This is a genomic window from Mesorhizobium sp. WSM4983, assembly GCF_029625765.1.
Taxonomy (GTDB): Bacteria; Pseudomonadota; Alphaproteobacteria; order Rhizobiales; family Rhizobiaceae; genus Mesorhizobium.
Genome location: NZ_JARTVM010000002.1, coordinates 1 through 330,000, shown reverse-complemented (window position 1 = coordinate 330,000; position 330,000 = coordinate 1). Strand labels below are relative to the sequence as shown.

Here is a 330,000-nt window from a genome sequence, read left to right as displayed (position 1 = left end):
GGCATGCACAGGCGATGAAGGACGTGATACGCTGCGATAAGCTACGGGGAGGTGCGAATACCCTTTGATCCGTAGATCTCCGAATGGGGAAACCCACCTAAGGTACTTGGAAAATCAGAGCAGCAGGGCAACTGACGCGACAATCCCAAAAGGATTGAGCGTGGGGCGACGATCTCTTTGGGATCGCGCTGCTTTTGCTGCTGTGGTTTCCAAGTATCGATAATAGGTAACTTATCCTGAATACATAGGGATAAAGTGGCGAACGCGGGGAACTGAAACATCTAAGTACCCGTAGGAAAGGACATCAACCGAGACTCCGGAAGTAGTGGCGAGCGAACCCGGACCAGGCCAGCGGCGATTGAGAGACAAGCGGAACCTTCTGGAAAGTTGGGCCATAGCGGGTGACAGCCCCGTACGCGTAATGCGATCAATCGTCCTTGAGTAAGGCGGGACACGTGAAATCCTGTCTGAAATTGGGAGGACCACCTTCCAAGCCTAAGTACTCGTGCATGACCGATAGCGAACTAGTACCGTGAGGGAAAGGTGAAAAGCACCCCGACAAGGGGAGTGAAAGAGTACCTGAAACCGATTGCCTACAAACAGTGGGAGCCCGTCCTTCAAATCGCTTGACGATTTGAAGAACTTTTGATTTTGCCATCAAGAGCGCAAGCGCTTTGATGGGCGGGTGACCACGTACCTTTTGTATAATGGGTCAGCGACTTAGTGTGACGAGCAAGCTTAAACCGATAGGTGTAGGCGCAGCGAAAGCGAGTCTGAACAGGGCGTTCAGTTCGTCGCATTAGACCCGAAACCGAGTGATCTAGCCATGAGCAGGCTGAAGGTAAGGTAACACTTACTGGAGGGCCGAACCCATAACTGTTGCAATAGTTCGGGATGACTTGTGGCTAGGGGTGAAAGGCCAATCAAACTCGGAAATAGCTGGTTCTCCGCGAAATCTATTTAGGTAGAGCGTCGACCGAATACCCCAGGGGGTAGAGCACTGGATGGGCTAGGGGTCCTCACCGGATTACCAAACCTAACCAAACTCCGAATACCTGGGAGTACTAGTCGGCAGACACACGGCGGGTGCTAACGTCCGTCGTGAAAAGGGAAACAACCCTGACCTACAGCTAAGGTCCCCAAGTTATGGCTAAGTGGGAAAGGATGTGAGGATCCCAAAACAACCAGGATGTTGGCTTAGAAGCAGCCATCATTTAAAGAAAGCGTAACAGCTCACTGGTCTAAATAAGGGTCTTTGCGCCGAAAATGTAACGGGGCTAAAGCCATACACCGAAGCTTAGGGTTCGTGAGCAATCACGAGCGGTAGCGGAGCGTTCTGTAAGCCAGTGAAGCCGTACCCGTGAGGGGCGGTGGAGGTATCAGAAGTGCGAATGCTGACATGAGTAACGTAAGGGGAGTGAGAGACTCCCCCGCCGAAAGACCAAGGGTTCCTGCTTAAAGTTAATCTGAGCAGGGTTAGCCGGCCCCTAAGACGAGGCGGAAACGCGTAGTCGATGGGAATCACGTTAATATTCGTGAGCCTGGAGGTAGTGACGGATCACACAAGTTGTCCAATCTTATCGGATTGAAAGGGCAGCGGAGTGGTTCCAGGAAATAGCTCCTCCTTATAGACCGTACCCGAAACCGACACTGGTGGTCTGGTAGAGTATACCAAGGCGCTTGAGAGAACTATGCTGAAGGAACTCGGCAAATTGCACGCGTAACTTCGGAAGAAGCGTGACCCTTTTTTGCGCAAGCAGAGGAGGGTGGCACAGACCAGGGGGTAGCGACTGTTTATCAAAAACACAGGGCTCTGCGAAGTCGCAAGACGACGTATAGGGTCTGACGCCTGCCCGGTGCTGGAAGGTTAAGAGGAGGGGTGCAAGCTCTGAATCGAAGCCCCAGTAAACGGCGGCCGTAACTATAACGGTCCTAAGGTAGCGAAATTCCTTGTCGGGTAAGTTCCGACCTGCACGAATGGCGTAACGACTTCCCCGCTGTCTCCAGCATAGACTCAGTGAAATTGAATTCCCCGTGAAGATGCGGGGTTCCTGCGGTTAGACGGAAAGACCCCGTGCACCTTTACTATAGCTTTACATTGGCATTCGTAGTGGCATGTGTAGGATAGGTGGTAGGCTTTGAAGCCTGGGCGCCAGCTCAGGTGGAGCCACCCTTGAAATACCACCCTTATCACTATGGATGTCTAACCGCGGCCCGTTATCCGGGTCCGGGACAATGTATGGTGGGTAGTTTGACTGGGGCGGTCGCCTCCTAAAGAGTAACGGAGGCGCGCGATGGTGGGCTCAGAACGGTCGGAAATCGTTCGCTGAGTGCAATGGCATAAGCCTGCCTGACTGCGAGACTGACAAGTCGAGCAGAGACGAAAGTCGGTCATAGTGATCCGGTGGTCCCGTGTGGAAGGGCCATCGCTCAACGGATAAAAGGTACGCCGGGGATAACAGGCTGATGACCCCCAAGAGTCCATATCGACGGGGTTGTTTGGCACCTCGATGTCGACTCATCGCATCCTGGGGCTGGAGCAGGTCCCAAGGGTATGGCTGTTCGCCATTTAAAGCGGTACGTGAGTTGGGTTCAGAACGTCGTGAGACAGTTCGGTCCCTATCTGCCGTGGGTGTAGGAATATTGAAAGGATCTGTCCCTAGTACGAGAGGACCGGGATGGACGGATCTCTGGTGGACCTGTTGTGGCGCCAGCCGCATTGCAGGGTAGCTATATCCGGACGGGATAACCGCTGAAGGCATCTAAGCGGGAAACCCACCTTGAAACGAGTATTCCCTGAGAACCGTGGAAGACGACCACGTTGATAGGCCGGGTGTGGAAGAGCGGCAACGCTTGAAGCTTACCGGTACTAATAGTTCGATCGGCTTGATCGTTCTCATTCCTAATATCCATCCGACAAAGTCGGATGGTCTGCCAGCGCTCACGCATGAGCGGCCCTTACGGGCCTATGCTCCGCGAGGGCGCCGGACGACCGGCGACGCGCAGTCGCGCTTGCGGGCTTCGCCCGTAGGCAAAACGCAGACGTCGCCTTGGCACAAAAACGACGATCCTTTGGATCGCGCTGCGACGATCCTCGGATCGCGCTTGAACAGCTTCTCGATTTGAACGTGCGTTTCGCCGACCTGGTGGTTATGGCGGAGCGGCTGCACCCGATCCCATTCCGAACTCGGCCGTGAAACGCTCCAGCGCTGATGGTACTTCGTCTCAAGACGCGGGAGAGTAGGTCGCTGCCAGGTCTGCCAAGCGCACGTTCATCTCACATCCGGATCCGGATGCAGACAAATCTTCTCCTTGCGATTGTTGTGATGCATGTCGTTGCCTCAAACCGCTAACACTTTTGAGCGACATGCATGAGGCCCGCCAAACGGGATCCCGGGCCGCGCAAGCGGCCCTTTCATTGGGCGGTCCCTTGAATACGGTAAGCGCAAACTTACCTCTATGGTGACGCGGGGTGGAGCAGCCCGGTAGCTCGTCAGGCTCATAACCTGAAGGTCACAGGTTCAAATCCTGTCCCCGCAACCAATCCAAAAACGCCCGCCTCGTGCGGGCGTTTTTGTATCTGGCCATACTGGCCGGCTGATGTGAGCGGTCATCAGGCCCGCAAGCAGCGAACCGACGCCGCGCCGGCAGACAAGCCAAATCCTGTCCCCCACACCAATCCACGGCCCGCCAACGCAGGCCGTTTGCGTTTCGGCCCTACATTGCCCTCAAGCTCGACTCGACTTTTTGCTGCGATGGTCGCCCGGGCGTGCGTCGTCGGAACGATGCTCGAGGAGGAGAGCTTCGCCGTGCGCGTGGAAAGCACCACCGGGGCCTTCGTGGAGCCGGCGGTGCCGAAGTCGGCCTGATGGTGCAAAGCTTGCAAAGCTGAAGAGGCCAACCTCACCAAAGCGGTCGAAACGGCGCTGGCCTTGGCGGCTATAACGCGGCATTGCCGGACGCGTTTCGCGCATCGACGCTACCAGTTCATGTGCTGGCAGTGGGCCGCGTGTCGCAATGGGGCCCGCTCGCGGCGCCGACCGGTCATGAACCGGCGGCGACGTCCATGCGTTGTGTCTCAGCCGGGTGAGTTTGGAACAGCGAAGGAGTCGGAAATGACCACGCATCCCAGCACCAATCGCTTGTCCGCACAGGAGCTGCACGACATCGATGCCTACTGGCGTGCCGCCAACTACCTGACCGTCGGGCAGATCTATCTGCTCGACAATCCGCTGCTTCGCGAGCCGCTTCGGCTGGCGCACGTCAAGCCCAGGCTGCTTGGGCATTGGGGAACCTCGCCGGGCCTCAGCTTCATATACGCGCATCTCAACCGCGCGATCAGACTTCGCGATGTCAACGTCATTTACATCTGCGGCCCCGGCCATGGCGGACCGGCCATGGTTGCAAACAGCTATCTCGAAGGCACCTATAGCGAGATCAATCCGGATATTTCCCTCGAAGAGGCCGGAATGAGGACGCTCTTCCGGCAGTTTTCCTTTCCGGGAGGCATCCCGAGCCATGCCGCTCCCGATGTGCCCGGGTCGATCCATGAAGGCGGCGAGCTCGGCTACGCGCTTTCGCATGCCTTTGGCGCGGCCTTCGACAACCCGGATCTTATCGTCGCCTGCGTCGTCGGCGACGGCGAGGCGGAAACCGGCCCGCTCGCCACATCCTGGCACTGTAACAAGTTCCTCAACCCGGCGCAGGACGGCGCGGTGCTGCCGATCCTCCATCTCAACGGCTATAAGATCGCCAGTCCCACCATTCTCGCCCGCATCTCTGACGAAGAATTGCGGGCGCTATTCGTCGGCTATGGCTACGAACCGCTGTTCGTCGAGGGTGACGATCCGCCCCTGATGCATGAGCGGATGGCCGTCGTACTCGACGATGCGCTGGACCGCATCCAGGCAATTCAGCAGGCGGCGCGCAGCGGCGGAGAGACTGCCGACGGCCGGCCGAAATGGCCGATGATCATCCTTAGAAGCCCGAAGGGCTGGACAGGCCCCAAGGAGGTCGACGGGCTGAAGACCGAAGGATTCTGGCGCGCGCATCAGGTTCCGCTCTCCGGTCTCGCCGAAAACCCTGCGCATCTGAAGATGCTCGAGGAGTGGCTGAGAAGTTATCGGCCCGAAGAGCTTTTCGATGCCGAGGGCGCGCCAGTGGCCATGATCCGCGCCACTGCCCCGCAAGGCGGCAGACGCATGAGCGCCAATCCGCATGCCAATGGCGGCCTGCTGCGCCGCTCCCTCCAACTGCCAAGCCTGCAAGAGCATGCCGTATCTGTCCAGCAGCCCGGCGGCGTGAAAGCAGAGTCGACCCGTGTGATGGGCGGTTTCCTGCGCGACGTCATGGCATTGAACCAAAGCGCCAAAAACTTCCGCATTGTCGGTCCCGACGAGACGGCTTCGAACCGGCTGCAGGACGTCTTCGAGGTGACCGAGCGCGCCTGGATGGAAAAGATTCTGCCCGAAGATGTGCATCTCGGCCGCGAAGGCAGGGTTCTGGAAATCCTGTCCGAGCATACCTGTCAGGGCTGGCTGGAAGGCTATCTGCTTACCGGCCGGCACGGCCTGTTCTCCTGCTACGAGGCCTTCACGCACATTGTCGATTCCATGTTTAACCAGCATGCGAAATGGCTGGATGCCTGCGGCAAGCTGCCGTGGCGGCGGCCGATTGCGTCCTTGAACTATTTGTTGTCGAGCCATGTCTGGCAGCAGGAGCACAATGGCTTCAGCCATCAGGATCCGGGCTTCATCGATGTCGCCTTGAACAAGAAGGCGGACATCGTGCGCGTCTATCTGCCGGCGGATGCCAACAGCCTGCTTTGCGTGACGGATCATGTGCTTCGGACATGGAACCGCATCAACGTGATCGTCGCCGGCAAAGCCAATTCGTGGCAGTGGCTGTCGATCACCGAGGCGAAAGTCCACTGCAAGGCCGGTATCGGCATATGGGAGTGGGCGTCGACCGACGGCGGGGCAGAGCCGGATGTGGTGATGGCCTGCGCCGGCGACGTGCCGACGCTCGAGACGCTGGCCGCGGTCCAAATTCTGAAACGCCACGTTCCCGGCCTCAAGGTGCGGGTGGTCAACATAGTCGACCTGATGACTTTGCAGCCCAAGGAACACCACCCGCACGGCCTGTCGGATCGTGAATTCGACGCGTTTTTCACGGCCGATAAGCCAGTCATCTTCGCGTATCACGGCTATCCATGGACCATCCATCGCCTGACTTACCGGCGGACCAACCACGACAACATCCACGTGCGCGGCTACAATGAGGAAGGGACGACGACGACGCCCTTCGACATGACCGTCCTCAATGGCCTCGACCGCTATCATCTCGTCTTGGGCGTGCTCGACCGCATTCCCGACCCGGCCGGCGCGCATATCCGGCTGAAGCAGGCGATGGAAGGCAAGCTGATCGAGCACCGGGCCTATATCCGCGAGCATGGGCAGGACATGCCCGAGGTCCTCGGCTGGAAATGGGAGCAGTAGTCGATGCCGAAGCGCCAGGCCAAATGGACGAGCGCACGATTGGCCGGGACCGGCCGACCATGACCGATGCCATTCTCGTCCTCAACGGCGGCTCCTCAAGCCTGAAGTTCGCCGTGTTTCAGCAGCAAGACGAGCTTCACCTGCTGGTGCGCGGCAGCGTGTCGTCGATCGGACATCATCCACGATTGCATGTCGCGCCCTCAGAATTGTCACGCGAAATCGACAGGAGCCTGGGGGACGAACCGATCGGGATAGCAAAGGCGTTCGAGGCCATAGTTTCCTATCTCGAGGATCACGCTCTTTTGCGCCGGATCGGCACGGTCGGGCACCGCATCGTCCATGGCGGGCAAGAACTTACCCAAGCGACCTTGCTCGACGAGCGCACGCTCGACGCGCTGCATAGGCTTGAGCCGCTCGCACCGATCCATCAGGCGATCAACCTGGAGATCGTCCAACTGGCCGGTCGGCTTTTGCCCGAAGCCAAGCAGGTCGGCTGCTTCGATACGGCCTTTCACACGGCGCGGCCGGAGCTTGCCAGGCTCTATGGCTTGCCGCGAGAGATGTCGGAACAGGGCATCGTCTCCTACGGCTTCCACGGGCTCTCCTACAGGCACATCGCAGCGAAGCTCCGCGAGCGCTACGGCGACGCTGCCGGTGGCCGAACGATTGCCGCCCATCTCGGCAGCGGCGCGAGCCTGTGTGCGATGAAGGCAGGAGTAAGCCTCGCCACGACCATGGGTTTCTCGACGCTTGACGGCCTCGTCATGAGCACCCGTTGCGGCGCCATCGATCCTGGCGTGATCCTGCACCTTCTGCAGGAGCGCAAGCTGTCGGCCGACCGAGTGACCGAATTGCTCTACGAGCAGTCCGGCCTGCTGGGCGTATCCGGCATTTCCGGAGACATGCAGGCGCTGCTTGGGTCGAAAGACCCGGCGGCGGCGCGTGCCGTCGCGCTCTTCGTCTATCGCGCCGGACGTGAGATCGGATCGCTCGCGGCCGCGCTTGGAGGCCTCGACACGCTCGTGTTCACCGCCGGCATCGGCGAAAATGCATGGCAGATCCGGCAAGAGATCTGCGAGGCTGCTGCCTGGCTTGGTGTCGTGGTCGACCATGGTTTAAATCGCAGCGGCGAAGCGCTGGTCAGCGCGCGAGAGTCCAGCGTCGATGTTCTTGTCATTCCGGCCGACGAGGAACGTGCCGTGGCCACGCAGCTCCTCGACTTCGACACGGTCTGATCTCCCCGCGGCAGGATCGCAGGGATCAGCTCGGTAACTGGCGCAGAGCTTCCGCTGAACCAGGACGAGCGTCGGGCGATCGGGCGTCGCGCGGGCCGTTTTCGTTCGCGTCACTTTCCCTTCAAGCTCGACTCGGCGATGGTCAGCCCGGCGCCTCGCTGCCCTATATCCGGCCGCGCGGCCAAATGCATAAGGAGCGGAAGATGCGGCAGGCACTGATCGTATGGGGCGGCTGGGAAGGGCATGAACCCGAAGCCGGGGCGCGCCTCCTCAAAGCGATGCTTGAGGAGGAAGGCTTTGCCGTGCGCTTGGAAAATACGACCGCGGTGTTCGCCGACCCGGCGATCGCCGACCTCAGCCTGATCGTGCCGATCTACACCATGTCCAAGCTCGCCAAGGCCGAAGAGGCGAACCTCACCAAAGCGGTCGAAAACGGCGTCGGCCTCGGCGGCTATCACGGCGGCATGGGCGACGCGTTTCGCGAATCGACGGACTACCAGTTCATGTGCGGCGGCCAGTGGGTTGCCCATCCCGGCAACATCATCGACTATCGTGTGAATATCGTGCGGCGCGACGACCCGATCGTGGCAGGCATCGACGATTTCCAATACCGCTCCGAGCAATATTACATGCATGTCGATCCATCGAACGACGTGCTGGCGACCACCACCTTCTCGGGCGAGCACGCGCCGTGGATCGCCGGCGTTGTCATGCCCGTGGTTTGGAGGCGCCGGCACGGCAAAGGGCGGGTGTTCTATTCGTCGCTCGGCCACGCGGCCAAGGAATTCGAGGTGCCGCAGATGCGCACCATCCTGCGCCGCGGACTTGTGTGGGCGGCGCGCTGAGCGCGCCCGTCGGTGCGGGCTGACGCCGGTGGCGGCCGGATTTCCCGAACCGAAAGCATCACCGACCCGCTCCTATGATCATGACAGATCGTATGAATGAGTGATTTACATAAGACGTAAGCTTTCATACAACTGCCGGCAGCAACTTGCTCTATCGGGAGAGGATTGCGTGGAAAATATCGTTCCTTCGGACGCAACCGGGTGGATGCCTTCGGTCGACCAGGGCGGCGCAAGCGTGCACAACGCCGTCGTCAGCGTGCTGGGCAGCCGCATCCTGGGCGGCGACTATGCTCCCGGTGCAGCCTTGCCGCGCGAGGAGGAGCTCTGCGCCATGCTGGGCGTCAGCCGCACCTCGGTTCGGGAAGCGGTCAAGGTGCTGTCGGCGAAAGGTCTTGTCGAGGCCAGGCGGCGGGCGGGAGTGCGCGTGCTGCCGCGCGACAGCTGGCGCCTGCTCGACCCGGTGGTGCTCGGCTGGCACCCTTCCATCCAGGATGACGAGGAGCTGGTTTCCGGCCTGCTCGAGGCGCGCCGCATCTTTGAGCCGGCGGCGGCCGAGCTTGCGGCAAGGCGCGCCAGCGCCGCCGATCTCGCCGAAATCGAACGCGCGGTCGTCGGCATGCGCGACAATATCCCGGGCGACCTCAACGCGGTCTGCCAGGCGGACCTTGCCTTCCACAAGGGCGTCATCGCCGCCAGCCATAATGTCGTGCTCAAGGGGCTGGTTGGCATGCTGGAAGCTGCCCTGCGCGCCACTTTCCTGGTCACCAATCCGTTGATGGAGGCGCAATCGCGCGCGCTGTCGGCGCATGTCGCGGTGCTGGAGGCGATCCGCGTCCGCGATACCGCCGGCGCCCGCGGCGCCATGAACAGGCTGCTTGACATCGCCGCCGACGATCTTCACGCCAGAGGGTGACGTTTCCGGCTTGACGCCATTTTTTATCATATGATATTTCAATTTCATATGATCTAATTAGCGTCATGGGAGGTGTTGCGCTTGAGGATCGTGGCCATCACCACGCGCGTCGTGAACGCGGATATGCGCAACTGGGTGTTCGTGCGTGTCGAGACCGACCAGCCGGGCCTCTACGGTTGGGGCGAGGCGACGCTGGAATGGAAGACCCAGGCCGTCGTCGGCGCCGTCAATGACCTCGCGCCGCTTCTGGTCGGCCGCGACCCGCGCGACATCGAGCAGGCGGTGCGCATCCTCAAAAAGCACTCGTTCTGGCGGCTCGGCGTCATCGGCATGTCGGCGGTTTCCGGCATCGAGCTGGCGCTCTGGGACATTTTTGGCAAATGGCTCAATCAGCCGGTCTGGCGCTTGCTCGGCGGCAAGGTGCGCGACCGGGTCAAGGTCTACACGCATCTCGGCCTCGGCGACATGCGCGCCGTCTACGAAACGTTGGAGACCGAGCCGTTGGTGCGGCGCGCCTCCGAAGTGGTTGCCACGGGCTATCGCGCGCTGAAGGCCGTCTTCATCCCCTACAGCCACTATCATGCGCCGCTCGTCGAGGTCGACAAGGTCGGCCGCCTAATGGAGGCGCTGCGCAAGACAGTCGGTCCCGAAGTCGAGATCATGGTCGATTTCCACGGCCGTCCCGCCTCGGCCTCCACCGCGCTCGCCTATATCGACGCGCTTGCGCCCTACCGACCGATGTTCGTCGAAGAGCCGCTGCCGCCGGGCGAGACCGGCGCGCTGGCGCAGCTCGTCGCCAAATCGCGCGTGCCGATCGCCACCGGCGAGCGGCTGATCGATCGTCCCGAATTCGACGACCTTTTCCGGGCAAGGGCGGTCGACATCGTGCAGCCGGACATCTGCCACTGCGGCGGCCTGCTCGAGGCGAAGAAAATCGCCGCCATGGCCGAGGCGGTCTCGGTCGGTGTGGCGCCGCACAATCCGCTCGGTCCGATCGCCGGCGCGGCGGCGCTGCATTTCGCGGTCTCCACGCCCAATCACCTGATCCAGGAAGAGATGGTCGGTGCCGTGCCCTGGTATTTCGAGGTGGTGAAGGGGCCGATCCGCATGATCGACGGCTGCTGGCAGGTGCCGGATGCGCCCGGGCTCGGCGTCGAGGTCGACGAAGCGGTCGCCGACCGGCATCCCTACAGGCCGGAGGTCATGCACACCACCAATGCCGTCCTTGCCGACGGCACCATCGTGGACTGGTGACCATGGCCGGGCGACTGAAGGACAAGGTGGTGATTGTCACCGGCGCCGGGCGCGGCATCGGCGAGGCGACGGCGCGCGCGATGGCCGCCGAGGGTGCGGCCATCGTCGTGGCCGAAAAGGATGCGCTCAGCGGAAAGAGCGTTGCCGCGTCGCTGGTCGAAGCCGGCGCTCGGGCGCTGTTCGTGGAGACCGACGTCGCCGATATCGCATCCTGCAAAGCGATGGCCGAGCAAGCGCTTGCCACCTTCGGCCGCATCGACGTGCTGGTCGCCAATGCCGGCATCAACGTTTTCCACGAGCCGCTGGAAACCACGGAAGAGGAATGGCGGCGCTGCTTTGCCGTCGATCTCGACGGGGTGTGGTATTCGGCGCGCGCCGTGCTGCCGGCGATGCGGGCTCAGACGCAGGGTTCGATCGTGGCGATCGCTTCGTGCCATTCTTTCGCGATCATCCCCTCGACCTTTCCCTATCCGGTTGCCAAGCACGGACTGCTCGGCCTGGTACGATCGCTCGGCGTTCAATACGCGGCCGAAGGTGTTCGCGTGAACGCGATCGCACCCGGCTACATCGAGACGCAGATCGCGGTCGACTACTGGAACACCTTTCCTGATCCGCAGGCGGAGCGCCAGCGCACCTACGACCTGCACCCGCCGCGCCGCATCGGGCGGCCGGAGGAGGTGGCGATGACTGCCGTCTTCCTCGGCTCCGACGAGGCCCCGTTCATCAACGCGGCCTGCATCGTCATCGATGGCGGGCGCTCGGTTCTCTACCACGAATGAGGTTTCGCACCGGCGGCCGGTCGCCGGAAACGTCTTCAAGCAAAAAAGACTCCCGCCGGCCGGGATCGATATGGAGGAGGAAACCATGAAACGCATGATCAGGATGTGGCTTGCTGTGGCCGCGACCGCAGCCGTCGCGCTGACGGTCCATGGCGCCGGCGCGCAGGACAAGATGAAGTTCGGCTATATCAACAAGATGGGCGACCATCCCTGGTTCGTCCGCGAGGTGAAGGGTGCCAAGGACAAGGCCGCCGAGCTCGGCGTCGACCTGCTTGTCCAGGACGTTCAGTTCGACGCCAACCTCGCCGTCACCACCTTCGACACCTATGTCGGCGACGGCGTCAAGGGCATCGCCGTGGTGGTGCCGGACCGCTCGCTCGGCCCGGTCGTCGCCGACAAAGCAAAGGCCGCCAAGATCGGCCTGATTGCTGTCGACGACGACATCGCCTTCGCCGACGGCACGCCGGTCGCCTATGTCGGCATGAACGCGCTCAACATCGGCAAGCAGGTCGGCGGCGAGATTGCCCGCATCGTCAAGGCCGAAGGCTGGGACAAGGACCTCTCCAAGGTGCGCGTGGGCTCGATCGAGGACCAGAAGGCCGACACCTGCATGCGCCGCAACAAGGGCGCGGAGGAAGCGCTGGTCGCGGCGATCCCGGAGATCAAGTCGCGCATCGTCTCGATTCCCTACGACAACACAATGGTCAACTCGATCGATGTCGTGTCGACGACGCTGACGGCCAATCCGGACGCCGAGAAGTGGATCTTCTACTCCTGCAATGACGACGGCGTGCTCGGCGGCGTGCGCGCCACGGAGAATGCCGGCATGAAGCCGGAGAACGTCATCGGCATCGGCATCGACGGTTCCCGCTCCTGCGAGGCCTTCGGTTCCGGCAAGCCGACGGGCTTCCGCGGCACCATGTGGCTGGACAGCGCCAAGCACGGCGCCGCCGCTATCCAGGCGCTCTACGACCAAGCTACCGGCAAGGAGATGCAGAAGGACTATTTCCAGGACGCCACGCTGATCAGCGGCGAGAACTTCGCCAAGTTCAAGGACACTCTCGGTTGCAAGTCCTAGGCTCCCTTTCGGGCTCGGGGCGGATGGCCTTTGGGCGGGCGGCTTCAAAGGGAGTCTCCCGCCCATGACCGTGCCCGTCGTTGCCGTCGAAGGCGTCAGCAAGCGCTTCGGCGCCGTGCAGGCGCTGCGCGACGTGTCGGTCGCTTTCAACGTCGGCGAGATCACCGCGCTGATCGGCGAGAACGGCGCCGGCAAGTCGACGCTGATGCGCGTGCTGGAGGGCGAGCATCGGCCGGATAGTGGCCGGGTCCTGGTCGACGGGCAGCCGGTGCAGCTCAGCTCGCCGCGCGCCGCACACGGCTCGGGCATCCGCGTCATCCACCAGGAGCCGGAGATCATCCCGGAGCTTACGGTGGCGGAAAACATCTTCATCGGCGACATCAAGGCGCGGGGCGCAATTTTTCTCGACCGCGCTGATCTCGAAAGACGCAGTCTCGACCTGTTGCGCACCTTTGGCGTGGTCGACGTGCTTTCGCCCGGGCAGCGCTGCCATGGCCTGAGCCCGGCGCTCAGGCAGCTGATCGAAATCATGCGCGCGCTGCGGCCGGGCGCGCGGCTGCTTGCCTTCGACGAGCCGACCTCGTCTTTGACGGAGGACGAGGCGCAACGGCTGTTCCGCGTCATCCGGCGCCTGAAGGCCGATGGTGTCGCGGTGATCTACATCTCGCACCGGCTGCGCGAGATCATCGAGCTTGCCGATCGGTGCGTGGTGATGCGCGACGGCAGCCGCGTCGCCGACGAACCAATCGCGGCGCTCGACGAGCAGCGCATGGTGCGGCTGATGGTCGGCAGGCCGGTAAGCGACCTGTTCAACCGAAAAGTGCGTGCGCTCGGGCCGGTCCGGCTGGCGCTCGAAGGCGTCACGACACGCCGCGTCGACGGGATCAGCTTCGAGGTCAGGGCAGGCGAGATCGTCGGCCTGGGCGGATTGGTCGGCGCGGGACGGACGGAAGTCGCGCGCGCCGTCGTCGGCCTCGATCCACTGCTCTCCGGGCGGATGGCCGTCGGCGGCCGGCCTTACAGGCCGCGCGAGCCGGCGGATGCGGTTGCCGCCGGAATCGGGCTGGTGCCGGAGGACCGCAAGCAGGAGGCCCTGCTTTTGATGCAGGCGGTGCGCGACAATGTCAGCCTCGTGGTACCCGACAAGGTGTCGCGCTACGGCTTCTTCAGCCGCAGGCGCGAGCGCGCGCTGGTCGCCCGCCATGTCGCCGAGCTCCGGGTCAAGACGCCGTCGATCGAGCAGGCCGTCGGGAAATTGTCCGGCGGCAACCAGCAGAAGGTCGTCTTCGCGCGCTGGCAGGCACGGGGGCCGGCGGTCCTGATCCTCGACGAGCCGACGCGCGGCATCGATGTCGGCGCCAAGGCGGAGATCTACAGGCTCATCGAAAGCCTGGCCGACCAGGGCCTCGCCATCCTGCTCATCTCCTCGGAGATGCCAGAGCTGCTCGGCCTTGCCGACCGCGTCCTGGTCATGCAGAGCGGCCGCATCAGCGGCGAGCTGCCGTGGCAAGAGGCGAGCGAGGAGGCGGTGCTGGCACTGGCCATGCGCTCGGACAAGAAAGCAATCGAAAGGAGGGTGTCGTGACCGATACCGCGACCGCCGGACGCGAGCGCGCGCCGGCCAGCCTGTTTGGCCGCATCGGCGCGCAAAACATCAGCCTGCTGATCGCTCTGGTCGTGCTGCTGGCGATCTTTGGCGTGTTGAGGCCGGACGTCTTCTTCACGCCGCGCAACCTGATCAACATAGGCCTCGCGGTCACCATTCTCGGCATCCTGGCAATGGCGCAGACCGTCGTCATAGTATCGGGCGGGCTCGACATCTCGGTCGGGTCGATCGTCGGCCTGAGCACGATGGTGCTGGCCGTCGCCGCCCAGGAAACCGGCTCGATCCCCGCCGGCATCCTCGCCGGCCTGCTCGCCGGATTGCTGGCAGGCGCAGTCAACGGGCTGATCATCGTCTACGGGCCGGTCAATGCGGTGATCGCGACGCTTGGCACGATGTCGGCCTTCCGCGGCCTCGCCTATCTGATGAACAACGGCAATTCCATACCGATCACCGGCGACAGCCTACGCGCGCTGGGCATCGGCACGCTGTTCGGGCTGCCCTTCGCCATCTGGCTGCTGATCGCGGCGATGGCGGCTTTCATCGTCTTCACCCGTGAGACGGTCGTCGGCCGCAACATCTACGCGCTCGGCGGCAATCCGACGGTGGCGCGGCTCGCCGGCATCCCGATCCGCCGCTACCAGATCTCGATCTATGCGATGAGCGGCTTCGCGGCGGCGGTGGCGGGACTGGTGCTGGCCAGCCGCACCATGTCCGGACAGCCCGCCTCCGGCAGCCAGGGGCTGGAGCTAGAGGCTATCACCGCCGCGATCCTCGGCGGCTGCGCGCTGCAGGGCGGCAAGGGCACGATCATCGGCGCCATGTTAGGGGTGCTGATCATCGGCGTCCTCAACAACGGCATGATCCTGACCTCCGTGCCGACCTTCTACCAGCTGCTCGCCAAGGGCGCGCTGCTGATCCTGGCCGTCATCGTGCAAGAGCGCCAGCGGGCCCGGTCGGGAGAATAGCCCCGCGCGGGGTTAGACGCTTTCGAGATAGGTCTCGATCTCGAAGTCGCTGACATTGAGCGCGAAGGTGTTCAACTCCTGGCGTTTGCAGGCGATGAAAGCGTCGCGCAGCACGGCCGGGAAGATTTCGGCGACGCGCTTGCCGGTCTCGAAGGCGGCGATCGCCGAGGCCCAGTCAGGCGGCAGCTTGGCAAGCGTGAGGCCCTGTCCCTCGCCGCCGGTCGGCTCGCCAGGCGACAGCTGCCGCTCGATGCCCATCAGCGCGGCACCCAGGATCGCCGCCAGCACCAGATAGGGATTGGCGTCGGCGCCGGAAACGCGATGCTCGATGCGGCGCGCGGCAGACGGGCCGCCTGGAATGCGGATCGCCACCATGCGGTTTTCGTAGCCCCAGGCGACAGCCGTCGGCGCATAGGAGCGCGGGCGCAAGCGGCGGTAGGAGTTGAAATGCGGCGCGAACACCAGCGTGCTTTCGGCCATGGCCGCGAGCAGGCCGCCGACGGCGTGGCGCATGGTGTCGGAGCCCTGGTCGCTGCCGTCGTCGAAGATGTTGCGGCCGTCCTTGTCGAGCACGCTGAAATGAACATGGAAACCGTTGCCGGCGCGCTCGCCATAGGGCTTGGCCATGAAGCAGGCGGCAAAGCCGTGCTTGCGCGCGATGCCCTTGACCGTGCGCTTGAAAAGCACGGCGTCGTCCGCGGCGCGCAAGGCATCCGGAACGTGGTTGAGGTTGATCTCGAACTGGCCGACGCCGTTCTCGGCGATCGCCGTATCGACCGGAATGCCCTGCATGCGGCAGGCTTCGTAGATGTCGTGGATGAAGCCTTCGAAATCGTCGATTTCGTCGATCGAAAGCGCCGCATCGGAATCGAGACGCCGGCCGGTGACCGGCGAGACAGGACCGACCGGACGCTGCGATGTCGGATCGACGAGATAGAATTCAAGCTCGGTCGCGGTAACCGGCGTCAGACCAAGCGCTGCGTAGCGGTCGAGGATGCGGGCGAGCGCGCGGCGCGGATCGCCGAGATAGGGTGCGCCGGCCTCGTCGGCGAGCCACAGGGGCAAAAGCGCCGTCGGATGCGCCGTCCAGTTGACGGGCAGGATGCCGCGTCCGGTCCAATGGCAAAGCCCGTCGGCGTCACCGGTCGAGAAAACCTGGGCGTTGCCTTCGATGTCCTCTCCCCAGATGTCGAGCCCGATCAGCGAATAAGGCATGCGCAGCTTGCCTTCGAGCGCCTTGCGCGCCTGCTCGACCGGGATGCGCTTGCCGCGCATGATGCCGTTCAGGTCGCACACCGCGGCCCGCAGGCTCTGGATGTCGCTTCTGCTTTCAAGCCAGTTCAAAACGTCCGCAATTGCATCGCCCAATTTCCAGGCCCTGTTCTTTCGGAGGTGCTGCAGCCGTTCCGGCTACGATATCCATTCTACAGCTTGTGAGTTTATGAAGGTCGCCACGGATGGTTCCAGGCGATGTTCCTTCATTTTTTCAATTCACTAGCTGGGATATCGGGCGGCATTTTGGGTCCATAGCTGCGATCTGCGATCGCAACATAGCTGGCCGCTAGGGGAAAGCCAAGGGGGCATTTGCGCGGTCAACGGTGATCTGGCTGCCGGTATCGTGATGGCCGAGGGCAATCCCTCGATCTACGCTGAGGCACTAGTGCCGCAATTCAGGAAACTTGATCTGTTTGAGAATGTGCGTCGCGCCCTCGTCGATGTCGCGCACGATGGCCGCGCGGGCTCGTTCGCCGTCCTGGACCTCGATCGCCGCCACGACCTCTTCATGATAGTCGATGCCGAGAATGCCGGCGAGGTCGTCCTCGAAGCCGATGCGCAGGTTGCGGAGGAAGGGGCCCACCTGCATCCACACGGTCTCGATCAGGAAGATCATCTGCTCGTTGCCGCAGTGGCGGTAGATCGAGAATTTGAAGTCGTGATTCTTGCGCAGGTAATCGTCGATGTCGCCGCTGCGGGCGGCCTGGGTGAGCTCTGTGCAATGCCGGCGGATGGCGCGCAGATTGTTGCCATTGATGAGGCCGGTGGCGAGCTCAGTGGCCGTGCCTTCCAGGACCATGCGCACGTCGGTGAGCTGCTGGAAACGGTCGGCCGAAATCATCGGCACCTCGACGCTTCCGTTCGGCATCGGGCTCAGCGCCCTGAGCGCCTGCAGCCGCATGAAGGCGCTGCGCACCGGCATGTCGCTGGTGCCGAGCTCCTTGGCGAGCTTCCGCGAGGTCAGCTTCTGGCCGGGCTGGAGCTGACCCGACATCAGCGCCCGCACCAGTTCCAGATAGACTTTCTCATGCAGCGGTACTGTGTCGAGGGCAGTCAGTCCGAATTGTGTTTTGTCGGCCATTGGCTATGCGCTACTTCGTCCGTCCCTGAAATCTGTTTAGCCGCTCTGTCCGCAACCGGAGACTTGGCCGGCGGCCCTCGATCCGCACGATAGACGGTTAACGCGCGGCGCCGCAAGTGAGGCAGGGGCGGCCTCCTGACTGGCCCGAACGGCGCCCTCGGCATGCGTGCCGTGGAGCGGTTCCATTTGGCTGGAGACGCGCTATCCGATGCGCGCGTCGATGATCTCGACGAAGCGCGCGAAGAGGCCGGCCTGCGACCTGATCTTGAGCTTGCGATAGATGTTGCGGCGATGGACCTTCACGGTCCCTGGGACGATCCTGAGCGCCCTGGCGATCGATTCCGTCGAGTGACCCTGGAGCACTAGGTCGACGACCTGTTTCTCGCGCGAGGTCAGCGACAGGCTCTTCCAGATGTGGGCGCGATCCAGCTCATTGGTCACCGCCGCAGCTTCGCCCGGCGGCGCAACCGTGGTCTCTTCGGCAGGCAAGGCTGGCCAGCGCTGTCGGCAGAAGCCGACCACCGCGGGAGCCATGTCGCGCAACAGCCTAGCGTCGGCTGTTCCGAACGGCCCCGAGGCGCGCAGCCGCATCAGCGACAGCACCAGCGCATCCTTGCCGGCCAGCGGAACGAAGAAGCCGACCTCCTCGGCGAGCCGGGTCTGGCTGTAGTACGAGCGGTAGTACTCGCTGGCATAGAAGCGGTCCGGCGCCAACTCGCGCATGCGCCAGAAGCCTTCCCTGCGCTCGACCGCGGCGTGATGGAAGGGGTCGAGCAGATAGGGCCCTTCCTGATAGAGCGCGACGAAGATGTGGCTTTCGGCCGGCGAGAAGGTCTCGAACAGAAGCGGCGGCCGCGCAGCACCCCGATAGCCGAAGACGACGCAGTGATCGAAGCGGACATGCCCGCGCAGCCAGCCGACGATCGCCTTGCCGAAATGATCGCCGGTCTCGCGCGCCGCGGCAATCACGGCGCCGAGCGCGTTGTAGTCGTCGCTGCGGGAGGCGCTCAATTCATACCCCTCGAAATGCTAAAATCAATTAAATATACCACCCGCGAGGTATATACTAGGCGCCATTGGCTCTGCTAGCTTTGCAAAGATTGCCTCACGCTGTCGCTGGAGCCCGTGGCTTGACTGCAGTGCCCGATATCGAGTTTCGCGCGGTCACCAAGCGCTACGGCGCCGTCACGGCGGTCAGCGGCATCGACCTTGCCATCCCGCCCGCGGCCTTCGTCGCCCTGCTCGGACCATCCGGCTGCGGCAAGACGACATGCCTGCGTATGATCGGCGGCTTCGAGCAGCCGAGCGACGGGCAGGTGCTGATCCGCGGCCGCGACATGGCCGGAACGCCGCCTTATCGGCGTCCGGTCAACATGGTGTTCCAGCAGTACGCGCTGTTTCCGCATCTCGATGTCGAGGAGAACATCTCCTACGGACTGCGCCAGGCAAGGCCGCGTCTGTCATCGCGCGAGATCAGCCTGAAGGCAGGCGAGGCGTTGGCCTTGGTGCAGCTTGCGGGCTACGGACGCCGCAAGATTCACGAGCTTTCCGGCGGCCAGCAGCAGCGCGTCGCGCTCGCCCGGGCGCTGGTCAACAAGCCTGCGGTGCTGCTGCTCGACGAGCCGCTGGCGGCGCTCGACAAGAAGCTGCGCACAGACATGCAGATCGAGCTGCAGAACCTGCAGCGCGAAATCGGCATCACCTTCGTTCTGGTCACCCACGACCAGGAGGAGGCGCTGTCGATGAGCGACTTCGTGTGCGTCATGAATGGCGGCCGCGTGGTGCAAATCGGCCAGCCGAGCGAGATCTATGACGAGCCGGCCGATCTGTTCGTCGCCGATTTCGTCGGCAAGACGAATCTGCTCAGCGGCAAGGTGGCCGGGCTCTCCGGCGACCTCGTCGACGTGGCGCTCGCCGACGGCACGGTGATTTCGGCGCGCAAGCGGGTACCGCTCAGCCGGGGCGAGGCCGTATCCGTCAGCCTTCGGCCGGAATCGCTCAGCCTCTCGGCGCCCGGAGGCGGCGGCCTCAAGGGCATTGTCCGTAACCGCATCTTTCTTGGCTCGACCGCGGAATACGCGATCGAAGTGCAGGGCATTGGATCATTGCTTACCAAGGCCGATCACGTGACTGGCCGGGGCAACCTTTTCAAGCCGGGCGAACCCGTCGCCATCGGCTTCGCCGCCGGAGCGCCGCTGGCGTTTCCGCAACCTAAGAACAACGGGACCAACCAGAGGGAAGACCAACATGTCAAAATCCTATCGTGACGGACTGCCGATAAGCCCCGAAAAATTCGTCGACCAATTGATGCGCCTGAAGCGCGGCTCGATCAGCCGGCGCGACTTCCTTGGCCTCACCGGCCTCGGTGTCGCGACCGCGGTGATGGCGCGCGAGCTCGGCATCATGCCGACACCGGCCTTCGCTGCCGAGAACCTCGGCGACCGCATGTCGATCGCCACCTGGCCGAACTATCACGACCCGCAGACCTTCGAGAACTTCAAGGCCGAGACGGGCGTGGCCGTCGAGGTCAACGTCTTCGGTTCGAACGAAGAGATGCTGGCCAAGCTGCAGGCCGGCGGCTCGGGCTGGAGCCTGTTCGTGCCGACCAACTACACCATCTCGACCTATAAGAAGCTCGGCATCATCGAGCCGCTGGACATGGCCAAGCTCGGCAATTTCGACGGCAGCAAGGAAGATGCCCGCTTCACCGCGGAAGGCACGATCGACGGCACGATCTACGCCGTGCCGAAGAACTGGGGCACGACCGGCTTTGCCGTCAACACGAAGAAGCTCGCCAAGCCGATGTCGAGCTGGAAGGAATTCTGGGATACTGCCATGGCGGAAGGCGATGGCCGCACCATGGTGCACGACTACCAGCTGACCACGATCGGCAATGCGCTGAAATATCACGGCTACTCGTTCAACTCGCTGAAGCAGGACGAGCTCGCCAAGGCCGAGGAACTGCTGCTCAAGGTCAAGCCGCATCTCTTCGCGGTGTCGAGCGACTATCAGCCGTCGATGCGCTCGGGCGACGCCTGGATGACGATGTGCTGGACCAATGACGGCGCGCAGCTTCATCGTGATATTTCAGAAATCGCCTATGTGCTCGGCAAGGAGGGCGGCGAGATCTGGACCGACTTCTACGCCATCCCGAAGGACGCGCCGAACAAGCCGGCCGGCTATGCGCTCCTCAACTACCTGATGAACCCGAAGGTCGCCGTCAAGGAGCATCTGGCCAATGGCGCGCCCTCGACCGACGCGCGGGTCAACGCGCTGCTGCCGAAGGAGGTGCTCGAGAACCCGATCCTCTATCCGGCCGCCAAGCTTCTGAAGCCGCTCGAGTTCGGCGCCGCCGCGACGCTGACCGATCCGGGCCGCGCCGAGCTGATGGCGCGCTTCAAGGCCGCGTGAGTCAGGGCACCAACTCCGGTCAAGTTCTTACCGCCGGCGGGCCAAGGTCCGCCGGCGCCGAAGCGGCTTTTTCAATGCGCGGCAGGTTCCTTCGCAAAAATCTTCTGACGGCCCTGCTACTCGCTCCGGCGACGCTGTGGCTCGTCGTGTTCCTGGTCTTGCCGTTCGTCGCCATCGCCGTCTTCAGCGTCGGTGAGCGGGCACCCGAGGGCGGCTACCAGGCAGCGTTCACCTTCGCTCAATATGCCAACCTGCCGGCACGGGCGACCGCCTTCTGGAACACGATGGTGCTGGCGCCGGTCGGCGCGCTGGCCTGCCTCCTCGTTGCCTATCCCGTCGCCTATTACCTGGCGCTGCGCGCGCCGCAGCGCTGGCGGCTGATCCTGCTCGCGCTGATCGTCATCCCGTTCTGGACCAGCCTTCTGATGCGCACCTATGCCTGGATGTACATCCTTGGCGGGCGCGGCATTCCCGCCCTGCTCGCCTATATAGGCATCGAGGATCTCAGGCTGATCAACACGCCTGGCGCCGTGCTGCTCGGCATCGTCTATGGCTATCTTCCGCTGATGATCCTGCCGATTTATGTCAGCCTCGAACGGCTCGACCGGCGGCTGCTCGAGGCGTCCGCCGATCTGGGTGCTACGCCGCTATCGACCTTCCTCGGCGTTACGCTCCGGCTGTCGCTGCCGGGCGTGATGACCGGCTTCTCGCTGGTGATGATCCTGCTGCTCGGCGAGTATCTGATCCCGACGCTGCTTGGCGGCGGCAAGGTGTTCTTCATCGGCAACGCCTTGGTCGACCTCTTCTTGCAGTCACGCAACTGGCCGTTCGGATCGGCGATTGCCATCACGCTGGTGCTGGTCTCGGTCGTGGTGCTGATCATCGCCAGCCGCCTCTCGACTCGGCTTTCGGGCGCCCGCCGCGTGGACCTGATCTGATGCGCGCCTTCGTCGTTGCCGTCTTTGCTTTCCTCTATCTGCCGATCGCGCTGGTCGTGCTGTTCTCGTTCAATGCGGGCCACCACGCCAGCGAGTTCACCGGCTTCTCCGAGCAATGGTACGGCAAGGCGCTGTCAAACCCGTTCCTTGTCGAGGCGCTGAAGAACAGCCTGTTCATCGCCACCACCAGCGCGCTGCTCGCGGCCTTCTGCGGCACGGCCGCGGCGCTCGGGCTGCAGCGTGTCGGCGCGCGGACAAGGGGCGTGTTCGACGCGTTGCTGGGTGCCGCGATCGTTGTGCCGGGCGTCGTCATCGGCATCTCGACGCTGGTGGCCCTGGTGCAGCTCTTCGCCGTCGTTAACCCGTTCCTCGCTTCGGTTTGGCCGACCGACCAGCCGCCGCGCCTGGCGCTCGGCTACGGCTCGATCATCGCCGCGCACGGCCTGTTCTCGATGGCGCTGGTGACGATGATCGTCGGCACGCGGCTCAGCAGCCTCGACCGCAACCTGGTCGAGGCCTCGAGCGATCTCTATGCAACACCGCTGACGACGTTCCGCTCGATCGTGCTTCCGCAGATCATGCCGGCTGTGATTGCCGGCTTCCTGCTCGCCTTCACCTTCTCCTTCGACGACTTCATCATCGCCTTCTTCGTCGCCGGCGCGCAGACGACCTTGCCGATCTATGTCTTTGCCTCGATCCGACGCGGGGTGACGCCGGAGATCAACGCCATCGCGACGATCGTGCTCGCCGCCTCGGTGCTGCTCGTCCTGCTCGCGCAATGGCAGCTCGGCCGACGAAAACCATCGCCGTGAAAGACAGATCCATGATTTTGAAAGATCGCATCGCCGTGGTGACGGGCGCCGGGTCGGGCATCGGGCGCGCCGGCGCCATGATCATGGCGCGGGAAGGGGCTGTCGTGGTGATCGCCGACCGGGATCCGGCGGCAGGCGAGGCCACGGCGGCCGCTATCCGCGCAGCCCGCGGCCGCGCCGAAGCGGTCGCGACCGATGTCGCCAACGACACGGCGGTCGAGGACCTCATAGCGGGAACGCTCGGCAAGCACGGCCGGATCGATATCCTGCACAGCCATGCCGGCATCCAGGTCGGCGGCACGCTGACGGAAGTCAGCACCGACGGCATGGACGCGTCGTGGCGGATCAATGTGCGGGCGCAGTTCCTCGCGGCGAAGACCGTCATGCCGGCGATGATCGCGCAGGGCGGCGGCGTCATCCTCAACACTGCGTCCAATTCCGGCGTCTTCTACGATCGCGAGATGATCGCCTATGCTACGTCCAAGCATGCGGTGGTGGCGATGACCAGGCAGATGTCGCTCGACTACGCTAAGCACAATGTGCGCATCAACGCGCTCTGTCCGGGCTGGGTCGACACGCCGTTCAACGAGCCGTTCATCACCCAGATGGGCGGACGCAACGCGATCGAAAACTATGTCCGGACCAAGATCCCGATGGGGCGCTGGGCGAGCGCGGAGGAGATCGCCGAAGCAATCCTGTTCCTGGTCTCCGACCGCTCGTCCTTCATGACCGGCCAGGCGCTGGTCGTCGACGGCGGCGAAAGCATCGGCTGAGGCGCGCTTGGCGAGCGATCTACCGGTCGACGGGATTTCCAAATGCCGGATCGCGGCGTCGCGAGTAGGTGTCGATACGCGGCAGATCGTCGGAAAATTCCAGGCAGGGCAGACGCAGCCGCCAATAGGCGTGGGCTTGTGGCCGAAACCGCTCCGGATGGTCGAAGAAGCCGATGGTGACATAAAGCTCGTCGTTCAGTCCCTCGTCGCGATAGGCGATCGAGGTGCCGCATTTCTCGCAGAAGCTGCGGACGATGCCCCGGGTTTTCGAGAATTCCCTGGGCTGGCCGCGGGTCAAGCGAAACTGGTCCGGCCGGTAACCGATCCAGATGGTCAGCGGGCTTCCGATCGCCCGGCGGCAGTCGTCATCATGGTCGAAGCAGATCCAGAACGGATCGCCCTGCATCTCGGCCGCGATCGCCCCGCAAAAACATGCCCCCGTTTCGATCGTGCTTTCCATCCCATCGCTCCTGATCGTGCTGAATTCCGTCGGCCGCGCTGTGCGCCGGTGGCGTGCTCAGTGGGAACATCAAAACCGGCAGCGAGTTCCTTTGGCCGTGCAACGCGCGGAGTGGTCCCAGCGGGTGGGCTTGCGCCGGAAGCAACGATCGGTCAAACCATAGGCCAGGTTCCTTGAAGAGGTTTGCCGTGCAAATGGAAAAAAGCCGCTCCGGCTCTCGGCTGTTTTCAATTTCGGCCGCAAGAAATCGTCTTTCAGCGGGGCATCACTAGTCATGCGCTGTTGCCGGCACGAGAATCTGCAACGCGCGGAGGAGACCAAGGTCGGTTCGCATGTCGTTCGGGACGGCTGGACCGAGGGGGTATGCGGAGTGCTCGATCCGGCCTGTTGGCCGGCCATCAGGCGGGCGTCCGTCGTTCAGATCACGTAGCTTACTCAGCGCTCAAACCGAAACGGACGTGCCCGCCGAAGCGATTTCTCCTTCGTACGGACATGACCGATGCCTGACAAACTGAATTGCTCATTTCCCAGCGCCGATCCGCAAAGCTGGCTGACCACGCATGGAATAGGCGAGGTCGAGTGCCTGGTGCCCGATGTCAACGGTGTGCTGCGCGGCAAGGCCTTGCCGGCGGCCAAGTTCCTGAAGTCGCTCGAGGACCGTGCGCTCTACCTGCCCAGCAGCGCTTTCCTGGTCGCGATCGACGGCCGCTATTCCGGCTCCATCGATGAAGGGTTCGCCTATCAGGACCCCGACATGCGCATGGTGCCCGACCTGTCGACGCTCAGCGTTGCGCCGGGCGGCGGAGCCGGCAAGGCCTATGTCTTTGCCGATACGTTTCACATGGACGGCCGGCCGTGGATGGCTTCGCCGCGCCATGTGCTGAGGGCCGTGCTCGATCTTTACCGCCGGCGCGGCTGGCACGCCGTGATGGCGCCGGAGCTCGAATTCTACCTCACGGCGCCAAATCCCGATCCGGATCGGCCGCTGACCGCGCCAGTCGGGCGCAACGGACGGCCCGAAAGCGTGCAGCATCCCTACGACATGCAGGCGCTGGAGGAGTTCGAAGCGGTGACGCGTCACCTTTATGACCACGCCGCGGCCGCCGGCCTGCCCCTCGACACGCTGATCCACGAATCCGGCACGGCGCAGCTCGAGATCAACTTCCTCCATGGCGACCCGCTGGCGCTGGCCGACAAGGTGCTGTTGTTCAAGCGCATGGCCAGGCAGGCGGCGCAGGCGAGCGGTATGCACGCCACCTTCATGGCGAAGCCGATCGCGACGCAGGCCGGCAGCTCGATGCATCTTCACATGTCCATCGTCGACGAGCGCGGCGAGCCCCTGTTTGCCGGCAAAGACGGCGAGGACACAGAAATGTTCGCGCACTTCATCGGGGGCCTGCAGAAACACGTGCCTGAAATCATGCCGCTGTTTGCACCGAACGTGAACTCGTATCGCCGCATCCGGCCGGGCCACAGCGCGCCGGCCAATATTGAATGGTCGCATGATAACCGCTCCTGCGGCTTGCGGGTGCCAATGGGCGGGCGCGCCGCGCGGCGGGTGGAGAACCGGCTGCCCGGCGCCGACGCCAATCCCTACCTCGCCATGGCCGGCTCGCTCATCGCCGGATATCTCGGCGTCGAGGAGAAGCTGGCCCGCTCGCCGGAGGCCTTCGGCAACGCCTATCGCAGCCAGAGCACGCTGCCCAAGACCATGGAGGAAGCGCTCGACCGTTTCGCCGCCTGCGAGCCGGTGCGGGTGCTGCTCGGGGAGGATTTCTTCCAAACCTATCTGCGCGTGAAAAGCGTAGAGCTCGACCTGTTCCAGACCGTGGTGACGTCGTGGGAACGCGACCATCTGCTGCTCAAGGTGTGACCATGGCTTCGACGGGTTTCAATTCCGGTCTTGATATCGGCAAATCCTATTATGTGGCGACTGCCAATCCGGCGCCGGACCATCCGGCGCTTACCGGCGATGCAGAAGCCGACCTGGTGGTCGTCGGTGGCGGCTGCACCGGGCTTTCGGCGGCGCTCCATGCGGCCGAACGCGGCCTTAAAGTGGTGCTGCTCGAAGGCGGCAAGATCGGCTGGGGTGCCTCTGGGCGCAATGGCGGCCAGATAATCCCCGGTCTGCGCAAGGGCGCCAAGGAGCTGGTCAGAGCGTTCGGGCCGGAGCGGGCGAAGGCGCTGTTCGAACTCGCCTTCGAGGCGCGAGGCTTGGTGCTCGACATTATCGAGCGCCACGGCATCGAATGCGACTTGCGGCTGACCGGCCATCTGGTCGGCGCGGTCAACGGCTCCGACATGCGCGAATTCGAGGAAGAGGCCGAGTGCCTCGCCAAGGTGATGGACTTCCCGCATGTCGAGATCCTGTCGGCGGCGGAGGCGCGGCGCATGGTCGATACGCCTTATCTCGGTGCATCCTTCGAGACGCTCGGCGGACACATGCATCCGCTGAACTACACCCTGGGGCTCGCTGGGGCCGCTTCTGCCGCTGGCGTCACCATCCACGAGAACTCGGTCGCCGTCCGGGTGGAGCGCGAACCCTTTATCCGGGTGTTCACCGACAAGGGCTCGGTCCGTGCCAGGCATGTGGTGCTGGCCGGCGATGCGCTGCTCAACGGGCTCGAGCCGCGCGTCAACAGCCGCATCATGCCGATCGGCAACTACATCGTCGCCACCGAGCCGTTGGGCGCGCGCAACGTCATCCCGTCCAACGCCGCGGTTTCGGACACGCTTTTCGTGGTCAATTACTACCGCATGTCCGCGGATGGCCGCCTGCTGTTCGGCGGCGGCGAGCGCTATACGCCCTCGCCGCCCGCCGACATTGGCGGCTTCGTGCGGCCCCATATGGAAAAGACCTTCCCACAGCTTAGGGGGTGCCGGATCGACCATGCCTGGGGCGGGCTCGTGTCTGTGACGACGTCGCGCCTGCCGCATGTCGGGCATTATGGCGAGGTCTATTTCGCGCATGGCTATTCCGGCAAGGGCGTCATCCTGTCGACGCTGTCGGGCAAGCTGCTCGCGGAAGCGATCACCGGCGACGCCTCGCGGCTCGACCTGTTCTCGACGCTGACGCCGCTGCCGTTCCCCGGCGGCACGGCGCTGCGCGGGCCGCTCTATGTGCTCGGCATGCTGTGGTATGCGATGCGCGATCGCCTCAGGCGTTGAGCGCCGACTTTCCCGTCGGTGCCGGCGACGAATCCGGCGCGGAACTGCACGTCTTCGGCCGAAAGTCAAATCGTCGGCTCGCTAGATGTCGCGGTTGGTCAGCGCGATGTGGCAGCAGCCGGAGCCGTGGCCCGGCGTCCAGGTCACGTTGGCGAAGCGCACGCCGGTTGCTTCGAACAGTCCGCGGTCGAAGGCGCCGGCGATGCGGCAGAGCGTGGCAAGCTTTTCGTCGCTGACGCCGGCCTCGACCCACGCATCCTTCAGCGGGCAGCGCTTCACCTTGAAAGCGATGCGGTCCGGCCCGCGCTCGACGTCGGTCGGATACATGCGCCCGCCATCCGGGCTGACGCAAAGAAACGCCTCACCGATCGCCAGCGCATCACTGGGGCCGAAACCGGCGAAAGCGGCCGCTGCGACTTCCTGGCCGCGCTTTTCGATAGTGCGGATCATTAAAGCTTCGGCCTTCTCGGCGCCAAGTTCGGCGGTCAGCTCATCGAGGAAGAGGCGATAGAGATCGCCCCTGTTGCGAAAGGCGGAGTCGAGCTCGCGCGACAGTATTTCGGCAATGGCTGCGTCGGAGTCGGTCATGGTGTTTTGATCCTATTCAGCCTCGGGGTTGCCGCCACCAGCGCCTTGCCGACCGCCGATTGCGGGCTGGCGATGACGGTGCGGGCGTCGCCGCTCTCGGCGACCCGGCCGGCATCGAGGAGAACGATGCGATGCGCGACGGCGCGGATTACGCCGAGATCATGCGAAATGAAGAGATAGGCGATCTGTTCCTGTCTTTGCAGGTCGAGCAGCAAGTCCAGGATCTGTCCGCGCACCGAAACGTCGAGCGCCGAGACCGCCTCGTCGAGGACGATCAGCGACGGTCGGGCGGCGATGGCGCGGGCGATCGCTACCCGCTGGCGCTGGCCGCCGGAAATCTCGTGGATCGCGCGCGCGGCAAGGCCGGCATCGAGGCCGACACGCTCCAAGAGAGCTGCGATGCGGCGCGGGCGCTCCGAGCGCGAGGCGATGCCGTGGATGCGCAATGGGTCGTCCAGCGCACGCGCCACGGTGGAGCGCGGGTTAAAGGCGGCGAGCGGATCCTGGAAGACCATCTGGAGGCGGGCACGGCGGGCGCGCAACGCGGCGCCCGACAAGATAAGCAAGTCCGCGCCCTCAAATTGGATGCGCCCGGCGTCGGGCTCTAGCAGGCGCAGTACCAGCCGCGCAATCGTCGACTTGCCGCTGCCGGACGGGCCGGCGACGGCCAGCGTTTCGGCCGGGCCGATCTCAAACGAGACATCGTCGACCGCCGCAAAAGGTTTGCCGCCGTGGCGATAGCGCTTGGAGAGATTGGAGACGGCGAGCACGGTCATGCCGAGGCGCCTTGCCGGTCAAGAAGCGGCTTGGCGTCGAGGCCGAGATGGGCATCGAGCAGCGTGCGCGTATAGGCATGGCGCGGCGCGTTGAGGATCTGGTCCGTGTCGCCCAATTCGACCAACTCGCCATGGCGCAGCACCGCGATGCGTTCGGCGAGGGTGGCGGCGAGCGCGATGTCGTGGCTGATGAAGGCGAGCGTCATGCCGTCCTCGTTGACCAACCCGCGGATCAGGGAAACGATGTCGGCTTGGACGATGGTGTCGAGCGCGCTGGTCGCCTCGTCGGCAATCAGCAGTTTCGGGGCGGCGGCGATGGCCGCGGCGATTGCAACGCGCTGCTTCTGGCCGCCGGACAGCTGGTGCGGATAGGCGCGCAAGACGGCTTCGGAGTCGGGCAGGCGGACGCGCTCGAGCAGGGTTTTGGCTTTGGCATAGGCCTCGCGCCAGGTGAGGTTGAGATGCGTGCGTGCGACCTCGGCGATTTGCTTGCCGACCGGCATCACCGGGTCGAGGCTGGAGGAGGGGTCCTGGAAGACGAAGCCGATGTCGCGGCCACCTAAGGGCTGAAAATGCGGCGGCTGGCGATCCTGCGCACCCCCCTCTATCCCGCCGGACGACAGGACGGAGGGGGGTGTGAGGGAATGAGACGATCGAGGTTTCTGCCACTCGATCGAACCTCCAACCTCGGCCGCTTCCGCCAACAATCCCGCAACCGCCAGCGCCAGCGTGCTCTTGCCCGAGCCGCTCTCACCGATGATCGCAAGGCGTTCCCCGGCTTCCACATCAAGGCTGATGCCCTTCAGCGCCGTTACCTCGACGCCGTCACGCCGATACCGCACCGTCAGATCGCGGATCGAAAGCAGCGCAGTCACGAGAGGCTCCTGCGTACCGCAGTGCTTTCCACCACGCCCTCGCCGGCGAGGTAAACGCCGAGAACGGTCAGCACCAGCGCGATACCGGGAACGATCGACAGGAAAGGCGCGGTGCGCAAGACAGTGCGGCCTTCGGCGATCATGCCGCCCCAGGTGACGCGGTTGGGATCACCGAGGCCGAGGAAGGAAAGCGCTGCTTCGGTGAGGATGGCGGCCGCGACGATCACCGAGGAGAGCGCCAGCACCGGCGGCAGGGCATTGGGGAGCACCTCGCGAAAGGCAATCTCGAGCGGATGCATGCCGATGACGCGAGCGCCGGCGACATAGTCGCGCTCGCGGATCGACAGCACTTCCGCGCGCGCCACCCGCGCCGGTCCGGTCCAGGCGCCGAGCGCGATGGCCGCGATCACCACTCCAAGCGAGGGGCCGACGATGCTGACGAAGGCCAGCGCCAGCAAAAAACTAGGCACGGTCTGGAAGGCGTCGGTGATGCGCATCAGCACCTCGTCGATCAAGCCGCCGGCGAAACCGGCCAGCGTGCCCACCACCGCGCCGACCAGAAGCGCAGCTGCGGCCGCCGCTAGTCCAACCGCCAGCGAGGTGCGCGCGCCGTGGAAAAGTTCGGCCAGCACGTCGCGGCCGAGCCGGTCGGTGCCGAGCGGCAGCGACCAATTTTGCAACGGCGGCAGCAAGGCCGGGCCGGCGATCGCTTGCGGGTCGCCCGGAAAGAGCAGCGGCGCTGCCAGCGCGATCGCGACGAGCAAGGCGAGGATGAGTGCGCCGGCGATCGCTTCCGGCGTCTGGAAAAAGCGATGCAGCCTCTTCATGCGACCGCCTCGCCGGCACCGACGCGCGGATCGAGGAAGGCGTAGGCGAGATCGACCAGGAGGTTGATGACGATAACGAGCACGGCGCTCACCAAAATGATGCCGAGCAGCAGCGGCGTGTCGCGTCCGGCGACGGCTTCCTGCGCCAGCCGGCCGAGGCCGGGGACGGCAAAGACGCTTTCGATGACAACGCTGCCGCCCAGCATCTGCGCCGATTGCAAGCCGAGCATGGTGACCAGCGGCAGCAGCGCGTTGCGGGCGACATGCGCAAGCACGATGCGCCGGCGCGGCAAGCCCCTGGCACGGGCGGCAAGCACGAAATCCTGCCGCCAGGCTTCCGCCATGCCGGCGCGCATCATGCGCAGATAGAGCGCGAGATAGATGAAGCCGAGCGCCGAGACCGGCAGCACAAGATGGGTGGCGATGTCGCCGGCCCGCGCCACCCCGGTCTTGGCCGATGCGATGGTCTCGATGCCGCCGATCGGCAGCCAGCGCAGGTCGACGGCAAAGACGACGATCAGCACAAGGCCGAGCCAGAACCCCGGCACGGCGTAGAGCGCCAGCGAGCCGATCGACAGGAAGCGGTCGCGAAAACTGCCGGGACGCGCACCGGCATAGATGCCGAGCGCCGAGCCGAGGCCGAAGGAGAGCGCGGTGGCGCTGCCCATCAGGATGAGTGTGGTCGGCAGGCGTTCGAGGATGACGTCGCGGATCGGCCGCGAGAAGGTGACGGACTGGCCAAGGTCGAGGTGCAAGAGCGCCCAGAGATAGTTGGCGAGCCGGGTCAGTTCCGACTGGTCGAGGCCCCAGCGGTGGCGCAGCAATTCGATCATGCCGGCATCGCCGCCGGTCGAGACGATATAGGCGTCGACCGCGTCGCCGGGGGCAGCTTCGAGCAGCAGGAAGCTGCCGATGACGACGATCAGCAGCACGAAGACGCTGCCGACGAGACGGCGGCGCAGGAGGGTGAGGGCTCGGGTCATGGCGACGCCATATCAGGGCCAACCCTTGGATGCCGCGTCCGGCAGGACAGAGGGGGGCGCGACGGAACTCTCATTCTCAAAGCTCAGCACCCAGGCAGGCAATCCGCAAGTGCGGATCAACCCGCCAAAAAGGTGTCAGCCCAGTTCGATACCGCCCAGCGCGGGTTGTTGGCGATGTTGCCGACAGTGTCGCGGGCGACGGAAATGAAGCTCCACTCGGCGACGTTGATCAGCGGCAGGTCGGCCGCCACCATTTTCTGGAATTCCTTGTAGAGCTCGGTGCGGGCGGATGTGTCGAGCGTCTCTGACGCTTTGGCGATCAGCGCATCCAGGTCGGCGTTCTTGTAGCCGCCCTGGTTGGAGAAGGGCACGCCGTCGGGGATGCCGCTCTGCACCAGGATGGTGGTCGAGATCGCCGGGTCGCCGCGGAACACCGGCGGGCCGACGGCGAGGTCGAAGGCGTGGTCGGTATAGACCGCCTTCATATGGGCGGCCGAGTCGTTGTTGACGATTTGGGCGTCGATGCCGATTACGGCCAGCGCCTGGCGCAGGTAATCGCCGAACTGCTTGGTCTCATTGAAGTACGGCGCCGGCAGCAGCTTCAGTGCAAAGCGCTTGCCGTCGTCGGCCCGTTTGTAGCCGGCCTCGTCGAGCAGCTCGTTGGCCTTGGCGACGTCGAAGGGGTAGATCGGGACGTCGGCAGTGTAGAATTGCGGATCGTTCTTCGGCACCGGACCGGTTGCGGTCGCGGCGTAGCCGAGGAAAATTGTCTTGACGACGAAATCCTTGTCGATGGCATGCGCGATCGCCTGCCGCACTTTCAGGTCCGCCAGTTCCTTGCGGCGATGGTTGATCTCGACGACGAGCTGGTAGGTCAGCCCCTCATAGCCCTTGGTGATGACCTTCAGGCCCGGCACCTTTGAGATGCGGTCGAGGTCGGCGAGCGGCACGGCGGAGAAGGCGGCGAGCTGGATTTCTTCCGCCTCGAGCGCCGCAGCCGCAGAGGTTCGGTCGGGCAGCACCTGGTAGACGATCTCGTCGAGATAGGGCTCGTCCTTGTCCCAATAGGCATCGTTCCGCGCAAGCCGATAGTACTGGCCGGCCTTGTATTCGGCGAATTTGAACGGGCCGGTGCCGACAGGAGCGTTGTTGGCCGGGTTGTCCTCGATCTTGCCCACCTCATAGACGTGCTTCGGCACGACGCTGCTCAATGCCGGCAGCGCGTTGCGGATCAGCTGGAACGGCGTCGGCTTGGCGAATTTGAACACGGCCGTCAGCTTGTCGGGCGTGTCGACGGCTTCAAGGTCCTTGAACACCGTGCGGCCGAGATTCTGCAGAGGCTTCCAGACCTGCAGCGCGGAGAAGGCGACGTCGGCGGAGGTGAAGGGCTTGCCGTCATGCCATTTGACGCCGTCGCGCAACTTGAAGGTCACCGACCGGCCGTCGGCCGCGCCTTCCCAGGAAAGCGCAAGGCGCGGCTGAAGCCCGTCCTTGCCGTCGAAGGAGGCCTCGGCCAGCGTCTCGACCACCTTGCTGGAGATGAAGAAGACGCCGTTGGACGCGACAATAGCCGGATTGAGGTTGCGCGGCTCGGAGTCGGCGGCCACGATCAACCTGCCACCCTTCTTCGGCGTCTGCGCCCCGCCGATGGCCGGCAACGCGGTCGAGGCCAGAAGCAGTGCCGAGCCGGCCAGCAGGCCGCGGCGTGAAATCGGCAATCCGGACATCCTCAAGCTCCCCTCTTCACCCGCGACCGGCGCGGGCAACCTCAAAATCAGCGGGATTATGGCCCTTGGCAAAGGTTTCGCCAGAGACGGATTTGGCCCATGCTGGCTTGGCTCTGAAATTTTCGTCCGCTGGACCAGTTATATTCGGTCTGCGGTCGCGACTATCTGGTAGGACCAGACTAAGCCGTACGCGGCCTCAAGCCAAGTAGGAGAGGGCGGGATCAGCCGGATGCTGTCAACGCTGGCTGGACCAGAACGGTCAAGATGGTGCAGATTTGGCCGCAAACGGCAGTTTCAGGATGTTTGACTGCTTGAGCGGCCGAGGAAATCAGGGAGGGAATGATGAACATCGCTCCAGGCAAAACCGAGGCCAGCGGCATCCCGTTCGACCAGGCCCGGGTGGACCGGCTGATGGAGGAGGCCGGCATCGATGTGCTTTTCGCCACCTCCAAGCACAACACGCAATATCTGCTCGGCGGCTACAAGTTCATCTTTTTCGCGGCGATGGACGCCATCGGCCATAGCCGCTACCTGCCGATCGTCCTCTATGAAAAAGGCGGGCGGGAGCATGCGGCCTATATCGGCAACAAGATGGAAGGCGGCGAGCACGAGAACCATCCGTTCTGGACACCGACATTGCATGCGGCCTGCTGGGGCACGCTCGACGCCGCCAACCTTGCCGTCGAGCATCTGCAGAAGATCGGCAAGGGTGCTGCCCGCATCGGCATCGAGCCTGCTTTCCTGCCGTCGGACGCTTACTCGCTGATCCGCAAGGCACTGCCGGACGCGAAGCTGATCGATGCCACCGGCATGTTGGAGCGCATGCGCGCCATCAAGACCGAGGCCGAACTGGAGAAGCTGCGCACCGCCTCGGAACTAATCACCGATTCGATGCTGGCGACGATCGCCTGGGCGCGCGAGGGCACGACCAAGACCGACATCATCGAGCAGTTACGGCGCGAGGAGACCAATCGCGGCGCGCATTTCGAATATTGTCTGCTGACACTGGGTGCCAGCCACAACCGTGCTGCGTCGAGCCAGGCGTGGAAGCAGGGCGAGGTGCTGTCGATCGATTCCGGCGGCAACTATCACGGCTATATCGGCGACCTCTGCCGCATGGGTATTCTTGGCGAGCCGGATGCCGAGCTCGAGGATCTGCTGTCCGAAGTCGAGTCGGTTCAGCAGGCCGCGTTCTCCAAGGTCAAAGCCGGCACGCTCGGCGGCGACATGATTGCGCATGCCGAGAGCGTGCTGAAAGCCTCGAAGGTCGCGGCCTTCACGGATTTCTTCGCTCACGGCATGGGGCTGATCACGCATGAAGCGCCGTTTTTGATGACCAACCATCCGGTCACCTATGAAGGCACCTATGCGGCCAAGCCGCTGGAAAAGAACATGGTGCTTTCGGTCGAGACCACCATGCTTCACCCGACGCGCGGCTTCATCAAGCTCGAGGATACCGTGGCGGTGACCGACACAGGCTATGCGATGTTCGGCGATCGCGGGCGTGGGTGGAACAGGGGCGGGATCGCCTAGAGCGTGCTCGGGTAACCAATCACTCCGAATGACCGAGTTCAAACCTCGGGGCGGCTTCTGCGGATTGATGGGAAACAAGCTTCGTCGTGCGCGCCCGCCGTCCTGGGTGTATCTTGCTGACTTGAGTTGTGGCCCGGCGCCTCCTACCAGACCGATTACGTCGGGCCGGTAGCAGGAGGAAGTTATGGCAGACGTAACATCAAGAAATCAGAACTCCGAGCTCATTCGGCGGGGTTACGCCGCCTTCAACTCCGGAGACATGGACACGCTTGCGCAAATCATTGACGAGAAATGCACGTGGCACAGCCCGGGAAGGAATCCGATCGCCGGGGACTACAAAGGCCGTGAGGCGACTTTTGCCCAGTTCGGCCGTTATGGCGGGCAAACCCTTGGCACCTTCAGGGCGAATCTTCTGCATGTCATGGAAAGTGAGGACGGTCGTGTAGTCGGCGTCCATCGCAATACCGGGGAACGCAACGGCAAACAGCTTGATGTGCTCTGTTGCATCGTCTTCGACATCAGGGCCGGCAAGGTAGTCGATGGCCGGGAACACTTCTACGACCTCTACGCCTGGGATGCATTCTGGGCTTAGCCTGGAGGTGCTATTCGCGGCAACTCGCACGAGACTGTGCGCGATATCTCCGCACACCTGTTTGCTGTAGCCCCCATACATACCTGGAGAGGTGATTGCGAAGCAAACCGGTGGGCGAATAACGCCCGCAAGCGAGTTGCCATCAATTGCTTGCCTCTCGCGGCAGCAGCTTGAAATCCGGCAGGTCACGCAGCGCTAGCTCGGGGCCGGCCGGCGAATAGACGACGAAAAGCTGCATCGGCTGATCGCCCGTGTTGAGCGTCGAGTGGAAGCGGCTTTCCGGCACATAGACGGTGCAGCCGGGACCGACCTTGGCGACCACCGGATTGCCCTTCTCGTCCTCGACCATCTGTTCGCCATGGCCGGAAATCACGAAGATGATCTCCTCCGCGCCTGGGTGGTTGTGGCGGGTGTGCCCCTTGCCGGGCGGCAGGTCGACGACGCCGCCGGAGAAGCGCTCCGCGCCGTTCACTTCCGGCGCGACCGTGAGGGCCAGCTTGCCCCAGTCGAAGCCGAAGGCGCTGACCTCCTTCGGATAAACGAACACCTTGCTCTTGTCGGCCATTGCCTCATCCCTTGCTAGTTGCTGGCATTTTCGCTTTGCCGATTGCCGCTGCCTTGAAATCCGCCGTCTGCCTGGCGATCGCCGCCTCGGCCGGCAGCCGTTCCATCGAGCTTGCGCCGTAGAAGCCGTGCAGTCCTTCGCAGCGCTCGAGTATGTAGCGCGCGTCATGGGGCATGGAGATCGGCCCGCCATGGCAAAGCAGGATGACGTCCTTGCGCACCGAGCGCGCGGCGTCGGCAATGGCGTCGATCTCCTCGACGCAGGCATCCAGCGACTTCGCCGAGGTCGCGCCGATCGAGCCGCCTGTGGTCACGCCCATATGGGCTACGACCACGTCGGCGCCCGCCTTGGTCATGGCGCGCGCCTCGTCGGGGTTGAAGACGTAAGGCGTGGTGAGCAGGTCGAGCTTGTGCGCCTCGGCGATCATGTCGACCTCGAGGCCAAAACCCATGCCGGTCTCCTCGAAACTCTGCCGCATGGTGCCGTCGAAGAGGCCGACGGTCGGAAAATTCTGCACGCCGGAAAAGCCCATCGTCTTCAGTTCGGCGAGAAACAGCGTCATGATGACGAAGGGGTCGGTTCCGTTGACGCCGGCCAGCACCGGCGTCTTCTTTACCACCGGCAGCACCTCATAGGCCATTTCCTTGACGATCTCGTTGGCATTGCCATAGGCGAGCAGGCCGGCGGCCGAGCCGCGCCCGGCCATGCGGTAACGGCCGGAATTGTAGATGATGATGAGATCGATGCCGCCGGCTTCCTCGGCCTTGGCCGACAGGCCGGTACCGGCACCGCCGCCGACGATCGGAACGCCATCGGCGATCATCTTGCGGAACCTTTCCAGTATGGTTTTGCGCGGGATGGCGGCCATGTTTGTCGGATCTCACTTCTTGGCGATGTCGAGGAAAGCCTCGGCCGCGGCCTTGGCGAATGCAGGATCGTTGATGTGCAGCGGCAGGCGCGTCACGATACGGTTCCCGGTCGGCTTGATGGTGTGCTCGATGGCCTCGAACAGCGCCGCATCGGCTTGCGGATCGAAGAAGGCGCCGCCTTCGACATCGAGCGCCGACACGCCTTTTTCCGGGATCAGGAAGCGCACCGGGCCGTCGCAACGGGCGAGGCGGCCGCCGATCCATTCGCCGATCCGGCGGCTCTCCTCGGCGGTAGTGCGCATCAGCGTGACATTCGGATTATGCTCATAGAACAGCCGCCCGCGATATTTGTCGGGGATGGTCGGCGGCGCCCAGAAGTTCACCATGTCGAGCGCGCCGACCGAGCCGACATAGGGCAGTTTCGTGCGAGCAATGGCGCCGAAGCGATCCTCCGTCGCCGGCAGCACGCCGTCGAACAGCAAATCGCAGACCTCGGTTGTGGTGATATCAAGGACGCCGGCGAGCAAGCCGCTATCGGCAAGCTTCTCCATCGAGCGGCCACCTGTGCCGGTCGCATGGAAGACCATGCAGTCATAGTCGGCGCGCAAGCGCTCGACGATTGCCGTGACACAGGGCGTGGTGACGCCAAACATGGTCAAGCCGAGCGCCGGCTTGCCGGCAGTTGACGGGGCCGGCCTCGCCGCCATGCCGGCGATCGCCTGGGCGGCGTTGTGCAGGACGACGCGCGACAGACGATTGAGGCCGGCCATGTCGGTTACCGACGGCATCATGACGATGTCGGAGACATCGACGTAAGGCGCGGTATCGCCGGAGGCCAGCGTCGAGACCATGATCTTCGGTAGACCGAGCGGTAGGGCGCGCATGCCGGCGGTGACAATCGATGTGCCGCCGCCGCCGCCAATGCCGATCACGCCGGCGACGTCGTCGCGCGATTGGATGAAGCGGATAAAGGCGACACCCATGCCGGCAACGGCGAGTCCGCGGTCGTCAGTGCCGAGCACGGCGCCGGCTCCATCGGGATGATGCGCGGCGACCTCGCTTGCCGCGACATCCACCGGGACGGTCGCGCCGCGTGTGCCGATATCGACGCGGACGACCGAGCCGCCGCCGACGGCGACGGCGTCGGCCAGGAAGGCAAGCTCCTCACCCTTGGTGTCGGCGGTGCCGACCACATAGATACGCTTCATTCGCCTTTCCCCGTCGTCTCCTCGGTTAGCCGGCCTGCTCGGCGGTGCGGCCTGCCGCTTCGGGCCTGGCGCTTGGTCCGGCCATTGCAATTTTTTGAGACGCGCGTATCGTATTGATATGGATGTCTCACGTCAACAAGCCGCTTCCGATGACGCCGAGCAGCTGAGAGCCGGGAAGGGGGCCCGCGCCCGTACCAGGCGGCTGATGCTGGAAACGGCGACGCGGCTGATGCAGTCCGGCGTGACGCCTTCGGTCAGCGAGGTTGCAGAGGCTGCGGAAGTGTCGCGCGCGACCGCCTATCGCTACTTTCCGAGCCAGGCCGCGCTGGTGCAGGCGGTCGTCGACGAGGGGCTCGGACCGATCCTGACCTGGAAATCGAATTCGAAAGATCCGGAACAGCGGGTTGCCGAACTCTTCGCCTCCGCCATGCCGCGCATCGAGGCTTTCGAGGCGACGTTCAAGGCGGCGCTCAAGCTTTCGCTCGACCAGTGGGCGAGACGGCAGGCTGGCACGCTAGGCGCCGAACCGGCTTTCAAGCGCGGCCATCGGATCGACCTCCTGAAGGACGCGATCGCTCCGCTCAAGGGTCAGCTCAAGCCGCGCCAGTTCAGGCGTCTTGCCCAGGCGCTGTCGATGATGTTCGGTGTCGAGGTGCTGATCGTGCTGAAGGATATGTGGGGGCTGGACAGCCGTGACATGATGGCGGTCGCCGAGTGGACGGCGGGCGCGCTGGTGCGCGCGGCGGTAGCGGAATCAGGAGCGAAGGCGACTGGAGGTTCGGCACCAGCTGAAATAGACATGTCCTGAATCTGGTTCGACCAGATTGGAGAGGATACCAACAACAATGACTGCAATACATCGCTGGAGACAAGGTCTCCGCATATCAAGGAGTACGAAAAATTATAGAAAACAGAGGGATATCGCTTTGAGCGGCTTGTGGAACCGTTTTGGACTGCACAAGAAAGAACTTGACGTCCCTCTTGAATTGGTAATACCAGATCAGGACGCGTAAAGCGGAGCGAAGGTGGAGGTTGCGATCGATTTTTCTGGTCGGGCGAGGAGGCCCGAAACCGGAAATGCCGTCACGGGAGGAACTGCCAGGGCCGACCGCTATGCCGGCCCGCATGACAAGGTAGAAGGCGCACAAGGGAGGAAAACTATGCGCAAGATAGTGACCAGCGTGATCGCTGGTATCGGGCTGGCGCTTGCCTGCGGGACATCCGTCCGCGCGCAAGACAAGGAACTCACCATCTTTTGGGCGGAATGGGATCCGGCGAACTATCTGCAGGAACTCGTCAACGACTACACGGCCGAGACGGGCGTGAAAGTCACGGTGCAGACCACGCCGTGGCCTGATTTCCAGACCAAGGCCTTCACCGAGTTCAACGCGCATGGCGACGCCTACGACATGGTGGTCGGAGACTCGCAATGGCTGGGCGCCGGCTCGACGCAGGGCCACTATGTGGATCTGACCGACTTCTTCAACAAGCATAAGCTTGGCGATGTGATGGCGCCCGCGACCATCAAATATTATGCCGAGTACCCGGGCGGTTCCGGCAAGTACTGGGCGATCCCGCTGGAAGGCGATGCGATCGGCTGGTCTTACCGCAAGGACTGGTTCGAGGACCCGAAGGAGAAGGAAGCCTTCAAGGCGAAGTACGGCTACGACCTCGATGTTCCGAAGACCTATGCGCAGCTGCGCGACATCGCCGAGTTCTTCCATCGTCCGGACCAGAAGCGCTACGGCGTCGCGATCTACACCGACAACTCGTATGACGCGATGGCGATGGGCGTCGAAAGCGCGATCTTCAGCTATGGCGGCGATCTCGGCGACTACGCGACCTACAAGGTCGACGGCATCACCAATTCCAAGGAGGCCGTCGCCGGCCTCGAAATGTACAAGGAACTCTACAAGTTCACGCCTCCCGGCTGGGGCAAGACGTTCTTCGTGGAAGACAACCAAGCCATCACTGGCGGGCTCGCCGCGATGAGCATGAACTTCTTCGCCTTCTTCCCGCCGCTGGTGAACAAAGCCACCAACCCCTATGCCGACGTGACCGGCTTCTTCGCCAACCCGGCCGGTCCGGACGGCAAGCGCTTCGCCGCTCTCGGCGGCCAGGGCATCTCCGTCGTCTCGTACTCGAAGAACAAGGACGAGGCGATGAAATTCCTTGAGTGGTTCATCAAGGACGAGACCCAGAAGAAGTGGGCCGAGCTCGGCGGCTATACCTGCAGCCAGGCCGTGCTGAAGTCGGAGGCCTTCCAGAACGCTACGCCGTATAACAAGGCCTTCTACGACACGATGTTCATGGTCAAGGACTTCTGGGCAACGCCTGAATATGCCGAAGTGCTCGATCAGCTGAACCAGAATATCTATCCGTTCGTGGTCGGCGGCAAGGGCACCGCCCAGGAAGCGCTCGACAAGACCGCCGCCGACTGGAAGGCGACGTTCACCAAATACAACCGCTACAAGTAGGCGTCACAGTCAGAATGCCGGAGGAGGGTTTCCCCTCCGGCATTCCTGTTTTCAGGGAGAACGACCGTTGGCTTCGGTAGCCCTTACCAATCTTGATCCAGCATCCAGGGCCGCCGCGCGAGGCTGGTCGGATCTGACCATCCGCAACATGTTCATCATCCCGACGCTGGTTTTCCTCATCGTCTTCAACATTTTTCCGCTGATCTATTCGCTCGGCTATTCCTTCACCAACTTCGCCGCGAACCGCAGCGAGCCCTGGCAATTCGTCGGCCTGCAGAATTACCGCGAGCTGCTCAGCGACGATCACATCTGGTCGAACTTCGTCATCACCGCGAAATATGTGATCGTGTCGGTGGCCGGGCAGATGATCGTAGGCTTCGGCCTCGCGCTTCTGCTCAACCGCAGCTTTCCGATGAAGGGCCTGATCACGACCTTGCTGTTGCTGCCGATGATGATGTCGGCGGCGGTCGTCGGCCTGTTCTGGCAGCTGCTCTACAGCCCGTCCTGGGGACCGATCAACTACGTCTTCGGCCTCGGCGACTTCGCCTGGCTCTCCAATCCCGACAGCGCGCTCTACGCCGTCGCGATCACCGACATCTGGATGTGGTCGCCCTTCGTCATGCTGCTGTCGCTCGCCGGCCTGTCGGCGGTGCCGCAGCACCTCTACGAAGCCGCCGCGATCGACCGCGCCAGCTGGTGGTACACCTTCACCCGCATCACGTTGCCGCTGGTCTCGCCGATCCTTTTGATCGCGCTGATCTTCCGCACCATGGAAGCCTTCAAGACCTTCGACATCGCCTACACGATGACGACTCAGCCGACCGCCGAGCTGATCGCGATCCGGCTCTACAAGCAGGCCTTCCAGCAGTGGGACACCGGCAAGTCCTGCGCGCTCGCCTACATCGTGCTGATCATGGTGCTGGCCATCACCAACCTCTACGTGAAGTATCTCAACAAGGTGAAGGAGCGCTGAGATGGCCGCTGTCCGCACTTCTTCCGAGGTCGCGCTCAACCGTGTCGCCATCGCCGCGGTGCTGATCGCCACGCTGGTCTTCCTCGCACCGATCTATTGGATCGCCTCGACGGCATTCAAGCCGAAGGAGCTCGCCGTCAGCGTGCCGCCAACCGTGCTGTTCGAGCCCGAGGTGACGCCGTTCGTGCGGCTCTTCACCAAGCGCGTGCAGATGCAGAAGACCGTCGACCCGCAAGTCTACGAAGCCGCGCCCTGGTGGGAAAAGCGCATCTACGACGGCGGCGAGCGGGTACTGAAGGTCGGCAAGGACGTGCAGCTTTCGCAATATCCCGACCGGTTCATGAACAGCCTGATCGTGGCGGTGGTCAGCACCGTTCTCGCCGTCGGCATGGGAACCTTCACCGCCTACGGCTTCTCGCGCTTCAAGATCGCCGGCGAGGCGGACCTTCTGTTCTTCATCCTCTCGACGCGCATGCTGCCGCCGGTGGTCGTCGCCATCCCGATGTTCCTGATGTATCGGGCAGTTGGCCTCAACGACTCCCATATCGGCCTGATCATCCTCTACGTCGCCTTCAACCTGTCCTTCTCGGTCTGGCTGATGAAGGGCTTCATGGATGAGATCCCGAAAGAGTATGAGGAGGCAGCACTTGTCGACGGCTATACGCGCATGCAGGCCTTCTTCAAGATCGTGCTGCCCGAGGCCGCAACCGGCATCGCCGCCACCGCCGTGTTCTGCTTCATCACCGCCTGGAACGAGTACGCTTTCGCGCTGATCATGACCAACCGGCGCGCCCAGACGGCGCCGCCCTTCATCCCGTCGCAGATCGGCTCCGGCCTGCCGGACTGGACCACGATCGCGGCGGGCACGTTCCTGTTCCTGCTGCCGGTTGCGATCTTCACCTTCCTGCTGCGCAACCACCTGCTTCGCGGCGTGACTTTCGGAGCGATCCGCAAATGAGTTTTCGCGCCGTCAACGAGAAGTACCTTTTGCCGGCATCGCAGATCCTCATGGTGCTCGGCATCGTCGCACTCTGCCAGCCATGGAGCCTCAGCCTGCATTCCTATGGGGTGACGATCATCCTGATCGGGTTGATCGGCTTCAACATCACGTCGAAAATCGCACCGGAGCAGAGAGAGGAAACCGGCGCCGTGACGCATGAGGGGGCCGGGCAGTGACGCAGATCGAACTTCGCGGCATCGAGAAATTCTTCGGTGCGGTCCAGGTCATCCATAATCTGAACCTCGCCATCGCCGACAACGAGTTCATCGTGCTGCTTGGACAGTCGGGCTGCGGCAAGACGACGACGCTGCGCGCGATTGCCGGGCTCGAGACGATCGATCAGGGCGACATCCTGATCGACGGCAAGGCGGTGCAGCATCTGAAAGCTGCAGACCGGGACATCGCCATGGTGTTCCAGTCCTTTTCGCTCTATCCGCATATGACGGTGTTCGAGAACATCGCCTTTCCGTTGCGGGCCACGCGGATGAGCAGCAGTGAAGTCGACACCTCGGTGCGCGAGATCGCAAGGGTGTTGCGGATCACCGACCTGCTGGACAAGCGACCGTCTGCGCTTTCGGGCGGCGACATGCAACGCGTGGCGATCGGCCGCGCGCTGGTGCGGCGGCCGAAGGCGATGCTGATGGATGAGCCGATCGGCGCCCTGGACGCCAAGCTGCGCGAGGAAATGCGGGCCGAGATCAAGCGGCTGCACATCAAGCAGGGATCGACCACGATCTATGTCACCCACGACCAGATCGAGGCGATGAGTCTGGCCGACCGCATCGTCATCATGCATGAGGGCTTCATCCAGCAGGTCGGCACGCCGGACGAGGTCTACTCGCATCCGGCAAACCTGTTCGTGGCGCAATTCGTCGGCAGCCCGGTGATGAACATCGCCGAGGCGAGCGTCGCCGATCTGGCCGGCGCGGCCTCCGTCACCGTCGGCGGTGCGCCGGCGGGTTTCGAGTTCCCGCGCGAGCTCCTGTCCAGGCTGAACGGGCATTCCAATGGTGGCTTGACGCTCGGCATCCGTCCGGAAGGCGTTCTCGTCCGGCATGATGCCGCTCCTGGCTACGTGCCGGTCGAAGCGCAGATCATCGAGCCGCTCGGCTCCTTCGACATTGTCGACCTCAAGGTCGGCTCCAAGATGCTGCGCGCCCGCACCAAGGCCGGCTACGTGTCGGGTCCGGGCGAGAAGGTTCATGCCCGCATCGACCCCGAGCAGGCGCATTTCTTCGACACGGCAAGCGGCAAGTCGCTGGGAGTAAGGCTGTAATGGCCCATATCGAACTGAAGAACATCACCAAGAAGTTCGGCGGCCATACCGCGCTGACGGGTCTCAACCTCAATATCGCCGATGGCGAGTTCTTCGTGCTTTTGGGCGAAACCGGCGCCGGCAAGACGACGACGCTTCGGATGATCGCCGGCCTCGAGAAACCGACCGAGGGCCAGGTCTTCATCGACGGCGTCGACGTCGCCGACTGGAGCGCGGCCGAGCGCGACGTGGCCTTGGTGCTGCAGCAATATTCGCTCTATCCGCGCTACACGGTGCGGCAGAATCTCGAGTTTCCGCTGAGGCCAAAGATTCGCCGGCTGCCGGATGCCGAGATCAAGGACCGCGTCGCGCGCGCCGCCCGCACGCTGCGCATCGAGCATCTGCTCGACCGCAAGACCGACCGGCTCTCCGGTGGCGAGATGCAGCGCGTCTCGATCGGCCGCGCGATCGTGCGCAAACCACGCGTGTTCCTGATGGACGAGCCGCTGTCGGCGCTCGACGCCAAGCTACGCGAGGCGCTGCGCACGGAGTTGAAGAACCTGCAGATGCAGCTCGGTGCCACCTTCCTGTTCGTCACCCACGACCAGATCGAAGCGATGTCGATGGGCGACAAGGTCGGCGTGCTGAACCATGGCCGCATCGTTCAGACCGGCACGCCGCAGGAGATCTACAACAATCCCCGCGATACCTATGTCGCAAGCTTCGTCGGCTCGCCGCCGATGAACCTCATCGACGGCACGCTGGTCGACGACCGCGCGGTGATGGCGCCGATGAGTTTCGAATTGCCGGTTGGCGGGGGGGCCAGGGGGCTAAAGACGGGCGGCGCGAGCGAAGGTCGCCCGCTCGTCTTCGGCATCCGTCCGGAGGACGTCTATCTAGAAGGCGGCGCGCCGGTCGAGGCTAAGGTCCACGATGTCGAGAACCACGGCGTCGAGAAGATCGTGACGCTGAGGGTCGGCGACACGATGCTGAGAGCCACCGTGCCGGCGAGAACCGCGGTCGAGATCGAGCAGCCGGTCCGCTTTGCCTGGAACGCGGACAAGGTGGTGCTGTTCGATAAGGGCAGCGGGGTCAGCCTGCGGCACGCCGGATAGCGGGCGGACCGGCCGATTGCTATCGGCCTGCACTTACTTCGGCAGATAGGTTTCGTAGGGCGTGTCGTTGATCAGCAGGATCACGCATTCGGTGTCGGACAGGCAGGCATCGTCATGCATCTCGTTGGCTTTCTGGGTCCAGTAGGAGCCCGGCGGCAGCTCGACCTTGGTCGCCTCGCCGCCTTGGATCTGCCAATGCGCCCAGAGCCCCTTGATGACCACGGCGCGATAGTCGGCGGTGTGCGCGTGGACCGGCGCGCGCCAGTTGCCGGGAACTTTGAGCAGCGTGCCGGCCGCGCCCTCGGTCCGCGAGCCCCATAGCGGGCCGAGGCGCTGCGGCTGGTCCGGCGCTTCGACGACATAAGGGATCTTGTCGGCCGTCAGATAGCTGTCTTCAAGGCCGAATGCCTGCCCCGGAGAGATGGTGAGCGCGGCGAGCGCAAGCGCTGCGAGTTGATTAGCCATGAGCGGTTCCTCCTCGGCTCAGCTTAGGCAGTCCCTGTCGGTGAAGAATGACGCGTCGTCCAAAAGACTTGGCAATTCCTCCAGCGTGGTAGCGTCCTGAACGCCGGCTGTCAGGATTGCTCGCCGCCGCCATTGCGCAGATGGCTCGGCGCGACACCCATCACCCGCTTGAAGGCGCGGCTGAAGGAAGCTTCCGAATCGTAGCCCAGTTTCGCCGCCACGACAGACACCCGCATGCCGTCGCGGGCGAGCCATTGCCGCGCCTGATGCATGCGCACGCGCAGCACATATTTGGCCGGCGTCTCGCCGACCACGGTGGCGAAGCGCTGCGCGAAGGCGGAGCGAGACGCGCCCATCAATCGGGCCAGGGCCCCGACCGTCCAATCCCGGTCGGGCTGCAGATGAATAGCGGCGAGCACCTTGCCGACGTCAGGATTGCGCACCGCGGCGATCCATCCGGTCGCGTCGCCGCAGCCGTTCTCTACCCAGGAGCGGATGATTGTGGCGGCGAGCACGTCAGCCAGGCGGGCGAGAATGCCGCCCGAGCCGACCCGGTCCATCGTCACCTCGCCAGCCATCGCATCGAGCAGATGCTGGATGCCCGGCGCGTTCGCCATCAGCTTATGCGCCTGCATCAGGTCGGGCATCATGTCGAGCAGCGGATGCGAGCCGTCGAGATTGAAATGCATGCTGCCGCAAAACAGCAAGGTCTTGCAGCCGTCGCAGCCGTTGGAGACGTCATAGATGTTCTCGCAGACCGGCTCGATCGTGTAGCGGCCGATCGGCACGGGCGGAACGCCCGGCGCGCTCGCCAGCACATGCTCGTCGCCACGCGGGATCAAGAGCGCGTCGCCGACAGAGAGCTCGATCCATTCCTTGGCCGGTGAGAACAGCCAGCAGCCCTGTTGGCCGATGAAATGGAACCGCGCCGCCTTCTGCGCGGGGAAGGAAACGGCCCACGGTTCGCCCAGCACGCAGCGGCCATAGTCGACGCCGTCGAGCCGCAATCCGCGCAGCATGTCGGTCAGCGGATCGCCGGACGCCGGGAATGTGGTTTTGGACGAATTGTAATTCATTCCGGCGTTTCTAGCATGGAAACTCCAGCCGGTCACTCCCTATGTTGCACTGCAGCGTCGCGCGCCAGGCCTGTAACGGGTGGATCCCGAACTGGCGGTCTTCCAAATGGCGCCGCAAAACAGATCGGAGATTTCCCATGACCGAACCCGCCACAGGCGTCATCGATGCCGCTGTTCTCGATAGAACCGAAGCCGAGGAGCGAAGCGAGCCTGTATGGGGCGCGGTGGTCTCGCTGGCGCTCGGCGTGTTTGGCTTGGTGACCGCCGAATTTCTGCCCGCTAGCCTGCTGACGCGGCTGGCGCAGGATCTCGGCGTCAGCGAAGGCGCCGCCGGCCAGGCCGTGACGGCGACGGCCGTCGTCGGCGCGATCGCAGCACCCACGATGGCCATCGTCACCAAGCGGCTGGACCGCAGGCTGGTCATGTGGCTGCTCACCGTGCTTCTGATCGTCTCCAACCTGCTTGCCGCCTTCGCCTCCTCGCTCACGATGCTGCTTCTGGCCCGCGTGGTGCTGGGCGTCGCGCTCGGCGGCTTCTGGTCGATGTCGGCCGCCATGGCGATGCGACTGGTGCCGATGTGGCTGATGCCGCGCGCAATGTCGATCATCCTGACCGGCGTATCGGTGGCGACCGTCACCGCGGCGCCGGTCGGCGCCTATGTCGGCGACATCTGGGGCTGGCGTACGGCCTTCATGATCGCGGCGGTCGTCGGCGCGCTGACGCTGCTCGTACAGCTTGCCACCATCCCCAGCCTGCCGCCGACGGCCGTGGCGAGCTTTCGCACGCTGATCGAGGTGCTGAAGCGGCGGACGATCCGCATCGCCCTGCTGGTCGTGCTGCTCGTCGCCTCGGGACAGTTTGCCGGCTTCACCTATGTGCGGCCATTCCTGGAGACGGTGCCGGTCATGCCGATCGAGACCATCTCGCTGGTGCTGCTCGCCTATGGCATCGGCGGCTTCTTCGGAAATTTCGCCGGCGCCTTCCTGGCCGAGCGCAATCTGAAGCTTGCGGTCGGATTGGCGCCGCTGCTGATCGCGCTGTCGGCGCTTGCCATGCTCACCATCGGCGCTTCACCGGTGATTGCGGCAATAGCAGTTGCGGCATGGGGCTTTGCCTTCGGCGCGGTGCCGGTCGGGCTGCAGACTTGGCTGGTGCGCGCCGCTCCCGACCAGGCCGAGAGCGCCGGCGGCCTGATGGTAGCGACGTTCCAGGTGGCGATCGCGCTGGGCGCAGTCTTCGGCGGCCTGCTGGTCGACCATGCCGGCGTAGCCAGCGCATTCGGCTACGGTGCCATGGCAACGCTGCTCGCGGCGCTGGTGACTTTCGCCGTCGGGCCGAAACAGGTTTGATTAACCTTGGGCCGACAAGCCAGCCGGTACGGCCGGCTTGTCGGCAGAGCGATGCAGTCTGGACTAAGCCGAGCGGCCGTCGAACTCGAATACCTCGATGGCGGCGTGATCGATGCCGTCGAGGCAATTGATGTTGATGTAGGCGCTGCGCTCGCTGCCTTGACTGACATCCTCGGCGAAGGGATGGATGCCGCAAGTCCGGCAGAAGCGATGCGCGATCAAGCCCTTGCCGAAGGTGTATTTGCCGAGGTCGTCGCCCCAGGCAACCAGGCGCATGCTGGCGTGCGGCACGGCCCAAAGCAGCGCCCCCTTGCGCGCGCAGATCGAGCAGTTGCAGCGCACGGCGCCGCCGAGCTCGCCTGCGACCTCGAAAGCCACCTTGCCGCAGTGGCAACTGCCTTTGTACAGCATCAGTCTCTTTCCTATCGCTGGCAGGTGCAAAGGCACCCTTGCCGGGTTATCCATCCGCTAGCCAAATCGGCTGCCTTAAAAGACGTTGCATCCTTGCGGAGTCCGACATCGACATGCAATCCGTGCGCGACCGTCTCGAAATCATCCTGTCACGTCTTGCCAATCGCGCGGCTGACGAAAAGGTCTACGTCAAGCTCTATACCCAAGCGGCGCTCGCCGCAGCGGATGCAGCCGACGCGCGGCAAAGAGCCGGCGTCTGCCTCGGGCCGCTCGATGGCGTGGTGGTGTCGATCAAGGATCTGTTCGATGTCGCCGGCGAGCCGACCCGGGCAGGCTCGCGGATGCTCGCCGGTGCTCAGCCCGCCGCGCAGGACGCGGCGATCGTGCGCCGGCTGCGCCAGGCGGGCGCGGTGATCCTCGGCAAGACCAACATGACCGAATTCGCCTTCACCGCGATCGGCGACAACCTGCACTACGGCACATCGGGCAATGCGGCGGATGCCAGCCTGATCCCGGGCGGTTCTTCATCCGGAGCCGGCGTTGCGGTGGGCGAAGGCAGCAGCCAGGTCTCGATCGGCTCGGACACGGGCGGCTCGGTGCGCATTCCGGCCTCGCTCAACGGCGTCGTCGGCTTCAAGCCGACGGCCCGGCGCGTGCCCTTGGATGGTGCCTTTCCCTTGTCGGCCACACTGGATTCGATCGGTCCGCTAGCCCGCAGCGTCGCTGATTGCGCGGCTGCCGACGCGATCATGGCGGGGGAGGAGCCAGTTCCCCTCCAGCCGATCCCGCTCGCCGGTCTGCGCATCGGCGTTCCGCGTGGCCGGCTCTTTGACGACACGCAAGCCGACGTCGCCGCGGCCTTTGAGGCGTGCACCAGGCAGATGGAGCGGGCAGGCGCACGCGTCGCCGATCTATCGATCGATGACCTCATTGGGGGGATGCGCGCGGCGACCATGCACGCCTCGATCGCGTCGATGGAGGGTGCGGAAGTGCATGCCGACTGGCTGGTGACCGGGGCCTCGGTGCCCGTCGACCCACATGTCAGCGGGCCTTTGTCGCGCGCGCTGACGGTTCCCGCTTCCGCCTATATCAGGACCATCCGCCGCCGGGCGGAACTGGTCGCGGCCATGGCGGAACGGCTGCAAACGGTCGACGCGCTTGCTCTGCCGACCGTGCCGATGGTCGCGCCGTCGATCGCGGCGATGGCCGGCGACGAAGCGCTACGCGACAGGACGGAAGGCTTGCTCCTGCGCAACACGCAGGTCGCCAACCAGTTCGATCTCTGTGCAATCTCGCTGCCGATGCCGGGCACCAAGCTGCCGGCCGGACTGATGCTGGTGGCGAGGCATGGGCACGACCGACGTCTGCTCGGAATTGCTGCCGCGGTGGAGGCTTTGCTGAGCGGTTGAGGTGGTGCAGCGGCGCAATCAGTCGGCCGGAAAGCGCCGACGGTAACGCTCGATCACTTCCGGATTCCGCAGGTTGACCGGCAGCTTGTCGGCAAGCACCAGCAAGGCCTCGTTCGCAGCGCCGACGCCCATGCGCATCATCGATTCCTCGGTGATGCCGGCCATATGCGGAGTGATGATCACGTTGTCGAAGCTGAAATAGGGATGGCTCGGCGGCAGCGGCTGGGTCGCAAAGACGTCGAGCGCCGCACCGCCGATGCGGCCTCTTCGCAGCGCTTCAATCAGCGCCTCGTCATCGACCACCGGCCCGCGCGAGACATTGATCAACAGCGCATTGGGCTTCATGCGGGCGATGCGCTCGCGGCTGATCAGGCCGCGGGTCTCCTCAGTCAGCGGGCAGCAGAGCACGATGATGTCGCTCTGCTCGACCAGCGCGTCGATCGACAGGAAGCCGACGCGCTCGGGCGCCGGGCGCAGGCTGCGCGTCGTCGCCACGACCTTGAGATCGAAGCCGTGCGCGGCGATGTGGCCGACGGCTTGGCCGACGGCCCCGAGGCCGACGATGCCGATCGTTTTGCCGGCGAGCTCGCTGGTCGAATTGGCATGCTCGCGCCCGGCGAGCCAGCCCTTGGCGCGCAGGTCGCGATCCATCATGCGGAAGCGCCTGAGCAGCGCCAGCGCCGTGAACATTACATGTTCGGCCACCGAGCGGGCATTGACGGCCGGCACGTTCGCCACCAGCACGCCGGCGGCGGTGGCCGCCTCGACCGGGATCATGTCCAGTCCCGCGCCATGGCGGATCGCGGCGCGCAACAGGGACGCGCCCGCGAACAGCTCCGGCGGCAGCGGCGCTCGGACGATGACGATGTCGGCGTCTTTCGCCTCGGCAGCCAGCGTTCTTGCATCGAGCGCGGACGCGACGACCAGCCGGCCGGCTCCCGCCAGCATGCTTGTCGCGCGCGGATGTAGCGGGTGCGTCGACAGGATCTTGCGCATGAAGCTCAGGCCCTTTCGAGCGCCGCGCTCTTCGGCTCGGTCCAGCGACCTTCGATGATCCCCTTCCAGTAGCTCTCGGCGCCTTGCAGGTGCGCACTCATCAGCGCCTGGGCGAGGTTGCCGTCGCGGCGCAACAGCGCCTCGTAGATCTGGATGTGTTCGGCATGCGAGCGCATGCTGCGCTCCAGATCGTTGAAATAGATCGGCAGGCGCTGCTCGCCCATCAGGTAATAGACGCTGCAGATGTTGTGGAAGACGCCGTTCTTGGTCGCTCGCACGATTTCGAGGTGGAACTCGCGGTCTTCCTTGGCGAGGCCTTCGCCGGCGGCGATGCGCTCCTCGGAAGCCTTCAGGATCTCGCGCAGCCGCTCGAAATTCTCCTCGGTGGCGCGTGAGCAGGCAAGCTCGGCCGCCTTGATCTCGTGGATCTTGCGCAGCTCGACGGTCTCGTAGATCTGCACCGGATCGAGCGGCAGGCCCGCGCGGGCGAAAAGCGCTAACGCTTCCACGCTCGCCTGTTTGGTATCGATATAGATGCCGGACTTGGCGCGGCGCTCGACGATGCGCATCGCTTCGAGGATGGCAAGCGCCTCGCGGATCTGGCCGCGGCTGACGGCGAAATGCTCCGCCAGCTCGCGCTCCGACGGCGTGCGGCCCGACTCCTTGTCCGAGTTGGAGAACAGATAGGCGGCGAGTTCCGCAAGAAGGTTCTTTTCTTTCATCGTCAAATGCGTAGCGCGTGCGCCTCCAGGAATCGCTCCGAAACGGTGAAACCCAATCCGGGCTTTTCAGGGATCGCTATCATACCGTCCTTTGCTTCGACAGTCTCCTCGACGAGATCGTGGATCATCGGATTGGCGCCCAGCGAATACTCGACGATGAAGGTCGCGGGGGAAGCCGCGCAGACATGCAGTCCGGCGAAGAAGCAGGGCGCGCCGGCCCACAGATGCGGCGCGAAGCGCAGGTTGAAGGCGCTGGCGATGGTGCCGATCTTCATCGCCTCGCTGATGCCGCCGCAGAAGGCGGGATCAGGCTGGAAGATGTCGGCCGATTTCAGCACGGCCAGATCGCGAAAGGCATAGCGGGTCGCCTCGCTCTCGCCGGTGGCGATCGGGGTAGAACCGGACGCGCGCACCTCGGCCATACCGTGCTTGTCGTCGGCGATCACCGGCTCCTCGAACCAAGCCAGATCGAGATCGGCGGTGAGGCTGATGAAGCGCTTGGCCTCGGCGACGGTGTAGGTGCCGTGCGCGTCCACCATCAGTTCGACGTCAGGACCGATCGCTTCCCTGGCGGCGCGGACGCGCGCGGCCGAGATATGCGGCGCGCCGTCCATGGCGCCGATGCGCATCTTCAGCGCCTTGAAGCCGCCTTCGGCGATATAGGATTTGAGCTGGTCGCCGATGGTGTCAGCTGGCGCCCAGCCGCCCGAGGCATAGGCCTGCATGCGCTCGACCTTGCGGCCGCCGAGCAGCCGCCAGACCGGCTGCCCCAGCGACTTGCCGAGGATGTCCCAAAGCGCGATGTCGACGGCGCTGATCGCCGCCACGCTCATGCCGCGCCGCGCCAGCTGGGGCATGGCATGGCCGGCATGGGCCGCCGTGTGGTGTCGCACGCCGTTGTAGAGCATCTCCCAGATGATACCGATATCGGCCGGATCGCGGCCGATGAGCTGCGGCGCAATCTCGTGGTTCAGCATGTGGACCAGCGCGCCATAGCTGCCGGCGCTGCCGGCGGCGTTCTTGCCCTCGCCCCAGCCGACCAGGCCGTCGTCGGTCTCGACGCGCAGGATGGCGGCGTCGAACGTCGTCACCTGACCGAAGTCGCTGCGATGCTGCTTTGCGACTTCGATCGGTATGCGAACCCACCAGGCCTGGACGCTTTTTATACGCATCTTGATCCCCGGACCCGCCGCCCGGCCAGGACGGTAGGGCTAAGCTCCAATCGGACCCTCTACTTGATCAGCGGCAGCAGCGTTTCGGCGGTGATGCGCATCTGATCGGTGTAGAACTTCTCGGTGAGCACGCTGGAGCCGTGATCCTGGATGAATTTGAGCTGCTCGGGCGAGATGTCGACCGGGTTGCGCTCCACCATCTCCGGATAAGGGGCGGCCGGCGTGCGGTCGACCGGCGCGACGAACTCGTTGGTCAGCGCGCCGTCATAGCCGATCTCCTTCAGCGTGCCGACAATCTTCGGCCAGTCGATCTGGCCGAGACCCGCGGCAAAGCGGTTGTTGTCGGCGACATGGAAGTCGTAGAGGCGCTTGCCGACCTGGCGGATGGCGTCATAGACGTTAAATTCCTCCATATGGATGTGGTAGGCGTCGAGGCAGACGCCGCATTCCGGGCTCACCGCATCCGCGAGCGCGAGCGCCTGGGCACCACGATTGAAGAGGTAGGTCTCGAAACGGTTGAGCGGCTCGACGGCGATCTTGACGCCGACCTTCTTGGCATGCGCGAAGCATTCGCGCGTGGCGTCCACCACCCAGCCCCACTCTTCCGCCTCGGTGCCGTCGGGCACCACCTTGCCGACGGTGGCGGGAACCAGCGTGATGATCTCGCCGTCAAGCTCGCTCACCATGGTCAGCACGTCCTTGACATATTGTACCGATCGCTCGCGCTGGCCCTGGTTCTTGGCGGCAAGGTTGCGTTCGCCCAGCATCAGCGTCACCGAACCCCAGCAACGTATGCCGTGCTCCTTCAGGAGCGCGCGCGTTTCCTTGGTCTTGTACTGCTCGGGCTCGCCGGAAATCTCGATCGACTCATAGCCGAACTTCTTGATGCGCTTCAGCGTCACCTCCAGCGGCTCCGCCCGCATCCAGTTGTGCGTCGAAAGGTGCATGGTCTATCCTTCCCAGAATTCGCCTGTCACGTTTTTCGCGGCGTTCTCCACCGAGCCCGTCGCATGATCTCCTCCCCACGGCGTTCCAGTGTTTTTTCTCGAAACTGGTTCGACCAATTGGGCCTGACAGAACCTCTACAGCAAATTCACAGTAACGGCAAGGAGACCGCCTATTGGGCTCAACTTATCAGTCAATGCTTTGATTTGAAAAGATTAAGATGCCTTTCGGCAATCGTGCGGCTCGCATTCCAACTGTTTCTGGCCGCTTGACCAAACAGCCGTATTTGGTAATACCAGAATGCCGCTGCTTGTCGGCGCCGAGACGAACGGTCGAAGAGGCTGGCCCTCGCTTCAATCGGCGCTATGCTTGGTCCATGAAAACGAGAGAGGGAGGATGCCGATGCCGACGACGATGAAGGGGCCCGGCCTGTTTCTGGCGCAGTTCGCGGGCGACGCCGCGCCGTTCAATTCGCTGGCCTCGATCACCAAATGGGCGGCCGGGCTCGGCTACAAAGGCGTACAGATCCCGACCTGGGACGGACGGCTGTTCGACCTGAAAAAGGCGGCGTCGTCGAAAACCTATTGCGACGAGGTGAAGGGCATCTGCACTGAAGCCGGCGTCGAGATTACCGAGCTGTCGACGCACCTGCAGGGGCAATTGGTGGCGGTGCATCCAGCTTACGACGCGCAGTTCGACGGGTTTGCGCCGCCAGAGGTGCACAACAATCCGAAGGCTCGGCAGAAATGGGCGGTCGAGCAGATGGAATTCGGCGCCAAGGCATCGAAGAATCTCGGCCTCAAGGCGTCGGTGAGCTTCAGCGGCGCGCTCGCTTTCCCATACCTCTATCCGTGGCCGCAGCGGCCGCCTGGGCTGATCGAGGAGGCGTTTGCCGAGCTGGGCAAGCGCTGGAAGCCGATCCTCGACGTCTATGATGAGAACGGCGTCGATATCGGCTACGAGATCCATCCAGGCGAGGACGTATTCGACGGCGCGACCTTCGAGATGTTCCTCGACGCGGTAGGCGGCCACAAGCGCTGCAACATCAATTACGACCCGTCGCACTTTTTGTTGCAGCAGCTCGACTATCTCGAGTTCATCGACCTCTACCACGAGCGGATCAAGGCCTTCCACGTCAAGGATGCCGAGTTCAACCCGACGGGGCGGCAAGGCGTCTATTCGGGCTATCAGGGCTGGGTGAACCGTGCCGGGCGTTTCCGTTCACTCGGCGACGGGCAGGTCGATTTCAGCGGCATCTTCTCCAAGCTCACCCAGTACAACTACGATTCCTGGGCGGTGCTGGAATGGGAATGCTGCCTCAAGCATCCCGAGGACGGCGCGGCCGAAGGCGCACCCTTCATCCAGCATCATATCATCCGGGTCACCGAAAGGGCCTTTGATGATTTCGCCGGCGGCACCAGCGACAAGAAGCTGCTGCGCGCGATGATGGGGATTTAGCACCTTTATCCTCCCCTCGAGGGGAGAGTGGCCCAAAGGGCCGGGCTGGGTCGGTTTATGCCGAGATCCACGCCCGGCGACCCCACCCGATCCGCTGTGCGGATCGACCTCCCCTCAAGGGGGAGCTAACCAACATGAGGGAGAACGAAAGCATGGTCGGCGCATCGAAATCGGAGACGGGAGGCGGCCCGATCCGCTACGGCATGGTCGGCGGCGGGCAGGGCGCTTTCATCGGCGCGGTGCACCGGATTGCGGCGCGCATGGACAACGACTTCGTGCTGGTGGCCGGCGCGCTGTCGTCGGACCCGGCGCGCGCGAAGGCCTCGGCCGAAGAACTCGGGCTCGATCCGTCACGCAGCTACGGCTCCTATGCCGAGATGGCCAAGGCCGAAGCCAAACGCCCGGACGGCATCGAGGCAGTGGCGATCGTCACGCCCAACAATGTGCATGTGCCGGCGGCCAAAGCCTTCCTCGAGGCGGGTATCCACGTCATCTGCGACAAGCCGCTCGCGACCTCTCTCGCCGAGGCGAAGAAGCTTGCCGCACTGGTCGAGAAGGCTGGAAAGGTGTTCGTGCTCACCCACAACTACACAGCCTATCCGATGGTGCGGCAGGCGCGCGAGATGGTGGCCAAGGGCATGCTCGGCGACATCCGCATCGTGCAGTCGGAATATCCGCAGGACTGGCTGACCGAAGACCTAGCCGCGACCGGTCAGAAGCAGGCCTCATGGCGCTCCGACCCCAAGCAGGCCGGCGCCGGCGGCGCGCTCGGCGACATTGGCACGCACGCCTACAACCTCGCCCGCTTCGTCTCGGGGCTCGAGCTGGATTCCCTTTCGGCCGACCTCGACGCCTTCGTGCCGGGACGCCAGCTCGACGACAACGTCAATGTGCTGTTGCGCTTCAAGCCGGTCGGCAACAAGCATCCGGCCAAGGGCATGATCTGGGCGAGCCAGGTGGCGCCCGGCCACGAGAACGGGCTGAAGCTGCGCATCTACGGCTCGAAGGGCGGGCTCGAATGGGTCCAGGCCGACCCGAACTATCTTTGGTACACGCCCTTCGGCCAGCCGAAGCAGTTGCTGACCCGGGCGGGCGCCGGCGCGATGCCGGTAGCGGCGCGCGTCAGCCGCGTGCCCTCCGGCCATCCGGAGGGCTATCTCGAAGGCTTCGCCAATATCTACCAGGAAGCGGCCCGCGCCATCCGCGCGGCGCGCAAAAAGGGCGGCAAGCTTGCCAAGGATGTCGCCTTCCCGACGATCGCGGACGGCGTCGAAGGCATGGCCTTCATCGAGGCGTGCGTGAAGTCTTCGAGGAAGAACGGGGCGTGGACGAGGCTATAAAGGCGGGCTCGGCGACGGCACGGGCCGGATGAGGGGGATTGTGACCCGCTAGCGCAAGTGGTTGGCCGCAGAGGAGGGGTGTCGATGAAAATCGGCATGTGCATGTTCTTGTGGACGACGAGCGTCTCGAAAAAGCACGAGGCGCTGCTGAAGGACATCAAGGCAACCGGCTTCGACGGCGTCGAGATACCGGTCTTCGCGGGCGAACCGGATGACTACAAGAAGCTCGGCGAGATGCTCGATCGCATCGGACTGGAGCGCACCGCGGTCTCGGCGATGGGAGATCCGGCAACGAACCTGATCTCTGCGGATGCCGCGACGCGCAAGGCCGGCATCGATTACATGAAATGGGCGATCGACTGCAGCGCGGCGCTCGGCGCGAACAAGCTGAGCGGCCCGCTGCATTCTACGCTTGGCGCCTTTTCCGGCAGCGGCCCGACAGCGACCGAGAAGAAGCGCTCGGTCGCCTCGCAGCGCGCCATTGGCGATCATGCCGGCAAGAGGGGCGTCACCATCGGGCTCGAAGCGCTCAACCGCTTCGAGTGTTATCTGGTCAACACGATGGACGACCTGTCCGAGCATATCGACGCGATTGACCGGCCGCACATCAAGGCGATGTACGACACTTTTCACGCCAATATCGAGGAGGCCGACTCGATCGGCGCCTATACGCGCAATCGCCGGAACGTCGTCCACATCCACATCTCGGAAAACGACCGCGGCGTGCCGGGGCGCGGCAACATCCCCTGGAAGGAAACTTTCGCGGCGATCCGCAAGAGCGGCTATGACGATTGGCTTACGATCGAGTCGTTCGGCCGATCACTGAAGGATCTGGCGGCTGCGACCAAGGTGTGGCGGGATTTCGCAGAGAGCCCGGAGGCAGTTTATCGCGAAGGGTATCGGCATATCAGAGATGGGTGGAAGGCTGCCGCTTAAACGCCCTCTCCATTCGTCATCCACGGGCGGAGCGGGAGCGAAGCGGACGCCGAGACCCGAGGATCCATTCCGTGACGTCGACGCTCCGCCACGATGCAATTCTGCACCGGCTGCATTCTACGGCTTAGGGAACGGCATTACTGTGTTCATGCGAAGGCTGTCTTGTCTCGAACGATGGCATTGAGGACGACCAGGAGCTTCCTTGCAACGGCGATGATGGCCAGTTCTTGGACCCTGAGCGGCTGCGAGGTTTGTGCGGCATCGAGACGATCGGTCTTGGCGCGCCGTCTTGTCGACTTCGCATAGTGGTGGGTGTGTGCCGGGTTGTGCGGCGAGAACGGCACGCCGGACTTGGCCAGCGCATGGCGCAACAACCGCTCATGGACGCCAGTCGCCTCCGACTAGCCTTCGACATCCGTCATCAAGGGCGACAACCCCTGAGGTCGTCATCCACGGGCGGGCCGGGCCTCCCTATCCGACCTCGATAACCGCTTTGATCAACCCGGATTTTTCGTGCGCCCAGCGCGCTAGATCGCGCGGCGTATCGGCAAGGGTCGTGCGGTGGGTGACGAGTTTCTCCAGCGGCACGGCGCCGTTGCGGATCGAGGCGGCGACATGGTCGAAGTCTGCTCTGAGCGCATTGCGGCTGCCGACCAGCGTCATCTCGCGCTTGTGAAACTCGGGATCGGAGAAGGTGATGTCGTCCTTGACGACGCTGACCAAAACCAGCGCTCCGCCATGCGCGACATGGGTGAAGGCGGACTGCACCGACTGCGTGTTGCCCGTGGCGTCGAACACAAGATCGAAGCCTTCGCCGCCGGTCGCCTGCCGCACCAGATCGGCTGCCTGCGCTTTCGAGCCGTCGAGTGCGGTAAAGCCGAGCTCGCTTTCGGCGAAACCGAGCCGTTCGGTGCTCATGTCGAGCAGGCTGACATCGAGCCCGGCGATGCGGGCGAACAGTGCCGTGCCAAGGCCGATCGGACCGGCGCCGATGACCAGCGTACGCTGGCCGGGCGCACTAGGCGAGCGCCGCACGGCGTGTGCGCCGATGGCCAGGAATTCGACGGCGGCGGCATCGGCCAGCGACAGGCCATTTGCCTGATAAAGGTTCTGGGCCGGCACCAGGATCTCGTCGCACATGGCGCCGTCGCGATGGACGCCAAGCACCTCGATCTGCACGCAGCAGTTCGGTTTGCCGTGCCGGCATGCAACGCATTTGCCGCAGGCGAGATAGGGGTTGATGATCACCGGCTCGCCGATGGCAAGCTCGACGCCTTCACCTCGCTCGACGACGGTGCCCGAGACCTCGTGGCCCATGATGCGTGGATAGGCGAGGAACGGGTGCTTGCCTTCGAAGATGTGATAGTCGGTGCCGCAGATGCCGACATGGCTGACTGCGATCCGCGCCCAGCCGGGCGGCGGCGCGCCGGGTTCGGCGCGGTCTTCGAGAACAAGGTCGCCAGGCGAGCGGCAGACGACGGCTTTCATGCGCTGATCCAGTGTTAGAAGGGACGTCGGCCCCGCTCGATCGGGGCCGGCGCGTCATTTCAGGAACGATTATTTGCCGCGACGGCGCAGGCCGTCGAAGTAGACGATGACGATGATCAGCAGGCCGGTGATGACGCGCTGCCAGAAGGTGTTGACGTTGAGCAGGTTGGCGCCGTTGTTGATCGTCGAAAGAATGAAGGAGCCGATCAGCGGTCCATGCACCGAGCCGATGGCGCCGAACAGCGAGGTGCCGCCGATCACCGACGAGGCGATAGCCTGCAGCTCATAGGTGTCGCCCTGGGTCGGGTTGCCGATGCCGATGCGCGAGGCAAGCAGCACACCCACGAAAGCCGCGAGCAGGCCGGACAGGATATAGGCCATGAAGATGGTGCGCGGCACGTTCACGCCGGAAAGGCGCGCGGCCTCCGCATTGGAGCCGACCGAGAACAAATAGCGGCCCCAGCGTGTGTGGTGCAGGAACACATAGGACGGTATGGCGACCAGGATCACCATCCAGAACAGGTAAGGGATACCGAGCAGCGAGCCGCGCGAGAAGGCCTGGAACGGGTCGCTGTTGATCGAGATCGAATTGCCGTTGGTCATCAAGAGGCCGATGCCGCGCAGCGACGTCATCGTGGCCAGGGTGATGATGAAGGGCGGCAGGCCCATCTTGACGATGCCGAAGCCGTGGAACAGGCCGATGGCGACCCCGGCGAGCAAGGTAATGAGCACAGCCGCCCAGATCGGCCAGCCGGCATTGATCAGAAGCGCCACGATGACGGTGGTGAAGCCGACCACGGCACCGACCGAGAGATCGATGCCGCCGGTGATGATGACGAAGGTCTGGCCGACCGCGAGGATGGCGATCAGCGAACCCTGACGCAAAAGATTGGTGATGTTGAGCGTCGTGGCGAAGGAGGGTGTGGCGACCGCCAGCACGATCCACATCAAAAGCAACAAGCCGAGCAGCGTCAGCCCGAACAGGGCGTTGTAATTGCGCTTCGGCTTTTCGGCGGGGATCGCCTCGGTGCTCATTTTTGTCCTCCCGTCTTTTCTTGTTTCTCGGCCAGCGCTTGGCCCAAAATGTCCTCATGGCTGGCGGTGCGGAAGCCATGCGTGGCGACCAGCTTGCCGCGGCGGAACACATGCAGCGTGTCGGCGAGCTCGTAGACTTCCGGCAGGTAGGACGAGATCAGGATGATGCCGGCGCCCTTGGACAGAAGCGTCGAGAACAGCCGGTAAATCTCGGCCTTGGTGCCGACATCGACGCCGACCGTCGGCTCGTCGAAGATGAACAGCTTGGCGCCATGCGCCAGCCATTTGCCGATGACGATCTTCTGCTGGTTGCCGCCCGACAGGCTGGAGGCCAGCGCGTGGCGGGTCGGCGTCTTGATCCTGAGATCGGCTATCTGGCGATCGGCCTCGGCCTTCTCGCGCGAGCCTGAGATCAGAAGATTGCTCGAGATGCGCTTGTAGATCGGCAGGTTGAGATTCGTGCCGACCGGCAGGTTGAGGCAAAGGCCTTGGTCGCGGCGGCTTTCGGGGGCGAGGGCCATGCCGAGCCTTATCGCGTCATGCTCGGAGTTGACTTGCACCTCCTTGCCTTGCCACAGGATCTGACCGGCCGACTTCCTGTGGCGGCCGTAAAGCGTGGTGACGAACTCGCTGCGGCCGGCTCCGATCAAGCCGTAAAGTCCGACGATCTCGCCCGCGCGGACAGTCACCGAGACGTTCTCGAAACCCTTGCCGGAGAGATTCCGCGTCTCGACGATCGTCGCGCCCGGCGTGAAATGCTCCTTGTGGTAGATCTGCTCGATCGAGCGATTGATCATCAGCTTGACCAGTTCCGGCTCGCTGGTCCCGGCTATGTTGCGGGTGCCGACGAGCGTGCCGTCGCGCAGCACCGAAACGCGATCGGCAAGCTCGAACACCTCCTCCATGCGGTGGCTGATATAGATGATGGTGACGCCTTCGCCCTTTAGCCGGCGGATCAGCTTGAACAACTGGTCGGCCTCCTTGCGGGTCAAGTAGGCGGTCGGCTCGTCGAAGATGAGGAACTTTGTCCCGCGTACCGTGGCGCGGGCGGCGGCGATCAGCTGCTGCTGGCCGATGGTGAGGTCGCCGAGCATAACATGCGCGGGCAGGTCGAAGCCGAGCCCATCGATGATCTTCCGCGCTTCCTTCACCATGGCTCGCTGCTGCAACAGACCGAAGCGGGAATTCTCCTCGCCGAGGAACATGTTGGCGGCGACGGTGAGGTGGCGGCAAAGCACGACCTCCTGGTGGACGGCATTGATGCCGAGCGCCATCGCCTCGTGCGGCGTGGCCAGCGCCTCGGGTTTACCTTCCCAGACGACTTCGCCGGAGGTGCGCGGCATGACGCCGGTTAAAAGCTTTATCAGCGTCGATTTGCCGGCGCCGTTCTCGCCGACGATGGCGTGGATCTCGCCCGACTTGAAGGCAAGGTCCACCGGCTTCAGCGCATGCGTGCCGGGATAGCGCTTTTCCAGGCCTTTCAACTCGAGGATGGTCCTGCCCGGTTTCAGCGTGGGGGGCGGGTGCAGTTCCTGCGCCGTCGACGTCATGACAATCCTCCCAGATTGATCCAACCGTTGGATACGCAGCGATGCGTCTGGCGCGCATCTAGAAGGCAGAGCCTAAAGCAAGCCGGCGGATTTCCAAACTGTCCGCCGCGATGTTTCCGGGGCGGCGAAGCCCCGGAAACGAATGTCGCGAAGATCAGTTGAGCTTCGGGTTGAGCAGCGCGTCGATCTTCGGATCTTTCATGTTGTCCTTGGTGACGAGATTGGCGCCGGTGTCGACATTGGCCTCGACCTTCTCGCCCTTCGAGGCGGCTAAGGCGGTCTTGATGCCGTCGTAGCCCATCCGGTACGGATCCTGGACGACGAGGCCGGAGATGACGCCGTCGTTGAGGAACTTGATCAGCTTCTCGTCGCTGTCGAAACCGATCAGCGCCACCTTGCCGGCGAGATTGTTCTCGGCGATCGCCTGGCCGACACCCTGCGCCATGATCAGGTTCGAGGCGAAGATGCCCTTGAGGTCCGGATTGGCGGTGATCAGGTCGGTCGCGATGTTGAGGCCGGTGGTGGCCTGACCGTCGGCATATTTGTCGGCGACCAGTTCGAGGCCGGGATATTTCGCCTTGAGCTGTTCCTTGAAGCCTTGCGCACGCTGCTCGAGCGAGCCGGCGCCGGGCAGCGCTGTGATCAGCGCAACCTTGCCCTCGACTTTGCCGCCATTGGCGGCGCCGATCGCGGCAGCGAGACCGTCAGCCGCGACACGGCCGCCCTGGACGTTGTCGGTGGTGAGGAAGGAGGTGAAGGCCTTGGATTCGGCGCTGGAGTCGATGCCGATGACCTTGACCTTGGTCGCCGCTTCGTCGATCGGCTTGCCGAGCGCCTTGGCTTCGGTCGGCGCGATCACGATCGCGGCCGGATTGCCGGCGACGGCGTTCTCGAGGATCGAGATCTGACCGTTGACGTCGGTTTCGGCCTGGGCGCCGAGTTCCGGCACGTTGATGCCGAGATCCTTGCCGGCCTTGCGGGCGCCGGCCAGCACGATCTGCCAGTAGAATGAAGTGGTGTCCTTGACGATGATCGGGATGGTCACGTCGGCCGCCGAGGCGGGTGCCGAATGCATCGCACCGGCGAGCATTGAGGCGGCGGCTACAGCCACGAAGGCGCGGCGGTTGAGAAGGCTGGTTACGAATTTCATTAGGTTCCTCCCTAAAGTCGCCCGGTGAAGGTTCGGAAGCTCCACTTGGATAGGCGCGAGCCAAACAGAACTTTATCAATAAAAAACATTTGCCGGATTTTGATAGTGCATTGCCCGGATCGATGCAAGCGGTGTCTCATGCCGTTTTCGTGACGAGTGGCAGCTGATCGGTCTGCCGGGTCCTCCGCATCTCAGCCAAGCTGCTGGACGATCGTATAAGGATCGTATTTGGCAAATTCCGCCGCCGCCACCTTGATATCCAGCAGTTCGAGATTGCGCGTCAGATTCGCGGGCTTGGCGGTGCCGGTCAGCACCGAGGCAACGACAGGCTCGTGCAGAGGGAATTGGAACGCGGCAGCGGCCAGCGGATAGCCACCTCCGATGGCGATGCGCTCCATTGCGCTGACGCGGTCGAGAACATCCTTGCTCGCCGGCAGATAATCGAAATGCGCGCCATGCACCGGTCCCGTCGCCAATATGCCCGAGTTGAAGACGCCGCCGATGATCAGCGAGGTCCGCCGCTCGCGGCAAAGCGGCAGCAGGTCGGCCTCGGCGCTGCGATCAAGCAGCGAATAGCGGCTGGCGAGCAGGATGCAGTCGAGCGGCGCGCGGCGAAGCACGTCAAGGCAGATCTGGACCTCGTTGACGCCAAGGCCGTAGGCGGAAATCGTGCCGGACGATTTCAGCTCCTCCAGCGCCTTCAGCCCGCCATCCATCAGCTGACGGAAATGCAGCTTCGTCTTCTCGACGCCATGCGTGTAGACGCCGATGTCGTGGACGAACAGGATGTCGATCTTGTTGAGGCCGAGCCGCGCGTAGGAAAAATCCACCGAGCGCATGATGCCGTCATAGGAATAGTCGTAGTCGAGCGCGAAGGGTAGCGGATCGACATAGGAGTGATCGGGAACCTGGTCCTCCGGCACCGGCCGGAACAGGCGGCCGACCTTGGTCGAGAGCACATAGGAGGAGCGCGGCTTCTCACGCAGGAAATCGCCTGTGCGCCGCTCCGACAGGCCGAAGCCGTAGAAGGGCGCGGTGTCGAAGTAACGCAGCCCGCCGTCCCAGGCCGCTTGCAGCGTTTCCATTGCGGGCTCGCGCGGACAGGCGCGATAAAGGCCGCCGATGGCGGCGCCGCCGAAGCTGACTTCGGTGACTTCGAGCGCGGTCGCGCCGATCCGGCGTTTGTTCATCAAAGCCTCCCTTTGCCGTTCGACCGGCGGTCGTTTCGACTATTTAGAGCGTCGCGCCGAGATGCCAGGGCACGAACTCGTTGTCGCCGTAGCCGAACGCCTCGCTCTTGGTCTTGCGTCCGGACGCCGTCTCGATGATCAGCTCGAAGATCTCGCGGCCCATGCCGGCGATCGTCTTCTCGCCGGAAGCGATGACACCGCAATTGACGTCCATGTCCTCTTCCATCTGGTGGTACATGGTCGAGTTCGTGGCGACCTTGATCGACGGCGTCGGACGGCAGCCGAAGCAGGAGCCGCGGCCGGTGGTGAAGACGATGACATTGGCGCCGCCGGCCACCTGGCCGGTGGCCGAGACCGGATCGTAGCCGGGCGTGTCCATGAACACCAAGCCGCTGCCGCTGACCTTCTCGGCGTAACCGAAGACGCCGTTGAGCGGCGTCTGACCGCCCTTGGCAACAGCACCCAGCGACTTCTCCAGGATGGTGGTCAGGCCGCCGCGCTTGTTGCCCGGCGAAGGATTGTTGTCGATCGAGGCGCCGTGCTTGGCAGTATGATCCTCCCACCATTTCACAAAGCCGTCGAGCTTGGCGGCGATCTCGGGCGAGGCGGCGCGATAGGCAAGCAGATGCTCGGCGCCGTAGATCTCGGTCGTCTCGGATAGGATGCCGATGCCGCCGCAGCCGGCCAGGATATCGACCGCCGCTCCCAGCGCCGGATTGGCGGTGATGCCGGACATGCCGTCCGAGCCGCCGCATTGCAGGCCGACGACGATCTCGCTGACCGGGATCGGTTCGCGCTGCAACTGGCCGACCTCCTCGGCGATCTCGGCCAGCACGCCCATCGCCCGCTCGACGGATTTGCGCGAGCCGCCGGCCTCCTGGATGTTGAAGTGCCGCTTTCCCGCCGCGACGCCCTTCTGGCCATAAAGGGTGAGCTGGTTGACCTCGCAGCCCAGACCGACCATCAGCACGCCGCCGAAATTCGGGTGGCGGGCATAGCCGGCCAGCGTGCGGTGCAGCACCATCATGCCGTCGCCGGTGGCGCTCATGCCGCAGCCCTGGCCGTGGACGATGGGCACGAAACCGTCGATGCCTGGATATTTCGGCAAAAGCGTGCGATTGGCCTCGTCGGCGATCGCATGGCAGACGGTGGACGAGCAATTGACGCTGGCGATGATGCCGATGAAGTTGCGCGTTCCGGCGCGACCATCGGCGCGGCGATAGCCCATGAAGGTGCGCTTGCGGTCCGCTTCGGTGGCGTGCTCGGCCTCGCTCGGCGGCACCACCGGCAAGCGGCCGCTCTCGAACACCAGATTGTGCGAGTGGACGTGCTCGCCCGGCGCAATGGCTTGAGTGGCGCGGCCGATCGCCTGCGCATATTTCACCACCGCTTCGCCCGCCGCGATCGGCTTGATTGCCACCTTGTGCCCTGGGTCGATCGCCGCCACCGCAACCGCGCCGCCAGGCAGCTCCGCACCGATCTCGATGCGGCCATTGGCGACCGCGACATTGTCGGCGGGGGAAAGAAGAATGGTGCTTGCGGCGTTCACGGGCGGCTGTCCTGGGTAAACCTGGGAGTGTGGGCGGATTGACATGCGCCCGTTTGAGGATAATGTCTTTTATCGTGAAAAAACATTTTTGCGTCAATTGTTTTTTCATCGCGCGCCGCGCCCTTGGGTGCGTGGCCGCCCGTTAGATAAAGCCGGCGAAATTCGTTCCGCATTTCGGAGGCTTGCGCTAGGAACACCGATCATATTGCGCTTCCGGCCGGCCGCCGCAAGCGTTGGGGATACGGGGCATGTCGAAGAGCAACAACGTCTATAAGGACGCCTTCAACCGCGGACTGCGGCTGCTCGACGAAACCAGGAGCCTGCCGTCCGAGCCCGAGCTCGGAACGCTGCTCGGCGTCAGCCGCACCACGGTGCGCAGCATTCTTTCGCGCATGGAAGAATCCGGGCTGATCGCCTGGAACAAGCGCAACAAAACGGTGCTGCGGGCGCCGAAGGCGGAAGATTTCTTCCCCGAGGAAGAGACCGACTCGCTGGCCGAGATCATCGAGCGCTCCTTCATGCGCCGGCTGCTCGCCGGCGGCGCGGAAGCAGGCATGCAGATCAACGAGCTCGAGCTGGCGCGCGAGATCGGCGTCGGCACCACCAGCGTGCGCGAATTCCTGATCCGCTTCTCGCGCTTCGGCCTGATCGAGAAGCGGCGCAACAGCCATTGGGTGCTCAAGGGCTTCACCCGCGCTTTCGCGCTTGAGCTGACCGAGATCCGCGAGATGTTCGAGCTGCGTTCGGCGGCTGCCTTCGTCGCGCTGCCAGAGGATAGCGCGGTCTGGGCCGATCTCGACCGGCTGGAGATCGAACATCGCCAATTGGCGAGCGAGATCGCGACGCGCTTCAACGAATTCTCCGAGCTCGATGAGCGCTTCCACCGGCTGATCCACCGCGCCTCGCACAACCGCTTCATCGTCGATTTCTACGATGTGATCGCGATGATCTTCCACTACCACTACCAATGGAACAAGGCGCAGGAACGCGAGCGCAACGAGGTCGCGGTCCAGGAGCATCTCGCCTATATCGCGGCGCTGAAATCGCGCGATCCCGCCAAAGTGGACGCCGCCTGCCGCAAGCACCTGAAGTCGGCCCGCCAGACGCTGTTGAGCTCCATTCCGGAAGGACGGCAGGTGCAGCCCGCCTGATCAGGCGCGTCGCGCCGCGTTGCCGCAGCCCGGTTTTGCCGATTTTCCGGCCGCCGGCCCCATGCTAGGGTCGGTCGAATTGCTGGAAAGAGGCAGGTCTTTTGGATATCCGGCTGAGACGATGGAGCATGCCGGCCGCGTTCGTCGCGGCGCTGCTGCTGTTGCTTCAGTCGGCACTTGGCGCCTTCGCCTTTGGCGCGCCTTCAAAGCTTGATGCCTTCGGCAACGTCATCTGCACGCATGACGGGGCGGTCAAGCTACCGGGCGGCGATCCGCACCGGCAGCATATACCGGCTTGCTGCTTGGCTGGCTGCAGCACGGTTTCGCCGGCGCATCTGCCGCCGCCGGATACCGGCGCGCCCGCCAGGGTGCTGGTGTTCGACGCGGTCGCTTTCCCGCCTCCGGCCTTCCGGCATCTCGATTTTGCCCGCGACCGCTCTCCGGCCAATCCGCGCGCGCCGCCGGCCGCAGTCTGAAAAAACCCGCGAAACCTTTCGCGGGCGCATTCATCCAAGATCAGACTGCTCGCGGCCGGATCACGGCGCGATCCCATACTCATGGAGCAACCATGTCCAATCTTCTTCCCGCATCGCGAGCGCAAGCTCGTCCGCGCGGTTTCGAACGGCTCGGCCTTGCCGTGTTCGCTCTTTTCCTGTTCGCGTGCGTTCCCGGCGCCCAGGCGCATGAATTCAAGGCCGGTGACCTGGAAGTCGGGCACCCGTGGTCCCGCGCAACGCCGCCCGGCGCCAAGGTGGCCGGCGGCTATTTCACCGTCACCAACAAGGGCGGCTCGCCCGACCGGCTGCTGTCGATTTCCTCCGACATCTCCGACAAGGCCGAATTGCATGAGATGAGTGTCAAGGACGGCGTCATGACTATGCGGCCGGTGAGCGGCGGGCTCGTGATCCCGGCCGGCGGCAAGGTCGCACTGAAGCCGGGTGGCTATCACCTGATGTTCATCGGCCTGAAGCGACAGCCCAAGCAGGGCGAGAAATTCCCTGCCACGCTGACCTTCGAGAAGGCCGGCAGCGTCAAAGTCGAGTTCGCCGTCGAGGGCATGGGCGAGATGGGCAGCATGGACGATCACGCCGAGTGATCATTTCGAAATTAGAGGGACAATTCATGAAGAAGTATCTTTTGGCGGTGGGCGCGGTTCTGGCGCTCGGAACAAACGCCGCGCTTGCGCACATCACGCTCGAAACCCAGGAAGCGGCCGTCGGCTCGACCTATAAGGCCGTCCTGCGCGTGCCGCATGGCTGCGAGGGCAAGGCGACGACCGCGGTGCGCGTGCAGATTCCGGAAGGCGTCATTTCGGTCAAGCCGATGCCAAAGCCCGGCTGGACGCTGCAGACCAAGAAAGGCCGATACGAGAAATCCTACCAGCTCCATGGCGAGACGCTGACCACCGGCGTCAAGGAAGTCGACTGGAGCGGCGGCAACCTGCCGGACGAATTCTATGACGAGTTCATTTTCCGTGCTTCGCTCGCCGCCGATCTTCCGGCCGGCCAGATGCTCTATTTCCCAGTGGTCCAGGAATGCGGCGATGCCGCCGATCGCTGGATCGAGATTCCGGCGGCAGGACAGGATGAGGATGCACTGGAAAATCCGGCGCCCGGCATCAAATTGCTGCCGAAGAAATGATCTCTCGATGGCGCGTCCCATTCGGGCGCGCCGTCCCTTCTCGAAAGACCGCATGAACGCAGCAACTTTCCCAATCCGCCTGACGGGCATGCGCATCGGGCCAGTCGCCAGCGGCCTGTTCGCGGCTTTCGTACTCGTGCTGCTGCTGGTGCTACCCGGCCGCGCCCTCGCGCATGCGGCCTTGGTCGCGACCGATCCGCCCGATGGCGCGGTGCTGTCGCAGAGTCCCGCGCGATTCTCGCTGACCTTCAGCGAGCCGGTTTCGCCCCTGGTGCTCACTCTGGTGCGGCCGGACGGCACGCAACTTTCGCTGACCTCCTTCCGGCCCAACGATCAGACCGTCGAGATCGATAATCCGGAGACGCTCAAATCCGGCACGCATGTGCTGAGCTGGCGGGTGATTTCGGTCGACGGCCATCCGGTCGGCGGCTCGGCGCTGTTTTCCGTCGGCGCGCCAAGTGCTGCGCCGGTAGCGGGCGACGCCGTCGATTTGTCGCTGCGCACGGCAATCTGGATCGGTAAGCTCCTTCTCTATGCCGGGCTGTTCCTCGGCGCCGGCGGCGCCTTCGCGCTCGCCTGGCTCGCTGGAGACTGTCGCTGCGGCCAGGGTTTCGTTATCGGCGCTCTTCTGTGCGGACTGGCCGCCGCCCCGTTCTCGCTCGGATTTCAGGGGTTGGACGCGCTCGGCGCGCCGCTCGCCCGGTTTGCGGCGCCCACCGTGTGGGAGACCGCGCTTGCCACCAGCTTCGGCTGCACGGTGCTTGCCGCCCTGATTGCACTCGGCCTTGCCTTGCTGTCCCTCGCCGGACCGCGCGCTCTTGGCAAGCTGCTTGCGCTCGGCGGGCTCGTCGGTGTGGGCACGGCGCTTGCGGCAAGCGGCCACGCCAGCGCCGCCGAGCCGCAATGGCTGACGCGGCCGCTCGTTTTCCTGCATGGCACAGCGATCGCCTTCTGGAGCGGCGCGCTCGCGCCGCTCGGCCTTGCGTTGCGCTATCAGCCGGCGGAGGCCAAAATCTTCTTGCGCCGGTTTTCGCGCGCGATCCTGCCCGTGGTTGCCGTGCTTGCGATAAGCGGCATCGTGCTGGCGATCATCCAAGTGCGCGAACCGGCAGCGCTCATCAACACCGCCTATGGCCGCCTGCTGCTGCTGAAACTGGCCCTGCTTTTGTTCCTGTTCACCCTTGCCTCCGTGAACCGATGGACGCTGACCGCGCCGGCCGAAACGGGCGACACGGAAGTGCAGCGGCGGCTGGTGCGTTCGATCGGCATCGAGACGCTGATCGTGCTTGCCATCTTCGGCGTCGCCGCCGGCTGGCGCTTCACGCCGCCGCCACGCGCGCTGGCGATCGCCGCAGCGCAGCCGGCCTCGATCCACATCCACACCCTGCAGGCGATGGCCGATCTCAGCATCACGCCCGGCCATGCCGGCCAGGTTGCCTCCTCGATGGTGATCATGACCGGCGATTTCGGTCCGATGGATGCCAAGCAGGTGACCCTGGTGCTGTCGAAGCCGGATTCCGGCATCGAGCCGATCAAACGGCCGGCGACGAAACGCGGCGACGGCACCTGGCGCGTCGAGAATCTCGTCATCCCGCTGCCCGGCCGCTGGAACGCCCGGCTCGACATCCTGGTTTCCGATTTCGAGATGGTGAAGATTGAAGCGCCAATTGATATCAGAGCCGACTGACCTAGACCGCGACACAATTCGGCGAGGCGGTTGACGCCGTCGCGAAGGCCCGTCAATCATCCGTCCAAAACGCGGCTTCAACAAAAGTTCGAAAGCAGGGAAGAAACGATGGAAAAAGCCGAAATCGGCCTGATCGGCCTTGGCACGATGGGCTCCAACCTGGCGCTCAACATCGCCGAGCACGGGCACCGCATCGCCGTCTTCAACCGCACGCCGTCGCGCACCGGCGCCTTCGTCGAAAACGCCGGTCCGCTGAAGGACATGGTTGTGCCCTGCTACAGCCTGGAGGAACTCGCCGCAGCGATCCGGCCGCCTCGGCCGATCATCATCATGGTGCTGGCCGGCAAGCCGGTCGACGAGCAGATCGCGGCGCTGCGCGGCGTGCTCTCCGACAACGACATCGTCATCGATGCCGGCAATGCCAATTTCCGCGACACGATGCGGCGCTTCTCCGAGCTGTCGGGCTCCGGCCTGACCTTCATCGGCATGGGCGTCTCGGGCGGCGAGGAGGGCGCGCGCCACGGGCCGTCAATCATGGTCGGGGGCACGGAAGACTCCTGGAAGCGCGTCGAGAGGGTGCTGACGGCGATTTCCGCCAAGTTCAAGGACGAGCCTTGCGCCGCCTGGCTCGGCACCGACGGCGCCGGACATTTCGTCAAGACCATCCACAACGGCATCGAATATGCCGACATGCAGATGATCGCCGAGATCTACGGCATACTGCGCGACGGTCTCGGCATGGAGCCGAAGGAGATCGGCAGGGTCTTCGACGGCTGGAACAAGGGCAGGCTCAACTCCTACCTGATCGAGATCACCGCCAAGGTTCTCGCAGCCGACGATCCCAAGACCGGCAGGCCGGTGGTCGACATCATCCTCGATCGCGCCGGCCAGAAGGGCACCGGCAAATGGTCGATCATCGAAGCGCAGCAGCTCGGCATTCCGGCGACGGCCATCGAGGCTGCCGTCGCGGCGCGCGTGCTGTCGTCGATCAAGGACGAACGGCAGGCGGCGGAAAAGGCCTACGGCAATATCGGCGTCGAGAAGATTTCCGGCGACAAGGCGGCGCTGCTGAAGGATCTCGAGCTGGCGCTGTTCGCCGGCAAGATCGCGGCTTACGCGCAAGGTTTTGCTGTGATGAGCGGCGCCTCAAAGGAATTCAACTGGAGCCTGCCGATGCCGACCATCGCCAACATATGGCGTGCCGGCTGCATCATCCGCTCGCAGATGCTGGACACAATGGCGGAGGCCTTCGGCTCAGGCGGCGCCTCGACCAATCTCCTGATGGCGCCGGCCTTCATCGCCATGATGAAGGAGGCGCATCCGTCGCTCAGGCGCATCGTCGCGCGGGCCTCCGAAGCCGGCTCGCCGGTGCCGGCGCTGTCCTCGGCGCTCGCCTATTTCGACAGCTATCGCCAGGGCCGCGGCACCTCGAACCTGATCCAGGCGCAGCGCGATTTCTTCGGCGCGCACGGCTTCGAGCGCATCGGCGAGCAGGGGGCGTTCCATGGGCCGTGGGGAAGCGGCGCCGCCTAGAGTCAGGTTAGGCCAGCGTGCAAAGGGCGGCTTCCTGCGCTCCCGGTCCTACTCAAGGACGCTTCCAGTTCTCGGAAGCCGCCGACTCGGCCTGACCTGACTCTCAAGTCGCGCCAGTCAACCCCGATAGGGCAGGACCTCGCTCGGTTTGCTCAGCGATTGCAGTGAGCCAGGTTCCTTGCCGCCGATCCAGCCGAGCACAGCGCGGGCAAGCTCGGAGCCGGCGAGCCGGAAATTCTCGTTCACGACCAGCAGTTCGCGCCGGAACAAATGCAGCACTTCCGAGGACTGTTTCGACACCACGTCGACATCGCGGCCGAGTTTCAGGCCGGCGTCCTCGATGCCTGCAACAACGGCGAGCGTGGCGGCGGCGGCGCTGCTGACGATGCCGTCCGGACGGCTCTCGCGGCGCATGAGCTGCGCAGTTCGCATCCTGATCTGCTCGATCGTGTGGTCGATGGAGACGGTGTTGAACGGCACCTCGCTGGCGCCGACTTCGCTCAGCGCATCGGCAAAACCGTTCACCGTGTGGTCGTAATAGGTGAGGCCGACCGGCGGCGTCACCAGAGCCAGCCGGCGCCGGCCCATGCCGGCGAGATGGCGCACCGCCTCGCCGGCGAAAGCATAGTTGTCGAAGTCGTGATAGGGATGCACCAGCCCCATGTCGGTGCGGCCATGCGTGGCAAATGGGATGCCGCGTTCCAGCATATAGCGGGCGCGCGGGTCGTTGGGCTGCGTGCGTGAAATGATGACGCCGTCGGCGGAGCCCGTCTCCACCAGATAGCGCACCGGATCCAGCGGGTCCTGCGAGCGCGAATAGGGCGTGACGATCAGGTGATAGGGCGTGTCGGCGATCACCTCGGTGACGCCGTAGATGATGTCCGAGACGAAGCTCATCAGCTCGTGCTCGGTGTTGAGCACCAGGCTGATGACGTTGGTCTTGCCCGTCCTCAGCCTCACGCCGGCGCGGTTCGGGCGATAGCCGATCTGCTTGGCGACGAGCTGCACGCGCCGCCTGGTCTCGGCGCCGATCTCCGGGGCGTCCTTCAGCGCGCGCGAGACGGTGGTGACGCCGAGCCCGGTCATGAAGGCAAGCGTCTTCAGCGTCGGCCGTCCCTTAGCCGACGTGTCGTCGTCCTTCTCGGTTGCTCGTCTGTCCATTCGTCCCGCCCATCAGGCGCATAGCAGCCGCGAAGCCGGCCGGCAATCGCGCCCATCCATTTGCGCGGCTTTCAGTCCATGACACGGTGCAATATACTGAAACGTTACAGATTGCCAACGCCCGTGATCATCGGGCAGGTCGCACTCGTTGTGGTCAGCGCCACAGGGGTGGGCTGAAAGTTGCTGGAATCATAAGGAAATCTCGATTTACCTCTGCTTTTTGCATCAATTGGCCGCACCAGCGACTCTCCGACAGGCCCTTTGGAGAGGATTTTGTTCGTGCCCCGAAGAAATCTCATGCCGTTTCCATTCGAGGGGTTGCCTATAAGGGCCATTTGCCGTATCGAAAATCTGTAACGTTTCAGATTCTGGGAGGAACCGAAAATGCGATACAAATTCCTGACCGCCGCGTTCGCCGCGACGGCCGCGCTGAACTTCGCCGGACCGGCGGCCGCGACCGATCTCGAAGTCACGCATTGGTGGACTTCGGGCGGCGAGGCGGCGGCAGTGGCCGAACTTGCCAAGGCGTTCGACGCGACCGGCAATCACTGGGTCGACGGCGCCATCGCCGGTTCCGGCGGCACAGCGCGGCCGATCATGATCAGCCGCATCACCGGCGGCGATCCGATGGGCGCCACCCAGTTCAACCACGGCCGGCAGGCGGAGGAGCTCGTCCAGGCCGGGCTGATGCGCGACCTCACCGATCTCGCAACCAAGGAAAAGTGGACGGAAATCGTGCGGCCGAAGAGCCTGCTCGACTCGTGCACCATCGGCGGCAAGATCTATTGCGTGCCGGTCAACATCCATTCCTGGCAGTGGCTATGGCTGTCGAACGAAGCCTTCCAGAAGGCCGGCGTGCCGATGCCGAAGGACTGGAATGAATTCGTGGCGGCTGCGCCGGCGCTGGAAAAAGCCGGCATCATCCCGCTCGCCGTCGGCGGGCAGCCCTGGCAGGCGTCCGGCGCCTTCGACGTGCTGCTTGCCGCCGTCGGCGGCACCGACGCCTTCCTCAAGGTCTACAGGGACAAGGACGCCAAATTCGCAGGCGGTCCCGAAATCGCCAAGGTGTTCAAGGCCGCCGACGACGCCCGTAAGATGGCCAAGAACACCAATGTGCAGGACTGGAACCAGGCGACCAATCTGGTCATCACCGGCAAGGCCGGCGGCCAGATCATGGGCGACTGGGCGCAGGGCGAGTTCCAGGTCGCCGGCAAGACCGCCGGCAAAGACTACACCTGCCTGCCCGGTCTCGGCCTGAACGAGGTCATCGCCACGGGCGGCGACGCGTTCTACTTCCCGCTGCTTAAGGATGCCGACAAGGCCAAGGCTCAGGAAGTTCTGGCCGAGACGCTGCTCGACCCGAAGACCCAGGTGGCCTTCAATCTCAAGAAGGGCTCGCTTCCGGTGCGCGGCGACGTCGACCTCAACACGGCGAACGACTGCATGAAGAAGGGCCTCGCCATCCTCGCGAAAGGCGCGGTGATCCCGTGGACCGACCAGCTCTTGTCGCAGGACAGCCAGAAGCAGAAGGAGGATCTGTTCTCCGAATTCTTCGCCAAGCCCGACATGACGCTCGAAGAGGCGCAGAAGCGCTTCGCCGACATCATCGCGTCGGCAGACTGATCAACGGCGCCCCCGCCAGCTCCCGGCCCCCGCCTATCCGGGGTCGGGAGCGTGATGCCCTCATTGTCCCAGCCCGGCTGCCGAGATGAGCAACAGCGAACGCCCCAACCAGCTTTTACGCAACCTCAACGCCAAGGTCGCATCGATCCCGATGATCCTGACCGCGCTGGTCGTCTTCGTCGGCGGCACGGCCTGGACGGTGCTCTATTCCTTCACCAATTCGAAGCTCTTGCCGCGGCTGAATTTCGTCGGCCTCGACCAATATTACCGGCTATGGGCGACGCCGCGCTGGCTGGTGTCGATCGAGAACCTTTTGATCTACGGCGTGATCTCGCTGGTGTTCTCGCTGGTGATCGGCTTCATCCTCGCGGCATTGCTCGATCAGAAGATCCGCTTCGAGGACACGTTCCGCACGATCTTCCTCTACCCTTTCGCCCTTTCTTTCATCGTCACCGGGCTGGTCTGGCAGTGGCTGCTCAATCCCGATTTCGGCATCCAGCGCGTCGTGCGAGACCTCGGCTGGACGAGCTTCAGCTTCGATCCGCTCTACAATTCCAGCATCGTCATCTACGGCATTTCGATCGCGGCCCTCTGGCAAGGCACGGGACTGATCATGTGCCTGATGCTCGCCGGCCTGCGCGGCATCGACGAGGACATCTGGAAGGCCGCACGGGTTGACGGCATACCGATGTGGAAGACTTATGTCTTCATCATCATACCGATGATGCGGCCGGTCTTTGTCACCACCTTGGTGATCATCGCCGCCGGCATCGTCAAGGTCTATGACCTTGTGGTGGCGCAGACCAGCGGCGGTCCGGGCATCGCTTCCGAAGTGCCGGCGAAATACGTCTACGACTACATGTTCTTCGCCCAGAATCTCGGCCAGGGTTTTGCCGCCTCCACCATGATGCTGCTCTCGGTGGTGATCGTCATCGTGCCATGGGCCTACCTCGAATTCGGAGGCAAGAAGCATGGCTGAAGCTGCTGCCTCCATGTCCAGTGATGCTCTTCGGCGCGAAGCCTCGTCGCGCGATGCATCGGGGCCGAGCGGAACGAAGCCGCGGCACGTGCTCTCGCGCCGCAACATCTTTCTCTACGGCACGCTGATCGTCGTGGCGCTCTATTACCTGCTGCCCCTCTACGTGATGATCGTCACATCGCTGAAGGGCATGCCGGAAATCCGCCTCGGCAACATCTTCTCGCCGCCGCTGGAGATCACCTTCGAGCCTTGGGTCAAGGCGTGGTCGCAGGCCTGCACCGGGCTCAATTGCGACGGGCTGTCGCGCGGCTTCTGGAACTCGGTGCGCATCACCGTGCCGTCGGTGCTGCTGTCGATCGCGATCGCTTCCGTCAACGGCTATGCCTTGGCCAACTGGCGCTTCAAGGGCGCCGACACCTTCTTCATCATCCTGATCGTCGGCGCCTTCATTCCCTATCAGGTGATGATCTACCCGATCGTCATCATCCTGCGCGAGATCGGCATCTACGGCACGCTGACCGGCCTCGTGATCGTGCATTCGATCTTCGGCATGCCGATCCTGACGCTCCTGTTCCGCAACTATTTCACGTCCATGCCGGAGGAACTGTTCCGCGCGGCGCGCGTCGATGGCGCCGGTTTCTGGGGTATCTACCTGCGCATCATGCTGCCGATGTCGCTGCCGATCTTCGTCGTCGCCATCATCCTGCAGGTGACCGGCATCTGGAACGACTTCCTGTTCGGCGTCGTCTACACCCGCCCCGACACCTATCCGATGACGGTGCAGCTCAACAACATCGTCAACTCGGTACAGGGCGTGAAGGAGTACAACGTCAACATGGCCGCGACCATCCTGACCGGCCTTGTGCCGCTCATCGTCTACTTCGTTTCCGGCAAGCTCTTCGTGCGCGGCATCGCCGCCGGCGCGGTGAAAGGATGATGATGGCAGCAGCGATCGCCAATCCTAGCGTTTCGATCCAGGACCTGTCGCTGAATTTCGGCGTCATGTCGGTGCTGAAGACGCTCAATCTCGACGTCGCCGAGGGCGAGTTCATCGTGCTGCTCGGGCCATCCGGCTGCGGCAAGTCGACCTTGCTCAACTGCATCGCCGGCCTGCTAGACATCTCCGAGGGCCGCATCTTCATCAAGGGCAAGAATGTCACCTGGGAGGAGCCGAAGGATCGCGGCATCGGCATGGTGTTCCAGTCCTACGCGCTCTACCCGCAGATGACGGTGGAAAGGAACCTCTCCTTCGGCCTGCGCGTCGCCGGCGTGCCCAAGGACGAGATCGCCAAACGCATCGCGCGCGCGGCGGAGATCCTGCAGATCGGGCCGCTGTTGCAGAGGAAGCCGTCGGCGCTTTCCGGAGGCCAGCGGCAGCGCGTGGCGATCGGGCGGGCACTGGTGCGCGACGTCGACGTCTTCCTGTTCGACGAGCCGCTCTCCAACCTCGACGCCAAGCTGCGGTCGGAATTGCGCGTCGAGATCAAGCTTTTGCACCGCAGGCTGCAGAACACGATGATCTACGTCACCCACGACCAGATCGAGGCGATGACGCTGGCCGACCGTATCGCGGTGATGAAGGGCGGCGTCATCCAGCAGCTCGATGCGCCCCAGACGATCTACAATCGCCCGGTCAACCGCTTCGTCGCCGGCTTCCTCGGCTCGCCGGCGATGAATTTTATCAAGGGGCACCTGGAAGCAAGCGACGCGCCGGTGTTCAAGGCCGACGGTGTTTCGGTGCCGCTCGGCCGTTATCAGTTCGACAACGAAGGCGGGCGCGCCGCCAAGCCCTGCGTGTTCGGCATCCGACCGGAGCATATCGCTTTTGGCGAAGCGGCGAGGGCCATGCCGTTCACCGCCGAGTCAACTGTCGAGATTGTCGATCCGATGGGCTCCGACACGCTGGTGTGGACGAAGCTCGGCGGCCAGATCCTCTCCTTCCGCGTCGAAGCCGACAAGACGCTGCGCAACGGCGATGCGATACGCATCGGCTTCGATCCGGCGCGCGCCTCGCTGTTCGACGCCGAGACCGACAGCAGGCTCTAACCTCCCACCACAACCTCCCGGAACCATCAAACAGAACGGACAGACAGATGAACTGGTCATTCCAACTTTATAGTGCCCGCAACTTCCAGCCATGGGACGGCGTGCTGAAAATGCTCGGCGAACTGGGCTACAAAGAAGTCGAAGGTTTCGGCGGCGTCTATGACGATCCCAAGGCTTTCCGCGCCGAGCTCGACAAGAACGGGCTCGCCATGCCGACCGGGCATTTCTCGATCGATGCGCTCGAGAAGGATTTCGACGGCGTGCGCAGGATTGCCGATGCGCTCGGCATCTCGCTGCTCATCTGCCCCTACCTGATGCCCGATGCGCGGCCAGGCGATGCCGCCGGCTGGCGCGGCTTCGGCGAGCGACTCGCCAAGGTGGGCGACACCGCGAAGAAGGCCGGCTACGGCTTTGCCTGGCACAACCATGATTTCGAGTTCAAGCCGCTCGGCGACGGCTCGCTGCCGCAGGACCACATCCTGTCGGCTGCGCCCGACATCGGCTGGGAGATGGACGTTGCCTGGGTGGTGCGCGGCGGCGCCGATCCGCTGCCCTGGATCGAAAGGCACGGCAAGCGCATCAGTGCCGTCCACGTCAAGGACATGGCGAAGCCGGGGGAGGGGCTGGACGAGGACGGCTGGTCGGATGTCGGTCACGGCACCATCGACTGGGCGGGCCTGATCAAGGCGCTGCGCGCGAAAAGCGCGACGAAGTACTTCGTCATGGAGCAGGACAACCCCAACGACATCGAGCGCTTCGCGCGTCGCTCGATCGAATCCGTCAAGAATTACTAGGACATACCATCATGGCAAACAAACTTGGCGTAGGCGTCATCGGCTGCGGCAACATCTCGAAGGCGTATTTCTCGCTGGCGCCGCTCTTCCGCGGCATCGAGATGCGCGCCTGCGCGGACATCAACATGGACGCGGCGAAGATGCGGGCGAAGGAGTTCAAGCTCCGCGCCGAGACGGTCAATGACCTTCTCAAAGATGACGACGTCGACATCGTCGTCAACCTCACGATTCCGGCCGTGCACTATGACGTGTCGAAGGCGGTGCTCGACGCCGGCAAGCACGTCTATTCGGAAAAGCCCTTCGTGCTGTCGGTCAAGGAAGGACTGGATCTCAAGAAGCGGGCGGAGAAGAAGGGGCTTCGCATCGGCTCGGCTCCCGACACGTTTTTCGGCGGCGCGCATCAGCTGGCCCGCGATCTGATCGACAGCGGCAAGCTTGGCAAGATCACCAGCGGCACCTGCCATGTGATGGGCCATGGCATGGAACACTGGCACCCCAATCCCGACTTCTTCTTCCAGCCGGGCGCCGGTCCGGTGCTCGACATCGGCCCGTACTATGTCACCAACCTGATCCAGCTGATCGGGCCGGTGAAGCAGGTCGCGGCTTTCGCGGCGACGCCGGCCAAGGAGCGCACCATCAGCTCCAAACCGCGCGCGGGCGAAAAAATCCCGGTCAACACGCCGACCACCATCCATGCGCTGCTGGAATTCGCGAATGGCGCGGTGGTGACACTCAACACCTCGTGGGACGTGTGGAGCCACGGCCATGCGCCGATGGAGCTCTACGGCGAGGCGGGCACCGTCTTTGTGCCGGACCCGAATTTCTTCGGCGGCGAAGTCCGCTTCACCGATGCGACCAAGCCGGTGAAGAAGCTTCCCAAGTGGGATCATCCGTTCGGCGTGCCCAATGAGATGCACAGCCAAGGCATGATGGCCAACTACCGCACGGCAGGTCTTGCCGATATGGCGATCGCGATCGGCGAAGGGCGGCCGCACCGCTGCTCGATGGAGCTGGCGCTGCATGCCGTCGATGTCATGACCGGCGTCCTGCGCTCCGGCGAAAGCGGCAAGTTCGTCGCCATGCAGACGACCTGCGAGCGGCCGGCGGCGCTCGGCATCAAGGAAGCGAAGGCGCTGCTGGCGAAGAAAAAGTAGGTGGCAACCCCTCTCCCCGTTTCGGCGGGGAGAGGGTAAAGGTGCGGGGCGAGCATCGATTCAAGTCACTTAGCGGCGATCCCGGCCGCCTTCCCAAGGATTCCCTATGCCCTATGTCGCCGCCGAGAATCGCTACGAGAAGATGATCTACAACCGGTGCGGACGGTCCGGCCTCAAGCTGCCGGCCATCTCGCTCGGGCTGTGGCACAATTTCGGCAATGACACGCCGCACAAGACCAAGCAGGCGATCGTGCGCAGAGCCTTCGACCTCGGCATCACGCATTTCGATCTCGCCAACAATTACGGCCCGCCGCCCGGCTCGGCCGAGACCGCCTTTGGCGAGATCCTGCGCACCGATTTCGCCGCCTATCGTGACGAGCTGATCATCTCGACCAAGGCCGGCTACGAGATGTGGGCCGGCCCCTACGGCGAATGGGGCAGCCGCAAATATGTGCTGGCGAGCCTCGACCAGAGCCTCACGCGGATGGGGCTCGATTACGTCGATATCTTCTATTCCCACCGTTTCGATCCCGAGACGCCGCTGGAAGAAACGATGAGCGCGCTCGACCAAGCGGTGCGCTCGGGCAAGGCGCTCTATGCCGGCATCTCGTCCTACAATTCGCAGCGCACCCGCGAGGCGGCCGACATCCTGCGGCGGCTCGGCACGCCCTGCCTGATCCACCAGCCGAGCTATTCCATGCTCAACCGCTGGGTCGAGGAAGACGGGCTGCTCGATACGCTGGAAGGGCTCGGCATCGGCTCGATCGTGTTCTCGCCGCTGGCGCAGGGCATGCTGACCGATAAATATCTCGGCGGCATCCCGGAAGGCAGCCGCGCATCCCAGGGCAAGTCGCTGCGTCCGGCCTTCATCAACGATAAGTCGGTCACCAACATCAAGGCATTGAATGCCATCGCCGGCCGGCGCGGCCAGACGCTGGCGCAGATGGCGCTGGCCTGGGTGCTGCGCAAGGGACGCGTGACGACGGCGCTGATCGGCGCCAGCCGGCCGGAACAGGTCGAGGATTGCGTCGGCGCTCTCAAGGCGCTCGACTTCAGCGACGCCGAGCTTGCCGAGATCGACACCTATGCGCGCGAGGCCGACATCAATCTTTGGGCGGCATCCGCCGAGCGCAAGGGACCGCCGCGCAAGTAGCCCGCGCCGGGCCGCCAGCTGCGGAAACAGTGGCAAAGATGCGCGTTCGTCGCTATCTCATGGACCAAAGGCCGTTCGCGTGCGCAGTCGGCACGCGAAACGACGCGACGACCGGAGACAAGATGACGGCAAGGGATGCGCTGACCAAGAACCAGCTGTGCGTGCTTGAGAAGCTCGAAGCCGCCAGCGGGCCGCTGAGCGCTTATATGCTGCTCGACCAACTGCGCGAGCGCGGGTTCCGGGCGCCGCTGCAGGTCTACCGCGCGCTGGACACGCTGGTGAAGTCGGGCTTCGTGCACCGGCTCGAAAGCTTGAACTCCTTCGTCGCCTGCGCCGAGCCGCACGACCACAGTCATTCGATGACCGCATTCGCCATCTGCGACAGCTGCGGCCAGGTAACCGAAATGTCCGACCATGATGTCGACCACCGGCTGGACGAATGGGTGCGCTCGACCGGCTTCGCCGCCAAGAAGGCGGTGATCGAGTTTCGCGGGGTTTGCGCGAAGTGTAGAGCTGAGGCGGCTTAGCCCCTCGAGTCGTCATCCTCGGGTCGAGCCCGAGGATGACGAAGGTATCAGTGCGCCTCGTCCCAGTTGTCGGCGGCCCGCGCATCGACATGCAGCGGCACCGACATCGAGACCGCCGGCATCGGCGCGTTCTCCATCACGCGGCGCACCACGGGAATTGTCGCTTCGACTTCCGCTTCCACCGTCTCGAAGATCAGCTCGTCATGCACCTGCAAGAGCATGCGGGCCGACAGCTTCGCCTTCTCCAGCGCCTCTTCCATGTGCACCATGGCGCGGCGGATGATGTCGGCCGCAGTGCCCTGGAGCCTCGCATTGATCGACGCGCGCTCGTTGAAGGCGCGAACCGACGGGTTGGAGGACCTTATCTCCGGATAGTGGATGCGGCGGCCGAAGATGGTTTCGACGAAGCCGTATTCGCGCGCATAGGCCTTGGTTTCCTCGATATAGTCGCGGATGCCCGGGAAGCGCTCGAAATAGCGCTTGATGTAGGCGCTCGCCTCCTCGCGCGGGATCGACAGCTGGTTCGCCAGACCGAAGGCCGAGATGCCGTAGATGATGCCGAAATTGATCGCCTTGGCACGCCGCCGCACTTCCGAAGGCATGCCTTCTACCGGCACGTTGAACATTTCGGACGCGGTGATGGCGTGGATGTCGGCGCCGTCCGCAAAAGCCTGCTTGAGCTGCGGGATTTCGGCGACATGGGCCAGCACGCGCAATTCAATCTGGCTGTAGTCGGCCGAGACCAGCTTGTGCCCCTTTTCGGCGATGAAGGCGGTCCTGATCTTGCGGCCTTCGGCGGTGCGCACCGGGATGTTCTGCAGGTTGGGATCGGACGATGATAGCCGACCGGTCGTCGTCGCGGCCAGCGCATAGGAAGTGTGGACGCGGTTCGTCCCGGGATTGATGAAGCCGGGCAAGGCGTCGGTATAGGTCGATTTCAGCTTGGTGAGCTGCCGCCAGTCGACGATCTTGCGCGGCAGCTCGTGGCCTTCGGCCGCGAGATCTTCCAGCAGCTGCGCCGAGGTCGACCACTGGCCGGTCTTGGTCTTGGAGCCGCCCGGCAGGCCCATCTTGCCGAACAATATATCGCCGAGCTGCTTCGGCGAGCCGATGTTGATGCGCTCGCCGACGATGCCATAGATCTCTTCTTCGGCGCGGGCGGCGCCTTGCGCCAGCTCACCCGACAGTCTGGAGAGAATCTGGCGATCGACCGAAATGCCGCGCTGCTCCATGCGGGCGAGCACGGGCACAAGCGGCCGCTCCAGCCTTTCATAGACGGAGACGAGACCCTTGGCGGCGAGCCGCGGCTTCAGCAATTGCCACAGCCGCAGCGCCAGATCGGCCTGCTCGCCGGCATAGGCGGTCGCCCGCTCGATGTCGACCTGGTCGAAGCCGACCGCGCCCTTGCCCGAGCCGGCAAGCTCCTTCTTCGTGCCTGGCGCATGGCCGAGCCACTTCTCCGACAGCGAGGCGAGGTCATGCCCGCCGGATGTGCCGGCGTCGAGCACGTAGGAGATCAGCATCGTGTCGTCGAACGGGCCGACCTCGATACCATGCCGGCTCATCACGACGATGTCGTATTTCATGTCCTGGACGATCTTGAGGACCGACCGGTCCTCGAGCAGGGGCTTGAGCAGAGCCAGCGCGTCGCGGACCGGGACCTGGTCCGCCATCATGCCGCCGCCAAGCAGGTCGCCATTGCCGCTCGTGTGGGCGAGCGGCACGTAGGCGGCGCGGCCCGGCGCGATCGCCATGGACAGGCCGATCAAGTCGGCCTGCATCGGATCGGACGAAGAGGTCTCGGCGTCGAAGGCAAGGATGCCGGCTTCCCTCGCTTCGGCGATCCAGGCCTTCAGCGCGGCCGTATCGCGAATGGCGACATAGGCCGCGGGATCGATCTTGCGCGCCGTCGCCTGCTCCAGCCGCAGCGCGGAGAGCAGGGAAGGCGTATCGCCCTGCGGTGGGGCATCCTGGGGCCTGACCGGTGCTGCAGGCTTCGCGGCGCCGTTCGGCGTCGCCGCCGGTCTTGAGGCAGTCGGCGTGCCGGCGCCGACATCGGGACCATGTGCGGTGTCGGCGCGCTCGATGGTGACACTGGAAGCCTGGACGTCGCCGATCTCGGTTGCAGTCGCTTCCGCGACGCGGCGTGTCAGCGTGGTGAACTCCATCGTCTTCAGGAAGCCGATCAGCTTCGGCCCGTCCGGGGCATGCAGCACAAGGTCGTCCAGCCCCTCCTTGAGCGGCACGTCGTTCTTCAACGTCACCAGCTCGCGCGAGATGCGCGCCTTGTCGGCATTGGCGATGATCGATTCGCGCCGCTTTTCCTGCTTGATCTCGCCGGCGCGCGCCAGCAGGCCGTCAAGGTCTCCGAACTGCTCCAGAAGTTGCGCCGCGGTCTTCGGGCCGATGCCGGGCACGCCGGGCACGTTGTCGACGGAGTCGCCGGTCAGCGCCTGCAGGTCGATCATCTTTTCCGGTGGAACGCCCCATTTCTCGATTACCTCGGGAATGCCGATCTGGCGATCCTTCATCGGGTCGTACATGCCGACCGTCGGGCCGACCAATTGCATCAGGTCCTTGTCGGAGGAGATGATGGTGGTGTCGGCGCCGACCTCGCAGGCTAGGCGGCAATAGGTGGCGATGATGTCGTCAGCCTCGAAGCCTTCCATCTCGATGCAGGGCAGGTTGAAGGCCACGGTCGCCTGGCGGATCAGGCCGAATTGCGGGATCAGGTCTTCCGGCGGCGCCGAGCGGTTGGCCTTGTATTCGGGATAAAGATCGCTGCGGAAGGTCTTCGCCGAATAGTCGAAGATGACGGCAAAATGGGTCGGCACGATGCCCACGTTCGTGTTGCGGGCGTCCTGCATCAGCTTCCATACCATGTTGCAGAAGCCGAGCACGGCGCTGGTGGGCAGGCCGTCGGATTTGCGGTTGAGCGGCGGCAGCGCGTGGTAGGCGCGGAAAATGTAGCCGGAGCCGTCGACAAGAAAGAGATGATCGCCTTTTTTCATGCCGGCAGGGATAGCGCGGCCAAGCTTCGCGGTCCATGCCAAAGGCTGCGCAAACGGCCGGTTCCGGCAACAACCCTGACAGACAGGTGTCGGACAAAATTCAGCCGCTCACGGGCATGTTACAAAAGTGTAATCTTCGTGCCCTTGAATCGCCATTTTCACAGACCCAAATAGCTGTCATCGGCAATTTTCGCCGAAGTCCGGAGTAAGGCCCGTCCCCCGCCTATCCCGGGCAACTGCGGCAGCCTATCCCCCCTCTCCGGGCTGCCGCAACGTTTCGAGTAAAGACCGCCGTGGTTCCCCCTCCACCACGGCGGTTCTTTTTTGTCTCCCAGCCCGCGTGTTACCGACGCCGGAACGCGTGGTCCAACGATCGCGGCTTTGCGTTTTCTGCTCGCCCCTTTAGGGTCGGGCCAGAATCGAAAGGCTGAAGAAATGTCCAGACTCTCCCCCGTCCTTGACCGTCTCGACCAGAACCTCGATCAGAGCCTGGAGCGGCTTTTCGGCTTGCTTGGTATCAAGTCGATCTCCACCGACCCGGCCTTTGCCGCCGATTGCCGCAAGGGCGCCGAATGGCTGGCGGCCGAGCTCAAGCTGATCGGCTTCGACGCCAGCGTGCGCGACACGCCCGGCCACCCGATGGTGGTGGCGCATCACGAAGGACCGGCCGGCGCGCCGCATGTGCTGTTCTACGGCCACTACGACGTGCAGCCGGTCGATCCGATCGAGCTGTGGGAAACGGATCCATTCGCGCCGTCGATCAAGGAGGTCCAGCCCGGACGCAAGGTGATCGCCGGGCGCGGCTCGGCGGACGACAAGGGTCAGCTGATGACCTTCGTCGAGGCCTGCCGCGCCTGGAGGCAGGTGCACGGCAATATGCCCTGCCGCGTCACGATCCTGTTCGAGGGCGAGGAAGAGTCCGGCTCGCCGTCGCTCAAGCCTTTCCTCGAGGCCAACGCCGCCGAGCTGAAAGCGGATTTCGCGCTGGTCTGCGACACCAGCATGTGGAACCGTGAGACGCCGTCGATCTGCGTGTCGCTACGCGGCATGGTCGGCGAGGAAGTCACCGTCAAGGCAGCCAGCCGCGACCTGCATTCAGGCCTCTATGGCGGCCCGGCCGCCAATCCGATCCGGATCCTGACCAAAATTCTCGCCGACATTCATGATCAAGACGGCCGCATCACCATCCCGGGCTTCTATGACGGCGTCGAAGAGACGCCCTCGCAGGTGCTGAAATCCTGGGAGGGGCTCGGCGAGACCGCCGAGACCTTCCTCGGACCGGTCGGGCTTTCCATTCCCGCCGGCGAAAAGGGCCGCTCCGTGCTCGAACTCACCTGGGCACGGCCGACGGCCGAGTTCAACGGCATCATCGGCGGCTATACCGGCAAGGGCTTCAAGACGGTGATCGCGGCGGAAGCATCGGCGAAAGTGTCGTTCCGGCTCGTCCACAAGCAGGATCCGAGAAAAATCCGCGCCGCCTTCCAGGCTTTCGTGCGCGATCGGATTCCCGGCGACTGCTCCGTCGAATTCCATCCGCATGGCGGCTCGCCGGCGATCCAGCTTTCCTACGACTCGCCGTTCCTGGCCAAGGCCAAGGATGCGCTCTCCGACGAATGGGAAAAGCAGGCCGTCACCACCGGCGGCGGCGGCTCCATCCCCGTGGTCGGCGATTTTAAGACCTATCTCGGCATGGAATCGCTGCTGGTCGGCTTCGGCCTCGATGACGACCGCATCCATTCGCCCAACGAGAAGTACGAACTCACCTCCTTCCACAAGGGGCAGCGTTCCTGGGCGCGCATTCTCGATGCTCTGACACGCTGAGGTGAACCCGCGGCGGACCGCGAAAATCAACTTTCTGTTGATTTTTTTCCGGATCGCGGCAAGGACGGGCGTGATAGCGCAATGCGCGGCGCCTTCGCGTCCAAAGACGGGTGCGCCGCTGGCTGCGATCCGGAGAAGAGAATGACCGACATCCGTTTCCACAAGAACGATCTGCCGGACCTTTCCCGCTACAATGTCGGTGCGGTCGCCATCGACACGGAAACGCTGGGCTTGAACCCGCATCGTGACCGGCTCTGCGTGGTTCAGATCTCGCCCGGCGACGGCAGCGCCGACGTCATCCAGATCGCGCCGGGCCAGAAGGAGGCGCCCAACCTCGTCAGCCTTCTCAGGAACGACGCCGTGGTGAAGCTGTTTCACTACGGCCGTTTCGACATTGCCGTCCTTTATCACGCTTTCGGCGTCATGGCCGAACCGGTTTTCTGCACAAAGATCGCCTCGCGGCTGACCCGTACCTACACCGACCGCCACGGGCTGAAGGATATATGCAACGAACTGCTCGGTATTAGCCTCTCCAAGGCGCAGCAATCGTCGGACTGGGGGGCGGAAACACTGTCGCCCGAGCAGCTCGAATATGCCGCCTCCGACGTGCTTTACCTGCACCGGCTGCGCGAGGTGCTGGCCGCGCGGCTTGCGCGCGAGGGTCGCACCAAGGAGGCCGAAGCCTGCTTCCGCTTCCTGCCGACGCGCGCCAAGCTCGATCTGATGGGCTGGGCGGAAGAGGATATCTTCGCGCATAGCTGACGACCCGGCGCGTCGAGCGACGTTCCTGCCGGTCCATTGTCGGCGTGAGATGAGGAGGGATTGAATGGCAGAGCGCAAACCGATAGCGAGCGCGCCGAAGGACGGCTCGCAGGTCACGATCCTGTGGAACGACGAGCACGGCGTGGTCAACGAATCCGTCGGGCAATACCGCGACGGCGGCTGGTGGGTCTACACCGACAGCAACACCCAGAAAAAAGTCGAGCCGACCAGTTGGCGGCCTGCATCGGCCAATGATGACAGCGACCAGTGAGCGACCGCCGCAGGGCCTCGAAGCAGGCGCGAGACTCGGCAGCAAGAAGGGGGCGAGATGAGACAGAACATGCTCTACCTCATCATCGGCGCGTTGGTCGTCGTGGTCATCGCGCTTGGCATCTACATCTACCGCGAGCAGACCAGGCCGAAGGGCGTGGAGCTCAAGATCGACGACAAGGGCATTTCGATCCAGCAGAATTGATCTCACTACGTCCGCATCTCGCGGACTTGACCGGTCGGCTCCGGATAGCGCCTATTGCATCCGGGTCCGCTTGCTGGGGCGGGGGTGGTTTTTGATATGATTCCCCGGATCGATTTCGTGGCCACCGGTGCCGTGAACGATGCGCTCGCCGCGATCGGGCGGACCGAGGACCTGCGCTTTTCGCCCGACAACCGCTTGCTTGCCGTCGCCGGATATGGACGCAGGCGATGCCTGATGCTGCGCATCGACATAGAGCCGACGGCCGGTGCAGCGAGGATCGTTATCCGCGATTTCGTGGAGCTCAGATCGGACAGCATGGGCGAGGTGCATGGCCTCGATTTCATCGACAACAGGACTTTTGTGGTCGCCAATCGCGATGGGCTGGTTGCCGTCTTCGCCCTGCCGCAAGGCGATCCGGCCGGACAAGGGCACGAAATCTCGCCACTTCGCGTGATCAAAGGCAGCCGATTTTGCAGATTGAGAACGCCCGGCTCGGTCGCCGTCAGGCGTGAGTCGCATGGCCGGCTCAGCCTGCTGGTCTGTAACAACTACACGCATCGAGTGACCCGCCATGTGATTCACGGGCGATGGGGATACCGCGCCCTGTGGAATCAGGTTCTCCTGGAGCAGGGCCTCGACATCCCGGACGGCATCGCGCTCAGCCATGACGGGCGGTGGGTCGCCGTCAGCAGCCACGGCACCAACGACGTGAAGATCTACGACATGTCGGCACCGCTTGGCGGTGAGACCCGGCCCGCCGGTGTCCTGGAAAATGCCAACTACCCGCACGGCCTGCGCTTCACGCAGGACGGCAGCCACATCCTCGTCGCCGACGCCGGCAGCCCGATGGTTCACGTCTATGCAAGCGAGGAAGGCTGGAAGGGGCGCCGCACGCCGTCGCGTTCGGTCGCCGTGCTCGACGACGAAAGCTTTCTGCGCGGCAGGGCCAGCGTCGAGGAAGGTGGGCCGAAGGGCCTCGACATAGACAGGTCGAACAGGGTCGTGGCGGTGACTTGTCAGGAACAGCCGCTGGCTTTCTACGGCCTGTCGTCGATCGTCGGTCGAAGGGCGGCGGAGCCCGAGTTCAGCGTTCCTTGACGTCCAGGATAAGCGTCTGATTTCGTCTCCATTCTGGCGAACGGCATGAAGACTGGCGGGGGCCGCGCGCAGCCCCCATCAAATCTTGCGGGGGTGGACGGCAAACGGATGACGTCCGCGCGGTTCGGCGATATCATGCTGCGCATAGGGAGTTTTGGGGCCGACCAACCTAGCCTCTAGGAGGTTGCCATGAAGCACCAAACACTGGACCAGTTGCACGCCGTTGCCGAGGTCCGCACTGCCAAACCCGTCATGAGCCGAACCCAGCGCCTCGCACGTTGGGCGGAGCTTCTCGAACGTGAGCCAAACCGGCTCCTGACCGCGCTGATCGGCACCGAATATCGTGCCCCGCGGGAACGCAATGTCATGCGGGGCGCCGGCTCGCCCATATCCGTCGCCCTGGAAGACCCCGTTCTGCACGACGAGGGTTTGAAGAACGACACCTACGGCGAAGCAAAACGCTTCTTCGAGCTGACCGACTATCAGCTGCACGAGATCGTCTGCTACTGCCATGTCGGCGATGTCATGCGGGCATCGAGAGCTGCGCTCTCGGTCCGTGCCGTGCTCGACTAGTCCGAGCCGACTCGCCCGCCTATGCAAACGCTGGAGCGCGGCCGGAATGCCACGCCGATCGCGCTCCGTCAGGTGGCCACTTACCAAACATTTGCTTTTCAATCACTTCGATTTTTCCCCACTTAACGCGCCTTTAAACCGCCGCATCTACTCTGCAACCCGAGCGCCATCGGCATCGGGGACAGCAAGCACAGCGCAATGGCGAACCGCAGAGACAGTCGCATCGAACCGAGCTTCGAGGGCTCGCCGCGGGCGAAATCCTCCGACGGCTTTTCGGTCAGCGAGGAGGATCGCGTCGTGCCGGCAAATCGTAAATCCGCAGCGAAACGCAAATCCGCCAAGGCGAAATCGCGCGGCCGGGGGCGCGATCGCAGCCAGCGCGGGCTGTTTTCCATCTTCGGCCGCCTGCTCTACTGGTGCTTCGTTTTCTGCATCTGGGGCGGCATCGCGGTGGCCGGCGTCGTCGTCTATTACGGCGCCAAGATGCCGGCGGCGACCACATGGTCGATCCCCGACCGCGCGCCCAACATCAAGATCGTCTCGGTCGACGGGCAACTCATCGCAAATCGCGGCATGAGCGGCGGCGAGGCCGTCGGCCTCAATGAAATGTCGCCATATATTCCCGAGGCTGTCGTCGCCATCGAGGATCGGCGGTTCTATTCGCATTTCGGCATCGACCCGATCGGCCTGGCGCGCGCCATGGTCACCAACGTCCTTGGCGGTCATTTCTCGCAGGGCGGCTCGACGCTGACGCAGCAGCTGGCCAAGAACCTGTTCCTGACGCCGGATCGCACGCTGGAGCGCAAGGTGCAGGAAGTGCTGCTGGCGCTGTGGCTGGAGCACAAGCACAGCAAGGACCAGATCCTCGAAATGTATCTCAACCGGGTCTATTTCGGGTCCGGCGCCTATGGCGTGGAGGCCGCCTCGCGGCGGTATTTCGGCAAGAGCGCGCGCGATGTCACGCTTTCCGAGGCAGCGCTTCTGGCCGGTCTGCTCAAGGCGCCGTCGCGGCTTTCGCCGGCGCGCGACCCCAAGGCGGCGGAAGAACGCGCACAGCTCGTGCTCGCCGCCATGCGCGAGGAAGGCAAGATCGGCGACAAGGAATACAAAATGGCGCTGAGCGCGCCGGCGACGCGCTCGCCCTCCTACTGGACCGGCTCGGAGAATTATGTCGCCGACACGGTCATGGAGGAACTTCCCGACCTGATCGGCGACGTGCGCGGCGACATCGTCATCGACACCACCGTGAATCTGACGCTGCAGAAGCTCGCCGAGCAGTCGATCCGCCGGCTGATCGACGAGAGCGGCAGAAAGCTCAACGTCACCCAGGGCGCGTTGGTGTCGATCGATGATTCCGGCGCCGTTCGCGCCATGGTCGGCGGTTACGACTATTCGACCAGCCAGTTCGATCGCGCCTCGGAAGCGCGGCGCCAGCCGGGATCGGCCTTCAAGCCTTTCGTCTACATGGCGGCGCTGGAAGCAGGCCGCACACCGGACAGCGTGCGCAACGACGCCCCGATCAGAATAGGCAAATGGACGCCGGAGAACTATGGCGGCAAATATTATGGCAAGGTGACGCTGGCCACCGCACTGGCGAAGTCGCTGAACTCGGTGGCGGCGCAACTCACCATGGAGGTCGGCCCCGACGCCGTGGTTGAGGCCGCGCACCGCATGGGCATCCAATCCGACCTGCAGTCGAACACCTCGATCGCGCTCGGCACCTCGGAAGTGACGCCGCTGGAACTGACCGCCGCCTATGTGCCTTTCGCCAATGGCGGCTACAAGCCGGATATCCGTTTCATCCAGCGCGTCACCACGGCTAGCGGCAAGGTGCTCTACGAAAACAATGGCGGCAGCGCGCCGCGCGTCCTCAAGGCCGACATCGTCGGCATGATGAACTCTATGATGACGGGCACGGTCGAAGTCGGCACCGCCAAGAAGGCGGCCTTCAACTGGCCCTCGGCCGGCAAGACCGGCACCAGCCAGAATTCACGCGACGCCTGGTTCGTCGGCTATACCGCCAACCTCACGACGGGTGTGTGGTTCGGCAATGACGACGGCAGCCCGATGAAGAAGGTGACCGGCGGCGCCTTGCCGGCGCAGGCCTGGCACGAATTCATGGTCGCCGCGCATGAAGGCTTGCCGGTCAGGCCGTTGCCCGGCACGTGGAAATCGACGCCGCCCGATACGGTTGTGCCGGACGAGATACCCTCGGCGGACAACTCGCAGCCGGCGCCGCCGGCGCCCGTCGGCCAGTCGAGCCCTGTCGCCCAGGCGCCCGCACGGCAGGCGCGTCCAGCCCAGACGGTCGATGCCGATGGCTTCGATATGCCGAGCGACGGCGGTACCACCGCCTCGGTCGGGCATCCGGTGCCGCCCGGCGATGTCGGCGGCCCGAAGAAAAGGCGGCAGACGTCGATTCTCGACATCCTCAGCGGCGGTTGAGCGGCAACTCGCCTCTCGCAATGGCTGGCGCCTTCGGCTACATGTCCGGCCGGAGATCAAGCCATGGCCGAAATCGACAGCAGAAAAACCATCGTGCTCACCGGCGCCAGCCGCGGCATCGGCCATGCGACGGTGAAACGCTTTTCACGCGAGGGCTGGCGCGTCATCACCTGCTCGCGACAGGCCTTTGCCGAGGACTGTCCATGGCCGGCCGGTCCCGAAGACCACATCAAGGTCGACCTTGCCGACCAGGAGGATGTCGGCATTGCCGTCTCGGAAATCCGCCACCGGCTGGAGGCGCATGGCGGGCAGTTGCACGCGCTGGTCAACAATGCTGGCATCTCGCCGAAGCTCAAGGACGGCGGCCGGATGAACTCGATCGAGACGCCGATGCATGTCTGGCGCGACGTGTTCCAGGTCAATTTCTTCGCGCCGATCATGCTGGCGAGGGGGCTGTTCAAGGAACTCGCCGCCGCCAAGGGCTCAATCGTCAACGTCACCTCGATCGCCGGCACGCGCGTGCATCCATTTGCCGGCACGGCCTATGCGACGTCGAAGGCGGCGCTGGGTTCTCTGACGCGCGAGATGGCGCATGACTTCGGGCCGCACGGCATCCGCGTCAATGCGATCGCGCCGGGCGAGATCGACACGGCGATCCTGTCGCCCGGCACCGACAAGATCGTCGAGACGATCCCGCTGAGAAGGCTGGGCGCCACGTCGGAAGTGGCCGACATCATCTTTTTCCTGTGTTCGGGCCAGGCGTCCTACGTGACCGGCTCGGAAATCCACATCAATGGCGGCCAGCACGTGTGACTTCCATCTCAGCGACATCGCTTCCGTTATTCGTTTCCTGATCCGCTTGGTTTGTGCAGACGAGCGTCAGGCAGGCCGCGGCCTGATCTCGACAGCGGCGTCGTCCAGCCGAGCGGGTGACATGCCGGTAACCGCCTCGACAATGCCGCGTGCTATTTCGCGCTCGCCCATGATCACGGTGTCGGCGCCGAGAGCCTTGAGATGCTCGACCTCGGCATCGGAATGGGCGCGCGCAATGACGCTGATGCCGGGATTGGCCGCGCGCGCCCGCAGCACCACCTGTCCCGCCTCGAAGGCGTTGGGGATGGCGAGGATCAGCCGTTTGGCGCCTTCCGGATTGGTTGCCGCGAAGACGTCCGCATTGGCGGCATTGCCGGCCACCGTTTCGACGCCGTCGGCCCTCAGCTTCGCCAGCGTCTTGTCGGCATCCTCGACGACCAGGAAGGGCAGGGCGGCTTGTTTCAGCGCGGCACCCACGAGGCTGCCGACACGTCCATAGCCGATCAGGATGGAATGGTCGGTGAGTCCCGTTCGCGGCGGCAGACCATTCTCGCTTTCAGACACTGCCGCCGCCGAGGCCACCTGGCCGGGCTCGGTCGCCGGGCCGATCGGCCTTGATTCCTCGGGCTCTGCCGTGTTGCCGGCGCGCTTTTCCAGCCACGGCTTCATCCTATCGACGATCAGGAACATTAGCGGGTTGAGCAGGATCGACAGGATGGCGCCGGCCAGAATGAGGTCGCGGCCCTGTTCGGGCAGAAGCTTCAGCCCGACGCCGAGCTCGGCCAGTATGAAGGAGAATTCGCCGATCTGGGCAAGGCTGGCCGAGATAATCAGCGCGGTCGCGACCGGATAGCGGAAGGCGATGACGATGACGAAAGCGGCGAGCGATTTGCCGATGAGGATGATGGCTAAGGTCGCCAGGATCGGCAGGCCGTTGCTGACCAGGCTGAACGGATCGAACAGCATGCCGACGGAAACGAAGAACAGCACGGAAAAAGCGTCGCGCAGCGGCAGAGATTCTTCCGCCGCCCGGTGGCTGAGCTCGGACTCGCTCATGACCATGCCGGCGAAGAAGGCGCCGAGCGCCAGCGAGACGCCGAACAGCTTCGCCGCGCCGAAGGCGACGCCGAGCGCGATGGCAAGCACCGAGAGCCGGAACAGCTCGCGTGAGCCGGTATGGGCGACATAGTGCAGGATCCAGGGGATGACCCTGCGGCCTACGACCAGCATGACGACGACGAAGGCGACGACCTTGGCCAGCGTTATGCCGACCACGCCCCATATGCCGTGGCTGGCGGGCAGCGAAAGCAGGCTGGCATGGTCGTCGGCCTGCGGCTGGCCGCCAAGCACGCCGGCGAGCGCCGGCAAAAGCACCAGCGCCAGCACCATGGCCAAATCCTCGACGATCAGCCAGCCGACGGCGATGCGGCCGCGCTCGGTCTCGATCAGCCGCCGCTCCTGCATGGCGCGCAGCAGGACGACGGTCGAGGCGACGGAGAGCGCGAGGCCGAAGACAAGGCCGGCGCCGAGCGACCAGCCAAGCAGCCAGGCGAGGCCGACGCCGAGCAGCGTGGCAAAGCCGATCTGCACGACGGCGCCGGGCACGGCGATTGCGCGGACCGACAAAAGATCCTTCAGCGAGAAATGCAGGCCGACGCCGAACATCAGCAGGATGACGCCAATCTCGGCGAGCTCGTTGGCAAGGCTGGCGTCGGCGACGAAGCCCGGCGTGTTCGGCCCGACCAGCACGCCAGCCACGAGATAGCCGACCAGCGGCGGGATGCGGAATCGGTTGGCCAATGCTCCGAAAACGAAGGCAAGCCCCAAACCGGCGACGATGGTGGCGATCAGGGGCGTGTCATGCGGCATTGTCTATGGAGCGCCTTTCGAGAATTCACGATGTCGATAAGCGCCGCCCGAGGGCCGCCGCCCCTTCGCAATATGGTCGGGGGAGGGGCGGTGACGCAACCACCGCTACACGGAAATCGGCGCCGCGATCGGGCGCCGGATGAGAAAATCAGAGCGAGCCGCCATGAGGGGGCCACGGCATCAATCCCCTGCACTGTGCGTTCCTGCGTGCCGCTCAGGCCGCTTTGAGCAGATTCTCGATGTCGAAGACGGTATGATTGGTCAGCGTCTTGGGGATTTCGGCCTGCACTTTTTCACTGACTTCCTTGTGCAGCTTCTGACGCATCTCGCCGAGCACCTGCGGCGGCGCGATCAGCACGAGCTGGTCGAACTCACCCCGATGTGCAAGCTTGTAGAGCCGATCGGCAATATCGCTTGCGAAACGTTCCTTGCCGAGGCGATGCCAGTCGGTTTCTTCGATCGCGCTGCGTGGCCCTTCGGCATACCGGCCCGGTTTATCGGTGCCTTGCTCCCTGGTGGCGGGATTTTCCTGCTCCATCTCCTGAACCACCTCGAGGTTCGGAAACTTGCTGTCGCCTTCATTGCGGAGGAAAAGCGCCTTCTCGCCGTCGGCCACGACCACCCAGAGACCGCGTTTAAGCTTGATGTTCATGATTTTCCTCCTTGCCTTGAGCACAAATCGAGCCCCGCGAGAGCGGCTCGACCGACGGGATGGATCGTTAGCGAAACGTGCCGCCGAGCATGATAGTTCCGGATCAACTAACGACTGCAGGATGTGCTGCAAGCGGCAGCGACCTCACCCACCAGCAAGACCGCGTCTTAATCTACTAGTTTGGTAGAATTTAGAAAAAACCGTTTTGCCGTGTCGGCTGCACGGCGCTAAAAACTATGCCGGATCAATAGCTCTCGGATAGGTGCCCGACCACCTCGAGGTCCGGCGTAGAATTTTTTTCTCCTGCCTTTCGCGGCTGCGAAAAAGCGATTGCCTGCCATCAAGGGATGCGCGACTGCTTGCCTTCTGGTTTTTCCCAGGCCCGCATAAAACTGCCAGACTGTTCTCGTACTGTTTATCGCCATGTCGCCAGCCAATGCCAAGCTCAACGCCTTCCCCGTCTTCCTGCGGGTCGACGGCGAAGCCGTGGCCATCGTCGGCAACGGCGAGGAGGCACTGGCCAAGGCCAGGCTGCTTGCTCAGTCAAACGCGACGCTGCGCATCATTGCGGACAATGCCGATCCCGAGCTTCTGAATTTCATTGCTACCGCCGGCGCTGTCCACGTCGATGTCGCCTACGATGCCGCGCACCTCGAGGACGCGGCCATGGTGTTTGCCGCCAGCGGCGACGAGGCGCTCGACCGCCGCGTGGTCGAAGACGCCCGCCGGCTGGGCATTCCGGTCAACGCCGTCGACCGGCCTGAGCTCTGCGATTTCTTCACCCCGGCGCTGGTCAACCGCGCGCCGGTCGCCATCGCCGTCGGCACCGAGGGCGCCGGCCCTGTGCTGGCGCAGCTGCTGCGGGTGCGCATCGATCGCATGCTGTCGCCGTCGCTTGGCCGGCTGGCGGCCTTGGCGTCGTCGTTTCGCACTGCTGCCGAGCGGCTGCCGAAAGGCAATCGCCGCCGCCGGTTCTGGAGCGATTTCTTCGCCGGCCTCCCGGCCAAGGCGGTTGAAGCCGGAGAGTTCGCCAGGGCGCATAGCGCTGCGCTTGAACTTTTGACTTCGGACGCGCCGACCGCAGGTCACATCGCTCTGGTCGGCGCCGGCCCGGGCGCGGAGGATCTTTTGACGCTGCGCGCCCACCGCCTGCTGATGGAGGCCGACGCGATCGTCTATGACGCGCTGGTGCCGGAAGCGATCGTCGCCATGGGGCGCCGCGATGCCGAGCGCTTGCCTGTCGGCAAGCGCAAGGGCTGCCATTCCAAGAGCCAGGAAGAAATCAACGCTCTGCTCATCGAGCTTGGCCGCGCCGGCAAGCGCGTGGTGCGGCTGAAATCAGGCGATCCGCTTGTGTTCGGGCGGGCGGGCGAGGAAATGGCAGCACTTCGCGAGGCCGGCATCGCCTATGAGGTGGTTCCGGGCGTGACCGCCGCCTTCGCCGCGGCCGCCGATTTCGAATTGCCGCTGACGCTGCGCGGCGTGACGTCCTCGATGGTGTTCACCACCGGGCATGACCTCAAGGGCAACTCACTGCCCGATTGGGCAAAGCTTGCCATTTCCGGCGCCACCGTCGCCGTCTATATGGGCCGCTCGGTTGCAGCCGAAGTCGCCGGCCGGCTGATCGAAGCCGGGCTGTCGCCCGATACCGCCGTCGCCGTGGTGGAGAATGCCAGCCTTGGCAATCGCCGCCGCTTCCACGGCACGCTCGCCGACCTGCCGTCGCTGGAAGCGCGCGCCGATCTTACCGGTCCGGTCATGACCATCATCGGCGACGCGGTCGCCGGCGCCAATTTCGAACAATCCGAGCCGCTTGCGGCGCACACGCGTGAAGATACGGCCGGCGTAGCGGCCGAAGGAGTTGAGCAATGAAGGTTCTGACCGCGAACAGGCTCTCGGACGGTATCGCCGTCTGGTACGCCGATGGCGGCTGGGCGGAGACCGTCACTCGTGCCGACATCGCCCATGACAAGGCGGCGGAGGATCGGCTCGAGGCCATCGGCGCCGCGGCCGCTGCCAGCAACGAAGTCGTCGACGTCAACCTGATCGATGTGACCGTGATCAACGGCGCGGTCGAGCCGGTGCGGCTGCGCGAGAAGATCCGCGCCGCGGGCCCCACCATCCGCACCGACCTCGGCAAGCAGGCGAGCCCGGCTCCGGCACGGGCGGCATAGAACACAAGAAAGCGGGCGGACGGGCCCTGAAAGACGAAGCATGTACCGTTACGACGAGTTCGACCACGATTTCGTAAAGGCCCGCGTCGCCGAGTTCAGCGACCAGGTGCAGCGCCGGCTTGCCGGCGATATCACCGAGGACCAGTTCCGGCCGCTCCGGCTGATGAACGGCGTCTATTTGCAGCTGCACGCCTATATGCTGCGTATCGCCGTGCCCTATGGCACGCTGAACAGCAGGCAATTGCGCATGCTCGGCCACATCGCCCGCAAATACGACAAGGGCTACGGCCACTTCACCACGCGCCAGAACATCCAGTTCAACTGGCCGGCGCTGTCCGACATCCCGGCGATCCTTGCTGATCTGGCGAGTGTCGAAATGCATGCCATCCAGACCAGCGGCAACTGCATCCGCAACGTCACCGCGGATCATTTCGCCGGCGCGGCCGCCGACGAGGTTGCCGATCCGCGTCCCTATGCGGAGATCCTGCGCCAGTGGTCGTCGGTGCATCCGGAGTTCTCGTACCTGCCGCGCAAGTTCAAGATCGCGGTGACCGGCGCTGAGCGTGATCGCGCCGCCATCCAGACGCACGACATCGGGCTGCATCTGAAGAAGAACGCGGCCGGCGAGCTGGGCTTTGCCGTCTATGTCGGTGGCGGCCAGGGCCGCACGCCGATGGTCGCCAAGAAGATCCGCGACTTCCTGCCGGAAGCCGAGCTGTTGTCCTACTGCACGGCGATCCTGCGCGTTTACAACCTCTATGGCCGCCGCGATAACAAGTACAAGGCGCGTATCAAGATCCTCGTCCACGAGACCGGGGTCGAGGAGATCACCCGCCAGATCGAGGCCGAATGGCAGGAGTTGAAGGACGCGGAGCTGAAGCTGCCGGACGCCGACATCCAGGCGATCAATGCCTATTTCGCGCCGCCGGCATTGCCTGACCGGCCGGAAGGCGACGCGCAGGTGAAGCAGACGCGGCTCGATTCCAAGAGTTTTTCGGAGTGGCTCGACCAGAATGTCGTAACGCATCGCCACCCCGACTATGCGGCGGTGACGATCTCGCTCAAGGGCATCGGCGAGGTGCCCGGCGACGCCTCCGACAGCCAGATGGAGGCGGTCGCCGACATCGCCGAGAAATACGCCTTCGACGAGCTGCGCGTCAGCCACGAGCAGAACCTGATCCTGCCGCATGTGGCGCGCGCCGACCTCAAGGCCGTCTATGACGCCCTGGTCGAGATCGGCTTGGCGACCGCCAATTCCAACCTGATCAGCGATATCATCTCTTGCCCCGGCCTCGATTATTGCGCGCTTGCCACCGCGCGTTCGATCCCGGTTGCCCAGGAAATCTCGCGCCGCTTTGCCTCGCTGGAGCGGCAGCGCGAGATCGGTGAGCTGAAGCTGAAGATCTCCGGCTGCATCAACGCCTGCGGCCACCACCATGTCGGCCATATCGGCATTCTCGGCGTGGAGAAGAAGGGCTCCGAGCTCTACCAGGTCACGCTTGGCGGCTCGGCCGACGAGAACACGTCGGTCGGCGAGATCATCGGCCGCGGTTTCTCTTCGGAAGAAATCACCGATGCCATCGAGCAGATCGTCGACACCTATCTCGGCCTTCGGCTCAATCCCAATGAACGTTTTATCGACGCCTACCGCCGTGTCGGTCCCGCGCCGTTCAAGGAGGCGCTCTATGCTGGCGAAACCAAGGCCGCTTGACCGGATCGGCGGCGTCGAGGCCGGCGTTGCCGCGGAAGCGGCGGGGCTCGACGCGCTGCTCGGCCATCTGAAGCCGATCGAGATCATCGAGCGCTCGGCGCGTGAATTTTTCCGCGGCGACGTTGCCGCCGTATCGTCCTTCGGAGCCGATTCGGCAGTCCTCCTGCACATGATTGCCGAGATCGACCGCTCGCTGCCAGTGATCTTTCTCGACACCGGCAAGCATTTCGAGGAGACGCTGGGCTACCGCGACGCGCTGGTCGCCGATTTCGGCCTGACCGATGTGAGAGTGATCAAGCCGGACGAAGCGGCGCTCGAACGCGTCGATCCGACCGGCAGGCTGTATGAGACCGATACCGACGCCTGTTGCAACCTGCGCAAGGTCGAGCCGCTGGCGCGTGGCGTCGAGCCGTTCCGCGCCTGGTTCACCGGGCGCAAGCGCTTCCAGGCTTCGACGCGCGCGGCACTCCCGGTCTTCGAGGCCGTCGGCTCGCGCATCCGCATCAATCCGCTCGCGCATTGGACGACATCCGACCAGGCCGACTACATGCGCGCGCATGCGCTGCGCGAAAACCCGCTGGTCGCCTATGGCTATCTGTCGATCGGCTGCTTCCCCTGCACGCAGCCGGTACAGCCAGGCGAGGATGCGCGCAGCGGCCGCTGGGCGGGGCACGCCAAGACCGAGTGCGGCATCCATCTGTCGGGGCTGGAGAAGTCGCTGACCGACGCATCACTTTAAGGACAGCCGCTACTCAGGTGAGGCCGGCCTGCAAATGGCGGGTTCCTGCGCTTTCGGAGCTCGCGTAGTTGAAGTACGCTCCGCTCCCGTTCTCGAAAGCCACCATTTTCGACTCCGGGCCGACCTGAACAGCGACATATCCTTTCATTCTTAGGGCATTAGGATCTTAGGGCATTAGGAATTTTGATGACTGAGCCGACCAAATCGGAAACCCGCCTCTGGACCCCGAACGGTTTCCGCGAGGACGAATGGACCCATGCCGAGAGCGCCGAAGCGCTTGCCGGCAATGGCCGCTTCATCCTCCCGTTGCAGGCCTTTCTCGGGCTCGATGACGATATCCGCAGGTCGGCCAAGGAGCGCCTCGGCGTGCTCCTGCTCCCCGGCGACGAGCTCGACAAGATCGTCGGCCTGCTCGACCAGCTGTCGCTGGTGGCGCTTGCCTTCCCGGCCTTCAACGACGGCCGCTCCTTCTCCAAGGGCGAATTGCTGCGCACCCGGCATAACTTCAAAGGCGCGGTGCGCGCCACGGGCCAGGTCCTGGTCGATCAATTGCCGCATATGCTGCGGCTCGGCTTCGACGAGTTCGAGGTCTCCAATCCGGTGCTGTTGAAGCGGCTGGAGGAAGGGCGCACAGGAGGCTTGCCAGTCTATTACCAGCCGGCGGTAGAGCCGAAAGCCAAGGGCCCGAAATATTCCTGGCGGCGCAAACGCCCGGGCTGAGCCGTCCCCGCGCTGACCGCCGAAGGCAGCCATCCGGTAAACCAAGCGAGCCTGCAGCTTTGGTCTGACCAAGCACCTTGCTTTTGACGTCTTGGCGCAGTCGATTCAGTTCTACGCGCCTCTTTGCAACAATCTGGTCAGACCACTTCTGCGAATTTCACTTTCTCTTTTGCCGTCTTGCCCTTAGGATACGGTGATTATTTCGCGCTCCGAAATAAACAGCCGGCAAAGGAGGAAACGGCATGGTAGGCAAGAAGATACTGATGCTCGTTGGCGAGTTCAGCGAAGAATACGAGATTTTCGTTTTTGAGCAGGCGATGCATGCGGTCGGCCACACAGTCCATGTCGTCTGCCCGGACAAGAAGGCCGGCGACGTGCTCAAGACCTCGCTGCACGACTTCGAGGGCCATCAGACCTATACGGAAAAGCTCGGCCACGACTATATCCTCAACAAGACATTCGCCGAGGTGAATCCCGCCGATTACGACGCGGTCTACGCTGCGGGCGGACGCGGGCCGGAATATATTCGCATCGACAAGCGCGTGCAGGCGCTGGTCAGGCATTTCCACGAGACCGGCAAGCCGATCTTCACCATCTGCCACGGTGTGCAAATCCTGATCGCGGTCGACGGCGTGGTGCGCGGCAGGGAGGTGGCGGCGCTGCAGTATTGCGAGCCCGAAGTGACGCTTGCCGGGGGCACCTATATCGACGTGTCGCCGACCGGCGCGCATGTCGACGGCAATCTGGTTTCGGCAAAGGGATGGCCCGGCCTTGCGTCGTTCATGCGGGAGTGCCTCAAGGTGCTTGGCACCGAGATCCGTCATGGCGAGGCTCTGATGCGCGACGAGCGCAGAGCCGCATAGCTCCTCAGCGCCTTACGCTGTGGAACTGGGGAAGGGCGGTCTAGTGCTGCCGCTGGCCGTCCGCCTTGTCCGTCTCGGCGCCGTCCAGGCGGTCGAGCAGATCCGTGAACTGCTTGGGCACTTCTTTTTCCAGGCGAAATGCCGGAAGCGTGCGCAGAAGGCGCTTGGTCGCTTCGGTGCCAACCTGTCGCCTGATATCGTCGGCGAGCTTGGCGCGCCTTTCGCCGATGTTGCCCTTCATGGTCCCAAAATCCTGTGTCGGCTTCGAAACTCTCGCAGCCCGGCAATGGTTCCCGCATAGGCCCTTAGCGGCAAGCAAAGCCGTCCGGTACGGTAAAATTTGAATTAATTTGGAACGATCGCGGAAGGGCCGTCATCGGTGCTTGCCCCTTGATTTTTGGCCCCTAAACCTCGATATCGGGCGCAAATCCAAACCAATCCGAATGACGGGAAACGGCGATGAGCGACCAGGCAAAAGACGAACGCGCGCCCGAGGAAATCGAAGCCAGCCAGGCTTCCGAGGCCCGGGCTTCCGGCGAACGTGCGGAAGGCGGCGTCGACGGCGACTATGAGGCGCTTGTGCGGTTGCTGAAGGAAAACGAGGAACTGAAGGATCGGGCGCTTCGCGTAGCTGCCGAAATGGAGAATCTGCGGCGCCGTACCGCGCGTGATGTACATGACGCACGCACCTACGCTGTGGCCAATTTCGCGCGCGACATGCTGTCGGTGTCGGACAATTTGCGCCGCGCGCTGGACGCCATTCCGACCGAGGCCAAGGCCTCCGGCGATGCCGGCTTCAAGGCGCTGATCGAGGGCGTCGACCTCACCGAGCGCGCCATGCTGGCGGCGCTGGAGCGGCATGGGGTGAAGAAGCTTGCGCCCGAAGGCGAGAAGTTCGACCCGAACTTCCATCAGGCGATGTTCGAGGTGCCCAACCCCGACGTTCCGGCGGGGACCGTGGTCCAGGTCGTGCAACCCGGCTATTCGATCGGCGAGCGCGTGTTGAGGCCGGCGATGGTCGGCGTCTCCAAGGGCGGCCCAAAGGCCGCCGCCGCCGAAGCGCCAGTCGAGCCGGGTCCGGTGAACGAGCAGGCCGAGAAGGATGCGTGAAGGGAGCCAATAGGGAATAGCGAACAGGGAAGGCGGTTCCAACCGCACCGCTTCGTGATATTCACTGTGCACTGACTATTCGCCAATCACTATTCGCTCGCCCATGAATCCCATTGAGCTGCTCGACTATGCCGGCGTCGCCGTCTTCGCGGCGACCGGCGCGCTTGCCGCGTCACGCAAAGAGCTCGATATCATCGGCTTCCTGTTTCTGGCCAGCATCACCGGCATCGGTGGCGGAACGCTACGCGACGTCATTCTCAACCTGCCGGTGTTCTGGGTCGCCAACAGCGGCTATGTGCTGATCTGCGCCGTAATGGCGGTGCTTGTCTTCTTCAGCGCCCATCGCGTGGAATCCCGCTACAAGCTGCTGCTCTGGCTCGATGCGATCGGGCTTGCCGCCTTTGCGGTGATGGGGGCTGCAAAGGGCCTGGCGATCACCGGCTCGCCGGTGGTGTCGGTCATCACCGGGGTGCTCACCGCGACCTTCGGCGGCATATTGCGCGACCTGATCGCAGGCGAGCCTTCCGTGCTGCTCAGGCCCGAAATCTATGTCACGGCGGCGCTTGCGGGCGCAGCGCTCTTCACGTTTGGCGATCTCGTTGGCATGTCGGCCCTGCCATCCAGCCTGCTCGGCTTTGCGGCGGCCTTCCTGGTGCGGGGCGGGGCGCTCAAGTTCGGCTGGTCGTTCCCGGCCTATAAGAGCCGGCCGGGGCGAAGGCCGGAGGATATTCCGTGATAGCAAACAACGAATAGCGAATAGAGAGTAGCGAATGGGCTGTTGTAATCAGCCTACTATCGCTACTTCCTCCGCTATTCGCTATTCGCTATTCGCTATTCGCCAGACTCACGCCGCGAAACGCTGGCCTTCGCCGCCATAGTAGTTGACGTAGCGGGCGCCGATCTCCTTGACCGGCATGACAACGAAAATGTCGACGGTGGAGAATTCGTGGTCGATGACGCAGCCGTCGCCGATGCGGGCGCCGACACGCAGATAGCCTTTGACGAGCGGCGGCATGGCGGCGATCGCGGCCTTGGCATTGACCGCCTCGATCGGCATCAAGTCCATCGAGCAGTAGCGGCCGGCCACCGCCCGGACATCCCAGGCCTGGTCGGTGCGGCAGTGATGGGCAAGGTAGGTAAGCGCCTCCGCATGCGCCGCCGGCACGGTGCCGTGGAAGGAGGCGCAGCCGGTCATCACGCCGATGCCATAGTAGTTGATATAGGCCCAGATGCCTTGCCAGAGCGCCTCGATGGTGCGCTTGGAGCGATATTCCGGCAGCACGCAGGAGCGCCCGAGCTCCAGGAAGCGTTGGCCCGGATGGCGCGCCACCAGCTTGGTCAGCTCGAACTCGCCCTCGGAGTAGAAGCCGCCCGCCGCGGTGGCGATCTCCTGCCGCAGCAGGCGATACGTGCCGACGATACGGCGGTGCTCTGGGCCGGGAAGCGAGGTGTCGAAAACCAGGAGATGATCGCAGAGAGGGTCGAAGCGGTCGGCATCGCGCCGATCCTGCGCCTGGAACAAATCCTTCCTCGCGCCGAGCTCGTCATAGAATACCCGATAACGCACTTCCTGGGCGGCGGCGATCTCGGCCCCGTTGCGGGCGAGCCGCACTTCCAGGTTGCCGATGCGGCCCAGCGGTGCGCCGCTTGCGAAAGCGTCGGCGGCACGCGCGCCGAGAAGGGCGCTGGCGTTCGGCCGAGTATCGCATTCAGGCATGACTGTATGCACGAGTGATTCTCCTTCGAGCCATCCCTCTTGGCACGGGGATACGGTGTAGGTGCAACAGGATTGTGACAGTACCGTGATACGGCGATCCCGGCAATACTTCGTCGGCTGGGCAATACCCTCAACCGGCTATCTTATGGCTGCGAAAGCCAAGCAATCCAAGGCGTTCGGGAAGTCTAAAAAATTCGTTACGCCGCAGCCTGGCTCTCGACGGCCTGGACGAGCGCATCGGGGTCGAGAGGCTTGGTAACGAAGCCGCTGGCGCCGTGGGCCAAAACCGTGTGGCGCGTCTTTTCCTGGCTGTCGGCCGAAAGCACCATGATCGGGATCGGCGGCACGGCAAGCGCTTCCTCATGGCGGCGGATGGCGGCGATCGCGTCCAGCCCGTCCATCACCGGCATGTGCAGGTCCATCAGCACGACGTCGAAACGATGCTTGAGGCCGGCGTCGGTGACGGCTTCGACCGCGGCCTTGCCGTTGCCGACGATCTTGACGCGATGTCCGGCCTTGAGCAGCGTGGCGCGGGCAAGCATCGCGTTGATGTCATTGTCCTCGGCGATCAGCACGGACAGGCCCTTGTCGCGGCGGCGGACGGACGCGGCGCCGCGCGGTTCCGACCGCGGCTCGGCGGGTGCCGGCACATGACTGGTCAACAGCACGCGCAGCAGCGTTTCGCCGCGCACCGGCCGGGCGAGGAACGTCGCGTAGCCGTTGGCGCGGAATTCGCCAAGCATGCCGCGATCGGCGGGTGCGATCAGGGTGATGGCTTGGCAGTCGACAAAACCGCTCTGACGCAGCCGCTTGAGCAGGCGGCCGTCGCTGTTCTCGAGCGCGGCGTCGACCAGAAGCACGTTGCAGCCGGCGGCGAAGGCAATGGCTTGGTCCGGCGTGGCCGCGATCTCGACGGCACCGCCATGCGCGCGGACGGTGCGAGCGATGGCATCGGCCTCGACGGCATTCTTGGACACGATCACCGCGCGCCGGTCCGAGAGGATGTCCCGGCGATATTGTGGCGGTTGGGTAGACGCGGTCGCCGGAATGTCGAAGACGAATTCGGATCCCTCGCCTAGCCGGCTCGAAACCGAGATCGTGCCGCCCATGGCGATCACCAGGCGCTTGGAGATGGCGAGGCCGAGACCGGCGCCGCCGTGCACCCTGGTCGAAGTACCGTCGGATTGCTCGAATTCCTCGAAGATGCGCTCCATATCCTCTTCGCGCAGCCCCGGACCGGTGTCGGCGATGGTGAAGCGGATGCGGTCGGTGCTCTCGGTGCTGGCGCGCGCGACGGTAAGCAGCACGCCGCCTGTGTCGGTGAACTTGACGGCATTGCCGATGAGGTTGAGCAGCACCTGGCGCACGCGACCGGGGTCGGCGGTGATCATCTGCGGCACGTCGGGTTCGACGTGACAGCCGAGGCCGATGGTCTTGGAGAAGGCCTTCGCGGCCAGCAGCTCGATGATGTTGTCGGCGATCTCACGCAGTGATGTCGGCTGCGGCTCGGGATCGAAGCGGCCGGCCTCGATCTTGGAGTAGTCGAGCAGATCCTCGATCAGCGCCAGCAGCGAGCTTGCGGAAGTCGAGACGGCGCCGACATAGGTACGCTGCTCGGGCGACAGGTCGGTGTCGGCAAGCAGCTTCGCCATGCCCATGATGCCATTCATCGGCGTGCGGATCTCGTGGCTGACGGTGGCAAGGAAGCGCGACTTGGCCTGGCTGGCGTATTCGGCCCGCTCGCGGGCGGTGATCAGCGACGATTCGGCGCGCTTGCGGGCGGTGATGTCACGGGCGATCGCCCGGTGCGAAACAGCACCGGTGTCCCTGTCCCGCACCGAGAGCTCGATCCAGGAGAACCAGCGCGGCCCGTTCGGCGTGCGGATGGCGACATCGGTGGAGCTCAGGCATTCATGATCCGAAAAGGCGGCCTCGGGCACGACGCCGACGTCGATGCCGAGCTCGGAAAGCGTCTTGCCTGCGAGGTCGCGCTGATCGATCTCGACGAGCGAGGCGAACACCTTGTTGGCGTAGACGATGTGGCCGTCGCGGTCGCGATGGACAACGAGGTCGCCGAGCGCATCGATCAGACCGCGAAAACGCTCTTCGCTCTCCTGCATCTCCCACATGCGATCGGCGAGGGTCTCGATTTCGGCGCGGCTGCGGGCGGCCGTCTCGTCGAGAAGTGCGGCGGTGCGCCGCTCGGCGCGCTGGTTGCGCAGATGCATCATCAGGCCGCCCAGACCCGTCGCCAGGAGGCCTATGGTGATGAAGATCGGCGCTCCGGTGAGATGCGCCAGCCCGGCCAGGACGACTATGGCGACGATCGTCAGGAACGGCAGGCCTTCATGACTGTCCGCTTGCAATGCGGGGACCAGCGGCGGCGCGACAAGCACCTGCCGCTTCGGCGCGTCAGGACCCAGTCCGTCGTCGCCTGCGGCTTTGCTGTCCTGTCTGAAGTCGGAGTCCGCGAGCATGCGGAAAACCTTGCCAGACAGAGATTATGGAAGATTGCGGCGGATCGTTCGAATTTTAGTCGTCCGTGCCGATAACCGGCAGTTTTTGCCTGATTTTGGGCAGTTCGGACGGGAAATCGCCGAACGCTATTCCTGGGATCGCCCTACAGATCGACGACCACGCGGCCTCTGATCCTGCCCTCCACAATATCGCGCGCAGCGCCGATGATGCCGTCGAAGCCGATCGAGCGCGACAGGGTCGACAGTTTCTTGAGGTCGAGGTCGGCGCCGATGCGGCGCCACGCCTCGAGGCGGACCGCTTTCGGCGCCATGACGGAATCGATGCCGAGCAGCGATACGCCGCGCAGGATGAAGGGGGCGACGCTCGTCGGAAGGTCCATGCCGCCGGCCAGGCCGCACGCGGCGATCGCGCCGCCATAGGACGTCATCGACAGCACGTTGGCCAGTGTATGGGTGCCGACCGAGTCGACGCCGCCGGCCCAGCGTTCCTTGGCCAGCGGCTTGGCCGGCTGGCTGAGCTCGTCCCGTGAGATCACCTCAGCCGCGCCGAGGTCGATCAGATAGGGGCTTTCGGCATTGCGCCCGGTCGAGGCGATCACATGGTAGCCGAGGGTGGAAAGGATCGAGATGGCGACCGAGCCGACGCCGCCGGCGGCCCCCGTCACCACCACCGGTCCGCGATTCGGCACGATGCCATGCCGCTCCAGCGCCATGACGGCGAGCATTGCCGTATAGCCGGCGGTGCCGACTGCCATCGCATCATGCGGGCTCATCCCGTCGGGCAGCGGCACCAGCCAGTCGCCCTTGACGCGGGCGCGGGCGGCAAAGGCGCCGTAATGCGTCTCGCCGACGCCCCAGCCATTGAGGATGACCTTGTCGCCCTTGCGCCAGTCGGGGTGCGAAGAATCGATGACAGTGCCGGCGAAATCGATGCCGGGCACCAGCGGCCAGCGGCGCACGACCGGGGCCTTGCCGGTGATGGCCAGCCCATCCTTGTAATTCACCGTCGTCGCCTCGACGGCGACGGTGACATCGCCTTCCATCAGGTCAGCTTCGGTGAGGTCGACGATCTCGACCGACTGCTTCTTCTCGGCGTCGCGCGAAACGAGGATGGCTTTGAAGGTATCGGACACTTTGGTCTCCTCGTTTTGTTTGAAACAAATTTGCGGCGGTGGCCGCGCTTGGTCAATTGCCTGGATCCTGGGACCTGGTTTCCCGCCGCCAGCCGATCAGCTCGTCGAACACGACCAGCGCCGCGCCGACCGAAATGAAGGCGTCGGCAAAGTTGAACACCGCGAAGGACCAGACCGGCGTGTGGAAAAGAATATAGTCGATGACGTGGCCGTAGACCGCGCGGTCGATCAGATTGCCGAGCGCGCCGCCGACGATCAGGGCGAAGCCGATCCGGGCAAGGACGTGGCCGGCGGGCGTGCGCACCGCCAGATACAGCACGAAGGCGACGACAAGCGCGGCGATGGCCACCAGGCCGGTGTCGCCGAAGGACGAGAACATCGAGAAGGCGATGCCGGTGTTGTAGGTGCGAAACAGCGCCAGGAAAGGCAGAAGATCGACCTTTTCCTGGAAGGCGAGGCCGTTTTCCACCAGCTGTTTTATCCACTGGTCGAGTGCGATAGCGAGCACGACCAGCAGGGCGTAAGGGGACCAGGATTTCACGTTTTCGCAGCCCTCATCGCGAGTCGGCAGTGGGGTCGAGCTTCAACGCGCCACGCCGGATTTCGAACAGCATGACGCCGGTGGCAACCGCCAGATTGAGAGAATCGGCGCGTCCGGCCTGCGGGATCCTGAGCAGCCGGTCGCAACTATCCGCAAGGCTGTCGGGCAGGCCCTGCTGCTCGTTGCCCATCAACAGCAGCACCGGGCCTCTCGAAAAGTCGACCGAACGGTAGTCGACCGCGCCCTTCAGATGCGTTCCGGCGACGAGGCCCGGAAAGTCGCGTCGCCAGGCCAGAAAAGCCTGCTCCGTCGCCTTCGCGACCGGCACGGCAAAGATCGAGCCCATGGTGGCGCGCACGGTTTCAGGCGAAAACGGATCGGTGGTGTCGCCGACCAGGATGACGCCCCTGGCGCCGACGGCGTCGACGGTGCGGATGACGGTGCCGAGATTGCCGGGATCGCGAACGCGGTCGAGCGCGACCCAGACGTCGCCGTCCGTGGCACGGATATCCTTCAGCGGCAGCGTCTGCTGGACGAAGACGCCGACGACCATTTGCGGATTTTCCCGGCGGGTGATTGCCGCCAGCACCTTTTCCGAGACTTCGAGAACAGTGCCGCCGGCGGCGACAGTCCGCGCCGCGACCTTTTCTATCGCCGCGTTGCCGCGCCCGGCCTTGGCGAAGACGAGCGTCCTGATCGACCAGCCGAGGTCGAGTGCGTCGATGACCAGCTTCAGGCCTTCCGCCATGAAGGCGTTCTGCTGGTCGCGAAACTTCTTCAGCGCCAGCGCCTTGATGTCCTTGACCAGCGGATTGGCGAGGCTGGTGACTTCCTTGACCTGCCCGACGGGCCGGGCTCCATCATGCGGGACCATTCAAGCCACCCAGCGCGAGAACAGCGAGGTCGACAGCGCGCGGCCGGCGGATTTCTCGCGGATGATCAGCTCGCCGGATTCGACCGTGCCGCCCATGCCGGCGAAGGCTTCCCGCATCAAGGCATGGATGGCGAAGAAGGAGGCGCGGATCGAATAGGCGGTCAGCACCACGGCGATCGGCTTCGGCGTCAGGATCGAGCGGCAGAGATCGGTGAGGCCCGGCAGATCCTCGAACAATTGCCAGACCTCGCCCTTGGGACCGCGGCCATACGCGGGCGGGTCGAAGAGCACGATGTCATAGTGGCTGCCACGGCGCTCCTCACGCTCGGCGAACTTAACCGCGTCCTCGACGATCCAGCGGATCGGCTTGTCGGAGAGGCCGGCTCTCTCCTGGTTCTCGCGCGCCCATCCGATCGCCTTCTTCGAGGCGTCGACATGAGTAACCTCTGCGCCGGCGCGCGCCGCCACCAGCGAGGCAAGGCCTGTGTAACCGAAGAGGTTCAGCACCTTGACCGGTCGCCCTGCAGCGGCGATCAGGCCGGCCATGTGGTCCCAATGCGAGGCTTGTTCGGGAAAGACGCCGACATGGCGGAATGAGGTGAAGCGGCCGAGATAGTCGATGCCGTCATGCTTCATCGGCCAGGTCTCGCCGAGCGGCGTTTTTGGAAAACGCCAGCGGCCGATGCCTTCCTCGTCGGTGTCGCCGGTGAAGATGGCGTCGGCGCGCCGCCATTCCTTGGCGGGAAGCGCCCGCTGCCAGATAGCCTGGCCTTCGGGGCGCACGATGCGGTAGGGCCCATACTGCTCCAGTTTTTCGCCGGCGCCGCTGTCCAGCAGAGCATAGTCGGCGTTGGGCGCAACCTCGAGGATCAGCGGCAGGCGCTCGGCGGGCAACGGGCCTTCGCGGCGTGCAAGAGGGCGCTGCGCTGGTTTTGCTTCCTGACGATGATGCGGCTCCGACCTCTCCGCCGAAGCCGCCTCCCGCAGCCGCGACTGGCTGGGGGGATTCGCCGGCTGGCGCGGACGGTTGTCGCGGTTTCGGTCGCGAAAGGACTTCAAGAACAATCTCCGGAACGGCACGCCGCTTTTGGCATAGGCCCTTGACCTTCGCAACCGCATGGTCCGGCGCTGTTCTGTCGCGATGCGATGGACCTCGCCCGAAGAAACGGGCAAGTCTCCGGTCATGTCCCGTTCCGAACGCCTGCTCGACCTGATCCAGATTCTGCGCCGCCACCGCCGGCCGGTCAGCGGCCGCACGCTTGCGGAGGAAATGGGCGTGTCGATCCGCACGCTCTATCGCGACATCGCGACGCTGCAGGGGCAGGGCGCGCCGATCGAAGGCGAGGCGGGGCTGGGCTATGTGCTGAAGCCCGGCTTCATGCTGCCGCCGCTGATGTTCACCGACGAGGAGGTCGAGGCGATCGTGCTCGGCTCGCGCTGGGTGGCGAAACAGCCGGACAAGCGGCTGGCCGCGGCGGCGGCGGATGCGTTGTCCAAGATCGCGGCGGTCTTGCCGGACGATCTGCGTGACGATCTCGACGCCACGACGCTGCTGGTCGGGCCGAATTCAGCGAGCGGCGAGGCGATCGATCTCGGCATCGTCAGGCAGGCGATCCGCAGCGAGCGCAAGCTCGGCTTCCTCTACCGCGACGCCGGCGGCGCGGCCTCTGAGCGCATGGTCTGGCCGTTCGCGCTCGGCTTCTTCGACAAGGTGCGGGTGATGGTGGCGTGGTGCGAGCTGCGCCAGGATTTCCGGCATTTCCGCGCCGACCGCATGGCCGATCTCACAGCCACCGAGATCCGCTATCCGCGCCGCCGCCAGGCGATGCTCAAGGAATGGCGAGCGACGCTCGATGAATCGGCCCTGAAAACGGCGCAGGAGCCTACTGGCTGATCGCTGCTGCCAGAATCTGACAGTGGGATGATCTAGCTTGGCCAAGGTTCAAACACCTTGGAGACCGACATGACCACGCCCAATTTCGTCATCCTCTATGTCGACAGCCCCGAGAAGAGCGGCGCGTTCTACGCCTCGCTGCTCGGGCGCCAGCCGGTAGAGGCCTCGCCCACCTTCGCCATGTTCGTCCTCGACAACGGCTTCAAGCTCGGCTTGTGGTCGCGTCACACGGTTGAACCGGCGGCCGCCGCCGCGGGCGGGGGGGGCGAGCTCGTGCTTGCGATGGAGAATGCGGCCGCGGTCGACGCCACGCATGCGGACTGGGCGGAACGGGGGCTGAGAATGCTACAGGCACCGACCGACATGGATTTCGGACGCACGTTCGTCGCGCTCGATCCCGACGGTCATCGGCTGCGTGTCTATTGGCCGAACGAGGCAGCAGGGCAGTAGGGCGGTATGGCGGTAGGGGTGTGAGCTTCTCACTACCCTATCCTCTTACTTGCTTGTGCTGAGCGCCTTGTAGACGGCGATGCCGGCGGCGAGATCTTCAAGCGCTGCGCCGACGGACTTGAACAGCGTGATCTCGCTCTCGCTTTGCCGGCCCTGTTTCTCGCCACGCGCCAGTTCGTGCAGGTCGGCGATGACCGCTTCCGGCTTCAGGACACCGGAAGCCAATGGCTGCACGATGTCGCCGGCCTCCTTGGTGGCGCCGGCGCGGGTATCGACATAGACGCGGGCGCGGGAAATGGCATCGTCGTCGCTCTCGCGCATCTGCGGCGTGAAGCCGCCGACCAGGTCGACATGGGCGCCCGGCTTCAACAGCGCGCCCTTGATCAGCGGCGCGGTCGTGATCGTCGCCGACGAGACGATGTCGGCCTCGCCAAGCTCGGTTTCGAGGTCGCCTGCCACGCTTGCTGGAAAGCCTTCGGCATGCAGCGCCGCCGCGACCTTTTCGGCATTGGCCGGCGTGCGGTTCCAGATGCGGATCGACTTAACGGGCCTCACCGCCGAATGCGCCTTGGCGAGGAAGGGTGACAGCGCGCCGGCGCCGATCACCAAGAGCCGCGAGGCGTCCTCGCGGGCGAGATAGGATGCGGCGAGCGCCGAGGCGCAGGCGGTCCGCCATTGCGTCAGCCGCTGGCCGTCGATCAGAGCCTGGGGTTCGCCGGTCACGCCGTCGAGCAGCAGATAGAGGCCCATCACCGCCGGCTTGCCGATCGCGTTATTGTCCGGCGAGACGGTGACGATCTTGACGCCGATATGGCCGCCGGCCGAGGTGCCGGCGGCGTCGAAGTCGGTCCAGGCCGGCATCAACAAAAGCGTCGAGGCGGCGCCGTCCGGCCGCTCGATCGCGTGATGGTGGCGCACCGGCTGCACGGCGCCTTCGCGGAAGGCGGTGCGCAGTGTCTCGACCAGACCTGAAAAGGTCAGCGCGCGGTCGACCTCGGCGGCCGAAATAGTCAGCATGGAAAGCTCCGTAAGGCGCTGTTTAGTTCGTCGGCTTGGGCAGCGCCGGTCCTTTCGGCGCAGCGGGTGCGCGGCTCACTGCCTGGCGCAAGTTCTCGGCCTCCAGCCCGCGCTGGCGCGCGAGCTTGCGGTAGCGGCCCTGCTTCACCCAGGTCGCCATGCTACCGACGATCATGCCGATGGCCAAAGCCAGGAACAGCAAGATGAAGAGTGGCAAATTCAGCGTCAGCGCCGGATTGCCAGGGTGGAACGGGTCGAGCGTGAAGGCGACGAGGCCGCGATTGGCGACGGCAAGCGCGATCAGGATGACGGCCAGCGGCACGAAGACCACGACGAGCATGACGCGATTGAACATCAAATCTCCTGGAGGTGGCTTAAACGCCGAAACGTCGTTTCCGACCTGCCGGCGCGGCGCCTATTTGCCGCCGTTCAGCCTTTCGCGCAACTCCTTGCCGGTCTTGAAGAACGGCACCCACTTCTCCTCGACCTCGACGGATTCGCCGGTGCGGGGGTTGCGGCCGGTGCGGGCAGGACGGTTTTTCACCGAAAAGGCACCGAAACCGCGCAACTCGACCCTGTTGCCTTCGGCGAGCGCGTCGGTGATCTCGTCAAAGATCGCGCCGACGATGTTTTCAACGTCGCGGAGGAAAAGATGGGGGTTGCGCGCGGCAATGATCTGCACAAGCTCGGACTTGATCATGAACGTTCCCCGTAAACCACTGCGGTCAAATATCAGGATGATTTTATTGCTTTATTTGGCTCGTCCCAATGGTTGTCAAGGGTGCCAGACCGAAACGAGACCGTCAAGGAACAAGCGGTCGGCGCCAAGCTCGTGAATGATGTCGCCGCCGGCATCCGGCAGGCCGAGCGCGTTGGCGACGGCTTTGGTCATGCTTCTCGAAAACAGGAGGCCGTGCCCCTCCGTATCCTTCCATTCGACGACCTTGAGCTTGCTGTCGACGCCTTTGGTCGCCAGCCAGTTGATCGCCTCGGGTTCGCCGCCAACGGCATCAACCAAGTGATTGGCGAGCGCCTGGCGGCCGGTGAAGATCGAACCGTCGGCCAGCGCCTGCGCCTGCTCGCGGGTCATCTTGCGCCGTTCGGCGACGATGCCGACGAACCAGTCATAGCTGTCGAGGATGAGCTTGCGCACCATGGCGCGCTCGTCGTCATTGGTCGGCTTGAACGGCGAGGGCGCAGCCTTGAGCGGCGAGGACTTCACTTCCTCGAGCTTGATGCCGAGCTTGTCCATCAGGCCGCTCACGTCGGGATACTGGATCAGCACGCCGATCGATCCGACGATCGAGGTCTTGCGGGCGACGATGTGGTCGGCCGCGCTTGCGATCATATAGCCGGCGGACGCGGCCAGCGTGCCGACCTCGGCCACCACCGGCTTGTCGGCGGCGAGTTTGCGCACTTCCTCATAGATCGACTCGCCGCCGACCGTGGTGCCTCCGGGCGAATCGATCGACAGGATGACGCCCTTCACCGTTGCGGACTTGCGGATCGTCTCCAGTCTTTTGATCAGCTCCTCGTCCTCGGTGATGGTGCCTTCAATCTTGACCTTCGCGATGTGGTCGATCGCCTGACCGGTGAAATCGTCACCATAGATCCATGCCGAAAACGCGATCAGCGCTGCCGCCACAATCACAAACGCGGTCACGCGCCAGAACGTCAGCTTGCGGCGCAAGCGGCGGCGGTCGATCAGGTCGTCGGCTCTCATTGCCATGGTCAGCCTCACATTCGGTGGGAAAGGACGCTTTTAAAGCAACCATCCGCGCGGGGCTACCGTTTCCTGACGCCCTGGCCCTGACAGGTCTTGGCGCAACGCGGAGGTCACGACGACCTCACGAAAAATTAACGCAGCCCGTTCCTATCTGCTATGAAGAGCTGGCAGTGCAGCCGGATTCGTCCTAGTCGTACGGTAGTAGCCGTCACATTTTTGCAGTTTTCCTCCGCTTGTGCTTGCTTGCGGGGACCGGCATACCACCTATAGGCGGTGTTTGGCGGGGCAAGGGCTCATTAGAAAATAGTCATGTTGGCGCGATCTGACGAAACGAGCGATGCCGAAACGGTATCGGCTGCCGCTGGCGAAAGCGGCACGCGCGGCGATGCGTTCGATCGTGCGCAGCGGCATTCGCGCCGCGTGCGCGTGTTGAAATTCGCCGTGCCGCTGCTGGCGGCGGCAATTGCGATCGCCTTTCCGGTCTATTCTTATCTCGCCGCGCCGGTGTCGATCTCGGTGCAGGCCGACGGCACGGCCTTTTCGGACGGCAAGCTGGTGATGGCCAATCCCAAGCTCAACGGCTTCACCAAGCAGAAACTGCCTTATTCGTTGACGGCGACCCGGGCGACCCAGGATGTCGGCAAGCAGGGTATCATCGACCTCGAAGGCATCAACGCCAAGCTGCCCGTCGCCAGCGACAATGTGGTGGCGGTCAACGCCGCGCATGGCATCTACGACCGCGACGCCAACACGATGGACCTCACAAGCGATGTCCTGGTGACGACGAGCGACGGCATGGAAGCCAAGTTCAAATCGGTCTTCCTAGACATGGGCAAAGGCTCTATGAAGACCGACAATCCGGTCGATGTGAGCCGCGGCGGATCGCGCATCACCGCCGACTCGATGTCGGTGGAAGAAAACGGCAAGGTCGTGGTCTTCGAGACCCGGGTGCGCGTCAACATCGACGCGGCAAGTCTGAAGGCGGCAGAGGCAAAGGGCGGAGAGCAGAATGCGTCGCAGTAGTTCGGCAAGGCTTGCAGCGGCGGCCTCTCTCTTCATGTTGCTCGGGGCGGCGCCAGCGCTTGCCCAATCCGGCGGCACCAGCCAGATGTCCGGCCTCAAATTGTCAGGCGACCAGCCGATCCAGATCGAAAGCGACAAGCTCGAGGTCCGTCAGGCCGACAGCGCGGCAATCTTCAGCGGCAACGTCACCGTCAATCAGGGGCCGACGCTGCTCAAGGCCGGCAAGATGACGGTCTATTACGTCAAGGACCCAAACGCTCCCAAGGGCGCGGCGGCCGGCGCATCGGCGATGACCGGGGCAGCCAACATCGACCACCTCGTGGTCGAGAACAAAGTCTATATCAAATCGAACGACCAGATCGCCACCGGCGACAAGGGCACGTTCGACATGAAGACCCAGGTGCTCGTTCTTTCCGGCAGCGAAGTCGTGCTCTCGCAGGGCGACAACGTGCTCAAGGGTTGCAAGCTCACCGTTCAGATGAAAAGCGGCCTTGCCAATGTCGACGGTTGCGGCACCGGCGGTCGGGTCATCATGTCGATTACGCCGCAGAAGCAGGGCGCGCCCCAAAAGGGCACGGCCCAGCAGGGAGCGTCGAGCAACTAATGGCCGGCGTATCGTCGCTGCTGGCCCGCCTCCCGGGGCGGACGGCCGCAAAAACGTCTGCGCCGGCAACGGTTGGCGCCGACAAGGCGAAGTTCAAGGGCACCCTGATCGCCAAGGGCCTTACCAAGAGCTATAAGGGCCGCAAGGTGGTGAGCGGCGTGACGCTCGGCGTGCGGGCCGGCGAGGCCGTCGGACTGCTTGGGCCCAATGGCGCCGGCAAGACCACCTGTTTCTACATGGTCACCGGTCTCGTGCCGGTGGACGAAGGCACGATCGAGATCGACGGCTTCGACGTCACCTCGATGCCGATGTACCGGCGCGCCCGCCTCGGCATCGGCTATCTGCCGCAGGAAGCGTCGATCTTCCGGGGCCTCAACGTCGAGCAGAATATTCGCGCCGTTCTGGAAGTGGTGGAAAAGAGCCGCAAGGAACGTGAGCGCACGCTCGACGAGCTGCTCGAGGAATTCCACATCAGCCATCTGCGCAAGGCGCCGTCGATGTCGCTGTCCGGCGGCGAAAGACGCCGCCTCGAGATCGCGCGGGCGCTGGCCACACGGCCGGCCTATATGCTGCTCGACGAGCCCTTCGCCGGTATCGATCCGATCGCGGTCGCCGACATCCAGCAGCTCGTCCGCCATCTGACCGCGCGCGGCATCGGCGTGCTGATCACCGACCACAATGTGCGTGAGACGCTCGGCCTGATCGACCGCGCCTATATCATCCATGCCGGCCAGGTGCTGACGCATGGCCGCGCCGACGAGATCGTCGCCAACGCCGATGTGCGGCGGCTCTATCTCGGCGAGGGTTTTACGCTCTAAACGCGAAAATTCCGGTTCCGCGGCAATTTCTCGCTGAATTTTCCGGCTTTACGCCTGCTCTGCCCGCGAATAACGCTCCGGTAAGCCGTCTCTGCTAGCGTTTGCCTTGACAAGCAAAAGCCGGGCCAGTTTCTATGCCCGACCGAAAAACGGCAGCTCGATGCGTAGACGAGGCGTTTGAATCCAACCATGGCGCTGGCGGCCAAACTGCAGCTCAGACAGTCCCAGTCGCTGGTGATGACGCCCCAGCTGATGCAGTCGATCCGGCTGCTGCAGCTCACCCATGTCGAGCTCGAGCGGTTCATCGACGAGGAAATCGAGCGCAATCCGCTCTTGGAGCGGGCCGAGCCGCAGGACGATGCGGGCGGCGACCAGCCGCAGAAGAGCGAGACCGCTCCAGAACCCGCCGCCGGGGACGACTGGTTCGAAAGCGAGACGGAATGGAGCGCCGAGGCGATCTCGGAAAAGCTCGACTCTTCGCTGGAGAACCTGTTTCCCGACGATCCCGGCACGAGCGAAAAGCTCGGACCGGATCTCACCGCCCAATGGAAGTCGGCATCCGCGGGCAGCGCCGGCGGCGCTTCGTCGGAAGGCTTCGACGTCGGCGAGATGGCCGCGACCATCGTGACGCTGCGCGAGCATGTCGGCGAACAGATCGCGCTTGCCTTCTCCAAACCCGCCGAGCGCCTGATTGCCGGCGAGCTTGCCGACAGCCTCGACGAAGCGGGCTATCTGCGCGCCGATCTGGAAGAGATTGCCGCGCGGCTGGGGGCGGACATGGGAGCGGTCGCGCGAGCGCTCGCGGTCTGCCAGACCTTCGAGCCGGCCGGCCTGTTTGCCCGCGACCTCGCCGAATGCCTGTCGCTGCAGCTTGCCGCACGCGACCGGCTCGATCCGGCGATGAAGGCCCTGGTGGCTAATCTCGAACTCCTGGCGCGGCGGGATTTCCAGACGCTGAAACGCATCTGCGGCGTCGACGAGGAAGACCTTCTCGACATGCTGGCCGAGATCCGGGCTCTCGATCCGCGTCCCGGCACCGCGTTTTCGGGCGGCGCGAGCGACGCCATCGTTGCCGACGTCGAGGTGCGGGCCGCTGCCGACGGCAGCTGGGCGGTGGAGCTCAACGCCGACACGCTGCCGCGAGTTTTGGTCGATCATGTCTATTTCGCCCGGGTTTCCGGCCATGCCAAGGACCAGGCGGAAAAGGAGTTTCTGGCCGAATGCCTGCAGAACGCCAACTGGCTGACGCGCAGCCTCGACCAGCGGGCGAAGACGATCCTAAAAGTGGCCTCGGAAATCGTGCGCCAGCAGGACGCGTTCCTCGTCCATGGCGTGCGGCATCTCAAGCCGCTCAACCTGCGCACGGTGGCCGACGCGATCGGCATGCATGAATCGACGGTGAGCCGCGTCACTGCCAACAAATACATGCTGACGCCTCGCGGCGTGTTCGAGCTGCGCTATTTCTTCACCGCTTCGATCGCCTCGGCGGAAGGCGGCGAAGCGCATTCGTCGGAAGCCGTGCGTGACCGCATCAAGCAGCTGATCGACGAGGAAAAGCCCGCCGACGTGCTTTCCGACGACGCTATCGTCGACATGCTGCGGGAAAGCGGCGTCGACATCGCCCGCCGCACGGTCGCCAAATACCGGGAAGGCATGAACATTCCTTCATCGGTGCAGCGGCGCCGGGAGAAGCGGGCGCTGGCCAACGCCGGGCGATAGGGCAGTTGATATTCATCGGGCCTGACCTAGTTTGGTCCGAGCTGAGGAATGGCGATTTTTCACAGTTTTCGTGTTTCATTGACAAGCTGCAATGAAGTGTCTAGAAGCCCGCCCGCATGAGCCGGGCCGTGATGCCCGCCTCGCGAATGGCTCCGTCAAAGCGAAGGCCTCGGACGGCCAGAAGGCGACTTGTGATCAACCGGAAAGTTCGGGTCTAAAATCGGCGCGCGTGCCGCCGCAAAGCTTGTGCGCGCGCACCACGGGTATAAACTTGGGACAGTTTGAAGCCTGAGCAGGGAAGGTCAGTTTTCAGATGAATCTGCGCATTTCGGGAAAACACATGGACATCGGCGATGCGTTCCGTACGCGCATCAACGATCGTGTCAACGAAGCGATTGAAAAATATTTCGATCGGGGTTTTTCAGGACATGTAACGGTCATCAAAGCGGGATCGCGCTTCTCGGCCGATTGCATGATCCGCCTCGATTCCGGCGCCTCGCTGCAGGCGACCGGGGACGCCCAGGATCCCACGCTTGCCTTCGAGGCGGCCGCCGATCGCCTCGAAACGCGGCTCAGGCGCTACAAGCGCCGGCTGAAGTCGCACAATTCCAGCAACGGCAACGGCGAATCCACCGACATCGCCTACGCCGTGATGGAGCCGCTCGCCGACGACGAAGAGGAAATCCCGGAGAACTTCGCTCCGGCCATCGTCGCCGAATCGACCGTGACGCTTCGCACCATGTCGGTGGCGTCTGCCGTCATCGAACTCGATACCAAGGACAGCCCGGTTTTCGTCTTCCGCAACGCCGGAAACGACCACGTCAATATTGTCTACCGCCGGCCGGATGGAAACATCGGCTGGATCGATCCGTCGACCACCAAAGTCGCGCAGGGATAAGAAAGCCGGCCGCGCGAGGGGGACGACCGGCGCGGTAGGCGAGCAAGGGATTTTTCAGGCATGGATCTCAGCGATCTCATCAGCGTCCCGGCTATCATGCCGGCGTTGAAGGCGAATTCCAAAAAACAGCTTCTGCAATTGCTGTCGGAGAGGGCGGCGGCGATTTCAGGCATTCCGGAGCGGGAAGTGTTCGACACCATCCTGCAGCGTGAGCGGCTGGGCTCCACCGGCGTCGGCAACGGCATCGCCATTCCGCATGGCAAGCTCGCAGGGGTCAAGCGGATCGCAGGCGTGTTTGCCCGGCTGGAGGCGCCGGTCGATTTCGAGGCGCTCGACGACCAGCCGGTCGACCTGGTGTTTCTGCTGCTTGCGCCCGAAGGCGCCGGCGCCGACCATCTTAAGGCGCTGTCGCGTATCGCGCGCGTGCTGCGCGATGGCGATACGGTGGCCAAGATCAGGGGGACGCGCGACGCAGTGGCGATCCACGCGCTGCTGTCGGACACTCAAGCCTCGCACGCGGCCTGAAGTTTGGGTGAAGCTGTCTTTGGATAAACCCGGTTTTTGGGATATAACCTTGAGGGGCCGCCGGGAGCGGCCCTTTCCAATTCAGGCAACGACCCCAAATTCAAATAGTGGTTGGGGTCAGTGGATGGCGACCGTGGTCAGGTCGTTCTCCAGCGCACCCGCCAGGGCCCGGTCACGGGCATCGGAAAGCAGGATCGGCTGACCGTTGGCGGCAAACAGCGCCCACAGTTCCAGCCCGGGCGCGATTTCGCCGAGGCCGGGGAAGCGGCCGCGCAAATCGTCGCTCGATATTTTCCTCAGATATGCGACCGAACCTTCGCCGAGATGGGCGAATTCGCCGCTGGTCATGGTCAGGGTTTCGTCAATTCTGGTCATTACAAGCCTCCTTGGCGCAAGGACGCCACTTCCGGCCGTCCCGCATTAGAGCCATCGGCAAAGATCAGTCTTTCACCGATATGTTTATTTTCCGTACCAGCCGCTCGGCCTCCGGACGGTCGAGATCGATCGACAAAAGGCCGTTCTTCAATTCCGCGCCGACCACCCGCATGCCGTCGGCCAGCACGAAGCAGCGCTGGAACTGGCGTGCGGCGATGCCGCGGTGGAGGAACTCGCGCTCGGTGTCGTCGGTCTGACGGCCGCGCACGATCAGCTGGTTTTCCTCGGTGGTGACATCGAGGTCGTTCTCTGCGAAACCCGCCACGGCAAGCGTGATGCGCAGCCTTTCGGCCTTGCCGTCCGAGGCGCCCAGACGCTCGATGTTATACGGAGGGTAGCTGTCGCCCGACTTCGCCAGACGTTCGAGCGTCTTTTCCATGGCGTCGAAGCCCAGAAGAAGCGGGCTGGAGAAGGGCGTCATTCGACTCATTGTTACACTGTCCTCTTAAGAGCGACACAAACCGGAAAAACCCGGATGGCATTTTTCCCGATGGTCTTGATATGGTCCGCCGCGCGATCAAGTTCAAGCCGTCAAAACCCCGCCCAAAAAGACTCCCCAAAGGAATTGAAATGCCCCAGTCACGAAAGATCATCATCGACACGGATCCCGGCCAGGACGATGCCGTCGCCATATTGCTGGCGCTCGGCAGCGCCGAGCTGGAGGTCGTCGGCATCACCGCCGTTGCCGGCAACGTGCCGCTTAAGCTCACGGAGAAGAATGCGCGCAAGATCTGCGAGCTCGGCGGCCGGCCCGACGTCAAGGTCTATGCCGGCGCCATCCGCCCGCTGGCGCGCGAGCTCGTCACCGCCGAGGACGTGCATGGCAAGACCGGCCTCAATGGACCCCAGCTGCCCGAACCGACCATGCCGCTGCAGGAGCAATACGCGGTCGATTTCATTGTCGAGACGCTGATGCGCGAGGAAGCGGGCACGATCACGTTGTGCCCACTCGGGCCGCTCACCAATATCGCGCTGGCGCTGATCCGCGAGCCGCGGATCGCGCCGCGTATCAAGGAGATCGTGCTGATGGGCGGCGGCTTTTTCGAGGGTGGCAACGTCACGCCTGCCGCCGAATTCAACATCTACGTCGACCCGCAGGCGGCGGATTTGGTGTTCAAGTCGGGCGTTCCGATCGTGATGATGCCGCTCGACGTCACCCACAAGGCACTGACCTCGGCCAAGCGCATCCAGGCCTTCCGCCAGCTCGGCACCAAGGTCGGCACCGCAACCGCCGAGATGCTGGAGTTCTTCGAGCGCTTCGATGAGGAGAAATACGGTACCGACGGCGGGCCGCTGCACGATCCGTGCGTGATCGCCTATCTCATCAAGCCGGAGCTGTTCAAGGGCCGCCGCTGCAATGTCAGCGTGGAGACCAGCTCCGAGCTCACGATGGGCATGACGGTGATCGACTGGTGGGGCGTCACCAAGCACGAGAAGAACGCCATGGTGATGCGCGACATCGACCACGATGCGTTCTTCGCGCTGCTGGTGGAGCGGCTGGGGCGGCTCAACTGACCGTCAAAGCAGCCAAGCGAGCACACGTCGTCACCCGTTGAGCAACCGATAGGTGTCGGCGCCGTGCTTGTGGTGCTGTCGCTCAATGGGAACAACCGAGCCGATAGGGTCAGGGGTCCCTACGTCGCCACCTACCAAGACCAGCGCATTGTCGTCTCGGAGGCGAACGTCGTAGATGTAGTAGATCCCGCGACCGACGGCGGCTTTCGGATTGATAGGCGCTAAGCTGACATGTTCAACTACGCCTGTCACGCGTTGCGTCGCCACGACAGGACTATTCTGCAGCTGTACGAGTGTAGCCCCCGCCGCCAGGGCAAAGAAGCAGAAGAAAGCGACGCCGATCACGGCGTCGCTGTACTCATATTGCCAAATAAGCAAGCGATTCCGGAAGGAAACGTTTGACTTGTTCATCCTGAAGAATTGTGCTGCCAAGCACAATTATTCAATAGGCGTCAAAAATAATTGCGATCAGAGTATTCGCTCTCATTTCGCCTTGGAGAACGCCAGCCAGAGCCCGCCGCCGACCAGGAAGCTGCCGCTGATCCGCGACATCAGCTTAACGCGGCTGGCCGAGAGCATGCGCCCGGCGCGGCCGGCGGCAAGCGCGTAGGTCGAATCCGACATGGCGGCGAAGACCATCGCGGTCAGGCCCATGACCACGATCTGCAGCGTGTAATTGCCTTGTGGCGCGATGAACTGCGGGAAGAAGGCGCCGAAGAAGACAAGCGTCTTCGGATTGGAAATCGCCACCAGGAAACCTTGCAGGAAGAAGCCGCCGCGCGGTTTCTTGGCCGATCCATCGGGGTTCAGGGCTCCCTTGGCGCGGAGCATCTGCACACCCATCCAGATGAGGTAAGCCGCACCGATCAGCCGCACCCATTCGAACCAGTGACCCATGCCGGCGATCAGCGTGTTGAGGCCGATGCCCACGATCGCGATCATGATGGCGAGCCCGGCCTGGGTGCCGGCGACATTGGCAAGCCCGGCGCGCGAGCCATGGCGGATGCTGTTGGCGATGATCAGCGTGACCGTCGGCCCGGGTACCAGGACGATGACGATGCAGGCGACGACATAGGCGGCGTAGAGTTCCAGCGACATGTTTTCCCTCGAACAGGATCGCGCCGACAGGCGCGGAGCGCGATCAATGCACGGAGTTGACGCGGGCGCAAGCGCGCCAGCCGGTTGAGCCCGTCAGGCAGCCCCCGCCGGCCAGGGCAGCGTCGCCTCATAGGCGGCGCCGGCCTGGAGGACCGCCAGGTCGCCGCGCGGCTGGCCGATCAACTGCATTCCCATCGGCCGGCCCTTGCCGTCGAAGCCGACCGGCACGTTGAGCGCCGGACAACCGCCGAGCGTGGCAAAGGCGGAGACCTGCATCCAGCGGTGATAGCTGTCCATCGGCCGTCCGACGATCTCGCGCGGCCAATGCGTCGAGACCTCGAAGGGGAAGACCTGGGCGGTCGGTAGCACGATGAGGTCGAAGCGCTCGAACAGCGACAGCAGCGTGCGGTGCCATGAGGTGCGCCGGACCGAGGCGGCATGGACCTGGGGCGCGGTAAGGCGCATCGCCTGCTCAACTTCCCAAATGGCCTCCGGCTTCAGCAGCCTGCGCTTTTCCGGATCGTCATAATGCGCCTTCAGTCCGCAGCCGCTGCTCGCCTGGCGCAAGGTGACAAAAGCCTGCCAGAGCGCCTCGAAATCGACATCCGGCACCAGCGTTTCGCTGTGGAACGCGGCGTCCGCGAAGCGGGCAAGGGCGGCCTCGCACAGGTCGAGAATGCCTGGCTCCATCGGCAGATGGCCGCCGAAATCGCCGAGCCAGGCGATGCGGCCGCCGGTGGCTTTCTCCCGAAGGCCTTCGAGAAACGAGCCCTGCTTGTCATGCGACAATGGCGCCCGCGGATGATAGCCGGCCTGCTCATCGAGCAGCAGCGCGATGTCGCGCACATTCCGGCCCATCGGCCCTTCGACGCCCATCTGGCCGTAGAAGACATCGATGTCGGGGCCGGCCGGCACCAGCCCTTGCGAGGGGCGGAAGCCATAGACGTTGTTGTAGGCCGCCGGATTGCGCAGCGAGCCGCCGAAATCGCTGCCGTCGGCGACCGGCACCATGTCGAGCGCCAGCGCCACCGCAGCGCCGCCGCTCGAGCCGCCGGCGGTGAGCGTCGGATCGAAGGCATTGAGCGTCGGACCGAAGACCGGATTGTAGGTGTTGGAGCCCAGCCCGAATTCCGGAACATTGGTCTTGCCGATGATGATGGCGCCGGCCTTGCGCAGGCGCTCGACGAAGAAATCGTCCTCTTGCGGGACGAAATCGGCGAAGATCGGCGAGCCGAAGGTTGTTCTTAAGCCCTTGGTCAGGGCCAGGTCCTTGATGGCGATCGGCAGGCCGAACAGCGATCCGGCCGCGGCGCCCCGTGCCACATGGGCGTCCGCCCCGTCGGCTTCCGCCAGGATATCGGCGCGCTCGCGCAGCGACACGATGGCGTTGACCAGCGGGTTCACAGCATCGATGCGGTCGAGAAAGGCGCTGACGACCTCGCGCGCCGACAGACGGCGCTGCCTGATCGTGTCGGTAAGTTCTACGGCGGACAAGCGACAGATGTCGCTTGCCGGCGGCACGGCGTGTTTCGTCGACGGGCGCATCGCCGTCACCGCGCGGCCAAGGCCGCGTCGACATCCTTCGCCAGCGGAATCGCCGGCTGCGCACCCGGCTTCAAGCATGCGAGCGAGCCTGCCGCCGCGGCGCGCGTGAGCGCCTGTTCGAGCGAGAGGCCGGACGACAGGCCGGCGCCCAAATAGCCGCAAAAGGTGTCGCCCGCGCCGACCGTGTCGACCGGAGTTATCTTCAGTGCCGGGACGGTGATGAAATGGTCGGGAGTGGCAGCCAGCACGCCGTCGCCGCCGAGCGTCACGACGATGGCGCGGCCTGTCTTTTCGGCATAGTCGCGCATCCGCGCCTCCCGGTCGCGGCCGGTGAGCACCAGCGCCTCGCCATAGAGGTCGAACTCGGTCTCGTTGGCGACGGCGTAGTCGGCCTTGCCGAGAAAGCCGGCCGCCTCGGGGCGGAAAGGCGCGGTGTTGAGCACGCTGACGGCACCCGCCGCGCGGGTTGCATCAAGCGCCGCTTCGACCGTGGGCAGCGGGATCTCGTGCTGCAAAAGCACGACATCGCCCTTCTTCAGATACGCCTTCGCGATGTCGCCGGGCAGTACAGAATCGTTAGCGCCCGGCACGACGGCGATCACATTCTCGCCGTCGGCACCGACCAGGATGAGCGCTGTGCCGGTGGAGGCGAAGCTCTCGCCGACGCCGGAAAGATCGACACCGCCAGCCTTCAGCAGCGCCAGCGCTTCGGCGGCAAAGCTGTCCTTGCCGACGGCGCCGACCATGCGCACCTCAGCGCCTGCGCGGGCCGCGGCCAGCGCCTGGTTGGCGCCTTTGCCGCCGGGAGCGGTGGCAAAGCCGGAGCCGCGGACCGTCTCGCCGGGTTCAGGCAAACGGTCGACATTGGCGATCAGGTCGAGGTTGATCGAGCCCACGATGATGATCAAGAAACGTCTCCTGCACGAGCGGGCGAGCCTTCGATCGAAGGCCGATGCCGCAAGTCCTTGCATTTACGCAGTTGCTTGCGCGGGAGGCTAGCCGCAAAGACCGTCTATTGCCAGATCAAGCCGGTTGTGCGCCGCACCGGCCCACAGCATCATTCGCAGCGCACCGTCACCGTGCCCTGGTAGTTGCCGGCCGGGAAGATGCCCGGCGATTTCGTGGCCGTGAGATCGACCTGGATGGTGTGAGTGCCGTTGGTCACCCGCTGCGGCGAACTGCCCGGGATGTCCGCGCCTGAGCCATCGAGGCGGAAGACGGTGGCGAAGGTGACGTCGGTGTCGCCGCCGCTCGGCGCGGACGTGAAGACAATCGGCGCCGGTGCCGAGACGGAATAGCAGTCGAGCAGGTTGAGGATCGTGCATAGCGTCGCATTCGCGGTGATGGTGGCGCCGGCGCTCGACCCGCCCGCCTGCCTGGAGCCGAAGATATTGATGGCGGGGTTCGATTTCATCGTTCCCGAGGCGCCGATCATGATGGTGCAAGTGCCGATGATCGCCGCCGAAGCCGGGAGCGAGAAGCTTGCAAGCGCAGCCACCGCGGCGATCAGCGCGCGGCTATTTCTTTTTCTTTTTCTTGTCATTGCCGGTTGTGCCTCTGATGCTCCAGCCCTCGTTAGCCCATCCAGTCGATGCGGCGGCGGAGGCGGTCGCGGGATTGGGAGCAGCCACGCTTCCCGTCTGGCCGTCGGCGCCGAGACCCATCTTGAGCAGCTTCAATTCAAGCTGCAGGCGCTCGACCTCGAGTTCGTAGAGGCGGCTGCAATCGACGCGCTTCGGCGTCCGCCCGATCGGGACCACCACGCGGCCGTAAGTGGCGAGGTCGCTGTTCGACTGGCTGTTGCTGTTGCCGCGGATGACGCCGACGTCCAGATAGACGCCGCTGCCGGGAACGGCCGAGCGGCAGGTCGTGCCGTCGGAAGCATGAACCTCGTCCTGGCCCTGGGGCAGGGTGACGCCGGGCAAGGTGAAGCCCGTCTGGTTCTGGTTCAGGTTCAGTATATCCTCCGCCTGACTTGCGACCGCCAAGGCGGGCAGCAGGGCAAGCGTCAGAACCTGCGATGCCCGAAGAACTTTCCGCATATCTGTGCCCTTATCTGCGTCTGCTCGCTTGGAAAGGGGATACTCTCGGTACAGATACGCACTTTACGCTCGTTCGCGCCGTCGAACGGGACGACCACCAGAACCGGGCGCGACGCCTGGCTGGCCAGCACGAAGGCGCTCGGCGTGATCCTGGCGTCGATCGGCCGAAAATCCTGGTCATAGACATGAATCTCGACGCGTATGCGCTGGTCGTAGTGGTTGCCGGGGAAAACCCGGACCGCGAAAGCATCGGTGAAGGACCTGACCTCGCCCCGCATCGGCGTCATCGACTGGCTCTCCGCGGCAATGGGAGACAGCACGGCGATCAGCCCCGCCGCCAGCATTCCAATCGTTCTCAAGGACCGCTCCTTTCGCGAGAGGGCTATTCGCAGCGCAGCGTCACGGTTGCCTGGTAGTTGCCGGCGGAGAAGCGGTCCGTGCCACTCTTGGTGCCGGCAAGATTGACCGCGACGGTCGATGTGCCCGGTACGGTGAGCGCCGTCGCTGTGCCGGTTTCGGCAATGGTCTGCGCGCCGGAGGTGGCAAAGGTCGGGGTCCATGTCGTGGCCGTGGTGTCCGAGGCCGGGACGGTGGTGATGGTGACCGGATCGACGCTGAGCGTGACGCCGCCGGTGGTATCGACCTGGGCGCTGCCGGCCGAACCGCCGGCATTGTGAGAGCTCAGCGACTGAAGATTGCTGCTGACGGTCATCGTGCCGTTGGAGTTGATCGTGACCGTGCAGGTAGCGGTGATAGTGCCGTTGAAGAGGACGTTTCCGGTGGCTGCCGATGCAGTCTGGCCGGTGCAGACGGCCAGCAGGCTCGCGGCCATTGCGACGCGAAAGAACTTCGTGAGACCCCTCTTTCGAGCCGGAAAATTCGGCTCAATACAGAGGTATCATCCGTTTATCGTGGTTAATTTAGAGTTAAACAAGATAACGACTGCAAACAATTCAAAATACAACCGGCGAAACCTGAGGTTGCCTCCGGTTGCATTTCCCGATATTTCGGATGTATTGTTTCGTTATACTTACCTATATTCAGATCCACGGTTTTTCGCAATGGCGCGCGGAAAAAACGAGGTTTCAGGACGCCATTTGTCCCGCCTCCCAGCCGAGGATGGCGCGCTTGCGCGTCAGTCCCCAGTGGTAGCCGGTGAGGGCGCCGGACTTGCCGAGCGCACGATGGCAAGGAACCACGAAGGACATCGGATTGGCGCCCACCGCCGCACCGACCGCCCGGCTGGCGCTCGGCGCGCCGATGCTTGCCGCGATCGAGGAATAGGTGCAGGCCCTGCCCATCGGAATGCGCAGCAGCGCCTCCCAGACGCGCAGCTGGAAATCGGTCCCGATCATCACCACACGCAGCGGCTGGTCGGCGCGCCATCTTGTCGGATCGAAGACGCGCGCGGCATAGGGCTGGGTGGCCGACATGTCCTCGACGTAAGCTGCGTTCGGCCAGCGGCCGGACATATCGGCGAAGGCAGCCCGCTCGCCGCCGGCGTCGCAGAAGGCCAGGCCGGCCAGCCCGCGATCGGTGACCATGATCAACGCAATGCCGAAGGGCGAGATATGATAGCCGTAGCGGATGGTCAGGCCGGCGCCACGGGTCTTGTAGTCGCCGGGTGACATCGCTTCGTGCGTGACGAAGAGGTCGTGCAGCCGGCCGGGGCCCGACATGCCGAGCTCGAACGAGGTTTCGAGCAGCGGCATGCCGGAATCAAGCAGCCTGCGCGCATGGTCGAGCGTCACCGCCTGCAGAAAGGCCTTAGGCGACAGGCCGGCCCAGCGCGTGAACAGTTTCTGCAGGCCCGTCGGCGTCTCGCCGACCGCCTCGGCCAGAACCTCCAGCGAGGGCTGGTCGCGATAGTCGAGGCTGATCTTCTCGATGGCGCGGCGCACGATTTCGTAGTCACTGCCCACGGGCGTGATGTCGTTCTGCAGGATCGCTGACGGTTCCATCCGGGTATTCATGGTCATCTGGGCGTTCATGGCAATATCTCCCATGGCTATCTGCTCGGCCGCGAATATCGGTCTTCCCGCGCAATGCCACCACCCGAAACTTGCCTTCCTCCGGCCCCTACCCAGATCGAGCAGGCTTCGAGCCGAAGGGCGATGACAGCCGGCGAAAAGATAGATTTGACCGGGGTAAGGCAGACCTTGCTGATGACGCTCTACGGCGAGGCGCCGGAGCGCCGTGCCAGTTCAACGCGCCCTGGCGGTCGCCAGTGCGCGCGAAAAGGCAGCAGCAAAGCTTTCGCGGGAACCGGGATCCAGGAAAGACCCGATCGAAACGCTTTCGCCTTGCGCCTCGACGGCCATGTTGGTGATGCCGATCTCGGCATGGCGGGCGATCGAAAAGCGGGCCCAGAACGGGTTGAAACGATGATCCTCGAAGCGGCCCGACGGCGCCGTTTTGCGGATGTCAAGCCTGGTGCGCGAGACCGATATTTCCTCACGGGCGCGGGCCGCCCGGTAATTGACGCGAAAGGCGATGTAGACGGCGACCACGTCCAGCCCCAAGAAGCCGAAGACCGGCCATGCGCCATGTGCCAGGAAGATCGCGCCGGTGATCGCCCAGCCGAACATCAGCGCGCCCATCAATATCAGAAAGCCGGTCCGACCGAGGGAGCGATGCGGCGTCAGCAGGGCCTGGAAGAATGGCTTGTCGGCTTCGAACGAGGCGTTTGTGTCGCTCATAGGGAAATATTATAGGAAGGGAATGGCGCCGCCCAAGTCCAAAAACTCCTTCCTCGTCAAAAAGCCGTCAGCCTCCGCCTCAGGCGGCAGTGCGAAAGCAAAGACGCCGTCCCGGAAGGGCGGGCTGCGCTCGCTCTACACGCCCGCCGAGGTGCATGAGATCTTCCGGCGTTTTTCCGTGCAGCGGCCCGAGCCGAAGGGCGAGCTCGACTATGTCAATCCCTTCACGCTGCTGATCGCGGTGGTGCTGTCGGCGCAGGCGACCGATGCCGGCGTCAACAAGGCAACGAAGCCGCTGTTTTCGGTCGCCGATACACCGCAGAAGATGCTGGCGCTCGGTGAGGCCAAGGTCGGCGACTACATCCGCACCATAGGCCTGTGGCGCAACAAGGCCAAGAACGTGGTCGCGCTCTCGAAGGCACTGATCGACGACTATGCCAGCAACGTGCCCGAAGATCGGGACGAGCTGGTCAAGCTGCCGGGCGTGGGACGCAAGACCGCCAATGTCGTGCTCAACGTAGCCTTCGGCCAGCACACGATGGCGGTGGACACGCATATCTTTCGCATCGGCAATCGTATTGGATTGGCGCCCGGCAAAACGCCGGAACAGGTTGAGCAGGGGCTGATAAAAGTCATCCCCGCCGAATACATGCGGCACGCCCATCACTGGCTGATCCTGCATGGCCGCTATGTCTGCAAGGCGCGCAAGCCCGACTGCCCGGCCTGTGTCATCGCCGATATCTGCAAGTCCAAGGAAAAGACCACCGACCTGCCGGCGCCGCTGATCGAGCTCGCGCCGCTCGACGAAACTGAGGACCGAGCGATTGGTGTCAGCTAGGCAGAGTGTAGCGGATAGCGCCAGCCGACGGCGCCTGCGGTCAAAACGCCGAATTCAAAAATCGCAACGAAAATTCAATGACTTAATTTTCCTCCACAAACACCTCTTCACGCTTCTTCTTGACCGCGGGCAGGAAGACGATGACGAGCACGGCGAGCGCGATGAAGAGCAGGCTGGCGCTGATCGGTCTCGTCACGAAGGTGCTCGGGTCGCCGCGCGACAGAATCATGGCGCGACGCAAGTTTTCCTCAAGCAACGGGCCGAGCACGAAGCCGAGCAGCAGTGGCGCGGGTTCGCAGCGCAGCTTGGTCAGGAGGTAGCCGAGCAAGCCAAAGAAGGCGACGGCGTAGAGGTCGTAAACATTGGTGTTGACGCTGTAGACGCCGATCGAGCAGAACGCCATGATGATCGGAAACAGCACGTAATATGGGATCGTAAGGAGCTTCACCCAAAGCCCTATCAGCGGCAGGTTGAGGACGATCAGCATCAGGTTGCCGATCCACATTGAGGCGATGATGCCCCAAAACAGCTCCGGCTGTTCGGTCGCGACATTGGGGCCGGGCACGATGCCCTGGATGATCATCGCGCCGATCATCAGCGCCATTACCGGATTGGCCGGAATGCCAAGCGTCAGCATGGGGATGAAGGAGGTCTGCGCGCCGGCATTGTTGGCCGATTCCGGCCCGGCGACGCCTTCGATGGCGCCCTTGCCGAATTCCCCCGGGTTTTTCGATACGCGCTTTTCGACCGTGTAGGAGGCGAAGGCTGCAAGGATCGCGCCGCCTCCCGGCAGGATGCCGAGCGCCGAACCAATGATCGTTCCGCGCACGATGGGCGCGGCCATGCGCCGAAAATCCTCGCCGGTGGGCATGAGGCCGGAGACTCTTCGGATCAGCACGGAGCGCTCATGCTCGTTCTCGAGGTTGCGCAGGATCTCGGCGACGCCGAAGACGCCGACCGCTACCGCGACGAAATTCAGCCCGTCGGCATATTGCGTGATGCCGAGCGTGAAGCGCGGCGTGCCTGTATAGATGTCGGTGCCGACAATGCCGAGCAGCAGGCCGAGCACAACCATGGCTAGCGCCTTGACTATCGAGCCGTGGGCGAGCGCGACGGACGAGACGAGGCCGACGACCATCAGCGAAAAATACTCGGCCGCGCCGAATTCCAGCGCCATCGCCGTCAGCGGCGGAGCAAAGATGGCGACCAGGAAGGTCGACACCGTGCCGGCAAAGAACGAGCCTATCGCAGCGATCGCGAGTGCCGCCCCGGCGCGGCCGTTCTTGGCCATCTGGTAGCCGTCGATTGCGGTGACGGCTGACGAGGATTCGCCGGGCATATTGATGAGAATGGCGGTGGTGGAGCCGCCATATTGCGCGCCGTAATAGATGCCGGCGAGCATGATGAGAGAGGAAACCGGGTCGCCTATCTGGAACGTAATCGGCAAGAGCATGGCGATGGTTGCGGTGGCGCCGATGCCGGGCAGGACGCCGATCAGCGTGCCGAGAAGGACGCCGATCAGACAGAAACCGAGATTTGCCAGCGATGTCGCCGTCGAAAAGCCGAGCACCAAGTTGGCGAGGAGCTCCATGGTCGTCTCCTCACAATGGCAGCCACGGGCCAAAGCGTCGGAACGGCAGGCCGAGTGCGTAGCTGAAGACGAGTGATGCAAACAGCGTCAGGCCGGCCGACAACACGAGCGCGGTCAGCGGTTTCATGCGGGCGCTAGCAAAAGATGCGATCAGCGCCGTCAGGAAGATAGACGGGATGAAGCCGAGACCGCGCACCGTCAGGCCGAAGAAGATCGGAGCGGGGAGGATGAGCAGCATGCCGCGCCACGCAATGTGGCCGATCGCCTCGCTCTCGAAGCGCACAGCCTGGACGAGGATGATAACGCCGAGCAGAAGCAGCACTATCGCCAGGACCAGCGGGAAATAGCCCGGTCCCATGCGGAAGGCGCTGCCGATTTCGAGGCCGAGCGACTGCAGCGCGAAAAATGCGCCGAAGGCGATGAACAGCGCGGCGCATATGCCGTTGGTCGTGTCGATTGCGAAGGGCTTCATCACGTTCCTCTCAGGTGCGCACCCCGGGCGCGCCGTTGCAACGCAAAACGGGGCCGAAGCAAAAACGGGGCGCCGATCGCGCCCCGTCCAAAACCTCAGTCGGCGTACTGGCCGGCGGCTTCGATGATCGGCTTCCAGCGCCCGATCTCGCTTTCAAGCTTGGCCTTCAGCGCCGCCGGTGTCGCATCGGCTTCGGGCGACGGCTTGGTGCCGAGTTCGGCGAAGCGGGCGGCGACGTTCTGATCCTTCAGCGCGACCTGCAGCGATTTCGACAGGCGTCCGGTGATCTCGGCCGGCGTACCCTTTGGTGCGTAGAGGCCGTGCCAGATGCTGACCTGCACCTCGGGAAGGCCGCCTTCCGTCGTCGTCGGGACGTCCGGCAGCACATCGAGGCGTTCCGGCGAGGTGACGGCATAGGCCTTGATCGTGCCGCCCTGGATCTGCTTGGTGGTGTTGGTCGTCTGGTCGCACATCATGTCGACCTGGCCGCCAAGAAGATCGGTCATGGCCGGGCCGGTGCCCTTGTAGGGCACGGTGACCAGCGGCGTACCGATGGCGCTCATGAACAGCATGCCGCACAAATGCGAGGCCGCACCGATCCCGGCATTGGCGACGGTGACAGTGTCCTTGTTGGCCTTGGCGTACTCGACCAGTCCCTTCAGATCGGTCGGCTCAAGGTCCTTGCGGCCGACGACGGTCATTGGCACCTCGGTGACGAGGCCGACATATTCGAAGGCGTTGAGCGTGTCGTATGCGAGCTTTCTGTACAGCGTCGCGCTGGTCGCCATGCCGATGTGATGGAGGAGCAGCGTATAACCGTCCGGGTCAGCCTTCGCGACGCGGCCTGCGCCCAGCGTGCCGCCGGCACCGCCGACATTCTCGACGATGACCTGCTGGCCGAGATCCTTCGACATGGCTTCGGCGATGAGGCGTGTGACCGTGTCGGTCGGGCCGCCGGCCGCGAACGGCACCACCACGGTGATGGTGCGTTCCGGATAGGTCTGCGCGCCCGCGGCGAACGGATAAAGCGTGACGGCCACTGCGGCAGCCAGAGCGGCAACAAATTTTCTCATTGTGACTTCCTCCCAGAGTATGAATCTCCAGCCACCGCGCGAAATTCCTCTCGGCGGCGGCTGTGATGTAATAGCAACTAGTGCAGGCTAGCAGATTGCAATCGGACTCAAACGGCAAACCGCGATTATCTACAAATCACCCGCAAGGTGGATGGAAAAGATCTGGGTCGGATGATGGATCGCGGGATGTCGACATCTGACGACGGTACGTTGGCGGATGCCGGTTGCTGCCCGATCCCTGCTCTTCCTCGGTTCTATTCTAATAACCGTAGCCGCGCGCCATCGCCGCCGCAAAGACCGGGATGAGCAGGAAGATGAAGCCCTCGGCGCGGACATAGTTCTTCACCGAGGCGAGCTCCGCCGCCGGAACCGAGAAGGATGGATTGCCGCTCGCCTGCCTGCTCCAGGAGATGAAGCGCACGGTCGGGATGATCGACAGCAGGCCGACGATGATGAAGGCCATCATCTTTGCCCAGAACACCCAGTTGAAGACGTAGAACTCCCAGCCTTTCAGGCCGAAGAACACCCGGCAGATGCCGATGATGACGATCAGCGCGGCGATGATGCCGTAGTGGCGGTCGATGCCGACAAGGCGCTTGAGCGTCGTCGCACCCAACTCGCCGCGCACCAGCACGAACTCGGCGCCAATGATGCCGGCCAGCGAGAACACAAGAAGATGATGGGCGATCGCCAGCAGAAGGTCGGTGGTGTCCAAATCTTTCCTCGTGTTCAGACGGCGCCGCGATATCGCTGAATCAGCTTCGTCCCAAGACTAACATCGCCTGTCGAGAATCCCACACGCCGAATGTCAGCCGTCAATGACGGCGCTCATGTCCTTGCGTCGCTGGAGGATGATCCGGGCGATCCTGGCCCTTGTTCGAACGTGCAGGTTTGCTAAGCGCTGCCGCTCAAAGGAGAGGACTGCGATGAGCATTGCAAGGGAAGCCGGTGTGCCGATCCTCGAGACGGCGCGGACGGTCCTGCGGCCGCATCGGCTCGACGATTTCGAGACCTATGTCGCAATGTGGGCGGACCCGGGGGTCACCCGCTTCATCGGCGGCAAGCCGCGCACCCGCGAGGAAAGCTGGATGCGCTTCCTGCGCCATGCCGGGCTGTGGTCGCTGCTTGGCTATGGGTTCTGGGCGATCGAGGACAAGGCGACCGGCCGCTTCCTCGGCGAGGCCGGGTTCCATGATCTGAAGCGCGAGATCGAGCCCTCGATCGAAGGCGTGCCGGAAGCCGGCTGGGCTTTAGCTTCGGGTGCGCATGGCCAGGGGCTTGCAAGCGAAGTCGTCGGGCGCATCGTTGCCTGGGGTGACGAGGCGTTCGGGCGAGCCAGGACCGTCTGTATCATCGATCCCGAAAATGGCGCCTCGCTCAAGGTCGCAGATAAGAACGGCTATCGCGAAATCCTGCGGACCACCTATCACGACAAGCCGACGATCCTGCTGGAGCGGTGGGCCGGAGGGGCAGCAGCCTAGAGGGCAACGCCGGGTTCGTCCGCCTCCGGTGCTGACGCGCTTCTGGGATCAGCGTTTGGCCTTGGACCTGTTCAGGGCCACCGCTGCTCGCACGAGAGCCTTGAACGCTTCCTGGTCGATCTCCTCGCCTTCGCGAAAATCGATGGCGCGCCTTGTGTTGCCTTCGAGGCTGGAGTTGAAGAGGCGTGAGGGGTCCGGCAGCGCCGCGCCCTTGGCGAAGGTCAGCTTGACGACGGCCTTGTAGGTCTCGCCGGTGCAGATCATTCCGGCGTCCTCCCAGACCGGCACGCCGCGCCACTTCCATTCCTCGGTGACGTCCGGATCGGCATCCTTAATCAGGGCGCGCAGCCGGCCGAGCATCTCGCCCCGCCAATCGCCCAAGTCCGCGATACGGCCATCGATCAGCTCGGAAGGAGACTTGCTTTCCTGCACGCCGACTTTCTCCATATGTGTCCTCCTTCAACACCCGCTAGACGGATCGCCATGATGCCTCGTCGGGCGGACCGTGACTGACCGATAATGCGCTTACATTCGTTCGCCAGGCAATTGACTCGCCTGTTTCACCCAGGAGACGAATTGCGCTTCGTCGAGCTGGTCGTCCTCATGGATGTGAAAATAGCGCGTGTCCTTGCTCTTGGATTCGCCGGGCGGCACCGGCTTCAGCGACATGCCGCGAAAGAAGGCCACTTTGACGTATCTGGTGAAACAGTGAATGCCGAGAAACCAGCCTTCGCCGTCCATGCCGTAAAACGGCGAGTTCCATTTGACGGCCTTCTGCACGTCGGGGACGGCCTGCATGATAAGTTGGTCGAGCCGGCGGCCTACCTCGCTCTTCCAGCCCGGCATCGCCGCGATATAGGCCTGCACGGGAGCGTCACCATACCCCTTGGCGATCTGCGGGTTGCCGCCCGAAAGCAGGACGGGTTTTTCCCCCGACGGCCTGGCTGCAACCTTTGCCGATTTCGCTTTTGCCATCAGGCCGGTCCGGCGCGCTCGCGCGCCGGCTCACCGCGCCACCTTGCGGCATAGGGTAGCGCGAACATGTAGAGGCCGCTGAACAACAGCAGGAAAAGCGGCAGGAGCGGCGAATAGACCACCCAGGCCGGCGGCTCGCCCAATGCCATGGCGACGAAGTTGGCGATGACGGTCACGGTAAAGATGATCGACAGCCAGCAATGCAACTGCCTGATCCACTTGCTCCAGTCCAATGCTTCCTCCTCTGAAAGAACCAATGAACGCTGGGCCTACCAGCGTGCCAGCTGCGTCATCTGGATGAGGTTGCCGCAGGTCCTCACTCGATCCGCGAAAGCACCTGCTCCAAGGCCGCAAAGAACCTCGGCCAGCCAACGGTGGCGCCCCGGAAATACGGCTCCTGGTCAGTTCGGAAGCCCGTCTGCTCCATGCGCAGGCGAGTGCCGGCGCCGGTCCGGGTCAGCGTCCATGTGACGACGCTCTCTAGATCCTTGGTGTCCCATGTGTAGCAAAGCGTCTTGTTTGGCTCGACTGTCTGGACCTGGCACTCGACACCGCCCCAGTCCGCGCTCAGTTCGAAACGGTGGTCTACGACCGGCTTGAAGTTGTTCTTCATCAGCCACTCCTCGATGAGATGCGGCTGGGTCAGTGCCCGCCAGATCTTTTCCGGCGGATAGGGAATCTCGCGCTCGACGACAACGGAGCGCGTTCCGGCCGGCATATCGTTCATTGATCCATCCTCTGCAGCAGATCCTCGAGATCGTCGAACCGGCTCTCCCAGAACCCGGCCATATCGCGAGTCCAATCCATTAGCGGCGCCAGCGCGCCAAGCTGTGCGCTGTAATGGGTCTGGCGACCCTCGTGGCGGTCGCGCACCAGTCCGGCTTGCTTGAGCAGGCCGAGATGTTTCGACACCGCCGGCTGCGAGACACCGGCCTCAGCCGTCAGCGCGCCGACCGTCTGCTCGCCTTGCCGGCACAGACGCTCGAAGATGGCGCGCCTTGTCGGATCGGCAAGCGTCCGGAACAGCATATCGTGTGCGTTCGTCATCTGGATCGATAACTCAATAGCTATTGATTGACGTATAACCAGTGAGATATGTGTGAGTCAAGCAGAGCCTAGAGGGCGGAAGCTTAGGGCGGACTGGGTCACCCTATCCTTGCGGACCCGTCCCCAACATCCGCTTCCGCGTCAGCGCTTCCAGAACTCGCGGTGTGGTGCGAGCAGCTCGTCCGCGACTTCGGGGAAGGGGCCAAACACCTCGATCTTTTTCTGCCCGGAGTCGAGCACGGCGCGCGAAGAAAGGCTCATCGTCGGATTCTCCGCGTGATCGCCGGTGAGCGCCAGAAGCTGGGTCTCCTCGAAGCCGTAGACCAGCCGGCCGATATTGGCCCAGTAGAGCGTTCCGGTGCACATCGCGCAGGGCTCGCCGGTTGAGACGAGCGTGCAGGTCCAGAGAAACTCCGGCGAATAGGCAGTCGCCGCGCGTCGCGCAAGTTCGGTTTCGGCGTGATGGACGGTGTCGATATTGCCTTGGCGCATGAGGATGGCGTCGTCGGGGCCGACCAGCACCGCACCGAATGGATGATGACCGTGCGCCGCCGCCTCGCGCGCCGCGGCGTCGGCGGATCGGAGATGGGCGAGCATCTGATCGCGGGTCATGGCAAAACCTATCGCGCCGCCATCCACCCGATGAGCGGCCCTTCGAGCCGAGATTGGTGCCAAGGGACGCGATTGGCAAGAGCTAACCGTCGCTTGAGCGTCCACCTGCCCGAAGTTCGGCGACATTGGCCTGCTGCGTGCCGGAAACTCGGATTTGATGCTCGCCAAAACCCGGATCCGTTGTGGGCTCCGGCGGCGTGTCGGGGCTTGCCGCATCCAGCATGGATGCATCTTCGCCAAAAGCGCGGGTGGCGCGGGCGGCAGCTTCGAGCAGCGGCCGCTTCATGCGGGTGAGGAAGGCCGCGTCGACCCGCGTGTTCGGACCGGCGAGCGTGAGCACGCCGAGCAGTGTCCGTCCCGGCCCGAAGACAGGGGCGGAGATGCCGGCAGTCTGCGGATCGCGGTCACCGATTGAAATGTAACTATAGGTTTTCCGGATCGTCTCGTAAGGCTCGCCCTGTTCTCCCGAGAAAGCGGCCAGCACCCGGCCGCCGGAACCAACCAGCAAGGGCAGCACGTCACCTTCCCGTATCGTGTAACGGATCGGGTGCTTGGACTCGACTCGGTAGAGACAGGTGCGCACGTCGCCCGAGCGGACATAGAAGGCGACGCTTTCCCAGCTCCGCTCGGATAGATCGCGCATGATCGGCAACAGGATATCCATCGCCACGAGCGAGCGCTGGTAAAGCGCGCCCAGCCTGAAGGTCGCCGGTCCGATGCGATAGCGTCCGTCCTCCAGGCGCTCCAGCAATTGCCCGCGCATCAGCGAGTTGGCCAATCTGAGGATCGTGCTCTTGTAGAGACCGGTTCGGGCCGCGATTTCGGCGAGGCCGAGCGACCGGTCGGCAATGGTGAACGCGTCGAGGATGGCGATTGCCCGGTCGAGCGCGGCAACGCCGTCAGCCGGAGCCTGGCTTGGAGGGAGGTCTGTCATTGCGGTGACGATTTCATCGTGGTCGCCCATCCGGGAATGACCCTGGACATGCGGATTTAGTCCGATCCTATGCGTTCTGTCCAGCAGAATGGCATTCCCGTTGACAGAACGCGGTAACAAATGCTTGAACTCGAATGCGGGTCTTAATTCAGGCCACGTCTTGGCAGGCACCGGAGGAGGTGTCGTGATTTGGAGGAATCCCATGCTGAACAGACGCAGATTCTTGTCGACCACCGCCGCCGGCTTCGCGGCTTTGCATTTCGGACCCGCCTTTGCGCAGGACGCCCCGCAAATCCAAATTTTCGTGCCGGCGGCCCCCGGCGGCGGCTGGGACCAGACCGCGCGCACGATCGATCAGGTGCTGCGCTCCGAAAAGCTGATCTCCGGCTCGCAGATCACCAATGTCGGCGGCGCCGGCGGCACGGTCGGCCTGCCGCAATTCGTCAACCAGTGGAAGGGCAAGGGCAACGCGCTGATGGTTGCCGGCATGGTCATGGTTGGCGCCATCATCGCCAACAAGGCCGCCAACAATCTCACCGAAGTGACGCCGATCGCGCGCCTCACCGGCGAGTTCGAGGCGCTGGTGGTGCCGGCAGGCTCGCCGTTCAAGACGGCTAATGATTTCGTCGCGGCGCTGAAGGCGGATCCGACGAAGGTTCCGGTGGCCGGCGGTTCGGCCGGCGGTTCCGACCACATCCTTTTCGGCCTGATCGCCAAGACGGCCGGCGTGCCTGCCGCCAACCTGTCCTATGTGCCGTTCGCCGGCGGCGGCGAGGCGCTGTCGGCGCTGCTCGGCAACCAGGTCGCGGCCGGCATTTCCGGCTATGGCGAATTCTCCGAGCAGGTGAAGGCGGGCGCGCTCCGGCTGCTCGCGATCTCGTCGGACAAGCGCCAGGAAGGCATCGACGCGCCGACATTGAAAGAGGCCGGCATCGATGTCGAGTTGTTCAACTGGCGCGGCGTCTTCGCACCCCCCGGCGTTTCCGACGAAGACAAGGCGGCGATGATCAAGATGGTCGAGACCATGGCGAAGAGCGAGGCCTGGGCGACCGAGTGCAAGAACCGCAACTGGACGCCGATTCTGCTGACCGGCGACGATTATGCCAAGTTCGTCGCCGAGGACACGACCCGCATCGGCGCGATCCTCAAGGATCTCGGCCTCGCCTGATCGCCTCCTGCCTGATCTCGAAGGAGGCTGCATCGCCTTCTTCGAGACAGCGGACATGCGACGGTTCAATGAAACTGCGGCGAAGCCGGCAGTGGAAGGCCGGCTTCCGGGGAGGAGATCATGAGCACCAGCGACCAGCAGGCGTCACCGCCGCGCCTTGCCATACCCGAATTGCTGATCGGCGTCGGGCTTCTTGCCTGCGCCGGGGCCGTTGCCTGGCAGACCCTGGCGATCCCGGTTTCGCCGCTCTATTCCAAGGTCGGCCCGAAGGTCTTCCCCTACATGACCATGGCCGGCATGGTGATCCTGTCGCTGCTGCTCATCGTCGCCGCCCTGCGTGGCGGCTGGCAGCCGGACGAGGAAAAGGAGACGCCGACCGACTGGAAGGCGATGGGTTTCGTAGTCGCGGGGCTCGTTGCCAATCTCGTGCTGATCCAGCCGCTCGGCTTCACAGCCGCCTCGGTGATCATGTTCGTGCTGGTCTGCTTCGGCTTCGGCAGCCGGCATCCGCTGCGCGATGCGCTGCTCGGCCTGATGTTGGCGCTGGCGGCCTATTTCGGATTCGCCAGAGCGCTCGGCGTCAACATCGGGGCCGGCCTGATCGAGGACCAGCTCAACGCGTTGATCAGCGCCTTCGTCGGCATGGGAAGGGGCTGAGGACGATGGACACGCTCGGTTATCTCGCGCACGGATTTGCGGTCGCCTTCACGCCGACCAATCTCTTGTGGTGCCTGCTCGGCACGACGCTCGGAACCGCGATCGGCGTGCTGCCCGGGCTCGGGCCGGCGCTGACCATCGCGCTGCTTTTGCCGATCACCTACCAGGTGGCGCCGGAAGCTTCCTTCATCCTGTTTGCCGGCATCTATTACGGGGCCATGTATGGCGGCTCGACGACGTCGATCCTGCTCAATACACCGGGCGAAAGCGCCACCATCGTCACCGCGCTCGAGGGCAACCGGATGGCGCGTTCGGGCCGCGGCGGCGCGGCGCTCGCGACTTCCGCGATCGGCTCGTTCGTCGCCGGGACCCTCGGCACGCTGGGCGTCGCCTTCCTGGCGCCGATCGTGGTCAAGCTGGCGCTGGCTTTCGGGCCGGCGGAATATTTCTCGCTGATGGTGCTCGCCTTCATCACCGTTTCGGCGGTGCTCGGCTCGTCCTCTGTGCGTGGGCTTACCAGCCTGTTCGTCGGCTTCGTCATCGGCATGATCGGCGTCGACCTGCAGACCGGGCAGCCGCGCTTCACCTTCGGCATGGGCGAGTTGCTCGACGGCGTCGACGTCATCATCGTCGCGGTCGGCCTCTTTGCGGTCGGCGAGACTCTCTACGTGGCCTCGCGCCGCTATGCCGGGAAGGACGAGATCGTGCCGCTGAGGGGCTCGCTCTACATGACTGCTTCCGAATGGGCGCGCTCGTGGAAGCCGTGGCTCAGGGGCGCGGCAATCGGCTTCCCGATCGGCGCCCTGCCCGCCGGCGGGGCCGAGATCCCGACCTTCCTGTCCTATGCCATCGAAAAGAAGCTTTCCAAGCACAAGGAGGAGTTCGGCACGGTCGGCGCCATCGAAGGCGTCGCCGGGCCGGAGGCTGCCAACAACGCGTCGGCTGCCGGCGTGCTGGTGCCGATGCTGACGCTTGGCCTCCCGACCTCGGCAACGGCGGCGATCATGCTGTCGGCCTTCCAGAGCTACGGCATCAATCCCGGACCGCTGCTGTTGACGACGCAGGCCAATCTCGTCTGGGGCCTCATCGCCAGTCTCTTCATCGCCAACGTCATCCTCGTCATCCTCAACCTGCCGCTGATCGGCCTGTGGGTACGATTGCTCAAGATCCCGGCGCCGCAGCTCTATGCCGGCATTCTGGTGTTCGCCACCGTCGGCACCTACGGCATCTCGCAGTCGCCGATCGATCTCATCATCCTCTATCTGCTGGGCGCGGCGGGCTTCCTGATGCGCCGCTTCGATTTTCCGACGGCGCCGGTCATCATCGGCATGATCCTCGGGCCGCTCGCCGAGACGCAGTTCCGCCGGGCGATGACGATCGCCAATGGCGACTGGACGGTGTTCTACCGGCACCCGCTCTCGCTGACGCTTTTAACGCTCGCCTTCATCGGTCTGGTCGGCCCGCATATCTGGGCCTGGATCGAACGCCGGCGCACGCGCGGACCAGAGCATGTGCCGGGCGATGCCTGACCGATCTGGAGCATCATGACAGACCTGCTTTCAGGCATACGCGTCCTCGACCTCACCAATGTGCTGGCAGGTCCTTACTGCGCCTACCAGCTGGCGCTGCTCGGCGCCGACGTCATCAAGGTCGAGGCGCCGCCGGGCGGCGATCTCGCGCGCCAGCTTGGCGCCTCGCCGGAGCTCAACAAAGCCGGCATGGGTGCATCCTTCCTGGCGCAGAACGCCGGCAAACGATCGGTGGTGCTCGACCTGAAGCAGGAGGCCGACCGCGAGCGCTTCCTCGACCTGGTCGCAACGGCGGACGCATTGGTCGAGAATTTCCGGCCGGGCGTGATGGATCGGCTCGGCCTCGGCCACGAGAAGCTGAAGGAGGTTAGGCCAAGCCTCGTCTATTGCGCGATATCGGGTTTCGGCCAGACCGGCCCGATGCGTGGCAACCCAGCCTATGATCAGATCATCCAGGGGCTGTCCGGGATCATGAGCATCACCGGCACGCCGGAAACGGCGCCCCTGCGCGTTGGCTATCCGGTCGCCGACACGCTGGGCGGACTGGTCGGGGCCTTCGCCATCGCTGCGGCGCTGGTGCGGCAGAAGACCAGCGGCGAAGGCGCCTTCCTCGACGTGTCGATGCTCGAATGCACGCTGTCGGCCTTGGGATGGCCGGTGTCGAACTATCTGACGGCGGGCGTCCAGCCTCAAGCCATGGGCAACGAGAACATGACGGCCGCGCCCTCCGGCGCGTTCCGCACCGGCGAGGGCCTGCTCAACATCGCCGCCAACAAGCAGGAGCAGTTCGTGATCCTTTGCGGCTTGATCGGCCGCCCAGACTTGGCTTCGGATCCGCGCTTCGCCGAACGCGAGACGCGCAAAGGGAACCGGGCAGCGCTGAAGCCGCTCATCGAGGACGCGCTTGCCGGCGCTCCTGCGGCGGTCTGGGAAGAAAAGCTCAACCGCGCCGGCGTGCCGGCCGGGCGGGTGCTGACGATCCCGCAAGTGCTGCAGGAACGCCAGGTCATCGAGCGCCGCATGACGACGCGCTTCCAGGAGATACCGGGAATGGACAACCCGCTCACGGTGGTGCGCGGCGGCTTTATGGTCGACGGTGCGGCTCCCGTGCCAGCCGGCCCTCCGCCACGTCTTGGCGCGCATATGGACGACGTGTTCGCCAGCTTGCCGGCGCGCGGCAAGGGGAGGGCGCGGGCATGAGCGCGGACAAAAAGACCGGCCGCGACCGCGGCGAGGAGTGGTGGCGGACCGGCATCATCGAGATGCAGCCCGGCGTGATCCGGCTGCGCGGCTACCAGATCCAGGATCTGATCGGCCGGGTCAGCTTTCCGGCGATGATCTGGCTTATGCTGCGCGGCGAATTGCCGGGCGACGATCAGGCGGCGCTGCTCGGCATCGCGCTCGGGGCCGCCGTCGACCACGGCCCGCAGGCGCCGTCGATCGCGATCGCGCGCATGGCGGCGACCTGCGGCGTCGGCATCAACAACGCCATGGCCTCCGCCATCAATGTGCTGGGGGACGTGCATGGCGGGGCCGGCGAGCAGGCGCTTTCCTTCTATGGCAACATCGCCGCCGCAATCGATGGTGGCGCGAGCCTCGCCGAAGCGGTGAGTGCGCGGCTCGACCGGTTCTTCGCCGAGGAAAAGGGCTACGTGCCCGGCCTCGGGCATCGCTTCCACCCGATCGATCCGCGGGCGCCACGCCTCATCGAACTGACGCGCGACTTCGCCGGTCGCGGCGTCGTCAGCGGGCGCTTTGCCGACATTGCCGAGGCGATCGAGGCGGAGGTGGCGACACGCAAGGGCAAGACGATCCCGCTCAACATCGATGGCGCCACGGCCGTCATCTATGGCGAGCTTGGCTTCCCGCCGCCACTGACGCGCGGCCTCTTCGTGCTGTCGCGCTCGGTAGGCATACTGGCGCATGCCTGGGAGCAATCACAGGAGAGCGACCGCAACAAGGGACCTCTGCCCAAAGAATGGCTGTGGGCTTATAGCGGCACCCCGGCACGGCCGTTTCCTGGCGACTCCGATTAGAGCGTTTCACCGTTCCACGGAAAACGGCGAACCATTCCATCCATTTTGTTGTGACGGAATTCCTGACGGACAGCCGTGTCACGCTTTCGTGGAATTGCGCCAGGCCATCGTCTTACGCCGGATCGGTCGCCAAGGCCGTCAAATCCCTCAGCAGCGTGGAAAGCTCCGGCTCGTCGATCAGCAGGGCCGCATCGGCCGCCGGCAGCCAGGCCCGCTGACGGTTCACGGCCTCCCGCCAGTCGGCCATCTCCTCGCTGACCTCGAGCAGGTAGACGACCACGTCGACACGGACGAAACGGCTGGCCATGCGCTTCCAATAGGAGTAGCCGCCGGCAGGCTGCTTCAGCGCCTTGCCCAGCACGCCCGCCTCTTCCTGGGCCTCGATCGCGGCCGCCTTGCGCCCGCTCTTGCCCTTCATCGGCCAGCCCTTGGGCACAATGAAACGTTTGGTCGTGCGCGAGGTGACCAGCAAGACTTCAAGCTGGCCGTCGCCGCGTAGGCGAAAGGGGATGGCCGCCACCTGGCGGATCCGCTCTCCCTTCTTTGCCCTGCGTACTGCTTTCTTCTTGGCTGCTGCCATCCCAAAATCCGATCAAAGCGCATTCCTGCCGTACGCTATCCGCACGGCAAAACCTCGCTCCTGCAAATCCCAAAACCGCCGCCCACGCAAGCCGGACGCCGCCGACAGTAAGTCGGCTAAGTAAACCGGAAAAAGAAAAATGTCAGCGGCAGACGCGCGAAATCGTGGTGCCGATCACCTGAGACTGGCAATTCTGCTTGACGATCGGCACTTCAGGGCGAGCCTTCGGAACGATCTGCCGGTCCTGCTCGCGGTAAAGCTGCTGCTGTTGCTGGAACTGTCGTCGCTGCAGCTGGTTCCGGAGCGCCTGCAGCTCGTTATGTTGGATCAGGGCGTTGCGGTCTGTGGGGATGACGACCTGCGCGGAGGCATGTGAAGGCGCGCCCAAAAGGGCGGCAGTCGACAAAGCCGCGGCAATCAAAGCCGCCGATAGCCGAGGACGCGACATCGCTTCCTTCCCGAACGAAAACAGAAACCTTGCCGTAATATAGGGTGTTTGTGCGGATCTACCATGGTTCAAGCGACCGATCTCGCGGCACAGCCTCGATGGGTTGGATGATGCCCGCCGCTCGGATCCTTCAATCGACCTCGCGCAAACGGTAGCCGACGCCGGTCTCGGTGATGATGTAGCGCGGCTGGTCCGGTGTCCTCTCGATCTTCTGCCTCAATTGGCGGACATAGACCCTGAGATATTGCACGTCCGTCGACTCGTTCCAGATCTGCTTCAGCAGGAACTGATGGGTCAGAACCTTGCCGGCATACTGCACGAGCATGCGCAGGATATCGTATTCCTTCGGCGACAGTTTTACTTCCTTGCCCTCGACCTTGACGATGCGCTTCACCAGGTCGACCGAGAGGTCGCCGGCCTGGAACACAGGCTTCTCGCCCTGCTGCTGGAGCTTGTGGCGCAGCGCCACGCGGACGCGGGCGACGAGCTCGTTCATGCCGAAGGGTTTCGCCACATAGTCGTCGGCGCCGATCTCGAGCGCCTGGACGATGCCGGCCTCGTCGGTGCGGCTCGACAGGATGACGACCGGAATGTCGAGGCCGTCGTCACGCCATTTGCCGAGCAGTTCGAGGCCCGTCATCCCCGGGAGGCCGAGATCGAGCAGGATCAGGTCGGGCCGCTGCGCCTGCATGAGCTCGATCGCTGCCTTGGCGTTCGGTGCCTCCGATACGGCATAGCCCTGGCTGCCGAGGCCGACCCGAAGCAGCTTGCGGATCGGCGGCTCGTCGTCGACGACCAGGATGCTGACGTTCTGACCGGTCATGCGGCGTCATCCGTTTTGGCCACGGCAAGTTCCGGAATTTCCTGCGGCACCGGCATGCGGATGGTGAAGATCGCGCCGGGCCGGTCGGTGCGGTTCGTCGCCGAGATCGTGCCGCCCATGGCCTCGACGAAACCGCGGCTGATCGACAGGCCGAGACCCGTGCCGGCGCGGACCTGGTCGCGCTTGCGCACCCGATAGAAGGTGTCGAAGATCCGTTCGAGGTCGTTCGGCGGGATGCCTGGTCCCTCGTCCATGACCTGCAGGATGACGGAGCCGTTGTCGACCCAGCCTTTGAGGCGGATGGTTGAGCCGGGCGCGGAATATTTGGCGGCATTGTCGAGGAGGTTGAACAGCGCCTGCTCGAACAGCACCGGGTCGAGGCGCAGCATCGGCAAGTCCGGCGGAGTGTCGGTGTCGATGCGGTGCTCGCCGGTGATCTTGCGAGCGCGATCGAGCGCCGAGCCGACGATATCGCCGACATAATGGAGGGCGTAGTTCGGCTCCATGGCGCCGGACTCGATCTTGGTCATGTCGAGCAGATTGGCGATGAAGCGGTTGAGCCGCTCCGATTCGTCGATCACCGTCGACAGGAGTTCCGCGCGGTCCTCTTCGGGAAGGGCGGCCGCGTATTCCCGCAGCGTGCCGGCGGCACCCATGATGGCGGCCAGCGGCGTCTTCAGGTCATGCGAGATCGAGGTAAGCAGCGCGGTGCGCAGCCGGTCCGCTTCCGCTGCCAGCCTGGCGCGGTCGACATCGGCGACAAGTTGGATGCGTTCGATGGCGACTGCCGCCTGATCGGCAAGCGCGTCGAGAAGGCGCTGCTGCTCGGGCGTCAGCAACGGGCCCTGCTTGTCGTTGTCGAGGCCGACGACGCCGACCGCTGTCCGGCCTGTTCGCAAGGGCAGATAGAGGCGCTTGGCGCCGGGCAGCGTATCGGCGCCGCGGCCGGCGGGGCGATCATGTTCCCAGGCCCAGCGGGCCGCCGCGATGTCGGCCTCGGCGAGCGTATCGTCCGGCGGATAGCCGGCCTTGACGGTGATCGTTCCATTCTCGGGCAGAAGCAGCACCACGCGCACTTTCAGCATCGAGGCGATCTGGAAGGCGGTGGCCCACAGCACGTCGTCAAGCGTGCCGGCGCCAGCGAGCTTCTTCGAGAACGAGTAGATGTCCTGCGTGGCTCGCGCGCGTGAGCGGGCAGCGACCGCCTGGCGCTGGACGCGCGCCGTCAGATTGCTGGCGATGACTGCGACAACGAGAAAGACCACGAAGGCAACGATGCTCTCCGGATCCCTGATCGTGAACGTATAGCGCGGCTCGAGAAAGAAATAGTTGAAGGCAAGCGCGCTCAGGAAACAAGCGTAGAGCGCCGGCCAGAGTCCGAACGTCACCGCAGAAGTCAGCACCGCCAGCAGCAGGACGCTGGCCAGATTGCGGACATCGAGGAACTGATCGAGAATCGAGCTGACGGCCACCGCGCCGGCGACATAGGCCGTCGAGAACAGATAGGGCCAGATCTGGAAGGGCTTCTGCTCGGACGCGGCCTTCACCCGTGCCGACGGCATGTCGGCATCGCGCTCCTTGCCCGAAATGACATGGACGCTGATGTCGCCGGCATTGCGGATCAGGTCATAGGTGAGCGAGCCCTCGATCAGTTCCCGCCAGCGCGAGCGGGTCGGCCTGCCGATGACGATATGGGTGAAGTTGTTCGCCGTCGCATGGCGCACGATGTCCTGGGCGACGTTCTGGCCCGGGATGGTCGCGACCTCGGCGCCGAGCTGTTCGGCAAGGCGCAGGTTTGTCGCCAGCCGGTCCTTGTCCTCTTCGGACATGCCGGCCAGGCGAGGCGTGTCGACATGCAGCGCCGTCCATGGCGCCCGCAGGCGATCGGCGAGCCGGCGCGCGTAGCGGATACGAGCGCTCCCGTCCGGACGCGAGTCGACGCAGACAAGGACCCGCTCGCCGGCCGCCCACGGTCCCGGAATGGCGTGGGACTGCATATGGCTGAGGAGCTGTTCATCGACGCGCTGCGCGGTGCGTCGCAGCGCCAACTCGCGAAGCGCCGTCAGATTGCCAGGCGAAAAATAGTTCTCGATCGCGCGCTGAGCGGTTTGCGGGAAATAGACCTTGCCTTCATGCAGCCGCTTGATCAGGTCGTCCGGGGTGAGGTCGATGACCTCGATGTCGTCGGCCTCGTCGATGATGGAATCCGGAACGGTTTCACGCACCCTGACGCGGGTGATCTGCGCCACGACGTCATTCAGGCTTTCGACATGCTGGATGTTGAGCGTGGTGTAGACGTCGATGCCCTGCGACAGGATTTCCTGAACATCGAGATAGCGCTTGGGATGACGGCTGCCGGGCCCGTTGGTGTGCGCGAGCTCGTCGATCAGAACCAGCTCCGGCCGCCGTTTCAGGATGGCGTCGATGTCCATCTCGTCAAGGACCCGGCCCCTGTATTCGACCTCGCGGCGCGGGATCACCTCATAGCCTTCGACCAGCGCCTGGGTTTCCTTGCGGCCATGCGTTTCAACGACGCCGATCGCGACGTCGATGCCGTCGGCGCGCCGGGCGCGGCCTGCCAACAGCATCTCGTAGGTCTTGCCGACGCCGGGCGCCGCGCCAAGGAAGATGCGCAGACGGCCGCGGCCCTCCCGCTCCGCGTGCTCGAGCAGCGCGTCGGGAGAAGGTCTGTTCTCGAAGTTGGTCCTGTCGTCCGGCATCAAGTCCAATCATGGATTGCACCGGGGATCGTGTCGATCCCCGCTGCGAGTGCTGATTATTTGAGATCGTCGAGCCCCATGTTGAGGGCCAGCACATTGACCACCGGCTCACCCATGAAGCCCAGCTCGCGATCCTCGACATGGCCGTCGACAAGCGATTTCACCTTGGCTTCATCGATGCCCCTGGCCTTGGCAATCCGCGGCACCTGGAAATAGGCCGCCTCCGGGCTGATGTCGGGATCGAGGCCGCTGCCAGACGTGGTGACGAGATCCATCGGAACCGGTGCGTTCGGGTTCTCAGCCTTCAGCCTGTCGGCGTCGGCCTTGATACGTTCGATCAGCTTCGCATTGGTCGGCCCGAGATTCGAGCCGCCGGAGGAGGCGGCGTTGTAGCCGTCGCCGGCTGCCGAGGGCCGCCCGTGGAAATAGCGGTCGCTGGCGAAGGCCTGGCCGATCAGTTCGGAGCCGATAACCTTACCATCCTTTTCGATCAGGCTGCCATTGGCCTGCCTGGGAAACAGCGCCTGCGCGATGCCGGTCATGCCGATCGGATAGATGAGGCCGGTCAGCACCGTGAAGAAAACGATCATGACGATCGCGGGTCTGAGTTGCTTGAACATCGGAATGGGTTCCTATGCCAGGCCAAGAGCCGTGACGATCAGGTCGATCGCCTTGATGCCGGCGAACGGCACGATGATGCCGCCAAGGCCGTAGACGAGAAGATTGCGGGTGAGCAGCGCGCCGGCGCCGATGGCGCGGTATTTCACCCCCTTCAGCGACAGCGGGATCAGCGCGACGATGATCAGCGCGTTGAAGATGATCGCCGACAGAATGGCGCTCTGCGGCGTCGCCAGATGCATAATGTTGAGCGCCTGCAGCGGGCCTACCGACTGGCCGGGCGCGACGTAGAACACGGCGAACATGGCCGGGATGATGGCGAAATACTTGGCGACGTCGTTGGCGATCGAGAAGGTGGTCAGCGAACCGCGCGTCATCAGCAGCGCCTTGCCGATCTCGACGATCTCGATCAGCTTGGTCGGATCGCTGTCGAGGTCGACCATGTTGCCGGCCTCGCGCGCGGCGACCGTGCCGGTGTTCATGGCGACGCCGACATCGGCCTGGGCGAGCGCCGGCGCATCGTTGGTGCCGTCGCCGCACATCGCGACAAGCTTGCCCTTGGCCTGTTCCTCGCGGATCAGCGACAGCTTGTTTTCAGGCGTCGCCTGGGCCAGGAAGTCGTCGACGCCGGCTTCGGCCGCGATGGCCGCTGCGGTCAGCGGATTGTCGCCGGTGATCATCACCGTGCGGATGCCCATTTTGCGAAGCTCGGCGAAACGCTCGCGAATGCCGCCCTTGACGATGTCCTTGAGGTGGACGACGCCGAGCAGGCGCCCGTCGCGCTCGACCGCCAGCGGCGTGCCGCCGGCCTTGGCGATCTCGTCGGCCCTGGCCTGCAGGTCGCGCATGGTGTCGCTTGTCGGACGCGTGCCATGGCTTGCCACCGTTGCTTGATTGACATGGGCTAGCACGGCATCGACCGCGCCTTTGCGCACCGACGAGCCGTCGATGTCGACGCCGCTCATCCGGGTCTGCGCGGTGAAGGGCACGAAAGTGGCATGCAAGGTCGCCATATCGCGGGCGCGGATGCCGTATTTTTCCTTCGCCAGCACCACGATCGAGCGGCCTTCCGGCGTCTCGTCAGCCAGCGAGGCCAATTGAGCAGCATCGGCCAGCTCCTGTTCGGTCACCCCCTTCACCGGATGGAACTCGGTCGCCTGGCGATTGCCGAGCGTAATGGTGCCGGTCTTGTCGAGGAGCAAGGTGTCCACGTCGCCGGCAGCCTCGACGGCGCGGCCGGACATGGCAAGCACGTTGAAACGCACCAGGCGATCCATGCCGGCAATGCCGATGGCCGAAAGCAGCGCGCCGATCGTGGTCGGGATCAGTGTCACGAACAAAGCGACGAGGATCGTTACCGGGATATAGCCGCCGGAATAAGAGGCGAAGCTCGGGATGGTCGCGGTGGCCAGGACAAAGATCAGCGTCATGCCTACAAGCAAGATGTTAAGCGCGATCTCGTTCGGGGTCTTCTGGCGCTCCGCACCTTCGACCAGCGAGATCATGCGGTCGAGGAAGGTCTGGCCGGAGGCGGCGGAAATGCGCACGCGGATCCAATCGGACAGCACCTGCGTGCCGCCGGTGACGGCCGAGCGGTCGCCGCCGGATTCGCGGATGACAGGCGCGGATTCGCCGGTGATTGCCGCCTCGTTGACGGAAGCCACGCCTTCGATCACCTCGCCGTCGGAAGGGATGATGTCGCCGGCTTCGACCAGCACGATGTCGCCGACCTTCAGGCTGGTGCCAGGCACCAACTTGAACTTGCCGCGATCCTCGCCGTTGACGAGCAGCTTGGCCTGGGTCTCGGTGCGCGCCTTGCGCAGCGAGTCGGCCTGCGCCTTGCCGCGACCCTCGGCCACGGCCTCGGCAAAGTTGGCGAACAGCACGGTGAACCACAGCCAGATGATAATCTGCAAGGTGAAGCCGAGATCGCCGCCGCCGGTGATGACATCCTTGACGAACAGGACGGTGGTGAGTGCTGAGACGATGGCGACGACGAACATCACCGGGTTCTTGATCAGCGTGCGCGGATCGAGCTTGCGGAAAGCGCCACCGATGGCGGGCATCAGGATGCTGGCATCCAGAATGCTCGCGGATTTGGTCTGGCTCATTTTAAGGCTCCGGTATCGGTGATGTTGGATGGCGCCGGGTGTTCGGTCTTCGGCAACAGATGCGGAAGGCCGGAGGCCAGCAGCCACAGCACGAACAGCACGGCCGCCATGCCGAGGAAGGTGGAGAGCGTCGGGAAAGGACGAGGCTTCTCGTCCCCTCCGTCATCGGGCGTTCCGTCACCGGATTGGTGACGATCGTGCCGACGTATGTTGTTGAACCAAGGCATGGTCATCTCAGAAAGTCTGTCCGCGGATCATCGCCAGATGCTCGACGATCGGACCGACGGCGAGCGACGGGAAGAAGGTGAGGCCGCCGACGATGACGATCACGCCGACCAGGAGGCCGACGAACAGCATGCCGTCGGTCGGGAAGGTGCCGGCGGAAGCAGGCACGGTCTTCTTTGCGGCCAGCGAGCCGGCGATGGCCAAAGCCGGGATGATGACCAGGAAGCGGCCCATCAGCATGCCGATCGCGATGGTGATGTTGTACCAGGGCGTGTTGCCGGTCAGTCCGCCAAAGGCCGAGCCGTTGTTCGCGGCCGCCGACGTATAGGCATAGAGCACCTCGGTGAAGCCGTGCGGGCCGCCATTGGCCATCGAGGCCACCGCGCTCGGCAGGACCACGGCGATAGCCGTGAAGATCAGCATCGCCAGCGGCAGGCAGAGGATGGCAAGCATCGCCATCTTGACCTCCTTGGCTTCGATCTTCTTGCCGAGATATTCCGGTGTGCGGCCGACCATCAGGCCGGCAACGAAGACGGCAAGGACGACGAACATCAGGATGCCGTAGAAGCCGGCGCCGACGCCGCCGACGATGACCTCGCCAAGCTGCATGTTGATCAGCGGGATCATGCCGCCAAGCGCGGTGAAAGAATCATGCATGGCATTCACGGCGCCGCACGAGGCGGCCGTGGTGATGACCGCGAACAGCGCCGACAACGCTATCCCGAAGCGCGTCTCCTTGCCTTCCATGTTGCCGCCGTCGATGCCGAGCGCATGCACCAGCGGATTGCCGGCAGCCTCGGCCCAGTAGCAGATGACGACGCCGACGAGGAACAGCACGGCCATCGAGGCAAGGATCGCCCAGCCCTGGCGCTCACTGCCGACCATCCGCCCGAAGACGTTGGTGAGACCGGCGCCGAGCGCGAAGATCGACAGCATCTGGATCAGGTTCGAGATGGCGTCCGGATTCTCAAAAGGATGCGCGGCATTGGCGTTGAAGAAGCCGCCGCCATTGGTGCCAAGCATCTTGATGGCGACCTGAGAGGCGACCGGGCCGAGCGCGATCGTCTGCTTGGCGCCTTCCAGCGTGGTGGCGTCGACATAGGGTCCAAGCGTCTGCGGGATGCCGAGCCACACATAGACGAGCGTCAGCACGATGCAGGCCGGCAGGAGCACGTAAAGCGTGCAGCGGGTCAGGTCGACCCAGAAACTGCCGATCGATTTGCCCGAGGCGCGGGCAAAGCCGCGGATCAGCGCGATCGCAATGGCAATGCCGGTGGCGGCCGAAACAAAGTTCTGGACGGTGAGGCCAGCCATCTGCACGAGGTAGGACATCGTGCTTTCGCCGCCGTAGTTCTGCCAGTCAGTATTGGTGACGAAACTCGCCGCGGTGTTGAAGGCGAGCCCCGGCTCGACCGCCGCCATCCCGACGGGATTGTAGGGCAGCGCGCCCTGCAGCCGCTGCAGGGCATAAAGCACGAGGAAACCGACGAGGTTGAAAAACAGCATGCCGGTGGCGTAGGCGGCCCAGTGCTGTTCTTCCTTGTCGCTTGTCCCGGCGAGGCGATAGAGGCCGCGCTCGATCGGGACAAGCACGGGCGACAGCAACGTACGATCGCCTTTGAAGACGCGGTGCATGTAGCCGCCGAGCGGCTTCACGAGCAAAAGCAGGATCCCGCAATAGACGAGGATCTGTATCCAGCCCTTGAGTGTCATGAACTGACTTTCCGTATGCCGATCAGAAGCGCTCTGGGCGGATGAGGGCGTAGATGAGGTAGGCAAGCAGGAACAAGGTCACCGCGCCGCCGAGGACGTAGTCGAAAAGCATTGTAAGACCATTCGATCAGATTCTGTCGCAGGCTTTGACGTAAGCTAAGGACAGGACGAAGAACAAAATCCCCATCCCGAGAACAACGAGGTCCATTGCAGGCATTCCTTGTTTCGGCTTGTTTTTGCACCCCGACACGGTCGAGTTCAAAATTGCACAGGACCGCCCGTCACCTTGGCGGCGATGGCGATGAAAGTGTTTTTCGAGGGGAATATGGACCCGACCGCCATAAAGGTTCGAGACGAGGCGGGGAGCAAAGAAATAGGAATCTTATAGGAAATTGACGCCACGGGATGAAGGCGGCGGCAACGTGCTGTTCCAAAGATCCGGAAGCTGGTTGGCCGGCCGCCGGTCCCTGCACGGCATCTCCTCTTCCAACTGCGTGGAGAGCGCTACATAGCGGCCCGACTGGCTGCATGCCGATCGGCACGCCGCCGGCGGACTGCCCAGCCGCGAAGCGGCTAGATGTGGGGTTGCGCGGCAGGCTGACCGGAAGCTTCAGGTCAGCTCGACGGTCCGCTTCTCCGCGATGCTCTGCTCGGCGGCTAAAACGATGCGCAGGCTGTTGACGGCGGCATCCATTTGCTCGGTCAGATCGAGGTCCTCACGGATGGCGCGCAGGAAGAAGGCCTGCTCGCGGTCGCAAAGCTCCTGATGGCCGGGCTCGTCCTCCATGCTGACGATCTCGTCGGGCTTCGAGAAGTTCTTGTCGCCATCGACCTGCGCGTAGTGGATCTTCAGCGCGTCGGTCTTGGTGTGGCGGTCGATGTCGGCGGAATCCGATACCTCCTCGGCTTCCTTGGCGCTGCTTGCGGACTGGCCGGCGACGATCGAAACGGCGCCTTTCGGGCCGACCACATCCTTCACGAAATAGGCGGTCTCGCTCATCATCGGGCCCCAGCCGGCTTCATACCAGCCGACCGAGCCATCATCGAAAGTGACGTGCAGATGGCCATAGTTCTGCTTGTCGGCCTCGGCCCAGAGTTTGGCGCCGATGCCGTGCACGCGCACCGGCTTGGCGCCGGTCAGCTGGCACATGACGTCGACATAGTGCACGCCACAGTCGACGATCGGGATCAGCGAGTCGATCAGGTTCTTGTGCCAGTGCCAGGCGCTGCCGCTGCTCTGCTGGTTGAGGTTGAGGCGCATCACCAGGGGCTTGCCGAGCGTCTTGCCGACCTCGATGAATTTGATCCAGGACGGGTGGACGCGCAGGATGTAGCCCAGAACCAGCTTCCGGTTCTTGGCCCGCGCGGCGGCCACCACCTTCTCGGCGTCGGCGATGTTGGTGGCGAGGGGCTTTTCCATGAACACATGGCAGTTGGCGGCGATCGCCTTCAGCGCGTATTCGGCATGCGTGTTCGGCCAACTGTTGATCGAGACCGCGTCCGGCTTGGTCTCCTTCAGCGCCAAGTCGAAATCCTCATAGAGCGGATAGCCGGCGAGCTCCTTCGGGATCTTCTTGTTGCTCTTGATGGTGCGGCTCATGATGCCGACGATCTCGAAGCCGTCGGAGCGGTGATAGGCGCTCGCATGCGAAGCGCCCATATTGCCCAGACCAACCACCAGGATTTTTACTTTGTCGGCCATGTCAGCCTCCCCAATGCTCTTTGAACAGTAGCTCGGGCGGCATCAGGCGCCGCCCGATGGTCAATGCGCCCGCCTTACTTGACGGCGGAATCGAACAGGTGCGCCTTGATCTTCTCGACGTCGAGCGCGGCGAAGCCTTCCGACAGTTTCACGCCGTCGGCATCGGCCTTGACCTTCGCCTTGTCGAAGTCGTTGGCGGTCGGAATCAGGTCGTTGGTGCAGACGTCTTCGGCCTTCACCGGCGCGGTGATCTGGCCGATCTTCAGGATCTCGTCGAAAAAGCCCTGCCAGCTCGCCATGTCGTGCGAGCCCCAGCCACTGCGCTTGTCCATGTCACCGCGGAAGACGTTGATCTGCTGCAGGATCGAGGTGGTGCCGAGCTCAGGGCCAAGGTTCTTGGCCAAGGTCGGGAATTGCTCGAACACGGCTTCGACGGCCGCGCGCGGGTTCTGGTAGCCGAATTCGAGGCCCATCGCCCAGCCGCGCAGATATTTTTCGAGGAAGGCCTTCTTGTCGGGATCCTCGAGATCGGCGGCGCGCACGACGAAGGTGTTGGCCGGAAGCTTGGAATTCTGGACGCCGAGCCAATATTCGAAGTCGAGGTCCTTGGCGATCCATTCGGCGCGCAGACCTTCCCAGGAGAGTGCGGCATCGCCTTGGCCGCCGGCGAGCGCGGTGCCCCAGGTCGGCCACCCGGCCTCGACATATTTCACCTTCTTGATGTCGACACCCTGCGCGGCAAGCAGCGGATCGACGATCGCCTGCCAAGCGGCGGAGCCGAGCAGGATCGTCTTGCCTTCGAGGTCCTTCAGGTTCTTGGTGCCCTGGCCCTTGCGGAAGGCGATGCTGAAGGTGTCGCGCGCGCCCATGTGGAACACCGACTTCAGCTTCATGCCGTTCTGGATGGCGAAGGAGAAGACGCCGGGCGAGGGGAAGCCCATGTCGGCCTGGCCGACATCGACGAACTTGACCGTCGCGGTGCCGTCAGACGGACCCGGCTGCATGTCGGTGGCGAGGTCGCCGAAATAGCCGGCCTTCTTGGCCGACCAGTAGGGATAGTCGTCCAGCACTTCGAGCGTGCCGCGCGGCGAAATCCAGGTGAATTTTTCATAAGCCGCCGCGCTGGCTTTCAGACCCGATGCGCCGAGCGCGGTGGCGGTCACGACGCCGGCGGCCGTCACTTGCAGGAAGTAGCGGCGGCTGATGCCCGCTCTTGTCGCCGTACTGAATAAGCTTTCGTTGGTCATGGCATTCCCCTTTTTTGTTGATTGCCCTTATCGATCGCTTGCCCTTGCCTTCGCCCGTCTCCCGGGCGATCTCATCCGTCCGCGCTCATGCCTCCCAGCTCGCCCATTTCTTGCCGATCAGGAAGAAGAGCACGTAGATCAGGATGCCGAGCGTCGACAGGATCAGCACCACCGCGAAGAATTGCGGCATCTGGATCATCGACGAATACGAGGTAAGCCGGTTGCCGAGGCCGAAGCCGCCGCCGACCATCTCGGCACCTACCGCAGTGAGGAGCCCGAAGATCGCGCCGATCATCAGCCCGACCAGGATCATCGGCAGCGCCATCGGCGCGCGGATCTTCCAAAAGATCTGCAAGGTGCTCGCGCCATAGGAGCGAGCGAGCGCGATCTTGGCGCTGTCCACGCGCCGGAACCCGGTCGCGGCATTGATCATCACCATCGGTCCGGCGGCTAAAGCTACCGCGATAATGCGCGGCGTGTAGCCGAAGCCGAAGCGCAGGATGAGAAGCGGCACCAGCGCCAGCATCGGCGTGGTGACGAGGATCAAGATGTAAGGCGCGACGATCTTCTCGGCGAAGGGAAACTGCGTGATCACCGCCGCCATCACCAGCCCGACGACGGCGCCGATGGCAAAGCCGGAGAAGAGCTCGACCAGCGTGTAGCCGAGATGCGGCGCGATCAGCGGGAACTCGTCGAATAAAGCGTAAACGATCGCACTCGGCGGCGGCATGATGTATTGCGGCACGTGGAAGATGCGCAGCGCCAGCTCGATGCCGCCGATGATCACCACCGCGACGACGAGAATCGCGGCCACCTCGGCGCCGGACTTGATGCCTGGGCCGCCGGCGAAGGCGGAGAGGTTGGTGAGGCTGACATCCTGGCCGTCACCGGACTTGGCTTTGGAGAATTCCGGAATGGCGTCGCCCCCGCTCACGGTCTGATCCTCACGATTTCAGCGCTCTTGTGTTGCAGCTGCTCCTGCGCCTTCGGCCGGCGCTCGCCGACGATGTCCATCTTGATGCGGTTGGTGAGGTCGAAGACCTCCTTGGTGGCCATGATCTCCAGCGAGCGCGGGCGCGGGAACGGCACGTCGTAGACCTTGGCGACGCGTCCCGGCCGCGCGGTCAGCACCACGACCCGGTCGGAGAGGAAGATCGCTTCCTCGATGCTGTGGGTGATGAAAACGATGGTCGTCTTGGTATCGAGCCAGATCTCCTCGACGAGGCGGTTCATCTCCTCGCGGGTGAAGCTGTCCAACGCACCGAAGGGCTCATCCATCAAGAGCACGGAAGGCTTCAGCGCCAGCGCGCGGACGATCGCCGCGCGCTGCTGCATGCCGCCGGAAAGCTCGCGCGGGAACTTGCCGCCGAAGCCGTCGAGCCCGACGCGATGAAGCAGATGCGCGATCCAGGCGCGATCGGGCTTCTCGCCTTTGATCTCGAACGGGAAGTTTATGTTGGCGTCGAGATTGCGCCAGGGCAGAAGGTTCGCTTCCTGGAAGACGATACCGATCTCGGGACGCGGGCCGGTGACCTCCTTGCCGTCAAGCAGTATCGCGCCGCTGGTCAGACGATGCAGACCCGACATCGACCACAACAGCGTGGTCTTGCCGCAGCCGGAGGGGCCGACGATGGAGACGATCTCGTTGGCGTGCACGTCGAGGCTGCAGCGGTCTAGGGCGAGAAGATCGCCGGAGGCCGTGGTATAAACCTTGCTCGCTGCCTGCACGCCGAGCTTCGGCGTTCTTGCGCTGCCGGTATTCATGCTCCCCTCGGAGACTGCGTGATTGGGTTGCCGGAGCCCCCTCTGTCCGCGAAATCAGTCTGTAACTATCCTACTTTACTGTCAAGCGGTGGCAAAGATATGGCGCCATCAGATTCAACTAAAGCTTACCTAAGCGTCTGATTTCGCCTGTGTTTAGACGCGCTTGCAGTGTGTGTTACTTTCCTACATACTCACTTCGGCTGATTGCCCATGGCCAGCCGGCGGATAGTCGCAAATATGGTGGTCCAGAAACGGCAGAGAAGGACGGCCAATGACCGAAGCTGACAGCCAGGCGCTGCGGATTTCCGACGGGGATGACGGCCGGCATGATCATGTCAGGCGCTTCCCCGACATCATTTCGCAGGTGAAGGACAGCTACACGGACTTGCGGCCGGCGGAGCGTCGCGTCGCCGACGTCGTGCTCGACGACGTCAAATATGCCGTCGATGCATCGAATGCCGCGCTGGCGCAGCGCGCCCAGGTCAGCGAGCCGACGGTCACCCGTTTCTGCCGCGCCATCGGATGCGACGGCGTGCGCGACTTCAAGCTGAAGCTGGCGCAGAGCCTCGTCGTCGGCGCGCTCTATCTTAGCACCAAGCCGCAACCCACGAACGGCGACAGCGGCATGCCGTTCTGGAACGCCGTCTTCGGCGAAGCGCGCCGCGCGCTGCAGGAGGCCGAACGGCAGATCGATCCAGGGCAGTTGCAGAAAGCGGCGGAGCTGATCGCCAAGGCCAGGCAAGTGACGGTATTCGGACTTGGCGGCAGCTCATCGGCGCTGGCGCAAGAGACGCAGTATCGCCTGTTTCGCTATGGCATCACCATCAGCGCGCAATGCGATCCGTATCTGATGCGCATGACGGCTTCGACGCTGAAGCCGGGCGATGTGGTGATCGCGATATCGGCGACCGGCCGTACCCGAGAGGTGATCGAGGCGGTGGAGCTTGCCAAGCACTATCGCGCCGACGCGATCTGCGTGACCGCGCCGGACACGGAGCTGACACGCGTCTGCGATGTCCAACTGACGATGGCGGTTCCCGAATATCCCGACACGCTGAAGCCGACAGCTTCGCGCTACGCCTTTCTTGCGGCCATCGACCTGCTCGCGGTCGCGTCCGCCTACAAGCTCGACGGCCCGGCGCGCGAGACGGTGCGCCGCATCAAATATAACGCCCAGATCCATCGGACGGGGAAGGAGATGGAGCCGCTCGGCGACTGAGAAAAGCCGCAACGCGGCTATGATCTGCGTATTCAGGGGAACGAACATCAATGCTCGACATCGCACCATCGCAACAGGCGGCAACCTGGCTCGGCACATTCGGCCGCGCGCTCGAGGCGGGTGACATCGAGGCGGCGACGAACCTTTTCGTGGACGATTGCTACTGGCGCGATCTGCTGACCTTCACATGGAACATCAAGACCATGGAGGGCCAACCGGCGGTCCGCGAGATGCTCAAGGCGACGCTTTCCTCGACGCAACCATCGCACTGGCGCCTGTCCGGGGAGTCAAGCGTCGCCGACGGCGTCATCGAGGCTTGGTTCAGCTTCGAGACGGCCGTGGCGCGAGGCGAGGGCATCCTGCGGCTCAAGGACGGCCGCTGCCGGACGCTGTTCACGGCGATGAGCGAGCTCAAGGGTTTCGAGGAGCAGAAGGGGCCTGCCCGGCCGCTCGGCATCCGCCACAAGGCCGATCCCGAACGCGAGACCTGGGCGGAAGCAAGAGCGCGCGAGGCGCGTGAGCTCGGCGTGCACGAGCAGCCCTATTGCCTGGTGATCGGCGGCGGCCAGGGCGGCATCATGCTCGGCGCCCGTCTGCGGCAGCTCGGCGTTCCCACCCTCATCGTCGAGAAGAACGCGCGCGCCGGCGATTCCTGGCGCAACCGCTACCGCTCGCTCGTGCTGCACGACCCGGTCTGGTACGACCATCTGCCTTACATTCCGTTCCCGGAAAACTGGCCGGTGTTCACGCCCAAGGACAAGATGGGCGACTGGCTGGAAATGTATGCCCGCGTCATGGAGCTGAACTACTGGGTCGGCACCAAATGCATCAGTGCGGCCTATGACGAGGCCAAAAAGGTTTGGACGGTGGTGGTCGACCGCGTCGGCCAGCGCATCACGCTGAAGCCGAAGCACATCGTCTTCGCCACCGGCGCCTACGGGCCGCCGCGGCAGATCGATCTGCCTGGCGCGGACAGCTTCGAAGGCGAGCTTTTGCATTCCAGCCAGTACTCGACCGGCGAGAAATTCCGCGGCAAGCGCGTCGCGGTGATCGGCGCGGCGAGCTCCGGCCACGATGTCAGCGTCGACCTCTGGGAAGCCGGCGCCAAGGTCACCATGGTGCAGCGCTCGCCGACGACGGTGGTGAAGTCCGACACGCTGATGGAGGTCGGCTTCGAGATCTTTTCGGAAAAGGCGCTGGCGCGGGGCATCACCACCGACAAGGCCGACATGATCGTCGCTTCGACGCCCTTCGCGCTGGTCCCACAGGGACAGCGGGCGCTCTATGACGTCATCCGCGAGCGCGACGCGGATTTCTATAAGCGCCTCAGCGACAGCGGCTTTGCCATCGACTTCGGCGAGGACGAGACCGGACTGCTTATGAAAGCCTATCGCACCGGCTCCGGCTACTACATCGATGTCGGCGCCTGCGAGCTGATCCTGAACGGCGAGATCGCGGTGAAGAGCGGCGTCGGCATCAAATCGCTGACGCCGACCGGCATCCTGTTTGAGGACGGCAGCGAGCTGGCGGTCGACGCGATCGTCTCCTGCACCGGCTACCAGTCGATGAACGAGACCGTGGCAGGGATCGTTTCCCGGGAGGTCGCCGACAAGGTCGGGCCGTGCTGGGGCCTCGGCTCCGGCGTCAAGGGCGATCCCGGCCCGTGGCAGGGCGAGTTGCGCAACATGTGGAAGCCGACCGCCCAGGAGGCGCTATGGTTCCACGGCGGCAATCTCGCGCTGTCGCGCTTCTATTCGAAGTTCGTGGCGCTGCAGCTCAAGGCGCGGATGGAGGGGATTGCGACGCCGGTCTATGGCGAGCCGAGCAATTCGCGACGGTGAGCCAATCAGCGCCCGAAGTGCCTGGCCGCAACCTCGACATGCGTGTGGTGCGCATGGGCCTCGAAGCGCTCGGTCTCATTGTGGTCGGGCGTCTCGTTCCGCCACCATTTGCCGCCAATGACGATGCCATTCGAGACCAGCCGCTGGTCCGCAATAAGTGACGCACCGACCGCGTCGACAAAGGTGAAGCGGCCGGGCTGCAGCCTCAGCACCGCGACATCGCCGATGCCGCCGACTTTAAGCGCCCCGAGCTCGGGCCTGGCGATCGCTTCGGCCGGGCGCTGCGTTGCGGCGCGCACGACCTCGACCAGCGGCATGCCGAGCGCCATGAGCTTCGACATGCAGACGAGAATATCGAAGGCAGGGCCGTCGACGCAGTAGAGATGCACATCGCTCGAGATGACGTCCGGCGCCAGCCCTTCCGCCAGCATCGCCTTCGCCACCTCGAAGTCGAAGGAGCCCATGCCGTGGCCGATGTCGAAGATGACGCCGCGCTCGCGCGCCTGCCGCATATCCGGCCGCACCGCGCCCGAAGCGAAGACCGGCGCGTTGGGGAACGGCCGGAAGCAGTGAGTGAGGATGTCGCCGCGGCGGAGCCTGGGCAGCACTTCCCAGCGGCCGGGCGGCGGCTCGTCGATGTGCGCCATCAGCGGCAGGCCGGCTCGGTCTGCGGCTTCGAGCGCGAGGTCGACCGGCGCGATGCCGCTGGTGCCGCCGGCATGCTTCCCGGAACGGACTTTTACGCCGACGACGACGGCGGCGTGCTCGCGCACCGCGGCCACCGTCTCGCGCGGCTCGCAGAGCCTGAGATCGCTGCATTCGCCGACGGCTATGGTCTCGGCGAAGCCGAATATGCCGGCAAACGAGATGTTGACGTAGGCAAGGATGCGGACCTTCGAACGCTCGATGACATGGCGGCGAAACCCCAGGAAATTGCCGGCGCCGGCGCTGCCGGCATCGATGAAGGTGGTGGTGCCGCTCTTGGCGGCGAGACGGTCAGCGTCGACGCCGAGCGAGGTGCCGCCCCAGTAGACGTGGCTGTGCAGATCGACGAGGCCGGGGGTGACGATGCAGCCCCCGGCGTCGACCACCTCATCGGCGGTCTCGCTATCGATGGTCGCTTCGATGGCGGCGATTCGGCCATCGGCGACAGCGATGTCGCGCGGCGCATCCAACCCGGAAGCCGGGTCGATCACACGGCCGCCCTTGATCAACAGATCGAACTGCATTCCGCGCCTCCGTTGCTGTCTGGCCGCGATCAGACCGGCCGGTAGGCGACGGCCTCGATCTCGATCTTGATGTCGATCATCAGGCGCGACTCGACGGTGGTGCGCGCCGGTGGGTCGTTCGGGAAGTGCCTGGCATAAACCGTATTGAAGGCGCCGAAATCGCGGGCGTCCTCGAGCCAGACGGTGGTCTTCACCACGTCGTCCATGGTGCATCCGGCCAGCGCCAGCGCAGCCTTGACGTTTTGCAGCACCTGCTCGGCTTGGTCAGTTATGCCGCCCTTGACTACCAGGCCGTCGCTGCCCACCGGCACCTGGCCGGAGACATAGACGAAATCGCCGGCGCGGACGGCAGGCGAGAGCGGGACATGCGACTTTCCGAAGCACTGCTTGGGCAAATGAATCTCCTGTTGTCGAGCGTAAGGACCGTTCTTGCAGCCGTCTACGCTTGTAGAGGTGATCCTCCAAGAGGCAATGTCGGAAAGCAACATTTTTCGGAAATTCATGTTGCTTTATTACAAATCGTGAGCATCCTGCACCCCGAACCGGCGATGCGACCGGTGGGTTGCTGATCGAACGCAAGGGGAAGAACCAACATGACCTTTGACAAGAATCCGTTTCCGGAAGGCGATGCCGATCGCCATGCGCTGTGGGAAATGCTGGTGCGGCGCGACATCGACGCCTTCCTCGGCCAGAATTGGTCGTTGGTCGAGGACGACTTCATCGCCGAGAGCTTCTTCGGCATGCATGCGCATTTCCTGCCCAATGCCGACGCCTGGCGGCTGCAGTTTCCCAAGCTGGAAATCTATCGCGACGAATGGCTGCGGCAGGCCAAGGAAACAGCCGCGACGGAATTCGCCGAGCCGCTACGCGAGGCGATTTTCCGCGTCACCAATCTGCGCGACATCGACGTCGACGGCGATCGTGCTGTGCTGCACAAGAAGTTCGACGGCTCGATCGCCAAGGCTGACGGCAGCGTCGACCGCCTGAAATGGCAGACGCTCTACTTCTGCCGCAAGGTCGGCGGGCGCTGGAAGATCACCGGCTTCGTCGGTTATATGCCGCATCCGCTGGGAAGCTAATGCATGTCGCCCGGACGTGCGCGCGTTCTGGGACACCGACATGCCCCAAACAAGGATTTACAGCGCCTCGCCTAATCCTTTTCAGCGCAACGAGGTTTAGGACAGGCGCGGCAACCGCTCGTCGGGCGAGCGGTGATCGAAGACGACGCCCATGGTCTTACCAACAGCGGCCATGACGATCAGTTCGACCAGATGGTCGTCGCTGTCTTCGCAGGCGGGGTCCGATTGGCGGATCGCATCGAGCATTGCCCGGGTCGAAACAGTGTCGCCGGCGCGAAATTTCGAAAGAGCAGAAGAAACAATGTCTTGCACTGTCAGGTCTATGACGGGCACTTCCGCAGCGACGTTCATAAGCCTCCTCCTGCCATGAACCCCTCCCTCAAGGGATGATACGCCGATCAGGGGATTGCGCCAGCGAAATGGTGGTCGGACCAGTTCAGCTGGCGATGGCCTGCCGTTAAGTGTGGAACATCGCGCCGAGCCCTTGGCCCCATGCTCGACGCACCGCGCGCCGGTTGCTAAGTCCCTCCCGCGCAGGGAGACTATCCGAGTCGAGAATATGACGGTTGCGATCGAGATGGGGCAGACGTCGGCAGGCGCGCCGGCGGCCCTCGACCTTGAGGAGCTGCTGGCGACCCGCCTGCTGGTGCAGGGCAATTCGGGCTCGGGCAAGTCGCATCTGCTGCGCCGGCTGCTGGAGCAGAGCGCGCCCTGGGTGCAGCAGACCATCATCGATCCCGAAGGCGACTTCGTCTCGCTGGGTGAGCGCTACGGCCATCTGGTGATCGACGCCGAGGATCATACCGAGCGCGGCCTGCAGGCGGCCGGCGAGCGAGCGCGCATCCACCGCGTCTCGACGGTGCTAAACCTCGAAGGGCTCGATGCCGAGAACCAGATGCGGCGCGCCGCAGCCTTCCTTGGCGGGCTGTTCGAGGTCGCGCGCGACCATTGGTATCCGATGCTGGTGGTGGTGGACGAGGCGCAGCTCTTCGCGCCGGCTGCTGCAGGCGAGGTCTCGGATGAGGCGCGCAAGCTTTCGCTCGGCGCCATGACCAATCTGATGTGCCGCGGCCGCAAGCGCGGGCTCGCCGGCATCATCGCCACGCAGCGGCTGGCGAAGCTCGCCAAGAACGTCGCGGCGGAGGCCTCCAACTTCCTGATGGGCCGCACCTTTCTGGACATCGACATGGCGCGCGCCGCCGACCTGCTCGGCATGGAGCGGCGGCAGGCGGAAGCCTTCCGCGACCTCGAGCGCGGGCATTTCATGGCGCTCGGTCCGGCGCTGTCGCGCCGCCCGCTCAGCGTGCGGATCGGATCGACCGAGACGAGCCCGCGCAACGGCACGCCGCGGCTGATGCCGCTGCCCGAAGCGACGCTCGAAGATGCGCGCGCCATCATCCTCGCGGCACCGCCGCCGGAGGCGATCCGGCCGCAGCGCCGGCCGTCGCCCGACCTGCTCGATCAGTTGATGGCGGCCAAGGCCGCGCCGCTCGACATCCGCCCCGAGCCGGCCGAGACGCAGCCGAGCGCCGAGGACCTCGCCGAGCGGCGCGGACGGATGGACCGTGTCCTGCGCGCCATCCTGGCTGAGCCCGATGCCGGATTCCGCGTCATCGGCGTGCTCTATCAGGAGTTCGTGGTCCGCTGCCGGATCGAAGGACTCGCTTCGGTGGTGCCCGACCTTTCGGAATTCCGACGCATGCTGACGCGCGCCCGCGCCGGCGTCGGCTCGGACATCGCCGAGGACGACGCGTGGCGCGACATCTCCGTGCGCGCATCGCTTCTGCCGGAGGACATGCAGGGCGTGTTCATGATGATCGCGAGGGCGGCGAAGGAAGGCTGGCCCTGCCCGAGCGACGCGGCGATCGCCCGCGCGTATGGCTCGCATTCGCTGCGTCGCGCCCGGCGGCTGCTCGATTACATCGAGGAGCAGGGGCTGATCGTGTGCCAGATCGACGGTGTTGGCCGCCGCACGGTGACGCTGGTCGAGCTCGCCTGGGCAACGGCCCCGGGCGATCCGAATGCCGGAGAAGAAGAGCCGGGCAGTTCGGCTGCATAAGAATCCGGCCTGAGTGTCTCTACGGCAAGCTTCGCCACATCTGATTAACCACCTGTTCAAACAGGCACGGAACCAAACAGGCCGCGATGCGTTCTGGCCCTCGGCTTAATATAGCTGTCGGGGCAGGCGCGGAGGGGAGTGTGGGCGTTTCTCGTTCGTCAAAGGAACAATTCGATTCCCGTCAGATTCTCAACGCCCTCAAAGCCTTTCGAAACGGTGACTTCTCCGTCCGCATCGAGAATTCTTATGAAGGGTTGAACGGCGAGATCGCCGACACATTCAATCAGATCGTCGAGTTGAACGACCAGATGGCGCGAGAATTTGCGCGGCTGAGCAGGGTCGTCGGCAAGGACGGCCGCATCGGGGAACGCGGCCATGTGAGGAACGCCAAAGGCAGCTGGGAATCGAGCGTCCGTTCGGTCAACGACCTGATCGAGGACATGGTGCAGCCCACCGCGGAAGTTGCCCGCGTCATCGGCGCGGTCGCCAAGGGCGATCTGTCCCAATCCATGATGGTGGAAATTGACGGCAGGCCGCTTCGTGGCGAATTCCTGCGCATCGGTAAAATCGTCAACACCATGGTTGAGCAGCTCGCCTCCTTCACGTCGGAGGTGACGCGTGTGGCGCGCGAGGTCGGCACCGAAGGCAAGCTGGGCGGTCAGGCACGCGTCAGGGGGGCGGCCGGCACTTGGAAGGACCTGACCGACAATGTCAACGCGATGGCGACCAACCTGACCAGCCAGGTGCGCAACATTGCGGAGGTGACTACGGCTGTCGCGTCTGGCGACTTGTCGAAGAAGATCACCGTCGACGTGAAGGGCGAGATCCTCGAACTGAAGAACACCATCAACACGATGGTGGACCAGCTCAACTCCTTCGCCTCGGAGGTGACCCGCGTCGCGCGTGAGGTCGGCACCGAGGGCAAACTCGGAGGCCAGGCCCGTGTCGAGGGCGTTGGCGGTACTTGGAAGGACCTCACCGACAGCGTCAACCTGATGGCCGCCAACCTGACCGGCCAGGTCCGCAACATCGCCGATGTGACGACGGCGGTGGCTTTGGGCGACCTCTCCAAGAAGATTACCGTCGACGTGAAAGGCGAAATCCTGGAACTGAAATCGACCATCAACACCATGGTCGATCAGCTCAACTCATTTGCCGGCGAGGTGACGCGCGTGGCGCGCGAGGTCGGCACGGAAGGCAAGCTCGGCGGCCAAGCACAGGTGCGCGGTGTCGCCGGCACCTGGAAGGACCTGACCGACAACGTCAATTCCATGGCTGCGAATCTTACCGGTCAGGTGCGCAACATCGCCGAAGTGACTACCGCGGTGGCACTGGGTGACCTCTCGAAGAAGATCACCGTCGATGTGAAGGGCGAGATCCTGGAGCTGAAGAACACCATCAACACGATGGTGGACCAGCTGAACTCCTTCGCCTCGGAAGTCACACGCGTGGCACGCGAGGTTGGCACCGAGGGCAAGCTGGGCGGCCAAGCTGAAGTCCGCGGAGTCGGCGGCACATGGAAGGACCTGACGGACAACGTCAACCTGATGGCCGCCAATTTGACCGGGCAGGTGCGCAATATCGCCGATGTGACCACGGCCGTTGCCAGGGGCGACCTTTCGAAAAAGATCACCGTCGATGTGAAGGGCGAAATCCTCGAACTGAAGAACACCGTCAACACCATGGTGGACCAGCTCAATTCCTTCGCGTCGGAGGTCACCCGCGTGGCGCGCGAAGTGGGCTCGGAAGGCAAACTGGGAGGTCAGGCGCATGTCGAGGGCGTCGGCGGCACCTGGAAGGATCTGACCGACAATGTCAACGCGATGGCCGGCAATTTGACCGTGCAGTTGCGCGACGTCTCCAAGGTCGCGACCGCAATCGCCACCGGCGACCTGACCCAGAAGATCACCGTCGACGCCTTGGGCGAAATCCTGCAGATCAAGGACGTCATCAATACGATGGTGGATCAGTTGAACTCCTTCGCCTCGGAGGTGACGCGCGTCGCGCGCGAAGTGGGTTCCGACGGCAAGCTCGGCGGACAGGCGCAGGTGCGCGGCGTCGCCGGCACCTGGAAGGACCTCACCGACAACGTCAACGCCATGGCCGCCAATCTCACGGGCCAAGTGCGCAACATTGCGGAGGTGACGACCGCCGTCGCGCTCGGCGATCTGTCGAAAAAGATCACGGTCGATGTGCGCGGTGAAATCCTGGAGCTCAAGGACACCATCAACACGATGGTGGACCAATTGAACTCCTTTGCCTCGGAAGTGACGCGCGTGGCGCGCGAGGTCGGCACCGAAGGCAAGCTCGGCGGTCAGGCACAGGTGCGCGGCGTCGCCGGCACCTGGAAGGACCTGACCGACAATGTCAACTCGATGGCCGAGAACCTCACCGGTCAGGTTCGCAACATCGCCGAAGTTACCACAGCGGTGGCGCGAGGCGACCTGTCCAAGAAGATCACCGTCGATGTCAAGGGCGAGATCCTGGAGCTGAAGTCGACCATCAACACCATGGTCGACCAGCTCAACTCGTTCGCCGGCGAGGTGACGCGCGTGGCGCGCGAGGTCGGCACCGAAGGCAAGCTCGGCGGTCAGGCTCGGGTGGAGGGCGTGGCCGGCACCTGGAAGGACTTGACCGACAACGTCAATCTGATGGCGACCAATCTGACCAACCAGGTGCGCGGCATTGCGGACGTCGTGACCGCCGTTGCCCAGGGCAACCTGAAGCGCAAGCTTGCGGTCGATGCCAAGGGCGAGATCGCTTCGCTGGCGGACACGATCAACGGCATGATCGAGACGCTGGCGACTTTCGCGGATCAGGTGACCAACGTGGCTCGCGAGGTCGGCATCGAGGGCAAGCTCGGCGGTCAGGCCAGGGTGCCGGGCGCCGCCGGCCTATGGCGCGACCTGACCGACAACGTCAATCAGCTGGCGGCGAACCTGACGACCCAGGTCCGGGCCATCGCCGAAGTGTCGACCGCGGTGACCAAGGGCGACCTCACCCGCTCGATCAGCGTGCAGGCCTCCGGCGAGGTCGCGGCGCTGAAGGACAACATCAACGAGATGATCCGCAACCTCAAGGACCAGACCTTGAAGAATGCCGAGCAGGATTGGCTGAAGACCAATCTCGCCCGTTTCTCGCGCATGCTGCAGGGCGAGCGGGACCTTGCCACGGTTTCGCGGATGATCATTTCCGAGCTCGCGCCGCTGGTGAACGCGCAATATGGCCTGTTCTACGTCACCAATCGCGACGAGGAAGAATCCTATCTGGAACTGGCCGCGTCCTACGCCGCCGAAGGCAAGGCCACCGTCCGCCAACGGGTCGACTTCCGCGAAGGCCTGATCGGGCAGTGCGCCGCCGACAAACGGGCAATCATGCTCGATGACGTCCCATCGAGCTTCCTGCGCATCACCTCCGGCCTGGGCGAGGCCCCGCCGGCGAGCGCCATCGTCCTGCCGGCATTGTTCGAGGACGAGGTCAAGGCGGTCATCGAACTCGCTTCGTTCAGCCGGTTCAGCGATACGCACCGCCTTTTCCTGGAGCAGCTCATGGAATCGGTCGGTATCGTGCTCAACACGATCGCCGCGACCATGCGCACGGAAGGGCTTCTCAAGCAATCGCAGCTTCTGACGTCCGAACTCCAGTCGCGTCAGACCGAGCTCACCAAGAAGCAGGAAGAGCTTCACGCCACTAATGAGGAGCTGCAGGAAAAGGCCCAACTGCTCGAGAATGAAAAGAAGCAGGTGGAAAACAAGAATCTCGAGATCGAGATGGCCAGGCGGGCTCTGGAGGAGAAGGCCGAGCAACTGGCGCTGACCTCCAAATACAAATCCGAATTCCTGGCGAACATGAGTCACGAGCTGAGGACGCCGCTGAATTCGCTGTTGATCCTGTCCAATCTGCTTGCGACCAACCAGCAGGGGAATCTGAACGACAAGCAGATCGATTTCGCGCGTACGATCAACTCGGCAGGTACCGACCTGCTCAGCCTCATCAACGACATACTGGATCTTTCCAAGATCGAGTCCGGCACGGTGTCGATCGAAATCAACGACATGCCGCTCGCACACCTGCGCCAGCATATGGAGCGGACTTTCAGACAGCTTGCGGCTGACAAGGGGCTCGGCTTCACCATCAAGATCGAGCAAGCCCTGCCTGAGACGATCCGCACGGACGAAAAGCGGCTGCAGCAGATCGTGCTCAATCTGCTGTCAAATGCCTTCAAATTCACTTCCAATGGCGAGGTGATCCTGAACATCCATGCCGAGAGAACCGGCCGCAAAAACGGTGCGGCGCCGCCCCGGGCGCTGGCGATCGCCGTTACCGATACCGGGATCGGCATTCCGGAAGACAAGCAAAAGCTCATCTTCGAGGCCTTTCAGCAGGCCGACGGCACGACCAGCCGCAAATACGGCGGCACTGGCCTCGGCCTTTCCATCAGCCGGGAAATCGCCCGGTTGCTCGGCGGTGAGCTGCGCGTCGAAAGCGAGCCAGGCAAGGGATCGACCTTCACCCTGGTCATCCCCTTCGATGGCCCGCGCAGCAGCAGCCTGGCGGCGCCGATCGAGCTTTCGCCTGCCGACGTCATCGCGGCGGGCGTCCAGCCAGCAGACACTTCGGGTACCCCAGAACTTGCGGACGATCGTGACACGATCAACCCCTCGGACAGGGTGGTGCTTATTGTCGAGGACGACCCGACTTTTGGAGGGCTGCTGCTCGGTCTTGCTCGATCCGCCGGACTGAAGGGGGTGCTTTCAACGGCCGGTTCCGGCACGCTGGCACTGACCCGCAAGCTGATGCCCGATGCGATCACGCTCGATCTCGGCCTTTCAGACATCGACGGCTGGGTGCTTTTCGACCTTCTGCGGCATGACCAGAAGACCAGGAACATTCCGATCCATGTCATCTCCGGCGCCGAGGATCTCGAAGTGCTGACGCGCAGGGGCGCTGCAAGCGTTTCGAGCAAGCCGGTTTCGGCTGGTGAGCTCGCCCGCGTTTTCGAGGAAATCCATTCGCGAAACCTGAGGGTGCAGCGCAACGTGCTGATCGCCGATCCCGATCCCGAGCGCCGCCTGGCCCTGGTGGAAGCCATTCGAGATGGCATCACCTCGGTCACCGCGGTCGGTCGTGTCGCCGCCAACGCGGACGAGCCGGGCGCCGCCGCTTATGATGCGTTTGTTTTCGGGTTTGGGCGTTCGGCCAAGGACAACGCCCAGATGCTCGACGAAATCGTGTCTCAGTTCAGCGACGCTCTACCGCGCCTGCTGTTCTTCACGCCGCACCCGGACGCGTTTCTGCAGCAGGTCGCGCTGCATCCGGCACTAGGCGATGTCCCACGTGCCGACAACTTCGGCCAACTCGGGCTCCTGATCTCGGCGGCACTGCCAAGCGACACGCAGAGCGAACAGATCTTGGCCACCGAGCAGGTCGACAATGCCGATCTCGCCGGCGCCAAGGTTCTGATCGTCGACGACGACATTCGCAACATCTACTCGTTGACCAGCGTGCTGGAGACTTACGACATTGATGTGCAGCATGCCGAACGGGGCCGGGACGGCATCGCGTTGCTCGAAGAAACACCCGACGTCGATGTCGCCTTGATCGACATCATGATGCCGGAAATGGACGGCTACGAGACCATGCGTCGGATTCGGGCCATGCCGGCGATAGCCCACATCCCATTGATCGCGGTTACCGCCAAGGCGATGAAAGGCGACCGTCAGAAATGCCTGGACGCCGGCGCATCCGACTACATCGCCAAACCGGTCGACCTCGATCTGCTGCTTGCGTTGCTGCGGGTTTGGATCGGTCGCGCGCGAGCGCGGGCTGAGCCCTTCGCGCCGGCATTGATGACCGCCATCTGAAAGCGCTCCGGCAGGTAAAAGGAATGGCCGCGATCGAGGCAGAAAGAAGCGAACCGGTCGAAGGATTGCGGGCACGCGTTCTCGCGGTCGATGATGACGAACGCAATCTGCTTGCCATCGCGGAGGTGCTTGGCGAAGTCGGCGAGGTCGTCTGCGCCCAGTCGGGTGAGGAAGCGCTGCGCTTCCTGCTCAAGGAAGATTTCGCCGTCATCCTGCTCGACGTGCTCATGCCGAACCTCGACGGCTACGAGACGGCCACGCTGATCCGCCGGCGTGAACGATCGAAAAACACGCCGATCATCTTCCTTACTGCGATCAGCAAGGAAGAGGCGCATATGCTGCGCGGCTATGACGTCGGCGCTGTCGACTACCTGTTCAAGCCGTTCGACCCGGTGATGCTTCGCTCCAAGGTTATGGTCTTCGTCGATCTTCATGAGAAGACGCGCGAGATCGAGCGAAACGCGGCGCGGGAGCAGCGGCTGCTCGAACAGGCGCTGAAGGCCAAGTCGGACAAACTCGATGCCGAGCGGGCGCTGCGCCATTCGGAAGCAAGGCAGGAGGCGATTCTTGCCTCGCTTCCGATCTGTTTTCATGCCCGCTCGGCTGAGGCGCCTTTCGCCGCAAGCTACGTCTCGAAAGGCGTCGAGCGGCTGACAGGGTTCCCGCCGAGCCGTTTCCTGTCGCATCCGGATTTCGGGCTCAGCCGGGTTCACCCCGACGATCGCGAGGAGGTAACCAGGTCGCTTTCGGCGGCATGCGAGACGGGGTCCTATGGCTGCGAATTTCGCTGGCGGTGCGCCAATGATGAATATCGCATCTTCTTCGATCGGGGCGTGGTTTCCAAAGATGACGCTGGGCTCGAGTTGCTTGGCACCATGCAAGACATAACAGAGCAACGCCGCCTGGAGAGCCAGCTGCTGCAGTCGCAGCGGCTCGATGCGATCGGCAAACTGACCGGCGGACTCGCCCATGACTTCAACAATCTCCTCGCGGCGATCCTTTCCGGCCTAAGCCTGCTCGAGCGACAGCTGACGCTGGACGGCAACGCTACCAAGATCCTCGACATGACACGCCGCTCCGCCGGGCAAGGCAGGGATCTCGTCCAGCGCATGCTCGCTTTTTCGCGACGCCAGGACCTGAAGCCCGTGGCAGTACCCTTGTCGAGCCTTGGGGATACGATGAACGGGTTGGTTGCCCCTGTCCTTGGAGGCCTCGTGCGCTTCAAGTGGCTGGTGAGTGACGACACATGGCCCGTGTATGTGGATGCGGCGCAGCTCGAGCTCGCCTTGATGAACCTCATCTTCAATGCGCGAGACGCAATGCCTTCGGGAGGCACGGTTCTCGTCCGGACGAGCAACCGCAGCGTCGGCCACGCGGGCGACGAACTGCCGGCCGGCGACTATGTGGTGGTCGCTGTCGAGGACACCGGGACCGGAATTGCCGGCGACATGATAAGCAAGGTGGTCGAGCCGTTTTTCACAACCAAGCCGATCGGGAAGGGCACGGGGCTGGGTCTCAGCACCGTCTATGGTTTCGCCAAGCAGTCGGGCGGCACGCTCAGGATAGAGAGCGAGGTGGACCGCGGCACCATCATAGAACTGTGGCTGCCCCGATCCAATCAGCCGCAGGATGTCACCGAGGCTATCGCTGTTGCCGGCGCAGAGGCTGTCGAGGCCGTCGACGCGGAGCGCGCCACGGCGGTTGGCGAACGATCACTGACCGTTCTGCTCATCGATGACAGCCACTCCTTGAGAGAAATGACGGCCATGTCGCTCAGGCAGTCCGGCTTCGAGGTCGTAGGGGCCTCCGGCGGAGCCGAAGCGCTTGCGGCCATTGAGAGAGAGCCGGATCGATTCGACGTGATCGTCACCGACTTTGCCATGCCCCTTATCTCGGGCATAGACGTGATCCGGTTTGCCCGCAATCTGCGTGCCGGCTGGCCCGCGGTTATGATCACCGGCTATGCGGATGCGGAGAAAATCGTGGAGCGCCCCCTCGATGTCGCGCTCGTCGGCAAGCCGTTCGACGAAAAAGACCTTGTTGTGGCCATACATGCCGCAGCGCGCGGCAAGCTAATCAACGCCTCGGCATAGCTTCCCCTGTTACCTGTCCTCGATGATCCTCAAATAGGCCGCGGTCACGAACAGCACGATGAAACCGAAGAGGATGCGGCGGCCGCCTTCGGGCATATGCAGGATGGTGAGCAGCGTCGTCAGCACGGTCAGGATCAGCGCGCCGACAATCGTTCCCATATAGCCGCCGCGGCCGCCGAAGATCGAGGTGCCGCCGATGACGGCGGCAGCCACCGAAGGTAGCACCAGCGGCTCGGCGAGCGACAGCGAGGGCGCCTTGATCAGGCCGATATAGAGCAGGCCGGTGATGCCGGCGAGCAGGCTGGAGATGACATAGAGCGCCGTGATCACCTGCCAGTAGCGGACGCCCGAAAGCCGTGCAGCGCGCTCATTGTCGCCGACGGCGTAGAGCAGGCGGCCGAAGCCTGTACGGTTCAAGGTGAAGACGATCAGCACCGCCACCGGCACGAACAGGAAGAGCGCGTTGGGGAAGCCGTAGGTGAGACCGGTGCCGAGCCAGTTGAGGAAATCCGGAATCTTGGCGCCGGAGGCGATCACGGTGCGCTGGTAGACCTGCAGGAAGCCGGTGCCGATCAGGCTGGTGCCGAGCGTCATGATCAGCGGATGGACGCGAAAGACGCCGACGCCGACGCCGTTGACGAGGCCGATTAGCACCGCCGGCAGCATGGCGAGGATGAAAGCCACCGTCGGATCCTGGTTGACGATTTGCGTCGCCATGATGAAGGCGCTCATCGTCGCCACCGTGCCGACCGAGAGGTCGATGCCGCCGGTGAGCATCGTCATGGTCTGACAACCGGCGAGGATTGCCAGCGGAATGGCGAACTTGGCGGTGTTGGCGATCCAGCGCTCGTTGACGATCCCGGGGCGAAGAACCTGCAGGATCAGCACCAGTATGACGAGCAGGATGATCAGGGGAATGAGCGGCCGGTCCGCCATGAAGCGCTTCAGGCGGCGGCCGAGCGAGACCGGCTGGGGCATGGTCGCGCTGTTCGTCATGGTGTTGCTCCTGCCGGGCGGCCCCGGATGGTGATGAAGGCGCCGAACATCACCACGGCGACCATGATCGCGCCCTCGATGATGGCCGTGACGTTGGGATCGATGGCCAGAAGCGTCAGGTCGGTGCGCACCAGCCTGAGCACGAAGACGGCGATGATCGGCCCGAGCAGCCCACCCTTGCCGCCACCGAGCGCGACGCCGCCCAGCACCACCGCCGCGACGCTGGCCAGCAGATAGGGACCGGGGATTGGCGCGCCGATGCCGGTGCTGATGGTGAGCGACAGCCCGCCAAGTGCTGCGAACAGGCCGGAGAGCGCGTAAGCGACGATCCTGGTGCGGGCCACCGGCACACCGCTGCGGAAGGCGGCGAGCTCGTTGCTGCCGATGGCGTAGATGGAGAGGCCAAGCCGCGAGCGCCTGAGCGGGATCCAGATGACGAAGAGGCAGACAAGCAGCAGCACCAGCGCCTTCGGGACCCAGGCATCGGCCCAATCCGGCAGGCCGGGGATCGGCATGGTGCCGACGACGGTGGCCTTCAGCCACTCGGCGGCTGCGCCGCCGGGCGCGTCAAGCACCAGAAGCGCCGCGCCTTGCAGAACGAAGAGCGTGGCTAAAGTAACCACGATATCCGGCACTCGGGTCACCACGATCAGGAGGCCGTTCAGCGCGCCGAGCACAAGGCCCATGGCCAGCACGAAGGGCACGACGAAGTACGCATATTCCTCGCTGGCGCCGTTCATCATCGAGGCGGCGGTGACGCTGGTCAGCGCCATCATTGCGGCCACCGACAGGTCGATGCCGCCGGCGATGACCACCACAGTCTGCGCCGCGACGGCGAAGGCGTAGGGGAGAACCGCCCGCGCCAGCGAGCCGAAGTCGCCGCTGCCGTAGCCCGGCTGGATCAGCTTGGTGACGACGAACAGGAATACGAGCAGGGCGAGCAGGCCGGCGACCCAGCCCTGGCGGCGCAGAAAGCGCATCATGGCGCGGTCTCCGCGTCGGACGTTGGCCTGACATCGGCAAGGATGCCGACATCCGCCCTGGCGCCGCGCGGCAGGCCGTAGGCGGCCCGCATCAGAGCCGGCTCGTCGGCGAGCTCGACCGGGAAGGTGTCGACGACACGGCCGCCGAAGATGACGATGACGCGGTCGCAGACACGCTGCACTTCCTCCAGCTCGGATGTGTAGAAGAGGACCGATTTGCCGAGGCCGGCGAGCTCGCGCAGCAATTTGTAGATTTCCTGCTTGGTGCCGACATCGATGCCGCGCGTCGGGTCGAAGCAGAGGATGGTGCGGGCATCTGCCGCGATCCAGCGGGCAATCGTCACCTTCTGCTGGTTGCCGCCGGAAAGGCGCTGGACCTCGCCCTGTGCGCGGGTGTCGATCTGCAGCCGGGCGATAGCGCTTGAAACCACCATATGCTCCCGGCGCACCTTGATCGGTCCCCATTTGCGCAGCGCAGCGCTGAAAGGCAGCGCGATGTTCTCGCGCACCGAACGCTGCATGGCTAAAGCCTCTGTGCGGTCACCCGGCACGTAGGCGAGGCCGGCCTGGATGGCATCGCTTGGATGGAAGAACTTCACCGGCGCGCCATCGACGGCGATCGTGCCGCCGGCCGGGCGGATCGAGCCGGCAAGGGCGGCGAAGAGCTCGTCCTGGCCCTGGCCCTCGAGCGCGACGACGCCGGCCACCTCGCCATTGGCGAGATCGAAAGAGACGTCATGCAGCTTCGTGCCGAGCTGCAGGTTGCGGACCGAAAGCCGAGGGTGGCTGTCCTTCACGACCGGCGCTTCGCTTGCCGTGCGCGCCGCGGCGACGCTGGTCTTCTCGATACGGGCGCCAAGCATCATCTCGACGATCTTTTCCTCGACGCCGGGCTCGATGTCGACCACGCCGACGGTTGCGCCGTCGCGCAGCACTGTGGCTCGGTCGCACAGCGCCGAGATCTCGACGAAACGGTGCGAGATGAAGATGACCGAGCGGCCGCTGTCGCCCTGGCGGCGCACGACTTCCAGCACTTTTTCGGCAAGGTTGGCGGGCAGCGCGGCCGTCATCTCGTCGAGCAGCAGAACGTCGGGCTCGGCGGCGAGCGCACGCGCTAGGTCGAGCACACGCAGGACGGCCAGCGGAATGTCGCGCGCGGTCTCGCGTATGTCGAGGTTCGGAATGCCGAGCTCGCGCACCCAGGCGCGGAACGGCTCGACCGGCGTGCCAGTGAGCCTGAGATTGGAAAGCACATCGAGGTCAGGGATCAGCGCCGGTTCCTGGTAGACCGGCAGCAGGCCGGCGCGACGCGCGGCGGCCGGAGAGCGGACATCGCGAGCTTCGCCGCGGATCAGGATGCGGCCGGCATCCGCCGGGATCGCACCGGTCAGGATCTTAACAAGGGTCGACTTGCCGGCGCCGTTGGCGCCCATCAGCGCATGCACTTCGCCCGGCAGCACCGATAATGATGCGTCACGCAGCGCCGACACCGCGCCGTAATTCTTCGCCACGCCGGTGGCGTCCAGCAATGTATTGTTCGGCAATTCGTTCGTCGTCAAAACCAGCGTTCTCGCATCAAGCACCGAGGACGGCAGGTTCGCACCTGCCGTCCCAGCGACCTTATCTGCCGCAGTTCCTTATCGCAAAAACCGTAGGATGCTTTGCGAAATCTGCGAAGTTGAAGTCGGTCGGGCGATTATTCGCCCGGACCCTTGCAGGCGACGATCTGCTCCTTGGTGTAGGTGGTCCAGTCCGGGATAGAGATCGAGACCGGCCATTCGGGGCTGAGCGACGGGTCGGCGGCCGCCTTCAGCTTGGCCTTGCCTTCCTCCGTGACATTTTCCCAGAGCTGCGGCTCGACCAGAACGGTTTGCTGCGCCGGCTTCTTGCCGTCGAGGATCTGCAGTGCGAGCGTAACGCCGGCGCCGCCGATCGAGCCGGGATTGGTGACGGCAGCGCCGACCAGACCCTTAACCGTGTTCAACTGACCGACGAAGCCGGCATTGTCGGCGCCGACAACCGGCACCATCGGCGCCTGCTGCTCGACCAGAGCGTCGACGATGACGTTGTCGATGCCGGAGGTCCAAATGCCGTTGATCGGCGTTCCGGTGGCGAGGAAGGACAGGATCTGCTGCTTGGCCTGATCCTGCTGCCAGCCGGTGAAGACTTCCTGCGCGACCTTCACGTCGGGGAATTCGGCCAGCGCCTTCTTGAAACCCCTGTCGCGGTCGCTGTCGGCGGAAGCACCGGCGGCGCCGCGCATGTACAGCACCTCGCCCTTGCCGCCCATCTGCTGGAACAGCCACTTGGCGCCGAGATAGGCATACTGTTCCTGGTTGTTGGAGATGATGTATGCGGACGGCTCGGTCACCGCCTGGTCGACAGCGACGACGACGATACCGGCCTTGGTGGCTTCCTCCAGACCGGCCTTGATGCCGGCCGGATCGGCCGGGTTGACGACGATGGCGTTTACCTTGGCGCTGATCAGATTGCGGATGTCCTCGAGCTGGCCGGCGGCGTCGGTGTTGCGGTGGGCGATGTTGAGCTTCGCCACTTCGCCGGAGGCGAGCGCCTGGGCCTTCATGGCGCAGATCATTTCCTCACGCCAGCCATTGCCCTGCACGGTGTTGGAGATGCCGATCGTGTATTTGCCTTCGGCGGACGACACGCCCACCGAGGCAAGCAAGGCAGCGCCGGCAAGCAGTGGGGCCATGGTCAAGTATTTCTTCATTTCAGTACTCCTCCACATTGATTTCAGTTCCTGGGCTCCGAAGCGATCGAAGCCTAGCCGTTTGTCCCCTCATTTGACGAAGGGGCGCAGCACGTCGCGAGCCAGCAGAAAACCGCGCTTGACCTTCTCGTCGCTTCCCTCGAACCGGCGGTCCTCATGCTCGATGACCACCGGCCCGTCATATCCGGCCCGGTAAAGGCCCGAAAAGATGCTGCTCCAGTTGATGTCGCCAAGCCCCGGCATGCGTGGCACCTGCCAGCCTATGCCTGCGGAAAGGATCCCGCGCTCATACAAACCATCATGATCGATCATCAGGTCCTTGGCATGCACATGCAGCATGTGCGGGCCGAACTCGCGGATGAAGCGTTCCTTGTCGATCATCTGCCAGACGAGATGCGAGGGGTCGAAATTCATGCCGACGTCGCCGCCCCAGGCCTCGAGAATCCGGCGCCAGACATAGGGCGAATAGGCGATGTTGTGTCCGCCCGGCCATTCGTCATAGCTGAAGATCATCGGGCAGTTCTCGAAGGCGAGCTTGACGCCGTGCTCGCGCGCGTGGGCGATGATCGCGGGCCAGATTTTCTGCGCGGCCTGCCAGTTGTCGTCGACAGTCTTCGAGGCGTCGCCGCCGCAGAAGGTGTTGACGAGCGAGACACCGATTCGGCTTGCCAGCACGATCACCTTCTTCAGGTGATCGATCACCGCATCGCGATGCGCCTGATCGGGATGCAACGGATTGGGATAGAAACCGAGACCGGAGATCGTCAGGCCCTTGCCGGCGAGCTCGGCGGCAATGTCCTTGGCTTGCGCGGGGGAGGTGCCGGCGGCGTCGATATGGCTGGTGCCGGCATAGCGGCGGCTGGCGCCCGAAGTCTTCGGCCAGCAGGCGATCTCGAGCGCTTCGAAGCCGGCCGAGTTCGCCCAGTCGGCGACATCGCCGAGGGCAATATCCGGAAATGGTGCCGTGAGCAGTCCAAGCTTCATGATGCCTCCCGCTTCGTACTATGCAGATCGTGCTGGTCGCTTCAACCGTGCATCTGTTGGGTCAGTGCACACATGTCTGACAAAGGCCATCGGATCATCTGACAGCAAACGATCGAGGCTGGTGACGACATTTGCATGGAACATGTCGCTGGCAGCAAGTGACGGATGGAAGATGGCTTCGATGGCAAGGATTGCATTGGCAAGCGCCTTGCTGTCCGAACCAACGCGGTCGGCGATGGCCGCAATCTTTTCGGCAAAAGGATCGGAGACTCGCCAGGTGCGTCCGAAGCGCGGCGATGCCTTGATCAGATAGGCCATCCAGCCCGCGATCGGAACCGACAGCAGCGCGATGCTTTGGCCCTTAGCCAGGCGATCACTGACCGGGTTGAGCAGGCGCTGGACGATCTTCTGCGAGCCGTCGGTAGCGATCTGGTGATTGCGGTGGCGGATCGCGGTGTTGGCGAGGCGCGAAAGGCTTTGCTCGACATAGGCCGACGGCGAGATGCCGGGCACAGGCATCAGCGTCGGCAGCGTCTCTTCCGTCAGCATGCGGCGGACGAAGGTGGCAAGCAACGGGTCGGCCATGGCGTCCGATGTGTGCTCGAAGCCGCCCAAAACGCCAAGATAGCTGAGCGTCGTCTGGGCGCCGTTCAGCACCCGCATCTTGAGATGCTCGAACGGCGTGACGTCGTCTACGAAAGCGGCGCCGATGCGGTCCCAGCGCGGCACGCGGCCGGCGAAGCGGTTCTCGATCACCCATTGCCGAAAGCGCTCGCCGACGACGACGGCGCTGTCGCGATAGCCGAAGCGCTGCTCGACCGTCTCGGTATCGTCCTCGGTCGTTGCCGGCGCGATGCGGTCGACCATGGCCGAGGGGAAGGCGACATTGGCGGCGATCCAGTCCGCCAAGCCGTTGCCGCGCCGCTCGGCGAATGTCCCCACGACATTGCCGAGGATAGCGCCGTTGGCCGGGATGTTGTCGCAGGAAAGCAGCGTCACCGGGCGGCCATGCGAGCCCATGCGCAGCTCAAGCGCTCGTGCCAGGATGCCGGGCACGCTGCGCGGGGCCTCAGGGTTGGCGAGGTCGTGGACAATGTCGGGATGGTGTAGGTCGAGCGCGCCGCTCGACGGGATGTGGCAATAGCCCTTTTCGGTCACCGTCATCGTGATCATCTCGATTTCGGGTGAGGCGAGCACCTCGAGTGCGGGCGCGGCGCTGTGCTGGCTGTCGACCACACCGACGATGCTGCCGATGACGCGGGCCTCGACGTCGTTGTTCTGACGGATAAGCCGCGTATAGAGGCCGTCCTGCCGGCCGAGCGTCGCGGCGAGCACGGGAGGCCGGATGTTGATGCCGACGAGCCCCCAGCGATCGAAATCATCCGCCAGGAGGTCATCGGTGTATTCGGCCTGGTGGCAGCGGTGAAAGGCGCCGACGCCGATATGGGCAATGCCCCGCTGCAGCGCCGAGCGAGCGTAAGCCGGTTTGCGGACTTCAGGCGGCAGGCCGCCGAGCAGGGCGGGGCCGAGATTGGCGGAGGGTGAGATGCTCACCGGTTCGCTCCGATCACCCATTGCTCCTGGTCGATCAGCGCGCCGGTCATCGGCCCGGCCGCGTCGGAAAGCAGGAAGACGGCGAGGTTCGCTACGTCGGTAACGGAGAGTAGCCGGCCGAAGGGCTGCGCGGCATTGGCCGCGTCTAGCCAGCCCGGGCCGTGGCCGAGCGTTTCGGCCTGCATGACGCGTTCGGCGGGCGTGTCGGTCCAGCCGACATTGATGCCGTTGACGCGGATGCGATCGAAGCGGTGCGCGTTGGCGGCATTCTTGGTCAGCGTCGCCAGGGCGCCCTTGGTGGCGGAATAGACGGCGAGATCCGGCGCGCCGCAATGCGCATTGATCGACAGGATGTTGACGACGGCGCCGCCTTGTCCGCGCTTTTTCATGTCGGCGATCGCCGCCTGCATCAGGAAGAAAGGCGCACGCGCATTGACGGCGAACAATGATGTCCAGTCGTCGAGGCCGGCATCGACGAAGGAGGCCCGGTCGGTCAGAGCCCCTGCATTGACCAGCCCGTCGATGCGGCCGAAGCGCTCGGTGCATGCAGCGGCGAGCAGGGCCGGAGTCTCCGGGTCGCCGAGGTCGGCTGCCAGGAAAGCGGACGGCGCCCCGATCGCCGACAGTTCCGCCGCGACCGCGTCGCCGCGCTGCCGGTTGCGGCCGGTGATCAGCAAACCTTCGGCGCCGGAACGGGCGGCCGTCCAGGCAATCGCGCGGCCGATGCCTTGGGTCGAACCGGTGATCAACAAGACCTTGCCGTCGAGCCGAACCTCCATTCCTCCTCCCGGAACAAAGTTTCTATTTTCTCGAATATGGAACGACAGTTCCTTGCAGTCAACTGCGCCGATCAACCTGTCCGCCGCGCGACGACGCCGTGGACCAAAGCCATGCCGACGGCGAGCGAAGCGGCGAGCGAGCGGAAGCCTGCGAAGTCCTGTTCCACCACTTCCAGCCAGGTGTCGGAGAGTTTCACCAGCGGTGAGAAGGTGCTGTCGGTGATGGCGACGATGCGTGCTCCGCGATCATGGGCGAGGGCGACCAGGTCTGGCGTGATCGAGTTGTAAGGGCTGAAGGAAACGGCGAGCACCGCGTCGCACTGGCTTATGCAGCCGACCTGATCGAGCGCGGTCGAGCCGACATTGTCGACCAAGACGTTGCGCACGCCCTGCTGCGACAGCGTCAGCGACAGATAGGTGGTGACCGGGAAAGCGCGCTTGCTGCCGATCACGTAGATCAGCTCGGCTCCCGCCAGCAGGTCGGCCATCTTCTCGAAGCTGTCGGTGTCGAAACCATTGCCGATGCGGTTGAGAGAAGCCTGCGAGGCGCCGACCATGCCGTTGAGGAAATGCAAGTCGGCGTGGGGTTCGGCTGCTGCCGGTTCCTTGTTGTCGCGCGTGCGTCCTTCCGGCCAGGAGCCTTTCAAATGGTCCTTGAACAGGCCCTGGAAGTCGGAAAAGCCGGCATAGCCGAAGATCTGCGCGAAGCGTACCAGCGTCGAGGGCTGCACGCCTGCCTGCGCCGCCACCTGGGCGATGGTGCCGAGCGCAACGTCGCTCGGATGCTGCCATAGGAAGATGGCGACCTGGCGCATCCTTTTCGGGAAATGCACGGTGCCGGAGGAGAGCACCGCGCGCAGCTCCTCATAGGTTTGTGGTTTCGTGTGGCCAAGTGCCGCCAGCGAACGGCCGCGTTTCCGGGTAACGCTCTCGCCGGGTGAGGTTCGTGCGCCGCTCATCAGATGCACCGGATTCGAGCTGTTGTACCTGAGGCGCCCCGAACTTGCGGTGAAGATCGCCAGTCGCCGACGGTTGGAAAGAGGGGAGAATTCAAAACTTGAAGCGATTGTCTTGGTTCCATCGCCTCGACAAGCCGGCGGGTAGCCATGCGACGCTTCACCATTCGAACCCTCCTCCACCGGTCTCGCATAAGGCTAGTGCGGCACGATCATTTTACAAAACAAAATTTGGAAAAGCTGTTCGAAATTGGCGAGGCGCCTCCTATAGTCCCTGCGCTGGAGGCATCCGGGAGGACTCGAGCCATGGTCTACGCAACCGCTGACGGAACCCTACGCAAACGCCTGACGGTCGGCATGGTCGGCGGCGGTCGCAACGCCTTCATCGGCGCGGTTCATCGGTTGGCCATGCGGCTCGACGACCAGATCGCGCTGGTGGCGGGTGCGCTGTCCTCGGATGCCGAAAACGCCGCGGCATCGGCCGCCGAGATCGGCATCGCGCCGGAGCGCAGCTATGCCGACTACCATGCGATGGCAAAGGCCGAAGCGGCGCGGACGGACGGCATCGAGGCGGTAGTCATCGTCACGCCCAACCATCTGCATGCGCCGATCGCCACTGCTTTCCTGGAAGCCGGCATCGACGTCATCTGCGACAAGCCGCTGTCGACGACGCTTGCCGAAGCTGAGGCGTTGGTGGCGCTCACCAAGGCGAAGAAGCGCCGCTTCCTCGTCACATTGAACAACACCGGTTACGCCATGGCGCGGCAGGCGCGCGAAATGGTGGCAGCGGGCGAACTCGGCCGCATCGTGTCGGTGCACGGCGCTTACATCCAGGACTGGCTGACGCAGCCGATCGACGCGAAAGGCCAGAAGCAGGCCGAATGGCGCACCGACCCTGCGCGCGCCGGGCAATCGGCGGTGCTTGCCGACACCGGCGTGCACGCCTTCAACCTGGCGAGCTTCATCTCCGGCTTCGAGGCTGACGCCGTATCGGCGGACCTTTTCACCGCCGTGCCAGGTCGTCGCCTCGACGACAACGCGCATGTCCTGGTGCGCTGGACCGGCGGGGCGCGCGGCACCATCCTCGCCAGCCAGACTTCGCCCGGCCACTACAACGATCTCTCGGTGCGCATCTATGGCGACCGGGCCGGGCTCGAATGGTCGGGCACGCGGCCGGAGGAACTGCGCTTCGCGCCGTATGGCGAGGAGGCCCGCACGCTGGTGCGCGGCGGCCACGGCTCGACGGCGGAAGCCCGGCGCGTCTCGCGCATGCCTGCAGCGCATCCCGAGGGCTATATCGAGGCCTTCGCCAATTTCTACCGTGATGCCGCCGACATCATCCGCGCGCATCGAGCGGGCACTGCGGTCGATGTTGCGCGCGCGGCGCAGGTGCCGGACGTCGTCGACGGCGCTCGTGGTGTGAAGTTCGTGGCGGCGGCAGTGGAGTCGAACGCGGCTGGAGGAGCCTGGACGCCGGCGCGGTTTGAATAGACGCCGGCTTGGTGCTTTAGATCGTTCCGCTTTACAATGCGAGGCGGCGCGACCGGCCGACGTGTCGCGAATCAGTCGAGCGCCCGATGGCGGCCTCATCGATCCTGCACCGATATGGCTTCGTAGCCCCTGCACCGAGCGCACCCGAGTGCTTGGGAGGCACGTCATTCTCATCCGGATTGGGAACGGGTTCCTCGTCCGGCAGCCTCTCCGGATCCGGTTCGCGCATCGGCTTTGGGTCGGGAAACGGCGGCGGCGTGGGGACCGGCGTTGGCGTCGGGTCGGGAGTGGGGAGAATAGCCATAAGGTGGTTCCCTCGTTGCGCTGGCGGAGCAGTCCGCGAGATGCGGTTTGGGCAACCGGTATCTGCCCGACTTGAACATGATGGGTAGAGCCGCCTCATCCGACGCTTCATCGACACCTGATCACCGGCGGCTGACGCATGGCAGAACGGCCTCGACCGGGGATGGTTCCACAGCGATCCCGCCGCGTTTCGGCGGGGGCGAACACGAATGACGATCAAATGATTTCCCGTCGCCCATTTCGCCCTTGCCGGCGCCATGCAGCGCCTTAGTTCCGTTTGCGGGGCGGGTGATCATCTGCCGACATAGGAGGCGGCCTTGAAGCACCAAACCGTAGACCAACTCAATGCCGTTGCCGACGTTCATGCTGAAGCAGCGGTTCTCATCGCCAGTCGTGGCCAACGCCTCGAACGCTGGGCGCAACTTCTCGAGCAGGATCCCGGCCGGCGCCTTATGGCGCTTGCGGGCACCGAATACGCCACACCCGACGTGCGCGAAAAGATGCGTTCCACCGGATCGCCGATTACCGTCGCCTTCGAAGACCCGATCTTTCGTGCTCAGGGCCTGAAGGACGACACCTACGGCGAAGCAAAGCGCTTCTTCGAACTCAGCGACTGGCAACTGCACGAGGTCGTCTGCCATTGCCATGTCGGCGCCAATCTGCCGGCACGCTGGGCGGCGTCCCGCGTTCGCGCGGCCATCTCTCCAGGCTCGGGCATTCTTGCCTGGCTGAGATCGGTGTTCATGCACTAAGACGACTGCCGCGGTTCGAAGAACCGCGGCAAGTTCAATCCTTATCGGAGACGGAGGGGAGTTGTCCCCAGCCGTCGGTAGCTAGAGCGATTCACCGTTTTGCGAGAACGTCGAACCGCTCTATCTTTTTGCTTTCGCTCATTCTGCTGTTGATGCAATTCCCCGCGCGAAGTTTGGGACTGTGTCTGGAATTTGCTCTTAGGGCTGCCCGCGCCGCACCTCCACTCAGCGATCGATCTCTCCGAACACGATATCCAGCGATCCGATGATGGCCGCGACATCGGCGATCATGTGCCCGCGCGACAGGAAGTCCATCGCCTGAAGGTGGGCGAAAGACGGCGCACGTATCTTGCAGCGGTACGGAACATTGCTGCCGTCAGAGACAAGATAGACGCCGAATTCGCCTTTGGGCGCCTCCACCGCGGCGTAGACCTCGCCCTGCGGCACATGATGGCCTTCGGTGTAGAGCTTGAAATGGTGGATCGTCGCCTCCATGGAACGCTTCATGGTGGCGCGCGGCGGCGGCGTGATCTTCTGGTTCGGTACGGCGACCGGGCCGTGCCCGTCGGGCAAGCGCAGCTTCTCCAGACATTGCCTCATGATCCTAACCGACTGCCGCATCTCCTCCATGCGCACGAGATAGCGGTCGTAGCAGTCGCCGTGCTTGCCGACCGGAATGTCGAAATCCATTTCGGGATAGCATTCATAGGGTTGCGCCTTGCGCAAATCCCAGGCCGCGCCCGAGCCGCGCACCATCGGGCCGGAGAAACCCCAGGCCCAGGCATCGTCCTGTCCGATCACGCCGACGTCGACATTGCGCTGCTTGAAGATACGGTTTTCGGTCAGGAGTTCATCGAGATTGCTCAAAGTTCCCAGGAACGGATCACAGAAATTCCAGATGTCGTCGAGCAACTCTCCCGGCAGATCCTGATGCACGCCGCCGACCCTGAAATAGTTGGCATGCATGCGCGCGCCCGACGCGCGCTCATAAAAGACCATCAGCTTCTCCCGCTCGGCGAAGCCCCAGAACGGCGGCGTCAGCGCGCCAATATCCATCGCCTGCGTGGTGACGTTGAGCAGGTGCGACAACAGCCGGCCGATCTCGCAAAACAGGACGCGGATAAGCTGTCCGCGCCGGGGAACCGATATTTCGAGCAGCTTCTCGGCGGCGAGGCAGAAGGCATGCTCCTGGTTCATCGGCGCCACATAGTCGAGCCGGTCGAAATAGGGCAGGGCCTGCAGATAGTTCTTGTATTCGATCAGCTTCTCGGTGCCGCGGTGGAGCAGGCCGATATGCGGATCGGCGCGGTCGACGATCTCGCCGTCGAGTTCCAGCACCAGCCTGAGCACACCATGCGCCGACGGGTGCTGCGGTCCGAAGTTGAGCGTGAAGTTGCGAATTGCGGTTTCGGCCATGGCGGCCTCTTCGCGGACTCTCATTTTGTTTGGCGCGCGGCGGCGCCGATCATGTCGTGGTCTGGATGATCAGCGTCAGCGTGCCGTCGCCATCGATGTTGGCGGCGACGACCTGCGAGGAATTCAGCCCGTTCGCATGCAGCACCGATACCGCCTCGGGCGAGGCATCGATCGATTTCTGCAGCCTGGCCAGGTCCGTGGCGGTTGTCCTGGTGACCACGGCTTCGGCCTGGACCTTGATCTCCGCGGGCAGGTCCTCCATCGCCACCACCACGACGTTGATAACGGTCTGGCCGGAACTTCCCGGGTCGGGTTGCACCTGGTCGAGCCGAGGTTGTTCAGCCGGGGGCAGAACCTGGGGCGGTTGCGGATCGGCGTGTTGAGCCGAGACCGGCTGCGCCAGGGCAAGGATCGAAAGAGCGAGCATCATCATCAATGTCCGCATCGTCTTTCCTTCCATGTATCGAAGTCTGACGACACAACCCCTCCGCCCGGCGATGGTTCCGGCCCAAGAGGGCAAGTGACGGTGAATGTTGGCGGGCGACGGCTGGATATCTCACACAGCCAAAACTGACAGCGCAGCAGCCTGCAGGCGTTCGAACGCGGCAAAGCGCCTGTCGTGGCAGGCAGCGAGCGCGGCGTTCGGCGAATAGACCTCGCCCACCTCCGACATCGCCGCCATGGCCGCGCGAAGGTCGGAGTGGCGCCCGGCGGCCACCGCGCCGAGCATCGCTGAGCCGAGCAGCACCGGCTCGGGGGACGTTGGCGCGTAGACCACCTTGCCGGTGGAGTCGGCGATAAGCTGCCGCACGAGCGGGCTCTGCCCTGCGCCGCCGCTGATGGCGATCGTATCGATGTTGATGCCGCGGCCATGCATGGCGGCCAGGATCTGGCGGGCGCCATAGCCGAGGCCGCAGAGGCCGGCGACATAGAACGCGACGAGACTGTCGGCCCCGGTCGCCATGTCCAAGCCGGCGACCAGTCCGCGCGCGTCGGGATTGGCCAAGGGGGCACGATTGCCTAGAAATTCGGGAACGACATGCAAGCCGCCGACCAGTCTGTCCGCCTTCGCCGCACCGCCATGCCGCTCCGCCTCCTGCGCCAGCCACTGGCTGAGGTTCTGGCCGCCTCGCGCCGCGATCCCGGCCAGCTCGACGGCGGCGGGGTGCATGCCGACCAGGCGATCGATGGCGGCGCCCGCGGCCGACTGGCCGCCTTCGTTCAGCCACAGCCCCGGCACCATCGCGGAGAAATAGGGCCCCCACACGCCCGGCACGAAAGCCGCCTGCTCGGTCGTCGTCATGGTGCAGGCCGAAGTGCCGAAGACATAGGCCATGCGCGTGGTCACATCGCCGGCGCCGCCGCGCGCGCCGACCGAGCCGATGCCGCCGGCATGCGCATCGATCATGCCGGCGGCGACCGGCGTTCCGGGCAAAAGGCCAAGCTCGGCCGCCGCCTTGCTCCTCAAGCCGTTGGGCAGCGCGCTCCCCGGCGCCACGACCTCGGTGCCGATCCGGGCAAATTCCTCATCCGCGAGCGCGCCGAGCCCGACCTTGCGAAAATAGCCATCATCCCAGCGTGCCTCGTGCGCGAGATAGGTCCATTTGCAAGTCACCGTGCAGGTCGAGCGCGCCAGGCTGCCGGTGGCGCGCCAGGTGAGGAAATCGGCGAGATCCATGAACTGCCATGCCGCGGCGAAGGTCCGCGGCATGTTCTCGGCGAGCCATAAGAGCTTCGGGGTTTCCATCTCGGGCGAGATTGTGCCGCCGACATAGCGCAGCACGTCCTCGCCGGTGCCGTTGATCCTACGCGCCTGCTCGGTGGCGCGGTGGTCCATCCAGACGATGATGTTGCGCTCGGGATCCCCTGACGGGCTGACCGTCAGCGGCTCGCCACCCGGCCCTAGAACGACAAGCGAGCAGGTGGCGTCGAAGCCGATGCCATGCACCGACTGCGCCGAGATGCCGGCAAGCGACACCGCCTCGCGGACGGTCGTAGCAACGGCGCGCCAGATGTCTTTACTCGATTGCTCGACGATATGGCCTTCGGCATGCCAGGTGGCGATGTCGGCCTTGGCGGACGCAAGCATGGCGCCCGCTTCGTCGAAGACGCCCGCGCGGGCACTGCCGGTGCCGATATCGATGCCGATGAAATGACTGCTCATGACTTCAGATCCTTCGCCCGATCCGTTCGGTTGCTATAGGTCATTGCTTTGCGGCAGGATGACAAGGTCGCGGACGGTGATGTCACCTTCGTTCCCTATCGGTGTTGCCGTTTCGGCTAGCGGCGCAGGCAAAGCTTTACCTTGCCGCGCACGTTTGCCCATGCCAATTCGACGCCGCTGCTTGTCGTGCCGGCTGGCTAGGCCGCTTTCGCAAGGTTGATGTTGTGCAGTGTCAGCCGCCGGAAATGCGAGGGCGTCATGCCCTTTTCGGCGAGAAACTGCCGGTTGAAGTTGGAAAGGGTGTTGTAGCCGACCTCGAAGCAGATGCTGGTGATCGAAGCCTGCTCGTCGCTCATCAGCATCTGGCAGGCCAGGTTGATGCGCAGCCGCTTCACATACTGAACCAGCGTCATACCGGTGTGCTGGCGGAAGGAGCGGGAGAACACACTGGGCGACTGGCCGGCGATGGCGGCTAGGTCCGTCTCGCTGAAGGGCTGGGTCAGGTTCTCGCGCAGATAGGCAAGCGCCTTGTTGATGCCGGCCGACATATACCCCGACGGATCGGGCAGGTAGCTCGCGCTGGCCAGCATGCGCGCGCCTTCGGCGCGGCTGAGCAGACCCATTATCATCATGAACAGCTCGATGCGGCGCACGCCTTGCGAATTCATGATCTCTTCCATCAGCGGGCCAAGCTGCTTGCTGGTCTGGCGGCTGAACAGCACGCCGCGGCGCGAGGCTTCGAGCACCGGCGTCAGCGCCGCGAGCTCGGGGAAGGTATTGATGGCGCCGTCGATAAAGCCTTCATTGAACTGGATGATGCGGCAGCGCAGCGGCACCGTCGCGTCCTTCGGCACATCGCTCACCCAGTTGTGCGGCAGGTTGGGGCCGGTCAGCACCAGATTGCCCGGCTCGAACTCGCCGATGAAGTCGCCGACGAAATAGCGGCCGCGGGTGGCGACGATGAGATGCAGTTCGTATTCCGGATGGAAATGCCAGCGCACCGTGCGGAACGGGTAACCGTGCGACCAGGCAGTGAAAGACTCGCCCGGCCTGATCTGCACAACTTCAAGATCGGGTTTCATCGCTGCTCCTCCCGTATTGAAGCCAAGGCGCGTCCCCTCTACGACGCGCCGTCCGGTTTCGGCCTCATGTCAGCCAAGCTACCGAGCCGACAAGATCTTCGCCACCATGTTCGCGTCACTCCATTGGTACTTTTTTGACTATTCTGAGCCTCCACGGCGCTGAGCGGCGCCTCAAACGACGCCGCGTTCCTCGCTCCTTATGCGGAAGGCATCGACGGCGATCGCAAGCAGGATCATCGCGCCGCCGATCATCTGAATGTAGTAGGCCGAGACGTTGATGAGCTGCAGGCCGGTCTGGATGACGGTGATGAGCAGCGTGCCGCCGAGCATGCCGATGACGCGGCCGCGGCCGCCGAACAGCGAAACGCCGCCGATGACGGGTGCTGCCACGGCATAGAGCAGCGTCGTGCTGCCGACGGTCACGCTGACGCCGCCGAGATAGGAGGTGTAGAGGAAGCCGGCCACTCCAGCGAGGAAGCCGGAAGCGCTGAAGGCGCCAAGCCTCGCGCGCTTGACGTTGATGCCTGCGGCATTCGCCGCCCGGCGGTTGCCGCCGGTGGCATAGAGGTTGCGACCCCAGGCCGAATAAGCAAGCACGACATGCGCCAGGAGATAGGCGACGAAGAGGGCGATCGGCATTACCGGCCAGCTGCCGATGGTGGCGCTGCCAATGTAGCTGTAGCCTTCATCGGTCACCACCATGGTGCGGGCCTGGGTGGCGCCGAGCACCGCGCCTTGCAGAAAAAGCCCCATGGCCAGCGTCGCGATCAGCGAATTCATGCGCAAATAGGCGACGAAGTAGCCGTTGAGCAGACCGACGAGCACCCCGGCAACGATGGTGATGAGCACGGCCAGCGTCCAGTGGACGCCGAACTGCTGCATGGCATAGGCGCCGACCATGCTCGAGAAGACCAGATTGCCGACCACCGAGAGATCGATCTCGCCGATCAGAAGCGTGAAGGAGACCGCCAGCACCAGCACGCCCAGCGTGGTCGCCTGCACCAGCACGTTCTGCAGATTGCCTTCCGAAAGGAAGAAGGGATTGAGGAAGCCGGCGAGGATGCTGAACACGATGATCAGGATCCAGACCACATTGTTGAGAAGGAATTTCTTGCTGGTCATGTCCGATACTGCCCCTGTCATCGCGCCGCTCTCGCTTCGGCGATTGCATCGATGGTGATCTCGGCGCCGCGCAGCATTCGCGCGATCCGACCCTTGGAGAAGATCACCACGCGGTCGACGAGGCGCTGCATCTCTTCCGGGTCCTGCGCGAGCAGAAGCACGCTAACGCCCTTCTTCGTCGCATCGTCGATCAGGCGGTGGATCTGCTCCTTGGCGGCGACATCGACGCCGACGGTCGGTTCGTCGAGCAGAAGCAATCTCGGCTTGCGTTCCAGCAGCCGGCCAAGCAGCACCTTCTGCTGGTTGCCGCCAGACAACTCGCCGATCTCCTGGGCGCCGCTGCCCATGACGATCTCCATGGCGCCGCGCGCCTCGCGCATGCGGCGGTTCATGCCGGCGCCGCTCACCAGCCAGCCGAGCGATAGCGGCCAATTGCCGAGGTTGAGGTTCTCGGTCACCGACATCGAGCCGACCAGGCCTTCGCCGATGCGGTCATGGGTGAGGTAGGCAATGCCCGAGCCGAGGCTCTGCCCCGGCGAGCCGAGACGCGCTTCCCGGCCATCGATCAGGACGGCACCGGCCTCGATGGGCAGCAGGCCGCCCAGCGCCCGCATCAATTCCTGCGGCCCTTCGCCGAGCAGGCCGACGAGGCCGACGATCTCGCCGTGGCCGATCGCAAGATCGACCGGGCCGCCGCCGGAAAAGGATAGCCCGCTGAGCTCGATGGCCGCGCCATGATCCTTGCGGGCGCGGTGGAATTCGGCGACGTCGGCGCCGGTGATGACGCGCGCCATGGCCTCGGCCGAAAGCTCCGCCGCTTTGCCGCTGGCGGTCACCTTGCCGTCGCGCAGCACCGTGTATTCCGAACAGAGCTGGCGCACCTCGTCGTTGTGGTGCGAGATGTAGATGAAAGACGTGCCGCGTTGGGTGAGGCTCTCGACCCATTCCAGCAGATGCAGCCGCTCGGCCGCCGCAAGGCCTGCGGTCGGCTCGTCGAGGATGATCAGCGAGGCTTCGGCCGCGACCGCCTTGATGATGGCGAGCCTTCGCCTGTCGCTGGCGCCGAGGTCGCCGGCGCGCCGCCTCGGATCGACCGGCATGCCGTGGCTTTCGAGCTGGCGCACCGCCCGGCGGCGGAGCGCGGGCCAGTCGGTCAAGCCGTAGCGTCTCGGCACATCCGGCAGCAGAAGATTTTCGCCGATCGAGAGGTCTTCGAAGATCTCCGAATGCTGCGACAGAAGGTGGAGCCCGCGCTTCTTGCGCGCCGTCAACGGCAGAGCCGACACGTCCTCCCCATTCAACAGGATGGTGCCACTGTCGAGACGCAACAGCCCGGCGATGATGTTGGACAGCGTCGATTTGCCAGCGCCGTTCTTGCCGAGCAGGCCATGGATCGCGCCCCGCGACACGCTCAGCGAGACGCCGTCCAACACCGCAAGCGGGCCGAAGCGCTTGAAGACATTGTCGACGGTCAGAACAGCGTTGGCACCGTCCTGCGCAAGGCTATCGGGCACGATTGTGCCGTCGGCGTTGACCATTGGGATAACCGGCAATCTCGAAATGAGGTGAGAACGCGATGGGCGCGTTCTCACCCGCCTCGTCGGCTGCGATCTCAGCCGGCGTTCTGCTGCATCTTCCACACCTGGGTCACGACATTGGCCCAGTGGCGCGGGTCGTCGGCATTTTCCTTGGTGAGGAAGTAGGGCGGGATGGTGAGCAGCGGGCCGGACGGGCTGTCGGCGATCGTGCCCTTCTCCCAAAAATACTTCTTGTTTTCGTAAGGTCCGGTCGGAACCGGCTTGCCCTTCAGCGTGTACTCTTCCAACAGGTCGACGACGATCTCGACATAGGCGATCGGGTCCTGTGCGATGTCGGCGTCGATCTCGCCGGCCTTCACCCATTCCAGCGCATTCGGCGAGGCATCGATGCTGGTCAGGATGATGTGCTTCTCATGGCCGACCGGAAACAGCCGTTTCTGCGTTTCGAGTGCCTTGCGGGCATCAACGACGAAGATGTCGGTCGGCATGTGGATGGCGTCGAGGTCCGGCCGCTCGCGCAGCGTCGCCGAGACCACGGCGAGCGCCTGCTCATGCTGGTTGTTCTGCGGCCGCGAGATGATCTCGATGTCGGGATATTTGCTCTTAAGCGTGTCCTCGAAACCGTCTTTGCGATCGCGCAGCGCCACGGCGGTCAGCGAGCCGTAATTGTTGAGCACGCTGCCCTTCGGCGAGCCGTGCTTCTTGGTGAGCAGCTCGGCGGTCTTCTCCGCCGCCATGACGCCCGACTGCTTGTTGTCGAAGGTCACCGAAGCGGCTACTTCTCCGCCGGTAAGCACGGTGTCGACCATGCCGAGCGGCACGCCGAGCGACTTCGCCTTCTTGCTCAGTGGGATGAGCAGCTCCGAATCCAGCGCGTCGGAAATGAGGTAGCGCGGCTTCTGCAAGAGCAGGCTGTTCCAGTCGTTGACCTGCGCGTTGGCATCGCCATTGGCGTCCTTGCCGACGAATTCCAGGCCGAGGCCTTCGACCTTGCGCTTCAGCGCCTCCTGCAGCACGACGAAGAAGAAGAAGCCGAGATAGCCGGTCTCCCAAGCCACAACCTTGGAGGTCGTGCCTTGCGCCGCGGCGCGCTCGCCGCCCGCCAGCAACAGGCCGCCGGCAGTGGCTGCCGCGCCCTGCAAAAGCGCCCGGCGGTTCAATGTTAAGCTCTTGGTCTCGCAACCCATGTCTCGCTCCCTGAAATGGTTGGAATCTTTGCCGGTAGAGCTTTCCACCAAGCCCGCCCGGCGGGGCACTCAGCCCCAAACATCCCCGGAACGTTTCCTCCCCGGACGATCTGATCAGGCTAGGCGCGCGCTATCCGGCCAGCCACCACGTTCCGGGGCGGGTGTTAGTACTTTTTTGATTCCGCTAGTGAAAGCCGAGGCCGCGATTACGACTGCGCTACAACATGCTCGACCTCCGGCGCGTTGCATTCGGAGTCAAAAATCTATGTGTCGCGGAAAGCGCAACCGGTAGCTCGCGCCGCAACACGCGACTATCTGTCTGGCGGAGGGCCGCGCGTCGAAACCGAAGGGATGGAGAGAATGAAGCACTGGATCGGAACCTGGAGCGCAAGCCCGATGAACGTCTGGCCGGGAGACGCCGTGCTCTATGGCTTCCACCAGCAGACGGTACGCCAAGTCGTGCGCGTCAGCACCGGCGGTGAGAGGTTGCGATTGAGGCTGTCCAATGAATATGGCGGCTCGCCGATTCGGATCGGCGCCGCGACCGTCGCGCTTGCCGCGAAAGACGGCGAGGTCGACGCCGGCAGCATCCGGCAGGTGACGTTCGGCGGCGAACGGCAGACCGAACTGGCGCCCGGCGCGCCGCTGCTCGGCGATGTTGTGGACCTATTGGTTGCCGATCTCGGGCAGATCGCGATCAGCCTCTATTTCCCCGATTTCGCGCCGATCGAGACCTATCACTACGAGGCGCAGCAGACCGCCTACATCTCCGAAATCGGCGACTTCGCCGACGCAGCCGAACTGCCGGTGCAGCAGACCTCGACCAGCCGCTATTTCCTCAGCGCCGTGCTGGTCGAGAGCGGGCCGGACAGTGGCTCTCTGGTTTGTCTCGGCGATTCCATCACCGACGGCTTCGGCTCGACCGTCGACGGCAATGCGCGCTGGCCGGACCGGCTGGCGGAGCGGTTTGCGAAAAGCGGCCGGCTGTCAGGCATCGGCGTCCTCAACCAGGGGATCGGCGGCAACCGCGTGCTTGCCAGCCGCGCCCGCGGCGCCAACGCGCTCGCCCGCTTCGACCGCGACGTTCTGGGTTTTCCCAACGTCCGGTGGGTCTCGGTGCTGGAAGGCATCAACGACATCGGCTGGCCGGAAACCATGCTTGCCGGCCCTCAGGAGGCCGTCGCCGTCGAAAGCCTGATCGCGGCTTACCGGCAATTGATCGCACGCGCCCGCCTCAACGGCATCAAGGTGCTGCTTGGCACGCTGCCGCCCTTCGGTGGCGCCTTCGAAGGCCAGCCGCTCAGAACTTTCTACTCTCCGACCAAGGAGCGCGACCGCGAGGCGGTGAACGCCTGGATCAGGACATCGGGCGAAGCCGATGCCGTCGTCGATTTCGAGCGCGCGCTGGCCGATCCCGCCAACCCGTCGAGGCTGCTCGCCGCCTTCGATTGCGGCGACGGCCTGCATCCGTCCGACGACGGCTATGCCGAGATGGCCAGGCTGTTCGAGGAAGCTTTCGAGAGCTTGCTTCGCGGCCAATAGGATTACCTGGTTCTGCGAGTGGCGGCTGCTGCCCGCGCCGGCGCCTTCTGGATGTTGGCGGCGCCGCCCATGTCACCATTCTTGGTGCGACCCGCCCCGGTCGTGCTCCAATATCGGCGCCCGTCGTCGGGTGCAATTCGGCGAAAACACGGATGGCCAACCTCAGAACAGGACGACGAGCACTTAGCATGATGGACCTGACAGAAGAGCTCAGCTGTCCAGGAACAAACTGCAAGTCTTTCCGGTTTGGTGACCGAACCGATTGCGGTCACGAAAATGGTTGGACATAGAAGACATAATAATGAGCAGATTGCGCAGCTACTGAGGCGCCAGTTTTCCAGTGAGATAATGAGGCGCCATCTGCGTGCACTTCCGCTGTTTCGGACCGAGAGGTGGCTCCCTGACCGGCTTGCCGGGTTGATGGAGGTTTTAAAGCGAAGTGAGGGTCGAGGACGACGGCGTTGATTCTTGCTTCTGGCCTGAAGCGTCGACGTCAGGCTGGACGCAAAGGTCTTTCGATCCCAATGGAGAAGAGATGGTGAGCAATGCGGCCGCTCGATAAGGCGCTGCTTGGGGCTGTGGCAGGCGTCGCGGCGACCATGGCGATGACAGCAACGATGAGGCGCCTGCACGCAGTCCTGCCCGACGACGAGCGCTATCCGCTTCCGCCTCGCGGGATCGTCGACCGCACTTTTCCAGCTGTTGACGAGCGCGAAGCACGTTCAAGAACACTGCTTGCGCATTTCGGGTTTGGCGGTCTCACCGGTGCTTTGTTTGCCCTGCTGCCCACCACTCGAGGGAGCGGGATCGCCTATGGTTTATGCATCTGGGCGCTGAGCTATCTCGGTTGGATTCCCGCCGCACGCATTCTGACCCCGGCGCACCGTCACCCCATCAGGAGAAACATGCTGATGATTGCAGTTCATGTCGTTTGGGGCCTGACGCTTTCGAGATCACTGAGAGAAATGGAACGCGCCGCCATCGAGGCGTTCGACCAGCAAGCCGAGAGGAGAAGCCGGTGACCGGGCGGCGCGTTCTGCGGAACGATCCGACCCTTCGGCCCGCCGCGCTGTCTTGTCCGGCGGGACATCGGCAATGAAGGTTCTCGTAACGGGATCGAACGGTCTCATCGGCACAGCCGTGTGCGCGCGTTTGGTCGCGTCAGGGCACGAGGTCGTGCGGGCCTCACGACGCCGATCAAGCCGGGCCGGGGAGGCGGGAACGGTCGCCATCGATATGGCGAAGGCGCTCGCCCCCGAGAACTGGGGCAGTGCTCTTCAAGGCGTTGACGTGGTGGTGAATTGTGCCGGTGTTCTGCAGGACAGCGCTAGCGAAGATACGACAGGGGTTCATGCATTGGGCGCAGCGGCGCTGTTTCGTGCCTGCCAGCAAGCCGGGGTGCGCCGGGTCATCCACTTTTCCGCTATCGGCGTCGATCGTGAGCAACCCTCGGCCTTCTCCGCCAGCAAATATGCCGGCGAGGAGGCCTTGATGACGCTCGACTTGGATTGGGTCGTGCTGAGACCCTCCGTCGTTCTGGGCCGCCCCGTTTTTGGAGCGAGCGCCCTGTTTCGCGGCCTTGCCGCGCTTCCTCTGCTGCCCTCCATGCCCGGCTCCGGCCGTCTGCAGGTGGTTCAACTTGAGGACGTGGTCGAAACGGTGGCGTTTTTCCTCAGCCCTCACAGCCCGTCACGGATCGCTCTCGACCTTGCTGGTCCGGACGCCTTCGCCATGGAGGAGGTAGTCGCGCATTACCGCAGGTGGCTTGGATGGGACGAGGCTCGCGTCCTGGCTCTCCCGAGATGGGCGGCGCGTCTACTTTATCGGCTGGGTGACGCCGTCAGTGTGCTGGGATGGCGCCCTCCAATGCGCACCAACGCCGCCCTTGAGATCAGCCGGGGAGCAACGGGTGATCCCGGACCCTGGAAGGCGACAACCGGGATCGAGCCGCGAGGTCTCCCGACAGCACTCGCCGCAAACCCAGCCACGGTGCAGGACAGATGGTTTGCCGGCCTTTACTTCATCAAACCCGCGATCTTCACGGTGCTGCCGTTCTTCTGGATCATGACCGGAATCATATCCCTGACAACCGGATGGCTGAGCGGTGTCCAACTCCTGATCGGTACTGCTGTGGGCGCGCTGGCGGCGCCGTTGGTCATCGCCGGCGCGCTGGCCGACCTGGTCATCGGCGTTCTCATCGCGCTTCGCAAAACCGCGCGCGTTGGGCTCCGGGGAGCGATCGGCGTATGCGTTTTTTATGCATTGGCCGGCACGCTCCTGCGGCCCGATCTGTGGAATGAACCGCTCGGCCCGCTGATGAAGATCCTGCCGATCGTTCTTCTGCACTTCGTCGCATTGGCGATCCTGGAGGAGCGCTGATGCTCTACTTCGGTCTCAAATATCTCCATATCGTCGGCGCGGCGGTCCTGCTGGGGACGGGCGCCGGCATCGCCTTCTTCATGCTGCTTGCACACCGGACCGGCAACCCGGCTACCGTGGCCGCTGTCGCGCGCATTGTCGTGATCGCCGATTTCCTGTTCACGGCAACGGCAGTTGTGGCGCAACCGATCACCGGCGTCGCGCTTGCCTGGCTCGTCGGCTATTCGCTCTGGGACGGCTGGATCGCGCTGTCGATCCTTCTCTACGTCGTGACCGGTGTTTTTTGGCTTCCCGTGGTTTGGATGCAGATGGAGATGCGCGATCTTGCCCTGGCGGCGGCGAAAGCCGGCCAGCTGCTTCCGCCGCGTTATCATCGGCTTTTCCGGCTCTGGTTCGTCTTCGGCTTTCCGGCTTTCGGCGCGGTCGCCGCTATCCTATGGCTGATGATCACCCGCCCGGCCATCGAATGGTTCGGGACCGGCTGATGCCGACGGGCCGAGCGAGCTCATCTGAGCTACGCCGGCAGGAGAGGCGCCGGCTTTGATTTCCCGTGCATGGGCAAGAACGACTACACCAGCGCGATCGGCATGTAGCGGATAACCACCTTCTCCTGTCGAAACCACCGCTCGAGTGCGATCCGGCGTTCACGCCAGTCGATGAGATCGACCTCGTTGGCCATGACTTCGAAGATCACAATCTTGTCGGCGTTGGACTCGGCACCCTTTTTCCACAAACCGTCGGCAGGCGCCTGAAGGTAAGCAGTAACGCCTTCGAAGCGACTCGCCAGTTCTTCCTTCACGCGGTCGAAATCTTCTTGAGCGAAAGGCTGGCCGTTGTTGTCCGAGCAGGGGAGCAGGATCTGAACAAGATGCATCACAATTCACCGGTGAAAACTAGCACTTGGTATCGTCAAGATAGTTATGCATGTCGGTGGCTGCGATCGAGGCGTGGCCGAATGCGACAGCAATCTGATTGATCTCGTTGACCACATCGCCAGCGGCATACAGGCCTGGCACGACCGTGCGCTGATGCGCATCCACGACAAGATTTCCAAGCTCGTCGCATGTCGCCCCGAGATCTAGGCCAAGTTGCGACCTTATCGTGCATCCCATGGCTGGATAGACGGTATCGAATGAGGATGCTGTTCCGTTGGAGAGTTGAATGGTGGCCTGCTCTCCCGAGGGTCGGATTGAATGTGGGATGCAGGGCTCGAGCTGGATTCCAGCTTCGTGGATCAGTCGGCCGGCATCTGCATCAATTTCACTCGAAGCATCGGTCGTCAGTACGGTGACGTCGCGAGTGTAGGTCCGCATGAACAATGCCTTCTTCACCGCCTCTTCCGCCGGGCCCAGGACTGCGACCCGCTTATCGATCACCTCATAGCCGTCACAGATCGGACAGAGGCGCAAGGTGCCGGCTCTGATCATATCGTCTGCCGAAGGCGTCTCTGGAAGCTTATCGACAATGCCAGTAGCCAGGAGCGCCGCGCGGGAACGAATGGCTGTCGAACCGATCGCAATAAAATCCGTTCCGTCGCGGCCAATCTCGTGGATTATATCGTGCCTAAGATCGGCTCCGCTCTGCAAAGCCTGCTGCCGCAGCCGATTCAGCAGTTCGGCGCCGGCTATGCCGTCGGGGAAGCCGGGACAGTTGCGCGTAATCGGAATGAGCTTCGCGCGGCTTTGACCGCAATCGACAACGACGACCCGGCGGCGAAAGCGCCCGAGATACGTCGCTGCTGCCAAGCCGGCCGGACCGCCACCGATAACCAAGCAGTCAATTCGTTCCCACTGACAGACGCTATCGTCTTCGATCACCAAAGAACTCCCGGGAGGTGATGCAGAGCTATTGCAAGCGGCTCGTGCCCGGCAAACGAACTTGTCTGTTGGTGACTAAGACCAAGGGCGTGCGCGACTGCTTCCCGGTTCTCATAAGAATGAGGCCGACACAGATGTCGCTCGTGAGGATGGCCTCGTTTCCTTCCGAACAGACAGAAACGAGGGCGCAAAATCCGGCCTCGACCGCGTGCACCGGTAAGCGCGGGATCAGTTGTTTCGTTATAGGCGACCATCTGCCCCAACCGCGCCCTTGCCTATTGGTTCCGCCGTGCATTCGCGTTGCTCGCCGATCCGTTGTCTCGCCAGACGCTGACGACGTTCGGCTGCCTTCACGTGCCGCAGGCCGCCGTTCTCGCCACGCGGCGGACCGGACGGTGCAAAAGTTCGCTTTTGTGGATCAAAGTAGCCCGGCCTGCCGGGCGGGGTTGGGGGCTTGACATATAGGCCGGGCCCTTACCCCGCGCAGCGGGGCAGAGTTCCATTATGCGCCGCGCTTGCGGCGACCGACATTAACATTTTCTAAGACTTGAAAAGCCCGTCGCAGCTAATGAGCGTAAGCGACGGGCTTTGTGCTGCCGAGACGGCTACGTCCCAACGGTAAACGACCGCTCCCATAACAAGTCATGGCCGCGCAATCAGTTCCAATCTTGGACAGCCCGCCCGAGGAACGTCACGACACCAGCGACGTTCCGGTAAATGGCAATCGACGATGATATCGAAATGGCCAGGCGGCTTGTTCACGAAGGCGAGCGGCACCTTCGCCGCCAGCACGAGTTGGTTGCCGACCTCAGCGATCAGGGATTGCCGACCGATGACGCCCTGCGCTTCCTCCAGCTGCTTGAAGACATGCAGGCGATGCATCGGCAGCACTTGTCGCGGCTGCTGCGCAGAGCCGAAAATGGCTAGGAGGATTCCTGCCTTGTCGGGCCGGACCATGGGTGTCTGCACTGGGATTTGGTGACAGGTCATGATCTGCCACGAGTGCGCCGGCCGAGACGATCGGAATCTGCAATTCAGCAAAACACTGTAACGCCGACAAGCGCAGGGACTGGACGCCCTGCCTCCAAATGCTCCGACTATTGCTCGTCCTTTGGGGCAACCTGCACCAGCTGCAAAAGCCCTAGCACGATCAGCGCCAAGACTGTGCCAAGAATTGCGATCTGCCAGAACCCGAGACCCACTGCCAATCCAATGGCACCGGCCAGCCACATTCCCGCGCCGGTCGTCAGCCCCTGAACCTCCCCTTTGGAGAAGAATATTAGCCCCGCAGCCAGGAATGCGACGCCGGCAGTTGTGGCTTCAATCAGGCGGATGGGGTCAATGGCTATCTCCTGGCCATCGAAGACGGGGAGATGGGTGATTTCGATGGCCAGGATGGCGATCAAGGCGGTTGCTAGACAGATCAGGATATGCGTCCTCAGCCCGGCCGGCCGGTTACGCCATTCGCGCTCCATGCCGACGAGTGAGCCAAGAACCGCAGCCAGCAAAAGCCTGGCTGAAATTACGGAAAATGGCAGCCAGGTTTGCTGCCCGAAACGTTCAACAAGCTCATCCATGAGCGCCAGAACGTATCTGTGGGCTGCCCGGTTCCTTCCGCAGGACGCCGGGATGTCCCTGCAATGCATATCGCCGGCAAAGCGCCGGAACATTCGAGCTCAGCCCACGTTGGGTTCTGTTCGACTGACAGGGACACACCTCAATGGAACCCAAATCATCGCGCGATCTGCCGGGTCCTAAGCCCCGCAAGGACAAGGAACGGGAAAACCAAAAAGCTGCCGCGAAAACGCCTGACAAGACCAACGATTGGGACCGGAACCAGGTGCATGGCGAGGGCGAGAGCATCGGGATCGACAAGGACGAACCATAGGCCGATCCACACCCCAGAGCGCGCAATCTGAGCCGCCCACGATGCGGCTTGCCGCCACCCCGACCGCTAGAGTGCTGGCGAAGAGAGCGTCTTTCGAGTTCGCATCTAAATAAGTTGCGCTGTTTGCTTCACGGTTGCCTTGGATGGCGACCGGCAAGCCTACCTGTCTGAGGTACAGACACGTCTCCATCCCAGTTTCTTATAAATTCGATCAGAATGCCCAACCCAGACCCGGAATGGCTGCTACGCACCCCCCACAGCGGACGAAGAAGATGCTGCGGTATCGGCCTGGCATCGCAGATTGATCACAAGGGCTCTGACCCCGTTGTCGACCTCAGCCCGGACAAGTGCCAATTGCAGGGTCTTCAGGAAGGAAGAAGCTTCGCCGCTCGCAAGCGGTGAGTTCGCGAGGGACGGTGCGCCGGGCGAAGTCAATGAGGTCCCGGGACGTTTGGAAGACGCGAAGGATGCGGACATCTTTTTCGCCCGAAACAATTGCAACGCGGGTGCCGTCGGAACTGAAAGCTGCGCGTGTAAAGCCCAGTAGAATGGTTGCTTCGTCGTGGCTGCCAAGGACGGCAATCTGGCGTCCCGATTGCGTCGCCCAGAGCCGGACCGTGCGATCCTTCGAGGACGCGGTCACGACATACAAACCGTTGGGACTGAACTGGGCGCTGTCCACCGCGCCGCTGTGGCCCCTTAGAACGGCCCTTTCCAGTCCGCCAGCGACGCTCCAGATCCGGATGGTTCCATCGCGCGAGCCGGTCAGCAGCAACTGACCGTCGGGGCTCAAGGCGACGACCGTTACCGCGCCTGTGTGTCCCACTAGCGTTCTGACGTTTGCTCCGTCCGTGGTCGACCAAATGCGAGCCGTGTGGTCGAGTGAGCCCGTGGCGACGAGTTGACCGTCCGGGCTGAAGGCCGCTGCCGTGATGCGATCCTGATGCCCCACAAGAACCCTGAGCTCGGCTCCGCCCGTCGTCAAGAGGTGGCCCGCATTGTCTTCCCTGGCCGAGAGGATCAGATTTCCGTCAGGGCTAAGAATGGCCTGCGGCAGGTTGCTGCTCGTGTTAATGGCGGCTAGCTCGGTGCCGGTCGTCGCGTCCCACAGCTGCGCGGTGCCGTTCATCGATGCGCAGAGAAGCGATTTGCCGTCGCGACCAAACTGGATCTGGATCAGGCCGCGATGTGATCGGAACTGGGCGGTCTCGTGTCCCGTGGCCACATCCCAAACACGGACCTGCCCCCCAAGAGATGCCATCGCGACGCGCCTTCCATCTGGGCTGAACGTCGCGCTTTGAACGATCTCATGTGTATCGAGCCGGATTGTCTCGCGCCCGCTCACGATATCCCACAGGTGCGCCGCGCTGTCGCCGCCGCCGGTCAGAAGGTGGACATTGTCGGGACTGAAGACCGCGAAAGTCGGCCGATATTCATGTGAGAGCGAAGTCGTCAGCGCGCCGTCGACATCCCACAGCCGAGCGGTGCCATCGTGTGAAGCAGTGAGAAGAATGTTGCTGTCGACCGGGCTGAATTCCATATGCTCGACCAAGGATTCATGACCGGCGATCGTCGTCACCAACGAGGCGCGTTCAGCGTCCCAGATGCGGATCGGCCCATTGACCGAGGCGGTCGCCAGGAAGCGGTCGTCCGGGGTGAAAGCACCGTTCATCTCCACATCGCGTTCATCCGTATCGATGTCTGCCTTCAACCCCGAAACCTCTTGGCCTAGCACATGATCCAGCGTTCCCAACGCTCCATCCCAAATTCGGGCAGTGCCATCGATGGATACCGTGGCGATTCGCTGACCCCCGTGACTGAAAATGACGCCGTTCAATTGCGTATCGCTCTTGCTGCCGGCCAGCTTTGCGATCTCCGTTCCTTTCGACAAATCGAAAAGGCTGGAAGTGTCGCGGTGTGAATGCCAACCCCACGGGCCGGCCAGCATCCGGCTTCCGTCCGGGCTGAACGCCAGGCTGTAGGGCCAGGAGGTCACTCGCATTGACCGCGTCAGCGCGCCGTCTGCGCTATTCCAGATTGAAACAAAATGCTTGCCTGCCGTCGCGAAGCTGCGGCCGTCTGAACTGAAAACAGCACGCGTATATGCGTCGCTTTTTACACCTAGAACTTTCTTTCCGGTCCGAGCATCCCAGAGCGTTGCATCGCTGTTCTCCCCCGCCGTCAGCACCCGGGTGCCATCCGGGCTGAAGATTGCCGTCGGATAATTGCCTACCGGGCGCATGATAAAGAGCTGCTCTCCCGAGACAGCGTCCCAGAGACGTGCAGTGCCATCCCTCGCCGCCGTCAGGATACGGCTCCCGTCCGGGCTGAATTCAGCCCTCTCCAAGGCCGCTTCATGACCCATTAGAACTGCAGTTTCGGCACCGCTGGAGATGTCCCAGACGGCTGCAGTCTTGTCGTAGGATGCGGTGACGATGCGATCGCCGCTCGGATTGAATGCCGTATCCGTCACGCCGGCGCCATGCCGGAAGATTTTGATCTGGTGGTGCGCCAGCAGAGCCTTGTAGAGGGCTGCCTCCGCCTCGAACAGATATTGCCGCTCGGATTGGTCTTTTGAGGGCAGTGCTTCAAGCGCCAAGAGGATCGCAGCCTCGGTGCTGCCTGCCGCGGTGGACTGCTCCGAAAGGAACGAGAGCGAAAGGAACTGATTGCGCATCGCCTGGTCGCGTTGCGACCTCGCTTCCTCCTGCGCCCTGAAGGCGACCAGCGCGCCTGCGCCCGCGATGAGAGCGAGCATTATCGCCACAATCGCTGCGTTGCGGGTACGTCGGGAAAGCCGGTTTGCTGCGGCCGCCGCCAGGCTCCGGCGCTCGGCTTCGCGCTCCAGGCGCTCGTGTTTTGCCTCTTCGGCGGCCTCGATCAGCGCTAGCGCTGCGTGCCGGTCCTTCTCCTCTTTCTGCCGATGGGCACGCAAAGACTCCTCGATGTACTCAAGGACATAATCGTCGATCTCCTCCCGTCTCGACAACATTAGTTCTTCGCCCTCCGCCAGACGTTTGCCGGACGGAAGGAGAAGCTCTCGATTCCTGCTTTCCAGGTGCCATCGGTGGGCATCAGCCCTGAGGCGTTCGCGCGTCTCGAGAAAATTCCGGTTTGCATTCACAATGTCACTTGCGCGCGGCCAGCGCCTCAACAGTGCTTCATGTGCAACGCGCACGAAGACACGCCCTGCGGCGTCCTCGTCGCTGACGAGGAGCCGCGCGTCGATCAGGGCTCTGACCAGCGCCGATCGCGCGGGAGTACCTGCGACTTCGGTGAGCAGGGCTGGACGTGCCGTCACGGTGTCATCGCTCAGACTTGCAGTTGTGAGGGCGCCCAGTACCGTCGGTAAGGCCTCCTGGATCTCGGGCGCCAGTAAATCCACGACTTCATCGGCGCGGCGCGCGATTGCGCCTTCGAGCCCGCCGAGCGCGCGATAATCCGCAAAGGTGAGAACGCGGCGCTGGCGGCCGGCCTGGTACAACGCGTCGAGCACAAACTCCAGAAGCGGCAATGATCCGGGATCGGCAGCTGCTGCCTCCTGCAGCACGTCATCGAGTCGCCCCAACTCGGCATTCTCCTCAAAGCGGAGTCCGGCAACGCCCGCCGGCTCACGGATGATCTGACCGATCTCCGGGCCAGTCGGCGGCAGGAGTTCGTAGCTGGAGAGGCCATCCTTGAGCGCCGAGAACCCCGGGACCTCGCCGCAACGGTGAAAAAAATCTGAACGGATCGCCGCGATCACCCAGGCCAGTCCGCTCGCGGCGAGCAGCGTCATGAGCCGCACGAGAGCCTCGCGCGTCGCCGGCTGCTTCTCCGTCGTGAACAGCTCCTCCAGCTGATCGATGGCGACAACCAATCTGATCTGCGAGCGGGCCGACCCAGCGGCTTTGCCAAGTGCCTGGCGAACCATCGCCAGCGCCCGATCCGGCGCGCTTCTGCAAAGCCGAGCGAGCTCCGCGGCTGTTACTTCGCAGGCCAGTTCCGGCACAGCAGCTTCGCTAAGCAGCGCCGCAGCCAGCACAGCGAATGAATCCGGTCCTTCGGAGAGGCGGATCAGGCAGCGGCGCCACAACGATATGCCCGCCACGGTTCCGGGCCGGATCAATGACGGCAGCAGGCCAGCGCGCAGGAGGGAAGACTTGCCGCAACCGCTCATGCCGTAGATTAGCAGGAATGCGGTGCCGCTTGCTGCCTGCTGCTCCAGTCTTGAAGTGCAGGCAGCAATCGCCCGCGCTCTGCCGAAGAAGAGATCGGCATCTTCGAATTCGAAGGCATCGAGACCGCGAAATGGCGACCTGACCGGTTCCTCTGAAGCAAGAGGTACGCGGTAGATGCGCAGGGCACGTGCGACGTCCTTCAGCTTCTGCTCGCCAAGCTCGATGAATTCCAGCGGGAGCCGGTCTCGAGCCTGGGCATGAACCGCTTCCGTGATGCAAATCCCGCCCGGTCGTGACAATGATTGAACATGGGCTGCGACCTCGACCGCCTCGCCCCCGAGGTGGTCGCCCTCGTCGACGACATAACCGAGGTGAAGCCCGATGCGGAAGCGCAGGCGCTTTGTCTTGGGAACTTGGCAATTCCGTCTGTCGACCTCATGCTGGATGTCGCTCGCACACCGCAAGGCCTCGACAGGGCCTGCGAATTCGGCGACCACGCTCTCTTCGGCGCTCGAGAACACGCGACCGGCATGTTGCACCAGCAGCCGATCGACGATCTGCCTGTACGGCCCGATTGGTACAGCAGCGCCCCGCTCAGCCTCACCTGGCGGCCGACCGTCAGCAGCCAGTTCGGCTGCCAGGATAGTGGCCATTCTTGGGCCGGCGCTTGAAGGACGGACCAGCCTGTAACCGCGCCGAGGCACCGTCTCCACAACAGCCTGCCGACCGTCATTGAGCGCCGCACGGATCTCGTGAATGCATTGCACAAGGCTGTCGTCGGTGACCGCGATCCCGTTCCAGACCGCCCTCATCAGCTCGTCCTTGGTGACGACGCGATCAGCGTTCTCCAGAAGGTGACGAAGCACCGCGAAGGTTTGGTGACGAAGTGCGATTGTGCTGTTGGATTTGTCGCGCAAGGTCTCGCTGCTCACGTCGACGGTAACGCCGTTGAGCACGAACATCGTGGGCGGCGAGCTACTCAAGCCGTTTCCCTCAAGCACGAAGCCGCAGTCCAATGTTTCGATCCTAGCACGGTTTCGCGCTTGCCATCATCATTCACATCGGGCGGGGAGCGCCGATTTCGGCAAATGATCGGAAGCCGTTCGTGACCCCGAGACGCCTCGGACCGACTATCGCAGCGTCAGCGAGAGGCTCACCATGGACGACGAAGTGCAGATTGCTCGAAGTGTGGGCGCAAGGCCGGTGCTCCGGCTCACAGGCGTGTGCCTGATGAGCCTGTTCTTGGCAATGGCGCCCCAGGCTCACTCAACCGACCGTTCCCAGGACGGCCTGGTCGACGTCGATCTGCAATTGATCCTTGCAGTGGACGTTTCGCCGTCGATGAGCAAAGTTGAGCAAAGAGTGCAGCGCGACGGCTACGTCGATGCTTTCCGCCACGCGGACATTGCGGGGGCAGTCAAGTCGGGAGAGCGTGGAAGAATTGCAGTGCTCTATCTGGAGTGGGCAGGGCCAAATCAGCAAACCGTCATCGTGCCGTGGACAATCGTCCAAAGTCGCGAGGACGCTCTCACTTTGGCAGACAGGCTCGCGGCTTTGTCGTTGACTGAAGGCCGCGGAACGTCGATTTCCGGCGCATTGTCTGCCGCGAATGATCTGTTCGCGAATAGTGGCTTGCGCAGCCCGCGCAGGGTTGTTGATATATCCGGCGACGGACCCAATAATGCGGGAGCACTCCTTGACCCCATCCGGCAGGTTCTTCTCGCGGAAGGCGTGACGATCAACGGGCTGCCTATCGCACTGCCCCGGATTGGCGGGGCCGACGGGTTCGCGAGGTATGGCCGTTCCAACCTGCAGTCCTATTTCGAGCGCTGCGTCATTGGCGGACCAGACGCGTTTGCGATCGGTGTCACAGAGCCCGCCATGTTCGCCACCGCAGTCCGTCGAAAGCTGGTGCGTGAAATCGCCATGAACACGGATCTGGTGATCTACGCCACCTATACGGCGCGTTCAGACAGCACGACCGATTGCAACCTGATCGGTCAGCTGCCAGGGCGATAACGATCGGCGATAGCATGAGGGCTTGTGGGCGGGCCGCACGAAACGTCTTTCCGGCCACCTGCCTAACAGCCAATTGCGGATGGCTTTGAGGTGTCTTCCCTCTTCGCTAACAGCTTGAAAATATCATAGTATTAGGAAAATTTGATGGCGGAGAGAGCGGGATTCGAACCCGCGTTACGGTTTCCCGTAAACACACTTTCCAGGCGTGCGCCTTCAACCACTCGGCCACCTCTCCGTCTTGCATGTCGCGTCGGCCGGTTTCGCCGCACGGGTTGGGGAGATGCATCTCCCTCGGGAAGGCCTCTCGGCCTAAATTTGGGGTGCCTTCAACCGGCAGGCAACCCTTTCCCGGCACCTCTAGCCGTCTAGGCAAAACAGGCGCGGGGCTCATCTAGTCGATCCGAAAGCGAATGCCAAGTCATTCCGTGGCTTTTGCCGTGGATGACACGGAAGCTGCCTCGGTGGCCTGCCATGCAGCCGAATGCTGTGCACAGGCCGGCCGGCGGAGTTTCCCGCGCTTGACTTCGGCTCTGGCCGCCTGTCGACTGCCTGAGGCGTTTGTTTTGTGCACTTCCGGACGGAAAACCACGACGCAGTTCCCGGAACTGCTTGGGCTTTGCGAGGGGCATCGTCCTGACATGGCATCGATCAACCAGCAGCCCGCGGGCCGGCCCGACAGCGGGCTCTCCTTCATCCCGGTGGCGTGGCTGATCATCGTGATGGCGCTTTCGGCCTATGGCCTGATCTCGAGCTGGCGGCTGATCGGCGACTTCAATCTGCCGGAAAGCGTGCTCTTCCTGATCTACGGCGGGCTGACCGGCGGCGTCGTGACCATTCTGTGGGGGCTTTACCTGCTCGGCCTCGCCTTCAACCGGTCGGCGCGTTTCCCGCGTCACTATACGATCGGGCAGGTCGCCATCATCCTTTGGCTCGTCGTGCGTCAGGCCTACACGCTTCTTGTCCCCGATTTCGTCTTCTCGGCCGAAGGGCTGGGCTTCACGGTGGCCGAGATCGCCATCGGCCTGCTCTGCATCTACCTCCTGCGGCGCGGCGCCGGCGCCGACACGGTGTATGCCAATCCCGAGGCCGTACGCCCGCCGCTCCTGGTCTCGCTCGTCGCCGCGTTGCTCGGCATCATTCTTGGTGGCGCCATCGGCGCCTGCATCGGATTTTTCGCGGGGTCGCTGATCGCCGACGCCACCCATATGAGCTGCTTCGAGGGCGCCTGCGGGTTTTTTGCTGTCTTCATCGGCTTGGGCGGACTGATCATCGGAGCCGTCGGCGGCGGGATTTTCGCCATCTGGCGCGTCAACCGGCGCAAAGCGGCGCGGAGGGCCTAACTCAAAATCACGTGTCGCGATTGCGTGGCGGTTGTGCACGCTCTATGTCGTTTGGCGGGGCAGACGGGAGTGTTCCCGGGGAGTGCGTTGGATGCTGCGTTTCATCTTTCGGCTGGCGGCCATGGTTGCGTTGTCGATTTCTGTCATCATGGCGGTGATCGACACCACGCGCTCTGTCGCGGCGTCGGCGCTGGTCATGACGCCGCTCAACGCAAGCTGGCTGGCGGTATCGCCCGACACGCGCGCCGCGTTCGAGACCTATGTGCGCGCCAAGGCCAGTCCGCTGGTCTGGGACGGGATCATCGCCTGGGTGCTCGGCCAGCCGGGATTCGCCGTGTTCGCGGTATTGGCGTTCCTGCTCTACGCCCTCGGCTACCGCCGGCGGCGCCACGAATTCGCCCCGACCAACTGACGCTGACTCCGCCCGAAACGGTCGGCCTTCACGCTTTTTCCAACAGGTCAAAATTCCACGTGAATTTTGTTTCGGGCCGTGCCAGATTGGCCGCGAGCGGGAGGGGCATACACTTCCTGCCTGACGTCGCATGCCTGCCGGAGAAACGGGCAGGGTGTGCGGTGCAACGGAAAATAACCGACAGGGTGTGGATCACATGAAACGTATCGTTCTCGGCCTCCTGGCCGCAACCGCAATGGTTCTCCCGGCCTTCGCCGCGGATGTCCAGCCGGCCATCCTCTACGATCTCGGCGGCAAGTTCGACAAATCCTTCAACGAGGCTGCCTATAACGGCGCCGAGAAATTCAAGAAGGAAACCGGCGTCGCTTATGTCGAATTCGAAGTCTCCAACGCTTCGCAGCGCGAGCAGGCGCTGCGCCGCTTCGCCGAGGACGGCCGCAACCCGATCGTGATGGCCGGCTTTGCCTGGGAAGATGCGCTGAAGAAGGTCGCGGCCGAATATACCGACCTCAACTTCGCCATCATCGACGATGCCGTCGACCTGCCCAATGTCCGCTCGCTGGTGTTCAAGGAGAACGAAGGCTCCTACCTCGTCGGCATTCTGGCTGCGATGGCGTCAAAGTCGAAGAAGGTCGGCTTCGTCGGCGGCATGGACATCCCGCTGATCCGCAAGTTCGAATGTGGTTATGTCGGCGGCGCCAAGTCTGCCGGGGCCACCGAGGTCATCCAGAACATGACCGGCGATACCCCGGCCGCCTGGAACGACCCCGCCAAGGGCGGCGAGATCGCCAAGACCCAGATCGATCAGGGCGCGGACGTCGTCTATGCCGCGGCCGGCGGCACCGGCGTCGGCGTGCTGCAGGCGGCCGCGGATGCCGGCAAGCTCGGCATCGGCGTCGACTCCAACCAGAACGGCCTGCAGCCCGGCAAGGTGCTGACCTCGATGCTGAAGCGCGTGGACGTTGCCGTCTACACGGCTTTCATGGACGGCAAGAACGGGACCTTCAAGGGCGGCGTCGAAAATCTCGGCCTGAAGGAAGGCGGTGTCGACTACGCCATGGACGACAACAACAAGGCGCTGGTGACGGAGGAGATGAAGGCGGCGGTCGAAAAGGCCAAGGCCGACATTATCGCCGGCAAGGTCCAGGTGCACGATTACACCACCGACAACAACTGCCCATATTGATCGGCAACTGAACGAGGCTTCTTAGACCGCCGGGCTTTTTGCCCGGCGGTTTGTTTTTGGGACCAGCATCATGCAACCGATTATCGAAGCCATGAGGGAGCGCGATGTCGAGACGATCGCCAAGCTGCGCCTGGCCGCCTTCTTTGAAGGCACCGGGCGGACGCTCGCAGAGGATATGGCGGGACTTCGCGGGCTGATCGCAGGCGACGGGTTCGAGGCGGCTGTCGTCGCCCGCCTCGGCGGCTCGCCGATCGGAAGTTGCCTCTTCGTCCGCAACGAGATCGACCCGGCGCATGATCTGACGCCGTGGCTCGCCGGGCTTGTTGTTGACGAGGCGTATCGAGGGCAGGGCGTTGGCACGGCGCTGGTCAGGGCCATAGAAGGCCACGCCGCGTCGGCCGGCGTTAACCGGCTCTATCTCTACACCTGGCAGGCACGATCTTTCTACGAAGCGCTTGGCTGGACTGCCACGGAAGCTTTCGAGCAGGAGGGCGAGCCGATGCTTTTGATGTCGTGCGCCCTATAGCGTGCCGGCGAGATAGCCCAGCGCGAAGGCGGCCGCCAGGGCGAGCGCGATAGCTAGGCCGAGCCGGCCGCCAAGGGAATGCAGGCCGACGCCATAAGGCTTGCGCTCGATCTTGTTGATCACGATCGGCTGCGGCTTCGCATCGCCCTTGTCCAGCCCGGCAAACCGCATTTGCGGCAATTCGCCAAGCCGGCGCTGCACAAGCTGCCAGCGCTCATCCGAAGCCGTGGCCGACGCTCCCTGCGGCTCCAAAGCACGCATGCGCTCGGCAAGCCGCAGCACCGCGTCGCGAAAGGCGGGATCGATCTCTAGGTCGCGCTCGGCGCGAGCACGCTCCCGTTCGTCCATCAGGCCGAAGACATAGTCGCCGGCCCTTGCGATGCGGTCTCCTTCACCGGCCATGACCGTTCTCCTCGAACTCGCTCGCTGACCCCGCAGGCTCAGTAGTGCGGCGGCTTGGTCACCGGCACGTCGGGAGCGGCCTGCTCCTCCAGGGCCAGGAACCGATCGGTAAGGGCGGCGAGCTTGCGTTCCATGCGCTCGATCACCGTCCACTGCTCGGCGATCTGGCCGGACAGTTCCTCGATCGTCTTTTCCTGCTCGGCGGCGCGGATTTCCAGCGTCGTCAGCCGATCGTCAGGCATCGTCATCATCCCGGTCTCTGTGAATGTGAAGCTCCCGGCCACCTTCGAAATTGACAAGCGCGGGGGGATTTGTCGAGAGTGAATGGCGTTCCGGCCAATTGGCACGGGCGGGGCATCATGCTAGGCATTTTGACCAAGCGATAAAAAAATAACGAGTGGGACAGGCTGCATGGCGCAAGCCGCAATCGAGCTCATAGGCATCAACAAGAGTTTTGGCGCCGTGCGCGCCAACCGCGACATCAACCTGGAAGTCACGCGCGGCACCATCCATGGCATTGTCGGGGAGAACGGCGCAGGCAAATCGACGCTGATGTCGATCCTCTATGGCTTCTACCAGGCCGACAGCGGCGAAATCCGCGTGGCGGGCAAGCCGGTGTCGATCAACACCCCAAACGACGCGATAGCGCTCGGCATCGGCATGGTGCACCAACATTTCATGCTGGTCGACAATTTCACGGTGCTGGAGAACGTCATCCTCGGCGCCGAGACCGACGCGCTGTTGAAGAGCAGCATCGCCAAGGCGCGCTCCGAGCTCGAACGGCTGGAGCGCGAATACGGCCTCGAGGTCGATCCCGACGCCATCATCGAGGAATTGCCGGTCGGCCTGCAGCAGCGCGTCGAGATCCTCAAGGCCCTCTATCGCGGCGCCGAGATCCTGATCCTCGACGAGCCGACAGGGGTTCTGACGCCAGCCGAGGCCGACCATCTGTTCCGCATCCTCAAGCAGCTGAAGGAACAGGGAAAAACGGTGGTGCTGATCACCCACAAGCTGCGCGAGATCATGGCCGTTACCGACACGGTCTCGGTCATGCGCCAGGGGACCATGGTGGCGACCAGGGTGACCAGGGAAACGACGGTCGGCGAATTGGCCGAACTGATGGTCGGCCGGCGCGTGCTCTTGCGGGTGGAGAAGGGCCAGTCGGAGACCGGTGCGATAAAACTCTCGGTCAAGAACCTGACGGTCAAGGATTCACGCGGCGTCACCATGGTCGACGACGTCTCCTTCGACGTCCGCGGCGGCGAGATCGTCGGCATCGCCGGCGTGGCCGGCAACGGCCAGTCGGAGCTGCTCGAGGCGATCTCCGGCATCCGGCACGCCGTCTCGGGCGAGGTCATGCTCGAAGGCAAGCCAATCGACCTGACCGGCAAGGCCGATCCCGGCGAATTGCGCGACCGCGGTCTCGCCCATGTGCCGGAAGACCGCCACCATGTCGGGCTGGTGCTCGCCTTTGAGGAGAACGAGAACTCGATCCTCGGCTATCACGACGACGAGCGCTATCTCAAGGGACCGTTCCTCAACGTCGATGCCATCATGGCCGACGCGAAGGACAAGATCGAGAAATACGACATCCGTCCCGGCAATCCGCGGCTGAAGACCGCAAATTTCTCCGGCGGCAACCAGCAGAAGATCGTGCTGGCCAGGGAGATGGAGCAGGATCCCGGCGTGCTGATCGTCGGCCAGCCGACGCGCGGCGTCGACGTCGGCGCCATCGAATTCATCCACAAGCGGCTGATCGCCATGCGCGATCAGGGCAAGGCGGTGCTGGTCGTGTCGGTCGAGCTCGACGAGATCCGCTCGCTGTCCGACCGCATCCTGGTGATGTTCGCCGGCCGCATCGTCGGCGAACGCGGACCGGAAGCGACGGAAGGCGAGCTTGGCCTCTTGATGGCCGGTGTCGAGCACCAGGAGGCCGCCGAATGAGCACGCCTTACGCCAAGCTCCCGGCCTGGGCCGATTATGGGTTGATCCCTTTGATCAACCTGTCGGTTGCTTTCATCGTCGCGGGCTTCGTCGTCATGCTGGTCGGCGAAAATCCGTTCCGCGCCGCCGTCATCCTGGTCGAAGGCGCTTTCGGCAAGGGCACAGGCATCGCCTTCACCTTGTTCTATGCCACGACCTTCATCTTCACCGGGCTGTCGGTGGCGGTGGCGGCGCATTGCAGCCTGTTCAACATCGGCACCGAAGGCCAGGCCTATATCGGCGGCCTCGGCATCGCGCTCGTCTGCCTGAGCTTCGACAGCGTCCTGCCCTGGTGGCTGATATTTCCGATGGCGATCGTCGCCGCGGCGGCGTTCGGCGCGCTCTGGGGTTTCATCCCGGCCTACCTGCAGGCCAAGCGTGGCTCGCACATCGTCATCACCACTATCATGTTCAACTTCATTGCCGCCTCGGTGATGGTGTATCTACTGGTCGGTCCGCTGAAGCCGGTCGGATCGCAGGCCCCGCAGACACGCAATTTCCTGGCCGGCGCGGAATTGCCGAAGCTCAACTGGATGATCGAATTGTTCGGCGCCAAGATCCGCTCGGCGCCGCTCAACATCTGCTTCCTGCTGGCGCTGGCGATGGCGTTCCTGGTCTGGCTGCTGATCTGGCGCACCAAGCTCGGCTACGAGATGCGCACCTACGGCCATAGTCCGAAAGCGGCGCGCTATGCCGGCATTTCGGAAACCCGCATCATCCTCACCGCGATGATGATCTCGGGTGCGTTGGCCGGCATGATGGCGCTCAACCCCGTGATGGGCGACCAGCACAATGTGGCGATCGATTTCGTCTCGGGCGCCGGCTATGTCGGCATCGCGGTCGCGCTGATGGGCAGGCTGCATCCGGTCGGCATCGTGCTGGCGGCGATCCTGTTCGGCATGCTCTACCAGGGCGGGGCCGAGCTTGCCTTCGAGATGCCGGCGATCAGCCGCGACATGATCGTCATCATTCAAGGGTTGGTCATCCTCTTCGCCGGCGCGCTGGAGCATATGTTCAGGCCCTATATCCAGGCGCTGTTCGCATCGGTCAGCCCCAAATCGGTCGGCATGCAGGCGGTCAAGGGGAAGGGGGCCTGAGATGGACAGTTTCAACGCGATCGTCCAGGTCCTGGATTCCACCATCCGCCTGTCGGTGCCGCTGCTGCTTGCCTGTCTTGCCGGCCTCTATTCAGAGCGGGCCGGCATCTTCGATATCGGTCTCGAAGGCAAGATGCTGGTCGGCGCCTTCGCCGGCGCTGCAGCGGCATCGGTCTTCCATTCGGCCTTTATCGGTCTCGGCACCGCCGTCCTGATCTCGGTCGCCTTCGCCATGGTGCACGGTTTCGCCTCGATCACGCATCGCGGCAACCAGATCGTCTCCGGAGTCGCCATCAACTTCGTCGCCGCCGGCTCGACCATCATCCTCGGCCAGGCCTGGTTCGAGCAGGGCGGCCGCACGCCGGCGCTGCAGCCGGGCGAGCGCTTCGAGGCGATCGTGTGGCCCGGCGCCGAAGCCGTTCGCGACGTGCCGATCCTCGGGCCCGTTTATGCCGAGCTGATCTCCGGGCATTCGATCCTGGTCTACTTCGCCTTCGCGATGGTGCCGTTCACCTGGTGGGTGCTGTTCCGCACCCGCTTCGGTCTCCGGATGCGCGCCGTGGGCGAAAACCCGGCCGCCGTCGACACCGCCGGCATTTCGGTCGCCTGGCTGCGCTACCGGGCGCTGATCTGCACCGGTATCCTTACCGGCGTCGCCGGCGCATATCTCTCCATGGTCCAGAATGGCGGCTTCGTGAAGGACATGACCGCGGGCAAGGGCTATATCGCGCTTGCCGCGCTGATCTTCGCCAAATGGAAGCCGGTCAACGCGATGTTCGCCTGCCTGCTGTTCGGCTTCCTCGACGCGGCATCGATCCGCTTGCAGGGCTCGCCGCTGCCGATCCTGGGCAAAGTGCCGGTGCAGTTCATGCAGGCGCTGCCCTATGTACTCACCGTCATCCTGCTCGCCGGCTTCATCGGCAAGGCGATACCGCCGCGCGCCGGCGGCGTGCCCTATGTCAAGGAACGCTGAGGCTCGGGCAGTCTCGGCAACCGGCAATTTGAACAAGATCGTGGGAGAGAAAAAGGAAATGTCGCATGATCTGTTCGAAGCGGCCAGGACGGCGATGGCCAAGGCCTATGCGCCCTATTCCAAGTTTCCCGTAGGCGCCGCGCTGCGCACCGAGGACGGTCGCGTCTTCACCGGCGCCAACATCGAGGTGGCGTCCTATCCGGAAGGCTGGTGTGCCGAGACCACCGCGCTCGGCCACTACATCATGGGCGGCGGCGGCAAGATCACCGAGATCGCGGTGATCGCCGAGCGCATGGCCAAATGCTCGCCCTGCGGCGGCTGCCGGCAGCGGCTGGCGGAATTCTGCCGGCCGGAGACGAAACTCTATCTCTGCGACAACACCGGCGTGGTCGAGACGGTCACCATGGGCGACATGCTGCCTTACGGCTTCAGGGGCGATATCCTGAAATGAAGGAGGCGCTGGATCATCTGGTCGAGAAACTGGACGGGCTGGCCCCGACCGCGGCGCTTGTGCTGGGCTCCGGCCTTGGTGGGCTGGTCGACCAGGTGGAGGACGCAAGGCGCATCCCCTATGCCGAACTGCCGGGCTTCCCGCGCAGTGGCGTCTCCGGCCACGCCGGCGAGGTGGTGGCAGGGCGTTTCGCCGGCACGCCGGTGCTGATGCTTTCCGGGCGCGCGCACTATTACGAGCACGGCAATGCCGCCGCGATGCGCCCGGCGCTCGAGGTGCTTGCCGGCATCGGCATCTCGCATCTCATCCTCACCAACGCCGCCGGCTCGGTCGATTCCGAGATGGGACCGGGCTCGGTGATGATGATCACCGATCACATCAACTTCTCCGGCTCCAATCCGCTGATCGGCGAGCCGAGCGACCGCCGCTTCGTTGGCCTCACCGAGGCCTATGATGCCGGCTTGCGCAAGGCGATCGAGACGGCGGCGAAGGAGACCGGCACCGCGCTCCACCAGGGCGTCTACATGTGGTTTTCCGGACCATGTTTCGAGACGCCGGCCGAAATCCGCATGGCGCGCGTCATGGGCGCCAACGCGGTCGGCATGTCGACCGTGCCCGAAGTGATCCTGGCCCGCTTCCTCGGCCTCAAGGTCGCTGCCTGCTCGGTGATCACCAACCTTGCGGCAGGCATGACCGGGGCGGAACTCTCGCACCAGGAAACCAAGGACATGGCGCCGGTCGGCGGCGCGCGGCTGGCGACGATCCTGCGGCGCGTCTTCGAGGAAGGTTTGCCGGAAAGCTGATGCTCCCGCAGGAAATCATTCGGCGCAAGCGTGACGGCCACAAGCTCTCGATGCCCGAGATTGCGACCTTCATCGAGGGGATCACGGCCGGCACGCTCTCGGAGGGCCAGATCGGCGCCTTTGCCATGGCGGTGTTCCTCAAAGGCATGAGTCGCGAGGAAGCAGTGGCGCTGACGCTCGCGATGCGCGATTCCGGTGACGTGCTCGACTGGTCCGATTTGCCGGGACCGGTCACTGACAAGCATTCGACGGGCGGCGTCGGCGACAATGTCTCGCTGATGCTGGCGCCGATCGTCGCGGCCTGCGGCGCTTATGTGCCGATGATCTCCGGCCGCGGGCTTGGCCATACCGGCGGCACGCTGGACAAGATGGATGCCATTCCCGGTTACGTCAGCCGGCCGGATTTGGCGCGGTTCCGCAGGACGGTGCTCGAGACGGGCTGCGCCATCATCGGCCAGACCGCCGACCTGGCGCCGGCCGATCGCCGGCTCTACGCCATCCGCGACGTGACGGGCACAGTGGAATCGGTGCCGCTGATAACGGCTTCGATCCTGTCGAAGAAGCTTGCCGCCGGGCTCGGCTCGCTTGTGCTCGACGTCAAGGTCGGCAACGGCGCCTTCATGGAGAAGTCGCGCGATGCGGTCGCACTTGCGAACAGTCTGGTCGAGGTCGCCAATGGCGCCGGTCTGAAGGCTTCGGCACTGGTGACCGGCATGAACGAGCCGCTGGCCTCGGCAGCGGGCAATGCGGTCGAGGTGAAGAACGCGGTAGACTTTCTCACCGGCCGCTTCCGCGACCGCCGGCTGGAGGACGTCACGCTGGCGCTTGCCGCCGAGATGCTGCAATCGGCGGGAATTGTCTCGTCCAACCAGGACGGGATCAGGCGCGCGGCCGAGACGCTTGCCGGCGGCCGCGCGGCGGCGGTGTTCGCACGCATGGTGACGGCGCTCGGCGGCCCCGCCGACTTCGTCGAGAATCCGGAGAAATATCTGCCGAAGGCGGCAGTGGAATCGGCGGTCAAAGCGGCCGAGGACGGCTTCGTCACCGGGATCGCGACGCGCGAAATCGGGCTCGCCGTCGTTGCGCTGGGCGGCGGGCGCGTCCGTCCGGATGACAAGATCGATCATTCCGTCGGCCTCACCCGGCTGCTGCCTGTGGGCGCGGAGGTGCATGCGGGCGAGGCGCTGGCGCTGGTCCATGCGCGGACCGAGGCCGACGCCGAGGCTGCCGCCGTCGCGGTGCGCGCCGCCTATACGGTCGGTCACTCGAAGCCGACCGCAGAAAAGACGGTGCTCAGGCGGATACTGCCTCTGTAAAATCGCGCCTATTGAACGAGCAACAGCGCGCCGTCCTGCACTTCGTATTTCTGCAGCCGCTGCAGGAAGCTCATGCCGATCAGGTTGGTTTGCAGCGCTCGATCGTCGAGCACCACCGCCTGGACGTTGTCGAGGGAAATCTTGCCGATCTGCAGCCGGTCGACGGTGACCACGGCGGCCTTGATGGCGCCGTTCGCCGTGTTCACCTGTTGAGTGAAATCCGACTGGTTGAGCGAGATGCCGATCCGGCGCGCCGTCGATATGTTGATCGCGACTAGCGTCGCGCCGGTGTCGATCATGCCGTCTATCTGACGGCCGTTGAACTTGAAGGCGGAAGTGAAATGGCCGCGCTGGTCGGCATTGACCAGCACCTGGCGGCCGAGCGGCATCGGCGTCGCCGGCCTGGCTGGAACCGAAGCGAGATTGACGTCCGGCTGAGCCTCAGGCGGCGCCGGCTTCGAAGCAAACGCCGATCTCAGCAGGGTTTCCACCATCTGCGGGTTCGACTGATAGACGATCGGAATCGATGCCGAGCTTCCGACAAAGACGCCAAGGAGAAGAAGCTTGCGCAGCATGGATCGACCTTCGTGAAGGGTCGATCCTTAAGCCGACATGGTGTTTTCGGCTTTAACGCGCGCCGGAACCACGGCGTTTCGTAAACGAGCGGTTAAGAAAAGATCTCACTTGGTTCCGTACATGCGGTCGCCGGCGTCGCCGAGGCCAGGCATGATGTAACCCTTGTCGTTCAACTGGCGGTCGATCGAAGCGGTGAAGATCGGGACATCCGGATGCGCTTTGGTGAAGCGCTCGATGCCTTCGGGTGCCGCCAGCAGGCAAAGGAAGCGGATGTTGGTGGCGCCGCGCCCCTTTAGCTTGTCGATCGCCGCGATCGCGGAATTGGCGGTCGCAAGCATCGGATCGACCACGATCACCAGACGGTCGGCAAGGTCGCTCGGCGCCTTGAAGAAATATTCGATCGCCTCGAGCGTCTCATGGTCGCGGTAAAGGCCGATATGGGCAACGCGCGCCGCCGGCACCAGATCGAGCAGGCCTTCGAGCAGGCCATTGCCGGCCCGCAGCACGGAGGCGAAAACCAGCTTCTTGCCCTCCAGCGTCGGCGCTTCCATCTCCTCGATCGGGGTCTCTATCGTGGTGGTCGTCAGTTCGAGGTTGCGGGTCACCTCGTAGCCGAGAAGCAGGGAGATCTCGCGCAGCAGCCGCCTGAAGCCTGCCGTCGAGGTCTCCTTCTTGCGCATGATGGTCAACTTGTGCTGGACAAGGGGGTGGTCGACGACGGTGACGCCCTGCATGGTCTTCTCCAGTGAATGGTGAGTAGTGAATAGTGAATAGTGAGCCGGTTTGCGAGTCCTGATGGGCCGATGATTGCGGTTGACAGGCCGAAGGGCCCGCGAACCATTCACCGGCCTTTGGGGTCGAGCCGGCTCATCAGCATCGCCTTGGTCTTCCGGTCGACGAAGGCCGCCTCGATGGCCGTCCTGGTGACGGCGGTAAGCGCCTTGTCGTCCATCGCGAAATGCTCGGCGGCGATGTCGTATTCGCGCTTCAGCGAGGTCCAGAAATAGGGCGGGTCGTCGGAATTGAGCGTCACCTTGCAGCCGGCCGCGCGCAACGCCGGAAAAGGATGCGTGGCGAAACTATCGAACACCTTGAGCGCGATGTTGGAGCCGGGGCAGCATTCCAGCACCACGCCCTCGGCGGCGATGCGGCGAACAAGGTCCGGGTTCTCGATGGCGCGCACGCCATGGCCGATCCGCGATGGGCGGATATGGTCGAGCGCTGCCGCCACGCTTTCCCAGCCCATCAATTCTCCGGCGTGGATGGTGATGCCGAGGCCGGCCTCGCGCGCGATCTCGAAAGCCCGCACATAGTCCTCGAAATCGCCGATGCGCTCGTCGCCGGCGACGCCGAAGCCGGTGACCAGCGGATGGCCGCAGCGCGCCGCAAAGCGCGCCGCCTGCTCGATCGCCTCGACGCCGACGTGGCGTACGCCGGTGACGATCATGCGCCCCTCGATGCCGGTCCTCGCCTTGGCGCGGGCCATGCCTTCGCCCAGCGCGTCCGTATAGGCCTTGGGCGAAAGCCCGGCCCTTTTCGCGTGATCCGGCGAGGTGAAGACCTCGGAATAGATGGCGCCGTCGCGGGCGAGGCTGGTGAGATAATGATCGGTTAGACGGGCGTAATCCTCCTCGGTGCGGAACAGGTCGGAAGCAAAATCATAGGCGGCGAGGAAAGACGTGAAATCGTGCCAGACGAAAGAGCCGTTCTGGATGTAGGGCGAAGGGTCCTTGCCGTATTTGCGGGCCTGGCTGACGACGAGGTCGGGCGCCGCTGCCCCTTCGATGTGGCAGTGCAATTCGGCTTTCAAGATCATGCGGCCATCCCGTGCGGTATTCTTCTGTCGTGGCGCCGATTCCGGGTAGAAAATCGTGGCAAACTCTTCCCCGACCCGTTCTGAAAGCGCGGCCGAAAACCGCGCCTTGGACAATAGCGCCCGCCCCATCGATCGGCTATGGTCCCGCCGGTTTTATGGCGGATCGAAATAATGTCAGTTGAGAGAACCACGGCCGCGGGCGGCATGGAAACCTCCTATGGTTTCAGGAAGGTTGGCGAGGGCGACAAGCAGTCGCTCGTCAATGACGTCTTTCACAAGGTGGCCAATCGATACGACCTGATGAACGATCTGATGTCGGGTGGGTTGCACCGGCTGTGGAAGGACGCGATGGTCGCGTGGCTCAACCCCCCGAAGCGGCCGGGCTGGAAGGTGCTCGACGTCGCCGGCGGCACCGGCGACATCGCCTTTCGCATCATCGAGGCAAGCCAGCGCCATGCGCATGCCACGGTGCTCGACATCAACGGCTCAATGCTCGACGTCGGCCGCGACAGGGCCGAAAAGAAAGGCCTCTCGGAAAACACCGATTTCGTCGAGGCCAATGCCGAAGCGCTGCCGTTCGAGGACGGCACGTTCGATGCGTATACGATCGCGTTCGGCATCCGCAACGTACCGCGCATCGATGTGGCACTGAGCGAAGCTTTTCGTGTGCTGAAGCGCGGCGGGCGCTTCCTATGCCTGGAGTTTTCCGAGGTCGACATGCCGCTGCTCGACAAGGCCTACGAGGCCTGGTCGTTCAACGCCATCCCCAAAATCGGCAGGGCGGTGACCGGCGACGACGAGCCCTATTCCTATCTGGTCGAATCGATCCGCAAGTTCCCCAACCAGCAGAACTTCGCCGCGATGATTGGTCGGGCCGGCTTCGATCGGGTCACTTTCCGCAACTATTCGGGGGGCATCGCGGCGCTCCATTCGGGCTGGAAGCTTTGAGGCAGGGCGTCCGATGACCAGCGTTGGCGCCGGCTTCCGGCTCGCCAGGGCCGGCTGGGTGCTGGTCCGCGAGGGCGTCGTCGCGGCGCTGCCCGGCGAAGAGCTTTCCGGTATGCCGAAGCTCGGCTGGCGGCTGGCGCGCGTGCTCACCCGCCGCCGCGCCCGAAGCCATCTGCGCGGCGACCGGCTGGCGCAGGCGGTGGTGCGGCTGGGGCCATCCTATGTGAAGCTCGGCCAGTTCCTCGCCACGCGGCCCGACGTCGTCGGCAACGACATGGCGGTCGACCTTGCGCTGCTGCAGGACAAGATGCACACCTTTCCGAGGGCGGAAGCGGTCGCGGCGATCGAAGCCTCGCTCGGGCGCAGGATCGAGGATCTCTACGCAACCTTCGGCGAGCCGGTCGCGGCGGCATCGATCGCCCAGGTGCACGGCGCCGAAGTCGTTCGCGACGGAAAGGCTTCACGGGTCGCGGTGAAGGTCATCCGCCCCGGCGTGCGCCATCGCTTCTTCCAGGATCTCGAGAGCTACTTCCTCGCCGCCCGCCTGCAGGAGAAGTACATCCCCTCCTCGCGCCGCCTGCGGCCGATCGAGGTGACCCAGACGCTGGCGCAGACCACCAAGGTCGAGATGGACATGCGGCTCGAAGCGGCCGCGTTTTCCGAGCTCGCTGAGAACACCAAGGATGATCCGGGCTTCCGCGTGCCGGCGGTCGATTGGGAGCGGACCGGCCGCGACGTGATCACCATGGAGTGGATCGACGGCGTCAAGATGAACGATCTGACCGGCCTTGCTGCCGCCGGTCACGACCTCAAGGCGATCGCAGCCAATCTCGTCCAGTCCTTCCTCAGGCACACGCTGCGCGACGGCTTCTTCCATGCCGACATGCATCCGGGCAACCTGTTCGTCGAACCGGACGGCACCATCGTTGCCGTCGATCTCGGCATCGCCGGCAGGCTCGGCAAGAAGGAGCGGCGTTTTCTGGCCGAGATCCTCTACGGCTTCATCGTGCGCGACTACCGGCGCGTCGCCGAGGTGCATTTCGAGGCCGGCTATGTGCCGCGTCAGCACAATGTCTCGGCCTTCGCGCAGGCGATCCGCGCCATCGGCGAGCCGATCCACGGCCAGTCGGCCGACACGATCTCGATGGCCAAGCTTCTGACGCTGCTGTTCGAGGTCACCGACCTCTTCGACATGGCGACGCGGACCGAGCTGGTGCTTTTGCAAAAGACCATGGTGGTGGTCGAAGGCGTGGCCCGCACGCTCGATCCGGCGTTCAACATGTGGAAGACTTCGGAGCCGGTGGTCAGTGACTGGATCGCGGGCAATCTCGGCCCGCGCGGCGTGCTCTCGGACGCGCGGGACGCCGGCAAGGCCTTGATCTCGCTGGCGAGGCAGGCGCCGGACATTGCGGTTCGCACCGAGCGGCTGTCGCGTGAGATCGACCTGATGGCGGAGCACGGCCTGCGCTTCGACGAGGCGACCGCGCGCGCGATCGGCAAGGCGGAGGCGCACTACACCCGCTTCGGCCGCGTGGCGCTGTGGATCATTGCGCTGACGCTGATTTACATCGCGTGGCGGATTTTCTGACCGCCCGCCGCCTTGCTGCGGTTTGATTTCATTGCTATCATTGCCGGCGCTAGTTTGAAGCGGGTGCAATCAGATGGCCAGCATCACGATCCGCAACCTTGACGATGGAGTTAAGGACCTGCTGCGCCAATTGGCTGCCGAAAATGGCTGCTCGATGGAGGAGCAGGCCCGGGCGATGATCAGGGCGGCGGTTGAGGGCCGGGCAGGACAGGCCGACCGCATCGACCAGATCGAGAAGACGCTGCGTGCGCTGACCGGCCCCGGCCAGCAAGCACCGCCTATCGCCGACATGCCCGGCAGGCCATCAGTTCGCGGAACGCTCTCCGGCAAACGCGTCCTTCTCGTCATCGGCGGCGGCATCGCCGCCTATAAATCGCTCGATTTGATCCGGCGCCTGCGCGAGCGCGGCGCTTCTGTCCGGGTGGTAATGACATCAGCCGCGCAGGAATTCGTCACCACGCTGTCCGTCGGCGCGCTTTCGGCCGACCATGTTTTCACCGAACTCTTCGACCGCAATGACGAGCACGATGTCGGCCACATAAGGCTGTCGCGCGAGGCAGATCTGCTGGTCGTGGCGCCGGCCACCGCCGACCTGATGGCGAAGCTCGCCAACGGCCATGCCAATGATCTTGCCTCGACGGTGCTGCTTGCGACCGACAAGAAAGTGCTGATGGCGCCGGCGATGAATCCGAAGATGTGGTCGCATCCGGCAACGCGGCGCAACCGGGCGACCCTGCAGAAGGATGGCATCGCCTTTGTCGGGCCGGCCAAGGGCGAGATGGCGGAAAGCAACGAGGCGGGCGAAGGCCGCATGGCCGAGCCGCTGGAAATCGTGGCCGCGATCGAGGCGATGCTCGGCGAGAGGCCGAAGCCGCTTGCGGGCCGCAAGATCATCGTCACCTCGGGGCCGACGCATGAGCCGATCGATCCGGTGCGCTACATCGCCAACCGTTCGTCCGGCAAGCAGGGCCATGCTATCGCGGCGGCACTGGCGAAGCTCGGCGCCAATGTCCGGCTCGTGTCCGGTCCGGTCAACATCGCCGATCCGGCCGGGGTGAAGACCACTCATGTGGAAACAGCGGCCGAGATGAAGGAAGCGGTCGAGAGCCTTTTGCCGGCGGACGCGGCTGTTTTCGTCGCGGCCGTCGCCGACTGGCGCACCGCGAATGCCGCCGGTGAAAAGATCAAGAAGGTGGCGGGGAAGGGCCCGCCGTCGCTCAAGATGGTCGAGAATCCCGACATCCTCGCGGGCGTCGGCCATCATGCGCAGAGGCCCGGTCTTGTCGTCGGCTTTGCCGCCGAGACGCAGGACCTCATCGGCAACGCCGAGGCCAAGCTCAGGAAGAAGGGCGCCGATCTCATCGTCGCGAACGACGTCTCGCATGGCAGCGGCATCGGCCCTTCCGGCGTTATGGGCGGCGATCGCAACAAGGTGCGCATCGTCTCGCGCACGGGCGTCGAGGAGTGGCCGGAGATGGGCAAGGACGAGGTGGCGACACGGCTCGCCGCATCGATTGCCGAGCGGCTGAAAACGACAGTGGTTTAGCTGGCCGCTGCCTGCGGTCGCATTGGCGGCAGCGCGATCCGCAGCGCGGCGATGCAGCCAAGGATCCCAAGCGGCACGAAGGCGAGGAAGAGCCAGCCGGCCACGCCTGCAGCCGCGTCACGATTGAGGCCTTGCGAGAAGCCGCTGGCGTTGGCCACAATGCCGGCAAGGGCCGCGCCCACCGCGTAGCCGATCCGCTGCATGGTCGGCACGGCGGCGGAAGCGATCGTCTGCTCGCCGTCACGGGCCGAAGCGACGATGACACGCGTCAGGAACGGCCAGCAGACGCCGAAGCCACCACCCTGTAGCAGAGCGCAGAGCAGGATCAGCGGGATCGAACCTGCGGGGATGGCATAGGCGAAACCGGCAAGACCGGAGGCGATCATCAGCGCGCCGACGACGATGATCAGTCTTTCGCGCTCCAGCGGCGCATTGGCGATGAGGATCGACAGGATCGACCAGGCGATGGATTCGGCAGCGATGATATAGCCGGTGGTCAGGATTGGGATGCCGTGCAGCGTGGTGAGCAGCAGCGGCCCGTAAATGGTGAACGTGCAGGTCGCTACCGAGAAGGCCGCAACCATCGTCATGCCTGAGCCAAGCGGCGAGCGCCATGAGAACAAAGGTGCCGGAAACAGGCGCGAGCGCGGCCTGCGGGCATCGATGCGGAAGAAAAGCGCCAGGCCGATCAGCCCGAGGGCCAGCAGCAGCGACGAGCGCAGCAGGGCGATGTCGATGCCGGCGGCAGCGATCAGCACGACGGCGATGGCGAGACAGGCAAGCGCCGGATAGGGAAAGGGCGGCGCCGTGCCGCTGCCCGCCTGCGGCCTCGTCGCCTCCGGCGTGTCCAGCACGATAAAGCTCGCCAGCGCCATCGCCGCGCCGCCGACAGTGAAGACGCCAAAGGCCCAGCGCCATGACAGGAACTCGGTCATAACAGCGCCGAGCATCGGTCCGCTGAAGGCGGCGACGCCCCAGATCGCCGACATGATGCCGAAGAGCTGCGGCCAGATGTTGCGCGGAAAGAGACGCTCGACCGAAACGAAGGCGAGCGACACCAGCGCGCCGCCGCCAAGTCCCTCGACCAGCCGCCCGGCGAGGAAGAACGGCATGGACGGTGCCACGGCGCAGATCAGCGCGCCTGCCGCGTAGAGCAGGGCGGCGACCATCATGTTGGAGCGCAGCGCGACATAGCTCACCAGCCGCCCGGCGGCGGCACCAGCGACGATGGCGCCGAGCTCATAGATCGCCAGCGACCAGCCAACGAGCTGCACGCCGGCCAGCTCGCCGACCATGGCCGGCATCACCGTCGCCACCATAGTCTCATTGGTGGCATGCAGCAGGATGCCGAGACTGACGAAGCAGAAACGCGCCAGGTCGCCGCTTGCCCACAGTGCTCGCCAGTCCACCTTGTTGCCGGCCACCTTGCCGCCGCCTGCTGCCGTCACGTCGATCTCCCGCTTGTTTTCCGCAACCTCATCCGCATTGCGAACGAAGCGCCAGATCCAGTTCGGCAGGGCTTGTAGAACCTCAAGCGCAGTTGAGCTCAAGAGGCTTTTCGGCGATGTCAGCGAGCAAGCGCGCTAAAAATTCGGCCCGGGAACGAGCGTCCCGGGCCGTATCGGTGCTAATTGAATTGAAATTTCACTTATAGGAGTGGACGAGGTCCAGCGAAGCCACGGCAACAGCGAGGTTGACGCCGGTCTGCGCCTGGACGCTCAGCGGCTCGAGCATGAAGGCGCCGTCGAGGCCGCCGACCAAAAGATTGGCGCCGCCACCGGTCACGACGCTCGCCTCCGCGTTGACGCCGTAATAGCTGCCGGCGAGATCGCCTGCGTCATGGTGGCGGGTGGCGGCGAGAACAGCCCAGACAAGCTGACCTTGATGCGTCCGGCCGATATCGACGCCGAGCTTGGAGATCATGCCCGTGTATAGCTCGGCCGGGCCGTGATGATAGGGGCGGAACACGCAGGACACGCCCTTGTTGGAGGTGATGACGTAACCGGTGCCTCCGTCGATGGTGCAATCGAGCGTGCCGAGCCGGAGCGTGCCGGCGCTGACCGGAGAAGCGAGGACCGTGGCGGCAAGCGCGGCGGCGGCACAGGCAAGTGTCTTGATCATCGGAAAGGTCCTTTCGCAACAAACGGCCCCGGTTAAACGGTCGAGGTGCGAGGAGCGTTCCGCCCAAAACTTGGCGCGAGCATGGCGAGCCAACACATCGCCGTTGGCGACTAGACTAACGGCCACATCGGCGTGTCAGCGCCGCAATAGACCCATCGCGGGCGACCGGACCCCCGGGCGGCCTTAGCTTCCGATCAGCTGGCGCCGGCCGAGGTGCGCGACAGGCCGTCCTTGGCGGGTTGGTAGTTCGGGTCGAGGTGGACAGCCTCGCGGTAGGACTTGGCCGCCCTTTCCTTGTCGCCGCGTCGCTCGTAGATCAGCGCCTGGTTGGCCCAGGCCTCGGCGTTCTTGCCGTCGAGCTTGATGGCCATGTTGAAGTCGGCGAAGGCGTTGTCCTCGTCATTCATGGCCAGATAGGACAGGCCGCGGCCGTTGTATGGCTCGGCTGCGTCCGGCGCCAGCGAGATGGCGGTCGAGAAATCCTCGATGGCGAACTTGTGCTGGCCCTGGCTCTGATAGATCAGGCCGCGATTGTGGTAGGCGCGGGCGTCGGTCGTGTCGAGTTGGATCGCCTTCTGGAAATCGTTGAAGGCGTCGTTGACGCGGCCGGCCTTGCGATAAAGATTGCCGCGGCCGATGTAGGCGGCGTCGTAGTTGGCGTTGATTTGGATCGAGCGGTTATAGTCGGCAAGCGCTGCTTGCTGGTTGCCGAGGAAACGCTGGATGAGCGCCCGGTTCGAATAGGCCTGATAGAAGTTCGGATTGAGCTGGATGGCGGTGTCGAAATCTTTGAGCGCCGCCTGGTACTGGCCGCCGCGGCCATAGGCCGAGCCGCGCACATTGTAACCCTCGGGATCCTGAGGATTGCGCTGGATGACAGCCGACAGCGAGGAGATGTTCTCGGTCGAGCCTTGCGCCTTGTCGATATTGTTGAACTCCCCCGTCGGGGCCGTCTGGCATGCTGCAAGGGTCAGGCCCGAAAGCAGGGCCGCCGTCAGGGCGAAGCCGCGAAAAGCGGTTCTGCGCTCCACGGTAATTGCGTTCATCTCAGTCCTCACTGGCGCCGCGCCGTCAGGTCCGTTCCCTCTCCGAACCGGCTCGAACGCATAAACAAAAAGGTGGCGGCGATTCCGCATCGCGCCACCCTCGGTATCCTTCGAAAAGGACGAAAAATTGACGGTATCAGCGCGGCGAACGCGATGCGCCGGCAGCACCAGCCGGAGCCGGGCGCGGGGTCATCGGCAGCAGGCCTTCGCGCTGGGCGCGCTTACGGGCCAGCTTGCGGGCGCGGCGGACGGCTTCCGCCTTCTCGCGGGCACGCTTCTCGGACGGCTTTTCGTAGTGACCGCGCATCTTCATTTCGCGGAAAATACCTTCGCGCTGCATCTTCTTCTTCAGCGCGCGAAGCGCCTGATCAACGTTGTTGTCGCGGACGAGTACCTGCACGTGTAATCCTGTCTTCGGGTTTGAAATCTCAGGCAAGCAGCCCATAGCCGCATGCCTCCGCAGTGACCTGCACCGCGAATTGTGCCGGCTGATAGCAGAATCAGGCCGTGCTGTCCACCGTTGATTGCAGGAAACCACGATCGGAAGCCCGAGCGCCGTGCCTTGCCGGTCTGAGCCTTAGGCGGTCGCCAGATGCAGACGGGCGAAATCCTCAAAGAATTCGCCATAGTCGCAAGTGATTTCCTCGCCGGCCGCGATATCCCGGGTCGCTGTGGCGCCACCGTATTGGGAGAAATCCGTGTTCGGCCGCTCGGAATGGTTCATGAAGCGGCCATTGTCGACCTCATATACCATGAAACCCGGCTTGTCCGGGCTCGGATAGGCGTAGCGGTCGAGCAATTCCTTGAGATGCGGCGGCGCCTTCTCGTATTTCTCCATCGGGATCAGCCGGTCGAAATCGGGATCGAGCCGCCAGATGGAGGCGCCTTTCCTGACCGGCTCGGCGGCGAAAACACCGACGCCTTCGATAGCGCTCTGAGCGACATAGGTTCTGATCAGCAGCATCGTTCCGGTCCGTTTTCGACGGGAAACCAAATCGTCAAAACGGACCGGAATGCAAGGCCCCGTCGCGCTATTTCAGCGGATGAGCATGGCTGCCGACGTCACGTCCGATTGATCGAGACGCCACCATCGGCAAACAGCGCCGCGCCGGTGGTGAAGCTTGAGGCGTCCGAGGCAAGGTAGAGCGCTGAGCGGGCGATCTCCTCGGGCCGGGCCACACGCTTCAAGGCATGCAGGTTTTCGACGAATGTTCGCGACTCCGGCGTCTTGAACGTCGCTGCGGGCGTGTCGGTGCCGCCGGGCAGCAGCGCGTTGACGCGCAGCCCTTTCGGGCCGTATTCGGCGGCCAGCACCTGCGTCAGCCCGATCAGCCCCGCCTTGGCGGCGGCATAGGCGGCCATGCCCGGCATGCCGGCGGTATAGCCGACGAAGCTCGAGGTGAAGATCAGCGAGCCGCCCCCGCGCTCCAGCATCGCCGGGATCTGGTGCCTGGCGGCGAGGAAGGCGCTGGTCAAATTGGTGTCGATCGTGTCGTGCCAAGTCGCCGGCGCCATCTCCGGAACCTGCGCCATCAAGCCGACGGCGCCGGCATTGTTGAAGGCAATGTCGAGGCCGCCGAAGCTTTCGACTGCAAGCTCGACCAGAGCCCTGGCATAGGCTTCGTCTCGGACATCGCCGGCGAGTGCAATTGCGGTTCCACCGGCCGTCTCGATTTCGCCGACGAGTGCATCGAGTTCGGCCCGGCGGCGCGCCGCGACGACGAGACTGGCGCCCTGCTCGGCGAACAGACTGGCCGTAGCGCGGCCGATGCCGGAACTGGCGCCGGTGACGATGGCGACCTTTTCGGTGAGTGCGAACATTTCACATCCTTTCTCTATGCCGGTCCAGCCGGTGGTGGGATGCTTGGTCGCAAATCGGCATTTCGGCAGCCACCCGAAAGCTGACTTGCCGATCGGAATGCAAGTTGTCGGGCATGCGCCGCGCAGCCGCGGCGCAAAACGGCAAGCGCCGTCGCAAACAGCGCAAGGGTGACTGCACGCTTTCGCTAGTGATACACCACGCGCGCCGGGGAATGCCCGGCCGAGATCCGCGATTTTTGGCGCGAGGCTGAACGTGAAGAAATACTCCGTATTCGCCATTGCCCGCGAGGCGATGCGCGGCCACAAGGGCTGGGAAGAGCAATGGACCTCACCCGAGCCGAAGAAGGAATATGACGTCATCATCGTCGGCGCCGGCGGCCACGGCCTGGCCACCGCCTATTATCTGGCGACCGAGCACGGCATCACCAATGTCGCGGTGCTGGAAAAGGGCTGGCTCGGCGGCGGCAACACCGGCCGCAACACCACCATCATCCGCTCCAACTATCTCTATGACGAAAGCGCCGGCATCTACGACCATGCGCTGAAGTTGTGGGACGGACTGAGCCAGGAGCTCAACTACAACGTCATGTATTCGGCGCGCGGCGTCATGATGCTCGCGCACAATGTGCATGACGTTCAGGTGTTCAAGCGCCACATCCATGCCAACCGCCTCAACGGCATCGACAATGAGTGGCTGACGCCGGAACAGGCGAAGGAGTTCTGTCCGCCGCTCAACATTTCCAAGGAGGCGCGCTATCCGGTCATGGGTGCCGCGCTGCAGCGCCGCGGCGGCACGGCCCGCCACGATGCGGTCGCCTGGGGTTATGCGCGCGGCGCCTCGGCGCGCGGCGTGCACATCATCCAGAACTGCGAGGTCACCGGCGTCAAGCGCGCGGCCAACGGCGCGGTCACCGGCGTCGAGACGACGCGCGGCTTCATCGGCGCCAAGAAGGTCGGCGTCGTCGCGGCCGGCCATTCGTCGGTCATCATGGATATGGCCGGCGTGCGCATGCCGTTGGAGAGTTATCCGTTGCAGGCGCTGGTCTCGGAGCCGGTCAAGCCGGTGGTGCCATGCGTCATCATGTCGAATACGGTGCACGCCTATATCTCGCAGTCCGACAAGGGCGAGCTGGTCATCGGCGCCGGCACCGACCAGTATATCTCCTATTCGCAAACCGGCGGCCTGCACATCCTGCAGCACACGCTCGACGCCATCTGCGAGATGTTCCCGATCTTCACCCGCATGAAGATGCTGCGCTCCTGGGGCGGCATCGTCGATGTGACCCCCGACCGCTCGCCGATCCTGGCTAAGACGCCGGTCAAGGGCCTCTATGTCAATTGCGGCTGGGGCACGGGCGGCTTCAAGGCGACGCCAGGTTCGGGCAACGTCTTTGCCCACACCATCGCCAGGGACGACCCGCACCCGATCAACGCGCCCTTCACGCTCGAGCGCTTCCGCACCGGCCGTCTCATCGACGAAGCGGCGGCGGCGGCGGTGGCGCATTGATGATGGCCGAGATGGCCTGCCAGAAGCTTTGCGATCAACCGGCCGGCGCCCGCGTCAGCCATGGCGAATTGTAGGATCAACCTAGATGCTTCTCATCCGCTGCCCCTATTGCGAGGAAGAGCGCCCGGAACTCGAGTTCCGCAATGCCGGCGAGGCGCATATTGCGCGCCCGACCAACATTGCCGCCGAGAGCGACGACGATTTCGAGAAATTCTTCTTCATCCGCTCGAACCCCAAGGGCGTGATCTATGAGCGCTGGCGGCACATCCATGGCTGCGCGCGCTTTTTCAACGCCGTGCGCGACACCGTGACCGACAAGTTCGTCATGACCTACAAGGCCGGCGAGCCGAAGCCTGCGAAGCTGCCTGGAGCCTCGAAATGAACGCCGCCTTCCGCATTTCCGGCGCCGGGCGTCTCAGCCAGGCGAAGACCGCCTCGTTCAGCTTCGACGGCAAGCAGTATATCGGGATCGAGGGCGACACGCTGGCCTCGGCGCTGCTCGCCAACGGCGTGCATCTCGTCGCCCGCTCCTTCAAGTACCACCGGCCGCGCGGCTTCCTCTCGGCCGGCGCGGAAGAACCCAACGCGCTGGTGCAGATCGTGCGCGACGACGCGCGCAAGACGCCGAATGTGCGGGCGACCGTGCAGGAGCTCTATGACGGGCTGACCGCCCATTCGCAGAACCGCTGGCCCTCGCTCGCCTTCGATGTCGGCGCGGTCAACGACATTGCCTCGCCGATGTTCTCGGCCGGCTTCTACTACAAGACCTTCATGTGGCCGAAGTCGGCCTGGTTGAACTTCTATGAGCCGAAGATCCGCGCGACGGCCGGCCTTGGCGTTTCCCCCGACCGGCCGGATCCCGACCATTATGCGGCGCGCTACGCGCATTGCGACGTGCTGGTGCTGGGCGGCGGTGCGGCCGGCATCACTGCGGCGCTTGCCGCAGCCGAAACCGGCGTGCGGGTGATCCTCGCCGACGAGCAGGCCGAATTCGGCGGCAGCCTGCGCTTCGAGAGCGGCGCCAGGATCGATGGCGAGGACGGCTTTGCCTGGGCACAAGCCGCGATCGCCAAACTCAAGGCGATGGACAATGTCCGAGTGCTGTCGCGCACGACAGCTTTCGGGTACTACGCGCAGAACTTCGTCGGCCTGGTCGAGCGGGTCAGCGACCATCTCAAGAGCCCCGGCCGGGAGCTGGCGCGCGAGCGCCTGTGGCAGGTTCGCGCCAAGCGGGTCGTGCTCGCGACCGGCGCCATCGAGCGGCATATGGTGTTCGCCAACAACGACCGGCCGGGCGTCATGCTGGCATCGGCGGCGCGCACCTACCTCAACCACTATGGCGTGGCGGTCGGTAGGAATGTCGGCGTCTATACGGCAAACGACTCGGCCTACGCGGCCGCGATCGACCTGAGGAAGGCCGGCGTCAATGTCGCTGCCATCGTCGACCTGCGCGACAACCCGTCGGGGGCGGTGATCGACGAAGCGAGGAGCCTCGGCATCGAGATCAATTTCGGTCGCGCTGTGGTTAGCGCCGGCGGCAAGCTGCGCGTATCGTCGATGACGGTGCAGCCGAAGAACGGCGGCGGCGAGCGCACGATCGCGGTCGACGCCATCCTGATGTCCGCCGGCTGGACGCCGTCGGTGCATCTGTTCTCGCAGTCGCGCGGCAAAGTCGCCTTCAACGAGGAGGCGCGACGCTTCGTGCCGGGGACCTATGCGCAGGACTGCGTCTCGGTCGGCGCCTGCAACGGCACGGACGGTCTGGAGGCAACGGTCGACGAGGCCCATGCGGCAGGCGCCCAGGCGGCAAGGGACGCCGGCGGCAAGGATTCCAGCGGCAAGATGGGCAAGGGCGCCAAGCCAAAGGTCGATGCCAGTGAAAGCTGGTCACGCGGCATGCTTGGCGCTGCGCCCGGCGCCGGGCCGGGCACCACGGTCAAGGCCTTCGTCGATTTTCAGAACGATGTCACCGCCAAGGACATTCGCCAGGCGGTGCATGAGGGCATGCACTCGATCGAGCACGTCAAGCGCTTCACCACCAACGGCATGGCGACCGACCAGGGTAAGACGTCGAACATGCACGGCCTGGCGATCGCCGCCGAGACGCTCGGCAAGCCGATCCCGCAGGTCGGTCTCACCACGTTCCGCGCGCCCTATACCCCGGTCACCTTCGGCTCGATCGTCGGCCATGCGCGTGGCGCGCTGTTCGACCCGACGCGCCGCACGGCGACGCATGGCTGGGCGGCCGCCCAAGGTGCCGTGTTCGAGGATGTCGGCCAGTGGAAGCGCGCCTGGTATTTCCCAAAAGCCGGCGAGGACATGCACGCCGCTGTCAACCGCGAATGCGTGACGGTGCGCAAAGCGGCCGGCCTGTTCGACGCCTCCACGCTCGGCAAGATCGAGGTGGTCGGGCCGGATGCGGCGAAGTTCATGGAGCTGCTCTACACCAACCCGTGGGAGAAGCTGGAGCCCGGCCGCTGCCGCTACGGCATCATGCTGCGCGAGGACGGCTTCATCTATGATGACGGCGTCGTCGGCAGGCTGGCGCCGGACCGCTTCCATGTGACGACGACCACCGGCGGCGCGCCGCGTGTCATGCATCACATGGAGGATTATCTCCAGACCGAGTTCCCGCATCTCAATGTCTGGCTGACCTCGATCACCGAGCAATGGGCGGTGATCGCCGTGCAGGGGCCGAGCGCGCGGAAAATCATCGAGCCTTTGGTCGAAGGCATCGACATGTCGGACGAGGCACTGCCGCATATGTCGGTGCGAGAAGGCAAGATCTGCGGCGTGCCGACGCGGCTGTTCCGCATGTCTTTCACCGGCGAGCGCGGCTTCGAGGTCAACGTGCCGGCCGACTATGGCGAAGCGGTGTGGGAAGCGCTGTGGGCCGAAGGCCAGAAGCATGGCGCGACCGCTTACGGCACCGAAACGATGCACGTGCTGCGCGCCGAAAAGGGCTACATCATCGTCGGCCAGGATACGGACGGCACGGTGACGCCGAACGATGCCGGTCTCGACTGGGCGGTCGGCAAGAAGAAGACCGACTTCGTCGGCATCCGCGGCATGATGCGCGCGGATCTCGTCGCCAAGGGCCGCAAGCAACTGGTCGGCCTGAAGGCCAAGGATCCGAAGGTCGTGTTGGAAGAAGGCGCGCAGATCGTCGAGGATCCGAAACAGGCGATCCCGATGAAGATGATCGGCCACGTCACCTCCAGCTACTGGTCGGAGAACTGCGGGCGCTCGATCGCGCTGGCGCTGGTCGCCGGCGGCCGTGATCGCATGGGCCAGACGCTCTATGTGCCGATGCCGAACGGCACGATCGAGGTGGAGGTCACCGGGATGGTGTTCGTCGACGAAAAGGGGGAGCGCCTCAATGGGTAAGGCTACCGCCAAGGCAAAAGCCGCCGACGCTTCAGCTGCCGCCGAACGGCGTCCGGCACTTGCCGGGCGCGCGGTGTCGGCGCCGGGCGTCAAGGTCGAGATCCTACCGCCGGCCGAACGCATCTCGCTGCGCGCGCCCGAAGCTTCCGTCGCCGCGCTCTCCAAGGCGCTCGGCGTGACGCTGCCGTCGAAGCCGAAGACCTCGGCGGCGAAAGGCGGGCGCACCGCCTTATGGCTCGGGCCGGACGAATGGCTGGTCATCGACGATGCCGGCAACGATCCGCTGGCCGACTGCGCCAAGGTTTCGGCGCTGCACTCCGCGGTCGGCATCTCGCATCGCAATGTGGCGATCTCGGTTGCCGGGCCGGCGGCCGCGGTGACGGTCAGTTCCGGTTGCCCACAGGACCTGTCGCTCGAGGCCTTCCCGGTCGGGGCAGCATCGCGCACCATTCTCGGCAAGTCCGAGATCGTGCTGCTGCGTACCGCTGAAGACACGTTCCGGGTGGAATGCTGGCGTTCCTTCTCGGACTATGTATTTACTTTGCTGTCGGAAGCGGCGAGCGACGCGCCGAACTGATCCTGCGCCAACCGGTCCGAAAGGGCCGGCCTCGGGGAACCTTCACCGGTCCGGGCCGTTTCTGCGGCTTGCGAGGAGACTGCCGATGCCGTCCAAATCCGCGCCGAAGACGCCCAAGAAGACAGAGGCGGTCCGTTCGCTGGAGCGGGATCGCGAGATCGAGGAAGAAGAACTCGAGGAAGGCCTCGAGGACACCTTCCCGGCCAGCGATCCGGTGTCGATTACCAGCACCACCATCCCCGGCGGGCCGGCAAAGCCTGGCAGGGCCAAGACCTTGCCTGGAATGAAGTCGCGCAAGAAGTAGAGCCGCCGCCGCAGTCAAATCGGGCTTCAGGCGAAACGAAACGGGCGGCCAAGCGCCGCCCGTTTTCGTTTGCGATTTGGCCTGATTAGAGGCCGGGGACGAACCAAGGGTTCACGTCGATGCCGAGCCGCGGGCTCTTGGTCGTCTGGATGTTGGCGGCATCGGTCTTTTCCACCGAGCCGGTCGCGGCGCAGTCGAGCGCCTGATTGGTGTTAGCCTGGGTGCAGGCCGCAGGGGCGTGCTTGGCCGGCTGGATCCCGCCAGCGAAAGCGGCGCCCGAGAAAGCCAGCAAGGCAGCGAGCGCGAGGATTGTCTTTTTCATCTTTCCGTCTCCGATCGTACACGTACGACACAGCGTACAGATACGGTTAATGGAGGCTGAATTCAAGAGGGAATTTGTACGCGTACGACAAATTAGCTTGAACCGAGTAACCGGCGTCGCAAATCAAGCGACCGGCGTTGTGTCAAGCCGGCGAAGCCGGTCAGCAGTTGACCGGTGTTTCGGTGAGCGGGGGTATGTCTTGCGCCGACAACGAGGCCAGCATGAAGTCGCACATCCGCTTCACATAGGCCTGGGGGTCGCCGAACGGATAGAAGGGAAAGGTGATCAGCAGCGAGATCGTGCCGTGGCCAACGGTCCACAGCATGGTGGCTATGGCGCGAGGGTCGCCTTTGAGCTTGCCGGCTGCGACGCAGGCCTCGACCCTGCTGATCAGCACCTTCATCGCCGGATTGCCCTGTTCCATGTCCTCGTAGCTCCGGCCTTCCGGCAGCCGGGTCTTCTCTGTCATGAAGACGGTGCGGTATTCATTGGGATTGCCGAGCCCGAAGGCGGCATACTCGGTCATCACAGCCCGCAGCGCCTCAACGGGATCGTCTGCCGGGTGCTCCTCGATGCGGCGGGCAAGCGTTTCGAACGCGTCCTCGGCGAGCGCGAACAGGATGTCCTGCTTATCGGCAAAATAGGAATAGACCGACATCGGCGCGTAGCCGACCCGCTTGGCAAGCTTGCGGATGGTAAGCCCTTCGTATCCCTCTTCCTGGACGAGCTTGTGAGCTGCGTCGACCAGTTCGGAACGAAGCTCGGCTTTCTGTTTCTCGCGGCGTTTCTGAACGCTCAGCGGCAATTTCCGCCTGCCTTTATGGTTGGTTGCCTGACAAAATTATATACGCTGTACGGAAACGGACAAGGGAGCGGCCTGGTTCCCCAAGATACGCCCTAACGCTTTGTTCCTACTTAATTCCGAACAGGAAAGCCGCCACCCACTTTTTCCGAACTAGATCGCGCTAATGCCGCCGTCCAGCGCCTGCGCATGGCCGCGAGCCCTCAGTGGCGAAGGCTTTGGCCGCGCCGCTGCCGAGACCGCCTGTCGCACCGGTGATCAGCACCGTCGCTCCATCGAAACGGCCCGTGGCTTGGCTCCCTCAACTTTTCTTGTCAATCAGTTCCACCGCCAGCGCGGCGAGCAGCTTCACCGCCTCGCCATAGGTCCTGGCCTTTTCCGGGTTGGAGGCATTGCCGTCCAGCGCGCGGCGGTAGACACCCTGGCAGATCGCCGCCAGGCGGAAGAAGGAGAAGGCGAGGAAGAAGGTCCAGTTGCCGATGCCGTCGATGCCGCGCCGGCGGCAATAGGCGGCGACATAGGCCTCCTCGGACGGCAGGCCGATCGAGGCGCGGTCGATGCCGTCTAGGCCGCGAAAGCCCGACGCATGCGGCAGCCGCCATTGCATGCATTGATAGGCGAGGTCGGCAAAAGGATGGCCAAGCGTCGACAGTTCCCAGTCGAGCACGGCGATGACCTTCGGCTCGTCCTTGGCGAAAATCATATTGTCCAATCGGTAGTCGCCATGCACCAGCGAGACCCGGCCGTCATCGGCCGGCATATGCGTCTCCAGCCAGGTCATCAGCCGATCCATAGCGGCTATGCTTTCGGTTTCGGAGGCGCGGTACTGACTTGTCCAGCGCGCGAACTGGCGCTGGAAATAGCTGCCGGGCTTGCCGAAATCGCCTAAGCCCACAGCCTCGACATCGACTTGGTGCAGGGCGGCGAGGGTCGCATTCATGGCGTCGTAGATCGCGGCACGCTCGTCATTGCCGGATGTATCCGGCAGCGACGGATCCCAGAAGATGCGCCCGTCGAGGAACTCCATGACGTAGAACATGCGGCCGATCGGCGTCATCTCGCCTGAAAGATGGAGCATGCGCGGCACCGGCACGGAGGTCGTGCTCAGCGCCTGCATGACCCGGAATTCGCGGTCGACCTGATGTGCCGATTTCAGCAACTGCCCCGGCGGCTTGGCGCGCAGCACGTAGCGGCCGCTGGCGGCGGTCAGCAGATAGGTCGGGTTCGACTGTCCGGACTTGAATTTTTCGGCCGCGCAAAGCTTGGAAAAACCAGGCACATGCGCTTCGAGATAAGGCGCAAGCGCTGCTTGGTCGAGCGCGTTGGCGTCGCCGCTCATGCGGTCTCGGGCTGGCGCTCGATCAGCGTCAGGGTCAGCCAGCGCGCGGTGAGCGCCGGCTTCTTCGATCCTTCGATCTCGATGGTGACGTCGTGCGCCGTCTGCACCCATCCGGAAGGCCGCACCTTGACGTCGGCCAGCACGAAATGGGTGCGGATGCGCGAGCCGGTCTTCACCGGCGCCAGGAAGCGCAGCGTGTCGAAGCCGTGATTGACGCCCATCTTGGTGTTTTCGATCGGCGGCATGGTCTCGAAGGTCATGGCCGACAGCAGCGACAGCGACAGGAAGCCGTGCGCGATGGTGCCGCCGAACGGCGTCTCGCGCGCGGCGCGTTCCGGATCGCAATGGATGAACTGGTGATCATCGGTGGCGTCGGCGAACTGATCGATCATGCGCTGCGTCACCGTGCGCCAGGGCGACACGCCGACTTCCTTGCCGACGCTGGCCAGAAGCGTATTGAGACTGATCGGTTCCACGCTGATGTCCTCCGCACCCCGCCCGGATCGCGATTGCTTGAACCGGGCGTCCTACTCCTTGAACAATGTCATCCCGTGCTGCACCGACTGGCCGCCGTCGATCGGCAGGATGGCGCCGGTGACATAGCTTCCGGCACGGCTGCACAAATAGAGCGTTGCGCCAGCAATGTCATCCGCCGCGCCGATGCGGCCGAGCGGAACATGGCTGCCGACACGTTTCGCCTGCTCCTCCGTGGCGGTGGCAAAGGCCGTCATCCGGCTCTGGAAGGGACCGGGCGCAAAGGCGTTGACGGTGATGCGGCGGGCGGCGAATTCGATCGCCAGCGTGCGCGTCAGGTGATGCACCGCAGCCTTGGAGGCGGTGTAGGAATAGGCATCGTCGGCCAGCGGCTGCGTGCCCATCACCGAGCCCAGATTGATCACGCGGGCCGGGTCATCGTCGCTTGCTGCGGCATCGAGCAGCGGCAAAAGCTCGCGCGTCAGATGGAAGACGGCGGTGACGTTGACGCCGAACACCTTGGTCCAGGCGTGGTAGGGAAACTCTGCGAGCGGCGCGCCCCAGGAAATGCCGGCATTGTTGACCAGGATGTGCAGCCGGTCCGTTCGGACCTTCACCTCGGCAACCAGCGCGGCGATGCCCGCTTCGCTGGACACGTCGCCGGCAAACCCCTCGGCCCGACCGGAGCTGCCCTGCGCGTTGATCTCGTCGGCGACCCGCACACAGTCCTCGCCCTTGCGCGAGGCGATCATCACAGTGGCGCCGGCCTGCACCAGTCCGGTCGCCACCATGCGGCCGATGCCTGTTGCGGCACCGGTCACAAGCGCGGTCTTGCCGACGACCGAGAACAGCTTGTCGAGATAGCTCATCCTAATTCCTCCCGCGCGCCTCGTCCCGGCCGGAACCGAAGGACTCGCGTTGACAAGGCTAGCCGAAGTGCGGTCATCCTTGCCACGGATAAAGAAGCGAAAGGGTCGGAACCGATGGCGGACATGAACCTCGGCATGACCGAGCGGCTGAAGCCGATCCATCAGCTCGTGGCCGCGATGGTGCGCGACGAGATCGCACCGCTCGGCGAGGAGTTTCTCGCCGAGGTCGGCAGAAACGGTGACCGCTGGACTTACACGGCCAGGCAGACTGAAATCCTCGAAGGACTGAAGAAGACGGCGCGGGAGCGCGGGCTGTGGAACTTCTGGCTGACCGATTCCAAGCGCGGCTACGGCCTGTCGACGGTCGAATATGCCTATCTGGCGGAGGAGATGGGCAAGGCGCATCTCGGCGCAGAGACCTTCAACTGCTCGGCGCCCGATACCGGCAATATGGAAGTGCTGGAGCGCTACGGCTCGGAAGAGCACAGGCGGCAATGGCTGGAGCCGCTGCTCGAAGGGAAGATCCGCTCGGCCTATCTGATGACCGAGCCGGACGTCGCCTCATCCGATGCCACCAATATTTCGATGCGCTGCGAGCGGCAGGGCGACGACTATGTGCTTAACGGCGAGAAATGGTGGGCGTCCGGGGCCGGCGATCCGCGCTGCGCCATCTATATCGTCATGGTGAGGACCGGCTCGGACGAGGAGCCGCAGCATCGCCGGCATTCGATGATCCTGGTGCCGGCGGAGAGCGAGGGGATCACCAAGCTCCGGCCTATGCAGGTCTATGGCGACGACGACGCGCCGCATGGCCATATGCATCTGAGGTTCAAGGATGTGCGGGTGCCGGCGGCGAACCTGATCCTCGGCGAGGGCAGGGGCTTCGAGATCGCGCAGGGACGGCTTGGGCCAGGCCGCATCCATCATTGCATGCGTGCGATCGGCCAGGCCGAGATGGCGCTGGAGATGCTGTGCCAGCGTTCGGTGCGGCGCGAGGCGTTCGGCCAATCGCTGGCAAAGCTCGGCGCCAATTTCGACATCGTCGCCGAATGCCGCATGGAGATCGAGATGGCGAGGCTCCTGTGTCTGAAGGCAGCTTGGATGATCGACCAGGGCGATGCACGCGCTGCGGCCCCTTGGATCAGCCAGATCAAGGTGGTAGCGCCGCGCGTCGCGCTCAAGGTCACCGACGAGGCGGTGCAGATGTTCGGCGCGCAAGGCATCAGCCAGGACACGCCGCTCGCCCGCTCGTGGACGCATCTGAGAACTCTGCGATTGGCCGACGGGCCGGACGCCGTGCACCGGCGGCAGGTGGCGCGCGCCGAGCTCAGGAAATACACCCAGGAGAAGATCTGACCGCCATGACGCTTCCATCGGAAATGCGAGGCTTGCTGCTTGTCGGCGACGGCTACAGCAAAACGCCTTCGGCCAGCGTGCCGGAGGCGATGGAGCCTTATTTGAAGCCCGGCAGCATCGCCGTGCCGGCGCCTGGTCCGACACAAGCGCTGATCAAGGTCAGTCTCGCCTCAATCAACCCGTCCGATATCGCCTTCATCACAGGGCAATACGGCCAGCCCCGTGTGCAGGGCCGGCCGGCCGGATTTGAGGGCGTCGGAATCGTGGCCTCGACTGGCGACGATCCATACGCAAAAAGCCTTGCGGGCAAGCGCGTCGCCTTCGCCACCGGCGTGTCGAACTGGGGCGCCTGGGCAGAATACGCGGTCGCCGAGGCGGCTTCCTGTATTCCACTGCTCGACACGGTGCGCGACGAGGACGCCGCGGCGATGATCGTCAATCCGCTGACCGCCTTAGCCATGTTCGACATCGTCAAGCAGGAGGGTGAGAAGGCTTTCATCATGACTGCCGGCGCCAGCCAGCTCTGCAAGCTGATCATCGGGCTGGCGAAAGAGGAGGGTTTTCGGCCGATCGTCACCGTGCGCCGCGACGAGCAGATCCCGCTGCTGAAAGAGCTGGGCGCCGCCCATGCGCTCAACGAGAAGGCGGCGGATTTCGAGGCCGCGGTGCGCGAGGTGATGAAGGCGGAGCAGCCCCGCATCTTCCTGGACGCAGTCACCGGACCGCTTGCCTCGGCCATTTTCATAGCCATGCCGAAGCGCTCGCGCTGGATCGTCTATGGGAGGCTCGACGCCGAGGCGACTGTCATCCGCGAGCCCGGCCAACTGATCTTCCAGCACAAGCGCATCGAAGGCTTCTGGCTGGCCGAATGGATGCGGCAGTTCCGCGACCGGCTCGGCCCGGCGGTGCTGGAGGCGCAGAAGAGGTTTTCCGACGGGCGCTGGTCGACGGATGTGACAGCGGTGGTGCCGCTGGACGAGGCGATGGCCAGGCTGTCGGACGAGCTGGCCAAGCCGAACGGCAAGGTGTTTGTTAAGCCCTGATCAAAATAACTCGAGGTCGCGTCTATGAGGCTACGGTGGTTTGTCGGATTCGTCCTGGTGTCAATGGCAGGTACATTTAGTGCCGAGGCCGCCGACAAGTTCCCGCCCATTTGGCGCAAGTCGATGACCAATGATCCGGGTACGAACTATTTTCTCAATAAATATTCGGCCTCTTGAATGATCCAGCATCGACCGCAATTAGAAATATCATGCTGGCGACGCGTCGTCGGCTCTGAATGCCAGTCATCGCGGCTCAGCAAGGCCAAGGTCAGGGCCTATCGCAATAGCATGCTCGGCTCGCTTTCGTCGGATGCGATGAAAGCGGCTGCATTCGCAGCCGGCAGCGAATTGCGCAACTTCGACTATGAAACGCTCGCGCATCTTTGTGCCGGCATCGATTATCAATTTGGGCCGAAAGGAGTGCTCATAGCGGGAGCCGTTTCGTCTGGCAAAGGCGAGCCAAGATATCCCTACGATCAGCGCAATCCATACATTCGGCTGCCCGATTTCACCGGCAAGTAGCTGAGCTGCCTGGCTCGTGCCTGCGCACTATTCCGCCGGCTCGACATTGGCATAGGCGGCTTGCTCGAGTTCGCGCTTCACGCGGGCTTCCTCATGCGCCTTGGGCGTGACGAAGCGGCCAAGCAAGAGATAGGCGACAGGGGTCAGGAAGAGCGTGGAGACGGTCGCCAGGCCAAGGCCGCCGACGATCACCCAACCGAGCGCCACGCGCGCCTCGGCGCCTGCGCCCGAAGCCAGCACCAGCGGCACGCCGCCGAGCACGGTGCAGATCATCGTCATCATCACCGGGCGAAGGCGAATGGTGGCAGCCTCTTCGATCGCCTCGCGCACGCCAAGCCCGCGGTCGCGCAGCTGGTTGGCGAACTCGACGATCAGGATGCCGTTCTTGGCCATGACCCCGACCAGGAGGACCAGGCCGATCTGGCTGTAAGCATTGAGGCTGGTGCCCGACAAGAGCAGCGCGAAGATGGCGCAGGCGAGCCCGAGCGGCACTGTCGCCATGATGATGACGGCGCTGACGAAGCTCTCGAACTGGGCCGCCAGCACCAGAAGGATGATGACCAGCGCGAAACCGAAAATGGTCGCCATGGCGCTGTTGCTCTCGCCAAGCGTCGCCGCTTCGGCCAGCGGCACGATCCGCGCGTCCGACGGCAGCAGCGGTGTTGCGATCTCCTCGGCGCGGGTCAGCGCATCGCCGAGCGCGAAGCTGCCGCCCAGATTGGCGGTGATCGCCACCGAGGGCTGCTGCTGCTCGCGAGTGAGGGACGGCGGCACGGCGCGCTCGGTCAGCGTGGCGATGGTCGACATCGGCACGAAGCGGCCGTCCGACGTTTTGAGGAAGATATTTTCTAGATCCGTCGGATCGTTGATGGGATTGGTGGTCGAGACCAACTTCACGCCATAGCTGCGGTCGGCGATGTAGACGTCGACGACATCGTTGCCGTCGAGCATCGCCTGCAGCGTGTCCGCAAGCCCGGTGATGTCGATGCCGAGGTCGGAGGCGCGCTCGCGGTCGATGGCAACGGCAAGCTGCGGCTGCGTAAGGTCGACGGAGAGTCGCGGCGCTTGGAAGCGTGGATCCTGCCGCATCTCCTCGACGATCTGCACCGCCGCCGCGCTTAGCGCCTTGCGGTCGTTGCCGACCAGGGCGAATTGCAGGCCGCTGCCGGCGCCGCGGATGCGAAGGCTGTTGGGCTGAACCGGGAAAACGCGGACGCTTGGCACCTGCTTCGTCAGGCGACTGATCTCGGCCATGATCTCCTGCTGGCTGCGCGTCCGCTCGGCCCACGGCGCCAGCGTCATCACCATGAAACCGCTATTGTAGGCGCCGTTGTTGCCGGCATTCGCGAAGGTGCTGCGGATCTCGCCGGAATCGCGCAAAGGCTGGATCAGCCGCTCGATCTTGCGCATCTGCTCGGTCGTGTAGTCGAGGCTGACTCCTTGCGGCGCGTTGATGCGCAGCAAAACGACGGCGCGGTCTTCGGTCGGCGTCAGCTCCTGGCGTATCGTGCCGAACAAAGTGAAGGCGGTGCCAGCGAAGAGCATAGCGACGAGCACTACGATCCAGGGCGCGCCGAGGCAGGCATGCAGGCAGCGCTTGTAGAGCCGATGCAATGCGCCGCCGATGCGAGCGCCCACGCCGCTGCCGCCTTCGTGGTGAAGAGAGGCGCTGGTCAGCATGCGCGAGGCGAGCATCGGGCAGAGCGTCAGCGCCACGACGCAGGAGAGCAGTACCGACATCGCCAGCACGAAGCCGAACTCGCGAAAGAGCCCGCCGGTCTGTCCCGGCAGGAAGGAGATCGGCACGAAGACGGCGACCAGGGTCAGCGTCGTGGCAACGACGGCGAAGAAGACTTCCTGGGTGCCGAGCACGGCGGCCGCGCGCGGCCCCATGCCCTCGTTGCGGCGGCGCACGATGTTTTCGAGCACGACAATGGCGTCGTCGACGACGAGGCCCGTCGCCAGAACCAGCGCCAGCAGCGTCAGGATGTTGATGGAAAAGCCGGCGAGGTAGATCGCGGCGATGGTGCCGATCATGGCGACCGGCATCGACAGGCCCGGGATCAGCGTCGCGCGCCAGTCGAGCAGGAAGGCGTAGATGACGATCAGCACGATCGAGACGGAAAGCGCGAGCGCGATCTCAACCTCGTGCACCGCGCCGTTGACGAAGACGGCATCGTCGCTTGTGACCTTGATCGACATGCCTTGCGGAAGATTTGCCTGGAGTTTCTCGACGGCAGCCCTGACGCCGGTCGATATATCGAGCGTGTTCGATTCCGCCTGGCGGATGATGCCGAGGCCGATGCCGGTTTTGCCGTCGGAGCGCAATGAGGTCTGGCCGATGTCGGGGCCGAGCGTCACGGTCGCGACGTCGCGGATGCGCGTCGCGCCGCCGATGACGATGCTCTCGAATTCCTCCGGCGTGGTCACGTCGGCCGTCGTGCGCACGACGAGGTCCTGGTTGGTGGTGGTGATCGAGCCGGCCGGGGAATCGAAGGCGACGGAGGCGAGCGCCTTGCGCAAATCCGCCACGGTGAAGCCATGGCTTGCCAGCTTGTTCTGGTCGACATCGATGCGGAAGATCTTGTCGCGGTCGCCGGATACCTGGACGTCGGCGACTCCTGGAACGGCGGCGAGCTCGTCCTCGATGCGGTCCTGGACCAGCACCGTCATGTCCTGCACCGACATGGTGTCGGACGTGACCGCCAGCCGCATCACCGGGTCGGAATTGGCGTCGGCCTTGACGATGCGCGGCGCATCGGCGGTCTCGGGCAGTTGGTTGGTGATGCGGCTGACGGAATCGCGGACATCGGAGGCGGCTACATTGAGATCGACGCCGTCGCTGAACTCGATGGTGACGCGGCTCTGGCCGAAAGATGAAGTCGACGAGATCGACTTGACACCCGAGACGCGCGCGACGGCGCCCTCGATCGGGTCGGTCAACTCGCGGTCGACGGTTTCGGCGGCCGCGCCTTCGAAGGTGGTGTTGACGGTGATGACCGGGCGGTCGACATCCGGCAGTTCGCGGATTTCGACGCCCCAGAAGGCTGCGAGGCCGGCGACCGCGATCAGCGTGTTGAGCACGAAGGCCATGACCGGCCTGCGGATAAAGAGCGCGGTCAGGCCCGATCCCGCGGTCTGGTCGCCGGCGGCGCTCATGAGCCTTCGGCCGCGGTGGCGCGGTCCTCGCCGGCGATCCGGACGTCGCCGCCTTCGCTGACACTCTCCGTGCCTTCGGTCACCACCATATCGCCGCTCTCGACGGGAGCATCGATCAGCACCGTCTCGGTGTTGCGCTGGATGATGCGCACCGGCACGCGCTTTGCCTTGCCGTTTTCGACGGTCCAGATATAGGCGCCGTCGGTGCCCCACTGGATGGCCAGTGGGCTGACGGCCGGATAGGTGTCGCCGGGGAATTTCATGGCGATCTGGAACGACATGCCGGCGCGCAGCGAATCCGCCGGGTTGGCGATCGTCGCCTTGACGAGCAGCGTGCGGCTGTTCTCGTCGATATGGTTGTCGATGGCCGAAACCGTGCCGGAATAGACCTGGTTGGGGTTGGCCAGCGGCGTGGCCGACAATCGCTGTCCGACCTTTACAGCGGCGGCGAAACGCTCCGGCACCCAGAAATCGACCAATATGCTCGAGCGGTCGTCAAGCGTGGCGATCGCCGACTGGCTGGTGACATAGTTGCCGGCGGCGATCGGCAGGATACCGACAGTGCCTTCGATAGGCGCGACGACCGAGCGGCGCTCGAGCGCGAGCTCGGCATCGCGCAGCGCCAGCTTGGCATTGGCGAGCGCCACCTCGGCATCCGCGACGGCAACTTGCGTGGCGGCATTGGAGGCTCGCAGCGACTTGACCCGGTCGAGCTTCGCCTGGGCGTCGTCGAGCGCGACCTTGGCACGGTCGCGCGCAATCACTTCCGTCTCCGAATCGAGCCTGGCGATGACATCGCCTTTTTCGACATGGGTGCCGGACTGCACCGGCAGTTCGGTGAGGCGGCCGGAAGAGTATGGATTGACAGTGACTGTCGCATTGGCGCGGCCGGTCCCGATCGCCTGAAGCCTGTCGTTGATGGTGGCGGTGCCGGCAGGGGAGGCGACAATGGTCACGATCTGGCCGGCGCGATTGCGACCGGACCGGACAGAACCGCTCTCGATGCTTCCCGTGGCGGGGGGCGTCGCCGCAATCGCCCAGTCCATACCCCAGCGTGCCAATACCTCAGGCGCGCCGGGATAGAAGCGCGCCCAGGCGGCCGCAGCGGCAACCACGATCACCAGCGCAAGAACAATCTGTTTCCAGCTCGACATTGACACTCCAGCGGCAGAATCGTCCGCCGGTTCCAAGTGGAAGCAGGCTGAGCGACGATACGGCGTGAGAGCGATACCGGCCACGCCACATCATAATATCAGCGTTTTATGGCAATTATCACGCAAACGTGCACATTAAATCTCGGTAACGTGAAGCGGGATCATCGCTTCGGTCCCACCTTTTGCCGCAATTTGGGGGACGCCGGCCGCCATTCGGTTAAAGGAAAACCGAACGGACGGAACTGCCTAGCGCAGGCTCTCCAGGTCGCGGATGCGCTTGGCGCCGGCGGCTTCGAGCTGCCTCGTGACCGCGCCGATTAGCGTTTCGGCGACGACAAAGAGGGCGGCGGACGAATCCCAGGCCGAAGGCACGGCGGTACGCCCGGCGATCACATGGCGGGCGAAGCGGGCGATCGGCGAGAGCCACTGATCGGTGAAGAGCACGATCTGGACGCCGCGCTGGTGCGCCTTCTCGGCAAAGCGGAGCAGACTTTCCTGGTAGCGCCTGATGTCGAAGATAACCAGGACGTCGCGCTTGCCCATGTCAATCAGCCGGTCGCGCCAGATGCTCTCCTGGCCGGCGAGGTGGTAGACGTCTGGCTGGATGATGGCGAGATGGGCTGCCATGTAGCGCGCGAGCGGATCGGTGAAGCGGCCGCCGATCAGAAAGGTCTTGCCGCGGCGCTCGGCAAGCCGTGCGGCAATGTCGGCCAACTGCTTGTCGGTAAGGTGCCGGAACGTCTCGCGCATGTTGTCGAGCGTCGCCTCCAGCATCGGCGAAACGGCGCCGCCATTGGCGGGCGACGCCGAGTTGAGCGTGCGAGAGGCCGGCGACTGCAATTGCGCGGCCAGTTCATCCTGCAGCGCCGACTGGAATTCGGGATAGTTCTGGAAACCCAACCTGGCGACGAAACGCAGAATCGTCGGTGAGGAGACTCCCGCCGCGGTCGAGAACTCGGCCACGGTCTTCAGCCCGGTCAGCGGATAGTTGGCAATCAGCGTCTGCGCGGCGCGGCGCTCGCCTGCCGGCATGGTGCCGATGCGGTCCGAAATCAGTTCGGCAATACTGGAGATCATCGTTTTCCCCACCCTTTGACCCGGTCGCCGCCGTTTTCGGAATTCCGCGTTTGACAAAGCCGCGTAAACTGTATGAAATCATTCGCAGGGGCGCAATGAGGCAAATTACGTAACATAAGATACAGCGCTCCCGAGGGGACGGCAGTATGGACAAAGCACGGCGCGCCAGCCTTGCACCGTCGGAGACCGTGAGGGTGACCAACCCCGGCGGCTCGAGCCCCTTCGTCCTCACCTGCGATCACGCCTCGAACTTCCTGCCCGCCGAATTCGGAACGCTCGGGCTGCCCGCCGAGGATCTCTCCCGGCATATCGCCTGGGATCCGGGCGCGCTGCCGGTCGCCAGCCGGATGGCCGACGCGCTCGACGCCACGCTGGTCGAAACCCGCATCTCGCGCCTGGTGATCGACTGCAACCGCCCGCTCGACGCGCCGGACCTCGTGCCGCCGGTCAGCGAGGCGACGGCCATTCCGGGCAATTCGAATCTCTCTGGCAAGCAGCGCGCGGAGCGGATCGATCTCGCGTGGCGTCCGTTCCACGACTCGATCGCTGAGATCATCGAGCAGCGGCTGGCGCTCGGGCAGGAAACGCGCCTGGTGTCGGTGCACTCCTTCACGCCGGTTTATAAGGGCAGGAGCCGTCCCTGGCATATCGGCATCATCCATGACGACGATCGCCGGCTGGCAGCGCCGCTGATATCGGCGCTCAAGCGGCTGTCCGGCGTCACCGTTGGCGTCAACGAACCCTATTCGCCGGCCGACCGCGTCTATTTCACGCTGGAACGGCACGCGCGCTCGCGCGGCCTTGCCTGCGCGATGATCGAAATCCGCAACGACGAGATCTCCGGCGAGACCGGGCAGCGGAAATGGGCGGATCTGCTCACAGGCATATTCTCGAATCTGGAGCCCGAGGAGGCCAGGGGCTCCCGACAACGCGCAATGGGAAAGTCAGTACAGTCGGCCAGCTAAGAAACCACAGGGGACTTCCAACATGGCAGCAAATGACTACACCGAAGTCGACAAGGCTGAGGACATACAAGTCCTCCACAGCATGGGCTATGCCCAAGAACTGGAGCGGCGCCTCAGCCGCTTCTCGAATTTCGCGGTTTCCTTCTCCATCATCTGCATCCTGTCCGGCGGCATCAACTCGCTGGCGCAGGCGACCTCCGGCGCCGGCGGCATCGGCATCGGCATCGGCTGGCTGGTGGGCTGTTTCGTGTCGCTCACCTTCGCGGTCGCCATGTCGCAGATCAGCTCGGCCTATCCGACGGCCGGCGGCCTCTATCACTGGGGCTCGATCCTCGGCAATCGCGGCACCGGCTGGGTTACCGCCTGGCTCAACCTGCTTGGCCTGATCACCGTGCTCGGCGCCATCAACGTCGGCACCTGGACTTTCTTCGTCGGCGCTTTCGGGCCGGCGCTGGGCATTGAAAACAACCTGACCACCCAGACGATCTTCCTGGTCATCATCACCGGTGCGCAGGCGCTGATCAACCATCTGGGCATCAAGCTGACGGCAAAGCTAACCGACTTTTCGGGCTATCTGATCTTCTTCGGCTCGATCCTGATCGCGGTGGTCTGCCTGCTCTCGGCCGAGACCTGGGACTTCAGCCGCCTCTTCACCTTCCACAACTACTCAGGCGATGCCGGAGGCGGCGTGTGGCCGCAGGTCTCGAACGCCTGGGTCTTCGCGCTGGGCCTCCTGCTGCCGATCTATACGATCACCGGCTATGACGCCTCGGCGCACACGTCGGAGGAAACCATCAAGGCGGCTTCTTCCGTGCCGCGCGCGATGGTCATGTCGGTCATCTGGTCGGCGCTGTTCGGCTACCTGTTCCTGGCTGCCTTCGTGTTGATGATCCCGAACATGGACGAGGCCGCCAAGCAGGGCTGGAACGTGTTCTTCTGGGCCTTCGACCAGCGCGTCGGAACCGGACTGAAGGAGTTCGTCTATCTCGTCGTGTTCCTGGCACAGCTGCTGTGCGGCCTTGCCACCGTCACGTCGGCCTCGCGCATGATCTTCGCCTTCTCGCGAGACGGCGGCCTGCCCGGCTCGGCAGCGCTTTCCAAGGTCAGCCCGACCTATCGCACGCCCGTGGCGGCGATCTGGACAGCCTCGATCCTGTCGGTGCTGTTCGTGTGGGGCTCGTCGGTGGTCTCGGTCGCCGGCACCTCGGCCTACACGATCGTGGTGTCCTGCACCGTCATCTTCCTGTTCCTCTCCTTCACCGTGCCGATCGTGCTCGGCATGATGGCCTGGGGGACGCCGAAGTGGGACAAGATGGGGCCGTGGAACATGGGCCGCGGCATCTTCATGCTGTTCGGTCTGCTCTCGATCGTGTCGATGATCCTGATCTTCGTCATCGGCATCCAGCCGCCGAACGACTGGGCGCTCTACATCACCGTCGGCTTCTTCATCCTGACGGCCGTCGTCTGGTTCGCCTTCGAGCGCAACCGCTTCCAGGGGCCGCCGCTCGGCGACATCATCGCGGCGCGCCAGGCGGCGATCAAGGCGGCAGAGCAGGCGGTCGGCGAGACCGGCCACTGACATCGGACATCATGGCCCTGGCCGGCGTCACGCCGGCCAGGGCTTCGTTTCTCCCTTTCAATCGACAAGTGTTGGAGTGCCAAAGGAATGGCCGGGAATTTCTCGTTCGATCAGTTGAAGAAAGCGGTCTCGAACGGCGAGGTCGACACGGTGCTGGCCTGCATCGTCGACATGCAGGGCCGGCTCGCGGGGAAGCGCTTCCTGGCCCAGTATTTCGTCGATTCCGCGCATGGCGAGACGCATGGCTGCAATTATCTGCTGGCCTGCGACATCGATATGGAGCCGGTGCCGGGCTACAAGGCGGCGAGCTGGTCGAAGGGTTATGGCGACTTTGTCATGAAACCCGACCTGTCGACGTTGCGGCGCGTCCCATGGCTGGAGAAGACGGCGCTGGTCATCTGCGACGTGCTCGATCATCACGACCATGAGGACCTCGCGCATTCGCCGCGCGCGATCCTGAAGAAGCAGGTCAAGCGCCTGAGCGAGCGCGGCTATATCGGCTACTTCGCCTCCGAGCTCGAATTCTACCTGTTCAGCGAAACCTATGAATCGGCGCGCAGGAAGCACTGGCAAGGGCTCGACAGCGCTTCGCCCTATATCGGCGACTACCAGATCGGCATCACCACCAAGGAAGAAGGCGTCATGCGCCGGCTCCGCAACGAGATGGAGGCAGCCGGTATCCCGATCGAAAATTCCAAGGGCGAGTGGGGTCCGGGCCAGGAAGAGATCAATGTGCGCTATGCCGAGGCGCTCGAGATGGCGGATCGCCACGTCATCCTGAAGACCGGCGCCAAGGAGATCGCCGATTCCGAAGGCAAGGCCATCTCCTTCATGGCCAAGTACAATTACGGGCTCGCCGGCAATTCCAGCCACATCCACAATTCGCTGTGGAGCGCCGACGGCGGGACGCCGCTGTTCTTCGACAAAAACGCCGAATGGACGCTGTCGAGCCTCGGCCAGCAATGGGCGGCCGGCCAGCTCAAATACGCCAAGGAGTTCACCTGGTTCCTGGCGCCGTACATCAACTCCTACAAGCGCTTCCAGGCCGGCACCTTCGCGCCGACCAAGATCATGTGGAGCGAGGACAACCGCACGGCGGGATTCCGGCTGTGCGGCGAGGGTACCAAGGGCATCCGCATGGAATGCCGCATCGGCGGCGCCGATCTCAACCCCTATCTCGCCTTCGCCGCGCTGATCGCGGCCGGTCTCGCCGGCATCGACGAGAAGCTGGAGCTGCAGAAGCCGTTTGTCGGCGACGCCTATCAGGCGTCGCAACTGCCGGAAATCCCGAAGACGCTGCGCGATGCCACCGAGACGCTGGAAGGCTCCACGATGCTGAAGCAGGCCTTCGGCGAGGAGGTGATCGAGCACTATGTCCACACCGCCCGCTGGGAGCAGTTCGAATACGACCGCCGTATCACGGATTGGGAACTGCACCGGGGGTTTGAACGCTACTAAAGCTGTAATCGACGTTGACTGAACCTAACTAAAGCTGCAGTCTTGGCTGGTTGAGTTCGGGAACGTGAGAATGGGAAAGTATTCGCCTTTGCGTTCGTATCTTATGGCTCAAACCGGCGAGCGGGTTCCGATGTCGTTCAGCGACATCGAGAAGCTGCTTGGCGAAAAGCTACCGGCGTCCAAGCAGTATCCGGCTTGGTGGAGCAATAACCCCAGCAACAATCCAATGACAAAGGAGTGGCTGGCCGCGGGGTTCCAGACTGAGTCCGTCAATATAGCGGGCGAAAATCTGGTCTTTCGGCGCGTTCAGCCAGGTTCCGGCACTGCAAAGGGGTTCGGCGAATCGGCTCAGGCCGAGATCGGCGGGACACCGACACGGCACCCGATCTTCGGCTGCATGAAGGGAACGCTTACTATCCTCCCAGAGGTCGATCTGACGGAGCCTGTCGAGCAGGATTGGGGCAAGGTCTATGAAGACTGAGAACCTTCTGTTGGACACTTGCGCGGTCATCTGGATTTCGCAGGACGAACCGATAGCCGATGCGGCGACAACGGCTATCAGCAAGGCTCCTCAGTCCGGCACGCTGAACGTATCGGTCATGACGGCATGGGAGATGGGCATGCTGGTGTCGAAGGGCAGGTTGCCGTCCACGAAGACGCCCGACCGTTGGTTCGACGAGTTCGTTGAGGCGGCGGCCGTCACAGTGGAAGGGGTGACGCCACGTATTCTCATCGCGGCCTCCTACCTCCCAGGTGTCGTTCACAGCGGTCCAATGGATCGAATTCTGATAGCGACCGCGCGGGAGCGCGATTTGACTATCGTAACCCGTGACAAGGCCATTTTGGCCTATGCCGCGCATGGTCATGTCAGAGCCATCGCCTGCTGAAAGAGTCAATTTGGAGACGTCTTCTTGGATACCGTAAAACTTAAATCACCCATCGATGGCTCGATCTATGCCGAGCGGCCGGTCGCGACGGATCAGGCGATCAACGCGGCGGTAGAGCGCGCCAGCGCGGCGCAGGAGAAGTGGGCCGAGACACCGGTCGCGGAGCGCGGCAAGTACATGCTGGCCATGCTGGAAGCGCTGGTCGGCATCAGCGACGAGATCGTGCCCGAGATCGCCTGGCAGATGGGGCGGCCGGTGCGCTATGGCGGCGAGTTCGGCGGCGTCAAGGAACGCACCAGCTACATGGTCGAGATCGCGGAAGCTGCGCTGAAGCCGATCATGGCCTCCAATCCGAAGGACGGCTTTCGCCGCTATGTCAAGAAGGTGCCGCTTGGCGTCGTGCTGGTGATCGCGCCGTGGAACTATCCTTATCTCACCGCGGTCAACACGATCGTGCCGGCGCTGATGGCCGGAAGCGCGGTCATCCTCAAGCATGCGGCGCAGACGCTGCTGGTCGGCGAGCGCTTCCAGCAGGCGTTCGACAAGGCGGGCCTGCCGAAAGGCCTGTTCCAGAATCTGGTCATGAACCACGACCAGACCGAAAGGCTGCTCGGCTCGGGCAAGATCGATCATGTCAACTTCACCGGCTCGGTTGCCGGCGGCCGCGCCATCGAGAAGGCCGCGGCCGGCACCTTCATGACGCTCGGCCTCGAGCTCGGCGGCAAGGATCCGGCCTATGTCCTTCCCGACGCCAAAATGGACCATGCGGTCGCCAATTTGGTCGACGGCGCCTTCTACAATTCCGGCCAATGCTGCTGCGGCATCGAGCGCGTCTATGTGCACGAAAAGGTCTATGACGAGTTCGTCGAAGGTTTTGTCGCCGAGACCAGGAACTATGTCGTCGGCAATCCGCTGGAGCAGGCGACGACCATGGGTCCGATGGCGCAGGCACGCTTCGCCGACCTGATCCGCGAGCAGAAGGCAGAGGCGCTGCGCAAGGGCGCCAAGGCGCATATCGCCATGAAGGTGGAAAACGACAGGCCGGGCTCGCCCTATCTGGCGCCGGAAGTGCTGACCGGTGTCGACCACCAGATGAGCGTCATGCGCGAGGAAAGCTTCGGCCCGATCGTCGGCATCATGAAGGTGCGCGACGACGAGGAAGCCATCGCGCTGATGAACGACAGCCCCTATGGGCTGACGGCCTCGATCTGGACGCGCGACACCGAGCGCGCCGTGGCGATCGGCGACCGGGTCCAGACAGGCACCGTGTTCATGAACCGCTGCGACTATCTCGATCCGGCGCTGGTCTGGACCGGCGTCAAGGACACCGGCAAGGGCGCGGCGCTGTCCGCCATCGGCTACGACAACCTGACCCGGCCGAAATCCTATCACCTGCGCGAAGCGATCTGAATTCGAAAGACAATCCATGTCCAAGCTCACCTCCAAATGGAACTACCCCACCACCGTCCGCTTCGGCGCGGGGCGCATCAAGGAACTGCCGGACGCGCTGGCTGCGGCAGGCATCAAGCGCCCGCTTTTCGTGACCGACCCGGGCCTGGCGAAGCTGCCCGTCGTCGCTTCGACACTGAAGATCCTCGACGATGCCAATGTGCCTTATGGCGTCTTTTCCGAGGTGAAGCCGAACCCGGTCGAGTCCAACCTGATCGCCGGCATCGCCGTGTTCAAGAAAGGCAAGCATGACGGGGTCGTCGCTTTCGGCGGCGGCTCGGCGCTCGACCTCGGCAAGCTGATCGCCTTCCAGGCCGGGCAGGCGCGTCCGGTATGGGATTTCGAGGACATCGGCGACTGGTGGACGCGCGCCAACTCGGAGGCGATCGCGCCGATCATCGCGGTGCCGACCACGGCGGGCACCGGTTCCGAGGTCGGCCGCGCCGGCGTCATCACCAATGAAGAGACCCACACCAAGAAAGTCATTTTCCACCCCAAGCTTCTGCCGGCGATCGTGATTGCCGATCCGGAGCTGTCGGTCGGCATGCCGCCCTTCATCACGGCCGGCACCGGCATGGACGCGCTCGCCCACTGCCTCGAAGCCTATTGCGCGCCGGGCTATCATCCGATGGCCGACGGCATCGCCGTGGAAGGCATCCGGCTGGTGTTCGAGAACCTGCCCAAGGCCTTCGCCAACGGCAAGGATCTGGTCGCCCGCGCGAATATGATGAGCGCGGCCGCGATGGGCGCGGCCGCCTTCCAGAAAGGGCTGGGCGCCATCCACTCTCTGTCGCATCCGATCGGCGCGCTCTACGACACCCATCACGGCATGACCAATGCGGTGTTCATGCCCTATGTCCTCGCCTTCAACCGCGATGCGATCGAGGATCGCATCGCGCGGCTCGCCGCCTATTGCGGCATCAAGGGCGGCTTCGATGGCTTCGCAAAAGCCGTCATCAAATTGCGCAAGGAGCTCAAGGTGCCGCATGCGCTGCCCGGCCTGATCAAGGACCTCGACATGGACAAGAACCGCAAGACACTGATCGCCGACATGGCGGTGGTCGATCCGACCGCCGGCGGCAATCCGGTCAAGCTCACCAAGAAAGGGGCGCTTGCTCTGCTCGAAAATGCCATCGCAGGGTCTGTGTAAACCAATTTGCAGCGGAAAGTTGATCTGGAAACGAGGGGAAAGGAAAGGGCAACGGGCGGAATGCAAGGAGGAGAATAATTAGCCGGAAAAAGAATCGCGAAGCGATTGCTACAGCCGGTTAAAGAGAGTTTACTTTTTCGTGTTGCGGGGTGCCGCTTTCACAAAGCTTTCATCTGGCTGTCACACGAAAACGATACCGCATCGCAGGCGTCCAATGGCGTCAGTTCAACGGAGAGAACACATGTTCAAATTCACGGGGAAAGTGCTTTCCCTTTCGGCCGCGGCGCTGTTTGCGTCGACGGTGATTTCGTCCGCCGACGCGATGGACGATCTCGTCAAGGCGGCGAAAGCCGAGGGCCAGCTCACCACCATCGCGCTGCCGCACGACTGGTGCGGCTATGGCGACGTCATCGCCGGCTTCAAGGCGAAGTATCCGGAGATCACCGTCAACGAGCTCAACCCGGATGCAGGCTCCGGCGATGAGATCGAGGCGATCAAAGCGAACAAGGACAACAAGGGCCCGCAGGCACCTGACGTCATCGACGTCGGCCTGTCCTTCGGTCCGTCCGCCAAGAAGGACGGCCTGATCCAGCCTTATAAAGTCTCGACCTGGGATTCCATTCCGGACAGCGCCAAGGACGCTGACGGCTACTGGACAGCCGACTATTATGGCGTGCTCTCGTTCCAGGTGAACAAGGATCTGGTCAAAGAATCGCCGACCGACTGGGCCGACCTGCTGAAGCCTGAATTCGCCAACTCGGTTGCCCTTGCCGGCGATCCGCGCGCTTCGAACCAGGCTATCCAGGCCGTCTACGCCGCCGGCCTTGCCAGCGGCGCTGCCGCTGGCGAAGCCGCAGGCACTGCCGGGCTCGAGTTTTTCAAGAAGCTCAATGCCGCCGGCAACTTCGTGCCGGTCATCGGCAAAACCGCGACGCTCGCCCAGGGCCAGACGCCGATCCTCGTCACCTGGGACTACAACGCGCTCTCCGGTCGCGACACGCTGAAGGGCAATCCCCCCGTTGACGTCATTGTGCCGAAGACCGGCGTTGTCGCCGGCGTTTACGTGCAGGCGATCAGCGCTTACGCGCCGCATCCGAATGCGGCCAAGCTTTGGCTGGAATATCTCTACTCCGACGAAGGCCAGATCGGCTGGCTGAAGGGCTATTGCCACCCGATCCGCTTCAACGATCTCGCCAAGAACGGCAAGGTTCCGGCGGATATGCTGGCGAAGATGCCTCCGGCCGAGTCCTATGCGGCCGCGGTGTTTCCGACGCTCGATGAACAGGGCAAGGCGAAAGAAGCCATCACCAAGAACTGGGACGCCGTTGTCGGCGCCAATGTGAAGTAAGCATCAATATGGTCCGGGCGGCCCGATGGCCGACCGGACTCCTTCCCAAAAACGGTAGCCGGCGCATGACCGATCTCTCGGTTTCCAATCAGGCAATTGCGGGCAAGGCCGCGCCCCCCGGCGAAGCGCGCGCAATGCGGCTGCCGACGCAATGGCTTGGCGTAACGCCGTTCTTCGTCTTCGCCGTCATGTTCCTGATCCTGCCCACGCTCTACTTGATGCTGGGCGCCTTCCAGAACGAGGCGGGCGAGTTCACCTTCGCCAACATCGTCGCGCTTTTTTCGGCCAACATCGTTGCCGCCTACTGGATTTCGATAAAGGTCAGCCTGGCGTCATCGCTGATCGGCGCCTTCGCCGGTCTTGCCATCGCCATCGCCATCGTGCGCGGAGGCCTGCCCAACTGGATACGGTCGGGGACGCTGACGTTTTCCGGTGTCGCGTCCAATTTCGCCGGAGTGCCGCTGGCTTTCGCCTTCATCGCGACGCTAGGCCGGCTGGGCCTCGTCACCGTGCTGCTCAACACCCTGGTCGGCTTCAACATCTATGCGCATGGCTTCAACCTGCTGTCGTTCTGGGGTCTGACGATCACCTATGTCTATTTCCAGATCCCGCTGATGGTGGTCATCATCGTGCCGGCGATCGACGGACTAAAAAGGGAATGGGGCGAAGCCGCCGCCACGCTCGGCGCCACCCAGGCGCAATACTGGCGCTTGGTGGTAATCCCCGTGCTGTGGCCAAGCTTCCTCGGCACCGTGATCCTGCTCTTCGCCAATGCCTTCGGGGCGATCGCCACCGCCTATGCGCTGACCGGGTCCTCGCTCAACATCGTGCCGATCCTGCTCTACGCCCAGATCCGCGGCGACGTGCTGCACAATGCCCATCTCGGTTACGCGATCGCCTTCGGCATGATCGTCATCACCGGGCTTGCCAACATCTTCTACATCTGGTTCCGGACGCGCTCGGAGAGGTGGCTGAAATGAAATCCGGCAGGTTCTGGGCCTGGGTCGTCTTTGTCCTCGGCGCGGCGTATTTCTTCATCCCGCTGATCGCGACGATCGAGTTCTCGCTGCGCATGCGCCGCGGCGTCTATTCCCTGGACGCCTACAAGATCGTGCTCGGCGACAGCCAGTTCCAGGCGACCTTCATGTTTTCGGTGGTCGTCGCCATCTTCACCATTCTCCTCGGCGTGCTGATCGTCGTGCCTACGGCCTACTGGATCCGCCTTCGCATGCCGCAGATCAGGCCGATCGTCGAGTTCATCACGCTGCTGCCGCTGGTGATCCCGGCCATCGTCATCGTCTTCGGCTATATCAGGATGTATGGGTCGAATTCGCCGCTGCCGTTCCTGGCAACCAATCCAGGCGCGAATGCTCTGCTGGTCATCGGCTATGCAACGCTTGCACTGCCATACATGTACCGCGCCGTCGACACCGGGCTTCGCACTATCGACGTGCGCACGTTGACGGAAGCGGCGCAGATCCTGGGTGCCGGCTGGGGCACGATCATCAGCCGCGTGATCCTGCCCAATGTGCTGATCGCGGTGCTTTCGGGCGCATTCCTGACCTTCGCCATCGTGATCGGCGAATTCACCATGGCCAGCCTGCTCAACCGGCCGGCATTCGGCCCGTATTTGCAGAATCTTGTGGCCAACCGCGCCTATGAGCCGGCGGCGCTGTCGATCATCGCGTTCGTCATAACCTGGGGCTGCATGTCGCTGATCCAGATCTTGTCCCGTTTCGCGCCGAAATCGGCGAACCGCCCCAATTGAGCGAAGTACCGACCGAAAGAAAAAGCCATGGCCGAGCCGTTTCTCTCCATCCAGCATGTGCGAAAGTCCTTCGGCGCCACAACCGTGGTCGAGGATTTCAACCTCGATGTCGCGCCGGGCGAATTCGTCTCCTTCCTCGGTCCGTCCGGCTGCGGCAAGACGACGGTGTTGCGCATGGTGGCCGGCTTCGAGGAGCCCTCGGCCGGCAAGATCGTGGTTAGCGGCAAGGACATCACCAGGCTGAAGCCCAACCAGCGCAATATCGGCATGGTGTTCCAGGCCTATGCGCTGTTTCCCAACCTCACTGTGGCGCAGAATATCGGATTCGGACTGAAGGTGGCGGGCATGCCCAGGGCGGCCATCGATTCCCGTGTCGCGGAGATGCTCGACATCATCAGGCTGCCGCAGATGGCCGACCGCTATCCCTACCAGCTCTCCGGCGGCCAGCAGCAGCGCATCGCGCTGGCGCGCGCCATTGCGCCGAAGCCGAAGCTTTTGCTGCTCGACGAGCCGCTGTCGGCGCTGGACGCCAAAGTGCGCATTTCGCTGCGCGAGGAAATCCGCTCGATCCAGAAGAAGCTCGGCATAACCACCATCTTCGTGACGCATGACCAGGAAGAGGCGCTGTCGATCTCCGACCGCATCGCGGTCATGTATGGCGGCAAGGCCGAACAGGTCGGCACGCCGTTCGAGATCTACAACCGGCCGGCGACCAAGTTCGTTGCCAATTTCGTCGGCACGCTCAACGTGCTGGAAGGCAAGGTCACCGATGCCGCGTCCGGCAAGGTGCGGGTCAACACGCAGGAAGTCTCGCTGAAGGGAAAGCTCAACGGGTCGAAGTCCGGCGACACGCTGTCGCTGGCGCTGCGGCCCGAAGCGATTTCGCTCGGACGCCAGCCCGGCCACGACACCAGCCTTTCGGGCGAGATCGCCGAGGTGCATTTCCTCGGCTCGGTCATCCGGGTGCGCGTCGGCATCGGCGGCAACACGGTATCGCTCGACACCTTCAACAACTCGGCGACGCCGCCGCCTGTCGTCGGCGAGAAGGCGGACATCTCGTTCTCGTCGGGCGACATGCTGGTGCTGCACTAGGGTGAATGGTGAATAGTGAATAGTGAATGGTAGTCAGCGAAGAGAGCACTTTACGTGCTCGAATTATCTCTGATGATGCCCATTCACCATTCACCATCGCTTTTTGCAGTGCCAATGGCCTGGTTCCATCGCTACGATGAGTCATGGCGCTTTTCGAGCTCACCCTCATCCTGCTTCTGATCGCCGTCGGGCTGACGGCGTTGTCGCGATGGCTGGGGATACCTTATCCCTCCCTGCTGGCCTTGGCCGGAGTGGGGATCGCCTTTCTGCCAGGTGCGCCGACCATCGAGATCGACCCGGAACTGGCGCTTGCCCTGTTCATCGCGCCGGTGCTTCTCGATGCCGCCTATGATACGTCGCTGCGCGACCTGAAGCGCTACCGGCTGTCGCTGGTGCTGCTGGCGTTGGGCGCGGTCGTCTTCACCACCGTGGTCGTCGCCTTCGTCGGCTGGAAAATGGCCGGTCTGCCGATCGCGGCGGCGATCGCGCTCGGCGCCATCGTCGCGCCGCCGGACGCCGTGGCGGCGAGCGCCGTGCTCGGCCAGTTCAAGGTGCCGCACCGCCTCAACGCCATCCTGCAAGGGGAGAGCCTGCTCAACGACGCCACGGCGCTTCTGATCTACCGCATCGCCGTTTCGGCCGCGGTCGGCTCGGTCATGCTGAGCGATGCGGTGCCGGTGATCCTTCTGTCGACGGTCGGCAGCGTCGCCGCCGGCTATCTGTTCGGCCGCCTCTCGCTGCTGACGCTGACGCGCATCGAGGATGCGGCAAGCAGCACCGTGGTGCAGTTTGCCGGAACCTTTGCCGTCTGGATCATCGCCGACAGGATCGGCCTTTCCGCCATCATCACCATCGTCGTCTATGCCATCACCATCGCGCGCACCGCGCCGCGCCAGATGTCGGCCAGACGCCGCGTCAGCACCTACTCGGTCTGGGAGTCGGCAGTGTTCGTGCTCAATGTGCTGGCTTTCGTGCTGATGGGCCTGCAGGCCCGGTCGATCGTCGGCAGGCTCTCCGGCGATGGGCAGGGCGATGAATTTGTCTTCGCCGCAACGGTGCTGGCCGTTGTCATCGTGGCACGCCTCGTCTGGGTGTTTGGCTACGTCGCGATCATACGGCGGTTCGCCCGCTTCGACAGCAAAGAGCAAAGGCGGGATGCGCCGACATTCGGGGGCGCCTTGCTTGTCGGCTGGTGCGGCATGCGTGGGCTGGTGAGCCTGGTGGTGGCCATTGCACTGCCGGCCAATTTCCCTGGCCGGGACCCGATCGTGCTTGCCGCCTTCGCGGTCGTGCTCGGCACGCTGGTGCTGCAAGGCATGAGCTTGAAGCCGCTGCTGCGCTGGCTCAATTTCGAAGAGGATACGACGATAGATCGCGAAGTGGCGCAGGCACGCGTTGCCATCATGGAAGCCGCGCTCGACGTCCTGAGCCGCAAGACGTCAGCCGCTGCGGACGTCGTGCGCGAGCAGTACGAGGCCCAACGCAAGATCGCCGAGAATCCCGAGGATGCGCAGGCGGCCACCGAATACGACCGGCTGCGCCTCTATGCCATCAAGCGGCAGCGCGATAGGCTCGAAGAATTGCGCCGCGACGGTACGATCGGCGACGAAGCCTATCACCGTCTGGAAGAAGAAATCGACTGGTCCGAGCTGGCAGCATCGCCGGCGGGGCGGTTCCAGTCGCTCACGACCTAGACGATGCCAGGGTCGGCGGTCATCGCTGGACCATTCCGCACGTCGATGGCGTCCATTGCAACGCGATGGCCGAGGCGCTAGTGCCGTGGCCGGATATTCAGCCGGTTAATCGATGAAGCTGGTCAGCTACAACATCCAGTACGGCTACGGCAGCGACGGCCGCTACGATCTGGTGCGCGCCGCGCGCCTCGTCGACGGCGCCGACATCATCGCCCTGCAGGAAGTGGAGCGGCACTGGCAGCGCAGCAACGGCGACGACCAGCCGGAAATCCTGTCCAGGCTGCTGCCCGACTATCACTGGGTCTACGGTCCGGCCTTCGACATGGACGCCAGCGAAAAGCGTGATGGGCGCATCGTCAACCGCCGCAGGCAGTTCGGCACGATGCTTCTGTCCAAGCTGCCGATCGTCTGGTCGCGGCTGCATGCGCTGCCGCTGCGCCGCACGCTCAAGCCCCTCAACACGCGCAACGCCGCGCTGGAGTGCATGATCCGGACGCCGGCGGGATCGGTGCGGGTTTTCTCGCTGCATCTTGCCCATATCGCGGCCGAAGAGCGGCTGGAGCAAATCGACTATCTGCTCGCCGAACAGCGCCGCGCGCCGTCCGATGGCGGTCCCTGGAGCGGCGCCGATGACGAGCCGCAGCGCAACTGGGCGAATGGCGAGCCGGAGCCGGAAAACCCGCTGGCGGCGATCTGGCTCGGCGATTTCAACATGGAGCCGGGAAGTGCGGAATACCGGCGCATCGTCGGCAGCACGCCCTATCATCGCGGCGCCGTCTATATCGACGGGTTCGTCGATGCCGCAGCCGTCGCCGCCAAGCCGGTGGCGGACTTCCACACGCATGAAAAGATCATCGAGGGCAAGCTGGCGAAACGCCGGCTCGATCATTGCTTCGTTGGCGGCGTCCTGGCCGGGCGGGTGCGTTCCGTGAGCGCCGATATCGGCGAAGTGGCCTCCGACCATTTCCCGCTCAGGGTCGATATCGATCTGGAAACGCCAGGCATCGCCGCTAGGCTTGCAGGCGGGTGAGGCGGGCATGACGCTTTTCGTCTTCCTCGCGGTGCTGTCGGCGGCCGCCATGCACGCGATCTGGAACGCGCTGGTCAAGGTGCACCTCGACCGCTTCCTGTCGATCACCTTGATGACGCTCGGCATGGGGGCTGCGGCGCTGCTGGCGCTGCCTTTCGTTGAAGTGCCGAAAGCCGAGGTCTGGCCATTCATCCTCGCCTCGGTCTTCTTCCATATGGGCTACCGGACGTTTCTGATCGGCGCTTACAAGGCCGGCGATTTCGCTCAGACCTATCCGCTGGCGCGCGGTACCGCGCCGCTGCTCTCCGCGCTCGGCGGCATCGTTCTGCTCGGAGAGATACCGGCGCCACTCTCCATCTTCGGCATCGTGCTTCTGTCGGCAGGCACGCTGGTCATGTCGTTTCGCGGCGGTGTGCATCTTGAACGGTTCAATCTGCGCGCCGTCAGCTTCGCGCTCGGCACATCGATCTTCATTGCCAGCTACACGCTGTCGGACGGCAGCGGCGCGCGGCTGGCGGCAACCGCGCAAAGCTATGCGGCCTGGCTGTTCGTCTGCGATGCGCTCTGGGCGCTGGTGCTGTGCATCGCCTTTCGCGGGCCACAGTCGCTGCCCCTGCTGGCGCGGGACTGGAAGGCAGGCCTCTTCACCGGCGTGCTCAGCGGCGCCGCCTACTGGATCGTGATGTGGGCGATGACCAAGGCGCCGATCGCCTCGGTGGCGTCGCTGCGCGAGACCTCGATCCTGTTCGCCATGCTGATCTCGGTGCTGGCGCTGGGCGAGAAGATGACGGCATGGCGCGCCGCCGCGGCGCTGGGCATCGTCGCGGGCGTGGTGGCGCTCAGACTGGGCTGACTTCCCGGTCGATCACGGTCATGACCTCGCCACGCTTCTCGGGGCTGAACCGGATGACGACGATGATGCAGATGGCGACCACGCCGGCAAACAATGCCAGCGCGTAGCCATAGCTGCCTCCCGGCGCTTCGGCGATGCCGGCCTGATATGGGCCGCCATAGGAGGCCGCCAGATTGCCGGCCTGGTAGATGAAGCCAGGCAAGGTCGCCCGCACGGAGCCCGGCGATAGCTCGTTGAGATGCACCGGAATGACGCCCCAGGCGCCTTGCACCGCCACCTGCATGATGAAGGCGCCGAGCGCCAGCATGAAGGGCGTCGTCGTATAGGCCCAGAGCGGAATAGCCGGCAGGGCAATGACGCAGGCGAGCGTGATGGCGTTTATGCGCCCGATCTTCTCCGACAGCGCGCCGAACGCCAAGCCGCCGACAATGGCGCCGATATTGGCGACGATGGTGATCCAGCTCACCGTGTGCGGATCGAAGCCATGCTGCTTCTTCAGGAAGGTCGGGTACAAGTCCTGCGTGCCATGGCTGAAGAAGTTGAAGAACATCATCAGCACCACGGCATAGAGCGCGATGCCCCAGTGCTTCTGCAGCGTTACGAGAAGACCCGGCCGCGCCTGCGCCCGGCCTGAGACGAAGGCGGGCGATTCCGGCACGTGCGAGCGGATGAAGAGCACGATCAGCGCCGGTACGAAGCTCAGCAGGAACATGGCGCGCCAGCCGAAGGTGAAATCGCCGATCTTCTGGCCGTAGAGCAGCCCATAGACAACTGCCGCCAGCAGATATCCCGCCGGATAGCCGCATTGCAGGATGCCCGAAACCATGCCGCGGGCGCTGGGCGGAATGGATTCCATGGCGAGCGAGCTGCCAAGGCCCCACTCGCCGCCCATCGCGATGCCGAACAGCGCCCGAAGGGCCAGGAATATGCCGAGATTGGGCGAGAAGGCCGCCAGCGCCCCGATCACCGAATAGCTGACGATGTTGAGCATCAGCAGCGGTTTGCGCCCATATCTGTCGGCCAGCATGCCGAACAGGAACGCGCCGATGAATCGCGTGGCCAAGGTCAGGAACAGCGCCTTGGAGACCGCCGGGACATCGGTGTGGAATTCAGCGGCGATATCTGTGAGCAGGAATGTCAGAAGGAAGAAATCAAAAGCGTCGAGCGTCCAGCCCAGGAAAGATGCGACGACGGTTTTCTTCTGCTCCGAGGTGAGACTCAAATCGCTGCTCCTTTGCATCCGCGAAAGGAACGATATGTCCCATGCGGTGCAAAAGAGAACGGGTCATTTGCCGGTTTCCGATCAACCGGCGGTCACATTTCCGTAAACTCCAAGTCGAGGACCATCAGCCCGTCGGTGCCCCCTTCGAGCGCGGCCACCAGGCGAGCGCCGGCGCGCTGATGCGCCTCGTGCGCCAAATAGGCGTCCCGGGCGGCAGCATCGCGGAAATCGATGGTAAAGCCATGGCCGAAACCGCGCGCGAACGGCTCCGGGCTGACATTGGCGCTGAAATGAACCTTGCCCATGCCGTCGATGGCCGAGCGCAGCGCTTCGAGATCGGCGTGAATCGCGGCGCGCTCGGCGGCGGAGGTGCCGTCGCCGAAGCGGACAAAGACGCAGTGGCGGATCATTGTTCTTCCCTCAAGCCGCCTTATTGCCCTTGAACACGGCCGGCGGCAGCGGCTCGCGTCCGAGGATCAGATCGGCGCCCTTCTCGCCGACCATGATGGTCGGCGCATTGGTGTTGGAGGAAGGGACACGCGGCATCACCGACGCGTCGCAGACCCGGAGGCCGTCGATGCCGCGCAGCCTGAGATCGGGCGCCACCACAGCCATCGCATCATGGCCCATGCGGCAGGTGCCGACGGGATGGTGATCGGTCTTGGACGCGCGGCAGGCATAGTCGAAGAGGTCGGCGTCGCTTTGCAGGGCAGGGCCGGGCAGCACCTCGCGCTGCACAAAAGGCTGCAGCGCCTTCTGCCGCATGATCTCGCGCGCCAGCCGCAGTCCCTTGATCGACATGTCGCGATCGTAGGAATCGGACCAGTAGTTCGGGTCGATCAGCGGATGATCGGCGGGATCGGCGCTCTTCAATCGCACGGTGCCGCGCGAGCGCGGGCGCAGGAAGGCGGAGTTCAGCGTCACGCCGGGATTGTTCAGCTTCTCGACCCCAGCCTCGATGCCGGAGCCGAGACCGAGATGGAACTGGATGTCGGGCGAGGCGGCGGTCGGATCGGCGTACCAGAAGCCGCCGGTCTCGAACAGGCTGGATGCGACAGGGCCCTTCTTCAAAAGCACGTATTGCAGGCCGGCCCACATCGTGCGGTGCAGCTTGGCATAGTTGTCATAGGTGTGGTCGCCGGTGCATTCGGCGATCACGAACAGGTCGAGATGGTCCTGCATGTTGGAGCCGACGCCGGGCAGGTCGTGGACCGGCGTGACGCCGACCGACTTCAGATGGTCGGCCGGGCCAATGCCGGATTGCATCAAAAGCTTCGGCGAGCCGATGGCGCCGGAGGAGACGATCACCTCGCGTTCGGCGCGCAGGATCGTCTTCTCTCCGCCCGGCCTGTCGACGATCTCGACGCCGATGGCGCGGCCTTTCTCGACGACGACGCGGGTGACGAGCATATCGGTCCTGACCGTCAGGTTCTTGCGGGCGCGGATAGGCTTCAGATAGGCGACCGAGGCGGAGGAGCGCCGCGCGTCCTTCTGGGTGAGCTGGTAATAGCCGACGCCTTCCTGGCTGGCGCCGTTGAAATCCGGATTGAAGGGGATTCCCATCTCCTGGCCGGCGCGGAAATAGGCCTCGCAGATCGGCAGCGGCGAGATCGGGTTGGAAACGCCGAGCGGCCCTTGGTCGCCGTGATAATCGTTGGCGAAGCGCTGGTTGTTCTCGGCGCGCTTGAAATAGGGCAGCACATCGCGATAGCCCCAGCCGGCCAAGCCCTCTTCCTTCTCCCAGGCGTCATAGTCGCGGGCGTTGCCGCGCGTGTAGATCTGGGCGTTGATCGACGAGCCGCCGCCGACAACCTTGGCTTGGGTGTACCAGAAGACGCGGTCCTTCATGTGCTTCTGCGGAACCGTCGACCAGCCCCAGGAAGCGATGCCCTTGGTCATCTTGGCGAAGCCTGCCGGCATGTGGATCAGCGGGTGCCAATCCTTGCCGCCGGCTTCGAGCAGCAGCACCGAATTGGTCGGCTCCTCGCTCAGCCGGTTGGCCAGCACGCAACCGGCCGGTCCGGCGCCAACGATGATGTAGTCAGCCATGGTTCCACTCACTCACAGACGAGGCACGGAGAGCGCGCCGTCGACATCGATGACCGATCCGGTTGCAAAGCCGAATTTTCCGCTCGCTAGTGCGGCCACCACAGCGCCGATATCGGCGCGCTCGCCCCACCGTTTGGCCGGAACCAACCCGCCTTCTATCAGCGCGTCATATTTGGCGGATACGCCTGCCGTCATGTCGGTGCGGATGATGCCCGGCCGCACCTCGAACACGCCGATGTTTTCCGCGGCGAGCCGCAGCGCCAGGTTCTTCACCCACATCGAAAGCCCTGCCTTTGAGATGCAGTAGTCGGCGCGCTCCGGCGAGGCCATTGTCGCGCTGACCGAGGTGATGGTGACGATCGACCTCGCAAAGCTGGCGGGTGTCGCCAGCATCGCCTTGGCGACGGCCTGGCTGAGGAACACCGTGCCGCGCAGATTGATATTTAGCTCGTGGTCGAAATTATCAGGCTTCAATTCCAGAAGGTCGCCGCGCACGACGGCGCCTATGCCGGCGTTGTTGACGAGGCAATCGATGCTGCCGAAGGCGTCCACCGCCGCCGCGACCAGTTTTGGATGGCCGGCGAGATCAGCGATGTCACAGCTGGCATAGGCAAACTTCGCGCCGCGCGCGGCGATGCTTTCGGCAAGTCCATCAGCCGGTTTGTCCGCAAGGTCGGCAACAAGAATATTGAAGCCGGCATCGGCCAGCGCCTCGGCGCAGGCAAGGCCGATGCCGCGCGCGCCGCCGGTGACGATGGCTGCCGGGCGGGTCATGCCGCGAACTCCGTCTTGCGGATATGGTCTGCCACGCGCAGCGCCTGGGCTGCGATCGACAGCGCCGGATTGACCGCCGCCGAGGTCGGCAGGAAGCCGGCGTCCACGACGAACAGGTTCTTATGGTCGTAAGCACGACAGAACGTATCGAGTGGCGCCGTCGCGGGGTCGTTGCCCATCCGCACGGTGCCGCACTGGTGCGAGGGCGTGCGCTTGTCGAACGGGCGCGACAGCACGATCGGGTAACCGCAGGCGCGGAAGTTTTCGCGCATCACCGTGGTCAGGCCTTCCAGCGACTGCATGTTGGAGCGCCGCCACTGCATGACGATCTCCTTGCCGTCGACCAGGATGCGGCTTTCAGGATCGGGCAGGTCCTCGCACATCAGGTACCAGTCGACGGCGTGGCCGGCCATGAAATCGAGCGCGAATCTTGGCGCCAGCTTCACATTGGCCCGCAGCATGTTGCCGTCGATCTTGCCGAGCAGTTGCACATTGCCCAGCGGCTTGCCGCCCTTGCCGCCCGACAGGTAATAGTCGTTGAGCATCAGCGTCTTCTGGTAGACGGCGTCGTTGCGGCGGCGCGGGTCGATCGCCAGCATCGCGCTGGAATTGTGGTTCATGAAATTGCGGCCGACCTGGTGGGAACTGTTGGCGACGCCTTTGCCGTTTGTCGAGGGCGAGCGCAGCAGGATCACGGCGGAGTTGATCGCGCCGGCCGATAGGATGACCAGCTTCGGCGAGAGCGTCCTTTGCGCGCCGTTCTGCGTGTAATGAATGGCGGCAATCGATTTGCCGTCCGGCGAGGCCTCGAGCCAGTCGACATGGGCGCCGGTTTCGAGCTTGATGTTCTTGTCATTGAGCGCCGCCGCCAGAGGCCCGGTCTGGGCGTCGACCTTGCCTTGCCCGGTGTTCGGAAAAGCATCCCAGCCGGTCTTGCCCTCCTTCAGCCAGGCTTCGATGTCGACGCCGAGCGGCAGCGAGGCAGGATGCAGGCCGAGGCCTTTGAGCTCGGCGCGGGCACGCGCGATCGAAGGTTCGTCGGGCACCGGCTTGAAGGCATAGGGAATCGAATGGAACGGCTCGGTCGGATCCTCGCCGAGCGCGCCGCGCACGCGGAAAAGCTGCTCGGCCTTCGAATACCAGGGTTCGAACTCGTCATAGGAAAACGGCCAGGCCGGCGAGACACCGCCGAAATGCTCCAACTCGGAGAAATCCTCCTTGCGGTAGCGGATCAGCACCGCGCCGAAAAATTTCGAGTTGCCGCCGACATAATAGTAATTGCCGGGGTTGAACGCGGCGCCGCCGGCCTCGCGCCACATCTCCTTCGGCCGGTAATGCCCGTCGACGAAGATCGAGCGCGTCGAGCGCGCATGCGGCGTCGCGGGCAGCGGTTCACCGCGTTCCAGGATCAGGATCGAGGCGCCGCTGCCGGCCAAGCCGGAGGCGATCGTGGCGCCGCCGATGCCGGAGCCGATGATGACGATATCCGGATTTGTCATGGTCTAAAGCGCATCGTGTTTGAACTGACCGGGACCACGCGCTTTAGATCTTTGTCTTGACGCATGTCGCTGCCCCAAAACCGGATCCACTTTTTGGGCGACATGCATCAGAGAATGCGCTTCTCGGTCGCCGGATCGAAGAACACCGCCTTGCTGAGATTGAAGGCCAGCGGCGTGCTGGTGCCGGGCTGGATCCTGGCGTCGGCGCGCAGCCGCGCCACCACGCCCTTGCCGCCGAGATTGGTGACGGCGAACGTGTCCGATCCCGCCGGCTCGACCACTTCGATGTGGCAGTCGGCGGTGGCGATTTCGGATCCGTTGCGCTCGGCGCCTTCTGGATCGGTCAGCGCTTCCGGGCGCACGCCGAAGATGACCGGCTTGTCCTTGAAGGCCGCAAGGCCGGTCGGCGCGCCGGGCAGCGACAGCGTGATCGGCTGGCGCGCCTCACGATCGAGAACGACCGAGAGCCCGCTGCCATTGGCGCCGATCTTGGCCGGGATCAGGTTCATCGCCGGCGAGCCCATGAAATCGGCGACGAAGACATTGGTGGGGTTGTTGTAGACTTCGGCCGGCGTGCCGAACTGCTGTACCTCGCCGTCGCGCATCACGGCGATCTTGGTCGCCAGCGTCATCGCCTCGATCTGGTCGTGGGTGACATAGACGATCGTGGTGCCGGTCGTGGCGTGCAGGCGCTTGATCTCGATGCGCATGTCGACGCGCAGCTTGGCGTCGAGATTGGAAAGCGGCTCATCGAACAGGAAGAGTTTCGGGTCGCGCACCAGCGCGCGGCCCATGGCGACGCGCTGGCGCTGGCCGCCGGAAAGCTGGCTGGGCTTGCGGTTGAGAAGATGACCGATCTGCAGGATCTTTGCCACCTTGTCGATCGCCGCCTGGCGCTCCGCCGCCGGCACGCCGCGCATCTCCATGCCGAAGGCGATGTTTCCGGCAACCGTCATGTTCGGATAGAGCGCGTAGCTCTGGAAGACCATGGCGATGTCGCGCTTCGAGGGATGCAGATCGTTGATGGCGCGGCCGTCGACGCGGATCTGGCCCTCGGTGATGGTTTCCAGCCCGGCGATGGTGTTGAGCAGCGTGGACTTGCCGCAGCCGGACGGGCCGACCAGCACCAGGAAGCCGCCCTTTTCGAGCTCGACATCGATGCCTTTCAGGATCTCGACATTCCCGAAGCGCTTCTTCAGCCCATCAATTTCCAGAAAAGCCATGGTCGTTCCTTCAGAAAATAGGGTCAGCCCTTGACCGCGCCGGCCATCAGCCCGCGCACGAAATAGCGGCCGGCGACGACATAGACGATCAGGGTGGGGAGCGCGGCAATCATCGCCGCGGCCATGTTGACGTTGTACTCGACGACGCCGGTCGAGGTGTTGACGACATTGTTGAGCGCCACCGTCATCGGCATCACGTCGCCGGTGCCGGCGTAAGCGGAAGCGAACAGGAAGTCGTTCCAGATGTTGGTGAACTGGTAGATGACGGTGACGACGAAGATCGGCATCGAGTTCGGCAGCATGATGCGGCGGAAGATCTGGAAGAAGGAGGCGCCGTCGACCTGCGCCGCCTTCACCAGTTCGGTCGGGAAGGCCTCGTAATAGTTGCGGAAGAACAGCGTGGTGAAGCCGAGGCCGTAGACCACATGGACGAAGGCCAGGTTGACCGTCGAGTTGCCGAGGCCGAAGTTGAACCCCGTCGCGTTCTGCAGGCTGGCGCCGAAGCGGCCGATGCTGCCGAGGATGGTCGCCATTGGCAAGAGCACCGACTGGAACGGAATGAAGCAGGCAAACAGCATCATCGCGAAGACCAGCGTGTGGCCGCGGAAGCGCCATTTGGTCAGCACATAGCCGTTGAGAGCGCCGAGCAGCGTCGAGATCAGCACCGCCGGCACCACCATCTTGATGGAGTTCCAGAAGTAGCCCTTGATGCCGGCACAAGTCAGGCCGACGCAGGTTTCGCCCCAGGCCTTGAACCATGGCGCGATGGTCGGCGACTGCGGCAGCGCCAGCATATTGCCGTTCTGGATCTCATCCATGGTCTTGAACGAGGTGACCAGCATGACGAAGAGCGGCATCAGGTAGAACAGCGCGAACAGCGCGAGCAGCCCGTAGATTACGATGCGGTTGATCGTCCTGGCGCTGACGCCGCTCGATGCCTGGCGGGCCGGTGAGGTGACGGCGCTCATCGCGGCTTCTCCCTGAGCTCGGAATAGAGATAAGGCACGATGATCGCGGTCAGCGTCATCAGCATGATCACCGCGCTCGCCGAGCCCACCGCCATCTCGTTGCGCTTGAAGGTGAACTCATACATGAAGTTGGAGGGCAGCCAGGCCGAGCCGCCCGGTCCGCCGCTGGTCAGCGCCACGACAAGGTCATAGGACTTGATGGCCAGATGCGCGAGCACGATGAAGGCCGACAGGAACACCGGCCTGAGCAGCGGAATAACGATGCGGCGGTAGAGCTGGAAGGTGGTGGCGCCATCGATCTGCGCGGCCTTCATGATCTCACCGTCGATGCCGCGAAGCCCGGCCAGAAACATCGCCATGATGAAGCCGGAAGCCTGCCAGACGCCGGCGATCACCACCGTGTAGATGACGAAATCCTTGTTCTTGATCCAGTCGAAATGGAAGCTCGTCCAGCCCCATTGGTGTAGGGTCTGCTCGAGACCGAGGCCGGGGTCGAGGAACCACTTCCAGGCGACGCCAGTGACGATGAAGGAGAGCGCCATCGGATAGAGATAGATCGGCCGCAGCATGCCTTCGCCGCGGATCTTCTGGTCGAGCAGGATGGCCAGGAAGAGGCCGAGCGCCAGGCAGATCAGGATGTAGAGGAAGCCGAAAATCCCCATGTTGGTGATCGAGGTGTACCAGCTCGACGGCGGGTCGCTCTCGAAGGTCCAGCGCCACAGCCGCTGATAGGCGCGGGCGCCGGTGATGTCGTAGGATGGGAAGGTCTTGGAATTGGTGAACGACAGATAGATCGTCCACAGGATGAAGCCATAGACGAAGACGATCGTCGCCGCGAAGCTCGGCGCCAGGACGATCTTCGGCAACAGGTCCTGCAATCGCGAGCGGACGGAGGCGCCAGGACGGGCGTCATGTTCCGGCGTCAGCTTGATTTGGGTTTCGGCGACTGTGCTCATCGGCTCATCCAGTACCGGTTATTGGGGACCAGCCAGCGTGCGGCGCACACCAGGCAGCAATCCCGTATATCGTCTCGACAGGAGACCTCCCCCGCCGGAGCGGGGGAGACTCGAGTGGTTTTGTTTATGCAATTCCGAACGGAAAACCGCTATGCACTTTTCCTGGAATTGCTCCAGCAAAACGCCTTACTTGGCGTCGTCGATCGCCTTGACCAATTCGGTCACGGCTTCGTCCGAGGTCTTGATCTGGCCATGGACGAACTTCGAGATGACGTCCTTGTAGGCGTTGGCGACAGCCGGGGGCGCGCCGTAGCCCTGGGCCAACGAGCCGAACAGCTTGCCGCCTTCGTTAGCCGCCTTAAGGTCGGCGATGCCCTTCTTGCCGCAAGCATCGAAGTCGGTGTCCGGCACGTCGGTGCGGGCGGGGACCGAGCCCTTCACGACGTTGAAAGCCGACTGGAAGCTCTTCGACAGGGTGGCGGTGGCCAGAGCGACCTGGGCGGCCTTGCGGTCGTCCGGAACGTTGAACATGCCGAACATGTCGGAGTTGTAGATCACCGAGCCGTCGGTGCCCGGGAAGCGGTAGCAGAGGAAGTCCGTGCCCGGCGTCTTGTTGGCGGCGTGGAATTCGCCCTTGGCCCAGTCGCCCATGACCTGAACCAGCGCATCGCCCTTGATGACCATGGCGGTGGCGAGGTTCCAGTCGCGGCCCGAGAAGTTCGGGTCGACATAGGTGACGAGCTTGGCGAGGTTGTCGAACGACTTCTTCATCGTGTCGGACTTGAGCGACTCCTCATCGAGGTCGTTCATCGCCTTCTTGTAGAATTCCGGTCCGCCGGTCGACAGCACGACGGAGTCGAACATGGTCGCTTCCTGCCAGTTCTGGCCGCCGAGCGCCAGCGGGATGACGCCAGCGGCCTTGGCCTTGTCGAGCAGGGCGATGAAGTCGTCGAAGGTCTTCGGCTCGGTGCCGCCGATCTTGTCCATCACGGCCTTGTTGATCCACAGCCAGTTGACCGAGTGGACGTTGACCGGAGCCGCGACCCACTTGCCGTCATAGACGGAGAACTTCTGCAGGGCGGCCGGAACGCTCTTGTCCCAGCCTTCCTTCTTGGCGGTCTCGGTGAGGTCGCCCATGACGCCAGCAGCGGCATAGTCGAGCACGGTGTAGCCCAGCATCTGCGAGGCAGTCGGATAGTTGCCGGCCGCGACCATCGCCTTCAGAGCGGTCATGGCGGCGTCGCCGCCGCCGCCGGCCACCGGCACGTCCTTCCAGGCATAGCCTTCCTTGGCCAGATCCTGCTTCAGCACGTTCAGAGCAGCCGCTTCGCCGCCCGACGTCCACCAATGCAGCATCTGCACTTCCTTGACGTCCGCGGCATGCGCCGAGAACGCAAAGCTCGTCGCAAGAGCCGTTCCGATAAGCAGTTTGCGCAACATGTACTACCTCCCTTGTTGCATTCACATAACCGGCGGGGTGACCGCCGGGGTCTCCCAACTCAGCCGAGCCACCATCCGGTGCGCTGGCCGCGATGAAACTGGATTGTCTTTTCCTCGGTATAGTCCTCGACGGCGCGTTTGCCGAGTTCGCGTCCGAGACCGGATTGCTTGTAGCCGCCGAAGGGCAGTTCGGGATAACCCTCCATGAACGTATTCACCCAAACCGTCCCCGAACGCACACCGCGCGCCACCGACATACATGTGTCGATGCTGGCGCTCCACACTCCCGCAGACAGACCATAGGGCGTGTTGTTGGCGATGTGCAATGCCCTTTCAATCGTTTCAAAAGTGAGCACGGACAGCACCGGCCCGAAGACTTCCTCGCGCGCGATTTCCATGTCCTCGGTAACGTTGCGGACAATGGTCGGATCGAGATACTGGCCGGCGTTGGAGGCGAGCTGTCCGCCGCCGCTGAAGACGCTGCCGCCGCCGGTTTTGGCCGCCTTCACATATCCGGCTACCTTCGCCATATGGTCGGCCGAGATCATCGCGCCGACCTTGGTGCGGTCGTCAAGCGGATCGCCGACTTTCACCCTCTCGGCCAGCGCCTTGACTGCGCCGAGAAAGTCGTCCGCGATCGCCTCATGCACGATCAGCCGACTGCCGGCATTGCAGCATTCGCCGGCGTTGAAGAAGCCGCCGAAGACTGCGGCATCCGCCGCTGCTTCGAGATCGGCGTCGGGAAAGACGATCTGGCCGTTCTTGCCGCCGAGCTCCATCGACACCTTCTTCAGCGAACTGGACGCCGCCGCCATGGTCATCTTGCCGACGCGGGTCGAGCCGGTGAAGGACACCATCTCAACCAGCGGATGGCTGACCATTGGCGCGCCGACATCGCTACCCAGGCCAGCGAGGATGTTGACGACACCCGTCGGCAGGCCGGCCTGCAGCAGGATATCGCCGAGCACGAAGGTCGACGCCGAGGTCATCTCGCTCGGCTTGACCACGGCAGTGCAGCCGGCGGCGAGCGCGAAGGGCAGTTTCTGGCTGACGATCAGGAAGGGAAAATTCCACGGCGTGATGATCGAGACGACGCCGATCGGCTCGCGCAGCACCACGCCCAGCATGTCATCGCCGAGATTGGCATAGCTCTCGCCATGGAGCGTGCGAGCAAGCGAAGCGGCATAGCGCCAGATGTCGACGGCGCCGCCGATCTCGCCGCGCGCCTGCGCGATCGGCTTGCCGGATTCCAACGCGTCGAGCCTGGCAATCTCTTCCAGTCGGCCCTCGATCAGATCGGCCGCTTTGAGCAGCACCGCGGCGCGTTCCGACGCCTTCATGCGCGGCCATGCGCCGGCCTCGAAGGCCTTGTGAGCTGCCTGCACCGCAGCGTCGACTTCCGCAGCACCCGCCTGCGCATAGCGTGAAACCGCAAAACCGTGGCCGGGACTGTTGCGTTCGATCGTGCGGCCGTCCCGGGCATCGACATGTTTGCCGTCGATCAGAAGCTTGTAGCTCTTCGGCGCCTGAGACGCTTCGACCGGCATGGAAATGTTAAGCGGTGCGTTCATCGTATCTTCTCTAGGATCTCGAAAAGTCCGGCTTGTGCCTGGCCTTGAAGGCGCCGACACCGGCCTTGAGGTCGCCGGTGAGCGCAATGAAGCCGCTGGCCAGCGCTTCCGTGGCGGCGGCGTCTTCCTCGCCTTCGGCAATGCCGATCATCAGCTTGGCGGCCTCGGTTGCGAGCGGACCACGCTCGGCGATCTTTTCTCCCCAGGCTTTTGCTTCATCCAAGGCCTTGCCGGTTTCGACGACGCGGTCGACGACGCCGAGGGCGAGCGCCTCGTTCGCCAGAAAAATCTCGCCGCCAAGCGCCATGCGCCGCACGATCTGTGCACCGAAGCGGCGCACAGCGCGCTGCGTACCAGACCAGCCGGGCACGACGCCGATCGAGGTCTCGGGAAAGCCGAGCTTGATCTGGGTTTCGGCGACGCGAAAATCGCAGGCGGCGGCCAATTCCAAGCCGCCGCCCAGCGCATGGCCGGACAGCACGGCGATTGTCGGTTGCCGAAGCCGCGCCAGCCGGTCGAAGACACGATGGCCGTAGCGCACCCATTGAACCTGGAAATCGGCGGCGCTTAATTGTGCCCAGGCCTCGACGTCGCCGCCGGCGCAGAAACCCTTGCCTTCGCCGCTGATGAGCACGACACGGACACCCTCGGCCAGTTCGGCCTTGTCGAGTGCGGCTTCGAGCGCGCGCAGCATCGGAATGTCGAGCGCGTTGAACTTTTCCGGCCGCCTGAGCGTCACGGTACCGATCACGCCATCCTGCTCGAAGGTGACGAGGCGCTCAGCCATGCGCGCCTCCAAGCGAAGCGCCGCCGTTGAGCGACAGGCCGATCGGCCGATCTTGATAGAGCGAGGCCGGCGTGAACTTGAGGTCGTTTGCGACGGAGAGCGGAGTGTCGGCCTGCGCCAGCACATCGCGTTCGAGATCGATGCCGGGCGCCAGCTCGGTCACCATCAGCCCGGCCTGGGTCAGCTTCATCACACAGCGTTCGGTGACATAGGTGATGTCCTGGCCTTGCGCGACCGCGCGCTTGCCGGAGAAGGAGATGTGCTCGACCTCCTCGACGATCTTTTTCACCTTGCCTTCCTGGTCGATGCGGAGGGCGCCGTTCGCCAGCGAAAGCTTGGCGCCAGCATTGAAGAAGCCGGAGAAGACGATCTTCTTCGCCCGCGCGGTGATATCGACGAAGCCGCCGGCGCCGGCCGTCACATGCGGTCTCGCCGAAAGCTTCGACACGTTGACCGAGCCGTGGCGGTCGATCTGCAGGAAGGACAGGAGCGAGGCGTCAAAGCCGCCGGCCTGGAAATAGATGAACTGGTGCGGCGAGGGCATGATCGCCTCGGCATTCGAGGCGCAGCCGAACTTGAAGTCGAGCAGCGGCACGCCGCCGACCGCGCCCTGCTCGATCACCCAGGTGACCTTGCCGTGCTGGCCTTCCTCGAGAAGAATGCGCGGCACGTTGGCGGAGATGCCGAAGCCGATATTGACGGCCATGCCGTCGCGCAACTCCATGGCGACGCGGCGCGCGATCACCTTCTGGATGTTCATCTCCGGGGTGCGGAAGGTGGAGAGCGGCCGGAAGATCTCGCCCGAGATCGCCGGGTCGTAAGCCGTCTGCGTCGTCTGCAGCTGATCGGGCGCGACCACGATATGGTCGACCAAGACGCCGGGCACGCGCACATCGTGCGGCTTGAGGGTTCCGTTCTCGACGATGCGCTTAACCTGCGCAATGACGATGCCGCCATTGTTGCGGGCAGCCAATGCCTGTTCGAGACCGCCGAGATAGGCGCCCTCATGCTCGTAGGTGAGATTGCCGCGCTCGTCGGCGGAGGTGGCGCGGATGATCGAGACGTTGGGGACAATGGCGCGGAAGTAGAGCCACTCCTCGCCATCGAACTGTTGCACCGAAACGATCGGCTCTCTGGCGGCGGCATTCATGGCGCAGCCCTGGTGGCGCGGGTCGGCGAAGGTGTCGAGGCCGACCTTGGTTAGCACGCCGGGACGCTTGGCGGCCGCCTCGCGATGCATGTCGAACAGGATGCCCGAGGGCACGTTGTAAGCCGCGACCGAGTTGTCGCCGATCATCTGCCAGATCCGCGGCGGCTCGGCGGAGGAGGGGCCGGATGGATAGGAGCCGCAGAGCGTGCGCTTGAGCAGGCCAGGCTTGGCGAGATGGTCGATGCCCTTGATGCCGTACATGTCGCCGGCGGCGATCGGGTGCAGCGTGGTGATCGCTCTCGGATGCCCTTCCGCATCGAAGCGCTCGCCGATCGCGGCGAGCACGGCGTCGGGGCAGCCGAGGCCGCTCGAGGACGACACCGAGACAACCATGCCGTCCTTGATCAGGCTGGCGGCATGCGCTGCCGTGACGAGCTTGCTCACGCGAGGCTCCCGAGTTGCGGATCGATGATCACGGCCTTGCCGGTCTTCGATGATTGCAGTGCTGCTTCGGCGGATGCCAGCGACCAAATGCCGTCCTCGCCGGTGGCCGAAGGCTGGCCTTCGCCGCGGATCGCGGCATGGAACTGGCGCAGCGAGCGGGTGTAGAGGTCCTCGCGATCGAAGTTCAGCTCTTCCTCGCCATTTGCAGTGCGCAGCAGCACCGAGCCGACCGGCTTCTGCGTCATCACATCGGTGGCGATCAGCGAGCCCTCCGACCCATGCACTTCGAAACCGATGCCGGCGAACTTGGTCGTGAAGCCTTCATGCGATTGCGCAATGACGCCGGACTTGAAGCGCCAGATGCACATCGCGCCGTCCTCCAGCCCGCCGCCGGCCATGCCGGCCGACTGTGTGAAGGCCGAGATCTCGACCGGATCGTCGCCGAGCACGAAGCGCAGCGTGTCTGCATCGTGCACCGTGATGTCGAGCACCACGCCGCCCCCGGCTTCGGGCCTGGTGATGCGCCAGCCCTGCAGGCTTTCAGGCAGATAGACGGAATGGAAGACACGCGCGGCGATCGGTTTGCCGATACGGCCGGTTGCGATTGCCTCGCGCATCGCCCGGTGCGCGCCGGCATTGCGCAGATGATGGTTGGTGCCGAACACGATGCCGGCTTTCCTAGCCGCCGCGACCATCTTGCGCGCATCGGCGCTGGTCAGCGCCAACGGCTTTTCGCAGAGCACATGCTTGCCGGCCTTGATGGCGGCCAGCCCCTGTTCGAGATGCAGCTCATTGGTGGTCGAGATGTAGACGGCATCAATGTCCGAGCCAAGCAGCGCATCGAGCGTCGAGACGGCTTTAGGAATGCCGTTTTCCTTGGCGTAGCCTTGAGCCCGCTCTGCGCTGGAGCTCATCACGGCGGCAACCGCGCCGTCGGCCTGCGCGCGAATGGCGTTGACCATGAACTGCCTGGCGATCGTGCTCGCGCCGATCAGGCCCCATCTCACGCTCATGCCGCGTCTCCCATTCCAGTGCCGTGCGCGCTGCGGCTCGGGCCGCAGCTTTCCCTGACGACGAGGCTGACCGCGCCGATATGGTCCTCGGCGCGCGTCGTGCGCGACTGGATCATCTTCAGCATGACGTGCGCGGCGCGCTCGCCAAGGCCTGGGGTGTCGACGGCGACGCTGGTCAGCGCCGGCATGTAGTGCTCGGCTTCGGCCACGTCGTCGAAACCGACCACGGCGAAGTCGGCCCCGGCCTCCAGGCCGCGCTTGCGCAGCGCGAGCATGACGCCGAAAGCGACGGCGTCGTTGAAGCAAAGCGCGGCTGTCGGCGGCTCGGCTGCCGCAAGCGCGGTCTCCAGGCAGGCCATGCCGCCTCTGCGGCTGGTCTCGCCTTCGACGATCGTCCGGTTGGCGGCCGGGATGCCAAGCGCCTCGCAAGCCTCGATGAAGCCGCCAAGCCTGTCGTGATAGACAACGAGGTCGGACGAACCGCCGAAGAAAGCCAGCCGGCGGTGGCCTTTGCCGATCAGATGCTGGGTGGCGAGATAGGCGCCGCGATGGTTGTCGGGCGCGATTGCCGGGATGCGGCTCTCGGGCAGGCGGCGCATGGCGAAGACGACCGGCACGCCGGCAGCCTCGATGCGGCGGAAGGCGCCGGGCGTGGTGCCGCGCGCCGGCGAGACGATCAGACCGGCGACGCCCTGTTCCAGCAGCGACTTCAGCACTTCTTCCTGGCGGACCGGATTTTCCGCGGTGTTGGCGATGAAGGGCACGATGCCTGCGGCCTGAAAGACGCGCTCCATGCCAACCGCCAGCTCGGCGAAGAAGGGGTTGGTGAGATCGTTGATCACCATGCCGATGACGTTGGAATGCGCCTTGCGCAGGTTGGCGGCGCCGCGGTTGTAGACATAGCCGACATCCTCGATCGCCTTGCGGACCTTGACCGCGGTCTCAGGCCGGATCAGCCCGCTGCCTTGCAGCACGAGCGATACCGTCGATTTGGACACGCCGGCCTCGCGGGCGATGTCCAGGATCGTCGCCTTGGCCCGGCTGGCCATATCCGTGCTTCCTCCGCGTCCGGCGCTAAAATTTATTGGAACGTTCTAAACATTGCGTCAAACCGGAGTCAACCGGGAATCATGTCGATTTCGAAAAATTGATCGATGGCCAGAAAATGTATGGGTTTAGGGCCGCAGCGCTGCGTTGGATCGCTTCAGTCGCAGGGATCATAAAGGTTCTTGATTTATTGGAACGTTCCATCTATAGGCTGCCACAAAGGGAGATTTCGATGGACATCATCCTGCCTGCGAAGAATGGCGATCGTGTCGGCTACCGGCTGGTCGGCCAACCGGCGCAGCCCAACATCGGCGCGGATTTCCCGCGCCTCGCCTATGCCGCCGCCCATGTCGTCGCCAACCCCTTCGCCATGACCGATCCCTGGTCGCGGCCGGCGGTCGACTGGGACAAGACCATGGCATTCCGTCATCATCTGTGGCGGCTCGGCTTCCGCATCGCCGAGGCGATGGACACCTCGCAGCGCGGCATGGGGTTCGACTGGGCGAGCGCGAAAGAACTGATCTGGCGCTCGATCGCCGAGGCGCGCACGGTGAAAGGCGCCGATCTCGCCTCCGGCGCCGGCACCGACCACCTGACGCCGGCCGCGGCAAGGACGCTCGACGATGTGATCCGAGCCTATGAGGAGCAGTTCGCCTTCATCGAAGGCGAGGGCGGCAAGGCGATCATGATGGCAAGCCGCGCGCTGGCGGCCGCGGCCAAAGGCCCGGACGACTATGCCCGCGTCTACGACCGGATCCTCAGCCAAGCCTCCGGCAAGGTGATCCTGCACTGGCTGGGCGACATGTTCGATCCGGCGCTCAAGGGCTATTGGGGCAGCAACGATTTCGATACCGCCTTGGACACCGTGGTCGCCATCATCGAGCGGCACGCCGACAAGGTCGAAGGCATAAAGATATCGCTGCTCGACGCCGGCAAGGAGGTGCTGCTGCGAGACCGCCTGCCTGAAGGCGTGGTGATGTTCACGGGTGACGACTTCAACTATCCGGAGTTGATCGCGGGCGACGGCAAGAGGCACTCGCATGCGCTGCTCGGCATCTTCGATGCCATCGCCCCGGTGGCCAACCCCGCGTTGGCCAGGCTCGCCGAGGGCGACCGGGCCGGCTATGACGCGCTGATGGCGCCGACCGTGCCGCTGTCGCGCAAGATCTTCGAAGCCCCGACGGAATATTACAAGGCAGGCATCGTTTTCATGGCCTGGCTGAATGGCCACCAGGATCACTTCACCATGGTCGGCGGCATGCAGTCGGCACGCGGCATCTGCCACTATGCCGATGTCTTCCGCCTCGCCGATCAGGCGGGGTTGCTGGCCGATCCTCACCTCGCCGTCGCCAGGATGAAAGCACTTTGCGCCGTCTCGGGCGTCTGAGAGGGATATGCCTCTCGCTTCCCCTGCCGCTGGCGAAAAGCGTAACCTGGATATCGGGCTTGGACCGGCAGCAGCCGAAATTCAGCTGGAAGGGGTTGGCACCGCCGTCGTCGACTATCAGGCCGACCGATCGGCAGTAGCGCATGTTCCCGCAGGCCGAGGTCTAGTCTAGACCCCAGTGACTTTGCGAGAAATCCGCTTCAACCGGTGCGGATCGATCTGCGGTTCTGTGTCGATGAGCTTCTGCCTCGAACGATTGATCACATCTCTCGTTTGGGCGAGGAGCTTCCTGTCGCTCTCGGCTTGAAGAGGGCGCGGGCGTGGATTGTCGGGAATTCGGTCTCGCACGACGCGTCTCGGGTCTCGGTTCAGACGGGAGCGCGGTCGCTGTCTCTCAGCCGGCAGCGTCCTTTGCTAGTTGCCGACGATGAAGGTTAACTTGCGAGCGTCAGATCAGTTGCACGGTGCGTTAGATCTTCTGGGCCTTGCCGGAATATCCAGGCTCGCTCTCGGGCCGATTGCACCGGATCCGTCGCGCTTGTTGCCGTTCGGCATCGACTTCGGCTCGAAGCCGATACCGCTCGGCGCGCAATTTGATGGAATCTATATAGACCTTCCAGAAACGGTCGTCGTCTTCGGCCATTGCAGCCAGTCCCCATTTGGCGTGCAACGGAACGCGTCCGCTTTGGTTCCGGAGTGCGGTTGGAAATCTTCGCCCCGGAGTTTCTGTGCCAATCGGCACATTGGGTTAGCTAAGTTATTGAAAGGATGGTGGGCGTGACAAGGATTGAACTTGTGACCCCTGCAATGTCAATGCAGTGCTCTCCCGCTGAGCTACACGCCCATCCGAAGCCGCGCATACACCACTTTTGGTCCGGCACGTCAATAGCAGGAACAAGAAAAGAAAGCTCCGTTTCGCCGCAGCGGCGGAAGCGCCGATGCCTAAAGCGCGTCGCGTCGAAACGGGTTCGAGTGACGCGCTTAGATCTTTGTTTTGTGGATGTCGTTTTCCCAGCCGCTGCGCCGTTTTGGACGACATGCGCCGGCCGGAAAAACCCTTTAGGCGGCCTGAAGCATCTTCTCGACCTCGTTGACGAGATCGCGCAGATGGAACGGCTTCGACAGCACCTTGGCGTCCTTGGGCGCCTTGGAATCCGGATTGAGCGCGACGGCAGCGAAGCCGGTGATGAACATGACCTTGAGATCCGGATCGATCTCAGTGGCGCGGCGGGCAAGCTCGATGCCGTCCATCTCCGGCATGACGATGTCGGTCAGAAGCAGCGAAAAAGGCTCCTCGCGCAGCCGCTCATAGGCGCTGGCGCCGTTGTCGAAATCGCTCACCTGGTAGCCGGCGCGTTCCAGCGCCTTGACGAGGAACCGGCGCATATCGTCGTCGTCTTCCGCCAGAAGAATGCGTGCCATCGTATCCCGTCCGAATCACCCGCCCCAAGCCTGCCGCCGGGCAAGCCCGTTAACCATCCTGTATATGAGGAGGAGACGGTAAACATCAAGTGAACGTTGGCCTTGTCGCGACCACTTCGACTGTGCGTTTCGCGGGGCTGAAATGCTGGACATGCCGGGCGCAAGATGTCAGTTTCGCATCATGATGCAGTGCTTCGTCCTGGTTTGTTCAAATTGAAGACGGCAGCCGAGGATTTTTCGGTCACACCACCCTTCGAAATCCGGTCGGGCGCCGAGCAACGCGTAGCTTTCCTGTTCAACTCGCCGCATAGCGGCCGCGATTATCCCGAGCGCTTCCTGGCCATGGTGCGGCTCGACCGCAACGCCATACGCCGGTCGGAGGATTGCTATGTCGATGAGCTGTTCGGCGGCGCCGTCGCGCTCGGCGCGCCCATGCTGGCGGCAAATTTCCCGCGCGCCTATCTCGACGTCAATCGCGAACCGTGGGAACTCGATCCGCGCATGTTCGCGGAGCCGGTGCCGTCCTTCTGCAACATCCGTTCGGCCCGCGTCGCGGGCGGGCTGGGCACCGTGCCGAAGCTGGTGGGAGAGGGGCTCGACATCTATCCCGGGCGTCTGCCGCTTTCCGAGGCCGTGGGACGCATAGAGGCCGTCTACAAGCCCTATCACGAGACGCTGAAGCGGCTCTTGACCAGGACCCACGCCAGGTTCGGCTATGCCGTGCTGATCGACTGCCATTCGATGCCGGCCAGCGTCCGGGTCGGCGACAATGGCGCGCGGCCGGACTTCATCATCGGCGATCGTTTCGGCATTTCCGCCAGCGCGGCTCTAACCGAGAGGGCGATCGGCCTGCTCACCGGAATGGGCTACGCTGTCGCGCATAACAAGCCTTATGCCGGCGGCTTCATAACCGAGCATTACGGGCGGCCGGCGCGTCATCTCCACGCGCTGCAGATCGAGGTCAATCGCGGGCTCTACATGAACGAGCGGACATTCCAGAAATCGGCCGGCTTCGACGCTTTAGCCGACGACCTGACGCGGTTTTCGGCCGAACTGATTTCGATGCCCGGCCATCATTTCCTCGACCTGCCGCTCGCCGCCGAATGACGGCGGCGCTGGGAACCGCAGCTCAAAAAAAGACCGCATCGTTTTCACGACACGGTCGAAGTCTAGGGAGGAAACGCCCAAGGAGGGCATGGACAGGATAAGCTGTCCGAGAACAAAAGTATTGTGCGATGCACAAATGTCAATCGACTTCAGGCTTTTTAATTCAATATGATGTGCAAATCCGGTTTCGGCGCCTGACGTGTGACTTTGAGGCAACAGGCGAGGGCGCCTGACCCGGTTGCACGCTCCGGTCCGACAAGAAGACAGCAGCTGCCGGATGGTTGCCGCAACGGGGAGAGTGGGTTGGATATCAGCATCGACTTCATGCGGCGAATCGCGCGTGCCGCCGCCGCCGAGACCTTGCCTCGCTTCCGCAGCCAGGCCGCAGTCGCCAATAAGCTGGCGGAGAGCTTCGATCCGGTGACGGAAGCCGATCGCGAGGCCGAGCGGGCGATCCGGGCGCTTATCTCGGCGGAATATCCCGATCACGGCATCCTCGGCGAGGAGCATGGCAGCGAGAACATTTCGAGCCGGCATGTCTGGGTCATCGACCCGATCGACGGCACACGCGCCTTCATTTCCGGCCTGCCGGTCTGGGGAACGCTGGTCGGACTGACGATCGACGGCGATGCCGTCGCCGGCCTGATGTCGCAGCCCTTCACCGGCGAGCTGTTCTATGCCAATGCCTCCGGCTCGCATTACGAAGGCCCGGGCGGCCCGCGCAAGCTCGCGACGCGCAAGACGACGCAGCTTTCGCAGTCGACCCTATTCACCACCACGCCGGCGCTGTTCAAGGGTGCGGCGCGCAACCGCTACGACGCGTTCGAGAAACAGGTGCAGCTCGCCCGCTACGGCACCGACTGCTACGCCTTCGCCATGGTGGCGGCGGGCAGCGTCGATATCGTCGCCGATCCGGATTTGAAACCCTACGACATCGTGGCGCTGATCCCGATCATCGAGAAGTCGGGCGGCGTCGTCACCACCTTCGAAGGCGGCCCGGCGGAAAACGGCGGCGATATATTGGCGGCGGCGACGCCGGAGTTGCACGCCGCGGCAATGGCGGCGCTGCGCGGCTGATCCGCGGCGTCGTTCCGTGATCAGGCAGCGTCGCCGGTTCCCGGAACAAAAGCATCGAAGGCCGCCAGGAGCTGCTCGCGAAAGAGATCCCTCTCCTGCAGGATCTCATGATGCGCGCCGTCGATCATCAACAGGGAGCCGACGCGCAGCCGTCTGGCATAGGATTCGACCGCCTTGGTAGAGACCACCTGGTCGGCGCCGGCGGCGACGATCAGCGTCGGTACCTGGATCCTTGCCATGAAATCGGGGTCGCTGACCGCTTCCGCGGCTGCGGCTGCGGCCTTCAGCCAGCGGATGGTCGGACCACCGAGTCCAAGGTGGGGCCAGGCCCTGTAAATATCGGTATTGCGCCGGTAGCGCTCCGGGTCGGACGTCACCTTGTTCATTTCGAAGGGCGTCGGCAATTTCGAGCGGGGCCCCCAGGCGGCATAGAGGCGGCCGAGGCCCAGCGCGCAGAACACCGCGCAGACGCGCCGTATGGTGGCGATCGAAACCCGCAAGTCGGGCACGGCCAGGAAAGGCGCGATCAGCACCATCCGCCGCACCCGGTTGACCATCGACGGCGAGGCAAGAAGCGCGATCACTGCTCCCGTCGAATGGGCGAGGATGTAATAGGGACCGCGGCAATCGGGCAGCACGATCTCCTCGAAGAACTGCTCGAGATCACGGGTGTAGTCACGGAAGCTGCGGACGTAGCCGCGCTGCCGGTCGCGCAGCAGGCGGCTGGAATCGCCCTGACCGCGCCAGTCGAGGGTGGCGACGCCGAAGCCGCGGTCGGCGAGATCGCGGATGGTCTCGAAATATTTCTCGATGCACTCGTTGCGGCCGGTCAGCAGCACCACCGTGCCCTGGAGCGGGCGGGCGGCGGCGGCGAAAACGCCGTAGCGGATCTTCCTGCCGTCGCGGGTGGTGAAGAAGCCGCCGGCAGCGTTCTGCGGCGGCGGGTTGCCCTCAGTCAGATAGAAAAGGTCCGTCATTCGGCGCTTCGTTGATTGCTTCTTGCCCGAGCGGGCCAGGCGTCGCCACGGTGATAGACGGCCATGCGCCAAAAGCAAAGGGTCCGGGTTGGCGCGTTTCCCTGTAAGGGAAGGCCGGAAGCGCCTGCGGCGCGCTTCCGGCCTCTGTCGACCCGGGAGGAAGGGACGTTGCACCCGGTTCGGCCTCGTCGCGGCGCACCGATCGAGGCGCCGCATGTCCGTATTGTCGACTGCAGCCTAGCGAGCCCAGGCTGAACGGATGCCGAAGCCTCGGTTCATCTGGCGTTCATCGAGCGAAAAAATCGAAGGGAAAGTTGGTGCGCGAAGTTCTTGAAATGGGCTTTTCCGCTTCCCAAATGGAGGTTGCGGCCGCCGATGTCGGGGCCGCTGGCCTATCCGGAACGCCTTTCGAGGGTTTCGTACCGGGTCAAACGCAAACCATGTTGCTCAACAGGAGAACACATCATGCGTCACGTTGATTTTTCCCCGCTTTATCGTTCCACCGTCGGTTTCGACCGGCTGTTCACCATGCTCGATACGCTCGGCCAGCCCGAGAGCGCGCAGACCTATCCGCCCTATAACATCGAGCGCACCGGCGAGAACGCCTATCGCATCTCGATGGCGGTTGCCGGCTTCTCGGAAGACGAGATCTCGATCGAGGCGCACCGCAATGTGCTGACCGTCAAGGGTGAGCGCAAGGAAGAGAACAATGGCGAGGGCTCGGAGCTGCTCTATCGCGGCATTGCTTCGCGCGCCTTCGAGCGTCGCTTCCAGCTCGCCGACCACGTTGAGGTCGAGGGCGCCACGCTGAAGAACGGCCTGCTCTTCGTCGACCTCAAGCGCAACATTCCGGAAGAGCTGAAGCCGCGCAAGATCGCGATCACCTCGTCTTCGGACAAGGCCAAGCAGATCGAGGCCAAGGCCGCCGCGTAAGCCGCGGGCTCCGTGTAAGAAACGTCTCCCTCCCGAGACGAAAGCGGCGCCGGAAGGGCGCCGCTTTTTTGTGACATTAATCCTGCGCCAGAAAATCAACGCGGCGACATTTCGCCGATGTTTTCTGGCTTTTTTGATCCTGCTTGGCCTCGAACTGTCGCTGGGGCCTTTGCTCGCCTGATCATTGCGAGAGGTGTTGGCCGAGACGGTCGATCTCTTGGGTGGTGGTGGCGAAGCTGGCGACGAAACGGTAGATTGCTTCCTTGTCGCCGAGATGGCCATCGAAACCCTGCGGCACGCCCCATTCATAGAATTTGGCGCCGGCGGTCTGCAGCTTTTCGGCAAGAGCGCGGTCGAAGATTGCGAACACTTCGTTGGCCTGCGGCAGCCAGGCGAGCCTGCCCGCCGGCGCGTCCTCGATCGTCTCGGCGAGATGTGCCGCCATCGCATTGGCATGCCGCGCCATCCTCAGCCAAAGGTCGTCGGTGAAATAGGCTTCGAATTGCGCCGAGATGAAGCGCGCCTTGGAAAAGGTCTGTCCGGCGCGCTGGCGAAGCAGGCGCAGATCCCCGCCGACTTCCGGGTTGAAGATCACCACCGCGTCGGCCATCCAGCAACCGTTCTTGGTGCCGCCGAAGGAGATCAAGTCGACGCCGCTCCTCCAGGTCATTTCCGCCGGCGTGACGTCGGTCGCGGCAATCGCATTGGCAAAGCGCGCGCCATCCATATGCAGCGGCAGCTTGTGCCTACGGCTGACCTCGGCAATCGCCTTGACGTCGTCGACGGTGTAGACGGTGCCCACCTCGGTCGCCTGGGTGATCGTCACGGCCATCGGCTGGCCGGCCGGCGCAAGATCCTGCGAATAGCGCTTGATGGCATTGTCGAGAGCCTGCGGGTTGATGCGCCCCAGGGGACCCGCAACCGGCGCCGTACGAGCGCCGCCGGTGTAGAAGCCCATCGCGCCGAACTCGTCGACATTCATATGCGCTTCGGAATGACAAAGGGCGATGCCGCCGATACGGTTCAACGCCGCCATCGAAAGCGCGTTGGCCGCGGTGCCGGTGGCGACGAAGAACACCTGAACTTCCCGCTCGAAGATCTCGCTGAAGCGATGGTAGACGGTGCGGTCCAGGTCGCCGTCGCCATACGCGGTCGCGATGCCGGCCGCGTGGCGGGAGAGGTTCGCCGAAATGTCGGGATGAACGCCCGCCCAGTTGTCGGATGCAAAGAACATCGAGAGGTCCGTATTGTGATTGGCAGAAAGCGGCGCGACTTGACTGCTTTGGCGCGCGAAGCGCAAGGGCCAATCTTTCGCAAAACGGTGAAGCCAGCCGGGCCGTAACGACTGACTAGAGGTTGCGTTTTTTGATCCCTTCGCGAAATTTTGTGTCGCGGCACGCCCGAGAATTTTGTGAATCGGTCTTGTGCAGGTGCGGGATTTCTGCCATAAAAAATTTAGGACAGTAGTGCTGTCTTATTTTGTCGCACAAAACAGGCTGGACTGGCATATCATCGCTGCCATTCCGGCCATTGTCGCGAGCGGCGGGTAGACGGCACCGCTCTGGCCTGTACGATACCGGATGCGAACCGGGCGTATGGCCGCATGGTTCGGCAAGAATTTCGCGAGACGTGCAGCAAGGACGAAGGGAAGCATCGTGCTTCCCAAGGCAAACCAGCGCCCCGAGGGAAATCACCGCCAAGGGTGCGGAACGGAGGATAGGACGATGACGGAACTGACGCCATCTGCGATCAACGGCCAGGCCGCGCAGACGAAAGCGGCAGCCGTCAAAACTGGTACCGCCGCCAATGGTTTGATCGCGCAGGGCCTCTACGATCCGCGCAACGAGCATGACGCCTGCGGCGTCGGCTTCATCGCCAACATGAAGGGCGTAAAGTCGCACCAGATCGTCGAGGACGGTCTGGCGATGCTGGAAAACCTCACCCATCGCGGCGCTGTCGGCGCCGATCCGCTGGTCGGCGACGGCGCCGGCGTGCTGGTGCAGATTCCGGATCGGTTCTTCCGCGATGAGATGGCCGCAAAGGGCGTCGAACTGCCGCCGGCAGGCCAATATGGCGTCGGCCACTGGTTCATGCCGCAGGACGCAGCCCTTCGCGCCCATATCGAGGACATCATCGCCGAATCGGCCCAGTCCGAAGGGCTGCCGCTGATCGGCTTCCGCGACGTGCCGGTCGATAATTCGTCGCTGTCGAAGGCGCCGGAGATTGTCGCCTCCGAGCCGTTCCATCGCCAGGTGTTCATCGGCCGCACGGCCGAGATTCCGGACGACGAGGAGTACGAGGCGAGGCTCTACCTGCTGCGCAAGGTGATCTCGGGCCGCATCTATGCCGAGAACGACAACAAGGATGTCGGCGCCTATTGCGTGTCGCTGTCGGCGCGCACCATCGTCTACAAGGGCATGTTCCTCGCCTACCAAGTCGGCGCCTATTACAAGGACCTCAAGGATCCGCGCTTCGACACGGCGCTGATCCTCGTCCACCAGCGCTTCTCGACCAACACCTTCCCGTCATGGAAGCTGGCGCATCCCTATCGCATGGTCGCGCATAACGGCGAGATCAACACGGTGCGCGGCAACAACAACTGGATGGCGGCGCGTCAGGCCTCGGTCGATTCCGAGCTGTTCGGCAACAACATCTCGAAGCTGTGGCCGATCTCCTATGAGGGTCAGTCCGACACGGCGTGCTTCGACAATGCGCTCGAATTCCTGTTCCAGGGCGGCTATAGCTTAAGCCACGCCATGATGATGCTGATCCCGGAAGCCTGGGCCGGCAACAAGCTCATGGATTCCGACCGCAAGGCGTTCTACGAGTACCACGCTGCGCTGATGGAGCCGTGGGACGGGCCGGCGGCGGTCGTCTTCACCGACGGGCGCCAGATCGGCGCGACGCTCGATCGCAACGGCCTGCGTCCGGCTCGCTACATCGTCACCGACGACGACCGCGTCATCATGGCTTCGGAAGCCGGCGTGCTGCCGGTGCCGGAGGAAAAGATCGTGCAGAAGTGGCGGCTGCAGCCCGGCCGCATGCTTTTGATCGATCTGGCCAAGGGCCGCATCATCTCCGACGAGGAGATCAAGTCGGAGATCGCGACCAGGCACCCTTACAAGACCTGGCTCGCCAACACGCAGTTGATTCTTGAAGAGCTGAAGCCGGTCGAGCCGCGGGCGCTGCGCAAGGATGTCAGCCTGCTCGATCGCCAGCAGGCCTTCGGCTACACACAGGAAGACACGAAGCTTCTGATGGCGCCGATGGCCACTACCGGCCAGGAAGCGGTCGGCTCGATGGGCACCGACACGCCGATCTCGGCGATGTCGGACAAGTCGAAGCTGCTCTACACCTATTTCAAGCAGAACTTCGCTCAGGTCACCAATCCGCCGATCGACCCGATCCGTGAGGAACTGGTGATGAGCCTGGTGTCCTTCATCGGGCCGCGGCCGAACATCTTCGACCTGATCGGCACATCGCGCCGCAAGCGGCTTGAAGTGCGCCAGCCGATTCTCACCAACGGCGATCTCGAGAAGATCCGCTCCATCGGACACACCGAGGACCGCTTCGACACCAAGACGATCGACATCACCTACGGTTCGAACGAGGGCGCTGCCGGCATGCAAGGCGCCATCGACCGGCTCTGCGAGCGCGCCGAGGCGGCGGTCGCGGGCGGCTACAACATCATCATCCTGTCCGACCGCCAGGTCGGGCCGGACCGCATCGCCATTCCGGTTTTGCTGGCGACGGCGGCGGTGCACCATCACCTGATCCGCAAGGGCCTGCGCACCGCGGTCGGACTGGTCGTCGAATCCGGCGAGCCCCGCGAGGTGCATCATTTCTGCTGCCTGGCCGGCTACGGCGCCGAGGCGATCAACCCCTATCTCGCCTTCGACACGCTGCTCGACATGCACAGGCGCGGCGAACTGCCGGAGGAGGTCGACGCATACGAGGTCGTCTCCCGCTACATCAAGTCGATCGGCAAGGGCATCCTCAAAGTGATGTCCAAGATGGGCATCTCGACTTACCAGTCCTATTGCGGTGCGCAGATCTTCGACGCCATCGGTCTCAAGTCGGACTTCGTCGAGAAGTATTTCACCGGCACCGCGACGCTGATCGAAGGCGTCGGGCTGGACGAGATCGCGACCGAGACTCTCAGCCGCCATACCGATGCCTTCGGCAACGACCCGGTGCTGCGCAACAATCTCGAGGTCGGCGGAGAATACATGTTCCGCATGCGCGGCGAGGCGCATATGTGGTCGCCGGATGCGGTCGCCAGCCTGCAGCATGCCGTGCGCCAGGGCTCCCGGGACACGTTCAAGGAGTATTCGGCGCAGATCGACAGCGCGACAGCTAGAGCGCAGACCATCCGCGGCCTGTTCGAGATCAAGCTGGCGGAAGAGACCGGCCGCAAGAAGGTCGCGATCGAAGACGTCATGCCGGCGGCCGAGATCGTCAAGCGCTTCTCGACCGGGGCGATGTCCTTCGGCTCGATCTCCCGGGAAGCGCACACGACGCTGGCGCGCGCGATGAACGCCATCGGCGGCAAGTCGAACACCGGCGAGGGCGGCGAAGAGGCCGACCGCTATCTGCCGCTGCCCGGCGGCGGCAAGAATCCGGAACGCTCGGCGATCAAGCAGGTCGCGTCGGGGCGGTTCGGCGTGACGGCGGAGTATCTGGTCAATTCCGACGTCATGCAGATCAAGGTGGCCCAAGGCGCCAAGCCCGGCGAGGGCGGTCAGTTGCCCGGACACAAGGTCGACGCCACCATCGCCAAGGTCAGGCATTCGACGCCAGGCGTCGGCCTGATCTCGCCGCCGCCGCATCACGACATCTACTCGATCGAGGATCTGGCTCAGCTGATCTACGACTTGAAGAACGTCAATCCGGCGGCCGATGTCTCGGTCAAGCTGGTCTCGGAGGTCGGCGTCGGCACGGTTGCGGCGGGCGTCGCCAAGGCGCGCGCCGATCACATCACCATCTCCGGCTACGACGGCGGCACCGGCGCTTCGCCGCTGACCTCACTCAAGCATGCCGGCAGCCCGTGGGAAATGGGCCTCGCCGAGACGCATCAGACCCTGGTGCTCAACGGCCTGCGCTCCCGCGTGGCGCTGCAGGTCGACGGCGGGTTGCGCACCGGCCGTGACGTCATCATCGGCGCGCTGCTCGGCGCCGACGAGTTCGGCTTCTCGACCGCGCCGCTGATTGCGGCCGGCTGCATCATGATGCGCAAGTGCCACCTGAACACCTGCCCGGTCGGGGTGGCGACGCAGGACCCGGTGCTGCGCAAGCGCTTCAAGGGCACGCCGGAGCATGTCATCAACTTCTTCTTCTACGTGGCGGAGGAGGTGCGCGCGCTGCTTGCGGAAATGGGCTTCACCCATCTCGACCAGATCATCGGCGACACCGACCTTCTGGAGAAGCGCGACGTGATCCAGCACTGGAAGGCGCGCGGGCTCGACTTCTCGAAGATGTTCTTCAAGCCGGAGGCGCCGCCTGAGGCGCTGCACTGGAGCGAGCGGCAGAAGCATCCGATCGACGACGTGCTCGACCGCAAGCTGATCGAGCTGGCAAAGCCGGCGCTGGAAGCCAAGCAGCCGGTCAGCATCGAGCTACCAATCCGCAATGTCGACCGCTCTGCCGGCGCGATGCTGTCGGGCGAAGTCGCCAAGCGCTTCAAGCACAAAGGCCTGCGCGAGGACACGATCCAGGTCAAGCTCACCGGCACGGCCGGCCAGTCTTTCGGTGCGTTTCTCGCGCGCGGCGTCTCCTTCGAGCTGGTCGGCGCCGGCAACGACTATGTCGGCAAAGGTCTGTCGGGCGGCCGCATCGTCATCCGGCCGCCGGAAGAGGCCAAGATCGTCGCGGCTGACTCGATCATCGTCGGCAACACGGTGCTCTACGGTGCGACCGAGGGCGAGGCCTATTTCGCCGGCGTCGCCGGCGAGCGCTTCGCGGTGCGCAATTCCGGCGTCGTTGCCGTCGTCGAAGGCGTCGGCGACCATGGCTGCGAATACATGACCGGCGGCATCGTCGTGGTCATCGGCAAAACGGGCCGCAACTTCGCCGCCGGCATGTCGGGCGGCGTCGCCTATGTGCTCGACGAGAAGGGCGATTTCGCCGAACGCTGCAACATGGCGATGGTCGAGCTGGAGCCCGTTCCGGAAGAGGACGACCTGATGGAGAAGCTGCTCCATCATGGCGGCGACCTCGACCATAAGGGACGCGTCGACGTCTCCGGCGACATGACCAGCCATGACGAGGAGCGGCTCTATCAGCTGATCTCGAACCACGTCCATTACACGGGCTCGGTGCGCGGCCGCGAGATCCTCGACAATTGGGCAAGCTTCCGGCCGAAATTCCGGAAAATCATGCCGGTCGAGTATCGCCGCGCGCTGATCGAGATGGAGCGCATGCGCATGAGCGTGGCGGCGGAATAGGCTTTGGGCACGGCCGGGGAGGTAATCGCCCGGCCGGCATCCTCACCAACAATCCTGACCTCGGACCAAGGTTGCCACGGCGGCCTTATGAGGTTAACGGGTGCGCCGACAAGCTAGACTTGCGAGCGCGCCTTCGGACAGCAGGGACTGGACTATGGGCAAGGTAACAGGGTTTCTCGAAATCGACCGGCAGGTGCAGAAGTACCAGCCTGCCTCGGATCGCATCCGGCATTTCCGCGAATTCACGCTGCCGATGTCGGACAAGGAGGTCGAGAAACAGGCCGCGCGCTGCATGGATTGCGGCATCCCGTTCTGCCATGGACCGACCGGCTGCCCGATCCACAACCAGATCCCGGACTGGAACGACCTCGTCTACAATGGCGACTGGGACAGCGCGATCCGCAACCTGCATTCGACCAACAATTTCCCGGAGTTTACCGGCCGCATCTGCCCGGCGCCTTGCGAGGAAGCCTGCACGCTGAACCTCGAGGACATTCCGGTCGCCATCAAGACGGTCGAGCAGGCGATCGCCGACAAGGCCTATGAGACCGGCCACATCCGGCCCTACCCGCCGGAAAAGAAGACCGGCAAGCGGGTTGCCGTCATCGGCTCCGGGCCGGCCGGCATGGCCGCCGCCCAGCAGCTCGGCCGCGCCGGCCACGATGTGCATGTCTATGAGCGCGAGAGCCGGCCGGGCGGGCTGATGCGCTACGGCATTCCCGACTTCAAGATCGAGAAGCATTACATCGATCGCCGCATCGAGCAGATGCAGGGCGAGGGCGTGAGTTTCCATTGCGGCGTCAATGTCGGCGTCGACAAGCCGGTTGCCGAGCTCCTCGCCGAGCACGACGCCGTGCTCTATTGCGGCGGCTCGGAAACCCCGCGCCCGGCCAACATCCCCGGCGACGATCTCAGCGGCGTCTATGACGCCATGCCGTATCTCGTGCAGCAGAACCGCCGAGTCGGCGGCGAGCCGATCCAATCGGTGGCCTGGCCGTCACATCCGATCATCGCCGGCGGCCAGCATGTCGTCGTCGTCGGCGGTGGCGACACCGCGTCCGACTGCATCGGCACCGCCTTCCGGCAAGGCGCGGTGCGCGTGACGCAGCTCGACATCCGTCCGCAGCCGCCGGAGAAGGAAGACAAGCTCGCGGTTTGGCCTTACTGGGCGACGAAGATGCGCACGTCTTCCTCGCAGGCCGAGGGCGCGGAGCGCGAATTCCAGGTGGCGACCCTCGAATTCATCGGCGAGGACGGACAGCTGACCGGCGTCCGCTGCTGCGAGGTCGATGAGAAGCGCAAGCCGATCGCCGGCACCGAGTTCGTCATCCGCGCCGATCTCGCCTTCATCGCCATCGGCTTTGCCGGTCCGGCGAATGATGGGGTCATGAAGGAGCTGGACGGCGAGATAAAGGTGGTCACCGACAGCCGCCGCTCGCGCAACGTCGAGGCCGACGACCGCGACTACAGAACCAGCATAGACAGGCTCTATGCCGCGGGCGACGTCCGTCGCGGCCAGTCGCTGGTGGTGTGGGCGATCCGCGAAGGCCGCCAGGCAGCGCGCGCGATCGACGAGGCGCTGATGGGGTCTAGCGTACTCCCCCGCTGAGGCTACCTGCAGCCACGATGGGCTCTTCCGTTGCGGCCCTACCGACGCACCGCTGTCGAGGTCTCCGATGAAGCGGTCGGCGTCTTCGGCGGCCAGGAAAAATCGTCGGCTCGGCCGGGCGAGGCGACGGGCGCCTTGCCCTCGACGGTCAGCTTTTCGCCGGGAAGATTCGGATCGGCATTGGCTGGCGGTGCGGCACCCAGCAGCTCGGTCCCGCCGTCGAGCGCGGGGTCGCTGAGCAGCATCGGCGCGGTGCGGTCGACGATGACAGGGGCCGCGGCAGGCTTCGACGCCTCGACCGGAGCGCCCGCCGGCGCGGAAACCGTGGTGACGCTTCCGGGTGCCGCCAGTCCGAGGATCTTGGCCAGCGGCTTTTCGGTGTAGAAGGCAAGCTTGCGCTTGCCGGCCCTGGTCACGTTGATGCCGTCGTCGGAGCGCAGGCGCACCGGCTGGCCGTTGATGTCCGGACCGGAGGTGACGAAGGCGCCGTTCTCGTCGACGAAGCCGTCCCAGACATCGACGAACTCGCCGCCATGGGTCTGTGCGGCTGAATGATAGATGTCGTTGAAGGCGAGCATGTCCGAGGTCATTTTTGCCGCCCCGAACGCCGGCATGCCGACCCACAGGAACGGCACCTTTGCATCCTGAATGGCCTTGCCCAGCGCATCGGTGCGGTGCTCGTATTCCTTGGTCCAGTTCTCGGAGCGCGGCTGCTCGCGGACGTCGCCGACGCGCATCTGCTGGCGGTCGTTGGAGCCAAGCATGACCACCACGACGGACGGCTTCTCCGTCTCGATCAGAGACTTGATCTCGACCGGCCAATTGTAGAAATCGTCACGCACGAAGCCCGACGAGCCGTTGCTGCGCGAAACGATCCTGACCGCCGGATTGTCGGCGAAGGCGACGTCCAGACCCTCGGCGAGCCCGCCCGCCAGGAAATCGCCGACCACCAGCACGACGCGCGCATCCGGCGCCTTTTCGACGACCGGCGCCTCCGGCTCGGCCGGCGGGCGCGGCTTGGGTTTTCTGGCCTTCGGCTTCGGCCTCACCGGCTGGACATTGGCAGGAGGTTCAATGCGCTCGCTGCGGCGCGGGAAAAGAAGATCGCGCAGCGACCAGCCGCGGTTTCCGTCTTCCTGCGCGAAAGCCGGGGTATGAAAGGCGCTCGAGCCGGCGACGGCAAGCACGGCGATGGCCAGGACGAGAATCGGCAGGCGGCGAACGATCAGCCAGACACGCGCGACCGTAACCAATGAAAGTCTCCATCCTTGGCGCATGACAACGTAAAAAGCCGGCAAGTCATGCGCAGGCCGCAGCGCTACAGCATCCTTTCCGCTTTTGAAAGGATGCTTGACGCCATGGGCGGCTCTATTGCTTCCGGAGCCATTTCAGCACTTCCAGGCTCGGATAGCCATCCTGGCTCAAGCCTACCTTCGCCTGGTAGGCCATGATGGCGGCCTTCGACCCCTCGCCGATCTTCCCGTCGAACTTGCCGTCATAATAACCGTGCTCGGAAAGCCGCTTCTGCAGTTCCTGCCGTTGCTCGAAGCTGAGCTTGGTGAACGGCCGCTGCCAGTCCTGCACAAGCCCGGTGCCACCGGCGATTTCGTCGGCGAGCAGGCCGACGGCCAAAGCATATTTGTCGGCATTGTTGTAAGCCTTGATGACCGAGAAATTCCTGATCATCAGGAAGGCCGGTCCGCCCCTGCCGTCCGGCACCTTGAGCGTCGCCTTGTCGCTCAGGTTCCTGAACGGCTTGCCGTTGGCCCTGGCCACCCCGAGCGCCTGCCACTGCGCCAGCGTCTTCGATCCGGCCGGCAGCTTGCCCGGCGGCAAGGTCACTTCATAGCCCCAGGTCTTGCCGGCCTGCCAGCCGTTCTTCCTGAGCAGGTTGGCGGCAGTCGCCAACGCGTCGGGTATCGAATTCCAGATGTCGCGCCGGCCATTGCCGTCCATGTCCACCGCGTAGTGCTGATAGCTGGTCGGGATGAACTGGGTCTGACCCATCGCGCCCGCCCAGGAACCCATGAGATGGCTTTCGTCGATGTCGCCGGTCTGCAGGATCTTCAGCGCCGCGATCAGCTGGGTTCGGGCATATTTCGAGCGCTTCGGGTCGCCATAGGCAAGGGTCGCCAGCGAACGGATGACATTGCGCATGATGTCGTCGCGCTTGAGGATCTCGCCATAGTTCGATTCCATCGACCAGATGGCGAGAAGGATATGGCGATCGACACCGAACCGTGCCTCGATCCGATCCAGCCATGGCTTCCATTTGCGCGCCATTGCCTGACCATTGGTCACCGACTGGTCATGCACCCGGTTGTCGAAATAATCCCAGGCGGGGGCGGTGAATTCCGGCTGGGTGCGGGCCTTTTCCAGCACGACCGGGTCGGGCTCGATGCCCCTCATGGCCCTGTCGTAGACTGCGCCGGAAACGCCTCCCGAAACCGCGGTGGCACGAAAGCCCGCGACCCACTGGCGGAAACCCGCATCGGCGAAAGCGGGTCCGGCGGGCATCAGCAAGGCAAGCGTGAGGCCCGCGGCCGTCAAAAATGCCGCCAGGCGCCTTGCGCTGTTGCGAACGGACATCCTTTTCCTCCTTCATCAAAATTAGGAAGGATCATTCAACGCCGAAGCCGGTTAGTATTTAGTTTACCATAGGTGCCATTAGGAACGAAAAGAGAGGTCGGTGCTTTAACTTTCGATTTTCAAGCCATCCGCTCGGATAATTCAACATTCCGGCGCGAAAATGTTCGGGGGGATTGCGGAGCGGATGGCCGCGCGGATAATGGGCTTAAACGGATGGGTGGAGCATGAAGCGAGTTCGCAAGGCAGTTTTCCCGGTCGCCGGTCTCGGCACACGGTTTCTTCCGGCCACCAAGGCCATCCCGAAGGAGATGCTAACGGTCGTCGACCGGCCGGTCATTCAATATGTGGTCGACGAGGCGCGCGACGCCGGCATCGAGCATTTCATTTTCGTGACCGGGCGCAACAAGGCGGTCATCGAGGATCACTTCGACGTCCAGTTCGAGCTCTATGATACGCTCGCCCAGCGCGGCAAGGACGACCAGCTCGCCCGCCTGCAGCGGCTGCAGCCAGCGCCGGGCCAGACCAGCTTCACCCGCCAGCAGGTGCCGATGGGGCTTGGCCATGCCGTCTGGTGCGCGCGTGAGCTGGTCGGTGACGAACCGTTCGCGCTGCTTTTGCCCGACATGATCATGCAGTCGGAAAAAAGCTGCATGAAGGATATGGTCGAACTCTATGCCGAGACCGGGAACAACATCATCGCCGTACAGGAATGCGACCCGGCCGAGGCCCATAAATACGGCATCGTCGGCCGTGGCGAGGACACCCATCACGGTTTTCGCATCACCGGCATGGTGGAGAAGCCGAAGGCTGGCACGGCGCCCTCCAATCTCTTCATCAACGGGCGCTACATCCTGCAACCGGAGATTTTCGGCATCCTCGAAAGCCAGGAGCGCGGCGCCGGCAACGAGATCCAGCTGACGGATGCGATGCTGAAGCTGGAGAAGCAGCAGGCCTTCTACGGCTATCACTATAAGGGGCGCACCTTCGACTGCGGCTCGCCGGAAGGCTTCGTCGAGGCCAATGTCGCCTTCGCGCTCTGGCGCAGCGACATGAATGCGAGCATGGCCGGGGTCATCCGCACGCTGCTGGATGAGGTGCGGCCGGCGGAGCGGATCGGCGCCGCTTCCTAGGTGCTGGCTAAGCGGAGCGGATCCTTCGGATCTCCGCGTCCGCATCGCTGGCGCGAGGATCACGAAGTGTCAGCGCTGCACCTTCAGGCCGAGATAGACGCTGTTGGCGACATAGTCGCGACCGGGAAGGTTGCTGGTGAGCTTCTCCGTCCTGATTCTTGTGGTGAGGCCGGCATAGCGGTTCAGCCACCAGGTCAGGCCGGCCTCGGCGCTCAGGACCAGATCGTGGCCATCGGAGCCGATGTAGTCGCGCCAATCGAGCCCCAGCGCTGTATTCGCCGTCAGGTTGGCGCGGACCTGCCGCTCGCCGGTGAGCCGGCCCGAATAGAGGAGGTCGCCGCTCTCGTTAGCGATGGTCGTGGTCTCGACCGTGGTTCTTCCGGTCAGTCCGATGATGGTGCCGCGCTCGGGCGACCATCTGAGGTCGGCGTTGACGTAGGGCCCCGCAATCGCCGGCAGACGGTCGTCGTCGATGCCTTCGCGCAGCCATCCGACGGAGAACTCGCCGGAGAGCTTCTCGCGCATGTCGAGCTCGACGCCGGCACGCGCGCCGAGCCGCGTCGAGGAGCGCTCGAAACCGTTGCTGTCGAGGCGCAGATCGTAGATCCGCCGGCCGGCTTCCACCTCAAGGAATGGCGTCATGGCCGGTGAGACCTGGTAGCCGGTACGCAAGGTCGCAGAGTAGAGTGTCGAGTCGCGATCCTTCAGCGACAAGACGGTGCCGTCCGAGAGCTTGGCGTCGCCGTAGAAGTCATGCGAGACCGCGCCGGTCAGCGCGTAGCGCATCTTGCCGACATCCTTCTCGATGCCGAGGCTGCCGTCGACCGTCTGCCGCAGCGGCTGTGAGGTGACGCCGGCAATCGCATCCGGCGAGGACGCCGATTCCGGCACCGCTTCATACCCGAGCTTGGCGATGGCGCGCAGTTCATTGTCGAGGTCGACAGTGAGCTGGCCTTCGATCCGGCCCTGCGCATCGTTGATCTTCTGGCCCGAAAGCGTGTTGCGAAAAAGGCCGTAGCCGTCGACGACGGCCGAATTCTCGCGCCAGTCGGAGGTGGCGGAGAAACGCAGCGCGGTTTCGGACAGCACAGCCGACCTGCCGCCGGCGCTGGCATCGGCATTGGAAGTCGCGGTGAGGCCTTGCTCGAGTGTCGGACGGAAGACAAAGGTCCCGACCTTGATGCCGGGGGCGGCGAAGGCATCGTCCTCCAGCTTCACTTTCTGGCCCTCGATCGATCCTGTGCGCTCCGCGCCGGGATCGAGCTTCTGCCGGTCGACGCTGTCGATGGTGACGGCGCGGCGGTTCGCGCCGTCATCCTCGGTGGCCGCCGTTTCGGCCGGATCGCCGGTGGCGGCCTTGGCCGTGCTGTCGGCCGTCTGGCCAGGCTTCTTCTTGGCGTTTTTCTTGTCGGCCGCCTTGGCATCGCTTTTCGCGTTGGCACCCGCCGCGCCCTGCCTGGCAGTCGAAGGCCGGCGTGGCGCGGCCATTGTTTGATTGTCGGCGAAGGGGTCGTCGGTGGCTTGCGGCTGGTCGAATATGCTGCCCGCCGCGCCCCCGGTCTGGTCGTCGTCGGGCACCGCGCCTGGGCTTGCTGGCTCATAAGGGTTGGCGGTCGTCTGGTCCTCAGCCATCTGGGTCGCCGGAACCGCTTGATCCAGCGATCCCTGCGGGCGCAATTGTCCGGCCTTGCGTTGCTGGTCGGCCAGGATTGCCGATTCGGAGACCTCGCCGCGCAACTCGGTTTCTTGCGAAAATGCCGGCACGGTGCGCAGCAAGGCGACAATGCTTGCCGTCAGCAAAAGCGCTGCAACGGCAATGCACTTCCGGCCCTTTTTCGTATCTGGCTCGCCCCCGGACATCATCACCACTGCTTGCGCGGCGCAGGCGCGCCATACTTACCGGACCGTAAATGCGGATGGTTAACGGAGGGTTGAAACAGGCCAAGGGCCCTTGTCCGCGACGCACGCGAGACGGGAATTCCGTTGGACAGGCGGGCGACATGGCGCTAATGGCATCTGCCATGCACGCGGGGTCCTCAGAAAGAAAGCAGCCGGACAGGCAGGCAGCGATTGAATCGGCGCTGAGAACGGTGGCGACGGAGCAGGCCGGCATGGCCGCGCTTGCAGCCGCTCTCGGCAACGGCTTGTCCGAACCGTTCGCTGCCGCAGTGGATGCCATCGCGCGGATCGAGGGCCGAGTCATCGTCACCGGCGTCGGCAAGAGCGGGCATATCGGCTCAAAGATTGCAGCGACGCTCGCCTCGACCGGCACGCCTGCCTTCTTCGTCCATCCGGCCGAGGCCAATCACGGCGATCTCGGCATGATCGCCGGGGACGACGCCATCATCGCCATGTCTTGGTCGGGCGAGAGCAAGGAACTGATGGGCATCGTCGCCTATTCCAGACGCTTTTCGATCCCACTGGTCGCCATCACCTCGGGCGAGAATTCGGCGCTGGCGCGCGCCGCCGACGTCGTGCTGTTGCTGCCGGCCTCGCCGGAGGCCTGTCCGCACGGGCTGGCGCCGACGACATCGGCGCTGCTGCAGCTGGTCATGGGCGATGCGCTGGCGATCGCGCTGCTCGAGGCGCGCGGCTTCACGCCGGACCATTTCCGCACCTTCCATCCCGGCGGTCAGCTCGGCGCCAATCTGATGCAACTGCGCGAGATCATGCATGTCGGCGAGCGGCTGCCGCTGGTACCGTCGGGCACGGGAATGCGCGAAGCGATCGTTGAGTTGTCGCGCAAGGGTTTTGGCTGCGTGGCGATCACCGGCGCCGACGGTGCGCTGATCGGCATCATCACCGATGGCGACATCCGCCGCCACATTGCCGATGATCTTCTGTCGATGAACGTCGATGAGGTGATGACAAAGAAGCCGAAGACGGCTGCCCCCGACACGCTGGTGGCGACGGCGCTGCAGACGATCAATACGTCGGCCATCACCAGCCTGATGGTGGTCGAGGCCGATCGCCCCGTGGGGCTGGTGCATCTGCACGATCTGCTGCGCATCGGCGCCGCCTGAGATGGGCGAGACTCAGGACACGCAGGCCTGATTCCCAAACGGCTTCAGAATAGGAAACCCGCAAACTCAGACGGCCTCCACCGTCAGCTCCAGATCGGTGTCGGCGGCGCCGGTCACACGCACCTGGGTGCCGACGGGCAGGTCCGGGCCGGAGACACGCCACAGCGTGTCGCCGAGGCGGATGCGGCCGCGGCCATTCTTGATGGGCTCGGCCAATGTCGCCGTGCGGCCGACCATCTGAGCGCCGCGGCGGTTGAGCAGCGGCTGGTCCGCATTGACGGCACGATCGCCCACCAGCTTCTTGCCGACGAAGGCTGAGACCAGAGAGAGCACGAGGAAGGCGAGCACCTGGAGCTGCCAGGTCCAGAAGGCAGCGTCCCAAATCAGCAGCGATACCGCGCCGATGATCAGCGCGGCGATGCCGATCCACAGCATGAACACGCCGGGCGCCACGATTTCCATCACCAGCAGCACGAAGCCGAGGACCATCCAGTTCCACGGCCCGAGTTCCGAGACGATGCGATCGATCATTGACGTTCTCCCACCCAGATGGCGTGACTCAATTGTCCGACGGTCGCACGAGCGGCGTGCGCGCCCCCTGACGTTGCGGGCCGGAAGGGCCGTCGGCCTTGAACACTTCGCGGGCGATCTCGCCGATGCCGCCGAGCGAACCGATCAGCGATGAGGCTTCGAACGGCATGAGCACGATCTTGTTGTTGCTGGACGAGCCGATCCTGGCCAGCGCCTCGGTGTATTTCTGCGCGATGAAGTAGTTGATCGCCTGCACGTCGCCCTTGGCGATGGCTTCCGACACCACCTGGGTCGCCCTGGCCTCCGCCTCGGCGGAACGCTCGCGCGCCTCGGCATCGCGGAAAGCGGCTTCCCTGCGGCCTTCGGCCTCGAGGATCTGCGACTGCTTCATGCCTTCGGCGGCCAGGATCTGGGCGCGCTTGTCGCGCTCGGCGATCATCTGGCGGCTCATCGAATCCACCAGATTGGCCGGCGGGTTGATGTCCTTGATCTCGACGCGGGTGATCTTGATGCCCCACGGGTGCGCGGCCTCATCGACGACGCGCAGCAGCCGTTCGTTGATCGCATCGCGGTTGGACAGCAATTCGTCGAGGTCCATCGAGCCCATGACGGTACGGATGTTGGTCATGGTGAGGTTGAGGATGGCGTTCTGCAGCCCGGAGACCTGATAGGCGGCCTGCGGGGCATTCAGCACCTGGTAGAAGGCGACGCCGTCGACGCCGACGATTGCATTGTCGCGGGTGATGATCTCCTGCGTCGGGACATCGAGCACCTGCTCCATCATGTTCATCTTGGCGCCTACGCGCTCGAAGATCGGGTTGATGATGTTCAGGCCGGGCGTCAGCGTCTTGGTGTAGCGGCCGAAACGCTCCACCGTGTAGTTGTAGCCCTGCGGCACCGTTCTGATGCCTTTGAAAAGAAGGATGATGACGAGGAATACAAGAACAATGATGGCAATATCGAAACCGCTAAACCCCATTTCGTTTCTCCCTCAAAAGGCGGCGACCTCGCGGAATCACTTAAGTGTGTTTCCGAAGCGTTACAATCAGGTGATCGCGAATATTGGTTAGCGAAGGCTGTTGCGAACCGGTTTCGACGCCTATTATTGGACGTCAGACCCAGCCTGACAGTTCCCGCCGCACCAGCGCCTCGATCACCGCCATGCCCTCGGCGCTGTCGTTGAGGCAGGGGATGTGGGCGAAGTTCTTGCCGCCGGCATGGTGGAATGTCTCGGCGGCCTCGCGGCCGATCTCGTCCAGCGTCTCGATACAGTCGACGGAAAAACCCGGATTGACGACCGCGATCGATTGGACGCCGTCCTTCGCCAGCTTCTCGACAGTGACGTCGGTGTAGGGCTGGAGCCATTCCTGGGCGCCGAAGCGCGACTGGAAGGTGGTGATGAGCTTCTTCTCGTCCCAGCCGAGCCTTGCCCTGAGCAGCCGCGTCGTCTCGAGGCAATGCGCCTGGTAAGGGTCACCCTTGTCGGAATAGGGTTTTGGGATGCCGTGGTAGGAGGTGATCACTACCTCCGGCGCGACATCGAGCGTCGCCAGGTTTTGCTCGATCGAACGGGCGAGGGCGTCGATATAGACCGGCTCGTCATAATAGGGCGGCACGCTGCGGATCGCCGGCGCTCGCCTGATCTTCATCAGCGCCCGGAACAGCTGGTCGTTCGCGGTCGCCGTGGTCGTCGCCGAATATTGCGGATAGAGCGGAAAAGTGAGGATGCGCTCGCAGCCCTGCTCGACCAGCCGTCGGAGGACGCTGCCGGTCGAGGGATTGCCGTAGCGCATGGCCCAGTCGACCACGACGTCCGGCAAATCAGCAAGCGCAACCGCGAGCTTCTCCGCCTGCGAGCGGGTGAAGGTGCGCAACGGCGACTCGTTCTTCTCCCGGTTCCAGATCCTGGCGTAGTTGGCGCCGGACTTTTTCGGTCGCGTTGTGAGAACCAGCCCATAGAGGATCGGATACCAGATCGCCTTGTTGAGCTCGATGACGCGCGGATCGGAGAGGAATTCTCTGAGATAGCGCCACATCGGCTTGAAATCGGTGCCGTCGGGCGTGCCGAGATTGATCAGCATGATGCCGATCTTGCCCGCTTTCACCGGCGCGGCACCCGCCGGCGCCGGACCGGCGGTCTTGGCGGCTTTCGCATCGGCAGGATTGGCAAGCGTCATCGACGGTCTCCGGTTGTCGGTGCGAAAACTAGCGATGCCATGCCGGTTTTGGAATGCTGCGTCTGGACGCACCTTACCGCGTTTGCGTCTGAAGACGGAACACCCGTCCGGTCTCCCGGACGGGCGCCATGAACTTCCGGCGAAAGATTACTTTGCGGCCGGCGGAATGGTCAGCGTTGCTCCGAGCGGCAGACGGCGCGGCCTGTAGTCCTTGTTGGCCTCGGAGATCAGCTTCCATTTGCTGCCGTCGCCATAGTTTTTCTTGGCCAGATCCCAATAGGTGTCGCCGGCGGCAACCACATGGCTGGTCTCTGGGCTGGCCCCCGGACCGGTCGCGGCCGGCTTGGCCTCGGCGGGCGCTGTTTCGGCCGGCTTGGCGGATTCGGTCGCAGGGGCGGCGGCCGCCGGCGCAGTCTCGGCAGGTTTTGCTGTCTCCGACGTTGCCGGTGCCGTCTCGGTCGGAACGGCCGGCGGCGTCCCGGCGATGTCGCCGGAATTGGACGGCAAAGCCGGCATGGCAGGCTCGGTGGCCGCCGGCGCCGTCTCGGCCGGCTTCGCGGGTTGGGCGGCAGGCGGCGTCGTGGCGGTCTCGGCAGGTTTTGCCGGCTCCGCGGCCGCTGTCGTGGCGCCGATCTCGGTGATGCGGCCGTCGAGCTTCGGCGTGTAGGGGCGGTGCGCGCCGAGATAGTCGGCCACCACCTGCTCCAGGCCCGGGCCGTAGTCATAGGCGTCCGTGGCCTTTTCGGCGAAGACCTTGTAGCCGTCGCCGCCCTGGCGGACGTAGTTGTTGGTGGCGACGAGATACTGCTTGTCCGGGTTGATCGGCACCCAGGCGCCGTTCTCCATCACCTCGACCGATTTGACGCGACCGGCATTGGGCGCGACCGACTTGTCGAAGGTATATTTCAAGCCGGCCACCTGCGGGAAGCGGCCGGCGCCGTCCTCGACCTGGCTGACGCCGCTTTCGAGACCGGCGACCAGATCCTTGCCGGAGATCTTGAAGGTCGCCAGCGTGTTCTGAAAAGGCAGCACCGTCAGCACCTCGCCCATGGTCACGGTGCCCTGGTCGATCGAGGCGCGCAGTCCGCCGCCATTCGAGATGACGATCTCGACGCCCTGGCCCTTGACCCGATCGAGGACAGCGTCGGAGACGAGATTGCCCATTTCGCATTCGCGGGCGCGGCAGCTTTCACGACTGCCATCGATTGGCTTGGTGGTCTCCGCCACTTCCTTGTTCTTCAGCGCCTCGATCGGCGCGCCAAGCTCCTTGATGCGGGCGAGCACCGCCGGATCAGGGGTGATCGACTTGTCGAGAAAGATCGGGTCGCCGCTGGCCGACTTGACGACCCCGTTGTCGTCGAACACGACCTTGAATTCGCCGAGATATTTCGAATAGGACGCCGCCTGCACCACCGGCACCTTGTAGCCGTCGGGGTTGTCGACCATCGTCGGGTAGGGGCCTGCCGCCTTCGGATCGGTGTTCGACAAAAGCGTGTGGCTGTGGCCGCCGACCACCACGTCGACGCCGGGGATTTTCGCGATGACGTCGCGCTCGCGGTTGTAGCCGATATGGGTGACGGCGATGATCTTGTTGATGCCCTGCGCCTTCAGTTTCTCGACCTCGGCGGTGATCGACTTGACGTCGTCCGCGATGGCAATGTTGGGGCCGGGCGAGGCGAGTTCCGGAGTGTCGTTGGTGACGGCGCCGACGATGCCGATCTTCTGGCCGCCGACCTCGACCACGATGGACGGCTTGACCTTGCCGTGGGCGCCGGACTTGTCGTTGGGCACGACGTTGGCGCTGACCACCGGGAACTTCGCCTTGTCGAGGTAAGGCACAAGCGCGCTTTCGCCGTCGTCGAACTCATGGTTGCCGAGCGTCACCGCGTCGGGCTTGAGCTGATTGAGGAATTCCTCCTCCGCTGCTCCCTTGTAGGTGATGTAGAACAGCGATCCCTGGAAGCTGTCGCCTGCATTGAGCAGCAGCACGTTCTGACCTTCGAGCTTCTTGCGCTCCTGCGCGATCGCAGTGACCAGCCGGCCGGCGCCGCCAATGCACTCGCCTTTGGTCTCCTCCTCCGCGGAACATGTCGACTCGTATTTGTTGTTGCCTTCGATGCGGCTATGCCAATCGTTGAAATGCAGGATGTTCAGCGTGTAGTCGGCAAAAGACGCTCCGGCCGAGAGGCCAAGTGCTGATGCGGAAAGGGCGGCAATGGCGGCAAATTTCTTCATTCTCGTCTCCCGGATGAGCTGACTTGAAGTGCTTAAAGCCCTCGCTTGGCTGGAAGGTAACAGTCAGCTTCGGGTCATGTTCACATCGCGTTTTGGCCGATGCAAGCGGAAATCGGGAGGAGGTTTGCCGGCACAAAAAAGGACGGCGGCTCGCGCCGCCATCCTCAACAAAGTCGATCTCTGCCTGAGCTCAGGCCCGGCGCGTCAGCACGAAATTCTGACCACTGGAGCTGGTGCAGTTGAGCTGGCTGGTAGAGACCATCAGGCAGTTGAAGCTAACCGGCGTCTGGCGGATCAGCGAGGTGCCGTGGATCTCGACCGAGGTCGCGCCGGTCATGGTGTAGCTGCCCTCGGACAGCTTCTGGCCGGTATCGGTCGCGACGGTGGTGAAGCTGCCGGCCGCGAAAGTCGAGAGGCCGGTGCCCTTGGCGTCGATCCAGTTGCCCTCGACGCCCTTGGGCGCCGCTGCGATCGGCTCCGAAGGGCCGGTGGTGGTGCAGGCGGCCGCGGCCAGAAGGCTTGCCGCGGCGCCTGCCGAAAGCAATTTGCGCGCAATGGTCATTTAGAATCCTCTCCTCTCGCGTCGGCCCGAAAACCGATCTCCGATCTTCGGAAAAGCACGATGCGTGCATTCAAAGTGCTAGAGTACTTTGTGCGTCCGAAGGAACGCCCGTTTCTCTAGGCCGCCCGTCTTCAATCGCCCGATTTCCGGGCGATTGCAAGGTGGAGACGCGGGTAGGCTTGGCTGCTATCGCACCAGGATGTTGCGGAACTGCCACGGATCGTCCTTGTCCAGATCCTCGGGGAAAAGCCCCGGGCGATTATCAAGCGGCGTCCAGTCGGTGTAGTAGCCCCTGACCGGCCCGAGATAGGGAAGCTGCACTTCCAGGCAGCGCCGGTAGTCCATCTCGTCGGCCTCCACGATGCCGGCCATCGGATTTTCCAACGCCCAGACCATGCCGGCGAGCACCGCCGAGGTGACCTGCAGGCCGGTGGCGTTCTGGTAAGGCGCCAGCTTGCGCGCCTCGGCCAGCGACAGCTGTGAGCCGTACCAATAGGCGTTCTTGGCATGGCCGTAGAGCAGCACGCCGAGCTCGTCGACGCCGTCGACCAGCTCGTTCTCGTCGAGCACGTGATGCACCGGTTGCGCCTTGCCGGCGGCGCCGAACATCTCGTGCAGCGACAGCACGGCATCGTTGCAGGGGTGATAGGCATAATGGCAGGTCGGGCGATACTGAACCTTGCCCTTCTTGCCGCGCACGGTGAAGAAGTCGGCGATCGAGATCGCCTCGTTGTGGGTCACCAGGAAGCCATATTGCGGGCCGGGCGTCGGGCACCAGGAGCGCACGCGCGTGTTGGCGCCCGCCTGCTCCAGATAGATCGCCGCTTGCGAGCCGTGCTTGTGCTTCTTGCCGTTCTTCGGCGTCCAGGTCTCATGCGTGCCCCAGCCGAGCTCGGCCGGCTGCAGGCCTTCCGAGATGAAGCCCTCGACCGACCAGGTGTTCCAGAATACGTCCATCGGCTTCGGCTTCTTGGTGCGCTGGGTATCGCGCTCGGCGATGTGGATGCCCTTGACTCCGGCCTTCTTCATCAGCTTCGCCCAGCCCTCGCGGTCGTGCTCCGGCGGGACCACAAACTCGAGCCCGAGATCGTTGGCGAGGTTGACCAGTGCCTGCTTGACGAACCAGGAGACCATGCCAGGATTGGCGCCGCAGCAGGAGATCGCCGTAGTGCCGCCGGGAGCCTTCTCCTTCTCCTGGCGCACGCTCTCGCGCAGCGCGTAATTGGTGCGCGAGGCATTGTCGGCCTTGTCGTCGAAATAGAAGCCGAGCCACGGCTCGACCACCGTATCGATATAGAGCACGCCGAGCTTGCGGCAGAGCTTCATCAACTCGAGCGAGGAGGTGTCGACCGACAGGTTGACGCACATGCCCTGACCGCTGCCATTGGTGAGAAGCGGGGTCAGAAGCTTCTTGTAGTTCTTCCTGGTCACCGCGTCCTGAACGAAGGCGATGCCGCGCTCGTCGAGCAGCATGCGGTCGCTGTCGCGCGGGTCGATGACCACCATGCGCGACTTGTCGAACTTGAAATGGCGTTCGATCAGCGGCAGCGTTCCCCGTCCGATCGAGCCGAAGCCGATCATCACGACAGGGCCGGTGATTTCACCGTAAACGGGCCAGTTCTCATTCGCCATTTTTTCGTATACTCCTTCAAACATGGGAAAGTCCGGCATTTTTCGCCGGTAGCCCTACATCACAGATCATTGCCACAAACCAGCGAAAACCGCCAACCGACGGCCAAACCGGCCTGGCGGTTTGGTTAAGCCACCATGGCCATGCCGGCGAGGTACGAAACCAGCCGGTCGCGGTCCGCGCTCAAACCCTTGTAGTCGAGCTGCGCCTGATCGAGAGCATTCAGCTGGTCGGCGAAGGAGGCCGCAAGCGCGACCTTGTCGGGGTGACGGGCAAGCACCGCCAGCGGGTCGAGATGGATGCGAATGGTGAAAAGGATGTCGCGCGACACCGGCAGCTTGCGCAAGGTCTGACGCTCGACGCGAATGAAGGCATGGGCGTTGATGTCACCATCCGAAAAACGCGTCGGACGGTTCGTGGCACGGTCGATGCGCTCCCCGTTGGAAAGCGGATGATAGAGCGCGTCGCCCGCCTGGATCGACCAGTTGAAGCGCTCGACCGCTTGGCCCTGCAGGCCGTCGAACATGCGGTTGATGAGGTCGGCAGGCCGCGTGCCGGGGCCGAAGCCGGGCACGGGCGCGTGGATCTGTTGCAGCGGCTTGCCGAATTTCTCCTGGAGCGACCAGGATGACGGAAAGCAGAGCGAGCCGGCGGCGAGCCGCCAGCCGTTATCGCCGCGGCGCATGATAATCAGGTCTTCCTGCACCAGCAGGGACGCGTGGGCGAGCGGCGCCTTGTTCAATTCGGGCGGCAGCGCGTTGCTCGCGCTTTCGAGGCCCACGACCTCGACATCCGAGCCGGCACCTCGGTGGGTCTCGGGATGTTTTGCCGGAAGATAGCCGGCGAGAAGGTCGAACACTTCTTGCTGTGCATCGCGAGTCTCTTCCTCCTCGACAAAAATCTTTTCCGGGATCTCCGCGTAAAGCCGCCGCTTCTCGGCGAGATGGGGCAGAAGCAAATGATCGACCTCGATCCAGCGGTTGAGCTCGAGCGGCTTCAGGCCGATGGTGAAGAGCTTTGAGGACCCGTCATAGGGCGTATGGGTCGGTTGGCGAATGGTCATGCGTGCCTGGTGCTATCCAGTTGATGTCTCCCAGCCTCAATCAGCCGAGTTGCGCCGGGATCAATCCGCGCAGTGAGTTGCCGACGAAGATCGCCTGCGCCGACTTCAGATCGTCGAAGGTGTAGATCGCTTCCGCGGCGCGGCCTTCGTCCAGAAGCTCGCCGCGCAATACTCCAGGCAGCAGGCCGCAATCAAGCCGGGGCGTCACCAGCACCCCGCCGCCGAAATCGGCGAACAGATTGGTGATCGTGCCTTCGCAGAGTTCTCCGCGCTCGTTGGCGAGCAGCACTTCGTCGGCGCGGGTGGCGAGGTATTCGGCCCGCGCCTGTTGGTAGGTTTCGCGGCGGCTGGTCTTGTGACGCAGCAACAAGTTACCGGAATCGAGCCGGACCCGCGCCAGCTGCAGACGCCATGCCCTGCCCGCGGGAAGCTGCTCAAAGGGCTGCGCGGCGACTGTCGCCTCGCCGTTGCGCTGCAGCGCAAGCCGGGTGCGCAAAGCGATCCGCTGCCCGCCGATCGCGTTCTTCAGCACCTCGCCGATCCGATGCGGATCGCAGGCAAAGCCGAGTTCCGCGGCCGAGGCATAAAGCCGCGCAAGATGGCGCTCGAAGCGCAGGAAGCCCGAGCCAGGCTCCCAGCGCATGGTCTCGATCAGCTCGAAGTCGGCACGGTTCCCGTCGCGAAGCGCGCTTTCAGAAGACACTCCCGGTACTCCTCCTCGGCGGTGGAATCGAAGACGACGCCGCCGCCGACATTGTAGACAGCCTCGCCGTCGGCAAAGAGCGAGATGGTGCGGATCGCCACCGAGAACCGCATCGTGCCGCCGGGCGCGACCCAGCCGATGGCGCCGCAATAGACGTCGCGCGGCACCACCTCCAAATCGTGGAGGATCTCCATGGCGCGGATCTTCGGCGCGCCGGTGATCGAGCCGCAAGGAAAGAGTGCTGCGAAGACTTGGCGAATACCGATATCCGGCAGGAGCTTCGCCCGCACCCGGCTCACCATCTGGTGCACCGTCGGGTAGGTCTCGATGCGGAACAGCTCAGGCACTTCCAGCGTGCCGACCTCGCTGATCAGCGAGATGTCGTTGCGCAGGAGATCGACGATCATCCGGTTCTCGGCCTGGTTCTTCTCGTCGTTGCGCAGGAACGCCTTCAGCCGCGCGTCCTCGGCCTTGGTGGCGCCGCGCGGCGCCGTGCCCTTCATCGGGTGCGTCTCGATCATACCGTCGGCGTCGATCTGGAAGAAGAGTTCCGGCGAGCGCGACAGCACGATCGGATCGCCGAACGAGATCAGCGCGCCGTATTTCACCGGCTGGCGCCCGGTCAGCGCCTCGAAGGCGGCAAGCGGATCGCCCGACCATTGCGCATGGACCGGAAAGGTCAGATTGCCCTGATAACAGTCGCCCTTGCGAATATGGTGGTGGAGGCGCGCGAAGCGGACGGCGTAGTCCTCGGCGGACCAGGAAGCGCGGGCGTCGAAGATCGGTCCGTTGCTGGCGGGGCCTTCATTCCGCGGCACAGCCTGTTCGAGCGGCGCATCGAAGACACCGAGACAGATCAGCGGCGCGCGGCGGCCCTCTGGCAGCAACGGCACCAGTTTCGGCTCCAGCAGGTAGCCTGCCTCATAGGAGAAATAGCCTGCCAGCCATTTGCCCGCGTCGGACGCGGCCTGTGCCGCTTCCAGCGCCGGCGTGAATTCGTCCGCGGTTCGCGCCGTGATGACCTCAAGCGGCCCGTCAAAGACGAGCTGGCGGCCGGTCTCGTCATTGCGGAATATTGCTGAGGGCAGGGACATAAGCCTTGGATGGGTCGATTAAGTCAATCGCTCTATATGGGGGCGCGGCGAGGCGCAATCGAGAGAGCGGCGTCGGAGGGCGTAAAGGCATCTGGTCCAAAGCAAAAACGGCGCCCAATGGACGCCGCCTGCGCTGGGAAGACACAGCGAGATCAGTTGTTGTTCGAGGTCGCCGCCGTGGGGAATCGGCTAGCGAATTCGGCCTCGTCGCCCGCGGCCAGCAGTTTCGCCTGCTCGATCCATTTCTCGCGCGCGATGCGGCCGTCGAAATTGAGCACCTCCTCGACGCGCTTGACGTCGGCATCGGTCCAAGCGGCGATCTGGGCATAGGACGTGACGCCCTGCGCCTTGAGCAGCTTTTCATTGACCGGGCCGATGCCGATCAGGCGGCGCAGATTGTCCGCCTTGCCGGTGGTCGCCTTCGGGGCGGCGGCTTTCTTCGGAGCCGGCGCCTTCTTTGGCGCCGCGGCGGCCGTCTTTGCCGCTGCCGGCTTGGCCGCGGCGGATTTGGTCGAAGCCGATTTTGCCGCTGACGGTCTTGCAGATGAGGATCTGGCTGGGGTCGGGGTCGACATCAGCGCCGCAGGCGCCGGCGCGGAGGCTTTGTCGGTTCCCGCCTTGGCGGAAGAGGTCGGCGCTTCGCGCAGCTTGCGTTCGAGATCGGCGCGGCTGCGGCCGCATGCGTCGAGCTCGCCGCTCAGGCGGTAGGTATCGGCGCTAAACCGGTCGCGTTCGCTCTTGGCGCGACCGAGTTCGCCGCGCAGGCTGTCGAGCTCGCCACGCAGGCGGCCCCAGATGAACCAGCCAACCAGGACACCGACAACGAACGCCAGGAGCATATAGAAGAAAGTGCTCATTTCCCTCTCCAGTCCGATCGGGCCGCGGTCGCAAACGGCGGCCTTGCCGCAGGGATCGTCAATCGTTCCGCGCGCTGGGCGGAACCGCCCCTCCAATCGCTGGCGGCTGGCCCTCCTCCGGCTGCGGCCCGACGGCCGCTATCGCTCTCGCTGAAGCAACGCTAGGGCCGCCTCCGGCCTTGCTGTCGCGTCCGGTTGAGCTTGGGGTCTACGCTAGCACACGGCCTGCGCAAAGCTAATTGAAAAGTGCGGGCAGAGTTATTCAAGAACAGCACAAGTATGCGTTCCGGCCAAACTGTTCCCGGTCTATGCCGCCAGGCGAGCACCCGTCATTTGTCGAGCGCCTCCAGCTCGTCGATCAGCGCGCCGATCACACCCAGGCCGATCTGCCAGAAGGCCGGATCCGTGGCGTCGAGGCCGAAGGGCGCCAGCAGTTCCGAATGATGCTTGGTGCCGCCGGCGCGCAGCATCTCGAAATACTTTTCCTGAAAGCCGCGCTCGGCGTTCTGGTAGACGGCGTAGAGCGAGTTGACCAGGCAGTCGCCGAAGGCATAGGCGTAGACGTAGAAGGGCGAGTGGATGAAGTGCGGGATATAAGTCCAGAAGACCTCGTAGCCATCGCGCAACTTGATCGCCGGCCCCAGGCTTTCAGCCTGCACCTCAAGCCAGAACTGGCCCAGCCTGTCCGAGGTCAGCTCGCCGTTGCGGCGCTCGGCATGCACCTTGCGCTCGAACTCGTAGAAGGCGATCTGGCGCACGACGGTATTGATCATGTCCTCGACCTTCTGGGCGAGCATGGCCTTGCGCTCGCGCTTGTCGGAGGTCTGGTCGAGCAGCGAGCGGAAGGTCAGCATCTCTCCGAAGACGGAGGCGGTCTCGGCCAGCGTCAGCGGGGTGGACGCCATCAGCGCGCCCTGGCCGGCGGCCAGCACCTGGTGAACGCCGTGGCCCAGCTCATGCGCCAGCGTCATCACATCGCGCGGCTTGCCCATGTAGTTGAGGAGCACGTAGGGATGCGCCGAAGGCACGGTCGGGTGGGCGAAGGCGCCGGGCGATTTGCCCGGCCTGACCGGCGCATCAATCCATTTGCGGTCGAAGAAGGTCCGCGCGATTTCCGCCATCTTCGGCGAGAAACGCTGATAGGCTGACAGCACCGTGTCCCTGGCGTCGTCCCAGCGGATCACCGACTGCGGGGTCTCGGGCAGCGGCGCGTTGCGGTCCCAGTGGTTCATGACGTCCATGCCGAGCCAGCGCGCCTTCATCTGATAGTAGCGGTGCGACAGGCGCGGATAGGCTTCGCGCACGGCCGCGGCCAAAGCATCGACCACGCCGCGTTCGACGCGGTTGGCGAGATGGCGCGAATCGGCGATGTCCTCGAAGCCGCGCCAGCGGTCGGAGATCTCCTTATCCTTGGCCAGCGTGTTGGTGATGAGCGTGAAGGTGCGCAGGTTCTTGCGGAAGGTCGCGGCGAGCGCCTCGGAGGCGCGGCGGCGCACTTCGCCATCCGCGTCCTGCAGTCGGTTCAGCGCCGGCTCCAGCGTCAGCTCCTCGCCATCGACGTCGAATCGCAGATCGGTCATCGTCTCGTCGAACAGGCGGTTCCAGGCGCCGCGTCCAGTGACCGACTTCTCGTGGAACAACTGCTCGACCCGATCCTCGAGCTGGTACGGCTTGTCCTTCCTGAGGTCGAGCACCCAGGGGTGGTAGTGGGCGAAGGCCGGGTCGGCCGCGAGTGCTGCTTCGATCACCGCGTCGTCGATCAGGTTGAGCTCCAGCGCGAAGAACAAAAGATGCGCGCTGGCATCCGTCATCTTCTCCTGGATGTCGCCATAGAGCTTGGCGCGCTGCGGATCGGCGGTGTTGCCGGCATAGACAAGCCCGGCATAGGAGACGATGCGGCCGATCAGTTCCTCCAGCGCCTCGTAGGCCTTCAGCGCCTCGCCGAGCCGGCCGGCGGCGCCACGCTCGGCTTCGGCGGCCAACGTGCCCTTCCAGCGGACCTCGAAGGCGATGGCGTCGCTTGCCGCCCGGGCGATGTCACGCTTCAGCTCCGGCGCTTCCATACCGGAATAGAGATCGGCGAGATTCCACTCCGGCAGATCGCCAAGTTCCGCCGCGGCCTGGCCAGACGCCGTCGCCGCAAGCCGCTGACCAAACATCATGCGCATCGACAATACCTTCTTCGAATCAACGGGAAAGGAGAAGCCGGTCAAATCCTAAGGAATTCGTTCACCGGGTTTTTTGAAACCTTATTTAGAACCCTGTGCCAAGATGATCCATGGGGATTTATCGGGCGGATAATTCAAAGAGTCATGACAGGTTCCGTACTCATAGTCGATGACGATCCCGTGCAGCGCAGGCTGCTCGAGGCGGCGGTCACGAAATTCGGCCACAGCGCCATCGTCACCGACGGCGGCGAGGCGGGTCTCGATGTGCTGGACGGACCGAAGGCGCGCGATGTGTCGGTCGTCATCCTCGACCTGGTCATGCCCGGTCTCGACGGCATCGGCGTGCTGAAGGCGATGCGCGAGCGCGCCATCAATCTCCCGGTCATCGTGCAGACCGCGCAGGGCGGCATCGAAACCGTTGTCTCGGCCATGCGCCACGGCGCTTTCGATTTCGTCGTCAAGCCGGCCTCGCCCGACCGGCTGCAGACCTCGATTTCCAATGCTTTGAAGGTCGAAGCGGTCGAGGATGAGGTGAAGCGCACGTCGCGGCGTCGCGGCGGCCATCTCACCTTCAAGGATCTGATCACCCGCAGCCCGGCGATGGACCGGGTGATCCGGCTCGGCCAGAAGGCGGCGGCCTCCAACATCCCGATCCTGATCGAGGGCGAATCGGGGGTGGGCAAGGAGTTGGTGGCGCGCGCCATCCAGGGCAGCGGCGACCGCCGCTCGAAACCCTTCGTCACCGTCAATTGCGGCGCCATCCCCGACAATCTGGTGGAATCGATCCTGTTCGGCCATGAGAAGGGTTCCTTCACCGGCGCCACGGACAAGCACACCGGCAAATTCGTCGAGGCGCATTCGGGCACGCTGTTCCTGGACGAGATCGGCGACCTGCCGCTCGACGTCCAGGTCAAGCTGCTGCGCGCCGTGCAGGAGGGCGAGGTCGACCCGGTCGGCGGCCGTTCGACCGTCAAGGTCGACATCCGGCTGATCTCGGCGACGCATCGGAATCTTTTGCAGCAGGTCAAGGACGGCAAATTCCGCGAGGACCTATTTTATCGCCTGAACGTCTATCCGATCTTCGTGCCGCCGCTGCGCGACCGGCGCGAGGACATCCCCCATCTGGTCAGGCATTTCATGGAGAAGGTGGCGCCGGCCGATCCGCGTCATCGTCTCACCGGCATATCGGCCAAAGCGCTGGCGATGCTGCAGGCCTACGATTGGCCGGGCAACATCCGCCAGCTGGAAAATGCGGTGTTCAGGGCGTCGGTGCTCGCCGAAGGCGAATTGCTGACCGAAGAGGAATTCCCACAGATCCGCGCGCAGGTCGAAGGCACGGTGAAGCTCGATGCCGAGCCTGCGACTGCCGTGGCACCGGTCGCGGACGAGCCGCAGCCGGGCGATCAGGCCGTCTCTAATGGAGCGGCGGCAGGTTCGCACGAGGCCGAGGCGCGGGCGCGGCTGCAGCCGCGATTCGGCACGCTGAGGGCCTTGGACGAGCGCGGCAATGTGCGGGCGCTGGCCGATGTCGAGTTCGAGATGATCAAGCTTGCGATCGACCACTATAACGGCCAGATGAGCGAGGTGGCGCGCCGCCTCGGCATCGGGCGCTCTACGCTTTACCGCAAGTTGAAGGAATATGGCATTGACCCCGAAGCGGGTCGGCTTGATCGACTTGCCTCTTGAGACGCAAGCCCAGCCCAGCCTACCGGTTTATATTCCGACTTAAATCGTCGGTTTTTCGTTTCTGAAGGCGCTTTTTCAGTCGCTTGCGTGTTCGCGATCACGCATTTAACGCAATCGGTAACAGATTGTGTTTGGGCCAAAGCCGAATTCTCGATCTAAACCAGCGATTTACCACGAAACGTGGTGCATCATTTTTGACGGGATATCGCCACGGTGTTACCGCATTTCGGCTCCAATAAGCGATGATTAACCATTAGGATCGATATTCGGATGTGAGAACCACGCATCCGTTTGGGCAAATCCGGGGACAAACGGCAGCCTGCAAGGCCTTTTGATTTGAACCAAGTCGAACGACACACGAACGGGCGGCATTTTCACATGAGCGTCTGGCCAAGGTGGCTGACGTTTGTGATTTTGGCCGTCGGGTTCCTCTCGGCAGCCGCTTCCGGCGCGAAAGCCGAAGTCCGTTCGCTGAAGCTCTATCACCTGCACACGCACGAAAAGGCCGAGATCGTCTACAAGCGCAACGGCCGCTACGATCCCGCAGGCCTGCGCAAGATCAACATCATCCTGCGCGACTGGCGCCGCAACGAGCCGACCAAGATGGATCCGCGGCTGCTCGATCTGGTGTGGGAAGCCTATCGGCAAAGCGGAGCGACCGACTACATCCAGGTGGTCTGCGGCTATCGCTCGCCGTCAACCAATTCGATGCTGCGCAGCCGCAGCCGCGGTGTCGCCGAGAAAAGCCAGCACATGCTCGGCAAGGCGATGGACTTCTACATCCCCGGCGTGCCGCTGAAGAAGCTGCGCAACATCGGCCTGAAGATGCAGGGCGGCGGCGTCGGCTACTATCCGAATTCCGGTTCTCCGTTCGTCCACATGGATGTCGGCAATGTCCGCCACTGGCCGGGTATCAGCCGTCAGGAACTGGTCAGCCTGTTCCCGAACGGCAAGACGCTGCACGTGCCGAGCGACGGCCGGCCGCTGCCTGGCTATGAGCAGGCTCTGGCCGCCTACAAGGCGCGCAAGGGCGCCGGCACCCCCAATATCGAGCTGGCCAGCGCCGGCGGCTCGACCAAGCGGTCCGGCGGACTGTTTGCGGCCTGGTTCGGCGGCGGCGACGACGAGGCCGACGACAGCGCCGATGTCGCGAGCGCCCAACCCGCACCCCAGCCGAAAGCTGTGAAGCAGGTGGCGGCCGCCAACAGCGGCAACAGCGGCAGCCTGCCGGGCATCGCGATCGTCTCGCCGCAGGATGCCAAGCGCGCCAACATCCCGCAGATCGCCGATGACAGCTCGGACGATTCGCAACCGCAGCAGGACACGCCCGAAACCATCATTGCCGCGCTGCCGCCGAAGGAGGTTCCTCTGCCCGCCTTCGCGCCGAGGCCCAAGGCCGATGTCGGCCAGCAGGCGGCTGAAAACGTGCCGTTCGCCGTGGCGGACGCCTCGGCCACGGCTGAGCAGGCGGTGGCGACGGCGCATGCTCCGGCCAACGTACCGTTCGGCATGGCCGCCGGCGCGGCGCAGGCCGCAGCCGATCCCGCGCAGGGGGCGTTCAACAATGTTCCGCTGCCGACGAGGCGGCCCGATCTGCCGAGGGAACTTGCGCCCAAGGACAAGGGCGTGCTTCTGGCGCTGGCGGAAACCGCCTCGCAGGACAAGAGCGCGACCGATGCCTTCTCGGTGCTGCCGACCGCGCGGCCCGACACGGGCAAGCCGGATGAGATCAAAGCGGTGCTCGAGCAGGCCAGCGCGACCACCGTGGCCGGCTCGAGTGGGGCCGAATACGAAGTCGCTTCGCTGACTGCGCCGGAGCCACGCTCGGCATTCAACGATCCGTCGGGTCTCGATGCAGCTTCGCCGCGTCAAGCCATTGCCGCACGCCCCGCCGGCACCGATCCGGCGCAGGCGATCGGCGCCGGCGTGAAGACGACGCGCAAGGAGGCCAGGGCGTCCGCCAACGACCTGAAGCCCGGCCCGAAGGCAATGGTGGTGGCAACGCCGCCGCAGGCAGCGCGCTGGGCGCTGGGCAGCGGCGACAACATCGCCACCGTTTCCGATCCGACCACGGCACCGCGCTATGCCTACAGTATCGTGCACACGCCGCCGAGCGAGGTCTACACGGCCGGCTTCCAGACGGATGCGCAATTGCCGGACGCCAGCCGGTTCACCGGCAACGCGGTGAAGTTCCTTTCGGTCGCCCGCTTCCAGACGAAATAACGAGCCTGCCAGTGCCGCAACAGCCGCGTTGAACAACAGCGCGGCTTTTGCTTTTTATCACGGCAGCATAGTTTGAACGGCGCGGGTTTCCCGCGTGGTCTTTTCCCGCTTCGTCTAACGGTAGGACAGCGCCCTTTGAAGGCGTGAATCGTGGTTCGAATCCATGAGCGGGAACCAGCCGGCGGCTGGTTTTCGGCCCGCACCGGCATGCCATCACGCACGCTTAAACTTCTCGTGAGACCGGAACGGGCCGCGCTTTTTCGGGTTAGGATGCGTTCGTTCCAAACTGAGGATATTCATGAAGAAGATTCTATTGGCGTCAGTTCTCGCTCTGGCCGCGGCATCGGCTGCCGTGGCTCCAACGCAGGCCGAAACCGTTATCGTCAAGACCGGCAAGCATCACTGCAGAACCAAGGTGGTCACCCATTGGGTTCACCACCGCAAGGTCGTCGAGAAGGTCAAGGTCTGCCACTGACCGCATGTCCAGCCCTGGAGCGGTTCAGCGTTTGATAGACCGCTGAACCGCTCCAGGGGTTCTTTACACGATCCGGACGGAAGAACCGGTGCCCACACTTCCTGGAATTGCGTTAGGCGAGCTTGCTCGCCGCGCGCGCCAGGGCTTCGATCTCATCCCATTTGCCGGCCTTGATGAGTTCGTCGGGCGCAACCCACGAGCCGCCGACGCAGATGACGTTGGGGAGGCTCAGATAGTCGGCTGCGTTCTTGGCCGTTATGCCGCCGGTCGGGCAGAATTTCACGTCGGCGAGCGGCGAGGCGAAGGCCTTCAGCGATGCAATGCCGCCCGACTGTTCGGCCGGGAAGAATTTCAGGAAGCGCAGGCCGGCTTCGCGCGCGGCCATGATCTCCCCGGGGGTGATGGCGCCGGGCAGCAGCGGCACGGGGCTGTCGTTGGCCGCGTCGAGAAGCTGGCCCGTAATGCCGGGGCTGACGATGAATTTCGAGCCGGCGCGTGCCGCCTCGTCGAACTGCTTGGCATCGAGAATGGTGCCGGCACCGACAACCGCATCCTCGACTTCGGCCGCGACGCGGCGGATCGCTTCTAGCGCATCGGCGGTGCGCAGCGTGATCTCGATCGCCCTCAAGCCGCCGCGCGACAGAGCGCGGGCGAGCGGCACGGCGTCGGCGACATTGGCGATCTTTAGCACCGGGATGACCGGCTGGCCGTTGAGGAGCGACAGGAGCTTTTCGGTCTTGCTGGTCATTGGTTTGTCTCTCCGTTTCGGTCGATTTCAACCGATTAGCAGAAGGGGTATTCCGAGTCCACGAAGGCGGGCGTGTCGCAATGTCACGCGGCCTGTCCGCTCTGCCTTGAAACGGCTTTCAGCACGGTCTAGTGGCATGGGCATGACAACAACCAAGGAAACTCAGCCGGTCCGCGTTGCCGCGCTCTACAAGTTTGCGCGGCTCGACAATTACCAAGCGTTGCGCGCGCCGCTCGCCGCCTTCTGCTGTGGACGCGGCATCAAGGGCACGCTGCTTTTGGCGCATGAGGGTATCAACGGCACGGTCGCCGGCAGCGAGGAAGCGATCGCCGCGCTTATTGATCACCTGGAGGCGATCGAAGCGCTTGCCGGCCTGGAAGTGAAATACAGCACCGCCGCCGAGATGCCGTTCCACCGCATGAAGGTGCGGCTGAAGCGCGAGATCGTCACGATGGGCGTCGACGATCTCGATCCGGCGAGCAGCGCCGGCACCTATGTCGCGCCGGCCGATTGGAACGCGCTGATCTCGGACGCCGACACGTTGGTCATCGACACGCGCAACGCCTACGAGGTTTGGATCGGCACCTTCAAGGGCGCGGTCGATCCCAAGACCGCCAGCTTTCGCGAGTTCCCGGGCTGGGTCGAAGAGCACCGCGAGGAGCTCGAAGGCCGCAAGGTGGCGATGTTCTGCACCGGCGGCATTCGCTGCGAGAAGGCGACCGCTTACGTGAAGTCGCTGGGCTTCAGGCAGGTCTTCCATCTTAAGGGCGGCATCCTGAAATATCTCGAAGAGGTGCCGGCCGAAGAGAGCCTGTGGCAGGGCGAATGCTTCGTCTTCGACGAGCGGGTATCGGTGTCGCATGGCCTGGCCGAGGGCGAAGCCGAACTCTGCCGCGCCTGCCGCCATCCGCTCACCGTCGAGGACCGGCTCTCGCCGAAATATATGGTCGGCGTCTCATGCCCGCATTGCTTCGAAGCGCGCTCGGACGAGGACCGCGCGCGCTACGCCGAGCGCCATCGCCAGGTGGAACTCGCGCATGCGCGGGGCGCCAAGCGCCACATCGGAAGCTGAGCAGCCCAGGTTTCGTCAAATCATCCGCCCGTTCATTGTAATGTCAATGCGCGGGGCCTACGTCTTGCCGATCCGAAACCCCGCCCGGGCGCATTCGGCCGGGCCAATTCTGGAGGCATTGATGCTCGACCCCAAGAAGCTGCTCGACGACCTTTTCGGCTCGCAAATTCCCGGCACGGGATCGACCGTTCGCGACAAGGCGGGGCAGGCGGTGCAGATGGCGAAGGACAATCCGCTCGCCGCCGGCGCGCTGGCGGCGGTGCTGCTCGGCACCGGCCCCGGTCGACAGGTGACGGGCGCTGCCATGAAGCTCGGCGGCCTGGCAGCCATTGGCGGCCTCGCCTACAAGGCCTACCAGAACTACAAGGCCGGCAATGTGCCGGCACAAGAACCGGTGGCCGGCGAGCCCGAGTTGCTGCCGCCGCCCAAGGACACCGCCTTCCATCCCTCGCAGGCGCCGCAGGGCGAGGCCGAATTCACGCTGACCCTGGTGCGGGCGATGATCTCCGCAGCCAAGGCGGACGGTCATGTCGATGACGAGGAGCGGCAGAAAATCGCCGACAAGCTCAAGCTCGCCGGCATCGGTGCCGAAGCGGAAAAATTTCTGCTGGATGAGCTTGAACGCCCGCTCGATCTCGACGTCCTGATCACCGGCGCCAAGACCGATGCGCAGAAGGTTGAGTTCTACACCGCCTCGCGCCTTACCATCGATCCCGACACCCGCACGGAGCGCGGCTATCTCGACCTGCTAGCCGGCCGCCTCGGCCTGCCGGACGCGCTGGTCGACCATGTCGAGGCGACGGTCTCGGCGGCGAAGGCGCCGGCTTGAAATTGCCGGTTGGTAAACGCGCATGGGACGTGCTGCTGGCCGTTAATCTTTCGTTAACCCAGCAAGCGCATCATTCTAACCAGTCGGACCGGCTTATCCTCCTCCCAAGCGCGGTTCAGATGAGGGGCGGTCGCCAATGACCGCCCTTTTTGTCGGCTCCGCTTTCTTGCCGACAATAGCCGCTTGCCACGCCCTCCGTCATTTGCGATGCCACGTCTTCTTCCAGCAGTACGGGGAGCGAGGACGATGACCGCCATGACAGAGAAAACAGCCATCGTAACCGGCGCCGGCACCGGCATCGGCAAGAGCGTCGCCACCACGCTGCTCAAGGCAGGCTGGAACACCGTGTTCTGCGGCCGCCGCAAGACGCTGCTCGAGGAGGCGATCGCCGAGGCCGGGAAGACCAGCGCCAGGGCGCTTGCCGTTGCATGCGACATCAGCAAGGCCGGCGAAGTCGACGACATGTTCGAGACAGTGGTGGAGGCGTTCGGGCGCGTCGACCTGCTCTTCAACAATGCCGGCATGGGCTACAAGTCGACGCTGATCGACGAGATCCCGGTCGAGGTCTGGAACGATGTCGTCGGCGTCAACCTGACCGGCTCGTTCCTATGCGCCCGTGCCGCCTTCGGCGTCATGCGTCGGCAAAAGCCGATGGGTGGGCGCATCATCAACAATGGCTCGGTGTCGGCCTATGCGCCGCGGCCGGGCTCAGCGCCCTACACGGCGACCAAGCATGCCATCACCGGCCTGACCAAGACCCTGGCGCTCGACGGCCGGCCCTATGACATTGCCTGCGGCCAGATCGACATCGGCAATGCGCTGACCGAGATGGCGCAGGCGATGACCGTCGGCGTGCCGCAGGCCAACGGCTCCATCGCCGCCGAAGCGGTTATGGATGTCCAGCGCGTCGCCGACGCGATCCTTCACATGGCGAGCCTGCCGCTCGACGCCAATGTGCTGTTCATGACGGTGATGGCGACGAAGATGCCGTTTGTCGGCCGCGGGTGAGGGGGCTGAGGCTCTATTTCGTTAAGAACCCTTCGATCCGCTCCAGCGCTCGCAATATGTTCTCCTCGGAATTGGCGTAGGAAAGCCGGACATAGCCTTCGCCGAGCACGCCGAAATCGGGGCCGCCGATCAGCGCTACGCCGGCATCTTCCAACAGCGCCGAGGCAAGCTTCTTGGCCTTCCAGCCGGTCTTCGAAACATTGGGGAAGGCGTAGAAGGCGCCCTTCGGCGTGATGCAGGAAATGCCGGGGAGCGCGTTCAGCCCTTCGACCACTATCTTCCTGCGGTTGTCGAAGGCGAGCATCATCTTTTCGACATCGTCCTGCGGGCCGTCTATCGCGGCGATGCCGGCATACTGGCTCGGCGCGTTGACGCAGGACCAGCAGTTAACCGCCAGCTTGCGCACCTTGTCGTAGAGATAGGCCCCCTTTTCGCCGTTTGGCCAGATCGACCAGCCCATGCGCCAGCCGGTCATCGCCCAGGTCTTGGACCAGCCGTTGAGCACGATCAGCCTGTCGCGGAGTTCTGGAAAATTGAGCAGCGAGCAGTGGGTCTCGCCGTCATAGGTCATGACATCGTAGATTTCGTCGGAGAGGATCGCGACCTCAGGGTGCTTCTCCAACCCCTTCACGAGTTTGGCGATCTCGTCCCGCGCGGTCACGCCGCCGGTCGGATTGGCGGGCGAGTTTAGGATCAGCAGCCTCGTCTTCGGCGTGATCAGCGCCAGCGTCTCTTCCGCCGAGAAGGCAAAGCCGTTCTCCTCGCGGATCGGCACCGGGATTGGAGCCGCACCCGTGAACTCGATCATCGAGCGATAAATCGGAAAGCCGGGATCGGGATAAAGAATCTCCGCCCCCGGCTCGCCGAACATCAGGATCGCGGCGAACATGGTCGGCTTGCCGCCGGGCAGGATCATCACGCTCTCGGGTGATACTTCGACCCCAGTGGTGGTCAGCGTGCGGCGCACGACGGCCTCGCGAGTGGCTAAAAGGCCGTTGGCAGGCGTGTAGCCGTGGTGGCCGTCGCGCAGCGCCTTTATCGCCGCCTCGACGATATGCTGCGGCGTCTTGAAGTCGGGCTGGCCGATGCCGAGGTTGATGATGTCGCGGCCCTGATGGGCAAGCGTCGTTGCCCGCGCGAGCACCGCAAAAGCATTTTCCTCGCCGAGACGATCGAAGGCCGCGATGGTGTGGAGCATTTTTCCCGTCCCTGTGGTTCTTTCTGTGGGCGAGCGTTTTTGTGAGCGTGCGCCAGGAAAAGTCAAACGGATTGGAGCTTTCGGTGTCGGAAAATCTGAAGAATTGGCAGCCACGCCCGCGCCCCGAACGCAAGGCGCTGGAAGGCCGCTATGTCCGGCTCGAGCCACTGAGCGCGTCAAAGCACGGCGACGGGCTCTATGAGGCGTCGTCGGTGCCCGATGCCGGAGGCCGCTTCGCCTGGCTGCCGGACTATCCGCCCGAGAACCGCGCCGCCTTCCAGCCATGGCTCGACAAAGTCGAGGCGAGCGAGGATCCGCTGTTCTTCGCCGTCATCGACAAGCCGAGCGGCAAGATCGCCGGACGTCAGACGCTGATGCGCATTGATGCCGCCAACGGCGTCATCGAGATCGGCAACATCTATTGGGGGCCGCTGATTTCGCGCAGGCCGCAGGCGACGGAAGCACAGTTCCTGTTCACCAAATATGCCTTCGACGAGCTCGGCTATCGCCGCTACGAATGGAAATGCAACAACCGCAACGAGCCGTCGAAACGTGCGGCGGAACGTTTCGGCTTCAAGTTCGAAGGCATTTTCCGCCAGCATCTTGTGGTGAAGGGCGAAAACCGCGATACGGCGTGGTATTCGATCATCGACAAGGAGTGGCCGGCGCTGCGCAAGGCCTATGAGGCCTGGCTCGATCCGGCGAATTTCGATGGCGAGGGCCGCCAAAAGCGACGGCTCGAGGATTTCCGCGCCGAATCCGGCGCGTAGCAGGAGTTGCGCGATGGCGCATGATCACGGCTCACACGCCCACAGCCACGGCGCCGATCACGTGCACGGGTCGACCGACAAGAAGCGCGTTCTCGTCGCGGGCTGCCTGACAGCCGGTTTCATGATCGCGGAGGCGCTCGGCGGCTGGCTCACCGGCTCGCTGGCGCTGCTTGCGGATGCCGGCCATATGCTGGCGGACGCGATCGCGCTCGGCCTCGCCTGGTATGCCTTCCATCTCACCGGACGTCCCGCCACCGGGCGTCTCACCTACGGCTTCGCTCGCGTGAAGACGCTGGTCGCCTACACCAACGGCATCGCCATCTTCGTCATCGCGCTTTGGATCGTCTACGAGGCCTGGGCGCGGCTGATGCAACCGGCGCCGGTGCTGGGCGGGCCGATGCTGGTGGTGGCGGTCGCCGGCCTGCTGGTCAACGTCGCCTCCTTCTTCGTGCTGCATGGCGGCGACCGCGAGAGCCTCAACATGCGCGGCGCCATACTGCATGTGCTGGGCGACCTGCTTGGCTCGGCCGCGGCAATCGCTGCGGCCCTCATCATTCTCGCCACCGGCTGGACGCCGATCGATCCGATCCTCTCCGTGCTGGTGGCGCTGCTGATCCTGTCGACGGCGTGGTCGCTGATGCGCGAGGCCGCCCATGTGCTGCTCGAAGGCGTGCCGGCAAGCCTCGATCGCGATCTCATCGCCAAGGATCTGGAAGCCGCGGTCAAGGGCGTGCGGGAGGTGCATCACATGCATGTCTGGTCGCTCGACGGCACCAGCAACATGGCGACGCTGCATGCCTGCCTGAATGACGGCGTCGATCCACATGATGCGGTGAGCGCCATCAAGAAGCGGCTTGCGGCGAAGCACGGGATCGATCATGCAACGGTGGAGCCCGAGTTCGGCCTGTGCGCCGACAGCCATGACACGCACGATCATCACCATGATCACGACCATGCGCATGATGCGCCTCGCGATCGCCGCCACTATCACTGAGCCGGTGATGAGCTTCGGATCGAGGGACGGCGCGTGATGGATCGCGAGACGCGCAACGCGGCGATCGCCGCGGCCTGCATACTGCTCCTGTTCGGCCTCGCCGCCTATTTCCTGCCGACCATCATGCTGGCCGCCGGCAAGGTCTCGACGGTGCTTGCGGCAATCGTCGCAGCAATGTTCATTGTGGCGCTGTTCGTCGTCTTCTGGCTGCGCGGACGCAGCCAGCGCAAGAGAGGTCGCTGAAATGAGAATTCTGATCACCGGCGCGGCAGGAATGGTTGGCCGCAAGCTGATCGCAAGGCTGGCCAAGGACGGTGTGCTGCGCGGGCGCAAAATAACCGCGCTCGATCTGCATGATATCGTGCCGCCGCAGGCGCCGACGCTCGCCGGAGTCGATGTCTCGATCCACACCGGCGATCTTTCCACGCCCGGTGCGACGGCCAAGCTCGTTGCTTCCCGCCCGGACGTGATTTTCCATCTCGCCGGCATCGTTTCCGGCGAGGCGGAGGCCAATTTCGACCTCGGCTACCGCGTCAATCTCGACGGCACGCGCGCTTTGTTCGACGCGGTGCGGGTGGCGGGCTTCGCGCCGCGCCTTGTCTTCACCTCGTCGATCGCGGTGTTCGGCGCGCCGTTCCCGGATGTCATCCCGGACGAGTTCCATCCGACGCCGCTCACCTCCTACGGCACGCAGAAGCTGATCAGTGAGGCGCTGCTTGCCGACTACTCGCGGCGCGGAGTCTTCGACGGCATCGGCATCCGGCTGCCCACCATCTGCGTGCGGCCGGGCAGGCCGAACAAGGCGGCGTCGAGCTTCTTCTCAGGGATTATCCGCGAGCCGCTCAGCGGCCAGGAGGCGATCCTGCCGGTGCCGCGCTCGGTGCTGCACACGCATGCCAGCCCGCGATCGGCGGTGAATTTCCTGATCCATGCGGCCGAAATCGATGGCGATAAGGTCGGGCCGCGGCGCAATCTCACCATGCCCGGCGTGGCCGTCACGGTCGGCGAGCAGATCGAAGCGCTCGCGCGCATAGCCGGCGCCGAGGTGGTCAAACGGATCCGCGAGCAGCCCGACGAAACGATCTGGGCGATCGTCAGAGGCTGGCCGACGCGCTTCGAGGCGCGCCGCTCGCGGGAACTGGGTTTTGTCGCCGAGAAGAATTTCGACGAGATCATCCGCGCCCATATCGAGGACGAACTCGACGGAAAGATCGGGTGACAGTTCCGGTCGGCTTCAGACGCCGCCCGTCAGGCTGGCCGACAAGAGCAGCAGGCCAACGAGGAAGATGAACGCGGCGCCGCCGATCTCGACGATCGAATGGATGCGGTTGCCGATGCGTCCGTCGCCGGCGAAATAGACAGCCCAGTTCTTGGCCGTCACCGCGATCGTCGCCAGCGCGGAGACGGTGATCGCGGTGCCGATCGACATGGCGAGCACCGAGAGCAGGCCGCCGAGCCAGAGGCCGTTGAGGAGCGCGAAGCTCAGCACGATCAGCGCGCCGGAGCAAGGGCGGATGCCGACGGCGGCCACCGCCGACCAGGCGGTCTTCCAGTCGAAGCGATCGCCCGAAAGCAGCGCCGGATCCGGCGCGTGCGAATGGCCGCAGGTGTCGCAGACTTCGCCCGGGCCGTGGTGATGATGCCCAGCGTGAGCATGGTCGTGCGCCGCGTGGTCGTGATCATGCGCCTTGTGATCAGTCGCCTCATCGCTGTGCGCATGCGAATGCGCGGCATGATCATGGTCGTGATGCGCGTGCGAGTGCGTCGAGTGGGCATGCGCGGAATGCGAATGGGAGTGGGAATGACCGGCATGGGCATGCGCGTGAGCATGCGAGTGCCCGCCACGCGAGTGGCCGGCATGGGCCGCCGACAGGCTGTAGGCCGGACCGGCGCCGAACCGCCGAAGAATGGCCGGGCCCGCCTTGCGCCACAGTAGCCAGGCGCCGAACAGCGTCACCAGCACATAACTGGAGATCTCAAGAAACCATGCCGCGTCGGTCATCGACACCGCCGTGCCGCGCAGCACGAAATAGGCAAGCATCATGACGACGACCGCGGTCAGCCCCTGCAGCAGCGCCGAGACGAAGGACAGCATGATCCCGCGCTTCAGCGCCACTTCGTTGGCGACCATGTAGGACGAAATCACCGCCTTGCCGTGGCCGGGCCCGGCGGCGTGGAAAATGCCGTAGGCGAAGGACAGGCCGACCAGAAGCCAGAGCTTGCTGCCGTCCTGGCGCATGGCTTTCATCGCGGCCGCCAGCGAATGGTAGAATTCCTGCTGCCTGAGATTGATCCACATCAGGATATGGGCGAACGGACCGGTCGTGCTCGGCGCCATGCCGTCATTGGTGCCGATGCCGAGCGAGCTCTGGGCATGGGCGACGCCAGGTAAATGCGTCATGACCAAGGTGGCGGCCGCGAGGCCGAGCGCCAAGCGCAGCGACGGTTTCATCACCGATTATCCTTCCGGCGGACAGTTCAGTTCGAGCTTGGTGGCGAAGATCTTGCTCATGTCGGTGCCCGTCGGATCGTTGAAGAAGGCTTCCGTCAGGGTCTTCTGGTTTTCCTTGATCGCTTCGTCCGGATCGGGACGGATCACCTTCTTGGTGCAATTCGCGGGCAATCCCTCAACGGTGAGGTTGGCGTCGTCGGTGAAGTCGATCGCCGTGTAGAAGGTCGGATCGTAGACGCCGATGTCGATCTTGCCGGCGAGCTTGATCGGCGTCTTCGGCTGCGACTCGAACAGAATGATCAGCTGGTCGTTGTCGAAGCTCGCCATCAGATGCGGCGGAGGGACCATGGGCACGTCCTTGCCGTCCTGCGTGACCAGCTGGAAATAGTTGAACTCGGCCAGCGAGGAATGGACGGTGTCGGCCACTTCCTTGAGCTCTTTGTCGTCAAGCTTCAGATCGGAGTTCTTGTCGAACTCCATCATCACTGTACTCGAAAACAGATCGTCGAAGCGCCAAAGGTGGCGCAGCGCCGTCACACTTTGGTGATCCGCGCCGAGGATGACGTCGAGGCGAGCCTCGGCGAAGACGTGCGGGTGCACCTGGGCCGGCTCTACCGTGGCAAAGGTGGCCGCAATTGCCGAAGCCAGTATGGTTGCTTGCCGTTTCAAGTGCATTCCGGGCCGCGATTCCATCGACTTTGGGAGTGGGCTCCGAGAGTTAACAGAAAGGGGGCGAAATTGGGACGCGCTCTCGGAGAGCGTCGCGCTTTTTCCAGATTCGCCCGATGCGCTTTTAGGTCTGATTCTGCGCATGTCCTTGTGCCGAAAACGGTTCCCACCTTCGGGGGACGTGCTTCACGCAGCGTCGCGCGTCCTGAACCAGTGCACCAGGAAATCGACGAAGACACGGACCTTGGCGGGCAAATAGCGGCGATGCGGATAGACCGCGAAGATGCCGCTGCCCGAGAGGATGCGGTCGTCGAGCACCGTCACCAGCTTGCCCGACGCGACTTCGGGCGCAGCGATGAAATCCGGCAGGATGGTGAAGCCCAGGCCCGACACGGCGGCTGCTCTCGCCGCCATCGGACTGTTGACCTCGATCGGCCCCGACACGGTGACGCTCACCGAATCCTCGCCGTCTCCCTTGAAGCGCCAGTTGGCTAAAGAGCGGCCGTTGGTGTCGACGATGCAGGGCATGTTGGAAAGATCCTGCGGGCGGGTCGGGGTGCCATGCTTTGCGAGCAGGTCCGGCGACGCGCAGAGCTTGATCGAAAACGGCCCGAGGCGCCGCGCGATCAGCGACGAGTTCTCCAGCCGCGAAATGCGCACGGCCACATCGAAGCCTTCCTCGACCAGATCGACGAAGCGGTCGTCGAGATGGATGTCGAGAACGATGTCCGGATGTTGCTTGGCAAAATCGATCAGCGACTGGCCAATCGGCGCGTCGGCGAAGGTGCGCGCAGCCGAGAGCTTGATGCGGCCGCGCACGTCGCCGGAAGATTCGCGCACGGCATCGGCGAGGCTGTCGACCTCGCGCACGATTTCGGAGGCGCGCTGATAATAGGTGTGACCGGCTTCGGTCAGCGAGAACTGCCGCGTGGTACGGTTCAACAACAGCGCGCCGAGCTCGTCCTCGAGCTCGCGCACATATTTCGACAGCAGCGCCTTGGAACGGCCGATCTTGCGCGCGGCGGCCGAGAAGCCTTCGGCCTCGACGACGTCGATGAAGGCGCGCATGCGGGTCAATGTATCCATGATCAGACCTTTCGGGCCGCATCCAGAATCGTGCGGCCGAGCCCTATCAGGGCGACGTCGCTGCCGTAAGGGCCGAGCAGCGACAGGCCGAAGGGCGCGCCGTCGACGGAACCGAGCGGCAAGGTGATCTGCGGGAAGCCCGACAACCCGGCCAGGCACAAAAGATGCAGCGCCCTTTCGCGATAGGCCTGGAACTGCTCCGGCGTGCTGGTCTTCAGTGGCGCTGCGCCCGGCACGGTCGGCAGAACAAGAAAGCCGTCGTTGCCGAGCAGCTTGCCGAACTCGGAACGGAAGGCTGCCCGACGCGCCGTTTCGGCTTCGACCGTCTTTGTATCGATCGTGCGGCCGAAGCCGAAACGCTCGTCGACACCCGGACCCAGCCCGTGATCGCCTGCCGAAATCCAGCCGCCATGCACCTGCCAGGCCTCGAAGGCCTGCAGTCGACGAAAGCACCAGTAGAGATCATCCGGGGAGGAGGCGAAGGCGTGTTCGGTTTCGGTCGGCTCGCCGAGGACGGCTGCTGCCTGTGCCTTCATCCGCGCATATTCGGCGGCTTCCGTCGGCCCGGAAACAAAGGCATCGAGCCAGCCGATCGACAGCGGGCGGTTGAGCGGATGCTGGTGTGGATCGCGTCCGAGCAGAAGCTTGCCGGCCATTTCGTAAGCTTCTATGTCGCCGGCGAACCAGCCGAAGGTGTCGAAGCTCGGCGCGAGCTTCATGGCGCCCTCGAGCGATACCCGGCCGTGACTGGTGCGCAGCCCGATCAACCCGCAGAAGCTCGCCGGCGCGCGGATCGAGCCGCCGGTGTCGGAGCCGACGGCGATGTCGGCAAGGCCGCCGGCGACCGCTGCCGCCGAACCTGACGAGGAGCCGCCGGTCACGCGATCCGGAGCGGCTGCGTTCACCGGAAACGGGAAATGCGAATTCTGGCCGAACAGCGAGAAGGCGAGCTCGTCGGTTTGCGTCTTGCCGACGAATCGCGCACCGGCATCGAGAATCAACTGCACAGCCTCGGCCGTCCGCGAGGCGGCGTGAGCCTGTTCGAACTTGCGCGGGTTGCCGCAGCCGGTGCGATAGCCGGCGACGTCATAGATGTCCTTCACGGCTAGGCGCAGGCCGGCCAACGGGCCAAATTCCGCATTGGCCACGGGCATTTGGCGCAGATCGAGGAAGGCGTTGAGAGGGCCGTCGGTGCCTGGCATTGTTCGATTTCCGAATACGGTCCACAAACATTGTTCGATGCCGCAATTTTTACAACCGGCGCTGACGATTTTTATTGATTGTGAAACCCTTCGCTCTTATATCGCGCTTGCCCAAAGTCGCACGTGCCTGTGGGTGTCCGCCGATCCTCGAATGGTGAGGGCAATCGGTAAGGTAACTGGAGCCAACCCCTCCAGTCGGTCAGTGGCCAACCACAAGACCGAGGACACCTTGAAGCAACGACGGTGCGGGCCTTTCTGGTGTCTGCCGGTCGTCCAAAGACCGGGGTTACTGAAGAGGCACACCTTCATTGCCGGCAGTGCGGACGGGTCCTCCCATCCAAGCCAAGGCAGACAAAGCGAACCGAGGCCGGGCAAGGCCAGGTTCACCGCCGCGAGACGGCGATCCGTGGTTCCGGGGTCTCCACCGGCTGGTTCCATGGATTTTCCGTCCCGCCTTTGTCCACCGCGAGTTCGCGAGGCCGAGCGCCCGCGTCCCGCAGCCTTTGTGCGCGCCGAAAGGCGCAGATGGAGAGACCTCGATGGCCACCCAGCGCATCCTTGACTTTCTCGCCGCCCGACGTCCGAACGGTCCCTGCCTCGTCGTCGACCTCGATGTCGTGCGCGACAATTTCCGCGCCTTCGAGAAGGCGTTGCCCGATTCCAAGATCTACTATGCGGTGAAAGCAAACCCGGCGCCGGAGATCCTGCGCCTGCTTGCTGCGATGGGCTCGTCCTTCGACACCGCATCGGTTGCCGAGGTCGAGATGGCGATGGATGCCGGCGCGCCGGCGGATCGCATTTCCTTCGGCAACACCATCAAGAAGGAGCGCGACATTGCGCGCGCCTACCAGCTCGGCATCCGCCTCTACGCCGTGGATTGCGTTGAGGAGGTCGAGAAGATCGCCCGCGCCGCCCCGGGCTCGCGCGTGTTCTGCCGCGTGCTCACCGACGGTGAGGGTGCCGAATGGCCGCTGTCGCGCAAGTTCGGCTGCGTGCCGGCAATGGCGGTGAATGTGCTGCGACATGCCAAGGCGCTCGGCCTCGACGCTTATGGCGTGTCGTTCCATGTCGGCTCGCAGCAGACCGATCTCTCGGCTTGGGACCGCGCGCTGGGCGATGCCAAGAAGGTGTTCGCCACGCTCGCCGAGGAAGGCATCGTCTTGAAGATGGTCAACATGGGCGGCGGTTTCCCGACCCGTTACCTGAAGGACGTGCCGGCGGCGCAGGCCTATGGCCAGGCGATCTTCTCGGCGCTGCGCAAGCATTTCGGCAACGCGCTGCCCGAGACGATCATCGAGCCGGGTCGCGGCATGGTCGGCAATGCCGGCGTCATCAAGTCGGAAGTCGTGCTGATCTCGAAGAAGGCCGACAATGACAATGTGCGCTGGGTGTTCCTCGACATCGGCAAGTTCGGGGGCCTCGCCGAGACCATGGACGAGGCGATCCGCTATCCGATCGTGACGCCGCGCGACGGATCGGAGACCGCGCCTTGCGTGCTCGCCGGCCCGACCTGCGATTCGGCCGATGTGCTCTACGAGAAGACGCCTTATCCGCTGCCGCTGTCGCTCACCATCGGCGACGAGGTGCTGATCGAAGGTACCGGCGCCTACACGACCACCTATTCGTCGGTCGCCTTCAACGGCTTCGAGCCTCTCCGATCCTACGTGATCTGAAGGCGCGAGCCTTCAGATCAACCGGCGTGGGCGACATCGCCCGCCGGGGCTCGCTTGTGGAACAGATCTCCGCTCGTGAAGGATCGCGGAAATGGACTTTGCAGATTTCATCATTGAGGGCGCCGCGCGCCGGGTCTCCCCCCTCGAGGGCAGGGGAATCGCAGATAAGTTGATTGGCTATTGCCAAGCCGCAAAAGAAGGATTCTTGAGAGGCTTTCTCGTAGCAGAGGAGGCCCGAGTGCGGCTTGTTTTGTCGATCCTGCAAGCAGTTCGCGATCCGCGCGACATCAACGCGCGGCATGATCTTGCTGAACTTCTGTTTCTGGCGCTGGCGGCGACGCTGTGCGGGGCCAAAAGCTGTGTGGATATTGCGGAGTTCGCAGAGGGGCGCGAAGAGGAGCTGAAAGAGTTCATCGAGCTGAAGCATGGGTGCCCGAGCCACGACACCTTCAGCCGGGTGTTTCGGCTTCTTGATCCGCAGGAGTTGTCGGATGCGCTGAGCGCCTTCATGGCGGCATTGCGGCGTGAGCTTGGGCTCGGCGCACCGCGTGGCGTGGTGGCCGTCGACGGCAAGGCGCTGAGGCGCGGTTATGAGAAGGGCCGCGCCTTCATGCCGCCG

General features: G+C 63.9%; 302 protein-coding genes, 4 tRNA genes, 2 rRNA genes and 1 pseudogene (1 of these 309 only partly in view). 150 read left to right on the top strand and 159 right to left on the bottom strand.

Features of this window, described 5'->3' with window-relative positions; all coding sequences use genetic code 11:
• From P9254_RS08840 to P9254_RS08785, 12 genes are all read left to right on the top strand, one after another.
• A 23S ribosomal RNA gene (locus tag P9254_RS08840) occupies nt 1–2,894 on the top strand (it extends 35 nt beyond the left edge of the window).
• 248 nt (nt 2,895–3,142) lie between these two features.
• A 5S ribosomal RNA gene (gene rrf, locus P9254_RS08835) occupies nt 3,143–3,257 on the top strand.
• A gap of 209 nt (nt 3,258–3,466) precedes the next feature.
• Nucleotides 3,467–3,543: transfer RNA gene (locus P9254_RS08830), tRNA-Met, on the top strand.
• Nucleotides 3,544–4,115: 572 nt separating this feature from the next.
• A complete protein-coding gene (locus P9254_RS08825) occupies nt 4,116–6,497 on the top strand; it encodes a phosphoketolase family protein (RefSeq protein ID WP_278053235.1) in 2,382 nt (793 codons plus the stop codon).
• A 59-nt stretch (nt 6,498–6,556) separates the two neighbouring features.
• Entirely contained in the window at nt 6,557–7,732 is a 1,176-nt protein-coding gene (locus P9254_RS08820) for an acetate/propionate family kinase (protein WP_067319635.1), read from the top strand.
• A gap of 203 nt (nt 7,733–7,935) precedes the next feature.
• Nucleotides 7,936–8,577 (top strand): ThuA domain-containing protein, encoded by a 642-nt coding sequence (locus P9254_RS08815; RefSeq protein ID WP_067319633.1) that lies wholly within the window; start codon nt 7,936–7,938, stop codon nt 8,575–8,577.
• A 169-nt stretch (nt 8,578–8,746) separates the two neighbouring features.
• Complete coding sequence (locus tag P9254_RS08810) at nt 8,747–9,490, top strand: FadR/GntR family transcriptional regulator (protein WP_082953630.1); 744 nt, start codon at nt 8,747–8,749, stop codon at nt 9,488–9,490.
• Between the two features lie 90 nt (nt 9,491–9,580).
• Nucleotides 9,581–10,744 (top strand): galactonate dehydratase, encoded by a 1,164-nt coding sequence (gene dgoD / locus P9254_RS08805; protein ID WP_278053567.1) that lies wholly within the window; start codon nt 9,581–9,583, stop codon nt 10,742–10,744.
• Between the two features lie 2 nt (nt 10,745–10,746).
• Nucleotides 10,747–11,523: an SDR family oxidoreductase gene (locus P9254_RS08800; RefSeq protein WP_066990055.1), complete on the top strand. Its 777-nt coding sequence runs from the start codon at nt 10,747–10,749 to the stop codon at nt 11,521–11,523.
• Between the two features lie 85 nt (nt 11,524–11,608).
• Nucleotides 11,609–12,601: a substrate-binding domain-containing protein gene (locus tag P9254_RS08795; RefSeq protein ID WP_245322276.1), complete on the top strand. Its 993-nt coding sequence runs from the start codon at nt 11,609–11,611 to the stop codon at nt 12,599–12,601.
• A gap of 64 nt (nt 12,602–12,665) precedes the next feature.
• The gene (locus P9254_RS08790; protein WP_278053234.1) at nt 12,666–14,186 is read left to right on the top strand and encodes a sugar ABC transporter ATP-binding protein; all 1,521 of its coding nucleotides are present in this window, start codon (nt 12,666–12,668) and stop codon (nt 14,184–14,186) included.
• Nucleotides 14,183–15,172, top strand: coding sequence for an ABC transporter permease (locus P9254_RS08785; RefSeq protein WP_082953629.1), 990 nt, complete (start codon nt 14,183–14,185; stop codon nt 15,170–15,172). Before P9254_RS08790 ends, P9254_RS08785 begins: the two co-directional genes overlap by 4 nt.
• 12 nt (nt 15,173–15,184) lie before the next feature.
• Here the strand turns inward: P9254_RS08785 and P9254_RS08780 are convergent, their stop codons facing one another.
• The 3 genes from P9254_RS08780 to P9254_RS08770 form a co-directional block, all read right to left on the bottom strand.
• Nucleotides 15,185–16,540, bottom strand: coding sequence for a glutamine synthetase family protein (locus P9254_RS08780; RefSeq protein ID WP_067319031.1), 1,356 nt, complete (start codon nt 16,538–16,540; stop codon nt 15,185–15,187).
• A 289-nt stretch (nt 16,541–16,829) separates the two neighbouring features.
• Nucleotides 16,830–17,528 carry a GntR family transcriptional regulator gene (locus tag P9254_RS08775; RefSeq protein ID WP_095823551.1) on the bottom strand — a complete coding sequence of 233 codons (699 nt, stop codon included), beginning with the start codon at nt 17,526–17,528 and terminating at the stop codon, nt 16,830–16,832.
• Between the two features lie 201 nt (nt 17,529–17,729).
• Nucleotides 17,730–18,539: a helix-turn-helix transcriptional regulator gene (locus tag P9254_RS08770; protein ID WP_095783587.1), complete on the bottom strand. Its 810-nt coding sequence runs from the start codon at nt 18,537–18,539 to the stop codon at nt 17,730–17,732.
• Nucleotides 18,540–18,658: 119 nt separating this feature from the next.
• Here P9254_RS08770 and P9254_RS08765 point away from each other — a divergent pair, with 119 nt between their 5' ends.
• The 5 genes from P9254_RS08765 to P9254_RS08745 all read left to right on the top strand — a co-directional run bounded on the left by P9254_RS08765 (nt 18,659) and on the right by P9254_RS08745 (nt 23,462).
• The gene (locus P9254_RS08765) at nt 18,659–19,795 is read left to right on the top strand and encodes an ABC transporter ATP-binding protein (protein ID WP_278053232.1); all 1,137 of its coding nucleotides are present in this window, start codon (nt 18,659–18,661) and stop codon (nt 19,793–19,795) included.
• The gene (locus P9254_RS08760) at nt 19,776–20,939 is read left to right on the top strand and encodes an ABC transporter substrate-binding protein (RefSeq protein WP_278053231.1); all 1,164 of its coding nucleotides are present in this window, start codon (nt 19,776–19,778) and stop codon (nt 20,937–20,939) included. The genes P9254_RS08765 and P9254_RS08760 overlap by 20 nt, the downstream gene beginning before the upstream one ends.
• A 74-nt stretch (nt 20,940–21,013) precedes the next feature.
• Complete coding sequence (locus tag P9254_RS08755) at nt 21,014–21,877, top strand: ABC transporter permease (RefSeq protein WP_278053228.1); 864 nt, start codon at nt 21,014–21,016, stop codon at nt 21,875–21,877.
• Entirely contained in the window at nt 21,877–22,689 is an 813-nt protein-coding gene (locus P9254_RS08750; protein WP_066990030.1) for an ABC transporter permease, read from the top strand. Before P9254_RS08755 ends, P9254_RS08750 begins: the two co-directional genes overlap by 1 nt.
• Nucleotides 22,690–22,700: 11 nt before the next feature.
• Nucleotides 22,701–23,462 carry an SDR family NAD(P)-dependent oxidoreductase gene (locus P9254_RS08745; protein ID WP_127325059.1) on the top strand — a complete coding sequence of 254 codons (762 nt, stop codon included), beginning with the start codon at nt 22,701–22,703 and terminating at the stop codon, nt 23,460–23,462.
• Nucleotides 23,463–23,481: 19 nt separating this feature from the next.
• Here the strand turns inward: P9254_RS08745 and P9254_RS08740 are convergent, their stop codons facing one another.
• Nucleotides 23,482–23,922 carry a GFA family protein gene (locus P9254_RS08740; RefSeq protein WP_278053225.1) on the bottom strand — a complete coding sequence of 147 codons (441 nt, stop codon included), beginning with the start codon at nt 23,920–23,922 and terminating at the stop codon, nt 23,482–23,484.
• A 499-nt stretch (nt 23,923–24,421) separates the two neighbouring features.
• Between P9254_RS08740 and P9254_RS08735 the strand changes: the two genes are divergently transcribed.
• Both P9254_RS08735 and P9254_RS08730 read left to right on the top strand, forming a co-directional pair.
• A complete protein-coding gene (locus P9254_RS08735) occupies nt 24,422–25,795 on the top strand; it encodes a glutamine synthetase family protein (protein ID WP_127403893.1) in 1,374 nt (457 codons plus the stop codon).
• 2 nt (nt 25,796–25,797) lie between these two features.
• A complete protein-coding gene (locus tag P9254_RS08730; protein WP_278053223.1) occupies nt 25,798–27,090 on the top strand; it encodes an NAD(P)/FAD-dependent oxidoreductase in 1,293 nt (430 codons plus the stop codon).
• Between the two features lie 81 nt (nt 27,091–27,171).
• Here the strand turns inward: P9254_RS08730 and P9254_RS08725 are convergent, their stop codons facing one another.
• From P9254_RS08725 to P9254_RS08700, 6 genes are all read right to left on the bottom strand, one after another.
• On the bottom strand, nt 27,172–27,678 hold the full coding sequence (locus tag P9254_RS08725) for an L-2-amino-thiazoline-4-carboxylic acid hydrolase (RefSeq protein WP_278053222.1): 507 nt from the start codon (nt 27,676–27,678) through the stop codon (nt 27,172–27,174).
• On the bottom strand, nt 27,675–28,454 hold the full coding sequence (locus tag P9254_RS08720) for an ABC transporter ATP-binding protein (RefSeq protein ID WP_278053221.1): 780 nt from the start codon (nt 28,452–28,454) through the stop codon (nt 27,675–27,677). Before P9254_RS08720 ends, P9254_RS08725 begins: the two co-directional genes overlap by 4 nt.
• The gene (locus tag P9254_RS08715; RefSeq protein WP_278053219.1) at nt 28,451–29,329 is read right to left on the bottom strand and encodes an ABC transporter ATP-binding protein; all 879 of its coding nucleotides are present in this window, start codon (nt 29,327–29,329) and stop codon (nt 28,451–28,453) included. Before P9254_RS08715 ends, P9254_RS08720 begins: the two co-directional genes overlap by 4 nt.
• The gene (locus tag P9254_RS08710) at nt 29,326–30,156 is read right to left on the bottom strand and encodes an ABC transporter permease (RefSeq protein WP_095823543.1); all 831 of its coding nucleotides are present in this window, start codon (nt 30,154–30,156) and stop codon (nt 29,326–29,328) included. The genes P9254_RS08715 and P9254_RS08710 overlap by 4 nt, the downstream gene beginning before the upstream one ends.
• The gene (locus P9254_RS08705; RefSeq protein ID WP_067319001.1) at nt 30,153–31,139 is read right to left on the bottom strand and encodes an ABC transporter permease; all 987 of its coding nucleotides are present in this window, start codon (nt 31,137–31,139) and stop codon (nt 30,153–30,155) included. The genes P9254_RS08710 and P9254_RS08705 overlap by 4 nt, the downstream gene beginning before the upstream one ends.
• Before the next feature lie 116 nt (nt 31,140–31,255).
• A complete protein-coding gene (locus P9254_RS08700; RefSeq protein WP_278053215.1) occupies nt 31,256–32,866 on the bottom strand; it encodes an ABC transporter substrate-binding protein in 1,611 nt (536 codons plus the stop codon).
• 342 nt (nt 32,867–33,208) lie between these two features.
• Between P9254_RS08700 and P9254_RS08695 the strand changes: the two genes are divergently transcribed.
• A complete protein-coding gene (locus P9254_RS08695) occupies nt 33,209–34,399 on the top strand; it encodes a M24 family metallopeptidase (protein WP_278053213.1) in 1,191 nt (396 codons plus the stop codon).
• A gap of 184 nt (nt 34,400–34,583) precedes the next feature.
• Nucleotides 34,584–34,991, top strand: a complete 408-nt coding sequence (locus P9254_RS08690) for a nuclear transport factor 2 family protein (RefSeq protein ID WP_067318995.1) — start codon at nt 34,584–34,586, stop codon at nt 34,989–34,991.
• Nucleotides 34,992–35,133: 142 nt separating this feature from the next.
• Here the strand turns inward: P9254_RS08690 and P9254_RS08685 are convergent, their stop codons facing one another.
• From P9254_RS08685 to P9254_RS08675, 3 genes are read right to left on the bottom strand one after another with little or no spacing between them, the layout of a single operon-like run.
• Complete coding sequence (locus P9254_RS08685; protein ID WP_067318993.1) at nt 35,134–35,556, bottom strand: cupin domain-containing protein; 423 nt, start codon at nt 35,554–35,556, stop codon at nt 35,134–35,136.
• A gap of 4 nt (nt 35,557–35,560) precedes the next feature.
• Nucleotides 35,561–36,424, bottom strand: coding sequence for a phosphoenolpyruvate hydrolase family protein (locus P9254_RS08680; protein ID WP_278053211.1), 864 nt, complete (start codon nt 36,422–36,424; stop codon nt 35,561–35,563).
• 12 nt (nt 36,425–36,436) lie between these two features.
• Nucleotides 36,437–37,633, bottom strand: a complete 1,197-nt coding sequence (locus P9254_RS08675; protein ID WP_278053209.1) for a Tm-1-like ATP-binding domain-containing protein — start codon at nt 37,631–37,633, stop codon at nt 36,437–36,439.
• Nucleotides 37,634–37,751: 118 nt separating this feature from the next.
• Here P9254_RS08675 and P9254_RS08670 point away from each other — a divergent pair, with 118 nt between their 5' ends.
• The 7 genes from P9254_RS08670 (at nt 37,752) to P9254_RS08640 (ending at nt 44,453) form a co-directional block, all read left to right on the top strand.
• On the top strand, nt 37,752–38,441 hold the full coding sequence (locus P9254_RS08670) for a TetR/AcrR family transcriptional regulator (RefSeq protein ID WP_095800607.1): 690 nt from the start codon (nt 37,752–37,754) through the stop codon (nt 38,439–38,441).
• A 352-nt stretch (nt 38,442–38,793) separates the two neighbouring features.
• Nucleotides 38,794–40,110: an ABC transporter substrate-binding protein gene (locus P9254_RS08665; protein ID WP_066989980.1), complete on the top strand. Its 1,317-nt coding sequence runs from the start codon at nt 38,794–38,796 to the stop codon at nt 40,108–40,110.
• A 67-nt stretch (nt 40,111–40,177) separates the two neighbouring features.
• Nucleotides 40,178–41,083 carry a carbohydrate ABC transporter permease gene (locus P9254_RS08660; protein WP_095780122.1) on the top strand — a complete coding sequence of 302 codons (906 nt, stop codon included), beginning with the start codon at nt 40,178–40,180 and terminating at the stop codon, nt 41,081–41,083.
• A gap of 1 nt (nt 41,084) precedes the next feature.
• Nucleotides 41,085–42,041, top strand: coding sequence for a carbohydrate ABC transporter permease (locus P9254_RS08655; RefSeq protein ID WP_066989974.1), 957 nt, complete (start codon nt 41,085–41,087; stop codon nt 42,039–42,041).
• The gene (locus tag P9254_RS08650) at nt 42,038–42,259 is read left to right on the top strand and encodes a hypothetical protein (RefSeq protein ID WP_066989971.1); all 222 of its coding nucleotides are present in this window, start codon (nt 42,038–42,040) and stop codon (nt 42,257–42,259) included. Before P9254_RS08655 ends, P9254_RS08650 begins: the two co-directional genes overlap by 4 nt.
• Nucleotides 42,256–43,359 carry an ABC transporter ATP-binding protein gene (locus P9254_RS08645; protein WP_067318983.1) on the top strand — a complete coding sequence of 368 codons (1,104 nt, stop codon included), beginning with the start codon at nt 42,256–42,258 and terminating at the stop codon, nt 43,357–43,359. Before P9254_RS08650 ends, P9254_RS08645 begins: the two co-directional genes overlap by 4 nt.
• Nucleotides 43,359–44,453 (top strand): ABC transporter ATP-binding protein, encoded by a 1,095-nt coding sequence (locus tag P9254_RS08640; RefSeq protein WP_278053200.1) that lies wholly within the window; start codon nt 43,359–43,361, stop codon nt 44,451–44,453. Before P9254_RS08645 ends, P9254_RS08640 begins: the two co-directional genes overlap by 1 nt.
• Nucleotides 44,454–44,486: 33 nt before the next feature.
• Here the strand turns inward: P9254_RS08640 and P9254_RS08635 are convergent, their stop codons facing one another.
• Together P9254_RS08635 and P9254_RS08630 are read right to left on the bottom strand one after the other, a co-directional pair.
• The gene (locus P9254_RS08635; protein WP_067318979.1) at nt 44,487–44,918 is read right to left on the bottom strand and encodes a DUF4437 domain-containing protein; all 432 of its coding nucleotides are present in this window, start codon (nt 44,916–44,918) and stop codon (nt 44,487–44,489) included.
• 110 nt (nt 44,919–45,028) lie between these two features.
• The gene (locus P9254_RS08630; protein ID WP_067318977.1) at nt 45,029–45,994 is read right to left on the bottom strand and encodes an AraC family transcriptional regulator; all 966 of its coding nucleotides are present in this window, start codon (nt 45,992–45,994) and stop codon (nt 45,029–45,031) included.
• Nucleotides 45,995–46,131: 137 nt separating this feature from the next.
• Here P9254_RS08630 and P9254_RS08625 point away from each other — a divergent pair, with 137 nt between their 5' ends.
• The gene (locus P9254_RS08625) at nt 46,132–47,343 is read left to right on the top strand and encodes an MFS transporter (protein WP_278053198.1); all 1,212 of its coding nucleotides are present in this window, start codon (nt 46,132–46,134) and stop codon (nt 47,341–47,343) included.
• 63 nt (nt 47,344–47,406) lie between these two features.
• Here the strand turns inward: P9254_RS08625 and P9254_RS08620 are convergent, their stop codons facing one another.
• The gene (locus P9254_RS08620; RefSeq protein ID WP_067318968.1) at nt 47,407–47,754 is read right to left on the bottom strand and encodes a GFA family protein; all 348 of its coding nucleotides are present in this window, start codon (nt 47,752–47,754) and stop codon (nt 47,407–47,409) included.
• Nucleotides 47,755–47,867: 113 nt separating this feature from the next.
• Here P9254_RS08620 and P9254_RS08615 point away from each other — a divergent pair, with 113 nt between their 5' ends.
• Nucleotides 47,868–49,163 carry an amidase gene (locus tag P9254_RS08615; RefSeq protein WP_278053196.1) on the top strand — a complete coding sequence of 432 codons (1,296 nt, stop codon included), beginning with the start codon at nt 47,868–47,870 and terminating at the stop codon, nt 49,161–49,163.
• Between the two features lie 18 nt (nt 49,164–49,181).
• Here P9254_RS08615 and P9254_RS08610 read toward each other — a convergent pair whose 3' ends face one another.
• The 4 genes from P9254_RS08610 to P9254_RS08595 are packed head-to-tail and all read right to left on the bottom strand — an operon-like array spanning nt 49,182 to nt 53,000.
• Nucleotides 49,182–50,159 carry a hydroxyacid dehydrogenase gene (locus tag P9254_RS08610; protein ID WP_278053194.1) on the bottom strand — a complete coding sequence of 326 codons (978 nt, stop codon included), beginning with the start codon at nt 50,157–50,159 and terminating at the stop codon, nt 49,182–49,184.
• 5 nt (nt 50,160–50,164) lie between these two features.
• A complete protein-coding gene (locus tag P9254_RS08605; RefSeq protein WP_067318961.1) occupies nt 50,165–50,881 on the bottom strand; it encodes a FadR/GntR family transcriptional regulator in 717 nt (238 codons plus the stop codon).
• A gap of 2 nt (nt 50,882–50,883) precedes the next feature.
• On the bottom strand, nt 50,884–52,053 hold the full coding sequence (locus P9254_RS08600; protein WP_278053192.1) for a mandelate racemase/muconate lactonizing enzyme family protein: 1,170 nt from the start codon (nt 52,051–52,053) through the stop codon (nt 50,884–50,886).
• Between the two features lie 59 nt (nt 52,054–52,112).
• On the bottom strand, nt 52,113–53,000 hold the full coding sequence (locus tag P9254_RS08595; protein ID WP_066989944.1) for a sugar phosphate isomerase/epimerase family protein: 888 nt from the start codon (nt 52,998–53,000) through the stop codon (nt 52,113–52,115).
• Between the two features lie 400 nt (nt 53,001–53,400).
• Between P9254_RS08595 and P9254_RS08590 the strand changes: the two genes are divergently transcribed.
• The 3 genes from P9254_RS08590 (at nt 53,401) to P9254_RS08580 (ending at nt 56,732) form a co-directional block, all read left to right on the top strand.
• Complete coding sequence (locus P9254_RS08590) at nt 53,401–54,456, top strand: sugar phosphate isomerase/epimerase family protein (RefSeq protein WP_095780127.1); 1,056 nt, start codon at nt 53,401–53,403, stop codon at nt 54,454–54,456.
• Nucleotides 54,457–54,608: 152 nt separating this feature from the next.
• Nucleotides 54,609–55,796 carry a Gfo/Idh/MocA family protein gene (locus tag P9254_RS08585; protein WP_127215391.1) on the top strand — a complete coding sequence of 396 codons (1,188 nt, stop codon included), beginning with the start codon at nt 54,609–54,611 and terminating at the stop codon, nt 55,794–55,796.
• An 84-nt stretch (nt 55,797–55,880) separates the two neighbouring features.
• Complete coding sequence (locus P9254_RS08580) at nt 55,881–56,732, top strand: sugar phosphate isomerase/epimerase family protein (RefSeq protein ID WP_278053190.1); 852 nt, start codon at nt 55,881–55,883, stop codon at nt 56,730–56,732.
• A gap of 146 nt (nt 56,733–56,878) precedes the next feature.
• Here the strand turns inward: P9254_RS08580 and P9254_RS08575 are convergent.
• The 7 genes and pseudogenes from P9254_RS08575 to P9254_RS08545 all read right to left on the bottom strand — a co-directional run.
• Nucleotides 56,879–57,118, bottom strand: a pseudogene (locus tag P9254_RS08575) (IS110 family transposase); the annotation flags it as partial.
• An 85-nt stretch (nt 57,119–57,203) separates the two neighbouring features.
• Nucleotides 57,204–58,220 carry a zinc-binding alcohol dehydrogenase family protein gene (locus tag P9254_RS08570; protein ID WP_278053189.1) on the bottom strand — a complete coding sequence of 339 codons (1,017 nt, stop codon included), beginning with the start codon at nt 58,218–58,220 and terminating at the stop codon, nt 57,204–57,206.
• Between the two features lie 69 nt (nt 58,221–58,289).
• Complete coding sequence (locus tag P9254_RS08565; RefSeq protein ID WP_067004136.1) at nt 58,290–59,255, bottom strand: ABC transporter permease; 966 nt, start codon at nt 59,253–59,255, stop codon at nt 58,290–58,292.
• The gene (locus P9254_RS08560) at nt 59,252–60,805 is read right to left on the bottom strand and encodes a sugar ABC transporter ATP-binding protein (protein WP_278053187.1); all 1,554 of its coding nucleotides are present in this window, start codon (nt 60,803–60,805) and stop codon (nt 59,252–59,254) included. The genes P9254_RS08565 and P9254_RS08560 overlap by 4 nt, the downstream gene beginning before the upstream one ends.
• A gap of 154 nt (nt 60,806–60,959) precedes the next feature.
• Nucleotides 60,960–61,955 (bottom strand): ABC transporter substrate-binding protein, encoded by a 996-nt coding sequence (locus tag P9254_RS08555; protein WP_278053186.1) that lies wholly within the window; start codon nt 61,953–61,955, stop codon nt 60,960–60,962.
• Between the two features lie 191 nt (nt 61,956–62,146).
• Nucleotides 62,147–63,145, bottom strand: a complete 999-nt coding sequence (locus P9254_RS08550) for an aldo/keto reductase (protein ID WP_095823525.1) — start codon at nt 63,143–63,145, stop codon at nt 62,147–62,149.
• 43 nt (nt 63,146–63,188) lie between these two features.
• Entirely contained in the window at nt 63,189–64,694 is a 1,506-nt protein-coding gene (locus P9254_RS08545; RefSeq protein WP_095823524.1) for a UxaA family hydrolase, read from the bottom strand.
• Nucleotides 64,695–64,942: 248 nt separating this feature from the next.
• Between P9254_RS08545 and P9254_RS08540 the strand changes: the two genes are divergently transcribed.
• The 6 genes from P9254_RS08540 to gndA all read left to right on the top strand — a co-directional run bounded on the left by P9254_RS08540 (nt 64,943) and on the right by gndA (nt 70,706).
• Nucleotides 64,943–65,845 (top strand): GntR family transcriptional regulator, encoded by a 903-nt coding sequence (locus P9254_RS08540; protein WP_278053185.1) that lies wholly within the window; start codon nt 64,943–64,945, stop codon nt 65,843–65,845.
• 128 nt (nt 65,846–65,973) lie between these two features.
• Entirely contained in the window at nt 65,974–66,321 is a 348-nt protein-coding gene (locus P9254_RS08535) for a hypothetical protein (protein ID WP_278053184.1), read from the top strand.
• A gap of 92 nt (nt 66,322–66,413) precedes the next feature.
• Nucleotides 66,414–66,941, top strand: a complete 528-nt coding sequence (locus P9254_RS08530) for a copper chaperone PCu(A)C (protein WP_095823521.1) — start codon at nt 66,414–66,416, stop codon at nt 66,939–66,941.
• A 26-nt stretch (nt 66,942–66,967) separates the two neighbouring features.
• Entirely contained in the window at nt 66,968–67,486 is a 519-nt protein-coding gene (locus P9254_RS08525) for a YcnI family copper-binding membrane protein (protein ID WP_095800591.1), read from the top strand.
• Between the two features lie 52 nt (nt 67,487–67,538).
• Complete coding sequence (locus P9254_RS08520; protein WP_278053183.1) at nt 67,539–69,173, top strand: copper resistance CopC/CopD family protein; 1,635 nt, start codon at nt 67,539–67,541, stop codon at nt 69,171–69,173.
• Between the two features lie 108 nt (nt 69,174–69,281).
• Complete coding sequence (gene gndA / locus P9254_RS08515) at nt 69,282–70,706, top strand: NADP-dependent phosphogluconate dehydrogenase (RefSeq protein ID WP_127247061.1); 1,425 nt, start codon at nt 69,282–69,284, stop codon at nt 70,704–70,706.
• Between the two features lie 117 nt (nt 70,707–70,823).
• On the opposite strand, the gene P9254_RS08510 is transcribed toward gndA, so the two are convergent.
• Entirely contained in the window at nt 70,824–71,867 is a 1,044-nt protein-coding gene (locus tag P9254_RS08510) for a LacI family transcriptional regulator (protein WP_127247060.1), read from the bottom strand.
• 384 nt (nt 71,868–72,251) lie between these two features.
• On the opposite strand from P9254_RS08510, the gene P9254_RS08505 reads away from it, so the two are divergent.
• The 8 genes from P9254_RS08505 to P9254_RS08470 all read left to right on the top strand — a co-directional run bounded on the left by P9254_RS08505 (nt 72,252) and on the right by P9254_RS08470 (nt 80,143).
• Entirely contained in the window at nt 72,252–73,490 is a 1,239-nt protein-coding gene (locus P9254_RS08505; protein ID WP_067318935.1) for an ABC transporter substrate-binding protein, read from the top strand.
• A gap of 85 nt (nt 73,491–73,575) precedes the next feature.
• Nucleotides 73,576–74,469, top strand: a complete 894-nt coding sequence (locus tag P9254_RS08500) for a carbohydrate ABC transporter permease (protein WP_278053182.1) — start codon at nt 73,576–73,578, stop codon at nt 74,467–74,469.
• Between the two features lie 13 nt (nt 74,470–74,482).
• Nucleotides 74,483–75,406: a carbohydrate ABC transporter permease gene (locus tag P9254_RS08495; protein ID WP_278053565.1), complete on the top strand. Its 924-nt coding sequence runs from the start codon at nt 74,483–74,485 to the stop codon at nt 75,404–75,406.
• Nucleotides 75,406–76,515 carry an ABC transporter ATP-binding protein gene (locus P9254_RS08490; protein WP_278053564.1) on the top strand — a complete coding sequence of 370 codons (1,110 nt, stop codon included), beginning with the start codon at nt 75,406–75,408 and terminating at the stop codon, nt 76,513–76,515. The genes P9254_RS08495 and P9254_RS08490 overlap by 1 nt, the downstream gene beginning before the upstream one ends.
• Before the next feature lie 47 nt (nt 76,516–76,562).
• Complete coding sequence (locus tag P9254_RS08485; RefSeq protein ID WP_095823517.1) at nt 76,563–77,309, top strand: sugar phosphate isomerase/epimerase family protein; 747 nt, start codon at nt 76,563–76,565, stop codon at nt 77,307–77,309.
• Between the two features lie 11 nt (nt 77,310–77,320).
• Nucleotides 77,321–78,463 (top strand): Gfo/Idh/MocA family protein, encoded by a 1,143-nt coding sequence (locus P9254_RS08480; RefSeq protein WP_095800586.1) that lies wholly within the window; start codon nt 77,321–77,323, stop codon nt 78,461–78,463.
• A 106-nt stretch (nt 78,464–78,569) separates the two neighbouring features.
• Nucleotides 78,570–79,616, top strand: a complete 1,047-nt coding sequence (mgrA, locus tag P9254_RS08475; RefSeq protein ID WP_067318927.1) for an L-glyceraldehyde 3-phosphate reductase — start codon at nt 78,570–78,572, stop codon at nt 79,614–79,616.
• Nucleotides 79,617–79,738: 122 nt separating this feature from the next.
• Nucleotides 79,739–80,143: a Fur family transcriptional regulator gene (locus P9254_RS08470; RefSeq protein ID WP_059184736.1), complete on the top strand. Its 405-nt coding sequence runs from the start codon at nt 79,739–79,741 to the stop codon at nt 80,141–80,143.
• Nucleotides 80,144–80,190: 47 nt separating this feature from the next.
• Here P9254_RS08470 and polA read toward each other — a convergent pair whose 3' ends face one another.
• Complete coding sequence (gene polA, locus P9254_RS08465) at nt 80,191–83,154, bottom strand: DNA polymerase I (RefSeq protein WP_278053178.1); 2,964 nt, start codon at nt 83,152–83,154, stop codon at nt 80,191–80,193.
• 435 nt (nt 83,155–83,589) lie between these two features.
• On the opposite strand from polA, the gene P9254_RS08460 reads away from it, so the two are divergent.
• From P9254_RS08460 to P9254_RS08425, 8 genes are all read left to right on the top strand, one after another.
• Nucleotides 83,590–84,975 (top strand): M20/M25/M40 family metallo-hydrolase, encoded by a 1,386-nt coding sequence (locus P9254_RS08460; protein ID WP_278053176.1) that lies wholly within the window; start codon nt 83,590–83,592, stop codon nt 84,973–84,975.
• Between the two features lie 141 nt (nt 84,976–85,116).
• Nucleotides 85,117–85,737, top strand: a complete 621-nt coding sequence (locus tag P9254_RS08455; protein ID WP_278053175.1) for a ribonuclease D — start codon at nt 85,117–85,119, stop codon at nt 85,735–85,737.
• 64 nt (nt 85,738–85,801) lie between these two features.
• Nucleotides 85,802–86,008: a hypothetical protein gene (locus P9254_RS08450; RefSeq protein WP_095778715.1), complete on the top strand. Its 207-nt coding sequence runs from the start codon at nt 85,802–85,804 to the stop codon at nt 86,006–86,008.
• A 57-nt stretch (nt 86,009–86,065) separates the two neighbouring features.
• Nucleotides 86,066–86,212, top strand: a complete 147-nt coding sequence (locus tag P9254_RS08445; protein ID WP_082980768.1) for a hypothetical protein — start codon at nt 86,066–86,068, stop codon at nt 86,210–86,212.
• A gap of 117 nt (nt 86,213–86,329) precedes the next feature.
• Complete coding sequence (locus P9254_RS08440; protein WP_278053173.1) at nt 86,330–87,310, top strand: beta-propeller fold lactonase family protein; 981 nt, start codon at nt 86,330–86,332, stop codon at nt 87,308–87,310.
• Nucleotides 87,311–87,499: 189 nt separating this feature from the next.
• Nucleotides 87,500–87,883 carry a hypothetical protein gene (locus tag P9254_RS08435; RefSeq protein ID WP_067004095.1) on the top strand — a complete coding sequence of 128 codons (384 nt, stop codon included), beginning with the start codon at nt 87,500–87,502 and terminating at the stop codon, nt 87,881–87,883.
• A gap of 198 nt (nt 87,884–88,081) precedes the next feature.
• Nucleotides 88,082–90,328 (top strand): transglycosylase domain-containing protein, encoded by a 2,247-nt coding sequence (locus tag P9254_RS08430; RefSeq protein WP_278053171.1) that lies wholly within the window; start codon nt 88,082–88,084, stop codon nt 90,326–90,328.
• Between the two features lie 63 nt (nt 90,329–90,391).
• Nucleotides 90,392–91,141 carry an SDR family NAD(P)-dependent oxidoreductase gene (locus P9254_RS08425; protein WP_067004093.1) on the top strand — a complete coding sequence of 250 codons (750 nt, stop codon included), beginning with the start codon at nt 90,392–90,394 and terminating at the stop codon, nt 91,139–91,141.
• A 66-nt stretch (nt 91,142–91,207) separates the two neighbouring features.
• Here the strand turns inward: P9254_RS08425 and ybaL are convergent, their stop codons facing one another.
• Together ybaL and P9254_RS08415 are read right to left on the bottom strand one after the other, a co-directional pair.
• On the bottom strand, nt 91,208–93,010 hold the full coding sequence (gene ybaL / locus P9254_RS08420) for a YbaL family putative K(+) efflux transporter (RefSeq protein WP_127243241.1): 1,803 nt from the start codon (nt 93,008–93,010) through the stop codon (nt 91,208–91,210).
• Nucleotides 93,011–93,224: 214 nt separating this feature from the next.
• Complete coding sequence (locus P9254_RS08415) at nt 93,225–93,665, bottom strand: baeRF12 domain-containing protein (protein WP_164747059.1); 441 nt, start codon at nt 93,663–93,665, stop codon at nt 93,225–93,227.
• Nucleotides 93,666–94,085: 420 nt separating this feature from the next.
• Between P9254_RS08415 and cysG the strand changes: the two genes are divergently transcribed.
• The 6 genes from cysG to P9254_RS08385 all read left to right on the top strand — a co-directional run bounded on the left by cysG (nt 94,086) and on the right by P9254_RS08385 (nt 99,869).
• Nucleotides 94,086–95,534, top strand: coding sequence for a siroheme synthase CysG (gene cysG / locus P9254_RS08410; protein WP_278053169.1), 1,449 nt, complete (start codon nt 94,086–94,088; stop codon nt 95,532–95,534).
• Nucleotides 95,531–95,836, top strand: a complete 306-nt coding sequence (locus tag P9254_RS08405; RefSeq protein WP_127242316.1) for a DUF2849 domain-containing protein — start codon at nt 95,531–95,533, stop codon at nt 95,834–95,836. Before cysG ends, P9254_RS08405 begins: the two co-directional genes overlap by 4 nt.
• Nucleotides 95,837–95,876: 40 nt before the next feature.
• Complete coding sequence (locus tag P9254_RS08400; RefSeq protein ID WP_127243242.1) at nt 95,877–97,547, top strand: nitrite/sulfite reductase; 1,671 nt, start codon at nt 95,877–95,879, stop codon at nt 97,545–97,547.
• Nucleotides 97,522–98,286 (top strand): phosphoadenylyl-sulfate reductase, encoded by a 765-nt coding sequence (locus P9254_RS08395; RefSeq protein ID WP_067318910.1) that lies wholly within the window; start codon nt 97,522–97,524, stop codon nt 98,284–98,286. Before P9254_RS08400 ends, P9254_RS08395 begins: the two co-directional genes overlap by 26 nt.
• 186 nt (nt 98,287–98,472) lie before the next feature.
• Complete coding sequence (locus P9254_RS08390) at nt 98,473–99,006, top strand: DUF934 domain-containing protein (protein ID WP_278053167.1); 534 nt, start codon at nt 98,473–98,475, stop codon at nt 99,004–99,006.
• A 242-nt stretch (nt 99,007–99,248) separates the two neighbouring features.
• Nucleotides 99,249–99,869 carry a DJ-1/PfpI family protein gene (locus P9254_RS08385; RefSeq protein WP_067318906.1) on the top strand — a complete coding sequence of 207 codons (621 nt, stop codon included), beginning with the start codon at nt 99,249–99,251 and terminating at the stop codon, nt 99,867–99,869.
• A gap of 40 nt (nt 99,870–99,909) precedes the next feature.
• On the opposite strand, the gene P9254_RS08380 is transcribed toward P9254_RS08385, so the two are convergent.
• Nucleotides 99,910–100,110: a hypothetical protein gene (locus P9254_RS08380; protein ID WP_067318902.1), complete on the bottom strand. Its 201-nt coding sequence runs from the start codon at nt 100,108–100,110 to the stop codon at nt 99,910–99,912.
• A gap of 218 nt (nt 100,111–100,328) precedes the next feature.
• On the opposite strand from P9254_RS08380, the gene grpE reads away from it, so the two are divergent.
• The gene (grpE, locus tag P9254_RS08375; protein WP_067318900.1) at nt 100,329–100,979 is read left to right on the top strand and encodes a nucleotide exchange factor GrpE; all 651 of its coding nucleotides are present in this window, start codon (nt 100,329–100,331) and stop codon (nt 100,977–100,979) included.
• Nucleotides 100,980–101,082: 103 nt separating this feature from the next.
• Nucleotides 101,083–101,715 carry a trimeric intracellular cation channel family protein gene (locus P9254_RS08370; RefSeq protein WP_095778725.1) on the top strand — a complete coding sequence of 211 codons (633 nt, stop codon included), beginning with the start codon at nt 101,083–101,085 and terminating at the stop codon, nt 101,713–101,715.
• Nucleotides 101,716–101,823: 108 nt separating this feature from the next.
• On the opposite strand, the gene P9254_RS08365 is transcribed toward P9254_RS08370, so the two are convergent.
• The 6 genes from P9254_RS08365 to P9254_RS08340 all read right to left on the bottom strand — a co-directional run bounded on the left by P9254_RS08365 (nt 101,824) and on the right by P9254_RS08340 (nt 108,780).
• A complete protein-coding gene (locus tag P9254_RS08365; RefSeq protein WP_278053165.1) occupies nt 101,824–102,708 on the bottom strand; it encodes a GNAT family N-acetyltransferase in 885 nt (294 codons plus the stop codon).
• 185 nt (nt 102,709–102,893) lie between these two features.
• Entirely contained in the window at nt 102,894–105,173 is a 2,280-nt protein-coding gene (locus P9254_RS08360; protein ID WP_278053164.1) for a PAS domain-containing hybrid sensor histidine kinase/response regulator, read from the bottom strand.
• A gap of 143 nt (nt 105,174–105,316) precedes the next feature.
• A complete protein-coding gene (gene acuI / locus P9254_RS08355; RefSeq protein ID WP_278053163.1) occupies nt 105,317–106,306 on the bottom strand; it encodes an acrylyl-CoA reductase (NADPH) in 990 nt (329 codons plus the stop codon).
• A gap of 52 nt (nt 106,307–106,358) precedes the next feature.
• Entirely contained in the window at nt 106,359–106,847 is a 489-nt protein-coding gene (lspA, locus tag P9254_RS08350; RefSeq protein ID WP_067318893.1) for a signal peptidase II, read from the bottom strand.
• Nucleotides 106,848–106,860: 13 nt separating this feature from the next.
• Nucleotides 106,861–107,721 (bottom strand): TrmH family RNA methyltransferase, encoded by an 861-nt coding sequence (locus P9254_RS08345; RefSeq protein WP_278053162.1) that lies wholly within the window; start codon nt 107,719–107,721, stop codon nt 106,861–106,863.
• On the bottom strand, nt 107,722–108,780 hold the full coding sequence (locus P9254_RS08340) for a class I SAM-dependent rRNA methyltransferase (protein WP_067318889.1): 1,059 nt from the start codon (nt 108,778–108,780) through the stop codon (nt 107,722–107,724).
• A 124-nt stretch (nt 108,781–108,904) separates the two neighbouring features.
• Between P9254_RS08340 and P9254_RS08335 the strand changes: the two genes are divergently transcribed.
• Nucleotides 108,905–109,615 (top strand): helix-turn-helix transcriptional regulator, encoded by a 711-nt coding sequence (locus P9254_RS08335; RefSeq protein ID WP_067319619.1) that lies wholly within the window; start codon nt 108,905–108,907, stop codon nt 109,613–109,615.
• Nucleotides 109,616–109,684: 69 nt separating this feature from the next.
• Nucleotides 109,685–110,065 (top strand): VOC family protein, encoded by a 381-nt coding sequence (locus tag P9254_RS08330; protein ID WP_067319618.1) that lies wholly within the window; start codon nt 109,685–109,687, stop codon nt 110,063–110,065.
• A 45-nt stretch (nt 110,066–110,110) separates the two neighbouring features.
• Here P9254_RS08330 and P9254_RS08325 read toward each other — a convergent pair whose 3' ends face one another.
• The 4 genes from P9254_RS08325 to sppA form a co-directional block, all read right to left on the bottom strand.
• Nucleotides 110,111–111,082, bottom strand: a complete 972-nt coding sequence (locus P9254_RS08325) for an ornithine cyclodeaminase family protein (protein ID WP_067318887.1) — start codon at nt 111,080–111,082, stop codon at nt 110,111–110,113.
• A 22-nt stretch (nt 111,083–111,104) separates the two neighbouring features.
• Nucleotides 111,105–111,437 (bottom strand): DUF1049 domain-containing protein, encoded by a 333-nt coding sequence (locus P9254_RS08320; RefSeq protein WP_067004057.1) that lies wholly within the window; start codon nt 111,435–111,437, stop codon nt 111,105–111,107.
• Nucleotides 111,438–111,497: 60 nt separating this feature from the next.
• Entirely contained in the window at nt 111,498–111,782 is a 285-nt protein-coding gene (locus tag P9254_RS08315; protein ID WP_027165368.1) for an integration host factor subunit beta, read from the bottom strand.
• Nucleotides 111,783–111,857: 75 nt separating this feature from the next.
• Entirely contained in the window at nt 111,858–112,811 is a 954-nt protein-coding gene (gene sppA / locus P9254_RS08310) for a signal peptide peptidase SppA (RefSeq protein ID WP_067318883.1), read from the bottom strand.
• 306 nt (nt 112,812–113,117) lie between these two features.
• Between sppA and lptC the strand changes: the two genes are divergently transcribed.
• The 6 genes from lptC (at nt 113,118) to ptsN (ending at nt 118,395) form a co-directional block, all read left to right on the top strand.
• Nucleotides 113,118–113,831 carry an LPS export ABC transporter periplasmic protein LptC gene (gene lptC, locus P9254_RS08305; protein WP_278053161.1) on the top strand — a complete coding sequence of 238 codons (714 nt, stop codon included), beginning with the start codon at nt 113,118–113,120 and terminating at the stop codon, nt 113,829–113,831.
• A complete protein-coding gene (locus tag P9254_RS08300) occupies nt 113,818–114,435 on the top strand; it encodes an LptA/OstA family protein (protein WP_067004051.1) in 618 nt (205 codons plus the stop codon). Before lptC ends, P9254_RS08300 begins: the two co-directional genes overlap by 14 nt.
• Entirely contained in the window at nt 114,435–115,253 is an 819-nt protein-coding gene (gene lptB, locus P9254_RS08295) for an LPS export ABC transporter ATP-binding protein (RefSeq protein WP_095813602.1), read from the top strand. Before P9254_RS08300 ends, lptB begins: the two co-directional genes overlap by 1 nt.
• A 189-nt stretch (nt 115,254–115,442) precedes the next feature.
• Nucleotides 115,443–116,972, top strand: a complete 1,530-nt coding sequence (gene rpoN, locus P9254_RS08290) for an RNA polymerase factor sigma-54 (protein WP_278053160.1) — start codon at nt 115,443–115,445, stop codon at nt 116,970–116,972.
• Between the two features lie 313 nt (nt 116,973–117,285).
• Nucleotides 117,286–117,870: a ribosome hibernation-promoting factor, HPF/YfiA family gene (gene hpf, locus P9254_RS08285; RefSeq protein WP_067004045.1), complete on the top strand. Its 585-nt coding sequence runs from the start codon at nt 117,286–117,288 to the stop codon at nt 117,868–117,870.
• Between the two features lie 60 nt (nt 117,871–117,930).
• Nucleotides 117,931–118,395, top strand: a complete 465-nt coding sequence (gene ptsN, locus P9254_RS08280; RefSeq protein ID WP_067004043.1) for a PTS IIA-like nitrogen regulatory protein PtsN — start codon at nt 117,931–117,933, stop codon at nt 118,393–118,395.
• Between the two features lie 117 nt (nt 118,396–118,512).
• Here the strand turns inward: ptsN and P9254_RS08275 are convergent, their stop codons facing one another.
• Nucleotides 118,513–118,770 carry a DUF1150 family protein gene (locus tag P9254_RS08275; RefSeq protein WP_067318876.1) on the bottom strand — a complete coding sequence of 86 codons (258 nt, stop codon included), beginning with the start codon at nt 118,768–118,770 and terminating at the stop codon, nt 118,513–118,515.
• A 64-nt stretch (nt 118,771–118,834) separates the two neighbouring features.
• The gene (locus tag P9254_RS08270; RefSeq protein ID WP_067004038.1) at nt 118,835–119,260 is read right to left on the bottom strand and encodes an Hsp20 family protein; all 426 of its coding nucleotides are present in this window, start codon (nt 119,258–119,260) and stop codon (nt 118,835–118,837) included.
• A 140-nt stretch (nt 119,261–119,400) separates the two neighbouring features.
• Between P9254_RS08270 and P9254_RS08265 the strand changes: the two genes are divergently transcribed.
• Nucleotides 119,401–120,345 (top strand): nucleoside hydrolase, encoded by a 945-nt coding sequence (locus P9254_RS08265; RefSeq protein WP_278053158.1) that lies wholly within the window; start codon nt 119,401–119,403, stop codon nt 120,343–120,345.
• A gap of 30 nt (nt 120,346–120,375) precedes the next feature.
• On the opposite strand, the gene P9254_RS08260 is transcribed toward P9254_RS08265, so the two are convergent.
• From P9254_RS08260 to P9254_RS08215, 10 genes are all read right to left on the bottom strand, one after another.
• Nucleotides 120,376–120,756, bottom strand: a complete 381-nt coding sequence (locus P9254_RS08260; RefSeq protein ID WP_278103876.1) for a hypothetical protein — start codon at nt 120,754–120,756, stop codon at nt 120,376–120,378.
• A gap of 72 nt (nt 120,757–120,828) precedes the next feature.
• On the bottom strand, nt 120,829–121,443 hold the full coding sequence (locus P9254_RS08255) for a LysE family translocator (RefSeq protein ID WP_095778737.1): 615 nt from the start codon (nt 121,441–121,443) through the stop codon (nt 120,829–120,831).
• 93 nt (nt 121,444–121,536) lie between these two features.
• Complete coding sequence (locus tag P9254_RS08250) at nt 121,537–122,988, bottom strand: amidase (protein ID WP_278053155.1); 1,452 nt, start codon at nt 122,986–122,988, stop codon at nt 121,537–121,539.
• A 5-nt stretch (nt 122,989–122,993) separates the two neighbouring features.
• On the bottom strand, nt 122,994–123,896 hold the full coding sequence (locus tag P9254_RS08245; RefSeq protein WP_127247043.1) for a ribokinase: 903 nt from the start codon (nt 123,894–123,896) through the stop codon (nt 122,994–122,996).
• Between the two features lie 149 nt (nt 123,897–124,045).
• Nucleotides 124,046–124,531 carry a hypothetical protein gene (locus P9254_RS08240; protein WP_278053154.1) on the bottom strand — a complete coding sequence of 162 codons (486 nt, stop codon included), beginning with the start codon at nt 124,529–124,531 and terminating at the stop codon, nt 124,046–124,048.
• Nucleotides 124,506–125,030: a hypothetical protein gene (locus tag P9254_RS08235; protein ID WP_278053152.1), complete on the bottom strand. Its 525-nt coding sequence runs from the start codon at nt 125,028–125,030 to the stop codon at nt 124,506–124,508. Before P9254_RS08235 ends, P9254_RS08240 begins: the two co-directional genes overlap by 26 nt.
• Nucleotides 124,997–125,374 (bottom strand): hypothetical protein, encoded by a 378-nt coding sequence (locus P9254_RS08230; protein WP_278053563.1) that lies wholly within the window; start codon nt 125,372–125,374, stop codon nt 124,997–124,999. Before P9254_RS08230 ends, P9254_RS08235 begins: the two co-directional genes overlap by 34 nt.
• Before the next feature lie 38 nt (nt 125,375–125,412).
• Nucleotides 125,413–125,862, bottom strand: coding sequence for a hypothetical protein (locus P9254_RS08225; RefSeq protein ID WP_278053151.1), 450 nt, complete (start codon nt 125,860–125,862; stop codon nt 125,413–125,415).
• Between the two features lie 253 nt (nt 125,863–126,115).
• Nucleotides 126,116–127,021, bottom strand: coding sequence for a methylated-DNA--[protein]-cysteine S-methyltransferase (locus tag P9254_RS08220; RefSeq protein ID WP_067004018.1), 906 nt, complete (start codon nt 127,019–127,021; stop codon nt 126,116–126,118).
• 213 nt (nt 127,022–127,234) lie between these two features.
• Entirely contained in the window at nt 127,235–127,729 is a 495-nt protein-coding gene (locus tag P9254_RS08215) for a DUF2244 domain-containing protein (RefSeq protein ID WP_095800560.1), read from the bottom strand.
• A gap of 22 nt (nt 127,730–127,751) precedes the next feature.
• Between P9254_RS08215 and nth the strand changes: the two genes are divergently transcribed.
• Nucleotides 127,752–128,567 (top strand): endonuclease III, encoded by an 816-nt coding sequence (gene nth, locus P9254_RS08210; RefSeq protein WP_278053148.1) that lies wholly within the window; start codon nt 127,752–127,754, stop codon nt 128,565–128,567.
• 82 nt (nt 128,568–128,649) lie between these two features.
• On the opposite strand, the gene P9254_RS08205 is transcribed toward nth, so the two are convergent.
• The 4 genes from P9254_RS08205 to P9254_RS08190 all read right to left on the bottom strand — a co-directional run bounded on the left by P9254_RS08205 (nt 128,650) and on the right by P9254_RS08190 (nt 132,418).
• Nucleotides 128,650–130,158 carry a tripartite tricarboxylate transporter permease gene (locus P9254_RS08205; RefSeq protein WP_278053146.1) on the bottom strand — a complete coding sequence of 503 codons (1,509 nt, stop codon included), beginning with the start codon at nt 130,156–130,158 and terminating at the stop codon, nt 128,650–128,652.
• Nucleotides 130,159–130,168: 10 nt separating this feature from the next.
• Nucleotides 130,169–130,630 (bottom strand): tripartite tricarboxylate transporter TctB family protein, encoded by a 462-nt coding sequence (locus tag P9254_RS08200; protein ID WP_067318859.1) that lies wholly within the window; start codon nt 130,628–130,630, stop codon nt 130,169–130,171.
• A 95-nt stretch (nt 130,631–130,725) separates the two neighbouring features.
• Nucleotides 130,726–131,703 (bottom strand): tripartite tricarboxylate transporter substrate-binding protein, encoded by a 978-nt coding sequence (locus P9254_RS08195; RefSeq protein WP_278053141.1) that lies wholly within the window; start codon nt 131,701–131,703, stop codon nt 130,726–130,728.
• A 259-nt stretch (nt 131,704–131,962) separates the two neighbouring features.
• Nucleotides 131,963–132,418 (bottom strand): DUF2214 family protein, encoded by a 456-nt coding sequence (locus tag P9254_RS08190; RefSeq protein WP_278053140.1) that lies wholly within the window; start codon nt 132,416–132,418, stop codon nt 131,963–131,965.
• 211 nt (nt 132,419–132,629) lie between these two features.
• On the opposite strand from P9254_RS08190, the gene P9254_RS08185 reads away from it, so the two are divergent.
• Entirely contained in the window at nt 132,630–133,184 is a 555-nt protein-coding gene (locus P9254_RS08185; RefSeq protein ID WP_278053139.1) for a GNAT family N-acetyltransferase, read from the top strand.
• 48 nt (nt 133,185–133,232) lie between these two features.
• Here the strand turns inward: P9254_RS08185 and P9254_RS08180 are convergent, their stop codons facing one another.
• From P9254_RS08180 to P9254_RS08150, 7 genes are all read right to left on the bottom strand, one after another.
• Entirely contained in the window at nt 133,233–133,631 is a 399-nt protein-coding gene (locus P9254_RS08180) for a DUF1801 domain-containing protein (RefSeq protein WP_278053138.1), read from the bottom strand.
• A 78-nt stretch (nt 133,632–133,709) separates the two neighbouring features.
• On the bottom strand, nt 133,710–134,159 hold the full coding sequence (locus P9254_RS08175; protein ID WP_127247037.1) for a DUF1801 domain-containing protein: 450 nt from the start codon (nt 134,157–134,159) through the stop codon (nt 133,710–133,712).
• Nucleotides 134,159–134,392, bottom strand: a complete 234-nt coding sequence (locus tag P9254_RS08170) for a hypothetical protein (protein ID WP_278053136.1) — start codon at nt 134,390–134,392, stop codon at nt 134,159–134,161. The genes P9254_RS08175 and P9254_RS08170 overlap by 1 nt, the downstream gene beginning before the upstream one ends.
• A gap of 83 nt (nt 134,393–134,475) precedes the next feature.
• A complete protein-coding gene (locus P9254_RS08165; RefSeq protein ID WP_127247036.1) occupies nt 134,476–134,886 on the bottom strand; it encodes an SRPBCC family protein in 411 nt (136 codons plus the stop codon).
• Nucleotides 134,883–135,206: an ArsR/SmtB family transcription factor gene (locus tag P9254_RS08160; RefSeq protein WP_067003998.1), complete on the bottom strand. Its 324-nt coding sequence runs from the start codon at nt 135,204–135,206 to the stop codon at nt 134,883–134,885. Before P9254_RS08160 ends, P9254_RS08165 begins: the two co-directional genes overlap by 4 nt.
• A 141-nt stretch (nt 135,207–135,347) precedes the next feature.
• On the bottom strand, nt 135,348–135,818 hold the full coding sequence (locus P9254_RS08155; protein WP_067318844.1) for a nucleoside deaminase: 471 nt from the start codon (nt 135,816–135,818) through the stop codon (nt 135,348–135,350).
• An 82-nt stretch (nt 135,819–135,900) separates the two neighbouring features.
• Nucleotides 135,901–136,782 (bottom strand): IclR family transcriptional regulator, encoded by an 882-nt coding sequence (locus P9254_RS08150; protein WP_442920302.1) that lies wholly within the window; start codon nt 136,780–136,782, stop codon nt 135,901–135,903.
• Nucleotides 136,783–136,954: 172 nt separating this feature from the next.
• Here P9254_RS08150 and P9254_RS08145 point away from each other — a divergent pair, with 172 nt between their 5' ends.
• The 5 genes from P9254_RS08145 (at nt 136,955) to P9254_RS08125 (ending at nt 142,142) form a co-directional block, all read left to right on the top strand.
• Nucleotides 136,955–137,920 (top strand): Bug family tripartite tricarboxylate transporter substrate binding protein, encoded by a 966-nt coding sequence (locus P9254_RS08145; protein WP_278053133.1) that lies wholly within the window; start codon nt 136,955–136,957, stop codon nt 137,918–137,920.
• 120 nt (nt 137,921–138,040) lie between these two features.
• Entirely contained in the window at nt 138,041–138,577 is a 537-nt protein-coding gene (locus P9254_RS08140; protein WP_278053132.1) for a tripartite tricarboxylate transporter TctB family protein, read from the top strand.
• Nucleotides 138,578–138,582: 5 nt separating this feature from the next.
• Nucleotides 138,583–140,106, top strand: a complete 1,524-nt coding sequence (locus P9254_RS08135; RefSeq protein ID WP_067318840.1) for a tripartite tricarboxylate transporter permease — start codon at nt 138,583–138,585, stop codon at nt 140,104–140,106.
• Between the two features lie 15 nt (nt 140,107–140,121).
• Complete coding sequence (locus P9254_RS08130) at nt 140,122–141,306, top strand: CaiB/BaiF CoA transferase family protein (protein WP_067318839.1); 1,185 nt, start codon at nt 140,122–140,124, stop codon at nt 141,304–141,306.
• Nucleotides 141,303–142,142 carry a citryl-CoA lyase gene (locus P9254_RS08125; protein ID WP_095800552.1) on the top strand — a complete coding sequence of 280 codons (840 nt, stop codon included), beginning with the start codon at nt 141,303–141,305 and terminating at the stop codon, nt 142,140–142,142. Before P9254_RS08130 ends, P9254_RS08125 begins: the two co-directional genes overlap by 4 nt.
• A gap of 112 nt (nt 142,143–142,254) precedes the next feature.
• On the opposite strand, the gene P9254_RS08120 is transcribed toward P9254_RS08125, so the two are convergent.
• Nucleotides 142,255–142,722: an NUDIX hydrolase gene (locus P9254_RS08120; protein WP_067318836.1), complete on the bottom strand. Its 468-nt coding sequence runs from the start codon at nt 142,720–142,722 to the stop codon at nt 142,255–142,257.
• A gap of 139 nt (nt 142,723–142,861) precedes the next feature.
• Between P9254_RS08120 and P9254_RS08115 the strand changes: the two genes are divergently transcribed.
• A complete protein-coding gene (locus P9254_RS08115; protein ID WP_164746662.1) occupies nt 142,862–143,098 on the top strand; it encodes a hypothetical protein in 237 nt (78 codons plus the stop codon).
• Nucleotides 143,099–143,300: 202 nt separating this feature from the next.
• Here the strand turns inward: P9254_RS08115 and P9254_RS08110 are convergent, their stop codons facing one another.
• From P9254_RS08110 to P9254_RS08060, 11 genes are all read right to left on the bottom strand, one after another.
• Nucleotides 143,301–143,993, bottom strand: coding sequence for a response regulator transcription factor (locus P9254_RS08110; protein ID WP_127247032.1), 693 nt, complete (start codon nt 143,991–143,993; stop codon nt 143,301–143,303).
• Entirely contained in the window at nt 143,990–146,713 is a 2,724-nt protein-coding gene (locus tag P9254_RS08105) for a sensor histidine kinase (RefSeq protein WP_278053130.1), read from the bottom strand. The genes P9254_RS08110 and P9254_RS08105 overlap by 4 nt, the downstream gene beginning before the upstream one ends.
• Nucleotides 146,714–146,769: 56 nt before the next feature.
• Nucleotides 146,770–147,333, bottom strand: coding sequence for a potassium-transporting ATPase subunit KdpC (kdpC, locus tag P9254_RS08100; RefSeq protein ID WP_095800548.1), 564 nt, complete (start codon nt 147,331–147,333; stop codon nt 146,770–146,772).
• Between the two features lie 12 nt (nt 147,334–147,345).
• Nucleotides 147,346–149,442: a potassium-transporting ATPase subunit KdpB gene (gene kdpB / locus P9254_RS08095; protein WP_278053128.1), complete on the bottom strand. Its 2,097-nt coding sequence runs from the start codon at nt 149,440–149,442 to the stop codon at nt 147,346–147,348.
• Complete coding sequence (locus P9254_RS08090; protein ID WP_278053126.1) at nt 149,439–149,669, bottom strand: hypothetical protein; 231 nt, start codon at nt 149,667–149,669, stop codon at nt 149,439–149,441. Before P9254_RS08090 ends, kdpB begins: the two co-directional genes overlap by 4 nt.
• Nucleotides 149,670–149,676: 7 nt before the next feature.
• Entirely contained in the window at nt 149,677–151,380 is a 1,704-nt protein-coding gene (gene kdpA / locus P9254_RS08085) for a potassium-transporting ATPase subunit KdpA (RefSeq protein WP_278053125.1), read from the bottom strand.
• 22 nt (nt 151,381–151,402) lie between these two features.
• On the bottom strand, nt 151,403–151,492 hold the full coding sequence (gene kdpF / locus P9254_RS08080; protein WP_067318826.1) for a K(+)-transporting ATPase subunit F: 90 nt from the start codon (nt 151,490–151,492) through the stop codon (nt 151,403–151,405).
• Between the two features lie 498 nt (nt 151,493–151,990).
• Nucleotides 151,991–153,082: a Gfo/Idh/MocA family protein gene (locus P9254_RS08075; protein WP_067003969.1), complete on the bottom strand. Its 1,092-nt coding sequence runs from the start codon at nt 153,080–153,082 to the stop codon at nt 151,991–151,993.
• 74 nt (nt 153,083–153,156) lie between these two features.
• Complete coding sequence (locus P9254_RS08070) at nt 153,157–154,329, bottom strand: ABC transporter substrate-binding protein (protein WP_067318823.1); 1,173 nt, start codon at nt 154,327–154,329, stop codon at nt 153,157–153,159.
• A gap of 85 nt (nt 154,330–154,414) precedes the next feature.
• Entirely contained in the window at nt 154,415–155,263 is an 849-nt protein-coding gene (locus tag P9254_RS08065) for an ABC transporter permease (RefSeq protein ID WP_067318822.1), read from the bottom strand.
• Nucleotides 155,260–156,093, bottom strand: coding sequence for an ABC transporter ATP-binding protein (locus P9254_RS08060; RefSeq protein ID WP_067318820.1), 834 nt, complete (start codon nt 156,091–156,093; stop codon nt 155,260–155,262). The genes P9254_RS08065 and P9254_RS08060 overlap by 4 nt, the downstream gene beginning before the upstream one ends.
• A 271-nt stretch (nt 156,094–156,364) precedes the next feature.
• On the opposite strand from P9254_RS08060, the gene P9254_RS08055 reads away from it, so the two are divergent.
• Together P9254_RS08055 and P9254_RS08050 are read left to right on the top strand one after the other, a co-directional pair.
• The gene (locus P9254_RS08055; protein WP_067318818.1) at nt 156,365–157,312 is read left to right on the top strand and encodes a MurR/RpiR family transcriptional regulator; all 948 of its coding nucleotides are present in this window, start codon (nt 156,365–156,367) and stop codon (nt 157,310–157,312) included.
• Nucleotides 157,313–157,362: 50 nt separating this feature from the next.
• Nucleotides 157,363–159,153 (top strand): NAD(P)/FAD-dependent oxidoreductase, encoded by a 1,791-nt coding sequence (locus P9254_RS08050; protein WP_278053122.1) that lies wholly within the window; start codon nt 157,363–157,365, stop codon nt 159,151–159,153.
• 5 nt (nt 159,154–159,158) lie between these two features.
• On the opposite strand, the gene P9254_RS08045 is transcribed toward P9254_RS08050, so the two are convergent.
• On the bottom strand, nt 159,159–160,382 hold the full coding sequence (locus P9254_RS08045) for an amidohydrolase/deacetylase family metallohydrolase (protein WP_278053120.1): 1,224 nt from the start codon (nt 160,380–160,382) through the stop codon (nt 159,159–159,161).
• Between the two features lie 29 nt (nt 160,383–160,411).
• Complete coding sequence (locus tag P9254_RS08040) at nt 160,412–160,777, bottom strand: RidA family protein (RefSeq protein WP_067318812.1); 366 nt, start codon at nt 160,775–160,777, stop codon at nt 160,412–160,414.
• Between the two features lie 198 nt (nt 160,778–160,975).
• Here P9254_RS08040 and P9254_RS08035 point away from each other — a divergent pair, with 198 nt between their 5' ends.
• Nucleotides 160,976–161,461, top strand: coding sequence for a hypothetical protein (locus P9254_RS08035; RefSeq protein ID WP_278053119.1), 486 nt, complete (start codon nt 160,976–160,978; stop codon nt 161,459–161,461).
• Nucleotides 161,462–161,557: 96 nt separating this feature from the next.
• Here P9254_RS08035 and P9254_RS08030 read toward each other — a convergent pair whose 3' ends face one another.
• A complete protein-coding gene (locus P9254_RS08030) occupies nt 161,558–161,812 on the bottom strand; it encodes a hypothetical protein (protein ID WP_278053118.1) in 255 nt (84 codons plus the stop codon).
• 208 nt (nt 161,813–162,020) lie between these two features.
• Between P9254_RS08030 and P9254_RS08025 the strand changes: the two genes are divergently transcribed.
• The 3 genes from P9254_RS08025 (at nt 162,021) to P9254_RS08015 (ending at nt 171,477) form a co-directional block, all read left to right on the top strand.
• Nucleotides 162,021–163,520 (top strand): ATP-binding protein, encoded by a 1,500-nt coding sequence (locus P9254_RS08025; protein WP_278053117.1) that lies wholly within the window; start codon nt 162,021–162,023, stop codon nt 163,518–163,520.
• An 86-nt stretch (nt 163,521–163,606) separates the two neighbouring features.
• Nucleotides 163,607–169,384, top strand: a complete 5,778-nt coding sequence (locus tag P9254_RS08020) for a HAMP domain-containing protein (protein WP_442920301.1) — start codon at nt 163,607–163,609, stop codon at nt 169,382–169,384.
• Between the two features lie 23 nt (nt 169,385–169,407).
• Complete coding sequence (locus tag P9254_RS08015; protein WP_278053114.1) at nt 169,408–171,477, top strand: response regulator; 2,070 nt, start codon at nt 169,408–169,410, stop codon at nt 171,475–171,477.
• A gap of 9 nt (nt 171,478–171,486) precedes the next feature.
• Here the strand turns inward: P9254_RS08015 and P9254_RS08010 are convergent, their stop codons facing one another.
• The 8 genes from P9254_RS08010 to P9254_RS07975 form a co-directional block, all read right to left on the bottom strand.
• On the bottom strand, nt 171,487–172,473 hold the full coding sequence (locus P9254_RS08010) for an ABC transporter permease (protein ID WP_067003946.1): 987 nt from the start codon (nt 172,471–172,473) through the stop codon (nt 171,487–171,489).
• Nucleotides 172,470–173,456 carry an ABC transporter permease gene (locus tag P9254_RS08005; RefSeq protein WP_067003944.1) on the bottom strand — a complete coding sequence of 329 codons (987 nt, stop codon included), beginning with the start codon at nt 173,454–173,456 and terminating at the stop codon, nt 172,470–172,472. Before P9254_RS08005 ends, P9254_RS08010 begins: the two co-directional genes overlap by 4 nt.
• The gene (locus P9254_RS08000) at nt 173,453–175,000 is read right to left on the bottom strand and encodes a sugar ABC transporter ATP-binding protein (protein ID WP_127247248.1); all 1,548 of its coding nucleotides are present in this window, start codon (nt 174,998–175,000) and stop codon (nt 173,453–173,455) included. Before P9254_RS08000 ends, P9254_RS08005 begins: the two co-directional genes overlap by 4 nt.
• Nucleotides 175,001–175,152: 152 nt before the next feature.
• Nucleotides 175,153–176,187: an ABC transporter substrate-binding protein gene (locus P9254_RS07995; protein WP_278053112.1), complete on the bottom strand. Its 1,035-nt coding sequence runs from the start codon at nt 176,185–176,187 to the stop codon at nt 175,153–175,155.
• A gap of 69 nt (nt 176,188–176,256) precedes the next feature.
• On the bottom strand, nt 176,257–177,171 hold the full coding sequence (locus P9254_RS07990; RefSeq protein ID WP_095783498.1) for a sugar phosphate isomerase/epimerase family protein: 915 nt from the start codon (nt 177,169–177,171) through the stop codon (nt 176,257–176,259).
• A gap of 18 nt (nt 177,172–177,189) precedes the next feature.
• The gene (locus P9254_RS07985) at nt 177,190–178,725 is read right to left on the bottom strand and encodes a mannitol dehydrogenase family protein (protein WP_278053110.1); all 1,536 of its coding nucleotides are present in this window, start codon (nt 178,723–178,725) and stop codon (nt 177,190–177,192) included.
• Nucleotides 178,722–179,504 carry an SDR family oxidoreductase gene (locus P9254_RS07980; protein ID WP_278053109.1) on the bottom strand — a complete coding sequence of 261 codons (783 nt, stop codon included), beginning with the start codon at nt 179,502–179,504 and terminating at the stop codon, nt 178,722–178,724. Before P9254_RS07980 ends, P9254_RS07985 begins: the two co-directional genes overlap by 4 nt.
• Before the next feature lie 71 nt (nt 179,505–179,575).
• Nucleotides 179,576–180,463, bottom strand: a complete 888-nt coding sequence (locus P9254_RS07975; RefSeq protein ID WP_278053108.1) for a MurR/RpiR family transcriptional regulator — start codon at nt 180,461–180,463, stop codon at nt 179,576–179,578.
• A gap of 303 nt (nt 180,464–180,766) precedes the next feature.
• Here P9254_RS07975 and P9254_RS07970 point away from each other — a divergent pair, with 303 nt between their 5' ends.
• The gene (locus tag P9254_RS07970) at nt 180,767–181,951 is read left to right on the top strand and encodes a Gfo/Idh/MocA family protein (protein ID WP_278053107.1); all 1,185 of its coding nucleotides are present in this window, start codon (nt 180,767–180,769) and stop codon (nt 181,949–181,951) included.
• 620 nt (nt 181,952–182,571) lie between these two features.
• Complete coding sequence (locus P9254_RS07965; RefSeq protein WP_067003930.1) at nt 182,572–183,006, top strand: hypothetical protein; 435 nt, start codon at nt 182,572–182,574, stop codon at nt 183,004–183,006.
• 225 nt (nt 183,007–183,231) lie between these two features.
• Here the strand turns inward: P9254_RS07965 and P9254_RS07960 are convergent, their stop codons facing one another.
• From P9254_RS07960 to P9254_RS07930, 7 genes are all read right to left on the bottom strand, one after another.
• On the bottom strand, nt 183,232–184,422 hold the full coding sequence (locus P9254_RS07960; protein WP_278053106.1) for an NADH-quinone oxidoreductase subunit D: 1,191 nt from the start codon (nt 184,420–184,422) through the stop codon (nt 183,232–183,234).
• A gap of 49 nt (nt 184,423–184,471) precedes the next feature.
• Complete coding sequence (locus P9254_RS07955; RefSeq protein ID WP_278053105.1) at nt 184,472–184,867, bottom strand: hypothetical protein; 396 nt, start codon at nt 184,865–184,867, stop codon at nt 184,472–184,474.
• 111 nt (nt 184,868–184,978) lie between these two features.
• On the bottom strand, nt 184,979–186,586 hold the full coding sequence (locus P9254_RS07950) for an FGGY-family carbohydrate kinase (protein ID WP_278053103.1): 1,608 nt from the start codon (nt 186,584–186,586) through the stop codon (nt 184,979–184,981).
• 197 nt (nt 186,587–186,783) lie between these two features.
• Nucleotides 186,784–187,668, bottom strand: coding sequence for a helix-turn-helix domain-containing protein (locus tag P9254_RS07945; RefSeq protein ID WP_067003926.1), 885 nt, complete (start codon nt 187,666–187,668; stop codon nt 186,784–186,786).
• 171 nt (nt 187,669–187,839) lie between these two features.
• Nucleotides 187,840–188,790: an ABC transporter permease gene (locus P9254_RS07940; RefSeq protein WP_278053102.1), complete on the bottom strand. Its 951-nt coding sequence runs from the start codon at nt 188,788–188,790 to the stop codon at nt 187,840–187,842.
• Nucleotides 188,791–188,807: 17 nt separating this feature from the next.
• Nucleotides 188,808–190,328: a sugar ABC transporter ATP-binding protein gene (locus P9254_RS07935; protein WP_278053100.1), complete on the bottom strand. Its 1,521-nt coding sequence runs from the start codon at nt 190,326–190,328 to the stop codon at nt 188,808–188,810.
• A gap of 74 nt (nt 190,329–190,402) precedes the next feature.
• Complete coding sequence (locus P9254_RS07930; protein ID WP_067318782.1) at nt 190,403–191,515, bottom strand: sugar ABC transporter substrate-binding protein; 1,113 nt, start codon at nt 191,513–191,515, stop codon at nt 190,403–190,405.
• 360 nt (nt 191,516–191,875) lie between these two features.
• On the opposite strand from P9254_RS07930, the gene P9254_RS07925 reads away from it, so the two are divergent.
• From P9254_RS07925 to P9254_RS07910, 4 genes are all read left to right on the top strand, one after another.
• Complete coding sequence (locus tag P9254_RS07925) at nt 191,876–193,057, top strand: SGNH/GDSL hydrolase family protein (protein ID WP_278053097.1); 1,182 nt, start codon at nt 191,876–191,878, stop codon at nt 193,055–193,057.
• A 545-nt stretch (nt 193,058–193,602) separates the two neighbouring features.
• Entirely contained in the window at nt 193,603–194,079 is a 477-nt protein-coding gene (locus P9254_RS07920; RefSeq protein WP_278053096.1) for a hypothetical protein, read from the top strand.
• 73 nt (nt 194,080–194,152) lie between these two features.
• Nucleotides 194,153–195,436: an SDR family oxidoreductase gene (locus tag P9254_RS07915; RefSeq protein WP_278053094.1), complete on the top strand. Its 1,284-nt coding sequence runs from the start codon at nt 194,153–194,155 to the stop codon at nt 195,434–195,436.
• Complete coding sequence (locus tag P9254_RS07910) at nt 195,436–195,921, top strand: DUF2269 family protein (RefSeq protein ID WP_095783489.1); 486 nt, start codon at nt 195,436–195,438, stop codon at nt 195,919–195,921. Before P9254_RS07915 ends, P9254_RS07910 begins: the two co-directional genes overlap by 1 nt.
• 83 nt (nt 195,922–196,004) lie before the next feature.
• On the opposite strand, the gene P9254_RS07905 is transcribed toward P9254_RS07910, so the two are convergent.
• The 4 genes from P9254_RS07905 to P9254_RS07890 all read right to left on the bottom strand — a co-directional run bounded on the left by P9254_RS07905 (nt 196,005) and on the right by P9254_RS07890 (nt 198,830).
• The gene (locus P9254_RS07905; protein WP_067318770.1) at nt 196,005–196,310 is read right to left on the bottom strand and encodes a hypothetical protein; all 306 of its coding nucleotides are present in this window, start codon (nt 196,308–196,310) and stop codon (nt 196,005–196,007) included.
• A gap of 19 nt (nt 196,311–196,329) precedes the next feature.
• The gene (locus P9254_RS07900) at nt 196,330–197,253 is read right to left on the bottom strand and encodes an NAD(P)/FAD-dependent oxidoreductase (protein WP_278053091.1); all 924 of its coding nucleotides are present in this window, start codon (nt 197,251–197,253) and stop codon (nt 196,330–196,332) included.
• Between the two features lie 642 nt (nt 197,254–197,895).
• Entirely contained in the window at nt 197,896–198,210 is a 315-nt protein-coding gene (locus tag P9254_RS07895) for a hypothetical protein (protein ID WP_156750990.1), read from the bottom strand.
• Between the two features lie 140 nt (nt 198,211–198,350).
• Nucleotides 198,351–198,830 carry an MgtC/SapB family protein gene (locus P9254_RS07890; RefSeq protein WP_067319603.1) on the bottom strand — a complete coding sequence of 160 codons (480 nt, stop codon included), beginning with the start codon at nt 198,828–198,830 and terminating at the stop codon, nt 198,351–198,353.
• Between the two features lie 143 nt (nt 198,831–198,973).
• Here P9254_RS07890 and P9254_RS07885 point away from each other — a divergent pair, with 143 nt between their 5' ends.
• Nucleotides 198,974–199,141, top strand: a complete 168-nt coding sequence (locus tag P9254_RS07885; RefSeq protein WP_164746634.1) for a hypothetical protein — start codon at nt 198,974–198,976, stop codon at nt 199,139–199,141.
• A gap of 334 nt (nt 199,142–199,475) precedes the next feature.
• On the opposite strand, the gene P9254_RS07880 is transcribed toward P9254_RS07885, so the two are convergent.
• Nucleotides 199,476–204,317: an nSTAND1 domain-containing NTPase gene (locus tag P9254_RS07880; protein WP_278053087.1), complete on the bottom strand. Its 4,842-nt coding sequence runs from the start codon at nt 204,315–204,317 to the stop codon at nt 199,476–199,478.
• A gap of 142 nt (nt 204,318–204,459) precedes the next feature.
• Between P9254_RS07880 and P9254_RS07875 the strand changes: the two genes are divergently transcribed.
• A complete protein-coding gene (locus P9254_RS07875; RefSeq protein ID WP_127324211.1) occupies nt 204,460–205,320 on the top strand; it encodes a DUF1194 domain-containing protein in 861 nt (286 codons plus the stop codon).
• 145 nt (nt 205,321–205,465) lie between these two features.
• Here P9254_RS07875 and P9254_RS07870 read toward each other — a convergent pair.
• Nucleotides 205,466–205,555: transfer RNA gene (locus tag P9254_RS07870), tRNA-Ser, on the bottom strand.
• Between the two features lie 403 nt (nt 205,556–205,958).
• On the opposite strand from P9254_RS07870, the gene P9254_RS07865 reads away from it, so the two are divergent.
• From P9254_RS07865 to P9254_RS07850, 4 genes are all read left to right on the top strand, one after another.
• Nucleotides 205,959–206,660, top strand: coding sequence for a hypothetical protein (locus tag P9254_RS07865; protein ID WP_067325731.1), 702 nt, complete (start codon nt 205,959–205,961; stop codon nt 206,658–206,660).
• A 91-nt stretch (nt 206,661–206,751) separates the two neighbouring features.
• Nucleotides 206,752–207,072, top strand: coding sequence for a hypothetical protein (locus tag P9254_RS07860; RefSeq protein ID WP_067002648.1), 321 nt, complete (start codon nt 206,752–206,754; stop codon nt 207,070–207,072).
• Nucleotides 207,073–207,268: 196 nt separating this feature from the next.
• On the top strand, nt 207,269–208,258 hold the full coding sequence (locus tag P9254_RS07855) for a BMP family lipoprotein (protein ID WP_278053083.1): 990 nt from the start codon (nt 207,269–207,271) through the stop codon (nt 208,256–208,258).
• 70 nt (nt 208,259–208,328) lie between these two features.
• Entirely contained in the window at nt 208,329–208,784 is a 456-nt protein-coding gene (locus tag P9254_RS07850; RefSeq protein ID WP_127213986.1) for a GNAT family N-acetyltransferase, read from the top strand.
• Here the strand turns inward: P9254_RS07850 and P9254_RS07845 are convergent.
• Together P9254_RS07845 and P9254_RS07840 are read right to left on the bottom strand one after the other, a co-directional pair.
• On the bottom strand, nt 208,779–209,186 hold the full coding sequence (locus tag P9254_RS07845) for a hypothetical protein (RefSeq protein WP_095778792.1): 408 nt from the start codon (nt 209,184–209,186) through the stop codon (nt 208,779–208,781). The genes P9254_RS07850 and P9254_RS07845 overlap by 6 nt on opposite strands.
• Before the next feature lie 38 nt (nt 209,187–209,224).
• Complete coding sequence (locus P9254_RS07840) at nt 209,225–209,434, bottom strand: SlyX family protein (protein WP_095826868.1); 210 nt, start codon at nt 209,432–209,434, stop codon at nt 209,225–209,227.
• A 163-nt stretch (nt 209,435–209,597) separates the two neighbouring features.
• Here P9254_RS07840 and P9254_RS07835 point away from each other — a divergent pair, with 163 nt between their 5' ends.
• From P9254_RS07835 to deoA, 6 genes are read left to right on the top strand one after another with little or no spacing between them, the layout of a single operon-like run.
• Entirely contained in the window at nt 209,598–211,130 is a 1,533-nt protein-coding gene (locus P9254_RS07835) for an ABC transporter ATP-binding protein (RefSeq protein WP_095826749.1), read from the top strand.
• The gene (locus P9254_RS07830; protein WP_095781077.1) at nt 211,127–212,266 is read left to right on the top strand and encodes an ABC transporter permease; all 1,140 of its coding nucleotides are present in this window, start codon (nt 211,127–211,129) and stop codon (nt 212,264–212,266) included. The genes P9254_RS07835 and P9254_RS07830 overlap by 4 nt, the downstream gene beginning before the upstream one ends.
• Nucleotide 212,267: 1 nt before the next feature.
• Nucleotides 212,268–213,239: an ABC transporter permease gene (locus P9254_RS07825; protein ID WP_067002635.1), complete on the top strand. Its 972-nt coding sequence runs from the start codon at nt 212,268–212,270 to the stop codon at nt 213,237–213,239.
• Between the two features lie 58 nt (nt 213,240–213,297).
• Complete coding sequence (gene cdd / locus P9254_RS07820) at nt 213,298–213,690, top strand: cytidine deaminase (protein ID WP_067325754.1); 393 nt, start codon at nt 213,298–213,300, stop codon at nt 213,688–213,690.
• Nucleotides 213,687–214,493, top strand: a complete 807-nt coding sequence (locus P9254_RS07815; protein ID WP_095778797.1) for a purine-nucleoside phosphorylase — start codon at nt 213,687–213,689, stop codon at nt 214,491–214,493. Before cdd ends, P9254_RS07815 begins: the two co-directional genes overlap by 4 nt.
• Entirely contained in the window at nt 214,493–215,809 is a 1,317-nt protein-coding gene (deoA, locus tag P9254_RS07810) for a thymidine phosphorylase (RefSeq protein ID WP_278053074.1), read from the top strand. Before P9254_RS07815 ends, deoA begins: the two co-directional genes overlap by 1 nt.
• 8 nt (nt 215,810–215,817) lie before the next feature.
• On the opposite strand, the gene P9254_RS07805 is transcribed toward deoA, so the two are convergent.
• The 3 genes from P9254_RS07805 to P9254_RS07795 form a co-directional block, all read right to left on the bottom strand.
• The gene (locus tag P9254_RS07805) at nt 215,818–216,384 is read right to left on the bottom strand and encodes a TIGR02281 family clan AA aspartic protease (RefSeq protein WP_095800516.1); all 567 of its coding nucleotides are present in this window, start codon (nt 216,382–216,384) and stop codon (nt 215,818–215,820) included.
• Between the two features lie 105 nt (nt 216,385–216,489).
• A complete protein-coding gene (upp, locus tag P9254_RS07800; RefSeq protein WP_067002624.1) occupies nt 216,490–217,119 on the bottom strand; it encodes a uracil phosphoribosyltransferase in 630 nt (209 codons plus the stop codon).
• 107 nt (nt 217,120–217,226) lie between these two features.
• Nucleotides 217,227–218,201 (bottom strand): adenosine deaminase, encoded by a 975-nt coding sequence (locus P9254_RS07795; RefSeq protein ID WP_067327015.1) that lies wholly within the window; start codon nt 218,199–218,201, stop codon nt 217,227–217,229.
• Nucleotides 218,202–218,372: 171 nt separating this feature from the next.
• Between P9254_RS07795 and ubiE the strand changes: the two genes are divergently transcribed.
• From ubiE to coaBC, 3 genes are all read left to right on the top strand, one after another.
• Entirely contained in the window at nt 218,373–219,149 is a 777-nt protein-coding gene (ubiE, locus tag P9254_RS07790; RefSeq protein ID WP_127325050.1) for a bifunctional demethylmenaquinone methyltransferase/2-methoxy-6-polyprenyl-1,4-benzoquinol methylase UbiE, read from the top strand.
• Between the two features lie 13 nt (nt 219,150–219,162).
• Nucleotides 219,163–220,737: a 2-polyprenylphenol 6-hydroxylase gene (ubiB, locus tag P9254_RS07785; RefSeq protein ID WP_127246106.1), complete on the top strand. Its 1,575-nt coding sequence runs from the start codon at nt 219,163–219,165 to the stop codon at nt 220,735–220,737.
• A gap of 73 nt (nt 220,738–220,810) precedes the next feature.
• Nucleotides 220,811–222,283 carry a bifunctional phosphopantothenoylcysteine decarboxylase/phosphopantothenate--cysteine ligase CoaBC gene (gene coaBC, locus P9254_RS07780; protein ID WP_278053069.1) on the top strand — a complete coding sequence of 491 codons (1,473 nt, stop codon included), beginning with the start codon at nt 220,811–220,813 and terminating at the stop codon, nt 222,281–222,283.
• Here coaBC and P9254_RS07775 read toward each other — a convergent pair.
• The 6 genes from P9254_RS07775 to P9254_RS07750 form a co-directional block, all read right to left on the bottom strand.
• Nucleotides 222,280–223,731, bottom strand: a complete 1,452-nt coding sequence (locus P9254_RS07775) for an MFS transporter (protein WP_278053067.1) — start codon at nt 223,729–223,731, stop codon at nt 222,280–222,282. The two genes, coaBC and P9254_RS07775, sit on opposite strands and share 4 nt — an antisense overlap.
• Before the next feature lie 196 nt (nt 223,732–223,927).
• Entirely contained in the window at nt 223,928–224,404 is a 477-nt protein-coding gene (locus tag P9254_RS07770) for a DUF992 domain-containing protein (RefSeq protein ID WP_067002615.1), read from the bottom strand.
• A gap of 194 nt (nt 224,405–224,598) precedes the next feature.
• A complete protein-coding gene (locus P9254_RS07765) occupies nt 224,599–225,450 on the bottom strand; it encodes a tetratricopeptide repeat protein (protein WP_067002613.1) in 852 nt (283 codons plus the stop codon).
• Nucleotides 225,451–225,586: 136 nt separating this feature from the next.
• Nucleotides 225,587–225,850, bottom strand: a complete 264-nt coding sequence (gene rpsU, locus P9254_RS07760; RefSeq protein ID WP_040969057.1) for a 30S ribosomal protein S21 — start codon at nt 225,848–225,850, stop codon at nt 225,587–225,589.
• Nucleotides 225,851–226,027: 177 nt separating this feature from the next.
• Nucleotides 226,028–226,414, bottom strand: coding sequence for an SET domain-containing protein (locus P9254_RS07755; RefSeq protein WP_095781084.1), 387 nt, complete (start codon nt 226,412–226,414; stop codon nt 226,028–226,030).
• A 98-nt stretch (nt 226,415–226,512) separates the two neighbouring features.
• A complete protein-coding gene (locus P9254_RS07750) occupies nt 226,513–227,271 on the bottom strand; it encodes an SDR family oxidoreductase (protein ID WP_127216681.1) in 759 nt (252 codons plus the stop codon).
• Nucleotides 227,272–227,524: 253 nt separating this feature from the next.
• Here P9254_RS07750 and P9254_RS07745 point away from each other — a divergent pair, with 253 nt between their 5' ends.
• The 5 genes from P9254_RS07745 to P9254_RS07725 all read left to right on the top strand — a co-directional run bounded on the left by P9254_RS07745 (nt 227,525) and on the right by P9254_RS07725 (nt 233,046).
• Nucleotides 227,525–228,778, top strand: a complete 1,254-nt coding sequence (locus tag P9254_RS07745) for a sarcosine oxidase subunit beta (protein ID WP_067002609.1) — start codon at nt 227,525–227,527, stop codon at nt 228,776–228,778.
• 85 nt (nt 228,779–228,863) lie between these two features.
• A complete protein-coding gene (locus P9254_RS07740) occupies nt 228,864–229,160 on the top strand; it encodes a sarcosine oxidase subunit delta (RefSeq protein WP_067325793.1) in 297 nt (98 codons plus the stop codon).
• On the top strand, nt 229,157–232,165 hold the full coding sequence (locus tag P9254_RS07735) for a sarcosine oxidase subunit alpha (RefSeq protein ID WP_278053065.1): 3,009 nt from the start codon (nt 229,157–229,159) through the stop codon (nt 232,163–232,165). Before P9254_RS07740 ends, P9254_RS07735 begins: the two co-directional genes overlap by 4 nt.
• Nucleotides 232,158–232,742, top strand: a complete 585-nt coding sequence (locus P9254_RS07730) for a sarcosine oxidase subunit gamma (protein ID WP_278053064.1) — start codon at nt 232,158–232,160, stop codon at nt 232,740–232,742. Before P9254_RS07735 ends, P9254_RS07730 begins: the two co-directional genes overlap by 8 nt.
• 85 nt (nt 232,743–232,827) lie before the next feature.
• Entirely contained in the window at nt 232,828–233,046 is a 219-nt protein-coding gene (locus P9254_RS07725) for a hypothetical protein (protein WP_095778807.1), read from the top strand.
• An 85-nt stretch (nt 233,047–233,131) separates the two neighbouring features.
• Here P9254_RS07725 and P9254_RS07720 read toward each other — a convergent pair whose 3' ends face one another.
• The 5 genes from P9254_RS07720 to P9254_RS07700 form a co-directional block, all read right to left on the bottom strand.
• On the bottom strand, nt 233,132–233,368 hold the full coding sequence (locus P9254_RS07720; RefSeq protein WP_278053062.1) for a DUF680 domain-containing protein: 237 nt from the start codon (nt 233,366–233,368) through the stop codon (nt 233,132–233,134).
• Nucleotides 233,369–233,528: 160 nt separating this feature from the next.
• Nucleotides 233,529–234,173, bottom strand: a complete 645-nt coding sequence (locus P9254_RS07715) for a TetR/AcrR family transcriptional regulator (RefSeq protein ID WP_095823445.1) — start codon at nt 234,171–234,173, stop codon at nt 233,529–233,531.
• A gap of 298 nt (nt 234,174–234,471) precedes the next feature.
• Entirely contained in the window at nt 234,472–235,509 is a 1,038-nt protein-coding gene (locus P9254_RS07710; protein ID WP_127324640.1) for a phosphotransferase, read from the bottom strand.
• Nucleotides 235,506–235,991 carry a MaoC family dehydratase gene (locus P9254_RS07705; protein WP_442920305.1) on the bottom strand — a complete coding sequence of 162 codons (486 nt, stop codon included), beginning with the start codon at nt 235,989–235,991 and terminating at the stop codon, nt 235,506–235,508. The genes P9254_RS07710 and P9254_RS07705 overlap by 4 nt, the downstream gene beginning before the upstream one ends.
• Nucleotides 235,992–236,036: 45 nt before the next feature.
• The gene (locus P9254_RS07700; protein WP_278053060.1) at nt 236,037–236,852 is read right to left on the bottom strand and encodes an SDR family oxidoreductase; all 816 of its coding nucleotides are present in this window, start codon (nt 236,850–236,852) and stop codon (nt 236,037–236,039) included.
• A gap of 114 nt (nt 236,853–236,966) precedes the next feature.
• On the opposite strand from P9254_RS07700, the gene P9254_RS07695 reads away from it, so the two are divergent.
• From P9254_RS07695 to P9254_RS07685, 3 genes are all read left to right on the top strand, one after another.
• A complete protein-coding gene (locus P9254_RS07695) occupies nt 236,967–238,208 on the top strand; it encodes an acyl-CoA dehydrogenase family protein (RefSeq protein WP_278053059.1) in 1,242 nt (413 codons plus the stop codon).
• Nucleotides 238,209–238,213: 5 nt separating this feature from the next.
• Nucleotides 238,214–239,251 (top strand): zinc-binding dehydrogenase, encoded by a 1,038-nt coding sequence (locus P9254_RS07690; protein ID WP_278053058.1) that lies wholly within the window; start codon nt 238,214–238,216, stop codon nt 239,249–239,251.
• Nucleotides 239,252–239,428: 177 nt separating this feature from the next.
• Nucleotides 239,429–239,773 (top strand): hypothetical protein, encoded by a 345-nt coding sequence (locus P9254_RS07685; RefSeq protein WP_278053057.1) that lies wholly within the window; start codon nt 239,429–239,431, stop codon nt 239,771–239,773.
• Between the two features lie 27 nt (nt 239,774–239,800).
• Here P9254_RS07685 and P9254_RS07680 read toward each other — a convergent pair whose 3' ends face one another.
• The 3 genes from P9254_RS07680 to P9254_RS07670 form a co-directional block, all read right to left on the bottom strand.
• Nucleotides 239,801–242,932, bottom strand: coding sequence for an efflux RND transporter permease subunit (locus P9254_RS07680; RefSeq protein ID WP_278053056.1), 3,132 nt, complete (start codon nt 242,930–242,932; stop codon nt 239,801–239,803).
• Nucleotides 242,929–244,086: an efflux RND transporter periplasmic adaptor subunit gene (locus P9254_RS07675; RefSeq protein WP_278053055.1), complete on the bottom strand. Its 1,158-nt coding sequence runs from the start codon at nt 244,084–244,086 to the stop codon at nt 242,929–242,931. The genes P9254_RS07680 and P9254_RS07675 overlap by 4 nt, the downstream gene beginning before the upstream one ends.
• A gap of 246 nt (nt 244,087–244,332) precedes the next feature.
• Entirely contained in the window at nt 244,333–245,163 is an 831-nt protein-coding gene (locus tag P9254_RS07670; RefSeq protein WP_067002767.1) for a MurR/RpiR family transcriptional regulator, read from the bottom strand.
• Nucleotides 245,164–245,309: 146 nt separating this feature from the next.
• Between P9254_RS07670 and P9254_RS07665 the strand changes: the two genes are divergently transcribed.
• The 14 genes from P9254_RS07665 (at nt 245,310) to P9254_RS07600 (ending at nt 260,436) form a co-directional block, all read left to right on the top strand.
• Complete coding sequence (locus tag P9254_RS07665) at nt 245,310–246,128, top strand: N-formylglutamate amidohydrolase (RefSeq protein WP_127246100.1); 819 nt, start codon at nt 245,310–245,312, stop codon at nt 246,126–246,128.
• A 22-nt stretch (nt 246,129–246,150) separates the two neighbouring features.
• On the top strand, nt 246,151–247,707 hold the full coding sequence (locus tag P9254_RS07660; RefSeq protein WP_067002581.1) for an amino acid permease: 1,557 nt from the start codon (nt 246,151–246,153) through the stop codon (nt 247,705–247,707).
• Nucleotides 247,708–247,794: 87 nt separating this feature from the next.
• Nucleotides 247,795–249,165 (top strand): glutamine synthetase family protein, encoded by a 1,371-nt coding sequence (locus tag P9254_RS07655; RefSeq protein ID WP_278053054.1) that lies wholly within the window; start codon nt 247,795–247,797, stop codon nt 249,163–249,165.
• 70 nt (nt 249,166–249,235) lie between these two features.
• The gene (locus tag P9254_RS07650) at nt 249,236–249,646 is read left to right on the top strand and encodes a DUF7662 domain-containing protein (protein WP_095823439.1); all 411 of its coding nucleotides are present in this window, start codon (nt 249,236–249,238) and stop codon (nt 249,644–249,646) included.
• The gene (locus tag P9254_RS07645) at nt 249,636–250,052 is read left to right on the top strand and encodes a type II toxin-antitoxin system VapC family toxin (RefSeq protein WP_278053053.1); all 417 of its coding nucleotides are present in this window, start codon (nt 249,636–249,638) and stop codon (nt 250,050–250,052) included. The genes P9254_RS07650 and P9254_RS07645 overlap by 11 nt, the downstream gene beginning before the upstream one ends.
• Nucleotides 250,053–250,076: 24 nt before the next feature.
• Nucleotides 250,077–251,462, top strand: coding sequence for an aldehyde dehydrogenase family protein (locus tag P9254_RS07640; RefSeq protein WP_278053052.1), 1,386 nt, complete (start codon nt 250,077–250,079; stop codon nt 251,460–251,462).
• A 16-nt stretch (nt 251,463–251,478) separates the two neighbouring features.
• On the top strand, nt 251,479–252,651 hold the full coding sequence (locus P9254_RS07635; protein ID WP_278053051.1) for an iron-containing alcohol dehydrogenase: 1,173 nt from the start codon (nt 251,479–251,481) through the stop codon (nt 252,649–252,651).
• Between the two features lie 241 nt (nt 252,652–252,892).
• Nucleotides 252,893–253,999 (top strand): ABC transporter substrate-binding protein, encoded by a 1,107-nt coding sequence (locus P9254_RS07630; protein ID WP_095800499.1) that lies wholly within the window; start codon nt 252,893–252,895, stop codon nt 253,997–253,999.
• A 65-nt stretch (nt 254,000–254,064) separates the two neighbouring features.
• Nucleotides 254,065–254,979, top strand: a complete 915-nt coding sequence (locus P9254_RS07625) for an ABC transporter permease (protein WP_095800498.1) — start codon at nt 254,065–254,067, stop codon at nt 254,977–254,979.
• Nucleotides 254,976–255,767 carry an ABC transporter permease gene (locus tag P9254_RS07620; RefSeq protein ID WP_127246098.1) on the top strand — a complete coding sequence of 264 codons (792 nt, stop codon included), beginning with the start codon at nt 254,976–254,978 and terminating at the stop codon, nt 255,765–255,767. Before P9254_RS07625 ends, P9254_RS07620 begins: the two co-directional genes overlap by 4 nt.
• A gap of 27 nt (nt 255,768–255,794) precedes the next feature.
• Nucleotides 255,795–256,859, top strand: a complete 1,065-nt coding sequence (locus tag P9254_RS07615; RefSeq protein ID WP_067325862.1) for an ABC transporter ATP-binding protein — start codon at nt 255,795–255,797, stop codon at nt 256,857–256,859.
• Nucleotides 256,860–257,002: 143 nt separating this feature from the next.
• A complete protein-coding gene (locus P9254_RS07610; protein WP_067002561.1) occupies nt 257,003–258,553 on the top strand; it encodes a cation:proton antiporter in 1,551 nt (516 codons plus the stop codon).
• Between the two features lie 112 nt (nt 258,554–258,665).
• Complete coding sequence (locus P9254_RS07605; RefSeq protein WP_067325867.1) at nt 258,666–259,583, top strand: endonuclease/exonuclease/phosphatase family protein; 918 nt, start codon at nt 258,666–258,668, stop codon at nt 259,581–259,583.
• Between the two features lie 7 nt (nt 259,584–259,590).
• A complete protein-coding gene (locus P9254_RS07600; RefSeq protein WP_067002559.1) occupies nt 259,591–260,436 on the top strand; it encodes an EamA family transporter in 846 nt (281 codons plus the stop codon).
• On the opposite strand, the gene P9254_RS07595 is transcribed toward P9254_RS07600, so the two are convergent.
• The 14 genes from P9254_RS07595 to P9254_RS07530 form a co-directional block, all read right to left on the bottom strand.
• Nucleotides 260,423–261,658: an MFS transporter gene (locus P9254_RS07595; protein ID WP_278053050.1), complete on the bottom strand. Its 1,236-nt coding sequence runs from the start codon at nt 261,656–261,658 to the stop codon at nt 260,423–260,425. The genes P9254_RS07600 and P9254_RS07595 overlap by 14 nt on opposite strands.
• Nucleotides 261,659–261,750: 92 nt before the next feature.
• A complete protein-coding gene (locus P9254_RS07590) occupies nt 261,751–262,068 on the bottom strand; it encodes a Dabb family protein (RefSeq protein WP_095778826.1) in 318 nt (105 codons plus the stop codon).
• A gap of 10 nt (nt 262,069–262,078) precedes the next feature.
• A complete protein-coding gene (locus P9254_RS07585) occupies nt 262,079–263,707 on the bottom strand; it encodes a GMC family oxidoreductase (protein ID WP_278053049.1) in 1,629 nt (542 codons plus the stop codon).
• 12 nt (nt 263,708–263,719) lie between these two features.
• On the bottom strand, nt 263,720–264,481 hold the full coding sequence (locus P9254_RS07580; protein ID WP_278053048.1) for a 3-ketoacyl-ACP reductase: 762 nt from the start codon (nt 264,479–264,481) through the stop codon (nt 263,720–263,722).
• Nucleotides 264,478–265,980: an FAD-dependent oxidoreductase gene (locus tag P9254_RS07575; RefSeq protein ID WP_278053047.1), complete on the bottom strand. Its 1,503-nt coding sequence runs from the start codon at nt 265,978–265,980 to the stop codon at nt 264,478–264,480. The genes P9254_RS07580 and P9254_RS07575 overlap by 4 nt, the downstream gene beginning before the upstream one ends.
• Before the next feature lie 107 nt (nt 265,981–266,087).
• Nucleotides 266,088–267,203, bottom strand: coding sequence for an ABC transporter ATP-binding protein (locus P9254_RS07570; protein WP_067002551.1), 1,116 nt, complete (start codon nt 267,201–267,203; stop codon nt 266,088–266,090).
• 23 nt (nt 267,204–267,226) lie between these two features.
• The gene (locus tag P9254_RS07565; protein ID WP_067002549.1) at nt 267,227–268,171 is read right to left on the bottom strand and encodes a carbohydrate ABC transporter permease; all 945 of its coding nucleotides are present in this window, start codon (nt 268,169–268,171) and stop codon (nt 267,227–267,229) included.
• A complete protein-coding gene (locus P9254_RS07560) occupies nt 268,168–269,127 on the bottom strand; it encodes a carbohydrate ABC transporter permease (RefSeq protein WP_067002547.1) in 960 nt (319 codons plus the stop codon). The genes P9254_RS07565 and P9254_RS07560 overlap by 4 nt, the downstream gene beginning before the upstream one ends.
• A gap of 186 nt (nt 269,128–269,313) precedes the next feature.
• Nucleotides 269,314–270,567, bottom strand: a complete 1,254-nt coding sequence (locus P9254_RS07555) for an ABC transporter substrate-binding protein (RefSeq protein WP_067002546.1) — start codon at nt 270,565–270,567, stop codon at nt 269,314–269,316.
• A 59-nt stretch (nt 270,568–270,626) separates the two neighbouring features.
• Complete coding sequence (locus P9254_RS07550; RefSeq protein ID WP_095777114.1) at nt 270,627–272,138, bottom strand: aldehyde dehydrogenase family protein; 1,512 nt, start codon at nt 272,136–272,138, stop codon at nt 270,627–270,629.
• A gap of 10 nt (nt 272,139–272,148) precedes the next feature.
• Nucleotides 272,149–272,925 (bottom strand): enoyl-CoA hydratase/isomerase family protein, encoded by a 777-nt coding sequence (locus P9254_RS07545; protein WP_067327025.1) that lies wholly within the window; start codon nt 272,923–272,925, stop codon nt 272,149–272,151.
• Nucleotides 272,918–274,519, bottom strand: a complete 1,602-nt coding sequence (locus tag P9254_RS07540) for an acyl CoA:acetate/3-ketoacid CoA transferase (protein WP_278053042.1) — start codon at nt 274,517–274,519, stop codon at nt 272,918–272,920. Before P9254_RS07540 ends, P9254_RS07545 begins: the two co-directional genes overlap by 8 nt.
• Nucleotides 274,516–275,532, bottom strand: a complete 1,017-nt coding sequence (locus P9254_RS07535; RefSeq protein ID WP_278053040.1) for a Gfo/Idh/MocA family protein — start codon at nt 275,530–275,532, stop codon at nt 274,516–274,518. Before P9254_RS07535 ends, P9254_RS07540 begins: the two co-directional genes overlap by 4 nt.
• Nucleotides 275,529–276,581, bottom strand: a complete 1,053-nt coding sequence (locus tag P9254_RS07530; RefSeq protein WP_095800485.1) for a LacI family DNA-binding transcriptional regulator — start codon at nt 276,579–276,581, stop codon at nt 275,529–275,531. The genes P9254_RS07535 and P9254_RS07530 overlap by 4 nt, the downstream gene beginning before the upstream one ends.
• A 230-nt stretch (nt 276,582–276,811) precedes the next feature.
• On the opposite strand from P9254_RS07530, the gene P9254_RS07525 reads away from it, so the two are divergent.
• Complete coding sequence (locus P9254_RS07525) at nt 276,812–277,966, top strand: dihydrodipicolinate synthase family protein (protein ID WP_278053039.1); 1,155 nt, start codon at nt 276,812–276,814, stop codon at nt 277,964–277,966.
• 469 nt (nt 277,967–278,435) lie between these two features.
• Here the strand turns inward: P9254_RS07525 and P9254_RS07520 are convergent, their stop codons facing one another.
• The 3 genes from P9254_RS07520 to cpdR form a co-directional block, all read right to left on the bottom strand.
• Nucleotides 278,436–278,609, bottom strand: a complete 174-nt coding sequence (locus P9254_RS07520) for a hypothetical protein (RefSeq protein WP_156751095.1) — start codon at nt 278,607–278,609, stop codon at nt 278,436–278,438.
• A gap of 126 nt (nt 278,610–278,735) precedes the next feature.
• Nucleotides 278,736–278,810, bottom strand: a tRNA-Val gene (locus tag P9254_RS07515).
• A gap of 215 nt (nt 278,811–279,025) precedes the next feature.
• Nucleotides 279,026–279,388, bottom strand: a complete 363-nt coding sequence (gene cpdR, locus P9254_RS07510; protein WP_006199474.1) for a cell cycle two-component system response regulator CpdR — start codon at nt 279,386–279,388, stop codon at nt 279,026–279,028.
• Between the two features lie 165 nt (nt 279,389–279,553).
• Between cpdR and P9254_RS07505 the strand changes: the two genes are divergently transcribed.
• The gene (locus P9254_RS07505; protein WP_278053038.1) at nt 279,554–280,495 is read left to right on the top strand and encodes an N-formylglutamate amidohydrolase; all 942 of its coding nucleotides are present in this window, start codon (nt 279,554–279,556) and stop codon (nt 280,493–280,495) included.
• A gap of 303 nt (nt 280,496–280,798) precedes the next feature.
• Nucleotides 280,799–281,572: a histidinol-phosphatase gene (gene hisN / locus P9254_RS07500; RefSeq protein ID WP_278053037.1), complete on the top strand. Its 774-nt coding sequence runs from the start codon at nt 280,799–280,801 to the stop codon at nt 281,570–281,572.
• 20 nt (nt 281,573–281,592) lie between these two features.
• Here hisN and P9254_RS07495 read toward each other — a convergent pair whose 3' ends face one another.
• Complete coding sequence (locus P9254_RS07495) at nt 281,593–282,549, bottom strand: alpha/beta fold hydrolase (RefSeq protein ID WP_278053036.1); 957 nt, start codon at nt 282,547–282,549, stop codon at nt 281,593–281,595.
• Nucleotides 282,550–283,014: 465 nt separating this feature from the next.
• Here P9254_RS07495 and P9254_RS07490 point away from each other — a divergent pair, with 465 nt between their 5' ends.
• Nucleotides 283,015–283,482 (top strand): Hsp20 family protein, encoded by a 468-nt coding sequence (locus P9254_RS07490; RefSeq protein ID WP_067002526.1) that lies wholly within the window; start codon nt 283,015–283,017, stop codon nt 283,480–283,482.
• Nucleotides 283,483–283,663: 181 nt separating this feature from the next.
• Here the strand turns inward: P9254_RS07490 and P9254_RS07485 are convergent, their stop codons facing one another.
• Entirely contained in the window at nt 283,664–284,716 is a 1,053-nt protein-coding gene (locus tag P9254_RS07485) for a threonine aldolase family protein (protein WP_127246086.1), read from the bottom strand.
• 490 nt (nt 284,717–285,206) lie between these two features.
• Here P9254_RS07485 and gltB point away from each other — a divergent pair, with 490 nt between their 5' ends.
• Together gltB and P9254_RS07475 are read left to right on the top strand one after the other, a co-directional pair.
• On the top strand, nt 285,207–289,925 hold the full coding sequence (gene gltB, locus P9254_RS07480) for a glutamate synthase large subunit (protein ID WP_278053034.1): 4,719 nt from the start codon (nt 285,207–285,209) through the stop codon (nt 289,923–289,925).
• Nucleotides 289,926–290,079: 154 nt separating this feature from the next.
• Nucleotides 290,080–291,534: a glutamate synthase subunit beta gene (locus P9254_RS07475; RefSeq protein ID WP_095826717.1), complete on the top strand. Its 1,455-nt coding sequence runs from the start codon at nt 290,080–290,082 to the stop codon at nt 291,532–291,534.
• 38 nt (nt 291,535–291,572) lie between these two features.
• On the opposite strand, the gene P9254_RS07470 is transcribed toward P9254_RS07475, so the two are convergent.
• Together P9254_RS07470 and P9254_RS07465 are read right to left on the bottom strand one after the other, a co-directional pair.
• Nucleotides 291,573–292,787, bottom strand: coding sequence for an SGNH/GDSL hydrolase family protein (locus tag P9254_RS07470; RefSeq protein WP_278053032.1), 1,215 nt, complete (start codon nt 292,785–292,787; stop codon nt 291,573–291,575).
• 115 nt (nt 292,788–292,902) lie between these two features.
• Entirely contained in the window at nt 292,903–294,123 is a 1,221-nt protein-coding gene (locus P9254_RS07465) for a lytic murein transglycosylase (RefSeq protein WP_095800476.1), read from the bottom strand.
• Between the two features lie 224 nt (nt 294,124–294,347).
• On the opposite strand from P9254_RS07465, the gene galU reads away from it, so the two are divergent.
• Entirely contained in the window at nt 294,348–295,253 is a 906-nt protein-coding gene (galU, locus tag P9254_RS07460) for a UTP--glucose-1-phosphate uridylyltransferase GalU (RefSeq protein WP_095777124.1), read from the top strand.
• Nucleotides 295,254–295,322: 69 nt separating this feature from the next.
• Here galU and P9254_RS07455 read toward each other — a convergent pair whose 3' ends face one another.
• Nucleotides 295,323–297,113: an outer membrane beta-barrel protein gene (locus tag P9254_RS07455; RefSeq protein WP_278053558.1), complete on the bottom strand. Its 1,791-nt coding sequence runs from the start codon at nt 297,111–297,113 to the stop codon at nt 295,323–295,325.
• A 161-nt stretch (nt 297,114–297,274) separates the two neighbouring features.
• Between P9254_RS07455 and P9254_RS07450 the strand changes: the two genes are divergently transcribed.
• Nucleotides 297,275–298,276, top strand: a complete 1,002-nt coding sequence (locus P9254_RS07450; RefSeq protein ID WP_095800646.1) for a KpsF/GutQ family sugar-phosphate isomerase — start codon at nt 297,275–297,277, stop codon at nt 298,274–298,276.
• A gap of 66 nt (nt 298,277–298,342) precedes the next feature.
• On the opposite strand, the gene P9254_RS07445 is transcribed toward P9254_RS07450, so the two are convergent.
• The 11 genes from P9254_RS07445 to P9254_RS07395 all read right to left on the bottom strand — a co-directional run bounded on the left by P9254_RS07445 (nt 298,343) and on the right by P9254_RS07395 (nt 311,296).
• A complete protein-coding gene (locus P9254_RS07445; protein WP_067325928.1) occupies nt 298,343–298,807 on the bottom strand; it encodes an NfeD family protein in 465 nt (154 codons plus the stop codon).
• 28 nt (nt 298,808–298,835) lie between these two features.
• A complete protein-coding gene (locus P9254_RS07440) occupies nt 298,836–299,786 on the bottom strand; it encodes an SPFH domain-containing protein (protein ID WP_278053031.1) in 951 nt (316 codons plus the stop codon).
• Nucleotides 299,787–299,919: 133 nt separating this feature from the next.
• Complete coding sequence (hemH, locus tag P9254_RS07435; RefSeq protein ID WP_127240930.1) at nt 299,920–300,984, bottom strand: ferrochelatase; 1,065 nt, start codon at nt 300,982–300,984, stop codon at nt 299,920–299,922.
• Nucleotides 300,985–301,131: 147 nt separating this feature from the next.
• On the bottom strand, nt 301,132–303,219 hold the full coding sequence (locus P9254_RS07430) for a 5'-nucleotidase C-terminal domain-containing protein (protein WP_127240931.1): 2,088 nt from the start codon (nt 303,217–303,219) through the stop codon (nt 301,132–301,134).
• A 190-nt stretch (nt 303,220–303,409) separates the two neighbouring features.
• Nucleotides 303,410–303,781, bottom strand: coding sequence for a hypothetical protein (locus P9254_RS07425; protein WP_067002507.1), 372 nt, complete (start codon nt 303,779–303,781; stop codon nt 303,410–303,412).
• Nucleotides 303,782–303,967: 186 nt separating this feature from the next.
• Nucleotides 303,968–305,413, bottom strand: a complete 1,446-nt coding sequence (locus P9254_RS07420) for a homospermidine synthase (protein WP_095823421.1) — start codon at nt 305,411–305,413, stop codon at nt 303,968–303,970.
• A gap of 125 nt (nt 305,414–305,538) precedes the next feature.
• Nucleotides 305,539–306,474 (bottom strand): heme-dependent oxidative N-demethylase family protein, encoded by a 936-nt coding sequence (locus P9254_RS07415; RefSeq protein ID WP_127240933.1) that lies wholly within the window; start codon nt 306,472–306,474, stop codon nt 305,539–305,541.
• Between the two features lie 40 nt (nt 306,475–306,514).
• Nucleotides 306,515–307,177, bottom strand: coding sequence for an aminotransferase class IV family protein (locus P9254_RS07410; RefSeq protein ID WP_127240934.1), 663 nt, complete (start codon nt 307,175–307,177; stop codon nt 306,515–306,517).
• Nucleotides 307,126–308,271 carry an aminodeoxychorismate synthase component I gene (locus P9254_RS07405; RefSeq protein WP_127240935.1) on the bottom strand — a complete coding sequence of 382 codons (1,146 nt, stop codon included), beginning with the start codon at nt 308,269–308,271 and terminating at the stop codon, nt 307,126–307,128. Before P9254_RS07405 ends, P9254_RS07410 begins: the two co-directional genes overlap by 52 nt.
• 152 nt (nt 308,272–308,423) lie before the next feature.
• Complete coding sequence (locus P9254_RS07400) at nt 308,424–309,128, bottom strand: NADH dehydrogenase (RefSeq protein WP_067325955.1); 705 nt, start codon at nt 309,126–309,128, stop codon at nt 308,424–308,426.
• Nucleotides 309,129–309,457: 329 nt separating this feature from the next.
• Nucleotides 309,458–311,296 carry a M3 family oligoendopeptidase gene (locus P9254_RS07395; RefSeq protein ID WP_278053022.1) on the bottom strand — a complete coding sequence of 613 codons (1,839 nt, stop codon included), beginning with the start codon at nt 311,294–311,296 and terminating at the stop codon, nt 309,458–309,460.
• 144 nt (nt 311,297–311,440) lie between these two features.
• Between P9254_RS07395 and P9254_RS07390 the strand changes: the two genes are divergently transcribed.
• The 4 genes from P9254_RS07390 (at nt 311,441) to P9254_RS07375 (ending at nt 315,680) form a co-directional block, all read left to right on the top strand.
• Entirely contained in the window at nt 311,441–312,982 is a 1,542-nt protein-coding gene (locus tag P9254_RS07390; RefSeq protein WP_127324715.1) for a sigma-54-dependent transcriptional regulator, read from the top strand.
• A gap of 378 nt (nt 312,983–313,360) precedes the next feature.
• Nucleotides 313,361–315,205 (top strand): DUF882 domain-containing protein, encoded by a 1,845-nt coding sequence (locus tag P9254_RS07385; protein ID WP_278053021.1) that lies wholly within the window; start codon nt 313,361–313,363, stop codon nt 315,203–315,205.
• A 103-nt stretch (nt 315,206–315,308) separates the two neighbouring features.
• Nucleotides 315,309–315,382: transfer RNA gene (locus P9254_RS07380), tRNA-Gln, on the top strand.
• Nucleotides 315,383–315,503: 121 nt separating this feature from the next.
• A complete protein-coding gene (locus tag P9254_RS07375) occupies nt 315,504–315,680 on the top strand; it encodes a hypothetical protein (RefSeq protein WP_082980697.1) in 177 nt (58 codons plus the stop codon).
• 112 nt (nt 315,681–315,792) lie between these two features.
• On the opposite strand, the gene P9254_RS07370 is transcribed toward P9254_RS07375, so the two are convergent.
• Nucleotides 315,793–316,428: a 2-dehydro-3-deoxy-phosphogluconate aldolase gene (locus P9254_RS07370; RefSeq protein WP_127241523.1), complete on the bottom strand. Its 636-nt coding sequence runs from the start codon at nt 316,426–316,428 to the stop codon at nt 315,793–315,795.
• Nucleotides 316,429–316,570: 142 nt separating this feature from the next.
• Between P9254_RS07370 and trhO the strand changes: the two genes are divergently transcribed.
• The 3 genes from trhO (at nt 316,571) to P9254_RS07355 (ending at nt 319,337) form a co-directional block, all read left to right on the top strand.
• Nucleotides 316,571–317,500, top strand: a complete 930-nt coding sequence (gene trhO / locus P9254_RS07365) for an oxygen-dependent tRNA uridine(34) hydroxylase TrhO (protein ID WP_127241522.1) — start codon at nt 316,571–316,573, stop codon at nt 317,498–317,500.
• A gap of 121 nt (nt 317,501–317,621) precedes the next feature.
• Nucleotides 317,622–318,329 (top strand): tellurite resistance TerB family protein, encoded by a 708-nt coding sequence (locus tag P9254_RS07360; protein ID WP_278053018.1) that lies wholly within the window; start codon nt 317,622–317,624, stop codon nt 318,327–318,329.
• A gap of 255 nt (nt 318,330–318,584) precedes the next feature.
• The gene (locus P9254_RS07355; RefSeq protein WP_278053017.1) at nt 318,585–319,337 is read left to right on the top strand and encodes an SDR family oxidoreductase; all 753 of its coding nucleotides are present in this window, start codon (nt 318,585–318,587) and stop codon (nt 319,335–319,337) included.
• A 13-nt stretch (nt 319,338–319,350) separates the two neighbouring features.
• On the opposite strand, the gene P9254_RS07350 is transcribed toward P9254_RS07355, so the two are convergent.
• Entirely contained in the window at nt 319,351–320,535 is a 1,185-nt protein-coding gene (locus P9254_RS07350; protein ID WP_278053016.1) for a pyridoxal phosphate-dependent aminotransferase, read from the bottom strand.
• An 83-nt stretch (nt 320,536–320,618) separates the two neighbouring features.
• Here P9254_RS07350 and P9254_RS07345 point away from each other — a divergent pair, with 83 nt between their 5' ends.
• Genes P9254_RS07345 through denD form a run of 4 tightly spaced genes read left to right on the top strand, consistent with a single transcriptional unit; the run spans nt 320,619 to nt 323,518 of the window.
• A complete protein-coding gene (locus P9254_RS07345) occupies nt 320,619–321,305 on the top strand; it encodes a GNAT family N-acetyltransferase (RefSeq protein WP_127243376.1) in 687 nt (228 codons plus the stop codon).
• A 13-nt stretch (nt 321,306–321,318) separates the two neighbouring features.
• Nucleotides 321,319–322,299, top strand: a complete 981-nt coding sequence (locus tag P9254_RS07340) for a cation diffusion facilitator family transporter (RefSeq protein ID WP_278053015.1) — start codon at nt 321,319–321,321, stop codon at nt 322,297–322,299.
• A 36-nt stretch (nt 322,300–322,335) separates the two neighbouring features.
• Nucleotides 322,336–322,542, top strand: a complete 207-nt coding sequence (locus P9254_RS07335; RefSeq protein ID WP_278053014.1) for a hypothetical protein — start codon at nt 322,336–322,338, stop codon at nt 322,540–322,542.
• A gap of 1 nt (nt 322,543) precedes the next feature.
• Nucleotides 322,544–323,518, top strand: coding sequence for a D-erythronate dehydrogenase (gene denD, locus P9254_RS07330; RefSeq protein ID WP_278053013.1), 975 nt, complete (start codon nt 322,544–322,546; stop codon nt 323,516–323,518).
• A 15-nt stretch (nt 323,519–323,533) separates the two neighbouring features.
• Here denD and P9254_RS07325 read toward each other — a convergent pair whose 3' ends face one another.
• The 4 genes from P9254_RS07325 to P9254_RS07310 form a co-directional block, all read right to left on the bottom strand.
• On the bottom strand, nt 323,534–324,751 hold the full coding sequence (locus tag P9254_RS07325; protein ID WP_278053012.1) for a nickel/cobalt transporter: 1,218 nt from the start codon (nt 324,749–324,751) through the stop codon (nt 323,534–323,536).
• 6 nt (nt 324,752–324,757) lie between these two features.
• Entirely contained in the window at nt 324,758–325,426 is a 669-nt protein-coding gene (locus tag P9254_RS07320) for a DUF1007 family protein (RefSeq protein ID WP_127241513.1), read from the bottom strand.
• Between the two features lie 180 nt (nt 325,427–325,606).
• On the bottom strand, nt 325,607–326,506 hold the full coding sequence (locus P9254_RS07315) for a LysR family transcriptional regulator (RefSeq protein WP_067002475.1): 900 nt from the start codon (nt 326,504–326,506) through the stop codon (nt 325,607–325,609).
• Between the two features lie 2 nt (nt 326,507–326,508).
• Nucleotides 326,509–327,708, bottom strand: coding sequence for an amidase (locus tag P9254_RS07310; protein ID WP_278053011.1), 1,200 nt, complete (start codon nt 327,706–327,708; stop codon nt 326,509–326,511).
• Nucleotides 327,709–328,247: 539 nt separating this feature from the next.
• Between P9254_RS07310 and odc2 the strand changes: the two genes are divergently transcribed.
• Together odc2 and P9254_RS07300 are read left to right on the top strand one after the other, a co-directional pair.
• Nucleotides 328,248–329,381: an ornithine/lysine decarboxylase gene (odc2, locus tag P9254_RS07305; RefSeq protein WP_278053010.1), complete on the top strand. Its 1,134-nt coding sequence runs from the start codon at nt 328,248–328,250 to the stop codon at nt 329,379–329,381.
• Between the two features lie 91 nt (nt 329,382–329,472).
• Nucleotides 329,473–330,000, top strand: a 528-nt coding sequence (locus tag P9254_RS07300; protein ID WP_278103875.1) for an ISAs1 family transposase, incomplete at its 3' end; no start/stop codon positions are given.

Excerpts from the sequence above, each read along its gene's own strand:
- P9254_RS08730 (WP_278053223.1), top strand. The coding sequence starts at position 25,798 with ATGGCTTCGACGGGTTTCAATTCCGGTCTTGATATCGGCAAATCCTAT.
- P9254_RS07905 (WP_067318770.1), bottom strand. The coding sequence starts at position 196,310 with ATGCATCTTGTTCAGATCCTGCTCCCCTGCTCGGACAACAACGGCCAG.
- P9254_RS07950 (WP_278053103.1), bottom strand. The coding sequence starts at position 186,586 with ATGAGCAGTCATTTCATCGGCATCGATATCGGCACCGGCAGTGCCCGC.
- P9254_RS07750 (WP_127216681.1), bottom strand. The coding sequence starts at position 227,271 with ATGTTCGCACTCACCGAAAAGGTCGCCATCGTCACCGGCGCCAGTTCC.
- P9254_RS08505 (WP_067318935.1), top strand. The coding sequence starts at position 72,252 with ATGCGATACAAATTCCTGACCGCCGCGTTCGCCGCGACGGCCGCGCTG.
- P9254_RS07545 (WP_067327025.1), bottom strand. The coding sequence starts at position 272,925 with ATGGCTGAGCGCCTCGTCACCTTCGAGCAGGATGGCGTGATCGGTACC.
- P9254_RS07575 (WP_278053047.1), bottom strand. The coding sequence starts at position 265,980 with ATGACAAATCCGGATATCGTCATCATCGGCTCCGGCATCGGCGGCGCC.
- P9254_RS08790 (WP_278053234.1), top strand. The coding sequence starts at position 12,666 with ATGACCGTGCCCGTCGTTGCCGTCGAAGGCGTCAGCAAGCGCTTCGGC.
- P9254_RS08135 (WP_067318840.1), top strand. The coding sequence starts at position 138,583 with ATGGACACGCTCGGTTATCTCGCGCACGGATTTGCGGTCGCCTTCACG.
- kdpA (WP_278053125.1), bottom strand. The coding sequence starts at position 151,380 with ATGACACTCAAGGGCTGGATACAGATCCTCGTCTATTGCGGGATCCTG.
- P9254_RS08665 (WP_066989980.1), top strand. The coding sequence starts at position 38,794 with ATGCGCAAGATAGTGACCAGCGTGATCGCTGGTATCGGGCTGGCGCTT.
- P9254_RS07375 (WP_082980697.1), top strand. The coding sequence starts at position 315,504 with ATGAAGAAGATTCTATTGGCGTCAGTTCTCGCTCTGGCCGCGGCATCG.
- P9254_RS08275 (WP_067318876.1), bottom strand. The coding sequence starts at position 118,770 with ATGACCAGAATTGACGAAACCCTGACCATGACCAGCGGCGAATTCGCC.
- P9254_RS08750 (WP_066990030.1), top strand. The coding sequence starts at position 21,877 with ATGCGCGCCTTCGTCGTTGCCGTCTTTGCTTTCCTCTATCTGCCGATC.
- P9254_RS07600 (WP_067002559.1), top strand. The coding sequence starts at position 259,591 with ATGACGCTTTTCGTCTTCCTCGCGGTGCTGTCGGCGGCCGCCATGCAC.
- P9254_RS08175 (WP_127247037.1), bottom strand. The coding sequence starts at position 134,159 with ATGGCAAAAGCGAAATCGGCAAAGGTTGCAGCCAGGCCGTCGGGGGAA.
- P9254_RS07400 (WP_067325955.1), bottom strand. The coding sequence starts at position 309,128 with ATGAGCACTTTCTTCTATATGCTCCTGGCGTTCGTTGTCGGTGTCCTG.
- P9254_RS08500 (WP_278053182.1), top strand. The coding sequence starts at position 73,576 with ATGAGCAACAGCGAACGCCCCAACCAGCTTTTACGCAACCTCAACGCC.
- P9254_RS08775 (WP_095823551.1), bottom strand. The coding sequence starts at position 17,528 with ATGGCCGACAAAACACAATTCGGACTGACTGCCCTCGACACAGTACCG.
- P9254_RS08370 (WP_095778725.1), top strand. The coding sequence starts at position 101,083 with ATGAATCCCATTGAGCTGCTCGACTATGCCGGCGTCGCCGTCTTCGCG.
- P9254_RS08025 (WP_278053117.1), top strand. The coding sequence starts at position 162,021 with ATGACGGTTGCGATCGAGATGGGGCAGACGTCGGCAGGCGCGCCGGCG.
- P9254_RS08185 (WP_278053139.1), top strand. The coding sequence starts at position 132,630 with ATGAGCATTGCAAGGGAAGCCGGTGTGCCGATCCTCGAGACGGCGCGG.
- P9254_RS07555 (WP_067002546.1), bottom strand. The coding sequence starts at position 270,567 with ATGTTGCGCAAACTGCTTATCGGAACGGCTCTTGCGACGAGCTTTGCG.
- P9254_RS08300 (WP_067004051.1), top strand. The coding sequence starts at position 113,818 with ATGCGTCGCAGTAGTTCGGCAAGGCTTGCAGCGGCGGCCTCTCTCTTC.
- P9254_RS07735 (WP_278053065.1), top strand. The coding sequence starts at position 229,157 with ATGAACGCCGCCTTCCGCATTTCCGGCGCCGGGCGTCTCAGCCAGGCG.
- P9254_RS08800 (WP_066990055.1), top strand. The coding sequence starts at position 10,747 with ATGGCCGGGCGACTGAAGGACAAGGTGGTGATTGTCACCGGCGCCGGG.
- P9254_RS08030 (WP_278053118.1), bottom strand. The coding sequence starts at position 161,812 with ATGAACGTCGCTGCGGAAGTGCCCGTCATAGACCTGACAGTGCAAGAC.
- P9254_RS08485 (WP_095823517.1), top strand. The coding sequence starts at position 76,563 with ATGAACTGGTCATTCCAACTTTATAGTGCCCGCAACTTCCAGCCATGG.
- P9254_RS07550 (WP_095777114.1), bottom strand. The coding sequence starts at position 272,138 with ATGAACGCACCGCTTAACATTTCCATGCCGGTCGAAGCGTCTCAGGCG.
- P9254_RS08320 (WP_067004057.1), bottom strand. The coding sequence starts at position 111,437 with ATGTTCAATCGCGTCATGCTCGTCGTGGTCTTCGTGCCGCTGGCCGTC.
- nth (WP_278053148.1), top strand. The coding sequence starts at position 127,752 with ATGGCGCCGCCCAAGTCCAAAAACTCCTTCCTCGTCAAAAAGCCGTCA.
- P9254_RS07340 (WP_278053015.1), top strand. The coding sequence starts at position 321,319 with ATGGCGCATGATCACGGCTCACACGCCCACAGCCACGGCGCCGATCAC.
- P9254_RS07770 (WP_067002615.1), bottom strand. The coding sequence starts at position 224,404 with ATGATCAAGACACTTGCCTGTGCCGCCGCCGCGCTTGCCGCCACGGTC.
- P9254_RS08155 (WP_067318844.1), bottom strand. The coding sequence starts at position 135,818 with ATGACCCGCGATCAGATGCTCGCCCATCTCCGATCCGCCGACGCCGCG.
- P9254_RS08165 (WP_127247036.1), bottom strand. The coding sequence starts at position 134,886 with ATGAACGATATGCCGGCCGGAACGCGCTCCGTTGTCGTCGAGCGCGAG.
- P9254_RS07420 (WP_095823421.1), bottom strand. The coding sequence starts at position 305,413 with ATGGCGAATGAGAACTGGCCCGTTTACGGTGAAATCACCGGCCCTGTC.
- P9254_RS08335 (WP_067319619.1), top strand. The coding sequence starts at position 108,905 with ATGTCCCGTTCCGAACGCCTGCTCGACCTGATCCAGATTCTGCGCCGC.
- P9254_RS08705 (WP_067319001.1), bottom strand. The coding sequence starts at position 31,139 with ATGACCCGAGCCCTCACCCTCCTGCGCCGCCGTCTCGTCGGCAGCGTC.
- P9254_RS07865 (WP_067325731.1), top strand. The coding sequence starts at position 205,959 with ATGGCATCGATCAACCAGCAGCCCGCGGGCCGGCCCGACAGCGGGCTC.
- P9254_RS08325 (WP_067318887.1), bottom strand. The coding sequence starts at position 111,082 with ATGCTGACTATTTCGGCCGCCGAGGTCGACCGCGCGCTGACCTTTTCA.
- P9254_RS08425 (WP_067004093.1), top strand. The coding sequence starts at position 90,392 with ATGGCCGAAATCGACAGCAGAAAAACCATCGTGCTCACCGGCGCCAGC.
- P9254_RS07445 (WP_067325928.1), bottom strand. The coding sequence starts at position 298,807 with ATGATCGATCGCATCGTCTCGGAACTCGGGCCGTGGAACTGGATGGTC.
- P9254_RS08540 (WP_278053185.1), top strand. The coding sequence starts at position 64,943 with ATGTCGAAGAGCAACAACGTCTATAAGGACGCCTTCAACCGCGGACTG.
- ubiB (WP_127246106.1), top strand. The coding sequence starts at position 219,163 with ATGACCAGCGTTGGCGCCGGCTTCCGGCTCGCCAGGGCCGGCTGGGTG.
- P9254_RS07825 (WP_067002635.1), top strand. The coding sequence starts at position 212,268 with ATGGACAGTTTCAACGCGATCGTCCAGGTCCTGGATTCCACCATCCGC.
- P9254_RS08700 (WP_278053215.1), bottom strand. The coding sequence starts at position 32,866 with ATGTCCGGATTGCCGATTTCACGCCGCGGCCTGCTGGCCGGCTCGGCA.
- P9254_RS08580 (WP_278053190.1), top strand. The coding sequence starts at position 55,881 with ATGAAAATCGGCATGTGCATGTTCTTGTGGACGACGAGCGTCTCGAAA.
- polA (WP_278053178.1), bottom strand. The coding sequence starts at position 83,154 with ATGAAAAAAGGCGATCATCTCTTTCTTGTCGACGGCTCCGGCTACATT.
- P9254_RS08315 (WP_027165368.1), bottom strand. The coding sequence starts at position 111,782 with ATGATCAAGTCCGAGCTTGTGCAGATCATTGCCGCGCGCAACCCCCAT.
- P9254_RS08235 (WP_278053152.1), bottom strand. The coding sequence starts at position 125,030 with ATGCGGAAAGTTCTTCGGGCATCGCAGGTTCTGACGCTTGCCCTGCTG.
- P9254_RS07700 (WP_278053060.1), bottom strand. The coding sequence starts at position 236,852 with ATGAGCTATCTCGACAAGCTGTTCTCGGTCGTCGGCAAGACCGCGCTT.
- P9254_RS08620 (WP_067318968.1), bottom strand. The coding sequence starts at position 47,754 with ATGCTGTACAAAGGCAGTTGCCACTGCGGCAAGGTGGCTTTCGAGGTC.
- P9254_RS07990 (WP_095783498.1), bottom strand. The coding sequence starts at position 177,171 with ATGAAGCTTGGACTGCTCACGGCACCATTTCCGGATATTGCCCTCGGC.
- cysG (WP_278053169.1), top strand. The coding sequence starts at position 94,086 with ATGTCGCCAGCCAATGCCAAGCTCAACGCCTTCCCCGTCTTCCTGCGG.
- P9254_RS08205 (WP_278053146.1), bottom strand. The coding sequence starts at position 130,158 with ATGGAGCTCCTCGCCAACTTGGTGCTCGGCTTTTCGACGGCGACATCG.
- P9254_RS07730 (WP_278053064.1), top strand. The coding sequence starts at position 232,158 with ATGGGTAAGGCTACCGCCAAGGCAAAAGCCGCCGACGCTTCAGCTGCC.
- denD (WP_278053013.1), top strand. The coding sequence starts at position 322,544 with ATGAGAATTCTGATCACCGGCGCGGCAGGAATGGTTGGCCGCAAGCTG.
- P9254_RS08070 (WP_067318823.1), bottom strand. The coding sequence starts at position 154,329 with ATGACCAACGAAAGCTTATTCAGTACGGCGACAAGAGCGGGCATCAGC.
- P9254_RS07430 (WP_127240931.1), bottom strand. The coding sequence starts at position 303,219 with ATGAAGAAATTTGCCGCCATTGCCGCCCTTTCCGCATCAGCACTTGGC.
- P9254_RS07635 (WP_278053051.1), top strand. The coding sequence starts at position 251,479 with ATGTCCAAGCTCACCTCCAAATGGAACTACCCCACCACCGTCCGCTTC.
- P9254_RS08260 (WP_278103876.1), bottom strand. The coding sequence starts at position 120,756 with ATGAACAAGTCAAACGTTTCCTTCCGGAATCGCTTGCTTATTTGGCAA.
- P9254_RS07535 (WP_278053040.1), bottom strand. The coding sequence starts at position 275,532 with ATGAGCGTGAGATGGGGCCTGATCGGCGCGAGCACGATCGCCAGGCAG.
- P9254_RS07605 (WP_067325867.1), top strand. The coding sequence starts at position 258,666 with ATGAAGCTGGTCAGCTACAACATCCAGTACGGCTACGGCAGCGACGGC.
- P9254_RS07945 (WP_067003926.1), bottom strand. The coding sequence starts at position 187,668 with ATGAAACCCGATCTTGAAGTTGTGCAGATCAGGCCGGGCGAGTCTTTC.
- P9254_RS07960 (WP_278053106.1), bottom strand. The coding sequence starts at position 184,422 with ATGGCCGAAACCGCAATTCGCAACTTCACGCTCAACTTCGGACCGCAG.
- P9254_RS08655 (WP_066989974.1), top strand. The coding sequence starts at position 41,085 with ATGGCCGCTGTCCGCACTTCTTCCGAGGTCGCGCTCAACCGTGTCGCC.
- P9254_RS08075 (WP_067003969.1), bottom strand. The coding sequence starts at position 153,082 with ATGGCCGACAAAGTAAAAATCCTGGTGGTTGGTCTGGGCAATATGGGC.
- P9254_RS08535 (WP_278053184.1), top strand. The coding sequence starts at position 65,974 with ATGCCGGCCGCGTTCGTCGCGGCGCTGCTGCTGTTGCTTCAGTCGGCA.
- P9254_RS07370 (WP_127241523.1), bottom strand. The coding sequence starts at position 316,428 with ATGACCAGCAAGACCGAAAAGCTCCTGTCGCTCCTCAACGGCCAGCCG.
- P9254_RS07840 (WP_095826868.1), bottom strand. The coding sequence starts at position 209,434 with ATGACGATGCCTGACGATCGGCTGACGACGCTGGAAATCCGCGCCGCC.
- P9254_RS07565 (WP_067002549.1), bottom strand. The coding sequence starts at position 268,171 with ATGAGCGCCGTCACCTCACCGGCCCGCCAGGCATCGAGCGGCGTCAGC.
- P9254_RS08640 (WP_278053200.1), top strand. The coding sequence starts at position 43,359 with ATGGCCCATATCGAACTGAAGAACATCACCAAGAAGTTCGGCGGCCAT.
- P9254_RS08055 (WP_067318818.1), top strand. The coding sequence starts at position 156,365 with ATGACCGAAGCTGACAGCCAGGCGCTGCGGATTTCCGACGGGGATGAC.
- P9254_RS08445 (WP_082980768.1), top strand. The coding sequence starts at position 86,066 with ATGAGACAGAACATGCTCTACCTCATCATCGGCGCGTTGGTCGTCGTG.
- coaBC (WP_278053069.1), top strand. The coding sequence starts at position 220,811 with ATGGCCAGCATCACGATCCGCAACCTTGACGATGGAGTTAAGGACCTG.
- P9254_RS07850 (WP_127213986.1), top strand. The coding sequence starts at position 208,329 with ATGCAACCGATTATCGAAGCCATGAGGGAGCGCGATGTCGAGACGATC.
- P9254_RS07925 (WP_278053097.1), top strand. The coding sequence starts at position 191,876 with ATGAAGCACTGGATCGGAACCTGGAGCGCAAGCCCGATGAACGTCTGG.
- P9254_RS08090 (WP_278053126.1), bottom strand. The coding sequence starts at position 149,669 with ATGCCTTGGTTCAACAACATACGTCGGCACGATCGTCACCAATCCGGT.
- P9254_RS08215 (WP_095800560.1), bottom strand. The coding sequence starts at position 127,729 with ATGAGCGACACAAACGCCTCGTTCGAAGCCGACAAGCCATTCTTCCAG.
- P9254_RS08650 (WP_066989971.1), top strand. The coding sequence starts at position 42,038 with ATGAGTTTTCGCGCCGTCAACGAGAAGTACCTTTTGCCGGCATCGCAG.
- P9254_RS07975 (WP_278053108.1), bottom strand. The coding sequence starts at position 180,463 with ATGAGCGGCGCACGAACCTCACCCGGCGAGAGCGTTACCCGGAAACGC.
- P9254_RS08255 (WP_095778737.1), bottom strand. The coding sequence starts at position 121,443 with ATGTCGCTGGAACTCTACGCCGCCTATGTCGTCGCCTGCATCGTCATC.
- P9254_RS08250 (WP_278053155.1), bottom strand. The coding sequence starts at position 122,988 with ATGCGCCCGTCGACGAAACACGCCGTGCCGCCGGCAAGCGACATCTGT.
- P9254_RS07710 (WP_127324640.1), bottom strand. The coding sequence starts at position 235,509 with ATGAGCGGCGACGCCAACGCGCTCGACCAAGCAGCGCTTGCGCCTTAT.
- P9254_RS07320 (WP_127241513.1), bottom strand. The coding sequence starts at position 325,426 with ATGCACTTGAAACGGCAAGCAACCATACTGGCTTCGGCAATTGCGGCC.
- P9254_RS07970 (WP_278053107.1), top strand. The coding sequence starts at position 180,767 with ATGGTCTACGCAACCGCTGACGGAACCCTACGCAAACGCCTGACGGTC.
- P9254_RS08760 (WP_278053231.1), top strand. The coding sequence starts at position 19,776 with ATGTCAAAATCCTATCGTGACGGACTGCCGATAAGCCCCGAAAAATTC.
- P9254_RS08795 (WP_245322276.1), top strand. The coding sequence starts at position 11,609 with ATGAAACGCATGATCAGGATGTGGCTTGCTGTGGCCGCGACCGCAGCC.
- hpf (WP_067004045.1), top strand. The coding sequence starts at position 117,286 with ATGAATCTGCGCATTTCGGGAAAACACATGGACATCGGCGATGCGTTC.
- P9254_RS08605 (WP_067318961.1), bottom strand. The coding sequence starts at position 50,881 with ATGAAAGAAAAGAACCTTCTTGCGGAACTCGCCGCCTATCTGTTCTCC.
- P9254_RS07920 (WP_278053096.1), top strand. The coding sequence starts at position 193,603 with ATGCGGCCGCTCGATAAGGCGCTGCTTGGGGCTGTGGCAGGCGTCGCG.
- lptC (WP_278053161.1), top strand. The coding sequence starts at position 113,118 with ATGTTGGCGCGATCTGACGAAACGAGCGATGCCGAAACGGTATCGGCT.
- P9254_RS08120 (WP_067318836.1), bottom strand. The coding sequence starts at position 142,722 with ATGGCAGCAGCCAAGAAGAAAGCAGTACGCAGGGCAAAGAAGGGAGAG.
- P9254_RS08525 (WP_095800591.1), top strand. The coding sequence starts at position 66,968 with ATGAAGAAGTATCTTTTGGCGGTGGGCGCGGTTCTGGCGCTCGGAACA.
- P9254_RS08815 (WP_067319633.1), top strand. The coding sequence starts at position 7,936 with ATGCGGCAGGCACTGATCGTATGGGGCGGCTGGGAAGGGCATGAACCC.
- P9254_RS08550 (WP_095823525.1), bottom strand. The coding sequence starts at position 63,145 with ATGAACAAACGCCGGATCGGCGCGACCGCGCTCGAAGTCACCGAAGTC.
- P9254_RS07895 (WP_156750990.1), bottom strand. The coding sequence starts at position 198,210 with ATGGTCCGGCCCGACAAGGCAGGAATCCTCCTAGCCATTTTCGGCTCT.
- P9254_RS07395 (WP_278053022.1), bottom strand. The coding sequence starts at position 311,296 with ATGCGCATGATGTTTGGTCAGCGGCTTGCGGCGACGGCGTCTGGCCAG.
- P9254_RS08600 (WP_278053192.1), bottom strand. The coding sequence starts at position 52,053 with ATGCGTATAAAAAGCGTCCAGGCCTGGTGGGTTCGCATACCGATCGAA.
- P9254_RS07520 (WP_156751095.1), bottom strand. The coding sequence starts at position 278,609 with ATGGCCGAAGACGACGACCGTTTCTGGAAGGTCTATATAGATTCCATC.
- P9254_RS08125 (WP_095800552.1), top strand. The coding sequence starts at position 141,303 with ATGAGCGCGGACAAAAAGACCGGCCGCGACCGCGGCGAGGAGTGGTGG.
- P9254_RS07845 (WP_095778792.1), bottom strand. The coding sequence starts at position 209,186 with ATGGCCGGTGAAGGAGACCGCATCGCAAGGGCCGGCGACTATGTCTTC.
- P9254_RS07585 (WP_278053049.1), bottom strand. The coding sequence starts at position 263,707 with ATGGCTGACTACATCATCGTTGGCGCCGGACCGGCCGGTTGCGTGCTG.
- P9254_RS07455 (WP_278053558.1), bottom strand. The coding sequence starts at position 297,113 with ATGTCCGGGGGCGAGCCAGATACGAAAAAGGGCCGGAAGTGCATTGCC.
- P9254_RS08595 (WP_066989944.1), bottom strand. The coding sequence starts at position 53,000 with ATGCACCTTTCGACGCACAACTGGATGCGGGCGGAGCCGCTGGAGGTG.
- cdd (WP_067325754.1), top strand. The coding sequence starts at position 213,298 with ATGTCGCATGATCTGTTCGAAGCGGCCAGGACGGCGATGGCCAAGGCC.
- P9254_RS08015 (WP_278053114.1), top strand. The coding sequence starts at position 169,408 with ATGGCCGCGATCGAGGCAGAAAGAAGCGAACCGGTCGAAGGATTGCGG.
- P9254_RS08460 (WP_278053176.1), top strand. The coding sequence starts at position 83,590 with ATGTCCAGACTCTCCCCCGTCCTTGACCGTCTCGACCAGAACCTCGAT.
- P9254_RS08020 (WP_442920301.1), top strand. The coding sequence starts at position 163,607 with ATGCGTTCTGGCCCTCGGCTTAATATAGCTGTCGGGGCAGGCGCGGAG.
- P9254_RS07940 (WP_278053102.1), bottom strand. The coding sequence starts at position 188,790 with ATGACCAGCAAGAAATTCCTTCTCAACAATGTGGTCTGGATCCTGATC.
- P9254_RS08450 (WP_095778715.1), top strand. The coding sequence starts at position 85,802 with ATGGCAGAGCGCAAACCGATAGCGAGCGCGCCGAAGGACGGCTCGCAG.
- P9254_RS07590 (WP_095778826.1), bottom strand. The coding sequence starts at position 262,068 with ATGATCCGCCACTGCGTCTTTGTCCGCTTCGGCGACGGCACCTCCGCC.
- odc2 (WP_278053010.1), top strand. The coding sequence starts at position 328,248 with ATGGCCACCCAGCGCATCCTTGACTTTCTCGCCGCCCGACGTCCGAAC.
- P9254_RS08110 (WP_127247032.1), bottom strand. The coding sequence starts at position 143,993 with ATGACCGGTCAGAACGTCAGCATCCTGGTCGTCGACGACGAGCCGCCG.
- P9254_RS08560 (WP_278053187.1), bottom strand. The coding sequence starts at position 60,805 with ATGACGTCGACGGCGCAGGAACTGCACCCGCCCCCCACGCTGAAACCG.
- P9254_RS07685 (WP_278053057.1), top strand. The coding sequence starts at position 239,429 with ATGATCCAGCATCGACCGCAATTAGAAATATCATGCTGGCGACGCGTC.
- P9254_RS08140 (WP_278053132.1), top strand. The coding sequence starts at position 138,041 with ATGAGCACCAGCGACCAGCAGGCGTCACCGCCGCGCCTTGCCATACCC.
- P9254_RS08265 (WP_278053158.1), top strand. The coding sequence starts at position 119,401 with ATGCCCCAGTCACGAAAGATCATCATCGACACGGATCCCGGCCAGGAC.
- P9254_RS07875 (WP_127324211.1), top strand. The coding sequence starts at position 204,460 with ATGGACGACGAAGTGCAGATTGCTCGAAGTGTGGGCGCAAGGCCGGTG.
- P9254_RS08720 (WP_278053221.1), bottom strand. The coding sequence starts at position 28,454 with ATGACCGTGCTCGCCGTCTCCAATCTCTCCAAGCGCTATCGCCACGGC.
- P9254_RS07645 (WP_278053053.1), top strand. The coding sequence starts at position 249,636 with ATGAAGACTGAGAACCTTCTGTTGGACACTTGCGCGGTCATCTGGATT.
- P9254_RS08610 (WP_278053194.1), bottom strand. The coding sequence starts at position 50,159 with ATGCGCAAGATCCTGTCGACGCACCCGCTACATCCGCGCGCGACAAGC.
- P9254_RS07495 (WP_278053036.1), bottom strand. The coding sequence starts at position 282,549 with ATGACGGACCTTTTCTATCTGACTGAGGGCAACCCGCCGCCGCAGAAC.
- P9254_RS08675 (WP_278053209.1), bottom strand. The coding sequence starts at position 37,633 with ATGAAGCGTATCTATGTGGTCGGCACCGCCGACACCAAGGGTGAGGAG.
- P9254_RS08670 (WP_095800607.1), top strand. The coding sequence starts at position 37,752 with ATGGATGTCTCACGTCAACAAGCCGCTTCCGATGACGCCGAGCAGCTG.
- P9254_RS07665 (WP_127246100.1), top strand. The coding sequence starts at position 245,310 with ATGGACAAAGCACGGCGCGCCAGCCTTGCACCGTCGGAGACCGTGAGG.
- P9254_RS07625 (WP_095800498.1), top strand. The coding sequence starts at position 254,065 with ATGACCGATCTCTCGGTTTCCAATCAGGCAATTGCGGGCAAGGCCGCG.
- P9254_RS08615 (WP_278053196.1), top strand. The coding sequence starts at position 47,868 with ATGCAATCCGTGCGCGACCGTCTCGAAATCATCCTGTCACGTCTTGCC.
- P9254_RS07930 (WP_067318782.1), bottom strand. The coding sequence starts at position 191,515 with ATGGGTTGCGAGACCAAGAGCTTAACATTGAACCGCCGGGCGCTTTTG.
- P9254_RS08690 (WP_067318995.1), top strand. The coding sequence starts at position 34,584 with ATGGCAGACGTAACATCAAGAAATCAGAACTCCGAGCTCATTCGGCGG.
- rpoN (WP_278053160.1), top strand. The coding sequence starts at position 115,443 with ATGGCGCTGGCGGCCAAACTGCAGCTCAGACAGTCCCAGTCGCTGGTG.
- P9254_RS08180 (WP_278053138.1), bottom strand. The coding sequence starts at position 133,631 with ATGGAGAAAGTCGGCGTGCAGGAAAGCAAGTCTCCTTCCGAGCTGATC.
- P9254_RS08200 (WP_067318859.1), bottom strand. The coding sequence starts at position 130,630 with ATGAAGCCCTTCGCAATCGACACGACCAACGGCATATGCGCCGCGCTG.
- P9254_RS07315 (WP_067002475.1), bottom strand. The coding sequence starts at position 326,506 with ATGGATACATTGACCCGCATGCGCGCCTTCATCGACGTCGTCGAGGCC.
- P9254_RS07415 (WP_127240933.1), bottom strand. The coding sequence starts at position 306,474 with ATGACCATTCGCCAACCGACCCATACGCCCTATGACGGGTCCTCAAAG.
- P9254_RS07830 (WP_095781077.1), top strand. The coding sequence starts at position 211,127 with ATGAGCACGCCTTACGCCAAGCTCCCGGCCTGGGCCGATTATGGGTTG.
- P9254_RS07795 (WP_067327015.1), bottom strand. The coding sequence starts at position 218,201 with ATGATCTTGAAAGCCGAATTGCACTGCCACATCGAAGGGGCAGCGGCG.
- P9254_RS08395 (WP_067318910.1), top strand. The coding sequence starts at position 97,522 with ATGCTGGCGAAACCAAGGCCGCTTGACCGGATCGGCGGCGTCGAGGCC.
- sppA (WP_067318883.1), bottom strand. The coding sequence starts at position 112,811 with ATGGCAATGAGAGCCGACGACCTGATCGACCGCCGCCGCTTGCGCCGC.
- P9254_RS08345 (WP_278053162.1), bottom strand. The coding sequence starts at position 107,721 with ATGGTCCCGCATGATGGAGCCCGGCCCGTCGGGCAGGTCAAGGAAGTC.
- P9254_RS07580 (WP_278053048.1), bottom strand. The coding sequence starts at position 264,481 with ATGACCCGCCCGGCAGCCATCGTCACCGGCGGCGCGCGCGGCATCGGC.
- P9254_RS08635 (WP_067318979.1), bottom strand. The coding sequence starts at position 44,918 with ATGGCTAATCAACTCGCAGCGCTTGCGCTCGCCGCGCTCACCATCTCT.
- kdpB (WP_278053128.1), bottom strand. The coding sequence starts at position 149,442 with ATGAGCCAGACCAAATCCGCGAGCATTCTGGATGCCAGCATCCTGATG.
- P9254_RS07755 (WP_095781084.1), bottom strand. The coding sequence starts at position 226,414 with ATGCTGCTGATCAGAACCTATGTCGCTCAGAGCGCTATCGAAGGCGTC.
- P9254_RS07465 (WP_095800476.1), bottom strand. The coding sequence starts at position 294,123 with ATGTCCGTTCGCAACAGCGCAAGGCGCCTGGCGGCATTTTTGACGGCC.
- P9254_RS07725 (WP_095778807.1), top strand. The coding sequence starts at position 232,828 with ATGCCGTCCAAATCCGCGCCGAAGACGCCCAAGAAGACAGAGGCGGTC.
- P9254_RS08565 (WP_067004136.1), bottom strand. The coding sequence starts at position 59,255 with ATGAGCACCGAGGCGATCCCCGCCGAAAAGCCGAAGCGCAATTACAAC.
- P9254_RS07835 (WP_095826749.1), top strand. The coding sequence starts at position 209,598 with ATGGCGCAAGCCGCAATCGAGCTCATAGGCATCAACAAGAGTTTTGGC.
- P9254_RS07360 (WP_278053018.1), top strand. The coding sequence starts at position 317,622 with ATGCTCGACCCCAAGAAGCTGCTCGACGACCTTTTCGGCTCGCAAATT.
- P9254_RS08385 (WP_067318906.1), top strand. The coding sequence starts at position 99,249 with ATGGTAGGCAAGAAGATACTGATGCTCGTTGGCGAGTTCAGCGAAGAA.
- ubiE (WP_127325050.1), top strand. The coding sequence starts at position 218,373 with ATGTCAGTTGAGAGAACCACGGCCGCGGGCGGCATGGAAACCTCCTAT.
- P9254_RS07620 (WP_127246098.1), top strand. The coding sequence starts at position 254,976 with ATGAAATCCGGCAGGTTCTGGGCCTGGGTCGTCTTTGTCCTCGGCGCG.
- P9254_RS08740 (WP_278053225.1), bottom strand. The coding sequence starts at position 23,922 with ATGGAAAGCACGATCGAAACGGGGGCATGTTTTTGCGGGGCGATCGCG.
- P9254_RS08490 (WP_278053564.1), top strand. The coding sequence starts at position 75,406 with ATGATGGCAGCAGCGATCGCCAATCCTAGCGTTTCGATCCAGGACCTG.
- P9254_RS08230 (WP_278053563.1), bottom strand. The coding sequence starts at position 125,374 with ATGCTGGCGGCGGGGCTGATCGCCGTGCTGTCTCCCATTGCCGCGGAG.
- P9254_RS08360 (WP_278053164.1), bottom strand. The coding sequence starts at position 105,173 with ATGCTCGCGGACTCCGACTTCAGACAGGACAGCAAAGCCGCAGGCGAC.
- mgrA (WP_067318927.1), top strand. The coding sequence starts at position 78,570 with ATGCCCTATGTCGCCGCCGAGAATCGCTACGAGAAGATGATCTACAAC.
- gltB (WP_278053034.1), top strand. The coding sequence starts at position 285,207 with ATGACGGAACTGACGCCATCTGCGATCAACGGCCAGGCCGCGCAGACG.
- P9254_RS08585 (WP_127215391.1), top strand. The coding sequence starts at position 54,609 with ATGGTCGGCGCATCGAAATCGGAGACGGGAGGCGGCCCGATCCGCTAC.
- P9254_RS08010 (WP_067003946.1), bottom strand. The coding sequence starts at position 172,473 with ATGACGAACAGCGCGACCATGCCCCAGCCGGTCTCGCTCGGCCGCCGC.
- P9254_RS08755 (WP_278053228.1), top strand. The coding sequence starts at position 21,014 with ATGCGCGGCAGGTTCCTTCGCAAAAATCTTCTGACGGCCCTGCTACTC.
- P9254_RS08195 (WP_278053141.1), bottom strand. The coding sequence starts at position 131,703 with ATGAGAAAATTTGTTGCCGCTCTGGCTGCCGCAGTGGCCGTCACGCTT.
- P9254_RS08105 (WP_278053130.1), bottom strand. The coding sequence starts at position 146,713 with ATGCCGGACGACAGGACCAACTTCGAGAACAGACCTTCTCCCGACGCG.
- P9254_RS07310 (WP_278053011.1), bottom strand. The coding sequence starts at position 327,708 with ATGCCAGGCACCGACGGCCCTCTCAACGCCTTCCTCGATCTGCGCCAA.
- P9254_RS07655 (WP_278053054.1), top strand. The coding sequence starts at position 247,795 with ATGGCCGGGAATTTCTCGTTCGATCAGTTGAAGAAAGCGGTCTCGAAC.
- P9254_RS08480 (WP_095800586.1), top strand. The coding sequence starts at position 77,321 with ATGGCAAACAAACTTGGCGTAGGCGTCATCGGCTGCGGCAACATCTCG.
- P9254_RS07935 (WP_278053100.1), bottom strand. The coding sequence starts at position 190,328 with ATGGTCAACGCCGACGGCACAATCGTGCCCGATAGCCTTGCGCAGGAC.
- P9254_RS08050 (WP_278053122.1), top strand. The coding sequence starts at position 157,363 with ATGCTCGACATCGCACCATCGCAACAGGCGGCAACCTGGCTCGGCACA.
- P9254_RS08330 (WP_067319618.1), top strand. The coding sequence starts at position 109,685 with ATGACCACGCCCAATTTCGTCATCCTCTATGTCGACAGCCCCGAGAAG.
- P9254_RS07385 (WP_278053021.1), top strand. The coding sequence starts at position 313,361 with ATGAGCGTCTGGCCAAGGTGGCTGACGTTTGTGATTTTGGCCGTCGGG.
- P9254_RS07450 (WP_095800646.1), top strand. The coding sequence starts at position 297,275 with ATGCACGCGGGGTCCTCAGAAAGAAAGCAGCCGGACAGGCAGGCAGCG.
- P9254_RS08430 (WP_278053171.1), top strand. The coding sequence starts at position 88,082 with ATGGCGAACCGCAGAGACAGTCGCATCGAACCGAGCTTCGAGGGCTCG.
- P9254_RS07765 (WP_067002613.1), bottom strand. The coding sequence starts at position 225,450 with ATGAACGCAATTACCGTGGAGCGCAGAACCGCTTTTCGCGGCTTCGCC.
- hemH (WP_127240930.1), bottom strand. The coding sequence starts at position 300,984 with ATGACGCTTGCCAATCCTGCCGATGCGAAAGCCGCCAAGACCGCCGGT.
- P9254_RS07670 (WP_067002767.1), bottom strand. The coding sequence starts at position 245,163 with ATGATCTCCAGTATTGCCGAACTGATTTCGGACCGCATCGGCACCATG.
- gndA (WP_127247061.1), top strand. The coding sequence starts at position 69,282 with ATGGAAAAAGCCGAAATCGGCCTGATCGGCCTTGGCACGATGGGCTCC.
- trhO (WP_127241522.1), top strand. The coding sequence starts at position 316,571 with ATGACAACAACCAAGGAAACTCAGCCGGTCCGCGTTGCCGCGCTCTAC.
- P9254_RS08045 (WP_278053120.1), bottom strand. The coding sequence starts at position 160,382 with ATGCAGTTCGATCTGTTGATCAAGGGCGGCCGTGTGATCGACCCGGCT.
- P9254_RS07425 (WP_067002507.1), bottom strand. The coding sequence starts at position 303,781 with ATGACCATTGCGCGCAAATTGCTTTCGGCAGGCGCCGCGGCAAGCCTT.
- P9254_RS07490 (WP_067002526.1), top strand. The coding sequence starts at position 283,015 with ATGCGTCACGTTGATTTTTCCCCGCTTTATCGTTCCACCGTCGGTTTC.
- grpE (WP_067318900.1), top strand. The coding sequence starts at position 100,329 with ATGAGCGACCAGGCAAAAGACGAACGCGCGCCCGAGGAAATCGAAGCC.
- P9254_RS07955 (WP_278053105.1), bottom strand. The coding sequence starts at position 184,867 with ATGCGGACATTGATGATGATGCTCGCTCTTTCGATCCTTGCCCTGGCG.
- P9254_RS07615 (WP_067325862.1), top strand. The coding sequence starts at position 255,795 with ATGGCCGAGCCGTTTCTCTCCATCCAGCATGTGCGAAAGTCCTTCGGC.
- P9254_RS07690 (WP_278053058.1), top strand. The coding sequence starts at position 238,214 with ATGACGCTTCCATCGGAAATGCGAGGCTTGCTGCTTGTCGGCGACGGC.
- P9254_RS08520 (WP_278053183.1), top strand. The coding sequence starts at position 67,539 with ATGAACGCAGCAACTTTCCCAATCCGCCTGACGGGCATGCGCATCGGG.
- lptB (WP_095813602.1), top strand. The coding sequence starts at position 114,435 with ATGGCCGGCGTATCGTCGCTGCTGGCCCGCCTCCCGGGGCGGACGGCC.
- P9254_RS07630 (WP_095800499.1), top strand. The coding sequence starts at position 252,893 with ATGTTCAAATTCACGGGGAAAGTGCTTTCCCTTTCGGCCGCGGCGCTG.
- P9254_RS08270 (WP_067004038.1), bottom strand. The coding sequence starts at position 119,260 with ATGAGTCGAATGACGCCCTTCTCCAGCCCGCTTCTTCTGGGCTTCGAC.
- P9254_RS07980 (WP_278053109.1), bottom strand. The coding sequence starts at position 179,504 with ATGGAGGTTCGGCTCGACGGCAAGGTCTTGTTGATCACCGGTTCGACC.
- P9254_RS07695 (WP_278053059.1), top strand. The coding sequence starts at position 236,967 with ATGGCGGACATGAACCTCGGCATGACCGAGCGGCTGAAGCCGATCCAT.
- P9254_RS07440 (WP_278053031.1), bottom strand. The coding sequence starts at position 299,786 with ATGGGGTTTAGCGGTTTCGATATTGCCATCATTGTTCTTGTATTCCTC.
- P9254_RS07505 (WP_278053038.1), top strand. The coding sequence starts at position 279,554 with ATGTCAGTTTCGCATCATGATGCAGTGCTTCGTCCTGGTTTGTTCAAA.
- galU (WP_095777124.1), top strand. The coding sequence starts at position 294,348 with ATGAAGCGAGTTCGCAAGGCAGTTTTCCCGGTCGCCGGTCTCGGCACA.
- cpdR (WP_006199474.1), bottom strand. The coding sequence starts at position 279,388 with ATGGCACGCATTCTTCTGGCGGAAGACGACGACGATATGCGCCGGTTC.
- P9254_RS07675 (WP_278053055.1), bottom strand. The coding sequence starts at position 244,086 with ATGTCGAGCTGGAAACAGATTGTTCTTGCGCTGGTGATCGTGGTTGCC.
- P9254_RS08590 (WP_095780127.1), top strand. The coding sequence starts at position 53,401 with ATGCCGACGACGATGAAGGGGCCCGGCCTGTTTCTGGCGCAGTTCGCG.
- P9254_RS07815 (WP_095778797.1), top strand. The coding sequence starts at position 213,687 with ATGAAGGAGGCGCTGGATCATCTGGTCGAGAAACTGGACGGGCTGGCC.
- ptsN (WP_067004043.1), top strand. The coding sequence starts at position 117,931 with ATGGATCTCAGCGATCTCATCAGCGTCCCGGCTATCATGCCGGCGTTG.
- P9254_RS08240 (WP_278053154.1), bottom strand. The coding sequence starts at position 124,531 with ATGACAAGAAAAAGAAAAAGAAATAGCCGCGCGCTGATCGCCGCGGTG.
- P9254_RS08390 (WP_278053167.1), top strand. The coding sequence starts at position 98,473 with ATGACTGAGCCGACCAAATCGGAAACCCGCCTCTGGACCCCGAACGGT.
- P9254_RS08220 (WP_067004018.1), bottom strand. The coding sequence starts at position 127,021 with ATGAACGCCCAGATGACCATGAATACCCGGATGGAACCGTCAGCGATC.
- P9254_RS08130 (WP_067318839.1), top strand. The coding sequence starts at position 140,122 with ATGACAGACCTGCTTTCAGGCATACGCGTCCTCGACCTCACCAATGTG.
- P9254_RS07720 (WP_278053062.1), bottom strand. The coding sequence starts at position 233,368 with ATGAAAAAGACAATCCTCGCGCTCGCTGCCTTGCTGGCTTTCTCGGGC.
- P9254_RS07485 (WP_127246086.1), bottom strand. The coding sequence starts at position 284,716 with ATGTTCTTTGCATCCGACAACTGGGCGGGCGTTCATCCCGACATTTCG.
- P9254_RS08695 (WP_278053213.1), top strand. The coding sequence starts at position 33,209 with ATGAACATCGCTCCAGGCAAAACCGAGGCCAGCGGCATCCCGTTCGAC.
- P9254_RS07390 (WP_127324715.1), top strand. The coding sequence starts at position 311,441 with ATGACAGGTTCCGTACTCATAGTCGATGACGATCCCGTGCAGCGCAGG.
- P9254_RS08470 (WP_059184736.1), top strand. The coding sequence starts at position 79,739 with ATGACGGCAAGGGATGCGCTGACCAAGAACCAGCTGTGCGTGCTTGAG.
- P9254_RS07525 (WP_278053039.1), top strand. The coding sequence starts at position 276,812 with ATGGACATCATCCTGCCTGCGAAGAATGGCGATCGTGTCGGCTACCGG.
- P9254_RS07805 (WP_095800516.1), bottom strand. The coding sequence starts at position 216,384 with ATGCTGCGCAAGCTTCTTCTCCTTGGCGTCTTTGTCGGAAGCTCGGCA.
- P9254_RS07350 (WP_278053016.1), bottom strand. The coding sequence starts at position 320,535 with ATGCTCCACACCATCGCGGCCTTCGATCGTCTCGGCGAGGAAAATGCT.
- P9254_RS08825 (WP_278053235.1), top strand. The coding sequence starts at position 4,116 with ATGACCACGCATCCCAGCACCAATCGCTTGTCCGCACAGGAGCTGCAC.
- P9254_RS08225 (WP_278053151.1), bottom strand. The coding sequence starts at position 125,862 with ATGGCCGCGAGCCTGCTGGCCGTCTGCACCGGCCAGACTGCATCGGCA.
- P9254_RS08735 (WP_127403893.1), top strand. The coding sequence starts at position 24,422 with ATGCCTGACAAACTGAATTGCTCATTTCCCAGCGCCGATCCGCAAAGC.
- P9254_RS08570 (WP_278053189.1), bottom strand. The coding sequence starts at position 58,220 with ATGAAAGCCGTCGTCTGCCGCTCGCCTGGCGACCTTGTTCTCGAAGAC.
- P9254_RS08405 (WP_127242316.1), top strand. The coding sequence starts at position 95,531 with ATGAAGGTTCTGACCGCGAACAGGCTCTCGGACGGTATCGCCGTCTGG.
- kdpF (WP_067318826.1), bottom strand. The coding sequence starts at position 151,492 with ATGCTTTTCGACTACGTCCTCGGCGGCGCGGTGACCTTGTTCCTGCTT.
- P9254_RS08435 (WP_067004095.1), top strand. The coding sequence starts at position 87,500 with ATGAAGCACCAAACACTGGACCAGTTGCACGCCGTTGCCGAGGTCCGC.
- P9254_RS08710 (WP_095823543.1), bottom strand. The coding sequence starts at position 30,156 with ATGAAGAGGCTGCATCGCTTTTTCCAGACGCCGGAAGCGATCGCCGGC.
- P9254_RS08005 (WP_067003944.1), bottom strand. The coding sequence starts at position 173,456 with ATGATGCGCTTTCTGCGCCGCCAGGGCTGGGTCGCCGGCCTGCTCGCC.
- P9254_RS08380 (WP_067318902.1), bottom strand. The coding sequence starts at position 100,110 with ATGAAGGGCAACATCGGCGAAAGGCGCGCCAAGCTCGCCGACGATATC.
- P9254_RS08510 (WP_127247060.1), bottom strand. The coding sequence starts at position 71,867 with ATGGACAGACGAGCAACCGAGAAGGACGACGACACGTCGGCTAAGGGA.
- deoA (WP_278053074.1), top strand. The coding sequence starts at position 214,493 with ATGCTCCCGCAGGAAATCATTCGGCGCAAGCGTGACGGCCACAAGCTC.
- P9254_RS08115 (WP_164746662.1), top strand. The coding sequence starts at position 142,862 with ATGTCAGCGGCAGACGCGCGAAATCGTGGTGCCGATCACCTGAGACTG.
- P9254_RS07335 (WP_278053014.1), top strand. The coding sequence starts at position 322,336 with ATGGATCGCGAGACGCGCAACGCGGCGATCGCCGCGGCCTGCATACTG.
- P9254_RS07355 (WP_278053017.1), top strand. The coding sequence starts at position 318,585 with ATGACAGAGAAAACAGCCATCGTAACCGGCGCCGGCACCGGCATCGGC.
- P9254_RS07650 (WP_095823439.1), top strand. The coding sequence starts at position 249,236 with ATGGGAAAGTATTCGCCTTTGCGTTCGTATCTTATGGCTCAAACCGGC.
- kdpC (WP_095800548.1), bottom strand. The coding sequence starts at position 147,333 with ATGTTCAAGCAACTCAGACCCGCGATCGTCATGATCGTTTTCTTCACG.
- P9254_RS08725 (WP_278053222.1), bottom strand. The coding sequence starts at position 27,678 with ATGACCGACTCCGACGCAGCCATTGCCGAAATACTGTCGCGCGAGCTC.
- P9254_RS08495 (WP_278053565.1), top strand. The coding sequence starts at position 74,483 with ATGTCCAGTGATGCTCTTCGGCGCGAAGCCTCGTCGCGCGATGCATCG.
- P9254_RS07910 (WP_095783489.1), top strand. The coding sequence starts at position 195,436 with ATGCTCTACTTCGGTCTCAAATATCTCCATATCGTCGGCGCGGCGGTC.
- P9254_RS07560 (WP_067002547.1), bottom strand. The coding sequence starts at position 269,127 with ATGAGCACAGTCGCCGAAACCCAAATCAAGCTGACGCCGGAACATGAC.
- P9254_RS07885 (WP_164746634.1), top strand. The coding sequence starts at position 198,974 with ATGGAACCCAAATCATCGCGCGATCTGCCGGGTCCTAAGCCCCGCAAG.
- P9254_RS08150 (WP_442920302.1), bottom strand. The coding sequence starts at position 136,782 with ATGGGCGACCACGATGAAATCGTCACCGCAATGACAGACCTCCCTCCA.
- P9254_RS08145 (WP_278053133.1), top strand. The coding sequence starts at position 136,955 with ATGCTGAACAGACGCAGATTCTTGTCGACCACCGCCGCCGGCTTCGCG.
- P9254_RS07660 (WP_067002581.1), top strand. The coding sequence starts at position 246,151 with ATGGCAGCAAATGACTACACCGAAGTCGACAAGGCTGAGGACATACAA.
- upp (WP_067002624.1), bottom strand. The coding sequence starts at position 217,119 with ATGCAGGGCGTCACCGTCGTCGACCACCCCCTTGTCCAGCACAAGTTG.
- P9254_RS08625 (WP_278053198.1), top strand. The coding sequence starts at position 46,132 with ATGACCGAACCCGCCACAGGCGTCATCGATGCCGCTGTTCTCGATAGA.
- P9254_RS07325 (WP_278053012.1), bottom strand. The coding sequence starts at position 324,751 with ATGAAACCGTCGCTGCGCTTGGCGCTCGGCCTCGCGGCCGCCACCTTG.
- P9254_RS08530 (WP_095823521.1), top strand. The coding sequence starts at position 66,414 with ATGTCCAATCTTCTTCCCGCATCGCGAGCGCAAGCTCGTCCGCGCGGT.
- P9254_RS07915 (WP_278053094.1), top strand. The coding sequence starts at position 194,153 with ATGAAGGTTCTCGTAACGGGATCGAACGGTCTCATCGGCACAGCCGTG.
- P9254_RS08060 (WP_067318820.1), bottom strand. The coding sequence starts at position 156,093 with ATGAATACCGGCAGCGCAAGAACGCCGAAGCTCGGCGTGCAGGCAGCG.
- P9254_RS07530 (WP_095800485.1), bottom strand. The coding sequence starts at position 276,581 with ATGGCCAGCCGGGCCAAGGCGACGATCCTGGACATCGCCCGCGAGGCC.
- P9254_RS08455 (WP_278053175.1), top strand. The coding sequence starts at position 85,117 with ATGACCGACATCCGTTTCCACAAGAACGATCTGCCGGACCTTTCCCGC.
- P9254_RS08680 (WP_278053211.1), bottom strand. The coding sequence starts at position 36,424 with ATGGCCGCCATCCCGCGCAAAACCATACTGGAAAGGTTCCGCAAGATG.
- P9254_RS07570 (WP_067002551.1), bottom strand. The coding sequence starts at position 267,203 with ATGGCTTTTCTGGAAATTGATGGGCTGAAGAAGCGCTTCGGGAATGTC.
- ybaL (WP_127243241.1), bottom strand. The coding sequence starts at position 93,010 with ATGCCGCATGACACGCCCCTGATCGCCACCATCGTCGCCGGTTTGGGG.
- P9254_RS07610 (WP_067002561.1), top strand. The coding sequence starts at position 257,003 with ATGGCGCTTTTCGAGCTCACCCTCATCCTGCTTCTGATCGCCGTCGGG.
- P9254_RS07680 (WP_278053056.1), bottom strand. The coding sequence starts at position 242,932 with ATGAGCGCCGCCGGCGACCAGACCGCGGGATCGGGCCTGACCGCGCTC.
- P9254_RS08555 (WP_278053186.1), bottom strand. The coding sequence starts at position 61,955 with ATGAAATTCGTAACCAGCCTTCTCAACCGCCGCGCCTTCGTGGCTGTA.
- P9254_RS08035 (WP_278053119.1), top strand. The coding sequence starts at position 160,976 with ATGACCTTTGACAAGAATCCGTTTCCGGAAGGCGATGCCGATCGCCAT.
- P9254_RS07995 (WP_278053112.1), bottom strand. The coding sequence starts at position 176,187 with ATGAAGAAATACTTGACCATGGCCCCACTGCTTGCCGGCGCTGCCTTG.
- P9254_RS07890 (WP_067319603.1), bottom strand. The coding sequence starts at position 198,830 with ATGGATGAGCTTGTTGAACGTTTCGGGCAGCAAACCTGGCTGCCATTT.
- P9254_RS08745 (WP_127325059.1), top strand. The coding sequence starts at position 22,701 with ATGATTTTGAAAGATCGCATCGCCGTGGTGACGGGCGCCGGGTCGGGC.
- P9254_RS07475 (WP_095826717.1), top strand. The coding sequence starts at position 290,080 with ATGGGCAAGGTAACAGGGTTTCTCGAAATCGACCGGCAGGTGCAGAAG.
- P9254_RS08685 (WP_067318993.1), bottom strand. The coding sequence starts at position 35,556 with ATGGCCGACAAGAGCAAGGTGTTCGTTTATCCGAAGGAGGTCAGCGCC.
- P9254_RS07405 (WP_127240935.1), bottom strand. The coding sequence starts at position 308,271 with ATGTCCCTGCCCTCAGCAATATTCCGCAATGACGAGACCGGCCGCCAG.
- P9254_RS08630 (WP_067318977.1), bottom strand. The coding sequence starts at position 45,994 with ATGAATTACAATTCGTCCAAAACCACATTCCCGGCGTCCGGCGATCCG.
- P9254_RS07740 (WP_067325793.1), top strand. The coding sequence starts at position 228,864 with ATGCTTCTCATCCGCTGCCCCTATTGCGAGGAAGAGCGCCCGGAACTC.
- P9254_RS07860 (WP_067002648.1), top strand. The coding sequence starts at position 206,752 with ATGCTGCGTTTCATCTTTCGGCTGGCGGCCATGGTTGCGTTGTCGATT.
- P9254_RS07855 (WP_278053083.1), top strand. The coding sequence starts at position 207,269 with ATGAAACGTATCGTTCTCGGCCTCCTGGCCGCAACCGCAATGGTTCTC.
- P9254_RS08820 (WP_067319635.1), top strand. The coding sequence starts at position 6,557 with ATGACCGATGCCATTCTCGTCCTCAACGGCGGCTCCTCAAGCCTGAAG.
- P9254_RS08160 (WP_067003998.1), bottom strand. The coding sequence starts at position 135,206 with ATGACGAACGCACACGATATGCTGTTCCGGACGCTTGCCGATCCGACA.
- P9254_RS08400 (WP_127243242.1), top strand. The coding sequence starts at position 95,877 with ATGTACCGTTACGACGAGTTCGACCACGATTTCGTAAAGGCCCGCGTC.